The following is a 401,850-nucleotide window of genomic DNA, read 5'->3' as shown; positions in this document are numbered from 1 at the left end:
AAACCCCCGCCCCCAGCGACACCGTCGGCATCAACCTTCCCAAGCCCGAACGACTCCAGGCAGCTTGACAACGCCCGCGCGAGGCCCCGGGAGTGCGATTCTGTGTCTGCTCGCGGTACAAAAAGTGACCCCTACGGGTCGCGGGGGAGACCCAGCAGACGCTCGGCGATGATGTTGAGCTGGACCTCCGATGTGCCGCCGTAGATGGTGGTGGCACGGCTCATCAATAGGTACTCGGCCCACTTACCGGGTAGCTGGTCGCGGTCGCCGATCGCGGCGTCACCGCCGAAGGTGCCCACCGCGAACTCGGCGTAGCCCTGGCCGGTGCGCATCGACAGCAGCTTGGACACCGCCGCCGCCGGCATCGGGTCCTTCCCGGCCAGCGTCAGCAGCGTCGAGCGCAGGTTGAGCAGCTTGGCGGCGTGCCCCTCGGCGATCAATTCACCGGCCCGGCGGTGCTCGCCCTGGTCGAACTGGCCGTCGCGCATGAACTCCACGAACCCGTCGAGGCTGGCCAGAAACGGCATCTCAGAGCCGCCGATCGACACCCGCTCGGCGGTCAGCGTGTTGCGGCTGACCTCCCAGCCCCGGTCCACCTGGCCGAGCACCAATTCGTCCGGGATGAACACGTCGTCGATGTACACCGTGTTGAACATCGCTCCGCCGGTGAGTTCGCGCAGCGGGCTGACCGTCACGCCTTCGCTCTTCATGTCCAGCAGGAAGTAGGTGATGCCATCGTGTTTGGGAACCGAGGAGTCTGTCCTTGCCAGCAAGGCGCCCCAGGAGGAGAACTGCGCGGCCGACGTCCAGATCTTCTGCCCGCTGATCCGCCAGCCGCCGTCCACCTTGGTCGCCTTCGTGGTCAAACTGGCCAGGTCTGAACCCGCGCCTGGCTCGGAAAACAGTTGGCACCAAATCATTTCGCCGCGGAACGTGGGCGGCAGGAAGCGCTGCTTCTGCTCGTCGGTGCCGAACGTCACGATCGACGGAATGAGCCACGCCGCGATGCCCATCGCCTGGCGCCGTACCCGTCCGGTGGCGAACTCCTGTTCGATGATGATCTGCTCGATCGGCTCGGCCGCCCGCCCCCACGGCTTCGGCAGGTACGGCAGCACCCAGCCGCCCTCGGCGATCGCCACCGTGCGCTCGTCATGCGACATGGCCTTGAGAGCTGCCACTTCGGCGCGGATCTCGGCGCGCAGCTTCTCGGTTTCGGGGTCGAGGTCAATGTCGATCTTGCGCATGCCGCCGCCGGTGGCGGTATCGACGACGCGCTGCGGGTAGTCGGCGCGACGGCCGAACGAGGCCGCCAGGATCAGCGCCCGCCGGTAATAGACGCCTGCGTCGTGCTCCCAGGTGAAGCCGATCCCGCCGTGCACCTGAATGCAGTCCTGGGTGCAGTGCTGTGCCGCGTCCGGGGCCAGGGTCGCTGCCACGGCCGCCGCGAACTGTACCGTCGAACCCGCTGCGTTCCAGCCGTTCTGGTCGGCCTCGTCGATCGCCCGGGCGGCATCCCAGACCGCGGCGGTGGCCCGCTCGGTGGTGGCGATCATCTCGGCGCACTTGTGCTTGATGGCCTGGAACTGACCGATCGGGCGACCGAATTGTTCGCGGATCTTGGCGTACTCCGCGGCGGTGTCGGTGGCCCACCGGGACACCCCTACCGCCTCCGCGGACAGCAGTGTCGAGATCAGCGCGTGCGCCTGCACCTGGCTGAGGTTGGTCAGGACGGCTTTGCCGTCGAGCTCGACACCGTTGGCGCGCACGTGGGCGATCGGACGCAGCGGGTCCACACTTTCGACCGGCTCGATCTCGAGCTGGTCGGCGCGCAGCACCACCCACGCCTCGCCGCTGGCCCCGCCTTTGGCAACGGGCAGCACCAGCAGCGACGCCTGGGCGGCAGCCGCGACGGCGCGGGCTTCGCCGCGGATGACCAACCCGTCACCCTGGGCGGTGGCCGTCAACCCCGGGCTGAGTGTGTAGGTGGCGATGACCTCGCCGTTGGCCAGGCCGGCCAGTTCGGCGGCGGCCGGGTCGTGTGCGGCGATCAGGGCGCTGGCGATCGCCGATGGCACGAACGGACCGGGTACTGCGCCGTAGCCGAACTCGGCCAGCACCACCGCCAGCTCCAGGATGCCGAAACCCTGCCCGCCGACCTGCTCGGTCAGGTGCACGCCCGCCAGGCCCTGCTCGGCGGCGGACCGCCAGTACGTCGGCGGATTCTCGATCGGATTGTCCATTGCGGCATGCAGCAACTCGGACGGCACCGCCCGTGTCAGGAGTGCCCGCACTGAATCGGCCAGGTCCTGATGCTCAGAAATGATCGCTATCGGCATGATGCGCCTTTCGGTGTATGCGTGTGGTCAAACTAACAACCGGTCGGTTGGTTGACGACGTGGGCCAGGGGTTGGCCGTCTCGCAGCCGTCGACAGTTGTCGACAGCGGCGGTCAGGTAGCGCCGCATGGTGTCGACGGTGTACCAGCTGACATGCGGGGTCAGCACTACATTGTCCAGGCCGAGCAGGAGATTGTCCGCGCTGACCGGTTCGACGGCGAACACGTCGAGCCCCGCGCCGGCCAGCCGCCCGCTGCCCAAGGCCTCGGCCAGTGCGGCCTCGTCGACGACTCCGCCGCGTGAGGTGTTGATCAGAACCGCCTCCGGTTTCATCCGCGCCAGCCCGCCGCGGTCGATCAGACCCTCGGTCGCCGCGGTGAGCGGCAGGTGCAGCGATACGACGTCGGCTTCGGACAGCAGCTCCGGCAGCGGCCGCCACCCGGGCAGGCCGTCATCGCGGGTGCTGGTGTGCAGCACGTGCGCACCCATGGCGGAGACGATTCCCGAGACCCGTCGGGCAATGCTGCCGTAACCGACGAGACCGACGGTGCAGCCGCCGATGTCGCGGCAGTGCTCGCCCAGATCGGGATCGGTGGGCCAGCCGCGCCCCTGACGGGTCGAGTGATCGAGCGGCAGCAGCCGGCGCAACACAGCCAGCATCAGCAGGACGGTGCCCTCGGCCACCGACGCCGCGTTGGCGCCGGGCATGTTCGCCACCGCGATACCGCATTCGGTGGCAGCGTCGACGTCGATGGTGTTGATCCCGACGCCGAATTTCTGCACGAGCCGCAGTCGGGGCCCGCTGCGTAGGTCCGTCCCGGACAGCGTCCGCAGGACGTGCCAGATCACCTCGACATCGGCCACTTCGCGGCGGAAGGTGGTGTCGTCGTCTGCAGCGCACCACCGGATGTCGAGCCAATCAGATTCGGGCACAACAAAGTCGTTGACCTTGGGACCGGGGATGAAGTGCGCCAGGACTCTCAGGGCCACCGTTGGCCTATCCATTCGGCGATGATGTCGGCCTGGGTGTCGCGGGCGCCCGGGGTGGTGAAGTAGTGATCGGTGTCGACGCTGCGCAGTGTCTTGTCGGTGCTGGCCAGGCCAGAGTGAATGAGCTGCGTGTCAGACGGGAACACCCCGGTGTCGGCGTGGGCGTTGATCACCAAGGCCGGTTCGCTGATCCGCGCCAGGTGCGGTTCGGCGCGGGTCTGGGCAGTCCGCAGACTCCACATCCCGAGCCAGTTGCGCAGAGTGGTGGCGGAGCCGATCCCACGCGCGGATCGGTTGGCCTTGACCGGCACACCGGCGTAGCACATGTTGGGCTCGCGTGAGGTGGGCTCCAGGGTGGGGTCGACCATGCGCGGGTCCGCCCATGTTCGCATCACGGTGAACGGCCGATCGGAGAACCCCGCGGCGCCAATGAGTTTCAGCTCGGACTCGGCCCAGTCGGTGATGGCGTCGTTTCGGGCGACCTGTGCGGCCCGGTAGCGGGCGACGAATTCCGGTGAGTAAGGCGGGGCGTTGTGTTCGGCGAACAGGTCGAGTTCGGGATCTGAACGCACCGGGTCGTTCTCGTCGACGACGGCCCCGTCCATCCAGTTCGTCAGCACCTCGGGGCGTCCGGGGTGGGCGGCACTGGCGACGTAGCCGTCGGCGAGAGGCAGGTCATCGAGCCCGGTCGCTGGCCGCATTCCGGGCAGCGGCACGACGTTCGGGTGATGTGCCTGCGACTGATAGGCCGCCATCAGCGAGCCGCCACCGGAGTTGCCCAGCAGCACCACCGTCTTCACGCCGGCCACCTCGCGCAGCCACCGCACACCTACCCCGATGTCGACCAGGGCGTGGTCGAGCAGGAAGCTGCTTTCGAAGCCCCGGAACCGGGTGTTCCAGCCGAGGAAGCCGATCCCGCGGGCGGCCATGAAATCAGCGATGTAGTGCTCACTGAAGTCGATCTGGTAATGGGTGGCGATCATCGCCACGTCGGGATTGTGGCCCGCGGCATGGTGATACAGGCCCTGGCACGGGTTACCGCCGGCCCCGGCGCGCTGCGCGGTGGGTGACGTCAGGCCGATGAACTCCCGGGTGATCTCCGGCATGGTCTAAGAACCTTCCTCGGCGTAGATGGCGCGATAGAACACGTTGGCCAGGGTGCGGATACAGGCCTCGTCATCGAGGTCGTCCGGCCGCGCGCCCGCAGGACGGGGCATGGCCAGTTGGACGTAGCAGAACTGGTTGAGCATGGACACGATCGCCACCGCGAGCAGTTCCGGGTCGTCATCGGCACAGTAGCCGTCGGCTTGGGCGCGTTTCACCATTTCGGTGATGAAAGCCATTGGCTCCGCGCAGATCTCCGCCCAGTAGCGGGCGAAGTCGTCATTGACCATCGCCAGTTGGGAGACCCCGACCATCTCGGCCAGCCGGTTGCGGTAGGTATGCCAGTGCGCGGCAGCCGCCTGCTCGATCCGCTCCCGGTTGGACAGGCCGTGCCGAACAGCGCTGGATGCCCGCTCGCCGGCTTCGTCGCGGAACCGCAGCGCCCACTCGCGGACCATCGCCTCCTTGGAGTCGTAGTAGTTGTAGAACGACGCCGCCGACCGCCCGGCCTCCGCCGCGATATCGGCGATGGTGGTGGCCAGGACACCTTTGCGGGCGATCACCGCGCGCGCGGCCGAGTCGATCGCGGCCTGGGTGCGCCGGCCCCGGTGGGTGGGCAACGGGTCGCGGTAAGCGGGTTGTTCGGAGAGGGTCGCCACCGAATCACCGATTCCTGTCGCTGCTGGGTCTGGATCAGAACTGAATCTGATGTTAGATTCAGTTTCGGATCTTGACCAGAGGAGCCGCCATGATCAAGCCGCACGGTGTCAACACCGAGTTCGAGATCAGTGGGATCAACCACGTCGCGCTGGTCTGCGCCGACATGGCGCGAACGGTCGACTTCTACAGCAACGTGCTCGGTATGCCACTGGTCAAGTCCCTGGACCTGCCCGGCGGGATGGGCCAGCACTTCTTCTTCGACGCCGGCAACGGTGACTGCGTCGCGTTCTTCTGGTTCGCCGACGCGCCGGATCGCGTGCCGGGCATCTCCTCGCCGGCCGCCATCCCGGGCATCGGTGAGATCACCAGCGCGGTAAGCACTATGAATCACCTGGCGTTTCACGTACCCGCCGAGAAGTTCGACGCCTACCGGCAGCGACTCAAGGACAAGGGGGTCCGGGTCGGTCCCGTCCTCAACCACGACACGTCCGATTTTCAGGTCAGTGCAACGCTGCATCCCGGTGTCTACGTTCGGTCGTTCTACTTCTTCGACCCCGACGGGATCACGCTCGAATTCTCCTGCTGGACCAAAGAATTCACTCCTGACGTGGAGCACGTCACGCCGAAGACCCAAGCCGACCGGCAGGTTCCGGCCGCCACCTAGTCCTCGCTTAGTCCCGGTACAGCGCCGGATCGCCGAGCTTGTCCAGCAGAGCGGCCAACTGCTCGATCAACCGTTCCGGTTTGAAGCGCACTTCACCGGCCAGCCAGGCGCTGATCGTCTGGGCCACCCCACCGACCACGAAATGTCCGGCCGCCCTGATCTGGTCGTTCTCCGGCAGTCGCAGCACGGTTCCGGCGTGCTGTCCGGACAGCATCGCCAGCAGCGCACTGGACTCCACCCGCTTGCGCACCACGACCGCATTGCTCAGATGCACGCCGAACAGCAGGCGTCCGATCCGGGCGTCCCCGGCGATCGTCCGCACGATGTTGGCGACTCCGGCCCGGGTCTGCTGATCGGGTGGCGCCGACTTCACGATCGACTGGGTCTTGGCAGCCAGGTCTGCGATGACGGAGTCGAAGACCGCGCTGACGAACTCGTCCTTGTCGGCGAAGCTCTCGTAGAAGTAGCGGGCGGTCAGGCCGGCCTGCCGGCAGATGCCCCGCACGGTCAACTCGGCGATCTGCGGCAAGTCGGCCCCGAGTAGATCGAGTCCGGCTTCGAGGAGTCGGGCCCGGCGCGATGCCCGCCGGTCAGCGGCGTCGACCCCGCCGTACGGGCGCGCCCCCGACACATTGGTGGACACCATGCCCAACATCTTGACACCGCCGCCGAAGACAGAGCAATATCAGGAAACAGCCGTTATCAGAATTGGGGTGGCCGATGAGCGCCAATGCATTGCTTCAGCAGGTGGAACGCCCGGTCAGCGCGCCGCCGGACCCGAGGCGCCGCCGCGCCCCTGAGCAGCAAAAAGGCGCGGAGATGGCCAACGGCATGTTCGGCTTGTCGCTGATGGCCGGTTCGGCCAACGTGATCATGCAGTTGGCCCGCCCCGGCGTGGGTTACGGGGTTCTGGAGAGCAAGGTCGACAGCGGCCGTGCGGATCTGCACCCGTTCAAGCGGGCTCGCACCACAATCGGCTACCTGGCGGTGGTGGCGCTGGGTAGCGAGGCCGAACAGCAGGCGTTCAAGAAAGCGGTCGACGGTTCCCACCGTCAGGTCCGGTCCACCGAGGGCAGCCCGGTCAAGTACAGCGCCTTCGACCCGGAACTGCAGTTGTGGGTGGCGGCGTGCCTCTACAAGGGCTCGGTCGACCTCTACCGAATGTTCTACGGCGACCTGGACGACGAGGAGGCCGAACGGAATTACCAGGAGGCCAAGATCTTCGGCACCGCGCTGCAGATGAAAGAGGACATGTGGCCGGAAGACCGGGAGGCGTTCGACAAGTACTGGCAAGACCAGTTGAACACCAATATCCACATCGACGACCCGGTCCGCGGCTACCTCTATGACATCGCCGCGGTTCGGATGCGCGGGCTGACGCTGCCCGGCCCGCTGCACAAGCTGGTCGAGGCGCCGATGCTGTTCATCACCACCGGCTTTCTGCCGCAACGGTTCCGCGACGAGATGCAGCTGCCGTGGGACGCCAAGAAGCAGCGCCAGTTCGACGCTCTGATCGCTGCACTGAGGGTCGTCAACAATGTGACGCCGGGGCCGCTGCGGCGCTTCCCCTTCAACGCTTTGATGGCCGACATGCGGTGGCGGATGCGGACCGGCCGCCCGCTGGTGTGAGTTGTGGCGGCGGCATCCCCGCCGCCAGCACGAGACAGCCGTTAAGCATTTACTCAGATTCCGGTTGGGCTGATGCCCGCGCTGATCAGCGCCCTCTGGAAATGGTGGATCGACTCCTGCCCGGTCGGTACGCCGATGACGAAGGTGATCGGGTAGCGGCGGCCGACCAGCCCGATGTCGGGCGAGATCCGCTGGGACCGTTGCTTCGTTCGTGGTAGGCGCCGCCGATCCGAGTCAGCAACTCCGGGAATCGGCCGGTCTCAGAGATTCACCGCGACGGACGGTCGCATCAAACCGGACAGGGAACACGGTAGCGGCGACCGGTAAGAGAGACGCTTCGTCACGAGGCATTTTCCTGTGAATTAACTTGACATGACAATAGAATCTTCCTAAACTAAGCGCAGCTCTTTGAAACAAGAGAGCAAGCTGCTAACAAGGGGACATGTCATGAAGTTCATCACATTGGGTGCTGTGGTCGGTGGGGCCGCAGCGGCGGCGTTCCTGACCGCCGCGACCGCCAACGCAACGGAGACGCCGGATGCCCCGGTGACCTGGACACCGACCTATAACGTCGACAACGCGGAGATCCTGCAGGCGGCGAACTCGTTCACCAACACGTGGGCGGTAGATTCGATCTTCACCCCCAGCCAGGGCGACGCGCTTGCCGGCGTCACCTACCTCACGCCGTCGTCGGGCGGGCTCAGCACCGTGTTCATCGATAGCGCCAACGGTGACATCTACAACCAGAACCAACTGGGCCTGGGCTTCACCAATCTGTACTACGACGCCGATGGTGACGGAAAGGATGTCGTCGACTACCTGAAGACGCCCTTCGGTTCGTTCAACATCTCGTCGATGGCGGCGCTGTTCGCCCCGGCAGATGTGGCGGATCTGCCCCCGGCTTCGCCGCTGGAGGCACTGGAGAACGCCGGCCTGTACAGCGCACTGAACCTGGGCCTGGGCGAGGACGCTCCGGCCGACGTGACGTGGTCGCCGACGTACGCCGTCGATGGTGCCAAGATCCTCGTCGACAACGACCCGTTCTCGGAGACCTGGAAGTTGACGGCCATGTTCACCAACAGTGCGGGGGACTCGCTGTCGGGTACCAACTACGTCACGCAGGCGCTGTTCGGCGGCGGCATCAACGACCAGTTCGTCACCTCAGACGGCGACGTCTACTCCCAGAACCAGCTGGGCCTGGGCTTCACCAACCTGTACTACAACCCGGCAGGCGACGACACCGACGCGGTCGACTTCCTCAAGACGCCGTTCGGCACGTTCGACATGTCGTCGATGGCATCGTGGTTCGCACCGACCGACTTCTCCGATGTCGACGCGATCACGCCTGATGCCGACTTGGCCAACGCCGGTCTCTACAGCGCGTTGGACCTCGGTCTGCTGACGCCGGACGTGTAACCAACCACACCGCACGCACGAATGCCCCGGTCTTGCCGGGGCATTCGTGCGTCAGGTACCTCAGGACAAAGTCGAACTAGGCTGCCGCACTGTCCAGGGGCGCCGCGTCGCCGAAGATGAGCTGTACCAACGACGCCGGAGTCACGGCGCTCGTCGCGTTGCGCAGGAAGTCGTTGGGCAGTGAGAGCCGGAACACCTTCTTCCACGCCGAGCCGACCTGTTTGACCAGCGGACCGCTGGTGTAGGTCAGTCCGTAGCGTTCGAAGAGCTCCCGTACCTGTGGTGCGATCTCCTGATACCGATTGCTCGGCAGGTCCGGGAACAGGTGGTGCTCGATCTGGAACGACAGGTTGCCGGTCATGAAGTGCAGGAACGGACTTCCGGAGACATTGGCTGAACCGAGCATCTGCCGCAGATACCATTCGCCGCGGGTTTCGCCGTCGATCGACGTCTTCTCAAAGGTCTGGACGCCCTCGGGGAAATGCCCGCACATGATCACCGAGTGGGTCCAGAGGTTACGGACCAGGTTGGCGGTCAGGTTCGCGGTGAGCGTGGTGACCGCCGAAGGGCCGGACAGCAGCGGATGCAGCAGATAGTCACGTGTGAGGTGGCGGCGGATCTTCGCCAGCACCCGCTTGCCGTCGCGCCGGAACTCCGCTTTGTCGGTGCGGCCCTTGAGGTACTTGCCGATCTGCAGGTCGTAGGCGGCGATGCCGTACTGGAAGAAGCAGGCGTTGACGAAGTTCCACAGTGGCTGGCCCAGGTAGAACGGTTGCCAGCGCTGGTCTTCATCCACCCGCATGATGCCGTAACCGAGGTCGTTGTCCTTGCCGATCACGTTGGTGTAGGTGTGGTGCAACTCGTTGTGGGAGTGCTTCCACATCTCCGAGGGCGACGCGTTGTCCCATTCCCAGGTGGTCGAGTGGATCTTCGCATCGCGCATCCAGTCCCATTGGCCGTGCATCACGTTGTGGCCGATCTCCATGTTCTCGATGATCTTCGAGAACGACAAACCCACCGTTCCGGCGAGCCAGGCCGGCGGGAACAGTGAGAACAGCAAGACGGCGCGGCTGGCCAGTTCGAGTTTGCGCTGCAGGTCGATGACGTTGCGGATGTAGGCGGCGTCACTGTCGCCACGGCCGGCGATCACCTGCTGGCGGATGGCGTCGAGTTCGATGCCGAGGTTCTCGATGTCGGCATCGCGCAGATGCGCGATCGGGTTGTGTTGGGTGCGCTGCAGAGTAGTCATGTCTGGTTCCTTACAAGTCGATGTGGCAGGCGCCCGCGGCGGCGGACACGCACGTCTGGATGGCGACGCCGTCACCTTCAGCGGCCGTGGTGATTTCGCCGGTGCGAAGATCGCGTACCGCCCCTTGCCGCAGCGGTACGACGCATCCGAAGCAGATGCCCATCCGGCAGCCCGAGGGCATCAGCACACCGGCGGCCTCGCCCGCGTCGAGCAGTGTCAGCGACCCGTCGGCGTCCACCAGGGTGCCGGATTTGGTGAAGGTGACCGTGCCACCTTCTCCGGCGGCGATGACGGCCGGCCGGAACCGCTCGGTGTGCAGGTGGTCGGCGAGACAATTTTCGGCCCAGTGCTTTTCGAGTGCGTCGAGCAGTCCGGTGGGCCCGCACGCCCAGGTCTGGCGCTCGGCAAGGTCGTCCACCAGATCGCCGAGGTCGGCGAGATCGAGGATTCCGTCGGTGTCGGTGTGCTTCTCCACCAGCCTGATCCGACCCTGGCTTGCCAGCATCCGCAGCTCGTCGCCGAAGATCACGTCGGCCGATGTCGGGGCGGAGTGCACGACCACCACGTCGTCGAGATGATCCAGGTGGTTGCGCAGCATCCCCATCACCGGGGTGATGCCGCTGCCCGCGGTGATGAACAGGACCTTGCGGGGCATCGCGGCGCCCTGGGTTTGGAGGGTGAAATCTCCGGTGGCGTGATCGAGCGCAACGATGGTTCCCACTGTGGCGCGCCGCACCAGGTGGTTGCTGACCTTCCCGTCCGGCATTGCCTTGACGGTGATCGTGATGCACCCATCGGCCCGGTCGGTCTCTGAGGTCAAGGAGTAGGCCCGCCACTGGCGGACACCGTCGACATCAACGCCGACGCGCAGGTATTGCCCGGGCACATGGCTCCGCCAGCCCCGCCCCGGCTTGATCACCACGGTGGCCGCGTCGCGGGTCTCGGGATGGATCGCGACGATCCGTCCGCGCAGGTCAGCGCCGAAGCGCAGCGGATCCACGAGGTCGAGGTAATCCGCCGGGAGCAGCGGTGTGGTGACCCGTTCGGCGAACTTCAGGACCCGTTCACGCAGCGTGGCGCCGGCGGTGGGACGGGGTGCCGTGGTTGTCATGACACCACCATCACCCACCTGGGGATATAAACTCTTGTCCTTAGGGCGTGAACTGTCGCCATAAATTTGTTCGGAGGGAATAGTTTGACGGAAGCGGCGCCTGGACGTGAGCCTCGCGGGTTCACTGGCCTCGATCTGGAGGGCCACATCGTCGCGAGTCTGCAGGCCGTGTTGCCCAAAGTAGCCGAACTGACGGTCGCGGCTGTCACGGTCGAAGTGCCCAGTTACGCCGACGCATTCAGCGGACGGATGGGCCAGACCATCGAAAGCGCCGTTCAGATGGCGCTCGGCGCCTTCCTGCAACTTGCCGCCCGCTCACAAGACTCCGATCCGAGCCTGTCGCTGTCACCGGCACTTGACGGCGCCTACGAACTCGGCCGAGGCGAGGCCCGCACCGGCCGATCCATGGACGCCTTACTGTCGGCGTACCGTGTCGGCGCACGGGTGGCGTGGCGTGAGCTGTCGGCAACAGCGGTGTCCGGTGGCCTGGGCGCCGCCACCATGGCGAGGTTCGCCGAATTGGTGTTCGCGTTCATCGACGAACTGTCGGCGGCAAGCGTGTCCGGGCATGGCGATGAACTGGCGACGGCGGGCCGGGTCCGGCAGCGCTATCTTGACCGGCTCGGACAGAACCTCCTGGCCGGCGAACACGTCGAAGTCCTGCTCGCCAACGCCGAACGGGCGGACTGGCAGCCGCCGGCCACCCTGACCGCGGTGTTGCTGCCGCTTGCGCAGACCCGTGGCCTGGCATCGCGGTTCAGTCAATCGACGCTGCAACTCAGCGAGGATCTGCCCGGTATCGACGCCTCAGAGTCGGCCGTTGTGCTGCTGGTGCCAGACATGCACGGCCCCAACCGTCCCCAGTTACTGCGGGTACTGCAGGGCAGGCGGGCCGTCGTCGGGCCGGCACGCGAATGGATGCAGGCGCAGTCGTCCTATCGCCGGGCGCTCCGGGCCCGCGGCCTGGCACCCCTGAACGACACAGACGCGGTCGACACCGAGAACCACCTCGCCGAACTGGTTCTCGGCGCCGACCCCGAGGCCGTCGCGGACCTACGCCGCCAGGTACTGGCACCGATGGCAGGGCTGCGGCCGAATACCGCCGAACGACTCGAAGAAACGCTGCGGTCATGGCTGCTGCACCGCGGCCAGCGTGATGCGGTGGCAGCAGAACTGTTTGTGCATGCCCAGACGGTGCGCTACCGGATGACGCAGCTTCGAGAGCTCTACGGCGACCGGCTCAATGATCCGCAAACCATCCTAGAACTGACTGTGGCGCTGGCGATCCCGCCGACCCGGCAGAAATAGCAACGGGCCGGCCGATCGTCCGTCGGAGGGGCGGTGGCGTCACACGCCCACGGTGCCGGCACCGGGTGGACGCCGGTCGGCCGGCGTGCGGCATTATCGGTACCGAAGACCACAGCACCCGACGGAGGGACTTCAGCCGTGGACATTCGCCGCACCCCGGACTGGCGGTTCGACAACCTGGCCGGATATCCGTTCGAACCCCACTACGCCGAGGTTGCCGCCGGTGACACCGCACCGCTACGCATGCACTACCTCGACGAGGGCCCGGCTGACGGGCCGCCGATCGTGCTGCTGCACGGCGAGCCGACCTGGAGTTACCTGTATCGCACCATGATTGGGCCGCTGGCCGCAGCCGGACATCGCGTGCTGGCGCCCGATCTGATCGGTTTCGGACGTTCGGATAAGCCGACCCGCCGCGCTGACTACAGCTATCTGCGCCACGTCGAGTGGGTGACGGCGTGGCTGACCGGCCTGGATCTGCGCGACGTCACGCTGTTCGGCCAGGACTGGGGATCGCTGATCGGGCTGCGCATCGCCGCCGAGCAGCGCGATCGGATGGCGAAACTGGTGATCGCCAATGGTTTTCTGCCCACAGCTCAGCAACGCACCCCACTGGCCTTCTACGCCTGGCGGACGCTGGCGACGTATTCACCGGTGTTCCCAGCCGGTCATCTGATCAACGTGGCCACCGTGTACCCGGTTCCCGCCGAAGTGCGCGCCGGCTACGACGCGCCGTTCCCGGACCGCAGCTACCAGGCCGGTGCCCGCGCCTTCCCACGGCTGGTGCCGACCTCGCCGGATGACCCGGCGATCGGAGCCAATCGGTCCGCCTGGAACACGCTGGGACGCTGGGAGAAGCCGTTCCTGGCGATCTTCGGAAACCGCGACCCGATCCTGGGGCACGCCGACCGCCCGTTGATCGCCCACATTCCGGGTGCCGCCGGGCAACCCCATGCTCGGATCAAGGCCGGCCATTTCATCCAGGAGGACGCCGGCCCGGAACTGGCTCGGCGCATCCTGGCGTGGGAGGAGACGCTGCGCTGAGGTCGGGCACAGCGCAGCGGAGCGGGAACCGGAGGAAGGGGCATCGTGGCAGTGGCGTCTGAGCAGTCGACCGGTCGCTCCCGCCCGTCGATCCGGGAGTGGTTCCGCGACCCGGGCCGGCTGTTGTGGACGATTGCCGCGGTGTGCTGGGTGGCGCTCCTCGCGGCCGGACATCAGCATGATCTGCGCATCGCCCAAGGTGCTTCAGCTGGGGGTGTCGCGGTCTCGGTGTTGCTACTGGCCGGGGCCTGGCTGGAGATGACCGCGGCAATGATGTTGCCAACGGCTATTCCGATGGTGCGGATGTTCACCGTCGTCAGCGCCCGCGCGCCGCGCACGGCCGCGGTGCGCACGGCCTTCCTGGCCGGCTACCTGGCGCTGTGGCTGGCATTCGCCCTGGCCGCGGTGGCGGTAGCCACCGGCGTCCGGGCCTGGACGGCCCCGGCACAGCTGACCTGGATCGCTGCCCGGCCGCATCTGATGCTGGCTGTGATCCTGGCGATCGCCGGAGTCTTCCAACTGACTTCGCTCAAGGACCGCTGTCTGACCGAGTGTCGCGACCCGCGGGCCTTCCTGTTCACGCACTACCGGCGCGGTATCCGCGGTGCCTGGACGCTGGGGCTGCGCCACGGAGTGTCCTGCTTGGGCTGCTGCTGGGCGTTGATGCTGATCATGTTCGGCACCGGACTCGGCAACGTATTGGCCATGCTGGTGCTCACGGCGGTGATGCTGGTCGAGAAGACCGCCAGCTGGGGCAGGCGGATCGTCACCCCGTTGGGGGTCGGGTTGGTGGTCGCCGCCGCATTGATGGGACTGTACGGAGATCGACTGTCGGGCTGGGGATTGTATGAACCCCTGCAGTCCCCGACCGACATGCATCACCATTGATCAAGGGACCGAATAGGAGATCGCCGTGGGATACGAATTGAACGGTCGCATGGCCGAGGTGTGCAGCTGCCGGTCGCTGTGCCCGTGCACGATCGGCGAGAACGCCGACGGCAACAACTGCGGATTCAACTGGGTGTTCCACATCGATGCCGGCCAAATCAACGACGTCGACGTGTCCGGGCTGAATCTGGGGCTGCTCGGTCACCACGCCGACAACATCTTCGACGTGAACACCAGGGTGTTCGTCATCGTCGACGACCGCGCCGACGACGGCCAGCAGGATGCCCTGATCACTGCCTTCACCGGCCAGGCGGGCGGGCCACTGGCCGATCTGGCCGGCCTGATCAAAGAGATCGTCGGGGTGACCCGGGCGCCGATCGAGTTCGACGTCGACAAAGGCAGCGGCCGGTTCAAAGTGGACGGTGTTTTTGAAGCGGAAGTCGCCGGTTTCACCGCGAAGGACGGCTCACACACCACCTTGAACAACACCGCCCTCGGGCACGTCTACGGCAGCTTGACTTATCCGGGCAAGGTCGTTCGGCATCGGGTGACCGACACCGAACACGGCCTGCAATTTCGGGGCCGCCAATCCACCCAGACCGAGTTCAGCTTTGCCTGCTGAGCGAGTTCGCCGTGGACTTGTATGAATCCCACCTGGTGCGCCGGGAGCTGGTCGCCGAAGGAACCATGGCGTTTTATTTCAGCAAGCCGGACGGTTATGAGTATCAGCCGGGCCAGTCATTTCAGATGACGCTGATCGATCCGCCGTCGAAGGAAGACAGTAGGGGGTCCACCCGCGAATTCACGATCGCCAGTGCGCCCCACGAAACCGAGCTGATGATCGCGATGCGGCTGCGGGACAGCGCATTCAAGGAGTTTCTCAAGGATGCGCCGCCCGGAACGACGGTGACGATCAGCGAAGCCGACGGCGATCTGGTGCTGCATCGGGACGTCTCCCGGCCGGCCGTGCTGGTGGCCGGTGGCATCGGCATCACCCCGTTCCTGTCGATCGCCCGACATGCCGCGCACGAATCGCTGCAGCATCCGCTTTATCTCTTCTACTCCAACTGGCGACCTGAACTGGCGGCGTTTCTTCCCGAACTGGAAGACCTGCAGCAGGCGAACCCGCAGCTCCGTTTGATCGCGACCATGACCGCAGCGGACACCTCGGCACAGCCCTGGTCGGGAGCGACGGGCGTCATCGACGCCGAACTGCTGCAACGGCATCTACCGGACCTGATGAGCCCGGTCTACTACCTGGCCGGGCCGCCGCGGATGGCGCTGGCGATGCTGGACTTACTCCAGGACCTGGGCGTCGACGACGATGCCATCAAGTCTGCGGAGTTCTCCGGCTACTGATCGTTTGCTGCACACCGCTATCGCGTTGTCAGAGATCGAGTGATGGTCGACCCGTGGTTGGTCGTGCGGTCGGCGCTGACGGCGGTACGGTAAACAGCCACAACGGAGGAAGCCCACCATGCAACGGTTGATGACGCCATCGAAGATCACCGCGTGGCTGGACTGCCCGCACTACCTGACGTTGCGCAGCCAGGTCGACAGCGGGCAACGCACCGAGCCCGACATGTCATTCGGATCGTTTGCCCGGCTGCTCACCGAGAAGGGCCTTGCCCACGAGCAGGACTGCCTGGCCGACTATCGGCGCCGGGGTAAGTCGATTCTGGAGGTACCCGCCAAGCGTGACGGTGAGACGTTCGCAGCGTGGGTGGGCCGGGTCGGTAACCCTTTCGACGGTGACTGGGACGTCGTCTATCAGATGCCGTTCATCCACGACGGTATCCGAGGTGTCGCGGATTTTGTGGTGCGCGTTGATGATCCTGACACCGGTGAGGTTTCCTATGAGCCGGTCGACGCCAAGCTGACGCGGACGGACGCCAAGCCGGGGCATCTGCTCCAGTTGTGTTTCTACGCCGACGCCATCGAGGCACTCACCGGCCGCCGGCCGCAGCAGGTGCATATCTGGTTGGGGTCGGGCCGGATGGAGAAGCGCCGTGTCATCGATTTTCTGCCCTATTGGCGGCGGCTGCGAGGCCAACTCGCCGCTGCGCTGGATGCCGGCCCGGCCGAAGCGACCGTCCCGCGGCCCTGCCCGCACTGCCAGTTCTGCGAGTTCAATGCCGTGTGCGAGCAGCAATGGCGGAGCGAGGACTCGTTGATTTACGTGGCGGGCATCCGCCAGACCGACATTGTGGCCTTGACGGCAGCGGGTGTTTCCACACTGAGTCAGCTGACTCAGGCGAGCGGCCCGTTGGAGGGCGTGCGACCCGAGCGCCTGACACGCTTGATCGATCAGGCTGCACTGCAGGCCCAAACGGTCCGCCGGCCTGATGAGCCGCTGCCGTTTGCGATGATTCCCCCCGGCGAGGACGCGACATGGGGGCGCGGGCTGGAAGAACTGCCGCAGCCCGACGGTGGGGATGTGGTTGTCGACTTCGAGGGCCATCCGTTCTGGCGCGCCGATGCCGGCTTGTTCTTCCTGTTCGGGCTGCTGGAACGCGACGCCGAGGGCCAATGGAGCTATCGAGCCTGGTGGGCGCACGATCTGACGCAGGAAGCGGCTGCGGTAACCGAACTGGTGGATTATCTGGCTCAACGGCGTGCCCGGTTTCCGGGAATGCACGTCTACCACTACAACCACACCGAGCGTTCCGCTCTGCAAACAATGGCGGAGTCGCACGGGGTGGCTGAGGTGACGTTGGCCGAGTTGATCGACACGGGCGTGTTCATCGATCTGTACGCGGTGGCACGCAACAGTATTCAGGCCGGCGTCGAATCGTACGGCCTGAAATATCTGGAACGACTTACCGATTTCGAGCGCAGTCACGACATCGATCAGGGAGCCGGCGCGGTCGTTCAATATGAGCGCTACCTGACTGAGAAGAACCCGTCCGACCTCGACGCCATCGCGGTCTACAACGAAGACGATGTGCGCGCGACACTGGCGCTACGGGACTGGCTGGTTTCGCACCGTCCCGCCGGACTGTCTTGGCGACAAGCGCATCTCGATCCGGATCCCGGTATTCCCGAACTCGACGAGCGCATTACCCGTCTGCATGACTTCGGACCGGAGACCGTTCAATATTTTCTTGGTGATCTGCTGGGGTATTGGCGGCGGGAATGGCGGGCCTACGTCGCGCCGAAGGTTGCTAAGCTGCAGGCGGATCCGTCTGAGCTCCTGGAGGATCCCGAAACGCTGGCCGACTTGCAGGCCGTCAAACGGATCAAACGGGTTGGCAAGAGGGGCAAGCAGATCACCCCGGTCCAGCGGTTCACCTTCCCGAGGCAGGTACTCGACCGGTTTCCCCGGCAGGGCGGCAAAGTGATGGTGCTTGCACCGGAAGATCAACTTCTGTACACCACCATCGATTCGCTGAACCGCAAAACGTGTGAGGTCGATCTGGTGTGGAGCGAGAAGCTGCAGGAGACTGGATACCTGCCGCGAGCTGTCGTGTTGCATGACTGGGTCGACCCGATGCCCAAAGCACTGGCCTTACAGGGCTTCGCCGATACCGTGCTCGACGGCAGCGCGGCCAACCCGGTGACGATGTCGCTGTTGCACCGCGAACTTCCCCGCTTCCACGGCGACGGCCCGGCCGGCGGCGTGTTCAATGACGACCTGGCCGACATGACCAGCTGGGTGACCCGCCTCGATCACAGCTTCGTGACCATCCAAGGACCGCCCGGTACCGGGAAGACATACCGTGGAGCACATCTGGTGCATGCGCTGGTCATGGCCGGCTTCCGGGTGGGCATCACCGCAATGAGTCACCACGCCATCGTGAATCTGCTCGAGAAGACCGTGAGCGTGTTCGCGGAGAAAGGTGGCACCGACCGGCTGCGTGCGGTACGCAGAACCGAGTCCGATTCCGCTCCGATGTCAGGTGTCTCGTACGGCGACAACAACAAGTGTGCGCGTACCGAATTCAACCTTGTTGCGGGAACGACGTGGCTGTTCTCCTCCAAGCAGATGCAGGGCGCGCCGGTGGACGTCCTGTTGATCGACGAGGCCGGGCAGCTCTCGCTTGTCGACGCTCTGGCCGCATCGTGTTCGGCCCGCAATGTGGTGATGCTGGGTGACCCGCTGCAGCTGCCGCAGGTCGCCCACGCGAGCCACCCCGGTGGGAGCGGGTGCAGCATCCTCGAACACGTTCTCGGAGAGCACGTCACCCTGCCCGACGACCGCGGAGTCTTCCTGTCTGAAACCTGGCGAATGCACTCCGACGTGTGCGAGTTCATCTCCGAGCACATCTACGAGGGCCGCTTGCGAAGCCACGCCGACTGCGACCAACAGTCCACCGCCGCCGGGACCGGGCTGCGCTGGCTGCGCGCTGAACACCGCGGCAACGCGACAGCCTCTGCAGAGGAGGCCGATCTCATCGCCGGTGAGCTCACCAGGTTGATCGGCACCGAATGGATCAACTTCGAGGGGGTGGCAAAGCCCTTGCTGGCGAGTGACTTCATGGTCGTAGCCCCCTACAACGACCAGGTCCACACCCTCCGGGAGCGGCTGGGCCGTGACCCACACACCGCCGACGTGCAGGTCGGGACCGTCGACAAATTCCAGGGCCGCGAGGCCGCCGTGGTCTTCTTCAGCATGGCCACCTCCAGCGGTGACGACATGACCCGCGGCGCGGATTTCCTGTTCTCCCGCAACCGCCTCAACGTCGCGATCAGCCGCGCCCGGTGCCTGGCCTACCTGGTGTGTACCGACGAGTTGCTCAACACCCGCGCCCGCACCGTCGAGGACATGAAGATGATCAGCACCCTCAACGCGTTCGTCGAATACGTGCAGGCACAGGCGCCGCAATCCGTCGGTGCGTAAGACAACGGGAATCAGCGTGCGACACGGGCCGTACCCTTTCAGGCGTGACCGCCATCGACCCGGAGAAGCTCGCCACCTGCCTTCAGGTGTTGTCCGAGATCGACTCGCTGCCGCCTGAGCACCCCGATGCGGTGGCCGTACGGCGGGCTACCGCGGGCATCTTCAAAGCGGTGAAGAAGGCCCGCCGAGACGCCAAGCGGGACGCGGTGGCCGCCGCCGACAACGCCGTCATAGCCGCCACCGCCACCGGCGCGCCCGGCCGCATCGACGACGAGACGCAGGGCATTCCGCTGGTGTCCGGCACGGTCGGGGCGTCGGCGGGCACCCTGCTGCGCTCACGGGCCTGCTACATCTGCAAGAGCCACTACACGGTGGTGGATGCGTTCTATCACCAACTCTGCCCGCAGTGCGCCGCACTGAGCCGGGCCAAGCGCGACGCCCGCACCGACCTGTCCGGCCGGCGCGCCCTGCTCACCGGCGGGCGCGCCAAGATCGGCATGTACATCGCGCTGCGGCTGCTGCGCGACGGCGCGCACACCACGATCACCACCCGCTTCCCCAACGACGCCGTACGCCGCTTCGCGGCAATGCCCGACAGCGCCGACTGGCTGCACCGGCTGCAGGTGGTGGGCATCGACCTGCGCGACCCGGCCCAGGTCGTCGCACTCGCCGATGCGGTGGCCGCCGACGGCCCGCTGGACATCTTGATCAACAACGCGGCGCAGACGGTGCGCCGCCCACCAGGCTCGTATGCCGCACTCGTTGAGGCCGAACGCACCCCGGCGTCCGAGCTCGTCGACGTCATCACCTTCGACCACGTCAGCGACGCGCACCCGGCCGCCCTGGCCGGCAGCCTCGCCGAGCACCAGGCGCCGCACGCGTTGACCGAACTGGCTCTGACCGCCCGCAGCGCATCCCCGGAGCGGATCGCCGCCGGCACCGCGATCGACGCGGGCGGCCTGCTGCCCGATACCGCCGCGGTGAACAGCTGGACCCAGCGGGTCGACGAGGTCGACGCCCTGGAACTACTCGAGGTCCAACTGTGCAATCAAACCGCGCCGTTCATCCTGGTGAGCCGGCTGCGCCCGGCGATGGCGGCGGCATCGGCGCGGCGCAAGTATGTGGTGAACGTGTCGGCGATGGAGGGCCAGTTCAGTCGGCAATACAAGGGCCCGGGGCATCCTCACACCAACATGGCCAAGGCCGCCCTGAACATGCTCACCCGCACCAGCGCGGCAGAGATGCTGGAGAGCGACGGCATCCTGATGACCGCCGTGGACACCGGCTGGATCACCGACGAGCGCCCGCACCCCACCAAGCTGCGGCTGGCCGAGGAGGGTTTCCACGCCCCGCTGGATCTGGTCGACGGTGCCGCGCGGGTATATGACCCGATTGTGCGCGGGGAGGCCGGCGAGGACCTGTACGGGTGTTTTCTCAAGGATTACTCGCCGAGTAATTGGTAGTCGCCGGGCCCATCGCAAACCACCCGCCGACCGTTTCGCCATGACACGACGCGAACCCGGTGGCCGCTCTGCTCGCCGGTAACCGGGTCGAGACGGAACCGGCCGAACAAGGTGGTGGTGTCGAGCCGCTGCGCCGCGGCGAAAACCTGTTCGGGCTCAACGGTTTCCGCTTCGATCACACAACGTTGCCAGATCACCCCCGCGGCGAAGGCGGCCGCGGCTGGATAGGGCGGCTCCGTGCCGGTGGCGTCCCGGTAACGTCGGCTGAACCACACGCTGTCGGGTCCATCCACCGGATCAACTGCCCCGTCGCCGAACCACTGGCACGGCCCGTAGAGGCCCTCCACCCGCTCGCCGATGGCCTCCCGGAGTTCGTCGACTCCGGCAGCCACCAACCCAACAGCGCGCCAACGATATTCGCGGCTCCATGACGCGACGGCAACGTCGTCCTCAAAGGAGCCGGCCGACAACAGCACGTCACCGGTCGGGGCCTGTGCCAGCGCCGCAGCCACCCGGCCCGGACGGAAGCTGACCACCTGGTGCCGCAGACCCAGACGCCGGGCCGCCGACACCGCCCCCTCGGCCGCCTCGCGGCCGAAGCCGGTGTCGGCATGCAGGATCACCACCTGCGAGCCCGCCGCCAGCCCCTCGGAGGCCATGACGTCAAGCACCGCAGCCAGATAGCGGGAAGCAGGCGATACCACGTTGACCACCCGCGGATACGCCGGGCGGACCAGGGCAGCGGTGGCCCCGCCGTGGTTCCAGACCACGCCGGTGGCCGCGGCCGCGGCCGCGCGGGCCGGCCCCGAACCGTAGGGCCCGAACACCACCTCGGGCCGGTCGGCCTCGGCGGCCCGGATCGCCGCTGCCGCCGACGGGTGAGCGTCGATGACCTCCAGGTCGACCCCGCAGCGCTGCGACCACAGTGTCAGTGCGCCGGCCCCGGCCTCTGCGAACCTGGCCAGCGGCCCCGACAGCGGGGTGACCAGCACAGCGCGGATCTTCACACCTTCCACTATGGCCCCGCGGTTACCGCCGGCCCCGATCATGCGGTAAGCTCTGATCCAAGGTTGGCGTCATGTGATGCCGACACGTCGTGGACTGCTTCCTCATCCACCGGCACCGGCCTGGCCGGGTATCACAGCCGGAAACCCCGATGATTCGTGCCCCAGCACAAGCTCCTCTCGCGGCGATCGATTTTGCCCACCGGCAATCTCGCCACTCTGTGCTGACCGCCGCCTGCCGACACCGTCGCAGGCCCGGGGCACACCCGATGCCCGAAAGGCACCGAAACCCAATGAATACCCAAACCACATTTGCCGAGCTGGGCGTACCCGCGACGCTGGTCGGCGTGCTCGCCGCCAGCGGCATCACCAGCCCGTTCCCCATCCAGATCGACACCCTGCCCGACACCTTGGCCGGCCGTGACGTGCTGGGCCGCGGCAAGACCGGCAGCGGCAAAACGCTGGCGTTCTCGATCCCGCTGGCGGCTCGCCTCGCGACCGTCACCACCCGCCGCGCGGCCCACCCGACCGGCCTGGTGCTGGCGCCCACCCGGGAGCTGGCCACCCAGATCACCGCTGCCCTGCAGCCGCTGGCCACCGCGCACCGTCTCAAGGTGACCACGATCTTCGGCGGGGTGTCCCAAACCCGTCAGGTGTCCGCGCTCAACGCGGGCGTCGACATCGTGGTGGCCTGCCCGGGTCGGCTGGAAGACCTGATGCGCCAGAAGCTGGTCAGCCTCGATGCGGTGCAGATCACCGTGCTCGACGAGGCCGACCACATGGCTGACCTGGGCTTCCTGCCCGGTGTCACCCGCATTCTGGCCGCCACTCCGCCGAGCGGTCAGCGACTGCTGTTCTCGGCCACCCTGGACAACGGGGTGGACAAACTGGTCAAGCGTTTCCTGACCAACCCGGTGTCGCACTCCGTCGACGAGGCCAACTCGCCGGTGGCGGCGATGACCCACCACGTGTTCCACGTCGCCGACTCCAACAGCAAGAAGGAGCTCGTGCACCGGCTGGCCTCGGGCAGTGATCGGCGAATCCTGTTCATGCGGACCAAGCATCAGGCCCGCAAGCTCGCCCGCCAGCTCACCGAGGCCGGTATTCCGTCGGTCGACCTGCACGGCAACCTGTCTCAGCCCGCGCGGGACCGCAACCTGGCTGCGTTCGCCACCGGTACCGCCCGGGTGCTGGTGGCCACCGACATTGCCGCGCGGGGAGTGCACGTCGACGAGGTGGGCTTGGTGGTGCACGTGGATCCGCCCACCGAGCACAAGGCATACCTGCATCGCTCCGGGCGGACCGCGCGCGCCGGCAGCGCCGGCGACGTCGTCACCGTGGTGCTGCCCGAGGAGCGCCGGGACACCTCGGCGCTGCTGCGCAAGGCCGGGATCACCGCCAGCCCGCAACAGGTGAGCGCGCAGTCCGAGCCGGTAACCGTGCTGGTCGGCGAGGTCGCCCCCTACCAGGCTCCGGCCCCCAAGCCAGTCGTCACCGCCGCCGCACCTGGTGGCAGCGGTCGGCCGCAACGCCGCCGCAATACGTCCCGCGGAAATGGCGGAAATGGCGGAAACGGTGGCAACGGCGGAAACGGTGGCAACGTCAGGCGGGCCGGGTCCCCGGGCCGCTCACGTCAGCGCGCAACCTCCCGATAGCCGGCGCTGCAGACCAGCCCTGGTCCTACCCGGTCGGCGCCGGGTGTGCGCTGTGCACACCTGGCGCCGACTGACTTTCGCTGACCTGGGCGTCGGTTCGACTGGCCCACGATGCGCTCTGTGTCCGTGCTGCGCGGACGATGTATTCGGCGGTATTCGAATCCGGAGCTTCTTGCTGTGCGAGGGGAATGGGTATTCCGGCCGCTCGGCGCAGCAGCATCAAGCCAAGGCCTGCCGTCGTCAAGTGGGGAACAACCAATAGTCTTGCGCAGGCGAGTCGGCCGGTAACGACCATCAGACGTTGGCTTCTGTCGCGCCAGCCGGGTCGCGACATACTGGCCGTCGTCATCGAGTCCAAATCCGGCGATCCGTCGGTGACGGACCAGTTGATACTGATATTCGTGATCTCGCCCAGCCGTTGCTGCAATGCTGCGATGAGACCGGGTAGTTCACCCACCATGGAGGCGGTCTGCGGCCACCAGGCTCCGTCGATATCCGCGCCCAGACGGGGCGCCAGGGCGATTCGAACAGGTCGCGCCGAGCGGCGCGGCCCGGTCATGTCGACGCCGGTGGCGACGGAATAGTGAACGGAGACTCCGCCGCAGGCAGGTCGGAAAGGGCCGGCTTCTCAGTTGTCCGTGTCGAGGGCGGAACGACGAACTCCGGCTTGTCGGGATGCGAAAACAAATTAGCGAAGTCCATTGCGGTATATCCTTTACGGATTAGCAGGGGTGGCCCGTCCAACGTGGTGGACAGATGCCGATTGAGTCACGTGGATCGACTCGCACGCCGATGTTTTTCCTAGTGCGTGGAGGTTGAGGGTCGCCGCGAAAGTGAAACGGCTTCCCTTTACGGTACACCCAGGGCGGCTTCACGTCCGAAATCAACGGCCGCTTCGCGAATGTGCGCCGACGGGCCGGCGCTGATCGGCTATGCCGAGCGAACCACAGAGTCGCACGGGTTTCTTAGCGCACCACTTCCCGCTGGACCGCATCGATCCGCCGCGTCCAGCCGCGGGCGTCGAGGCACTCCAGTAGCGGGATCGCCACCCGGCGGGTGGTGTGCAGCGCCTGTTTGGCCTGAGTGGCAGTGAAAGGCTGGGGGAGCCCGACCAATGCCCGCATCGCCAGCGCGGGCGCGCTCGGGAGCAGCACCACGGATTCGGTCAGCCGAAGTAGCCGGCCGGCTCGTTCGGCCGCGGCCAACTCGCGGATTCCCAGACGCAGGGCGGCCAGGTCGTCGGCCTCCGGCGCATGGAACGGCTCCTCGGTGAGGCGGGATTCCAACTCGGCAACCGCGGCGTCGGCCGGGCCGAGATCGGTGAGCGTACCGGGTACCCGGATCAGGCCGTCTCGCTGCTCCAGCCCGGCGTCGCGCACCACGTCGGCGAGCAACCCCGGATCGGGCAGCGCCAGCAGGTCGGCAGCCGCGCCTCCGGACAGGCCGGCGGCCAAGGGGTTTCGCTCGTGCAGCTGCTGCATCTCGGTACGCAGGCGCTCCAGCCAGTCTCGGTAGGTCGCAGCATGCACCCACCAGTCGCGGACCACCCGCACGTCGGCGGGCCTGGCCGTGCAGTCGTAGCCGAGCATCTGCAGTCGCCGCTCGGGCATCGCGCCCCGGCGGGCTACCTGGGCCACCGGATCACCGACGGACTTCCACCCGGCCAGCGCTGCCGCGCGCCGGGCGCCGTCGCCGCGGCGCCGCAGCGCCGCAGGGTCGGGGTCGAGCACCCGGACTCCTGCCAGCACCCGCCGCCCTCCCGGGTCCCGCAACACAAGTCGATCCGAAAGCACCAGCGGCAGCGGATGTTCCAGCGTGACGCGGGCGTGATCGTCGTCGAACGGACGCAAGCGGGCGGGCGCCGACGCGGACCCGACGTGCACCACCAGTTGCCCAGGCAACTCGCTGAGCGGCACACCGGTGGTTCGGCGCACATCGACAACGTCTATGTTCGGCCACGCATCGAGGCTGACCAGAGCGTCCCCGCGGTGCACATCCTCGGCAGACACCCCCCGCAGGTTGACCGCCACCCGCGCCGTCGGCGTCACCGTAGTGCAGGCTTGGCCGCAACTCTGCAGCCCGCGAACGGTCACCTCACGCGCCTGCCCGCCGCTCAGCACGGCCAGCCGGTCGCCGCGCCCCAGCGTGCCCGCCGTCAGGGTGCCGGTCAGTACGGTGCCGGCGCCGGTGATGGTGAACGAGCGGTCCACCCACAACCGGACCCGTCCGCTCGAGCAAGGAGTGGAGAGTCGGGTCAGCACCTCGTCAAGGGTGGCGCGCAGTTCGTCCAGGCCGGTCCCGTCGACCACCGACACTGGCACCGCGGGCGCGTCATGAAGGCCGGTGTCGGCGAGTTCGGTGCGGGTATGGTCGAGCACCTCGGCGATCCGGGACGGCGTCGCCCGGTCGGTGCGGGTCAGCACCACTAGTCCGTGCGAAATACCCAGGGCGGCAACGGCGTCGCGGTGATCGGAGGACTGCGCCTGCCAGCCCTCGTCGGCGGCGACTATGAAGCACACCGTCGGTGCCGGACCCAGCCCGGCCAGGGTGTTGGTCAGGAATCGCTCGTGTCCGGGCACGTCCACGAACGCCACCGGCGCCCCCGAGGGAAGCGTGGTCCAGGCGAACCCCAGGTCGATGGTGAGTCCGCGGCGGCGCTCCTCGGCCCACCGGTCGGGCTCCATTCCGGTCAGCGCCTGCACCAGGGTGGATTTGCCGTGGTCGACGTGGCCGGCGGTGGCTACAACAAACATGGCCAGATCACGGTCAGTCCAGTGCTGCGCGCACGGCGGCCAGTAACCGCTCGTCGGCGGCCTCGGGGACGCAACGCAAGTCGAGCAGGCAAGCGCCGTCGTGCACCCGGGGCAGCACGGCGGGGTCGCCAGTGCGCAGCCGGACAGCGGCCGCTTCGGGCAGGCGCACCGCCCAGCCGGGCAGCGGAACCCCGGGCGCGCCGCCGCCGCCCACCCTTCCGTCATGCGGAACAACTTCGGCACCAACAGCTTTCGCCAGTACTTCGGCACGGTATCGCAGCGACTCGGCATCGGCGTGCAGCGCCACGGTCACCGGCGGCACTCCGCCCGCGACAGTGGCCTCCAGCGCCGCCAGCGCCAGCTTGTCGGCCCGGACGGCGCGGGCCAACGGGTGCCGAGCCAATCGAGAGACGATCTCACTGCGCCCCAGGATCAGGCCGGCCTGCGGCCCGCCGAGCAGTTTGTCGCCGCTGGCGGTCACCACGTCGGCGCCGCCGGCCAGGGCGGTGGCCGCGTCCGGTTCATCGGGCAGCAGCGCGTCGGGAGCGAGCAGTCCGCTGCCCAGGTCGGCCAGCAAGGCCACACCGTGCTCGTCGGCCAGCGCCCGCAACTCGCGCAGGCCGACGGCGGCGGTGAACCCGTGCACGGCGAAGTTGCTGGGATGCACCTTGAGGATGCAGCCGGTACGGGGTCCGAGGGCTTCGGCGTAGTCGCGCAGGTGGGTGCGGTTGGTGGTGCCGACCTCGCGCAGCACCGCGCCGGTCGAGGCGATCAGGTCCGGCAGCCGGAACCCGGCGCCGATCTCGATCAGCTCCCCGCGGCTGACGATTACTTCTTTTCCGGCGGCCAGCGCGGTGGTCGCCAGCACCAGGGCCGCGGCCCCGTTGTTGACCACCAGTGCGTCCTCGGCGGCCGGACAGGCGGCCAGCAGCGCGGCGCGGGTGGCGACACCGCGTTTGGAACGGGCACCGGTGTCCAGATCCAGTTCGACATCGACGTAGCCGGCGGCTGCCACCAGCGCATCGACCGCCGCCGCCGACAGCGGCGCGCGACCGAGATTGGTGTGCACCACCACCCCGGTGGCGTTGAGCACCGGCCGCAGCGTAGTCCCGACTTGACCTGAAAGACGCTCCAGCACAGTATCTTCTACCTGGTGCGGTTTCAGCTCACCCCGCCTCGCCCGGTCCTGGGCATCGCGCACCAGCGTGCGTACGACGTGCTCGCCGAGCCGGCCGCGTGCCTCGCGCACAGCCGGCAACGCCAGCAGTGCGTCGGTGCGCGGAATGGCGCGACGCGGGTCGATCTGGCTCACTACGCCTCCTGTCGGGTGGCGGAGGCGGACGGGAATCGAACCCGCCAGGCCGAGTTGCTCGGCCTCACCGGTTTTGAAGACCGGGGAGCCCACCAGGACCCAAACGCCTCCGCAGAACAAACTAGCCGGACGGTCTTCCCCAGTTGCTGTGATTAGCCTGGACCGATGAACCCAGATGGCATCCGCCTGACCGAGTACGCACACGGTGGTGGCTGCGCCTGCAAGATTCCGCCGGGGGAACTGGAGGATGCAGTGCGCGGCCTGACCGGGCAGGCGTACGACCACGTGCTGGTCGGGCTGGAAGACGGCGACGACGCGGCGGCCGTGCTGGTGCGGGACGATCTCGCGGTGCTTTCGACGGCTGACTTCTTCACCCCGGTCGTCGACGATGCCTACGACTGGGGACGGATCGCCGCCGCCAACGCGCTCTCGGATATCTACGCCATGGGCGGGACGCCGGTGATCGCGATCAACCTGGTCGGCTGGCCGCGGGAGGAGCTTCCCATGGAGCTGATGACCGAGGTGTTGCGCGGCGGGCTGGCGGTGGCCGCGGAGGCCGGCTGCCCGGTGATAGGCGGGCACTCCATCGACGACCCGGAACCCAAGTACGGCATGGCTGTCACCGGGGTCGCCGATCCGAATCGGCTGCTGCGCAACGACGCCGCCGCAGCGGGGCTGCCGCTCACGCTGACAAAACCGATCGGAGTCGGACTGCTCAACAATCGGCACAAACGCACCGGAGAGGTCTCCGAGCACGCCGTCGAGCTGATGACCCGGCTCAATCGCGACGCAGCGCACGCTGCGGTCACGGTGGGTATCCGGGCGGCCACCGACGTCACCGGCTTCGGTCTGCTCGGCCACCTCTACAAGATGTGCCGCGCCTCAGGTGTCGGCGCGGTGATCGACCGTGCCGCGGTCCCGGTGATCGACGGCGCGCGGGAGGCGTTGCGCGACGGTTTCGTCTCCGGCGGGAGCCGGCGCAACCTGGACTGGGTGCGCCCGCACCTGCGTCCCGGTTCCGGCGTCAGCGAGGACGATCTGCTGCTGCTGGCCGACGCGCAGACCTCCGGGGGCCTGCTGGTGGTCGGAGAGCTGCCCGGTCACCCGGTGATCGGGCATACGGTGGTGGGAAGCGGAATCGAGGTGCGATGAGCGAGTTCAAGGTCGGCGACCACGTGCGGTGGAACTCCGAAGCCGGGCACGTCAGCGGGCGGATCACCAAGGTCCACACCCAAGACACCGATTACAAGGGGCACCACCGGCATTGCACGCCCGATGATCCGCAGTACGAGATCAAAAGCGACAAAACCGATCACATCGCGATGCACAAAGGGTCGGCGCTGGAGAAGCTGAAGAACTGACGTCGCGGTGTGGGCGATGATGCCGATGCGTCCGGCTCGCTCACCCCGCCGTGGTGATCGAATCTCCGGTGAACCCGGCCGCCCGTCGCGCCGCCAGCCGGCGCTTCTGCGGCTCGATGGTGTAGCGCGGGTCCTTCGCCGATTCGATGCCGGCCTCGAATACCCCGAACCTGGTCAGCGCAGACGCTCCCAGCAGCGCCAGCCCAGACAATGCCGCCACCCCGCGGTGCCGCCCGCCCAGCAGCGTTCCGATGCCGCCGGCGATCGCCAACCGTTCACTGGCCCGCAGCATCGCCCCGGCCCGGCCCTGATGCAGCGGTTCGGCGGCGATCGGGTCCATCCGGAGCGCCATGGCCCGGGTGGCGATCACGTCACCGAGCACGCCGAGCACCGCCAGGCGTCGCGCCGGCCCGGCCTCGGCCACCGGCGTGGTCAGCATCGCCAGCCCTCCGGAAGCCAGGCTCGCCGAGCTGACGAACACGAACGGCAGGTCGCGGTGCGCGCCGTGCCAGGTCGGGGTGGCGGTGTCGCCCAGCAGCACCGCGGTGTAGACGGCCAGCGGCGCCGCGAACAGCGCGGCCTCCAGCCCGGCCGGCCCTTCGGCCGCGCGCAGCACGCCGCGCAATGGGCCCAGGGGTAGCCGCTCACCGGTCATGCGATCGACCTCGGCGGCCGCGGCCACCGCGGAGCCCGCGCCGAACGCCGACAGGATCCACGAGCCCAGGCTCATCGGGGAGGTCAGTTTGATGGTGCGCAGCATGTTGACGAAGCGTTCCGGGCGTCCGAGGTCGCTGATCAGGGCCGCCATGCTCAACACGACCGCCCCCAGCGCCGCCAGCCGCGAGTTGCGCCGCAACACTTCTCGGCCGGTGAGCTGGGCACCGGCAGCCAGCAGCCCGGACCCACCTGCGACCCCGCCGAGGAACAGATAGGCGGCGATCTCGTGCGACCACGGTGCGGGCTTGACTACCGGTCGCCCGTAGTAGGAGGTGAACGCAACATCGGGAACCATCGGCATCTCGCGGCCGCCGTCACCGCCGCCCCGTCGACGTCGCTTACCGCCGCCACGACGGGGAACGTTCGGCATCACGCTCATGACCGTCCGCCTAAAAACGCGACCGCGGCGGCGGCCAACATCCCCGCGGCGGCCAGTGCCGACCGCTTGAACATCGCGGGCAGGTCCGCGGTTCCCACCCGTGGGTCCGGTGGCAGGCCGTATACCTCCGGCTCATCGAGTAACAGGAAGACCGAACCGGTACCGCCGACCCCGTCATGCTCATTGGCGCCGTAGAGCCGGGCTTCGGTGCGGCCCTGCGCGTGCAGTCGGGCCACCCGCTCGCGAGCTTCGGCGACGAGATCGTCGTGGTCGCCGAACTTGATCGATTCGGTCGGGCAGGTCTTGGCGCACGCCGGGGTCTCGCCGTCGACCAGTCGGTCGTAGCACATGGTGCACTTCTGGGCGATTCCCGTGTTGGGTACCCCGGGCGCGGCCCCGCGGGCCGACTTCGGCGCCGCGGTGCCGTCGGTGCGGCGTTCGATCACCCCGAACGGGCACGCCGGCACACAGTTGCCACAGCCGTTGCAGATGTCGTCCTGCACCACCACCGTGCCGAACTCGGTGCGGAACAGCGAACCCGTCGGGCAGACATCCAGACATCCGGCATGCGTGCAGTGCTTGCAGACATCCGAGGACATCAGCCAGCGGAACTGATCGGTATCCGGCGGCGCGACATCCGCTGCTGCGCCAGGCATTTTCGGCATACCCAGGCTGATCAGCTGCCGCCCCGACTCACGTGCCTCCGCGATGGCATCGGCGCCCTGCTCGATGAACGCCACATGCCGCCAGGCGTTGGCGCCCAGCGCGCCGGTGTTGTCATACGACGACCCGAGCAACTCCAGTCCGCCGTCGGCAGGGTTGTGGTTCCACTCCTTGCAGGCCACCTCGCAGGCCTTGCACCCGATGCAGATCGAGGTGTCGGTGAGGAATCCCTTACGCGGTTGTTGCGGCGACCATCGGGCGTCGGCGGCGGGGTCGGTCGGTCCGGACAGTTGGCCCATCAGTCCCGTCTTTCCTGGTCGGTGTTGCCGGTCTCCGGTGTTGCGCCGGAACGGCTTTGGTACTCAGCGACCAGACGCAGCAGTGCCTCGCCGTGTGGCCGCCGGCCCGGCTGGATGTCGCATGAACCGGCCTTGGATTCCTGGATCTGCACGTTGGGGTCCAAGGTCACCCCGAGCAGATCGTTGGCGGCGTCTCCGCTCACCACCGCGTCGCCGCCGACTCCCCAGTGATACGGCAGCCCGATCTGGTGCACCGTGTGCCCGCCCACGATCAGCGGCGTCATCCGGTCGGTCACCAGCACCCGCGCCTCGATCGCCGCCCGCGGCGAAATGATGGTGGCCCAGCCGAAATTCTCCAGACCGCGCTCGGCGGCCAGGGCGGGGGAGACCTCGCAGAACATCTCCGGCTGCAGTTCGGCCAGATACGGCAGCCAGCGACTCATTCCGCCGGCGGTGTGATGCTCGGTGAGTCGGTAGGTGGTGAACACGTAGGGATAGACATCGGCACCCGGCTCTCCCGCACTGGGAGCCGACAGATTGTCTTTGCGCGGGAACGTGATTCGGGACGGGTTGCGCTGCTGGGCATGCAGTGCGTTGGCGACCGGCGACTCCTGCGGCTCGTAGTGGGTCGGCAGCGGCCCGTCCACCACGCCCTTGGGTGCGAACAACCACCCCTTGCCGTCGGGCTGCATCACGAACGGGTCGTCGCCGGCCAACGCGTCCGGGCCGCCCAAAGCTGGATCCGGTCGAGCGCCCGGGGCGCGGTCGATCACGAAGTCGGGCACGTCATCGCCCACCCAACGGCCGGCCGTCGCATCCCACCAGACGTAGCGTTTGCGTTCACTCCACGGCGCACCGTCCGGGTCGGCCGAGGCGCGGTTGTACAGGATCCGCCGATCGGCCGGCCACGCCCAGCCCCACTGCGACTGGTTCGGGCTCGGTCCGCCCTGGGGCGCCCGCCGGGCAGCCCGGTTGACCCCCTCGGCGTACACGCCGGAGTAGATCCAACAGCCCGACGAGGTGGAGCCGTCGGCGCGCAGTTCGGCGAATCCGGATACCGGCTCCCCGCTGTTCGGGCCGGTCACCTGATGCCCGTTGATCTCGGCCAGCACGAACTCCGGATCCGGGTCGCCGTGCTCGTCGACCGGGTAGTCCCAGACCAGATCCAGCAATGGCCGGTCCCGTGGATCGGTCGACCCGGCGAGCTTTTCGCGGATTCGGTTGCCCAGCTTGACGAAGAACTCCAGTTCGCTGATGCAGTCCCCCGGCGGGGAGACGGCCTGATGGCGCCATTGCAGCAGCCGCTGGGTCTGGGTGAACGTCCCGGCCTTCTCGACGTGGCTGGCCGCCGGCAGGAAGAACACCTCGGTCTCGATGTCGGCGGTGCGCAGTTCGCCCGAGGCGATCTCGGGGCCGTCCTTCCACCAGGTGGCCGATTCGATCAGGTTCAGGTCCCGCACCACCAACCACTTCAGGTGCGACATGCCCATCCGTTGTTGACGGCCGTTCGCCGAACCGACCGCCGGATTCTGGCCGAGCAGGAAATAGCCCTCCACTTCGTCGGCCAGCATTCCGGTCACGGCCTGGTAGGTGCCGTGTGCTCCGGTCAACCGGGGCAGGTAGTGATAAGCCCAGTCGTTGTCGGCGGTCGCGGCGTCTCCCCACCACGCCTTGAGCAGGCTGACCAGATATGCGTCGGCGTTGGCCCAGAAGCCCTTCTGGCTCTTCGACCCGACTCGGTCCAGGTACGCACCGATGGTGTCGTCCCGCCCGGCCTTGGGCATCGGCAGATAGCCGGGGAGCATGTCGTAGAGCGTCGGGATATCGGTGGAGCCCTGAATGCTGGCGTGCCCGCGCAGCGCCATGATCCCGCCGCCCGGCCGGCCCACGTTGCCCAGCAGCAACTGCAGGATCGCGGCGGTGCGGATGTACTGGGCGCCAAGGGTGTGCTGCGTCCAGCCCACCGCGTAGGCGAAGCACGTGGTGCGTTCGCGTCCCGAGTTGGCCGTGACCGCGCGTGCCAGGTAGTCGAACATCTCGGTGTTGATGCCGCAGACGTCGCGCACCATCGCAGGCGTGTAGCGCGCGTAGTGCCGCTTGAGGATCTGGAAAACCGTGCTCGGGTGCTGCAGCGTTTCGTCGCGCTGCACCCCGGCACCGCCGGGGGAGCCGGTGTCGTCCGCGGCGTCGTCTCGGCTTTGATACGCCCAACTCGACGGGTCGTACTGCCGGGTCTGCGGATCGAATCCGGAGAACAGCCCGTCCAGGTCCTCGGTGTCGCGGAAGTCCTCGCTCACCAGCGTCGCGGCGTTGGTGTAGGCCAGCACATACTCACGGAACCACAGATCGTGGGTGAGCACATGGTTGATCAGCGCACCCAGCAGCACCACGTCGGAGCCGGCCCGGATCGGAATGTGCTTGTCGCACACCGCCGACGTGCGGGTGAACCGCGGGTCGACGTGGACCACCACCGCACCGCGGGCCCGGGCCTCCTCCACCCACTGGAAACCCACCGGGTGGCACTCGGCCATGTTGGAGCCCTGGATGACGATGCAGTCGGCATTCGCCATGTCTTGCAGGGTTTGCGTCGCGCCACCGCGACCGAAGGAGGCTCCCAGACCGGGAACCGTGGCGGAGTGTCAAATACGAGCTTGGTTGTCGATCTGTATCGCGCCGGCGGCGGTGAAGAGCTTCTTGATGACGTAATTCTCTTCGTTGTCCAGCGTGGCGCCGCCCAGCGAGGCGATGCCCATGGTGCGTCGCAGCGGCCGGCCGTCGGCGTCATGGTCCTGCCAGGTATTGCGGCGCGAGGCGATGAACCGCTCGGCCACCATGTCGATCGCGGTGTCCAGTTCCAGCGGTTGCCAGTCGGTGGCGCGCGGCGCCCGGTAGAGCACGGTGATCTGCCGGCCGGGGGAATTGACCAGCTGCTCGCTCGCCGCCCCCTTCGGGCATAGCCGGCCTCGGGAGATCGGCGAGTCCGGATCCCCCTCGATGCCCACCACCTTCTCGTCCTTGACGTAGACGCGTTGGCCGCAGCCGACCGCGCAATACGGGCAGACGCTTTGCACCACTCGGTCGGCGGTCGCGGTGCGCGGCGTGATGGCGCGGGTGGCCTCGGAGGTGACGGCCGGCCCACGGCCGAACACGTCGCCGGTGCGCAGTTGCCGGATTACCGGCCACTCCAGGAATTTTCGCTGAACCATCCTCGCAGCGTAGTCCTGCTGTACTCGGGCGACGTGCCGTTCCGGGGCAACCGGCGCGGTCTTGAATCAGACCCGGGATGATGGAGCGATGAGTCGGATAACGCAGCGTCGGAGGGTCAGCCACCTTGCCGCCGGTGACGCGACCCAGCGGCCCGAGACGTTGGCGGTCGAGGAACCGCTCGAGATCCGGCTGGGCGGTGTTCCGCTCACGGTCACGATGCGTACGCCCGGATCGGATATCGAGCTGGCGCAGGGCTTTTTGCTCACCGAAGGGATCATCGCCGGGCGTGAAGACGTGCTGGCCGCGCGCTACTGCGCCCACCCGGACGGAACAAATACCTACAACGTGCTGGATGTGACGCTGGCGCCGGACGTTCCGCCGCCCGCCGTGGACATCACCCGCAACTTCTACACGACCTCGTCGTGCGGTATCTGTGGCAAGGCCTCGCTGGAAGCGGTGCGAACGGCCAGCCGGTACGGTCCGGGCGATGACCCGGTCCGCGTCACCGCGGCGGCACTGACCGCGATGCCGGATCAGTTGCGGGCGGCACAGGACGTCTTCGCCAGCACCGGCGGTTTGCATGCCGCGGCGCTGTTCGACTTCGGTGACGGTGGTGCCATGCGGGTGGTTCGTGAGGACATCGGCCGGCATAACGCCGTCGACAAGGTGATCGGGTGGGCGCTCGAACACGGCCGGGTGCCGCTGGCCGGGACGGTGTTGCTGGTCAGTGGTCGGGCGTCGTTCGAGCTGACCCAGAAGGCGGTCATGGCCGGCATTCCGGTCCTGGCGGCGCTGTCCGCACCGTCGTCGCTGGCCGTAGACCTGGCAACCGAATCCGGTCTGACGCTGGTGGCTTTCCTGCGGGGCGACTCGATGAACGTCTACAGCCGGGCCGATCGCATCATCGGCTGACCCCGGCATTGCCGGCGGACCCGCATACTTTTCCGCAATCGCGGATCAGAACTACTTGGTTGACTCGTAGATCCTGTTAAATACCGGACAATCGATCCTCAGGTATTGACCTGACCGACTCCCCGGGGCGTACCGTCGTTCCAGTGCCGTGGCGGCTCTGCGACGGCACGAGCAGCGACTGGTCGCGCCCGGGAACCGGACCGGTGTGGTTTGCGACTAACCGGTAGTGGAGAAAGGAGTGCGGCGATGAGTATGTTGGATGCCCATATTCCGCAGTTGGTGGCCTCGGAGTCGGCGTTTGGGGCGAAGGCGGCGTTGATGCGGTCGACGATGGCGCAGGCGGAGCAGGCGGCGTTGTCGGCGCAGGCGTTTCATGTTGGTGAGGCGGCGGCGGCGTTTCAGGGGTCGCATGCGCGGTTTGTGGCGTTGGCGGCGCGGGTGAATGCGTTGCTGGATATGGCGCAGGTGAATTTGGCGGATGCGGGTAGCACGTATGTGGCTGCCGATGCTGCTGCTGCTTCTGGTTACACCGGGGTTTAGGGAGGGTTTGTCTGATGTCGCAGATTATGTACAACTACCCGGCGATGTTGGCCCATGCCGGGGAGATGAATGGGTATGCGGGCACGTTGCAGGCGGTGGGTGCGGATATCGCCAGTGAGCAGGCGGCGTTGTCGGCGGCGTGGCAGGGCGATACGGGTATGACGTATCAGGCGTGGCAGGTGCAGTGGAATCAGGCGATGGAGGAGTTGGTTCGCGCGTATCACGCGATGGCGATGACCCATGAGACCAACACGTTGATGATGAACGCTCGCGACACCGCCGAAGCCGCCAAGTGGGGCTAGCAGCGCGACGAGCTCGGCCGGCCACGGCCGAGCGTGGAGCGCGACGAATGGGCCCGGGCGCGCGACGGTTACAGCGCAGCATGGCCCGGTCCATCAGGGATTCCATGCTGATTACCCCGGAGTAGGGTCACTGGAATGCCTGTAATGCGTAGTGACGGTGACAGCTGGGACATCACCACAAGTGTCGGTTCGACCGCCTTGTTCGTGGCCACCGCGAGGGCCCTGGAGGCCCGCAAACCCGAACCGTTGGCGGTCGATCAGTACGCCGAGTTGTTCTGCCGGGCGGCCGGCGGGGACTGGCAAGCCCTGGTCGAGGGCAAACGCCCGGACCATCAGCTGTTGAGCAGCGATTTCGGAGAGCACTTCGTCAACTTCCAGGGTGCGCGCACCCGCTACTTCGACGACTACTTCCGTAGCGTCGCCGAGGCCGGGGTACGCCAGGTGGTGATTCTGGCGGCCGGGTTGGACTCGCGCGCCTACCGGCTGTCCTGGCCGGACGGGACGACGATCTTCGAGCTGGACCAGCCCCAGGTGCTCGCTTACAAGAGTTACGTGCTCTCGCAGCGCGGTATCCGCGCAGGCGCGGAGCGGCGCGAGATTGCCGTCGACCTGCGCGAGGACTGGCCTGCGGCGCTCCGCAACAGTGGGTTCGACCCGGCCCTGCCGTCGGCGTGGATCGCCGAGGGAGTGCTGATTTACCTTCCGGCCGACGCGCAGGATCAGCTGTTCACCGGTATTGACAGCCTGGCCGCTCCCGGCAGTTACGTGGCGGTTGAGGACGGCGCCCCGATGCCGGCCGAGGCGTTCGAAGCCGCGGTCCAGGCCGAAGTCGCGGCCGGTGACGACAGCCGCATCTTCCATCGGCTGGTCTACAACGAGCGCTGCGCGCCGGCCGATCAGTGGTTCGGGGAACGGGGCTGGAACGCAGTCGCGACGCCGTTGGCGGACTACCTGCGCGAGTTGGGCCGCCCCGTCCCGGGTCCGGACACCGAGGCGGGACCGATGATCGCCCGGAACTCGCTGGTCCGGGCGGTCAAAGGATAAGGGCAGTCATCACGCCGGGGGTCCTCGTCAACGAACCCCCGGATGCGGTAACGTGCCAGTAATCGAAAATGATTTTCAATAAGGAGCGGGGTAATGGGTTGGGACGCCGTGGGCGCTTCCGTGCCGGTCTACCTGCCGACGGAGGGTGCGACGCGGTGATGCAGACCACTCGACGATCGTCTGGACCGACCTCGACAGTTAGCTTATGCAATGCTAACTTCAGCCGAGTCAGCTTGGGGAAAATTGGTGAAGGGGCGAGCCACGCATGAACAACGGTGACGCGGCTCTGTTGGCACCGCAACCTCGCGTCGACGAGGAGACTCTCAGTCGGTTCGCCACCTGCTGCCGTGCCCTGGGTATCACGGTTTACCAGCGGCAACGGCCCGCCGACCTCGCTGCCGCCCGCACCGGGTTCGCCGCACTGACCCGCGTCGCGCACGAGCAGTGCGACGCCTGGACCGGCCTGGCCGCCGCCGGCGACCAGTCGCCGCGGGTCTTGGCCGCCGTCTCGCAGACCGCCGCCAATGCCGGGGCACTGCAGCGGCGTTTGGAACTGCAGCAGGGCGCGCTCGGCTTTCACTACGACACCGGGCTGTACCTGAAACTGCGCGCTACCGAAGCCGACGACTTCCACCTGGCCCACGCCGCACAACTGGCGATCGCCGGCCGCTGCGCGGAGGCGAACGAGCTGGTCGCCGAGATCACCGAGCGGCGTCCCGACTGGAACGACGCGCGCTGGCTGGCGATCGCGGTGAACCACCACGCCGGGCGCTGGTCGGACATGGTCAAGCTGCTGACCCCGGTCGTCAACGATCCCGACCGCGACGAGCTGTTCACGCACGCCGCCAAGATCGCGCTGGGCATCGCCCTGGCCCGGCTGGGCATGTACGCCCCGGCACTGTCTTACCTGGAGGAGCCGGACGGGCCGGTCGCCGTCGCCGCCATGGACGGGGCGCTGGCCAAGGGACTGATCCTGCGGGCGCAGGGCGACGACGAGACGGCCGCCGAGGTGCTGCAGGACCTCTACGCCGCCAACCCGGAGAACGAGCAGGTCGAACACGCCCTGCTGGACACCAGCTTCGGGATCGTCACGACCACCGCGGCGCGGATCGAGGCGCGGACCGATCCGTGGGACCCCGAGACCGAGCCGAGCGCCGAGGACTTCATCGACCCGGCGGCCCACGAGCGCAAGGCCGAACTGCTGGCCGAGGCCGAACGTGAACTCGGGGAGTTCATCGGCCTGTCCGAGGTCAAGAACCAGGTGCAGCGGCTCAAGAGCTCGGTGGCCATGGAGGTGGTGCGCAAGCAGCACGGGCTGGCCGTCGGCCAGCGCACCCACCACCTGGTGTTCGCCGGGCCGCCCGGAACCGGTAAGACCACCATCGCCCGCGTCGTGGCAAAGATCTACTGCGGTCTGGGACTGCTGAAGAAAGAGAACATCAAAGAGGTGCACCGCGCCGACCTGATCGGTCAGCACATCGGTGAGACCGAGGCCAAGACCAACGCGGTCATCGACAGCGCACTGGACGGCGTGCTGTTCCTCGACGAGGCCTACGCGCTGGTGGCCACCGGCGCCAAGAACGACTTCGGCCTGGTCGCCATCGACACCCTGCTGGCGCGGATGGAGAACGACCGCGACCGCCTGGTGGTGATCGTCGCCGGCTACCGCGCCGACCTGGACCGGTTCCTGGACACCAACGAGGGTCTGCGGTCGCGGTTCACCCGCAGCATCGACTTCCCGTCGTACCAGCCGCCGGAGCTGGTCGAGATCGCCTACAAGATGGCCGAGCAGCGCGACAGCCGCTTCGAGCAATCCGCGCTCGAGGAGATGCAGTCCCTGTTCGGTCAGCTGGCCGCCGCCTCCCACCCCGACGCCAACGGGATCGACCGGCGCAGCCTCGACATCGCCGGCAACGGCCGGTTCGTGCGGAACCTCGTCGAACGCTCCGAGGAAGAGCGCGAGTACCGGCTCGACCATTCCGAACAGTCCGGTACCGGGGTGTTCACCGATGAGGAGCTCATGACCATCACGACCGAAGATGTCCGTTACTCGGTGGCGCCGTTGCTGCGTGGCCTGGGACTGGAGGCGAACGCGTGAGCGCCGCCCAGCAGGACCGCTCCGACCTGGCGGACGGCGAGCGGCGCTCCTTCGCATCCCGCACCCCGGTCAACGAGAATCCCGACCGGGTCGACTATCGGCGCGGTTTCGTCACCAAACACCAGGTCAGCGGTTGGCGGTTCGTGATGCGGCGGATCGCCTCGGGCGTGGCCCTGCACGACACCCGGATGCTGGTGGAACCGCTGCGCTCGCAGGCGCGGGCGGTGCTGATGGGTCTGCTGGTGCTGGCCACCGTGGCCGGTGGCTGCTTCGTGTTCACCCTGATCTGGCCCAACGGCGCGGCCGCCAACGACCCGGTGCTGGCGGACAAGTCGACCTCGGCGCTGTATGTGCGGGTCGGCGAACAGCTGCACCCGGTGCTGAACCTGACCTCCGCACGGCTGATCGTCGGACGACCGGTCAATCCGACTGGTGTCAAAAGCGCTGCGCTGGACAAGATTCCGCGCGGAAACCTGATCGGCATTCCGGGTGCCCCGGAGCGGATGGTGCAGAACACCAGCCGCGATGCGGACTGGACGGTGTGCGACTCGGTGGCCGGCTCGGACGCCGGGGTGACGGTGATCGCCGGGCCGCTGGGCGACGGCGGGTCGCGGGCCGGTGCGCTCGACGCACAACACGCGGTGCTGGCCGACAACGGCGCCGGCGCCTGGCTGCTCTGGGGTGGCAAACGCAGCCGGATCGATCTGTCCGACCGTGCCATCACCGCCGCACTCGGGCTCGGTGAGCGGGGTTCGGCCGTCCCCACGCCGCGTTCGATCTCGACCGGCCTGTTCAACGTGATCCCGGAGGCGTCCGCCCTGACCGCGCCGATGATCCCCGGCGCCGGCGACAAGCCGCCGTTCGACCTGCCGTCGGCCGCCCCGGTGGGCGCGGTCGTGTCGGCGCACTCCCTGGAGGGCAACTCGGACGGATCCGTGCGCTACTACGCGGTGCTGCCGGACGGCCTGCAACCGATCTCCGGAGTGCTCGCCGCGGTGCTGCGCAACACCGACTCGCACGGGCTGGACCGGCCGCCGCTGCTGGGCGCCGACGACATCGCACGACTGCCGGTGTCGGACGCTCTGGACACCTCCCGCTTCCCGGAGCAGCCGGTCAGCCTCACCGACTCGGTGCACGACCCACTCACCTGCGCGCACTGGAGCAGAGCCGCCGGGGCCAGCACCAGTTCGCTGACGCTGCTGTCCGGCTCGTCGCTGCCGATGCGTGACGGTGCCCGCACCCTGGATCTGGTCGGCGCCGGAGTCGGCGGAACGGCCGCCCGGGTGGCGCTGACCCCGGGCACCGGCTACTTCGCGCAGAGTGTCAACAGCGATCCGGCCGCCAACGCAGGCGCGGGCCCGCAGTTTTGGATCTCCGACACCGGGGTGCGCTACGGCGTCAACACCGAGAAGAGCGCCGACGGCGGGGAGAGTTCCAGCGGCGACACCGTGTCCGCTCTCGGGCTGAGCCAGCCCGCACTGCCCATCCCGTGGTCGGTGCTGTCGCAGTTCGCGCCCGGACCCAGTTTGTCGCGTGCCGACGCGCTGCTGGCCCACGACGGGCTGGCGCCGGATCAACGCCCCGTCCGCCGCGCCACCGCCGAGCTGGGTGCAACTAACGGGGGAGAGACCCGATGAGTCGACTGGTCTTCGAGGCTCGCCGCCGGCTGCCGGCACCGCCCACCGACAAGGGCACCATCACCATCGAGCCGCCGCCCGAGTTGCCGCGGGTGATCCCGGCGTCGTTCCTGCAGCGGGCGCTGCCGGTGGTGATCGTGATCCTCATCGTCGGCATGGTGATCGCGATGGTCGCCACAGGTATGCGGCTGATCTCCCCGGTGATGTTGTTCTTCCCGTTCGCCCTGCTGGTGGCGGCGGCGGGGATCTATCGCGGTGGCGACAAGAAGGCCCGCACCGTCGAGGTCGACGCCGAGCGGGCCGACTATCTGCGCTACCTGTCGGTGGTCCGGGACAACATCCGGGGTTCTGCCGCCAAGCAGCGGGCCGCCGCGGAATGGTCGCATCCCGACCCGTCGGATCTTGCCGCCGTTCCCGGCTCGCGCCGGCAGTGGGAGCGCGACCCGCACGACGACGACTTCCTGGTGGTGCGCACCGGGCGGCATGCGGTGCCGTTGGCCAGTGCGGTAAGGGTCACCGACACCGCCGACGAGATCGACCTGGAGCCGGTGTCGCACAGCGCATTACGCAGCCTGCTCGACACCCAGCGCACGGTGCGCGATGTGCCCGTCGGCCTGGACTTGACGAAGGTGTCCCGGGTCACCGTGTTGTCGGATGCCGACGGTGGCGCCGATGACGTGCGCTGCGCCCTGCGGGCGTGGGTCGCTCAAGCTGTCACCTGGCACGACCCGACCATGCTCGGGGTGGCGCTGGCCTCGCCCGACCTGGAGTCCCCGGCCTGGTCCTGGCTGAAGTGGTTGCCGCACATCGACATCCCCGGCGCCGTCGACGGCGTCGGCCCGGCTCGCTATCTGGCGAGCAGCGCCGAGGAGCTGGCCGTGCTGCTGGCTCCGGCGTTGGCCGAACGCCCCGCATTCACCGGAGGTCCGGCCGAGACCGCGCGGCACCTGCTGGTGATCATCGACGACCCGGACTTCGACCTGGCCGCTTCATCGCTGGGTGCCGCTCGTGCCGGGGTCACCATCGTGCAGCGCGGCAGCGTCGCACCGAACCGCGAACAGTATTCCGACCCCGAGCGCCCGATCCTGCGCATCGCCGGGGGAGACCGCGCCGACGATGGCGTCCACCTGGACCGCTGGCAGACCGGCGGCTGGCAGCGCTTCGTGGATCAAGCCGACGCTTTGAGTGCCGACGAGGCCGCCCACCTGGCGCGGCGGCTGTCACGCTGGGACTCCAACCCGACGCATGCCGGGCTGCGGTCGGCCGGCACCCGCGGTGCCACCTTCACCACCCTGCTGGGCATTCCCAACGCCGCCCGCCTGGACGTGCCCGCGCTGTGGGCCCCACGCAACCGCGACGAGGAACTGCGGGTGCCGATCGGCGTCACCGCGACCGGCGAGCCGCTGATCTTCGACCTCAAGGATGAGGCCGAGGGCGGCATGGGCCCGCACGGCCTGATGATCGGCATGACCGGCTCCGGCAAGTCGCAGACGCTGATGGCGATGCTGCTCGCGCTGCTGACCACACACTCCGCGGACCGGCTGATCGTGATCTACGCCGACTTCAAGGGTGAGGCCGGCGCGGACATCTTCCGGCACTTCCCGCAGGTCGTCGCGGTCATATCGAACATGGCCGAGAAGAAGTCGCTGGCCGACCGATTCGCCGACACCCTGCGCGGTGAAGTGGCGCGGCGTGAGCTGTTGCTGCGCGAGGCGGGCCGACAGGTGCAGGGCAGCGCGTTCAACTCGGTGACCGAGTACGAGGCCGCGATCGCGGCGGGCCACGACCTTGCCCCGATCCCGACGCTGTTCATCGTCGCCGACGAGTTCACCCTGATGCTCGCCGACCACCCGGAGTACGCCGAGCTGTTCGATTACGTTGCGCGCAAGGGCCGATCGTTTCGGATCCACATCCTGTTCGCCTCGCAGACCCTCGACGTCGGCAAGATCAAAGACATCGACAAGAACACCTCCTACCGGATCGGTTTGAAGGTGGCCAGCCCCAGCGTCTCCCGGCAGATCATCGGGGTCGAGGATGCCTACCACATCGAATCCGGCAAGGAACACAAAGGCGAGGGCTTCCTGGTGCCCGCCCCCGGCGCAGCGCCTATCAAGTTCCGCAGCACTTACGTCGACGGCATCTATGACCCGCCACGGCAATCCAGAGCCGTTGTGATGCATGCGATTCCAGAACCCAAGCTGTTCACCGCCGGTGCGGTGGCCTCGGGCCAGGAGACCGCGGTGGTGGCCGAGCCTGACGACGACGCACATGCCCCGCCGCGCAAGTTGATCGCGACGATCGGCGACCAGCTGGCGAACTACGGCCCGCACGCACCGCATTTGTGGCTGCCTCCGCTGGACGAGGTGATCCCGCTGAACGCGGCACTGGCGCGGGCCGGCATCGGCGAGCGGCAGCTGCGCTGGCCGCTGGGTGAGATCGACAAGCCGTTCGACATGCGTCGCGACCCGCTGGTGTTCGACGCCCGCTCGGCCAGCGGCAACATGCTCATCCACGGCGGGCCCAAGTCCGGGAAAACGACTGCGCTGCAGACCTTCATCATGTCGGCGGCCAGCCTGCACTCGCCGCGCGAGGTCACGTTCTACTGCCTCGACTACGGCGGCGGGCAACTCCGTACGCTCGAGGACCTGGCGCATGTCGGCAGTGTCGCGTCCGGGCTGGAGCCCGAGCGGATCCGCCGCACGTTCGGCGAACTGGAGCAGCTGCTGACCGCTCGACAGCAGCGGGAGGCCTTCCGGGACGGCAGCATCGGCTCGCTCAACGACGGGTACGGCGAGGTCTTCCTGGTCATCGACAACCTGTACGCGTTCAGCCGGGACAACACTGACCAGTTCAACACCCGGAATCCGTTGCTGGCCAAGGTGACCGAGCTGGTCAACATCGGCCTGGCGTACGGCATCCACGTGGTCGTCACCACCCCGAGCTGGCTCGAGGTGCCGCTGGCGATGCGCGACGGACTGGGGCTGCGACTGGAGCTCAAGCTGCACGACCCGCGCGACAGCAACGTTCGGGTGGCCGGGGCACTGACCCGGCCGGCCGAGGCCGTCCCGGCCAACCAGCCCGGCCGCGGCCTGACCATGGCCGCCGAGCACTTCCTGGTCGCGCAACCGGATTTGGGCCAGATCGCCGAGATCAACGCCCGCCACCCGGGTCTGGCCGCACCGCCGGTGCGGCTGCTGCCGACGAACCTGGCGCCGGAAGAGGTCGGGACACTGTGCCCGGGCCCGGAGCGGATCGTCATCGGTCAGCGCGAAGAGGACCTGGCCGCGGTGGAGGTGGACTTCACCGCCAACCCGCTGTTGATGGTGCTCGGAGACAGCAAGTCCGGCAAGACCACCCTGCTGCGGCACCTGATCCGCACCGTGCGGGAGAACAGCACCGCCGAGCAAGTGGCGTTCACCGTGCTGGATCGCCGGCTGCACCTGGTCGACGAACCGCTGTTCGCCGACAACGAGTACGCAGCCAACGTCGACCGGGTGACCCCGGCGATGCTGGGACTGTCGGCGCTGATCGGTTCACGCCGGCCGCCGGCAGGGCTGTCGGCCGCGGACCTCGCCGGGTGGACCTACCAGGGTCACACCCACTACCTGATCATCGACGACGTCGACTCCATCCCGGATTCCCCGGCGCTGACCGGGCCGTATGCCGGCCAGCGGCCGTGGACCAACCTGATCGGCCTGCTGTCGCAGGCCGGTGATCTGGGACTGCGGGTGATCGTCACCGGCCGTGCCACCGGGTCGGCGCACGCGCTGATGACCAACCCGCTGCTACGCCGCCTCAACGACCTGCAGGCGACCACGCTGATGCTGTCGGGCAACCCGGCCGACAGCGGCAAGATCCGCGGGCAGCGGTTCGGTCGGCTGCCGGCCGGCCGGGCGATGCTGCTCGGCGACAGCGATGAACCCACCTACCTGCAGCTGGTCAATCCATTGTTCAGCCAGAGTCTGACGCGCTGATGCGCATCGAAATGCGGAAGGAGTATCAATCATGACCCTCAATGTGCTTCCGGAAGGTCTGGCCGCCGCCAGTGCAGCGGTCGAGGCATTGACCGCCAGGCTGGCGGCCGCGCAGGCCAGTGCCGCCCCGCTGATCACCGCGGTGATACCCCCGGCGGCCGACCCGGTCTCGCTGCAGACCGCCGCCGGTTTCAGCGCGCAGGGCAGCGAGCACGCTGCGGTAGCCGCCCAGGGCGCCACCGAACTCGGTCGCGCCGGAGTCGGTGTCGGTGAATCCGGCGCCAACTACGCCGCCGGTGACGCCGCGGGCGCTTCGACGTATTTCCTGGGGGCGCGCGGCTGATGATTTCCGCCCCGGTCTGGATCGCCTCCCCGCCGGAGGTGCATTCAGCATTGCTGAGCAGCGGCCCCGGACCGGGTCCGTTGTTGTCGGCTGCCGGGATGTGGAATCAACTGAGCGTCGAGTACGCCTCGGTCGCAGACGAACTGACCACGCTGCTGGGTGCGGTGCAGACCGGCGCCTGGCAGGGCCCCAGCGCCGAGCAGTACCTGGCGGCACACGTGCCCTACCTGGCGTGGCTGGGCAAGGCCAGCGCGGACAGTGCCGGGGTGGCCGCGCAACACGAGGTGGCGGCCTCGGCCTACGCCTCCGCGCTGGCGTCGATGCCGACGCTGGCCGAGCTGGCCGCCAACCATATGACGCACGGGGTGTTGGTCGCCACCAACTTCTTCGGCCTCAACATGATCCCGATAGCGCTCAACGAAGCCGACTACGTCCGGATGTGGGTCCAGGCGGCCACCACCATGAGCACCTACCACGCGGTGTCCGGTGTCGCGCTGGCGTCGGCACCGCGCACGGTGCAAGCACCCCCGGTGGTCAAGGCAGACTCCGTGCAACCCGCGGCCGACGCGTCGGGCGGCTCGAACTTCTTCACCGATCTGATCAACCAACTCGGTCGGCTGTTGGCCGACCCGATCGGGGTGATCCGGGAGATCATGAGCAGCCCCGGCGCCCTGGTCACCTGGTTCCCGCTGCTGTTCTTCGTCGCCTACGAGGCATTCTTCATCCCGTTCGGCTTCACCTTCTGGGGCGTGATGCTGGGGGCCTCGATCCTGCTGCCGATCGTGCTCGGTGTCGGCCTGAGTTATCTGGCCAACCTGGGCCAGGAGGGTGCGCCCGAGGGCGTCGCCGAATTGGTGCCGGGCGCGGTCAGTCCGTCGGGCGACCAACCGAAGGTGGTGGCGACCGGTTTCAGCTCCGGTATCGCCACGCCCGGTGCGACGGGTGTGCCGGCGGCACCGGCCACATCGGCGGTGGCACCGCCGTCGCCGGCTGCCGGGGTGATGGGCTTCGGTTACCTGATCGCCGGTGCCGATCCCGGCACCGGGCTGGGCCCGACCCTGACCGAACGAAACAAGGCGCAGGCGCCGGCCTCGCGGGTGCCGGCGGCCGCAGCTGCGGTGGGCAGTTCGGCACGCGACAAGGCGCGGGCGCGACGGCGTCGACGCGCCGTCCTGCACGACCACGCCGACGAGTACATGGACCTGGACGCGGGTCCGGCCAACGGCCCGGGGCAGGAGCCGGCGGCGGGGACGTCTGCGGCCGGTTCGGATCGGGGAGCCGGAGCGCTGGGCTTCACCGGAACGGTGGGCAAGCGCGCCGACGCGACGGCGGCCGGGTTGGCCACGTTGGCCGGCGACGGGTTCGGTGGCGGGCCGAGTGTGCCGATGTTGCCCGACAGCTGGAGTGAGAACGATCATGCCGACTCCGTTGGGGAGTCGGAAGCGGATTCGAAGTAAGAGAAAGGAGTGCGGCGATGAGTATGTTGGATGCCCATATTCCGCAGTTGGTGGCCTCGGAGTCGGCGTTTGGGGCGAAGGCGGCGTTGATGCGGTCGACGATGGCGCAGGCGGAGCAGGCGGCGTTGTCGGCGCAGGCGTTTCATGTTGGTGAGGCGGCGGCGGCGTTTCAGGGGTCGCATGCGCGGTTTGTGGCGTTGGCGGCGCGGGTGAATGCGTTGCTGGATATGGCGCAGGTGAATTTGGCGGATGCGGGTAGCACGTATGTGGCTGCCGATGCTGCTGCTGCTTCTGGTTACACCGGGGTTTAGGGAGGGTTTGTCTGATGTCGCAGATTATGTACAACTACCCGGCGATGTTGGCCCATGCCGGGGAGATGAATGGGTATGCGGGCACGTTGCAGGCGGTGGGTGCGGATATCGCCAGTGAGCAGGCGGCGTTGTCGGCGGCGTGGCAGGGCGATACGGGTATGACGTATCAGGCGTGGCAGGTGCAGTGGAATCAGGCGATGGAGGAGTTGGTTCGCGCGTATCACGCGATGGCGATGACCCATGAGACCAACACGTTGATGATGAACGCTCGCGACACCGCCGAAGCCGCCAAGTGGGGTTGAGCCAGGTGATCCGCTCGACGAGGGGAAGCGGCGATGGGGACTGAACCCAACGCCGCCGAACTGACCGTCGAGCAAGCCTGGTACATCGCGGAAACCATTGGCGCGGGGTCTTTCCCGTGGGTACTGGCGATCACCATGCCCTACTCCGACGCCGGGGAACGCGGTGCGTTCATGGCGCGCCAGCGTGATGAGCTGACCCGGATGGGAGTCGTCTCGCCGGACGGCACGGTGAACCGGTGCGTGGCCGAATGGATCCGGGTGGTGTGCTTCCCGGACCGTTGGCTGGACCTGCGTTATGTGGGCTCACCGTCCAGCGGAGCGACTGAGATGTTGCGCGGCATCGTGGCGCGCCGCGACCAGGGCACCGGTAAGCCCACCCGGACGGTGGTGGCGCTGCGCAATGCCCAGCTGGTCACCTTCACCGCGATGGACATCGACGACCCGCGGCTGCTGATCCCGGTGCTCGGGGCCGGCCTGCGGCAGCGACCGCCGGCCCGGTTCGACGAGTTCACCCTGCCCGCCCGGGTTGGAGTGCGCGCCGACGAGCGGCTGCGCGCCGGTGCCCCACTCACCGAAGTTCTTGACTACCTGGGTATTCCAGGCTCAGCGCGACCGATCGTGGAATCGGTGTTCTCCGGTCCGCGCAGCTACGTCGAGGTGGTCGCCGGCTGCGCCCACGATGGCCGGCACGCCACCACCGAGGTCGGGATGAGTCTGGTCGACACCGACGAAGGCCGAATCCTGGTCACCCCGTCGCAGGCCTTCGACGGCGAGTGGGTATCGATCTTCCGGCCCGGAACCGACTTTGCGACCGCCGTCGCGATCGAACAGTTGACCGCCACGCTGCCCGACGGCCAGTGGTTCCCCGGTCAGCGACTGTCCCGAGATTTCACCACCCAGTTGTCATAGCAGAGAAAAGAATAGAGAACACCAATGACCGAAGCTCCGGTGCTGACCAGCGCCGTCATGCCGATCGTCCGCATCGCGGTTCTGGCCGACAGTCGGCTGACCGAGATCGCCGTGCCCGCTGAGTTGCCGCTGCGCGAAATTCTGCCCGCGGTGCAGCGCCTGGTGGCTCCGGATGTCGGCGATGACACCGAACCCGCCGCCGCCGCGGCGACGCGTCTGAGCCTGGCGCCGGTCGGCGGTGCGCCGTTCAGCCTGGATGCCAGCCTGGACACGGTCGGCGTCGTGGACGGCGACCTGCTGGCGCTTCGGCCGGTGCCGGTCGGGCCGGCGGCTCCCGGCATCGTCGAGGACATCGCCGATGCCGCCGTCATCTTCTCGGCGTCCCGACGTAAACCCTGGGGGGCGAAGCACATTCAGCGCGCCGCACTGGCTGCCGGGGTGGCGCTGGTCTTCGCGGCCACCGGGCTGGCCACCGCGCATCGTGCGCTCACCGGCGAACCGGCCGGCCTTTTCGCCGCGATTGCCATCGCGGTGCTCACCGTCTTGGCGGCGCTGGCGTGCCGGACACGTTCGGCCGACGCCGCGCTGACCCTGGCGATCGCGGCGCTGGTGCCGGTCGCCGCCGCGGGCACCCTGGCGGTGCCCGGCCTGTTCAGTCCGGCGCACTTGGTGTTGGGCGCGGCCGCGGTCAGTGCGTGGTCCTTGATCTGCCTGATCCTGCCCCCGGGCGGACGCGGCCAACGCGGGATCGCCTTCTTCACCGCGGCCCTGGTCGTCGGAGCCGGGGTGTTGGCAGCGGCCGCCGTCAAATCCTTCTGGGAGCTGCCGCTTCTCAGCCTCGGCTGCGGGCTGATCACCGCGTCGCTGCTGCTCACCGTTGCCGCTCCGCAGGTCTCGGCGCTGTGGGCGCGGCTGCCGCTGCCGGTGATCCCGGCACCGGGAGACCCGACGCCGTCGGCGCTGCCACAAAGTGTGCTCGAAGACCTGCCGCGCCGCGTTCGGGTCACCGACGCCCACCAGACCGGGTTCATCGCCGGCGCCGTGCTGCTCGCCGTGCTCGGCTCGGTGGCCATCGTCATTGAGCCAGAGGGACTTTCGGGGTGGGCGTGGTATGTGGTCGCGGGCATCGCGGTGGCTTCGGTGCTGCGGGCCCGGGTGTGGGATTCGGCGTGGTGCAAGGCGTGGCTGCTGGCCGGGCCGCACCTGACCGCCGTCGTGCTGCTGGTTGGTTACGCCGCGACCGGCCGTTACCCGGCCGCTTTCGGCGCGGTGCTGGTGCTGGCCGCCCTGGTGGCGGTGTGGGCGGTGGTCGCGCTGAGTCCGACCGTCGCGTCGCCGGACAGCTACTCGCTGCCGGTGCGGCGGTTGGTGGGCTTCCTGGCCTCCGGCGTCGACGCCACCCTGATCCCGGTGATGGCCTACCTGGTCGGCATTTTCGCCTGGGTTCTGTCTCGATGACGTTCTCTGACACCGGTGAACCGCACCCTCGGCGTAGCGGTGCGGTTCGCGGGGCCGGCATGGCCGGTGCGGCTGCGGCTTTGGCGCTACTGCTGACCAGTGCTCCGGCGCTGGCGATCACCCCGCCGACCGTCGACCCGACGGTGCCGCCGCCGAGCGGGGCACCCGGCCCCGTCGCGGCGATGGAGCAGCGCGGCGACTGCGCGAGTTCGGGCCTGCTGCCCGGCAGCGACCTCAGCACCGCGACCGCCGCTCAGCGGATGCTCGACCTTCCCGCGGCGTGGCAGTTCTCCCGCGGCGAGGGCCAGACGGTAGCCGTCATCGACACCGGCGTGCGGCCGGGCCCGCGGCTGCCGGCCGTGGAAGCCGGCGGCGACTACATGGGCACGACCGACGGACTGACCGACTGCGACGGGCACGGAACGCTGGTGGCCGGGATCATCGCGGGCCAGCCGGCGCCGGACCGCCAGGACGGTTTCACCGGCGTGGCCCCCGCAGCGCGGCTGCTGTCATTGCGAACCGCCTCGGCGTCGATCTCGCCGCGGTTGGCCGGGGATGACCCCCGAACGACTCGCGTGGTGGTCGACATCGCCGCCCTGTCGCGCGCCATCGTGCATGCCGCCGACCTTGGTGCGCGGGTCATCACCATCTCGACCACGACCTGCCTGCCGGCCGACCGCAACGTCGACCAGACCGCGCTGGGCGCGGCGCTGCGCTACGCCGCGGTGGAAAAGGACGCGTTGATCGTGGCCGCCGCCGGCGACAACGGACAGACCGGATCGGTCGGCGGCGGCGGCGAGGCCTGCGAGTCCAATCCGCTCACCGACCTCAGTCGGCCGCACGACCAACGCAACTGGACGGGCGTCACCTCGCTGTCGGTGCCGTCGTGGTGGCATCCGTACGTGCTGTCGGTGGCGTCACTGTCCTCGTCGGGGGAGCCGTCGGCCTTCACGATGGCCGGGCCGTGGGTCGGCGTCGCCGCACCGGGCGAGGGCATCGTCTCGATCAGCAACCGCGAAGACGGCGGACTGGCCAACGGCCTTCCGGGCAATCAGGGCAGGCTGGTGCCGCTGACCGGCACCGGCTACGCCGCCGGCTACGTCGCTGGGGTGGCCGCACTGGTCCGCAGCCGCTATCCAGACTTGAACGCCATGCAGGTGGCGCACCGGATCGTCTCTACCGCCCACAACGGCGCCCGCGCGCCGTCGGCTCTGGTGGGCGCCGGCTCGGTCGACCCGGTGGCGGCTTTGACTTGGGAATTGACGCCGGCCGCGGATCCGGCCAACCCGCCGTCGAAGAAACTCTCGCCACCGCCGGCGCCGCCACCCGAGGACCCGGCGCCGCGGATCGTGGCCTTCGCCGGAACCGCGCTGCTGGCCGGGCTGGTCGCCGCCGTCGCCACTGGCGCCGCGGCGGCCGCCCGCCGACGAAAGGAAAACCAGCTGTGAGCCCGCACCGTTCCACCATTCCCCGTCCCGGGCCGGGCCGAATCGCACTGGTTCTGCTGGCCCTGGTGCCGGCACTGATGGCCTACCCGTGGCCCGCCACCCGGGACCGTTGGGTGCTCGGCATAGGTGTCGCCGTGGCGATCCTGCTGCTGACCTGGTGGCGGGGTCTGCACCTCACCACGATCGTCCGGCGCCGGCTCGCCGTGTCGCGCTCGCGAAGCGGCGTTCACACCGACCGGCGTTCGGTGTCCGGCGCGCGGGCCACGGCGGCGCTGCGGATCACGGCGTCGGCGGCCGGGGATGCGTTGCCGCTGTCACTGATCGCCGGCTACCTGAACCGGTACGGTCTGCGTGCCGACGCAGTGCGCATCACCAGTCGCGGCACCCGGCCGGAGGGCGGTGAGGCCGACTCCGAAACCTGGATCGGGCTGACCTATTCGGCCGCACCGAATCTGGCGGCGCTGCAGGCCCGTTCGTCTAGCATCCCGCTGCAGCGGACCGCTGACATCGCGGCCCGGCGCCTTGCCGACCATCTTCGCGAGATCGGCTGGGAGGCCGCACTTGTGGCCGCCGATGAGATTCCCTCGCTGATCGGCGCGGGTGCGCGGGAAACGTGGCGGTCGGTTGTCGACGGCGCGGGCGACCACGTCGCGGCCTATCAGGTCGCCATCGATGCGGCGCTGACGGACACGCTGAGCCGGATCCGGGGTTCGAACGCCGGGGAGACCTGGACGGCACTGGAATTCGCCGACGACGGCGGTCAGCGGACTGTGGCCGCGGCGTGCGCCCTGCGCACCGGGTCGGCGCCCGACGGTGCGGCCCCCCTGGCCGGTCTGGTGCCGGAGCAGGGCAATCATCGCAGCGCGCTGCTGGGATTGCATCCGCGGTCCGGGAGTCGCCTCGACGGCCGCACCGCGCTGTCGGACGACGAGCTCGCCGGACTGCGGTGGTCGGTCGCGGCGGCCGGCGTGGCTGCGCGTTAGCGGCGATCGCAAGCGGGTTGGCTGGTCGCTGCGGTCGGGCTAGAACATGTACCCGCGCAGGAACGCGGTCATCCGCCGCAGGTAGGCCGGCTGGCTGACGTGCAGCACGTGGTTGCCGGGGAACCAGTGCAGTGCACAGTGATCCCAATGCCGCCAGAGCATCTCGGCCTGTTCCGGCGGCGCCAACCGGTCACCCAGGCCGGTGATGATCAGCCGTCGGTCCTTGGCCACCAGCGGCGGGTAGTTCAGCGGGGAGTGGTAGGCCGTGGCGGCGGTGAAGTCGTCGTAGCGGACCCGGCCGAGCCGTTGCCCGGCCTGTACCACCATGTTGGCCGGGAACCAGTCCCGGATCTCCGAATCGACCGAGACCACCGGAACATTCGGGATCACGGCCTGCAGTCGCGGTTCGACGGCGGCCAGCAGCGCGCTGGTGTAACCCCCCAGTGACAGGCCGGTCAGGGCGATGCGGTCGACGCCGGTGAACTCCAGATAGTCGACCACCGAGCGGAAGTCGTGGACCGCTTGGGCCATCGCCTCGGCGAAACCCGACATGCCGTGCGAGAAAATACCGTATCCGCTGAAGGGTGAATACTTTTCGGCGCGCCGCCCGTGGAATGGCAGGGTGAACAAGACCACGTCGTAGCCGGACCGGTAGAACCAGGGCAGCGAGAAGAACAGGCCGTTGAACAGGTAGGCCGACCCCATGAACCCGTGGATGACGCACAGTGTCGGCCGTGGCCCGTCGTCGTGACGCCAGTGCTGAAACCGGGCGGTGTTGTTGTGGCTCAGGGCACTCCAGGAATCCCGCATGGCCGGGTTGATTGTTTCGAAGCCACTGCGGAACGCCACGTTTTCCACGACGCCGCGCGCTACCCGCTCGGCCAGCGGGTTGGCCCGCCGTGAGGAGATCCTGGGCAGTGCTGTCGGGGCCGGAAATGAGCGGGCCGGGTCGTGTCCGGAGGCCAACTCGGCGTAGAACGCCAGTCGTTCCCGTTCCCGCCGCGAGTGATCGCGGCCGACCGCCGTGGTCAGCACCGAGGGGACTATCGCCGCGGCGACCATGGACGCGACCGCGGTGCGTAACCCGATATCGGACAATGCCGACGCATCCACGATCAGCTTGTCCCGCAACGACAACTCGCTGCGGTCGGGAAGACCGTGCGCGCCGGCGTCCGCACCCGGAACATCGGGGATCCCGATGGGTGGAGTCAGCGGGGTGGCGTCAGAGGTCACGGTCGCCGGCCTTTCTCGGGTGAGGTCGCCCGGGGTACTGCCGTCCGGTTCACCGAAACTGACGTTCTGCAGGTCCTCACTCGAACTTTGTCTGCAAAACGTCGGTTTCGACGATTGCGGTGATGGTGCGTCATCCGGATGGTAGCCCGATCGCGAATAGGCGTGCGGCATTGTCGTGCAGAACGCCCCGCAGCCAGGCGTCGTCGATGCCGCGAACTGCGGTTACCGCGGTGAGCGCGTCACGGTACCCGTACGGAATGTTCGGAAAGTCGCTGCCGAACACGATCCGCTCGCCCGCGGCACGCAACCGCGCCTCCTCGCCGGCCGGAAAGGGCATGCGATCGTCGATGAACGCCGTGAACGCCATCGTGGTGTCCAGGTACACGGCAGCCGAATCCAGACAGATGTCGAGGAATTCACCGTATTCCGGCATGCCCATGTGCGCGACGATCAGCGTCAGTCTCGGGTGACGGCGCAGCAGTCGCCGAATCGGTTCGGGCCCGGTGAATCGTCCGGGCTGCGGACCCGAGCCGCAGTGGATGACGACCGGGATGTCAGAATCCTCGATAACACCCCAAACATCTTCGAGCAGTGGGTCATTCGGATCATAGTCGCCGACCTGGATGTGTGCCTTGAAGACGTGTGTTCCGGCACTGATCGCCGCGGCGACGTAGTCGGCCGCTCCCGGCTCGGGATAGAACGTCGCGGCGGGCAGGCAATCCGGTGTTGAGCGGGCGAATTCAGCCGACCACTGATTCAGCCACGCGGCCATCTGCGCCTTGTGCGGATACACCAGCGAGGTGAATCGGCGCACCCCGAAGGCCCGCAGCGTTTCGACCCGCTGGGCCTCGTCGGTGCGATAGGTGATGGGCCAGTTGCGCCCGACCATCGGGCCGGCCGAATCGAAGTACTTCCACACCTTGTCCATCACCGGCTTCGGCATGAAATGGGTGTGCACGTCGATGATTCCCGGCAACCCGAGTCCGGACCAGATCTGCCGGACCGCGGCGGCTTCGTCGCTGCCGCTCACGACTGCTCCCAGCTGTTCTCGGAGACGAACTCGCCCAACGGTTTCCGGTAGGCCCAGTCGTCGAGTTCCAGCGCGGGCCGGTCGGGAAACTCCGGTACCGGTCCCAGGCACAAGATGGCCACCGGTTCTGCGTCGGCCGGCATGCCCAACAACTCCGCCAGCGGCCGCGGTTCGAACAGTGACACCCATCCCATGCCCAATCCCTCGGCGCGGGCGGCCAGCCACAGGTTCTGGATGGCGCACGACACCGACGCCAGATCCATCTGCGGCAATGTCCGGCGACCGAAGATATGGGCTTGCCTACCTTCGCGCAACGCCACCACCAACAGTTCGGCGCAGTCGCGGATGCCCTCCACCTTGAGTGCCAGGAATTCCTGTTCGCGCCGCCCCAACGCACGGGCGGTGCGTTGGCGCTCCTCGTCGACCAGGGCGTGGATGCGATGCCGCAGGGTGTCGTCGGTGATCCGGACGAACCGCCACGGCTGCATGAGCCCCACACTCGGCGCGGCGTGCGCCGCCGCCAGCAGGCGCGCCAGCACGTCGGGGTCGACGGCGCTATCGGGGACGAACCGGCGCATGTCGCGCCGTTCGGCGATCACCCGGTAGACGGCTTGGCGCTCCTGCGCGCTGAAGGACGGATCGGCCACGGGATCATGGTAGGAGCCACACGAAGGGATGCCCGCCATGAAACGTCCGGAACTGCTCGGCCAGCTGCCCACCGAGGCCGCCGGCGCCTTGGTCTACGGCGAGCCGCACCAGACACCCGACGGCGCCACGGTCATCACCGCTACCCGAATCAGAGCCTCCGGCGGTTCCGGGGTGACTGCCACCCCGCTCGGTGTGGTGGTGATCCGCGGTGACAGCGCCAAGTGGGTGGCGGCCGTCAACGCGGACCGGATCGCGTTGGTGGGGGTGCTCACCGGCCTGGTGTCAGCGGTGATCGCCTCCCTTGCGGTGCTGCGCCGCCCGCCGTGGCCGGACCTGCGGAGCACCGTTGCCCGCCGAGACGAGAGCTAGGTGATGGCTCCTTCGCCCCTGCGCGCAACCGCACTGGGCTCGATCGCGGTGGCGGTGGCGGTCTATGTCCTGATGTTGGTGGGCTACCTGCAGGGCTGGGGCTGGCTGGCCGGGGTCGACGCCGCCGCGTTGGACGCGAGCTACGACATCGGGAGCAAGCATTCAGGCTGGGTGCGGTTCTGGGACGGGTTGTCCACGGTGTTCACGCCTGCGGTGTTCCGGCTGCTGGCCATGGTGGCGGCGGTGGTCGAGCTGGCGCGGCGCCGGCTGCGGCCGGCGCTGTTCCTGCTCGTGGCAGTGGATATGAGCGGGCTGCTCACCGTTGTGGCCAAGGGTTCGGTCGATCGGCCCCGCCCGGTGACCGCGTTGGCTGCGGCATCGTCGTCGTCGTTTCCCTCCGGCCACGCCCTGGGGGTGATGGTCGGCGTCGGCGCGCTGCTGGTGCTGACGCTGCCGCTGCTGCGGCGCCGAGCCCGGGCGGCCGCGGTCTGCGCCGGGGTGCTCGTGGTGGCCGCGGTCGGCGTCGCCCGGGTGGCGCTCAACGTGCACCATCCCTCCGATGTGCTGGCCGGCTGGGCGCTGGGCTGGGCATACCTGGCGCTATGGGTGGTGTTACTCAAGCCGTGGCAGGCTTGATCCATGACCAGCTATGACGCCGACCCGGTGGGGACGCTCGTCTGCTCGCGAAAGGGCTGCAGCGCCGACGCGACCTTCGGCATGCTGTGGAACAACCCCAAGCTGCACACCCCGGAACGTCGCAAGGTCTGGCTGACGTGTCCCGAGCACCGGGAGTACTTCCACGGGTATCTGGCGTCTCGCGGTCTGCTCAAGGGCGAGGCGCCGGTCGAAGACCTGGAGCGTCGCGCAGAACCGTAGAAAGCCCGGCGCGCCGGGGCTGGTGTTTGACCCGCCCCCGGCCTGCGCCGATGATGAGTCGATGCGCCGACTGCTGAGCCTGTTCTGCGCCGCCCTGTGCACGGCCGGCACGACGCTGGTCGCGGCGCCGGGGGCCCAAGGCGATGCCGCTCCGTGGTTCGCCCCGTCGGTAGGCAACGCGAATCAGGTGATCTCCGTTGTCGGAGTGGGCGGTTCGGACGCCAAGATGGACGTGTATCAGCGCGGCGCGACGGGCTGGCAGCCGGTTGCCGCCGGTATACCCACCCACGTCGGCTCGGCGGGGATGGCTCAGAAAGCCAAGAGCGGGTACCCGGCGACGCCGATGGGTGTGTTCACGCTGCCGTACGCGTTCGGCACCGCGCCGAATCCCGGTGGGGGACTGCAGTATGTCCAGGTCGGATCGGACCACTGGTGGAACGGCGACGACCACAGCCCGACGTTCAACACCATGCAGGTCTGCAAAAAGGCGCAGTGCCAGTTCGACACCAACGAGAGCGAGAACCTCGAGATCCCGCAGTACAAGCATGCGGTGGTGATGGGCGTCAACTCCGCTCGCACGCTCGGCGACGGCGCAGCGTTCTTCTTTCACACCACAGACGGCGGCCCGACCGCGGGCTGCGTGGCGATCGACGACGCCAAGCTGGTGCAGATCATCCAGTGGCTGCGCCCCGGCGCGGTCATCGCGATCGCCCAATAGGCGTCAGTAGCGCCTCTAGGTCTCAGCGCAGTACGTCGCTCGGGCGATACCGACGAACTGGGATGCCTTCGTAAGCGTCAGGCTCGGATTGGCGTTCTTCAAAGCCTTGGCCGCCTGGTTGGCGCTGTGTCCGTCGGCGAGGTACTGGCACACCGCCTGGCCGCCGGCCACGGCGTCGGCGGGGTTCGGGTAAGAGATGCCCACCTGGTCGAGTGCACCCAGGAAGCCGGAGTCGCCGGGTTCGGCCGCCGCCGGTGCGGCCAAACTCAGCAGGCCTGCCATCGCGAATACCGCCAACGCGGGTGTGCGAACCCTCATCGTTTCCTCCGTAGGACGGCTATCTAGTTGGGGCAGTACGCAGTTTGTGCGAAACTCACGAATCGGGCGGAGTTCTTCACCGACAGGCTGCGGTTGGAGATTCGCAGGGCACGCGCGGCGCCATCCGCATGGTGCCCGGTCTGCAGGTAATCGCAGACCTGGCGTCCGACGGCGACGGCCTCTTGTGGATCGGTGTACTCGATACCCGCCTGGTCGACCGCGTTGAGGAACACGGCGTCCGGGTCGGTGTCGGCATGTGCAGGCGCGGCCAAGCCGACGAGCGCGGCGGCGCCGATCGCGGTCAAAATCCATCGTGCGTGCTTCACAGTGCCGTTAGCATCGCTGCCCCGGTTTAACCGACACCTGCCACGACATGAATGGCAGGTGAACACAATCCGTCTGTTCTGCGTCGACATGTTTCGGGCCGGTGGCGCCGCTCGCAACAGTTCATCGACACGCCACCGTGTTGACTACCTGGCCGTAACCTTTAGTTCACCTAAGCGGCGTTTCCTAATCGCCGGACAACTATCAGGTAACTGCTGACGAATTGTGGACGAACGAGCGAGGGGGCGTGATGTACCTGGACTACGGTGTCTTGCCTCCGGAGATCAACTCCGGACGCATGTACACCGGCCCCGGGTCCGGATCACTGCTGACCGCCGCCTCCGCATGGGAGAACATGTCCGCCGAGCTGCAGACCACCGCGGCGACGTACGACTCGGTGACTTCCGCATTGGCCACGGGGCCGTGGAGCGGCCCGGCGGCGACGGCGATGGCCGCTGCTGCCCAGCCGTATGTGACATGGCTGCGCGGCACCGGCGCGCAAGCTGACCAGACGGCGCGCCAGGCCACCGCCGCCGCGGAGGCCTATTCGACGGCGGTGGCGGCCGTGGTTCCTCCGCCGCTGATCGCCGCCAACCGAGTCCTGCTGAAACAGCTTGTCGCCACGAACTTCTTCGGACAGAACTCCCCGGCGATCGGTGAGGCCGAGCGCCAGTACGCCGAGATGTGGGCCCAGGACGCCGCCGCGATGTACCGCTACGCGGGTTCGTCGGCGGCCGCGTCGGCGTTGGCCGCGTTCAGCCGGCCGCCGCAGACCACCAACGCGTCCGGGCAGGCCGCCCAATCCGCCGCTGTGGCCCAGGCCGGCTCGGCAGCGGCTGCCAGTGACACCACCACGGCATTGTCTTCGCTGACTTCAGGGATCGGTCAGGTGTCGCCGTTCACCGGGCTGGCCACGCAGGGCATGAGCGCCACGATGACCGGTTGGTCCGGCACCGCGAACGTGCTCAGCAACCTCAACAACGGAATCGGTCTGACGGCCTTCAATGCCGAAAACCCCGGCGGCCTAGGCGAAATCCTCAACCCGCCACAGCTCGGACCGGCCGGTCTTGGCCTCGGGGGCTTGGGCCTGGGTGGCCGCGGACTCGGAGGCGCGGGTCTCGGCGGAGCGGGGTTGTCGGCGAGCGCGGGCAACGCCCTCAAGATCGGGGGGCTGTCGGTGCCGCACGGCTGGGCGATACCCGTCACGCTGGCCTCGGCCGGTGTGCCACTGCCTGCTTCCGCTGCGCCGGTGGCCGCGGCGGTCGCCGGCGGTGTGCCGGGAACAGCGTTCGGCGAGACCATGCTGGGCACGCTGGCCGGTCGCGGCCTGGGGGCGGCGACGGCCCGCGCCGCTTCGAATCGCCGCACCGTGGTGCCTCGATCGCCGGCCGCGGGCTGACCCGAACCGAAATGGATTTCGCTCTACTTCCCCCAGAGGTCAACTCGGGGCGGATGTACACCGGCCCGGGGGCCGCACCGATGCTCGCGGCGGCAGCGTCCTGGGATGCCCTGGCCGCTGACCTGGAGACGGCCGCCGTCGGCTACTCGGAAGTGATTTCCAGCCTGATCGGCCACGAATGGTCCGGCCCGGCCTCGGCGGCGATGGTCAAGGCAGCGGCTCCGTACGTGGCGTGGCTGCAGGAGAGCTGCGCCAAGGCCGAGCAGACCGCCATTCAGGCCAAGACGGTCGCCGCGGCCTATGAGACCGCGTTCGCGGCGACGGTGCCGCCGGCCGAGGTGGCCGCCAATCGGGCGTTGCTCGCGACGCTGGTCGCCACCAACTTCCTCGGGCAGAACACCCCGGCCATCGCCGCCACCGAAGCTCAGTACGCCGAGATGTGGGCGCAAGACGCAGTCGCGATGTACTCCTACGCCGCGATTTCGGCGCCGGCAAGCACACTGCCGGCGTTGGACGAGCCGCCGCAGACCACCAACCCGGCCGGGACCGGCGCCCAGTCCGCCGCGGCCTCACATGCGGCCGGCACCGGAACCCAGACCCAACTGAACAGTGCGATACAGACTGTGCTGCAGCAATTTCTGACGCCCGCCGGCACGTCGGATACTTCGTCGGGTACGTCGGCGGGGCTGGGCTCGCTCGCCGACATGGTGAATCCGTTGACCCCCTTCACCAGCGTTGCGGCCAGTGGGTTGAGCTTCGACTCCAGCACGTACAGCGTGGTGACCAACGGTGCCGGCTGGGGAAGGCTGCTGTTCGTCCGCGGTGGCATGGAGGGAGCGTTGACGTTCGAGGGGCTGGGACCGCGTGGGGTGTTGTCTGCTTCCACAACGCCGACGGTGGGTGCGGGCCTGGGCAGGGCCACCCCGATCGGGGGGCTGTCGGTGCCGCCGAGTTGGGCAAGCGCGGCACCGGAGATACGGCCGACCGCATTCACCCTGGCCGCCGCCGAGACCCGGTTGCCCGCCGGTCTGGGTTTGCCGCCGGGGATGGCGTTCCAGGAGGCGATGATGGGAACGACCGCGGGCCAGGGCGCAACGACCGACACCACCAGCCGTCGCGGCCAGAAGACCGGTAAGAAGAACGAGGATCAAGACGGAAAGCCGATCACGACGATGACCAACGGCAACGGCTGGCTGGCGTCGTCCTGGGCGTATCACAACCGGCCCCGCGAGGGGCAGCCGCTGCCAACGCATTGGCGCACGGGACCCTCGGACCAGTCTGCGTAGGCTATCGGCGCTCGCGCTCCAGATAGTGGCTGACCATCTCGATCAGTGCCCTCCGCTCGGACTGCCAGTCGAACGCCCCGCCGATAATCATCTGCGCCAACACAATTCCTCGTAGCGAAGCCCAGATTACTTCGGCCACACCGGCATCCGCCGGGTCTTCGGAGACCAGCCGCCCCAGTCGGTTGATCGCCGCGTTCATCTGCAGCAGGTGCTCGTGGGACTGCTCGCCGAGACTGCCGCGGGTGGCCCGCAGGATCTCGAACGCGGCCAGTGAGGTCGGGCTGGCGTAGCAACGCCACGCGGTGTCGACGACGGCTTCGATGCGCTGCCGCAGTTCCAGTTCGCCGACGTCGACCGCCGACAGGCTCGCCAGCAATCGGGCCACCCCATCGTCGACGACGGCCATCAGCAGTCCGTTGCGGTCGCCGAAGTGGTACTGGATGACGCCCCACGTCACCCCGGCCCGCTCGGCGACGTGCTTGGCGGTCGCCGCGCCGAAGCCCTCTTCGGTGATGCAGCGCACCGTCTCGTCGATGATTCGGGCCCGCGTGTCGTCGCCGCGCTTGCGGGGCGCGCTGGTTCGCCGGGTGGGGCCCGGAGACGGGGTGATACCAGCGGAAATAACCATTGTTGACTTTATAACATAGTCCGGTCTATTTTTCCTCTGTGACCGAATCCAGGTATGCGTCGCTGTCGCGCGACGAGTTGGCCGTGCTGGTTCCCGAGCTGCTGTTGATCGGGCACATGATCGACCGCTCCGGGATGGCCTGGTGCATAAGTGAGTTCGGCCGCGAGGAGATGCTGCAGATCGCCATCGAGGAGTGGGCCGGCTCCAGCCCGGTCTACACCCGGCGCATGCAACGGGCGCTGGGCTACACCGGCAACGACGTGCCGACCATCTTCAAGGGCCTGCAGTTCGACATCGGCTCACCCCCGCAGTTCATGGACTTCCGCTTCACGGTGCACGACCGTTGGAACGGCGAATTCGAGTTGGCCAGCTGTGGTGCGCTGCTCGACGTGGAGCCGATGGGCGAGGACTACGTCTTCGGCATGTGCCACACCATCGAGGACCCGACGTTTGACGCCACCGCGGTGGCGACCAACGTTCAGGCGCAGTGCCGCCCGGTTCACCGGCCGCCCCGGGCCCCGTCGGACCGGCAGCCGCACTGCTGCTGGACCGTCATCATCGACGAGTCCTACCCGCCGGCCCAACCGATTCCCGCGTTGGCGGTGATCAGCGAGACCAAAGCCGCCACTTGGGAACTCGATGACATCGACTCGTCCGGCGAAGGGCTGTCGGACTACACCGGCCCGCTGCTGGCCGACGTCGACTTCACCGCATTCTCCCATTCCGCGCTGGTTCGGATGGCTGACGAGGTGTGTCTGCAGATGCACCTGTTGTACCTGTCGTTCGCGCTGGCGGTGCGCGCCCGGGCCGACACCGACGAACTGGCCGCCTCGATCGGCCGGCGCCAGCTCACCGGGCTGGCCGGGCTGGGCGCGATGCGTCTCAAGAACGCCCTGCGGCTCTCCGACGACATCGACGGGGCGCTGCGCACCTTCGAGTTGCACCCGCTGCTCAACCCGGCCGGCTACGTGCGCGCTGAGATCGGCGGCGGCCGGATCGTGGTGCAGCGCTCACCCGCCCACGACGACAACGCCTGGATCGCGCTGTGCGCGCCCGAAGAGGTCAACCCGCTGCAGGCCATCGCGACCGCGGTCAACCCGCACCTGCGGGTGACGGTCGAGGGGTCGGACACCGATTGGATCGCCCAGCTGAGCGAGACCGACACCGCGGCGAAAGAACTGCCCGAGGTGATGGTGACCAAGGTCAGCGGCGGTGCGACCTTCGCGTTCCGCACCCGCAAATCGCTGCCGCTGACGGTGGTGTGAATCGGCTGATAGCCCGGTTCCCACCGGTGTGTCGGAAGCGCCGAACCGTTCGGCCCCGCTTATCGTGGTGGCGATTCCCAGCCGTTGTCGATCCAAGGTAAGCAGCATATGTACGACCCGCAGGACGACGATGTCACCCGGGAAGCCGACGCAATCGGAGCAACCGAGTTGGCGCCGACGGTGACGTCTGCCCCCGGAACCGGTTCTGTCGTGGGCGCCTTCGCCTGGTCGCAGGAGGACGGCAGTGTCGGTGCCGAACCGGTGCCCTACGTCGAAGAGCCCTACGAGCAGTCGCCGAGCACTGGACGCCGCCCTGCTGCTCCGGTGCCGCCGGCACCGGTCCCCGGCCGTCGGCACCCCTCGAGGCTGCCGAAGGTTGCGCTGTGGATCGGCCTCCTGGTGGCGCTGATCGCCGTCGCCGGCGCCCTCTACAGCTTGACTCGCACCTCTGATGACCAGGCGCCGGTCCAGCCGGAGACCAGCGCCTTGGTGGTGCCGCCGGCCCCGTCGTCCAGCGCCTTGCCACCGCCCCCGCCGCCGGCTCCCAGCACTCCCGCGCCGCCGCTCCCGGTGGCCACTACATCAGCACCGCCGGAAACCACCACCGCGCCGCCGAGCACCAGCACCACGACGGCGCCGCCCACGACGACGACCACGGTGCCGCCGAGCACTACCACCACGACGGCGCCGCAAACCACGACGGCGCCGCCGACCACGACCGCTCCGCCCAGCACTACGGTGCCGCCGACCACCACCGTGCCGATGACGACCGAGTACCTGCGAATTCCCTTGGTGCCGATACCGATTCCGATCACCGTTCCGGAGAACTAGGCGCGCCCCGGATCAGGGGCGTCAAGACCGACGCGGAGAAGGCCATGATCTCGGCGCGGGTGTGCAACTGCGGCGGCCCGTCCGGCGTCAGTAGCAGCGACTGGGTCATCCGGGCCAGAACCGCTGACAGTGAAGCGATCTCGCCCGCATCCGTCGAACCGCCGGAGCGCTCGCGGACCAGGAGGATACGTTGGGCGAGGAACGCGGACGCCAGTTCCACCACGTCACCGGCCCCGACGGTCAGCGCCCGCAGTGTCTCGTCGCGGTCCACCTCGAGCAGCTGGTGCAGTAATCGGTTGTCCCGCAACGTGGTCAAAGTGATGGTGCAGAACCGCACGATGTAGTCGTCGATTTCGGCATTGGTCGGCCGCTCGGCGAGATCGCCGGTGCCGGAGTCGATCTGCGTCAGCACCCGGCCGGCCTCGTACAGGAAGGCGGCAGCGACGATCTCGTTCTTGGCGCCGAGTCGCCGGTACAGGGTGGCCCGGTTGACCCCGGCGCGGCGCGCGATGTCGTCGGTGCTGGTCCGCCGGACCCCGGTCAGCGCGAACTGCTCCAGCGCCGCCCGCAGAATGTGGGCATCGGCGCCGAACTCGTCTGACGCCCCTAGCAGCGCAAACAGCGGATTGGCGACCATCGGGGTCGAATCTACCGCGCCGCTATCGCCACAGGCCGTTGCCAAACCACGGCCAACGATGCAACAATCATCGTTGTATTGTTGCATCTTCGAGAGGGTATGGCCATGCCGATTCGGCAATCCCGACCACCGGTCGACCGGGGCCTGAACCTGGCCGACTACGTCGGCGAGGGGTTCTTGTACCTCGGTGCGGGGGTCACGGTGCTGCTGCAGCTGGCCGAACCCGGCGTCGGACATGGCGTTGCGGATCACAGCACGGTGCTGTCCAGGCCGCTGGACCGGCTGCGTACCACCATGACCTACATCTACGTCACCACCCTCGGCACCGACGAGGAGCGACGCGCGGTGACCAAGATGGTCAACCAGGCGCACGTCCCGGTGAAATCGGGGCCGGACAGCCCGGTGCGTTACAACGGATTCGACGTCGACCTGCAACTGTGGGTGGCTGCCACGCTCTACAAGAACGGCCAAGACCTCTACGAGCGCTTCCTGGGTCCGATGGATGATGCCACGGCCGAACGTCTCTATCAGCAGTCGGCGGTCTACGGCACCGCGCTGCAGGTCAAGCCCGACATGTGGCCGCCGACCCGCGCAGAGTTCGAGCAGTACTGGCAGCGCAAACTCGACGAGCTGACCATCGACGACCACGTGCGTGCGTTCTGCCACAGATTGTTCCGCGGTGGCGACTCGCCGCTGCTGATCCGGCTCGGGATGCCGTTGAACCGGTGGATCACCCGCGGCCTGCTGCCGCCGCAACTCCGCGAGGAACTGCACTGGACGTGGAGCCCCCGCGATCAGAAGCTGTTCGACGCGCTGATGACCGTCCTGCCGCCGGTGTACCGGCTGGTGCCACGGCCGATCCGCTGGCTGCCAGCGCGCTACTACCTGTGGGCGATGCGGCGTCGGCTGAGCAGCGGTCGCCGGCTGATCGACGAACGCGACCGGGCAGACGCCGCCTGACGCTGGCCGGACGACGCTGGCAAGACCCAGCCCACCCCAGGCACACTGGAGGGTGGCTACGGGCCGGAAGGGCCGGAAGGGGCTTGCGATGAGCGACGACGGGGCATTCGGATTCGATTCCGAGGACTTGGACCGGATGATGCGCGAGGCGGGTGAAGGGCTGCGCGCGGCGTTCGACCGTTTCTCCGGAACGTTCACCGCCGGCAACCGGACGGGGTGGGGCGCGATCTTCGCCGACCTGGCCCAGGCGGCGCGGTCCGGACCGCCGACCACCGGCGAGACCGGTGACGGCGTGTGGGTCATCTACGCCGTCGGCGACGACGGGGCGGCTCGGATCGAGCAGGTGTACGCGACCGAGATCGACGCCTTGCGCGCCGGCCAACGCAATCCCGATCCCAAACGAAAAGTACGGTTTTTGCCCTACGGGATAGCGGTCGGTGTGCTCGATGACAGCGCCTGCGGCGACGAGTGAGATAGCCCACCAAAATGCCGGGCTTGCCTGGTTTGACACCGTTCCGGTGTGGGTTACATTGCCACCGTGTCCGAGATGAACCGCCGCCAAGTCATGATGATGCTCGGTGCCGGGGCCCTAGCCGCCGCCGCGCCGAACCCGCTGGCCAGAGCCGTCCCCGCACCGCCCGGAACGCCCGGCGACCCGGCGCAGCCACCTGCTGCGCCGGCTGATCCGGCTGCGCCCCCGGCCGTCGCCGCCAAGCCAGGTGGGTTCATCTGGCATGACGAGTTCGACGGCCCGGCCGGCTCGGCCCCGGATGGGTCGAAGTGGACGATCTCCAACCACCGCACCCCGATCCGCCGCCCGGTCGGCTGGGACCGGCCCGAGTATTTCTACCAATACCGCGACAGTCGCCAGAACGTCTTCCTGGACGGCAAATCCAACCTCGTCATCCGTGCCACCCACGACGGCAACACGTTCTTCGGCGGGCTGGTGCACGGCAACTGGCGTGGCGGCGTCGGCACCACCTGGGAAGCCCGGATCAAGCTGAACTGCCAGACCGCGGGCTGCTGGCCAGGCTGGTGGCTGTCCAACGACGACCCGGGCCGTGAAGGGGAGATCGACCTGATGGAGTGGTACGGCAACGGCGAGTGGCCGTCCGGCACCACCGTGCACGCCAACCCGTTCGGCACCGCGTTCGAGACCTTCCAGATGCCGGTCGACGGCAACTGGCACAACTGGCGGGTCACCTGGAACCAGAGCGGCATGTACTTCTGGCAGGACTATGTCGAGGGTATGGAGCCCTACTTCAGCGTCCCGGCCGTGGGCATCGAGCAGATCGACGAGCCGGGCCGCCAGTGGCCGTTCAACGATCCCGGTTACACGGTGTTCCCGATCCTGAACCTGGCCGTCGGCGGGTCCGGGGGCGGGGACGCCCGTCAGGGTTCCTACCCGGCGGACATGCTGATCGACTGGGTGCGGGTCTTCTAGCGCTGCCCATTTCCTATTTCTTTCCTCTTTCCGGCTTTTTATCGCGGAGCCCGCGCGCGAATCCGGTAGGCGAGTACTTGGTGCACTAATTGCGACGCGGGTTCACGCTTATATATTCCGTGTGCACCGGCGGGTTGCTGCGAAAAAGCCTGCTGATCTTCACCACCTCGATCCGACGGAGGTGGTCCAACCGATTGTTACCGATTGGTAAACGCGCACGCCAAGGCCGAATCATGCTGTGACCTACATCACATAATCCATGCTGTAATTCGAATTGGTGCCAGCTCAGCCGCATGTCATGAATTTGGTATTTGGCAGATCTGGATAAAGGTGCGGCCGGAATGTGTATCGCTGAGGTAACGTCCCACTCCTCGCCGGCTAAGGCGACGCTGAGGGAGAAATGACGGTCTGACAACAAATCCACGGGAGGGATTCTGATGAGCCAAAGTCATGACGGTGGTGCGCGTCGGCGAGTGGTGAGCGCTGGGAGTGCCGTAGGTGCGTTTCTGGCGCTCGGACTGGGCCCGCCGGCCGCCGCTCCGGCCGCACACGCCGACTTCGATTTCGACTTCGGTGATGTGCTGAGCGCGGTTGACCTGCCCGGCTCCGCAGAGGGCGGCCTCGACCTGGGCGATCTGTACGACTCGATCTACAGCAGCCTCCACTCGTTCGGGGAGTCACTGATCCCCTTCTTCGACGACTCCGGGATCAACGCGCTCTTCGCCAACGGTGACATCTGTGGCCTGGTCTGCAACGGCGTCGACGCGACGATCGGCGACGACGGCGTGGTCGCCGCCGGCGACGGCGGCTTCTTCTTCGGTGACGGTGGCAGTGGCGAGATTTGGGTGAACGCCGACGGTGACGTCGTGGCCCCCGGCACCGACGGTGCACACGAGCTGAGTGGGTCCGACGGCGGCGCGGCCGGCATGTTCGGCAACGGTGGCGCAGGTGGCATCGGGGCGGCCGGTGTGGCCGGTATCGACGGCGGTGTCGGCGGGCATGGCTTCGTCGGCGGTGCCGGCGGCTTGAACATGGGCAACGGCGGCGACGGCGGCCAGGGCGGCATCGGTGCCACTGGTGCCGCGGGCGGCCACGGTGGCAACGGTGGTGCCGGCGGGACGTTCGGCAACGGTGGCAACGGCGGCGACGGTGGTACCGGCGGCGCCGGGGCCGACGGTGACGACGCAACAGGTACGACGGCTGCGGAGGCCGGCGGCGAGGGTGGCGCTGGTGGCACCGCTGGTAACGGCGGCGTCGGCGGTTTGGTGTTCGGCAACGGCGGCAACTCCGGTAACGGTGGCGTCGGCGGCGCTGGTGGTGCCGGCGGTGACGGCAGCCTCGTCAACACCACGTTCGACAACAACGGCGGCAACGGCGGCACGGGTGGTGCCGGTGGCATGGCCGGCAGGACCGCCGGTGCGCCGGGCGTGTTCGGTGGTGCCGCCGGAGTGGTCGGCAACGGCGGCGACGGCGGCGACGGCGGTGTCGGTGGTGTCGGTGGCACCCTGGCGGCCGGTGGAACTGGTGGTACCGGTGGCAACGGCGGTGCCTCGGGTGAGACCCCGGGTGCTGTCGGCTCGCCAGGCGAGGACAACAATGGCACCAACCCGGGTGCCGGCGGCGCGGGCGGCGCAGGCGCCAAGCCCGCGGCCAACGACTCAGACCCGAGCTAGTAGCCCGGCTTCTACCGTTGGTGCTCGTCCAGCCAGGCCACGCCCTCCCGGGCTGACTGCAACAGCGCGCCCCGCTCGCCGAAATAGCCGGCGATCGCCCCGATCCCGGGCAGCACACTCAGGCGCTGGTACAGCTTCTTCGCGTGCGGCCGCTTGGCCGCCTCCTCGAAGGTTGCCCGCAGGATGCCGGCCAGCTGCCAGACCGTCCGGGTGATCACCACCGGGGTCGACGACGTGATGGTCTTCAGGGGTTTCCATCCCGGTGGCGGGGTTTCGGGGAGCGGGTCGGGGTCGGGGGGCGCCGGCACGTCGACGCCCTCGGGCAGATCACGTCGGCACAGCACCGCGGCGAGCAACCGAACCTGCTCGCGTCGGTCGGTGACGCCGTACTCGCGGGCCAGCGCGCACAGCACGATGGCGTGGTTGACGAATCCGGCCAGCTCGCCGATCGGCACCACCCGCGCCAACCACCCGAAGACGCCCGGTGCGGCCACCACCAGTGTGTTCAGCGCGCCGACCCGGTGTACCCACCAGTGCACCCGCTCGTCCCGGCTCATCCGATCCCAGGCGGCGGTGCCCGGGAGATCGGCGGCGTTCATCAACTGCGCGCCCGCGTTCAGGGCGCGGTCGGCGGTGCTGGGCCCGCGGCCGGCTTCGTGGCGGCGCCGCCGTAGCCGGAATCGGCGGATGCGATCGGTCAGCCCTCGGGGTGGGCTGAGCAGCCGGCGGGTGCGCTTGCGCAGCCCGATCGGATCAGATTCCGAGAGCAGGTCGAGCAGCGGGTTGATGACCGCCACCGCGCGGCCGAGCGCGTCGGCAATGTCGGCGTCGGTCAGGGTGACGTGCGGCTTCGGGAATAGGCCCATGGGGTTGATTGTGCTGTGCACAGACGCTCAGCGTGGAGCCGATGACGGGAATCGAACCCGCGTATTCAGCTTGGGAAGCTATTTCCATGGGTGAACAGATGTTCGGAAAGACCGAGCTAGACGGCGTTCTGGCTAACTAGAATTGCAGTTCTACCAGCGCATTTAGTAAGTCCCGAGTAGGGGTCGAGGTCGGGCCGAGTACGGCTCGGGTTCGACCCCGTACAAGGGACCAATAAGGGACGGTGCAACTGCTGCGGCAGATTGGAAGTGCAGTTTGACCTGGTGGTTCCGCTAGCGTTGTCTAGCCGCCGTGGTTGTAGACATCGCCGTACTGGCGTTCAACCCACAAGACATGGAATACGTCGTTGATGCGGACACCGACCATGGGCAACTTTCCGTGGTATCTGACTGCCACGAACTTGTCTTGGTCCGAGAATTTTGGCGGTATCGGGGCCTTGATCTTGCTGGCCGGTATCAGTTCTGAGCCGGAGGCGTGCCGACCCGTCTGGTGGACTTCAATCCAGCGCATTTGCGCGCACTTGTGCATCGTGAGCGCGAGCTGCGCTTGGCGGTCCTTATCTCCGAGCGCTTGAACGCCGTAATCCGGATGGAGGTGGTGAAGACAAAACACCGGCGTCGACTGCTGATAGTCGCGCTGTGGTGACGACGACCGCTGAAGACCTTCGCTTGACAGCACTGGCTTAGCCGCCTTTTGCCGGCTTTTGCGATCCCTTCGATCTGTCACCGGTTAGCCAGCCCGAAATGCGAAGTACGCCTTGATTTCATCCTGCGGGATGACCACACACCGTTCGCCGTGGGTGAAGTGTTCCACCCACGGAGCCTCCGCGTGTGTCATGTTTCGCAGCTTCCACGCGGCTACGCCGCCGTAGGTGTTCCACACCTTGGCAAGAAACTGACTTGTAGCCGAGTCGACATCGTCCCACTCGAATGGGTCATCGTCAGCGAGTTGAATTGAACCCGCGCCGAACTCCTTGAACGAGTGATAGACGTCGGGGACGACGGGTCCGTGCGACCACGCTTGAATCTCGTCACTGAACAGTGGCCGACCGTGGACGGCCAGATGGTGGCCCTGCGCGTAGTAGAGCAGTTTCTGCAGCTTGAGATTCGTGATGTCAGCATCGTCGGCGTTTGCCCAATCAACGAACCACTTGGCGATGGTGATCGCCGAGTACGTGTCAGCCATGATTTTCGCCCCTTCCTGTGGATAACGTTGTGGATAACATGTTTGTAGCGTGGTTTCCCTTGTGTATATACGCCAACGGTACGACAACCATTCCTGCCACCTCGGGAGACCCACCCAAGCCAGCCCGCCCCGGACCGGGCCTAGGGGCCGCTGTCGTACCGCCTCGCGTGGCCGTAGTCGGGTGAACCCGGCGACTGTGGGTATTTCCCCTGCTGCGTCTAGGGTTACCGGGCTACTTGGTCACCGGGGTACCCGCGCGCCTCGTTGGGTGGCCGGCGTTTCTGCCGGGGCGTGAGGGAAAGCCCATGCAGTTCCACCGGCGGACCCTTCGGCATGTACTGCCCGCCCATCGACGGTGGTAGCCCGTTCGCGTGCGGGGCCACCAAGCCCTCGCCCCACGACATCTCGGTATCGCCGGTCTCGGCTTGGCCGGTGAGTGGGTCGCGTGAGCTGGCATAGAACTGCTTTTTCCTGGGCGGCGGTTCCCGCCAAGGCTCGGGGGCATGAACACCGGCCACGGTTACGTCGCAATCGTCGTAGGCGCGGCGTAGGACGCGTTCGCTGTGATCTGACAGACCACCGCCGCGCTCCGGTGCCGGGTGCCTACACCGAACCCACGGGCAAAAAAGCTGTCCTGTAGTGGGTAGCCGTTCCAGTGGCCGGGAATGTGCCGAAGCCCTTGGTACGCCGGGTTGATGTGCTCGCGGAACCCCACCGGGTTGGCATCGCTACCTGGCCCGCCCGTCGCCACCAGGGCTACGTAGCCTTTCGGCACGTAGTTCGACTGAATCAGCAACGCGGACCCGTACGAACCCCAAACTTGCAATCCGTAGAGCTCGGCGTTGGGGATTGGGCCGTGGACGGTCTCGTTGGAGATCCACGCAGGCATGAGCGCGCTGGGGATGAAATCGTGCTTCGGCAAAGGTGCGCCGGTGCGGTACTCGACCCCGGCTCGCCACGCGGTCACCGCGGCATCCTCAACGTCCAGCGGGTTCATCATCAGCAAAAGCGTTGCGCTATTTGAGGTGCCCGGTACGCCGTAGCCGTGTTCCTGCACATGCTTGATCATGTTCTCCACGTCAGCCGCGTCGAGAACTGTTGAGCCGCTAGTGAGATAGTGGGAGTGCGTTCCGTCGAACGTCTGCCCGAGGTACGGCGGGGGCACCATGCCGTCGTTCGCCCAGAGTGGATAGCAAATATGGCCCCACTCATTAAATTCCGTTGCGGTACCAAACAGCCGGTTAAGAACAGTTCCATTTGTGAGTTTCGAGTCCGCCTCAAACACCCTGGTGACCTGCGCCTGAACTTGCTCAGCAGTGGCTTCGCGCAAAAATTTCCACGTCGCGCGCAAGCTGATGTCGTAGTCACGAAAGCTGTAACCCAATTTCAGCACATCGCTCGGCGGGCGGATGGCGCGTGGTTCTCCGAATTCTGTTGCGCTTTCAAAGCTGTCGCTTGAAATCGACTGCGGGATCGCGTCAGCGACATTGACCGTGCGGTAGCTCAGTAGGTTGGCGATACTGGTGCGCTCGGCGTTCCAAAGCTCCAGTACCTGTTGTACCTCGGCCCAGATGTCATTCAGGTCAACGCCATCGGCGGTCTGATTAACGAGCACATCGCCGTGGGTTGAAATTCCCTTAGCCATCGCCATCTCCTCAAGATTGGTAGTCGGGCCGACGCTACCCCGATAACACGTTGTGCGAGAGTCGATTAACGGTGCGACTAGTTAACGCCGGACTTCCGGGGTAGTAGCGAGGTAGCGTAGGCGTAGTCCCGGAATAGCCGTATTCCCAACGAATTACGGAGAGCGAAGTGGCCCGAACGCCTGCGATACCGAAACAACCCGCAAACGGTGCAACCGCACCGACAAAACTAGAGCTATCGCCCGACCCCACCGTGAAAGGCAAGACAGGCGCGGTCGAGTGGTACCGGGACACGATGGGCCTGAGCAATGTCGGTATCGGACTAGTCACCAAAGCGACCAACGACCGGACGCTGCCGAGCTACAAGATCAGCGGAGCCATCTGGTACAGCACCGTCGACCTCTACAACTTTGTTCAGGGCATGAGGAGAACCGCATGAGCACTATCGACCCGAAGCGTCCCCAGCGCCTCATCGACAAGTACGGCACCGACCGACCGCCCAACCCCGACAATCCGATTGTGGCCGCGATGTTCGACGCGGAGCGGATCGTGGCGCGAACATTCAACTGGCGTCTCGGCGCGGACCTGCGGCAGCTCTGGGACCCGGCGCAGTGCCCCGAAATGTATACCGTCGCGACCAAGGCGCATCGTGAGCTACACCTGGCGGTAAACAGCGGCAAAGTCGAAGTCACAGATGGCGACGGGCAGACCATAGATCCCAACGCTGACGATGCCGCGGTGCTCGTCAACTTTGTTGGGTCTCCCGAAGTTATCGCAGTGCGCGGCGATACTGACGGAGACCTATTTGCCGCCGTGTACCGCACAACCTGGCACGGTGCGGTTCGGCGGGTATCCGCCGAGCATTGCCAAGTTCAGATCATGCCGCAGTGCGGCGGCATGAAAGGTCAACGTGCCGTAGAGTTCTGGCCCTGCCTGCGCGGTCGATACTTGCTTATGTTCATGGTGTGCCCGGCATGCCGCGACCGCGCCATAGAGATTGCAGAGGACGGCCAAACGCTGGCGGTCCTAGCTGCTCACGAACGCCTAGCCGATATGCGGGACCCCGCATGGGCACGCACCGCGCCCCGGTGGATGCGGTGGAGGGCCGCCATCCGGCGACGGCTTCGACGGCGACGGTAGACCCCGCTGCTATGGCCGCTGGTGGCCTGCGAGCACCCGGACGACAGGGTGATAGCGGGGGCGGTTCGCAGCGGTCGGTAAGCAATGTGATCTGGCCCACAGTTTTTGCCCGTTGAACCAAACTGGCCCTTCGCCTGACTCCACCAAAAATCGTTCTTCGCTCCACGGGGCAACCAGGCGGCAATACGGCGGTGCGCCCGAAATCGCTGTGCCTGATGCAACATTGCTGATCCGCGTAGCTTGGGTGGCGAGGCTGCGGGACTCGCCTGCGGGACGATGCCAAGGAAGGCAACAGAAATGATAGATGCCGAAATCCTGGATGACGAATTCAGACAGGAACTACAGCACAAGCTGAACGAGTACGTGGCCAGCGCGATTGCCGCGGAACCGCCGATTGTGTCGCTGCGGCGACTGGTGGAGGCGACCGGCGGCCCCGCCACATTGGTGGTTGGTCACGCGACTGCTGAGCTGGACGGAGACACCTTGACCTTGAGCACCATCGGGCCGGACCCGGTTGAGGACATGGCTGCAGTGCTGTGGGGTTCGCTGTCAAAAGTGATTCGATCGCGCGAGTGGAGCAGCGATGAGGTCAGAATGGAGTTGAAGGTGCACGGCGTATCACGCCTGCAACCCTCGTCCGCCTAAACCCGTTCCGCCGCTGTCGCGTTCGCCGGTCAAAAGGTCGGCGGCGCGGCGGCGGTTCAGGTAGTATCGGAGTTTGGGCCGAGTAGTTAGGTCCGGTCGAACGGCGCCACCTTGGCGGGCAGATACGCCGTTCATCAACAACCAAAAGGGAGTGCACCGAACACCAATCCTGGTGCCGGTGTTGGTTTGTCCTGCCTTCAACCAGGCCAGGACAGCGACCCTGGAGTTGTTTGTGAAACACGATGACCCGGTGCTCACCGAGCAGCAGCTATTCGAATACCTGCGTTACGAGCGCGGACTGCTCGGCGTAACCCGGCATGCAGTGAAGCAGGCGGTGATCCACCGCAGAATCAAACCCACTCAGCTGCAAGGCAGGAACTGGTTTTCCAAGCGCGACGGTGACGCGTGGATTGAGTCGTGCAAGAGCACTGAGCCGAGCAAATTTACCGGCGTCCACGCGGGCCGCGCGGCGAAAGCCCATGCAGCACAGTAAATGGAAATCCCCGGCACACACATTGGCGGGCGCACCGGGGACTACCGAACAAACGAACCTGAAGGATCAAGACAGGCGTACCCGATGATACCTGAGCCCGCCACCCGCCAAAACCTCGCCAGCGATGGCGAATACACAGCGTATGACGTGCTTGCTGCACTCGGAGCCACTGCCCGCGAACGTATTCCGATATGCACCCGTTCCCCGGGCGAACCGTTCAGATCGCACCTGTATGAGGTAGGCGACTTGGCCGGCTGGTGTCCACCGCAGGACCGCGACGTGTGGTTTGGTGTGAACCCTGTTGGGCGGCATGTGCGGCAGGGACGCAAAGGCCGTGAAGGCGACGTCACCCGCGTTCGGGCGCTGTTCGCGGACTTCGATGTCAAGCCGGGCAAGAGCCTCGACACACTCGACCAGTGCGATGCCGCGGCATGGACCTTGGCCGACTACCTGGGTGCATCGCCGGTGGCCCTGATCGAAAGCGGCCACGGTCTACAGCCGATCTGGCGCGTCGGGTCACCGCGCGGCGACAGCAACGTTATCGACCGCGACCGAAGCCGCGATGAGCTCCGCGAGATCTGGTGGCGCTTCGGCGCGGTCGCCCAGGACGCGGCACGGAGCGCGCTGTGGTCGCCGAATGGTGCCCACAACGGGCGGACCATCGACGGCGTGTTCAACCTGGACCGGGTGCTGCGGTGCCCCGGTTCGGTGAACTGGAAGAACCCCGACGAGCCGGTGCCGGTACGTACCCGGCTGTACGCGGGCGGGACGGTGGGGCTGCGCGGCTTGGTGGCCCGGCTGGACCGCGACGGAGTGCGCCCCCTCGCGGCAGTACGCCCGACTGATGCGACGGTGGAGACGAGCTGGGGCGAGGCGACCGAATGGGTAAGGCGTCAACCCGGTGCTGGCCTCGCGATAGCCGACCTACAGCAACTCTCGCCGAGCCGAACGCTGGGCATGTACCTGGACACGGCACGGCTGGTACGGATGATCGCGAATGGGTCCGAGGGTGCCCACAAGGCGATGATCGTCAAGGTCCAGCACGCGGTGTATGCGGCCCAAGAAGGCCGCGGGGGTCTGGTGTTGGCACTTAACAAGATCGGCAACGCCTACCTGGAAGTCATGGAAGCCCGCGCGCGTGGGGAGCTGGCCGGCGATGCCCGACCGCGGCCTACTGCCGTGCGTGAGATTGAGTCGGCGGTAGCCGGTGCGGTGGCGAAAGCACGAGGCCGGGCGACGGTGCGGAGTGCGGCCGAATGGGCCGAGCGTGCCTCTACGACGACTGAACGGCGGCGATACCGCCGCCGCTACCGCCCGCGATACCGCACCGCCTACCGGCCCGCCTACACGAAGCAGGGACGGTGAGCCCGGTGAGCAACCGCATTGATTTTGAGCCGGACCCTGACGAGTTGGAGCGCGCGCTACGGGACCGGATATTTGACGACCGGCTGAACCGGCTGTGGGAGGCGTACCAACACGGCGCGGCAGGCGAGCAATCGTCATGGGCGCCTGTTGATCTGCACGAATATGTATATGGCGACATTGACGAACTGGTGCCTGCGCTACTCACCCGCGACGACGGCAAGAGCCTGCTGTATGCAGGCTGTACGCACTCGATCCACGGTGAAACTGGGTCCGGCAAATCATGGTTGGCCCAATACGCGGTAGCGCAGGTGCTTGAGAACGGCGGCATGGCGTTGTATGTGGACTACGAGTCCACGCCCAATCCCATCGTCAAACGGCTACGGCGGCTGGGCGTATCGCAAGATGCTTTGAAGGCCGGACTGGTGTACGTGCGGCCTAAGCAGAGTCCCGACACGCTCGACATCGACCGGATGGCGTTCGCGGAGTTGTTGGGGTCCAAGTACGACATAGCGGTCATCGACGGCGCGAATATCTCCCTGGCGCTGTGCGGGCTGAACCCGAATGCCGCGACTGACGTTGCCCGGTGGCATGACTTGATCCTGTTGCCGATAGCGGAGAAAACGAATGCCGCGACCGTCGCTATCGACCATGTACCAAAGAACAGCGACCGAAACGGGTTTGCCTTCGGAAGCCAGCACAAGATGGCCGGGCTAACCGGAGCCGCGTACACGGTGGAGAAGGTGGAGCCGTTTGGCCGTGGGCGCCGGGGGATGGCGACGTTGCGAGTTGGTACTAAGGACCGCGAGGGGTATGTCCATGGCCTGGGGCTAAACGATGATCACCAGGACGGGCTGCTGGTAGCCGAGTTCCACCTAGACGCGACGGCGAGCGTTGATGAGATCAAAGCTCATCTGTCGCTGCCGGACCCGAATGTGTCGCGCAAGGGGAAGCCCGGTAAGCGGGCCAAGAAGCCGACCCGCGTTATGGAGTTGGTGAGCCGCTACCTGGAGCGGACGGAGAGTGAAAAGGACCGCTCGCAGAAGCGAACCGAGGACGCGATCATGGCTCAGTTCGCGGGCAAAGATGACGCCCCGACGCGGGCTGATATTCGGCTGTCGCTCAATGTACTTGCGAGTGAAAGTGATGGCCGCGGACGACACCTGACGACGACGCCGAACCCCAGAGGCGGCGTTTGGTACGCGGTAGCGAAGGCGTACCGGGAAGCCGACGATCGGGAATCAGCTAGCTATGTGCACCCCAAATTCCAGGTCGCGCTTGCTGATTCTGACGTCGCCAATGATGACGCTGAGGCCGAAAATGGGTGACCTCGCCGAACCTCGCCAAACCTCGCCGTGGCGAGGTCTGAGCGAACCTCGCCGACCTCGCCGTCGCCCTACGTAGTAGGCGAGGTGGCGAGGTTCAGCGGCGACGTGGCCGGGTCTAGGCCGGTACCGGGGCGTGGCGAGGTTAGCGGCGTTGTCGGAGAGCCGAAAACACCGAGAGAGAAATGGCGATTGCATGAACGTCTACACCGAACAGCCGCCGCCGTATTGGCTGCAACCCAACCGGCTCAACAGGCGCGGGCACCTGACGCGGCCCCGCCGGAACCCGAACGCACCGCCCCGGCCCGTGGATTACACCCGACCCGGAACCCGATGAGATGAGGAGCGAACGATGAATGAAACCAATAGCAGCCGTAACCCTTCGACCGCGCCCAAGGACAGCCGCGAAGCGACCACGGACTTCAAGAGCGGCGGGATGCGGTGTACTGCTAGAAGCTCGCGCACCGGCGAGCCGTGTAAACGCCCGCCCATGCTCGGCGGGAACGTGTGCTATCACCACGGCGGCGCGGCCCCGCAAGTAAGAGCCAAGGCGCAGAGGCGCTTAGAGCAATCCTGCGATGCCCTCGTGCAGAAACTCTTGGGGATAGCGCTCGACGGCGACGTGCCGGATCACGTCGCGCTCGCGGCGATTCGCGACGCCCTGGACCGCGCAATGGGCAAGGCGACTACGACCGTTGAGGTGTCGGCAGTCCAGCCGTGGGAGCAAGTCATGAACGACATCGTCGGCGTCGCGCAGATCACGCGCGCCGAGTCCCAAGCCCGACAGGGCCTGCTGCCGGAGCCGCCCGCCCTGGTCGCGTCAGAGCCTATGGAGGTCGTGGACGCGGAACTCGTAGACGAGCCCGATTCGCGGCCCCCTCGTGGCGAGGCCGAGCGAGACCGCTACGACCGGCCCGACGAGCCCACCGGCCCCGACGCATCCCGGAGCGGCCCACCTAGCCGCCCGCCGGGTCGGGAGCTAGCGACCTTGGAGGACGCGACCGCCGACGCCGCCGCCGCGAATAGGGCAGCCGCTCGGTTAGGTCGGCTACGAAAGATGCGCTGATCAGCCCATCACCGCAGGCCAGACGTTATTTATTGGTTAGCTGGCGTAGCGTAATAGCCGTAATGACCGTTTCGGCGGTTTAGGCGAAACAAGGAGGACCGATGAGACGACTACTCGTCGCGCTGGGCATCGCGGGTGCTGCGCTGGTAGCCCCGGCCATAGCCAACGCGGACCCTGTGCCGTTCCCGTACTGCGCTTACGACCCGACCGGTAACGCGGGGTCATGGAGCGACCCGTGTCTACCGGTCGGGCCGCAACCCGATGGCCGGTACAACCCGCCGGCCATGCAGTGGGCACCGGCTACCGACCCCGACACCGGCCTGACCCAGAACCCCTACGTCGCGGGCGGTGGGCAGTGGTGACCGGGGCGAAGCCGCTACGGGTGGTCGGCTACGTGCGGGTCTCCACCGCCAAGCAGGGCGACACCGGCCACGGACTTGGCGCGCAACACCAAGCGCTGGAACACTTCTGCTTCACTCACGGCTACGAGCTGCTGACCGTGACGAGCGACGTTGTTAGCGGAGCAGCATCAGATCGCATGTACGGCAGGGAAGTTGCGATAGCGGCTATCGAGTCGGGCGTGGCCGATGCACTGCTGGTGCGGGCGCTAGACCGTGCGACCCGCGACCAGGAGGACGCAGCGAAGCTGTTCAAGCGCGCCGAGCGGAACGCCTGGCGGCTGATGGACTGCGATAAGGCCGACAGCGGCGATCCCAGCCAGCGCCTACTCGCCGACATTCGCATAGCGGTGGCTGCTGAGGAACGCCGCAAGATCAGCGAGCGCACCCGCGAAGGTCTTGCCAAAGCGCGCAAGGCGGGCAAGCGCCTTGGCCGGCCACCGCAGGTAGACCCCGCCCTGGCCGAGCAGATCACGCACATGCACACCCGCGACGGCCTGAGCGCCAACATGATTGCTCGGGAACTCACCGAGCGCGGGATACCAACACCACGCGGCGGGGTGCGGTGGTACCCGACGACGGTCAGCGACATCCTCAAGCGCGCCAACAGAGATAAGGCGGCAGCATGAACAAGTTCAAGGTAGGCGACAAGGTACGCCTGCTAGCGAAGGGCGAGCCGTGGCCTGTCGGGGAAATCGGCACCGTCGCCGAAGTCTTCACCGGTGACGACGGCGAGCCGGTGTACTACGTGCGGTACTACCCCGACGAACCCGCCTATACCCACAACTGCGGGCACCACCTAGACGACGATTTGGAGCCCGAGTGACCGGCCCGCGCCGCAGCCAACACGTGACCGCCCAGCCAACCGAAAGGAATTGACCCGTGGCAAGTATTCAGAAGCGTGTACGCGCCAGCGGCACAACAACGTACGTGGTGCGCTGGTACACACCGGACGGCGAACAGCTGACAAAGGGTGGGTTTCGCACCCGCAAGGAGGCCAAGGCGTTCGCTGCGAAGGCTGACGCGGCGGTGGCGGCGGGGATGGACTTCGACCCGGCGCGGGGAAAGGTGCTGTTCCGTGACGCGGCTACGTGGTGGTTGAGGTCGCGGGCCGACCTCAAGAGCGCGACCCACAACAACCACGCCTACGCCCTCGCCCCGGCGGCGACCCGTCGCGGCGACGGCAAGACACTGGGGATTGATGCGATGTTCGGCGGCTACCCGCTGAACAAGATCACCCGCGAATACATCCAGGATTGGGTGAACGCGCTGACCGACGCAGGCAAGAAGCCGAGCACGGTCCGCCATGCGTTCTTTACGGTGCGAATGGTGTTGGAGCAGGCGGTGGTTGATGGCCGGCTGAGCAAGAACCCCGCCGATCATGTCAAGCTCCCCAAGGAACACGCCCGCAAGGGTGGGCCGATAGGAGTGGTGGACGACCCGAAGCAATTCCTCACCCCGGAACAGGTGTCCGCTCTTGTCGCCGCAACGCCTTGGCCTTACAACACACTGGTCCACACTGCGGCGTGGGCCGGGTTGCGAGCGGGGGAGCTGGCGGGTTTGACGGTGGGAGATGTGGAGTTACCCGCGCCATCACTGAACCCGAATGCGCCCACGAAGCCGGGTACCTTGCGGGTACAGCGCGCCGCGCGGGTCATCGGGGCGCAGCTGGTCTACGTGGCGCCGAAAACCCCCGGCTCCAATCGGCGCGTATCGCTCACTCCCGAGACGACGGTGCTGCTGCGCGACTACCTCGCGGAGCACCCGGGTGCCGATAAGCCGACCGCGCCATTGTGGCCCGGTGTGGCGTTGACCCCACCCCGGCCCACCGGGGTATCTACGCCGATTGCCGATGGCGCGACGGCCACAGGAAACGGCAGCGCCGCCAGCCCGACCGCGAAAGCGAAAGCCCGCCGACAAGCCGACGCTCTCGCCGCGCTGTCGGTGACCGAAGCCAAGGCGCGTCTTGACCTCGACTGGTCGAAGCCGCTACGGCACCCGACGTTCTACAAGGCGGTGTACCGGCCCGCTGTGTTGCGGGCGAACCGCCTGACGCCGACCGCCGGGCTGTCACCCGCGCAGTCGTTTCACTCCCTTCGCCACACCTACGCGAGCATGTGTATCGCTGCGGGGATACGGCCCATCGACATCGCAGAACTCATGGGCCACCGAGACGTCAAGACGACGTTGACCGTGTACGCCCACCTGATCAACACGGATGACCACGCGGGCAACATGGCCGCGCTCGGGGCCTTGGCTACACCGAAGCCGAGTTACACCAGAAATGTTGTGCCGCTGACGGGTTAGAAGGGCGGAATGTCGCGCTCTAAGCGATCAAGAAGCTTGTTCAAGGCCGGTTCGCCATCAGCGATCTTGCGAAGTTCTGCAACCGCTTCCCAGGGTATTTCCACCCGAGCGTAGGCCATTTCAAACAGATCGATGAGCCTGCGCCGGATCGCAATATCGCGTCCTGAACGCGGTCTGCTGCCGGGGGTCTCCATCTTTCGCAGGCGGAGGTCGATCCGCTCGACCATTTGGCCAATCTGAGCTAACTCCTGGCCCCGAGGATCGGTAGACGTCTCAAGCGTTTGCCGATTGACGGCGTGCGTGACCGGCGACTGGATATCTGCGCCAGATTCGATGTCACGCACCATGTTTGCAAGCATCTCGCGGGCCTTAGCGGCACTCTCAAGGTCGCGGTGGTTTACGAACACCGTTCTGTAGGCGCGGACGTCAAAGGGCAAGTCTTCGCCCTCTTCAATCAGCTGGATGTACGGCTTCCGAAACGAATGTCGGATCGCAAGTTCGTAGAACACATTGGCGTTGTGACCCGTCAAGTCCGCTATCAAAAGATCGGCTTCGATGAGGTCGGCAACGATCTGTGTTGTGATTTCCCCTGACTTGTCGATCTCGTCTGCGCGGATAGTTTCGTAGCCGAGCGGGTGGAGTGCCTCGTCAATGATGTAGGTCTTTACTAGGTCGCTACGCCTACGATCTTCACTGCCTGATGCCCCGATGGGCGACGCGATAAAGCATCGCTTTTGCCGGAACAAAGTGGTCTGGCCATCCGCTTGATCCGGCTCTCCGCCTGCCCCATCTGTCACATAGGAATCATGGCAGACAGCTTGTGACCTTGCGTGATGTTTCCCTTGTATGGAAACGGGACAAGGGACCGCTAAGGGACCATCGCTCTCACCGGGCGAGCTGGTCGCGGTAAAACCCCTGCTCAACGTGGAGCCGATGACGGGAATCGAACCCGCGTATTCAGCTTGGGAAGCTGATGTTCTGCCATTGAACTACATCGGCACTGGTGCGCTAGCAGGCTAGCATTCGCGGTCCGGCTGCCAGGCAACGATCGCGCCGACTGTGCGGAATCGTTGGCCCAGGCGTCGAAAGCCGAACCAAACCGCACACTCGACGCTGCGGGCGGTGCGCAAGCCGAGCGGATACGCTCGTGCGGTGCTGCTCTCCGATCGCGATCTGCGGGCCGAAATCGCCGCCGGCCGGCTGGGTATCGACCCCTTCGACGACGCCCTGGTACAGCCGTCCAGCGTGGACGTCCGCCTCGACAATCTGTTCCGGGTGTTCAACAACACGCGCTACACCCACATCGACCCAGCGCAGCAACAAGACGAGCTGACCACCCTGATCGAGCCGAAAGCCGGCGAGCCGTTCGTGCTGCACCCCGGCGAGTTCGTGCTGGGCTCCACCCTGGAGTGCTGCACGCTGCCCGACGACCTGGCCGGCCGGCTGGAGGGTAAGTCGAGCCTGGGCCGGCTGGGCCTGCTGACCCACTCCACCGCGGGATTCATCGACCCGGGCTTCTCCGGTCACATCACCTTGGAGCTGTCCAACGTGGCTAATCTGCCGATCACGTTGTGGCCGGGGATGAAGATCGGTCAGCTGTGCCTTCTGCGGCTGACGAGTCCGGCGGAGCACCCTTACGGCAGCACGCGGGTAGGGTCGAAATATCAGGGCCAGCGCGGGCCGACGCCGTCCCGCTCGTACCAGAACTTCATCAAGTCCGGTTAGCCCTTCGGATGTGGGGTAGTCCTGCGGATGTGACGGCTGCCGCGCCGTTGCGATGAAGCCGCTATCGGCTGACCCCGGCGGGGGTCCGGCCCCCAGTCCTGGCCGATCAGCAGTGGGGTGGAGGTTTTAGGTGGATATCGTTCTCGGGATGTCGGTAGCGCCCTCGACGGTCCGCATGGTGTTGGTGGAAGGCGAAGGCGCCGACGGGGTGACGGTGGAGCATGACGACTTCGACGTCAGTGCCGGGGGCCAGAGCGCGCCGGAGCGGGTGGTTTCTGCGATCCTGGGCACCCGGGAGGGTGCTCGCGAGGGCGGCTATCAGCTCAGTTCGACCGGCGTGACCTGGAGCGACCCGGCCGAAGCCGCCGCGCTGCGCGAGGCCCTGGTCGGGCACAAGGTCGAGAACGTGATGCTGGTATCGGCGTTTCTGGCTGCCGCCGCGCTCGCCCAGGCGGTAGGCAGTGCGACCAGCTACGCCCGCACAGCGCTGCTGTTCGTTGAACCCGAGGTGGCCACTTTGGCGGTGGTCAACTCCGATGACGGCGCGATCACCGAGATTCGCCGGCAGCAGCTGTCCTCCGACGACACGCGAGCGGTCGGCGAGCTGACCGACATGGTTGCCGGTGCGCAACGGCTGGAATCGCGGCCCGAGGGGCTGTTCGTGGTGGGCTCGGGCGGTGTCAATGTCGCGATGATCAAACCGGAGTTGGACAAGGTCAGTCCGCTGCCGGTCAGCGCTCCCGAGGAGCCGGACATGGCGCTGGCCCGCGGGGCGGCGCTGGCCAGCGCGCACGCACCACTTTTCGTGTCGTCCACCCGGGCGCTGGCCTGGGCGCAGGACCCGGGCACCGGAGCGCTGGACCCGGCGCTGGCCGGCCTGGCTGGTGTCGGCTACGCCTACGTCGCACCGGAGGCGGTGGACTACAACGCCACCGCCACCAATGAGCCGCTGGCCTACAGCGCGGTTCCGGACTACACCGACAGCGGCTACCTGCTCTCGGGGGCCCAGCCCGTTGTCGACGATCCCGAACTGGTCGACTCCCGGCTGCTGGACTTCAGCACCGGGATCCAGCAGCGCGAACGCAAGCCGATACTGGTCACCGGGGGGGTGGCGGCGCTGTTCGTGGTCGGGGTGCTGGCTCTGGCGATCGCAATGGCGGTGGGCATGCGAGCGGCCAACCATCACGGTCCTGACGTGCGCGCCAACGTCGTCACCCAGAAGCCCGCGCCGCCCAAGGCCGCCGTTCCGCCCCCACCCCCACCGGCGTCGGCTCCAGCACCAGCGCCTGCCGCCGAACCGGCCCCGCCACAAGCTCCAGCCCCACGAGCGCCTGCGCCCCAGCCAGTGGCTCCGCCACCACCGGCCGCGCCGCCGCCTCCTCCGCCCATGATGCCGAACCTGAACATTCCGGGTCTGCCCGGCGGCCCGCCGATCCTCGGACCGCCCCGCGGCGGTTGGGGTCCCGGCGGTGGCCACGGCGGCGGGCACGGTGGCGGGCGCGGTGGCGGCAAGGGACCCGGGATCAAGATTCCGCTGCCGATTCCGGGCCTGCACTTCTGATGGTGGGGATTTATCCCGCAAACCGATAAGATGGGCTAATCAATCGTCGGCCGTAGTGGAGGAGGTGCGGTGGACATCGTTCTCGGCGTGTCGATGGCACCGCCGTCGGTCCGCATGGTCCTGGTCGAAGGGGAGAACGCCGGTGGCGTCACCGTCGACGAGGACGGCTTTGAGGTGGACACCGGTGGCGCGGCGTTTCCCGACCAGGTGGTGTCGGCCATCGTGGGCACTCGGGAAAGCGCCCAGGAGGGCGGCTACCGGCTGGCGTCGACGGGTGTGACCGTCGCCAACCAGCTGCAGGCCGGCCAGTTGCGCGACGCGCTGGCCGACCGCCGCGTCGAGAACGTGATGCTGGTGTCGGCCTTCCTGGCGGCGGCCGCACTGGCGCAGACGGTAGGCGGAACCATCGGTTACGAGCGGACCGCATTGATGTTCATCGAGCCCGACGGTGCGACGTTGGCAGTCGTCGACTCGACGGACGGATCCATCACCGAAGTTCACCGGGTGGCGTTGCCGGCCGATGACGACGCGGCGATCGGCGAGTTGACCGCCCTGGCCGCGCAGGCCGGCCGGCTGGAGTCCAGGCCCGGCGGCTTGTTCGTGGTCGGATCCGGAGTCAATGTCGGCCTGGTCAAGCCCGAACTGGATGCGGCCAGTCCGATCCCGGTCAGCGTGCCCGAGGAGCCGGAGATGGCGCTGGCGCGGGGCGCGGCGCTGGCCAGTGCCCATGCGCCGCTGTTCGACTCGTCGACGTCCGCGCTGGCGTGGGCGCGCGACCCGGGCACCGGCGTGATCGATCCGGAGCTGGTCGCGCTGGGCCTCGCCTACCGGGCCGGCGGTGCGACCGACTACGACGAGCATGCCCTGGCCTACAGTGCGGTCCCTGACGACGCCGACAGCGGCTACCTGGCCTTCGCCGACATGGACAGCACCGATGGCGGCGTTGTCGAAGACTATGCGCCCAGCTCCGGGCTGCGCCTGTTCGACGACATCGAGCCGCCTCGGCGCCGCAGGCCCTTCCTGCTGGCCGGCAGCGGGCTGGCGGCTTTCTTCGTCGTCGGGGTTTCCGCCCTGGTGGTGGCGCTGGCGGTCAGTATCCGGCCCACAGCATCCGATCACCCCGCCCCGCAACAGCACATCGTCGTGCCCACCCAGCAGGCGCCGGCCCCGGTCCCCGAGGTGGCGGTCCAGGTGCCCCCCGCGCCGGCTCCGGCGGCTCCCGCCCCGGCGGCCCCGGCGCCACCTGTTGCGCAGGCTCCGGCGGCCCCTGCACCGGTGCCCGCGGCCCCCGCACCGGCCCCGGCAGCGCCTGCTCCGGCAGCTCCCGCGCCGGTGGCTCCTGCACCGATACCGATCCCCGTGCCGATCCAGGTGCCCAGGCCGGTACCGATCGAGATTCCGTCACCGGCCGCACCCGCCCCGAAGCAACCGGAGTTGCCGCCGATCTTCAAGCCGCCCGCCCAGAGTCCCCCCAAGAACGACAACCCGTCCTGGCTGCCCGGTAACAACGGGGGCGGCAAGAACGACAACCCGTCGTGGCTGCCCGACCTTGATGGTGGCGGCAAGAAGGGCGGCAACCCGTCGTGGCTGCCCGATCTTGATGGTGGCGGCAAGAAGGGCGGCAACCCGTCGCCGTGGCTGCCCGGCGTCGGCACCAACGGCGGCGGAAATAACCCATGGCTGCCGGGGCTGGGCGGCGGCAGCGGCGGCGCTCGTGGCGGCGGTGGCGGCTCGTGGTTCCCCGGCCTCGGAGGGGGCGGCGGTGGTGGCGGCCACAAGGGCGGCCGGGGCGGCGGCTGGCCCTTCTGAGCCGACGCGCAATCGACTAGCCTGGCGGCGTGGATTACGCCGCAGCATTGCTCGATGAGACCCGTGCCCTGGGTGAGCTGGTCCGCTCCGGTGATCCTGAGCTGGCGGTCCCGACCTGTCCGGAGTGGAATCTCACGCAGCTCTTCCGGCACGTCGGGCGCGGACATCGTTGGGCCGCACAGATCGTCGCCGATCGACTGGACCATGCGCTGGCTCCGCGCGACGTCGTCGACGGCAAGCCCCCCGCAGACCCCGACGCGGCCACCGAATGGCTGAACGACGGCGCCCAACTGGTGGTGGACGCGATCACACAGATCGGGGCCGACACTCCGGCGTGGACGTTCCTGGGTCCACGTCCGGCGGTCTGGTGGCTGCGCCGCCGGCTGCACGAGGCGACGGTGCACCGAGCCGACGCCGCGCTGGCGCTCGGCCACCACTTCGTACTGCCGCCGGAATTGGCCGCCGATGGGATCACCGAATGGCTCGACCTGATCGCGGCGCGCATCGGGCGCGATGGGCAACCGCTGCTGGCGGACGGCCAAAGTGTGCACCTGCACGCCACCGATGACGGCCTGGCGGAGGCGGGGGAGTGGACGATCAACCGGTCGGCGGACACCGGTGCGCTGAGCTGGTCGCATGAGCACGGCAAAGGGTCGGTGGCACTGCGGGGCCCGGCCCGCGACCTGTTTCTGGCGACCATGCGCCGGGTTCCGGTGGCCGACACCGACATCGCGATGTTCGGTGAGACCACGGTGTGGCAGGAGTGGCTCGACCACACCGCGTTCTGACTGCGAGGGCACACGGTAGTTTGCAGGGCATGAGCACATCGGAGATCGCGACCATCCTGGCCTGGCACGACGCCTTGGCCGCCGGTGACCTGGACACCCTCGAAAAGCTTTCCAGCGATGACATCGAGGTAGCCGACGCCGACGGTGCCGGGCAGGGCCATCAGGAGCTGCGGCGCTGGGCCGCGGCGGCGGAGATCACCGCCGGCATCGGCCGGATGTACGTGCACAACGGTGTCGTGGTGGCCGAGTTGACGCCCGTCGGCGCCGAGCCGGCCCAGGCGGTCGCATTCCGGGTGGTGCGCGATCATGTCACGGCGGTGTTCCGCCACGACGACCTGGATGCGGCGCTGGCCGCCACGGATCTCACCGAGGCCGACCGCGCCGACTGAGGCCGAATTGATCTAGGCTCAACGATCATGCGCGGGATCATCCTGGCCGGTGGCTCGGGCACTCGCTTGTATCCGATCACGATGGGCGTCAGCAAGCAGCTGCTGCCGGTGTACGACAAACCACTGGTCTATTACCCGCTGTCCACCCTGATGCTGGCCGGTATCCGCGACATCCAGGTGATCACCACCGGCCACGACGCGCCGGCCTTTCAGCGATTGCTCGGCGACGGCAGCGCATTCGGGGTCGACATCAGCTACGCGATCCAGGATCAGCCCGACGGACTGGCTCGGGCGTTCGTCATCAGCGCCGAGCACATCGGCTCTGAATCGGTCGCGCTGGTGTTGGGGGACAACATCTTCTACGGGCCCGGCCTCGGCACGAGCTTGCGTCGTCACCAATCAGTCTCGGGCGCGGTAATTTTCGCCTACTGGATGGCCGATCCGTCGGCCTACGGCGTCGTTGAGTTCGATGCCGACGGCAAGGCCATGTCGGTGGTGGAAAAGCCGACCGCCCCCAAATCTCACCACGCGATCCCGGGCTTGTACTTCTACGACAACGACGTCGTCGAGATCGCCCGGGGCCTAAAGCCATCCGCGCGCGGCGAGTATGAGATCACCGACATCAATCAGGCCTACCTCGAACAGGGCCGGCTCAGCGTCCAGGCACTGGCCCGCGGCACCGCGTGGCTGGATACCGGCACGTTCGATTCGTTGCTGGACGCGGGCGACTACGTGCGCACCATCGAACGTCGTCAGGGTCTCAAGATCGGGATTCCCGAGGAGGTGGCCTGGCGGATGGGGTTCATCGACGACGCCCAACTCGCCGCCCGGGCCGAGTCCCTGCGCAAATCCGGGTATGGAGATTACCTCTCGGGGTTGTTGGAGCGTCGGTAGCTCGCGCCGAGGATCGCAGAGCCGGCATCAAGGCCGAGCGCGCACGCAACCACTACCTCGACAACGTGCCGCACGTCACCGAACACTGGCAGAACGGCGGAACCTACGATCCGGACTGGCCCCCGGCCTCGCCCTACGCGCGTCGGTAGCCGACCAGGAAGTTGCCCAGGCGTTCAATTGCGCTGGACAGGTCGCGGGCCCACGGCAGCGTCACGATGCGCAGGTGGTCCGGCGCCGGCCAGTTGAACCCGGTGCCCTGGGTGACCAGGATCTTCTCCTGCAGCAGCAGATCCAAGACCAACTGCTCGTCGTCTTCGATCGGGTAGATCTCGGGGTCCAGGCGCGGGAACGCGTACAACGCGCCGCTCGGCTTGACGCAGGAGACGCCCGGAATCTCATTGAGCTTGGTCCAGGCGACGTCACGCTGCTCGAGCAGGCGCCCGCCCGGCAGCACCAGGTCGTCGATGCTCTGGTGGCCGCCCAACGCCACCTGAATGGCGTGCTGGGCGGGCACATTCGGGCACAGTCGCATGTTTGCCAGCAGGCTGATGCCCTCCAGGAAACTGGTCGCGTGCTCCTTGGGTCCGGTGATCGCCACCCAGCCTGCCCGATAGCCAGCCACCCGGTAGGCCTTCGACAGCCCGTTAAAGGTCAGGCACAGCAGGTCCGGCGCCAGGGTGGCCATGTTGGTGTGTTCGGCGTCGTCGTAGAGGATCTTGTCGTAGATCTCGTCGGCCAGCAGCAGGAGTTGATGCTTGCGGGCCAACTCGGCGATCTGGCTGAGCACCTCGCGGCCGTAGACCGCGCCGGTCGGGTTGTTGGGGTTGATCACCACCAGCGCCTTGGTGCGCTCGGTGATCTTTGATTCCATGTCGGCGATGTCGGGCTGCCAGCCCTGGGTCTCGTCGCACAGGTAGTGCACCGGCGTGCCGCCGGCCAGCGAGGTCGACGCCGTCCACAGCGGATAGTCCGGCGCCGGGATCAGCACCTGGTCCCCGTTGTCCAACAGGGCCTGCAGCACCAGGGTGATCAACTCGGATACCCCGTTGCCCAGGTACACGTCATCGACGTCGAAGCGGGGGAAGCCCTCGACGAGTTCGTAGCGGGTGACCACCGCGCGGCGGGCCGGCAGGATGCCCTGCGAGTCGGAGTAGCCCTGCGCGTACGGCAGTGCCTGGATCATGTCGCGCATGATGACGTCGGGCGCCTCGAAGCCGAACGGCGCCGGGTTGCCGATGTTGAGCTTGAGGATGCGGTGCCCCTCGGACTCCATCCGGGCGGCTTGGGCGTGGATCGGACCGCGGATCTCGTAGAGGACGTCCTGCAGTTTTGTTGACTGCGCGAAGGTGCGCTGTCTCAACTGACTGCCGGCGGCAGACCAGGGCATCTGATGGGGCAACTGATGAGCGGTCACGTCGACAATGTTCCCATAGCTGTCCAATCAAAATTTGCCCGAGAAACAAGTTGGGGCCGTATGTGCACCCACACGGCCCCAACTTGTTATCTCAGCGTTTGCCCGGCGGCTTCGCCCCGCGCTGGATGCCCAGCCCCTTCACCGGGGGCTGTTCCTTGGGGGCTTCGGCCTGCGCAGCAGCCTCGGGAGCGGCCTCGGGAGCAGCCTCGGGCTCGGTAGCGGCCGAGGCGGGTTCGGTGGCCGTCGATGCGGGCTCAGCGGCTGCGGCTGCCGGTTCCGCAGCCGCCGGGGCCGCCTTCTTGGCGCCGGGCTTGCGGGCGCCTGCCGCCATCCCGAGCCCCTTGACCGGTGCCGCGGGGGCGGCCGGTTCTGCGGGCTCAGCCGGTGCGGCGGGCGCAACCGACTCCGCAGGTGCTGCGGTGCCGGACTCGGAGGCCGGCGCCGCGGAGGCCGCCGCCTTCTTGGCGCCTGGACGCTTGGCGCCGCCGGCGATCCCCAACCCCTTCACCGGGGCGGCCGGGGCCGCGGTGCTTGCCTCGGAGGCCGGTGCGGCCGATGCGGCTGCGGCGGGGGCGGCCTTCTTGGCGCCGGGTCGTTTCGCCCCACCAGCCATTCCCAGCCCCTTGACCGGGGCCGCGGTCTTGGCCTCGGCTGCCGGGGCTTCGGCCGGCTTCTCCACCGTCGCGGTGGCCGTGGGAGCAGGCGCGGACGCCGCCTTCTTCGGGGCCCGCTCGGCAGCATGCTCGGCAGCGGTGCCCTTCGCCGGCAACGTCACCCCGGACAGATCCAGCGAATCCAGCAGCAGCTGGGCGATGTCACGCACGTCCACGCCGGTACGCCCGGAGGCCTCGATGCGGTCGTCGAGGCCGTCGCTGATCATCACCCGGCAGAATGGGCAGGCGGTGGCGATCGTGGTGGCACCGGTGGCCAGCGCCTCGTCGACGCGGTCGTGGTTCACCCGCTTGCCGATGTGCTCTTCCATCCACATCCGGGCCCCGCCGGCCCCGCAGCAGAACGAGCGGTCGCGGTTTCGCGGCATCTCGACCAGGTTGCCGCCCGAAGCGGTGACGAGCTCACGTGGCGGCTCGTAGACCTTGTTGTGCCGGCCCAGGAAGCACGGGTCGTGATAGGTGACGTCCCGCGACATCGGAGTGACCGGCACCAGCTTCTTGTCCCGGACCAGCCGGTTGAGCACCTGGCTGTGGTGCAGCACGGTGTACTCGCTGCCCAGCTGCGGGTATTCGCGGGAGATGGTGTTGAAGCAGTGCGGACAGCTGGCGATGATCTTGCGGTCCGGTTTGTCCACACCGTCGAACAACTCGTTGAGCGTCTCGACGTTCTGGGTGGCCAACTGCTGGAACAGGAACTCGTTGCCGGAACGGCGGGCCGGGTCGCCGGTGCAGGTCTCTCCGGTGCCCAGCACCAGGAACTTCACCCCGGCGGCGGCCAGCAGTTCGGCGGTCGCCTTGGTGGTCTTCTTGGCGCGGTCCTCATAGGCGCCCGCGCAGCCCACCCAGAACAAATACTCGAACCCGTCGAAGCTCTCGACGTCCTGACCGTAGACCGGGATGTCGAAGTTGAGTTCGTCGATCCAGGCGGTGCGCTCGCTGGCGTTCTGCCCCCACGGGTTGCCCTTGTTCTCCAGATTCTTGAACAGCACGGCCAGCTCGGACGGGAACTCCGACTCCACCAGCACCTGGTAGCGGCGCATGTCCAGGATGTGGTCGATGTGCTCGATGTCCACCGGGCACTGCTCGACGCAGGCGCCGCAGTTGGTGCACGACCACAGCACATCGGGGTCGATCACGCCGCCCTGTTCGGCGGTGCCGACCAGCGGCCGGGTCGCCTGCTCCGGGCCGGAGCCGCCGATGCGCTCGAAGCCCTTCTCCGGAACGTGGTGGCCCGCCAGCGGTTTAGCGTCGGCCAGGTCGACGTCGCCGGCCGGCGCTTCCTTGTCGCCGAGCAGGTAGGGAGCCTTGGCCATCCAGTGGTCACGCAGATCCATGATCAGCAACTTCGGGCTCAACGGCTTGCCGGTGTTCCACGCCGGACACTGCGACTGGCAGCGGCCGCACTCGGTACAGGTGGCGAAGTCGAGCATGCCCTTCCAGGAGAAGTCCTCGATCTTGCCGCGGCCGAACACCGCGTCCTCCGGGGGGTCGTCGAAGTTCAGCGGCTCGCCCTCGTACTCGATCGGCAGCAGGGGACCGAGCCCGTTGGGCAGACGCTTGAAGGTGACGTTGATCGGGGCCAGGAAGATGTGCAGGTGCTTGGAGTGCAGCACGATCAACAGGAAGCCAAGTGCCACCGCAACGTGCAGCAACAGCGCGACGGTCTCGATGCTCTCGTTGGCAGCGAGCCCCAGCGGCGCCATGATCTTGCCCATCAGCTGCGACAGGTAGGCGCCCTTGCCGTAGGGCAGGCTGCCGGTGTTGACCGCGGCCCCGCGCAGCAGCAAGAACGTCCAGACGACGTTGAGGATCATCACCAGGATCAGCCAGGCGCCACCGTTGTGTGAGCCGTAGAACCGGGAGGCCCGGCCGATCTCGCGGGGGTTGCGCAGGACGCGGATGATCATGAACACGAAGATCGACAGGGTCACCGCGGTGATGAAGAAGTCCTGCAGGAAGCCCAGCGCGTCCCAGTGGCCGACCAGTGGGATGGCGAAGTCATGCTGGAACATCTGCCCGTAGGCCTCGACGTAGACCGTGATCAGGACGAAGAACGCCCACATGGTGAAGAAGTGCGCGACGCCCGGGATGCCCCACATGAGCAGCTTGGCCTGGCCCGCGACCTCACGGATCTGGGTCCACACCCGGGTCTTGACGTCGGTGGTCCGCTCGGCGCCGACCTTCACGCCGGACATGACCAGCCGGTAGAGCCAGAACACCCGGCGTGCGGCCAGGAGGCCGACGACCGCCGTCATGGACAGGCCGACGACCAGCCTGATCAGCATCTGGACATTTTCGGTCACGGAGTGTCTCTCCCATCCACAAGTTACCGGCCAGTAACTTAGTTAGAGTTACTGACGGGTAACTTACCGCCAACCTTGCGCAATACCTGTTCAAGCGCTGCTTGATGCTCGCCCATAGTGCCACCCCGGTCCCGCCCAGCGCGACGCAGGCTGGCCTAACTGTATCGGCTGGCGAGCGTTCGGACGGGCTTTCTCGGTCCGTGACGGCTATTGACGCCTCATAGCCCGGGCGGCAGCGGGATGACGATTTCCGAGGGCGGTTGTGCCGCCGCGGTCGTGGTCGGCGGAGCCGCGGTTGTGGTGGTGGGCGCCTGGGTGGTGGTTGGAGCGGTGGTGGTCGGCGGTTCAGTGGTGGTTGGCGCCGTTGTGGTCGTCGGGGCCGTTGTGGTGGTCGGAGCGGTCGTGGTCTGCTCGGTCGTCGTGGCCGGGCCTTCGCCGGTGGTGGTTTCGGGCGCGACCGGCGCGGGGTTCGGCGCGGTCGGTGAATCGGTGGGCGCCACCGTGGTGGAGGTGACCGACGTCGTGGCCGGTGTGCTGGGACCGGATTCCTTGTTCACCAGCCGGACCATCCCCCACACCAGTGCGGCGATCAGCAGCGCCGTCAGCACACCCCAGCCGATCAGTGCGAGCGGCTTGAGATACCAGGGGGTCGCCGGCGGCTCGGGTGGTTCGGACCAGCCGGGCTGCGGTCCGCTGGGCTCGCTGGGCTCGCGGTATTCGCTGTAGTAACCGGCCGGCTCGCCATAGTTGCCGCCCCCGCGATAGTCGTAGTCGGCCATCTGGGTCGGTTCGTCATTCGGGTCGTCCGGCGTTCGGTCCACGCGCACCGATGGTAGGTGCCGCGGCTGACGAAACGCCGCGCCCGCACCTGACGAGTAGCTGTGCCGTCTCCCGACGCGGCGGGCCGAAGCGCGTCAGCCCTCCGAGCGGCGTCGCGCGACAAACTCGAACACAGCTCGCCAGCCGAGCAGGAACGCGGCGGTCACCGTCGATGCGACCACGACGAAAGCCCACGCCACGCCTGCAGACGTCGCTGCACGCAAGGCCATGCCGACCAGTACGGTCGAGATCCAGACGACCACCCCGGTGGGAACCAGGGCCGTAGGCCTGCGCCAGCCGCGGGACAACAGCCAGCCCAGCGCCGTACCGCTCAGAAACGGCCAGGCCGCGGCTGCCAAGCCGCTGATATCGGCGCCCTCGTCGTGACTGCGCCGGCCGAGCGCGCAGAAAATCAGAACGGCCACAACATCGATGCCGAGCCAGGCCGGCCCGCGCCGTGGTTGCATGCGGCGAGCGTACCGGGCCGGCGCAGGGTGCGAACGCCGCTGGCCGCCAGCGGTCTACCGGTGCGGCGGGATGGTGATCACCGTCGGCAGCTCAGGAACCCTGGGCACCGGCGGGATGGTGATCACCGACGGCAGCGACGGCAGGCGCGGGTGATGGTGATGAGTGTCGCCGGGTACCGGTGCCTGCCGTGGCGGTGGTTGTTGCGGCGGTGCCTGCCCGGACGGGGCCGGTGCGGCGGTGGTGCTGCTCGCGCTGGCAGAGGTGCTGGTCGAGCTGGTCGTACTGCTCGAGCTGGTGGTGCTCGACGAGCTGCTCGCCGGCGCGGTGCCGCCGCCCCCGGGCCCTCGGCTGGTCAGCTCGACGATGCCCCAGATCACCAGCGCGAGCATCAGCGCGATGAGCCCGAACCAGGCGATCAGCACCGACCGTCGGCGAAACCAGGGCGTCGTTGTTGCCGCGGCGAAGTCCGCGGTGTCCGGGTCCGTGGGAGGCTGCTGTTCGAACTGGTTGTAAGCAGGGTTGTACTGGGTCGGTGCGTTTCCGGGCTGGTATCGCGGGTCAGCGGGGTTGTGCGTCGGGCCGGGGGGACCGAACGGGGCCGGCTGCGGCCCGGGCGGTTGAGGCCCGCGCTGGCCGTACTGGGTGGATCGGGTTGGGTCGTCCCCGGGTTTGCCGGAGCCGTCTGAAGATCCGAAGCGCGCCATTCCAGCGATCGTAATGGAAACCGGTGATGGGTGAGCTGGGAGACAGGTCAGAACGTCTCGACGTTGTCGATACTGACGAACATGCCGTGTCCGGTGCGGTCATTGGTGAATCGGGTGCCGTCGATATCGGCTTCGATCTTCCAGCCCTGAGCCTGGTAGGTCAGGTAGTCGATGGTGACTACCGGGATGTCGCCCAAGTTGCCCAGAACCCACTGCACGGTGCCGTCGGAACTGACGCTGACGCCGTTGGCCTGCTCGCCGTCCTTGCGTGGGCTGTTGGTGAACTCCGCCTCGCAGCCGACCTGCCGCTTCGAGATCTGGCAGCGGGTCCTACCGGACTTCGTCTCGATGAAGACGTAACCGTTCTCGTCGGGCGGTAGAACGGCGCCGCCCGGCCTGTTCGGGGTGCTCGAGGGAGGCGGCTTGGTTGGGGCCGGGGTGCTCGGCGGCGCCGTGGTGGGTTGGGGGGTCCGAAACGACGGCTCGGCCGGCCCGCCGCCGCCGGGAGCCGCGGTGGGGTTGCCGTCGATGGTGGAAGTGCAACCGGCCAGCAGCAGAACAGCGGCCAGCGTCAGCCGCCCACCGATTGCCTTCGTTCTCACCTGATCCGGTACCTGCACTCAAATCCCCTGCGACATAGATTGGCATTCAGCCTACGCATTCTGTGACGCGAGTGGCTGCAGTGACGCGCGTTCCGGCGGATCAACTCGGCGTGGCCGTCCTCGCAGTTCGGCGAGCAGGCGCGGGGCTAGGAAAAGTCCCGGAATGCCAACACCCCGCCGGCGGCGGCGGTAACCGCCGCGAGCCCGTACCCGAGCACCGACCACCAGCCGGCGTGCAGGTAGGCGGTGACCGCCACGATCGCGATGGCGCAGAAGATCAGCACCATTCCGTAGAGCGGGGGCTTGGCTGCATATCGCTTGTCGGCCATGTGTTTTCGGGCCTCCTACTCGTCCGGATCCGGCTGCGCGACCACAGTCGGCGACTGCTCGGGGACTGCGGGGGAGAGCGCGGACTGCACTCGCCCGCGCACCAGATACCAGCCGAGGAACAGTGCCGGTGCGCCGATGCACACCGCGGTGCGGATCCAGATGCCGTATTCGGGGTCGAACATCATCAGCACCAGAACGGCGGCCAAAAACGCCAAAGTGGCGTATCCGCTGTAGGGAGCCAGCGGCATCCGGAATGCCGGCCGTCGCAGCTCGCCGGTCTTGGTCAACGCGAAGAACCGCAGCTGGCAGGCCACAATCGTCGCCCACGCCGTTATCACGCCCAACGCGGCGATATTGAGCACGATTTCGAAGGCATGCTCCGGAACGACGGCGTTGAGCGCGACACCGAGCAGGCCGATCATGCCGGTCAGCAGGATGCCCCCGTAGGGCACGCCGTTCCTGGACAACGGTGCGGTGAACTTCGGCCCGCTACCGTTGACCGCCATCGATCGCAGGATCCGCCCGGTGGAGTACAGCCCGGCGTTGAGGCTGGAAAACGCCGCGGTGAGCACCACCAGGTTCATCAGGCTGCCGGCGCCGGTGAACCCGAGCTTGGCGAAGAACGTGACGAACGGGCTCTCGCCATGCTTGTAGGCGGTGTAGGGCAGCAGCAACGCCAGCAGCACCACCGAACCGACGTAGAAGATGCCGATACGGGCGATCACCGAGTTGATCGCGCGCGGCATGATCTTCTCGGGCTCGGCGGTCTCGCCGGCCGCGGTCCCGACCAGTTCGACCGCGGCGTAGGAGAACACCACCCCAGAGGTCACCAAGACCAGCGGCAGCAGGCCGGTGGGAAGGAAGCCGCCGTTGTCGGTCCACAGGTGCAGGCCGGTGCTCTGGCCGTCGAGCTGGTAGCGCCCGCCCAAGAAGACGGTGCCGACGACCAGGAATGTCAACAGGGCCACCACCTTGATCAGCGCGGCCCAGAACTCCAGCTCGCCGAAGAGCTTCACCGAGATCAGGTTCATCGACACCACTGCCACCAGCGCGATCAACGCCAACGTCCACTGCGGCATGACGTGGAACCCGCCCCAGTAGTAGAAATACGTCGCGATCGCCGTGGTGTCGACGATGCCGGTCATCGACCAGTTCACGAAGTACAACCAGCCGACCGCAAAAGCTGTCTTCTCCCCGAAGAACTCGCGGGCATAGGACACGAACGACCCCGACGTGGGGCGGTGCAGGACCAGCTCGCCGAGCGCCCGAAGGATGAAGAACACGAAGACGCCGCAGATGCCGTAGACCAGAAACAAACTCGGGCCGGCCTCGTGCAGGCGCCGGCCGGCGCCCAGAAACAGCCCCGTGCCGATCGCTCCGCCGATTGCGATCATCTGTACCTGGCGAGGATGGAGATCCTTGCGGTAGCCCTCGTCCTCGCGGGCCAGGACGGCCGGCGAAACCAGGTGGGGATCGGGGGCCTGTGACATCGGTGCAGGGTAACCGACGCGGATCGATTTCAGGATCGCGCCGACCGCTCGCTGCTAAATTCGGACACGGTACCGGCGACGAGAGGGTACGCCATGGCGAATTCCAGCGGGCTGTTGTTCAATCCGCGCGGCTATGACCCGATGCAGTTCGATCCCGAGACGCGACGCCAACTGCGGACGTTGATCACCTGGTTCGAGGACCGCGGCAAGGCCAAGCTGCTCGCCGACGATATAGACGCGGTCTGGGTCGCGGACTTTCTGGAATTCATCAAGCGGGAACGGATCTTCGCGACCTTCCTCACACCATCGGAATATGGCGGCGGCGACCCGAACAAGCGCTGGGACACCTCGCGAAATGCCGCGCTTAGCGAGATCTTCGGGTTCTACGGACTGGCGTATTGGTACGCCGAGCAGGTCACGATCCTCGGACTTGGGCCGATCTGGCAGAGCGACAACATTGAAGCCAAGAAGCGTGCGGCCGCCCAACTCGAGTCGGGCGGCGTGATGGCCTTCGGGCTCTCCGAGCGTGAGCATGGCGCGGACATCTACAACACCGACATGCTCCTGACCCCCGCAGGCGACGGCGACGCCGAGGGAGTGGCATTTCGGGCGTCGGGGCAGAAGTACTACATCGGCAACGGCAACGTGGCCGGCATGGTGTCGGTGTTCTCCCGCCGTGCCGACGTCGACGGCGCCGACGGCTATGTGTGGTTTGTCGCCGACAGCGGTCATGACGATTACCGGCTGATCGGCAACGTCGTGCACGGCCAGATGTATGTGAGCAACTTCGAGTTGATCGATTACCCGGTGCGCGAGGAGGACATCCTGTGCACCGGGCCGGACGCGTTCTCGGCCGCACTCAACACCGTTAACGTCGGCAAATTCAACCTGTGCACCGCGTCGATCGGGATGTGCGAGCACGCGTTCTACGAGGCGATCACCCACGCCAACAATCGCGTGCTGTACGGCAACCCGGTCACCGACTTCGGCCACGTGCGCGCCAGTTTCGTCGACGCCTACGCCCGGTTGATCGCGATGAAGCTGTTCAGTGACCGCGGGATCGACTACTTCCGCAGCGCCAGCCGCGATGATCGGCGCTACCTGCTGTTCAATCCGGTCACCAAGTCCAAGGTCACCTCTGAGGGTGAAACGGTGATCACCCTGCTGCAAGACGTCCTCGCCGCGAAGAGTTTCGAGAAGAACACCTACTTCGCCGAGGTCGCGCGGCTGATCGGGTGTCTGCCGCGGCTGGAGGGGACCGTGCACGTCAACGTTGCGCAGATCCTGAAATTCATGCCGAATTACCTGTTCAATCCTGTTGCACCCGCCGGATACCCCGAGGTCGGTACCCGCGACGATGCGGCCGACGACGTGTTCTTCTGGGCGCAGGGGCCGGCGCGGGGCGCCTCGAAGGTGCAGTTCGCCGACTGGACGCCGGTGTACGAGAAAGCTCTCGACCTGCCCAATGTCGCCCGCTTCTACGAACAGGCCACCGCGCTCAAGGAACTGCTGTCCACCGCCGCGCCGGACGCAGACCAGCAGCGTGACCTGGACTTCATGCTGGTGGTTGGACACTTGTTCACCCTGGTCGTGTACGGCCAGTTGATTCTCGAGCAGGCCCACCTGATCGACCTGGATCGCGATCTTCTGGATCAGATCTTCGATGTTGCGATCCGAGACTTCTCCGCACATGCGATTGCTCTGCACGGAAAGGCGAGTTCGACTCCAGCGCAGCAGGATTGGGCGTTGTCGGCGGTGCGCAAACCGGTCGTCGACGCGCGCCGCTTCGACCGGGTCTGGGCGCAGGTGAAGGCTTATGACGGGGCGTACGAGATGCGGCCATAGGAGAAGCTTTTTGCTCGGCCGAACAGCCTGGAGTTCAGCTTCCACAGCCAGCGAGAAGGCCCTTGGTCACGAGTTCGTGGCGGATCCCGGCTTGACCAACCGGGCGCCCAGCTCCCCGGGCTCGACGCGGTGACCTGCCGCGCAGCGGATCTCGACCGACGCGTCGGTCCCGCAGCCCAGGTGGGTCAGACGTACCCGCCCGCGGTTGGGCAAGTGGCGTTGCCCCCACTGAAACATCGCCCAGACCACCGGCATGAAATCGATTCCGGCCTCGGTCAGGACGTATTCGTTGCGGCTGCGCTGGCCCGGCTCACGGTAGGGCTGCCGAGCCAGTAAGCCGAGGTCGACGAGTTCGGCCAGCCGGGTGGCGGTCGCCGCCTTGGTGATGCCCACCCGCTGGGCGAAGTCGTCGAAGCGGGTGGTGCCGTAGTAGGCCTCCCGCATGACCAGCATCGCGGACTTGGTGCCGACGACTGCCATGGTCTTTTCGACCGGACACTCACCGACCGCCGACCAGGAATCGCGGTCGGCGAGGGGCCCCTGCAGAAAAGTCATCTCGATCACCTCATTCCTGAGTTGACTCTACTATACCCAGGGTGTATATCTGAGTATAGGTGACCATACTCAGAGGGCAGGAGAGTTCGCGATGACCGGATACCAAGGCCGCGACGCCGTCATCGTCGGCGCGGTTCGCACACCGATCGGCAAGGGCAAGCCGGGTGGCGCATTGCACGAAGTCCTGCCCGCCGATCTGCTGGCGCACAGCTTGCGGGAATTGGTGCTGAGAACGGGGATCGATCCGATGCAGGTGGACGACGTGATCGCCGGTGCCGTCACACAGGTGGGCGATCAGGCCGTCAACATCGGCCGTAATGCTTTGTTGGGAGCGGGGTTTCCCGAATCGGTTCCCGGCACCACCATCGACCGGCAATGCGGCAGCAGTCAGCAGGCGATCAGCTTTGCGGCCCAGGGCGTACTGGCCGGTGCCTATGACGTCGTCATCGCGGCCGGGGTGGAGTCGATGAGCCGCGTCCCGATGGGCAGCTCGGTGTTGCCGGGCAGCAATCCGTTCGGCGCGGACATGACGCACCGGTACCCCGAAGGGCTGGTGCCGCAGGGCATCAGCGCCGAGTTGATCGCCGCCCGGTGGGGTTTCTCCCGTGCCGAGCTCGACGAGTTCTCCGCCGCCAGCCACGAGAAGGCGGCGCGGGCAACCAAGGAAGGACTCTTCGACGACGAGCTCGCCCCGATCGCAGGCCTGACCACCGACGAGATCATCCGGCCCGGCACCACCGTGGAGACGTTGGCGTCGTTGCGCCCGGCGTTCTACGACGAAGCGGTAAAAGCCCGTTTCCCGCAAATCAATTGGGAGATCACCGCCGGCAACTCGTCCCCGCTGTCCGACGGCAGTGCAGCGCTGCTGATCACCAGCGGCGAAGCCGCCAAGAAGATGGGCCTGCGGCCACTGGCACGTATCCACACCACCACCGTCGTCGGGTCCGACCCGCTCTACATGCTCACCGGGGTGATCCCGGCCACCGAGAAAGTGTTGCGGCGCGCCGGTTTGAACCTGGCAGATATCGACCTGTTCGAGGTCAACGAGGCCTTCGCCCCGGTGGTGCTGGCCTGGGCGAAGAAAACCGGCGCGGAGCTGGCGAAGACGAACGTCAACGGCGGCGCCATCGCGATCGGGCATCCGTTGGGCGCCAGCGGCGCACGCCTGATGACCACCCTGGTAAACGCGTTGCAGCACAGCGGGAAACGCTTCGGCCTGCAGACGATGTGCGAGGGCGGCGGCATGGCCAACGCCACCATCATCGAGCGCCTGGGCTAGACGGGGCCGTCATGAGCACCGAACCGAACGCCTCCGGCACCGAGCGACTGGCCCGTCGCGTCGCCGACCTCTACGCCACCGACGCCCAATTCCAGGCAGCGCAACCGGACCCCGACGTCATCGCGGCGGCACGCCGGCCTGGCTTGCGACTCGCTGAGGTGTTGCAGACATTGGCCGGCGGCTATGCGGAGCGCCCGGCCGTCGGTGAGCGCGCCCGTGAGCTGGTGACCGATTCCGCGACGGGCCGCACCACGGCGCGGCTGTTGCCCCGGTTCGAGACGATCAGCTATCGGCAGCTGTGGGCGCAAGCGGGGGCGATCGCCGCCGGCTGGCGCCACCACCACAGCGATCCCCTGCAGCCCGGCGATTTCGTCGCCACCATCGGTTTCGCCAGTGCGGACTATCTGACCATCGACCTGGCCTGCGCCTATCTCGGCCTGGTGTCGGTGCCGTTGCAGCACACCGCTTCTGCATCGCAGCTGAGGTCGATCGTCACCGAGGTGCAGCCGCGGGTGGTGGCGGTGGGCGCCGCATACCTGGAGCTTACGCTGGAATCGGCATTGGACAGCCCGTCGCTGCGCCACGTGCTGATCTTCGACCATCAGCCGGAACTCGATGCGCACCGGGAGGCGCTGGCACGGGCTCGCGAGCGCATCCGCGGCGCCGGCGTCCCGGTCGTCGTCGAGACGCTCGACGACGTAGTTCAGCGCGGCCGCGCGCTGCCGCCCGAGCCGCTCTTCACCGCAGGCACCGACGAGCGGCTGGCGATGATTCTCTACACCTCGGGCAGTACCGGCGCACCGAAGGGCGCCATGCACTCCGAACGGACGCTCACGAAGCTGTGGACGGCGGCGTCAACGTTTCTCTCGTCGTCGGAGACACCGGTGTTCAACGTCAACTTCATGCCGCTCAACCACCTCGGCGGCCGGCTGCCGCTGGTCTCGTCGTTCATAGCCGGCGGCACAAGCTATTTCGTAGCCGAGCCCGACCTGTCGACGCTGTTCGACGACTGGTCACTGGTGCGCCCCACCGAGCTTCCGCTGGTACCCAGAGTGATCGACATGCTCTACCAGCGCCACCGCAGCGCGGTGGCCGGATTGATCGCCGGCGGCGCCACCCCCGAGGCCGCGGCGGCCGAGGCGGCAGCGGAATTACGCGACGGCCTGCTCGGCGGCCGGGTGCTGGGCGGGTTCGTCGGTACCGCGCCGCTGGCCCCGGCGATGGCGGCGTTTCTCGATTCGGCACTGCAGGTGCACCTCTCCGACGGCTACGGCTTGACCGAGGTCGGCGGGGTCACCCGGGACGGCGCCATCCTTCGGCCGCCGGTGCTGGACTACAAGCTCGTCGACGTCCCCGAACTCGGGTACTTCACCACCGACCGGCCGCATCCGCGCGGTGAACTGCTGATCAAATCGGCGACCGCCACGATGGGGTATTTCAAGCGCCCCGACGTCACTGCCGAGGTCTTCGACAACGACGGCTACTACCGCACCGGTGATGTGATGGCCGAGCTGGCACCGGACCGGTTGGCCTACGTCGACCGCAGCCGAAACGTGCTCAAGCTCGCGCAGGGTGAGTTCGTCGCGGTCGCGCGCTTGGATGCGGTTTTCGCCGCGGCACCCGGGGTGGGCCAGATATTCGTCTACGGCAACAGCGAACGCTCGTACCTGCTCGCGGTGATCGTTCCGACACCCCAGGTTCGTGAGCAATTCGCCGACGACGCCGGCGAGCTGAAGGCCGTGCTCCGCGATTCGCTGCGGCAGACCGCCAAAGCGGCCGAGCTGCAGTCTTATGAGGTCCCGGTCGACTTCCTGATCGAGACAGCACCCTTCACCGCCGCAGCCGGCCTCGTCTCGGGCGTCGGGAAGCTGTTGCGCCCCGCGCTCACAGCGCGCTACGGCCGGCGACTCGAGCAGCTCTACACCGATATCGAGCTGGCGCAGGCGGACGAACTGCATGCGCTGCGCAACTCCGCGACCGACCAGCCGGTGCTCGACACCGTGCGCCGGGCCGCGGTCGCGGTACTCGGCTCCGCGGGCGTCGACGTGGACCCGGACGCCCACTTCACCGATCTTGGCGGCGACTCGCTGTCCGCCCTGACGTTCTCGGAGCTGCTGCACGACGTCTTCCGAGTCGACGTGCCCGTGGGAGTCATCATCAGCCCCACGTCCACCCTCGAGCAGCTGGCGAACCACGTGGTGGCGCAACAGGGAGGCGCTTCAACGCGCCCCACAAGCGCCACGGTGCACGGGCCCGACGCGGCGACGTTACGGGCGAGCGAGGTGACCCTGGACAAATTCATCGATGCCACGACGCTGGCCGAGGCGCTGACGCGTCCGCACGTCACCGGCGAGCCGCGCACCGTGCTGCTCACCGGCGCCAACGGCTATCTCGGCCGGTTCATCGCCTTGCAGTGGCTGGAAAGGCTCTCTCAGACCGGCGGCACACTGATCTGCATCGTGCGCGGCAGCGACGACGCGGCGGCGTGGGTGCGCCTGGAGCAGATGTTCGACAGCGGCGACGACGGGCTGCGGCGGCGTTTCCGTGCGCTGGCGGCCGAGCATCTCGAGGTCATTGCCGGCGACATCGGTGAACCCGACCTCGGGCTGGACGAGGCCACCTGGAGCCGGCTGGGGCGCAGCGTGGATCTGATCGTGCACGCGGCCGCCCTGGTCAACCACGTACTGCCCTATGAGCAGCTGTTCGGCCCGAACGTCGTCGGCACCGCGGAGGTGATCCGGCTGGCGATCACCACCCGGATCAAGCCGATCACGTTCCTGTCGACGGTGGCTGTTGCCATGACGGTCGACCCGGCCGCCTTCACCGAGGACGGCGACATCCGCGAGATCAACCCGGTCCGGGCTATCGGCGACGGCTACGCCAGCGGCTACGCCAACAGTAAGTGGGCTGGGGAGGTGTTGCTGCGGCAGGCGTTTGACCACTGCGCGCTGCCGGTGACGGTCTTCCGATCGGACATGATCCTCGCGCACCGCCGCTTTACCGGACAGCTCAACGTCCCCGACGCGTTCACCCGACTGGTCTTCAGCCTGCTTGTCACAGGCCTCGCGCCACGGTCTTTCTACGAGACCGGGCCCTCCGGTGAGCGGCCGCGCGCGCACTACAGCGGCTTGCCGGTTGATTTCGTCGCCGAGGCGATTGCGGTCCTGGGCGCGCGCGGCGCCGGCGGATTCCGATCCTTCGACGTGATGAACCCCCACGACGACGGTATCTCGTTGGACACCTTTGCCGATTGGCTCGGCGATGCCGGTCAACCGATCGATCGCATCGATGACTACGACGCATGGTTGGCGCGCTTCGAAACGGCGTTGCGGTTGCTTCCGGAAAAGCTGCGCCGGCACAGCGTGCTGCCGCTGCTGGACGCCTACCGGAAACCGCAGCAACCGCTGCGCGGCGCCCCGGCGCCGACGGCGGCCTTCCGCGCCGCGGTCCAGGACGCGCAACTCGGTGACGGCGAGGACATCCCGCAGCTGTCGCCAGAACTGATCGAAAAGTACGTCGCGGATCTGAAACACCTCGGCGTGCTGCCGGCCGGCAGTTCGACAATCGTTGAGACACAATAGAAAGGACGCCGAAAATGAATCAGATTCGAGCCGCCGCCGTGCAGATCAGCCCGGTCCTCTACAGCCGGGAAGGGACCGTCGCACGGGTGGTGGCCAAGATCGAGCAGCTGTCACGCCAAGGTGTGCAATTCGCGGTCTTTCCCGAAACGGTGATCCCGTACTACCCGTACTTCTCGTTCGTGCAGCGCCCCTTCGAGATGCGCCCGCAACACCTCACCTTGATGGAGCAGGCCGTGACGATCCCGTCGCCCGAGGTCGATGCGATCGCAGCCGCGGCTAGGCAAGCCGAAATGGTGGTCTCCATCGGTGTCAGCGAGCGCGACGGCGGCTCGCTGTACAACACGCAGCTGCTGTTCGACGCCGACGGCAGCCTGCTGCAGCGCCGGCGCAAGATCATGCCGACCTATCACGAACGGATGATCTGGGGGCAGGGCGATGGCAGCGGGCTGCGTGCCGTCGACAGCGCGGTCGGCCGGGTCGGCCAGCTGGCCTGCTGGGAGCACTACATCCCGCTGGCCCGCTACGCCTTGATCGCCGACGGCGAGCAGATCCACGCAGGGATGTGGCCGGGATCGTTTGCCGGTGAACTGTTCACCCAACAGGTCGAGATCAGCATGCGCAATCATGCCCTGGAGTCGGCCGCCTTCGTCGTGAACGCCACCGCCTGGCTGGATGCCGATCAACAGGCGCGGATCATGGCGGACACCGGGTGCCCGATCGGTCCGATCTCAGGCGGGTGCTTCACCGCGATCATCACCCCGCACGGCGAGCTGCTCGGTGAGCCACTGCTTTTCGGTGAGGGCGAGGTGATCGCCGACCTGGACTTCTCGCTGATCGATGCCCGCAAGTCGCAGATGGATTCGCGCGGTCACTACAGCCGCCCGGATCTGCTGAGCCTGCTGGTGGATCGCACCCCACGTGCGCATGTCCGGGACCGTTTCGAAGAACCCGCGGATGCCGATGTCGAGGAGGTGGATCGTGTCGCAGTCTTGCCCGCGTGAGACCCGCTTCTCCGGCGTGCGGGTGCGCTACGAGAGCACCAAGAGCTACGACGAGCTGGTTGCCGCGTTGCTCGCCGAGGTCGGCGACCGCCCGGTTCCCATCGACGACCTCGGCAAGGACTTCGCCAGCTGGGACGCGTACCGCAATAAGGTCGAATCCCATGTCGGCCCAGGCGGATTCATGCTGTTCACGATCTTCGACCATGGCGGCTGGATCACGAAGGCAGGCATCGACCGCAAGGTGTTGCGCGTCATCATCGGCAACCCGCTGATCGCGATCACGATGTTGCGCCACGACGTGACCGCGGGACTGTTCGCTCCGGTGGAGTTGCTGCTGGTCGACGAGGAGAACGGCGCCAGCAGTTTGACCTACCTCAAACCGTCCTCGCTGATGGTGATCGAAGAAAACCCCGCGCTGCTGGCGGCCGCCGAAGAACTCGATGCCAAGTTGGCCGCCCTGGCCGCGAAGGTCGCGGCATGACCCCCGCGGGAAGGCGCATCTTCTTCGCGGGCGCTTCGGGAGTCATCGGCAGCCGGCTCGTCCCGATGCTGGCGCAGGCGGGCCATAGCGTCGGGGCGATGACGAGATCAGCCGAGAAGGCCGACAGGTTGGCTGCCATGGGAGCCCAACCGATCGTCTGCGACGTCTTCGACCGGCTGGCCCTGACGAGCGCCGTTCGTGGGTTTGCGCCCGACCTGGTTCTGCATGAGCTGACCGATCTTCCCGACGATCTGGGAGATCTGCCCGAGGTGTCGCTGCTCAATGCCCGGATACGGGTCGAGGGCACCCGAAATCTCATCGACGCGTTGGAGGGCCTGAAGCCGACGAAGTTCGTTGCCCAAAGCGTTGCGTGGACGATGCGCCCCGGCCCGGAAGCAGACGCGGTCGCCGCACTCGAGGAAGCCGTGCTCGCCGTCAACGGCGTCGTCCTGCGCTACGGCCTGTTCTACGGGCCCGGCACCTACTACCCGGGAGAACTTCCTCCGGCGCCCCGTGTGCACATCGACACCGCCGCCGCGCGAACCCTGCAGGACCTCGACGCGCCGACGGGCATCGTGACGGTCGTCGACGGCTGATTGCTGAATGATCCTTGGGTTCAGCGTCTTGCGTCCACGGCGCCGGGCAGGGCGTTGAGGAGTTTCGCGTCGGCCGTGAGCAGGGTCAGGCGCTCGATCGCGGCCTGCGCGACCAGCATCGCGTCGAACGGGTCCCGGTGCGGCAGAGCGGCGAGGTCTGCTGCCAGCGCGTGGCGGCGGCTGACCGGCAGGTCACGCAGCCCGGACCGGTCGGTCAAGCCCTCCAGGTCGGGCGGCAGGGTGAGCTTGCCGAGGTTGGCCTTGATGGACATCTCCCACATGCTGGCGGCGGAGACGAACACACTCTCGCCCCCGGTGATCCGGTCTCGCGCCTGCGGCCCCAGCCGGGGACTGTCTTCAAGCAGCCAGAGCAGGACATGAGTGTCCAGCAGCAGACCGGTCATCCGGTTCCGAACAGGGCGCTGATGGCGGGGTCGACGTCGTCGAAGTGCTCGTCGTCGTAGTCGAGCCGCCCGCCGGCGATGCCAAAGGCGATATGGACGCGCGGATGCGGGACGAGATCGGCGATCGGCCTGCCAGCACGCGCGATCGTGATCGTCTCACCGTTTTCGACCCGGGCCAGGAGGCTCGACAAGTGCGTCTTCGCATCGTGGATGTTGACGGTGGACACGCAGCCAGCCTACCTTGATTAGTCCAGTCGGACTAACCTCATTGGCCCCCGGCCGCCGATGTGGACGGCCACTCCCGTCCCGCCGGGAACAAACGCGCGACGTCGCCCGTTGACCAGTTCGATAAGTTGAGTCACAAGCACTCAAGTCTGAGTTGACAGCAGGACCGCGGAAGCGCATCCTTGAGCGCAGTCCGCTCAGACTAGGGAATCGTCAATCAGGGAGGAAACCACAATGGCTCGTGCTGTCGGAATCGACCTCGGGACCACCAACTCTTGCGTCTCGGTGCTGGAGGGCGGCGATCCCGTCGTCGTAGCCAACTCGGAGGGCTCGCGCACCACCCCGTCGGTCGTCGCGTTCGCCCGTAACGGCGAGGTACTGGTCGGCCAGCCCGCAAAGAACCAGGCGGTCACCAACGTCGACCGCACCATCCGCTCGGTCAAGCGCCACATGGGCACCGACTGGAAAGTCGAGATCGACGGCAAGGACTACACCGCGCAGGAGATCAGCGCCCGCGTGCTGATGAAGCTCAAGCGCGACGCGGAGGCCTACCTCGGTGAGGACATCACCGACGCGGTCATCACCGTGCCCGCCTACTTCAACGACGCCCAGCGCCAGTCCACCAAGGAAGCCGGCCAGATCGCCGGGCTGAACGTGCTGCGCATCGTCAACGAGCCGACCGCGGCCGCATTGGCCTACGGCCTGGACAAGGGCCAGAAGGAACAGACCATTCTGGTCTTCGACCTCGGCGGCGGCACCTTCGACGTCTCGCTGCTGGAGATCGGCGAGGGCGTGGTCGAGGTGCGGGCCACCTCCGGTGACAACCACCTCGGTGGCGACGACTGGGATGACCGCGTCGTCGAGTGGCTGGTCGACAAGTTCAAGGGCACCTCGGGCATCGACCTGACCAAGGACAAGATGGCGATGCAGCGGCTGCGTGAAGCGGCCGAGAAGGCCAAGATCGAGCTGTCGAGCTCGCAGAGCACCTCGATCAACCTGCCCTACATCACCGTCGACGCCGACAAGAATCCGTTGTTCCTCGACGAGCAGCTGACCCGTTCGGAGTTTCAGAAGATCACCCAGGATCTGCTGGACCGCACCCGCAAGCCGTTCCAGTCGGTGATCAAGGACGCCGGAATCCCGGTGTCCGACATCGACCACGTGGTGCTGGTGGGCGGTTCCACCCGGATGCCCGCGGTGACCGAGCTGGTCAAGGAGCTGACCGGCGGCCAGGAGCCCAACAAGGGTGTCAACCCCGATGAGGTTGTCGCCGTGGGTGCCGCGCTGCAGGCCGGTGTGCTCAAGGGCGAGGTGAAAGACGTTCTGCTGCTTGACGTCACCCCGCTGTCGCTTGGTATTGAGACCAAGGGTGGGGTGATGACCAAGCTGATCGAGCGCAACACCACCATCCCGACCAAGCGGAGCGAGACCTTCACCACCGCCGACGACAACCAGCCGTCGGTGCAGATTCAGGTCTTCCAGGGTGAGCGCGAGATCGCCTCGCACAACAAGCTGCTCGGCTCCTTCGAGCTGACCGGTATCCCGCCGGCTCCGCGCGGTGTGCCGCAGATCGAGGTCACCTTCGACATCGACGCCAACGGCATCGTGCACGTCACCGCCAAGGACAAGGGCACCGGCAAGGAGAACACGATCAAGATCCAGGAGGGCTCCGGCCTTTCCCAGGAGGAGATCGACCGGATGATCAAGGACGCCGAGGCGCACGCGGACGAGGACCGCAAGCGTCGGGAAGAGGCCGACGTTCGCAACCAGGCCGAGTCGCTGGTCTACCAGACCGAAAAGTTCGTCACCGAACAACGCGAGGCTGAGGGCGGTTCGAAGGTTCCCGAGGACACCCTCGCCAAGGTCGACGCCGCCATCGGTGAGGCCAAGAAGGCGCTGGAAGGCACCGATATCGCTGCCATCAAGTCGGCGATGGAGAAGCTGGGCGTCGAATCGCAGGCGCTGGGTCAGGCGATCTACGAGGCCACCCAGGCCGAGCAGGCCGCCGGTGACGGAGAGGGCGGTGCGTCCGCCGGCCCCGACGACGTCGTGGACGCCGAAGTGGTCGACGAGGAGCCCAAGTGAGCGAAGGCGAATCACGCGAGCCGACTCCGGAGACGATCACCGTGACCGACAAGCGCCGCATTGACCCGGAAACCGGTGAAGTGCGCGCGAGTTCTGCCGGGCCGGCCCCAAGTGGGCCGGCACCGGCGGAACCGGTCGCCGACGGTGGCGAGGTCGACCAGGTCGCGGAACTGACCGCCGACCTGCAGCGGGTGCAGGCGGACTTCGCCAACTATCGCAAGCGGGCGCTGCGCGATCAGCAGGGCGTTGTAGACCGGGCCAAAGGCGCGGTGGTGACCGAACTGCTTGGGATCCTTGATGACCTGGACCGCGCCCGCAGTCACGGCGATCTCGAATCCGGGCCGTTGAAAGCGGTGGCGGACAAGCTGTCCGGCGTACTCAGCGGACTGGGTCTGTCGGCGTTCGGCGCCGAGGGCGACGAGTTCGACCCGCTGCTGCACGAGGCTGTCCAGCATGAGGGTGACGGCACCCGTTCGGTGATCGGCACCGTGATGCGGCAGGGCTACAAACTCGGTGAGCAGGTGTTGCGCCACGCGATGGTCGGAGTGGTCGACACCGTTCCGGACGCCGGCGAGGACAGCGGCGAAGCCGAAGACGAAGAAGCCGGCGAGAATTGATCAGGTGAGGAGGTGACGCGTCATGGCTCAGCGTGAATGGGTCGAGAAGGACTTCTACAAGGAGTTGGGCGTCGCCTCCGACGCTACCGAGAAGGACGTCAAGAGCGCCTACCGCAAGTTGGCGTCTGCACTGCATCCGGACAAGAACCCGAACAACCCGGCTGCTGCGGAGCGCTTCAAGGCCGTGTCCGAGGCCTACAGCGTGTTGTCCGACGAGGCCAAGCGCAAGGAATACGACGAAACCCGGCGACTGTTCGCCGGCGGCGGGTTCGGACGGCGCAATGGCGGCGCCGGCTTCGGCGGCGGCAACTTCGATCGGTTTTCCACCGGAGGCGACGGCAGCGAGTTCAACCTCAACGACCTGTTCGGCGCCGCCGGTCAGACCGGTGGGGCCAACATCGGCGATCTCTTCGGCGGGCTGTTCGGGCGCGGCGCGCAGCAGCGGCCCAGCCGGCCGCGGCGCGGAAACGACCTGGAAACCGACTCCGAGCTGAGCTTCCTGGAGGCCACCAAGGGCGTGGAGATGCCCCTGCGGCTGACCAGTGCCGCACCGTGCACCAACTGCCACGGCAGTGGCGCCCGGCCCGGGACCAGCCCGAAAGTGTGCTCGTCCTGCAACGGATCCGGGGTGATCAGCAGCAACCAGGGCGCCTTCGGCTTCTCCGAGCCGTGTACCGACTGCCGCGGCAGCGGGTCGCTCATCGAGCACCCGTGCTCCGAGTGCAGGGGGACCGGACGGGCGGCCCGCACCCGTACCATCAACGTGCGAATTCCACCGGGAGTCGAAGACGGCCAACGGATTCGGCTGGCCGGCCAAGGCGAGGCGGGGCTGCGCGGGGCACCGTCCGGCGACCTGTACGTGACGGTGCGGGTGCGCCCGGACAAGGTCTTCAGCCGTGACGGCGACGACCTGACGGTCACCATCCCGGTCAGCTTCTCCGAACTTGCTCTGGGCACCACGCTTTCGGTGCCGACGCTGGACGGCAAAGTCGGCGTTCGTGTTCCCAAGGGAACCGCCGACGGCCGGATTCTGCGGGTGCGTGGGCGCGGTGTGCCCAAGCGTGGCGGCGGCAACGGCGACCTGCTGGTCACCGTGAAGGTCGCGGTCCCGCCGAATCTGGAGGGCCCCGCGCAGGATGCACTCGAGGCGTATGCGGCAGCGGAGCGGTCCAGCGGGTTCGACCCGAGGTCCGGATGGGCGGGCAACCGGTCATGAGCAAATCCGAAAACTCCCGGACCTTCCTGATCTCGGTGGCCGCCGAGCTGGCCGGTATGCATGCGCAGACGCTGCGGACGTATGACCGGATCGGGTTGGTCAGTCCGGGCCGCAGCTCCGGTGGTGGACGCCGCTACTCGGAGCGAGATGTGGATCTGTTGCGTGAGGTACAGCGGCTCTCGCACGACGAGGGCGTCAACCTGGCCGGCATCAAGCGGATCATCGAGCTGACCAACCAGGTCGAGGCGCTGCAGTCGCGGATCAAGGAGATGGCGGCCGAGCTGGACATGTTGCGCGCCAACCAGCGCCGCGAGATCGCGGTGGTCCCCAAGAGCACCGCCGTGGTGGTCTGGAAGCCGCGCCGCCCCTAGCGTGAGCGTGCGTAAACCCGGCAATTTTGTCGGCATGTCGGCCGGGGACGCGCACGCTCGCGCTCAAGGGACGTGAATGGAGAACTGGGCCACGCCGGGTTCGCCCGGGCGGGCCACCCGATAACCGCCGCGGCGCAGCGCATCGGTGGGCGCGGCCATCGGCTCGAAGCAGATCACGTCTTCGGTGGCCGGCGCGTAGATCTGTGCCGCCGGATACCCCTCGTCGAAGTGCACCTCGATACGTCGGCCGGCGCCGGAGACCGCGAACAGCGCCCCGGCGGACACTTCATCGAAGCCGTCGTCAAACACCTTGGCACCCAACAAGTCGGTGCTTGCCGGGTGGGGTCGGGTCTCCCCGGTGGGGATGCCGCGAGTGTCGATGAGCCGGGAGCGCATAGCCGGCGTCTCGATGCGCCACTGATCCCGGGGCGCGCGGGGCAGCTGCAGATACGGGTGGAACCCGAAGCACAGCGGCACCGCCGCGCCGGTGGTGGCGGTGACCGTGGTGCGCACCGTCAGGGTGTGGTCCGCGAGGGTGACGGCCAAGCTCAGCAGGTGCGGGAACGGGAAGGACGCCAACAACTCCGGCCGCGAGCCGAAGTCGAGTTCGGCGGTCAACGCCGACTCTGACTGCTCGCCCACCCGCCATCCGGGGTCTCCGGCCAGCGTGCCGTGAATCGGGGCGCCGTGCTCATCGGTGTGCACCCCGCCGGTGCCGGGAGTGAGCGTGACCTCGGTTCCGCGGACGCGGTATCCGTTGCCGCTCAACCGGTTCGCCCACGGATACAGCAGTGGGATGCCCATGGTCTTGGAATCGGAGACATAAGCCTGCAGGCCCCTGCGCTGGCCGAGCAACTCCACACCGCCGTCGGACAGTGAGGTGCCGATCATCCCGGCGCTCGGGACGAACGTCGCCGTCAGCTCCGACGAGGGATCACGCAGTGTGCAGGCCTTGAACTCAGTCATGGTCACTCCGACAATGGGTCGTGTTGAAGGCGTTGAGCAGGAGCCCCTTTGGCAATCAATGCGGCTGCGGTGGCCCGCGTCATCTCCGGACCACCGCAGATCAGGATCTGCCGGTCACCCCAGCTGCCGTAGCGGGTGACCACATCCGGCAACTGCCCGGTCTGCCGCAGGTGCAGGCCCCGCGGCGGCGTCACATCGGGGTAGTCGGCGGCCCAGTCCGGATCTTTCGCGTACTCCGACACCGGGGTCACCGACAGCCACGGGTTGTGCGCCGCGATCTGCCACAGGGTGGGCAGGTCGTACAGCTCGCACGGGTAGCGGGCCCCGAAGAACAGGTGTACGCGCGGGTTCACACCCCAGCGGGTCAGGTCCATGATGATCGCTCGCAGTGGTGCCAGCCCGGTGCTACCCGCCACCATCAGCACGTCGCCGGCCTCGCGGTCGATGTGCAGGCCGCCGTGCGGGCTGGACAGCCGCCACCGGTCACCGGGCCGGGTCTCGTTGACGATCGCGGTGCTGACCAGCCCGCCGGAGACCGCGCGCACGTGGAACTCGATGGCGCCGGTCTCGTCGGCGGGCATGGAAGGTGAGAGGTAGCGCCATGACCGTGGGCACTGCGGCACCTCGACTTTGACGTACTGGCCCGGATGGTAGGGCAGTGGATGGTCGAGCTGGATCCGGATAGCGGCTATGTCGCGGGAGAGCCGCAGGTGCTCGACGACGGTGCCGTCCCACCAGGCCGGGCCGTCTTCGGCGTCGGCGGCACCGCCCATCACCCCGGTGACCAGATTCAGTGACTCGCGGGCGGCGGCGTCGACCGCAGGCGTCCAGCTGTCGCCGAGTTCGTCACGCAGCGCGACGTAGAGCACTTGACCCATGGTGTCGTAATGGTGTTGCTTCACACCGTATTTGCGGTGATCTCGGCCGAGTTGCGCCAAGAACGAGATCGGCTCCTGGGCGCGCTGGGCGATGAACTCGCCGTAGACCCAGCTCATGGCCTGGGCGAATGCGATGCGGGTGGCGGCCAGGTCGGCGGGGAACAGATCTCGGGCCGACGGGTTGGTGCCGAACCAGCGGGTGAACAGACGGCCGACGAAACTCTCGGTGCCGTCCGGGACTGCGAACGCGTCGCGCAACACCTGCAGCGCGTCACGGTCGTCAAGGCCCACGCTGGCGATTTTATGCTGGCCAGCGGCGATACCGGCTAGAGCGCGTGAATTCCGTTGTAGACCACCATCGCACCGATGAGAACCAGGATGATCGCGACCAGCGCGGCGTGCTGCTGCTCCATCCAGTCCTTGAGCCGTCCCAGCGCCGGGTCAAGCCGGTGGCTGGCAGTCAGGTAGCCCAGAATCGGGATCACGACCGTCGCTGCGGCGATGGCAACGAAGAGCACGCTTGCCTGCCAGGTGCCCGCCGTGCCCAATCCGGCGCTGCCAATGGCCAGGCCGGCGGCCGCGCACATGAACAACACCTCCGGTCGGATCACCGCCAGCGCCGCGGCTGTCAGCCCGGCGCGCGGCGGGGTCATCGACGTGAAAGAGCGCATCCAACCGGGCATCTCGCCGTGTCCGTGCCGGGTCAACCAGCGGTAGACGCCGAACGCGATCAGCGCCACGCCGACCGCGATCCGCAGCCACGATGCCCAACCCGGAGGCGTCGTCCGCAAGCCGCCAAGCAGACCGGATGCGGCCACGAAGGCGGCGGTGAGCGCGGTCAGGCCGGCCAGCCAGCCGATGAGGAATGCCAGCCCCGTCTCGCGCGGGCGCGCAGTGTGCAGCACCAGCACCGCCGGGATCACGGTGATCGGGGAGAGCGCCACCACCAGCGCGAGCGGAATCAACGCGGTCCACACCGAACCCAAGCCGGACGTCATGGGCAGCACGGTAGCCGTTGGGTCGCCCGAAATCGGCGATGACGGCGTCGGGTTGCTCGATACCCGTACCGGGTATAGGTTCGGGGAAAGTCACCCGGAAGGCGGATATGTCACCCACGCGCGAATGTCCTGATCGGCGCCGGCGCACCTCCAAGGCGGGTCGCCGGATCGGCATGACGGGCGTGATCGCCGCATTGACCTGCACGCTGGCCTGCTGCCTGCCGGCGATTCTGGTCGCACTCGGTGCGGGGGCATCCGCTGCTGCGGGCGCGGGCCATGCCGCGCACGGCTCCGGTGGCTCCCCGGGACGGTTCGGCGCCCTGCTCGACGTGCTGCATCGGGTCAGCCCGGGGCTGCTGATCGTGTCGATCGCACTCGTTGCCGGTGCGTTCGCGATGAGGCGTCGCGCGGCGGTGCTGCCGGCACTACTGGCCGGAGCCGTGCTCTACCTCAGCGTCCATGGTCAGACCGATCCGGCCGTGATGTATGCCGGGATGGCGCTCGGCTACGGCGCCTGGATCGGCCTCTACCTCTGGACGCGGCCGTCAGCCGAGGCCTGCGAGCACCAGGCGGATGGCGTAGGCGCCTGACAGTGCGCCGGCATGCATGACGCGCGGCCTCGGCGATCAAAATAGACTTGAGTGGAACAGACTCAACCTTGACGGCGTTGGACTTCACGACAAGCATTTTTGGCGGGCCGTTCTAGGCTCGCTCTGACCCCGAATGGAGGTGTCGTGGACTCGTTCAACCCGACCACCAAGACGCAGGCGGCCTTGACGGCGGCTTTGCAGACGGCCACCGCCGCCGGCAACCCGGAAATCCGGCCCGCACACCTGCTGCAGGCCCTGCTGACCCAGAACGAAGGGATCGCCGCGCCGCTGCTGGAGGCGGTCGGGGTGGATCCGGCGACCATCCGCAGCGAAGCGCAGCGCCTGATCGACCTGGCGCCGCAGGTGGCCAGTTCCAGTGCGCAACCGCAGTTGGCCCGCGAGTCGCTGGCGGCGATCACCACCGCCCAGCAGTTGGCCACCGAGATGGACGACGAGTACGTCTCCACCGAACACCTGATGGTGGGCCTGGCCACCGGAGACTCCGACGTGGCCAAGGTGCTGACCGGCCACGGTGCTTCCCCGCAGGCCCTGCGGGAGGCCTTCGTCAAGGTGCGCGGCAGCGCGCGGGTCACCAGTGCCGACCCGGAGGCCAGCTACCAGGCGTTGGAGAAGTACTCCACCGACCTGACCGCGCAAGCCCGCGAAGGCAAGCTCGACCCGGTCATCGGCCGCGACACCGAAATCCGCCGTGTCGTACAGGTTTTGAGTCGACGCACCAAGAACAACCCGGTGCTCATCGGTGAGCCCGGCGTCGGCAAGACCGCGATCGTCGAGGGCCTGGCCCAGCGCATCATCGCCGGCGACGTCCCGGACAGCCTGCGCGACAAGACCGTCGTCTCCTTGGACCTGGGCTCGATGGTGGCCGGGGCCAAGTACCGCGGCGAGTTCGAGGAACGCCTCAAGGCCGTCCTCGATGAGATCAAGAACTCCGCGGGGCAGATCATCACCTTCATCGACGAGCTGCACACCATCGTCGGCGCCGGCGCCACCGGCGAGGGCGCGATGGACGCCGGCAACATGATCAAGCCGATGCTGGCCCGCGGCGAGCTGCGGCTGGTCGGCGCCACCACGCTGGAGGAGTACCGCAAGTACATCGAGAAGGACGCCGCGCTGGAGCGGCGCTTCCAGCAGGTCTACGTCGGCGAACCGTCGGCTGAGGACACCATCGGCATCCTGCGCGGCCTCAAGGACCGCTACGAGGTGCACCACGGTGTGCGGATCACCGACTCCGCGCTGGTCGCGGCGGCCACCTTGAGTGACCGCTACATCACCGCCCGCTTCCTGCCGGACAAGGCCATCGACCTGGTCGACGAGGCCGCCTCGCGCCTGCGGATGGAGATCGACTCCCGGCCCGTCGAGATCGACGAGGTCGAGCGGCTGGTGCGCCGGCTGGAGATCGAAGAGATGGCGCTCGAGAAGGAAGAGGACGACGCATCCAAAGACCGGCTGGAGAAGCTACGTGCTGAGCTGGCCGACCACAAGGAAAAACTGGCCGAACTGACCACCCGGTGGCACAACGAGAAGAACGCCATCGACGTCGTCCGCGAACTCAAGGAGCAGCTGGAAACCCTGCGCGGCGAATCCGACCGCGCCGAACGCGACGGCGACCTGGCCAAGGCGGCCGAGCTGCGCTACGGGCGTATCCCCGAGGTGGAGAAGAAACTCGAGGCGGCGATCCCGGCCGCTCGGGCTCAAGAGAACCTCATGCTCAAGGAAGAGGTCGGACCCGACGACATCGCCGATGTGGTGAGCGCCTGGACCGGCATCCCGGCCGGGCGACTGCTGGAGGGCGAGACCGCCAAGCTGCTGCGGATGGAAGAGGAGCTGGGCCGCCGCGTCGTCGGGCAGCGCAAGCCGGTGCAGGCGGTGTCGGACGCGGTGCGGCGCAGCCGGGCCGGGGTCGCCGACCCCAACCGGCCGACGGGTTCGTTCCTGTTCCTGGGTCCCACCGGTGTCGGCAAGACCGAGCTGGCCAAGGCGCTGGCCGACTTCCTCTTCGACGACGAACGGGCGATGGTCCGCATCGACATGAGCGAGTACGGCGAGAAGCACTCGGTAGCGCGGCTGGTCGGGGCGCCCCCCGGCTATGTCGGCTACGACCAGGGCGGTCAGCTGACCGAGGCGGTGCGCCGCCGGCCCTACACGGTGGTGCTGTTCGACGAGGTGGAGAAGGCGCACCCGGACGTGTTCGACGTGCTGCTGCAGGTGCTCGACGAGGGTCGGCTCACCGACGGGCAGGGCCGCACCGTGGACTTCCGCAACACCATCCTGATCCTGACCTCCAACCTGGGTCACGGTGGTACCGACGAGCAGGTGATGGCCGCGGTGCGGGCGGCGTTCAAGCCGGAGTTCATCAACCGGCTCGACGACGTGCTGATCTTCGAGGGCCTCAACCCCGAGGACCTGGTCCGGATCGTCGACATCCAGCTCGAACAGCTGAGCAAGCGGTTGGCGCAGCGCCGGCTGACCCTGGAGGTGTCGCTGGAAGCCAAGAAGTGGCTGGCCGACCGTGGCTTCGACCCCGTTTACGGGGCGCGGCCGCTGCGCCGGCTGATCCAGCAGGCCATCGGCGACCAGCTGGCCAAGCTGCTTCTGGCCGGTGAGGTGCACGACGGCGACGTCGTGCCGGTCAACATCAGTCCCGACGGCGACTCGCTGATCTTGGGCTGAGCGCGAAGAAGTAAGGGTCCCCCGAACACCGTTCGGGGGATCTTTACGTTGCCCGTCTGTCCCCTAGCAGATGCGGTGGCAAAGCTGATGAGTTAGCCTACCGAGAACTGAGAGAGTCCGATATTTTCTAATATCGTCGTTAACTTGGAGGGTTCGGTTATGTCGCATCGGCGCGATCGCCTGGTGGGTGCACTCGGCACGGTAGGCGCGTTCGTGGTGCTCGGGACGGCTCCGCTGACCACCGCACCCGCGGCGAACGCGGACTTCGACGACTTGTTCCAGCCCATCATCGATGCGTTCAGCATGGTCGACCCCGGCATCGCGACCGACACCGACCCGGGCTCGGCGCTGGCCTCGTGGGACTCCCTGGTCGACGGTTGGTACCAGGACCTCGTCTACACCCCGCTGCACGGCATCGCGCCGTGGCTGTTCGGTCCGGATCTGCCCGGCAGTGCCGTCGCGTACGACGCGGACAGCACCAACGTCCCAGACAACTTCACCGTCCCGATGGACGTCAAGCTCGGCACCCAGCCGGTGGTCAGCGTCTCGGTGGGCGGTGGTGCGCAGACCGATGTGCTGGTTGACACCGGCGCGGCCGGACTCGTCATACCGATCTGGAACATCAACCCCTTCGGCATCACCGGCCTGCCCACCGGCTTCAACATCGGCCAGTTCGGCGGCAACCTGAACTACTTCTATGCGGAACTGCCCACCACGGTCACGTTTACCGGCGTCGGCGGGGACACGGTCACCGCCGACACCTCGGTCGATGCGGTGCTCTTCGCGTTCCCGGCGAACTTCAACATCTTCGGCCCGTGGTCCATCGAGGACTACTTGGCCGGCACCTCCACCGGCGTCCTGGGGATCGGACCCAACGCGCTCGGACCCACTCCCGACCACATTCCGACCGCCGATCTGCCGGGCAACCTCGGTAACGGCGTGCTGATCGACCAGCCCAACGGGAAGCTGATCTTCGGGGATAACCCGTTGGAAGGTGGCACCGCGATCCAGGGGGCGCCGTGGACGTACCCTGTCAGCGACCTGCAGGTGAGCATCAACGGTGCTGATCCCGTGGCGGTGCGTTCCGTCATCGACTCCGGCGGGGTCTACGGGACCATGCCGACCGCGGCACTGGCAGGCTCCGGCGTGACACCGGTCAACGGATCCCTGCCCGACGGGACGACCATTGAGGTCTCCGCCAAGGACGGGACGCCGCTGTACTCCTACACGGTCGGGTCCCAGGCAGGCGAGGTGCGCAGCCCGACCGTGATCGGTAGCGGCGGCATGAACACCGGAAACTGGCTGTTCGCCCAGCAACCCGTCTACATCTCGTACAGCCCGAGCGGCGTTGGGCAGACCATCGTCGGTGGCACCCCCATCGAACCGTGATGGCTTATCCGCCCTGCTAGCGCGCCCCGGATTTTTTGGCTGTTTCTTGGCTAAATCCACTGGTGCTCTACGCCCCTGCGTGGGTTAGCGTGGCCGCTATCGGTTGCGGCTCGACGGGCTGTGGTGCGGGGAGGTTTTCGGGATATGTCAGCAGTTCGTCGGGGACGGGTGATCGGTACGACCGTGACGGTCGGGGCTGTCGTGGCGTTCGGAGTTGCGCCAGCCGCCCAGGCCGACTTCGACGACCTGTTCCAGCCGATCATCGACGCGCTCAGTACGGTCGATCCCGGCATCGCTGCCGACGCCGACCCCGGTTCCGCGCTGGCCTCGCTGGACACCATGCTCGAGGGCTGGTATCAGAACCTGGTCTACACCCCGATCAACGACCTCGAGCAGTGGATGTTCGGTGGGGCCGCCGACGCGAGTACGGCCGGCAGTGCTGCCGCGAGCGGCTCGGACGCCACCATCCCGGATACCTTCACCGTTCCGCTGCAGGTTAACGCCACCACTGAGCCGGTGGTGGACATCTCGGTGGGTGGCGGCTCATCGGTGCCCGTGCTGGTCGACACCGGGTCCTCCGGGTTGACCATACCGATCTCGGACATCAACTGGGCCGGCATCACCGGCCTGCCCACCGCTTTCAACATGGGCCAGTACGGCAACTCACTGGACTACTTCTACGTGGAGCTGCCCACCACGGTCACCTTCACCGACGCCGCCGGCGAGACCGTCACCGCTGACACCAGCGTCGACGCCGTGCTCTTCGCGTTCCCGGCGGACTTCAACATCTTCGGCCCCTGGTCAATCGGGGACTATCTGGGCCCGGCGGACGTCGACGGCGTGCTGGGCATCGGGGCCAACGCTGTCGGGCCGAGCCCCGACAACATTCCGACCGCGGAGCTACCGGGCGACCTCGGCAACGGTGTGCTGCTCGACCAGGCCAACGGGGTGATGGTGTTCGGCGACAACCCGCTGACCGACGGGATCTCGGTCTCCGGTTCTCCATACGCCAACCTGCTCGTGAGTCTCGACGGCGCGACGCCCCAGTCTGTAACAGCAGTGATCGACTCCGGTGGGGTGTACGGCACCATGCCGTCCTCCGTGTTGACCTCGTCGGGCGTTACGCCGACGGCCAGCGGATACCTGCCCGACGGCACGACGGTGCAGGTCTACACGTCCGCCGGCCAGCCGCTGTACTCCTACACGGTGGGTTCGGGCTCCGGCGAAGTCAGCAGCCCGAACGCCTCCGGCGTCGCTGGCATGATGAACACCGGAAACTTCCCGTTCGCCCAGCAGCCGATCTACACCTCCTACAGTCCGAGCGGTTCCGGGACCACCATCTTCGGCGGCTCCAACGCCATCGAACCGTGACAGTGACCTCGTTGACCTGTTGAAACGTGCTGATGCACGGTTGTAACCGGCAAGCGTTCTCGCTTCCGGGCCGACAGCAGATACGCTAGGCACAATGGTCCCGCTCTGGTTCACGCTGTCCGCGCTGTGCTTCGTCGGCGCGGCGGTATTGCTGTATGTGGACATCGACCAGCGTCGCGGCCGCAGCAGGCGTCGTAAGTCCTGGGCCCGCTCGCACGGCTTCGACTTCGAGCCGGAGTCCGCCGAGCTCCTGCGACGCTGGAAGCGCGGCGTGATGTCGACGGTGGGCGACGCCCCGGTCCGCAATGTGGTGCTCGGCCAGATCCGCGGCGAGGCGGTCTACATCTTCGACCTGGACGAGGTCGCAACCGTGATCGCGCTGCACCGCAAGGTCAGCACCAACGTCGTCGTCGACGTTCGGCTCAAGGGCCTCAAAGAGCCGCGGGAGAACGACATTTGGCTGCTCGGGGCGATCGGCCCGCGAATGGTCTACTCCACCAACCTCGACGCGGCGCGCCGGGCCTGCGACCGGCGGATGGTCACGTTCGCCCACACCGCCCCGGACTGCGCGGAGATCATGTGGAACGAGGCGAACTGGACCCTGGTGAGCATGCCCATCACCAGCACCCGCGCCCAGTGGGATGAGGGTCTGCGCAGCGTCCGCCAGTTCAACGACCTGCTGCGGGTGTTGCCGCCGACGCCGCGGCGCCAGCAGTCCGAAACCGCCGCCGGCTCAGCCAAGCCCGCGACCCGGCGCAACGGGCAGCCCAGCCGTCCGCTGGGGTCGGGCGGCGCGGTCCAGGCGCCCGAGGACAGCGCAGTCGATCAAGCCGCCTCCTCGTCCCGGGCGGCCAGCCCGTCGTCGGGCAACGCCGCCTCAGCCGCCGAGCCGGCGCCGCGGCGCCGGACGGCCCGCGATGAGTCGTCGGGCATGATGCACGTCCCGGCTGCAGGCCGCAACGGCCGGCAGACTGCGCACTATCAGCGCTGATCTCCGGCTCTGAATGACTGACAGTTACTCTGTGGGTCATGTCGCGTCCCGCTAGACCCACGGCCCTGGTCACCGGGCCCACTTCCGGGCTGGGCGAAGGCTATGCGCGCCGCTACGCCGCCGACGGGTATGACCTGGTCCTGGTCGCCCGCGATGCCAAGCGGCTGAAAGCACTCGGAGACGAACTGCGGGGCAGTCACGGCTGCGATGTCGAGGTGCTGCCCGCCGACCTGGCCGACGCCGATGGCCGGGCCAAGGTCGCCGAGCGGTTGAGCGCCGGCGTGCGGGTGCTGGTGAACAACGCCGGCTTCGGCACCTCCGGCGAGTTCTGGACCGCCGACCCCGCGCTGCTGCAGTCACAGCTGGACGTCAACGTCACCGCGGTGATGCAGCTGACCCGGGCCGCGCTGCCCGCGATGGTCGACGCGGGCGCCGGCACCGTCATCAATGTGGCCAGCGTCGCCGGACTGCTGTCCGGGCGCGGCTCGACGTACTCGGCCTCCAAAGCCTGGGTGGTGTCGTTCACCGAGGGGCTGGCCGGCGGGCTGGCGGGCACCGGCGTCGGCATCCACGTGGTCTGCCCGGGCTACGTGCACACCGAGTTTCACGAGCGCGCCGGCATCGACATGGCCACGCTGCCGTCGTTTATGTGGCTGGAGGTCGACGACGTGGTTGCGTCCAGCCTGGCCGACATCGCCCGCGGTGATGTCATCAGCGTGCCGGGCGTGCAGTACAAGGCCCTGACGAGCGTCAGCAGGCTGATTCCGCGCGGGCTGTCGCGGACGCTGACCAACACCTTCGGGCGGGGCCGTGGGCGCACTTAACGGCGGCGAGCGCGACGAACTGGCCGCGCTGGTGCGCGAGCTGTCGGTGGTGCACGGCCGCGTGACGCTGTCCTCGGGTGCCGAGGCCGACTACTACGTCGACCTGCGCCGCTCCACCCTGCACCACCGGGCCGGCGCGCTGATCGGTCGGCTGGTCCGCCAACTCACCGACGACTGGGACTACGTCGCGGTGGGCGGCCTGACCTTGGGCGCCGACCCGGTGGCGACCGCCGTCATGCATGCTCCGGGCCGTCCGATCGATGCCTTTGTGGTGCGCAAGTCGGTGAAAGCCCATGGCATGCAACGTCTTATCGAAGGGGCGGACGTAACCGGGCGGCCGGTTCTGGTGGTGGAGGACACCAGCACCACCGGCGGGTCGGCGCTGACCGCGGTGCGTGCGGTGCGCGAAGCCGGCGGACAGGTGGTCGGGGTGGCCACCGTGGTGGACCGCGCCACCGGGGCCGCCGAGGCCATCGAGGCCGAAGGTGTGCCCTACCGCAGCGTGCTCGGCCTGGCCGAGCTCGGACTGGGCTGAGCGCGGTTGTGCGGACACTGATCGCGTCGGTACTGGCGCTGGCCGTCGCGTGCGCGGCGGCCTGCACGGGTTCGGCTGCGACGGGTCCCTACGGCGCCCAGAGCGCCCGGATCGGCGACGCACTCACCTTGTTGGGCTGGGACATGACGTTGTCCAACCTGCGCTGGGAGGTCGATCACGCGCTGATCGACGTCAAGGCGCAGGTTGCTTCGCAAGGCCCGCACGCCGCGGCCGGCGACCTGCGGTTCGGGGTGTACGGCACGCCCGCCCACCCCGTCGAGGCGACCGGACTGGGCAGCTGCGATGCGCTGGGGGAACTGACGCCGACGCCGCTGTCGAACCGCGACCCCGACCGGCTGGACGGAACCGTGTGCCTGGGCCCGCTCAAGGAACGCAGCGCGGTGCGCGGGATCTACGCTTACTCCCCGGCCGACCGGATCAAGGACACCACGGTGGCCTATGGCGCGGCGTTCCCGGTGGGGCTGCCGCCGATCAACCCCTACGACACCGGCCTGGTGTTGACCGCCCAGGGCGTGGCGGCATACCGGGCTGACGGTGTCCCACTGGCCCCGACCGCCCTCGGCGATCCGAAAGCCTTCTCCGGCAACGGATATATGGTGCTCAGTCTGGTCGCCGACGCGCTCGCCGCCCAGTATCGCGACGACGCGGCGGCCCGCGGCGGGCCGCTGATGCTGGTCGCCGGCCCGGCGTCGCCGATGCCCGGACTGGGTCCGGATTGCCTGGCGTCCGGGTCGTCGGTGCTGATCCTGCCCGAGGGGTCGCTGAACTCGGTGCACGTACCGACATCGCTGTGCACGCACGGGGAGATCAACGCCGCGGTGCTCTACGCCTCGGTGTCGGTGGTGGGCACCCACGCCGCCGTATGGACCACCTCGTGACCGCGCCGGCGACGATGCAGAGCGAAGCGATGAGGAGGAGTGGCGCTCGATGACCGAGCATGATCCACGCGGCGGTCCCAGCTTCGCCTCTCCTTCGTCGAGCCTCGCTGAACCGCCGGGCCCCACCGAGTGGTTCCCGCTGGCCAACGGGGTCGGGCCGTGGCAGGGTGAGCCGCCGACCGACCCGCGCTACGACCCGGACCTGCTGCGCGACGGCGATCACCGCAATGTTGTCGATGCCTACCGGTATTGGACCCGTGAGGCGATCATCGCCGACATCGACGGGCGTCGGCACCGACTGCACGTGGCGATCGAGAACTTCGGGCACGACGCCAACATCGGCTCGGTGGTGCGCACCGCCAACGCGTTCGCGGTGCACACCGTGCACATCGTCGGGCGGCGGCGCTGGAACCGGCGCGGCGCCATGGTCACCGACCGTTACCAGCGGCTGCGGCACCACGACGAGGTGGCCGGGCTGCTGGACTTCGCCGCGCAGGAGGGGCTGAGCGTCGTCGCGGTGGACAACGTGGCCGGGGCGGTGCGACTGGAGCAGACCGTGCTGCCGGCCGACTGCCTGCTGGTGTTCGGCCGGGAGGGCCCCGGCATCAGCGACGAGATGCGCGCGGGCGCCGATGCGCTGGTCTCGATCGCCCAGTTCGGCTCGACCCGCAGCATCAACGTCGGGGTGGCCGCCGGGATCGTGATGCACGCCTGGATCGCCCGGCATGGGAACCTGGAAAGCGCCTGGTAGCGGCGAGTACTGGAGAAGGGCAGGGCGTGGCGGGCGACAACCATCTGAGGACCCGGCGCATCCGATTCCGCTTCGAGGAAGCGCCGAGCGGCCACTATTTTGCCGATGACAACATGGTGCTGAGCCATTTCGTGGCCGAGCTGTCGGGAAGCTTTCCGCCCGGTGAGGAATCGTTCATCCGTTCGGTGCGTCGGGTCACCGACCGGATCACCGACCCGATGCTCAAGCGCCGGGCCGCCGGGTTCATCGGTCAGGAGGCCACCCACGGCCAGGAACATCGCCGGCTCAACGCCAAGCTCATCGACCGGGGCTACCCCATCGCGTGGCGCGATTCGAAATCGTTGCGGGACAAGCAGTGCCAACGCGAGCGGCGGATGTCACCGCGGGTGCACCTGGCGATGACCGCCGGCGCGGAGCACTACACCGCGGTGCTGGCCGAGCGGATCCTGTCCAGTGCGGAAATCCAGTCCATTCGCGGCACGCCGGAGGTGTGGCATCTGCTGAATTGGCATGCGCTGGAGGAGCTGGAGCACAAATCGGTCGCGTTCGACGTCTACCGCGCTGTCGGCGGCACCGAGCCCACCCGGATCGCGGTGATGGCGTTCCTGATCGCCACCACGGTTCCGGCCACCCTGCTGGCGGTGGCGATCTCACTGGCCCGTGACCCGGTGGCCCGCCGCCATCCGGTCCGGCTGCTGCGGGAAAGCCGTGCGCTGCTGCGTGGCCCGTTCTTCAAGGGTCTGCTGCGCGACCTGCTCCGTTACCTCAAACCCGGCTTCCACCCCGACGACGTGGACACCACAGCGCTGCTGGAACTCTGGCAGCGCAAGCTCTTCGGCGACGGCGGCACCTTGGTCGACCACCTGCGCTGACCTGGCCCGTAGGGCAGGATCTAGCGCTATGGATCTGCTATGGGCGAATCGGGCCGAGAGCGCCGAGGCCGCTGTCACCGCCAGACACCTCAAATCGCTCTGGCATATCCCGGGCACCCAGCTCGGCGTGGTGGCCTGGCCGCCGATCCGGCGCGCACCGCATTGGCACTACTGGTGGCAGGCGCACCTGCTGGACTGCCTGGTCGATGCGCAACTGCGTGACCCGCAACCCGAACGGCTGACGTCGATCAAACGGCAGATCCGCACCCACCGGCTGCGCAACGTGTTCCGCTGGACCAATTCCTACTACGACGACATGGCGTGGCTGGCGCTGGCGATCCAGCGGGCCTGCCGGGTCACCGGCATCGACCGGCACCGCGCGCTGGGCACCCTGACCCGCGAGCTGACCGACTCCTGGATGCCCGAGGCCGGCGGCGGCATCCCCTGGAGGAAGGAGCGCAAGGACACTGAGCCACCCTTCTTCAATGCCCCCGCCAACGGGCCGGCCGGGATCTTCCTGGCCCGCGAACCCGACTGGCTGCAGCGCGCCCAGCAGATGGGCGACTGGATCGACGCCACCCTGATCGACCCGGAGACCCACCTGGTGTTCGACGGCATCAGGGCCGGCTCGCTGGTGCGCGCCGAGTACACCTACTGCCAGGGTGTGGTGCTCGGGCTGGAGACCGAGCTGGCGGTGCGCACCGGAGCACAGCGGCACGCCGCCCGCGTCCACCGGCTGGTCGCCGCGGTGAGCAAGCAGATGGCTCCCGGCGGGGTGCTCAAGGGCGCCGGCGGCGGCGACGGCGGGCTGTTCGCCGGGATCACCGCGCGATATCTGGCGCTGGTGGCCACCGAGCTGCCGGGTGACTCCGCGGCCGACTCGCAGGCACGCGACACGGCCGCCGAGCTGGTGCTGACGTCGGCGAAATCGGCGTGGGACTACCGGCAGTCGGTGAACGGACTGCCGCTGTTCGGGGCGTTCTGGGATCGGATCGCCGACGTGCCCCGGGCCGACGGCGCGGTGGCCACCTCCATCGCCGGTGCGGTGCGCGAGTCCGAGGTGCCCGAACGTGACCTGTCGGTGCAGTTGGGCGGCTGGATGCTGATGGAGGCCGCTGCCACGCTTGGTTGACTCTGCGCTGACCAGGCCCTCTACTCGACGTTTTGCTTGGTGAGCGCAGAGTCAGCGTCAACCGACGGCGTGCGACGGCCGCGGTAGGCCCTCCACGCGGCGATGAACGCGGGAATCATCGACACGAACAGGATCGCCAGGATGATCTTTTCCAGGTTCTCGTGGACGAACGGCACGTTGCCCAGGAAGTAGCCCAGCGTCGTCACCCCGGCACCCCACAGGATTCCGCCGACGATATCGAAGGCCAGGTAGACCGGGTAGCGCATGTAGGACACGCCCGCGACCACCGGCACGAACGTCCGGACGAACGGGGCGAACCGGGCCAGGATGATCGCCCAGGGCCCGTACTTCTCGAAGAAGGCGTGCGACTCGGTGACGTAGTGCTTCTTGAAGAAGCGGGAGTCTTCCTTCTTGAACAGGGCCGGCCCGATCCGTCGGCCGATGAAGTAGCCGCACTGATCGCCGAGCACCGCCACGACAGCCACCGCGGGCGCCAGCACCCAGATGTCGGGAGCGAGCCCCTTGGCGGACAGCAGACCGCCGGTGAACAGCAGTGATTCACCGGGAAGCAACGGGAACAGCAGGCCGGTCTCGATGAAGACCACCACCAGGATGGCGGGCAGTACCGCGCCGTGGAAGATCCCACCGGCGCCCAGCCAGTACATCGGGTCCAGCATGCCCGGCATCGCGACCACGGTGGTGCTCATGACGCACCAACATACCGGGGGCTGCGCACGAAACCGTCCCTGAGATACTCGATGTCAGGTTCGGTCAGCCAGGAGGAGAGAGTTCCATGCCCATCGCCACCCCTGAGGTCTACGCCGAGATGCTGGGCCGCGCCAAGGAGAACTCGTACGCGTTCCCGGCGATCAACTGCACGTCGTCGGAGACCGTCAACGCCGCGATCAAGGGCTTCGCCGACGCCGGCAGCGACGGCATCATTCAGTTCTCTACCGGCGGCGCCGAATTCGGCTCCGGGCTGGGCGTCAAGGACATGGTGACCGGCGCGGTGGCGCTGGCCGAGTTCACCCACGTGATCGCCGCCAAGTACCCGATCAACGTGGCCCTGCACACCGACCACTGCCCGAAGGACAAGCTGGACGGTTTCGTGCGTCCCCTGCTGGCGATCTCTGCGGAAAGGGTCAAGGCCGGCGAGAACCCGCTGTTCCAGTCGCACATGTGGGACGGCTCGGCCGTGCCGATCGATGAGAACCTGACCATCGCCAAGGAGCTGCTGGCCAAGGCGGCGGCCGCCAAGATCATCCTGGAGATCGAGATCGGCGTGGTCGGCGGCGAAGAGGACGGTGTGGAAGCCGAGATCAACGAGAAGCTCTACACCACCCCGGAGGACTTCGAGAAGACCATCGACGCCCTCGGTATCGGCGACCACGGCGAATACCTGCTCGCCGCCACCTTCGGCAACGTGCACGGCGTCTACAAGCCCGGCAACGTCAAGCTGCGCCCCGACATCCTGGGCGAGGGCCAGAAGGTGGCGTCGGCAAAGCTGGGCCTGGCGGCCGGCTCCAAGCCGTTCAACTTCGTGTTCCACGGCGGTTCGGGATCGCTGAAGTCCGAGATCGAAGAGGCGTTGCAGCACGGCGTGGTGAAGATGAACGTCGACACCGACACCCAGTACGCGTTCACCCGCCCGATCGCCGCGCACATGTTCACCAACTACGACGGGGTGTTGAAGATCGACGGCGAGGTCGGCAACAAGAAGTTCTACGACCCGCGCGGCTACCTCAAGAAGGCCGAGGCCGCCATGACCGAGCGGGTCATCGAGGCGTGCAACGACCTGCACAGCGCCGGCAAGGCCCTGGGCTGACTTTCTGCTCGCGGGAGAAGCGCTACCCGCCGGGTCGATTCGGCGGTCCAGCTTCGGCTCTCCTCCGTCGAGCCTTGCTAACCGCCGTGCGACTGGCAGATCTTCCACTGGTCGTCGCGGAACTGCAGGTCGAAGCTGCGGGTTGAACGGACCCGTGGCTCGTAGGCCATGAACGCGGTGACGTTGGCTTCGGCATGCCCGTCGTTGACGACGACCTCGTCGATGCTGGCGACCACCGGATACTGCTTGGCCGCCGCGATCCGGCGGTAGGTGTCGTCCCAAGCCTTCTGGTCGTAATTGACATAGCGGTCGCGAATGTCGCCGCAGGTCAGGCTGCGCAGCGCAGCCAGATCACCCTTCTGCATGGCGATGTCGAAGTTCTGGATGGTGCCGCGGACGTGCTCTTCCTGCGAGGCGGCCTGCCGGGTGTCGCGAGTCAGCCACAATGTGCCCAGCACGGCGACGACGGCCAGCGCCAAGATGATCAGGATCAGCGCCATCACCCAGCCCCAGCTGCGCGAGACGCTGGCGGGAAGTCTGCCGCCGAGGCGCGGCGGGATCTGTTGCGGTGTCGCCTTTCCCGCCTCACCGTGCTGCTGGGCGATCAGCTCGGTGTTGGCTTCGCCCACCGACGGGATGACCTCGGTCTGCCCGGCGTCGAAGCCGGGGGCGGTGAACCGGCGCTCCGGCGGCCCGACCGGGGCGGAGTCGGACTCCCTGGGCGCGGGACCGGTGGTGATCACCTCGGTGACGGCCTCGGCGTTGGCGTCGTCGGTTTCGGCGGTGGTCTCCGGAATGACAGCGGTCGCGTCCTCCCCGGAGGCGACGGGGTGGATCTCGGTGACCTGCTCGTCGCCGTCGGGCTGTTCGGCGGGAGTGCCGGAGCGGCCTTCGGCCGGCTCGGTGCGGTCCGGCTCCGGTGGGTTCGGCATGAGTGGATATGTCCTCCGGCTGGTCGGATCGGCTGACGCTAGTGGCAGCTTACTGACCGAACCTGTCGGCTTTCTCCAGCGCCTGTCGCGCGTGGCGTCAGCATCCGATGGGGCAATCGACGCCCTGTCCGGGCGGTTCGACCTGGACGGTGGCGTGGGTCAGACCGCGGGCGGCCAGCACCGCTCGCGCCTCACCGAGCACCCGACCGGGATCGGTACCGGCGCACAGGTGCGCGGTGGCCATGTCCTGGCCCGGAACCAGCGTCCAGACGTGTAGGTCGTGTACGTCGGTGACTCCGTCGACGGCGGCCAGGGCGGCGCGCAGTTCGTCGACGTCGATGTGGCTCGGCGAGGCTTCCGACAGGATTCGCAGCGCGGCGCCGGCCAGCGCGAACGCCCGGGGCAGCACCCACAGCGCGACGAAGACGGCGACGACGACGTCGGCGTAGGGCCAGGAGGTGGTGACCGTGACAACACCTGCGATCAGTACTCCCACGCTGCCGACGGTGTCGGCGACCACCTCCATGTAGGCGCCGCGCACCGCGAGACTGTGTGCCGAGTGGGAACGCAGCAGCAGGGCGACACCGATGTTGACGATCAGTCCGGCGATCGCGACGACGATCATCGGCACACCGGGCACATCCGGTGCGGTGCCGAGACGCCGGATCGCCTCGGTGAGGATGAACGTCGCCACCCCGATCAGCAGCACCGCATTGGCGACCGCGGTGAACACCTCGGCGCGGTGCCAGCCGTAGGTGCGCGATGGTGACGTGCTGCCGCGCCGGGCCAGCATCACCGCCGCCACCCCCATGAACAGGGCGGCCAAGTCGGTGAGCAGGTGTCCGGCGTCGGCCAGCAGGGCGATCGAGTTGATCGTGATCGCGGTGGTCAGTTCGATGGCGAAGAACGCGGTCAGGATCACCGCCCCGATGGCCATCCGGGACAGCCGAGAGTCGGTGTGGTGGTGATTGTGACCGGTGGCCATGGCTAGTGAATATATGTCGCCCGCGGGTCGTAGGTGCCGGGCTGTCAGAACCAGGCGTTCCAGAACTGCGTCAGCGACATCCCCCAGCTCACCAGTAGCCGGGGCACGTCGAACAGGTCGAAGAACCACAGCACCATCGCGAAGAACTTCTGGTTCAACGCCGGAGACGAGATCAGCAGCACCAGCAGCACCAGCAGGCCCCACTGCGAAAACGGCGCCACCGCGCGCTGGGTGGCCGGGCTCAGATGCGGTTCCAGTGCGCCGTAGCCGTCCAGTCCGGGCACCGGCAGCAGGTTCAGCACCACCGCGGTGACCTGCAGGAAACCCAGGAACGCCACCCCGGACCAGAACACCGGGTGCGCTGGGTCGTAGAACACCCGGGTGACGCCCAGCAGCAGTACCGCCAGCACCAGGTTGGCCGTCGGGCCCGCGAGGCTGACCAGGGTGCGCCGCAGCGGCGTCATGAACGACGTCTGCACGTACACCGCCCCGCCGGGCAGACCGATCCCGCCCAGCGCGATGAACAGCATCGGCAGCACCAGTGACAGCCCCGGGTGGGTGTAACGCAGCGGGTTGAGGGTCAGATAGCCGCGCATCTGGGCGCCGTGGTCGCCGAACCGCCAGGCGGTGAAGGCGTGGCCGAACTCGTGCAGGCACAGCGACACCAGCCAGCCGGCGATCACGAACACGAACACCCCGGCGTACGCCAGTGGCCCGATGTCGGCGGCAGCCCGCCAGGCCAGCACGCCACCGAGGGCGGTCACGGCAACCAGCGCCAGGAAGACCGGGCTGGGCCGGACGGTCTGGCCGCGCAGCGGGTGGACGTTCACGCCCACGAACCTAACTGACGAGCAGCCAGTCCTCGATGTGCCGATAGAAGGTGGACCGCTTCACCGTCCGGCTGCCGTAGACCCCGTCACGCACCACCAGCGCACCGGTGGTGCCGAGTTGGGCGGCGCGGCCCGGCACCCAGCGGTGCACCCGGCCGCCCCGCGCCGGAATCCCGGCCCGCAAACCCGGTGCGGCGCCGATCGGTTCGATCAACACCTCGGCCACGTCGCCGTCGAAGAGGGCGGTGTCATCGACGATCCCCTCACCGCTGAGCGCTTCGGTGCCATCCACCGGCAGCCAACGGCCGGCGCCGGCCAGTGCGGTTCCGGCGTCGTCGCGGATCAGCGGCACCGGGCGGGCGGTGCCGCGTCGCGCACGCCGCGCCGCCCACCAGCCGGCCGGCAGTCGGTAGGCCCGGGTGGCGGGGGTGCGCCGCGGCGGGGCATAGCCCACTTCGACATCCAGCCGGCCGAGCCGCAGCAGCCGGGTCAGCACCCGTGCCAGGTCGGTGTCACCGCCCACCACCACCAACCGGCGGAATTGGTCGATCGCCGCGTCGAGTGCTGCCGCGTCGTCGCAGCCCGACAGCGCCGGCAGCCCGGCCAGCGGGCCCGGCAGCGGACGGTCGGCAAAGAGCAAAACGGCGGTTTCCGGGGCGTTAGTGGCGTTCAACGCGCTCCTTGGGAATCGCTTCGGATAGGCTCAGTCACCGGCTGGACCAGAGTAAGCCAGACAGTTAGCGAGAATTCCATGCCGGCAATCGTCGTCATCGGCGCCCAATGGGGTGACGAGGGCAAAGGGAAAGCCACCGACCTACTCGGCGAACGAGTGCAGTGGGTGGTGCGCTACCAGGGCGGCAACAATGCCGGCCATACCGTAGTGCTGCCCAGCGGGGAGAACTTCGCGTTGCACCTGATCCCATCGGGGGTGCTGACGCCGCACGTCACCAACATCATCGGCAACGGTGTGGTGGTCGATCCCGGGGTGCTGCTCGACGAGCTGGCGGGGTTGGAGCGGCGCGGTGTGGACACTTCCCGGCTGCTGATCTCCGCCGACGCGCACCTGCTGATGCCCTATCACGTCGCCATCGACAAGGTGACCGAGCGCTACATGGGCTCCAAGAAGATCGGCACCACCGGCCGCGGCATCGGGCCCTGCTATCAGGACAAGATCGCCCGGATCGGGATCCGGGTCGCCGACGTACTCGACGAAGCGTCACTCGCCCAGAAGATCGAGGCCGCCCTGGAGTTCAAAAACCAGGTGCTGGTCAAGATCTACAACCGCAAGTCGCTGGAGCCACAGCAGGTGCTCGAGGATCTGCTGGCCCAGGCCGAGGGCTTCAAGCACCGCATCGCCGACACCTCGCTGGTGCTGGGCGCCGCACTGGACCGCGGCGAGAACGTGCTGCTGGAAGGCTCGCAGGGCACCCTGCTCGACGTCGACCACGGCACCTACCCGTACGTGACGTCGAGCAATCCGACCGCCGGCGGGGCAGCCGTCGGCTCCGGCGTCGGACCCACCCGCATCACCACGGTGCTGGGCATCCTGAAGGCCTACACCACCCGGGTGGGCTCGGGGCCGTTCCCCACCGAACTGTTCGACGAGAGCGGGGAGTACCTGTCCAAGACCGGCGGCGAGGTCGGGGTCACCACCGGGCGCCAGCGGCGGTGCGGCTGGTTCGACGCGGTGATCGCCCGCTACGCCACCCGGGTCAACGGCATCACCGACTACTTCCTGACCAAGCTCGACGTGCTGTCCAGCCTGGAAACCGTTCCGATCTGCGTCGGCTACACCGTCGACGGCAAGCGCACCGATGAGCTGCCGATGACCCAGGAGGAGTTCGCCCGCGCCGAACCGGTCTACGAAGAACTGCCGGGCTGGTGGGAGGACATCTCGGAGGCCCGTACGTTCGAGCAGCTGCCGGCGAAAGCCCGCGATTACGTCTCGCGTTTGGAAGACCTTGGCGGAGCGCAGATCTCATGCATCGGTGTGGGCCCCGGCCGGGAGCAGACCATCGTGGTGCGTGATGTCGTGCGGGGTCCCGCGTGAGCGAACGCGGGCCGGAGGAAATCGACCCCGATTACGCCAGCCACGGCGGGTTCCCGGATTACGCGGTCGTCGATCCGAGCCCGGGCTTCGCGCGGTTCGTCACCACGATGCGGCGCCTGCAGGACCTGGCGGTGTCTACCGCCCCCGACGACACCACCTGGGACGACGCCGCCGACCGGGCTGAAGCCCTGGTGGGGCTGCTGGAGAAGTTCCCGGCGTCGCCGGCCGTCGCCCCGGCCGGGCGGGCGCCGTCACTGCCGGGCATGGGCAGCCTGCTGATGCCGCCGTGGCGGATCACCCGCTTCGAGCCCGACGGCGTCTCGATGCAGGGCCGCTTCAGCCGGTTCCATGTGGGCGGGAATTCCGCGGTGCACGGCGGAGTGCTGCCGCTGTTGTTCGACTGGATGTTCGGGATGGTGGTGCACGCCGCAAACCGGCCGATCAGCCGGACTGCGTTTCTGCACGTCGACTACCGCAAAGTCACCCCGATCGATACCCCGCTGCGGGTTCACGGCCGGATCGAGAAGGCCGAGGGGCGTAAAGCGTTCATCGGCGCCGAGCTCACCGACGCCGACGGTGTCGTGCTGGCCGAATCGCAGGGGTTGATGGTGCGGTTGCTGCCCGGCCAGCCCTAGGGGCGACGGGGCGGCTGCAGCGTCATCGCCGCGAACAACGCCAGAAACGATGCGGCCGGGACGGTGTTGGGGATGCTGTCGCGGACCCGGATGTGGGCGCCCACCGCGAGGACGAAATACAGCGTCAACGCAGCGGTGGTCAGCCGGGCCAGTACCGGGAACCGGTGCACCGACAGCAGGCCGATCGCCGAGGCGGCCTTGACGATCGGCAGGACCGGCCGGATCTGTTGGGGGACCTGCACGGTGTCGAGCGCTTTGGCGATGTAGGGCACCGGGATGGCGCAGGCCACCGCGTCGGCGGCCTGAAAGGCGGCCAGCCCCTGGTAGGTCTTCGGCGACGTCAGCACACTCATGGGTTCAACTCTAGGCGCGTCCGGCCGCTAATCCAGGTTGAGCGTCGCCTCTTCCAGATCCAACCCGTGCAGCAGGGTGCGCAGCACCTGGTCGTCGATATGGCCGATGTCGCGCTGGGAGATCAGCGCCGCACGCTCGGCGGCCAGCATCTCCAGCCGTAGCCGGCGAAAGGCCGTTGCCGCGGTCTCGTCACTGTCGTCGTTGTCGGGATCCAAACGGCGCAGCCGTTCCCGGGCCGCGTTTCGGCGCCGGGTGTTCCAAGTGCGCAGTGCCTCGGCGGCGCGCTCGCTGGCCGGTGACGGCTCGCTCGAGGCCAGCACCTCGTCGAGCCGGTCGGCGGCGGCCAGCGCGGCCTTGTCCTGCGCGGCCGCCGCGGCGACGGCGTCGTTGCGCTCCTGGTCGGTGCGAACACCCAGCCGCCGGATCAGCCAAGGCAGCGTCATCCCGTGCAGCAGCAGGGTGCCGACGACCACTACGAAGGTCAGGAACACCAATTGCGGACGGCCCGGGAACTGCTCGCCGGCCAGCGTCGTCAACGGCACACCGAAGGCGGCCGCCAACGACACCACGCCGCGCATCCCGGCCCATGCCAGGATGAACACCTGCCCGGGCGTGGGCGCGGGCTCACGGCGCCGGATCCCCGCCGACAGCATCCGGGGCAGGTAGGAGAACGTCACCACCCACACCGCCCGCACCGCCAACACCGTCGCGAACACCGCCACCGACGCGAGGGTCAGAGTCGAGAAGCGCACCCCGTGCATGTTCTGCACCACCGTCGGCAGTTGCAGGCCGATCAGCAGAAACGCCAACGACTCCAGCACCAGTTGCACCGCGCGCCAGACCGCCTGGTCCTGCAGCCGAGTGGCGTAGTGACTCCGGGTGAAGCGCTGCCCGAGGATCAACGCGGCGACCACCACCGCGAGCACCCCGGAGCCGTGGACTTCTTCGGCCACCAGGTAGATGACGAACGGGGCCACCAGCCCGACCGCGCTCTCCACCAGCGGGTCGGTCAGCCGGGCCCGGATGACCACGATGAGCGCCCCGAAGATCACCCCGACCAGCACACCGCCGACGGCCGCCAGGGCGAATGTCGCCAGACCCGTGCCCCAGCCGGTCGCGGCGCCGATCGTCGCGGCCAGCGCCACCTTGTAGACGGTCAGCGCGGTGGCGTCGTTGAGCAGGCTCTCGCCGCCCAGCAGGGTCATGATCCGCCGCGGCAGGCCGACCCGGCGGCCGATGGCCGTCGCCGACACCGCATCCGGTGGGGCCACGATCGCGCCCAGCGTCAGCGCGGCGGCCAAGGTGAACTCCGGCACGGTGTAGTAGGCGACCACACCGACCGCGACGGTGGTGGCCAGCGGCAGCCCGACCGCCAGCAATGTGATCGAGCGCCGGCTGCGGCGCATGTTGATGAAGGAGCTCTCCAGGCCGGCCGACCACAGCAGCGGCGGCAGGATCACGAACAACACCAGGTCGGGGCGCAGTTCGAACTCGGGCACCGCAGGAATCAGTCCGACCAGCAGGCCGGCGATCACCAGTACCAGCGGGGCGGACAGCTGGCGGTGCCGCGCGATGGCTGCCACCAGCACTGCGCCCACCAGCGGACCCAGCAGCACCGTGTTCACCGTCGTCGCACCCTTCGTCCGAATTCACCTTTATCCTTGAGCACCATGCAACATTGCCTTGGCGCGGGAGGGTAGGGCGGTGGACGGCGAAGCGGGTGAGTCGCAGACCGAGCGGTTGTCCGCTGACGGTCCCGGTCGCACCAGGGTGGCATTGCTGGGCTCTGGTGAGCTCAGTCGCGAACTTGTGACGGCGCTGCAGCGCCTGGGCGCCGAGGTGATCGCCGTCGACCGTTACGCCGACTCCGCGTTGCACGGGATCGCCGATCGCTCCGTGGTGGTCAACCTGAGCGACAACGACGAGTTGGCCGCGGCGATCAGGTGGTTGCAGCCGAAATTCGTGGTGGTCGCCTCCGACGTGGTGGCCACCGAGGCGCTGACCGCCGTGGTCGACACGGGATTCACCGAATTGGTGCCCGGCATTCGCGGCGCCCGGCTGGCCGCGGACCCGGAGGGGTTGCGGCGGCTGGCGGCCGACGAACTCGGGTTGCCGACCGCGCCGTTCTGGTTCGCCGGCTCGGTCGAGGAACTTCGGGCGGTGGCCGGGCACGCCGGGTTCCCGATGGTGGTCAAACCGCTGGTGGGTTCGCTGGGAGAGGGCCGCTCGGTGATGGTGCGGGACAGCGACATCGAGCCCGCCTGGCAACGGGCGGTTTCGGCGGCCGGTCCGGGGGTCCCGGCACGGGTGCTGGCCGAGCGGGTGGTGGAGTTCGACAGCGAGGTCACGCTGCTGGCCGTGCACCGCGACGGCAAAGACGGTCCGGCACTGGATTTCTGCGCGCCGATCGGGCACCGCACCGAGGAGGACCCGAACGGGCAACTGACGGTGGAGCTTTGGCAGCCGTACCCGATGAGCGCGGTGGCGCTGGACGCGGCCAAGTCGGTTGCCGCGCGGGTCGCGCGGGCACTCGGCGGCCGCGGCCTGTTCGGGGTGGAGCTGCTGGTTCACGGCAACGAGGTGTACTTCACCGGTGTCAACGTGCGCCCGTACGACACGGCGCTGCTGACGCTGCGTACCCAGCGGCTCTCGGGTTTCGAACTGCAGGCACGAGCGATCCTCGGGCTGGCGATCGACCCGATCATGGTCTCGCCCGGCGCGGCCCGGCTGATCTACTCGCGGCCCTCGGGGGCGGCCGCCACCGAGGCCACGCCCGACAGTGTGGCGGTGGTCGCCGATGCGCTCAGCGTGACCGAAAGTGATGTGGTGGTGTTCTCCCACCACGAGGGACACCCCCGCCGGCGGCTGGGTTTGGCGCTGGCCACCGGCCCGGATGTGGCGGTAGCCCGCGACCGGGCCGAGCAGGTCGCGGCTGTTCTGGGCAAGCTCTGGCCGTGACCCCCGCCGTGGCGTGAGCACTGCGCGGGTGCGAGACTTCCGCAGGTGAGCTACGCAGGAGACATCACACCCGAGCAGGCCTGGGCGATGCTGCGCGACGACCCCACGGCGACCCTCATCGATGTGCGCACCGACGCCGAATGGCGCTTCGTGGGGTTGCCCGACCTGTCTGTTCTGGGCCGCGAGTTGGTCTGCATCGAGTGGGTCCACTCCGATGGCAGCTCCAACCTGAACTTCACTCGTGAGCTGGCCGCCCGGGTGCCGGCCGGACCGGCGGTCTTCCTGTGCCGCTCCGGCAACCGCTCCATTCCGGCCGCCGAGACCGCAACCGCGGCCGGCATCGCCCCGTCCTACAACGTGCTGGACGGCTTCGAAGGCAACCTGGATGAGCACGAGCACCGCGGCGGAACCGGTTGGCGCGCCCTCGGGCTGCCCTGGAAGCAGTCGTGAGCGACCAGGACCGCATGACCCCGTCCGTTCGCGTCCCGAAACCGCTGCCCGACGGGGTAAGTCAGGCCACCATCGGGGTGCGCGGTGGTCTGCTGCGCTCGCAGTTCGACGAGACCGCCGAGGCGCTGTTCCTCAGCTCGGGTTACGTCTACGAATCCGCGGCCGCCGCGGAGCAGGCGTTCACCGGTGAGGTCGACCGGTTCGTCTACTCGCGGTACGGCAATCCGACCGTGTCGATGTTCGAGGAGCGGCTTCGGCTGATCGAGGGCGCCCCGGCGGCATTCGCGACCGCCAGTGGCATGGCGGCGGTGTTCGTGTCACTGGGAGCGCTGCTGGGTGCGGGTGACCGGCTGGTGGCCGCGCGCAGCCTGTTCGGGTCATGTTTCGTGGTCTGCAATGAGATCCTGCCTCGCTGGGGGGTGGAGACCGTGTTCGTCGACGGTGAGGACATGGCGCAGTGGGAGCAGGCGCTCTCGGTTCCCACCCAAGCAGTCTTCTTCGAGACGCCGTCCAACCCGATGCAGTCGCTGGTCGACATCGCCGCGGTTACCGAGCTTGCTCATGCCGCAGGGGCGAAAGTGGTGCTGGACAACGTGTTCGCCACTCCGCTGCTGCAGCGGGGTCTTCCGTTAGGGGTGGACGTGGTGGTGTACTCGGGCACCAAGCATCTCGACGGGCAGGGCCGGGTGCTGGGCGGGGCGATCTTGGGCGACCAGGAGTACATCGACGGCCCGGTGCAGACACTGATGCGTCACACCGGCCCGGCGCTCAGCGCCTTCAACGCCTGGCTGCTGTTGAAAGGCCTTGAAACACTGGCCGTTCGGGTTGACTACGCCAACGCCGCGGCAGTGCGGATCGCGGAGTTTCTGGAACAGCATCCCGCGGTGCGCTGGGTGCGCTACCCGTTTCTGCCATCGCATCCGCAATACGACCTGGCGCGCCGGCAGATGTCCGGTGGCGGAACCGTCATCACCTTCGAGCTCGACGCTCCCCAAAGTGCCGCCAAGCAGCGCGCTTTCGAGCTGTTGGACAAGCTGAAGCTGATCGACATCTCCAACAACCTGGGAGACGCGAAGTCGCTGATCACCCATCCGGCGACCACCACCCACCGGGCGATGGGCCCGGACGGGCGCGCCGCGATCGGCCTCGGCGACGGGGTGGTGCGGATCTCGGTCGGGCTGGAAGGGGTCGACGATCTGATCGCCGATCTGGATCAGGCGTTGGGGTAGTCGACCGAACTGAGCTGATCGAGCACCCGCAGGAAAACGCCTCGGTCGGCGGATGACAGCTGGCGGAGCAACCGTTCTTCGCCCTCCTGAATATCGTGCTGCACAGCGTTTTTCAGCGTGCGTCCTGCTTCGGTGATCGCCAGCAGGCGGACCCGGCGGTCGTCGGGGTCGGGTACCCGTTCGATATGCCCTTGCTGCTGCAGCTCATCGAGGGTGCGGATGATCCGCGTCTTGTCGGCGCCTATCGATTCGGCAAGAGCGGCTTGGGTTCGCACCGGCGCACCGTCGAGCGCGACGAGTACGACGTAGCCCCACATCGACAGCCGGTGTGCTTCCAGGATGGGCTGTTCGGCGGCCACGGTTTGGCGGGCCAGGCGGGTGAGCATGGCCGCAAGGTCGGGACGGGTGGGTTTCCGTGCCATCCCGCGATAATATAGGTTGACACATCATATGCGAACGCACATGATAAGTAGATGCCTACTGATACGGATCTCCGCCCGATCCACCGGGTTGCCGTAGCAACCTCGGTTGATGTCGTCTCCTTCGTGACGGCCGATGACCTGTCCAGGCCGACACCCTGTGCCGGCTGGGATCTCGCTGGTCTGCTCACCGATATGACGGTGCAGCATCGCGGATTCGCCGCCGCCGCACGCGGGGCCGATGCCGACCTGGGCATCTGGCGGCCCGAAACCGTCGCTGATGCCGTCGCAGCCGACCCGGTGGCCGCCTACGCTGCCGCCGCTGCCGACGTCATCGACGCCTTCGCCGGCGTGGATGTGCTGGAGCGAACCGTCGCGCTACCCGAGCTCGGGGCCGGGGCCGCGTTCCCGGCGTCCCTGGCGGTCGGCTTTCACCTGGTCGACTACCTGGTGCACGGGTGGGACGTCGCACGCACGCTGGGCAAGCCCTTCGACCCGCCGCCCGAGGTGGTCGCGGCCGCCTTGCCGCTGGCTTTCGCGGTGCCCGACGGTGGATTTCGCGCTGACGCGAAATCGCCGTTCGGCCCCACCATCCCGCCGTCGGCGCAGGCCGGCGACCTCGACCGGATGCTCGCTCAGCTGGGTCGCGATCCGCAGTGGAAACCGCCGACCCGGATCAGTCGTTCTCGATGACTCCGGTGGCGTGCTGGGCGCGGTCCTCGTAGGCCTGCCGGGCTTTGGTGTCCAACTGCAGGAACACCGTGTCGTTGTGGGTCTTCTTGTTGAGCCAGCGGCGGGCCCGATCCGGCAGCAGGGTCGCCAGGATCGCGGTGTGACGCCCGAAACCGGGCACCGACACCAAGGCCTTCGGCTTGTCGAGCACCTTGACCACCGCCGCAGCGATATCTTCGGGTTGCACCGGCTTCTGTGCCGCCGACGGCGTTGTGCCCGAGATCAATTCGGTGTTGGTGAAGGTCGGTAGCACCGCGGTGACCGCGACGCCCTGCGGGGCGAACTCGTCGGCCATCGCGGTGGTGAGGCCCACGACTGCGAATTTCGTTCCGGCGTAGAGCACTTGGCCCGGTACCGCCACGATCCCGGCCATCGAGGCGATGTTGATGATGTGGCCGCCGCGGCGTTTGACCATCTCGGGAAGCACCAGTTGGCAGCCGGTGAGCACACCGTAGAAGTTGACCTCGGTCGCCGAGTGAATGGACTCCGGTGTCTGGTCGAGGAACGGCCCGACCGGCATCACACCGGCGTTGTTGATCAGCACGTCGATGCGGCCGTCACCGTCGGCACGGGCCTTGTCCAGGAACATCGAGAACGACTCGCGGTCGGTGACGTCGAGGGGGTGGCCGGTGACCGGACTTCCCGGACCCAGTCCCGTTATCGCCTTGTCGAGCGCATGTACGTCGCGGTCGCCGATGACGACGCGGGCGCCGCGGCGCAGCAGAGCGGTGGCGGTCGCAAGCCCGATCCCTCGGGCGGCACCGGTGATGGCAATGGTCTTACCGCGGATGTTGTCCACCCGAGGAACTTAACAGGTGTCAAGTTCTTCCGTCGAGGGGTACGGGCCAGCGGGGGACTTCAGGCCCAGCGGCCCAGGATCTCGGTGGCGTGCTTACCCAGTGCGACCTGGAACAACGGCCCGAAGCTGACCCGCGCGATCCCGAGCGGGCCGAACAATGCCGGGTCGTCCTGGTCGGGCGCAGCCAGGGCGTTGACCGGCTTCGGCAGCCCGGCGGCCAGGGCGCGCAGGGTCTCGGCGTCGTGGCGGCCGACCGGGTAGAGCACGTCGGCTCCGGCCTGCGCGCACTCGGTCAACCGGGCGATGACGCGGTCGATGCGGTCGGCGTCGTCGCCGTCCTTGCGCACGAACAGGTCGGTGCGGGCATTGATCACCAGGTGGACGCCCGCGGCGTCGGCGGCTTTGCGCAGCGCGGCCACGTACTCGGCGTGCTCGGACGCCGACCGCAGGCGCTTGTCCTCGCTGTGCACCGAGTCCTCGATGTTGCACCCGACCACGCCGGCGTCCAGGAGACCCTCGACCAGTCGCTCCGGGGTTTCGGCGTAGCCGGACTCGATGTCGAGCGACACCGGCACGTCGACGGCTTCGGTGATCTGGCGGACCCGGCGCAGCACCCCGCCGAACGACATCCCTTCGCCGTCGCTCTTACCCCGCGACTCGGCCAACGGCTTGCTGCCGATCGTCAGGGCGGAGAAACCGGCGCCGACCGCCAGCTTTGCCGACCACACATCCCAGACGGTCGGCAAGATCACCGGATTGCCCGGCTGGTGCATCGCCAGGAACGCCGCCGCCCGCTGCCCAAGAACCTCGTGACTCGTCATTTTTCCAACTCTTCCATGTGGTATTTGCCGGTCGGTCGTCGGGGGCTGGACTCGCGGCTCCAACCCCTGGTGCCCAGGGCGTCGTCAGAGCCCCAGATCCTTGGCGATGATCGTCTTCATGATCTCGTTGGTGCCGCCGTAAATGCTCTGGATGCGGGCGTCGACGAACGCCCGGGACACCGGGTACTCGCGCATATAGCCGTAGCCGCCGAACAGCTGCAAACAGCGGTGTGCGGTACGGAACTGCAGATCGGTGCTCCACCACTTGAGCTTGGCGGCCCGCGCCGCGGTCAGCTCGCCGTCCAGGTGCGCCGCGATGCAGTCGTCGAGATAGGTTCGGGCGACGTCTAATTCGGTGGCCACTTCGGCCAGCACGAACTGGGTGTTCTGGAACGTGGCGATCGGGGAGCCGAACGCCTGGCGCTGCCGGACATAGTCCAGGGTTTCGGCCAGTACCCCTTCGGCGGCGGCGACGGCGCCCACCCCGAGCGAGAGCCGCTCCTGGGGCAGGTTGTGAATCAACTGGTAGAAACCCTGCCCCTCGGAGCCCAGCAGATTTTCGACCGGCACCCGCATATCGGTGAACGCCAACTCGGACGTGTCCTGGGCGTGCAGCCCGATCTTGGCCAGGTTGCGTCCCCGATGGAATCCGGGTGTGTCGGGCTCGACGACCAGCAGAGACAAGCCCTTATGCCGGTCTTCACCGGTGCGGACGGCGACCACGAACAGATCCCCGATCTGTCCGTTGGAGATGAAGGTCTTCGCGCCGTTGACCACGTAATGCTCGCCGTCGCGGTGTGCGGTGGTGGTGATACCGGCCAGGTCGCTGCCGGTACCCGGTTCTGTCATCGCGATGCCGAGCACCGTCTCGCCGGTCACCACCCCGGGCAGCCAACGGCGCTGCTGCTCTGGGGTGGTGAGATCGGTCAGGTACGGCAGAACGACGTCGTTCTGCAGGGAGAACGCGATGGCCTCGGCGGCAGCCCCGGCCCGCTGCAACTCGTCGACGACGATCGCGTGGTACCGGAAGTCTTGGACTCCTGCGCCGCCCAGGTCCTCTGATACCGGAAACCCGAGCAGGCCCAGCCGGCCCGCCTCGGTGAACAGCGAGCGATCCCAGCCGCCGTCGCGTTCGGCGTCTTCGTGGGCGGGTAGGACGGTGTTTCGTACGAAATTGCGGACCAATTCCCGGAATTGGCGGTGCTCCGAGCTGTAGCTCAGCATCAGCGGAAGGCGCCCAGACCCGTGAAGGCCTGGCCCAGCACGAGCTGATGCATCTCCGGGGTGCCCTCGTAAGTCAGCACCGACTCCAGGTTGACCATGTGCCGGATCACCGGGTACTCCAGCGATATCCCGTTGCCGCCCAGGATCGTTCGTGCAGTGCGGCAGATCTCCAGCGCGGCACGGGTGTTGTTGAGTTTGCCGAAGCTGACCTGCTCGGGACGCAGGCCGCCGGCGTCTTTGAGCCGGCCCAGGTGCAGAGACAGCAACTGCCCCTTGTGCAGTTCGACGGCCATGTCGACGAGCTTGGCCTGGGTCAGTTGGAAGCCGGCGATGGGCTTGCCGAACTGGGTGCGCTGCGTAGCGTAGTCGCGAGCCGACCGCCAAGCCGACCGGGCGGCACCCATTGCGCCCCAGATGATTCCGTAGCGCGCCTCGGACAGGCTGGCCAGCGCCCCTTTGACGCCGTGGGCCTTCGGCAGCATCGCCTCGGCCGGCAGTCGTACGTCGTCGAGCACCAGTTCACTGGTGATCGAGGCGCGCAGCGACAACTTGTGATGGATGGTGTTGGCGGAGAACCCCGGGGTGTCGGTGGGCACGATGAAGCCGCGGATGCCGTCGTCGGTGGCCGCCCACACCACCGCGACGTCGGCGATGGTCCCGTTGGTGATCCACATCTTGCGGCCGTTGAGAACCCAGTCGGATCCGTCCCTTTTCGCCCGGGTGGTCATGGCGCCCGGATCGGAGCCGACGTCGGGCTCGGTCAGCCCGAAGCAACCGATCACCTCACCGATGGCCATGTCCGGCAGCCACTGCTGCTTCTGTTCCTCGGATCCGTTGTTGTAGATCGAGAACATCGCCAGCGAACCCTGCACGCTCACCATGGACCGCAGACCCGAGTCGGCGGCCTCCAGCTCCACGCAGGCCAGCCCGTAATGCACCGCGGACGCACCGCCGCAACCGTAGCCGTGCAGGTGCATGCCGAGCAGTCCGAGTTTGCCGAATTCCCGTGCCAGTTCGCGGGCCGGCAGGTCGCCGATCTCGAACCAGTCGGCGATGTGCGGCATGACGTGTTCGGCGCAGAACTTGGCGACGGTGTCACGCAGGGCGATCTCGTCGTCGGAGAGCAGGGTGTCCAGGCTCAGCGGGTCGAGCGGGTCGAAGGCCGGGGTAGCAGAGGTGGAGCTGGTTGCCATCAGCTCATCCTGCCATCGTCAGGCCGCCGCTGACACTGATCACCTGGCCGGTGATGAACGACGCGGCATCCGAGGCGAAGAACAGCACCGGTGCGGCGACCTCCTCGGGGCGGGCCAGCCGCCGGAACGGGATCGCTTTGACCAGCGCCTCTTTGAGCTTCTCCGGTTGGGCGGCGAACAGTGGGGTGTCGGTGGGGCCGGGGCATACGCAGTTGACGGTGATCTGATGCCGGGCCATCTCCCGGGCCAGGGACTTGGTCAGGGCGATCACCCCACCCTTGGCGCCGGCGTAGATGCTCTCGCCGGCGCTGCCGACCCGCCCGGCGTCGCTGGCCAGGTTCACCACTCGGCCACCGCCGCCAGCTTCGATCATGCCCGGCAGGAACGCGCTGCACATGTGCACCGGGCCGAGATAGTTGATCGCCACCACCTTCTCGGCGAATTCTGGTGTGGCGTCCAGGAATTGGGCGGTGCGGTCCCAGCCGGCCGCGTTCACCAGCACGGCGGGCGCCCCGGCCTCGGCGAGCACCGCGTCGCGTAGTGCATCAACCCGGGTGCGATCGGCGACATCGACGGGCAACGCGGTGATGTGGTCCGGGGCTTGCGCGGCGGTGGCCTGCGCGGCCGCCTCGTCGAGGTCGGCGGCGATCACCCGGTCACCCTGGGCGGCGAAGCCCAGGGCGACGGCCCGGCCGATACCGGAACCGGCGCCGGTCACCACTGCGATCCTGTCGGTCATGTTCGGGTCCCCTGTCTGGCTTTTCTAGCAGGGTAGTCCCGACGCCGGGTCAGCCTGGCGCTAAGAATCCGCGCTGGGTGTCCCGGGTGCGCCGGGTGTTCCGTCCGCGCCGCCGTTGCCGCCGGAACCCCCAGCCTGACCGGTCATCCCGTCCGCGCCGCCGGCGGCGCCGTTGCCACCGACTCCGCCGCTGCCGTCACCGCCTCCACCGATCTGGCCGCCGTTGCCCCCCGCGCCACCGTCTCCTGCATCGCCGCCGGGGCCGGTCGCGCTGGCGTCGCCACCAGTTCCGCCGTTGCCGCCATGGCCGCCGTCGCCGCCGTCGGCGGTCGCTGTGCCGTCACCGCCGTTGCCTCCGTTGCCTCCGGCGCCACCGTCACCCCCGGGCACGACGGTGGCGTCGGTCGAGTCATCGCCCGGCGCAACGTATTCGGTGCCGTTCGTCCCGGCGTTGCCGCCGTTACCGCCGTTGCCGCCTGCGCCGCCGTTCAACCCGTTTCCGCCGGTGCCGCCGGTGCCGCCCTGCGCGACACTGCTGACACCGCCGTCGCCTCCGGTGCCGCCGATGCTGCCGTCCCCGATCCCGGCGCCGCCGTTGCCGCCGGTACCGCCGTTGGCGCCGCCGGAGATGTAGTTGGTGTCACCGCCCGCGGCGCCGTTGCCGCCGCTACCGCCGGTGCCGCCGTTGATGCCGGCCCCGCCGGCGCCGCCCTGGCCGCCGGCGGACATGCCGCCCGCACCGCCGGCCCCACCGTCGCCGCCGGTACCGGCGTTTGCAGCACCGCCGCCACCGCCGCCGCCACCGCCGGCGGCGCCGCCGCTGGGCGAGGTGACGGCGTTTCCGCCCACGCTGTTGAACAGGCCACCCAAGCCGGTGCCGCCGACGCCCCCGGCACCGCCTTGGCCGGCGACCCCGCCGTCGCTGGTGCCCCCGGCGCCGCCCGCTCCGCCGACACCGCCGCCGCCGCTGAACGGGCTGCCGGCTCCGCCGGTGCCGCCGCTGCCGCCGTACCCGGCGGATGCTCCGTCGGTACCGTCACCGCCCGCACCGCCGACTCCACCGGCACCGCCGTTGCCGCCGAGCGGGGAGGCAAAGGCGCCGTCGCCGCCGGTGCCGCCGTTGCCGGCGACGGCATCGGTGCCGTTGGCGGCACCACCATTACCACCGGCGCCGCCACCGCCGGGCGTACTCGTGTCGCCCAACATGCCGCCGCTGCTGCCGTCGCCTCCGTGGCCACCATCACCGGCCAGGCCGCCCGCGCCGGTTGCGACGCCCCCGGCCCCGCCGGAACCACCATCGGCGCCGCTGCCGCCGAAAATGGTGCTGACCGAGGTGAGCGAGGACAGCGGGCTTCCGGACAGGTTGGCGAGCTTGTCGAGGGTGTCCTGAATGTCCGCCGGGGTCTTTCCGGTGGCGGCCGCGATCTGGGTCAGGGCCGCACCGAACTGATCGGGTGAGCCGTAGAGATTGCCGATCGAACCGGCGCTGCCGCCGTCGCCGCCGGCGCCCGCGACGCCACCGGCTGCGCTGCTGGCCCCGCCCGTTCCACCGCTGCCACCGGCACCGGCGTTACCGCCGCTGATCAGGCCACCGACCCCGCCGTCGCCGCCGACACCGCCCGCTCCGGCGAGGCTGTTGACACCGGTGACAGCGCCGCCGACGCCGCCGGAACCGCCGGTCCCGCCGGAGCCGTCGAACAGGAATCCACCGAACCCGCCGGTACCGCCGTTGCCGCCCGCGCCCGCGGCGCTGCCGTTGCCGTCTGCGGCGCCTCCGGCACCACCGTCACCGGCCGCACCGCCGTTGCCGCCGAAGATCGCGACGGAGGTGCCGCCCATCCCGCCGGTGCCGCCGACCCCACCGGTGCCGGCGTCGTCGTCGACGGCACCCCCGGTACCGCCGTTGCCGCCCGCGCCCCCGGTGCTGCCGAAGATCGAGAAAGTGGCGCCTCCCATGCCGCCGTTGCCACCGGCGCCGCCCACATCGGCGCCGGCGCCGCCGTTGCCGCCGTCACCGGCCACCCCGCCGGCGACCCCGCCGAATCGCGTCCAAGACAGCCCGCCGCTGCCGCCGTGGCCACCAGCGCCGCCGGTCAGGCCGTTGCCGCCGGCCCCGCCGACCCCGCCGGTGCCGCCGATCTTGAACAGGTCGGCGCCGGTGGCCACGCGTGCTCCGGCGTCGGCCGGACCGCTTGCGACCGCGGTACCACCGTCGCCGCCGGTCCCGCCGGCCCCGCCGGTGCCATCCAGCTCGTCACCACCGGCCCCGCCGTTACCGCCGACGCCGCCGAAGGAGAACAGCTTTCCGGCGGCGCCGCCGCCGTCCCCGCCGTTGCCGCCGTCGGCGCCGGCAAGACCCGCGCCGCCGTCGCCGCCTGCGCCACCGATGCCGATCAGGGTTCCGCTGCTACCGCCGTCGCCGCCGTCGGCTCCGGCGCCACCGAACCCACCGGCGCCACCGTTGCCGAACAGGCCTGCCGCCCCGCCGTTGCCGCCGGCCATCCCGGCAACGTCGGAGGCATAGCCCGCACCGCCGTCGCCGAACAGCCAGCCGCCGGCGCCGCCGCCGGGGTCAGCCTCCGTGCCGGTGTCGCCGTTGCAGATCAGGCCGCAGATGGTGTCGGAGGCGAACAGCGGGTTGATCGCGGCGTCGAACTGCTGCCCGAACGAGCTGGTCATCCAGCCCTGCATGTCGGTGTGCCACTGCAAGTAGATGCTCTGGGCGAAGTCGGCGAGGCTGTCGCCCGAGAAGCTGAAGTCGGCGGCACCAGAACCGTCGAACCATGACGACACATCGCCGAGGCCCAGGGCGGCCGGGTCGAATACCGCGCTACCGATATCGGCGAACTGGCCCGGATCCAACCAACTGCTCGGGTCGAACCAGTTGCTCGGGTCGAGCAGGTCCTCCAAGTCGGCGTGGGCGGCGGGCGCGAATCCCAGGGGGCTCATTCCCAGTGCCACCGCGGCCACCGACGCGCCCAACGCGCGACTGCAGCTACGACGTTGCGGTGCAATGATTCTGCCTTGACGCGCCATGACGGGGAACCTCCCGGGGGACTGTTGCGACTGGAGCGCCGAACCCGATTCAGCGTTATCGTTTCCGGAATTTACCTTAACTTAAGGAAACCTGCAGTTCGCTGGACGACCGCTGTGGGTCTGATCGAAGTCTCCTGACGGTCCCTCAGTCGTTCTGCTGGTCTGAAATTACTTCGCGCAGCTGGTATTTCACGACCTTCCCGGACTGGGTGCGGGGCAGCGCGTCGATGAACTCCAACCGGATCGGCAGTTTGAACGCCGCCAACTTGTCCCGGGCGAACTCGAGCAACTCGTCCAGCGTCAACTCCGTACCCGGCCGTAGCGCCACCACCGCGGTCACGGCTTCACCCCACTTGTCGTGCGGGGTGCCCAACACCGCGACTTCGGCGACGGCCGGATGTCCGTAGAGCACGTCTTCGACCTCGGCGGGGTAGACGTTCTCGCCGCCGGAGATCACCATGTCCTTCACCCGGTCGATCACCCAGACGTAGCCGTCGTCGTCGGCCTGACCGATATCGCCGGTGTGAAACCACCCCTCGGCGTCGATCACCGCGGCGGTGGCCTGCGGGTTGCGCCAGTAGCCGGCCATCACCTGCGGTCCGCGCACGCAGATCTCACCGCGCGTGCCGGCGGGCACCGGGCGGTTGTTGGCGTCGACCAGCCGCACATCCGACAGCGGCAGTACCTGATTGCCTGCGGCGCCGATCTTTACACCGACCTCATCGGTGCGCAGTACCAACGCCAGCGGCGCGGTCTCGGTGAGCCCGTAACCCTGTGCGAACGGGATGCCCCGCTCGCCGTAGCGGTGGATCAGCGCCTCGGGTACCGGCGCCCCGCCGCAGACGAAGTTGCGGACGCTGGACAGGTCGGATTCGGCGAACTCCGGGCGCTGGCTCATGAACAAGAACATCGCCGGCACCCCGAACATGGTGGTGACCCGGTGCTCGACGATGAGCTTGAGGGCTTCGGCCGGATCGAAGGCGGGCATCAGCACGATCCGGCCGCCCTTCTGCAGGGTCAGCAGCGTGGTGACGTTGAGTCCGCCGATGTGAAACAACGGTGCGCAGACCAATGACACGTCCTGTTGGCTGGTGTCGAAGACCAGCAGGGCATTGATGTTGTTCCAGAACAGGTTTGCGTGGGTGAGCATGGCCCCCTTGGGCCGCCCGGTGGTGCCCGAGGTGTACATGATGACCGCGACCTCGTCGGGATCGGGAAAGACCGGGTCGGCCAGCGGGACGCGCCCGGCAAGCAGGTCGTCGGCCACCTCCCAGCCCGGAACCGGTGCCAAGGCGATCGCACGCTGCAAGCCGGCCTCGGCGCGAACCGGGTCGATCACCGCGGCGCGCTCGGCGTCGGCCACCAGCGTGTGCACCTGCGCGTTGCCCAGGATGTAGCAGAGCTCGTCGGCGGTGAGCCGCCAGTTGAGCGGTACGAACGCCGCACCGATCCGGGCGGCGGCGAACAGCGTGACCAAAAAGTCGGGGTGGTTGAGGCCGACATAGCCGACCCGGTCCCCGCGGCGCATGCCACCGGCGACCAGTTCGGCCGCCAACCGGTCGATGCGATCCGCGAAATCCCCATAGGTCCAGGTGTTTTCGCCAAACGTGATCGCCGGGAGCTTCGGAGTTGCCGCCGCCCGCCGGGCGATCCAGGAGCCGAGATCGATCGGAGCTGTGGCCACCCGGTGAACGCTAGCTCTGGATGCTTGGGCCCGGGGCACGATTCGCCGGGAGAGGCAGCCGGCCCCGCGGTTGGCATTTATCGCTCGCCCTGATTTTTTGTGCCGACGGACGCCAATCTTCAATAAAAGATGTGAGCGGCGGGCGCTTTTATACGAGTAATTGAATTATTCGTGGAGATTTTAACTGTGAGCCATTGTGACGATCGTCTCAATTACTGGCTTCACCTGGGAAAATGTCGGTCGATGTGGCTGTGGTGGCTTGACGGATGACGAGAGGTGAACGGCCATTGAACATTGTTGGACATTGTTATTCGACGGCCCTTTCGGGTCGCGTAATCGGACTTGAAGCGGCTAGGTTCGTCCTCGCTGAGCCGACCATTGCTCGGCGTGGTTATCGAGGAGGGGTTCGCAGATGAGCGGTCGCCGGCGTAGCGGTACGGGCCGAGGGGTAGTCACGGCGTTTCTGGCGCTGGGCTGCTGCCTACTGGCCGCACCGGCTGCGCACGCCGACTTCGACGAGCTGCTCGACACCGTTCTCGGCGCGGCGACCGCCACCGACGTGGACTTCGGCGGGTTGCCCGGTGACCCGGGTGATCTGGGTGATCTCGGTGTCCTTCAGGACCCGCTGGCCCAGCTCGACCAGCTGTTCCACGACACGTCGGGCTCCGCCGACGGCACTCCCGACGCGCCCGTCGGCTCCACTCCCGACACCCCCACCGACGGCACGCACGACGGCACGCCCGACGGCACCGGCAGCGCCGAACACGGCTCTGAGAGCGGCAGTTCCAACAACCTGCCCAGTGTTCCCAAGTTCAGTCTCCCCAGCACCGGAAGCGGCTCCGGCGGCAGCGGGGGCAGTGGCGGTGGTTCCGGTGGCTCCGGCGGCGGTGGCCCCGCAAACGGCGCCGCGAAGACCAAGGCGAACACCAGCGCCACCAACGGCGCTCCGACGACGGTGCCGGCGCCTTAAACGACATAGCCGGGCAGGTGGCAGGCTGAACCGGTGCCCGGTTCGATCTGCGACATCCTGCCGTCGGCGGCCGCATTGCTCGGGGTTCCCGGCGCGACCGACACACTCGGCCTGGGTGAACGGATCGGCGATGCGCGGCGGCTGGCGGTGGTGCTGGTCGACGGGCTGGGCTATCACCTGGTGCCGCAGCTGGCCCGGGACGCGCCGCTGCTGGCCTCGGTCCTGGCCGGCGAGACCGGGCAGCTGACCGAGCTGGCCTGCACCTTCCCGTCAACCACGCCGACCAGCCTGGTCTCGCTGGGCACCGGCGCGTTACCGGGGGAGCACGGAGTATTGGGCTTCACCGTCAATGTCCCCGGAACCGATCGGGTGTTGACCCACATCTTCTGGGGAGACGACCCGCCGCCGGCGACCTGGCAGCCGGTGCCCACCTGGTTCGAACGACTCCGCGATGCCGGGATCGGGGCCCGGGCTGTGCTGCCGGAGATGTTCATCGGCAGCGGATTGACCGAGGCTGCCTACCGCGGTGCGGACTTTCGCCCAACCGCCAAGGGTGAGCACTACGCGGCTCGGGTCGCCACGGAACTCGCGGCGGCACCCGGCCTGGTCTACGGCTATACCGCGGCGCTGGACCATGCCGCACACGTCTCGGGCATCGGCTCACCGCATTGGCGGAGTGCGGCCGGCAAGGTCGACGCACTGCTGCGTCATCTCCTCGAGCAGCTCCCGGGCGACGCCGCGCTGGTGGTCACCGCCGACCACGGCGGGCTCAACGTGCCTGATGACGCCCGCATCGATCTGGATGCCGATCCGCGGCTGCGCGCGGGTATCCGGGTGGTCGCGGGCGAGCCGCGGGTGCGCTACCTGCACACCGAGCCCGGCGCGACGGCGGATGTGCTGGCCGCCTGGACGGACCTGCTGGCCGGGCGGGCCCGGGTGCAGAGCCGCGAGGCGGCCGTCGCCGCCGGCGTGTTCGGACCGGTGCGCGAGGAGCACCTGGCCCGCATCGGCGACGTCGTGGTGACCTGCGTCGGCGACACCGCGATCTTGGCGACCGACCACGAGCCGCCGCAGACGGCGCAACTGGTGGGTTTCCACGGCGGACTCACCCCGGCTGAGACCGCGATCCCGCTCATCACCTTCCGTTGACTCTGCGCTCACCAGGCGGGTCACTCGCACTTTTGCCTGGTACACGCAGAGTCAACGGGGCGGAGTTACTCCGAGTCGCCGTACTCGTCGAACCAGTGGGCCAGTTTGCCCCGGCGGCTGACCGCCCGCAGCCGGCGTTCTGCGGACGCGCGGGTCTTGCTGGTGGTGACGATGAGCAGTTCGTCGCCGACGGTGATCCGGGTGTCGGGCTGAGGGACGAAGGTGTCGCCTTTGCGGATGATCAAGGTGATGACGCTCGGATCGGGCAGCCGCAACTCGAGCACCGAGACGTTGTGCAGCTTGGATTCCGGCTGCACCGTCATCGTCAACAGCTCGGCTTCCAATACGTCCAGCGGTGCCGCCTCGACCTGGATCTCGCGGGTGGCATCCCGTGAAATCAGCCCCAGCCAGTGGGCGAACAGGCCGAGGCTGGGACCCTGCACCACCGTGTAGACCACCACCAGGATGAACACGATGTTGAGCAGTCGGTAGCTGTCCGGCACGCCCTCGACGATCGGGAATGTCGCGAGCACGATCGGAACCGCGCCGCGCAGGCCGGCCCAGGACAGGAAGATCTGTTCGCGCCACGGCACTTTGAACCAGATCAGTGAGGCCACCACCGACAGCGGCCGGCTCAGCAGCAGCAGCACCGCCCCGATCACCAGCGCCGGGACCAACTCCCCGGACAGCTGGCTGGGGCTCACCAGCAAGCCGAGTAGCACGAACAGCCCGATCTGGGCCAGCCAGCCCAACCCCTCGGCGAACGAGCGGATGGCCGCGCGGTGCGGCAGGCCGGAGTTCGCCAGCACCACCCCGGACAGATAGGCGGCGATGAACCCGCTGCCGTGCGCCGAAGCGGCCGCGGCGAACGCCACCATGGCCAGCCCGAACGTCGCCAATGGGTATAGGCCGGACGCCGGAAGTGCGGTGCGCCGCAGCGTGATCGCCCCGAGCAGCCCGACGACCAAGCCGATCGCCGACCCGACCACCAGCTCGAAGGCCACGTTGGCGATGGCGTGGACCGGTTCGATCGCCAGCGGTGTGGTGCTCAGCATCAGCACCACGATCGCGGCGGGTGCGTCGTTGAAGCCGGACTCGGCCTCCAGCAAGCCGGCCACCCGCCGCGGCAGCGGCAGCACCCGCAGGATGGAGAACACGGCGGCCGCGTCGGTGGGCGAGACGATCGCGCCCAGCAGGAAGGCCAGCTGCCAGCTGATGCCCAGCAGCAGGTGTGCGGCCACTGCGATCACCGCCATGCTGACCACGACGCCGACGGTGGCCAGCACCGCCGCCGGCGCCAGCAGCTTGCGGATGTTGGCGAACTTCGTCGTCAAACCGCCTTCGACCAGGATCACCGCCAGCGCGGTGGTGCCCAGGTCGCTGGCCAGTTGCACGTCGGAGAAATCCAGCCCCAGCCCGTCGTTGCCGATCGCCACACCGACCAGCAGGAACAGCAGGAGGCTGGGCAGACCGACCCGATCCGCGGCCCGGGTGGCGATGATGCTCGCCAGCAGAACCAGGCCCCCGATCAGCAGGGCCAGGTAGAGCTGTTCCAGGCTCATCTGATCCCCATTCGGGCCGGCGGTGGTGGTCGGACACACTCGTGTGATTCGCTCAAAGTCAGCGGGTTCGTGTTATCTGTCAGTAAATCAGTACTGCCGTCACGACTGTGGTACACCCGGAGCAGCCGGGGTCAATGCGGGGATGGGGTGAGCGATCATGCGCATCGGGATCGCCGGTGCCGGCGCAGTCGGGCGATCTGTCGCACGAGAACTGATCGGCGACGGCCACCGGGTGCTGCTCATCGAGCGCAACCCGGCGCACTACGACCCTGCTTCCGTCCCCGAAGCCGAGTGGCTGCTGGCCGACGCGTGCGAGCTGTCCGCGCTGCAGGAATGCGGCATCGAGATCTGTGACGTGGTGATCGCCGCCACCGGTGACGACAAGGCCAATCTGGCCACCGCACTGCTGGCCAAAGCCGAATTCGGGGTGGCCCGGGTGGTGGCCCGGGTCAACAACGCCCGCAACGAGCGGCTGTTCACCGAGGGATGGGGCATCGACGTGGCGGTCTCCACCCCGCGCGCGATGGTCGCCGCGGTGGAGGGCGCCATCGACGTCGGCCACCTGGTGCCGTTGATGGGCTTGCGGCGTGGTCAGGCCAGCCTGACGAAACTGACACTGCCCGAAGATAATCCGCTGATCGGTCAACAGATCTGCGACATCGCGCTGCCCGAGGGCGCCGCCCTGGTAGCGGTGCTGCGCGGCGACGCGGTCATCCTGCCGACGGCGGCCGACGTGCTGCAGGCCGGCGACGAGATGCTGTTCGCCGCGGTCAGCGGGATAGACGATCAGGTCCGAGCGGTCGTGCACGGGGTGCCGACCGGCAGAAGAACGCATTGACCCCGCGTTGGACACCGATGAGCACGGCACCTGCTGACCGCGACGACACCGGGAGCCTGGCCGCCGGTGCCGGGGTCATCGCCACCGTGCTGGCGTCGGCGCGGGCCGCGGCGACGTCTCGCGGGCTGATCAACGACCCGTTCGCGGCGCCGCTGGTGCACAAGGTGGGCCTGGAGTTCTGTATCCGGGTGGCCGACGGCGACCTTGACATCAGTCGGCTCGGCAAGGACGGCGGATTTCCCCGGCTGGCGGAGTTCTCCGCGGCGCGCACCAACTTCTTCGACGCGTTCTTCACCGACGCCGCGCGCGGCGGAATCCGCCAGGCGGTGATCCTGGGGTCGGGCTTGGACACCCGCGCCTACCGACTGTGGTGGCCGGCCGAGACCACCGTCTACGAGGTGGACCACCCCCCGGTGGTCGATTTCAAGGCCGCCACCATGCGGGCCTGGGGCAGCACGCCGAGCGTCAACCGTCGCGCGGTCGGTGTCGACCTGCGCGGCGACTGGCCGGCGGCGCTACGGCGGGTGGGTTTCGACGCCGCGGCCCCCACCGCATGGGTGATCGAGGGCCTGATGGTCTGGTACGTGCCCTCGGATGCGCAGAATCGCCTGCTCGACGGCGTCACCGCGCTCAGCGCACCCGGTAGCCGGCTCGCCGCCGACCACGCGGTACCGCCGAGCCGTCCGCAGGCGGTGCACCACGAATCCCTCGTCGAGCGGTGGCGGCGGCGCGGGCTGAGTCTGACCGGGCCCGGACCGTTCTATTCCGGAGAGCACACCGACGTGGTGCGGCATCTGGCGGACAGCGGTTGGGCGACCGTCGATTCGGGAATTGCCGACCTGTTCGCCGCCGCCCGGTTGCCCCGGCTGACCGCCCGCGAACTCGACGGCGCCCCGGCCGCGATCCGCTACGTCGCCGCGACGCGCAGCAGCTAGCCGTCTCTTTCTCGCGGTCTATCCGGTTCCGGTTGCCGGAATCACCCCGGCTCGGGGGGCGACGAAGAGCGTGGCGGAAGGCGTTGCGGCGGTTATGGCCTCGAATCACGTCATGATCGGACCCGAATTCTTCCGGACCGGACTTCAATTACCTCGTATCACGTCACAGTGAACTACATCTTTGATGTACCACCCGACGCAAACCAGTCTCATTGGGGCGCAACGTAGTTGACTGTTCGCATTCCAGGCGAACCCCCCGGCGTCAGGGTGTTCTGAAACATGATCAGCACTATTTATTTTGTCCAACAGGAGCTTTCGAAAACTACTTTCCAGTTCCTGCACAGCCAATTCCCGGAAACTAGCTCTAGCTTGAGAACCGCCAGTCGAGGACATCGCGATGATGACCCGAAAGACGCTTATTTCCAGGAGGTTACGTGGCAATCACACCTCGCAACTTGATCTGTGCGGTCACCGCGGACCACATCTGGCGCAGACACGTTCGCGGGGTGACTCGTAGCTATCGAGACCGTTTGTAAGGGATTGGGTGAAAATGGATTTCGGGACATTGCCGCCGGAGGTGAATTCCGGTCTGATGTATTCAGGGGCCGGGCCCAGCCCGCTGCTGTCCGCGGCCTCCGCATGGAGTGAGCTGGCCGCCGAGCTACATTCGGCGGCAGTGGGTTACGGTGCCGTTGTATCGGGCCTGTCCGGCGACTGGCACGGGCCATCCGCGGAGGTCATGTCGCTGGCAGCCGCGCCCTACGTCGAGTGGATGAGTGGGATCGCCGGCCAGGCCGAGCAGGCGGGGGCGCAGGCGGCTGCGGCTGCGGCTGCCTATGAGACGGCGTTCGCCGCGACGGTTCCACCGCCGGTGATCGCTGCGAACCGGAGCCTGCTGATGATGTTGATCGCAACGAACATATTGGGGCTGAACACGCCGGCGATCGCGGCTACCGAGGCGCATTACGCGGAGATGTGGGCTCAGGACGCGGCAACCATGTACGGCTACGCGGGCGCCTCGGCGGCGGCCACTCAACTGCCACCGTTTGCCGAGCCCCCGCAGACGACCGACCAGGCCGGCGCCGCCGATCAGGCAGCTGCAATCGCGCAAGCCACCAGTAGCTCGGGAAGCTCTGTTGGGCGGGAGATTTCACAGGCGCTGACCACGGTGCCGAATGCGCTGCAGTCGCTGACGGCGAACCCCGCAGCGGCAGGGTCAGTGATGCCAGGAGGCCTCGGCACCGACCTGGCCAACTGGAACACGATCATGTCAGCCCTCACCGGGGCGTATGACCCGGTCTTGGGAGCGTCATCTCTCGTTGGTGGTCCGTTTCTGTCGTTCGGACAGATATGGGGCTGGCCGATCAATGCGATGGGAGCTACCTCGTTCTTGGCCGGCCCGAAGGCCATCACCGGCGCGTTGGCGCCCCTGGTCAACCAGGCCATTCCGGCGGCAGGGCTCGGTGGGGTGCCCGCGACCGGCGCGCTCGGCCGTGCGGCGCTGATCGGGAAGCTGTCGGTGCCGACGGCGTGGGCCACTTCTGCGCCGGCGATCCAGCCGATGGTCTTGTCGCTGCCGGCAAGCGCAGCCGCTCCAGTGGCCGCGTTCGCCGGCGAGGACGCGTTGTTCAGTGAGATGGCGCTATCCAGCCTGGCGGGTCGCTCCATCGGTGCCACAGCGGGCCGCACCGTCAGCGCGACGATGACCCGTGCCGGTGGCTGCGGAGTGGGCGCCGATGTCGTCGGCGCCATGGCCGGTGAGGCTGACCCCGCGGCAGCCACGATCGTTGTGATTCCGGCACTCGATGACGAATGACGGTGTGAAACAGGCATGTAGCCCAGCTGACGCAATGTAGGCGTGCATAGATGAGGGATACCGAATGTACTTTTCTTTGATACCGCCGGAGATCAACTCGGGAAACATGTACACCGGTCCGGGGTCCGGACCGCTGCTGTCGGCGGCGGCGGCGTGGAACCGGCTCGCCGGTGAACTACATTCTGCGGCAGCCGATTACAACACGGTGGTGGCGGGGTTGGCCACCGAATCTTGGGTTGGCCCGTCGGCTGCGTCGATGGCGGCCGCAGCTGGACCCTATACGGCCTGGATGTCGGCCACCGCGGTGCAGGCCGCGGAAGCGGCCGCGCAGGCGCAGGCCGCTGCTGCTGCCTATGAAACCGCCTACGCGGCCATCGTGCCACCGGAACTCGTGGCGGCCAACCGCACTCAGTTGACGTCGTTGGTCGCGACGAACGTGGTCGGCCAGAACACTGCAGCGATCGCGGACACCCAAGCCCAATACATGGCGATGTGGGCCCAAGATGCAGCGGTCATGCAGGACTATGCGGTGTCCTCGGCGGCCGCCACGAAGATCAGCGCCTTCGCCGACCCGCCGTCGACCACCAACGGGAACGCCGGGGCCGTCGCGTCAACCGCGGCCGCGTTCTCAGGCGGCAACCCCATGCTGCAGATGGGCGCCGATCTCGCTAACGAGTACACCGCATTCTTCAACAACATGCTGAATACTCTCACCGGCTCACCAGATGCCGGCTCGACGTTTTCGGCTCTCTATTCGGCTCTCAAGGCTCCACTCGGCATTACCACCCAGTTCAATGCCACCTCACTGGCCTCCAACTTCCCCATCCAGAACCTGCTGAAGTTCGCTCCGCCGCTCGGACGGGCTCTCGTCGACATCCCGGCGGCACGACTGGGGGCTGGACTCGGGCTGCCGTCGTCACTGTCCGGCGGACTGGCATCGACGGTGTCGGCGGGGATGGGCGAAGCCAACATGGTGGGATCGCTGTCAGTCCCGCCTGCGTGGGCCGGTCAATCTCCGGCGATCAGGCTGGCGATCAGCGCGATGCCGCATACCGGCGTGGCCGGTGCGCCCGCAGCCATTCCCGGCAGTCTGATGAGTCAGATGGCCCTGGGCGGTATGACCGGCGGTGCTGTCGGTGGTTCGGTAGCCCGGGTTGCCGGTACAGCGGCAGGACGCACACGTGTCACCACCGGCATGGGGCGAAAGACGCCCGCCAGACTCGACCAGGTGATCGCGAGGCTGCGTCATCAACCCGAATCAGTGCAGCACTGGAATACCGACCAAGCCGGATTAGACAGTTTGCTTGACGAGCTGTCGAGGAAGCCGGGAATACACGCCGTGCACCTGAAGGGCAGCAAAACGAAGGCGTCACAGGAATCCGGCACCTGACGCCCTCCATCTCATCGTGATCCACGGCATCGGAACAGGAGAAAACAATGCACATGTTTTTGGAGTTCTGGCATAATTTCACCCATAATCTCTTCAAGCCGCTATTGTTGTTCTTCTACTTGGGTTTCCTGTTGCCGATCCTGAAAGTGCCGTTCGAATTTCCACCGGCGATCTACCACGGACTCACCATGTACCTACTGCTGGCCATAGGCTGGCATGGCGGCGAGGAGCTCGCCAACATCAATGTGTCCAATATCGGTGAGATACTCGGCTTCATGCTGATCGGCTTCGTCTTGAACTTCGTCATCGGCGCATTGGCATATTTCATCTTGAAGCGGACCACCAAAATGCGAGAAGTGGACCGGGCTACCGTCGCCGGCTATTACGGCTCGGACTCGGCGGGCACGTTTGCCACGTGCATCGGCGTATTGGCCACCGCAAACATTGCTTTCGACTCTTTCATGCCGGTCATGCTGGCCATCATGGAGATTCCCGGCTGCCTGGTCGCGCTGCTCCTGGTCGCCCGGCTGCGGCGGAGGGGAATGGACTCCGCCGGCATGATGCCAGGTGAGACGGGCTATGCGGGATCGACATTGCCGGTAGTGCGGGCTGCTCGCCAGCGTAGTGCGGCTACCACCCGCCCAGTCGCCCTCGCGGATCTCCCAGAGTTTCTGGGAGCGGAATCCGCGAACACTGCCACGTCCGGCGGGGAACCCGCGTTCATTTCCGGGAAAATGCTTCGCGAAGTTTTTCTCAACCCCGGACTCTGCCTTCTTATGGGCGGTATAACGGTCGGCTTGATCAGTGGGCTACAGGGGCCGAAGGTGACTGCTGTCGACGACCCGGTTTTCTTGACGGCTTTCCAGGGCGCGCTATGTCTGTTTCTGTTGGAAATGGGGATGACCGCGTCCCGCAAGTTGAAAGACTTGAAAGCGGCGGGCCGAGGCTTCATCTTTTTCGGGGTGCTCGCGCCGAACCTTTTCGCGACGATTGGTATCGCGGTGGCCCACTTATACTCCCAGGCTACTGGCTTTCATCTGGAGACGGGAACCTACGTGCTCTTCGCGATCCTCTGCGGTGCGGCATCGTATATCGCCGTTCCTGCGATCCAGCGGTTGGCTATTCCTGAAGCCAGTCCCAGCCTGCCGTTGGCCGCCTCGCTGGGTCTGACATTTTCCTACAACGTGACGATCGGCATACCGCTCTACATTGAGGTGGCCCACATGCTGGCGGGGGCGTGAGCATCGGATGACGATGATGACTTTGCGAAAGATCTTCGTGCTGGCGAGCCTGGCGTTCTCGGTTGGATATGCCTTTCCAGTTCAAGCAGACCCCGACAGCGCGGATAACGATCCTGCTTTCATCGCATCCTTGCGGCAGTCGGGCCTGACGTTCGCCAGCGAAGGGCAGGCGATCGCGGCCGCTCGGGCGGTCTGCGGCCTGATCAACAATGGAGAATCCGGGTTGCAGGTCGTTCGCGAACTGCAGAGTGATAATGCTGCGCTGACACTGGACGGTGCCGGGCAATTCGCTGCCATCGCCGCGAACGCGTATTGCCCTCAGCAACTGAAGAGTTCCAAGCAGTGATGCACCGCGTCGCGGCCCGCTCGTACGGTCCCCGGACTTGGGGCGGCTGACTAACCGGCGTTATCCCGCCATGAATTCGGAGTAGGCAGAGGCCAATTCGGGCGGAAGCACCACCGTCTGGCACTGCCGTTGCTTCTCGCCGATCGGGGCCAGGATGCCGCGCAACTCCAGGTACTCCTGGGGGTGAGCGGTGAAGTAGCTGCGCACATCGGCTGCGGCCTGGGGCCGCGGCTGGCTGATGGCCTGGTTCACCACCGCATTGGCGCCGGGGTGAGCGCCCAGGTACTGGCGAGCCGAGCCGGTAACCGAGTCGACGGTGTTGGTCACCGACTCCTGACTGCAGTCCGGCGCCGCTGATGCCGATGGCGCGGCGATCAGGCTGGCTGCTGTGGCACCCAGTACTCCGGCGCCGAGGCCGAATCGCTGAATCATGGTGATGCCAAGGGGTTTCGACATGGAGGTTTCCTTCCGGGTTGTGAATCAAAATCCCGTCCGGAGCCCAAGGTACGCGCGGCCGCAGTGGGCGCCTGTGTCCTGGAACACAGCTGAAAGTGCTCTGCGACAACCGGTTCTGCATCCGCCGGTCGATTCCGCGAAGGAGCTCCGCAAATGCGGGCCCGGTTAGTAAGGCCGTTCTTAAACTCCGAGATCGGCACTTATCGGATCGTGACCTTAAAGTTTGCCCGCGCGGTCGATTGCGGCCTCGGCGGCCTCCCGAATCGGCCCGCGCCACACGTCGCCGTGGCCGGGCGCCAGGAGGTCTGTCTCCAGTAAGGCCAGCGCCGCCAGGCTGCGGATGCAGTCGTCCTGGCGGTAGCTGAACATTGCCGGCAGCAGCTGCGGACCGGTCCGCGCCAGCACCGGGTGCCCGGTGATCAGGGCGTCCCCGCTGGCCAGGACGCCGTCAACCAGATATGAGCAGTGACCGCGGGTGTGGCCCGGGGTGGGGATGGCCACCGGCTGGCCCGGCAGGCTCGCGGCGATATCCCCGGTAAGCGGCTGGACGGACGGGATGCCCTCGCGGTTGAGGCCGCCGCTGCGCACCACATGCACGGTCCACCGGGCCCAACTCGGCCGCCACAGCTGCGGAGCCAACGCCAGCGGCGAGACCTGCTCCAGATACTCCCGCTTGGCATGGCCTACCTCGTCGGCATGGCAATAGACCGGTGTTCCATAGGTTTTGGCGAGCCAGATCGCCGCACCGAAATGGTCGATGTGGGCGTGGGTGAGCAGTACCGCGCGCACGTCAGCGGCGTGGTACCCGAGCGCACCCAGCGACGCCAGCACGTCGGTGCGGTCACCGGGGTAGCCGGCGTCGATCATCAGTACGCCCGTGTCATCGGTCACCAGCAGCCAGTTGACCGCCTCGCCGCGGGCCAAGTGGACCCGCTCGGTCACCGGAACCACCTCGACCAGCCTCTCACCCATGCCCGTGAGTCTAGGAAGACCACGGGAGAGTAGAAAAGGTGGAATGGCGGAATTGAAACTCGGATACAAGGCGTCGGCGGAGCAGTTCGGGCCTCGGGAGCTGGTGGAGCTCGGCGTGGCCGCCGAGGCACACGGCATGGACAGTGCCACGGTCAGCGACCACTTCCAGCCCTGGCGCCACGAGGGCGGGCACGCCCCGTTTTCGCTGGCCTGGATGACCGCGGTCGGAGAACGCACCGAGAGGATCGCGCTGGGCACCTCCGTACTGACCCCGACGTTCCGGTACAACCCGGCCGTCGTCGCGCAGGCCTTCGCCACGATGAGCTGCCTGTATCCGCAGCGGGTCTTCCTCGGTGTGGGCACCGGCGAGGCTCTGAACGAGATCGCCACCGGCTTCACCGGCCAGTGGCCCGAGTTCAAGGAACGGTTCGCCCGGCTGCGTGAGTCGGTGCGGCTGATGCGCGAGCTGTGGCGCGGCGAGCGGGTCGACTTCGACGGCGACTACTACACCCTCAAGGGCGCCTCGATCTACGACGTGCCCGACGGCGGCGTGCCGGTCTACATCGCGGCCGGAGGGCCGGCGGTGGCGAAGTACGCCGGGCGGGTCGGCGACGGCTTCATCTGCACCTCCGGCAAGGGCGAAGAGCTCTACACCGAGAAGCTGATGCCGGCCGTGCTGGAAGGAGCAGCCGCCGCCGAGCGGGACGCCGGTGGGATCGACAAGATGATCGAGATCAAAATCTCCTACGATCCGGACCCCGACTTGGCGCTGAACAACACCCGGTTCTGGGCGCCGCTGTCGCTGACCGCCGAGCAGAAGCACTCCATCGACGACCCGATAGAGATGGAGAAGGCGGCCGATGCGCTGCCGATCGAACAGATCGCCAAACGCTGGATCGTCGCCTCGGACCCCGACGAGGCGGTGGAGCAGGTCGGCCAGTACGTGAAGTGGGGCTTGAACCACTTGGTCTTCCACGCCCCCGGTCACGACCAGCGGCGTTTCCTGGAGCTGTTCAAGACCGACCTGGAGCCGCGGCTGCGTCGGCTGGGCTGAGTGGCGTCTGCCCAACGCCGTTTTCGTTGAGTGTGCGTCAGCGGCGGGATTTCAGCGAAACCTCCGCCCGCGATGCACGCTCAACGCCGTCACGGCACACTCAGTCGGCGGAAGCCCCATGCGCGCCGCACCCGATGCACGACCTCGACGCTGCGGTGGTCGGCGACGACCCGGATCACCAGCCACCCCAGCGCCGCCAGGGTCTCGGCCCGTCGAATCTCGTAGGCGTACCGCGCGCGGTCGGTTCGATGCTGGTCACCGTCATATTCGACCGCGAGCATCTGGTCTTCCCAGCCCATATCGAGGTAATACGTGTCGTGATCGGTCGTGACCTGGATCTGGGTTTGCGGGCGCGGAAAACCCGCTTCGATGAGAAGCAGTCGCAGGTAGGTCTCGCGTGGTGATTCGGCGCCGGCATCGACGAGGTCCAGCGCCTGCTCAAGCCGGCGCAGCCCGCGGGTGTGCGGATGCTGCCGGGCGATGATGCCAACGTCGTCGACCTGGAGATCAGTGGCCCGGGCCAGCGCGTCCAGCCGGGCGATCGCGGTGCGAACCGGCCCGCGCCGGCCGATATCGAATGCGGTGCGGATTGGCGTCGTCACTCGGATTTTCCCAGCGGGCAACGCGAGGGTTTGTACTTCGTCGTCGAGCACGGTGTCGCGGCGGGTGATCACGCCGCGCGGGGCGCGCGGGTTGGCATGAATGAGCTCCACCGGGGTGTCGTCGTCGATCCATTTCGTCCGGTGCAGGGCTGCGGCCGCCGAGCCCGCGACTATCGCCTGCCGCCCCGACCAGAGCCACGCGCCGACGGTACGTTGCTCCAGCGATGCCGGTGTGTGCTTGGGCAGGTAGATACCCGGCAGTTGCGCGAGGTATCGCGTGCGCAGCTGATGCCGGTTCAACGCACCGTCGGCCAGCGCCTCGCTACCGATGAATGGTTCCGGTTCGGCGGGCATGCCGGCAAGCCTCTGTCAGGCGGGCCGGCAGCACAATTCAGGTGTCCACAGGGCCGACCTCAGTTTGACTGTGCGTCTACGGCTTTGAGTGTGCGTCAGCGGCGGGGTCTTATCGAGAATTCCGCCCCTGACGCACACTCAACGCCCGGGGGCAGAAACCCTCAGAACGTGCTCATCGGCCGCACCGCGTTGGCCATGTCGACCAGCGCGTAGCGGTGTGCCTGGGTGGGCGCCAGCCGCGCCAGCGCCCGCAGCGCCATCTCGACGCCCAGCCGCAGTCCGTGTTCGGTGAACGGGAATCCGAGAATATGGTTTGTGCTGGCCTCGTGCTCGGTCAGCCAGTCCATCGCCGCGCCCAGCACCAGCGCCCGGATCTGCAACACCCGGGGTTCGGTGTCCGGCAGCGCCTCCACCCGGCGCGCGGCGTCCCGGATCTGGGACTCGGTGATCTCGTTAGTCGAGCGCCCCGACAGCAGCGTCACCGCGCTGGTCAACCGTGCGGTGGTGAAATGCCTTGAGGTAGCGGATACTTCGTCAAGCGTTCGAACCGCCGCGGTGCGGTCACCCTCCACTGAGAGGGCGCGGGCCAGGCCGAAGGCGGCCGAGATCACGCTGTCATCGGTGCGCCAGACGGTCTCGTAGAACTCGCGTTCGTCTTCGGTTCCGGCCAGTTCGGCGGTGGCGGCCAGCGCCATCTTCGGCGCCAGCTCGCCCGGGAACATATCGAGAACTTCCATGAAGTCCTTGCGCGCCGCCTCGTAGTCGCCGGTGAGCAGCTCGGCCACGCCCCGGAACCAGACCAGCCGCCAACGCCAACCGACCTGCTCGGCCAGGTCGTCGAGCTTGCTCGTGGCCTTGGCGACGTTGCCGAGATCCAACAGTGCGCGGATCTCCATCAACGGCAGCGAGACGGACTCGGACAGGTCGATACCCTCGGACTCCAGCGCGCTGTTCCGCACCGCGCGCAGCGAATCCAGCGTCTGCACCGGTTCGCTCAGCTCCATCGACGACAGCAGCGGGGCGGCGACGTCGCTCGGATCGATGAGCGGCACCTGCAGCGCGGTGATGATCTCGCGCGCGGTCAGATTCTGCGAGTGCACATGCCCGTCCAGGTAGACGTCGGTGTGCGCGACCAGCAGGTGCTCGCCGAACGTGGACCGTGACCGGGTGAAGACCGTCGACAGGCCGGGCCGCGGTGTGCCGGTGTCCTCGGCGACCACCTCGCGCAGCACACCCATCAGCTGCGAAGACATCTCCTCTGCGGAGGCGAACCGCCGGCGCGGGTCCGGGTCGATGGCACGGCGCAGCAGCCGGCGGTAGGAGTCGTATTTCTTCAGGACCGGGTCGTCGTCGGGCAGGCCTTCGACGTAGCGGCCTTCGCGGGCGCGCAGCTTCAGCGTCAGCGCGGCCAGGGTGCGGCCCACCGTGTAGATGTCGGTGGCCACGGTCGGGCCGGTTCTCACGATGTCCGGTGCCTGGTAGCCCGGGGTGCCGTAGAGGTACCCGAACGAGTTGATCCGCGAGACCGCCCCGAGGTCGATCAGCTTCAGCTGCTCCTCGGTCAGCACGATGTTCTCCGGCTTCAGGTCGTTGTAGACCAGGCCGAGGGAGTGCAGATACGCCAACGCCGGCAGGATCTCCAGCATGTAGGCGATGGCCTGCGCCACCGGCAGCCGACTACCGCGGCGCTGCTTGAGTGACTGCCCGCCGACGTACTCCATCACGATGTAGCCGACCGGATCGCCGTGGGAATCCGGGTGCTGGACGAAGTTGAAGATCTTCACGATCGACGGGTGGGTCACCTCGGCGAGGAACTGGCGCTCGGCCATCGCGATCGCCTGCGCCTCGGCGTCACCGGAATGCACCAGGCCCTTGAGCACCACCGGGCGCTCGTTGACGTTGTGGTCGACCGCCAGATACACCCAGCCCAGGCCGCCGTGAGCCACGCAGCCTTTGATCTCGTACTGACCGGCCACCATATCGCCCGGTTTGAGTTGTGGCAGAAAAGAATACGGACTTCCACAGTGTGGGCACCAGCCTTCGGAGGCGCCTCGTTTTGTTTCGGAGTCGTCCGGACCGGACCGGCCCACCGGCCGACCGCAATTCCAGCAGAAGCGCTTGGACTCGGCGACCACCGGATCGGCCATCAGCGCCTCGAGCGGGTTGATCTCGGGAACCCGGGGGACCTCCACCAGGCCACCGCCCAGCCGGCGCCGCGGAACGGCGGTGCGCACCACCGTCGCCTCGCGGGATTCGTCGTCGTTTTCTACCGCGGAGTTCGAACCCTCGCGGGGGCGGAAGATGGCCTGGGTCGACATGGGCCGGCGCACCGACGACGATTCGGCCAGTACGTCGGCCCGTTGGGTGGCCGGGCCATTGTCGTCGAAGTCGTCGAAGTCGTCGAAGTCGTCGAATTCGCCGGTCGCCTCCAGCCCCATGTCGGGATCTGAATCGTCGCTTGCCATCAGTCCGAATACCTCGGCGTAGGTGGCACCGGCGCCGGACCGAGCACCGTCAACCACTTGCGGTACAAGGTGTTCCAGGTGCCGTCGCGGCGAATGCGCTCCAACGTGCCGTTGACGAAGCGGACCAGCCCGGTGTTGTCGAGGTTGATCCCGATGCCGTAGGGCTCCTCATCCATGCTCGGCCCGACGATGTGCAGATATGGGTCTTGGGCCATCAACCCGGCCAGGATCGAGTCGTCGGTGCTGACCGCGTCGACCTGACGCTGCTGCATCGCCACCAGGCAGTCGGCCCAGTTCACCACCGAGACGATGATCGGCGCCGGTGAGATGTGCCGGATGCGCCGCAGTGAGGTGGTGCCCTGCGCGACGCAGACCCGCTTGCCCGACAGATCGCCGGCCTGGCGGATCGAGGAGTCACGCGGCACCAGCAGACGCTGATTGGCGACCAGATACACCGTCGAGAAGTTCACCAGCTTTCGTCGGCCGCAGGTGATGCTCATGGTCTTGACCACGATATCGACGTCGGATTTCTGCAGCGCCGCAATGCGTTCGGCCGACGCCAGGATCCGATACTCGACCTGCGACGGGGTGCCGAAAATGTCACGGGCCACCTCGCCGGCGATATCGACGTCGAAACCGGTGATCTCACCGGTGATCGGATCGCGGAAGCTGAACAGGTTGCTGCCGATGTCCAGTCCGACGATCAGCCGGCCGCGATGGCGGATCTTGGCCACCGCCGCGTCGGCCTCGGCCTTGCTGCGGAAGGGCCGCAGGCTGGCGGTGGCGTCGCAGTTCTCGGTGCCCGGGTCGGGCGGTCGCGGCGCCTCGGGGGTCAGCTCCTCCATCCCGGCCGGGGTGGGCGGCGGCAGCGTCGGCACCGCTGTCGGTGTCACGAACTCCGAGTGGCCGCATCCGGTCAGTCCGGACAGCGCCAGCACCGCGCTGAGTGCGCACAGGAGCAGTCGGGGCCGGTGGTAGGTCATCATCTGTACTCGTTCAGTCGTGGCCACAACCCGAGCGCGACCGCGATTGCGGCCCCCATGCTGAGCACCGCGCCACCGACGGGGGCCACCGACAGTACCCGGCGGGCGTTGAGGACGTCGCTGCGCAGCTGGTTGCGGCTGTGCTGCAGCGCCTTGTCCAGGGCCGCGTCGAGCTGGTCGAACGCGGGAGTGGAGTCATCCCCGCTGCCGCCCAGCGCCACCTGGGTGGCGGCCCGGTAGTTGCCGACGCCGATGTAGGCGTTCATCCGGTCGTTGGCCTGCCGCCACCGGGCCAGCAGCTGCCCGGCGTTGGACAGGTCGGCCTTGTCGACGGCGTCGCCGCGGTCCAGGTAGCCCTGCAGCTGTTCCTGCATGGTGTCGATGCGCTGGTAGAAGGTCTGCTTGCGGGTTTCCTCGTCGCCGCGCCGGATCAGCGACAGTGTCTCGTCGGCACGCGCCTGCTGCGCGGTGATCGCCAGATTGGTGATCGCCTTGAGGGATTCGGCCCCGGTGTCCTTGGCGGTGCGGCTGCCCGCGGTGGAGATCACCAGCACGGTGCCGACCCAGATCACCATCAGCAGGATCGCCAACCCGCCCGCGATGAGGCCGGGGTTGATCCGGCGCCGGGTGTGGCGGGCCAGCCAGCGGTGCGCGAACGCACCGAACAACACCGTGGTCGCCACCACCAGGATCACCGGGGCCGGCACCCGGGTCGAGGCGGTGGTCTGGCTGTCCACTGTCGCCGAAGTGGCCTGGTAGAGCCGCTGGGCGTCGGGCAGGATCGTGTGCTGCATCAGTTCGGAGGCTTCCGACAGGTACGACGAACCGACCGGGTCGCCCGACCGATTGTTGGTTCGGGCGGTCTCGATCAGGCCGGTGTAGACGGCCAGCCCGGTGTTGATCCTGCCCAGCAGCTGCAGCAGCGGCTCGTCGCTCAGGCCGCCGGACGCCCGGGTCACCGCCACCGCGGCGTCGGTGATGGCCTGTTCGTAGCGTTCCCGCACGGCTCGCGGCTCACCTTGGGCGATGAAGGCGGTGGCCGCCGCGGCGTCGGCGACCGACAGTGTGGTGTAGAGCTGGCCGGCGGCGTAAGCCAGCGGCTCGGTGTGGTCGAGCACCGCGGTCAGAGTGTTCTGCCGGTTGTTGATCGTGGTGGCGGTGGCAAACGCGCTGATGCCGCCGAGTGCGGCCAGGATGAGGCCGATGGCCAGGATTCGCCCCGGGGTGGTGGTGAAGAACCACCAGCGGGGTCGGGCCGATTCGATCGGCGACCGTAACCCCGCCGGCTCGGTTGACGGATGCGCCAACTCAACGGTCACGTCTGTTCTTCACTCCATCCTGGTGGCTGCTCACGTCACCAACGTCGTGTCGCCAACGCGTCACCAACGATAATAAAGAGATTCTAAGAGCCCGGGGGCCGTCCGCGCCGACCTGCGCGGCGGTTGTTGCCGAAATAGTCGCGCGATCTAACCACAACCGAGACATTGCTCTCCCGATACGCTTCCAGGCGTGCGTGGTGACGGCGATGGATGGGCGTTTTCCGACACCGGCGTTCGCTTCTGGGGCCGGCACGGCGCGGCGGGCCTGCTGCTGCGGGCGCCCCGGCCCGACGGCACCCTTACCGTGCTGCTGCAGCACCGCGCCTGGTGGAGTCATCAGGGCGGCACCTGGGCGCTGCCCGGCGGCGCCCGCGACAGCCACGAGACCCCCGAACAGGCCGCGATCCGCGAGGCGCAGGAGGAGGCCGGCCTGCCCGCGGACCGCATCGTCGTCCGCGCGGCCGTCGTCACCGCGTCGGCCAGCGGCACCACCTGGACTTACACCACCGTCGTCGCCGACGCCGACGAACTGCTGCCGGTAATCCCCAACCGGGAGAGCACCGAGCTGCGTTGGGTGGCCGAGCACGAGGTGGCCGCTCTGCCGTTGCATCCCGGTTTCGCCGCCAGTTGGGATTCGCTGCGCGGGTTCAGCCTGCCCCGCTGAGGCCGGATTTCGACCCAAAACGCGCCGAGTGTGTGATTTGGCATGCTGAACGGCCGTTTTGCGTACCAAAACGCTCACTCGACGGGGAGGCCCGTCACCCCGTGGCGGTGCCAAGTTCGGCGCGCAGTGCGGCAGCCGCGGCCCGCGGATCCTCGGCGGCGGTGATCGCCCGCACCACCACCACCCGGTGCGCGCCGGCGGCCAGCACTTGCGGCAGCCGCTGTGCGTCGATCCCACCGATGGCGAACCACGGCTTGGCCTCTACTACCGGGCCCTGATCCGCGGCGAACCGCAGCAGCTCCAGCCCAGGTGCGGGCCGGCCGGGTTTGGTCGGGGTGGGCCAGCACGGTCCGGCGCAGAAGTAATCGACCGGTTCGCTCAGCGCCGTGCCGACCTGGTCGCTGTCGTGGGTGGATCGGCCGATCAGCACGTCGGGTCCGATGATCTCGCGCGCCATCGGCAGCGGCAGATCGTCCTGGCCCAGGTGCAGCACGTCGGCACCGGCGGCGCGGGCGATGTCGGCGCGGTCGTTGACCGCCAGCAGCGCATCGTGCCGGCGGGCGGCCTCGGCCAGGATCTCAAGCGCGGCCAACTCGTCGCGGGCCTCCAGCGGACCGAACCGCTGCTCGCCGGGCGAACCCTTGTCGCGCAGCTGGATGATGTCCACCCCGCCGGCCAGTGCGGCGTCGGCGAACTCGGCCAGATCACCGCGTTCCCGGCGGGCGTCGGTGCACAGATACAGCCGGGCATCAGCGAGGCGGGACAGACGGTCGGAGCGTTTGTGCACACCGCGACGCTAGCGGCTAGCTTGGTGAGTTGACACAGAGGTGGAAGGGAGCAGCAGCAGATGCCCGGAACCTCGCTCGGTTCGCTGGCCGTGATCGGCGGCGGCGTCATCGGGCTGTCGGTGGCCCGCCAAGCCGCCCGGGCCGGGTGGGCGGTGCGGGTGCACCGCACCGGTGAGCACGGCGCGTCCTGGGTGGCCGGCGGGATGCTGGCCCCGCACAGCGAGGGCTGGCCCGGTGAGGATCAGCAGCTGCGACTGGGGCTGCGTTCACTGGAGCTGTGGCAGGACTTCCTCGAAGGGCTGCCGGCCGACGTCGTCACCGCCCGCGAATCGCTGGTGGTGGCCGCGGACCGGGCCGACGTCGCCGACCTGCGCACCGTCGCCGATTGGCTTTCCGCGCAGGGACATCCGGTGATCTGGGAATCGGCCGCCCGCGACGTCGAACCGCTGCTGGCCGCCGGTATCCGGCACGGCTTTTTGGCCCCCACCGAACTGGCGGTCGACAACCGCGCGGTGGTCAGCGCCCTGGTCGCCGCCTGCGAGGAGCTCGGCGTGACGTGGGCCGGACCCGTGCACGATCTGGCCGAGGTGACCGCCGATGCGGTGGTGATCGCCAACGGCATCGACGCTCCGGCGCTGTGGCCCGGCTTGGCGATCCGGCCGGTCAAGGGCGAGGTGCTGCGGTTGCGCTGGCGCAAAGGCTGCCTGCCCGTACCGCAGCGGGTGATCCGGGCCCGGGTGCACGGCCGGCAGGTCTATCTGGTGCCGCGACCCGATGGCGTGGTGGTCGGAGCCACCCAGTACGAGCACGGCCGCGACACCGCCCCGGTGGTCTCCGGGGTGCGAGATCTGCTCGACGACGCCTGCACCCTGGTACCCGCGCTGGGCGAGTACGAGCTGGCCGAATGCGGCGCGGGGCTGCGGCCGATGACGCCGGACAACCTGCCGCTGGTACGCCGCCTCGACGAGCGGACATTCGTCGCTGCCGGGCATGGCCGCAATGGTTTTCTGCTGGCGCCGTGGACCGCCGAACATGTTGTGTCCGAACTACTTCCGGTTGGAGTACGGGGATGATCATCAACGTCAACGAGAAACAGGTCGAGGTTTCCGAGGCGACTACGGTAGCGGCGCTGCTGGCTTCGATGGGCTACCCGGACCGCGGTATCGCGGTGGCGGTGGACCAGGCCGTTCTGCCGAAATCACGTTGGGCGACCACGCTTTGCGATGGCGCCCGCCTCGAAGTGGTGACGGCGGTGCAGGGTGGTTGACGACGCGAAGCTGACCATCGCCGGGCGGGAGTTCGGTTCCCGGCTCATCATGGGAACCGGTGGGTCGCAGAGCCTGGCCGTGCTCGAAGAGGCGCTGGTGGCATCCGGCACCGAGCTGACCACGGTTGCGATGCGCCGGGTCGACGCCGAGGGTGGGACCGGGATGCTGGATCTGCTGAGCCGGCTGGGCATCACGCCGCTGCCCAACACCGCGGGGTGCCGCAGCGCGGCCGAGGCGGTGCTCACCGCGCAGTTGGCGCGCGAGGCGCTGGGCACCGAGTGGGTCAAGCTGGAGGTGATCGGCGACGAGCGCACCCTGCTGCCCGACGCCGTCGAATTGGTTCGTGCCGCAGAACAATTGGTGGACGACGGGTTTGTGGTGTTGCCCTACACCAATGACGACCCGGTGCTGGCACGCCGGCTTGAGGACGCCGGGTGCGCTGCCGTGATGCCGCTGGGCTCGCCGATCGGCACCGGACTGGGCATCGCCAACCCGCACAGCATCGAGATGATCGTCTCCGCCGCTGGGGTTCCGGTGGTGCTGGACGCCGGCATCGGAACCGCCAGCGATGCCGCGCTGGCGATGGAGTTGGGCTGCGACGCGGTGCTGTTGGCCACCGCGGTGACCCGGGCGGCCGACCCGGTGGCGATGGCCACGGCTATGGCGGGGGCAGTCAGCGCCGGCTATCTGGCGCGCCGCGCCGGGCGTATCCCGAAGCGATTCTGGGCGCAGGCGTCCAGCCCGGCGCTTTGATCGGCCGCCCCTCGCGCGAGGGTGCGTGTCCCCGGTCCGACACGCCGTTCGCGGACCGGGAATACGCACACTCGGCCAAGACTGAGGCACTGTGAGCAATCGCTATGTCGCCCTGGGCAGTTCGATGGCGGCCGGCCCTGGTATCCGGCCTGCTGTCGACGGCGCGCCGCGGGCCGCGGGGCGCTCGGTGCGCAACTACCCGCACCTGCTCGCGGACGCACTGCACGTCGATCTCGTCGACGTCACGTTCTCCGGCGCGACGACGGCCCATCTGCTGACCGAACGCCAGCACGGCGAAGCACCCCAGGTCGAGGTGTTGGACGGCTCGGAAACGCTGGTGACCATCACGATCGGCGGAAACGACGTCGGCTATGTGCCGCTGCTGATGGCCGCGATGCTGCCCCGGGTGACTCGGTTGGTGCCGGCGATCGGTGCGCTACTGGATCGTAGCCAGCGCCAGCAGGCGCTCAACGAGGTCGAAGCCGCGCTGCGGGCGGTCGGCGCCACGGTGCGCGACCGCGCGCCGCGTGCTCGGGTGCTCTTCGTCGACTACCTGACCCTGATGCCACCGGCCGGGGCCCGGGCCGGGCGACTGCCCGAGCACGTGGTCGATCTGGCCCGCCACGTCGCGCAGGAGTTGGAGCGGCACACCGCAGCGGCTGCGGGCGCCACCGGCTGCGAGATCGTGCGCGCCGGGCAGGCCAGCCGCGGTCACCACCCGTGGTCGGCGCAGCCGTGGACGGTGGGCCCGGGCCTGCCGCTGCCGTGGCGGCCGTGGCCGCTTCACCCCAATGCCGCCGGGATGGCCGCGGTCGCCGAGCTGGTGACGGCGCAGTGGGTTGGGGCCGGTTAAGCGGGTGTGGTGACGCCGGGTTCGCCCGGTTTGCCGGGTGTACCCGTGCTGCCGTGGACGGTGCCGGGCCCGGCGTTGCCCGCCGGTCCGCCGAGACCGCCCGTTGCGCCGTCGCTGCCGGTACCGCCGTTGCCGCCGTTGCCACCCGCGCCGCCGTCGCCGCCGAAGCCGACGCCGTGCCCGCCACTGCCGCCGTGGCCGCCGGTCCCACCGGTGCCGCCGTCGCCGCCGGCCGCGCCGCCGACTCCGCCGTCGCCGCCGTCGCCGCCATTGCCACCCAGGATGCCGAGGACGATCGGAGTGCCCCCGCCGCCCTTGCCGCCGTCGCCACCGGCGCCGCCCTTGCTGCCGGTCCCGGTGGCTGCGCCGCCGTCGCCTCCGGCCCCGCCGTGGCCGGCGCCGGCCGGGTCACCGCTGCCACCGACGCGACCCCCGTTACCCCCGTCGCCGCCCGCACCGCCGGTGCTGCCGGGCCCGGTGGCCGCGCCGCCGGTGCCGCCGTGGCCGCCGTGCCCGCCGCCGCCGAACAGCTGGCCTGCGTCACCGCCGATTCCGCCGTCGCCGCCCGCGCCGCCGGCACCGGTTTCGGCTGCCGCGCCATTCCCGCCGTTGCCGCCGGCGCCGCCGTTGCCGAACTGCGTCCCTCCGGCACCGCCGTCGCCCCCGCGACCGCCGTCGATACCGGCCGCACCGTTACCGCCGTCGCCGCCGTTGCCGAAGAGCCCGGCGTGCCCGCCGTCGCCGCCGGCCACACCGGCCTCGGTGGAGGTCCAGCCGTCGCCGCCGTCGCCGAACCACACGCCTCCGTTGCCCCCGTCGGGGTCGGCTTCGGTGCCGTCGGCCCCGTTGCAGATCAATCCGCATGCGTCGGGGTACAGCGGCGCGAACATTTGGTTGATCGGGGCGAGGGCTTGTTCGCCGAAGTCAGAGGTGAGCCAGCTCTGCAGCGCCGCGTGCAGCGGTGTGTAGAAGTCGAAGACGACACCACTGCCGGCGGCCGAGCCGACCAGCTCGTCACCGGACAGATCCAAGCCGGACGGGCTGAACAGACTGTCGAAGTCATTCGACAGGTTCCCCCATGCGCCGGGATCGAACAGGTCCGCCAGCAGGTCTTCGAAGTCGGCATGTACGCCCGGGGCTGGAGCCAGAACGCCGATGCCGATTGCTGTGAACAGGGCCAGCGGTACCCGAGCTGTCCTCAGTATGAGGGCGCCGCGTCGCGGGGCCTTTTTCCGGGGTCGCCGTGTCATCGGAGGGCCTTTCTGTGACTGTCGACGCAACAGTAGACGAGGCGGGCCCGCAACAGTAGACGTAAGACGACCAAACATTCGATGATCGCCACAGAATCATACCGAACGACTTAATTGGGATCGATTTCCGTACTATCGGTAGACAATGGCCAGATTATTAGCTAACGTGCAAAATCTGAAGGAAACGTTAAGGAGAATCGGCGGATCGGTATCGGCGACACCGACGGCGCGGGCGGTGCCGGTGGTGCCAGCGGTACCACCGACCTGAACGTCACTCCGCTTCCGCCGAACCCGGTGGCCACCCATGGTGGCGTGGGTGGCAGGCCCGGTGCCTCTGGGTAGGGCGGGGGCTGGGGAGGCGGCAATGCCGGATCGGCCGGCAGCAACGGCGGAGCGGACGGCAGTGCCGGTGCCGGCGGTGCCGGAGGCACTCCGTAGTCCTTCTCCGATACAGCAGGAATGCCCCGCACACCTCCCCGTGCGGGGCATTCCGCTGTCCGCGGTCTCCAGATGCGGTCGGCGCGGGCCCTGCCTGACTTCGCGCGCGTCGCACACCCACTAACGTGGACGCGGTGGATTACCAGAAGAAACTGATGCCTGTCCTCGGCACCGCGCTGGCCGCTGTGCTGCTCGCCGGCGGGTGCAGCAGCACACCGCGCACCGCCGAGCAGGCACCCGATGCCGCCGCAGCCGCCGAGTTCGCCAACACGCTGCGCGACAAGGTCACCATCGAGGCGATGATGACCCACCTGCAACAGCTGCAGCAGATCGCGGACGCCCATGACGGCACCCGCGCCGTCGGCACCCCGGGATACGACGCCAGCGTCGAATACGTGGCCAACGCGTTGCGCGACCACGGATTCGACGTCGAGACCCCGGAGTTCACCGCCCGGGTATTCAAGGCCGAGAAGGGTTCGGCGCAACTCGGCGACAAGACCGTCGAGGCCCGCGCACTGCAATACAGTCTCGGAACGCCACCGGACGGCGTCACCGGTCCGTTGGTGGCCGCCCCGGCCGCGCCGGCTGACGACAGCCCGGGGTGCAGCGCAGAAGATTACGACGGCCTGACGGTCAAGGACGCCGTCGTGCTGGTGGACCGCGGTACCTGCCCGTTCAAGGAGAAGATGGCCATCGCCGTCGAGAAAGGCGCGGTGGCGCTGATCGTCGCCGACAGCGTCGACGAGGAGAAGATGGGTGGCACGCTCGGGGAGAAGACCGAGGTCAAGATTCCCGTCGTGAGCGTGACGAAGGCCGATGGCGCGATGCTGCGCGGCGGGCACGGCGCGATCACCGTCAAACTCGACGCGCACACCGACGACATTCCCGCCCGCAACGTGATCGCCCAGACCAAGACCGGGTCGACCGAGAACGTGGTGATGCTCGGCGCCCACCTGGACAGCGTCCCGGAGGGTCCCGGTATCAATGACAATGGCTCCGGGGTGGCTGCGGTGCTGGAAACTGCTCTGCAACTGGGGGATTCACCTCAGGCGCACAACGCGGTGCGGTTCGGGTTCTGGGGTGCCGAAGAGCTCGGCCTGATCGGCTCGAGGAAGTACATCGAGTCGCTCGACGTCGAGCAACTCAAGAACATCGCGCTGTATCTGAACTTCGACATGCTCGGCTCGCCGAACCCGGGCTACTTCACCTACGACGGCGACCAGTCGCTGGACGCGGACAAACGCGGTCAGCCGGTGGTGCCGGAAGGCTCGGCCGGCATCGAGCGGACTCTGGTGGCCTACCTCAAGTCCGCCGGCAAGGAAGCGCGCGACACCTCGTTCGACGGTCGCTCCGACTACGACGGGTTCACCCAGGCCGGCATTCCGTCCGGCGGGCTGTTCTCCGGTGCCGAAGTGAAGAAGACGGCCGACGAGGCCAAACTGTGGGGTGGCGCCGCCGATGAGCCGTTCGACCCGAACTACCACCAAAAGGGCGACACCATCGACAACATCGACCGCGACGAACTGGCCCTCAACGGCCGGGGGGTCCCCTACGCCGTCGGGTTGTACTCCCAGGATCTCAGCGGCCGCAATGGAGTTCCGGTTCGGGACGACCGCACCCGCCACGTCGTCACCACCCCGTGATTCGTCCGGCGGGCGCCCTGCTGGTAGTGACCGCCTTGCTGGCGGGCTGCTCTCAGGAGCCGGCCGCCGTGCCGCCGCTGTCGAATCGGCTGGCCGGTCAGGTCACGGTCGATGCGATGCTGGTGCACCTACAGCGACTGCAGGAGATCGCCGACGCGCATCAGCATAATCGGACCGACGGCACACCCGGCTTCGACGCCAGCGCGGAATACGTCCTGAATGCCCTGCGGGACAAAGGTTTCGATGTCGAAACACCGGAGATCACCCGGCTGGAGACGACCTCGCCGGGCAAGCCCACCTTGACCGTCTCCGGAGTCGGCTACTCCGTGGACCAGGCGTCGCTGCTGGTGCGAACACCGGCAAAAGGGGTGACCGGCCCGGTGATCCGCCCGGCCCGGTCAGCCGGCTGTGCGCCGGCCGACTATCCGGCCGCGGTGCCCCGCGGCGGCATCGCGGTGGTCAGCGACGCCGGCTGTTCGGTGGTGGACAAGCAGAACGTGGCCGCGCAACGCGGTGCCGCGGCACTGATCGTGGTCAGCCTGCCGAGTCGCAACGGTGCGCCGGCCGGCCTGTTCACGCCGGACTACTACGACCAGCTCACCATGCCGGTGGCGGTGGCCGGTCGCGACGGCGACCTAGCGCTGCGTCGCGCCACGGGCGCGGTGCGGCTCGTGTTGGACACCACCATCGTCAAAATCACCTCACGAAACATTGTGGCGCAGACCCAAACCGGCTCCGAGCATGACATCGTGATGGTCGGTGCGCACCTGGACGGGGCAGCGGGCAGCCCGGGAATCAACGACAACGGTTCCGGGGTGGCCGCGGTACTGGAGACCGCCCTACAACTGGGCCCGTCCCCCGAGATCACCAACGCGGTGCGGTTCGTGTTCTGGGCCGCCGAGGAACAACAGCTCGGCGGCTCCGCCGACTACGTCTTCGGACTCGACCGCGACCAGCTCAACGACATCGCCGTCTACCTCAACTTCGACATGCTCGGCTCCCCGAATGCCGGATTCTTCACCTACGACGGTGACCAGTCCGCGATGCCGAGCCGCGACATCGCCCCCGGCGACGTCCCCGTCGGATCCGCCGGCGTCGAACGCACGCTGGCCGGCTATCTCAACTTGGTGGGCGTACGGCCCGCCGATATGCCATTGAGCAGCGATACCGACTACAGCCCGTTCGTGGTGGCCGGGGTGCCTGTCGGTGGCATCACCACCGGGGCGTCCCAGCTCAAGACCACCGCTCAGGCCCGGCTGTGGGGCGGCAAGCCTGGTGCCGCGTTCGATCCGAACTATCACGGCCCGGGCGATACCGTCGACAAGATCAACCGGCATGCGCTGGCGCTCACAGGTTCGGCGGTTGCGTTCGCGGTGGCGAACTACGCGCAGTCCATCGGTGGCCCTAACGGAGTTCCACTCCGCGACAAGCGGCACCGGGTGCCGCTGAACCCGTAGCCGCCCACACCAGGCATGCAGGTAAGCGGGCCACCTGGCACTGCGTCGTTCACCTAAGTGTGTTAATAATGCTCTGCAAGTGACGGAGCTGGTCTGAGTTGACAAGGGGTGGTGGTTATCACGCTCGGTGCCACGAACGACCCGGCCGGACGCGCGGGTGCCCGCATCAGGCGGCGCCCCAAGGACCGCAAAGCACAGATCACGCGTGCGGCTGCGGAGGCCTTCAGCGCGCAGGGTTACCACGCGACCAGCATGGAGGCGATCGCCACCAGAGTTGGAATTTCGGCGCCGGCGCTGTACCGGCACTATCCGAGCAAGTACCACATGTTCGCCGTCGTCGTCGGTGCGCTCGGTCGACAGTTGGTCGACTGCACGGACTTCATCGACGAGGTGTCCGACGCGGAATTGGAACAGGACGCCGCGGCGGTACTGGACCGGATCGTTGACACCCTCATCACGTCAGCGATCGCCAACCGCGAGGCCGGCGGGCTGTACCGCTGGCAGGGCCGCTATCTGCAGCCCGATGGCAAGGCCACGCTGATGGCGCAGATATACCAAGTCAACCGGCGGGTACAACGTCCGCTGGAAGTACTGCGTCCGGAGTTGACGTCCACGGAGCGGTGGGTTCTGTCCGCCGGTCTGCTCAGTATCGCGGGCAGCGTCGTCGGGCACCGGCTGCCGATCCCGGACGACGAAGTCAGGCCTTTGCTCCTGGACGCGGCGCGGGCTCTGGCCACCACACAACTGCCCCAACCGGCTGATGTCGGGGCCAACCGCCCGTCGGTGTGGCGCATTTTCACGCCGGACGCCGGGCCGTACGAGGCGCTGCTGAGCTCGGCGATCCTGCTGTTCGGCAGGCAGGGCTATACGGAAACCAGCGTCACCGAGATCGCCGACGCCGTCGGCGTGCCCGCCTCCGGTGTGTATCGGTATTTCTCCAGCAAGAGCGACATCTTGACGACGGGTCTTCAGCGTGCCGTCGACCGGATTTCCGGAGAGATGTCGGCAATCGCGGGCGTCTTCGCCGACCCGCGCGAGGTAGTGGCCCGTCTGGTCGAGGCGTTCGTGGCCACCATCTTCGCCAATCCCGAACTGGCGGCGGTCTATGACACCGAGCGGGTGAATCTTAGTTCTGCGGAGCGCGAGCTGTTGCGGACCTCGGAGCGCGCCTTCATCGAAACCTGGGTGGGACCACTGACGGCGGTGAGGCCGGACCTGGACGCCGTGCACGCAAGGTTCCTGGTGCACGCCTTGGCGGCGCTGGTCGACGACCTGGGCAGGTTGGAGCGGGAGGGCAGATCGTATGGCGACGGGCCCGCCACCGTGGCGCCCGGTTACGCACAGGCCTGCCTCCGCAAACTCCTGGAATCAGTCGTGCTGGGCACCAAAGAATTCTGACGCCTGCTGCCGAACGAGCCTACAGATCAGGCGATCTGGTAGTCCTCCAAGGGGAACCGGGAGCCGTCGCGCACAGCATTACGCACCGACGTGGGCCGCAGCAGCGATGCTTCGCCGCTGGGGTTGAAGTAGTAGGACCGTGACGTGGCGCAGTCGCCCGCGTAGAACACCGAGCGGTCGAGCCGCTTGGTCATCTCGTCGAGGAAGCGGTCGTTGGCGGCCTCGGTGACCTCGAACGTCGTGGCGCCGCGACGTTGCACTTCGCCGAACAAGCGGCCCATGTGCCGCATCTGGTATTCCATCGTGTTGAAGAAAGACAGCCCACAGAACGCGTAGGGGCTGGCCAAGCTCAGGAAATTCGGGAAGGCCGGGATCGATACGCCCTGGTAGGCCTGGAACCGGTTCTCCCGCCACCACTTACCCAGATTGCGCCCGTCGCGTCCGACGATTTCGATGGCCGGGAAGTTGGCTTCCCACAGGTCGAAGCCGGTGGCCAGCACCAGCGTGTCGATCTCGCTCTTGCGTCCGTCGGTGGTGACGATTCCGTCCGGCTCGACCCGCTCGATCCCGGCCGTCTCCAGGTGCACATGCGGCTTGTTGAAGCTGCGGTAGTAGTCGTTGGACCAGCTGGGCCGCTTGCAACCGATGTCGTAGCTCGGGGTGAGCTTGTCCCGTAGTTCCTTGTCGCGGATCGAGATGAAGCGGTGCATCTTGCACAGGTCCATCGCGCCGATCGAAAGCCGACGGAAGTACGGAAAATTGAGCACCCCGACGAACGTCATGAACTCCAACAGGCCGTCGGTCACCCACCGCAGCGCCCGCTGGGCCAGCGGCACCCGGGCGAACAGTCGCCGCACGACGGGAGAGAACGTGAAGTCCAGCTTGGGGGCCACCCAGATCGGTGTGCGCTGGTAGACCGTGAGGTCGCCGACCGTCTTGGCCAGCTCCGGGATCAGCTGCACCGCGGTGGCGCCGGTGCCGATCAGGCCGACCCGCCGACCATTGAAGTCGTGGTCAGCGTCCCACGCGGTGGTGTGCACCACCTTGCCGGCGAAGCCGTCGATGCCGGGGATGTCGGGGGCTTTCGGCTGGGACAGGAATCCGGTCGCGGTTATCAGGTAGCGGGCGCTCAGCGTCGCACCATCGGCCAGACTCACCTGCCAGCGCTGGGCTTCCTCGTCCCAGCGGGCGCCCTCGACGGTGGTGTTGAACCGCATGTGGCGGCGCACGTCGTACTTGTCGGCGACGTGCTCGGCGTAGCGCTTGAGTTCCGAACCGGTGGCGAACAGCCGCGTCCAGTGCGGGTTGGGCTCGAACCAGTAGGAGTAGGTGGTCGACGGGATGTCGACGGCCAGTCCGGGATAGCGGTTGACGTGCCACGTTCCGCCCAGATCGTCCTCGCGCTCCAGCAGGACGATGTTGTCGTAGCCGAGCTTCTTGAGCTCGATCGCCGCGCCCACCCCGCCGAAGCCCGCACCCACGATGACGACGTCGAAAAGCTCGGTACTCATGAAAATTACGGTACCTGACTCACCAGTAACCAGCGAAGCTCACCGGGCGGCGCGGACCAGGCGAGTTGAGCCGGCCTCAGCCCAGCAGTCGCAGCGCGGCGTCGACCGCCAGCGCCGGCACGTCCAGTGTCTTCGAGGCCAGGTCGTGGCGGGCGCCGGTGACTTCGACGACCTCGTGCGCAGCCGGCACCAACGCGGCGGCGGCGTGAATCTCGGGCAGCGTTGCGAAGGGGTCCGAACTGCCGTGGGTGAACACGGTGGGCACGCTGATATCGGGCAGGTGCTCGGTGCGGGCGCGTTCAGGCTTGCCGGGCGGGTGCAGCGGGTAGGAGAACAATGCCAGCAGGTCTACCGCTGCGCCCCCGTCGGCCACCACCATCGAGGTCTGCCGACCGCCGTAGGAGTGCCCGCCGGCGATCAGCGGACCGTCGGTCAGTGAGCGGGCGTAGCCGATGGCTTCGACGATGCCCTCACGATCGCCGACACCCGAACCCGAAGGTGGGCCCTTCGGGCGGCGCCGGCGGAACGGCAGGTCGTAGCGGATCGCCAGAAAGCCGCGCCGCGCCCATTCGTCGCAAAGTCGTTGCAGCATGGGCGAGTCCCGGCTGCCGCCGGCGCCGTGGGCCAGCAATACCACCCCGGTCGGTGTGCCCTCGGGGTGATGGGCGATGCCGGCGATCGCGTCGAGGATCATCGCTCCAGCCGGAACAGCGGCGAGACCGGGCCGTGCCCGTGACCCAGCGGGTAGGCGGCGCGCAGGCACTGCGTCACCCAGCGTTTCGCGAACCCCACCGCGTCGGGCACGGTGAGCCCGTGCGCCAGCGCGCACGCCGTCGCCGCGGCCAGCGTGTCTCCGGCGCCGTGGTCGTGTGCGGTGGCCACCCGCGGACCGGGGAACTCCTGAAAGGCGGTGCCGTCATAAAGCAGATCGGGGCTGTGCTGCGCCGACGGTAAGTGCCCGCCTTTGACCAGCACCCACCGCGGCCCCAGGCTGTGCAGCTCGCGCGCGGCCGCCCGCTGGCTTTCGGCGTCGACCACGTCGATACCGACCAGCAGTCGCACCTCGTGCAGGTTAGGCGTTACCAGGTCGGCCAGCGGAAACAGCTTGTCGCGCAGCGCGTCCAGCGCCGAGGCCGCCAGCAGCGCATCGCCGTGCATGGACGCCGACACCGGATCGACCACCAGCGGCACCTTCAGTCCGAGTTCCTGCCAGGTCGTGGCTACTCCTGTGATGATCTGCGCCGACGCCAGCATCCCGGTCTTGGCGGCCTGGATCCCGATGTCCGGCACCACCGCGCTGATCTGGGCGGCGACGGTGTCGGTGGGAACCTCATGAAAGCTCTTGACTCCCATGGTGTTCTGCACCGTCACCGCCGTCACCGCGACGCACGCATGGACACCGAGCAGCGCACACGTGCGCATGTCCGCCTGAATGCCCGCGCCACCGCCCGAATCCGACCCGGCGATGGTGAGCACCCGCGCCGGTGTCGATCCGGGCGGGGGCAGCGGCAGGAACTCCACTAGGTGGAGATGGGGAGGTACACCCGGTTGCCGTGGTCGGCGAACTCGGCTGACTTCTCGTCCATGCCCTTCTGAATTGCGGCGTCGATGTCCTCCTGGGTCTCCAACCCATGCTCGGTGGCGTAGTCGCGCACATCCTGGCTGATCCGCATCGAGCAGAACTTCGGGCCGCACATGGAGCAGAAGTGCGCGGACTTAGCCGGCTCGGCAGGCAGCGTCTCGTCGTGGTACTCGCGAGCGGTGTCGGGGTCCAGAGACAATGCGAACTGGTCATACCAGCGAAACTCGAAGCGCGCCTTGGACAATGCGTTGTCGCGATCCTGGGCGTGCGGGTGCCCCTTGGCCAGGTCGGCGGCGTGTGCGGCGATCTTGTAGGCGATGACCCCGTCCTTGACGTCCTTGCGGTCCGGCAGGCCGAGGTGTTCCTTGGGGGTCACGTAGCACAGCATCGCGGTGCCGGCCTGGGCGATGATCGCCGCTCCGATCGCCGAGGTGATGTGGTCGTAGGCCGGTGCGATATCAGTGGCCAGCGGTCCCAGGGTGTAGAACGGCGCCTCGTCGCACAGTTCCTCCTCCAGTCGCACGTTCTCGACGATCTTGTGCATCGGAACATGCCCCGGACCTTCGATCATCACCTGGGCGCCACGAGCTTTGGCGATCTTGGTCAGCTCGCCCAGGGTGCGCAACTCGGCGAACTGGGCCTCGTCGTTGGCGTCAGCGATCGAACCGGGCCGCAGCCCGTCGCCCAGGGAGAACGTGACGTCGTAGCGGGCCAGGATGTCGGCCAGCTCTTCGAAGTTGGTGTAGAGGAACGATTCCTGGTGCCGCGACAGACACCACGACGCCATGATCGAGCCGCCGCGCGACACGATGCCGGTGACCCGCTTGGCCGTCAGTGGCACGTAGCGCAACAGCACCCCGGCATGCACGGTCATGTAGTCCACACCCTGCTCGCACTGCTCGATCACGGTGTCGCGGTACAGCTCCCAGGTCAGCTTTGTCGGATCGCCGTTGACCTTCTCCAGCGCCTGGTAGATCGGCACCGTGCCGACCGGAACCGGGGAGTTGCGCAAGATCCACTCCCGGGTTTCGTGGATGTCCTTACCGGTGGACAGATCCATGATGTTGTCGGCACCCCAACGGGTAGCCCACACCATCTTGTCGACCTCTTCGGCGATCGAGCTGGTCACCGCGGAGTTCCCGATGTTGGCGTTGATCTTCACCTTGAACGCTTTGCCGATGATCATCGGCTCCAGCTCGGGATGGTTGTGGTTGGCGGGAATCACCGCGCGGCCGCGGGCCACCTCGTCACGCACCAACTCGGCGGGGAAACCTTCGCGGGCGGCGATGAACGCCATCTCGGCGGTGATCTCACCGGCGCGGGCGCGCTGCAGCTGGGTGCCGCGGTCGCGCACCACGCCCGGCCGGGCCGGCAGACCGCGGTGCAGGTCGATCACCGCGTCGGAGTCGGTGTACGGGCCGGAGGTGTCGTAGAGGTCGAAGTGCTCGCCATTGGTCAGATTGACCTGGCGGAACGGCACCTTCATGGCCACGCCGCCGGGGGCTTCGATCTCGCGGTAGGACTTCTCGCTGTAGGGGATGGGCCCGGTGGTCACCCGCGGCTCGATGACGACATCAGTCATGTTCTTCCTCTCCCTTTCCGGCATGACCCGGTCAGGTTCGTACGGTCGACGGCCCCGGCCGTCCTCTCAGCGCACTGGTTGCGCTCCCGCGGTTTGGATTTCTGCACTGGCATTCCTGCACTGCCACGCTAGCGCAGCACGGCAGCCGGCGTAAGGCATCAGCTGCGCGGGCGGGCATCGCAGATTAGGTATCCGATCCTTTGCATAGCTAACATATGTGCTTTGGGTGAGAAGACGCAGGAGAGTCAATGACGGCGCAAGTCGAGAGGGCTAACAGCGACCTCGGCGCCGTGGCGACCGCCGGTCGCCGCTTGCGCTACGGCCGCGATCACCCGCGCTACAAGTGGATCGCGCTGTCCAACACCACCTTGGGCGTGCTGCTGGCCACCATCAACGGCTCGATCGTGCTGATCTCTTTGCCGGCCATCTTCCGCGGCATCGGGCTGAATCCGCTGGACCCGGCGAATGTCAGCTACCTGCTGTGGATGCTGATGGGCTACCTGCTGGTGTCGGCGGTGCTGGTGGTGTTCTTCGGCCGACTCGGTGACATGTTCGGCCGAGTGCGCATCTACAACGCCGGCTTCGTGGTGTTCACGGTCGCGGCGATCGCGCTGTCGATCGACCCGTTCGACCTCGGTCCCGGCGCCCAATGGCTGATCGGCTGGCGGGTGGTGCAAGGGATCGGTGGCGCGATGCTGTTCGCGTCGTCGGCGGCGATCCTCACCGATGCGTTCCCGGCCAATCAGCGCGGCATGGCGCTGGGCGTCAACCAGGTAGCGGCGGTCGCCGGGTCCTTCGTCGGTCTGCTGATCGGTGGGCTGCTGTCGGAATGGGATTGGCGGGCGGTGTTCTGGGTGGGGGTCCCGATAGGAGTGCTGGGCACCATCTGGTCGATGCGGTCATTGCACGAACTCGGTGAGCGGGCACCGGCCAAACTGGATTGGGCAGGCACCGTGACACTGGCGCTCGGCCTGACGGTGCTGCTGACCGCGATCACCTACAGCATTCAGCCGCACGGGGATTCACCCACCAGTTGGACCAGCCCCGCCGTACTGGGTTCGTTGGCGCTCGGGGTGGCGCTGCTGGTGCTGTTCTGCGTCATCGAACTGCGGGTGGCCGCGCCGCTACTGGATGTGCGACTGTTCGCGATCCCGGCATTCGGGATGGCAAACGTGGCCGGGTTGCTGTCGGCGGTCGGGCGCGGCGGCCTGCAGTTCATGTTGATCATCTGGCTGCAGGGCATCTGGTTGCCGCTGCACGGCTACAGCTTCGAATCCACCCCGCTGTGGTCGGGTATCTACCTGCTGCCGATGACGGCCGGCTTCCTGCTGGCCGGACCGGTGGCCGGGTTGCTGTCCGACCGGCACGGCGCCCGGCCGTTCACCGTCGGTGGGATGGTGCTGATGGCTGCGACGTTCGTGGCACTGGTCTTGCTCCCGGTCGACTTCGACTACCGGATGTTCGCGGCGCTGGTGTTCCTCAACGGGCTGGGCGGCGGAATCTTCACCGCGCCCAACAGTGCCGTGATCATGTCGAGTGTGCCGGCCGATCAGCGCGGAGCGGCGTCGGGTGTGCGGGCCACGTTCTTCAACGCCGGCACGTCGCTGTCGATCGGCGTGTTCTTCTCGCTGATGGTGATCGGGCTGGCCAACACGCTGCCCGCGGCGATGGGCGCCGGGCTGCAACAGCAAGGCGTGTCGGCTGCGGTCGCCGATCAGGTGGCCAATACCCCGCCGGTGGGCAGCCTGTTCGCGGCCTTTCTGGGTTACAACCCGATCGGCGAGCTGCTGGGGCCCTTCGGCGCCCTGGATCAGCCGGGTGTCGATGCCCAGGCGCTGACCGGGCACAGCTTTTTTCCGCAGCTGATCTCCGGGCCGTTCCACACCGGGTTGGCGGTGGTGTTCGCCGCGGCCGCGCTGATGATGGTGCTCGGCGCGCTGACCTCATGGATGTCGCCGGGGCGCTACGCCGCCGAACCCGTCAACCTGAGGGACTGAAACCCGACGTGCGTTTCGGGCCGGTCGTCGCCGTTGGTGTTGCGGGGGCGCCGGCTTGGAGGGATATACGTTGAATGCGCCTGCAGTGCAGGCATATTCGCGCGGAATCCACCCTGGCCTCAGAGCCGCCGGCATCGCCGCAGAATCAACCAGCCGGGCGTCCGCGCCGGGACGACACGCCCGGGTCGCGATGGAGTTGACCCGTCCGCCGTCCTCGGGCACTATGGAGCCTGCAAGCACCTCGTTAGGTGAGGCGTCTGCACGGACATAGGCCACTGACCCCGAACGTCGAAAGACGCCCCTGGTCAGGACAGCTCCTCCCGGCTTAAGGGTTGAGCCCAAGTGGCTTCCGGCCTGTTTTTCAGGCCAGGACACGCCGTGCAGTGCCAAAGCTTTTACGAGAGGGGTGCGGTCTTCCGACGTTCTGTCGGAGCTGCCTCCAAGCATGCGGTGGAATTGGTACGCACAAGCGTGCCCGCGACCGAGAGGGGGTGAGGGACAAATGAGTTCCGGTGATAGTCCGAGCCGATATTTGACTTCAGTTCCGTCCCCATCCGCACGGTCGCATACCGCCTCCAGCTGAGCCACGATCTGGCCTCCAGTTGAGCGCGTAGCGACGTTACGCGACTAGGAGGCCATCATGGTTGCGATCGCTTACACCGACATCACGACGCCGGCTCCGCGTGCCATCAGCACCGCGAAGAAGCTGGACCGCCGTCCTGCCGCGCCTACTTCAGACCCGGTGGTCGACATGACCACCCGGCTGCTCAGCGGTCCCTTGAACCAGATGTACGCACTCCTGTGGCGCGTCGGGGTTCTGACCGTAAACGACTGAGGTCAGGCGTCTACTCGGCGTCTTCCAGTGCCTCACCGAGGTGCTCGAGGACTTCGCTGCGGTGGTTGTTGGCCAGAATGTGGCCGGCAGCCACCGCGGCAGCCACTGGCCAGTCGATGATTTCGAACGCCGCCAGCAGCGCCAGCCCGCCGTAGTAGGCCAGCTGCTCGGGACGCGGCACCGTTACCTTGCCGAACAGAGGCAACTCGATCGCGAAGCCCTCCGCGTCGCGGATGTGGGCGACCGCTTCCCGTTGCGATGCGGTGCGCCGCGGCTTGTCCGCCATCATGAGCCTCCTGGTGGCGACGGGTCGCCGGATGATCGGGCCGCGGCCGTTCCGCGGCGAGAGTCAGTGTCCCCATTGTGCACAAGTCGCAGCCGCGGCGCGGCGTGGCCGTTCGACATCGGGGTACCGTCGGGCCGGCGCGGCCCGGGCACCATGTACTCGGTGGGCTTGGCTGCGGTGCCCTGCGAACCGGACAGCAGCCTGGGCACCACCGCCGCGCCGACGGTGGCCACCGTCGCCGTACCCAGTGCCTGCGCCCAGCCCAGCGGGCCCAGCGGGGTGCAGCCCAGCAGCTGACTGACACCCGGGATGGTAATCAACGTCCCCATCACGCCGAGCGAACCGACCGCGGTGAGCACCACCAGGGGATCGTGCGAATCGAGCAAGGTCTGGCCCAGCTGGGCGGCGACCAGTGACACCAGGGCGACGGTCGAGGCCCGCTGCTGCCGGCCGGTGAACGACGCCAGCGCCCAGGCGCCCACCGCAGCCGACGCTGTGGTCACCCCGCGCACGGCCACCGTGCGCCACAACGCGTCGGGGTCCGGGCCGCGAGCGGTGGAGGCCGCGGACTCACTCAGCTCGCTCACCGCCAGCGCGGTCGCCGGCAGCGCATCGGTGAGCATGTTCACCAGCAGCAGCTGGCGGGCATTCAGCGGCGAGCGCCCGGTGATGGCGCTGCCGATGATCGCGAAGGCCACCTCGCCGGCGTTGCCGCCCAGCAGCACCGCCACCGCCGCCTGCACCCGCTGCCAGAGCTCTCGGCCCTCGTCCAGGGCGTCGAGCAGCGTTTGGATCTGTCCGTCGAGCAGCACCACGTCGGCGGCGCTGCTGGCCGATTCACTGCCGTGCGCGACGACGGCCATCCCGACGGTGGCGGCCCGGATCGCCGCGGCGTCGTTGGCGCCGTCGCCGACCATCGCCGACACCTTGCCGGTGCGTTCCAGGGTCTGCACGATCTGCACCTTGTTCTCCGGTGACATCCGGGCGAACACCACCCGCTCGGCCACCGCCTGCTCTTGACCCTTGCGGGACAGCGCGTCCCAGTCCGTTCCGCTCATCACCTGCTCGGGGCCGACCTCCAAACCCAGCTCGCGTGCGATCGCGGTGGCGGTGACGGGATGGTCGCCGGTGATCAACCGCACCGGAATCTGGCGGCGGTCCAGCTCGGCGAGCAGTTCGGCAGCCTCGGGCCGCGGCGTGTCGGCGATCCCGAGCAGTCCGACGAAAGTCAGCCCGGCGCGGCAGAATTCGCCGATGTCGTCCGGATCCGGGTCATCGCCGAGGGCTGCCACCTGAGCGGCGGAGAGTTCGCGTCGGGCCACCGCGATCACCCGCAGGCCCTCGCCGGCCATGCCCAAGACCGTTTTGCGGATCGCCGGATCGCCGCCACAGGCGGGCCCCACGACCTCCGGGGCGCCTTTGACGGTCAGCTCGGCGCCGTAGACCGAAGCCGAGTAGCTGCGGCCGGACCTGAACGGCAGGTGGGCGACCTCTCCGCGATCGGGGTCTACCACGTCGGCCGCCACCGCGGCCTCGACGATCGCGGCGTCGGTGGCGTGCACCTGCCGACCGTTGGTGGTCGGGGCGGCCTGGGCCGCGAACGCCAACACCTGATCGGTGGAGTATCCCGGCGCCGGCTTCACCTGCGTCACCCGCAGCCGGTTCTGACTCAGTGTTCCGGTCTTGTCGAAGCACACCACGTCGACTCGGCCGAGAGCCTCGACTGAGCGTGGGACCCGAACCAGCACACCAGATTTGGACAATCTGCGGGCGGATGCCTGCTGTGCCAGGGTGGCCACCAGCGGCAGGCCCTCGGGAATCGCCGCGACGGCGATGGCGATCCCGGACGCCACCGACTGGCGCAGGCCGATCCGCCGGATCATGCCCAAGCCGGTGACCAGGCTGCCGCCGGCCAGGCTGATCCGCCAGGCTCTGCCGGTCAGCAGGCTCAACTGGTGCTGCAACCCGACCGCGGACTGCTCGCCCGCGACCAGGTCGGCGGCCCGGCGACTGTAGGTGTCGGCTCCGGCTGCGGTCACCAATACCAGTGCGGTGCCGGTGATCACGGTGGTGCCCGCGTAGATCATGCACTCCCGGTCGGCCAGATCCGCTCCCGGCGTGGCCTCGACCTGCTTGACCACCGACAGTGATTCGCCGGTCAGCGACGACTCGTCGACCTCGAGGTCATCGGCGTCGACCAGTCGACCGTCGGCCGGCACCACCTCGTGCGAGCGGACTTCGATCAGCTCCCCGGGTTGCAGGTGCTCGGCGATCACGTCGCAGTAGGTCCGGTCTTCGGGTGTGGCGCCCAGGATCACTTTGTGCGCGGGCGCCACCTGGTCGTCGAGCAGGACGCTGAGCCGACGCTCGGCCACCAGTCGCTGCGCGGCGGCCAGCATCGCGTTGCCGCCCAACACCGAACCGACCAGCATCGCGTCGACCGGTGAACCCAGCACGGCGCTGGCCGCGGCCCCCAGGGCCAACACCGGTGTGATCGGGTCGGACAGTTCACCGCGGACGGCCTGGGCGAACTGCCAGAACAGTCGGGGCGGTGCGGTCCGCTGGGCGCCGCGGCGGGCCAGGTCGACTGCCGCGAGCGCGGCCGCCGCCGCGGGAGCGTGGTGGGCCTCAACCGGGATCTCCAAGTCTGGCGGGGGAAGTACCGCCCGGACCTGGTCGACCGACATCGCGTGCCACTCGTGCACGGCCGCCGGGCGGGGCGTCGCGGCGTCCACGGCGCGCCGGGCCAGCCAGTAGCCCGACAGCGCGCCGGCCGCCGCTCCGGTGGTAACCGGGCCCGGCCCGCGACCTCGCACCCCGGGCAGCATCAGCAACGAACCCAGAATCGAAGCACCGGTGGAGATCTCCACGCCACGGCGGCTGGCGGAGCGGGCCGCCGGCAGCGCGTGCAGCACCCGCCACACCGCAGCCAGGTCGGTCAGCAACACGTCGGCACACCACGGTGGAGCACCCTGTCCCGGGAGCATGCCCAGCGCCACGTCGGCCGCTGCCAGTGCCTGCACGGCGGCCGTCGACAGCACCGCGACGTCGTGACCGTCGGCCTGATAGGCGGTCACCGCAGCGGCCAGCGCCTCGTCCACCGACGCCCCGTCCAGCGGACGGATGTCATCGAAGATCGGCCGCAGTTCGCCGAGCATCTCAGCCTCGATCGAGACCACCTCGACGTCGGCCTGCCGGGCTTCGGTCACCACCGCGGCGGCCAGCGGCAGCAATGCGGGCTGGAACGACGCCTGCACGCCGGCGCGCGGGCCGACCCGATGCCAGCCGGGTTTGAGTCCGGCGTCGCTCAACCGGGCTTGGGCTTGCACCCACACGGCGCGCAGCTCGTCGTCGTCGGCACCGCGCACCTGCATCACCCGCAGGGTTTCGCCGCACAGCACCCGCGGGTCGATGACCACGGTGTCGACCCGGTCCAGCTCACGCAGGCTGCCCGGCCGCAACACCACCACTCCGTGCTGATCGGCCAGACCGCGGCCCAGAGTCGCCGCGAACGATTCCCGCGCGGTGCGGGTCGCCTTCGGCGCCATCACCGTCGCGGCGGTGCCGGCCAGATCCGGGCTGCGGGTCGCCGCCCAGATCACCCCGGCGCCGGCGGCCTGCACCACAGAGGTCCGGTCCAGATGCCGTTCGATCGGACCCGGCGGGCGGGGTGCCGGCCGCCGCGGGGCGACCACCGGCGGATGCTCGGCGTACTCGGCGAGCTCCGGTTCGCGGCGGCGCCAGGCGCGCTCGGCGGCACGTTCCTCCCCGGCGCGCATCGCCTCCACCGACAGGTCCACCGCCAGCGAGGTGGGCGCGGCGTTGAGGGTGTGCACGGTGGCACTGGCCAGCGACAACAGCGCGTCGGTGGCCTGTTTGCCGATGTTGTCCTCCAGCAGTGCCCGCAGGCGCGGCTGGTAGTTGACGACGGTGACGCCGGCTTCCAGTCCGAGCGGCAGGCCCGGCAGGCGCAGCAGCCGGCCCACGGTCGCCAGGCCAAGACCTGCGACGTTGGCGCCGACCGTCAGCGCACGCAGCATCTGCGTCATGCCGTCGCCGGGCAGGCTGGTGGGCGCGCTGCGCTGGCGGGGGGATACCCGCCGGTACTGGATCTCGACGTCGGTGACCACCCGCAGCAGCTCGCGCATCGACACCACGCCGGGATCGGCCGAGTCGAGACCGACCACCAGGCGCGAAAGCGGGTGGTTCAGCCGGACCGAGGTGACCCCCGGCAGGCTCCGGGCGGCGGCCAGCACCGTGGTCGCCACCTCGTCGCCGGCGGCTCCGTCAAGCCCGCGAACCTCGACCCAGGCCCGCTCCGGGCTGCGAAAGCAACGCCGGTTCAGGGCTGGGCCGGTGTCGTGAGCTGGGCTGAATGTGCCAGCCACTCCGGCTGCGGTCTGGACCGATGCGCCGACCAGGGCGGACGTGAGTTGGACACCGAAGTTCGCTGCGCGCAGCGCAGGAGAGTGCCTGATGGCACGACCTAAATCCACTCGGGCCCGATCAGTGGCGCGCGCGAGCGCTGCTGCTGCGGGGCGACCGCGCTGTTGACTTCTTGGGCTGCGGGCTGCGCCGCGAGGCTGCCGAGCTCCCTGAGCCCGCCGGCTTCACCGACTTCAACGGCCGGGCCGCCGAGGTCTTCGAAGTCCCCGAGGTCTTCGAGGTCCCCGAGGTTGAAGCCTTCGCCGGAGCCTTCGCCTTCGCCTTCGACGGTGCACTGCCATCGGACCGGTTCAGCTGCCTGAGCACCAGTGCGGTGCCCCCCACCGCCACTAGGAGTGGCCATTCGACCAACCCGGCGACGCCGAGGGCGCCCAGGGTCAGTGCGGCTGCGGGGGTGGAGTGGCTTCCGGTGCTCAGACCGCGTTGCGCGCCGCCGGCCGCGCCCTTCAAGCCGCCGATCGCCCCGTTGAGTGCAGCCCCGCCGATCGCGCCGGCCGCCTCGGTGGTCATGGTCGCCGCGCGGGTTGCCGCCCCGGCCACCTTCCGTACCGTCACTGCGACGGCGTTCATGGGTATTCCCTGCCCTTCAAATGAGCAAATTGGTTAACCCGATCCATCCTATGCGCATTTCGGCGGACCCCGCCGAATCCACAAGGAATTCATATAACTGGGGTTGTGCGAGCCGGTTGAATGTCCACCAGTACCGGCGCGTGGTCGCTGGGCGACTTGCCCTTGCGTTCCTCCCGGACGATCTCGGCGTGTGAGACCCGGGTCGCCAGCGCGGGGGAGCCCAGGATGAAGTCGATGCGCATGCCCTGCTTCTTCGGGAACCGCAACTGGGTGTAGTCCCAATAGGTGTAGACGCCCGGGCCGGGCGTGAACGGCCGCACCACGTCGAGGTACTGCGCCTCGGACAGCGCGCGGAACGCCGTGCGCTCCGGCTCGGAGACGTGCGTCGCGCCGTCGAAGAACTCCATGCTCCACACATCGTCGTCCTGCGGGGCGACGTTCCAGTCGCCCACCAGCGCGATCGGCGCCGACGGGTCGTCGCGCAACCAGCCTTCGGCGGTATCGCGCAGCGCGGCAAGCCATTCCAGCTTGTAGACGTAGTGCGGGTCATTCAGGGCGCGTCCGTTGGGCACATACAGACTCCACACCCGCACCCCGCCGCAGGTGGCGCCCAGTGCCCGCGCCTCCACCGCGGGGTCGGTATCCGGCTTGGCCCAGACCGGTTGGCCGGCGAACCCGACCTCGATGTCGTCGAGGCCGACCCGGGAGGCGATCGCCACCCCGTTCCACTGGTTCAGGCCCACATGAGCCACCTCGTAGCCCAGCTCGTGGAACGGCAGCGTGGGGAACTGCGCGTCGGTGCATTTGGTCTCCTGCATGGCCAGCACGTCGACCTCGGCGCGGGCCAGCCAATCGGTCACCCGGTCTACCCGGGTGCGGATCGAGTTGACGTTCCAGGTAGCCAGTCGCAGCGCAGTCACGCAGCCACCCTAGATCGATGGCGGCGACCCGCGGCGCCCGACTTCGTCGTGCTTGCGATCACCGCTAGATCGATGGCGGCGACCCGCGGCGCCCGACTTCGTCGTGCTTGCGATCACCGCTAGATCGATCGCCGCTACGAAAGCAGTCGGGCATCGAGGTAGCGGGTGCGATGCTGGCCGGCGAATCCGACGGCCTCGCAGAACGCGAACGCGCCGGCGTCATCGCTCGGCACCTGGGCGTAGCCGCGGGTGGCGCCCCGGTCGAAACCCCAGGACTGCAACGCGGCACAGATCGCCCGCCCATGACCCTGCCGACGCCGGTCGTCGGAGACCCGCAGCGCCGACGCACCCAGCCAGCGGGTGCCGTCCGGAGCCTCGGTGACCGCCGCCCGCCCGACCGCAACCCCCGGAATCGAGGCGAACACCACCTCGCCGTCGCTCACGGCGGTCAGCGCGTCGACCGGCTCCACAGCCTCGCCGGACGACGCCAGCCAGCCGGCGTCGGGTTCGGCGGCCAGCACCACATCGCCGGCGGGCGCGCCACCGGGCAACTCGCGCACCAGGGTGCGGGTCTCATACCGCGTCGGGATGTCCTCCGGCAGCCGCAGCAGCCGCTCCGGCACCGCCAGGCATGGCGGCAAGCCGCGCTGCGCATACCAGTCGATGATCGCCGGCACAGTATTGGTGTGAGCGAACATATCAAGGGGCACAGCGGAATTGGCTTCCAGCCCGGCGCCGGGTGTGGCCCGCAACATCCAGCCGTCGAGCCACTGGTGTTCGCGGCCCGGCCAAGCCAGCGCGGCAGCGTGCTCGACGGACCGGATCGCCGAGTTCTTCACCGGTCGATCGGTCAGTCGGCGCACATAGAGCACGTCGGAGTGCCGGCAATCGTGGATCGCCCCGTCCGAGGAGCGGACCCGCACCAGCGGCCCGGTCTCCACCAGGTGCCCCACTACGTCGCCCATCGGCGGTTCCGAACCGGGCGGACGCAGGTAGCGCAGGCTCACCCGGACGCCGATCGGGGGCAGTTCGGGGGGCAGTTCGGGCGGCCGGTTCATCCCCGGCTCGTCAGTGGCCGAACGGATCGGGCACGTCGCCCGGCATCCAGGACAGGCCGGGCGTCCCCCAGCCGTTGGACTTCACCGTCCGCTTCGCCGCGCGGGCATGCCGGCCCACCAGCATGTCCAGATACAGCAGGCCGTCCAGGTGCCCGGTCTCGTGCTGCAGCATCCGGGCGAACAACCCGTTGCCCTCCAGTGTGACCGGGTTGCCGTCGGCGTCCAGGCCGGTGACCCGGGCCCAGTCCGCCCGGCCGGTCGGAAACGATTCGCCAGGCACCGACAGGCAGCCTTCGTCGTCGTGGTCGGGGTCGGGCATGGTCTCCGGCCGCTCGGAGGTCTCCAGCACCGGGTTGACCACCACACCGCGGCGTCGCACGGTCTGGCGGCGGTCGTCGGCACAGTCGTAGACGAAGACCCGCAGCCCCACGCCGATCTGATTGGCGGCCAAGCCGACCCCGTTGGCGGCGTCCATGGTGTCGTACATCGTGGCGATCAGCTCACCGACGTCGGCAGGTAGCGAGCCGTCATCGGCGACCTGTACCGGGCTGGTCGGGGTGTGCAGGACGGGATCGCCCACGATGCGGATTGGTACGACGGCCATGACCGAAAAGCTTAGGTGGGCGGTTTAGCGAGGCTCGACGGAGGAGAGGCGAAGCTGGAACCGCCGGGTTGGTGGCCGCCATCGGGCCACTGCAGCGGCCACGGCGACTCGCGGGACCGGCTCCCGGTTCAACACCGCCTGCCGTGATTGAATATTCGCTGACACGCCGCCGAAAAACGCAACGAACGTTTCAACCAAAGAATTTTCCGGAAGGGTCCAGGAAACGATATGGACGGCGCCATGGCGCAAGCGAATCGATCAGGGGACGATTCGGAGCCTACTGACGGCCTGAGCCGTCGCGAACACGACATCTTGTCCTTCGAACGGGACTGGTGGAAGTACGCCGGCGCCAAGGAAGAGGCCATCAAGGAGCGGTTCGCGCTGTCGGCGACCCGCTACTACCAAGTGCTCAATACGCTCGTCGACCGGCCCGAGGCACTGGCCGCCGACCCGATGCTGGTCAAGCGGCTGCGCAGGCTGCGGTCCAGTCGCCAGAAGGCGCGCGCCGCGCGGCGTCTCGGTTTCGACATCACTTGATTCATCTGGAACCCGTGCTTGCTGGGCGTTTATAGGTGATGGCCCGCTCCTGGATACAGTGGTCGCAATGAATGACCACGTTCCCGACTCCTCCCGACTCCCGCTGCGGGCCATGGTGATGGTGCTGCTGTTCTTGGGCACCATCTTTCTGCTGGTCGGGTTTCAGGCGCTCGGGTCGTCGGGCGACGACGACGACGCGGCCCATTCGCCGACATCGAAGCAGGCCGTGAGCACCAGCTCGGCGGAGGCCAAGCCCGAGCATCCCGCTCACAAGTCCGACGTGCGGGTCTACAACATCTCCGAACAGGCGGGACTGGCCGGGCACACCGCCGACCAGTTGCGTGAAGCCGGCTGGAACGTGACCGACGTCGGGAACCTCGAGCTGCCCGAGGTCACCGAGACCACCGTCTACTTCGGCGAGGCCCAGGGTGAGCACGACTCGGCCAATACGGTGGGCGAGGTGCTGCACGCTGCCGTGCAACCTCGTATCCCCGAGGTGGCCGAGCAGCCACCGGGCGTCATCGTGGTGGTCGCGGGTTAAGCTTCCTCGCATGGTCAAAGGTCACCGCAGAGCTCTCGCCACCGCCGTCTTCGCCACCCCGGTTGTGCTGTTGGCGGCATGCAGTCCCCCCAACGAGGCGCCGTCGGACACGCCGGGTACGACGCCGGCCATCTGGACCGGGTCGCCGGCGCCGTCCGGCGCGGCCAGTGAGCCGGGTGGCTCGGGCGGCTCGGAGAGCCTGGTGGCGCGCCTGACGACCCCCGACGGCGGCCAGGTCGGCACCGCGACGTTCGAGTTCAGCCAGGCCGGCGGCAAAGAATTCGCCACCGTCACCGTGCAGACCACCAGCACCGGCATCTTGACGCCCGGCTTCCACGGCCTGCATGTCCACAGCGTGGGCAAGTGCGAAGCCGACTCGGTGGCCCCCGGCGGCGGGGCGCCCGGCAACTTCCTGTCGGCCGGTGGTCACTTCCAGGCGCCCGGACACAATGAGCATCCGCAGAGCGGCGACTTGACCTCATTGCAGGTGCGCTCCGACGGCAGCGGGCTGCTGGTGACCACCACCGACTCGTTCACCAAGGCGGAACTGCTGGCCGGTGAAGGCACGGCCATCATCGTCCACGCCGACGACGACAACTTCGCCAACATCCCGGCGGACCGCTACACGCAGGTCAACGGCACACCCGGCCCGGACCAGACCACGCTGACCACCGGAGATGCCGGCAAACGGGTTGCCTGTGGTGTCATCGGCGCCGGATAGCCAGCCGAACAGCAGGGCAGTGCCCCGCGACCGGGAGGGACCGCCGGCCCGGATCGAGTTCGCCCACTGCGCCCGGCCCACCCTCGGCGTGGAATGGGAGTTCGCACTCGTCGACGCGGCGACCCGCGACCTGAGCAACGAAGCCAACGAGGTGCTGTCCGAACTCGGCGAAAACCCGCGCGTACACAAGGAATTGCTGCGCAACACCGTCGAACTCGTCACCGGGATCTGCGACACCACCGGCGAGGCGATCGATGATCTGCGCCAGACCCTGGCGACCACCCGGCCCATCGTGCACGGCCGTGGCATGGAACTGTTCGGCGCCGGCACGCATCCGTTCGCGCAGTGGTCCGCGCAGAAACTGACCGATGCGCCGCGCTACGCCGAGCTGATCAAACGCACCCAGTGGTGGGGCCGGCAGATGATGATCTGGGGCGTGCACGTCCACGTCGGGATCTCCTCGGCGCACAAGGTGATGCCGATCATCTCGTCGCTGTTGCTGTACTACCCGCACCTGCTGGCGCTGTCGGCGTCATCGCCGTGGTGGGCTGGTGAGGACACCGGCTACGCCAGCAACCGGGCGATGATGTTCCAGCAGTTGCCCACCGCGGGTTTGCCGTTCCAGTTCCAGACCTGGGCGGAGTTCGAGGGTTTCGTCTATGACCAGAAGAAGACCGGGATCATCGACCACACCACCGAGATCCGTTGGGATATCAGGCCGTCCCCGCATTTGGGGACCATCGAGGTCCGAGTCTGCGACGGGGTGTCCAATCTGCGCGAACTGGGCGCCCTGGTTGCACTCACCCACTGCCTGATCGTCGATCTGGACCGGCGACTGGACGCCGATGAGGCACTGCCCACTATGCCGCCGTGGCATGTGCAGGAGAACAAGTGGCGCGCGGCCCGCTACGGGCTGGACGCGGAGATCATCCTCGACGCCGACAGCAACGAGCGGTTGGTCACCGATGACCTCGACGACCTGCTCAACCGGTTGGAGCCGGTGGCCGCGCGGCTGCACTGCGCCGACGAGCTGGCGGCCGTCGCCGGCATCTACCGAACCGGCGCGTCGTATCAGCGCCAGCGCCGGGTGGCCGAGGAACACGACGGCGACTTGCGTGCGGTCGTCGATGCGCTGGTCGCCGAACTGGATATCACCTGATGGAACTGCCGATGTTCCCGCTGGAGTGGGTGCTGCTACCCGGCGAGGAACTGTCGTTGCGGATCTTCGAGCTGCGCTACACGGTGCTGGTCGGCGACCTGATGCGCAGCGGTGATCCGCGATTCGGAGTGGTGCTGATCGCCCGCGGCCGTGAGGTGGGCGGCGGCGAGCAGCGCAATGACGTGGGCGCGATGGCCAGCATCACGCAGTGCAGCGAGCTCGGCGGCGGCCGCTACGCGCTGCGCTGCCTGACCGGCGAGCGGATCCGGGTCAGCGAGTGGCTCACCGACGATCCCTATCCACGGGCGATCGCCGAGGTGTGGCCCGACGAGCCGGCAGAACCGGTGAGCGACGGTCAGTTCCGCGAGTTGGAGGACCGGATCGTGGTGCTGCACAAGCGGATGGCGGCGGCCCGGCGGCGGTGGGTGATGCCGGGGCGTAACTCTATGCTGGGTGGCCGTCGGCTGCGTTCGCTGGATCCGGGGCAGCGGCTGTATTCGCTGGCCTGCCGCGTCCCGATGGGGGAGGCCGACCGCTACGCGGTGTTGGCGGCACCTTCGCTGGCCGGCCGGATGGCGGCGCTGCACGAGGCGATCGAGAACGTCACTGCCCGCGTCGAATTCGACGTGCCGAGCTGAGACGTGGACGCAGAGTCAGCGGGAAGTCACTTCAGGCAGCTGCCCGCGTCGACGGTGAGCGGAAGCCCGGTGACGTACCGGGATTCGTCTGAGGCCAGGAACAGCACGGCGTTGCTGATGTCCACCGGCTCCACCCAGCCGATCGGCAGCACGTGCATCAGCTGCGCGACGACGGCCATGTCGTCTGGACCCGGGTTCTCCAGGTCTGGGCGGAACAGCTTCATCGTCCCCTCGTTCATGAACAGCGGGGTGTTCACGTTGGTGGGGTGCACCGAGTTGACCCGGATGAAGTGCTGTCCCAACTCGACGCCGAAGGTGCGCATCAGCCCGACCACGCCGTGCTTGGCCGCGATGTAGTGACCGGTGTGCGGGTAGGCCTTGAGCCCGCCCACCGAGCTGGTCAGGATGATGGATCCGCCGTTTCCGCCGGAAATAAGGTGTGGCACTCCGGCTTTGACGGTCTTCCAGACGCCCGACAGGTTGACGTCGATCATGTCCTGCCAGTCGGCTTCGCTGGTCTTGTCCAGGGTCTCGCCGCCGTTGCCGATCCCGGCGTTAGCGACGATGATGTCCAGCCGGCCCAACTGCTCGACCCCGCTGTCGACCGCTGCTTGGAGCGTGTCGAAGTCACGCACGTCGACCTGTGCCGTCACGATACGGCGGTCCAATCCCTTGACCAGGTCGGCGGTCTCCGCCAGGTCGTCGGGTGTTGCCGCCGGGATTTCCTTGCTGCTGCTGATCCGAGCGCAGACATCGACCGCAATGATGTCCGCACCTTCCTGCGCGAGTCGCACCGCGTGACTGCGGCCCTGACCGCGTGCCGCGCCAGTGATGAGCGCGACCTTTCCTTCGACTCGTCCACCCATGTCTGCACCTCGTCTCGTGTTGGTCGATCGATCAGCAAGGCTGGCACCAAAGGGCAGCCTTGTCAACCAGTTGTTGCTAACGGGTGGAAGCGGGCGGTGTCGCCAGCCGGCTCAGCTCACGCTCGACGAGTGCGCGCAGTTCGTCGTGGCCGCGGGTGACGCCGACGGCCTCCTCGTTGCACAGGCTGCGGGCCGTCTGCGCAATCAGCATGGCCATGGCGACGGGGGGATACACCGCCAGGTCGACACCCTCGGCGCGTAGTGCCACCGTGACGGCCGCGGTCTCGATGTCGCGGACCCGCTCGGCGTAAGCCTTGAGTTCGGCCCGGATGGCCTTGCGATGGTTGGCCAGCGCCATGAACTCGGTATTCAAGCCGGTCACACGTGCATCGCTGTTGATCGTCCACAATGTGCGGAGTGGGTCGTCATCGGTCAGGGCGGCCCGCATCCGGTCCAGCGCGACGTCGGCGCCGGCGCGCAGCACCTCGACGAAAAGATCGTCCATGGTGGGGAAGTAGTAGTAGACCAGGGCTTGCTTCACCCCGGCCTCGGCGGCCACCCGCCGCGAGGTTGCCGCGGCGTAGCCTTCGTCGCGCATGACCCGGGCCGTCGCCTCGATCAGCCGGCGCCGGGTGGTGCTGTCGGTCGATTTGGCCTTGCGCGGCGCCGCCATTCAGGATGTCCTGGCGCTGCGATTGCTTGACCATCCGTCGCCGCACATGGTAGGCATGACGCATTCTAGCAATTTGATCTATCGATCAGCGCGACGAGGTCGTGATACGAGGGAAAGGGCGCATCGCGTGGTGATGGATCTCGCGGCGGTGGACTACTTCTCCGACCAAGGCGTAACGCAGAATCCCTACCCCTATTACGAATACCTGCGCGCAAACGGGCCCGTCTTCGCCGAGCCGCACCACGGCGTCGTCGCCGTCACCGGCTACGAGGAGGTGCACGCCGCGTTCAAGGACCACGACTCGTTCTCGGCGGTGAACGCCATCGGCGGGCCGTTCCCGCCGCTGCCGTTCGAGCCCGAGGGTGACGACATCACCGAGCAGATCGAGGCGCACCGGCATCTGTTTCCAATCTTCGAGCACGTCGTCGTCCAGGATCCGCCGGCGCACGAGCGGACCCGGGCGCTGCTGGGGCGCATCCTGACCCCGGTCCGCCTCAAAGAGAATGAGGACTTCATCTGGCGGCTGGCAGACCTCCAGCTCGACGAGTTCATCACCGGCGGCCGCTGCGAATTCCTCCTCGATTACGCGAAACCGTTTGCGACGCTGGCGATCGCCGACCTGCTCGGGGTCCCCGATGACGACCGCGCCGAGTTCCGTCGGGCGCTCGGCGCCGACGCGCGGCCGGGCACCCGCGTCGGAGCCCTGGACGGAGAGCCGGTGGGTCTCAACCCATTGGAGTACCTCGATGACAAGTTCAACCGCTACATCTCCGATCGGCGAGGCAATCCCCGGGCCGACGTGCTGACCATGCTGGCCGAGGCCACCTACCCCGACGGGTCGGTACCGGACGTGATGGAGGTGGTGCGTCCGGCGACCTTCCTGTTCGGCGCCGGCCAGGAGACCGTGACCAAGCTGCTCGGGACGATGGTGCAGATCCTCGGTGAGCAACCCGAGCTGCAGCAGCGACTGCGCGAAAACCGCGATCTGATCCCGCGCTTCATCGAGGAGTCACTGCGGATCCAGAGCCCGACGAAGATCGATTTCCGGCTGACGCGCAAGTCGACCACGCTGGCCGGAGTGCCGATCAAGGCGGGCACGGTGCTGATGCTCTGTCTGGGGGCGGCCAACCGGGACCCGCGCAAGTTCGACAATCCCGACGAATTCGACCTGGACCGCAAGAACGTTCGCGAACACATCGCCTTCGGCCGCGGGATCCACACCTGCCCCGGCGCGCCACTGGTGCGTGTCGAGGGCCGGATCACCGCGAATCGGATGTTGGACCGGATGCGCGACATCAGGATCAGCGAGAAGCATCATGGGCCGGCCGGCGAGCGGCACTACTCCTATGAGCCGACGTTCCTGCTGCGCGGTCTGACCGAGCTGCACATCGAATTCGACCCGGTCTAGGGCTCGCCGTCTGAGGCCCACTCGGCGGTGACGCGCTGCTTCTGCTCCTCGATCACCTGGATCAGTCGCGAGGCCTTCGGCCATCCGTAGTAGGCGCCGAACTGTAAAGCGATCTCGTCCATTTCGTCGAACGACACGTCGCGGCTCTTCAACGCGGCGTAGACGTGGCTCAGGATCGGGAGCGGCGCGTCCTGGAATGCCACGCACGCCACGGTCACCAGCCTCCGCTGCTTCATACCCAGACCGGGTCGCAGCCACATCTCGCCGAAGACGAAATTCAGAATCCCGGCACCCGAATACGGGTCGTCGCGCGTCGGGGCGTAGGGCAGGCAGTTGACGTCCCGGAAGGCCTGCTCGCCGACGACGAGTCGCGCCTCCGGGTCGCTGGGGGTGTCCAGCGGCAGCAGCGGTGGTGGCGGTGGGACCGGCTCGCCCCGGTCGGTGTGGATACGTCTCCACTGCTCGTCGACAATCATGTTGAACAGCGATGCCTTCGGCCAGCCGGCGTACACCGCGAAATGCAGTACTGTTTCCCGCATTTCGTCAATCGCCACGTCACTGCTGGTGAGCGCGGCGTAGATGTGCTCGCGTAGTGGATCTTCGGTGTCGGCTGCAGCGAGGCAGGGCAGCGCGACGAACCATCGGTCGCGGCGGCTCAACCCCGGGCGCTGCCAGACCTGGGCGAAGACGAAGTCGAGCAGGGTTGCCGCCGTGGGCGTGCAATGCGGCGTGGGCTGAGTCATCAACTCGGCGAAGGCGCGCTGACCGCACCCCGCCTCATCGGAGGGTGACACCGGCGTCAACCTTGAATTCCAGCCCGGTCACGTGCCGGGATTCGTCGGAGACCAGGAACAGCACCGCGTTGCTGACGTCGCGCGCCTCGGTCATCACGATCGGCAAAGCGTTCATGAAGATCGGGCCGAGGTCGGCTCGGGTCTCGTGGAGCAGGCCGTGCAGGGTGTCCGGTCGCATCCCGGTCTCCACCCCGGTGGGGTGCACGGTGTTGACCCGGACATTCACTGCGGCAAGCTCATTGGCCAGGGCACGGCTCATGCCCACCACGCCGTGCTTGGACGCCGTGTAGGGGGTGTGCAGCGGGCTGCCCTTCAGCCCGGCCACCGAGCTGATGTTGATCAGGCTGCCGCCGCGCTCGACCAGATGCGGTAACGCCGCCGAGCAGGTGTTCCACGCCCCGATCAGGTTGACGTCGATGACGGTCCGCCACTGCTCGGCCGTGGTGGTGTCCCAGGTTCCGGCGGTCAGCACCCCGGCGTTGGCGACCGAGGCGTCCAGGCCGCCCAACTGCGCGACACCGTCGTCGACCGCCGCGGCCAGCTCGGCGGCGTCGCGCACGTCGACCACATGGGTGACCGCACGGCGACCGAGGTCTTCGACCAGTCGCGCGGTCTCCTCAAGGTCTTCGGTTGTGGCCAGCGGATATTCGACCTCCGGCAGCGACGCGCAGATGTCGACCAGGATCAGATCGGCGCCTTCTTCGGCCAGCCGCACGGCGTGGCTGCGACCCATGCCCCGTGCGGCGCCGGTCACCAGGACCCGCTTGCCGGCTGCTCGCCCGTTCATAGCTTGTTGCAGAAGCCGGCGTCGACGGGGAAGGTGACCCCGGTGACGTACTGGGCGGCGTCGGAGACCAGGTAGGCGATCGCGGCGCTGATGTCGTCGGGTTCGAGCATGCCGACCGGCATCGGATTCTGCAGATGTGGTCCGCCGTCGGGATAGTGTTCCAGAAACGATGTCATCGCCGGATTGACCGCCATCATGGTGTTGACCGCGGTCGGGTGCACGGTGTTGACCCGGATGCTGTGCGGCGCCAGGGCGTTGGCCAGCGTGCGCATCAGCCCGACGATGCCGTGTTTGGATGCCGCGTAGCCCAGGCCGCCACCCTGCTGGCCGCCGAAGCCCTTCAGGCCAGCGGTGGAGCTGGTGAACACGATCGACCCGCCGCGGCCACCGGCGATCAGGTGCGGTATGGCGGCCTTGGCGGTGTGGAACGACCCGACCAGGTTGACGTCGATCACGTCGGTCCACATCTGCAGGTCCTCGTCGTCGGTCAACTCGCGGAAGGCCATCGCGGCGATACCGGCATTGGCGCAGACGATGTCGAGGCGGCCGAAGTGCTCGACGCCGGCGTCCAGGGCCGCCTTCAGCGTGGCGAAATCGCGGACGTCGGCAATGGAGGCGATCATCTTGCCGCCTTGGGCCTCCACCAGCGCGACGGTCTCGTCCAGCTCCGCACGGCTTGCCATCGGATAACCGTTGGACGCGATGTCGGCGCAGATGTCGACACCGATGATGCCGGCGCCGTCGGCCGCCAGCCTTACGGCATGGCTGCGCCCTTGTCCGCGCGCTGCCCCGGTGATGAACGCGACTTTTCCGTCCAGAGAACCCATGAGGGGTACAGTAACCGTGTTACTGTCCGGCAGCAAGGGGTGGATCAATGGCTGATGCCGAAGACCGGATCCTGGCCATCGTCGTCGAGATCCTCGAAACGCAGGGCTATGACGCGGTTCAGCTCCGCGAGGTCGCCCGCCGCGCCCGGATGTCGCTGGCGACGATCTACAAGCGATATGCCACCCGCGACGAACTCATCCTTGCCGCGCTGGATGCCTGGATGGCGGAGAACCGCTACTCAGGGGTTGTCCCGCATTCGCGTGAGCCCGGAGAATCACTGTATGGGGCGCTGATCGGCTTGTACCGCACCATCTTCGAGCCGTGGGAGCGGCATCCGGCGATGCTGGCAGCCTACGTCCGGGCCCGGTCCGCGCCGGGCGGAGACAGTCTGGCGCGCCGGGGCCTCGACGTTGTGGGTCCCGCGATGCGGGCGGCTCTCTTGGGTGTCGACGAAGGCTTCATCGCCGACCTGGACGTCGTCATCTCGAACCTGGTGTACGGGCTTTCCGCCCGGTTCGCCGCCGGCGAGATCGCGATCACCGACATCCTGCCCGTCCTGGATCGGACGGTGTACTGGCTCACCAGCGGATACGAGATGACCACGGGCCGTTAGCGTCTGGCCAGCGCGAACACCTTGATCTCGCGGCCGGCCCGGTGCTGGTAGGTGTCGTAGTTGCTGATGTAGTCGATGAACTTCTGGTAGATGCGGGCGTGCTCCTCGCCGACGACCTCGCTGGCAAGCACCGGTATCTCCTTGCCGCCCATCGTGACCCACGCGTTGGGATCAGAGACAAGATTCAACACCCAAGCCGGATGGTTCGCCTGTCCGAAGTTGCTGCCTACCAGGAACAGTCGGTCACCCTCGCGCATGTAGGCCAGCGGGATCTGCCGACGCTGACCGGACTTGCGGCCGGTCGTGGTGAGCAGCAGCAACGGGACGGCCATCGGCCCGAAGATGGTGAGCCGACCGCCGCTGTGGTCGAGCAGCCAGCGGTCCAGCGGAGTGCAGTGCCGGATGAGCCAGGCGCCGGGTTTGGATCCGGCGACCGCCGCGATCGCTCGCCGCGCCCGCGGCCCGGGGTCGCGGCCCCACCGCACCTCGGGAAAGGGGTTCTCGGTCATGCTCAGATCTTGCCATTTCCACCGGGCAGGCCGTGTGAGACTGACGCCATGCCGAATATCGGGTTCACCGCGGTCTCGCCGATCATTCCGGTGCGAGACCTTGACGCCGCGCTGGACCGCTACCGCCGGCTCGGGTTCACCGTGCACGCCTACGACGGACCGGCCCGGTACGGCTTTGCCGACCGCGGCGTGGTGTCGTTGCATCTGTCCGAGTGGGCTGAGCACGATCCGCTGCGGACCGCGGCGAGCGTGTATCTGTACGTCGATGACGCCGATGCGCTCTACGTGCAGTGGGCGGCATCGGGAGTTCAGGGACGCCTGGTCGAACCGGTTGACACCGACTACGGGCTCCGGGAGTTCGCCTACGTCGATCCGGACGGCACCGCGCACCGGGTCGGTTCGCCGCTGCCGGCCAAGATTGTCAGCGCCAGCCGGGAGATCGCTGCGCCGGCCGGGCGGATCTTCGAGCTGATCGCCGACCCGGCTCAACAGCCGCGTTGGGACGGCAACGACAATCTGGCCGAAGCGCCTGCCGGACAACGGGTGCACACGGTCGGCGCGATGTTCACCATGGCGCTGACACTCGGTGTCGTCCGCGAGAACCACGTGGTGGAGTTCGAGGAGGGGCGTCGTATCGCTTGGCGACCAGCGGAACCCGGCCAAATGCCACCGGGGCACCTGTGGCGGTGGGAACTCGAGACGTTGGATGACGCGCACACCCGCGTCACCCACACCTACGACTGGTCACAGCTGACCGATCCGAACCGCTTGCAGCGCGCGCGCTGGACCACCGCGGACAAACTGGCGGGCTCACTGACCCGGCTCGCGGCGTTGGCTGAGGGTGACAACTAGTCCTCACCGGTTGTCGGCGAAGGAACGCAGCGCGGCGACCTGATCCGGATCCAGTGAGGGCCGGACGTTTTCGCGTGCCGCGGTGACGTCTGCCGCGGTGACGTCGGCGGCGTCGATGCTACGGCGCATCGCGGTCAGAGCCGCTTCGCGCAGCAGCGCCACGCAGTCGGCGGCGCTGTAGCCGTCCAGATCGGCGGCCAACGCGTCGAGGTCGACGTCGTCATGCAACGGCACCGACTTTCCGGCCACCCGCAGGATCTGTCGGCGGGCGTCGGTGTCGGGTGGCTCGACGAACACCAGCTTCTCCAGCCGGCCCGGCCGGGTCAGGGCCGGGTCGATCAGGTCGGGTCGGTTGGTGGCGCCGACCACCACCACGTCGCGCAGCGGGTTGGCGCCGTCGAGTTCGGTGAGCAGGGCGGCCACCACCCGGTCGGTCACCCCGGAGTCGAAGCTCTGCCCGCGCCGCGGGGCCAGGGCATCGATCTCGTCGAGGAACACCAGCGACGGCGCGGAATCGCGGGCGCGCTGAAACAGATCCCGCACCGCCCGCTCGCTGCTGCCCACCCACTTGTCCATCAGCTCAGCGCCCTTGACGGCGTGCACGCTGACCCGCCCGGAGCCGGCCAGGGCGCGCACCACGAACGTCTTGCCACAACCCGGCGGACCGTAGAGCAGCACGCCGTGCGGGGGATCCACGCCGAGGCGGGTGAAGGTGTCCGGGTGCTGTAGCGGCCACAGGATCGCCTCGGTCAGTGCCTGTTTGGTAGCCACCATGTCCCCGACATCGTCGAGGGTCACCGAGCCGACCGAGACCTCGGCGGTGGCCGAACGCGACAGCGGACGGATCACGCCCAACGCCCCGACCAGATCATCCTGGCTCAGTACCGGTTCTTCACCAGTGTCGCTGGCCCGCGACGCCGCCCGCAGCGCCGCCTCCCGAACCAGTGCCGAAAGGTCTGTGGCAACGAAACCTGGTGTACGTTCGGCGATCTCGTTCAGATCGAGGCCGCCGCTGGGCACCGACTTGAGCAGTCCGCCCAGCAACGCGGCGCGGGTCGCCCCGTCGGGCAGGCTCAGCCGCAACTCCCGGTCGCACAGCTCCGGGGCCCGCAGCCGGGCGTCGACCCGGTCCGGCAGCGCGGAGGTGGCGATGAACGCCACCCCGTCCGAGGCGACCGCGGTGCGCAGCTCAGCCAGGATCAAGGTGCTCACCGGCTCGGGCGGATCCGGCAGCAGCGCGTCGATATCGGTGATCAACAGCACCCCGCCGCCGTCGCACACGCCCGTCACGGCCGAGTTCACCCCGGCCAGCCGCTCGTCGGCGACGCGGGCCCCGATCTCGGGTCCGTCGAGCTCAACCACCCGCCGCGGCGCGCACACCGCCCGCACCATCGTGGATTTACCGACCCCGGGCGGGCCCGACACCAGCACGCCGAGATTGGTACCGGCGTTGAGCGTCTTGAGCAGGTGCGGTTCGTCGAGAGCCAGCTTGAGCCATTCGGTGAGTTTGTCGGCTTGTGCGGCGCAGCCCTTGAGGTCGTCGACGGTCAGCGGTGCGGTGTCGGCCGCGACGCTCTGATTCGTCGGCGTGGCCGGTGCCGTGCCATTGCCCCAGGTCACCGAGGAGTTGGGTTGCACGCTGACCGGCCCGGCCGGGTCGGCGCCGGTGACGGTCAACAGCTCCGAGGTCCAGCTGATCCCCACCGCGGAGGCCAGTGCGGCGGCGGCCGCTGACGTCGAGGTGCCCGGACCCAGGTCGCGGGGCAGCAGCGACACCGCGTCACCCACGGTCAGCACCTTGCCCAACAGCGCCTGACGCAAAGTGGCCGCCGATACCGATTCGGAGGCCAGCCTCGACCCGCTCAGCGTCACCGAGCGGGCGCCGTAGACGGTGACGGCGGCCACCACCACCTCGGTTCCGTCGCGCAGCCCGGCGTTGGACAGCGTCACGTCGTCGAGCAGCACCACACCGGCCGGCGAATCCGGCCCGGCCAGCCCGGCCACCGCGGCCGTCGTCCGAGACCCGGTCAGCGACACCGCATCCCACTCCCGGATACCCAGTGCGGCAATCGCTTCCGCGTGCAGCCGGACCACGCCCCGGCGAGCGTCGACGGCCGATGTGTTCAGCCGGGCGATCAGCGTCAGGTGCCGGGAGGAGGTCCGGGAGGCATCGTCACCGCGGTGCTCTTCAATAGAACCCATGCGGTCATTATCGACACACACCTCCGCCGGGATGTCGGCGATCTGCGCGGTCCTGGTGCTGGCGGCCGCGCCCGCGGCTCGGGCCGACACGGTAAACCCGCTGGCCGACTTGGTCGACGCGGCCGCCGGGCGGCTCCAGGTCGCCGACGACGTGGCGGCCAACAAGTGGCTCACGACGGCCGCCATCGAGGATCCGGCCCGGGTGGAGCAACAACTGGCCGCTCTGGCGGCCGCCGCCGAGACCGAACACCTCGACGCCGATTACGTGACCCGAGTGTTCACCGACCAGATCGCGGCCACCGAAGCCGTAGAGCACTACCGGTTCGCCCAGTGGAAGCTGAACCCGGCCACCGCGCCGGCCGCCGCACCGGACCTGGCGTCTTCACGTGCTCGCATCGACGGCTTCAACCACGAGATGCTCAGCCAGATCGGGCTGCAATGGCAGCAGTTGCATGCACCGGAGTGCGCCGCCCAACTCGGCGAGGCGATCGACGGTGTCAGCGCCGGGCGCCAACTCGACGGGTTCGACCGGCAGGCGCTGTCGTCGGCGACGCGGGAGTACTGCTCCGGGTAGCTCAGCGGCCCGGCTTGCGCAGCCGTAGCCGTGCCATCGACTGCCCGCTGGGCCGACGGATGCCCCGCCGCACCCCGGGCCTGCGACTCGGCTGCGACCGGCGGATCGCCCGGCGCGCGGCCCGGCGCTCCCGGGGGGCGTCCTCCCAGGCCTCCGGGTGCGCGGCCACCCAGCGCTGGCTGCGGAACGAGAACGGAATGGTGCACAGGTACGCCACGATCAGCACCAGCACCAGCACGTACGGGAACAGGAACGCCGCCGCGGCCACCAGTGCAAGCACCGCCAGCAGTACCGCGGCCAGATGCGGCGGAACCGACACGGCATGCATCTTGCGCATCGGGATCCGGCTGACCAGCAGCATCGACGTGCCCACCACCCAGGCGCAGGTGAACCACTGCGAAGTCCACCAACCGTCACCGAACTGCAGCTTCGCGGCCAGCAGGCCCATCAGCGTGATCGCGCCGGCCGGGGCGGGCATCCCGACGAAGAACTCGCGGGTATAGGCCGGCAGGGTGGCGTCGTCGAGCAGGGTGTTGAACCGAGCCAGCCGCAGCACCACACACACCGCGTAGAGCAGTACCACGATCCAGCCCGCCGGTTGTGTGGACAGCAGCGACACGTAGACCACCACTGCCGGCGCCACCCCGAAGTCGACCGCGTCGGCCAGCGAGTCGATCTCGGCGCCCATCCGCGACTCGGCGTCCAGGATGCGGGCCACCCGGCCATCCAGGCCATCGAGGATGGCGGCCGCCCCGATCAGCGCCATCGCGACGTGCGGCTGACCGTCCAACGCGTACTTGATCGAGGTCAGGCCGGCGCAGATGGCCAGCACCGTCATCGAGCTGGGCAGGATGTGCAGGCCCACTGGGCGCCGGGAGGAAGTCGTCATGGCAGCTGCGCCAGCACGGTCTCACCGGCGACCATGCGCTGGCCGACGCCGACCAGGGGCTGCGTCCCGACCGGCAGGTAGGTGTCCAGCCGTGACCCGAACCGGATCAGCCCGTAGGTGTCGCCGATCGCCAGATGATCGCCGGGCCGGGCATCGCAGATGATGCGGCGCGCCAACAACCCGGCGATCTGCACGGCGATCACTTCGGCGCCGTCGGCGGTGCGGATCCGCACACTGTTGCGCTCGTTGTCCTCGCTGGCCTCGGTGCGGTCCGCGGATCCGAATCGGCCGGCCCGGTGCAGCACGTCGAGCACCTCCCCGCCGACCGGAGCCCGCTGCACGTGCGCGTCGAACACCGACATGAAGATGCTGACCCGCGGCAGCGGGGTGTCGGGCAGGTCCAGTTCCGGGGGCGGGGTCGCGGTGTCGACCAGGCAGACCATGCCGTCGGCGGGGGCCACCACCGCACCCGGGCGCGTCGGCGGCACCCGGCGCGGGTGGCGGAAGAACCCGGCGCTGGCGCCCGCGGCCAACAGGCCGGCTCCACGCAGCCAGCTCTGCTTGCGGCCCAGCACCGCCAGGCCCAGCCCACCGGCCACGAACGGCAAGCCGGCGTGGTGCATCGGCGGCACCGTCGAGCGCAGCAGCTCGATCAGGTGTCGCAGGCCGCCGGGATCATCTGCTGCACGGGGTCGTCTGGCCATCCGGCCATCTTAGAAGCAGTCGGGTTCACCCGGTCAGGTCCCAGACCTCCACGTGAGCGCCCACCGGCAGTTCGGTCACGTCGTCGGCGATGTCCAGCAGGCAATTCGCCGACGCCAGGTAGCGCAAATGGTGTGAGGCCGGCGGGCCGTAGTTGGTGACGGTCCCGGTTTCGTGGTCGAACAGGCCGCGCCGGAACTGCCGCCGGCCGGCCGGCGAAGTCAGCTTCTCGCTCAGGATGGCGGTGCGACGCGGCCGATCCGGTGTGGGCAGATCCATCGCGCGGCGCAGCGCGGGGCGTACGAACACCTCGAAGGACACCTGCGCACTGACCGGGTTGCCGGGCAGCGTGATGATGGCGGAATCGGACCCGGGCTCGCCGATCCTTCCGATGCCCTGCGGCATTCCGGGCTGCATCGCCACCTTGACGAACTCCACGCCCTGATCGCCGTCCCGGCCGAAGACGTCCTTGACCACCTCGTAGGCGCCGGCACTGACACCGCCGCTGGTGATGATCAGGTCCACCGCGCCGTCGCGCGCGCCGTAGCGGTCGAGCACCGCGTTGAACTCGGCGGTGTCATCGGAGACGGTGGCCGCGGCCACCACCTCGGCGCCGGCCTCGCGTACCGCGGCGGCCAGCATCACCCCGTTGGACTCGTAGATCTGTCCGGGCGCCAAGGGCGTGCCCGGCTTGACGAGTTCGGTGCCGGTGGAGATCACCAGAACCCGTTGCCGGGGCCGCACCGTCAGCTCGGCCAAGCCCAGCGCCGCGGCCAGCCCGGCCGCCGGTGGGCTGATCACGTGGCCGGCCCACAGCACGGTGGCGCCCTCGGCGACGTCCCCGCCGGCGCGGCGGATGTGGCGTCCCCTGGCGGTGGGGGCACTGATCTCCACCAGGTCGACGCCGCCGTCGGTGGCCTCGACGGGAACCACCCCGTCAGCGCCGAACGGAATGGGTGCGCCGGTCATGATGCGGTGTGCGGTACCGGGTTCCAGCGAGGGGATGTCGGTGCGGCCGGCCGGTATGTCCTCGGGCACCGGCAATTTCACCGGATTCTCGGGTGTGGCCGCGGCCACGTCGTCGGCAAGCACGGCGTAGCCGTCCATTCCGGAGTTGTCGAAGACCGGCAAGGAGATCGGCGCGGTCACATCCGCGGCCAGTACCAGGCCCTCGGCGTCGGACAGCGGAACCGTGACCGGCGGGCGGGCGCGGATCAGCCCGGAGACGGCGCGCTGATGCTCCTCGACAGATCGCATTCGGCCATTATTGCGGTGATCGAAAGCGCGGCGGAGCCGGGTGCAGCGGGTCGCCGCCATTGAGCCGGGCGGACTAGACCGGAAAGCTGACCCCGGTCAGCTCCTGCGAGACCTCCCACAGCCGCTGCTGCAGCGCGACATCGTGTGCCTGCTTACTGGCGTCGACCAGTTTGGGGTAGCCGCGCTGCTCACCGATGCCGGCCGGGCCGTAGTACTGCCCGCCGGTCACCTCGGTGTCGGTGGCTGCACGCAGCGTCGGCAGTGCGCCCATCGCCGCGCTCTGGACCACCAGCGGCAGCAGCAATCGGTCGGCCGGACGCAGGAACGGCGGCAGGTAGCGGGTCAGTTCGGTGTTTGCGGTGCCCGGGTGCGCGGCGACGGCGATGGTCGATTTGCGTTTGGCGGCCAGCCGGCGCTGCAACTCGTAGGTGAACATCAGATTGGCCAGCTTGGACTGCCCGTAGGCGGCGATCCGGTTGTAGCCGTTCTCCCACTGCAGGTCGTCGAAGTGGATCGCCGCCATGATCCGGTGCGCCATGCTGCTCACAGTCACCACGCGGGAACCCTTCACCCGCATCATCCGGGGCAGTAGTAGACCGGTCAGCGCGAAATGCCCCAGATGGTTGGTGCCGAACTGCAGCTCGAACCCGTCGACGGTGGTCTGTTTGGGGGTGTACATGACACCGGCGTTGTTGATCAGCAGGTCGATTCGGGGGTGGGCGGCGCCCAGGGCCTCGGCGGCTTCGCGGACTGACGCCAGCGAACTCAGATCGAGCTGCCGCACCTCGACGGCCGCCTGCGGGCAGTCCCTGTTGATCCGCTCGGCTGCCGCGTGGCCCTTGTCGAGGTCGCGAACCGCCAGCACTACCAGGGCGCCGCGCCCCGCGAGCGCCGCGGCGGTGTGATAGCCGATTCCGGTGTTGGAACCGGTGATTACCGCGACGCGCCCGGTTTGATCGGGTGCGTCCTCCGCGGTCCATTTGTCCCGGCTGCTCATGGCGGAAACGATACCGACGTTCGCGGGTTCTGCACCTTCAGATGACAGCGCCCCACGCGCTAGGTCATTCTCTGTTGCATGGCGCCCAACGCAAACCGTCCCGGGGAGACCACCATGGTCGACCCCACCAACCCGCCCAGCTCCCGCGCGCCGTTGGTGTGGGCCCTGACCGGGTCGGTGCCCTGGCTGGTGCTGGCCGTGCTGCAACTGGGATGGGCGGTCGCCGATCAGCGGTTGGAGTGGCTGCACGTCGGCGCTTTGGCGCTCACCGCGCTGGGCCTGCTGGTGTCGGCGGTCATCGCACCGGTGTGGCGCTACCGCGTGCACCGGTGGGACATCAGCGAGCAGGCGGTCTACACCCGCACCGGCTGGCTGGTGCAGGAACGCCGGATCGCGCCGATCTCCCGGATCCAGACCGTCGACACCTACCGTGGGCCGCTGGATCGGCTGCTCGGGCTGGCCAACGTTCGAGTGACCACCGCGTCGTCGGCGGGCGCGGTGCACATCGTGGCGCTGGATGCTCCGGTCGCCGACCGGGTGGTGGCGCAATTGACCGACATCGCCGCACTGGGCTCCGAGGACGCCACGTGAGCACGCCTTCGACCGAACCGGCCTGGCAGCGGCTGAGCCCGCGGATGCTGCTGGTGCATCCACTGCACGAGGCACTGCGGGAGTTACCGCTGCTGGTCGCGGTGGTCGTATTCGGTTCGGCCACCGACAATTCGGTGTGGGTGATCGCGGTGGTGTGGGTGATCGCCGTGGTGGGCGTGACGCGTTGGTTCACCACCACCTACCGCATCGAACCGGACCCCGAGGCCGGGCGGGTGCAGCTGCGCTCGGGCTTGCTGCGCCGCAGGGTTCTTTCGGTGCCGCGCAACCGGATTCGCTCGGTGGAGACCGATGCCAGACTGCTGCACCGGCTGCTGGGGTTGACGGTGCTGCGGGTCAGTACCGGCCAGCAGGCCGCCGGCGACACGGTGTTCGAGCTGGACGCAGTCGAGATCAGCCAGGTGCCGGAGCTCCGGGCGGCCCTCCTGGCGCACACCGGTCAGCCGGATCGATCCGCAGCCGGATCGGCTGCTGACCCCGCGACGGTACTGGCGCGGTGGCGACCGTCGTGGTTGCGCTATAGCGCGCTGAGTTTGTCCGGGCTGGTGACGATCAGCGCTGCGGTGGGCGTGCTGTACCAGAGCGGGGTCTGGGCGGCGCTGGAGGATTCGCCGCTGAGCCGGTCCTGGCGCGAGGCCGCGGAGCGGTTCGGGGCGCAGCAGACCACGGCGGTGATCGCGGGACTGGTGCTGGTGGCGGCGATCCTGCTGGCGGTGCTGCGCTCGACGCTGACCTACGGGAACCTGGTGCTGTCCCGCCGTTTCGGGACGGGCGGAGACGTGCTGGAGTTGAGCCACGGGTTGCTGCGGGTGCGGCAACACAGCTACGACATGCGCCGGCTGCGCGGCGGAACGCTACGGCGGCCGCTGCTGGTGCGGCTGTTCGGTGGCGCCCGACTGGACGCGGCGATGACCGGTGTCACCGGCGCGGGCGAATCCTCGATCCTGCTGCCGCCGTGCCCGCGGGCCACCGCCGAGCAGGTGCTGACCGGGCTGGTCGCCGACCCCGTCGTGGTCACCGGGCCGCTGCGCAGACACGGGCCGGCGGCGGCCCGCCGGCGGTGGACCCGGGCGATGATGCTGCCGCTGGTTGTTGGTGCGGGGCTCGCTGTTGCGACGATGGTCGACGGTGTTCCGGTGGGGTACTGGGCGGTGTGGGCGGCACTGACGGTGGGGGCGGCGCTGCTGGCCGCCGACCGGGTGCGTTCCCTGGGGCATCGCGTCGACCCGCACTGGCTGTCGGCGCGCACCGGCAGTTGGGAGCAACGCCGTTATTGCATCGCCACTGCCGGAATCATCGGCTGGACGGTGCACCAGAGTTGGTTTCAGCGCCGCGCCGGGGTGGCCACCCTGATCGCGGCCACCGCCGCCGGGGTCAAGGCCTACCGGGTGATCGACGTGCCGCAGGAGTGGGCATGGTCGGTGGCCGCGCAGGCGTCGCCGTGGGTGGCCGACAGCGTCTGGGCGCGATAACCGCGATAACTCTGCGATTTCTGTGGCCGCTGCTGCCGCCGCACTCCCTTTGCGGACGAATATCTGCATTAGTGGAAGCTGAGAATTTTCTCGTAAATCTTTTTCCACGTCAATTTTTGCCAAGCCTTGTGTGCGAGCGCTTGTGTTTCAAGCTCCCATTGCGCGGTAAGTAGCGCCATGCGGCCCGAAGTGCCTCAACAATGCTCTATGCGCGTGGATTTGGCGTGGCAGTGGTTCAAGAGGAGGCAGCAGGTAGCCGGCCGTCGATCAATTTTGAACCCGATTCGGCAAATTGACACCGCGCTGCGCGTAAGTGTGTTTATGCTGCGTTGCTGAGAGCCAGCTGAAGTTCACTTACCGTGAGGGGACCAGAAATGGGCAGTCGGTGGCGGGATGAGCGGAATGGCCGGGTGGGGGCGCGTAGGCGGGATCGCGCGGTGGGTGCCGCCGCGTCCGTCGGCGCGTTTCTGGCGTTCGGGATGGCGCCGTTGGCGTCGGCGCCGACGGCCAATGCCGATTTCGAGGACTTGTTCACCGACCTGTTCGACCCGAGTGCATGGGGCAACCTGTCGGGTGATTTCGACAGCTTGTTTGCTGCGCCGACCGGGGATCTTTCGGGTTCGGCGGACGCGTCTGGGGCCGAGTTTGCTCAGATGTGGGACACCTACTTCTACGCGCCGTTGCACGAGAACTTGCAGGTCTGGATCAACTCTGACTTCGGCCAGCAGGTCGACGGGGTGATCAACCAGATGTTCGCCCCGTTGACCGTGGGTTTCTGCGGGGTGATCTGTAACGGTATCGATGGCACCGAGGCAGATCCCGACGGTGGCAACGGCGGCGTGTGGTTCGGCGATGGCGGGGATGGCTGGTCCTCGACTGAGGCCGGGGTGGCTGGTGGTAACGGTGGGCATGTCGGCGGTATCGGCAATGGTGGCGACGGTGGTGTCGGCGGGCTGGGAGCTGATGGCGGTGACGGTGGCCATGGCGGGGAGATGTGGGGCAATGGTGGCGATGGTGGCGCCGGCGGTGCTGCCACGGCGATCCTGGCCGCGGGTAACGGTGGCAATGGTGGGTCTTCGGGTCAGGCTCAGGACTTCTTCGGGATGGGCGCCTGGGGTAACGGCGGCGACGGTGGTGTCGGTGGTGCGGGCTACACCGGTGCGGCCGGGACGTTCGCCAACGGTGGCAGCGGCAATGGTGGTGATGGCACCAACGGCGGTAACGGCGGTAACGGCGGTGCGGGGTCGTCGATCGTGGGTATCGGCGGCAACGGCGGCACCGGTGGTGTGGCCGGCAGCGGTGGTGCGGGTGCGACCGGTACTGCGGCGAACCTCAACGGTGGTGCGGGCGGCAACGGTGCGGCCCCGGGTACCGGCGGCAAGGGCGGCATCGGCGGCAGCAACAACGGTGTTGACGGTGTGCTCGGCGGTGGCGGCAACGGCGGCAATGGCGGCGACGGCTATGACGCGGCCGCCGATGCCAACGCGTTGGCCGGTGCCGTCGGCGGTAACGGTGGCGCCGGTGGTGACGGCGGCGCCTACGGCAACGGTGGTAACGGCGGCGTCGGTGGCAACGGCGCCAACGGCTCCGCAGGTACCGCGGGCACCGTCGACAGCATCAACGGCGGCAACGGCTCCGATGGCGGTATCGGTGGTAGCGGTGGCGCCGGTGGTGCCGGCGGAACCAACGCCGGTAACGCCGGCAACGGCGGCGCCGGGGGTGCAGGCGGTAACGGCGGCGGTGGCGGTGACGGCGTTGAGGGCACCAACGGTGCCGACGCGGAAGCCGGCAATGGCGGCAATGGCGGTGACGGCACCGACGGTGGCAGCGGCGGTAACGGCGGTGTCGGCGCCAACGGTGGCGCCGGCGGTGCCGGTGGTGTGGCGCAGGCCGACGGGTACACCGACGGTGCCGTAGGTGCAGGCGGTGTCGGCGGCAATGGCGGAGCTGCCGGCAATGCCGGTGACGGCGGTGACGGCGGAGCCGGCGCTGCGGGCGGAACCGGAACCATTGCCGGCAGCGGTGGAAACGGTGGCAACGCCGGAGACGCGGGTACCGCCGGCGGCGCCGGCACCGGCGGGCTCAGCGGGGACGGCGCCACCACCGCCGCCAGCGGCACCGCCGGTACTGCGGCCACCGGGGTCGGCAACGGCGGCAACGGCGGCGCCGGCGCCGACGGCCAAGTGGTGACCACCCCTAACGGTGACATCGCCCAGGACGGCGGCGCGGGCGGCGCCGGCGGGGCGGCCGGGGCGATCGGCAACGGCGGCAACGGCGGCGCCGGTGGCGCCGGCGTGGATGGCGCCGGCGGCAACCCGCCCGCGCAGAACATTCCGCCGGCGGCCGCCGACGGCACCGACCAGCCCTTCACAGACGGCGGCGGCGGCACCGGCGTCGCCGGCGGCAACGGTGACGCCGGAACGTCACCCGGGCAGGCCGGCGGTACCGGCGGGCTCGGCGAAGGGTTCGGCGGGCCCGTCGAGGACTCCACCGGCGGCGTGGGGGGTGACGGCGGCGCGGGCGGTCTCGGTGCGTCCGGCGGTGACGGCGGCATGGGCGGGGTCGTGAGCGGCAGTGATGCGGCAATCGACGGCACTGGCGGTGCGGGCGGTGTCGGCGGTGACGGCGGGGCCGGCGGAGCCGGCGGCAACGGCGGTGACGGTGGCTACGGAGACGTCGGCCTTGGCACCGGTACCGGTGGTGCGGGCGGCAACGGTGGCACCGGCGGCACCGGGGCGGCCGGGGGCAACGGTGGCACCGGCGGCTACGGCGACACCGACGGCACCGGCGACGCCACCGGCGGTGTCGGCGGTAACGGCGGTGATGGTGGTGACGGCGTCACTGGAACCAGCGGCAGTAACGGTGGTGCCGGTGGAGCGGGCGGCGCCGGCGGCACCGTGAGTGGTGTCGGCGGCGACGGCGGCGTCGGCGGTACCGGCGGTGACGGCGCGGACGGCGACGTCGGCGGCGCCGGGGGTAACGGCGGTGACGGCGGCCTTGTCAGCAACGGAAACGTGAGCACCGGCGGTGACGGCGGTGACGCCGGGAACGGCGGTGACGGCGGTGACGGCGGTAGCGGCGGCAACGGCGGGAACGGCGGCAACGCCGGGCACGGCGCAGACGGCGCGGGCACCGCGGGTGCGGGCGGCACGGCCGGCACGGCCGGGACCGGCGCGGCGGGCGGTGATGGCGGTGCCGGCGGCGCTGCCGGTGTGGTCAGTCAGGGCAACACCGTCATCGATGGAATCGCCGGTGCGGACGGCACCGCTGGCACCACTGGCACCGACGGCACCGTCGGTCAAGGCGGTACTGCCGGTCAGCCCTGATCCGCTCGTCGCCCTGCACGGCGAGTAGACGCAAATGTCCCCCAAATCACCCGATTTGGGGGACATTTGCTGGGGGCACCTCCCGCTTGCGGGGGACTGCTCGGCGCTGGCCTACAACTGCCGGATGGCAACGATCCGCGCCCGCAGCTGATCCGACGTCGCCGCCGCCACCGGCGGGCCGCCACAGATCCGGCGCAGCTCGTTGTGGATCCAGCCGTGCGGCTTGCCGAGCCGATGATGCGCCGCCGACACCAGCGCGTTGAGCTCGTGGCGTAACTCCCGCAACTGCCCGTGCGTCGTCACCGGCACAGAAACGCCGGCCGCGCCGGCAGCCTTCGAACGACGGTCCAGTTGCTCTTCCTGCCTGCGCCGCAACAGATCTCGCATCTGGCTGGCATCGAGCAGCCCGGGGATGCCCAGGTAATCGGCCTCTTCCTCGCTGCCGGCCGGGGTGGCGGTGCCGAACGAGGCGCCGTCGAAGATCACCTGGTCCAGTTCGGCGTCGGCCCCAAGGGACTCGAAGGTGTTCTCCAGCTCGGACGGCTCGCTGCGTCGCCGCTCGGCGAGCTCGTCCAGATCACCGAAGGACTCCCGGTGTGGCTTGCCGAGTACGTGGTTGCGTTGCGCCTCCAGCTCGCTGGCCAACTGCAGCAGCGACGGCACCGAGGGCAGAAAGATGCTGGCGGTCTCGCCCGGCTGACGCGACCGCACGAATCGGCCGATCGCCTGTGCGAAGAACAGCGGGGTGGACGCGCTGGTGGCGTAGACGCCGACCGCCAGCCGCGGCACGTCGACGCCTTCGGAGACCATTCGCACTGCCACCAGCCAGCGACTGGTGGCCGCGGAGAACTGCGCGATCTTGTCCGATGCGGCGGGATCGTCGGAGAGCACCACGGTGGGGGCCTCGCCGGTGAGCGTGGTCAGCAGCTTGGCATAGGCGCGCGCGGTCTTCTGATCCGAGGCGATCACCATCCCGCCGGCGTCGGGCACATGCTGCCGCTTCTGCTGCAGCCGGGTGTCGGCGGCGGCGATCACCGCCGGCATCCACTCGCCGGCCGGATCCAGGGCGGTGCGCCAGGCCCGCGCGGTGTGCTCGGCGGTGAGCGGTTCGCCGAGCCGGGCCGAGTACTCCTCGCCCGCACTGTCGCGCCAGCGGGCCTCGCCGGAGTAGGCCATGAAGACCACCGGGCGCACCACCCCGTCGGCCAGCGCCTCGGTGTAGCCGTAGCTGTCGTCGGCCACCGATCGCAGCGCACCACTGCCGTCGGGCTCGTAGTTGACGAACGGGATGGGACTGTCGTCGCTGCGGAACGGGGTTCCGGTCAGCGACAGCCGGCGGGTGGCGTCGGAGAACGCCTCGCGAATGCCATCCCCCCAGGTCTTGGCATCGCCGCCGTGGTGGATCTCGTCGAAGATGACCAGCGTTTTCGCGGCCTCGGTACGCACCCGGTGCCGGGTGGGGTGGCTGCCGACCTGGGCATAGGTGACGACGACGCCGTGGTACTCCGAGCTGGTCTGCGCGGCGGAGTTACTGAACCGCGGATCCAGCGCGATGCCGTGCTCGGCGGCGGCCGTCGCCCACTGCACCTTCAGGTGTTCGGTGGGCACGACGATGGTGATGCGCTCGACGGTGCGGTCGGCCAGCAACTCGGCGACGATGCGCAGCGCGAAGGCCGTCTTGCCGGCGCCGGGGGTGGCCACCATCAGGAAATCTCGCGGCTTGGCCGTCAGATACCGCACCAGAGCCCGGCGTTGCCAGCCCCGTAAAGCCCGGGTGCTGGGCGCTGCGTCAGCCCGCACCCGGTCTCCTATCTGATCGAGAGGCAGTCTAGGGCAAGCGGATACCATCGCTGGCGTGTCCACCCCGGGCGAGCCGGAAACCGTCCGCATCGAGCGGCTACTCGACGCGCAGACCAAAGCGGCTGCACTCTTCGACGAGATCGAGCGCCGCGGGATGGTCCGCCCCGGCGTGGGTGAGCGGCAGCTCTCCGATGAGATCGCCGACCTGGCCGCCGAGCGGTTCGGGGTGACGCGGCACTGGCATCGCCGGGTCGTGCGCGCCGGGGAGAACACTCTCCTGCCGTTCCACGCCGACCCGCCCGATCGCCTCATGGCCGACGACGACATCGCCTACCTCGACCTGGGACCGATCTTCGAAGAGTGGGAGGCCGACTTCGGCCGCACCTTCGTGCTCGGCGGTGCTGATGCAGACCCGGACAAGCTCGCGCTGCGCGACGCGCTGCCGGGGGTGTGGCAGGCCGGGCGGGCATTCTTCGACGCCCATGCCGACATCACCGGGGCGCAGCTCTACGACCACGTCGTGGGATTGGCGCGCGCGGCGGGCTTCGAGTTCGGCGCGCCGATCGCCGGACACCTGCTGGGCGAGTTCCCGCACAAGAAGATCTCCGGCGACGACGCCCGGTTCTACATCACAGCTGGTTCGGATCAGCTGATGCGCCGGACCGACCGCACCGGCCGGGTCTGCCACTGGATCCTCGAGGTGCACCTGGTCAACCGGGCCCGCGGCTTCGGCGGGTTCTACGAGCAACTCCTCGACCTGGGGTGAGCCGGGTCAGACGGGATAGACCACCCCGGTCAGCTCCTCGGAGACGGTCCAGAGCCGGCGCTGGCGCTCGACGTCATGCGATTTGCGGCTGGACCCCACCACCTTGGGGTAGCCCCGCCCTTGGGTTAAACCATCTGGTCCGAAGTACTGTCCGCCGAGCGCCTGCGGGTCGCCGGCAGCACGCAGCGTCGGCAGGGCACCCATGGCCGCGTCCTGGAACAGCGGTGCGATCAGCGGGTAGGCGACCGCCGCCCATCGAGGCAGGTGGCGCATCAGCTCGGTGTTCGAGCCGCCGGGGTGGGCGGCCACCGCGATCGTCGTTCCGTGCGAAGCGAGCCGTCGCTGCAGCTCGTAGGTGAACAGCAGGTTGGCGAGCTTGGACTGCCCGTAGGCCTCGACTCGGCTGTACCGGCGCTGCCACTGCAGGTCATCGAGGTGGATGTCGGCGCGGAGGCGATGGCCGAGGCTGCTGACGGTCACGACCCGTGAGCCGGCGACCGGTAGCAGCCGGTCCAGCAGCAGGCCGGTGAAGGCGAAGTGGCCCAGGTGGTTGGTGCCGAACTGCAACTCGAACCCATCCTTGGTGGTCGACTTGGGCGGGTACATCACGCCGGCGTTGTTGATCAGCAGGTCGATGTGGTCGTGATCGGAGCGCAACTGCTCGGCGGCGGTGCGGATGGATTCCAGCGAGGACAAGTCCAGCTCCTGCAGCGCCACGTCGGCACCGGGGCTGCGCCCACTGATGAGCGCCTGGGCCTCCTTACCCTTCTCGAGGTTGCGCACGGCCAGTACCACCTGGGCGCCCCGCTCGGCGAGTGCGGCGGCGGTCTCGAAGCCGAGGCCGGTGTTGGCTCCGGTGATGACGGCGACCCGACCGGTCTGGTCGGGGATGTCGGCGGTTGTCCACTTGGCCACGGGATGCTCCTGAGCTGTAAGGTAAACGGGGCGAGCGCTCCGGTTCGACCAACTATATGGAACGTACGCCCCGCTTTGTCAACCGATAGGTGATTCAGGTGGCTCAACCCACACGGACGCTGCGCGCCGACGCGGCACGCAACCGCGAGCGTGTGCTGGAAGTCGCCTACGAAACCTTTGCGGCCGAAGGCCTGTCAGTGCCGATCGATGAGATTGCCAGGCGCGCCGGAGTCGGAGCCGGGACGATCTATCGTCACTTCCCGGCCAAGGAGGCACTGTTTCAAGCCGTCGTCAAAGACCGGATGCAGCGCCTCGTCGACGACGGGTATGCGCGGTTGGAGTCCGACGATCCGGGGACAGCGCTGTTCACCTTCCTGCGCTCGATTGTTCTGCAGTGGGGCGCGAAGGATCGGGGTCTGGTCGAGGCGCTGGCCGGACTCGGCATCGACATCGAGCAGGCCGCACCCGAGGCCGAGGACGCGTTCCTGACCGTGCTCGGCGAGTTGCTGCGCGCTGCCCAGGGGGCGGGCACGGCGCGCCAGGACGTCGGGGTGCGTGAAGTGAAGGCGATCCTGGTCGGATGTCAGGCGATGCAGTCCTACAACGCCGAATTGGCCGAACGGGCGACCGACGTAGTCGTGGACGGTTTGCGCGCGCCGCGATGAGACCTCGCCGTGGCCCGGGCGACCTTGCACTCTCCATGGGCGAGTGCTAAGAATGACGTTGGCACTCGCGACCGGTGAGTGCTAGGTCGGGACAGTGAGGTACGGGGCCGCATCTGCGGAGCACACCCACAGCCGTCCGTCGCGGGCACTGCCTCCGGCCGACAAGACGTGCACCCCCTAACCGGAGGAATCACTTCGCAATGGCCAAGATAATTGCGTATGACGAAGAGGCTCGTCGCGGCCTCGAGCGGGGCCTCAACGCCCTCGCCGACGCGGTCAAGGTGACGCTGGGCCCCAAGGGCCGCAACGTCGTCCTGGAGAAGAAGTGGGGCGCTCCCACGATCACCAACGATGGTGTGTCCATCGCCAAGGAGATCGAGCTGGAGGACCCCTACGAGAAGATCGGCGCCGAGCTGGTCAAAGAGGTCGCCAAGAAGACCGACGACGTCGCCGGTGACGGCACCACCACCGCCACCGTGCTGGCCCAGGCGCTGGTCAAGGAAGGCCTGCGCAACGTGGCCGCCGGCGCCAACCCGCTCGGCTTGAAGCGCGGCATCGAGAAGGCCGTCGAGAAGGTCTCCGAGACCCTGCTGAAGGACGCTAAGGCGATCGAGACCAAAGAGCAGATCGCGGCCACCGCGGGCATCTCCGCCGGTGACCAGTCCATCGGCGACCTGATCGCCGAGGCGATGGACAAGGTCGGCAACGAGGGTGTCATCACCGTCGAGGAGTCCAACACTTTCGGTCTGAGCCTGGAGCTCACCGAGGGTATGCGCTTCGACAAGGGCTACATCTCGGGCTACTTCGTCACCGACGCCGACCGTCAGGAAGCGGTCCTGGAGGACCCCTACATCCTGCTGGTCAGCTCCAAGGTGTCGACGGTCAAGGACCTGCTGCCGCTGCTGGAGAAGGTCATCCAGGGTGGCAAGCCGCTGCTGATCATCGCCGAGGACGTCGAGGGCGAAGCCCTTTCCACCCTGGTGGTCAACAAGATCCGTGGCACCTTCAAGTCTGTTGCCGTCAAGGCCCCGGGCTTCGGTGACCGTCGCAAGGCGATGCTGCAGGACATGGCGATCCTCACCGGTGGCCAGGTCATCAGCGAAGAGGTCGGTCTGTCGCTGGAGACCGCCGATATCGAGCTGCTGGGCAAGGCCCGCAAGATCGTCGTCACCAAGGACGAGACCACCATCGTCGAGGGCGCTGGTGACTCGGAGGCCATCGCCGGCCGGGTGTCGCAGATCCGCGCGGAGATCGAGAACAGCGACTCCGACTACGACCGCGAGAAGCTGCAGGAGCGCTTGGCCAAGCTGGCCGGCGGTGTTGCGGTGATCAAGGCCGGGGCTGCCACCGAGGTGGAGCTCAAGGAGCGCAAGCACCGCATCGAAGATGCCGTGCGCAACGCCAAGGCAGCCGTCGAAGAGGGCATCGTTGCCGGTGGCGGCGTGGCTCTGCTGCAGGCGGCCCCGTCTCTGGACGAGCTCAAGCTCGAGGGTGACGAGGCCACGGGCGCGAACATCGTCCGGGTGGCACTGTCGGCCCCGCTCAAGCAGATCGCCTTCAACGGTGGCCTGGAGCCGGGCGTCGTCGCGGAGAAGGTGATGAACCTGCCTGCGGGGCACGGCCTCAACGCTGCGACCAACGTGTACGAGGACCTGCTGAAGGCCGGCGTTGCCGACCCCGTCAAGGTCACCCGTTCGGCGCTGCAGAACGCGGCGTCCATCGCGGCACTGTTCCTGACCACCGAGGCCGTTGTCGCCGACAAGCCGGAGAAGGCGTCCGCACCCGCGGGCGACCCGACCGGTGGCATGGGCGGCATGGACTTCTAAGTCTGGTTGCACGAAAGAGCCCGGCTCCCCATTGGGGGGCCGGGCTTCTTCGTTGCTGCGTGTGGGTTGACAGCGATCCCCCAGCAAATAAATCTGGGTGCTCCTTGTGAAAAAGAACTACCCTGCGAGGCCGCATCTTCACTGAGAGGAATCGATGAAGCACATCGCATGGGGGATCGTTGTCGGGGGAGCCGTCGCGGCGGCGTTCGCGAGCTCGGCGGTGGCCAACGCCACTGGAGAAACCTGGACGCCGGACTACGACGTGGGCAACGCCCAGCTGCTAGCGCAGTTGCCGACTCTGACCCAGGAAGGGTGGTCCCCGGCGTGGGAACTGCCCGCCAGTTTCACGTCCGGCACCGGTACGGTGCTGACCGGGACCGACTACATCGCGCAGTCGGGCGGCGGGTTCACCGATGAGTTCGTCGCCACAGATGGGGCGATCTTCGAGCAGAATCAACTGTTCCAGGGCTTGACGAACCTGTACTACCAACCCGCTGGCGACGGTTCCGTCGTGGACGTGATGAAGACGCCGTTCGGCAACATCGACCTGTCGTCGGCACCGCCGTGGGCGGTGTCGGACCTCACCCAGCTTGGTGACGCAGCGACCGTGGGCCGCAACATCGTGTTCGCCGACAGCGGCGGCGGGCGCATCACCCAGGCGCTGGAGCTGCTGAACGGCAGCGACCACTGGGTCGGAGGACCGATGACAACATCGGTCACGCCGATGGAGACCCCAGATTCCGCGCTGGTGTGGGCGGTTCCCGCAATGTTCACCGTCGGCAGCGGCCCGGACGCTCTGACGCTGACCGGGACCGAATACGTCGCGTCGCCGACCGACGTCGAGTTCGTGGACAAGGCCGGAGACGTCTTCGATGAGCACGCGTTGACATACGGCTTGTTTCCCGTAGAGAACCTGTACTACGACCCGGCCGGCGGCCCTGCACAGGACTACCTCCAGACGATCTTCGGCAATATCAACCTATCGCTGTTCGCGTCGTGGTTCGCCCCGGCCGATGCCGCCGACTTTGCCACGCCATCGCCGCTGGCCGACCTGGCCGACTCCGGCCTGTACAGCGCGCTCGACCTGACGTCCGGCCTCGCCCCGTAACGGTTCACTCTGCGCACACCAGGCAAAAGTCCGAGTGGAGTGTCTGGTAGGCGCAGAGTCAGCGAGGATAGGGGCGTGGAGATCCTCTTGCTGGGTACCGGCAGCGCCGACGGGTGGCCGAATCCGTTCTGCCGGTGCGCGTCCTGCCGCTGGGCGGCCGACGCCGGGGAGGTCCGCGCCCAGACCGCCGCGCTGGTCGACGAGGTGCTGCTGCTGGACTGCGGGCCGGAGGCGCCGCGGTCGGCGATGCGGCACGGACGGTCGCTGGCCGGCGTCAAACACATCTTGTTCACCCACGGCCACCCCGACCACGTCGGGCCGGCGGCGCTGCTGATGCGGCACTGGACCGGGGCCACCGAGCCGCTGGATGTGGTCGGGCCGCCGAGCGCGCTGGATCAGTGCCGGCATTGGGTGGGACCGGAGGACCCGGTGCGATTCGTCGAGGTGCTGCCCGGAGATGACGTGCGGCTGGGCGACTACCGGGTACGGGTGCTGGCCGCCGCGCACGGAGCCGACATCGGCGCAGACGCGGTGCTCTACGACCTGGAAACTGTTGGTGCCCGGATCTTCTGGGCCACCGACACTGGACCGCTGCCCGACGAGACGAAGGCCGCGATTGCCGACGCAGCCTTCGATGCGGTGTTTCTGGAGGAGACGTTCGGCAACCACACCGGGCACGGCACCGAACATCATGACCTGCCCGCATTCGCGGCCACCCTGGCCGAGTTGCGAAACTCGGGCGCCGTAATCGACACCACCGACGTCGTCGCCGTGCACCTGAGCCATCACAATCCGATCGAGCCGGAACTGACAGCGGTACTGTCGGATTCGGGTGCTCGACCGGGACGCGACGGTGAGGTGGTGCGAGTGGGTACAGCAGGTACACCGACACGCACTCTGGTGTTGGGCGGGGCGCGGTCCGGGAAATCCGCGCACGCCGAGGCGCTGCTGGGCACTGAGCCTGCGGTGACCTACCTTGCCACCGGCGGTGTGCGCGAAGGTGATCCGGAATGGGCCGAACGGGTGCAGCTGCACCGGGCGCGCCGTCCTGTCTCCTGGCGCACCGTCGAGACCACTGACGTCGCCGCCGAACTGCGGGCCGCCGAAAACCCTTTGCTGCTGGACTGTTTGGGCACCTGGCTGACAGCCCGGATGGACCTGCACCGGGTCTGGGACGGTGGCTCACTGGAGGGCGTGCATGCCGATATCGACGAACTGGTGGCGGCCTGGCGAGTGTGTCCGGTGCGCGCCGTGACGGTGAGCAACGAAGTCGGCAGCGGAGTGGTGCCGCCCACCCCGTCCGGACGGCTGTTCCGCGACCTGCTGGGTGTGCTCAACGCGCGGATCGCCGCCGAATCCGATCAGGTAGTGCTGATGGTGGCCGGTCGGCCGCTCACGCTCCCTGCGCAGTGACCTTCAAGTCCACACAGTCGCTGTAGCAAGGGGTTTCACCGGGGGACGCCGGGGTGGCGACCCGGATCAGCACCGCGCGGCTGGCGGTGATGTCCAGACTGGCCAGCTCGCCGGCATCGGAAACCTCGGCGGTGCCGTCGACGATCACGGTGTAGCCGCCCGGAGCCGGCGGCGGCCACATCACCGTGACGTCGCGGCTGCGGGTCAGGTTCGCCCGGCTGCGCCGGCCGCCGAGCGCGCCGATGTGCACGGTATCGCCCTGCAGCACCGGCATCACCGGCACCGGGTGCGGCCGGTTCTCGGCGTCGACGGTGATCAGGTAGGCGTAGTCGTAGCCCACCAGCTTCTCGGCGAGCCGCGTGAAGTCCACGTTGGAGGTCATGAATTTCAAGCCTAGTCCGCCTTGAGCTGCACGCAGTCGTGGACGGTGCCGACAGCCCGGCGGCTGTCCGCCTCCAACACCGGCCGGTGCAGCAGGGCCTTGGTCGGTGTCACCAGCACCGGGCCTGCCGGGTCGTCGGGAAGCTCGGCTTGCCCGTCGACGATCAGCGAGTACTCATCGACCTCGCGTGCGGGCCAGACCAGGGTGACCGCGTCGCGGGCAGACAGGTTTTCCCTGCCGTGGTTGCCGACGGGACCGATATCCACCCGGGCGCCGTCGAAGGCCGGGGTGATCGCGGTGGTGCGTACGCGGTAGTCGTCGCCGACGGTGACCAGGTAGGCGAAGCGGTAGCCGGGCAACAGCTCGGCCAGGCGGGCGAGGTCGACGGGCTTGGCCATGAATTCAAGGATAGTGAACTCCGCAGCAGACATCCGGCGTGATCTCCGCCAAGATGGCCTTATGGAATTTCGCTACCTGGGCAACTCGGGCCTGCAGATCTCCGAGATCACCTACGGCAACTGGCTCACCCACGGCTCACAGGTCGAGAACGACGTCGCCACCGAGTGTGTACATGCCGCGCTGGACGCCGGCATCACCACGTTCGACACCGCCGATGTGTATGCCAACGGGCGCGCCGAGGAAGTGCTCGGCGCCGCGTTGGCGGGCCTTCGGCGCGAATCGCTGGAGATCTTCACCAAGGTCTACTGGCCGATCGGGCCGGCCCCGTTGGGCAAGAACGACATGGGCCTGTCCCGTAAACACATGATGGAGGCCATCGACGGGTCGCTGCGCCGGCTGGGCACCGACTACGTCGACCTGTATCAAGCACACCGCTATGACTCCTGCACCCCGCTGGAGGAGACCATGCAGGCGTTCGCCGACATCGTCCGGGCAGGCAAGGCGCTCTACATCGGCGTCAGTGAGTGGACCCCCGACCAGATCCGCCAAGCCCACGGACTGGCCCGCCAGCTCGGGATTTCGCTGATCTCCAGCCAGCCGCAGTACTCGATGCTGTGGCGGATCATCGAGCCGGAGGTGGTTCCGGTCTGCCGGGAACTGGGCCTGAGCCAGATCGTCTGGTCACCGATGGCCCAAGGGGTGCTGTCCGGGAAGTACCTGCCGGGTCAGCCGCCGCCGGCAGGCTCGCGCGCCACCGACGAGAAGGGCGGGGCGAACTTCGTCAAACGGTTCATGACCGACGAGGTGCTGACCCGGGTGCAGCAACTGCGCCCGCTCGCCGACGAGTTGGAGCTCACGACGGCGCAGTTGGCGATCGCCTGGGTGCTGCAGAACGACAACGTCGCCGCCGCTCTGGTCGGAGCATCACGCCCAGAACAGGTGACCGAGAACGTGAAGGCGTCCGGGGTGCGGATCCCCGCCGAGCTGATGGCGCGAATCGACGAGGTGCTGGGTGAGGCCGTCACCTCCGACCCGGCGTTGGTGGCCAAGTCCACCCCGCAACAGCGGATGCTCTGAGTCCGTCACACCCGGCACAGAATCTGGCTGTGCAGCAGCGCCAACCAGCCGTCCGGGTGATCGGCCCAGCCCCGCCACGCCTGCGAAATCGCCTGCAACTTGGACCGATCGGCAGCGCCACTGCCCAGCAGTTGCTCGGCGATGGCGGATTGCAGGATCCGGTCGGCCCACATGCCGCCCCAGTGCTCCCGGTCGGCGGGGGTGGCGAAACACGACGCGCTCGTAGTCGGGGTGACGTCGGAGAATCCGGCCGCGTGCGCCCAGGCCAGCAGATGCCGGCCTGCGTCGGGCTCGCCGCCGTTGGCCCGCGCGGCCTCGCGGTAGAGCCGTAGCCAGTCGTCCAACTCCGCCGACGGCGGGTACCAGGTGAACGCCGCATAATCACTGTCGCGGACGGCCACCACGCCGCCGGGCCTGCATACCCGGCGCATCTCGGTCAACGCGGTCACCGGGTCGGCGACGTGCTGCAGCACCTGATGGGCATGCACCACGTCAAAGCTGTTGTCGGGGAACTGCAATGCGTGCACGTCGGCCACCACGAAGTCGATGTTGTCCTGCCCGCGCTCATGCGCGCAGGCACGCGCCAGATCCAGTGCCTCTGGTACCGGCTCGATGGCGGTCACCCGGCCCGGTGCGACGATGCCGGCCAGATCCGCGGTGATGGTTCCTGGGCCGCAGCCGACATCCAGCAACTGCAAGCCCGGCGTCAGCGATCCCAACAGATAGGCCGCGGAGTTCTGCGCCGTGCGGGCACGGTGGGCGCGTAACACCGACTCATGATGGCCGTGGGTGTATTTGGGCTCTGGAGGCTCGGTCACAACGGCTAACGGTACGCGGTGCAAACTCAGGCCGGCGCGGGCTGACGGCCGCGCACCAGCTTGCCGGGCCGAGCCGCCGTGGGTTTGCCGTTCTCGGTGATGATCTCACCGGAGACGATCGTCGCCACGTAGCCGTCGGCGGTCTGGTCGAGCCGGCGCCCACCGGCCGGCAGGTCATAGGTGACCACCGGCTTGTGCAGGCGCAGCTGCTCGTGATCGATGACGTTGAGGTCCGCCTTGTAACCGACTGCGATACGGCCCCGATCGTTCAGTCCGGCGACTCGGGCGGGTACGGACGTCAGCTCGCGGATCGCCGCTTCGACGCTGAGCCTGCCGGACGCGCGATCACGTGCCCAATGAGTCAGCACATAGGTGGGAAAGCTTGAGTCGCATATCATTCCGTAGTGGGCACCGCCGTCTCCCAAGCCCAGGACCACGTCGTCGCGACGTATCAGAGCACCGACCGTGTCCAGCGAGTTGTCCTGGAAGTTGGCCAGCGCGTCCAGCAGGATCGCGTGCCCGTCGTCGTCGAGCAGCCGGTCATATGCTTCCTCGACCGGTGAGGCGCCGCGCGCCCGGGCCCTTGCCGCGATGCTCTGCGACGCATCCGGCTCGTAGTCGGCGTCATCGCCGAGCGGGTATGTCCAGTCCCAGGACTGGGAGAGGTAGGCGATCGGGTTGGTCGGGACAATGCTGGGTTGATCGGCCAGAATCCGCTCCCGCACCTCCGGTTTACGCATTTCTGCGACCCGCTCCGCCAGCGGCAGGCCGGCGATCTCCCGGTAGCTCGGGTACAGCACGAACGGGTTGATGCTCAGGTCCAGCCCGACCATGAGCCCGACCGGTCGCGGGAACACCTGTGCGGTGATCGCGGCACCGGCGCTGTTCGCCTTCTCCACCATGGTGATCGCGTCCCGCCAGAGTGGCTCGCCGGCGTTGCCGATCAACAAGGTGAACGTGACCGGCAGACCAGCGTCGGTGGCCGCATCGAAAACCTGCTGCAGCACAGGCTGATACGCGCCATCGGGGAGGTCTGGGACGAACTGGATCAGCCCTCCGCCACCGTCGGCGATGCCGCGGCCGATCTCGAGGATCTCGGTGTAGGCGGCGTCGTAGCTGGGGATCTGGGAACCGGTCCTGGTGCGATGGGTGGTCAGCCGAGACGATGAAAAACCCAGCGCCCCAGCTTTGGCGGCCTCCTGGGCCAGCTCGCGCATCCGTGCCAGATCCGCCGGCGTGGCCGGCTCGCGGTCGACACCGCGTTGTCCCATCACATAGACCCGCAGCGGCGAATGCGGCAGGAATGCCGCGACGTCGATGTCCCGTTGCCGCGAGTCGACGGCATCCATGAACTGCGGGAACGTCTCCCACGTCCACGGCAGGCCGTCGGTCATCACCACACCGGGGATGTCCTCGACGCCGGCCATCAGGTCGACCAGCACCTCATGGTCGGAGGCCCGGCACGGCGCGAAGCCCACCCCGCAATTGCCCATCAGTGCGGTCGTCACCCCGTGTGCCGAGGAGGGATTGAGCCGATCCGACCAGATCGACTGCCCGTCGTAGTGCGTGTGCAGGTCGACGAAACCGGGTGTGACCAGCAGCCCGGTCGCATCCATCACGTGCCGCGCGTCGCCGGTTACCGCCCCGACCTCGACTATCAGACCATCGCGCACCGCAACATCCCCGACGTACGCTTGGCCACCCAGCCCGTCGACGATCGTGCCGTTGCGGACCACGAGGTCGGAGCTCATCTGAACAATCTACGACTGTGTCGGTATCACATGCCAGGATGTATTCCGTGATCGACCACTTGGGTATCAACTGCACCGACTACGCCAGATCGCAGAAGTTCTACGACGCGGTGCTCTCTGTGCTGGGCTACACCCGCCAATTGGATGTCGGACCCGCCATCGGGTACGGGCGAGACGGCAAGCCCACATTCTGGATCGCTGACGCCGGCGTGGGCGACGCATCGGGGCCCAACCGCGAGATTCATGTCGCGTTCAGCGCTGCCGACCACGAGCAGGTGCGGCGGTTCTACGACACCGCCGTGCAACTGGGCGCCGCGTCTTTGCACGCGCCGCGGCTCTGGCCGGAATACCACCCGGACTACTTCGGCGCGTTCGTGCGTGATCCGGATGGCAACAACGTTGAGGCGGTCTGTCACCGGGCGTAGCGCCGCCGGTCCGAGCGCAGCCTGCGCGGGCCGCAACCAGTTGGCGCAGGCTCATCTTGCCGTCCCGGTGCGTGGCTATAGTGGGTGATTGGAGCGCAACCCAAGAACCTGCAAGGGGATCGGAGGGGCGGACCGATGGTCGCCATGGAGCGGCTTGACTTGGACGGAATCTGGGAACTATTCCAGCGAACCGACAAACTCGGCGTGCTCTCGGTGAGCCTGAACGCGGATCCGAGCGGGGATTCGAATCTGGCGGCCGCCGCTATCGATCTGAAAAGCCGCTTCCGGGAATTGCAGCGCCGGATTACCGCGGATTCTGACCACAGCGATGAGACCGCCGCGGCGCTGGAAAGACTTTGGCCTCGGGTAGCGGAGCTGGCCGACCCGGGGGCCTCTGGTCGAAGCCGAATCCTATTCGCCGGGCTGGAAGATGACCGGGTTCTGCAACTGCAGTGCGCGCTGCCGATAGCCACCCGGGTGGTGTTGGACGACCACCCGTTCATCCACCCGCTGCTTGAGTTGCTCGATGAAGGACGGCCGGCAGGTGTGGTCCTGGTTTCAGCCGAGGAGGCTCGACTGCTCGAGTGGCGAGTCGGGTCGCTTCAGATGCTGAGCCGAATCGAGCAGCAATATGTTGAGGCGCCGCACGAGCGTGCCGGCCACATCGGTGGTGGCCCGCGGGGGCAGTTCCACACGCCGGTGCGAGAACAGCGCCAATCTCGCGAGCACGATCGGGCGCACCGGTTTTTGGATCAGGTGACGACGGTGGCTGCTGGGCTGGCCGCCGAGCGTGGCTGGGAGCGAATCCTGGTCGGCGGCGGGGACCGCTGGACTGAGCCGACCGTCGCGAAGTTTCCGCAAGCGCTTCGCGACCGAATATTCGCCGACGCTCGGGTCCTCAGCGGGCTCGACGGCCCAGCACTACAGGCCGCTGTGACCGATTGGGCTCATGAGCAGCACGCCGAGCGTGAAAGGCAACTGCTGGAGAGTGTTTGCGACGGTGCCGGGTCCGGTCACGGGGCGGCCTTAGGGTTGTCGGAGGTGGCTGCGGCGTTGAATGCCGGTCGAGTCGCACACCTGATATACGACCCGGAGGTCCGCTACACAGGGCGGGTGGGCGCGAACGGGGCGCTCTACGGTGGCGACGAGGTCGGCCCGGACGGCCAGCCGGGCGCAGCGGACTCCCGGCTGACGGAGCGGCTGGTCGAGCGGGCATTGAAGACCGGCGCCCGGATCAGCCCCACCCAGGGGGCAGCTGACGGGCGGCTACGTGATGCCGTGGGTATTGCTGCGCTACTGCGCTGGTAAATGGTTTTTCGGAGGGAATTGAAGATGAATCCGACGGTGTCCGGGACGTGCCCATGAGCGACGCCGCGCTACAGGATCTGCTCCGGGACGCTTTCATGCGATTGATCGAACACTGCGACGAGCTGACCGCAGGGCTCACCGAGGAGGTGGCCACCTATCGGCCCACTGCGGAAGCCAACAGCATCGCCTGGCTGCTCTGGCACAGCGCCCGGTGCCAAGACATCCAGGTTGCTCAGGTCGCCGGCGTCGAGCAGGTGTGGACCCGCGACGGCTGGGTGGACCGGTTTGGGCTGGACCTGCCGCGCGACGACATTGGGTACGGCCACAGCGCGGCCGACGTCGCCAAGGTCCGCGCCCCGGCACAGCTGCTGGGGGGCTACTACCACGCCGTTCACGAGCTGACCCTGGGCTACCTCGACGGGGTGACCGCCCAGGAGTTGGCGCGCGTCGTCGACACCCACTGGGATCCGCCGGTGACGGCCGGTGTGCGGCTGGTCAGCGTCATCGATGACTGCGCCCAGCACCTGGGGCAGGCCGCGTACCTGCGGGGTATCGCACCGAGCTGACCGAAACTTGACACCTGTCGAGGCGGGAGCGACGCGGATCACAGCCGGGACTAGCATGACGCTATGACCACCACCACGCCTGCCACCGCCCTGTCCGGCACCGACACCGTGCTCAGTCCCGCCACCGGGGCAGTTGCCGGTGAAGTCCGCTGGACCGATCCGTCCGACGTCGAATCGATCGCCGCCGGGCTGCGCACCGCCCAGCGGGAATGGGAGCGGCGCGGCGCCAAGGGGCGGGCCAAGGCGATGGCCCGCTTCGCGGTGTGGCTCGGCGAGCACCGCGACGAGATCGAGCAACTGCTGATCGCCGAGACCGGCAAGTCCAGCACCGACGCCGCGCAAGAGGTGCCGTTGCTGATCATGATCCTGTCGTACGTGATCAAGGTGATGGATAAGGCGATGGCCCCGGAGGCCCGCCCGGCGGCGCTGCCGCTGATGGCGATCAAGAAGATCACCGTGCACTACCGGCCGCGGCCGGTGGTCGGCGTGATCGCGCCGTGGAACTACCCGGTGGCCAACGCGTTGATGGATGCGATCGGCGCGTTGGCGGCCGGCTGCGCGGTGCTGCTCAAGCCGTCCGAGCAGACCCCGCTCACCGCGGAACTCCTTCGCCAGGGCTGGCAGGCCTCCGGCGGTCCGGACGTGTTCGCGGTGGTTCAGGGCGCACGCGAGGTAGCCGAAGCGGTGATCGACAACTCCGACTACATCCAGTTCACCGGCTCCACCGCCACCGGCCGCAAGGTGGCCGAGCGGGCCGCGCGGCGACTGGTGCCGGTCAGCCTCGAACTGGGTGGCAAGGACCCGATGATCGTGTGCGAGGACGCCGACATCGACCTGGCCGCGCACGCCGCGGTGTGGGGGGCGATGTTCAACGCCGGGCAGACGTGCGTGTCGGTCGAGCGGGTGTACGTGCTGGAACCGGTGTACGACAAGTTCGTTGCCGCGGTGGTCCGCGATGTGCAGGCGCTGCAGATTGGCACCGGCGAGGGCAAGCACTTCGGGTCGCTGATCAGCGACCAGCAACTCGCGGTCACCGAACGCCACGTCAAGGAGGCGGTGGCCGCCGGAGCGCGCGCGCTGATCGGCGGTGAACGCGCCACCGGCCCGGGCAGCTTCTACCCGCCAACCGTGCTCGTCGACGTCGACCACTCGATGGCCTGCATGACCGAGGAGACCTTCGGCCCGACCCTGCCGATCATGAAGGTCGCCAGCGTCGACGAGGCGATCCGGCTCGCCAACGACAGCGTCTACGGGCTGAGCGCCTCGGTGTTCTCCAGCGACACGGGGCGAGCCAAAGACATTGCAGTCCAGTTGGATTGCGGTGCGGTGAACATCAACGACGTGATCGCGAACCTGATGTGCACGACGGCCCCGATGGGAGGCTGGAAGACGTCGGGCATCGGGGCGCGTTTCGGCGGCGTCGACGGGATCCGCAAGTTCTGCCGGCAGGAGGCCGTCGTCGCACCGCGCACCAATGTCGGTGCGGGCGGCAACTATTACCACAATTCGCTCAAGGCGCTGGCCCGGATGAACGGACTGATGACCCGAATGGCACTGGCGCGGCCGCGCCGCACGGCGAAATAGTGCGCTTCCTCACGGCGGCACTGTTCTGGTTGCTGACCACGGCGACTCTTGCGGTGACGCTGCCGACGGCGTGGGCGCAGTGCAACCTCCTCGATGCCGACGGCTACGCGCGACTGGCGCGGCGGGCCGCGGCCCAACCGGCCCTGCAGGATGCGGTTGCCGCTGAGCTCAGCGCCCAGGCGGTGCGGCTGATCCGTGCGCAAGGCTTCCCCATCAACCCGTCCCCGGTGCGGGAGGCTGCCGCCGAGTACGCCGCCGGGCCGTCGTTTCCGGCCCAGTTCGTGCAGGTCAACCGGGACGGACATGAGTGGCTGCTCAGCGGCGAGGACACCGGTCCCTGGGAGATCGACGTGGTGCCGATGTTGCGGGACAAGGCGTTTGCGCCCCTGCTGGGCGACTACAACATTGCGCTTCCGGCGTCGATGACCGTGCCGCTGACGCCGACATCCACGGAGGTGGCGCGTCCCGGTGGGTTACACCGGCTCGCGGTGTGGGGACCGTGGTTGAGCTTGGTGCTGGCGGCGCTGACCGGTTTGTGTGCGACGCTGACGCTCGCCGCGGCACGTCATCGTGGCAGGGCATTGGCAAGCCTGGGTGTTTCGGGGCTGTTGGTGGGTGCGGCGGGCTGGTCGGGAATCGAGGTGGCGCGGCGCTACCTGAACCAGGTGCTCAACCAGGCGACCGGCGACATCCGCCGGATCGCCGACGCCGTCGCGGATGTGGCCGAAGCCAGCCTGCATGCTTGGCTCAACGTGGCCCTGGCGGCCGGAGCGGGCCTGGTGCTGGTCGGGGTGGCCGTCGCGCTGATGGGCGGGCTGCGCAAGTCCTGACTCGTCAGCGCCCGCCGTCAAGCATCCGCCACAGGAACGAGAAGCTCAGCGCGGACTTGAACGCCGCCTGCGCGTTGTCGGCGGCCCCGCCGTGGCCGCCCTCGATGTTCTCGTAGTACCAGACCTTCGTGCCGATCTTCTCCAGCGCCGCGGTCATTTTGCGGGCATGGCCCGGGTGCACCCGGTCGTCGCGGGTGGAGGTGGTGATCAGCACCGGCGGGTAGGTCGCGTCGGCCGAAATGTTCTGGTACGGCGAGTATTTGCTGATGAACTCCCAGTCGTCCGGGTTATCGGGATCGCCGTACTCGGCGACCCAGGACGCTCCGGCCAGCAGCAGGTGGTAGCGGCGCATGTCCAGCAGCGGCACCTGGCAGACCAGCGCCCCGAACAGCTCCGGGTAGGCCGTGAGCATGATGCCCATCAGCAATCCACCGTTGCTGCCGCCCACCGCCCCGAGCTGCGCCACGCCTGTGATGCCGCGTTCGACGAGATCGGTTGCCACCGAGGCGAAATCCTCGGCCACCAGGTGCCGGCCCGCTCGCATCGCCTGGGTGTGCCACCCGGGCCCGTACTCGCCGCCGCCGCGGATGTTGGCGAGTACGTAGGTGCCGCCGCGCGCCAGCCACAGCCGGCCCAGCACGCCGTCGTAGCCCGGCGTGCGGGCCACCTCGAATCCGCCATAGCCGCCCAGCAATGTCGGGCCGGTGGCGCCTATCGGGCGGACCACGAAGTACGGGATCGCGGTGCCGTCCTTCGAAGTGGCGAAGTACTGATTGACGTCCAGGCCGTCGGCGTCGAAGAAGGCCGGGGCGGACTTGATCTCGGTCAGCGGGCCGTCGACCGGGCCGTGAAGCAGCCGCGACGGGTGAGCGAATCCGCTGGAATCCAGGAAGATCTCGTCGCCCGTGTCGTCGGCGGCCGCGATGACGGTGTTGGTGTTAGCCGGCACTTCGGTGACCGGTCGGCGTTGCCAGTCGCCGCGTGACGACCGCAAGCTCGGCGAAGCCGGGCGCAGCGGGTCGTCACACTCACCGAGAGTGATCACCTCCACCCGGCTGGCCACATCGCGCAGCGTGACCAGGATCAGCCGGTCGCGAGTCCATGCGTAGTGGTGCAGCGCGGTGTGGGCGTCGGGTTCGAAGACCACACTCAAGCGTGATGTGCCCGCCAAGAATTCGTCATAGTCGGCTGCCAACAACGAACCTGCGCGGTAGGACGCGGTGCCGGTGTCCCAGTCGGTGCGCAACTCGATCAGGATCCACTGCCGGTGCACCGACACCGATGCGTCGGTGGGCGCGTCGATGCGGATCAGCTCGCCATCGCGAAGCTGGTAGACCTCGTCGTTGAAGAAGTCGATGGCCCGCGAGATCAGGGTGCGCTCGAATCCCGGTGTGCGGTCGCGGCCTGCGCCCACCGCAACATCGGTTGCCTGCCCGGCGAACACGGTCTGGGCTTCGGTGAGTGGCTGGCCGCGGCGCCACCGTTTGACGATTCGCGGATACCCGGAATCGGTCAGCGAATCCGGCCCGAAGTCGGTGCCCACCAGCACCGTGTCCTCGTCCTCCCAGCCGATCCTCGTCTTGGCCTCGGGAAGCTGGAAGCCCTGGGAATCAGCGCCGACGAATTCTCTGGTGATCATGTCGAATTCGCGTACCACCACGGCGTCCGAGCCGCCCCGCGACAGTGACACCAGCGCCCGGGTGAGCTCTGGCTCGATCACGTTGGCGCCGCCCCAGACCCAGTTCTCGTCGTCGGCGCGAGCTACTGCATCCAAGTCGATGATCACGTCCCACTCCGGGACGTCGCTGCGGTAGCTGTCCAGTGTGGTGCGCCGCCACAGCCCGCGCGGGTTGGCGGCATCGCGCCAGAAGTTGTAGAGGAACTCCCCGCGGCGCCGAACGTAGGGGATGCGGGCGTCGGTGTCGAGCACCTCCAACGCGGCGCTGCGCATCGCCTCGAAGTCGTCCCCGGCGAACTCATCGACGGTCGGCGCATTGTGGGCGCGCACCCAGTCCAGAGACTGCTCGCCGGTGACGTCTTCCAGCCACAGGTGGGGGTCGTTCGGAGTGTCGGTAGCCATGGAAGCCATGGAAACCATTGTGACGGCGGCGGTAGTGTGAGGTGTGACACCCACGGCAAAGGAGCAGTACCGATGAGCGTTTTCGCACGTCCGGGTTCGGCGGGCGCAGTGATGGGTTACGAGTCGCGTTATGGGAACTTCATCGGTGGGCGGTGGGTGGCGCCGGTGGGGGGTGAGTATTTCGAGAATGCGACACCGGTGACCGGTGAGGTGTTCTGTGAGATCCCGCGTTCGACGGCGGCCGATGTCGACCTGGCCTTGGATGCCGCGCACGCGGCCGCGCCGGGGTGGGGCAAGACCTCTCCGGCGCAGCGGGCGGCGATCTTGAATAAGATCGCCGACCGTATCGAGGAGCACACCGAGCAGTTGGCGGTCGCTGAGGTGTGGGATAACGGCAAGCCGATCCGGGAGGCGTTGGCCGCCGATATTCCGCTGGCGGTGGATCATTTCCGGTATTTCGCCGCGGCGATCCGCACCCAGGAGGGTGCGTTGTCTCAGCTGGACGAGGACACCGTGGCGTATCACTTCCACGAGCCGTTGGGGGTGGTGGGTCAGATCATCCCGTGGAATTTCCCGCTGTTGATGGCGGCCTGGAAGCTGGCCCCGGCGCTGGCCGCCGGCAATGCGGTGGTGCTCAAGCCGGCCGAGCAGACCCCGGCGTCGATCCTGTTTCTGATGAGTCTGATCGGGGATCTGTTGCCCGAGGGAGTCATCAACGTGGTCAACGGATTCGGGGTGGAGGCCGGTAAACCGTTGGCGTCGAGTAACCGGATCGCCAAGATCGGTTTCACCGGGGAGACCACCACTGGTCGGCTGATCATGCAGTACGCCAGCCACAACATCATCCCGGTCACGTTGGAGTTGGGTGGTAAGAGTCCCAACATCTTCTTCTCCGATGTGCTGGCGGCCAATGATGACTTTCAGGGCAAGGCTCTCGAGGGGTTTGCCGGGTTTGCGCTGAATCAGGGCGAGGTGTGCACCAGCCCGTCGCGGTCGCTGATCCAGGCCGACATCTATGAGGAGTTCTTGGAGTTGGCGGCGATCCGCACCAAGGCGATCCGCCAGGGCGACCCGCTGGACCTCGCCACGATGATCGGCGCGCAGGCCTCCAACGACCAGCTGGAGAAGATCCTGTCCTACATCGAGATCGGTAAGGGCGAGGGCGCCAAAGTCATTACCGGCGGGGAGCGTGCCGAGCTCGGTGGGGAGCTCTCCGGTGGCTACTACGTGCAGCCCACCGTGTTCGCGGGCCACAACAAGATGCGGATCTTCCAGGAGGAGATCTTTGGCCCGGTGGTCTCGGTGACCTCGTTCACCGACTACGACGACGCGATCTCGATCGCCAACGACACTCTCTATGGGCTGGCCGCGGGGGTGTGGAGCCGTGATGGCAACACCGCTTATCGGGCCGGCCGCGACATTGCGGCCGGCCGGGTGTGGGTCAACTGCTACCACGCCTACCCCGCGCACGCCGCATTCGGCGGCTACAAACAGTCCGGCATCGGCCGGGAGAACCACAAGATGGTCCTCGACCACTACCAGCAGACCAAAAACCTACTGGTGTCCTACTCCCAGACGGCACAAGGTCTTTTTTGATGGGCCTGTTCTGATGGACGCGCCGCCCCGGGTGCTGATCACCGATGCGGCGGCCGAACTGGTGGAGCGGCTGGTGGCCCGGCACGGCCCGGTGATGTTCCATCAGTCCGGCGGCTGCTGCGACGGTTCGGCGCCGATGTGCTACCCCGACGGCGACTTCATCGTCGGCGACCACGACGTGCTGCTCGGGGTGCTGGAAGACACAGCCGGCGGGGCGCCGGTGTGGATCTCCGGGCCGCAGTTCGGGGCGTGGAAGCACACCCAGCTGATCATCGATGTGGTGCCCGGCCGCGGCGCCGGCTTCAGCCTGGAGGCGCCGGAGGGCCTGCGGTTCCTGTCGCGCGCACGGGCCTTCACCGACGACGAGAATGCTGCTCTGGACATAGTCCCGCTGATCACCGGGTCGCTACCGCGCTGAGCGGGTTTGCGGTCGTAAAATCTGCTGGTGTGATCCCGCTGCCGCGCCCCTGGGTGTTGAGCAGCGTCATGCTGGTCGGAGCCACCGTCGGCGTCCTGACCGGGATCGGAATGACGCTGTTGGTCTCCGCACCGCTGCGCCCGGATGCCGCGATCGCCTTGGTGCTCGGCGGCCCCAGCATCGCGGGGCTGGTGCTGGTGTTCGTCTCCTCGCGCCGCTGGGTAACCGGACTGGGTGCGTTTCTGCTCGCGCTGGCCGTCGGCTGGTTCGGGGCCCTGGCGGCGATTCAGGTGGTCTCAAGTGCCTGAGACCACCGACACTGGGGCGATGCCCCTGACCGAGCCGCACTGGCCGCCGAGCTTCGAGACCGGCCCGCATCCCACCCCGCTGCCCGGACCGCCCGACGGGCCCGAGCCCGAACCGGCGTTCGGACTCGAGGCGGAGCCGGCGCCGGACGAACCGGAGGCCGGGGCCGCGCCGGCCAAGCCGTCCAAGTCGGCCATGTCGTCCAAGTCGGTCGTGCTGGCGGGCCAATACCGGTTCTTGAAGTGGTGGCAGCTGGCGCTGGTGCTGCTCGCGGTCTGGATCCCGGCGGCCGGGATCGGGCTGGGACTGTTCTCCTGGTGGTATTCGGTGGCCGACAAGACACCGGCGGTCTTCGTCGTGGTGGTCTATGCGGCCGTGTGCATCGTCGCCGGGCTGATCCTGGCGATGGTGGGGGAGCGACCGCTGGTGTCGGCGGTGGCGATCGCGCTGATGTCGGCGGTCTTCGCGTCGGCCGTCGCCGCGGCGCCGCTGTACGGCCACTATTTCTGCCAGCACGTGAGCCGCTGCGTCGGCGGAGTCATCCCGTACTGAGTCGCGGGTTCAGCTGCCAGGACCCGCCGCGACTCAGCCGAGCGGCAACGCGATGAAAATCTGCCCGGTCGGTTGCTCGGATCCGCTGCCTGGCTCGATGGTGAAGGCCAATGTCCCAGCACCACCGAGATCGCGGATGACCTCGGTGGTCGACGGACGCACAGCCTGCGGGCCGATGGTGCCCGCCGACCGTGGCTGTTGATCCTCGATCAGCCACATCTGATAGACGGTGCCGGTGGCGGGCGGGGCCACGTTGTTCATCACCAGCACGGCGGCGTTCCGGTCGCGTGAATAGACGACGGTGGCGGTTCCGCCCGCCGGCACTTCGCCACTGGCCGTGCGCACATCCGGTGCGGTGAACACCTGCTCGGCCATCGCGGGTGTCGGTGTCGGCCGCAGCGCCACTCCGGCGCCGAAGGCGATGGCTGCCGCGGCTGCGGCAGCTGCAACGAAACCGGCTGCCCGCCAACGGAACTGTTGGCGTGGCCGGACCATCGCCAGTACCCGGTCGCGCAGTGCCGGCGGCGGGTCGAGCGCCGTAGCGGCCGATACCACCGCCATCGTCTCCTGCACCGTCCGTACCTCGGAGCGGAAAGCGCTGGCCTCGCCGGCGGAAGCGGTTGCCAACTGTCGTTCGATGGCAGAGCGTTCCTCGTCCGAGACGGCATCCAGGGCGTAGGGCGTCGCCAGCGTCGACAGTTCGAAATCCGCGGGGCCGGTCATGACGCACCCAGACAATTCCGCAAGGAGCGCAACCCATCTCGCATTCGGGACTTGACGGTGGCCAGGTTGGCGGCCAGCCGGGTCGACACCTCGGCATAGGTCAGGCCCGCGTAGTAGGCCAGATCGATGCAGCGGCGCTGGGTGTCGGTGAGGGCGTCGAGGCATTCGGTCACGCGGCGACGCTCTTCACGGAGAATCGCTGACTCGACCACCACGTCGGCCGGAGGTTCGATGGTGGCGGACGCATAGCGCGCGTCGTGCCGTCCGGCGGCCTGTTCGGCGCGCACCCGGTCCACGGCGCGGCGATGCGCGATCGTCAACAACCAGGCCAGTGCCGAGCCGGCCGCTGGATCGAACTTCGCGGCGTTGCGCCAGACCTGCAAGTAGACCTCCTGGGTGGTCTCCTCGCTGTAGCCCGGATCGCGGACCAATCGGGTGACCAACCCGAACACCCGCGCGCAGGTGCGGTCGTAGAACTCGGCAAACGCGTCGGCGTCGCGGTCGGCGACTTGACCCAACAGGACGTGCAGGTTGTCGAGCTGCGCGGGCCCGCTCATCGGGTGGTCGGTTTGCGGTAAGTCAGCAGGCTGCAGTCGAGGTTGTCGTCGTCGAAGTAATAAGCGCAGCCACGCAGGTACTTCATATACCTTTCATACACGGCGACGGAGGTGATCTCTAGAGCCTCGTCCTGGTGGGAGGCCAAGGCATCACCCCAGACTTTGAGGGTCCTGACGTAGTGCGGTCGCAGTGAGAGCACTTCGGGTAGCGCGAATCCGGCCTCCACACCGCGGATCATCATCATCTCAGTGGTGGGCAGCCGGCCGCCCGGGAAGATTTCGGTGGTCATGAACCTGATGAACTTGACCAGATCGAACGTCAGCTTCTTTCCGCGGGCATGAAGGTCGTAGGGGTGGTAGCTGACGCTGCTCTGAATCGTCATCCGGCCGCCCGGTGGCAGAATCGCAAAACAGTTCTCGAAGAATCTGCGGTAACGGGCGTAGCCGAAATACGCGAAAGCCTCGATCGAGATGATCCGGTCGACAGGCAGCCGGAACTCCTCCCAACCGTGCAGCAGCACCTGACGGCTGCGATCGCTGTCGACGGCGTCGAGCGACCGCTGGGCGTACGCCCGCTGATTGCGCGACAGGGTCAGGCCGATGACGTTGACGTCATAGCGCTCGACCGCCCGCTTGAGGGCCGACCCCCAGCCGCAGCCGATGTCGAGCAGCGTCATGCCGGGGCGTAGATCCAGCTTGTCCAGGTGCAGGTCGAGCTTGGCGATCTGCGCCTGTTCCAAGGTGGCGTCGGGCACATCGAAGTAGGCGCAACTGTAGGTCCGCGTCGGGTCCTGGAAGAGGCCGAAGAAATCGTCAGACATGTCGTAATGGGACTGAACTTCGGTGAAGAAAGGCTGCCTGCCGGGTCCGGGAATCGGTGACGGGATCATGCGCTCACCTGGGCTTCCAGCTTCCTCAGCGTGAACTGCACGACATCCACCTGGCGCCGACGGAACATCTTCGCGCACCCGGTGAGGTACTTCATGTACCGGTCGTAAACCTCTTGCGACTGGATAGCGATGGCCTGGTCCCGGCGCGCTTCGAGGGCGGCCGCCCAGCAGTCCAGGGTCTTTGCGTAGTGCGGTTGCAGGGACTGCTCGCGGGTCAAGGTGAAGCCGGCTTCCCCGGCGCGCTCTCCGACCATCGGGACCGACGGCAGCCGCCCGCCGGGGAAGATCTCGGTCAGGATGAACTTGATGAACCGGGCCGCTTCGAATGTCAACGGGATACCGAGTCTTGCGATGTCATCTGGGCTCAGGCCGCAGATGGTGTGCAGCAGCATCACGCCGTCCGCCGGCAGGGCGTCAAAGGCCATTTTGAAGAATGCCGGGTAGCGGTCGTGACCGAAATGTTCGAACGCGCCGATCGACACGATCCGGTCGACGGGTTCGTCGAACCCTTCCCAACCCTCCAGTAAGACGCGTCTGCTGCGGTTGCTGTCCAGTGCGTCGAAGCATTTCTGGACGTGGGTGGCCTGGTTTTTACTCAATGTCAAGCCGACCACGTTGACGTCGTAGCGTTCGATCGCGCGGCACATGACGGCACCCCAGCCACACCCGACGTCGAGCAGCGTCATTCCCGGCTGCAACCCGAGTTTCCCCAGCGCCAGGTCGATCTTGGCGACTTGCGCCTCCTGCAGCGTCATGTCGTCGCGCTGGAAGTAGGCACAGCTGTAGGTCTCGGTCGGATCCAAGAACAGCCGGAAGAAGTCGTCGGACAAATCGTAGTGAGCCTGGACATCGGCAAAATGCGGTTCTAGGCGCTGGGTCATCGGATGGGCCTTTCGTATCCCGGTGTCGGTCGCGAGGTGTGGCCCGGATCAGGAACCCCCGAAGCACCCCCGTGAGGTATTCGGAGCGGCCCGGCGCGTGGATGGGTCCGAACTCGGGTTTATTTGGTCCGGGCGGTAGACAGCCGCTGGCGACGCCGCCGAACCGGCCCGGGGGCGACGGGCCGCACCCGTTAGGGTGGCAAGGTGACCCACTACGACGTCGTTGTCCTCGGAGCCGGCCCCGGTGGTTATGTCGCGGCCATTCGCGCCGCCCAGCTGGGCTTGAACACCGCCATCGTCGAGCCGAAGTACTGGGGCGGGGTCTGCCTGAACGTCGGCTGTATCCCGTCGAAAGCGTTGCTGCGCAACGCCGAGCTGGCACATATCGTCACCAGAGAAGCCAAAACCTTCGGGATCAGCGGCGAGGCCACCTTCGACTACGGGGCGGCGTTCGACCGCAGCCGCAAGGTCGCCGACGGCAGGGTGGCCGGGGTGCACTTCTTGATGAAGAAGAACAAGATCACCGAGATCAACGGCTACGGCCGGTTCACCGACGCCAACACGCTGGCAGTCGAGCTCAACGAGGGCGGAACCGAGAACGTCACCTTCGCTCATGCGATCATCGCCACCGGATCCAGCACCCGGCTGGTGCCGGGCACCTCGCTGAGCGCCAACGTGGTCACCTACGAGCAGTTGATCCTGAGCCGGGAGCTACCGGCCTCGATCATCATCGCCGGCGCCGGGGCCATCGGCATGGAGTTCTCCTACGTCCTGGCCAATTACGGGGTGGACGTCACCGTGGTGGAGTTCCTGCCGCGGGCGCTACCTAACGAGGACGCCGAGGTGTCCAAGGAGATCGAGAAGCAGTTCAAGAAGCTGGGTGTGAAGATCCGCACCGGTACCAAGGTCGAAAGCATCGAAGATGACGGCTCGCAGGTCACCGTCACAGTCAGCAAGGACGGTCAGACCGAAGAGCTCAAGACCGATAAAGTCTTGCAAGCCATCGGTTTTGCTCCCAACGTCGACGGCTACGGGCTGGAGGCCGCGGGGGTGGCGCTCACCGAGCGGCGCGCCATCGGCGTCGGCGAGTATCTGCAGACCTCGGTGCCGCACATCTACGCCATCGGTGACGTCACCGGTCTGCTGCAGCTGGCGCACGTCGCCGAGGCGCAGGGCGTGGTGGCCGCCGAGACCATCGGTGGGGCCGAGACGATGGCGCTCGGTGACTACCGGATGATGCCGCGCGCCACCTTCTGCCAACCGCAGGTGGCCAGCTTCGGCCTCACCGAGGAGCAGGCCAGGGAAGAGGGCTACGACGTCAAGGTGGTCAAGTTCCCGTTCACCGCCAACGGCAAGGCACATGGGATGGGCGACCCGAGCGGTTTCGTGAAGCTGATCGCCGACGCCAAATACGGTGAGCTGATCGGTGGGCACCTGGTCGGCCACGACGTGTCCGAGCTGCTGCCGGAGCTGACCTTGGCGCAGAAGTGGGACCTGACCGCCAACGAGTTGGCGCGCAACGTGCACACCCACCCGACCATGTCCGAGGCGCTGCAGGAGTGCTTCCACGGCCTGGCCGGACACATGATCAACTTCTGACCCTTATGTCCCCTTGGTGAGGGTGAACTGGGCGACGTAGCTGACGTTGCGCGCAAAGAAATCCGCGCAGCCCAGCAGGTACTTCACGTACCGGTCGTAAACCTCCGGGGACGTCACCACGATCGCTTGGTCACGGTGGGCTTGCAGCCGGGTCGCCCAGGTCTGAAGGGTCCGTACGTAATCCGGGGTCAGGTCTTTGCGGCCGGCCACCGAAAAACCTGCGGCGGCTGCGTATTCGATTATGTCGTCGTCGCACGGCACCGAGCCGCCGGGGAAGATCTCCTTCGCGATGAAGCGCATGAACCGCAGGTCGGTCATCGTGATCGGGATGCCCATTTCCGGCCAACGCTTCAGTGGGTGGCCCATGATGGTCTGCAGGACCATCCGCCCGTCACCGGGCATCAGGCGGTGGCACAGCTCGAAGAACGCGGCGTAGCGCTCTTTGGGGAAGGCTTCGAACGCCTCGATGCTGACGATGCGGTCGACCGGTTGCTCGAACTCCTCCCAGCCGCGCAGCAGAATCTGGCGCGAGCGGCCGGTGTCGAGTTCGTCCAGCAGTGCCTGGCCGAGGCTGCACTGGTTTCTGCTCAACGTCAGCCCCACCACGTTGACGTCATGGGTTTCGATCGCCCGCCGCATCGCCGAGCCCCAGCCGCAGCCGATGTCGAGCAGGGTCATCCCCGGTGCGAGATCCAGCTTGGCGAGGGCGAGATCGATCTTGGCGATCTGCGCCTGCTCCAGCGACATGTCCTCGCGCTCGAAGTAGGCGCAGCTGTAGGTCCGCGTCGGATCCTGGAACAAGCCGAAGAAATCGTTCGAGATGTCGTAATGAGCCTGCACATCCTCGTAGGCCACCGCCATCTTCGGTGCACCCGACGTCGTGTCGGCCATCTGCCTGACCTCCTGCCTACCCTCTGGAACGGGATGCCCGCGGGAAAGCCCGGTTAAGCGGGCATCTTCTCGCAGGTGAACTGCGCGACATCGGTGTAGCCGACGCGGAACAGATCCGCGCACCCGGTCAGGTACTTGTAAAACCGCTCGTACACCTGCTCGGACGTGATGGTGATGGCCTCGTCCTTTCCCGCCTCGAGGTTGGCCGCCCAGGTGTCCAGGGTGCGGGCGTAATGCGGTTGCAGGTGCTGCTCGCGCGTGATGGTGAATCCCGCCTTGGTGGCGTGGTCGCTGATCTGTGCGGCCAGCGGCAGGCGCCCGCCGGGATAGACCTCATCCATGATGAACTTGATGAACCGAACCCGCGACATCGTGAGTGGCAGCTTCTTGGCCTGTATCTCCTCGTCGCTGGGAATGATGATGCTGTGTAACAGCATCACCCCCTCGTCGGGCATCCAGTTGAAGGTCTTCTTGAAGTAGTCGTCGTATTTACCGAAGCCGAAATGCTCGAACGCGCCGATCGACACGATCCGGTCGACTTGCCCGTCGAACTCCTCCCACGGCTGCAACCGCACCTCCATCCGGCGCTCGCTCGTCGAGTTCGCGAACAAGTTCTCCTCGATGTGCTGCTTCTGGTTCTCCGAGAGCGTCAGGCCGATGACGTTGACGTCGTATTTCTCGACCGCTCGCATGATCGTGGAGCCCCACCCGCAGCCGATGTCGAGCAACGTCATCCCGGGTTGCAGGCCCAGCTTGCCCAACGACAGGTCGATCTTGGCCAGCTGTGCTTCTTGCAGCGTCATGTCGTCGCGCGCGAAATACGCGCAGCTGTAGGTCTGCGACGGGTCCTGCCACAGCTTGAAGAAGTCATTGGAGATGTCGTAGTGGAACTGCACCTCGTCTTTGTCTGATCCGCGGATCTGATTCGCGGACTTCGCCAGCCACTTGGACTCGGCTTTGGATCCTGCGTCGAATGAAGCTGCCACTGTTGGTCCTGTCGGAAGCGACCGAGGTCGGACGGACAACGTGCTGGTGGCTCAACACTTGAGTTGACCCTACGCCTCGCAGGGCGGAGTGCGCCGCCAGTTTTCGGCGTCGAATACCTGGATGCGCAGATGTCGCCGGGTCAGCCGGCGAACAGCAGGAAAGCCCCGACCGCGGTCACCATCCCCGTCACATTCGCGCAGGCGTTGACCACGTCGTTGCCCACCCACCGCCAGCCCGAGGAAGGCTGCGTCGGCGTTCCGCAGTGCAACCGGTCCTCCACCGTGGTCCGACACGATCCGCAGACGAAGCGAGCTTGGACGGTGGCGCCGATCAGGGTGTCCACCAGGGAGCCGATGATTCCCGCTGCCAGGCCGACGGGCACCATCGCCAGACCGCCGAACAGGGCACCGAACGCGCCTACTGCCAGCGCCCCCAGCACCGTCGCCGCAGAACCCAGCGGGGAGACCGCCCCGGAAGTGCCCTTGGGCACCCGTTGCCACGTTCGCAGTGAAACCGGCTCGCGGGTGGAGAAACGGCCGATCTCCGACGCCCACGAGTCGGCGATGCCGGCCGCGATCCCGCCGATGGAGACGGCGTACCAGAGCGGGTCGCGGGTGAGGGCATAGCCGATCACCGGGACCAGCACCGGAAGGCCCGCGTTCACCGCGACCTGACTCATAGTGCGCATGCCCTCGGTCCGGCTGGGCCGGCGATATGCGGTGAGCACGCTGGTCAGCGAGAAGAACACGGCAGCCGGGATGATCCACGCCCACCCGCCCAGACCGACGGCGACACCGGCGATCAGGCCGCCGCACAGCGCTCCCGGCAGATCCAGCCAGCGCATGCGGAGCATGAACGGCACGATGGCGCAGCCGAATACGGCCGCGGCCAGCCAGCGCAGCGCGTCGTCCGTCGACAGATCACGAGCGACATGCAACAGCAGCGCAACCCATGGCGTGATCAGCAGATTGTCCGCCGCCGGCCACACCAGCAGTTCGACCGCCGCCGTCGTGAGGGCGACGTACAACGAGACCGCGACTGCCATAAACGAGTTCAGTTCGAGGCCGGCCCGGCAGAACACCAGCGACACCGCAAAGGCGATCGCCACGAAGGCCACCGACCCCTCCAGGGAGCGCACGCCGCCGCCGGCTTCCACTCGGTGCCGCCCGTAGCGGTCCCCGACCAGCGCCGCACCGGCGTCGGCCAGGCCCAGCACCACCACACCCGCTGCGATCGCAACCCGATCCGGCCAGAAGGCCACCACCGCCAGCAGCGCCCCGGCGGCGAACCCGACCAGTCCGTAGTCGCGAGCCCTGGTGCCGTCGAAGACCCCGGGCACGGGAACCAGACCCCGCTCCACGATGAACGCCAACGCCGCCGTCGCGGCGGCCAGCACGCCACCCACCACCGCTCCGTTGCTCAACTGGAACGCGGCCACCGCGGCGAACAGCCCGCACAGTGCGTGTGGAATCTTGCGGGTCACCAGCGGCCCGGCACCCTGGCGCGCCAGCAGCCGGCCGACCACGATCAGCACAAGAGCGATCAGCAGCGTCCCGCCCCCGGCGATGGCGAGGTCGTGCCGAACGGTCTCCGTCACTCAGCTACTCGTCGAAATCCAGCGGCACCCGCAGCGCACTCAGGGTCGCGGCCAGCGCGTCGTATTGGCATGTCAACATGACGAATTCGATCAGCCGGGGACGATCCAGCTGCGTGGACAACTCCCCCCAGGTGGCATCCGAGAGGGTGCGGGTGCCGACGAGTTCGTCGATCGCGGTCAGCATGACGCGCTGGCGGTCGGTGAGCTGGTCAAAATGGGGGCCGCCGGGGCCTTCGAAGATGCGGTCCTGGGTCGCGTCGTCCAGACCGGCCGCCCGGGCCATCCGGCGGTGGTGCTGCAGTTCGTACCGGCTGTCCCGCAGGTGGCCCACCCGCAGGATCACCAACTCGGTGTCGCGGGTGGAGAGCTTGCCGCCTCGCATCAGCACCCCGCCGAACGGCAGCCAGGACCACATCAATCGTCTGTGCTGGCCGAGTGTGGTGAACAGGTGCGCCCGGGGCACGTGCTGGCGACGGGCGACGACTTTGCAGACCAGCCAATTGACGAGACCGAGGTCGCGCAGGCCGGGGGCTTCGGGGATGCGAGAGTTCACCGCTGTTGCTTTACCAGATACGGCGACACCGTGCTGCGGTGTTCGTTGAGATCAAGGTCACGGCCGAGCGCCGGGAACGCCCGCTGCGGGCAGTTATCGCGTTCGCAGACCCGGCAACCCGCCCCGATCGGCGTGGCGTTATCGCCGTGCAGATCCAGGCCCTCGGAGTAGACCAGTCGGTGGGCGTGGCGCAGTTCGCAACCCAGCCCGATCGCGAATGTCTTGTCCGGCTGGCCCCAACGGGAGGCGCGGCGCTCGACGGTGCGCGCCACCCACAGGTACTTGCGGCCGTCGGGCATCTCGGCGATCTGCACGCCGATCTTCCCCGGGTTGCCGAACGTCTCGTAGACATTCCACAGCGGGCAGGTGCCGCCGCTGGAGGAGAAGTGAAAACCGGTGGCCGATTGGCGTTTTGACATGTTTCCCGCTCGATCGACACGTACGAACGAGAACGGCACACCCCGCATCGACGGCCGCTGCAGGGTGGACAGCCGGTGGGCGATGGTCTCGTAGCTCACCCGGTAGAACGCCGACAGCCGCTCGATGTCGTAGCGGAAGGTCTCGGCGCTGTCGTGGAACTGCCCGTAGGGCAGCACGATCGCCGCCGCGAAGTAGTTGGCCAGCCCCAGCCTGGCCAGGGTGCGTGAGTCTTTCGAGGTGAACTTGCCCTCTTCGACCATCGCGGAGATCTGGTCGTCGAATTCCAGGTAGGCCAGCTCGGCGGCCATCTTGAACACCCGCTGCCCCCACGACAGGTGGTTGGAGATGTCCAGGGTCCGCGTGGTCGAGTCGTAGCGGTGCAGTACCGCCTCGCCCAGGTCGATCCGGCGGTTGATGTGCACGCCGTGTACCTCGGTGAGCCGGTTGGCCAACTCCACCGCCAATTCACCTTGGTGCCTTCGCATCCGGGTGGCCAGATCCTCGGCGGCGGTGTCGAGTTCGTGCAGGTAGTTTTGCCGTTGATAGAAGTAGTCGCGGACCTCTTCGTGCGGCATGGTGATCGCGCCGGTGCCGCTGCCGTCGGTGTAGCGCTCCTCGGTGGCCGCGGCCAACTGCGCCGTGGTGATCCGGTAGCGACGGTGCAGGTTGACCATCGCGCGGGCCAATTTGGGGTGGGCACTGACCAATTCGGCCACCTCGGTCAGTTCGACGTCGATATCCAGGTCGCGGTCCATGGTGACTTCACGCAACTCGGCAACCAGCCGGGTGTCGTCCTGGGAGGCGAAGAAGGTGGCGTCCACCCCGAAGACCTCGGTGATGCGCAGCAGCACGGCCACCGTCAGCGGACGAACGTCGTGCTCGATCTGGTTGAGGTAACTCGGTGAGATCTCCAGCATCTGCGCCAGCGCGGCCTGGCTGAACCCGCGCTCGCTGCGCAACTGGCGCACCCGGGCGCCGACGTAAGTCTTGGCCACTGGGCCGACCCTACCTGCTGCGAAGGCGGTATTCGCATAATTGGCATGGCATGATCGCTCACGGGAAAACTACGGGGAGCATCGATGCAGCAGACAGGTGAGCCGACCGGTTTGGCCAAGGTCTTGATGCCGGTGCCGGACCCACACCCCGATGTGTTCGACCGGCAGTGGCCGCTGCGGGTCGCCGACATCGACCGCCGCGGCCGGCTCCGGATGGACGCGGCCGCCCGGCACATCCAGGACATCGGTCAGGATCAGCTGCGGGAGATGGGACACCAAGCCACTCATCCGCTCTGGATCGTTCGACGCACGATGATGGACCTCATCGCACCCATCGAGTTCCAGGACATGCTGCGGGTTCGGCGCTGGTGCTCGGGCACCTCCAACCGCTGGTGTGAGATGCGGGTCCGCATCGACGGGAAGCGCGGTGGCGGCCTCGTCGAATCGGAGGCGTTCTGGATCAACATCAACCGCGAGACGCAGGGGCCGGCGCGGATGTCGGATGACTTCCTGGCCTCGCTGAAGCGCACCACCACCGTCGACCGGCTGCGCTGGAAGGCCTATCTGCAAGCCGGTGGCCGCGAGGGCGCGGCCGAGATCCACGAGTATCCGATCCGGTTCACCGACATCGACCTGTTCGACCACATGAACAACTCGGTGTACTGGAGCGTGGTCGAGGACTACCTGTCGAGCTATCCGGAACTGCTCGCGGCACCGCTGCGGGTCACCCTGGAACACGACGCCGCGGTCGCACTGGGGGACAAACTAGAGATCGTCTCCCATGTCCACCCGGCCGGATCGACCGACCGGTTCGGGTCGGGACTGGTCGATCGCACTGTTAGAACGCTCACATACGTGGTGGGCGAAGAGGTCAAAGCCGTCGCCGCGATCTTCCCGCTGTAACACGTTCTAGTCAGTACAGGCGTACTGCTAATACCGCTGCTGACCTGTGCGGATAAGTTACCCGTCGGTAGCTTGTCGGATGGATTCCGTGACAGGTTATCCGGAAAATTCTTCGCAAACTTCGCATAACGGTCGTACTGTTTTGCCAAAATTGGCAATTAAAACCAGTGGACCTGGGCTGATGTGTTGTGTCAAGGTCGCATTAACACACCAGTGAATCCGTCGGGGTGTTGGCAAATCCGAGAAGCGGCCCGGCGATCGCGCGAACATGAAGGAGTCGCCATGTCGACCGTTGGCACGCCGAAGAGCCCCGAGCAGATCCAGCACGACTGGGACCACAACCCGCGCTGGAAGGGCGTCACCCGCACCTACTCGGCGACCGACGTCGTCGCGTTGCAGGGCCACGTCGTCGAGGAGAACACCCTGGCCCGCCGCGGCGCCGAGGTGCTCTGGGAGCAGCTGCACGACTTGGACTACATCAACGCGCTGGGCGCGCTGACCGGCAACATGGCCGTCCAGCAGGTCCGGGCCGGCCTGAAGGCGATCTACCTGTCCGGGTGGCAGGTCGCCGGTGACGCCAACCTGTCCGGCCACACCTACCCCGACCAGAGCCTCTACCCGGCCAACTCGGTGCCGCAGGTGGTGCGCCGGATCAACAACGCGCTGCTGCGTGCCGACGAGATCGCCAAGGTCGAGGGCGACACCTCGGTGGACAACTGGCTGGCTCCGATCGTCGCCGACGGCGAGGCCGGTTTCGGTGGTGCGCTCAACGTCTACGAGCTGCAGAAGGCGATGATCGCCGCCGGTGTCGCGGGCTCGCACTGGGAGGACCAGCTGGCCTCGGAGAAGAAGTGCGGCCACCTGGGCGGCAAGGTGCTGATCCCGACCCAGCAGCACATCCGCACCCTGACCTCGGCCCGCCTGGCCGCTGACGTCGCCGACGTGCCGACCGTGGTGATCGCCCGCACCGACGCCGAGGCCGCCACCCTGATCACCTCCGACGTCGACGAGCGCGACCAGCCGTTCATCACCGGTGAGCGCACCAAGGAGGGCTTCTTCCGGGTCAACAACGGCCTGGAGCCGTGCATCGCCCGGGCCAAGGCTTACGCCCCGTTCGCCGACCTGATCTGGATGGAGACCGGCACCCCGGACCTGGAGCTGGCGAAGAAGTTCGCCGAGGGCGTCAAGGCCGAGTTCCCCGACCAGATGCTGGCCTACAACTGCTCGCCGTCGTTCAACTGGCGCCAGCACCTGGACGACGCGACCATCGCGAAGTTCCAGAACGAGCTGGGTGCGATGGGCTTCAAGTTCCAGTTCATCACGCTGGCCGGCTTCCACGCCCTGAACTACTCGATGTTCGATCTGGCTCACGGCTACGCCCGCAACCAGATGAGCGCCTACGTCGAGCTGCAGGAGCGCGAGTTCGCCGCCGAGGCGCGCGGCTACACCGCCACCAAGCACCAGCGCGAGGTCGGTGCCGGCTACTTCGACCGGATCGCCACCACCGTGGACCCGACGTCGTCGACCACGGCGCTGGCGGGCTCGACCGAAGAGGGCCAGTTCCACTAGGAATTTCCGCCGCGAGGGTGCGTAGAAACGGCCTGGCACACGGCGTGTCGGCCGGGGACACGCACACTCGCGCGGGTCGGGGCTTCCGCGGTGCTTGTCGGATTGCGCCGCGGGGGAGTTGACAGCGCAGGCCCCGCCCAGCCAGCCTGGGCGGGGCCTGTTGCTGCCGTGAGACTGATCAGTCGGAACTTGCCGTAAAGGCCGAACAGGAACTTGCCATAGGGCCGAAAGGAACACAGTGTCGATCCAACGAGTAGGTGTCATCGGAGCCGGGCAGATGGGCGCCGGAATCGCCGAGGTCTCAGCGCGTGCCGGCGTCGACGTGAAGGTCTTCGAGACCACCGACGCACTGATCACGGCGGGACGCAACCGGATCGTCAAGTCTCTGGATCGCGGCGTGAGCGCCGGCAAGATCACCGAACGCGAGCGCGACGACGCGGTCGGCAACCTGACCTTCACCACCGACCTGGCGGAGCTGGCCGATCGGCAGCTGGTCATCGAGGCCGTCATCGAGGACGACACCGTCAAGGCGAAGATCTTCGCCGAACTGGACCGGGTGATAACCGACCCGGACGCGGTACTCGCGTCGAACACCTCGTCCATCCCGATCATGAAGATCGCCGCCGCCACGCAGAACCCGCAGCGGGTGCTGGGTCTGCACTTCTTCAACCCGGTTCCGGTGCTGCCGCTGGTCGAGCTGGTCAGCACGCTGGTCACCGACGAAGCCGCCGCCGCCCGCACCGAGGAGTTCGCCAGCGCGGTGCTGGGCAAGCAGGTGGTGCGCTGCTCGGACCGCTCCGGTTTCGTGGTGAACGCCCTGCTGGTGCCGTACCTGCTGTCGGCGGTGCGCATGCTCGAGTCCGGTTTCGCCACCGTCGAGGACATCGACAAGGCGGTGGTGGCGGGGCTTTCACATCCGATGGGCCCGCTGCGGCTGTCAGATCTCGTCGGCCTGGACACCCTCAAGCTGATCGCGGACAAGATGTACGAGGAATTCAAGGAGCCGCTCTACGCCGCGCCGCCGTTGCTGCTGCGCATGGTCGAGGCCGGCCAACTCGGCAAGAAGTCCGGCCGGGGCTTCTATACCTACTGAGCTTCTGCCGCCCGCCGCCACGGCAGCATCGGCGTCGGGTGCGGTCCGGCGTTGAACTTCTCCAGTGAGCCGCCGACCTCGACGATCCCGCGCAACGCACTCCAATTGAGCATCGTCAGGTAGTCGATCAGCTCGTCGGAGCTCATCCGCGGGTTCAGCAGCCATGAGTGGGTGGCCAGCTGGACCCCACCGACGATCATGTACGCCCAGGTCTCGGCGCCGCTGGTGTCCATCCCGGCTTCGCTCATCCGGATCCGCAACACCACCGCGAGCATCCGGGCGATGATCCGTTCGGAGTCGGCGATCACCTTGCTCTTGCTGGCCGAACTGTTGGCCATCACGAACCGGTAGGGCTCGGGCTCATTGGCCACCGTCTGGACATACACCCGGGTGATCTCGCGGGTCAGGTCGAACCCGTCCAGGTTCGTCGACAGCGCCGAAGCCATGTTCGGAATCAGCGTGGTCTGCGCGAAGCGCATCATCACCGCGGTGGTCAGGTCGTTCTTGTCGACGAAGTAGCGGTACAGGACCGTCTTGGACACGCCGATCTCAGCGGCGATCTCGTCCATGCTCACGTACCGGCCGCGGCGCCGGATCGCCTCGATCGTCCCGTCGATCAAGTCATTGCGCCGTTCGACCTTGTGTTGGTGCCAACGCCGCTTTCGACCGTCAGTCTTGGCTGCGCTCGCCCGAAGCTGCTCCGCCACCATTACCGCTTCCCATTCGCTAGACGTGATAGATAATACGGTCCGGTCCAGCAAACTTTGTGATGCGGTAACAGTTACCGGCGGTTTAGCGAGGCTCGACGGAGGAGAGGCGAAGCTGGAGCCGCCGCATATACCGAGTGGTTTAGCGAGGCTCGACGGAGGAGAGGCGAAGCTGGAGCCGCCGCATATACCGAGCGACCGAGATAGCGGATGATGGTGTGGTGGTGCATCGAGGAGACTCCCCGACTTGGCCGGGTGCCGCGCGGACCGTGCAGTCGCTGGCGGAGTCCTTCGCAGACGCCGATCCGACCGCCGATGCTGTACGGCTGCGTGACCTGCGCCGGATGAAGGTCGTCGCGCTGAGCTTCCTGCTCGGCGCGACCGTCGTCTTCCTACTGTGCCGGTGGGCGCAGGTTGACGGCACCGCTGCGACCTGGGTGGGATATGTCGGGGCCGCCGCCGAGGCCGGCATGGTCGGCGCGCTGGCGGACTGGTTCGCGGTCACCGCCTTGTTCAAACATCCGCTGGGTATTCCGATCCCGCACACCGCGATCATCAAACGCAAGAAAGACCAGCTCGGGGAGGGGCTGGGCACCTTCGTGCGGGAGAATTTCCTGGCTGCGCCGGTGGTGGAGACCAAGCTGCGCGACGCGCAGATCGCCGGACGGCTGGGCAAGTGGCTCTCGGAGCAGACACACGCCGAGCGGGTGGCCGCCGAGGCCGCCACCGTACTGCGGGTACTCGTCGAACTGTTGCGCGACGAAGAGATCGCCTACGTCATCGACCGGATGATCGTGCGTCGCATCGCCGAGCCGCACTGGGGCCCGCCGGTCGGTCGGATGCTGGGCACCCTGCTGGCCGAGAACCGGCAGGAGGCACTGATCCAGCTGCTCGCCGACCGGGCGTTCCAATGGTCGCTCAATGCCGGCGAAGTCATCCAGCGGGTGGTGGAGCGTGATTCGCCGGCCTGGTCGCCGCGGTTCGTCGATCACCTGCTCGGCGATCGGATCCATCGAGAGCTGATGGACTTCACCGACAAGGTGCGCCGCAATCCCGACCACGAACTGCGCCGCAACGCGAGCCGTTTCCTGTTCGAGTTCGCCAACGACCTGCAGTACGACGCGGCGACCATCGCGAAAGCCGATTCGGTCAAGGACCAGGTGATGGCGCGCGAAGAGGTTGCCAAGGCCGCGGAGACGGCGTGGGCGACGCTCAAGCGGTTCGTGCTCGAGGGTGTCGACGATCCCACCGGTGCCCTGCGCACCCGCATCGCGGCTGCGGTGGTGCAGATCGGCGAATCGCTGCGCGACGACGTCGAATTGCGCGACAAGGTGGACAACTGGATCGTGCGGGCCGCCCAACACCTGGTGGGTCACTACGGGGTGGAAATCACGGCGATTATCACCGAAACCATCGAGCGTTGGGACGCCGAGGAGGCGAGCCGGCGAATCGAATTGCATGTCGGCCGTGACCTGCAGTTCATCCGGATCAACGGAACCGTCGTCGGTGCACTGGCCGGGCTGGCGATCTACGCCATAGCCCAACTTATGTTCTGACCTGCGCTAGCAGGTGCTTGCAAAAGTTAGCACTAGGCCGTATCGTGGGATTTGTCAGCAGTCGTAAGTCCACGAAAGGGGTCACTGGTGTCGCAGGATGACAAACTTGCCGCAGTAGTGACCACCGCCGCGGCGGACATCGGCAGCTTCATCCGGGCCCAGCGTGAAGCCGCCCAGGTCTCGATGCGGCAGCTGGCCGACAAGGCCGGCGTCAGCAATCCGTATCTCAGCCAGATCGAGCGCGGACTGCGCAAGCCCTCCGCTGACGTCCTCAACCAGATCGCCAAGGCCCTGCGGGTCTCCGCCGAGGTGCTCTACGTCCGGGCGGGAATGCTGGAACCCAGCGAGAAGAGCGAGGTTCGCGACGCCGTGTTTTTGGATACGGCGATCACGGAACGGCAAAAGCAAGTTCTGCTCGACATCTACAGCTCCTTCGTCCAGCAGAACGAAGCCGACGGTGAGGAGACGACACCTGCCTGATCTCCATTCGTCCTCCTGACTGAACCAACACACAGCAAAAACCCTGAAAGGAAACCCAACATGGCCGAGAACCCGACCATCGAAGAACTGAAGACCCCGCTGCTGGCCGCCGTCGGCGCCGCTGACCTGGCCCTGGCCACCATGACCGAGCTCGTCGCCAACCTGCGCGAGCGTGCCGGCGAGGCTCGCGAAGACGCCAGCACCCGGGTCGAGGGGAGCCGCGCTCGCCTGACCAAGCTGCAGGAGGAGCTGCCCGAGCAGTTCGCCGAGCTGCGGGAGAAGTTCACCTCCGACGAGCTGCGCAAGGCCGCCGAGGGCTACGTCGAGGCCGCCACCGGCCGGTACAACGACCTGGTCGCGCGCGGTGAGGCCGCACTGGAGCGGCTGCGCAACCAGTCCGGTCTCGACGACGCCTCCGCGCAGGTGGAAGGCTACGTCGACCAGGCTGTCGAGCTGACTCAGGAGGTGCTGGGCAACGTCGCGACCCAGACCCGCGAGGTCGGCGAGCGCGCCGCCAAGCTGGTCGGCATCGAGCTGCCCAAGAAGGAGCAGGCCAAGAAGGCTCCGGCCGCCAAGAAGGCTCCGGCTGCCAAGAAGGCTCCGGTGGCCAAGAAGGCTGCCGCCAAGCCGGCCGCGAAGAAGGCTCCGGCCAAGAAGGTCACCCAGAAGTAACGCAGTTCGACGCCCGGGACGGTACCCGCCTAGGCTTGCAGCGTGTTCGCTACGAGCCTGGTGGGTATCGTCCTCAGCGTTTTGCAGATCGCAGTCTTCGCGACGTCGGTGTACGCGTTCGTACACGCGACGATGCAGCGCTCGGACGCCTACACCGCCGCCGACAAACTGACCAAGCCGGTATGGCTGGTGATCCTCGGGGTGTGCGGGCTGCTGGCCCTGGTGCTGCAAGTGATGGGGATGGCGATCGCCGCCTGTGCAGCCGGGGTCTACCTGGTGGATGTGCGGCCCCGATTGCTCGAGGTTCAAGGCAAGTCCCGCTAGCTGCGATGGTGCGTTCGATCCTCTTTCCGGCCGCGACGGCCGCAGTGTTGTTCGCGGCCCCGGCGTCGGCCGACACCGGGTTGGCGGGTTTCGTCGACCACACCGAGTGGGTGAGCTACTCAGGTGCGTCGGGCCTGGTCAGCCTGCGGGTGTATCCGACTCCGCTCGCCCGGGCTGCGGCCGCCCGGCTGGATGCCGGGGCCGAGAGTGAGCAGGCCTGGCGCGAAGTACTCGTCGATGCCCCCGAGGCCGACACTGCGAGCATGCGCGACCAATTCCTCTGCCACTGGAACTATGCCGAGTTCGCTCGGCCCGGCAAGTCCAGCTGGAACCTGGAGCCGTGGCGGCCCGTCGTCGACGGCGTGACGATGCTCGAATCCGGTTGCAATCCCGGCGCCGCCGAGGAGGCCTTCTGATGTTGCCGCGCCGGTGGGACCGCGACCAGGTGGCGAAAATGGTCGACCACACCCTGCTCAAACCCGAAGCCACCGCCGATCAGGTCGTCGCCGTCGTCGCCGAAGCCAACGAACTCGGTGTCGCCGCGGTGTGCGTGTCGCCGTCGATGGTGGCCATTGCGGCTGTGGCCGCCCGGGTGCCGATCGCCGCGGTCGCGGGCTTCCCGTCCGGCAAGCACCTGCCGGAGGTCAAGGCGCAGGAGGCGGCGCGGGCCGTGGCGGCCGGGGCGGCCGAGATCGACATGGTCATCGACGTCGGGGCGGCCCTGGCAGGTGACTTCGCCGCGGTGGGCTCCGACATCGCCGCGGTGCGCGCCGCCGTGCCACACGCCGTGCTCAAGGTGATCCTGGAGTCGGCCGCACTGCTGGAGCTGGCCGATGACGCCACTCTGGTCGCCGCCTGCCGTGCCGCCGAGGACGCCGGCGCAGATTTCGTCAAGACCTCCACCGGGTTTCATCCTTGTGGTGGGGCGTCGGTGCACGCGGTGACGCTGATGGCCGCCACCGTCGGCGGACGGCTCGGGGTCAAGGCCAGCGGCGGGATCCGCACCGCCGACGATGCGCTGGCAATGCTCGAGGCGGGGGCGACCCGGCTGGGACTGTCGGGCACCCCGGCAGTGCTCGACGGACTGGCTTAGCGCACCTTAGAGCGACGCGAAGCACTGACTCGACGAGGACGCCGGGATGGTGGCGTCCTTCGTCGAAAACTTGACCACCACACCGGAATCGGTGACCTGCGAGCTGTCGATGTGGATCCCCAGCGGAAGATCCTTGGTCACCTTCCCGGTGAGGTCATCGAGGTTGCGCTGCACGGTGTCGGTGTCCAGGTCCTTGCCCAGCGCCTCCAGGTCCATCACCTGCAGCTTGAGCTCGTTGTCGACGATCTCCGGTTTGACTGTTGCGCGGTTCAGCAGACCCTTGAGCTCGATGGTGCCGGCGCTCGGATCGGTGGTGACCTTGCCGGTGACGATGCTGCCGATCACCGGAACCACGTCCTGGATCGAGTCCTTGATGCCGTCCGCCGGCCAGGTGATGGTGCCGTCCAGCGACCCGATCGTGCCTTTCGACTCGGCGCTCTTCTGCACGTGGATGTCGCGGATGTCCAGGTCGAGTTGCATGCCCTTGGCCTGGCGGATCTGATTGCCGTCGGTCTGCACCGAGATGTGCGGGTAGTCGCCGCGCAAGTACTGGGCCAGCACCGGCGGATCGGAGGCGAACGAGACCGTGGCGCTGTCCTGCGCCTCGCACTGGACGGCATCGGCGACCAGGCTCGCCGCCCGGTGCCGGGCGTAGACCTGGCCGCCGAACAACGCGACCAGCGCCAGTACCAGCACCACGGTCAGCGCCACCATGATTGCCGGCAGGCCGGTGAACCGATGCTTGGTATGCCCGCTCCCAAGTGTGCTCATCACTGCAGGTTACAGGTGCGCAAAGCACGGGTCGTCGGACCGCGGGATGGCGGCGTTACGGGTGGAGAAGCGCGCCACCACACCGGTATCGGTGACCTGGATGCTGTCGGCGTGCAGGCCGAGCGGGTAACGCTTCGTCAGCTCCTTGGCGAATCTGTCCAACTCCGGCTGAATCGACTCGCGCGGCAGGGTCAGCGAGCCCAGACCGGTGAGTTTCTGCACCTGCAGTGACAACCCGCCATCGACCACCTCCGGCTTGACCACGACGCTGGCCAGGCCGAAAGCGCCCTTGAGTTCGACGGTGCCGTCCTGGGCGTTCGTCTTCAGGTCCGAGACCAGGTTGCCCAGGATCGGGACCATGGACTGGACGGTCTCTTTGATGCCCGCCGCCGGCCAGGTCAGGGTGGCGTCCAGGGCGCCGATGGTGCCCTTGGAGTCGCCGGTGCCGTGCAGGTCGACGTCGGCGATGTTCAGGTCGGCCGTCATCTGCTGGGCGTCCTTGACCTGATTGCCCGCGGTGTGGATGGAGATATTGGTGTAGTTGCCGGTGAAGTGTTGCCACAGGAACGGCGGCGTCACCCCGAACGAGACTTTGGCCTTGTCATGCACCACGCATTCGGTCGCCTGGGCCACCTTGTTGTCGGCAATCCGGCGGGCGATCAGCTCGGCGCCGATCAAACCGGCCAGCGCCAGCGCGATCACCGTGATGAAGATCAGGACCAGGGCCAGCGGATCGCGCAGCAGCCTGGCCGGGCGATGCCCGGTGTCCGGGGCTTGGATCACGGTGGTGGGCGCTTCGCCGGCCGGGCCCGGCGGCGGGCCCGGGGGTGGCGGTGCGGCCGACGGTGGCGGCGGCGCGGCGGGCTGCGGCTGTCCCGGCGCCGCGGGTGCGCTGGGAATCCGGGTGGTGGGCTCTTCTCGACCGCCGATCGGCATCTGGCGGGTCGGCGACGCGGATGGCTCCGGCGGGGGTGGTGGCGGGGGTTTGCCCTCGGTGGGTTGGTCGGGCTGACCGGTGGGGCGCGCCCAAGGTGACTGGTCGTCGTGGGGAGGTCCGGGCGGATTGCTCACCCGCGCGATTCTGCCTTACCGACCTGAACGAAGTCGGCACGGTTGCTCAGCACGGCCAGCGTTTGGCGGGCAGTGGTGACCGTGTCGAGGTCGATGTCGCAGACCAGTAGCTGCGGTGGCGCGCCCGCCGATGCCACCACCTCACCCAATGGTGAGGCGACCAGGCTGTGGCCCACACCGGTCGGTGCGCCGGACGAGGTTGCCGGGCCACCATCGGCTTGTCCGACGGCAACGATGTAGCTGGTCGAGTCCAGAGCCCGCGCACACGCCAGCAGTTCCCACTGCCGCAGTTTGTCCGGCCCGGCGCCCCAGGAGGCGCAGACCGCGATCAGCTGCGCACCGCGGTCGGCCAACTCGGTGTACAGCGCCGGGAACCGGATGTCATAGCAGGTGGACAGGCCGACGCCGACTCCGTTGACATCGATCACCACCGGATCGAATCCCGGTGCGACGGTGCGTGATTCGGTGAATCCGAACGCGTCGTACAGGTGGACCTTGTGGTAGTGGGTGTCGGTCCCGGGTCCCGCGGCCAGCAGGGTGTTGGTGACCCGGCCGTCACCGGCCGGGGTGAACATCCCCGCTACGACGGTGATCCCGGCCCGGCCGGCGATGTCCCGTACCCGCTCGGCCCACGGCCCGTCGAGCGGTTCGGCGACCGGGCCCAGCGGCACCCCGAACCGGCACATCGTGGCCTCCGGGAACACCACCAGCGTCGCGCCCTGCGCGGCGGCACGCTCGGTGTAGTCGGCCACCAACTGCAGGTTGGCGGCCGGCTCGGTGCCGCTGAGGATCTGCGCACATGCAATCCGCATGGGTCCACCCTATTCCGGTCGCGCCGCGCCGCCTCGCTGCAGCCACGTCGAGGTGAACCGCTGCTCGGCGGTCATCAGCTCGGTCAACTGGGCGCCGATGAAGTTCTCGATCTTGCCGCCGACCAGCGGAATGTCGACCTGCACCGTCGCGGTCAGCCGCAGCTCACAGCCGCCGCCGACCGGTTCCAGCACCGCATCGCCGGACAGCCTCGCCGGTGCGCCGACGATCTTGCCGGTGACCTCGGCGGTTGTCCGCCCGTCGCGGACCGGATGCCATCTCTCGTGGCGTGCCACATTCAGGTCGCCGGGATGGAACTGCGCGGCCAGCGCCGGCAGCTTGTCGCGGTGAATGCCCTGGGTGGTGGCGACGTCGACACCACCGTCGGCACCGACGGTCAGCGACTCCAGCGCCACGGCGTCGGCGCCCGAATCAGCCAGCCGGGCCAGCCAGTACTGCTCGTCGGTGAACGCGGCATACACCTGTGCGACGCTTGCCGGGTAGTGCGCAGACAGCGTGAATGTACGCGGCATAGCTGGTCAGGCTACCGTTACCGGCCGTGGCGGGTTCCGAGTTCGCGGGCGCGCGTGTCGCCGAGGCGGTGCCGTTGGCGCCGTTGACCACCCTGCGGGTCGGGCCGGTCGCAGAACGGCTCATCACCTGCGCCGACGCCGAGCAGGTAGTGGCAGTCCTGGGCGAACTGGACCGGGGCGGTGTCCGCCCGCTGCTGCTGGCCGGTGGCTCCAACGTGGTGATCGCCGACGACCTGACCGACCTGACCGTGGTGCTGCTGGCAGGCGACGGCATCGAGATCGACGGCAACCTGCTGCGCGCCCAGGCCGGCGCGGTCTGGGACGACGTGGTGGCGAGGGCGGTCGCCGCCGGTCTGGGTGGGCTGGAGTGTCTGTCGGGTATCCCCGGCTCGGCCGGCGCCACCCCGGTGCAGAACGTCGGGGCCTACGGCGCGGAGGTCGCAGACACCCTGACCCGGGTACTGCTGCTGGACCGGCGCACCGGCACCGTGCGCTGGACACCGGGAGCGGAGTTGAACTTCGGCTACCGCACCAGCGTGCTGAAACATTCGGATGCGGCGGTGGTGCTGGAGGTGGAATTCGAACTGGACCCCGCCGGGCGCAGCGCGCCGCTGCGCTACGGCGAGCTGGCCGCCGCGTTGGGCGCCGCCGACGGCGACCGTACCGACCCGGCGGCGGTACGCGCCGCAGTGCTCAAACTGCGGTCGGCCAAGGGCATGGTGCTCGACCCGGCCGACCACGACACCTGGAGTGTCGGGTCGTTCTTCACCAATCCCGTTGTGCCACTGGATGTTTATCGCCGACTGGCCGATCAGGCGACCGGCCCTGTCCCGCACTGGGACGCGCCCGGCGGGGTGAAGCTGGCGGCCGGCTGGCTGGTGGAGCGGTCCGGTTTCGGCAAGGGTTATCCGGCTTCGGAAGGAGCCGCGAGCGCGCCGGTGCGGCTGTCCACCAAACATGCGCTGGCTTTGACCAACCGCGGCGGCGCCACCACCACCGACGTGCTGGAACTGGCACGCACGGTGCGCGACGGGGTGCACGCGGTGTTCGGCATCACCTTGCACCCCGAGCCGGTGCTGGTGGGTTGCACCCTGTAACCAACATCGCAGGTGGTCAGGCGTCCCGGCCGGTATCTTGGGATGCCGTGAACCTGAACCGGCGGCGGGCCCTGGCGGCGCTGGCTGCCGGGATGCTGGCGCCGAGTGCATTGGCGGGCTGTTTGAGCCGGTCCGGTAAGGACGCCGACAAGGCGCTGCCGGCGGCGCCCACCCTGAGCTTTGAGCCGCCGGCCGGCCAAACCGACGTCCTGCCCACCGCCGAGGTCGTTGTCACGGTCGGGGACGGCTGGTTCCAGCGGGTGGCGCTGACCAGCCCGTCCGGCAAGGTGCTCAACGGAAGGTTCAACCGGGAGCGCACCCGCTACAGCGTCACCGAGCCGCTGGGCTACGACGCCGTCTACACCTGGAGCGGGTCGGTGGTGGGCCACGACGGCACCGCCGTGCCGGTCACCGGCACGGTCACCACGGTGACGCCCGCCGTCGTCGTCGACGGCGGCTTTCAGCTGGCCGACGGGCAGACCGTCGGGGTCGCGGCGCCGGTGATCCTGCAGTTCGACGGGCCGATCAGCGACAAGGCGGCCGTGGAGCGGGCCCTGACCATCACCACCGAACCGCCGGTGGAGGGCGGCTGGGCCTGGCTGCCCGACGAGGCGCAGGGCGCCCGGGTGCACTGGCGCGGCCGCGACTACTTCCCGGCCGGAACCAATGTCAGCGTCGATGCCAAGCTGTACGGGCTGGCGTTCGGCGACGGCGCCTACGGCGCCCAGGACATGTCGCTGGAATTCTCGATCGGACGTCGCCAGGTGGTTCGGGCCGAAGTCTCCTCGCACCGCATCCAGGTGGTTCGCGACGAAGGCGTCATCATGGACTTCCCGTGCAGCTACGGCGAAGGTGACCAGGCCCGTAACGTCACCCGCAACGGCATCCACGTGGTCACCGAGAAATACGCCGACTTCTACATGTCCAATCCGGCCGCCGGGTATCACGACATTCATGAGCGCTGGGCGGTCCGCATCTCCAACAACGGCGAGTTCATCCACGCAAACCCGGCCAGCGCCGGCGCCCAGGGCAACACCAACGTCACCAACGGCTGCATCAACTTGTCGACCGAGGACGCCGAGCAGTACTTCTACAGCGCGGTCTACGGCGATCCGGTCGAAGTGACCGGCAGCTCGATTCAGCTGTCCTACTCCGACGGCGACATCTGGGACTGGGCGGTGGGCTGGGACACCTGGGTCTCGATGTCAGAGTTGTCGGCGCCCGAACAGCCCCGGGCCTCACTGCCCAGCACCGCGCCGGCCACCCCGACCGACGCGCCGACGCTGTCGGGCACCCCCACCACGTCGGTGACGGCGCCGACCCCTACTCGACCCGGCGGTTAGCGAGGCTCGACGGAGGAGAGGCGAAGCTGGACCGCCGAATCAAACCCGGCGGTTAGCCCGCGTCGCGCTGGCCTGGTCGCGCGGCCGGATCACGATCTGATCGAGGTCGACGTGCGGCGGCCGGGAGGCGACGAAACCGATCACCTCGGCGATGTCGGCCGCCGTCAGCGGGGTCAGGCCCGCATAGACCGCGTCGGAGCGCTCGCGGTCACCGTCGAAGCGCACCAGCGAGAACTCGGTGTCCACCATGCCGGGGGCAATCTCGGTGAGCCGCACCGGTTTTCCCAACAGCTCGCCGCGCAGCGTGCGGTGCAGCGCGCTCTGGGCGTGCTTGGCCGAGGTGTAGCCGGCGCCGCCGTCGTAGATCTCGAACGCTGCGATCGAGGTCACGGTGACGATCAGGCCGTCGCCGGAGGCGATCAGCTTGGGCAGCAGCGCCCGGGTCACCTGCAGCGTGCCCAGCACGTTGGTCTCCCACATCCATCGCCAGTGCTCGAGGTCCGCGTCGCTGACGGGCGCCACGCCCTTGGCCCCGCCGGCGTTGTTGACCAGCACGTTTATCGAGCCCGAGGTCGAGTCGCAGACCCGGTCGCAGGCTTCGGACAGCGCGGCCACCGCGGCCGGGTCGGTGACGTCGGCGACCACCGCGGTGCCCCCGATCTCCTCGGCCAGCGCGGCGATCCGGTCTGCGCGGCGGGCCACCGCGATCACGTGAAAGCCTTGTCCGGCAAGGGTTCTGGCGGTCGCCTCGCCGATCCCCGAGCTGGCGCCGGTGACTACGGCGGTGCGCTGGTCTCGCACTGGTGTCGTCATCGACCCAACCTTAGTGACCGTGATACATTTCTTCGTTATGTACCGCAGTGCTCGCCACCTGATGGCGGTCTGTCCAGTCGCCGACGGCGCGTGTTGTCGCCGCTCATGTTGCCGCGCTTGACCTGCTGCGAGTAGTGCTCCTGATGGAGAGTTCGCCGGGTCGTAGCTGCAGCCAGCCCCCATTCGGACTCTCCTAGGCAAGGACGACACAGCGTGCGCACCACCTCTCTCACCACTCACCTCTCGGGCCGGACCGTGCGGCCCCGCTCGCATCCACGCGTCGTAGCCCCGTCGCTGCAACTGCCGGACACCGCTGGCGCCGCGGTCTTCGCCGCCGTCCGCCAGCACGGCCCGATCGCCCGCGAGGCCATCGCCGGTGCCACCTCACTGAGCGTCGCGACAGTCAACCGCCAGGTCAGCGCACTGCTGGAGGCCGGGTTACTGCTGGAGCGCGCCGATTTGGCGACCTCCGGCGCGATCGGGCGACCGCGTCGGCCGGTGGTGGTCAACCACGAGCCGTTCCTGGCTCTGGGCCTGCACATCGGGGCGAAGACCACCAGCATCGTGGCCACCGACCTGCTCGGCCGCACCCTGGACGTCGTCGAGACCCCCACCCCGGCCAACGGCGCGGCACCCGCGCTGGCGTCACTGGCGGCCAGCGCCCGCCGGTACCTGACCCGCTGGGGCAAGCGCCGGCCACTGTGGGTCGGAGTTGCGACCGGTGGAGCGGTGAACGGCTCCACCGGCTACGTCGACCACCCCCGGCTGGGCTGGACGGCCGCACCGGTCGGGCCGGTGCTGGCAGAGGAGCTGCGCCTGCCGGTGTCGGTGGCCTCCCACGTCGACGCGATGGCCGGTGCCGAACTGCTGCTCGGGGTGCGGCGGCCCGCGGCGACCACCTCCACCAGCCTCTACGTCTATGCCCGGGAGACGGTCGGCTACGCCCTGGTGATCGGTGGGCGGGTGCACAGCCCGGCCAGCGGTCCCGGCACCATCGCCGGCCTGCCGGTCTCTTCGGAGCTGCTCGGCGGATCCGGACAGCTGGAATCCACCGTCAGCGACGAGGCGGTGCTGGCGGCGGCCCGGCAGCTGCGGATCCTGCCCGACGGCAAGGGCGCCGCGTCCGCCGCGGTGACCGGCCTGGTGCGGGAGGCGCGGGCCGGCAACGAGCGGGCGACGGCGCTGCTGATCGAACGGGCCCGGGCGCTCGGTGAAGCCGTTGCGCTGCTGCGCGACGTGCTCAACCCCGACGACCTGGTGGTCGGCGGGCAGGGCTTCACCGAATACCCGGAGGGCATGGCCGAGGTGGAGCGGGCGTTCGCGGAGCGGTCGGTGCTGGCGGGGCGCACCATCCGGGTCACTGCTTTCGGCAACCGGGTCCAGGAAGCCGGCGCCGGCACGGTGTCGCTGGGTGGGCTCTACGCCGATCCGGTCGGCGCGATGCGCCGCTCCCGCGGACCCGTCGTCCGGGCGGTCCCGGAAGTGTCCGCCTGAGCAGAGCTGTAAAGATGGCGGGGTGGGACGTGGCGTCGGATCCGATGTGCACCGGGTAGCGGTGCTGTCGGTTCACACCTCGCCACTGGCCCAGCCCGGTACGGGCGATGCCGGCGGGATGAACGTCTACGTGCTGCAGAGCGCGCTGCACCTGGCGCGCCGCGGGGTGGCCGTGGAGGTCTTCACCCGCGCCACGTCGTCGGCCGATCCGCCGGTGCAGCATGTGGCGCCCGGCGTGCTGGTGCGCAACGTGGTGGCCGGGCCGTTCGAAGGCCTGGACAAGAACGACCTGCCCACCCAGCTGTGCGCGTTCGCCGCCGGAGTGCTGCGCGCCGAGGCCGCCCACGAGCCCGGCTACTACGACATCGTTCATTCGCACTACTGGCTGTCCGGTCAGGTCGGCTGGCTGGCCGCCGACCGGTGGGCGGTGCCGCTGGTGCACACCGCGCACACCCTGGCCGGGGTGAAGAACGCGGCCCTGGCCGACGGGGACACCCCCGAACCGGCGATGCGCACGGTCGGCGAGCAGCAGGTCGTCGACGAGGCGGACCGGCTGATCGTCAACACCGACGACGAAGCGCACCAACTCGTCGCACTGCACAGAGCCGACCCGGCTCGCATCGACGTGGCGCATCCGGGCGTCGACCTGGAGGTCTTTCGCCCCGGAGACAAACAGCAGGCCCGGGCCGCACTGGGACTCTCGCCCGACGAGCCGGTCGTGGCCTTCGTCGGCCGCATTCAGCCGCTCAAGGCGCCCGACATCCTGCTGCGGGCCGCCGCGAAGCTCCCCGGGGTGCGCGTGGTCGTGGCCGGCGGGCCGTCGGGCAGCAGTGGGCTGGCCGCACCGGGCGGCCTGGTTCGGCTGGCCGGGGAACTGGGTATCGGCGACCGGGTGACGTTCTTGCCCCCGCAGTCCCGCGAAGATCTGGCCGCCTTGTTCCGGGCAGCCGACCTGGTGGCGGTGCCGAGCTACTCCGAATCGTTCGGCCTGGTGGCCCTGGAGGCGCAGGCCTGCGGGACGCCGGTGGTCGCCGCGGCCGTCGGTGGCCTGCCGGTGGCGGTACGCGACGGTGTCACCGGGGGGTTGGTCCACGGGCACGGCATCGATGCGTGGGCAACCGCCATCGACGATCTGCTGCGGCTGGGTTCCGGGCCCCGCGGATGGGCGATGCGCCGGGCCGCGGCCGCTCACGCGGCGACGTTCTCCTGGGAGCGCACCGTGGACGCCCAGCTGGCCAGCTACACCAGCGCGATCGAAGACTTCGCCGCGGCGCGCGGCGAGCCGATGCGGGTCCTCGGGTCGTCGCGCCGGACCCGGCGCTGGCCGGCACGACGAGGGGCCCGGGCGTGAACCCCGGCGACGTCCAGCGGGTCATCGAGGACACCCTGGAGGCGGCCGAGCTGACCTACTCACCGTTCCCGGGCGCGCACGGCGGGCTGCCGGGTCTGGTGGTCGAACTGCCCGGCGAGCGCAAACTCAAGACCAACACCATCCTCAGCATCGGGAAGCACTCGGTGCGGGTCGAGGCGTTCGTCTGCCGCAAGCCCGACGAGAACCATGCCGGGGTCTACCGCCACCTGCTCAAGCGCAACCGCCGGCTCTACGGGGTGGCCTACACGCTGGACAACGTCGGTGACATCTACCTGGTCGGCCGGATGGCGCTGGCCTCGGTGACCACCGAAGAGATCGACCGGGTGCTCGGGCAGGTGCTCGAAGCCGTCGACTTCGACTTCAACACGTTGCTGGAGTTGGGATTTGCCTCCTCCATCCAGAAGGAGTGGGAGTGGCGGGTGTCCACCGGGCAGTCGCTGAAGAATCTGCGGGCGTTCGAGCATTTGATCAAGGATGACGACGCGACGTCGTAGTCATGGTGTTTCCGGGTCTGGCTGCCTGACGTCGCCGACGTTGTCGCGGCTATGCCAACCGTGCAGGGTGAGGTTTCGATTCGAACCGGCCTCGACGCGGTTCGCGGCGAATTCCGCGGCGTTGGCCGGCATGCCGTTCGTCGGGTAATCCAGGTGCCCCAGCGGGATGCCGTCAGCGCCGTCGCAGACGGTGTCATTGCGTGCGCAGTACTCGCGGGTCTTGGGCGCATACAGCGGGCCGACCACGACCGGTGGTGCGTCGTAGCGTCGGATGAACGTCGCCGAAGGCTTCCCGAACAGGACTACCGCCGCGACGTGATCGACCACCACATCCGGCATCGGCCGCGGTAGCTCCGGCACCAACTCGTCGGGCAACCCGGCCGGCACGGACTGCGCTGTCGCATAACCGGTGACGGCGGCGCCCTGGGAGTAGCCGCCCAGCACCATTTGGGTGTCCGGGCAGTCCAGCGCCGTCCACTCGATGTGGCTGACCTCGTCGCGGATCCCGGTGATGACGCTTCGGTCGAAGTCGACTCCGCTGGACAAGCCACTGGCGGCGGCATAGTTGACCGGATACACCACGATCGACTGGTCGGTGAGACGGGAGCGCAGCGCGTCGACGAATTCCTGCCCGACCTTGCCGACACCGGGTGGCTCGTCGCTGCCCCGGGCGAAGACCACCTCGACGTCGGCGCAGGGCTTGGCGGATGCGGCCGGTGACACCATCGTCAGCCCCACCGCCGAAATCGTCAGCAGGGCGGCGGCCACCAGGTGGGAAACCGGCCGCAAGCGAGCCACATTCACCGCAACCCTCCGATCTCGAGAACCGGACCTTCCTTCGACGGTAACGCGAAACGGCCCCGTGAGACACTGACGCCCATGTCTGACACAGCCACTCTGGTGCTGCTGCGCCACGGCGAGAGCGAATGGAATGCCAGCAACCAGTTCACCGGTTGGATGGACGTCAACCTGACAGACAAGGGTCGCACCGAGGCGGTCCGCGCCGGTTCGCTGTTGGTCGAGCACGACCTGGCGCCGGATGTGGTCTACACCTCGCTGTTGCGCCGGGCGATCACCACGGCGAACCTGGCACTGGACGCCGCGGACCGGCATTGGATTCCGGTGCATCGCACCTGGCGGCTCAACGAACGCCACTACGGCGCGCTGCAGGGCCTGGACAAAGCCGCGACGAAGGCCCGCTACGGCGACGACCAGTTCATGACGTGGCGACGCAGCTACGACACCCCGCCGCCGCCGATCGAAGCCGGCAGCCGTTACAGCCAGGACACCGACGCCCGCTACGCCGACATCGGCGGCGGCCCGCTGACCGAGTGCCTGGCCGACGTGGTGGCGCGCTTCCTGCCCTATTACACCGACGTCGTCATCCCGGACCTGCGCTGCGGCAAGACGGTGTTGATCGCGGCGCACGGCAACTCGCTGCGGGCGTTGGTGAAGTACCTGGATCAGATGTCCGATGAGGATGTGGTCGGTTTGAACATCCCCACCGGCATTCCGCTGCGGTACGACCTGGATGCCGATCTGCGCCCGAAGGTCGCCGGGGGCGTGTATCTGGACCCGGAGGCGGCTGCCGCCGGGGCGGCCGCGGTGGCCAGTCAGGGTGCCAAATAGCGGCGTTCCTGCGGCGGTCCCAGCTTCACCTCTCCTGCGTCGAGCCTCGCTGAACCGCCGGCCCGGCCCGTCCAGTGTGAATTCCGGGTGGAAACCGGGTGAAATCTTCGCCTTGAATTCACATTCGGCGCACGTCGTGGTCGAACGCTGGCCAGACAGCGGGGCCGGACTGCGTACGATTTTGCCGTGGCTGCGACCTCGGCGCTGACGCTCGCTGCGGTGTCGGCACTGCTGGCGCTCGTGGTGGGTCTTGCGGCCGGTTTTTGGATATCGCCCCGGCTTGCCGAACGGCGCCGGCGGGCGAGCACCGAACGAGCCGGGATCACCGTCTCGCAGATGCTGCAGCAGATCGTCGCGCACGCGTCGTTGGGAATCGTGGTCGTCGACAGCCACCGCGACGTCGTCTACCTCAATGAGCGGGCCACCGCGTTGGGACTGGTGCACGGCCGACTGCTCGACGACGGGGCGTGGGAGGCCGCGCAACGTGCACTGGCCGGTGATCAGGAGGTCGTTTTCGATCTCTCGGCGGCCAAGCGGGCGGCCGGGGCCACCCGGTCGGATTTGTCGGCGGTGCGCGGGTACGCCCGGTTGCTGTCCGAAGAGGATCGCCGCTTCGCGGTGGTCATCGTCGACGATCAGTCCGAGCAGGCCCGCATGGAGGCCAGCCGGCGCGACTTCGTGGCCAATGTCAGCCATGAACTCAAAACCCCGGTCGGGGCGATGGGGCTGCTCGCCGAGGCTCTGCTGGCCTCTGCCGACGACCCCGAGGCGGTACGGCCGTTCGCGGAGCGGGTGCTGGTGGAGGCGAACCGGCTGGCCAACATGATCGGTGAGCTGATCGAGCTGTCCCGGCTGCAGGGCGCCGATCCGCTGCCGGACTTGGCCGCCGTCGACGTCGACGGTGTGGTGAACGAGGCGATCTCCCGGCACAAGGTGGCCGCCGACAACGCGGAGATCACCATCACCACCGACGCCCCGAGCGGCTTTCGGGTGCTCGGCGATGAGCCGCTACTGGTCACCGCCCTGGCCAACCTGGTGTCCAACGCGATCGCCTACTCGCCGCACGGAGCGCCCGTGTCCATCAGCCGGCGCCGACAGGATGGCTTCGTCGAGATCGCCGTCACCGACCGCGGCATCGGCATTGCGCGCAAGGACCAGCAGCGCGTCTTCGAACGCTTCTTCCGCGGTGACAAAGCCCGTTCGCGGGCCACCGGTGGCAGCGGGCTGGGGTTGGCGATCGTCAAGCACGTGGCGGCCAACCACAACGGGACCATCTCGCTGTGGAGCCAGCCGGGCACCGGGTCGACGTTCACCTTGGCTATTCCCGCCTATCCCGGCAGGGTGGATCATGACAACGAGGAGGAACAGCGTTGACGCACGTGTTGATCGTTGAGGACGAGGAGTCGTTGGCCGACCCGCTGGCGTTCCTGCTGCGCAAGGAGGGTTTCGAGGCGACCGTGGTCACCGACGGACCCGCGGCCTTGGCCGAGTTCGACCGGGCCGGCGCCGACATCGTGCTGTTGGATCTGATGCTTCCGGGGATGTCGGGCACCGACGTCTGCAAACAACTGCGGGCCCGGTCCAGCGTGCCGGTGATTATGGTCACTGCGCGCGACAGCGAGATCGACAAGGTCGTCGGCCTCGAACTCGGCGCCGACGACTACGTGACCAAACCGTATTCGGCTCGCGAGCTGATCGCCCGGATCCGCGCGGTGCTGCGCCGCGGGGGCGATGATGAGGTCGGCGTCGGGGAGGGCGTGCTGGAGTCCGGCCCGGTGCGTATGGACGTCGAACGGCACGTGGTCGTGGTCAATGGCGAGCAGATCACCTTGCCGCTCAAGGAGTTCGACCTACTCGAATACCTGTTGCGCAACACCGGCCGGGTGCTCACCCGCGGACAGTTGATCGACCGGGTGTGGGGCGCGGATTACGTCGGTGACACCAAAACTCTGGATGTCCACGTCAAGCGACTTCGGTCCAAGATCGAGGCCGATCCAGCCAATCCAGTGCACCTGGTTACCGTGCGCGGCCTCGGATACAAGCTGGAGGGCTGAGCTCGCACCCGTCGCCCCAGGTGGGTGACCTGACTTGCTCGTCCGGTCGTCGTCGCCGAAAATCACAAGATTGACGCCCTGTCTCTTAAGGTAACCTTAATCAAGGTTGCCCCTGGAATACTGGGCCCAATCTAAAACTAATCTTCGTTAGCCATACGGGAGACGTGATCGATGAGCGGGCCGGACGACACGGTGCACACCATCCACACGCTGGTGGACCTGATGCGGCAACGTGCCCGGCAGCGCGGAGACCAGCCGGCGTTCACCTTCTCCCGCGATGGCGACGACCACGAGACCGGCCAGGTGACTTACCAGGGGCTGGACCTGCGCGCCCGCCAGATCGCGGCCGACCTGCAGCGTCAGGGGGCCGCCGGGGAACGGGTGCTGGTGCTGTGCCCGCCCGGCCTGGACTTCATCGCCAGCTTCTTCGGCTGCCTCTACGCCGGTGCCATCGCGATCCCGGTGCACCCGCCGATGCGCGAACACCTGGTCGGCCGCGTCGAGTCGATCATCGCCGACGTCGACCCCGGCTTCGCGCTCACCACCACCGAGATCGAGCCCAGGATCAAGCCCGCGATCGACGCGCTGCCCGGCGGCCAGGCGCTGCGGTGGTCGTTCGCCGACATCGACATCAACGACGCAACGGGCCGCGAGGCGGCCTGGGTGGCGCCCCAGATCGACGGTGACACCGTCGCGATGCTGCAGTACACCTCCGGGTCGACCAGCGCGCCCAAGGGCGTCGTGCTGACCCACGGGAACCTGGTGCACAACCTGGAGACCATCTTGCAGGCGTGGGGCGACCGGATCGACGGGCCCGTGCGGGGTGTCTTCTGGCTGCCGCCCTATCACGACATGGGGCTGATCGGCGGTCTGCTCTCGACGCTCAACGCCAGCGGCCATTCGCTGCTGATGCCCCCGAGCGCGTTCATCAAACGGCCGATGCGATGGATGGAGGCGATCTCGCGACACCGCGGCACGATCACCGCGGCCCCCAACTTCGCCTACGACATGTGCGTCGAGCTCAGCAGTCCGCAGGAGCGTGCCGCCCTGGATCTGTCCAGCTGGGCGACGGCCATGTGCGGCGCCGAACCGGTGCGCGCCGCGACGTTGGACAGTTTCGTCGAGGCGTTCGCTCCGGCCGGCTTCCGGCGCGAGTCGTTCCTGCCGGTGTACGGCTTGGCCGAGGGCACCTTGCTGGTCTCGGGCGGGTCGGACTCGCCGGTGCCGGTCGCCCGGCAGATCGACCGCGTCGCGCTGGGCGAAAGCAGGGTCGTCGACGTCCCGGCGGGCGACCCCAACGCGGCTGCACTGATCGGCCTCGGCAAGCCGCCGGGCGGTCAGCGGGTGCTGATCGTCGATCCGGAGACCCGTCGTGAATGCGCGGGCGACCGGGTCGGCGAGATCTGGGTGTCCGGCGGCAGCGTCGCCCACGGTTACTGGAGAGCACCTCAGCTGTCCGCGGAGACGTTCGCCGCGACCCTGTCAGACAGCGGGGACGGCCCCTTCCTGCGCACCGGAGACCTGGGATTCCTGCATTCCGGGGAGCTGTACGTCACCGGCCGCCGCAAAGACCTGATCATCATCCGGGGTACCAACCACTACCCCAACGACATCGAGCTGACCGTCCAGAACACCAACCCCGCGCTGCTGCGCGGCCGCGGCGCGGTGTTCTCGATCGCCCCGGAACCGGGCGCAGCAGAACAGCTCGTGGTGGTGCAGGAGGTGGACCCGAGCCGGATCGGCGAGGACGTGGCCGCCGAGGCCATGCAGGTCATCCGCACCGCGGTCACCGAGAACCACGCGGTCCGCACCCACGCCGTCGTGCTGGTGCAGCCGCTGCAACTGCCCACCACCTCCAGCGGCAAGATCCAGCGCAGCGCCTGCAAGCAGCAGTACCTCGACGGCGCGCTGCCAGTGGTCGCACAGTGGCCGCCGACCAGCCCGGCCACCGGACCCCAGGCCGAGCCCGAACCGGCCCCGATGGCGACGACGCAGGGGCAGCGCAGTGCTGCCGAGATCACTACCTGGCTCATCGACCGGCTGTCCCAGGACCTCGAGCTTCCCGTCGCGGAGGTCGACCCGGCCAAACCGTTCGCCAACTATGGGCTGGACTCCATCCACGCGGTGCGGCTCTCGTCCGCCCTGGAGAGCTGGCTGGGCTACGAGCTGGCCCCGACCATCGCCTACGAATACCCCTCAATCGACATCCTGTCGCAGCACCTGGCCCGCGTCACCGCGAAAACATCGGCCGCACCGGCGGCCAAGGCAGCCGGTGGTGCCGCCGAAAACACAGCACGGCCCGCCGCCGACGAGCCGATCGCGATCGTCGGCATGGGCTGCCGGTTCCCGGGCGCCGACGGGCCCCAAGCCTTCTGGCGGCTGCTGTCCGGCGGGGTGGACGCCACCAGCGAGGTCCCGGCCGACCGCTGGGACGTCGAGGCCTTCTACAACCCCGACCCGTCGGTGCCGGGCACCGCGGTCACCCGCCGGGGCGGGTTCCTCGATCGGGTCGACGGCTTCGATTACCAGTTCTTCGGGATCTCGCCGCGCGAGTCCGCGCAGATGGATCCGCAGCAACGACTGCTGCTCGAGGTGGCGTGGGAGGCCCTCGAGGACGCCGGTCAGGTGCCGGAAGCTTTGGCCGGCAGCCGGACCGGCGTGTTCGTCGGCATCTCCACCAATGACTACGGCTTCCTGCGGCTGGGTCAGCCCCAGCTCGTCGATGCCTACACCGGCACCGGTAACGCGCTGAGCATCGCCGCCAACCGGCTGTCGTACACCTTCGACTTCCACGGACCGAGCATGTCGGTCGACACCGCCTGCTCGTCGTCGCTGGTCGCGGTCGACCTGGCGTGCCGCAGTCTGCGCGACGGCGAGTGCAGTACGGCACTGGCCGCCGGGGTGAACGTGATCCTGTCGCCGGCCCTGGCGATCAACTTCAGCAAGGCCCGGGTGATGGCCCCGGACGGCCGGTGCAAGACGTTCGACGCCGACGCCGACGGCTATGTGCGCGGCGAGGGCGCCGGGGCGGTGGTGCTCAAGCCGCTGAGTAAGGCGCTGGAGGACAACGATCCGATCTACGCCGTGATCCGCGGCAGCGCCACCAACTCCGACGGCCGGACCAACGGGCTGATCGCACCGAGTGGGCGCGCTCAGGAGGGAGTGCTCACCGAGGCGTTCCGCCGGGCGGGCCTGCCGGTCGGCGCGGTCCAGTACGTCGAGGCGCACGGCACCGGAACATCGATCGGCGACGCCATCGAAGCCAACGCCCTGGGCACTGTGCTGGCCGAAGGCCGACCGCAGGGCAGCCGCTGCCTGGTGGGCTCGGTCAAGACCAACATCGGCCACCTCGAAGCGGCGGCCGGGATCGCCGGCCTGATCAAGGTGGCGCTGTCCCTGCAGCACCGGGCCATCCCGGCCAGCCTGAACTTCACCGAACCGAACCCGCACATTCTGTTCGACAGCCTGCCGCTGGAGGTGGTGCAGGCCCTGACCCCGTGGCCGGCGGGCAGTCGCGCCATCGCCGGGGTCAGCTCGTTCGGGTTCGGCGGCACCAACGCCCATGTCGTGCTCACCGAGGCCCCACAGGTGCGCAGCAGCCACCCGGATGACACCGCGGCGCCGCGCGCCGAACTGCTGGCGCTGTCCGCCCGGTCGCCGGAGGCGCTGACCGCGCTGGTCGGCGAGTACGAGATGGCTCTGTTCGCCGGCGGGTTCGCGGGCGGTAGCGCGGGCGGCAGCGGGGACGGAAACTCACTGACCGACCTCTGCTACACCGCCGGCGCCCGCCGCGGCCATCATGACTACCGGCTCGCGATGGTCGGCGACTCCCCGGCGGCGCTGTTCGAATCGCTGTCGGCCTACCGGCTGGGCGAGTCGCGACCGGGACTGTCGGTCGGGCATTGTTCGACGTCCCGCGCTGCCCAATCCGGCGGCGTGACGTTCATCTTCTCCGGTCAGGGCTCGCAGTGGCACGGCATGGCTCAGCGGTTGCAGGTCGACGAGCCGGTGTTCGCCGACGCCCTCGCTGCCTGCGATCACGCGTTGCATCCGCACCTGGGGCACTCGATCCTCAAAGAACTCGCCCGCGGTGAGGACAAATCGAAGCTCACCGACATCGGCATCCTGCAGCCGACGATCTTCGCGATCCAGGTGGCGCTGGCGGCGCTGTGGCGGTCCTGGGGAGTCGAACCCGCCGCGGTGGTCGGGCACAGCCTCGGCGAGGTCGCGGCCGCCCACGTGGCGGGAGCGCTGAGCTTGGAGGACGCCGCGCGGGTGATCTGCGCCCGGGCCCGGATGCTGCGGGGCGTCCGCGGTCGCGGGGCGATGATGGTCACCGAGACCACCATGGCCGAGGCCCAGGAGCTCATCGCCGGCCACGAGCGTGAGGTCGCGGTGGCCGCCAGCAACAGCCACCGGTCGACCGTGCTCGCCGGCGAGCGCAAGGTGCTGGAAGAGCTGATGGCCAAGCTGGCGCAGCGCGACCGGTTCTGCCGGTGGATCGAGGTCGACGTCGCCTCGCACAGCCCGCAGATGGAGGCCCTCGGTGCGGGCCTGCGCGGCAGCCTGGTCAAGCTGAAGCCGACCGCGCCGACCACGCCGATGTACTCGACGGTCACCGGGGAGCTGGTGGGCGAGAAGCTGCTGGACGCCGACTACTGGGTGGCGAATCTGTGTTCGCCGGTGCGGTTCTCGCCTGCGCTGCGGCGGCTGCTGGAGACCGGGCACGACACCTTCGTCGAGCTCAGCCCGCACCCCATCCTGCTGACCGGGGCCCGCGAGGACGTCGAGGATCTACGGCGAAGCTGCACCTTGTTGCCGTCGATGCGCCGCGACGACGAGGGCCGCTCGACCATGCTCGGCTCGCTGGGCACCCTCTACACCCTGGGACACCCGGTGGACTGGAAGCAGATCTACCCCGAGGGCAGTCGCTGCGTCCCCGCCCCGACCTATCCCTGGCAGCGGGTGCACTCCTGGCTGGAGGCCGGCTCCATCGCGGCGCCGCGCCACAGCGGCGCCGGTGCGCCCGGCGACGGCTGGCGCGGCCCGATCCGGCCGGCCGCCCAACCGGGAACGGTGCTGGCCGAGGTCGACGTGACCACCGGGGCGCTGTCCGCCGAGCAGCTGGGTGAATTGGCCTGCAAGGCGGCCGAAGTGGCATTCGGCCCGGGCAGCCGGACGGTCGGTGAGCTGGACCTGCAGGGCGGTCCGGCCATGGCACGCACCGTTCAGTTCGCGCTGGCCGACGCGGAGGAGAACCACACCTTCGAGTGTTACGGCAGCACTGCCGGCGCGGACTGGTCGCTGCTGGCCACCGGCACCCTCGTCGCCGGCCAATCTCACGCGCCGGCCGCCGCGGCCCCGGCGGACCAGCGAGAGCGCATGTACCAGGTCCGCTGGCAGCCGTCCTCGATCGCGTCCGACGGCGAGGGCCGGCCCGCCGAACCGGGCAGCTGGCTGATCCTGTCCGACGGCCCGGTGGCCGACACCCTGCGTGACCATCTCGAGGCGCAGGCGCAGCCCTGCGTGCTGGTGGAACCGGTCGTCGGGCTTGCCGAGATCGAACGGGTGACCGCCGACAGCTACCGCATCGACCCGGGCCGGCCCGAACACTTCGGTGAGCTGCTGCGCGCGGCGTTCGGCGGCGACCGGCCGCCGTGCCGCGGTGTGGTGCACCTGTGGAACCTGCTGGCCGCGTCCCCGGCCGATACCAGCGACGAGTCGCTTCAGACGGCGACAGACGTCGGGACGCTGAGCGTGGTTCATCTGATCCAGGCGCTGACGCTGGCCGGTTGGCCGGAATCACCGCGGTTGTGGCTGGTGACCCGCGGGGTGCAGCCGGCCGGCCGGGAAGAGTCCGAGTCCGGCGCACTGTCGGTCGGGCAGGCGCCGGTCTGGGGGCTGGCCCGCAGCATCGACCACGAGCACCCGGAACTGCACGCCACCGGCGTCGACCTGTCCTCTGACGGCGGTCCCGAAGAACTGCGGGCGCTGTTCAGCGAGATCTGGGCGAACGACAGTGAGGCCGATGTGGCTCTGCGCGGCCATCGCCGCTACGTGGCGCGATTGGAGCCCTACTCGGCTCCGTCCGGACAGTCCGGCGAGTTCTCGCTGCCAGCCGATGCCACCTATCTGGTCACCGGCGGCCTCGGCGCGGTCGGCGGCGAGGTGGCCGGCTGGCTGGTCGAGCGCGGTGCCCGCCACCTGGTCCTGATGGGCCGCCGCGCGCCCTCGGCGACGGCGGAGGCGACGCTGGATGCGCTGCGGGCGGCCGGTGCCGAGGTGACGGTCGCCCAAGGCGACGTCAGCTTGGCCGGCGACGTCGCGGCGGTGCTCGCCACCATCGGCGCATCGATGCCGCCGCTGCGCGGCGTGGTGCACGCCGCCGGCACCGTGGACGACGCGATCCTGGCCCGCCTGGACGCACCGAAGCTGCGTGCGGTGATGGCGCCGAAGGTTCAGGGCGCCTGGAACCTGCACGCGCTGACCGCCGATGCGGAGCTGGACTTCTTCGTGCTGTTCTCCTCGGCGGCATCGGTGCTGGGTTCGCCCGGGGCCGCCAACTACGGGGCCGCGAACGCCTTCCTGGACACGCTGGCCTGGCAACGCCGCGCAGCCGGCCGGCCCGCGCTCAGCGTCAACTTCGGCCCGTGGACCGGATTGGGCATGTTCACCAACTCCGAACTGCACCGGCACTTCTCGCACTACGGCGTCGAAGGCATGTCGGCGGAGGCGTACTTCGCGACGCTGGCGGGTCTGCTGGCCGGCTCCGGCGCGGTGGCGCCGCAGGTCATGGTGCTCGACATCGACTGGGCGCGGTGGCGTCCCAGCGCGCATTCGCCGTTGCTGCGCGACGTGCAGGCCACCGTGTCGGGCGCCCCGGGCGACGCGGCAACCGGCGGTGGCTCGTTCGGGGGCCTGTTCGAGGCGGTGCAGGCCGCCGATCCGCAGGAGCGTCAGCGGCTGCTGGAGACCCACCTGCGTGACCTGGTCGCCGGCAAGCTGGGCCTGGCCCCGGCCGGACTGGACGTGACGGCCCCGCTGAACAGTCTCGGGGTGGACTCGCTGATCACCCTGGAACTTCGCATCCAGGTGGAGCGCGAACTCGGTATCGTGGTGCCCGTTGCCCGGTTGCTGGACGGTCCCAGCGTGGTCAGTCTGTCCAGTTGGCTCGGTGAGCAGTTGGCCTGCAGCGGTGGGGTCGGCCAAGCCGAGCGGATACCGGTTCCCGGCACCGGTGCGTCGCCTGACGTGCCGGCACCGGCACCGGAGACGGACCTGCTCGCGCAGGTCTCCGACCTCTCCGATGAGGCAGTGGACGCGCTGCTGGCGAAGATGATCGCCGACGGTGAGCATGCCAAGGACGGGGGCTAGTCGATGGCGGATCACCCCGAGGTGCCCATCGACATCTCCGGCCTGTCGCCGGAGAAGAAACGTGAACTGCTGGCCCAGTTGCTGAAGGCCAAAGCGCAGAACGCGGCCTCCGAACACGAGTTGTCCTACGGACAGCGGTCGATGTGGTTCGTACACCGGCTCGCACCCGACAGCGCCGCCTACACCGTCGCCTACGCGGGACGCATCGGCGCCGGCCTCGACGTGCCGGCCCTGGAGCGGGCGGCCCAGGCGTTGGTGGACCGGCACCCGATGCTGCGGACCACCTACACCGAGCGGGACGGCCAGCCGATCGGACTCGTCCACGCGCATTGGCCGGTGCGGATCGCCACGCAGCGTATCGGTGCGGACGCGGCCGAGCTGCAGGAATGGATCCAGACCGAGACCGACCGACCGTTCGATCTGCGCACCGGTCCGGTGCTGCGGCTGACCCTGTTGCAGCGCGCCCTGGGGGGCGAGAAGACAGATCACGTGCTGGTGCTGACCGTGCACCACATCGCCGTCGACTTCTGGTCCATCGACGTCATTCTCGATGAGCTGGGCACGCTGTATGCCGCCGAGCACGGCGCCCCGCCGCCGGAGGCGACCGCAGACCGGTATGTCGACTACGCCGCGCAGCAGGCCCGGATGCTGGCTGGACCCGACGGCGAGCGGCTCTGGGAGTACTGGCGCGAGGCGTTCAGCGGTGAGCTGCCGACGCTGGCGCTGCCCACCGATCGGCCGCGGCCGGCCGTGCAGACCTACGGCGGCGCGCTGCACCGGTTCAGCATCGACGCGCAGGTGACTGCCGGGCTGAAACAGGTGGCGCGGACCGTCGGCGCGACGCCGTACATGACCATGCTGGCCGCCTACGCGGTGCTGCTGCACCGCTACAGCGGTCAGGACGACCTGGTCATCGGTTCGCCGTTCGCGTGCCGTGACCGGGCCGGGCTGATGGGCATGGTCGGCTATGTCACCAACCCGTTGCCGCTGCGCGTCGACGTGAGCGACGACCCGTCCTTCGTTGCGCTGCTGGGCCAGGTCAAACACACCGTGCTGGGCGCGATCGGCCACCAGGACTATCCGCTGCCGTTGCTCGTGGAGCGGCTGCGGCCGGTGCGCGACGCCGGGCGCACCCCGCTGTTCCAGGTGTCGTTCGCCTGGCAGCAGGTCCGGCTGTTCCAAGAGAACACAGGCACCGCTGATACCGGCGTCTCCGACGTCTCTGACACCCCCGGCGTCTCTGACGCCCTGAACCTGGAAACTCTGCACATCGGTCAGGGCGGCTCCCCGTTCGACATCACCATGCAGGTGGGCGAGCATGAGGACCGGCTAGAGGCCGCGCTGCAGTACAACACCGACCTGTTCGACGCCGCGACCATGGAGTTGATGGCGCAGCACTTCACCCTGCTGTTGGCGGGATTGGTGGAGCCCGGGGCCGCCGACGGTCCGGTGTCGCGGTTGCCGATGCTCACCGACACCGAGCGAGCCGAGCTACAGTCCTGGAACGACACCGCGGTCGACTACCCGGTTTCTTCGGCCCCGGCCGGCCTGCACGAGATGGTCGCCGTCGCCGCCGCACGCACGCCCGACGCCGTCGCGGTGACCTACGACGGCCGGGAGCTGAGCTACGCCGAACTGGACCGGCGGGCCAACGGGTTGGCGCACCGGCTGCGTCAGCTCGGCGTCGGTGCCGCAGCCGGCCCCGCCGTGGTGCCGGTGCTGATGGACCGCTCCGAAGATCTGGTGATCGCACTGCTCGGTGTGCTCAAGGCCGGTGGTGTCTTCCTGCCGCTGGACCCCGCCCAGCCGGCCGGGCGGATGGAGGCGATGCTCGCCGACGTGCCGGATGCGCCGGTCTGCGTCACCCACCGCCAGCATTTGCCCCACGTGCCAACGGGTTTCACCGGATCTCGGCTCTGCCTCGATCAGCCCTCGGCGGTACCGGCTGAGGAGCAATCCGCTCCCGAAGTGCCCTCGGTCGACCTTGCCTACCTGATGTACACCTCCGGTTCCACCGGTGCGCCCAAGGGTGTGCTGAACAGTCATGCCGGCATCCGCAACCGACTGCTGTGGATGCAGGACGCCTATCCGTTGACCGCCGAGGATCGGGTGCTGCACAAGACGCCGATCAACTTCGACCCGTTCGTCTGGGAGATCTTCTGGCCGTTGACCGTTGGCGCCCGGGTGGTGATCGCCAAACCGGAGGGCCACAAGGACGCCGGCTACCTGGCCCGGACTATCGCCGAACAGCGCGTAACCACAATGCATTTCGTTCCATCGATGCTGCGCCGCTTCTTGGCGGAACCGGAGGCGGCGTCCTGTACGGGGCTGCGCCGGGTGTTCTGCAGCGGTGAAGCACTCACCGCTGACCTGCGCGACGCGTTCTTCGCTGCCCTTCCCGCCGAGCTGTACAACCTCTACGGCCCGACCGAGGCCGCGATCGACGTCACGCACTTCCATTGCGTGCGCGGGGCAACCGAGCCGATCGTCCCGATCGGACGGCCGATCGCCAATATCGCGATCCACCTGTTGGACGCCGCGGGCAACCCGGTTCCGATCGGGGTTCCCGGCGAACTGCACATCGGTGGCGTCGGCGTGGCCCGCGGCTACCTGAACCGGCCCGAGGCCACCGCTGCCGCGTTCGGCAACGACCCGTTCACCGATCACCCGGGTGCGCTCCTCTACCGCACCGGCGACCTGGCCCGGTATCTGCCCGACGGCAACATCGAGTACCTGGGCCGCCGTGACGACCAGGTGAAGATCAACGGTTTCCGGATCGAGCTCCGCGAGGTGGAGGCCGCGCTGGCCAAGCACCCCGGCGTCGCCGAATGCGCCGTCGTGGCACGCAAAGACAGCTCCGGCAACACCGCGCTGATCGCGCATATCGTGCCGGTGGCCGCCGCGCCGGGCACCGCGGAGCTGCGCCGTTTCCTGCTGGACCTGGTGCCGGCGGCGATGGTGCCTGCGGTGTTCCGCACCACCGACCTGCTTCCGCTGTCCGCCAGCGGCAAGGTGGATCGCCGGGCACTGCTGGCCGTCGACGAGGACCTCGACGCGACACCGACAGAGTTCGTGGCTCCGCGCGACCACACCGAAGAGGTGCTGGCGAAGATCTGGCGCGAGGTGCTCGACGTGGATCGCGTCGGCGTCACCGACGACTTCTTCGCCCTCGGTGGTGCCTCCACCCAGGCGCTGGAGGTCGCGGTGCGGGTGGGGGAGCTCGGGTTGGAACTGCGGCCGGAGTCGCTGTTCGTCTACGGCACCATCGTCGAGCTGGCCGCCGAATTCGGCCCGATCGGCGACGACACCGCGGCCGCGGCAGTGCCTTCCGGGCCGGGCGTCCCGGCTGTCCCGGCTGTTCGGGATGCGCCCGCGCCTCCGAAAGCCGTTGCAGCGCCGGTGATCAAGCCGGTGCAGACCGGTCCGTCGCGCAACGTCGTGATCGAAAGCCTCGGCGTGTACCTGCCGCCACGGGCGGTCTCCACCGAGCAGGTGCTGGCCGACTGCGTCAACGAGGTGAAGATCCCGCTGGAGCGACTCACCGGCATCAAGAACCGGCGGATGGCCGGTGTCGACGAGTTCTCGATCGATCTGGGCCGCAAGGCGATTGAGGACTGCCTGTCCCGTTCGAGCTACCAGCCCGAACAGATCGACCTGGTCATCGCCTGCAACATCTCCCGCTGCGACGGCCCCGAGCACATGTTCACCTTCGAGCCCAGCACGGCCTCGCAGCTGCGCGACCAGCTGGGGCTGACCAACGCGGTGTGCTTCGACATCAACAACGCCTGTGCGGGCATGTTCACCGGGGTCAGCGTGGCCCAGGACTTCCTGAAGACCGGACTGGTGCGCAACGCGCTGGTGTTCAGTGGCGAATACATCAGCCACATCACCGAAACCGCGCAGCACGAGATCGAGAATGCGATGGACCCGCGGTTGGCCTGCCTGACCGTCGGTGACGCCGGCGCGGCGGCGGTGCTCGAACTCGGAGCAGGCGACCGGGTCGGTTTCCATGACCTGGACCTGGCCACCTACAGCGAGTTCGCCAAGTTGTGCATCGCCAAGGCCACCGACGGCCCGCATGGCGGCGCGATCATGGTCACCGATTCGGTCACCCAGACCGCGATCGCGGTAAAGCACTCGGTGCCCTACGTCGCGGCGGTGATGCAGCGGCACGGCTGGCGGCCCGAGACAGCCGACCACCTGCTGATGCACCAGACCTCCGAGGCGTCCATCAACGACGCCATCCTGACCATCAACCGGGTCTTCGGTGCGGGCGCGGCCAGTCGGGCCAACACCATCTGCAACCTGGCGGAACGTGGAAACACCGCCACCACCACGCATTTCGTCGCGCTGTATGACTACATCAACGCGGGCCGGATCAACTCCGGCGACAACGTGGTGCTGTCCATCACCGGCTCGGGACAGACCATCGGCACCGGGCTCTACACGTTCGACGACCTGCCCGACCGGATGCGACGGGCCGCGAACGGCCACGCCGCCCATTCCGGTCGCGGCGGTCGGTCCGCGGCCGGTCGCCGGGAACTGCCGGCGACACCGCGGGTGCGCATCGAGGGCATTGGCATGGCGGCGCCCGATTCGGGGCCCGGCGGGTCGCAGCCCAGCAACATCGCGTTCGCCATTGACGCTGCCGCCGCCTGCTTGGACGACAGCGGTGTCGAGCGGACCGACGTCGGACTTCTCATCCACACCGGCATCTACCGTGACGACTTCCTGAGCGAACCGGCGGTCGCCACCCTGGTCGCCGGCGAGGTCGGGCTCAATGCCGAGCCGGAGTCTGCGGACGCACCCAAGACGTTCGCGTTCGACATCCTCAACGGCGCGGTCGGTTTCCTCAACGGTTGCCATGTCGCCGCGGGGATGATCGGTGCCGGCCGGACCGGCCACGCCATGGTGCTGGCCTCCGAGGTGGAGAACAACACCGTCGAGAGCGGCTACCGGCGCAACGGCATCTCCGAGACCGGGTCGGCGATCATGCTGAGCCGAAGCCACGGACCGGAAGGCTTCGGCCGGTTCGTCTTCGAACACCATCCGGAATACCGTGGGGCGCTGGCCAGCTACACCCAGGAGCGCGACGGCCATATGTGGCTGCGGGTGGACCGCGACCCGAACCTGGCGTCGATCTACCTGAGCTGCCTGCCGTCGGCGGTGAAGGAATTGCTGACCCTGGAGACACTGGAGCCCGAAGACATCGCCCTGGTGTTGCCGCCGTACCTACCCGGCGCCGCTCTCGACGACCTGGCCGCGCGCATCGGCGTGGACCGGTCGCGGTTCGTCGACCTTGAGGTGCAGGGCTGGATCAATGACCCCTTCACTTCGACCCTGCCCTATCAGATCGCCGACGCCCGGCAGCGCGGGCTGGTCAAGCCCGGCGACGTCGCACTGATCATGGCCGTCGGGTCCGGTGTCGAGGTCGGCTGCACCACCTACCGGTTCTGACCCTTAATGCGTGCATTCGTCACCGGCGGAACCGGATTCGTCGGCTCGAACCTGGTGGCCGCGTTGCTCGATCGCGGCATGCAGGTGCGGGTGCTACGGCGTTCGACGTCGCCGATGGCCGCGCTGGACGGGTTGGACTGTGAGACCCTGGTCGGTGACGTACTCGACGGAGTCGATGCGCTGACCGAGGCGATGGCCGACTGCGATTGGGTGTTCCACACCGCGGCGATCTCGGACTACTGGCGCTACCGGACCCAGACCCGGCTGTACCGCACCAATGTCGACGGCACCCGCGACATGGCCGCCGCCGCTCAGCGCGCCGGGGTGCAGCGTTTCGTCTACACCAGCTCGCTTGCCGCACTGGGCGTCCCGGTGCGCGGGCATGAGCTGGTTGAGACCGACGAGTTCAACATCCGCCCCCGGCAGTTCCCCTACGGGCATAGCAAGCACCTCGCCGAGGCCGAACTACGCAAGGCGGTCGCGGCGGGTCTGCCGGCGGTGATCGTCAACCCGTCGGTGGTCATCGGGCCTCGCGACGTCAACCGCATCGCCAGCGCGATGCTCGTCGAAGCAAAGCATGGCCGGTTGTGGTTCGCGGCTCCCGGCGGCACCAACTTCGTCTCGGTCGATGACGTGGTGGCGGGACATATCGCTGCCGCCGAACGGGGCCGGATCGGGGAACGCTACATCCTCGGCGGGGAGAACCTGCCGTTCCGTGAGGTGTTTACGGCCGCCAACGAGCTCTTCGGCCGGGGTGCGCCCTCGATCGTGTTGCCGCGCTGGATAATTCCGGTGGCGGCGGCCGGGGTCAGCGTCGCCCGAACCATTGTGGGGCCGCGGCTGCCGATCGATGCTCGGCAGATGCGACTGTCGACGGCCGAGATCTACGCCGACGCCGGCAAGTCTCACAATGAGCTGGGCGTGCCGTTCACCCCGTTCCGCACCGCGCTGCGCGCCGGCTACGAGTGGTACCGCGACAACGGTTACCTGGATTAACTGCAGGAGACGACCCGCACCGGTTACGGACCTTCGCCGTCCTCATCGTCGGAGTTGTTCTCGTGCAACAGCTTTTCGGGGTGGTGGTAATAGTTGGTGCGGGGTTGGCCGTGGTCGAGATGGGGTGGCGGCAGGGTTTCGGTGGTGCCGTCGTGGCGTTTGCGGGTTTTCCAGCCGCCTGAGGTGATGAGTTCGTGGTGGGGACCACAGCGCAGGCTCAATCCGTCGATGTCGGTGCGCCCGGTGGTGGCGTAATCATCGTCGTGGTGGACTTCGCAGCAATACCCGGGCACAGTGCAGTTCGGGTGGCCGCAGCCGCGCTCTTTGGCATACAGCACGATCCGCTGCGCTGGTGAGGCCAGTCGTTTGGTGTGATACAGCGCCAGCTCTTTGGCGCCCTGGTAGATGCGCAGGTAGTGGTGGGCGTGTGACGCCATGGCGATCACATCCGACATCGGCAGCCAACTCCCGCCGCCGGTGTGGGCTTTTCCGGCCCCTGCCTCCAGGTCGGCCAGGGTGGTCGAGACGATGATGGTGGCCGGCAAACCGTTGTGCTGGCCCAGGTCTCCCGACGCCAGCATGGCGCGGCACATCGCGGTGAGCGCATCATGGTTGCGTTGTGCGGCACCGCGAGTGTCGGCCTCGATCGCTTCTTGGGTGGGTGTGCCGCTGGCACACGGTATGGGGTCAGCGGGGTTGCACATTCCCGGGGCCGCCCAGCGGGCCAAGACCGCATCCCAGGTGGCCCGTGCCTGCGGATCGAGGTAACCCTTGATCGGGGTCATGCCGTCGCGGTCTTGGGGGCCCAGCACCACACCGCGGCGTTTGGCCCGTTGGTCGTCGGAGTAGTTGCCGTCGGGATGCAGGAGATCAGTGAGCCGACGGGCGAGTTTGGTCAGCTCGTCGGGACGACACCGGGTGGCCAGGCCGGCCAGGTGCTGTTCGGCTTGGGTCAGGGTGCCCGGATCGATGCTGTCGGGGAGGTAGTGGAAGAAGGAGCGGATCACCGCGACGTGCTCGGCGCCGATGTGTCCCTGCCGTTGAGCGGTGGCCACGGTCGGCAATGCCGCTTCTAGGGGTTCTCCGGTCATGGCCCGGCGTGGTCCCAGTTCGGCGGCGTCAGTGATGCGGCGGGCGGCTTCACCACGGGTGAGGTGCAACTCGTCGGCCAGCACCCAGCGAGGTTTGCCGCCGATCTCGGCGGGGTCGGCGGCGGCGAGCTGGTTGACCATCGGATGCTCCAGCGCCGGCAGTCGGCGGCGCAGCCGCTCGCAGCGCCGCAACACGGCAACGCACTCCCGTGGCGTCAACGCATCGAAATCGAGTTCCAGCGCCCGGTCCAGGTCAGCGGCCAGGACGTCGAGTGCCTCGACGATCTCTTCCCGGCCATTCGAACGCATGTGCTAATCCTAGCCCGGATGTCCGACAAGTCGCCGAAGTTATCCACAACCAAAACCACAGTGACACAAGTGAATGCAGTGACCTGCGCTACCACGGCGACCGCGCCGCCCGGCTCCGCCCCGCTTGCGATCGCCTAGCCGACGTGGCTCAGCATCGCCTCGGTCGGGGGCCGGCGCTGAGCCCACGGCTGTACCGATTCGATCTGTGCGGCAAGGGAAATCAGGGTGGCTTCGTCGTTGGCCCGCGCCACCAGGTGCACCGCCTCGGGTAGGCCGTCGGCAGCGATCCCGGTCGGGACGGAGATCGCCGGCTGCCCGCTGTAGCACTGCGGGAAGGTGAACGGGATGAACTTCAGCATCCGCAGCATCGAACGGGTCGGGCCGTATCCCTCGAAGTAGCCAACCCGTACCGGCGGGATCGCCAGCACCGGGGTCATCAGGATGTCGAAGTCGGCGATCGGGCGTTGCAGGCGGGCGGTGATCCGGGGCTCGGCGGCGACGGCGCGGCGGGCAGCCCAATCCGGGACCAGGCGGCTGGTTCGGGCCTCGGCTTGCATGCGCCGTTCCAGCAGTTCGGTTTTCGGCAGCCGTTCGATCTCGTGGGCGAACCCGTTCATGAACAGCGCGAGCACTGCGGCGATACCCAGCACCGGATAGACCGGGTCGCGTTCGATCACCTCGTGGCCCAGTGAACGCAACAACTCCGCGGTCTCCAGCACCGGCCGACGCACCTCGTCGCTCACCTGTACCGGGACCACCGGCCTGAATGACATCGCGATCCGCAGCGGCCGCGGCGGTGCCAGCAGGGCTTCCATCAGTGGCGGCGCCGGCGGCGGTGAAGGAATCTCGTCGTCGGGTTCGGGGCCGGTCATCGCGTCGTGCAGCAGTGCCGCGTCGACGACGGTGCGGGCCAGCGGCCCGATGTGGTTGAGGCCGTGGAAGCGGTACGCCCGTTCGGGCGACTCCTTGGTGCTGATCCGTCCGCGCTGCCCCTTCAACCCGACCAGTCCGCAGCAGGCGGCCGGAATGCGGACCGAGCCGCCGCTGTCGCTGCCGGTGGCGCCCGGCACCATCCCGGAGGCGACGGCGGCGGCGGACCCGCCACTGGAGCCGCCCGGAGTCCGGTACAGATCCCACGGGTTGCGGGTCACCCCCCAGGTCGCAGATTCGCTCACCGGGTAGGCGCCGAACTCCGATAGATGGGTCTTGCCGATGATCACCGCGCCGGCGGCGCGCAGCCGGCGAACCGCGGCGCTGTCAGTGCTGGCCGGACCGACGTCAATTCCGGTGCCGCACATCGAGGAAACGCCAGCCACGTCGGTGTCGTCCTTGACCGCGATGGGCACGCCCGCCAGCGGCAGCACCTCTCCGTCCGCCAGCCGCTGCTCCACGTGCGCCGCCTCGGCCATCGCCCGATCGCCGAGCACCGTGCGAAACACGTTCAGAACCGGGTCAAGTCGGGCGATCCGATCCAGGTACAGCGTCACCAGCTCGCGCGGGGACACCTCCCGCTCGTGCACCAACTGCGCCAGGCGCGCGACGCCGGCAAACGCCAAGTCATCATCGTGCGCGCCAGACATGCCTGTGTCCTTTCCCCCGCGGACCACAATACCCACCCTGTTCTGCGTAAATGTGTGGCCGCATTGGCGACACACTGAGAACTGCGAACGTCAGCGCGCGGGCTCGATGTTGTGGTTGAGGGTGAACCTGTTGTCGGGGTCCAGACGCGCCTTGAGGTCGGCGAGACGTTGGTAGCCGGCGTCGCCGAAGGTCGCGCGGATGCGGTCCTGGCCTTCGTCGCCGACGAAGTTCAGATAGGCGCCGGCGGGGCCTAGCGGCCGCAGGATCTCGAAGGCCTGACCGGCCCACGCCGTGCAGCGAGCGGTGTCGGCCGGGTCGGTCCAGGTCGTCATCAAATGGATGATGTACGGGTGCTCCCGGGTGGCGACGGCGGTCGCCTCCGGCGGCACCCGGCTGGCATACCCGCCGAGCCGGATCACGTGCAGTCGGGTCTGCGCCGAGGGCCGCGACCGGCCGAGCAGGGCGATACGGCGGATCGCCTCGTCGGTGAGTTCGGTCAGGAACAGCGACTTCCAGTAGTTCAGCCAGCCGTACGGCGCCGTCTGGTCGATGGCCTGCTGCCAGGTCGGGTACTCCAGCTTGTGCTGCAGTGCCAGCACGGGTTTGGCCGCCGCGCCGCGGACGTTGAGCAGCGCGTGGACGTCGTCGGCGGCGACCGGGTCGGTTCGCGTCGAGCAGGCCAGGATGTTGACCAGCGACTGTCCCGACGTGAGGTCGGAGGAGAAGTCCAGGATTGAGGCCAGGTGATCCGGCGCGTCGTCCATCTGGGTGCGGAAGTGTTTGCACGCCGCCTCGGCGTCGGTGTCGGGGTAGGACTGCACACCGGCGGTCACCCCGTCGACCGGATGCAGTCGCAGCATGAACTGCGCGACGACGCCGAAGTTGCCGCCTCCGCCGCGCAGGCCCCACAGCACGTCGGCGTTCTCGGTCTCGCTGACCGACAGCACCTCGCCGGACGCCAGCACCAGCTCCGCGCCGATCAGGTTGTCACAGGTCATGCCGTAGGCGCGGGACAGCCACCCGATGCCGCCGCCGAGCGAGAAACCGCCGACGCCGGTCGTGGACACCACCCCGCCGGGGCAGGCCAGGGCGTAGCTGCTGGTGACCCGGTCCACGTCGCCCCAGGTGGCGCCGGCGTCGACGTAGGCGATCCGCGCTTCCGCGTCGACCCGCACTCCGCGCAGCATCGTCAGGTCGATGACGATCCCGCCGTCGGTGGTGGAGTGGCCGGCGACGCTGTGTCCGCCGCTACGCACCGCGATCTCGGCGCCGGAGTCCACGGCGTAGCGCACGGCGGCGACGATGTCATCGGTCGAGCGGCACTGCAGCACCACCCGCGGCCGCTTGTCGATCAGGCCGTTGAAGACTTGACGCACCTTCTCGTAGAGGCGATCGCCCGGGTAAATGGCATCGCCGGTGAAACCCGCGGGGGCGGTCACTGTCATTGCATCCTTCGGGTCGGCGCGCCGAGGCTCACTCGTCGCGAAGTTCGGTTGCCGGGGTGGACCGGGTGGACTTCCATGCGGGAATGATGGCCGCGAATACCGCAGCGACGGTGGCCAGCACGGCATACAACACCGCATCGGTCCACGGAAACACCAGTGGGGTGACCAGCCCGACGTTGACGACGGCCGCTCGCCGAACCGCCTCGGAGATGGCGATCGACAGCACCGCGCCGAACAATCCGCCGGCCGCACCGGCGACGACGGCTTCGATGGTGGTGATGCTGAACACCCGCGCGCGGGTGGCGCCCAGCGCCTGGATCAGGGCCACTTCGCGCCTGCGCCGGATCCCGACCAGCAGCAGCGTCGACAACACCGATATGAAGGCGATGGCGAGCAGGCCGTACTTGAGGGTGTTCAGCGGCGTGAGGTAGCGGCCGATGGAGGTCGCGATGTCCGAGGCGTAGCCGTCGGTGTCCACCGCGGTCACCGGCTGGTCGAACGTCGCGGCGCCGATGTTGTCGATGACCTGACCGGCGGTGAACCCCGACTCGGGGGTGGCGAAGATCAGGCCGGCGGGCTGCGGGCCGTAGATCTGCTCGGCAATCGAGTAGGGCATATAGATCCGGCGGCCGCCGTATTCGGGGGTGGCCACAATGGTGCCGATGCTCATCGCCTGTGCGTCGAGTCCACTTCCAAACACAAGAGTGTCACCGATGTGGAGATTTTTCTCGCGCGCCAGGACGCTGCCGATGACGATCTGATTGGCTTTCTGGCTTGCCTCTGGGGATTGCCCGGCGAGTAATCCGAACGGAAATGTCGGCCGATCCTGCGCCTGAATATGTGCCAGCGACCCGTCTTTGAGGCTGATCTCGATTTCAGCCATCCGCTCGATCTTTTCCACGCCGGCCACCGAGTTCAGTTTGTTGACCGTCTGCGGGGCGAATCGGGCATCAATGGGCCCGTAATCGGCGAACTGCGTCGTGGTGATCGCAATGCGGCCGTCCGCCTGGGATTCGGCAACCTTGGTGGCGCCCATGTGGATCGCCACCAGGAATCCCGACAGCAGGATGGCGACCACCACGGGCACCGCGATGGCGCCCGAGATGGCCGCGGTGCGCGACCGGTCCGAACGCAGCGCGTTCAGGGCGATGGTCAGCGTCGCCCCGTTCGACTTGTCCGGCCGCGGGCGCAGGCTGGTGACGGCTTGCGCGCTCAGGTACGCAGTGGCCAGTAGCAGGCCGATGAGCGCAACAACGGCGCCGGCATCGGCGATGATGGCCTGCCAGGCCACCAAGGCGCCGGAAAGCGTCGCCAGCCGTGCTGCGATCACCCCGGCCAGCCCGATCGCCAGCAGCAGCAGTGCCTTGAACCAGATCTTGCGTTGCGTGGTCTGTTCCTGCGCCGCCCGACCGGACAATTCAGCTGCGATGGGGGTTTTGGACGCCGTCAGGGCGGGACCTACCGCGGCGCCGACCGCCAGCAGGAGGCCGGCCAGCACGCCGACCACCAGGATCGCCGGTTTGAGGACCACTGGGACGGTGACGCCGACGAACCGTTCGGTCAGCTCGCTGGCGCTGGACACGATCGGTTCGGAGATCACGATGCCGGTCAGCACGCCCATCGCCGATCCCGCCGCGCCCAACAGGGCGGCCTCGCTGAGGAATCCGGTCATGATCGAGGCCGGGGACGCCCCCAGCGCGGAGGCGATCGCGATCTCGCGGCGGCGTTCCTCAACCGAGAGTCTGGTGATCTGGGTGATCAGGATGACCCCGACTCCGACCGAGATCAGCGCGAAGATGCCCAGCAGGGGCAACAGCACGTCGTTGACGTTGTAGCCGCGCGCAGGTTCGCTGCGGGTCTGCACGCTGTAGGTGGGGCCGAGCGTGGTCTCCAACCGCTGCTGGACCTGCGCGGAGTCGGCGTCCTTGGCCAGAGTTACGTACAGCATGTCCACTCGGTCACCGCGGGCGAACTGCACTTTGGCCATGCTCAGCGGCATCACCGCGACCAGACCGTTGTTGACGTCGTCCAGATCGGGCACCCGCTGGAACTTGTCCACCGACAGCTGCCCGACGTCGGTGACCAGGGTCGCTGTGGAGCCCAGGGAGTCGCCAAGTGAGCGCGAGATCGACGGCGGGGGTTCGAGCTGCCCGGTCTGGCAGACCTTCGGGTCGACGATCCACTGTGCGGAGCAGTCCACGCCGAGGCCCAGTCCGAAGCTCTCCTTGTCACTGTCGCCATTGCTGCGGATCATCGTCACGCCGCGGATGACCGGCACGACGGCCGCCACCCCGGGCACCGAGCGGGTGTCTTCGACGACCGCCGGGCTGATGCCGCCCCGGGTGGCCGCACCGACCACCCGCAATGGCGCCGGTCCGGCGATCTGGTAACCGACGTCGTCGACAGCCTTGGAGACGCTGGTGACCTCGATCATGACGGCCACGACGACTGCGACGCCGCCACCCAGCGAGAAAGCGGCCAGTGCAGCCCGGAAAGCGTGTTTACGAACGGCCCGGAAATTGATTATCCGAAGGAGGCCGAAGGTCGCGGCTAATGTTCCGCGAGCCATGTCACATTGTTGGGCGTATGAGCCATTCCACTGTCCGTCTCGATTTCACCGTCGAGCAGTGAAACCAAACGCGGGGCGTCGTCGGCGATTTTCCGGTCATGCGTCACCAGAACAATTGTCTGGCCGGCCGCATTCAGGTTGTACAAGGCGTCGATAACGCGGTGGCCATTAACGGTGTCCAGATTGCCGGTCGGCTCGTCGGCGAGAATGACGTCGGGTTTCATGAAAAGTGCTCGCGCGACGGCCACGCGTTGCTGTTCGCCGCCGGACAACTCCGACGGGACCCGCTTGGATTTCGCGGCCAGCCCGACCTGATCCAGCAGACTCATCGCGTGAGCGTGCTGGGAGCGGCCGGATTTACCGGCCAGCAGGCCCGGGAGCATGACGTTCTCCACGACCGACAGGCCCGCTAGGAGGTTGAATGCTTGGAAGACGTAACCGAGTGTCTGACACCGGACAGTGGCCAACTGCCGGCGTGACAGCGCCGAGACGCTGTGGCCGTTGATGAGAACATCGCCGGTGGTCGGCATGTCCAGCAGGCCCAGGATGCTCAGCAGGGTGGACTTGCCGGAACCGGACGGTCCGACCAGGGCGACGAATTCACCGCGGGTTATCTGGATATCGATGTTGCGCAATACCGGTGTGGCGGAATCGCCGTCACCGAACTGTTTGTTGAGTTTTCGCGCTTCGAGGACCACGGGAGGCCTAAGAACTACCGGCGGCGTGAGTCCGTTCCGGTCGAGCTCCACGGTGTGCATGTCGGTCCTGATCATGAATCTCCAGCGGGCGTGTGTAATACAAGATCATGCCCGCGTAGCGCGAGTTTCTCAATTCGTTACGCACTCTGACGTTGCTGCGCCTAGCGGGGAGGCCACTGACGATCATACCGACGTGCGCCCCTTGCCGAAAATCATTCCTCCGTGACTCCGCACACCATTGATTGCCCTGGTTGGCGGTGGTTCTCGTGGTGCGCGGGCTCCGCCGGCGGTCCTGCTTCGGCCAGAAACAACAGCTGACCTGCAGTTATTGGTTCATGGACCGTTAGCCATCGAAGTGTACGATGCTCCGCTACCCGTCGGAGTTGCGTTGCGCAGCTTCGGTGGCGGGATGCAGCGCCACCAGGCCGAGTTCGTTGCGGCGCTTGCAGATCCCCGCCAGCTCGGCGTAGGCCCTGGCGCCCAGCAGTTCGGTGAGTTCAGGCGCCAGGCTCTGCCAAACCTGCCTGGTGCCGACGTGCGCCGCCGGGTCACCGGTGCAGTACCAGTGCAGGTCTTCGCCGCCGGAACCCCAGCCCCGCCGGTCGAATTCGGTGATCGTCGTCTTGAGGATCTCGGTGTCGTCGGGCCGGGTCACCCACTCCTGGCTGCGCCGGATCGGCAGTTGCCAGCACACCTCGGGTTTCATGGTCAGCGGCTCCACGCCCAGCCGGACGGCCTTGATGTGCAATGCGCAGCCCGCCCCGCCGGCGAAACCGGGCCGGTTCAAGAAGATGCAGGCGCCCTTGACGGTTCGGGTGCGCAGTTGCTCCTCGCCGTCGTTCTCGTCGTACTCCAGGTAGCCCTTCTTGCCCAGACCCTTGTCGCGGTACTGCCAGTCGGCGTCGGTCAGCTTTGCGACGGCGTCATCGAGGTTGGCGCGGTCGTCGTCGTCGCACAGGAAGGCGCCGTGCGAACAGCATCCGTCGTCGGGCCGGCCGGCCACGATGCCCTGGCAGGCCGCGGTGCCGAACACGCACGTCCAGCGCGACAGCAGCCAGGTCAGGTCGGCGGCGATCAGATGCTCGGAGTTGTCCGGGTCGTAGAACTCCACCCATTCGCGGGGAAAGTCCAAACCGACTTCACGGCGACGGGGGCCGGGCTGCGTGGGGGTCACAAAACTCCACGCTAGACCAGAAATTCCGGTTGTCTCGCGTTGACGATGCCTCGCCCCACTAAGTTGGTTCCGTGCGATTAGGCGTGCTCGACGTCGGCAGCAACACTGTCCATCTCCTTGTGGTCGATGCCCACCGGGGCGGTCACCCGACCCCGATGAGTTCGACCAAGGCCACGTTACGGCTGGCGGAGGCCACCGACAGCTCGGGCAAGATCACCCGGCGCGGCGCCGACAAACTGGTGTCCACGATCGGCGAATTCGCCACGATCGCAGCGAGTTCGGGCTGCGCCGAGCTGATGGCGTTCGCCACCTCGGCGGTGCGCGACGCGTCCAACTCCGAGGACGTGCTGGCCCGGGTGCGCACCGAGGCCGGCGTCGAGCTGCAGGTGTTGGAGGGGGAGGACGAGTCCCGGCTGACCTTCCTGGCCGTTCGGCGGTGGTTCGGCTGGAGCGCCGGACGGATCATCAACCTCGACATCGGCGGCGGCTCGCTGGAAATGTCCAGCGGTCTCGACGAGGAGCCTCAGGTGGCGTTGTCGCTGCCGCTGGGCGCCGGCCGGCTAACCCGGGAATGGCTGCCCGAAGACCCGCCCGGGCGGCGCCGGGTGGCGATGTTGCGGGACTGGCTGGACACCGAGTTGGCGACGGCGGCCGCCACCGTGCTCGACGCCGGTCCGCCCGACCTGGCGGTGGCGAGTTCCAAGACGTTTCGTTCGCTGGCCCGGCTCACCGGTGCGGCTCCGTCGGCCGCCGGGCCGCGAGTGCGGCGCACATTGACCGCCGCTGGCCTTAGGCAGCTCATATCATTCATCTCTAGGATGACCACGGCCGATCGTGCCGAATTGGAGGGGGTGAGCGCCGAGCGGGCCCCGCAGATCGTGGCGGGTGCCCTGGTGGCGGAAGCAAGCATGCGAGCGCTGTCGATCGAAACGGTTCAGATTTGCCCGTGGGCATTGCGGGAGGGCTTGATCCTGCGGCGACTCGACCGTGAAGCCGACAGCGCCACCTTGCTGCGATCCTCATCTGTGGGCATGGCCCGAGGGGCGGGAGGGAACCGACGATGACTGGGCCCAAGCCGGATCCCCGCGACGTCGAGACGCGGCCGATCTCGGTTGCCGAACTGCTCGCCAAGAACGGGACGATCGGCTCGCCGCCGGTCACCGGGAGGCGTCGGCGCAGGCGCGGCAATGCCGACGCGGTTACGGTCGCCGAACTGACCGGCGAGATCCCGATCATCCGCGACGAGGACGGCCCCCCGGGGCAGGACCCTCCAGACGAGCCGTCGGACGGCTCCGAGAGCGCCGAGCGTTCCGACGGCGAGGCGACCGGAGGCTTGCTCGCCGGCCCGGCACCGGGGTTCGTCGACGAGGAGCCGTCGGCCACCGGGCCACGTCCCGTGGAGCGGAGCAGCGGGCCCGCCACCGGGCCACGCCCCGTGGAGCGGGGCAACCGGCCTGCCACCGGGCCACGTCCCGTGGAGCGGGGCAACGCGCCGTCCACCGGGCCACGACCCGTCGAGCGGGTAGAGGCCCCCCAGCGGTCGGAACCCGAACCGCGCTGGCCCAAATCCCCGCCGCAACCCGCGCGCAGTAGCGGCCCCCAGCAAAGTGCTTACCCGCGACCGATGCGCCGGTCCGATCCGCCGCCCGCGGAGAACGGCCGCCCGGCGGTCGCCGCCCAGTCGACGGGCTCGGGCGCGGAACGAATGCGTCCCGACCCGGTCGACACCTATGCCGACGTCGAAGTCGACGTGATGGACACCGACGTGCGGGAGCCCGAGCTGCCGACCGGGGACTCCGCCTACGTGCGCTCCTTCCTCGACAAGGCCGGCAGCACCGACCGGTCGGCCCGGGCGGATTTCGACGCTGACGTCGACCCTGCCGATGCCGCAGCCTTAGCCGGATCCGACGATGCCGACAACGTCACATCCGACCCGGCCGACGAGTACGTCGGCCGACCGGGGGCGGTCGGCGGGTTGCTGGTGGTGCTGCAATCGATGTTGGCGGTGGCGTTCGGCGGCGGATTGTTCATCGCCTTCGACCAGCTGTGGCGGTGGAACAGCATCGTGGCACTGGTGCTCACGGTGCTGGTCACGCTCGGTCTGGTCGCCGCCGTGCAGGCCGTCCGCAAGACCGTCGACATCGTCAGCACCTTGATCGCGGTCGCGGTCGGTCTGCTGGTCACTTTGGGGCCGCTGGCGCTACACGCCAATTAGCCGTTCACTATTAGTCCGTGCGCCCCGCCATCAAGGTCGGCTTGTCGACAGCTTCGGTTTACCCCCTGCGGGCCGAGGCCGCTTTCGAGTACGCGGCCCGGCTCGGGTACGACGGCGTCGAGCTGATGGTGTGGGGGGAGTCGGTCAGCCAGGACATCGGCGCCGTGCGAGGGCTGTCGCGCAAGTACCGCGTTCCGGTGCTGTCGGTACATGCGCCGTGTCTGCTGATCTCGCAACGGGTCTGGGGCGCCAACCCGATCCACAAGCTGGAACGCAGTGTCCGTGCCGCTGAACGGCTCGAGGCGGAGACCGTCGTGGTGCACCCGCCGTTCCGCTGGCAGCGGCGCTACGCCGAGGGATTCAGCGATCAAGTCGCCGAATTGGAGGCCACCAGCCAGGTTGCGGTGGCGGTGGAGAACATGTTCCCGTTCCGGGCCGACCGGTTCTTCGGCGCTGATCAGTCCCGCGAGCGGATGCGCCGCCGCGGCGGTGGCCCGGGAGCGGGGATTTCGGCGTTCGCGCCGTCCCACGACCCACTCGACGGCGACCACGCGCACTACACGCTGGACCTCTCGCACACCGCGACGGCCGGCACCGACGCGTTGGAGATGGCCCGCCGGATGGGTTCGGGCCTGACGCACCTGCACCTGTGCGACGGCACCGGGCTGCCGGCTGATGAGCATCTGGTGCCCGGACGCGGCGACCAGCCCACGATCGAGGTGTGCCAGCTGCTGGCCGCCGGTGATTTCACCGGTCACGTGGTGCTGGAGGTCACCACTTCGCAGGCGCGTTCGCCGCACGAGCGCGAGGCGCTGCTGATCGAGTCGTTACAGTTCGCCCGCACGCACTTGCTGCGCTGATCGCCTGTACCTGCTGATCGCTTGGACACAAGGAGCCCCGTGTGACCTCATCCACGCTGTTCACCGACGCCATGGCCCTGGTGCGAATCGATGGCCATGACGATGGCGACACCGTCATCTTCGCCGGTGAACTCAACCGGCACTGGACGATCGGCCCCAAGGTGCACGGCGGCGCCATGCTGGCGCTCTGCGCCAACGCCGCCCGCACCGCCCATGGCGGCGGCCTGGAGCCGGTCGCTGTGTCCGCCAGCTATCTGTGGGCGCCGGACCCCGGTCCGATGCGGCTGGTGACCACGATCCGCAAGCGCGGCCGCCGGGTCAGCCTCGTCGACGTTGAACTCACCCAGGGCGACCGCACCGCGGTGCGCACCGTCGTCACCTTGAGCGAGCCTGAGCACCAGGCGCCGCCACTGCTGTCGTTCAACCCGGTGGTGCCGTTGATGACGCCGGAGCCGCCACCCGGCTTGGAGCCGATCGGTCCGGGCCATCCGATGGAACACATCGTGCACCTGGCACATGGCTGCGATATCCGGCCGGCGTTGACCACGCTCGGCCCGCGCTCGGACGGCGGCCCACCGGTGATCGAGATGTGGGTGCGGCCCAAAGACGCCGCGCCCGACGTGCTGTTCGCGCTGCTGTGCGGCGATGTGTCGGCGCCGGTGACCTACGCCGTCAACCGCAACGGCTGGGCGCCCACCGTGCAGCTCACCGCCTACCTGCGGGCCGTCCCGGCCGACGGCTGGCTGCGGGTGATCTGCAGCTGCGTGCAGATCGGTCAGGACTGGTTCGACGAAGACCACACCGTCGTGGACTGCGAGGGCCGGATCGTGGTGCAGTCCCGGCAGCTGGCCATGGTCCCCGCCCGGTAGCGCCGGTCGGGCAGTTCAGGTTTCGCCGGTCGACCCGCCGCTTGCGATCGCCCTGGGTTGTTGCGGTCGACCCGCCGCGCGCGGCTCCGCCGCGCTTGCGATCGCTCTGGGTTGTTGCGGTCGACCCGCCGCGCGCGGCTCCGCCGCGCTTGCGATCGCCCGGTCTGCCATGCTGTCGCCATGGCCAGAATCGCGATCATCGGCGGCGGGAACATGGGCGAAGCCTTGCTGGCGGGTTTGCTGGCGGCTGGACGCCCGGTCAAAGACCTGGTCGTTGCCGAGCGGTTCGGTGACCGGGCCCGACAGCTCGCCGAGAAGTATTCGGTGCTGGTGACATCGGTCGCCGACGCGGTGGAGAACGCCTCCATCGTGATCGTCGCGGTGAAGCCGCAGGACGTGGACTCCGTCGTCGCCGAGTTCGCCAAGAACGTCACCGCCGCCTCCGAGGCCAGTCCCGAACAGGTTCTGGTGACCATCGTGGCCGGCGTCACCACCGGGTACGTGGAAGCGAAGCTGCCGGCGGGCACCGCAGTCATCCGCGTGATGCCGAACACCCCGGTCAAGGTCGGCGCCGGGGCCAGCGCGCTGGCCAAGGGACGGTTCCCCAGTAGCGAGCAGGTCGACCAGGTCGCCGCGCTGTTCGAATGCGTCGGCACGGTGGCGATCGTTCCGGAGGAACAGCTGGATGCCGTCACCGCCGTGTCGGGTTCCGGGCCCGCCTATTTCTTTTTGATGGTCGAGGCGCTGGTCGACGCCGGGGTCGCCGCCGGACTGAGCCGGCGCGGCGCCACCGATCTGGCCGTGCAGACCATGGCAGGGTCGGCGCAGATGCTGTTGGACGGGCGCGACGAGCCCGAGGGGACGGCGAATGCGGTCATCGACACCGCCCCGGCGCAGCTGAGAGCGATGGTGACTTCGCCCGGGGGAACCACAGCGGCCGCACTGCGCGAACTGGAGGCCGGAGGCCTGCGGACCTCGGTCGATCGGGCGGTTCAGGCCGCAAAAACACGCTCTGAGCAGCTAAGAGTTACACCAGAGTAATTCACTTATTTTTCACATATTGCCCCTCACCCGTCGCAGGAACCCCATTCGTCCCGCTATTCTCCTCTATGTCTGTGCGTGTGGGCGTAGCGGTGGGGAAGCCGCTGGGACTGCACGTGCCTGATTGAAATGGGTAACGATGACGTCTGCGAACGGGCCTTCGGCACGAGACTCGGCTGGCGGCAGGGCCGCACGGGAAGCCGGCTCTGGCGAGACGGGGCGAGCACAATTTCTCACCGTGGCCGAGGTGGCCGCGCTGATGCGGGTCAGCAAGATGACGGTGTACCGGCTGGTGCACAACGGTGAGCTGCCCGCGGTACGGGTGGGGCGGTCTTTTCGGGTGCACGCCAAGGCGGTGCACGACCTGCTGGAGACTTCCTTCTTCGACGCGGGCTGACCACCGGTCGACAGCTAAGCGCCCCCCGGGCGTCGCCGCACGGCGACGCCCGGGGTCGGCTGTCTTGTCGGGCCGGTCGGGTGCCGGTTTTCTGCTCTACACCCGCCTACGGGTAAAGTGACCGGGTCGACCAAGTTCAGCAGCGCCACTCTGGCGGCGCGGGCCGAAGCAGATAAGCAGATAGCGGAGTTCATGGGTTCAGTCATCAAGAAGCGGCGCAAGCGCATGTCGAAGAAGAAGCACCGCAAGCTGCTTCGCCGTACTCGGGTGCAGCGCAGAAAACTCGGTAAGTAACTCCGCCTGGCCCTGCCCCGGGCCCCCGAACGGAAACGGTCGATCGCCGGTATTGCTTTTCCGGAGCGGCCGTTAGGCTGGCGGGGTGGACGAGGCCGGCCCCCCGAGCGACAGCACGCGAAGCGATGTCCGGCACTACCCGAAGGTTGTGTTGGTCACCGGCGCGTGTCGGTTCCTAGGTGGCTATTTGACCGCCAGGCTGACGCAGAATCCCTTGATCAACCGGGTGATCGCGGTGGACGCGGTCATGCCGAGCAAGGACATGCTGCGCCGGATGGGACGCGCCGAATTCGTCCGCGCTGACATTCGCAATCCCTTTATCGCCAAGGTGATTCGAAACAGCGAGGTTGACACGGTGGTGCACGCTTCCGCGGCGTCGTACGTGCCGCGGTCGGGCGGCGGAGCGGCGCTGAAGGAGCTCAACGTGATGGGCGCCATGCAGTTGTTCGCCGCCTGTCAGAAGGCGCCCTCGGTGCGCCGGGTGGTGCTCAAGTCGACCTCGGAGGTCTACGGGTCGTGCTCGCGCGATCCGGTCCTGTTCACCGAGGACAGCACCAGCCACCGGCCGCCGACCCAGGGTTTCCCCCGCGACAGCATCGACATCGAGGGCTACGCCCGCGGGTTGGGCCGGCGCCGGCCGGACATCGCGGTCACCATCCTGCGGATGGCCAACATGATCGGTCCCGCCATGGACACCGCGCTGTCGCGCTACCTCGGCGGCCCGCTGGTTCCGATGGTGCTGGGCCGGGATGCGCGCCTGCAGCTGCTACACGAGCAGGACGCGTTGGGCGCCCTGGAACGGGCCACCATGGCCGGCAAGGCCGGCACCTTCAACGTCGGCGCCGACGGCATCATCATGATGTCGCAGGCGGTGCGCCGCTCGGGACGGATCCCGATACCGCTGCCCGGACTGGGATTGTGGGCGCTGGATTCACTGCGGCGGGCCAACAACTACACCGAGATCAACAGGGAACAGCTGAATTATCTCAGCTTTGGTCGGGTGATGGATACGACTAGAATGCGAACCGACCTCGGGTACAGCGCCAAATGGACTACTGCCGAGGCGTTCGATGACTACGTGCGGGGACGAGGTCTCAATCCGATCCTCGACCCCAAATGGGTGCAGTCGGCGGAACGGCGCGCGGTGAGCGCGGCGCAACGCCTGGGCGATATCAGTTTCAACAGGGTGCGGGGAGGTTAACGTAATGGCTGGTGATTCCAGGGCCAAAGTCATTCCGCTGCACAGGAATTCGGGAGCCATGCGCCGGCACCCGTCGACACTGGCCGGCCCTGGCGAACGGGCTTCGGCCGAGCAGATCGCCGCCGTCGTCCGCGAGATCGATGCGCGCCGCGCCGCCGCGGGGGCGCCCGACGACGCCGAGTCGGCGCCCGGCGACTTCGCCCGGCGGGTGGCCTCGGTCGTCGGGTTCCTGCGGGAGCGGATCACCGGTGACTACCAGGTCGACGAGTTCGGGTTTGATCCGCACTTCAACGAGGCCGTCGCGCTGCCACTGCTGCGGTTCTTCTTCAACGAATGGTTCCGGGTCGAGGTCAGCGGTATCGAGAACCTCCCGGCCGACGGGCCCGCGCTGGTGGTGGCCAACCACGCCGGGGTGTTGCCGATGGACGCGCTGATGCTGTCGGTGGCGGTGCACGATCACCATCCGACCCAACGCGACCTGCGGATGCTCGGCGCCGACCTGGTGTTCGACCTGCCGCTGATCGGACCGGCCGCCCGCAAGGCGGGCCACACCGTGGCCTGCACCGTCGACGCCAACCGACTGCTGGCGGCCGGCGAGCTGACCGCGGTGTTCCCGGAGGGCTACAAGGGCCTGGGCAAGCGGTTCAAGGACCGCTACAAGCTGCAGCGGTTCGGTCGCGGCGGCTTCGTGTCGGCGGCGCTGCACACCGGAGCGCCGATCGTGCCGTGCTCGATCGTCGGCTCCGAGGAGATCTATCCGATGATCGCCGACGTCAAGTTGTTGGCCCGGTTGCTGGGTGTGCCGTACTTCCCGATCACGCCGCTGTTCCCGCTGGCCGGCCCCGCCGGGCTGGTGCCGCTGCCGTCGAAGTGGCACATCACCTTCGGTGAACCGATCGTGACCACCGGCTACGAGGCCGGCGCCGCCGACGACCCGATGGTCACCTTTGAGTTGACCGACCAGGTGCGCGAGACGATTCAACAGACGCTGTACCGGCTGCTGGCCGGTCGCCGCAACATGTTCCTCGGCTGACTTTTTTCGGCCGAGCGTGCGCGTCTCCGGTCGACACGCCGCGGTTTTCGCCGGGATCGCGCACCCTCGGCGAAAGGATCCGAGCTACTTCTGGCGGTTGCGCATCGCCTCGATGGCGGCGATCGTCGCCGCCTCGGTGTCGGCGTCCTGGTTGATCGACTCGCCGAGCATGGTGACGACGCTGGTCACCACCGGCTTGCCGTCGGCGTCGGTTACCTCGCTGCGGACCTCGCTGACCACGGTGCCGTGTGACTCGATTACCGAGTCCAGGTAGGTGTCGAAGAACAGCTTGTCACCGGCCACGATCGGCCGGTGGAAGGTGAATTTCTGGTCGCGGTGCAGCACCCGAGCGATGTTGATCGGGATGTCGAATTTGTCGAAGATCTCCAGCTGGACCTGACGTCCGGCGACCGCCAGGAACGTCAGCGATGCCAACAGGCCCGGGTGCCCGGCTTCGGTGGCAGCGGCCTCGTCGAAGTGGGTCGGATGATCGTCCTTGACCGAGCGGGCGAACTCCCGGATCTTCTCCCGGCCGACTTCGAAGTAGTCCGGGAACCGGTAGTGGGTACCGATGATTCCCTGCGACTCCGTGTGTACTGCCATGCCGGTCTACCCCTCCGCTCGCCGTGGTGTTCGGCGGCGGAAGCTTATCAGCGAGCAGCTCACACGCGCTCGTTCCGGTGCGCCACGGCCGCAGCCAGGGCCCCGCCGACGGCCCCCAGGGCCAGCGCCGACGGCACACCGATCCGCGCCGCCCGCCGAGCGGTGCGGAAGTCGCGGATCTCCCACCCCCGCTTGCGCGCCATCTCGCGCAAAGCGGCATCCGGATTGATCGCAACCGCGGTGCCGACCAGCGACAGCATCGGCACGTCGTTGAAGCTGTCGGAGTAGGCAGTGCAGCGTCGCAGGTTCAGCCCCTCCCGGATGGCCAGCGACCGCACCGCGTGCGCCTTGCCGGGCCCGTGCAGGATCTCGCCGACCAGCCGGCCGGTGAACACCCCGTCGACCGACTCGGCGACGGTGCCCAGCGCACCGGTCAGCCCGAGCCGGCGGGCGATGGTCTCGGCCAGCTCATAGGGGGTGGCGGTGACCAGCCACACCTGCTGGCCGGCGTCGAGGTGCATCTGGGCCAGCTCGCGGGTGCCGGGCCAGATCTTGTCCGCGATGATCTCGTCGTAGATCTCCTCGCCCAGATCCACCAGCTCCGACACCGGCCGCCCCTCGATGAACGCCAATGCCTTGGTTCGGCCGGCGGCGACGTCGTCGCTGTTCTCCCGGCCGGTCAACTGGAACTTGGCCTGGGCGTAGAGGAAGCCGACGACATCGCGGTAGGTGAAGTAGTTGCGGGCGGCCAGCCCGCGGCCGAAATGCACCATCGAGGAGCCCTGCACCAGGGTGTTGTCGACGTCGAAGAACGCGGCTGCGGTCAGATCCACCGGCGCGGGCGTATCGGCGTCGAGAACGTCGTCAAGCGCCCGGTCGGCGCTGGGGTCGCCGGCCAGCGACTCGAAGTCGGCGCCTGCTGCGGAATTCCCGTCGGCCGGGCCCGGTAACGCCATCACCCGACTCCTTCCGCTGTGCCTGACGGCCGGTCATCCGGCCGCCATCAACCCTATCCGGCCCCGTGGCCCAAGACCCCCAGGTGATCGCGCAGATCACCTTTGAGATCGAGCATCGAGTAGTCCCGGAAACTGAACCGCCAGACACCGTCCACCCGCTCGAACTCGTCGTGGTAGCGGCCGGCGGCGATCACTTGCAGCGCCACGGCGTCGGTCTGTTGCAACACCGTGTAGTAGGACCGGCAGGTGGCGGTCCCGGCTTCCTCGTCGATGTCGAGAATCGGGTTGGTGATGACGTGTTTGGTGCACGGGGTGCCGTCGGCATGGATCTTGACCAGCCCGCGCCACAGCTGCAGGATCCCGGCGCTGTCGAGTACGACCTTGCCGTCGGCGTCGGCCTTGATCCGGGCATGGGCGAACAACGCCGCGGCCGAATCCAAGTCGCCGGCGTCCATCGACTCGGCGTAGCGATACAGCAGGTTCGTGATCGACACCGCACTTCCGCTGGTCATATCGAAAACATAGCCACCCTGCGCCACACTGAAGCCATGGCCCGCCCCCAGGTGCAGTTGCTGACCCGCGACGGCTGTCCGGTCTGCGTCACGGTGCACGCCCAGCTGACGCAGCTGGCCGCCGAACTCGGGTTCGACCTGAACGCCACCGACGTCGACGTCGCCGCTGCGGCCGGTGACACCGCGCCGCGCGCGGAATTCGGTGACCGGTTGCCGGTGGTGCTGCTCGACGGGCGCGAACACAGCTACTGGGAGGTCGACGAGGCCCGGTTGCGGGCCGATCTGGCCGGCCGGAACCCGCGCTGACGGCACGCATGGTTCCCCGACAAGCGGGCCTACCCGGGTAAGAAACCGCACACCGGGCGGCATCGAGCAGGCAAACAATCGAACAAATTTGGTGGGCCAGCGCCTTAGCCTCTACCGTGGAGTGAAGTTTGTTCACGGGTGACAGCAAGGAGCGGACCAGGTGATATCGCCGTGAGCGTCCTGCTCTTCGGGGTTTCGCATCGCAGTGCCCCGGTCTCGGTACTCGAGCAGCTCAGCACCGCCGAATCCGATCAGGCCAAGATCGTCGAGCAGGTGCTGGAATCGCCGCTCGTCACAGAGGCGATGATCTTGTCGACCTGCAACCGGGTCGAGGTCTACGCCGTCGTCGAGGCGTTCCACGCCGGGCTGTCGGCGATCGGCCAGGTGCTCTCCGAGCATTCCGGCATGTCGATGACCGACCTGACCAAATACGCCTACGTCCGCTACAGCGAGGCCGCCGTCGAGCACCTGTTCTCGGTGGCCAGCGGCCTGGACTCGGCGGTCGTCGGCGAGCAGCAGGTGCTGGGCCAGGTGCGCCGGGCCTACGCCTCCGCCGAGGCCAACAGCACCGTCGGCCGGGTGCTGCACGAACTGGCCCAGCGGGCACTGTCGGTGGGCAAGCGGGTGCACTCCGAAACCGGGATCGACGCCGCCGGTGCGTCGGTGGTGTCGGTTGCCCTCGGCATCGCCGGTAAACAGCTGGGCGACAACGCGTTACAAGGTCGGACCGCGGTGGTGATCGGCGCAGGATCGATGGGTGCGCTGTCTGCGGCGCACCTGGTGCGCGCCGGTGTGGAACACATCCATGTCGTCAACCGCTCGCTGCCGCGTGCCCAGCGCCTGGCCCGCAAGATCCGCGACAGCGGTGTCACGGCCGACGCCGTCGGCCTGGACCGGATGGCCGCAACACTGACTGTCGCCGACGTCGCGGTGTGCTGCACCGGGGCGGTGAGCCCGGTCGTGTCGCTGGCCGACGTGCACCATGCCCTGGCCGGCGGTAACCGTGACGAGGCGACTCAACCGCTGATGATCTGCGACCTGGGCATGCCGCGCGATGTCGACGCCGCGGTCGCCGGACTGCCCGGGGTGCGGGTCATCGACATGGACCGGATCCAGCGCGAGCCGTCGGCGCAGGTCGCCAGCTCCGACGCCGACGCCGCGCACGGCATCGTCGCGCGTGAGGTCGCCACCTATCTGGCCGGTCAGCGGATGGCCGAGGTCACCCCGACGGTGACCGCGCTGCGTCAGCGTGCCGCCGACGTGGTCACCGCCGAGCTGCTGCGGCTGGATCACCGGCTGCCGGATCTGGACACCGCCCAGCGCGACGAGGTGGCGCGCACCGTGCAGCGCGTCGTCGACAAGCTGCTGCACGCCCCCACCGTGCGGGTCAAGCAGCTGGCCAGCTCGCCTGGCGGCGACAGCTACGCCGAGGCGCTGCGCGAGCTGTTCGAGCTCGATCCGACCGCCGTGGATGCCGTCGCGACCGCCGGGGAATTGCCAGTGGTGCCGGACGGAACCGACGTCCGCGCCGAAACCGGGTCGGCCGGGTAGACGTTTTGGGTGAACTAATCCGTATCGGTACCCGGGCCAGCTTGCTGGCCACCACCCAGGCCGGGACCGTTCGCGACGCGCTGGTAGCCGCTGGACACCCGGCGGAACTGGTGATGATCAGCACGGTCGGGGACCGTTCGTCCGGACCGATCGCCGACCTCGGGGTGGGGGTGTTCACCGCCGCGCTGCGCGAGGCCATCGCCGACGGCCGGGTCGACGCCGCGGTGCACTCGCACAAGGATCTGCCCACCGCCGATGATCCGCGGTTCCTGCTCGCCGCGATTCCGCTGCGCGAGGACGCCCGGGACGCGCTGGTGGCACGGGGCGGGTTGGTGCTGGGAGAGCTGCCGGCAGGCTCGGTGGTGGGCACTTCGTCGCCGCGACGGGCGGCGCAGCTTAGAGCATTGGGTCTCGGTTTGGAAATTCGCCCCCTACGAGGCAACCTAGATACCAGGTTGAACAGGGTAAGCAGCGGAGAACTCGACGCCATCGTGGTAGCCCGGGCGGGATTGGCCCGAATCGGACGCCTCGACGCGGTCACCGAGACGCTGGAACCGGTGCAGATGTTGCCGGCTCCGGCCCAAGGTGCACTGGCGGTGGAGTGTCGCGCCGGTGATAGTGCGCTGGCGGCGTTGCTGGCGGAGTTGGATGACACCGACACCCGCCAGGCGGTTACCGCGGAGCGGACCCTGCTCGCCGAACTGGAGGCGGGTTGTTCCGCACCGGTGGGAGCGATCGCCGAGGTGGTCGAGTCCATCGATGAGGACGGCCGAGTCTTCGAGGAGCTGTCGCTGCGCGGTTGCGTGGCGGCGCTGGATGGATCCGACGTGATCCGCGCGTCCGGCATCGGCAGCCCGGACCGAGCCAGGGAACTGGGTGTGTCGGTCGCAGGGGAGCTGTTCGAGTTGGGTGCGCGCGAGCTCATGTCGGACGCGCGGTGAAGCGGCCGCGCGCCGAAGTGGCTGAAGTGACTGGGAGTAGGGAATGGCTCGCCAAGTGAGCGTGCGAGGGCAGAAGCCCAAGCCGGGCCGCATCGTGTTCGTCGGTTCGGGTCCCGGCGACCCGGGGCTGCTGACGACGCGGGCGCGGACGGCGCTGACGAACGCCGCGCTGGTGTTCATCGACCCCGACGTGCCCGAGGCGGTGCTGGGGCTGGTCGGTATCGACCTGCCCCCGATCGCCGGTCCGGCGCTGCCGGATCCCAAGGCGGACAAGACCGACCCGGCCGACGACGGTACCGGCGCCGACGACACCGGCGCTGCCGATGAGGCCGCCGCGACCGTCCCGGGCGGGCCCGACATCCGTCCGGCGCTGGGCGAGCCGGCCGAGGTGGCCAAGATCTTGACCGCCGAGGCGCGCTCCGGCTCCGACGTGGTGCGGCTGGTGGCCGGCGACCCGCTGTCGGTCGATGCCGTCATCACCGAGGTCAACGCGGTGGCCCGCACCAACCTGCAGTTCGAGATCGTGCCGGGGCTGCCCGCCACCAGCGCGGTGCCCACGTATGCGGGTCTGCCGCTCGGCTCGTCGCACACCGTGGCCGATGTCCGCGACCCCAATGTGGATTGGGCCGCTTTGGCCGCCGCGCCGGGCCCGCTGATCCTGCAGGCCACCACCTCGCACCTGCCGGAGGCGGCCCGCACCCTGATCGAGTACGGCCTGTCGGACAACACGCCCTGCGTGGTCACCACCTCCGGCACCACCTGTGCGCAGCGCTCGGTCGAGTCCAGCCTGGTTGGGCTGACCGACCCCGCGGCGCTGGCCGGTATCGACCCGGTCATCCTGCCCAACGGTCAGGAGACCACCGCCGGGCCGCTGGTGGTGACCATCGGCAAGACGGTGAACAGCCGGTCCAAGCTGAACTGGTGGGAGAGTCGCGCCCTGTACGGCTGGACGGTTCTGGTGCCGCGCACCAAGGACCAGGCCGGCGAGATGAGCGACCGACTGGTCTCCCACGGTGCCCTGCCGGTAGAGGTGCCCACCATCGCGGTGGAGCCGCCGCGGAGCCCCGCCCAGATGGAAAGGGCCGTCAAGGGTTTGGTGGACGGTCGCTACCAGTGGGTGGTGTTCACCTCGACCAACGCGGTGCGCGCGGTCTGGGAGAAGTTCGGTGAGTTCGGTCTGGACGCCCGCGCGTTCTCCGGAGTGAAGATCGCCTGCGTCGGCGAAGCCACCGCCGAACGGGTACGGGCGTTCGGGATCAGCCCCGAGCTGGTGCCTTCCGGAGAGCAGTCCTCGTTGGGCCTGCTCGACGAATTCCCGCCCTACGACGACATTTTCGACCCGGTCAACCGGGTGCTGCTGCCGCGCGCCGACATCGCCACCGAGACCCTGGCCGAGGGGCTGCGTGAGCGGGGCTGGGAGATCGAGGACGTCACCGCCTATCGCACCGTGCGGGCCGCCCCGCCGCCCGCGAACATCCGGGAGATGATCAAGACCGGCGGGTTCGACGCGGTGTGCTTCACGTCGAGTTCTACGGTGCGCAACCTGGTCGGCATCGCCGGCAAGCCGCACACCCGGACCATCGTGGCCTGCATCGGCCCCAAGACCGCTGAGACGGCAGCCGAATTCGGGCTGCGGGTCGACGTGCAGCCCGAGACGGCCGCGGTCGGTCCGCTGGTCGACGCGCTGGCTGAGCACGCGGCCCGACTGCGGGCCGAGGGTGCCCTGCCGCCGCCACGTAAGAAGAGCCGCAGGCGCTAGCGTGGCGACTGTTAGCGCGGCGGAGCCGGGCGTACAGGTCGCCACGTAATGTCGGCGTTTCCGCGCCAGCGTCCGCGTCGGCTGCGGTCCACGCCGGCGCTGCGCCGCCTGGTGGCCCAAACCTCGCTGGAGCCACGGCACCTGGTGCTGCCGATGTTCGTCGCCGACGGTATCGATGAGCCCAGGCCGATAGCGTCGATGCCCGGCGTGGTTCAGCACACGCGTGATTCGCTGCGGGCTGCTGCCGCCGACGCGGTGGCCGCCGGGGTGGGCGGGCTGATGCTGTTCGGAGTTCCAACGGAGGCGCATAAGGACGCCGTCGGCTCTGCTGGTTCAGACCCCACGGGCCCTCTCAACACCGCGCTGCGCGACCTGGCCGGCGATCTCGGTGATGCCACCGTGCTGATGGCCGACACCTGCCTGGACGAATTCACCGAACACGGCCACTGCGGGGTGCTCGATGACCGGGGCCGGGTGGATAACGACGCAACCGTGGACCGCTACGTGGAACTGGCTGTCGCGCAAGCGGATTCCGGCGCCCACGTGGTGAGCCCGAGCGGGATGATGGACGGCCAGGTTGCCGCCATCCGAGACGGGCTGGACGCCGCCGGGTACAGCGACGTGGTGATCCTGGCCTACGCGGCGAAGTTCGCGTCGGCGTTCTACGGCCCGTTCCGTGACGCGGTCGGCTCCAGCCTGGAGGGGGATCGCCGCACGTATCAGCAGGAGCCCGGCAACGCCCGCGAAGCACTGCGCGAGGTCACCCTCGACCTCGCCGAGGGCGCCGACATCGTGATGGTCAAGCCGGCCATGGGGTACCTGGACGTGATCGCGGCCGCAGCCGCGGTCTCACCGGTTCCGGTCGCGGCATACCAGGTGTCCGGGGAGTACGCGATGATCGCCGCGGCAGCCGAGCACGGATGGATCGACGGGCAGGCGGCCGCGCTCGAGTCGCTGGTCGGCATCCGTCGTGCCGGCGCCGACATCGTGCTCAGCTACTGGGCGGCCGAAGCAGCCGGATGGCTGGCATGACGAGCCCGGACATCGGGACGCAGCCGACGGCTACGACCCAGCCCACTCGCCCGGCGGACGTCGACACCGGATTCTGGCTGTGGCTCGCCGCCCTGCCGTTGATGACGACCGGATATGTGGTGAGCCTGCTGGCCTCCCCGGAAGTCGCCGACTTGCCGGTGACCTACCCGATCGTCGGACTGAGCGCGCTGGTGGTGCTCGTGGTGGTGGCGACCTTTCTGGTGCTGATGCGCTCCGGGTACCGCTGGGCTCGCACCGGGTTGACCGGTGGTGGGATCGCCTCGGTGGTGTACGCGGTGAGCGGGCTGTCGCACGCCGATGCGCGGCCCGCGGTCGCGGTGACCGTCGCGGTCACGGGCATCATCGGATCGGTGCTGATCGCCGCCGGAACGTTTTTGCTGCACCGCCTCGACGCCCAGGAGTACTTCGCTCGTTAGGCGGTCTTGCGGCCCGCGTTAGGCTGACCCGATATGTCTGAACCCGAGCCGATCACCCAACCCGCTCCGCTGTTCTTCGAATGCGGTGCCAGCTGGTATTGGGTGCTGTGCGGTCCGGTCGCCGGCGGACTGTTGATGGCGATCCAGAACTCCGGCGGCTACGGGTTCCAGCCGCTGATGCCCGCCGTATTGATGGGGCTGGTCTCCGGCATGCTCGCCATCCAGGTGAAGGCGGCCCGCATCCACACCTCCGTCGAGCTCTCCGGTGACACACTGCGGCAAGGCACCGAAACCCTCCGGATCGCCGACATCGTCATGATCTACCCCGAGGCCAAGCGGCCCACCGGCTGGGGTAAGCAGCAACCGGAGAAGTGGCAAGACTCCCGGGCGTTGGGCGAGCTGAGCGGGGTGCCGCGCCGCCGGGTGGGCATCGGGCTGCGCCTGACCGGGCGGCGCACGGTTCAGGCCTGGGCCCGGGATCATCGCCGGCTGCGCGCAGTGCTGAACGAGCTGATCCCCGAGGCGGTTCCGCCCAGCGGGCTCGCCGAACCCGACCTCAACGACGATGCCGAAGAATCGTCATGGTGAAGAGAACTTCGACGATCCGGGCCGTCATCGAGCTGATCCTGGCCGGCGTCGCGGCGGGGGGCTGCGCGGTGAGCTGGTTGCACGTTCGCTACCTGGTGCTGGTCGCGCCGGTGATAGACGGTGAACCCGTGACCACCTCGGTGGCTTACCACCCGCGGATGTTGCTGCTGGTTCTGCTGTTGGCGACGGTCGCCGGCGTACTGGCGGTGGTGGGTACGGCACGGTTGCGCAGGGCGGGTCGCCGATCGGAGACCATATACCCTGCGGGGGTATCATCGGCGGGGTGACCACCACCGACCTCGAACTGCGTGGAATGACCTGTGCGTCGTGTGCGGCGCGCGTGGAACGCGGCTTGAATGCGCTCGACGGAGTGCATGCCACGGTGAACCTGGCGGTCGAACGCGCCCGAGTCGAACACGAGTCGAGCGTCTCGACCGACGACCTGGTGCTGGCCGTGGAGGCGAGCGGCTACCAGGCCGCGGTGATCGGCGCGGCCCATGAACACCCCGCCGAGCACGCGGATGTGCCGGCCGGACAACTACGCCCCCGGCTGATCGGTTCGGCGGTGCTGGCCGTGCCAGTGGTGGCGCTGTCGATGGTGATGGCCTGGCAGTTCGGCGGCTGGGGCTGGGCGGCGTTCGCGCTGACCACCCCGATCGTGGCGTGGGGCGGCTATCCGTTCCACCGTGCGGCGCTGCGTAGCGCCGTCCACCGCGCCGCCACGATGGACACCCTGGTGTCGCTGGGCACATTGGCGGCCTACCTGTGGTCGGCGGTCGCGGTCATCACCGGGGCGGGTCACCTGTATTTCGAGGTGGCGGCGGTGGTCACGGTCTTCCTGCTGGCCGGCCGCTACGCCGAGTCGCACGCCAAACGCTCGGCGGGGGCGGCGCTGCGCGAACTGCTGGAACTCGGCGCCAAGGACGCCGCGGTGATGCGGCGCGGCGCCGACGGACTGAAGGAGACCCGGGTACCGATCGCCGACCTGCGGGTGGGCGACGTGGTCGTGGTCCGGCCGGGTGAGCGTGTCGCCACCGACGGCGTCGTCATCGACGGCACCACCGCGCTGGACACCTCGGCGATGACCGGGGAGTCGCTGCCCGTCGAAGTGGGCGTCGACGACCCGGTGCTGGGCGGCGTACTCAACACCACCGGGCTGGTGTTGGTCCGCGCCACCAAGGTGGGCGCCGACACCCAGCTGGCCCGGATGGCCAAGCTGGTCACCGACGCGCAGGCCGGCAAGGCGTCGATTCAACGGCTGGCCGATCGCGTGTCGGCGGTGTTCGTGCCCGTGGTGCTGGTGATCGCCGCGCTCACCCTGGCCGGTTGGCTGCTGGCCGGGCAATCCGCCGCGGCGGCGTTCACCGCGGCGGTCGCGGTGCTGATCATCGCGTGTCCGTGCGCGCTGGGGCTGGCCACACCGACCGCCATCCTGGTCGGTACCGGCCGCGGTGCGCAGCTGGGCATCCTGATCAAGAACCCGCAGGTCCTGGAGGCCGTCAAGGACATCGACACCGTCGTGCTGGACAAGACCGGAACGGTCACCACCGGCGTGATGGCCGTCGGCGGCCTCGCGGTCAACCGCGGCGAGGACCCCGACACCGTGCTGGCGCGCGCCGCCGCCGTCGAATCGGGATCCGAACACCCGATCGCCGCGGCGATCGTCGCCGGGGCCCGAGCGGCCGGGCTTCCGATCGGCCGGGTGACCGAGTTCGCCAGCCGGCCCGGCCACGGGGTGACCGGCGTGGTCGACGGGGTCCGGGTCGAGATCACCCGATCGGCCGCCGCGCACGAGACCGGGACGGCCGTCGAGGTCTCCTGGGACGGCCGGGAGCGCGGGACGATCACCCTCACCGACACCGTGCGGCCCACCAGTGCTGCGGCGGTGGACGAACTCAAGGCCATGGGCATCACTCCGGTACTGCTCACCGGCGACGGGGCGGCGGTGGCACGCAAGGTGGCCGGCGAGATCGGGATCGACCCGGCCAACGTCATCGCCAACGTGCTGCCGGCGGACAAGGCCGACGCCGTCAAGAGCCTGCAGGCCCGTGGCCGGCGGGTGGCCATGGTCGGCGACGGCGTCAACGACTCGGTGGCATTGGCCACCGCCGACATCGGGATGGCGATGGGCACCGGCACCGACGCCGCCATCGAGGCCGGCGACCTGACCCTGGTGCGCGGTGACCTCGCCACGGTGCCGACCGCGCTGCGGCTCTCGGCGCGCACCCTGCGCATCATCCGGCAGAACCTCATCTGGGCGTTCGGCTACAACGTCGCCGCGATTCCGCTGGCCGCGGCCGGGTTGCTCAACCCGATGATCGCCGGCGCAGCGATGGCCGCCTCGTCGGTTCTGGTAGTCACGAACAGCCTGCGGCTGCGCCGATTCGCCCGGTGACGCGGGGCGCGCTGTCTGAGTGTGCGTTGACGGCGTTGAGTGTGCGTTGGGGGCGCGATTCGCCGTGTCAGAGCGCCCGTGGCGCACACTCAACGTGATGCACCGAAATCAGGAATCCAGCCAGGCCAACTCGGCCGGCAGCTGGCCGCGCCAGTAGGACACGTCGTGACCGCCCGGCGAGAATCCGCCCGCCGGCCGCGGATTCAACTGGCCGACGAAGTGATTGGTCGCGTAGTAGAAGCTGTCCGAAGTGCCGCAGTCGATTCGCAGCGGGATCGGTGCCAGTTGCGGCGCCAAGCCGAACACCGAGTTCGTCCGCCAGTCGTCGACGCTGTCGAACGCCCCGGCGGGCGCGCCGAAGTAGGTCATGTAGATCGCCGGGCTGATCGCGCATATTCCGGCGGTCCGTGCCGGGCCGAGGCGGGTGCCCAGCAGCATCGCGCCGTAGCCGCCCATCGACCAGCCCATGAACCCGACCCGCGAGGTATCGATGCCCTTGTCGGGCAGCATCGGGATCAATTCGCCCAGCACCATCGCCCCGGAGTCCTGGCCGGGGCCGTGCGGCCGCCAGTAGGTGTTGCCGCCGTCGACGGCCACCACCGCGAACGGTGGCCGGCCCGAGGCGGTCAGCTTCGCCAGCTCCTCCTCGACGCCGAGATCCATCACCCAGGCCGCGTCGCCGTCCTTGCAGTGCAGGGCGATCACCGGCCGCAGCGGCCCGGTCTGTCCCGGCGGCCGGGCGATGATCCAGTTGGTTTCCACTCCGCCGCGAGCTGCCGACACGAACGACCCGGATTCCCGTGTGGGGTAGGCGTTCCCGGTGGCTCGCGACGCGGGCGACGTCAGTAGGGCACCCGATCCGAACAGGCCCGCGGCGCCGGCGGCACCGACCCCGAGGCGCAGAGCAGCCCGGCGGGTCAGATCAGCCATGACAGGAATTATTTCGTGCCCGAGCGCCGGGGTCGGCGAGGCACGCCGGGGCGCCGATCAGGTTGATATGGGTTCGTTAGGAACGTCGGGCGCCGGTGGCGGACCGAACTGCTGGCGGAACGCCTCCACGGTGTAGCTCACCACGGTCGCCTCCCGGGGCGCGCGGACCGTGGCCGAGCGGGGGATGCGGACCATCGGCCCGAGCTGACCGGCATAGTTGTCCGGTTTGCCGATCTTGAGCAGTCCGTCGCCGGCGCCGGCCGAATCGGGGGCGATCTCCACCTCGCCCTCGGTGACGACGTAGATGAGATCCTCCACGGTGCCCTGCTCCAGCAGCACCGAGCCGGGCCCCAGCCGGACGGGCGCCTGCTGGGGGCGGGTCGGGACGGCGGTCGGCGACAGCTGGATGACGATGTCGGCGAGCGGCACGATCCGGGTGTCGTGGGTGGCCACCACCACGACGCGGTCACCGGCGGCGAGTACCCGCAGCAGTTGCACGACTTCGCCGGCCCGGACGTAGTCGAGTTGCGCGGTCGGTTCGTCGGCCAGGATCAGCGGCGGGTCCAGGGCCAGTGCGCGCGCCACCGCCACGCGCTGCTGCTGGCCGCCGCTGAGCTGCCCGGGCCGGTGGTGGGTCCGGTCGGCCAAACCCACTCGGGTGAGCAGGTCACGGGCGCGTTCGGTGGCCGCCCACTGCGTCCGTCCGGCCGCCCACAACGGCACCATCACGTTCTCCAGCGCGGTCAGGCTCGGCACCAGGTTGAAAGCCTGAAAGACGATGCCGACGGTGCGGCGCCGGTAGGAGGTGATGTCACGGCGGCTCAGCGCGGTGACCTCGGTGGCCCCGAACCGGATCTGACCGCTGGTCGGGCTGAGGATGCCGCCCAGGCACGACAGCAGCGTGGTCTTGCCGCACCCGCTGGGCCCGAGGACCACCACCAGCGATCCGGCCGGAATCTCCAGGCTCAGGCCGTGGATCGGACGGATCGGTTCCCCGCCGCCGGTGGCGTATTCGATCACCAGATCATTGATCTGCAGGTCGCCCATGCGTCACGGCCCCCCGAACGCCAGCACCGGGTCGACGGCCACCGCATGGCGCAGGCCCGCCAGGCTGGCCAGCAGGCCGATCCCCACCGCGGTCAGCATCAGCAGGGTGAACGAAGAAGCGGTCACCGCCACCAGCATCGGAAACAGCGGACCGATCGCCACCGCCAGTATGCCGCCGAGCACCGCCGCGGCCACTGCCACGGCCACCGATTGCAGCGCCAGCCCGGCCAACACCATCCAGTTGGTGACGCCCAGTGCCTTGAACACCGCGAAGTCGCGGGTGCGCTCCAGGGCCGACAGGTAGATCAGCGAGCCCACGATCAGCGCGGCGACGCCCCACAGCAGCACCGACATGTACGACAGCGCCATCTGCGCCCCGGCCAACGGGCGCACCATGTCGTCGACGGCGGCGGCCCGGTCCACCACCCGGTAGCCCTTCGGCACCTTCGCGGGGGTGCCCCGCATGCCGATCGCCGAGGCCACCGGCTGCCCGGAGAACATCAGTCGCTGGGCGCCCGACACGGTCAGGAAGCCATTGGGCTGGCCGGCCAGCGTCGTGGACTTCTCCACCAGCCCGACGATCCGCAGTTTGTCCGGGCCCAGTTGGACGTCGTCGCCGACGGCGCGTTTCAGCGTGGTGGACATCGCGATCTCGTTGGGTTCGGTCGGTGCGCGCCCCGAGGTGAGCGGCGGCATCGCGGCCTTGGGAACCCCGTAGATGTTCACGTTCAGCGATGACTCGCCGTCTTGCAGGATGGTGTTGCCGTACACCACCGGCAGCGCCGCTTCGACGCCGGGAATCCGGGCGACGTCACCGGCCTCCTTCTGCGGGAACCGCGACGAGCCCATGAACGGACCGACCGCGGCCGTCTGGATCAGGTAGCTGTCGATGCCGAGTGAGTCGACCACATGTTCGGCCTCGACGCGGAAACCGTGGGTCAACCCGGCCAGCACCAGCGTCAGCGCGAACACCATCGCGGTGCCGACGGCGGCGACGATGAACCGGCGCAGCCGCCACTGCAGGTCGCGCAAAGCGGTGATCAGCATCCGCACGCGCGAATGTTATCGCAGCGTGCGGCTGTGACCGTCATCTCGCCGGGACGACCGGACCCTCCTCCGCAAATCCGGAATCCCCGGCCACCAGGGACCATTTCCGCTACAAATACACACACACCGGTTTCCGTCGGTTCGTGCCCAGGGAGGGGGTCAGTGGATGAACTACGCTGCCCTGCCACCGGAGGTCAATTCGCTGCGGATGTACACCGGCCCGGGTTCCACGCCGATGCGGGCCGCCGCCGCAGCCTGGGGTGGCTTGTCCGCCGAGCTGCATTCGGCGGTCACGTCGTATGAGTCGGTGATCGCCGAGCTGACCGGCCAGTCCTGGCAGGGGCCGGCGTCGGTGGCGCTGGTGCAGTCCGCGGCGCGGTATGCGAGCTGGATGGCCGCCACCGCGGCGCAGGTCGACCAGACGACGGCGCAGGCGAATGCGGCGGCCGCGGCCTATGAGGTGGCGTTCAGTGCGACCGTGCCGCCCACCGTGGTGGCTGCCAATCGTGCCCAGTTGCTGCTGCTGGTCGCCACCAATGTCCTGGGGACCAACACCGCGGCGATCGCCGCCAACGAGGCCGCCTACGGCGAGATGTGGGCTCAGGACGCCGCCGCGATGTACGCCTACGCCGCGTCGTCGGCCACCGCGACCGGGCTGACACCCTTCCAGCCGCCACCGCAGACCAGCAATCCGGCCGGGCCGGTCAGTCAGGCCGCCGCGACCGGGGCGGCCGAAGCCACCTCGTCGTCCTCGAACGTCCAGTCGTTGCTGGGCCAGCTGGCCTCGGGGATCTTCGGCGCGCAGAACAGCTCCATGCTGCAGCCAGGGGTGGCGACGGTGGCCGGGCCGGCCCAGGGCCTGGCGGATCTGATCACGCTGCCGAGCATCAGCGATATCGCGGGGCTGAGCGCGGCGCAGGTGGTCTCGCTGATCCTGGCCTCGGGAGCCTGGGTGGCGGCCGACGCCAGCACCCGGGAGATCCTCTCCGAGCAGGATCAGTTGCGGGCAGTGGAGTACGAGATCCTGCACAACATCGACCTGTTCTCGCCGTTGACCCCGTCGCGGCCGATGGTGCCCGGCGTTTCCGCGGGACTGACCGCGGCGATGGGCGAGGCGATCTCGGCCGGAAATCTGTCGGTGCCGATCAACTGGGCCGCCAATGCCCCGGAGATCCGCACCTTGTCTTACACGACGCCGCTGGCCGGCCCGGGCGCCGGCGGGGCGCCGGCGGCCTCGCTCGCCGGCGCGGGCAGCGCGTTCAGCCAGATGGCGCTGGCGGGCATGGGCGGTAGCGCCCTGGCCGGTTCGGTCAGCCGCGGCCGGGGCGGCGCTGATGCCGCGGACACTTCGGCGCGGGTCCAGATGCCGCAACGCGCCGGGGCCGGCTCGGCGGCGGATTCTCCGGCGGGTGCGGCCGACGGGGGTGACGGCACACCCGGGCCGACGGCGATGGGCATCGCCGCGGAGATCCGCGAATTCGCCGAGCTGCGCGATCGCGGATTGATCACCAACGACGAGTACAACGAGCAGAAGATGCGCCTGCTGGGCCGCTGATCAGTTCAGCGCGGCGCCTCCGGGTCTTCGGGCCCCTCCCAGGTATGCGGCAGCATGGGAACCGACGGACCGGCACCCGCGGCGCTGTCGGTCAGGGTGGTCAATCCCGTTACACCAGAACCTGTTTGATGCCCCGCGGTGCCCGGGAATCCGATCTGGCCCGCCCCGCTTGCCGACGCCGCAGCCGTGCCGTCCGAGTCGAGGTATTCGTAGCGGTTGCCGGGATCTTTCAGGGCCTCGCGCTGCCGTCTCCGGCGTGCCTGTCTGTCCGCGGCGCCGGAGGCCACCGTGGCGGCGGGAGCCGCGGACCGCTGCGCCGCCGCGGGCGTGGCCACACGCATCTTCGTGGCGGCTCCGAAGACCCGCCCGCCACCGATCAGGTACGGGAAGGCCGCCGCTTCGGCCCCGGTGATCGGCGGGGGCATCACCGGGACGCCGGCCGCGGTGGCGGCCGGTGCCAGGGTGGGCGGGGCCATGGCCGGGGGAGCCGCCGGTGCCGGGGCCGGCGGGGCCGTCACACCCGCCGGCGCGGCGGCGGCCGGGACGGGCAGGGCTGGGGCCGGGGCGGGCAGCGCCGGTGCGGGAACGTTGAGGCCGGCCAGGCCGGCCAGACCGGCGACACCGGCGAAGCCGGCCAGCGGTGACGCGGGCGCGACCAGGGCGAGCATCGTCTCGGTCAGCGCCGTCACGGCCGGCGCCATGCCGAGCACGATCTCACCGGCGTAATGCGGGGCGATCGTCATCAGCACCGGATCGCTGATCAGGCTGGTGAGCGGATTGTTGCTGGAAAGGTCGGCCTGAATGGCCTCGTTGATCTCGGCGATCCGGGTCGTCCACCAGCTCTCCTGGTAGATGTTGCCGAAGTCCTGGGTGGGCGGCTGGTCGTTTCGGTGGTGGTGGTCGCGGTGCACCGGGGTGTCGGGATTGAGCACCGTCGGCGCGGTCGCCGCCGCCGGGGACGACGCCACCGCCGCCCCGGCCACCGCTTGATACGTCGACATCGTGGTGGCCGCCTGTACCCACATCCGGGTGTAGTCGGCCTCGTTGGCGGCGATCGGAATGGCGTTGACTCCGAAGAAGTTCGTTGCCAGCAGCACCGCGTGAATCGTGTGATTGGCGGCCAGTTCGGCCAGGGTGGGCATCGTCGCCACCGCGGAGGTGTAGGCGGTGGCGGCGGTCTGGTGCTGGGCGGCCAGCGCCATGCTGTCGGCGCTGGCCTGGATCAGCCAGGCCAGATACGGAACATTCGCCGCCACATAGGATTCCGCGCTGGGTCCCTGCCAGGACCCGGCCTGCACCGCCGAGAGCATCGTGGACAGCTCCTGCGCCACGTCGGTGTACTCGGTGCTCAACGCGTCCCACATGCCGGCGGCGGCCAGCAGTGGCCCCGCGCCCGGACCGCTACTCAGCAGAGTTGAGTACACCTCCGGTGGCGACGCCATCCAGATTGGCTCCGTCATGGCCACCTTTCCCCGTTCCGAACGTATGGAGCCTATCCTCAAATCAAGAATAATAACTGGATGTCTGCTGGGAATACGGGACTATCGACGGAGAACACCCGCATTTATGGACTCACTGGCGCGGCGCCGACGGGCGGTCGCACCAGGAAGCCGCTCATGATCAGGCTGCGGACCAACTCGATCTGCGCAGCAGAGCTCAGCCCGGGCAGTTCACCCACCCGGAACGGCTCGGTGCTCTGCGACAGGAACCGCATCGCGGCCTCGTGGTCGGAGCGGGCGCTGACGATCAGCTGGGCGAACTGCAGGCCCACCCCGTCGGCCGTCGTGCTCACCCGGGAGTACAGCGGCTGTTGCTTGCGCACCAGGGTGTCGGTGTCGAGACCGACGGTGTCGGAGACCTGTCCGACGACCGGGCAGCGGGCGCGCCGCACCAAGAAATCCTGCATGGCGCCAAGGCCTTCGGCCAGCGCGTCGGGGGCTGCAATGGCGGCGAGCCCGTCCCGGATCACGGCGCCCAGGTTCGCGCGCACCTTCGGGTCGTCCAAATGTCTTGCGGGCAAACGTGTGTGCACCACGTCGTCGCGCAGACTCAACATGTGCAGCGTGTGGGTCAGCAGCGTGAGCACCGTCGGCACGTGGATGCCGACGGTCAGATGCACCGATGACTCCGACGTCGTCTCGGCCGAATGCACCCGGCCCCGTGGCAGATACAGGGTGTCCCCGGCGGCCAGGTGCAAACTGGTCGGCTCCGGCAGACCGGCCGGGTCGACCTCGTGCATCTGCTGCATAAGGTGCGGCGGCACCGGGTCGTCACCGTAGAAGTACCAGGTCTTGCTGCCCTGGATCTGCAACACCAGCACGTCGTGGTGGTCGTAATGGGGCAGAAAACCCGTCGAGGCCGGCGGGGTGACGTAGGCGTTGACGTGGGTCGGGAAGTTCAGCTCGACTTCGACTCCGTGGGTCAGCGTCGACATCGGGCGCAGGTATTTCTCGATGTTGTTGCAGATGATCGTGTAGCCGTCATCCAACGCGGCGCGCACCCGCGCTAAATCCAGAGTGCCGTCGGCACAGTGCTCGGGTGCCAGGTGGTCGGCCCCGCGCACCAGTCGCACCGCGGACGGCTCGGTGCGCAGCGCCGCCAGCAGTTGCTCGGTCGATGACGGGCCGGCCAGCGGGCCGAAGTAGTCGGCGCGGTCCCGGCCGATGTGGTGCGGCGCGGCGCCCCACAGCTCGTCGAGGAAAGTCGGCACCGTCACCGGCGCCAGCAACCAGGCGAGTGCGGATGCCGCCGAGCCGTCAGTGGCCGTCACCGGCATAAAGTACACCCGGGCGCCCGGCCTCGAACGTCCGGCCAGCGACTGCGGTTGTTATTTGTTCATAGGCCCGCACATGCTGACGAACACGTGGGTTGGATCCGCAGTTGTGGCGCAGCAGTGGGCCTGGTTAAAGTCGCACAATGTCCGGTCGCCGTGCTGCCATCCAGAACCATCGTCCCTCTCGCCGCGCGGCAGGCGCCGCGACCTCCATCGGGTCGGTGGGCACGTTCCTGGCGCTCGGGTTGAGCCCGGTCACCGCCGCGCCGGCGCGCGCCGACTTCGACGACATGTTCTCCTTCGACCAGTTCTTCGCTGACGCAGACACCTTTGCTCAAGCCGACCCGGGGGTGGCCGCGGCCGACCCGCTGGATCTCGGCCAGGCAGGCACCGACATCTACACCTGGGCGTCGGTGGCCGAGGTCGTCTTCGCCGGACTCGTCCAGAACCAGCTCTACGCCACCATCCACGACCTGGGCAACCTGTGGCTGATGGGCCCGGGCGTCCTGATCGACCCGATCATCAACCCGCTGTTCGCATTTGACGGGTCCTGCGGCCTGATCTGCGACGGCGTCGACGGCACCGTCGACCACCCCGACGGCGGCGACGGCGGCTGGTTGTTCGGCGACGGCGGCAACGGCTACGGCTCGGGCACCGACGAGAACATCGCCGCGGGTGTGACGGGGGGCAACGGCGGCGACGCCAAGATGGTCGGCAACGGCGGCTGGGGCGGCGACGGCGGTTCCAGCGGCGACGGCGGTGACGGCGGGACCGGCGGCTGGCTGTTGGGCAACGGCGGCGAAGGCGGTTGGGGCGGCGACGGGCTGGACAGCATCTCCGGCACCGCGGGCAATGGCGGCGACGGTGGACTCGGCGGGGAGGCCATCTCGCTGTTCGGTGCCGGCGGCCGCGGCGGCGACGGCGGTGACGGCGGCTGGGGCAACGGCGGTGGCGACGGCGGACTCGGCGGCAACGCCGGTGACGGCGGCAACGGTGTGGCCGGGTTCGGTGGCCCGGGCGGCTCCGGTGGCTACGGCGGTAACGGCGGTGCCGGCACTGCAGATCACCCGAGCGGCGGAAACGGCGGGGCCGGCGGTGCGGCAGGCAACGCCGGAGACCTGATGTTCATGGGCAATGCCGGACCAGGTGGGTTCAGCGCCCCGGGCGGCAACGGCGGCGACGCGCTGGCCGGTTCCGACGGCAACGGCGGCAACGGCGGCCGCGGCGGTGACGGCGGCGCGGGTGGCTACGGCGGGGTCCCCAGCCACGGTCGGGCTGCCGGCGCCGGCGGAAACGGTGGCGCGGCGGGCTCGTGGGCCGGAACCGCCGGCAACGGTGGCGACGGCGGGAATGGCAGCGACGGCATGCTCGGTCACCCGAACAGCGGTGAGAGCGGCGCCGGCGGCGCGGGTGGTACCGGTGGTGCCGGTGGCGCCGGAACCGCGGCTCATCCCGACGGCGGCACCGGGGGAGTGGGCGGCAACGGCGGGAACGCCGGGGACGGAGCGGCGGCCAAGGGCGGAGGCGCCGGCGGGACCGGCGGTGCCGGTGGTGCGGCGGCGGCCGGGGGCTCGGTCGGCCCGGGCGGATCCGGTGGTGATGGTGGTGACGGCGGCAACGGTGTCGAGGCCGGCAAGGCCGGCGCCGCCGGTACCGGTGGGGCCGGAAACCCGCAGGGCACCCCGGGACAGCCCGGTAGCCCCGGCTCGTCTAGCGACTAGTCAGCCGGCGCGGTCCAGCAGCAGGGTGTGCGCCACCCCGGCGCGCCCGAGCAGCTGGCGCCAGGGCGGCTTGAGCTGGTCCACCACCTCGGCGGTCGGCACCACCCGCGGGTTCGTGACGGCAAAGGTCTTGCCACCCATCTTGGCCCGTCCGCCGTCGGCAGCCTGCAGATTCTTCACCCAGTCACGGTCAGTTCCATACGGCAGCAGGACCGCGACGCCGCCGCCGGCGGCGTGGAACATCGAGACCGGGGTGCGGTAGGTCTTCCCGGAGCGCCGGCCGGTGTGCTCGACGATCGACCACATCGGCACCCAGCCGGAGATCGGCCGGAACAGCGGATTGGTCACCACCCGATTGAACCGGGCGCGGCGCTCGGAGAACTGCATCGCTCAGCCCTGCCGGGTGAGCAGGACCGCCTGCTCGAACGGCAGCCGCCCGAAAACCCGACGCGACCTCGGCCGCACGTGCAGCGCCGCCTCGTCGCGGCTGACCACCCGCGGTTCGGTGACGCCGAACGTCTTGCCGTGGCGGCGCAGCCTGCCGCCACCGGCGGCGGTGATGTTCTTCAGCCAGTCCCGGTCCGGGCCGTAGGTGAGCAGAATTGCCACCCCGTCATCAGTGCTGAACACGCTCAGCGGGGTCCGGTAGGCCTTACCGGAGCGCCTTCCGACGTGCTCGAGGATTCCGAAGGACGGTGCCCAACCGGCCCAGAGCCGCTGGATCGGATTGGTGACGTGCCGGTTGAACCGGGCCAGACGTTGCGGTAGTTGCATGATTGCCATCCAACCCCCGGCATGCGGTGACCTCAAGCCCCAACTACACCCTGTAGTCGTAGACGTCGCGCGGGCTGGAACACTGGTCGTCGTGGTTAGTGCGGATCGTGTCACGGCGGCATCGGAGCGGCTGTTCGCCGAGGCCTGCGCGGTGATCCCGGGCGGGGTCAACTCGCCGGCCCGCGCGTTCGCGGCCGTCGGCGGCACCCCGCGGTTCATTGATCGCGCCCAGGGCTGCTGGCTCACCGACGCCGACGGCAACCGCTACGTGGACCTGGTCTGCTCCTGGGGCCCGATGATCCTCGGCCACGCCCACCCGGCCGTCGTCGAAGCCATCCGCGACGCCGCCGCCGCCGGCCTGTCGTTCGGGGCGCCGACCCGCACCGAGACCGAGCTGGCGGCCGAGATCATCGGCCGGGTGCCGGCGGTGCGCAAGGTCCGGCTGGTCAACTCCGGCACCGAGGCCACCATGAGTGCGCTGCGGCTGGCCCGCGGCTTCACCGGCCGGCCCAAGGTCGTCAAGTTCTCCGGCTGCTACCACGGGCACGTCGACGCGCTGCTCGCCGACGCCGGCTCCGGGGTGGCCACCCTGGCGCTGCCGTCGTCGCCGGGGGTCACCGGCGCCACCGCCGCCGACACCATCGTGTTGCCCTACAACGACATCGCTGCCGTACGCGGCGCGTTCGCCGAATTCGGCGACCAGATCGCCGCCGTCATCACCGAGGCCAGCCCCGGGAACATGGGCGTGGTGCCGCCGGTGCCCGGCTTCAACGCCGAGCTGCGGGCGATCACCGCCGAGCACGGGGCGCTGTTGATCATCGACGAGGTGATGACCGGCTTCCGGGTCAGCCACAGTGGCTGGTACGGGCTCGATCCGGTGGACGCCGACCTGTTCACCTTCGGCAAGGTGATCAGCGGTGGGCTGCCGGCAGCGGCCTTCGGCGGCCGGGCCGACGTGATGGACCGGCTGGCGCCGCTGGGGCCGGTCTATCAGGCCGGCACGCTGTCGGGGAACCCGGTGGCCACTGCCGCCGGGCTGGCCACCCTGCGCGCCGCCGACGCCGACGTCTACGGCCTGCTGGACAAGAATGCCGACCGGCTGACCGCGCTGCTGTCCGAGGCGCTGACCGACGCCGGTGTGCCGCACCAGATTCCCCGGGCCGGCAACATGTTCAGCGTGTTCTTCGCCGATGAGCCGGTCACCGATTTCGCCGCGGCCCGGGCGAGCGAGACCTGGCGGTTCCCGGCGTTCTTCCATGCGCTGCTCGATGACGGGATCTACTTGCCGTGCAGCGCCTTTGAAGCCTGGTTCGTCTCGGCTGCGCTCACCGACGAGGCGTTCGATCAGATCGCCGACGCGCTACCCAGGGCGGCACAGGCCGCCCGCGCCGCCACCCCGGAGCCGAAACCCTGATGTCCGAAGAAACCCGCGTACACCTGATCCGTCACGGCGAGGTCCACAACCCGGACCGCGTTCTCTATGGGCGAATCCCGGGTTTCCGGCTCTCCGACACCGGTCGCGCGCAGGCTGTTGCCGCCGCGGAGATGCTGGCCGAGGCCGACATCGTCGCCGTGGTCGCCTCGCCGCTGCAGCGCGCCCAGGAGACCGCCGCGCCGATCGCGGCCCGCCACGACCTGCCCGTCGACACCGACGAGGACCTGATCGAGTCGACCAATATTTTTGAGGGCAAACGTGTTTCGCCCGGTGACGGTGCCTGGCGCAACCCGCGGTTCTGGTGGCACCTGCGCAACCCGCTCACCCCGACCTGGGGCGAACCCTATGCCCAGATCGCCGCCCGGATGGCCACCGCGGTGGACAAGGCCCGGGCGCGCGCCGCCGGTCACGAGGTGGTGTGCGTCAGCCACCAGCTGCCGGTGTGGACGGTGCGGCAGTACCTGAGTGGCCACAAGCTCTGGCACGACCCGCGCCGGCGCCAGTGCGACGTCGGTTCGGTGACCACGCTGATCTATGACGGTGATCGGCTGGTCGACGTCGACTACCGTGTCCCGTCCGGCGGCTGACGATGCGGGCGTTGCTGATCGCCGGGGCGGTGGCGGCGGCCGCCTTGATCTCGGGCTGCTCGACCGGTGACGACGCCGTGACGCACGGCGGCACCTTCGAATTCGTCTCGCCCGGCGGCAAAACCGACATCTTCTACGACCCGCCCGAGGACCGCGGCAAGCCCGGCCCGATCTCCGGGCCCGACCTGATGAACCCGGCGCGCACCATCGGCGTCGACGACTTCGGTGGACGCGTCGTCGTGCTCAACGTGTGGGGGCAGTGGTGCGGGCCGTGCCGCACCGAAATCAGCCAACTGCAAAAGGTTTACGACGAGACCCGCGCCGACGGGGTGGCGTTTCTGGGCATCGACGTCCGTGACCCCGAGCCGCAGGCGTCCCGCGACTTCATCTCCGACCGCGGGGTGACGTATCCGTCGATCTACGACCCGGCGATGCGCACCATGATCGCGTTCGGCGGCCGGTATCCGTCGTCGGTCATCCCGGCGACCATGGTGCTCGACCGCCAGCACCGGGTGGCGGCGGTGTTCCTGCGCGAGGTGCTCGCCGAGGACCTGCAGCCGGTTGTGGCACGGTTGGCCCTGGAAAGCGCGGAAAGCGCGGAAAGCGCAGAAAGCACCGAGGCGCCGCAGTGAGCAGTCTCACCGCCACCGCCACCTCCGGCCCGCTGCTGCTGGCGGTCGCGGTGTCGGCGCTGGCCGGGCTGGTGTCGTTCGCCTCGCCGTGCGTGGTGCCGCTGGTGCCGGGTTACCTGTCGTATCTCGCCGCGGTGGTGGGCGTCGACGAACAGCCGCAGGCCGGTGCACTCAAGGCGCCACCGTCGGCGAGGTGGCGCGTCGCGGGGTCGGCGGCACTGTTCGTCGCCGGGTTCACCGCGGTGTTTCTGCTCGGTTCGGTCGCCGTGCTCGGTATGACCACCACTTTGATCAGCAATCAGGTGCTGTTGGAGCGGATCGGCGGCGTGGTGACCATCGCGATGGGACTGGTGTTCGTGGGTTTCGTCCCGGCGCTGCAGCGGCAGGTCCGGTTCACCCCGCAGCAACTGTCGACGGTGCTGGGGGCGCCGCTTCTGGGCGCGGTGTTCGCGCTGGGCTGGACCCCGTGCCTGGGGCCGACGCTGACCGGGGTCATCGCCGTCGCCTCGGCCACCGACGGCTCCGGCGTGGCCCGCGGGGTGGTGCTGGTGATCGCCTACTGCCTGGGATTGGGCCTCCCGTTCGTGGCGCTGGCCTTCGGTTCAGCCAGTGCGGTGGCCGGGCTGGGTTGGCTGCGCCGCCACACCCGGGCCATTCAGATTCTGGGCGGCGTGCTGCTGATCGCAGTCGGGCTGGCTTTGGTCACCGGCGGATGGGGCCACTTCGTCGCCGCGGTGCGCGACGGGCTGGTCTCCGACGTCAGGCTGCCGATCTGATGGTCACTTCCTCCCCGCGTCTGCTCGCGGGGCTCACAGCCCGGATACGCAACACCTGGCGTGCGCTGACCTCCATGGGCACCGCGCTGGTGTTGCTGTTTCTGCTCGCGCTGGCCGCCATTCCAGGGGCACTGCTGCCGCAACGCAACCTCAACGCCGCCAAGGTCGACGAGTACCTGGCGCTGCACCCGGTGCTGGGACCGTTATTGGACCGCGTCCAGGCCTTTGAGGTCTTCGCCAGCTTCTGGTTCACCGCCATCTACGTGCTGCTGTGCATCTCGCTGATCGGCTGCCTGACCCCGCGGACCCTCGAGCATCTGCGCAACCTGCGCGCCACCCCGGTCGCCGCGCCGCGCAACCTGGCCCGGCTGCCCAAGCACGCCGAGGCGCAGCTGGTCGGCGATGCGGACAAGCTCGGCGCCGAGCTGGCCGGGCGGCTGCGCGGCTGGCGGCGGATCAGCCGTTCCGATAACGGCACCATCGAGGTGTCCGCGGAGAAGGGGTATCTGCGCGAATTCGGCAATCTGGTTTTCCATTTCGCGCTGCTGGGGCTGCTGGCGTCGGTCGCGGTCGGCCGCCTGTTCGGCTACGAGGGCAACGTGATGGTCATCGCCGACGGCGGGCCCGGGTTCTGTTCGGCATCCCCCGCGGCGTTCGACTCGTTCCGTGCCGGCACCACCGTCGACGGCACCCGGCTGCACCCGATGTGCATCCGGGTCAACGACTTCGACGCCAACTATCTGGTCTCCGGGCTGGCCACCTCGTTTACGGCGCACATCGACTACCAGGCCGGCGAAGATCTGAGCCGCGACCAGTGGCGCCCGTACCTGCTGGAGGTCAACCACCCGCTGCGGGTGGGCGGCGTCCGGGCCTACCTGCAGGGCCACGGCTACGCGCCCACCTTCACGGTGATCTTCCCGGACGGGCAGACCCGCACCCAGACGGTGCAGTTCCGCCCGGACAATCCGCTGACCCTGCTGTCGTCCGGTGCGATGCGTTTCGACCCGCCGGCCGGGACCTACCCCGACGCGAGCGAACGGCGCAAACAGCAGATCGGCATCCAGGGGCTGTTCGCACCGACCGAGGAGCTCGACGACACGCTGCTGTCGTCGGCGTTCCCGGCGTTGCACGACCCCGCGGTCGCGATCGATGTGTATCGCGGTGACACCGGGCTGGACACCGGCCGGCCGCAGGGACTGTTCACGCTGGACTCCCGGCTGATCCATCAGGGCCGGCTGGCCAAGGTGGCCCGGTCCAACCTCAAGCCCGGTGAGGAGATCCGCCTCGACGACGGCACCCGGGTGCGCTTCGACGGCGCCGTGCCGTTCGTCAACATCCAGCTGTCCCATGATCCGGCCGAGGTCTGGGTGCTGGTGTTCGCGATGACGATGATGGCCGGTCTGGTGGTGTCGCTGGCGGTGCGCCGCCGCCGGATCTGGATCCGGATTGCCCCGCGCGACCAGGTCGCCGGTACGGTAAACGTCGAGCTGGGCGGGCTGGCGCGCACCGACAACTCCGGTTGGGGTGATGAGTTCGAGCGGCTGACCACCCGATTGCTGGCCGGCCTGGAGGAGCAGCGACCGTGAATACCACCCACATCGACGTCGGGCTGGCGCGTTACTCCGACTGGGCGTTCACCTCGGCGCTGATCGTGCTGGTGATCGCGCTGCTGCTGTTGGCCGTCGAACTGGCCTACAGCCGCGCCCGCACCCCCGCCGAGGCCGAGTTGGTGGCCGCCGGAACGGTGATCGCCGACAGTGCCACCCCCGGGGTCGTGTTGCCGCCGCGGCGGCGGCCCTTCGACGAGCGGGTGGGCCGCGCCGGGCTGGCCCTGGTCTACCTGGGTATCGCGCTGCTGCTGGCCTGCATCGTGTTCCGCGGCGCCGCCACGCTGCGCCCGCCGTGGGGCAACATGTACGAGTTCATCAACCTGACCTGCTTCTCCGGGCTGGTGACCGCCGCGGCCGCGCTGCGCCGTCCGCAACACCGCAGCTTGTGGGTGTTCGTGCTGCTGCCGGTGTTGATCCTGCTGACCGTCTCCGGGCGCTGGCTGTATGCCACCGCCGCACCGGTGATGCCGGCGTTGCAGTCCTACTGGCTGCCGATCCACGTCTCGGTGGTCAGCATCGGCTCAGGGGTGTTCGTGGTGGCCGGTGTGGCCAGCATCCTGTTTCTGGTGCGGTCCTCGCGGCTCAGTGACCCCGACGCCCCGGGTGCGCTGGCCCGGATGGTGCGCCGGCTGCCGGACGCGCAAACCCTGGACCGCATCGCCTACCGGACGACGATCTTCGCGTTCCCGGTGTTCGGCTTCGGCGTGATCTTCGGCGCAATCTGGGCTGAAGGTGCGTGGGGCCGCTACTGGGGCTGGGACCCCAAGGAGACGGTCTCGTTCGTCGCTTGGGTCATTTACGCCGCCTATCTGCATGCCAGGTCGACGGCCGGGTGGCGGGACTACAAGGCGGCCTGGATCAACGTCGCCGGCTTCGTGGCGATGATTTTCAACCTGTTCTTCGTCAATCTGGTGACCGTGGGACTGCACTCGTATGCCGGAGTCGGCTAACACAGCTGACAGAAACCCTTAGGTCGGCTGCGCTACCCTGCGGTAAAAGACGTCCATTTACTCGACCCAACCACCGTGATGGGGGAGATATCAGTGTCCGACCATGCACCGGGTGACGCCACCCAGGGCCACGAGATGACGGATCATCCGACCACCCAGTTCCGGCCGTACCAGCAGGCCAGCGGGGCAGACGAGGTGCCTGCCGGCGACCCGGACACCGGGCCGTTCCAGCAGCAGGCCGAGGAGGCCGAGGGCTCCGTGACCCGGTCATTCGGTGGTTTCCGCACCGAACGCCGGTTCTCCGAACCGCTCGACCCGTGGCCGGCGCCCGCCGAGACCCAGGCCCAGCAACAGCAGTGGAACCCCGGTCCGGCGACCTGGACTCCACAGCCGATGGAGAACCCGGCCCCGGTCTACTACGGCGGCAGTTCGAGCGGTGGCCCCGGTGGCGCCCCCTACCGTCCGGCCGAGCCCATCTCACCGTTCTCGGATCTGTCCACCACGTCACTGCTGCGGCAGTCCAAGCCGCCGCCGACGTCCGGCTGGCGCCGGTTGCTCTACGTGCTGTCCGGCCAGCTGATCAATGTCGGGGAGAGCCCGCGCACCACCCGCTACAACGACCTGGTGGTGCAGGTCAATCGGCCGCTGCAGGGCTGCCACCGGATCGCGGTGCTGTCGCTGAAAGGCGGCGTCGGCAAGACCACCGTCACCGCGACGCTGGGAGCCACCTTCGCGTCCATCCGCGGCGACCGGGTGGTGGCCGTGGACGCCAACCCGGACCGGGGCACGCTGAGCCAGAAGGTGCCGATGGAGACGCCGGCGACCGTGCGCCACCTGCTGCGCGACGCCGACGGTATCCAGCGCTACAGCGATGTCCGCAGTTACACCAACCAAGGTCCCAGCCGGTTGGAGGTGCTGGCCTCGGAGAGCGACCCGGCCGTGTCAGAGGCGTTCAGCGCCGAGGACTACGCCCGCACCCTGCAGGTGCTGGAGCGGTTCTACAGCCTGGTTCTCACCGACTGCGGCACCGGTCTGATGCACTCGGCCATGTCGGCCGTGCTGGCCAAGGCCGACACCATGATCGTGGTGAGTTCGGGCTCAGTTGATGGCGCACGCAGTGCCTCGGCGACGCTGGACTGGCTGGACGCGCACGGCCACGAGGAGCTGGTGCGCAACTCGATCGCGGTCATCAACGCGGTGCGGCCCCGGTCCGGCAAGGTCGACATGCAAAAGGTGGTCGACCACTTCTCCCGGCGGTGCCGTGCGGTGCGATTGGTGCCGTTCGACCCGCATCTGGAGGAGGGCGCCGAGATCGATCTGCTGCGCCTCAAGCGGGAGACCCGCGAGGCGCTCGTCGAATTGGCTGCCGTCGTCGCCGAAGCGTTCCCGGGCGACGACCGGTTCAACCAGCACTTCGTGTAGCCCGGGGTCTTCCCGGGTGGTCTACCGCGCTACGGCTTGTTGTCGCCGTGGCTGAGCTTCCACAGGAAGTCGGGGTCATCGTCCGGCCCGATCACGCGCGTCTTCGGCCGTGCGTGGTTGGCGCGCAGACCGATGTAGAGCAATGTCCCCAGGGCCAGGACGAGGAGCAGGTAGAGCACTCGCGACACCTCCTGGCGCCGAATATACCGTTAGCCCGCCGGAGCCCGTCGGGCCCGACAGTAGGCTTGGTGATCGTGACAGCAGGTCGGGCCCCGCTGGGCCGTGCGGTAGCCGATGTGGTCGCGTACGCGGCAGCCCGGCTGGCGCTGGTGGTCGTGTTGAGCGCGGTGATCTACGGGCTGGGGCGGCTGCTCGGGCTGAGCGACTTCCCGTTGATCGTCGCGGCGCTGTTGGCGCTGATCATCGCGCTGCCGTTGGGCATGTGGGTCTTCACTCCGCTACGCCGGCGTGCCACCGCCAGCATGGCCGCGGCCGGCGAGCGGCGGCGGCGCGACCGCGAGCAGTTGCGGGCCCGGCTGCGCGGGGATGAACTCCCCGTTGACACTGCGCCCACGGCGCAAGACGCCGAGTAGATTGCGCCCTCAGCGCAGTGTCAGCGCCAGCGCCTCGATGATCGCCCACACCAGCATCGTCAGCCCGGTGTCGCGCAGCACCGGGATCAGCGCGACGCCACCCTTACCGGAGCGCACCGGGACGATGGCCCGCAGCGCCAGCGGGGTGGCGATCAGCCCCGCCGCACACCACGGGGTGGCCCGCATCAGCGCGAACGTCAGCACGCCTGCCAGCGCCAGCAACACCTGGAACAGCACGCGGGTGCGAGCATCGCCGAGCCGCACCGCCAGCGTCATCTTGCCGGCCGGTTCGTCGGTGGCGATGTCGCGCAGGTTATTGGCCACCAGCACCGCCGACGACAGCGCGCCGATACCCACCGCCAGCGCTGCCCCGACCCAGTCCACCCGCAGTGCCTGGGTGTACTGGGTGCCCAGCACCGCGACCAGGCCGAAGAACACGAACACCGCGATTTCACCGAAGCCGGCGTAGCCGTAGGGCCTCGACCCGCCGGTGTACAGCCACGCCCCGGCGATGCAGACCGCGCCCACCGCCAGCAGCCACGGGGCACTGAGCAGGGCCAGCGCCAAACCGGCCAGCCCGCCCATCGACAGCGCGGCGACCGCCGCGGCCAGCACCGTTCGCGGGGCCGCCAGCCGCGAGCCCACCAGCCGCAACGGGCCGGTCCGGTCGTCGTCGGTGCCGCGAATGCCGTCGGAGTAGTCGTTGGCGAAGTTCACCCCGATGATCAGCGCCAGCGCGACGGTCAGCGCCAGCAGCGCCTTCCACCAGACTGCGGTGCCCAGCCAGGCCGCCGCGCCGGTTCCGGCGATCACCGGGGCGATCGCGTTGGGCAGGGTCCGGGGACGCGCCCCTTCGATCCACTGTGCAAAGCTGGCCTTTTCGGACATGGGCACGATCCTTGCATGCGGGAGGAGCACAACTTGCCCGGCGCTGACGATGCAGTGGGGGTACCCCCAGCCGCGCAGCGGCGAGGGGGACGAAGCGATGAGGAGGAAGCGGCGCAACATGTTGGGCGTGATCGGCGGTAGTGGCTTCTACTCGTTCTTCGGCGAGGACGTGCGCCGCGTGCAATGCGACACCCCCTATGGGAAGCCCAGCGCGGAGATCACGATCGGCGCCGTCGGCGGTCACGAGGTCGCGTTTCTGCCGCGGCACGGCGAACGACACGAGTATTCGGCGCACACGGTGCCCTACCGGGCCAACATGTGGGCGCTGCGGACGCTGGGGGTACGGCGGATCCTGGCGCCGTGCGCGGTCGGCAGCTTGACGCCTGAACTGCCGCCCGGTTCGGTGGTGGTGCCAGATCAACTGGTGGACCGCACCCGCGGCCGCGCCGACACCTACTTCGACGACGGCGGGGTGCACGTCGAGTTCGCCGACCCGTACTGCCCGACGCTGCGGTCCGCGGTGACCGGCCTGGACGACGTCGTCGACGGCGGCACCATGGTGGTGATCCAGGGGCCGCGGTTCTCCACCCGCGCCGAAAGCCAATGGTTCGCCGCGGCGGGCTTCCGTCTGATCAACATGACCGGCTATCCCGAATCGGTGCTGGCGCGCGAACTTGAGATTTGCTATGCCGCAATAGCGTTGGTCACCGATCTGGACGCCGGCGTCGATGTCGGTTCTGGCGTGAAGGTCGTCGACGTCTTCGCGGAATTCCAGAAGAACATCGAGCCGTTCAAAAAGCTGGTGCAGCAGGGGATCGAACAGGTCGACGAAGAGCGCACCTGCACGCATTGTCTGCCGCACGAGGGCGTTCAGTTGCCGTTCGAGCTGCCCTGAACCAACGCGTCGTCGCCGGCCGAATCATCTTCTCCCCGGTAGATCTTCGGCCCGCCGGTGGCTGAGGGCGGCGTCGAATTCTCGGACCGGAAGATGTGCGGAGAGCCGCGGTCGCCGGGTTTGGGGCGGTCGTCGGCCGGCAGGGCGAGTCGGCCGGCGACGATCGTGACCACCAGACCGCACAACGCCAGACCGCACAGCATCACGTCGAACGTGCTGGTGATCTGCTGGGCGAGTCCGTTGCCGTACACCGGGTTCGCCAACGCCGCGACCCGCTGTGAATCGGCAAGGCGTGGAGCCAGTCCGACACCCACCACGATGCGCGCGATGGTGAACCCGAACAGGATCGCGGCCACCGACCAGAGGGCGGCTGCCGGAATCGTGCGATTGCCCAGGTTGATCCGCAGCCAGATCGCAACCACCGCGGTCACCACGTCGAAGGACGCCATCGCCGCACTGTCATAGGGCGAATACGGCAGATCCAGGCCGACCGCGACCGCGAGGTCGTTGATGCGCATCAACGCCGACCCGAGGCACCAGACGATGATCAGCAGCAACGTATTACGTGTTGCCGCAAGCCAGGTCGCCGCGGACGCGTCGCGCACCGCGGCCACCGCGAAGATCGCCGCCGCGGCGACCCACACCAGATAACCCTCGAATCCGACCCCCGCCGTGGAGGTGTTCTGCGCGATACCGTGAAAGCCGTCGATGACCCGGCCCACCGGCAGTACCCACACCAGCACGCCGGCCAGCAGGGTGGCCCCGCCGAGTAGCACGACGCAGAGCTGGGACGCCTTGTCGCGCCGCAGAATCCATCCCGACGCGATGAGCACCGTGATCCAGGCGATCGCCCCGTACACCAGGGCGGTCACGATGATGGCGGCGTGCGGCTTGCCGAAGTCGCTTGCCGAGTGCACATCGGGCAGGGCGTAGTGCACTCGCCAGTACAGGTTGTAGAGCACGCTCAAGGCGGCGCCGACGATCGAGGCGTCACCCAGGACGCGGGCGCCGCGTTTCCAGAATCGGACCGGCCCGGCCAGTACCGGTTGCCCGGCGAGCAGTGCGCCGGTGACGCCCAGCCACGCTCCCGGACCCACCCCGCCGGGGGGCCGCGAGCTGCCGCCGTATTGGACGGTCTGCACCACGTCGGCGACCACCACGCCGAGTACCAGCAGCAGGTACGGCGCGCTGAGCCATCGACGTAGCCGTCCGGCGAGAGCCGGGTTGGCGTCCGCGCCCAATATCCCCCAGGGGCCGGCGTAGGTCGCCACGACCGCTCCCAGCGCGAGCATCGTTGCCCCGGCCAGCACGGCCAGCAACCTGGTGTCGTTGCCGGGTATTCCGGCCCCGAAGTACACGCTCCAGGGCAGCGCCGGGGCAATGCACAGCAGCACCACAGCGGTCACGTCACGGCCGATGTTCCAGCGCCTGGTCGAATCGGCGATCACCTGCACACCATAACCGCGCGAGGGCCGCGCGCCGCTGATCAGCAAAGAATTGCACCTCTGCGCTGTCGGTTCGCGCGGCTAGACTGGCGAATCGAAGTGGGCAGCGGAAGGAGGCGCGCAGGTGGATGTCGCGCTGGGCGTGTCGGTTACCGGCGCGCTGGCCCGCTTGGCACTCGTCGAGTCGGACACCTATGGCGATGCCGTGCTCGACGAGTCGATGCTTGACCTGACGCAGGATCCGGTCGAAACGCTGACCGAGACGGTGACCGGCACGCACCGGATGCTGGCCGAGGAAGGTCATCGGTTGGCCGCCACGCGGCTGTGCTGGTCGGATGCGGACTTGATGGCCGACCTTCGCCGGGCGCTCGAGGAGGCGGGAGTCGAGAACGTCTCCGAGCAGTCGCATGCGCGCTCAGCAGTGGCGTTGGCGCGCAATGTTGAGGGCGAGGACGGCGAAACGACAATGCTGCCGAACCCCGGCGCAGACGCGACGACGGCGGCGCCCGCGGCGACTGTCGGCGAGCCGACGATGGCGGCGGCCGCGCTGCCCGACTTGGGCGCCGCGGATGGGACTGCCACAGCGGCGGCTCCGGCGGCTGACGGTGCAGAGCCGGAACAGCAGTTGGCGTACTCCCTGACCGACGACGACTCCGAATTGCTGCCGGTGGAATACACCGAGGGCGACTACGAGTACGACGAAGCCGAGTACGACGAAGCCGAAGACGACGAATCCGAGGCCCCGCCACCTCCGGTGGGTCGCGCACTATTGGTGGGGAGCACGGTCGGCGGTATTCTGGTCGCCGGGTGCGCCGCGCTGGCCGTGGCCGTGACGATCGGCATCCGCCCGACCGCCGCGTCCACCGGGGTGGAGCCTCCGGTGGTGGCGCAGCCGCTGCAGCCGCAACCCGTGCCGGGTAATTTCATGCCCGCGTTGCCGGCCCCGAAGCCGTTGCCGGCGCCCGCACCGCCAGCTCCGGCGCCTAATCCTGTTGTGGCTCCACTGAATCCGGCACCTGCCGCGGTGGTTCCGCCGCCGGTTGTGGCCCCGGTGGTACCCGCGCCCCCGGCGCCCGCGGTGATCCCGTTCCCGATTCCGATCCCGATCATCACCGGGCCTATTGGTGGTGGCGGCGGCGGGCTGGGCGGTTGGGGTGGCAGCGGCGGTAGTGGCGGAGGCGTCGGGTCCGGCGGCGGTTACACCGGGGGCGGTCATTCCGGTGGAGATGCCGGCTCCGGCGGCGGTCACACCGGGAGCAGCCATCCGGGTGGAGATACCGGTTCCGGCGGCGACGCCGGTTCTGGCGGTAGCGGTTCTGGCAGCACCGGTTCTGGCGAAAACGGCTCCGGTGGCAGCGATTCGGGCGGTAGTGGTTCCGGCAGCACCGATTCGGGGGGAAGCCCTTCCGGCGGTACCGGCACCGGCGGGGACGACGGTAGCACTGGCGGCTCCGGCAGTGCGCCCGGCGGTTCGGACGGCAGCGGTTCGGGTGGCACCGGATCCGGTAGCGATTCGGGTGGATCGGGCAGTACCGGTGGGTCGGGTAACGATTCGGGTGGATCGGGCAGTACCGGTGGGTCCGGTAGTGATTCGGGTGGATCGGGCAGTACCGGTGGGTCGGGCAGCGATTCGGGTGGATCGGGCAGCGGTTCGGGTGGATCGGGCAGTACCGGTGGGTCGGGCAGCGATTCGGGTGGATCGGGCAGCGGTTCGGGTGGATCCGGCAGTACCGGTGGGTCGGGCAGCGGTTCGGGTGGATCCGGCAGTACCGGTGGGTCAGGTAGCGATTCGGGTGGATCGGGTACCGGTGGATCGGGTAGCGGTTCGGGTGGATCGGGCAGTACCGGTGGGTCGGGCAGCGATGGCTCGGGCGGTAGCTCGGGCAGCTCTAGCGGCAGCTCGGGTGGTGACTCCGCGGGCTCCGGGGGCTCCGGGAGCAGTGGCTCCGGCGGTGCCTCCAGTGGTTCTGGTAGCAGCTCCAGTGGTTCTAGTGGCAGTTCCGGTGGCGGATCCAGCTCCGCTGGCTCGAGTGGTGACTCCGGGGGCGGTTCCGGTAGCAGCTCCAGTGGTTCAGGCGGCAGCTCTAGTGGTTCTGGTGGCAGTTCCAGCGGTGGCTCGAGCGGCGGCTCGAGCGGCGGTTCCGGTGGTGGTTCGAGCGGCGGTTCCGGTGGTGGTTCGAGTGGTGGCTCGAGCGGCGGTTCCGGTGGTGGTTCGAGCGGCGGGTCCAGTGGTGGTTCGAGTGGTGGTTCCAGCGGTGGCTCTGGCGGTGGTTCGAGTGGGGGTTCCAGTGGCGGCTCCGGCGGTGGCGGCGACTGAGCTCGACGAGCGGGCCCAGCACGGTCAGGGCTTGAGCAGCGCGACCATCGCCTCGACTTGCTTGCGGTTGAGCACTGTCGTTGACCCATCGGGTAAACCGAGGATGCGGTCGGTCGCGATGCCGTGCAGTTTGATGCGCTTGACGCAGTCGTCGATGGCCTGACGCCGCGCCTTCGCGTCAGGCGCATCGAGCACGCGGATCAGGTTCGTCTGCAAGCTGGCCGCGAATGCCTGAATCATGTCACCGACACCCTCGGGATCGAAGGTCTCGAAGACGCCGTCGTCGACCCCGTCGGTGATGAGTTGGGTCAGTACCGGCCGGAACATGGTTTCCCAGATGGACACGATCCTTGCGAACAAGGCTTGGTTCTGCGGCATGAACAGTGACGTCATCGCCGCGATCTGCTCGGGAGCCCCCATCGTGATTTTGGCGTCGTAACTGGCGGCGAGTCCGGCATTGAGGCGCTCCAGAGCGCTCTTGCCAGGCTGGTCGAAGACCGGACGCAACACCTCGAACGCTTCGGCGGCGCTGCGCTCGGCCAGCGCGGTGATCAGCGCCTCTTTGGATGGAAAATAGTGGTAAAAGGCACCTTTCGGAATACCCACCGTGACGAGAAGGTCGTTGAGACTGACATTCTCATAGCCCCGTTCGAGAAACAGTGCGAGCGCCTGGTCAAGCACCTCGGCCTGCCGGACGTTACGGGCCTTCTTGACTCGCCGCATGGCGGTATTGAATCAGTCGGACTTCTGCCGCCATCCCACATATGTCAGGTATGTACCGCATAAGGCGAGCAGTCCGAAGCCGGCCCGCACGACGCCGAGGGTCGCACTCGATGTCTCGGTGGCGGCTTCTGCTCCATTGACGATCAACTGTGGCGCGGCGAGCAGCACGAATCCCCGCAGCAGCAAAAACCAACCGAACAGCGAAATGATCACGGCGGCGACGCTGCGCCAATATTGGTGAAACGCAACGATGAACAGCCCGCTGCCGAACAACATAGCGCCCAACGTCCACGGCCACATCGGGTCAGTCGAGAAGCTCGTCAACTGGTTCCCGATGCTTCCGGCCTTGATCGCGACCATCGCCGTTACCACAGCGATGAACGGCCCCAGGACACGCGCGAAGGAGCGCGTGCGCTCCGTGGAGGTGGCGGGTGTGGGCATGGTTGCAGACTCTTTCGTAGCAGTGGCGACAAGACTGCTGTCGGCCTGTTGGATCACCAGCCCAATAATTAGACCACCGGTCTAAGTCCGGCGCAATGCCCTCGGTGAGTCACCGGTTCGTCTCGAGATGACGCGATCGCGGCGGCCCGAGCGGCCGAGATGACTTCAGGACTCAGGAAGCGAACTGACGCGCCAACGCTTTTCGGTCCAGTTTTCCGATCCCGCGTCGGGGCAGCGCGGCCACGATATGCAACTCGCGCGGGGCCGCGGTGCCGTCCAGGGATTCCGCGACATGGGCACGCAACGCCTCCAGGGTCGGCGGCGCAGCGCCACCGGCCACCACCACCGCGGCCGCGACACGCTGGCCCAACCGGTCGTCGTCGATCCCGAACACCGCGCAGTCGGCCACCGCTGGATGGGTCGACAACGCCGCCTCGACCGGACCGGGCAACACGGTCAGCCCGCCGGTGCTGATCGCGTCGTCGGCGCGGCCGAGTACGCTCAGGCGACCCGAAGAATCCAGGGCTCCAACGTCGTTGGTCTGGAACCACCCCGGTTCGGCGAACGGGTCCGGGTCGACGGGATTGCGGTAGCCCCGAGCCAGCATCGGCCCCCCAATCGCGATCCGGCCGTCGTCACCGATCCGCACCCGGACCCCCGACAGTGGCACGCCGTCGTACACGCAACCGCCGGCGGTCTCGCTCATGCCGTAGGTACGCAGCACCCGCACGCCCGCGGCCGCCGCGGCATCCAGGACCGGTTGCGGCGCCGGGCCCCCGCCCAGCAGCACCGCATCCAACTCGGCCAAGGCGGCCGTCGAGGCGGGAGTCCCCAGCGCCTTGGCGAGTTGAGTGGCCACCAGCGAGGTGTAACGCCGCCCGGACCCGAGTTCGGCGACAGCCGCCGGCAATCGGTCGATGTCGAAACCCGTTGCGACGTCTAACTGCACCGGGGTGGTGCCGGCCAGCAGGCTGCGTACCACCACCTGGATTCCGGCGATGTGGTGCGGCGGCAACGCCAGCAGCCAGCGACCCGGACCGCCCAGCCGGTTTTGGGTTGCTGCAGCGCTGGACAGCAGTGCCGCGCCGGTCAGCAGTGCCCCTTTGGGCGCCCCGGTGGTTCCCGACGTCGTCACCACCAGCGCGACATCGTCATCGACCGGTTCTCCGACCCGCAGTGCGTCCAGGACCGACGAATCCCCATCGGGGGCAACCGGGATCAGCGCGGCGCCGCGGCCGTCCAGAACGTCCTGCAGGGCGGGCAGCAGCGTCGACACCGCACTACCGGGCGGAACGACCAACGCGCACAGGCCGGCTATGGCGTCCCTCCGCCGGTGGGGGCGTCATCGAGCAACCAGCCCTTGGCGGCCAACCGCTGCCGCACCCGTTCGACGTCCTCCGGGCCGGGCAGTTCGTTGGTGAGGCGGGCGATCAGCACTCCGATATCGACTTGGTCGAATTCGCCGCGGCCGATCAGTTCACCGGCGACGGCCTTGACTTCGTCGTTGGTCAACCGCCGGGACAGCAGCGCCAGCAGCGGGACGTAGTCGGTCTGCGGGACGCCGTCGGGATATCCGGCGCGCAGCCACGCAACGATCGAGGAGAGAAATTTGTTCATACTGCGTCAACTTCCCCGCGCCGACACCGGACAGGTCGGCATTGATATTACGTCGAAAGTGCACCGAAGACCTCGCCCCAGCCGCCTCAGGCGTCCCACTTCCAGCCGACGCGGCGTTCGATGAAGTCGCAAGCCGATGGTTACTTCGGCTTTGCCCCGAGCAGATACCAGCCGAAGTGATGGCCCAGGAAGTCGCGGGCGACGAAGAGCACCCCGATGACCACCACGACGAGCACCAGCAGGAAGATCGCCCAGCTGAGCGCGATCAGCAGGGGCCGGCGGGTGCCGACGGTGCCGTCACCGGCCGCCGGGATGCCGTTGCCGGCGGCATTGACCCGCGTCGCGACCGCGAACAGCGCCGGCAGCGCGGCGCCGACCAGCAGCCCGAAAACCAGAATTTTCAGGGTCGCGGCGTAGTTGAACCACTCACTCATGATCGGACGGTTTCGCGCGTTTCCGTATCCCCGGGCGGGACGATGCTCAGCTGCGGTATCTCGGGGCCGGTCTTGAACGCCGACCGCAGGGCTTGCTCGACGAGCGGGATCTCCGCCGGGTCCGGCAGGTGACTGTCCGGCGCGGAGAGACCGCCGGTCAGGCTGCCTTCCCATTCGTCGTTGACGTTGCGGTGGTCGACGCGCGCCCGGCGCGACCGCAGCCAGATCGCCAGCACCGCGGTGATCAGCATCGTCACGCCGACTGCGATCCCGATGTAGCCGCCGATGCCGTGCACGATGCCGTATGCGCCAGCGCCGACACCGCCGGCCATCGGCAGGGTCACCAACCAGGCCGACACCATCCGCCCGGCAACTCCCCAGCGCACCTGCGCGCCCGGCTTGCCGACGCCGCTGCCCAGTACCGAGCCGGTGGCGACCTGGGTGGTGGACAGCGAGTAGCCGAAGTGGCTGGACAGCAGGATGACCGCCGCGGCGGCCGATTCGGCGGCCATGCCCTGCGGGGGTTTGATCTCGACCAGGCCCTTGCCCAAGGTGCGGATGATGCGCCAGCCGCCGGTGTAGGTGCCGGCCGCCATCGCGAGGGCACAGCTGACGATCACCCACAGCGGAGGCAGTGTCGCCGAGGTGCTCACGGCGCCGTAGGACATCAACGCCAGGAAGATCACGCCCATGGTCTTCTGCGCGTCGTTGGTGCCGTGGGCCAGCGACACCAACGCGGCCGAGCCGATCTGGCCGCGCTGGAACACCTTCTCGGAATGCTTCTGGTCGACGTTGCGGGTGATGCGGTAGACGAGCCAGGTGCCGACGGAGGCGATCAGGGTGGCGATCACGGTGGCCACCACCGCAGGAACCAGCACCTTGGACACCACGCCGTGCCAGATAACTCCGTGCGCGCCGACGGCGGCGATCATCGCCCCGACGATGCCGCCGATCAGCGCGTGTGAGGAGCTGGACGGGATGCCCAGCAGCCAGGTCAGCAGGTTCCACACGATGCCGCCGACCAGGCCGGCGAAGACCAGTTCCAGCGTCACCAGGTGGGCGTCTACCAGACCCTTGGCGATGGTCGCCGCGACCGCGGTCGACAAGAAGGCGCCGAGCAGGTTCAGGCAGGCCGACATGGTGACCGCCGCTTTGGGCTTGAGTGCACCGCTGGCGATCGACGTCGCCATCGCGTTGCCGGTGTCATGAAAGCCGTTGGTGAAGTCGAAGCCGAGCGCCGTGACCACCACGATGATCAAAAGGAACAGATCAAGGCTCACGAGCGCATCACAGCACCGATTCTGGCGGGCGCCGGTGCCGTTGTCTAACCATCGCGCACCTGAAACGCCGGTGTACTCCGAGACGTCTCAAACTGTTTGCCCGCCGTTAACCCGGCGGTCAGCGAGGCTCGACGGAGGAGAGGCGAAGCTGGACCGCCGAATCAACCTTGAGATTCCGCGCGTTTGTCCTGGCGTACGTCCCGGCGGAGCGGATGACCGGCGGGCACCTCCACGAAGATCAGGGTGACGCCGTCGGGGTCGGTGACATGCATCTCGTGCAGCCCCCATGGCTCCCGCTGGGCGGCCCGGGCGATCGGCACGCCGCGGCTCTCCAGCTCGGACTGGGTGGCGGCGACGTCGCGCACCTGCAGCCACAGCGCCCCCGGAAACGGGGCTTCGGTGTGCTCCGGGTTGCCGTGACCGGCCAACTCGATCAGCGACTGCCCGGCGTAGAACACCGTTCCGGCGCCGTAGTCGCGGGCGATCGCCAGGCCGATCTCGTCGCGGTAGAACCGCAGCGAGCGTTGGTAGTCGGCTGGGCGAAACAGCACCCGGCTGGCTAGAACCTCCACGAGCTTTCCATGCCCTCGTGTCTATCACGTACCGCGCTGCATGACTGTGGTCACCAGCCCCGGCGCCACCACATCCAGTGCCCGTGCGGTCACCGCGATCCGCGGGGCGATCCGTACCGGTCGGCTACGCGCCGCGGTGATCATCCACTCGGCGGCCTCGTGCGCGGTCAGCGCCGGACGATTCTGGAAGGCCTTGGTCGGGGCGATCATCGGAGTCGCCACCAACGGGTAGTACAGCGTCGTGGAATGCACACCCTTTCCGGCCCACTCGGTTTCGATGACGCGGCTGACCGCCGCCAGTGCCGTTTTGGAGGCGTTGTACACCGCGAACAACGGTGAGGCTTCGGTCATCACGCCCCAGGTCGCGACGTTGATGATGTGTCCGTCACCACGCTCGAACATGCCCGGGGCGATCGCGCGGATCAGCCGCAGCGGCGAGTAGTAGTTCAGCGTCATGGTCCGCTCGACGTCGTGCCAGCGCTCCAGGGATTCGGCCAGCGGCCGCCGGATGGAGCGACCGGCGTTGTTGACCAGAATGTCCACTCCGCCCAGTCGCTGCTGCACGTCGGCGGCCAGTGCGTCCACGGCGTCCATGTCGGACAGGTCGCAGGCGATCGCGATCGCTTCGCCGCCCGCGGCGGTGATCCGCCCCACCACCTCGTCGAGCAGGTCCTTGCGCCGGGCTGCCGCGACCACCGTGGCGCCTTCGGCGGCGAACAGTTCGGCCGCGGCCTCGCCGATACCCGAAGATGCGCCGGTGATCAGCACCCGTTTACCGCGCAGCTGTACCGGTTTGGCCAGCGGCCGGTACGCCAGCAGCTGCGGCGCAACGGGCGGGCGCATCGCGGCCAGGGCGACCGCCTCGGTCAGGCGGCGTAGGGGGCTCTTGCTCATGGATAGCCACTCTATGCGGGTCCGGGATGCGCCGAACCCGCCCGCTAGTAGTACCGGGGGAAGGCGCTCCAGTCCGGGTCGCGCTTCTCCAGGAACGCATCGCGGCCCTCGACGGCCTCGTCGGTCATGTAGGCCAGCCGGGTGGCCTCGCCGGCGAACAACTGCTGGCCCACCAGCCCGTCGTCGAGCAGGTTGAAGGCGAACTTCAACATCCGTTGGGCCTGAGGCGATTTGCCGTTGATCTCCTTGGCCCACTGCACGGCGGTGGCTTCCAGCTCGGCGTGCTCGACGACCTCGTTGACCGCGCCCATGTGGTGCATCTGCTCGGCGGTGTAAGCCCGGCCCAGAAAGAAGACCTCGCGGGCGAACTTCTGGCCGACCTGGCGGGCCAGATACGCCGAGCCGTACCCGCCGTCGAAGCTGCCGACGTCGGCGTCGGTCTGCTTGAACTTCGCGTGCTCGCGGCTGGCCAGGGTCAGATCGCACACCACGTGCAGGCTGTGCCCGCCGCCGGCCGCCCAGCCGTTGACCAGGGCGATCACCGGTTTGGGCATGAACCGGATCAGCCGCTGCACCTCCAGGATGTGCAGGCGGCCGGCCCGGGCGGGGTCGACGGTCTCGGCGGTCTCGCCGGCGGCGTACTGGTAACCGCTGCGCCCGCGGATGCGCTGATCCCCGCCCGAGCAGAACGCCCAGCCGCCGTCTTTGGGCGAAGGCCCGTTGCCGGTCAGCAGCACCACGCCGACGTCCGGAAACATCCGGGCGTGATCGAGCGCCTGATACAGCTCATCGACAGTGTGCGGGCGAAACGCGTTGCGCACCTCGGGGCGGTTGAACGCGACCCGCACGGTGGCGTCGGTGACGTGGCGGTGGTAGGTGATGTCGGTCAGGTCGGCGAAGCCGTCCACCGTCCGCCAGATGCTCTCGTCAAAAGGGTTGCTGCTCACGCCTGCGACCGTACCGGGGCACCGCGGTCAGATCGCGACACATCGGCTATCCCTGGACCGAGGAGATGGTCGCCGCTGGTGACTAGCGGCGCTTCGGCGGCTTTGTTAGCTTTCTGCTCGGGGCTCCAACGGGAGGTGTGAGCATGGCGTTGACGCCGATTGATCCCGCGGAAATTTCGTTGCGACCGGAGTTGTTGCACTCGCACGCCGCGCGGGTTGCCGATGCGACCGAGGTGGCGCGGACCTTCGCCGCCCGGCACGCCGGCTATCTGAGCGATTGCGCCGCGGCCTGGGCGGGTTCGTCCGCGGAAGCTCTGGCCGCATTGAATGCGCACTGGGAGGCGACCGACGCGCGGTTGCACGGGCGTGTGCAGGTGTTTTCCGAGGCGATGCGTGAGGGCGGCCGCCTCTACACGGCGATGGAGCAGGAGCACGCCCGGAGGTTTACCGTGCTCGTTCCCAGAGGATCCGGCGCTTCGTAGCGGATGACGATCACCACCGACGGCATCGAGAGGTGGAATCTCGAAACCTTGGACACGGTGTTCGAGATCGCCACGGAACGCGCCGCGCGCAAGGCCGACTTCGGCGGGGCGTTAGGCGACGCGGGCAATGGGCTCAAGGACTGGCAGGGCCACGGTGGTGATGCGTTCCGCCGGGAGTTGGGCAGGCACCGTGTCGACATCAGCGATCACCAGAGTGAGGCGACCGCGATAGCCAATGCCTTTGCCACCGCCCGGGCAGAGGTCGCGGCCTGCAAGAGCGAATGGGGATCCATCAAATCTATTGCAGCGAGCAATGATTGGGCTATCAGCACCGACGGACGTTTGAGCGGGCGGGTCAGCTCCCAGAAGTACAACGACTTCGACGCTCTGCAACGTCGGCTGACCAAGCTGATGGCCGACGCCAGCATGACCGACCAGGACCTGGCTACCGCCATCCGGGCTGTGGTCGGCGACACCAAAGTCGACGCGGGCGGTCGAGCGATATTCGGCCCGGCGATGCCGAACCCAGCATCAGACACGTCGGATAATCCAGCGGCGGGCAGCCTGCCGTGGCTGCTGTCTCAAGCGAGGCAGGGAGGCGGCCCTCTCCCACCAGTGCCGTTGAGCCCCAAGGACGTGGACAACTTCAAAGTCCTGGCCCGCCAAGTGCTGACGAACGACGGTGTTCCACCGGACCAGATCGAGGCGCGGATCAACGCCGCCGTGGTCGCGGCACAACAGCCGCTGCCGCGCTATACGCCGCCGCAACCGCAACGGGGGCCGGCACCCGGGTACGGCGACGGACTCGGTGACCGCTGGAGAGCCGCGGAACAAGGTGTCAAAAATCTGCTGGGACAGGGCGGGCCGGGCGCGCCCGGTGTCCTGGAATCCTGGGGCGGCCTGGCCAAGGGCGTCGGCAGCACGATGCTCAATCCGGCAGGTGCAGGCGTAGCAGAAGCCAAAGAGGCTCTCGAGGCGCCCAGCCTCGCCTACTACCTCGGCGAGAAGACCTTCGACGTCGGCTCCGCCGCCGTTACCCTGCCGTTCGGCGGCGAAGGTGCCATGGTCCGGGCGGGGCTTCCGGCTGAGATCCTCACTCCGGGCGGCGCGCCCGCCGCAGTTCTGCGGGATTGGCACCCTACGGGCGGAATTCCTCCGGCGGAGTTTGAAGCCCGGTTTGGCGCCCCAGGATCCCGAGTCTGGCCTGACAATGACGGGTTTCCGCCGGGGTACGTCCCGCAGCCGGCACAGCTAGCCGAAAGCACGATTATCGATAGGTTTGGCTCCGCGGGTGGCCGCTATCTCGCGCCAGACGGCACCCCATTTTCGGACAGGTCCTTGGCCCCCGAATTGGTTGACGGAAATTACAATCGATACATGATCACAGGCGAACCACTCCCACCTGGCTGGCAAATATTTGAAGGACCAGTGGAGCCCTTTTACGGGCAGAGGCCATCGCCAGGGGTAACGCAATACATGATCACTGCGCCAGACGGCGTCCAACCAACTGTGCGGGAATTAGTAAAGTTAGGAATACTTGATGACTATGGACCACCCATTGGACGCTAAATCTAGAGAACTTCAAAGCGAAATCGATCGATTGTCGGGGAAACTGGGCGTCCACTCCATGCCAGTCGGACTGCGGACCAATCACGGACTTAACCTCTTCGTCGCCGACGACGGCTCGTACCACTACGCCTTCTACGAGCGTGGAAAACTAAGCTTCGACAGGGTCGGCAGCATTGACGACCTACGCTACTGGTACTGCGTTGATATCGTCACGGACGTAGCTGCAAAACAAGTCGGCGACCGTGCCGAGCGTTTCAAGCTTGAGTATCAGGTGCTAAGTGACTTCAGTGTTGATTGGGCGAAAAGAAATGTTCGTGACACTGCAGCTATGTTTCGTAAATATGGTAAACCGCAGGATATCGCACTTCTCCCCGATATCGGCGAACCGTTGTGACCGACGGGGACGATAAATCCAGGAAACGTCAGATCGAAATTGATCAGGACAGCAGGATCACGCCGGGCGCCGCACCTCAGGCGATTAGCCGATGGCTCGGCCGGCGCCTTCCCAGAACTGGGCGCGGACGGCCTTCTTGTCCGGCTTGCCCAGCGCGGTGACCGGCAGCGCGTCCACCACGATCACCCGTTTCGGGGATTGCACCGAGCCCTTGCGTTCCTTGACCGCGTCCTGGATCTCGGCGGTCATCGCCGCGATCGCGGCGTCGTCGCGGGGCGCCTCGGGGCGCAGCACCACCACCGCGGTCACCGCCTCACCCCATTTGTCGTCGGGGGCGCCGATCACACACACCTGCGCCACCGAGGAGTGTTCGGCCACAACGTCTTCCACCTCGCGTGGGAACACGTTGAAGCCGCCGGTGACGATCATGTCCTTGACCCGGTCGACGATGAACCAGAATCCGTCTTCGTCTTCGCGGGCCATATCGCCGGTGTGCATCCAGCCGTCCCGGAAAGTCTCCGCGGTCGCCTCCGGCAGATTCCAGTACCCGCCGGACAGCAGCGGCCCGCCGACACAGATCTCGCCGACCTCGCCTTGAGCCACCGGTTGGCCGTCCTCGCCGAGCAGCGCGGTGCGGGCGAACAGCGTCGGGCGCCCACACGAGCTGAGCCGCTTCTCGTCGTGGTCGGCCTTGGCCAGGTAGCTGATCACCATCGGCGCTTCGGACTGCCCGTAGTACTGGGCGAAGATCGGCCCGAACCGCTTGATCGCCTCGGCCAACCGCACCGGGTTGATCGCGGACGCGCCGTAGTACACCGTCTGCAGCGACGACAGATCCCGGGTGTGCGAATCCGGGTGGTCCATCAGCGCATACAGCATCGACGGCACCAGCATCGTCGCGGTGATCCGCTGTTCCTCAATGGTTTTCAAAATCTCGGCCGGATCGAACTTGGCAGCTACCACCATCTGGCCGCCCTTGATCAGCGTCGGCGCGAAGAACGCCGCCCCGGCATGCGACAGCGGGGTGCACATCAGAAACTTCGGATCGGCGGGCCACTCCCATTCGGCGAGCTGAATCTGCGTCATGGTGGTGATCGATTGCACGGTGCCGATCACGCCTTTGGGCTTCCCGGTCGTCCCGCCGGTGTAGGTCAGGCCGCCGATGTGATCCGGAGCCAGATCGGCAGCCACCAACGGCCGCACCGGATACGACGCGGCCGCCGCGGCCAGATCGGTCGCCACGTCGGCCAGCGCCTCGGGGACCGGTCCGATGGTCAGGATCTGCTGCAGCGACTCGACCCGCCCCAGCAGGTCGACCGCACGCTGCACGAAGGCCGGGTTCGGGTCGATGATCAGCGTGGAGATCCCGGCGTCGGCCAGCACATAGGCGTGGTCGTCCAGCGAGCCCAGTGGGTGCAGCGCGGTGCGCCGGTAGCCCATCGTCTGCCCGGCGCCGATGATCATCAGCACCTCCGGGCGGTTCAGCGACAACAGCCCGACCGCGCTGCCGGTTCCGGCGCCCAGCGCCTCGAAGGCCTGGATGTACTGGCTGATCTTATCGGCCAGCTGGCCGCCGGTCAGCGTGGTGTCGCCGAGGAACAGCACCGGGGTGTCCCGGTGGCGTTTGAGTGCGCCGGCCAGCAGGTGGCCCATGTGGAGGGGATTGCGTAACAGATCAGCTGTCGGCGTCATGCCAGACACCCTAAAACGTGGTGCCGCTGTACTGCGCCCCGGTTCGGGCGGCACCATGGACCGATGCCGCCGATGCCGACCCTGGACGACATCCTCGACCGCCTGCATGTGGTGGCGCTGCCGATGCGCGTCAGGTTCCGCGGCATCACCGTTCGCGAGCTCGCGCTGATCGACGGTCCGGCCGGTTGGGGCGAGTTCGGCGCGTTCGGTGAATACGAAGCCCCCGAGGCGGCGCACTGGTTGGCCGCCGCGCTGGAAAGCGCCTACCAGCAGCCGCCACCACCGCTGCGCGACCGCATTCCGATCAACGCGACCGTGCCCGCCGTCGCCGCCGACCTGGTGCCCGAGGTGCTGGCGCGCTTCCCCGGCGCCCGTACCGCCAAGGTGAAGGTCGCCGAACCCGGCCAGACCCTGGCCGACGACGTCGCCCGCGTCGAGGCCGTCCGCGCGTTGATCCCCACCGTGCGGGTTGACGCCAACGGTGGCTGGAGTATAGAAGACGCCGTGCAGGCAGCGAACGCGCTGACCGCCGGCGGTCCCCTGGAATACCTCGAACAACCCTGCGCCACCGTCGCCGAACTGGCGGCCCTGCGCGCCCGTATCGACACCCCGGTTGCCGCCGACGAGAGCATCCGCAAAGCCACGGACCCACTGGCCGTCGCCAACGCCGGTGCCGCCGACATCGCCGTGTTGAAAGTCGCACCGCTGGGCGGTATTTCGGCACTTCTCAAGATCGCCGGCCAGATCGGCATCCCGGTGGTGGTCTCCAGTGCGATCGACTCGGCAGTCGGCATCGCCGCGGGCCTCCAGGCTGCGGCCGCACTGCCGGACCTGCAGCACGCCTGCGGGCTGGGTACCGGATCGCTGTTCGTCGAGGACGTCGCGGCGGCACCGCCGCAGCGCGACGGCTACCTGCCGGTGCAGCCGGCCATCCCGGACCCGGCCCGGCTGCACGCCCTGGCCGCCTCACCGCAGCGGCGGCAGTGGTGGATCGACCGGGTCAGGGCCTGCCATGGGCTTTTGGGGTAGCCGCTTACCCTAGGCCGACCACCGCCCAGACAGGACACTGCGTCCATGACCGGGTTTCGGGTAGGCATCCAAGACGGAATCACCGCGGCCCGGCCGGCGGCCGACACCTTCACCAGAGCCAACTACCTGGGAGCGGTGGCAAGCCGGGTCGACTCGTTCTGGGTGCCCGATCATCTCAATGCGCTGTTCCCCCGGGCGTTGTGGCAGACCAAATATGCCGGCTTGGCCAAGATCGTGCCGTCGGTGGATGCCTTCCTGGAGCCGTGGACGATGCTCGGGCACATCGCCGGCCGCAACCGCATCGGCCGCATGCGTTTCGGCACCTCGGTGACCGACACCGGCCGACGTAACCCGGCAGTCACCGCGCAAGCCGCGGCGACCCTGCATCTGCTGACCCGCGGCCGGGCCATCCTGGGCATCGGCACCGGCGAGCGGGAGGGCAACGAGCCCTACGGGGTGGACTGGTCCAAGCCGGTCGCCCGCTTCGAGGAAGCGATGGCCACCATCCGGGCGCTGTGGGATTCGTATGGGGCACTGGTCAACCGGGATTCACCATACTTCCCGCTGCGCAATGCACTTTTCGACCTGCCCCCGTATCGCGGGACGTGGCCGCCGATCTGGATCGCCGCGCACGGACCGCGCATGCTGCGCGCTGTGGGCCGCTATGCCGATGGCTTCTATCCCGCCGCGCCGCACCAACCGCAGGAGTACACGCAGCGCCTGGATGCCGTCCGGGCGGCGGCGTCGGACGCTGGCCGCGACCCGATGTCGATCGTTCCGGCGTTGTGGATGGGTGTCGTCACCGGCCGGAGTCCCACAGAAGTGGATCAGGCCCTCGAATCCGAAATGATCAAGGCGTGGGCACTGAACGCCACCGACGAGTTCTTCGCCCAACACGGTGCGCAGCACCCGTTAGGGGTCGGCTTCGGCGGCGGGCAGGACCTGCTACCCCATGACTGGGACGAGCAGACGGCACTGTCCTACATCAAGGGCATTCCGCCGGAAGTCTTGCGGGACACACTGCTTGTCGGCACCCCCGGAGAGATCATCGACCGGGTGGCCGAATGGCGGGACTGCGGTGTCCGCTACATCGTGCTGGCTCATTTCAGCCCCATGCAACGCAGTCTGCGCAACGGCCTGGCCGCGACAGTTCCCTTCTACCGGATCGTTCGCGGACTCAAGAAGCTCTGACCCGCAACAGACCGTCACACGCTGGGCAGCCGCGCGTCGATCCCGTTCGCGATCGTGACCGCCTCGTCGCTGACGTAGAGCTTGCACGCCAGCACGTCGATCGCGATGTTGTTGGCCACCCGCAGCGCCCGCTGACACGACCAGCCCGCGCTGTCGTCCTGATGCTGGGTCATCCACATCGTGGAGTCGACATCGGCGACCACGTCGAATGTCCACGGCGTCTCGCCGTAGCCGTCCTTGCTGGTGGTGAAGGTCCGCTCGCCGCACGGTGTCCAGCGCCGGGCGGTTGCGTCGAAGAAGTTCTGCGCATCGCTGCGGGTGGCGAAAGCCGTCACGGCCTGAATCACGAAGTGGTCCAACGCCGCTTCGGAGAGTGTCTGGACTATCGTCGCAGTCCAGTTGGTGTCGGCGTATACCGATTGTTCGACGGGCGTCCACGCGGCCATGCAGTCGCGGTCGGGGAATTGCTTCCCGGAGTCGAACATCCGTGACCGGGCGTCTTTGACCCGCATGTCGGCCGATCCCATGATGTCGTTGACGGTGGAGGCTTCCATCAGCAGATCCGGCAGCATGGACGCCGCCACGGGCCGGGGCCCGTCGTGGTCGGCCGGTACCGCATGGCCGCCGGTCAGCCGCGTGCAGGCGGCCACCACTGCGCACGCCAGCACCAGCACTGGCGTCAACCCCGCGGTCCGTATCCGCATCACCGTCCCCAACTGCGCAGTTGCGATCCTGACACCATAAGGCGTCGCCGGGTCGCGTACCTTCACACCCGTGACCAACCTCGCTTACGACGACCGTAATCAGGATGGCGATCCGGTTCTGTTCATCGCCGGGCGTGGCGGCGCGGGCCGCGGATGGCATCTGCACCAGGTGCGCGACTTCCAACTCGCCCGCTACCGTCCGATCACCTTCGACAACCGCGGGATCGGCGCCACCGAGAACGCTTCGGGGTTCACCACCGAAACCATGGTGGCCGACACCGCGGAGCTGATCGAATCCCTGGATATCAGCCCGGTGCGGATCGTCGCGGTGTCGATGGGCGCCTTCATCGCTCAGGAACTGATGCTGGCCCGCCCCGAACTGGTGAAATCCGCCGTGCTGATGGCCACCCGCGGGCGCCACGACCGCGCCCGGGACTTCTTCTACTCCGCCGAGGTGAAGCTCGCCGAATCCGGTGTCCAGCTGCCCGCCGAATACGAGGCGAAAGTTCGGCTGCTGGAAAGTTTTTCGCCTAAGACCCTCAGCGACGACGCCGCGATCAAGGACTGGATCGCGATGTTCACCATGTGGCCGGTCAAGAACACCCCGGGGCTGCGCTGCCAGCTCGACGCGGCGCCGCTGACCAACCGGCTGCCGGCCTACGCCGGAATCACCCAGCCGGTGCTGGTGATCGGCTTCGGCGACGACGTGGTCACCCCGCCGCAGCTGAGCCGCGAGGTCGCCGACGCGATCCCGGGCGCGCGCTACCTCGAGATCCCCGACGCCGGCCACCTCGGGTTCATCGAGAAACCCGACCAGGTCAACAAGGCCGCGTGCGAGTTCCTCGCCGAGGTCGACGGCAGGCCGTTCCGCTGGACACCTCCGCCGCCGACACACGACTAACCTGATACCAATGACCAACCCCTCGACGGCACAGGCCCGCATCGTCGTCGACGAGCTGATTCGCGGCGGCGTGCGCGACGTCGTGCTGTGCCCGGGGTCGCGCAACGCCCCGCTGGCCTTCGCGCTGCACGACGCCGACCGGGCCGGCCGACTGCGTCTGCACGTGCGCATCGACGAACGCACCGCCGGATATCTGGCGATCGGGCTGTCGGTGGGGGCGGGGGCGCCGGTGTGCGTGGCGATGACCTCCGGCACCGCGGTGGCCAATCTGGGGCCCGCGGTGGTGGAGGCCAACTATGCGCGGGTGCCGCTGATCGTGCTCAGCGCCAACCGGCCCTACGAACTGCTGGGCACCGGCGCCAATCAGACGATGGAGCAGCTCGGCTACTTCGGCACCCAGGTGCGCGCCACCATCAGCCTGGGACTGGCCGAAGAAGCCCCCGAGCGGATGGCCGCCCTCAACGCCACCTGGCGCTCGGCGGTGTGCCGGGTGTTGGTCGCCGCCAACGGATCTCGTACCGCCAATGCCGGACCGGTGCAGTTCGACATTCCGCTGCGTGAGCCGCTGGTCCCCGATATCGGATCGGATCGCGCCGATGCCGGCCTCGCGGGCCGCCCGGACGGGCGCCCGTGGACCTACACCCCGCCGGTCAGCTTCGACCAGCCGCTGGATATCGACCTGACCCCGGACACCGTGGTGATCGCCGGGCACGGCGCCGGTGTGCAGCCGAATCTGGCGGCGCTGCCCACGGTCGCCGAACCGACCGCCCCGGTGCCGGAGAACCCGCTGCATCCGTTGGCGTTGCCGCTGCTGCGTCCGGAGCAGGTCATCATGGCCGGGCGGCCCACCCTGCACCGCCCGGTCTCGGCGCTGCTGGCCGACCCGAAGGTGCCGGTGATCGCGCTGACCACCGGGCCGCGCTGGCCGGATGTGTCGGGAAACTCGCAGGCCACCGGCACCCGCGCCGTCACCTCGGGGGAACCTGACGCGGCCTGGCTGCGCCGTTGCGCGGAGCTCAACGCCCATGCCAACGCCGCGGTGCGCGAGCAGTTGGCGGCGCACCCGCTCACCACCGGCCTGCACGTGGCCGCGGCCGTCGCCGATGCGCTGCGCCCCGGTGACCAGCTGGTGCTGGGCGCCTCCAACCCGGTCCGGGACGCCGCGCTGGTGGGGTTGGGGAACGCCGAGGGTGCCCGACACATCGCCGTGCGGTCCAACCGCGGGGTCGCCGGTATCGACGGCACGGTGTCCACCGCGATCGGTGCGGCGCTGGCTTACGAGCAGCAGAATCCCGACGCGCGCACCATCGCGCTGATCGGGGACCTGACGTTCGTGCACGACAGCTCCGGGCTGTTGATCGGGCCCACCGAGCCGACGCCGCGGCGGCTGACCATCGTGGTGTCCAACGACAACGGCGGCGGCATCTTCGAGCTGTTGGAGCAGGGCGACCCGCGGTTCGCCGACGTGTCGTCGCGGATCTTCGGCACCCCGCACGACGTCGACGTCGGCGCGTTGTGCCGCGCCTATCACGTCGAGTCCCGGCAGATCGAGGTCGATGCGCTGTCCGCCGCGCTCGCGGAGCCCGCCGGCGGCATGCGGGTGCTCGAGGTCAAAGCCGACCGGTCGTCGCTGCGGGCCCTGCACGCCGCGATCAAGGCCGCACTGTGAGATTGCCGCACATCAAATCGTTGAACCCGCTGCTGCGCAAGCTGGTTCACGGTGAGGGAGCCGTCTCGCCGGACAGTCGGGCCGGACGACTGCTGCGCTGGGCGCGGATGGGTGTGCTGATCATGGTGTCCGTGGTCACGCTGCAGTCGGTGCTGTTGGTGGCCGGGGCCTGGCGCAACGACATCGCCATCGAGCGTGACATGGGGGTTTCCCAGGCAGAAGTCCTCAACGCGGGCTTCCGGCGCTCCACCATCGAGTTCGTCACCCCCGAGCGGATCACCTACCGCCCCGAACTGGGGGTGCTCTATCCGTCCGAATTAGCAACGGGCATGCGCATTTACGTCGAATACGACAAGTCCGATCCGGACCTGGTGCGGGTGCAGCACCGCACCGCCGTACTGGCGGTCATCCCGGCCGGCTCGGTCGTCATAGTGGCCTGGCTGATCGGCGCCGCGGCGCTGGCCGGGCTGGCCCTCGTCGAGAGGCGCCTAGCGCGTTAGCCGGTCCAGCCGCCAGCCGGCGTCGTCGGTGTCGACGACGGCACAGGTGGTGACGTCGTAAACCGTTGGCGTGCGGACTGTTTCCGCCTCGGAGACGCGTATCACGTGCCGGGGGGCCCGATTTCACCGGGGGTGCCGTCCGGTCCGGGGGGTGTGCCGGCGCCGCCGTCGGCGCCGACACCGGCTGCGCCGCCGGAGCCGTAACTACCGGGGGTGCCGTGCGGAGCGCCGCCCCCGCCTGCGCCGTAGTGGCCGTGGTTCCCGCCCGCGCCGCCGTCGTTGCCGTTCCCGCCGGCCCCGCCGGCGCCAGAAGTGGAGCTGCCGCCGACGCCGCCGGCCCCGCCGCCGCCGCCGTTGCTCCCGTTGCCACCATTGCCACCGGTGCCGCTGAAGTACGCGACACCGCCGTTCCCGCCGCCGCCACCGGCCCCGCCGGCCCCGCCTACGCCGCCGATAGCGCCGTCACCGCCGGCGCCGAAGGTGGAGTTGCCGCCGGCCCCGCCGGTGCCGCCGTTGCTGCCGACCGCGCCGCCACCGCCGTTACCGCCGTCACCGGCTCGGGCGTCGGCGAAGGGACCGCCGGTGCCGCCGACGCCGCCGTTTCCGCCGAGTCCGCCGGCTCCGCCGCCAGCACCGGCGCCGCCGACCGCGCCGTTGCCGCCGTGGCCATAGGTGGAGGCGCCGCCGGCACCGCCGATGCCGCCGTAGCCGGCACTACCGCCGTTGCCGCCGTTGCCGCCGCGGGCGCCATTGCCGGTGTAGGTCGTGCCGCCGGCTGCGCCGTTGCCGCCATTGCCGCCGGCGCCACCGGCGCCGCCCGCCCCGGCCGCGCCGCCGACAGCGCCGTTGCCGCCGGCGCCATAGATGGAGCTGCCACCGGCACTGCCGGCACCGCCGTGGCCGCCGTCGCCACCGATGGCGCCGCCGCCGCCGATGCCGCCGCTGCTGCCGTCGCCACCGGCGCCGCCGGCTCCGGCGGCTCCGCCGTTACCGCCGGTGCCGCCGGCTCCGGCACTTCCGCCGCTGCCCGACCCCAGTGCCGCGCCACCGACGGCGCCGTTGCCGCCGGCCCCACCGGCCCCACCCTTGCCACCGGCCCCGCCATCGCCGCCGACGTTATCCGGATTTCCGCCGCCGGGGCCGCCTTGACCGCCGGCACCGCCGACAGCGCCGTTGCCGCCGGCACCGCCGACCCCGCCGTTGCCTGACCCCAGTGCCGCGCCGCCCGCCGCGCCGGCGCCGGCGTTACCGGCGGCGCCACCGGAACCGCCGACGCCGCCGACGCCGCCGCCTCCGCCGCCGGTGGCCTGGCCGCCGCTGCCGCCGGCTCCGCCGGCGCCGCCTTGGCCGGTGCTACCGCCCGCGCCGCCGGCCCCGCCGTCGCCTGACCCCAGGGCCTGTCCACCGGCCCCGCCGGCGCCGCCGTCGCCGCCCTTGCCGGCGTTGCCGCCGGCCCCGCCTGACAGACCCCCGCCGGCGGACTGGCCGTTGCCGCCGTCGCCGCCGTTGCCGCCGCCGCCGCCCCCGCCGCCGGCCCCGCCGGACCCGCCGTCACCGGAGATCGCACCGCCCAACCCGCCCGTGCCGCCGGCGCCGCCGTTCCCGCCGGCGGTCCCAATGCCGCCGGCGCCGCCGGGGCCGTGGTTGTCGATGCCGCGCGTGCCGCTAGCACCAGCGGTACCGTCCCCGCCGGCGCCGCCGCTGCCGCCGTTGCCGACCGTCCCGCCGTTGCCGCCGGCCCCGCCTACCCCGCCGGTGGTACCGGCCCAGTTGAAGTTGCCCGGCACGCCAGAGCCGCCGTTGCCGCCGTTGCCGCCGTTACCTGATGGGCCGGCCGCCGCAGCGCCGTCGCCACCTTCGCCACCGGCGCCGCCAGCACCCCCGATGCTGGGTGCACCCTCGCCGCCGCGACTCCCGTCGGTGCCGCCGAAGCCGCCGCGGACGCCATCGCCGTACGCCCCGGCCGAGCCGCCGTCGCCGCCGTCGGCACCGCTACCGGCGGCGCCAAAGGCGGAGTCGCCGCCGTCGCCGCCGCCACCGCCCTTTCCGCCGGCGCCGGCATTGCCGCCGGAGCCGCCGTGCCCGGCGGTATATAGCGAGTTGGCATTACCGCCGACCCCGCCATCACCGCCGCCACCGCCAGCAGCCTCGGCTCCGGCTGCCCCGCCGTCGCCGCCGGTGCCCGCTCCGTCGGCCGCGCCGCCGGCCCCGCCGAGGCCACCGCCACCGCCGGCAGCGCCGTTGCCGCCTTTGCCGCCGGCCCCCCCGTCACCAAACAGGCCGCCTTGCCCGCCGAACCCTCCGTTACCGCCGCCCCCGCCGTACCCGGCGGACCCGCCGGCGCCGCCGGTGCCGCCGTTGCCGGACCCCAGGGCCTCACCGCCCGCGCCGCCGCCTCCGCCGGTGCCGCCGATGCCGCCGTCGCCGCCGGTGCCGCCTGGGTCGCCATCGCCAGTGACGCCGGACTCGCCGTTGCCGCCCCAGCCGCCCCAGCCGCCGTCGCCGGCGTTGCCGCCGGCTCCGCCGGTGCCGCCGTTACCGGAGGTCGCGCCGCCGAAGCCGCCGGCCCCGCCAGTCCCGCCGTTACCGCCGATACCGCCGGGCCCGCCGGGGGTGCCCTCCCCGTCTACGCCAGGTGTGCCGGTAGCGCCGGCCGCACCGTTGCCGCCGACCCCGCCTTTACCGCCGTTGCCGACTGCACCGCCGTTGCCGCCGGCCCCACCGTCGCCGGCGGTGAGCGCGCTGAAGCCAGCGCCGCCGTTCCCGCCGTTGCCGCCGCTGGTGGGTGTGGTGCCGTCCGCGCCGTTGCCGCCGGCGTTGCCGCCCGTCCCGCCGCTGCCGGCCGCCCCGCCGGTCCCGCCGGGCCCACCGCTGCCGGGGTTACCGCCGTTGCCCCCGGCTCCGCCGTTGATGCTGCCCGCCTCGCCGGCAGCGCCGTCGCCGCCGTCGCCAGGGGTGCCGCCGTTGCCGCCGGCCCCTCCGGTCCCGCCGTCGCCGTTGACGCCCACAGCGCCCGACCCGCCCGCGGCCACGCCGCCGCCGTTGCCGCCGGCCCCGCCGTTGCCGCCGCCGCCGCCGTCACCGCCGTCACCGGCGTTGCCGCCGTTTCCGCCGGGTGTGCTGGAGGGTGCGCCGTTAGCGCCGTCACCGCCGGCGCCACCGTCACCGCCGTTGCCGCCGAGCCCGCCGTTGCCGCCGTTGCCGGTGCCTGCGCCCAGACCGCCGTGGCCGCCGTTGCCGCCGGCCTGGCCGGTGTGGCCGTCGCCGCCGGAGTCGCCGGGGTTCTGGCCGTCGGAGCCGGTTGAGCCGCGTCCGCCGTTGCCGCCGGTTCCGCCGTTGCCGCCGGTGCCTTGGTTGGCCACGTCGCCGCCGTGGCCACCGGAACCGGCTAGGCCGCCGTTATTGCCGAAGGCGCCGCTGCCGCCGTTTCCGCCGTTTCCGCCGTTGCCGGTGACGGTGTTTCCGCCATGGCCGCCCGAGGCGCCGTTGCCGCCGCCGAAGCCGCCGTTTCCGCCGTTGCCGCCGGCACCGCCATCGCCGATGACCGCGTTGCCGCCGGCCCCGCCGAGGGCACCGTTGCCGCTTGTGGAGCCGGTGAAGTTGGCGCCGCCGTCGCCGCCGTTGCCACCGGTGCCGCCGTTGCCGCTGACGGTGCTGTTACCGCCGGCGCCGCCGTGTCCGCCGCCGGCCGCGATGGCGCCTTGAGTGGCGCCGCCGCTGCCGCCGTCGCCGCCGGTTCCGCCGTGGCCCTGGGCGTTACCGCCGTCGCCGCCGTTGCCGCCCAGGCCGCTGTCGGAGCCGAAACCGCTGTCGCCGCCGTCGCCGCCGTGTCCGCCGTTGCCGGCGTTACCGCCCGAACCGGTGGCCCCGGCGTTGCCTGATCCCAGGGCTGCGCCACCGTTGCCGCCGATCCCACCGTCACCGCCGTTGCCGGCGTTGCCGCCGTTACCGCCGGCCACACCATTGGTGGTGCTGTCGGCACCGTCACCGCCGGACCCACCATCGGCCCCGTTACCGCCGGACCCGCCGGCACCACCGTTGCCGGTGCCTGCGCCCAGACCGCCGTGGCCGCCGTTGCCGCCGGCCTGGCCGGTGTGGCCGTCGCCGCCGGAGTCGCCGGGGTTCTGGCCGTCGGAGCCGGTTGAGCCGCGTCCGCCGTTGCCGCCGGTTCCGCCGTTGCCGCCGGTGCCTTGGTTGGCCACGTCGCCGCCGTGGCCACCGGAACCGGCTAGGCCGCCGTTATTGCCGAAGGCGCCGCTGCCGCCGTTTCCGCCGTTTCCGCCGTTGCCGGTGACGGTGTTTCCGCCATGGCCGCCCGAGGCGCCGTTGCCGCCGCCGAAGCCGCCGTTTCCGCCGTTGCCGCCGGCACCGCCATCGCCGATGACCGCGTTGCCGCCGGCCCCGCCGAGGGCACCGTTGCCGCTTGTGGAGCCGGTGAAGTTGGCGCCGCCGTCGCCGCCGTTGCCACCGGTGCCGCCGTTGCCGCTGACGGTGCTGTTACCGCCGGCGCCGCCGTGTCCGCCGCCGGCCGCGATGGCGCCTTGAGTGGCGCCGCCGCTGCCGCCGTCGCCGCCGGTTCCGCCGTGGCCCTGGGCGTTACCGCCGTCGCCGCCGTTGCCGCCCAGGCCGCTGTCGGAGCCGAAACCGCTGTCGCCGCCGTCGCCGCCGTGTCCGCCGTTGCCGGCGTTACCGCCCGAACCGGTGGCCCCGGCGTTGCCTGATCCCAGGGCTGCGCCACCGTTGCCGCCGATCCCACCGTCACCGCCGTTGCCGGCGTTGCCGCCGTTACCGCCGGCCACACCATTGGTGGTGCTGTCGGCACCGTCACCGCCGGACCCACCATCGGCTCCATTACCGCCGGACCCGCCGGCACCACCGTTGCCGGAGATCGAGCCGCCGGCACCGCCGATGCCGCCGTTGCCGCCGGTGCCGCCGTTGCCGCCGGTGTTGCCCGCTTCGCCCGGGTTGGTCCCGTCGGAACCGGCCCCGCCAGCCAAGCCGGCCCCGCCGTTGCCGCCGGCCCCGCCGTTGCCGGTGAGTCCGCCGTTGCCGCCGGCACCGCCGTCACCACCGTTGTGGTGTGTCGAGTCACCGTCGGCGCCGATGCCGCCGTTGCCACCATTGCCGCCGTTGCCGCCGGGTGTGAGGCTGCCGCCGGCGCCGTTGGTGCCGGCGTGACCACCACTGCCGCCGATACCGGCGGCGCCACCCTGGCCACCGGAACCGGCCACCGTGCCGGGGGTGCCCGCGTTGCCGCCGTCACCGCCGGCACCGAGCGCACCGCCGTGACCGGGCTGGCCCCATTGGCCGGCGGCTCCGTTTCCGCCGGACCCGCCGACCCCGGTGTTCCCGCCGGTCCCGCCGACACCACCGTCACCGTTGATGCCCACCACACCGGCTGACGCCGTCCCGCCGTTACCGCCACCGCCACCGGCTCCGCCGGTGAAACCGGCGCCGCCGGCACCGCCGTTACCGCCGGCGCCGTCGTTGATGCCAGCGGTCCCGGTCGAACCCGCTGAGCCCTGGGCGCCGTTGCCGCCGGCACCACCACCGCCGCCGGCACCGCCGTGACCGCCATTGCCGGCCAGTGCGCCACCGACACCGCCGTTACCGCCGTGCCCACCGGCACCACCGATGGTGTCGACACCGTCGGCGCCGCCACCAGCGGCACCGCCATCACCGCCGTTGCCGTGGTCGCCGCCGGCCCCGCCGGCTCCACCGTTACCACCGGCCGCACCGGCCACCGTGGCGGTGAAACCAGCACCACCATCCCCGCCGTTGCCGCCATCAGTGGCTGTGGCCCCGTCGGCGCCGTCGGTGCCGTGGGTCAGCCCAGTGCCTCCGGTCCCGCCGATACCGCCGCCACCCGCGTCGCCGCCGGCCCCACCATCGCCCCCGTCGGAGTGGCCGGCCTCACCGGTAGCACCGGCGCCGCCGTCGCCGGCCACTCCACCGGCCCCGCCGTTGCCCGCGTTGCCGCCGGCACCAACGTCGCCCGCGTGGCCGTTCGTCGCCGCGCCACCGGCACCGCCGTTACCACCCGCACCGCCACCACCGCCGGTGCCGCCGCTCCCGCCGACGCCGCCGGCACCCTGGTCAATGCCGGCCACCCCGGCCACACCAACAGCACCCACCCCGCCGGCGCCACCGTCGGCCCCGTTGCCGCCGGCCCCACCGGCACCACCGTTGCCGGAGATCGAGCCGCCGGCACCGCCGATTCCGCCGTTGCCGCCGGCACCGCCGGCCTGGCCGTTGCTACCGGGGTTGCCGGGGTTCTGGCCGTCGGAACCGGCCCCGCCAGCCAAACCGTTCCCGCCGTTGCCGCCGGCCCCGCCGTCTCCGGTGAGTCCGCCGTTGCCGCCGGCACCGCCGTCACCACCGTTGTGGTGTGTCGGGTCAGCGGCCGCGCCCACGCCGCCCGTACCGCCGTGGGTGCCGCCGGGTGTGAGGCTGCCGCCGGCGCCGTTGGTGCCGGCGTGACCACCACTGCCGCCGATACCGGCGGCGCCACCCTGGCCACCGGAACCGGCCACCGTGCCGGGGGTGCCCGCGTTGCCGCCGTCACCGCCGGCACCGTCGGCACCGCCGTGGCCGGGCTGGCCCCACACTCCGGACGCGCCGTCACCGCCGGTCCCGCCGACCCCGGTGTTCCCGCCGGTCCCGCCGACACCACCGTCACCGTTGATGCCCACCACACCGGCTGACGCCGTCCCGCCGTTACCGCCACCGCCACCGGCTCCGCCGGTGAAACCGGCGCCGCCGGCACCGCCGTTACCGCCGGCGCCGTCGTTGATGCCAGCGGTCCCGGTCGAACCCGCTGAGCCCTGGGCGCCGTTGCCGCCGGCACCACCACCGCCGCCGGCACCGCCGTGACCGCCATTGCCGGCCAGTGCGCCACCGACACCGCCGTTACCGCCGTGCCCACCGGCACCACCGATGGTGTCGACACCGTCGGCGCCGCCACCAGCGGCACCGCCATCACCGCCGTTGCCGTGGTCGCCGCCGGCCCCGCCGGCTCCGCCGTTACCGCCGGCCGTACCGGCCACCGTGGCGGTGAAACCAGCACCACCCTGCCCGCCGTTACCGGACGCCGCGGCGGGCAACTGGCCCTGGGCGCCGGTCGCACCGGCGATTCCCCCGCGGCCGCCACTGCCTGCCGCACCACCATGGCCGCCGGCGCCACTGGTGCCGGCGTCCCCGCCGGCTCCGCCGGTGCCACCATCGGGGCTGCCGGCATCCCCGTCGCCGCCGGCACCGCCGGTACCGCCGGCACCACTGTTGCCGCCGACGCCACCGGTCCCGCCGTTACCGTTAGTGCCCGCGCTGCCCAAAAAGCCTGCGGCGCCGGCATTGCCACCGGCCCCGCCGTTTCCACCAGCAGCGCCGGCACCGCCCTCACCGGCGTCCCCGCCGATGCCACCAGCCAGACCGGCGGCCATCCCGTCACCCCCGACACCGCCGTCCCCGCCGGCCCCACCGATCCCACCCAGACCACCGGACCCGCCGATCCCGAACAGCGCGCCGCCGGCGCCGCCGGCCCCGCCGATACCACCGTTTCCGCCGATGGCGCCGCCGCCGCCGTCGCCGTCACCAAGACCAGCCTCACCGGTGACACCGTGCCCGCCGGTACCGCCGACGCCGCCGGCCCCGCCGATGCTGAAGACGAAGCCACCCTGTCCACCGGCTCCACCCATGCCACCGGATCCGCTGCCCCAACCCCTACCACCGGTACCGCCGGCGCCGCCGGCGCCGAAGAAGAACCCACCGAGACCACCGGCACCTCCAGCGCCGGCATCACCGCCGACGCCGGCGTCCCCGCCGAGCCCGCCGGCCCCGCCCACCCCGAACACCATTCCGCCGAGACCACCGGCGCCACCGAGACCACCGGCACCACCGGCGTCTCCGCCCACGCCACCGTCACCACCGGCACCACCGTTACCGAACAGGTAGGCAGCGCCACCAGCCCCTCCGGCCCCGCCTGCACCGGCGAGGGACCCGTCACCGCCGGCGCCGCCGTCCCCGCCGTTGCCCCAGAAGAATCCGCCGTTGCCACCGGCTCCGCCGATTCCGCCGTGACCCCCGAACGTGCCATCACCACCGGCCCCGCCGGCACCGCCGTTGCCGAACAAGAACGCCGCATTGCCCGCCACCCCGGGCACGCCGTCAATCGGTCCGACCAGCGCGGTGGAATCGGTCACAGCGAAGCTGCTCAGTCCGGACTCATCGACGACAGGAGCCGCTCCGCCGGCGGCACCGCCATCGCCGATCAGCCAGCCGGCGTTACCACCATCACCGCCGTAGTAGCCCGCGCCACCATCACCGAACAGCAACCCCCCATCACCACCATCGGGATGCAGCGCGGTTCCCGCAGCACCATCACCGATCAGATACAGCCCGAATGACGAGTTGATGAAACTGCCGACCTGCTCACCCGTTGTGCTGTGAATCCAGTCTTCGATGCTGGTGTGAAGGGGGGCAAAAACCGCCTGGTTGAACCACGCACCAAACCCCGCCATATCCCCGAACGTGTCGCCATCGGCCACCGGCACCTCACCGGCAGCAGGCAACGTCCACATCCAACCGTCGGTCGCACCGGGTAACTGGTCGGCCCAACTAGTGGGATCCCAAAGATCGCTGAGCCAGTCGAAATCTGCCCGCGCCGGCGGCGCACTCGCCAGCGGGGCCATCCCGAATGCCAGAAATGCGCCCACCGCGCTGCCCGCGCCCAGCACGCGACGCCGGCGGGCATTGCTTTTAGGTGATCGGCGATTGGTCTGGATGCGGCGTTGAACGGCCATCGGCTCTAACCCTGCCCGCGAAAAGTTCGCCTAAAAGGAATCACTCAGGCGAGCAAAGGCCCTGGGTGGATACTGAGATTGGTCTAAGAACAGAGTTATTATGAAGTTAGCGATGCCCGTTAGTCAATCTATATATTCCTTAGGAATTCTGGGTGTTCCGTTGCCAGTCGGTGGTGCTGGTGGCCCGCGCCTGGCCCACCACCATCAGGTTCCTCACGCCGGAGCGGATCACCTACCGCTCCCGAGCTGGGGGTGCGCTATCCGGCCGAATTGGCCACGGGCATGCACATTTACGTCGAATACGACAAGTCCGATCCGGACCTGGTGCGGGTGCAGCACCGCACCACGGCACGGGCTGGCCCCCGTCGAGGGGCGCCTAGCGCGTTAACCGGTCCAGCCAGCCGGCGTCGTCGGTGTCAACGACGGTTCTGGTGGTGACGTCGTAAACCGTTGGGGTGCCCGGACTCTCCGGATTCGCCGCCAGCAACTGCACCCGGTTGAAGGCATTCATCGAGGTGGGGTCGACGGCCGGCTGTCCCTCGGCGATCCGATCCACCACGTGGGCGGGCAGGCCGGCCTCGCGTGCGGTGGCCGCGATGTCCTCGAGGCTGGGCGCGCCGCCCTTGCGGTACAGCCCGGCCACGAAGCTCTGGTAGGTCGCGGCCGGGGTGGCCGGATCGGCGGCCGCCATCAACGCATTACCGACCCGAGCGGAGGTGTCGTTGTTGCGGCGGGCGTCCAGAAACGTCATCCAGCGGTACGTCACCGCGACGTCCCCGGCGGCCAGGTGCCGACCCAGGTCGTCTCCGGAGGCCGACACGAACTTCGCGCATTCGGAGCACTGCGGATCGCAGAACAACTCCAGTTGCACCGGGGCGTCCGGGGTTCCGGCCAGCACGCCGAAGTGGTCGGGGGCCAGCACGGTGCCGGGCGGTTCGGCCGCTGCGGGAGCCGCCAACATCGCGCCGAATGTTACGAGTACTGCCAATGTGCCCACCCAAGACCGCATTCCAGCGACCCTATCGGAGGCGGGTAGCGTCGACCCGGTGAGCCGCGCCCACCTGGACAAAGACCCCCACGCAGTGGCATCGATGTTCGACGGCGTCGCGCGTCGCTACGACCTCACCAACACCGTGATGTCGCTGGGGCGCGACCGCTCCTGGCGGCGGGCCACCCGTAACGCACTCGGGCTGCAGCCCGGCGAGAAAGTACTGGACCTGGCCGCCGGCACCGCGGTGTCCACCGTCGAACTCGCAAAATCCGGGGCGTGGTGTGTGGCCGCGGACTTCTCCGTCGGGATGCTGGCCGCCGGCCGCAAGCGTGAGGTGCCCAAGGTTGCCGGCGACGCCACCAAGCTGCCCTTCGATGACGCGGTGTTCGACGCGGTCACGATCAGCTTCGGGCTGCGCAACGTCGTCGATCACGCGGCGGGCCTGCGGGAGATGGCCCGGGTGACCAAACCCGGTGGGCGGCTGGTGGTCTGCGAGTTCTCCACTCCGAAGGTCCCGGTGTTCGCCACCGTCTACAAGGAGTACCTGATGCGGGCGCTGCCGGCGGTGGCCGGCGCGGTGTCCTCCAACCCGGAGGCCTATGTCTATCTGGCCGAGTCGATCCGTGCCTGGCCGGATCAGGCGGAGCTGGCCGAGCAGATCGCCGCGTCGGGCTGGTCGCAGGTGAGCTGGCGCAACCTCACCGGCGGCATTGTCGCGCTGCACTCCGGGCGCAAGCCGCTGGACTGACGGCGCTCAGCCCGGCAGCGGGTCGAACCGGAAGACAGCGCAGCGGCCGGCGAGCGCTTCGATCTCGTCAGGAGTGCCGTGCGGCGCCAGGCCGGTGCGCTTCATGAATCCGACACCGACCGGCACTTCGGAGTGAAAGGCGCGTAGTACCGGGCGCGCCTCGTCGGCGGGCAGTTCCACGATCTGCACGGTTCGCGACTTTCGTCCGCGGGTCAACGTTCCAACCCGCGCGGCGCGCGCATTGCTCGCCCAGTCCGCACCGGGAAACGCCACACCGTGCAAGCCGCCATCGAATGTGAACGGCGTCATCGGCGTGCTGCGCGGCTGACCGGACTTGCGGCCCGGGACCGTCAGCACGGTGACCGGGCCCGCCGTGATGCCGATCTTCTGCATCGCCAGCATCACCTTGTTCATCGGCTTGAGCCAGCCGGGGAGCTTCCCCTCGGGCATGACGCTCAGCCCAGGTGCGCCGAGAGCAGCCAGCCCGCGGCCGACTTGCGGCCGCCCGCCTCGTCGCGCAGCCCGACACCGCCGAAGCCGGGGAAGTCGTCGGGGAACACCGCATGTAGCCGGGCCGGCTTGATCTCGTCGATCACCCAGTACTTCGACACCACGTCGCGCAGCTCGTCGGCGGTCACCGCGAACGGCGGACCTTCCGGGATGGCGGTCTTGTCGAAGACCAGCACGAAGTACGACGCCCCAGGCGCGGCGGCGCGCACGATGGACTGCTGGTAGCCCTCGCGGGCCTCCACCGGGATGGAGTGGAACAGCGTGCTGTCGACGATGGTGCCGAATCGGCCGTCATAGCCGGTGAATGCGCTGATGTCGGCGACCTCGAAGGTGGCGTTGGTCAGGCCGCGCTCGGCTGCTTCGCGGCGGGCCAGGTCGATGGCGGTCGGCGAACTGTCGATGCCGACCGTGGTGTGGCCGCGCTCGGCCAGATAGAGGGAGATGGCGGCTTCGCCGCAGCCGACGTCGAGGATGTCGCCGTGGAACTTGCCCTGCTCGATCAGGGTGGCCAGCTCGGGCTGGGGTTCCCCGATGCTCCACGGGGGTTTGGCGCCCGAGCCCATACGCTCGGATTCGCCACGGTAGGCGGCGTCGAACTCGGAACTCATTGAATCACTCATCAGTCCGGTATATCAACGGCTCTGATATATGTCAACGCTATTGATATCCGTTTTGCGGGTCCTGGTGAACCCGCACACTCAGACCGGGACGACGCACCAGCGTCGTCGCGCTATTGCGCCGAAATATGTGCGGTGACACACTCAACCGCATGACCGGGGCGCCGCCGCCACCCGAGATCATCGAGCTGATGGGCGACGTGGCCGACTTGCTGTTGGCCGAACTCGATGAGCTGCTCGCCGAGTTGGATGCCGCCGTGATCGAGCTGACGCCACTGCTGGGTGCCGACCCAGCGCTGACGGCGGATATGTCGGTGAGCAACCGTGCCAACGTCGAGAGCCTGATCGCGATGTTTGCCTGTCGCGACGGGCCGGCGGCACCGATCGAGGTTCCAGCCGAGGCGCTGCATGTTGCCGGCACGATTGCGCGCCGCGGTATCGATCTCGACGTGGTGTTTGAGTCCTACCGTCGCGGGCAGAACGTCATCTGGCGTCACTACATGGCACATGCCACCCGCATCGTGTCATCGGGGCCACTGCTGCGGCGGCTGCTGGAGATCTCCTCGCAGCGCATGTTCGAGTACGTCGACCACGTGGTCGGCCGCGTCATTGCCAAGGCGCAGCGTGAACGTGAGGAGATACTCGGTGGTGCACTGGCGCGCCGCACCGAGACGATTCGGCTGATCCTCGATGGCGCTCCGATCGACAGCCGCCACGCCGGCGACCGCCTGGAGTATGGGCTCGCCCGGCGCCACACCGCATTGGTGCTGTGGGCTCCACCGCCCGGTGAGGTCCAGGGCGCGCTGGAGTCCGCGGCAGCCAGTCTGGCGCGAGCTGCCGGTGCGCGACGCCCGCTTACGCTGCCCGCCGGAACGTCCACGCTCTGGGCCTGGTTGGGCACCGACGGTGACCCCGCAATGGACGCACTGGGTGAGGCAATCCGCGAAGCGCAACCCAATGTCCGCGTCGCCGTCGGTCCCACCCGACTCGGTATCGCCGGCTTCCGTCGCTCCCACGCGGCGGCGCTGGCCATGCAACGGCTGCTCGTCGGGCACCCTGGTGGCCCGCGGATTGCGCTTTACCGTGACCTGGAAGTCACCGAGCTGGCCGCGCAAAACCTGGACCGCGCAGCCGAATTCGTTGCCGCTACCCTCGGCCGGCTGGCCGCGGACACCCCCAGTGCGGCACGGCTACGCGAAACGTTGCGAGTGTTCCTCGACGAAGCCGAAAACGCACCCCGCGCCGCGGCGCGCCTACACACCCACCGCAATACGGTCCTGCAGCGGGTGGCGCGCGCGACCGAACTCCTCGGCCACCGGCCCGGTGAGCGCCGGCTGGCGATCGAACTCGCTCTCGAGCTTGCATTCCAGACCGGACCGCGGGTCCTGAACCGGGCTTGATCACGTCCGGCGCGCAGACCTCGCCGGCACAGCTGAAGTTGCTCGGTACGTAGCCGAGGGTGCCTGCGGTGCTGCGGCCATCAGCGAAATTTAATGTGCCATCGCACATATCTCGCCATAAAGACAAGGCCTGCAGACATGTCGGCGACCTTAGTGCCGCCGTTACGGTGTGAACCACTTCACTCATGAATTACTCAGCTATCAGGGAGACCCACATGTCAAACGTCGGATTCACGACCTGGTCCGCAGCCGGATGCGCCCCCGATCGGGGGGACCTTGTCTTGGTCGACGACCGGCGCGGGATTGTCCGGGCGGTCGGTGTGGCGACAACCGTCGCGACCGGCGCATTGGCAATGGCGCTGATGGCCCCGCAAACGACTGCTGCCGGGCCGGTGCTGTCGAGGCCGGTGCAACTCCTGTCGACTTCGCTGCAATCCGCGGTTGACCAACTGCTGGACGCACAGCAGCACATCTCCACCACCAACAGTGACTACTCGTGGGTCACGTCGTTTGATGTGACGACCCAATTGCAGGGTTATACGCAGACTTTGGCGTCCACGCAGCTCGGCTTAGCGCTCAACCAACTGACCAGCAACGAGTTTTACAATCTGAGCCAGTACCAGCCCTTCCTCCAGAACGCCCCAGGCGCTGACCCGCAACCATACTTCGTCATAACGAATCCGGACGACGCATACTCGATCCGGCCGCTCGACCCGGATCAGACCTACACGATCACTGTCGACCCGGGCCCCGGTAGCCAGGATGTGACGTTCTCCGCCTATGGGAACGACGGCGTCATCACCCCGTGGGCACCGACGGGGAATGTGACCGGGTTGTCGGAGGCGACGCCCAATCCCGATGGCACCTACACCTTTGTTCTGAGTGCTACTCAGCCGGTGGGTACGCCGGACGGCAACTGGCTCGACATCTCTGGAGCCCAGACGTTGGTCACGCGGGACACCATCGGTGACTGGGGCCTGCCGCACGCCGACATCTCCATGCAAGAAGAAGGCGTCCCCTCGACTTTTACCCTGCCGCTGCTCTCGCACGATCAGATTGCGGCACTGCTGCAAACCGTCGCCACCGGCATGGTTGTCGAGAACGGTCCCGGCGCCACGTACCACGACCAGCCGATGTTGTTCAACTCGATCCCGGCCAACCACATGACCCCCATCATGGAGAGCGCCAAAGTCGTCCCGGGAGTAACCCTGCCGGGCCAACTCAGCAGTTTGGGCCACTTTTCGCTTGAGCCCGATCAGGCGCTCATCATCAAGGCACCCGATATCGGCGCCGCCTACACCGGCTTTCAGCTCACCAACGGGTGGGGGGTGGATTCCCCGTACGCGACGGTGCAGGGCAGCCTCAATGGCGTTCAGGCGTTCCATGATCCCGACGGCTTCATCTACTACGTCATCAGCAGCAAAGACCCGGGTGTCGCGAACTGGCTTGATACCTCTGGTCTGACCAACGGGTTATTTGGAATCCGGTGGCAGGGCGCGGACGGCTCGATTATTCCTTCCGGCCCGGTATCGACCCAGGTGGTGAATGTCGCCGATATCAGCCAGTATCTGCCGGCCGACACCCCGCTCGTCACCACCGCGGAACGTACCGCAGACCTTCAGGAACGCCTGTTCAGTTATGGCTATGCCAACAACCAGGAAAATACCCAGGACGATGGCATCAACTGGCTGACGACCCACCTCGAACTGGATCAGATCAAGGCTGCGATCGGTGGCGCGCAGTACGACCAGATATTCGGCGGCCAAATCGATGTGCCTTCGGTGCTGGACCGGATGATCTCGCCGGAGCTGAGCCCCAACCTGGGCGGCATCGCCAATGAATTGGCGACCGATCCGGATGGCAGCTGGTCGGCGATCGTCAACAACCTGCCCCTGGCGGTCAAAGACATCATGTTGCCCATTGTTTTGGCGGAGTTGCGGCTGGATGTGCTTGCTGCGCAAACGATCCAGTCGGTGCAGGGCGATATCTCGTCCGGCGACTGGTTGCAGGCACTGGCATCGTTGGGCACGGGTTTCCAAGGGTTCGGAACGGTCTTCAACGACATGTTCACCGATCCGGCAACCAGCATCACCGCCGGCTTCCTCAACGCCCGCGACGACCTGTCGGTCTCGATCATGCACGCAGACAGCTATTCCCCGCTGTCATCGGGTGACTTCTCGTCCGTCGCCGATGAGCTGGCTCAATTTCAGCAATCGGTGTCACAGATGCTGTCAGCGGGGTCTAGCGCGGTGCTGGATTCGACAGATGTCGCCTCACTCGGCGCTGCACTGCCGCTGGACCTATTGCCGTAAGGAGCGGCGGCGATGCGCTTTTTGCGGTCAGGGCGTGGGCTGCTGAATGCTCACCGGCGCAACGTAATCAGGGGCCCCGGCTTGCTCGGGGCGGACGACGCCGGCGTCGCCGGGCGGGTGGGCTGGGTTGCTCTCGGGGTTGTGCAACCCACGCCCAGCGACCCCCGCCTGTCGGCAAAAGACAAAAACTTGTCGTGGGATGTCAATACCGGCCAGGGTGGCGGGGATCAAACTGTGTGCGCCAACCGAAAGTGGCGGCCGTCACGAAACTGTGAGCGCTGTGGCGTGAACCACTTCTCAAATGAACCACCCAGTCATCCCGGAGGCTCGCATGTCAAACGTCCGATTCACGCCATGGTCAGCTACCGGACGCCGCCCCGATCGGAGGTCCCTCGTCCTGGTCGACGACCGGCGCGGGGTTGTCCGGACGGTCGGTGTTGCGACAGCCGTAGCGACCGGATCGTTGGCGATGGCGCTGATGGCCCCGCAAACGGCTGCCGCCGGGCCGGTGCTGTCGACTCCGGTGCAACTCCTGTCGAGTCCGCTGCAATCCGCGGTGGACCAACTGCTGGACGCACAACAGCACATCACCGCCACCAACGGTGACTACTCATGGATCACTCCGTTCGATGTGACTCTGCTGCACGGGTATACGCAGACTCTGGCGTACACGCAGCTTGGCATAGCGCTCGATCCGTTGACCAGTGAGCAGTTTCATGTTCTAAGTGGGTATAACCCGCTGGGGGCGAATGCCTTGGCTGCGGATCCGCAACCGTTTTTCGTCGTGACGAATCCGGACGACCAGTACGTGATCTACTCGCTGAACCCGGATCAGACTTACACGGTCACTGTGGATCCTGGCCCCGGCAGTCAGGACGTAACCTTCGCCGCCTATGCAAACGACGGCGTGGTCACCCCGTGGGCACCGACTGGGGTGGTGACCGGTTTGTCGGAGGCGACGCCCAATCCCGACGGCACCTACACCTTTGTTCTGAGTGCTACTCAGCCGCCGGGCACGCCGGACGGCAACTGGCTCGATATCGCCGGAGCCCAAACGTTGGTCACCCGGGACACCGTCGGTGACTGGGGCCTGCCACACGCCGGCATCTCACTGGAGGGAGACGGTGGGCCCTCAACCTTTACCCTTCCGCTGCTATCGGATGATCAGATTGCGTCATTGCTGAATACCGTCGCCACCGGCATGGTGGTCGAGAACGGCCCCGGTGCCACCTATTACTCGCAGCCGAAGTTTCTGGACTCGCTCCCGGTCAACCACATGACCCCCATCATGGATACCGCGAAGGTTTTCCCGGGGGTGACATTGCCGGGCCAAATGAGTAGTTTGGGCCATTTTTCGCTTGAGCCCGATCAGGCGCTCATCGTTAAGGTGCCCGAGATCGACGCCACCTACAGCGGCTTTCAGCTCGTCAACGGCTGGGGGGTGGATTCCCCGTACGCGACGGTGCAGGGCAGCCTCAATGGCGTTCAGGCGTTCCACGATCCCGACGGCTTCGTCTACTATGTCATCAGTAGCAAAGACCCGGGTGTCGCGAACTGGCTTGACAACTCCGATCTTGCCAACGGAGCATTTGCGTTGCGGTGGCAAGGCGTAACCGGCTCTGCCACTCCCGGCCCGGTAGAAACTCACGTGGTGAATGTCGCCGACGTCAGTCAGTATCTGCCGGCTGACACCCCGCTCGTCACCGCCGCGGAACGTGCCGCGGACCTGCAGGAGCGCATGTTCAACTACGACTACGTCAACAACCAGAACAATGGTCAGGACGATGGCCTGAACTGGTTGACGACTCACCTCGAGTTGGATCAGATCAAGGCTGCGATCGGCACTGATCAGTACCACGAGATATTCGGTGGTCAAACGGACGTGCCTTCGGTGCTGGACCGGATGATGTCGCCGGAGCTGAGCCCCAACCTGGGCGGCATCGCCAACGAATTCGCGGCCGATCCCGACGGCAGCTGGTCGGCAATCGTCAACAACCTGCCCCTGGCGGTCAAAGACATCATGTTGCCCATTGTTTTGGCGGAGTTGCGGCTGGATGTGATTGCCGCGCAGATGATCCAGTCGGTGCAGGGCGATATCTCGTCCGGCGACTGGTCGCAGGCACTGGCATCGTTGGGCGCGGGTTTCCAAGGGTTCGGAACGGTCTTCAACGACATGTTCACCGATCCGGCCACCAGCATCACCGCCGGCTTCCTCAACGCCCGCGACGACCTGTCGGTCTCGATCATGCACGCAGACAGCTATTCCCCGCTGTCATCGGGTGACTTCTCGTCTGTCGCCGATGAGCTGGCTCAATTTCAGCAATCGGTGTCACAGATGCTGTCGGCGGGATCCAGCGCGGTGTCGGACTTGCTGTTCTGACCGCAACGTGTCGGGAAATGCCAAAAAGCTGTCGCCAAGTATCAATACGGGCGCGGGTGCCTTGAATCAGACTGTGGGCACGGCTCGAACGTCCCAGAAAGGGGCCACGCAATGAAAACCACTGCCGCAGTATTACTTGAGGCCGGAAAGCCCTTTGAGCTGATGGAGCTCGACCTGGACGGGCCGGGCCCCGGCGAGGTGTTGATCAGGTACACCGCCGCCGGGCTATGTCACTCGGATCTGCATCTCACCGACGGCGACCTGCCGCCGCGGTACCCGATCGTGGGTGGCCACGAGGGCTCCGGTGTCATCGAGGAGGTCGGTCCCGGCGTCACCAAGGTCAAGCCGGGCGACCACGTGGTGTGCAGCTTCATCCCGGCCTGCGGGACCTGCCGCTACTGCGCCGCCGGCAGGCAGAGTCTGTGCGACATGGGTGCGACAATCCTGGACGGCTGCATGCCGGACGGAAGTTTCCGATTCCACAGCAAGGGAATCGATTTCGGTGCAGTGTGCATCCTCGGCACCTTCTCCGAGCGCGCCACCATATCGCAGCACTCGGTCGTCAAGATCGATGACTGGATTCCGCTGGAGACCGCGGTGCTGGTGGGCTGCGGTGTGCCGTCGGGCTGGGGCACCGCGGTCAACGCCGGAGGCCTCCGAGTGGGCGACACGGCCGTGATCTACGGCGTCGGCGGTCTGGGTATCAATGCGGTCCAGGGCGCGGTCTCGGCGGGCTGCAAATACGTGGTAGTCGTAGACCCGGTGGCGTTCAAGCGTGATACCGCACTGAAATTCGGCGCCACCCATGCCTTCGCCGATGCCGCGAGCGCAGCGGACAAGGTCAACGAACTGACCTGGGGGCAGGGCGCCGATGCCGCGTTGATCCTGGTGGGCACGGTGGACGAAGAGGTGGTCTCAGCGGCGACCGCGGTGATCGGCAAGGGCGGCACCGTCGTCATCACCGGCCTGGCCGATCCGGCCAAGCTCACCGTGCACATCTCCGGGTCCGATCTGACGTTTAACGAGAAGACCATCAAGGGATCGCTGTTCGGCTCCTGCAATCCGCAATACGACATCGTGCGATTGCTGCGACTCTACGACGCCGGCCAGCTCAAGCTGGACGAGCTGGTGACCACCCGCTACACCCTCGAAGACGTGAACCAGGGCTACCAGGATTTGCGGGACGGCAAAAACATCCGCGGCGTGATCATCCACCAGAGCTGATTGGTGAGACGAGCGTGACGGCGAATCCGCAAGTGCAGGAAGCCGGAACGTGATGAGAAGGCTGAACGGCATTGACGCGCTCATGCTGTACCTCGACAGTGGCAGCGCCTATAACCACACCCTGAAGATCAGTGTGCTCGATCCGTCCACGGATCCCGGCGGCTGGTCGTGGCCGAAGGCGCGGCGGATGTTCGAGCAGCGGGTACATCTGCTTCCGGTATTCCGGATGCGGTACCTGCCAACACCGTTGGGCCTGCACCACCCGATCTGGGTCGAGGACCCCGATTTCGATCTCGATGCCCATGTGCGCCGGGTCATGTGCCCGGCACCCGGCGGGATGGCTGAGTTCTGCACCCTGGTCGAGGAGGTGTATGCCCACCCGCTGGATCGGGACCGACCGCTGTGGCAGACCTGGGTCGTCGAGGGCCTGGAAGGTGGTTGCGTCGCCCTGGTGACGCTGCTGCACCATGCCTACTCCGACGGTGTCGGTGCCCTGGACATGCTCTCCGCTTTCTATGATGAGACGCCGACCGATACCGCGGTGCTACCCGGGACGTGGGCACCGCAACCTTTGCCGTCGACGATGCAGCGACTGCGCTGGGCGCTGCGGGACCTGCCCGCAAGGGTCCGCAAGGTGGGGCCGACCGCCCGCGCGCTACGTGCTCGGGTGCGTATCGAGCGCGAGTTCGCCAACGGCGGTGAGCGACGGGTGCCGCCCGCTTTCGACCGCTCCGCCCCGCCCGGCCCCTTCCAGTGCGGGCTGTCGCGAAGCCGGCGGTTCGCCTGCGCGACGTTCGCGCTCAACGACCTTCGCCAAGTGAGCAAGGCGCTCGACGCGACCATCAACGACGTGTTCCTGGCGTGTGTCGCCGGCGGCGTCCGCCGCCATCTCGAGCGGGTGGGCGCATTTCCCACCGAGCCGATGGTGGCCACCATGCCGCTGGCGGTGACCCCGGCAGCCGAACGCGACCACCCGGGCAACTACTCGTCGGTCGATTACGTCTGGCTGCACGCCCAGATCGCGGACCCACTTGCCCGGCTGCGCGCGACAAGAATTTCCGCGCAAGCCACCAAGGAACACTTCGCGCTGACCAAGGATGCCGATATCGGCGCCATCGTCGAACTCCTGCCGAGCCGTGTGATCTCGGGCCTGGCCCGCTTCAACGCAAAAACGAAGGGCCGCTTCGACATGTTCAAGAACATGGTCGTCTCCAATGTCGTAGGCCCGCGTGAGCAACGCTACCTCGGGCAATGGCGGGTCGTCCGCTGGTACTCCACCGGGCAGATATCCCACGGCGCGACGTTGAACCTGACTGTCTGGAGCTACGGCGACCAGTTCAATCTCTGCGCGCTGGCCGATGCGGTTGTCATTCCGGACATTTGGGGCCTGGTCCACGGTTTCGGCGAATCGCTCGACGAATTACTCGCCCTGACCGAGGCGAATGCAACACCCCCTGCCACTTCGAACCAAGGCTGAGGATATGAACCGACTTGGCGTTGTCGACACGGCATTCTTCGCCCTCGAGTCACCAACCCGGCCGTCGCACGCCGGCGTGCTGATGCTCTTCACCCCGCCCGACGGGGAAACCGGACCGGAGTTCGCCCGTCGCATCCTGGCCGCGTTTCGTTCCATCCCTCCGGCCACCCCGTTCGACCGCCATCCGGTGCTTCAGCCGCTACCGCACTGGGTGACCGACGACGAGGTCGACCTGGACTATCACCTACGGGCGTTGGCCCTGCCCGCACCCGGTTCACGCGAGCAACTGATGGAGACGGTGGGCGAACTCTACGTAGCGCTGCTGGATCGATCTCGACCGCTCTGGGAGTGCTACCTGATCGAGGGGCTGGCTACCGGTGAAGTCGCGCTGTTTTACAAACTGCATCACGGGCTGGCCGACGGTATCAGCGGTGCGCGAATGTTGTTCGGCTCGCTCTCCGAGTCACCGGAGGAGCAGGCCATCACGGCACTGTGGGGACCTCGGAAGACGCGGCCACGACGTGAGCGCGCCGACCGCCGTTCCGGGCCGGCCCAGACACTCCAACTTGTCGGCCGCCAGGCGCAGACCATGCTGGGCGTGGGCCGGCGACTGGCCGAGATTGTTCCCGAAGCGGTCGGCTTGATCCGCGGGGCGCGAGCATTGCCCTTCACCGCGCCGCGGCTGACCTCGGCCGAGAAGCGCCAGTCACCAGCGCGTAGCTTTGCCACCTTCGACCTGACCGTGTCGGAGGTCAAGCGGGTCGCCGAGAGTGCCGGCGGCAGCATCAACGATGTCGTGCTCAGCGTCTGCGACGACGCGATGCGGCGCTACCTTGCCGAGCAAGGGGACACCGTGACCCGGCCGCTCATCGCCTCGATGGCGGTTTCCACCCGCGCGCCGGGCGACGACAAACCCTCCAATGCGGCAGCGCTGGCGCAGGTTGAGCTCGGCGCACCCGACGCCGCCCCCGCCCAACGGCTCGAGCAGATCATTGCGTCGACGACGGCGCTGAAGGCCGCGGTGCGCGGCATGGCGCCCGGGGTGCTCGAACTCGAGTCGGTGGTTTTCCTGGCGGCCGCGCAGTTACGCGAGGAACTGCCGTTCGGGCGGGGCGTCGTGCCCCAGGCGGCCAACATGCTGGTGTCGAACATTCCCGGCGGGCCCCCCGAAGCGTTGTATCTGAGTGGCGCGCGGCTGGAGAGCCTGTATGCGGCGCCGATTGTGCCGCCGGCGCACGCCGTGAACATCACCCTGGCCTCCTACGCCGACAAACTCTGTTTCGGAATCGGCGCCGCTCGCAATGTGATTCCTGATACCGCCAGGATCGCCGCATTGGCACTGCAGAGTTTCGACGAGCTCGGGCGGGCCCAAAAGCTCCGCACCCGTACAACATCCGCCTGACGAGAAGAGACGACAATGCACTACGCCGACATCATCGAGGGTTACGCCGACCACGCTCCCGATGCAGTCGCACTCGTGCACGGTCGGACGCGGCGGACATGGGCCGAGTTCGAGGACCGGGCCGCACGGCTTGCCCAGGCGCTCCAGGATGCCGGGCTCGTACCCGGTTCGAAAGTCGGACTTTTGCTCTACAACGGTCCCGAGTACTACGAAGCCTTCCTGGCCGCACTGAAGATGCGGATGGTCCCGATCAACATCAACTACCGCTACGTCGACGACGAGCTGGTCTACCTGCTGGAGGACTCCGACGCCGAGGCGCTGATCTTCCACGCCTCGCTCGGCCAGACCGTCGGTCGCGTCGCCGGTCGCGTGCCGACGCTCAAACTGCTCGCCGAGGTCCACGACGGCCCATCCAACTGCGCTGGCGCGCAGCCCTACGAGGACTTACTGGCTCGCTCGAAACCGGCACCGCGCATCGCGCGACACGATGACGACGAGATCATGATCTACACCGGAGGGACCACCGGAATGCCGAAGGGTGTGGTCTACAACATCGGAGACTGGACCGTCGGACTTGTCGGACTGGTTTCCGTCGTGCTGGGCATCCCTGCGTTGCCCGATGATGTCGCCGAACTCGTTGCCACGGGCGCCGAACGAATCGCCGCCGGCGCCGCGCCGGTCGTCATGCCGTGCTCGCCGCTCATGCACACCGCCGGCTTGAGCAATTCGATCGCGGTGCAACTCGCCGGTGGCCGCGCCGTGACCCTGCCCGGCCGCTCGCTCGATCCAGAGGAGATCTGGTCCACGGTGGAGCGGGAGTCGGTGAACGTGATGATCATCGTCGGCGACGCCTTTGCCCGGCCGTTGCTGACAGCGTTGGAGGAGCAGGCCGCCGACGGCCGCCCGTGGAACCTCACCTCGCTCGGGGTGATCTTGTCATCGGGGGTGATGTGGTCCACGCCCGTCAAGCAAGGCTTGCTTGAGCACATCGACACGGCTCTGATCGACGGCATCGGTGCCACCGAGGGCGCCATGGGTGTGCAGGTTTCCCGCCGCGGTGACCGGCTGACGAAGACCGGCCAATTCATGCGACTCGGAGAAACCAAGCTGTTCAGCGAGGACGGACGCGAGATCGAACCCGGCTCGGATGAGCCGGGGTTGATCGCCGCCGGCGGCAAGTTGACCCCCAAAAGCTACTACAAAGACCCGGAGAAATCGGCCCGGGTGTTCCGCGAAATCAACGGGCAACGCTACGCATTCATCGGCGACTGGGGGCGGCTGGAGGCCGACGGGACCCTCGTGCTGCTGGGCCGCGGGTCGGGGTGCATCAACACCGCGGGGGAGAAGGTCTACCCCGAGGAGGTTGAGGAGGTGATCAAGACGCATCCCGACGTCGCCGATGCGCTGGTGGTCGGTATCCCCGATGAGCGTTTTGGCCAGCGGGTGACGGCGGTAGTTGCCCCTGGCGTCCCCGGACCAGATATCGTCGGTGCGATCAACGACTACCTCATGGATCGCCTCGCGGGATACAAGCGCCCCCGCGTCGTCGTTCAGGTCGACGCAATCAAGCGGGCCGCCAACGGAAAACCGGATTATCGGTGGGCGCGCGAGACCATACTCAGTCAAATCCCGTAAACGGATTTGCCCCGGACCGGGGAGCGGTCCAGGTGAAAGGGATGCCAATGGGGGTTCACGGTTCGTGGCGCCGCTGGTCGGGTGTTGTTGCCGTAGTGGTGATGTCGGCGGCCATGACAGCATGCAGTGGCGATGACCGATCGGACGATCGCGCCGAGGTGAGTATCGATCAGGTCCGTGAGATCGCGAAGCAGGCCTACATCTACGGGTATCCGATGGTCGACAATTACCGGATACAGCACTCCTATTTCGTCGATCAGGCCAGCCCGCAATACGTGGGTGGGTGGAATGAGATCCACTCTGCCGCCCGGGTGTACACCCCGGCCGACACCACCGTGCAGACCCCCAACTCCGACACCCCGTATTCGACGCTGGGGGCGGATCTGCGTGCCGAGCCGCTGGTGCTGACGGTCCCGCCGATCGAGAAGGACCGCTACTTCTCGGTGCAATTCATCGACGCGTACACCTACAACTTCGCCTACGTCGGCAGCCGCACCACCGGCAACGGCGGGGGTAAATATCTGCTGGCCGGTCCCGGCTGGTCCGGCGACAAGCCCGACGGTGTCGATGAGGTGCTGAACGCTGACAGCGACTTCGTGTTGGCGCTGTATCGCACCCAGTTGTTCGGCCCCGACGATATTGAGCACGTCAAGACTGTCCAAGCCGGGTATACGGTGCAGCCACTGTCGGCGTTCCTCAACCAGCATCCCCCGGCCGCCGTGCCCAGCATCGATTTCGTCAAGCCGTTGAGCATCGACGAGCAGAAGAGTTCCCCGAAATTCTTCGAGATCCTTAACTTCGTTTTGCGCTATGTACCGGTGCTGGACTCGGAGAAGGATCTGCGTGCCAAGTTCGCCTCCATCGGAATCGGCTCGGACGGCGACTTCAACGCCGAGCAGCTCAGCCCGGAAATGCGGGAGGCATTCCAGGGCGCCATCACCGACGCCTGGAAGGAGTTCGACGCACTGCAGGCCCAGATCGATCACGGCAAGGTCCATTCCGGTGATCTGTTCGGGACACGGGAGATGCTCGGTGCGAACTATCTCTACCGGATGGCCGGCGCGGTCAACGGGATCTATGCAAACACCAAAGCCGAAGCGATGTACCCGATCTTCGCCACCGATACTGCCGGTGCCCCACTGGACGGGGCCAACAAGTACACCTACCGGTTCGAACCGGGCCAACTGCCCCCAGTGCACGCATTCTGGTCGCTGACCATGTACCGGATGCCGCAAAGCCTGCTGGCCGCCAACCCGATCAACCGCTACCTGATCAACTCGCCGATGCTGCCTCATCTCACCCCCGACCCCGACGGCGGCTACACCCTCTACATCCAGCACCAATCCCCCGGCCCGGACAAGGAATCCAACTGGCTGCCGGCACCGGAAGGATCCTTCCGCCTCATCGAGCGCCTCTACTGGCCCGAAGAAGCCGCCCTCAACGGCTCCTGGCAAGCACCCAAACCACAGCAGGCCTGACCAACGGGAGTTCCGAATCTCAGCCGACGAATAGTTCGCGCAGCTCGGTCTTCTTGAACTTCCCCGTCGCCGTGCAGGGGATCGTCGCCACGAACTCGAACCGGTCCGGCAACTGCCACTTGGCGAATTCCTGCGCAAGATGCTCGCGCAGTTCAGCCGCGGACACCACGGCTCCCGGGCGCAACGACACCACCGCGAGTGGGCGCTCACCCCACCGATCATCGGGGATGGCGATCACGGCGGCCTGCGCGACCGCGGGGTTGGCCATCAGGTGGTTCTCCAGGTCCACCGAGGAGATCCACTCACCGCCGGATTTCACCAGATCTTTTGAGCGGTCACAGATCCGGAGGCAACCGTGGGCGTCGATGCGGACCACGTCGCCGGTCTTGAACCAGCTGTCGGCGGTGAAGCTCTCGGCACCGCGGCCACCGTGATAACCGGCCGCCACCCATGGCCCACGAACTTCGAGCTCACCCATGGCCACGTCGTCCCAGGCGATCAACTGCCCGTTGTCATCGCGGGCACGGATGTCGAAGAACGGACTGGCGACGCCTTGCCGCGCCCGATTGTCGTACTGCTGGTCGGCAGGACTGTCGTCCAGGCTGCCGGGAAGTCGGCAGATCGCGCCCAGTGGCGCGGTTTCGGTCATCCCCCAGGCCTGGACCACCGTCAGACCGTGCCGGTCGTAACCCTCGAACATCGACCGCGGCACCGCGGCACCACCGACGATCAACCGATCCAAGGCAGTCAGGTCCCACCGGCCCGGTTCGGCGTCGAGTGCGGACAGCATGCCCATCCACACGGTGGGGACGCCCGCGGTGATGGTCACGCGCTCGGTCGCGCAGAGGTCGAGAATGCTCTCCGGGTCAAGACGCGGACCCGGCAGCACCATACGCGCCCCGGTCAGCGCCGCGGCGTAGGGCAGTCCCCAGGCGTTCGCGTGAAACATCGGAACAACCGGAAGCGCAGTGTCCCTTGCCGATACGGATAGCTGGTCGGGCAGGGCCGCAACCAGAGAATGCAGCACCAATGCGCGGTGCGAGTAGACGACCCCCTTGGGGCGCCCGGTCGTGCCCGACGTGTAACACATGACCGCGGGCTGCCGTTCGTCGAGAACGGGCCACTGGACCGGCTGTGCTTCGGTGACCAGCGACTCGTAATCGAGCAGCCCGTCGTACACCGCCCCCGAATGAGTGACAACAATGACGTGGTCGACATCGATTGCGGCCCGGAAGGTTTCGAACACCTCCAGCAGCGACTCGTCGACCACGATGACCTTGTCCCGGGCGTCCCCGACGATGAACGCCAGCTCATCGGGGAAGAGGCGCGGATTCAACGTGTGCAAGACCGCACCCATCGCCGGTACCGCGAAATACAACTCGAGGTGCTCGCTCTGGTTCCATAACAGGGTGGCCACCGGATCGCCCTCACCCACACCGAGCGCACTCAGCGCCCCGGCGAGGCGGCGGGCGCGGACAGCGCAGGCCCCCAAGGTTGTTCTGGTGATCGCCCCCGAAGGCCGGCGTGACACCACTTCTCGATCGAAGTGAAACTGCTCCGCGCGTTCAACAATGCTGGTGATGGTGAGCGGGTAGTCGTCCATACTGCCGCTGAGAATCTGTCCGGTCATGGCGTCGACCTAGGCTTGCTTGGCCCACGGGAAGAAGTTCGCCACCACTGCGGCGACGACCCGCTGATACGACGGGCCGGCGACTCGAGCCAGCAGATCGGCCACCTTCGCGTCCCAGCCGATCACCACCCGGACGTGGCCCTGGGCGACTCCGTCGACGATGGTCTCGGCGGCCATTTCCGGCGAATGGCGAGCGAGCCGCTTGTCGAAGAAATCGGCGAAGGTTTGGTGATCCTCGCTGTCGACGACGATGGCGTTACGGCCGACGGCGGTCTTGATGCCGCCGGGATGCACGCAGGTGACTTTGACCGGGTACTTGGAGATCCGCATCTCCTGCTGCAGCGCTTCGGTGAAGCCGCGTACGGCGAATTTGGCGGCGTTGTAGGCGCTCTGGCCGGGCAAGGCTATCAGCCCGAACACGCTCGAGATGTTGATGATGTGTCCGTCACCGGATGCGATCACATGCGGCAGAAAGGCTTTGGTGCCGTTGACCACGCCCCAGAAGTCGATGTCGATGACCCGCTCGATGTCCTTGAACTCGGATTCTTCGACATTGCCGTTGTAGGCGACGCCGGCGTTGTTGTAGACCTGGTTGACCTTGCCGAAGTGTGCGACGACCGCCTCGGCATAGGCCAGCACGGCTTCCCGTTCGGCGACATCCAGCCGGTCGGACTTCACTTTCGCACCGAGGCCTTCGGCTAGCCGGACGGTTTCGGCCAACCCGGCCAAGTCGATGTCGGACAGTGCCAGCTGCGCGCCACGCTTCGCGAGATTGAGGGCCAAGGCCCTCCCGATGCCGGAGCCGGCTCCGGTGATGACAGCGACTTTGCCGTGGAAAGAAGTCATTTCGCGGGAGCCTTTTCGTTGGAGGTTTGCGGTGCTGGAGCCGGGAGGTGGCTGCGTAATTTCGCCGCGAGATCGGCGATCGCGTTGCGCGCATCGGGGAGCAGGCTGACCTGGAGGTGAAAGTCGTGCCACATGCCGTCGAAGCGGGTGTGGTCCAAGGCCGCATTCGAGGCGGCGCAGGCGGCTGCGATCTTGGCTGCGTCGATGGAGATCGGATCGTCGCCGGCGCTCTGCATGACTATCGGTGGCAGGCCGGTCATATCGCCGTACACCGGTGAGATGCCGGGCAGCCGCGGATCGGCGGACCCGACGTAACGTGGCGCCCATTCGGCGCACATCGACGGGAGGATCAGCGGGTCGCGCAGTATCGGCCGTTTCTGGTCGATATCGATGGCCAGGTCGGCCCACGGGCAGATCAGGCCGAGTGCGGCCGGCAATGCGATTCCGCGATCGCGCAACGCCATCGCGAGCGCCAGGGTCAGTCCACCGCCCGCCGAATCACCGGCAACCACAACAGTGTCCGGGTCGATCCCGTCCTCCAACAGACGGGAATAGACCGCAACCATCTCCTCGACGGCAATCGGGTACTGGGCGCCCGGTGCACGTGAGTAGCCCGGAAGCATTGCCGTCATACCGGCGGCGGCGGCGAGCTGAGCGGCCAGCCCCCGATAGCCTCTCGCGCTGCCCAGGGCGTAGGCGCCGCCGTGCAGATACACCAGTGTTCCGTTCGGTGCGGTCTGCGGTGGCAGCACCCGATCGACCGGAACGCCCGCGATGGTGATGCGCTGGAAGCGGGTTCCTTTGGGAGCACGGGCGCCGGCCGTGAGCGTCTCAAGCATCAGACGGCGGCCGAGGACCCCCATACGGGGAGATCCGAACAGTGGTCGCGCGCCTCGCAGGACAGCCCGGATGGCAGCTTTACTGACTCTCATGTTGGGTTTCTTCCGAAGAGTTGAGGGCAGGCCAGTTCAGGCGATCGAGGCCCCGGCAACTGTCCTGCCGAATCGGAGCAGACCGTCGTCGACCGGGTCCTCGAGCAGCATCTTCGAATCCGACTCGTAGTTGTTGAGCACCTTCCACGGATAGTTGGTGCCCTGGCGCGGGAGCGTGTCGTTCGCCCGCTGTACATAGCCGGAGTTGAGGCCATCGAACATGCCTGCGTCGGTACGGGAGTCGTCGACATCGCGGGGCGTGGCCACCGTGTGACCGTTCTCTTCCATGTGCTTGAACAGACGACACAGGTAGAGGGCCGCGATGTCGGACTTCAAGGTCCACGACGCGTTGGTGTACCCGACGATCCAGGCGAAGTTGGGGATGTCCTCGACCAGGACGGCCTTGTAAGTCATCCGCTCGCTCAGTTCCAGCGCTTCGCCGTCCACGACGAGTTTCATGCCGCCGAGCATCTGGATGTTCAAGCCGGTCGCGGTGACGATGATGTCGGCGTCCAGTTCCTGCCCGGACTTCAACAGGATGCCGCTCTCGGTGAAGGTGTCGATTTCGTCGGTGACCACCGACGCCTGGCCGGACTTCACCGCCTTGAACAGATCGCCGTTCGGCACCGCGCACAACCGCTGGTCCCACGGCATGTACTTCGGCGTGAAGTGCCGCATGTCGACGGACGGCCCGACCTGTTGTCGGACCAACCAGAGCAGGAGCCGGCGCATCTGGGCCGGCCAGCGGCGGCAGGCCAGGTAGAGCCGACGCTGGATCACGATGTTGCGTGTTCGCGCTGACGCATACACCCATTTCGAGGGAAGGAATCGGCCCAGGAAGCCGGAGATCTTGTCGATGGCGGGCAGGTTGAAAATGTACGACGGTGAGCGTTGCAGCATCGTGATGTGCGCGGCGGCACCGGCCATCGCCGGCACGATGGTGACCGCTGTGGCGCCGCTGCCGATCACGACGACCTTCTTGCCGGCGTAATCGAGGTCCTCCGGCCAGAACTGCGGGTGGATGCATTGACCCTGGAACCGGTCGATCCCGGGGAACGCCGGTAAGTAACCGGCGTCGTGGTTGTAGTAACCGGTGCAGCTGATCAGGTAATCGCAGGTGTAGGTGAGGGTTTCGGCGCTCGCCTGATGAAGCACCGTCACCGTCCATCGACTGTCCGGGCTGGACCACTCGGCGGTCAGCACCTGCAGGCCGTAGTGGATCTTCTCGTCGATCCCGAACTCGGTAGCGGTGTCGGCGATGTACTGCTGGATCGACGAGCCGTCGGCCAGAACTTTCACGTCCAGCCACGGGCGGAACTTGAAGCCGAAGGTGTACATGTCGGAGTCCGACCGGACACCGGGGTAGCGGAACAGGTCCCAAGTGCCGCCGACTCGCTCGCGCCGCTCCAGCAGGGCGACGGTCTTGTGCGGCAGCGCGGCCTGCAGCTGACACGCCGTGCCGATTCCGGACAGGCCCGCGCCGATGATCAGCACATCGAAATGTTGTGCGTCCATGACATCCTCATCCATCGTGCCCGCTGCCGTTAGCGGTGCGTTGCCTTCAGAATGGTCGAGGGTGTCCCGGGAAGTATTGACTGTTTCCGACATCGTTTTATCATTTCGCGACAGGTTGAGCGGGCTTGATGATGTACATCGACTTGAGGTCCTGGTAGCTGTCCAGCGCCTCGGGACCGAATTCGCGGCCCAGACCGCTGTCCTTCACCCCGCCGAACGGTGAACCGATGGCCAACGGGTAGCCGTTGATGCCGATGGTGCCGGTGTGCACCTTCCGGGCGATGTCCTTCGCGCGTTCGGTGTCGGCGCTGAACACCGTCCCGCCGAGCCCGTAGGCGGAGTCGTTGGCGATCCGCACCGCGTCGGCATCGTCGTCGTAGGGGATCACCGAGAGCACCGGGCCGAAGATCTCTTCCTGTGCGATGGTCGCGTCATTGCTCATGTAGGCGAACACGGTCGGCTCGATGAACCAGCCTTTGTCGAGACCCTTCGGCCGACCGCCGCCGACGATCAATTTCGCCTCGCCCTTGCCCTTTTCGATGTAGCCTTCGACACGCTCGCGATGGGCGGCGGTCGCCATGGGGCCGATGTCGGTGCCCCGATCCAACGGATCACCGACCCGCAATGAGGACACTCGGGCCGCCAGCGCATCGACCACCTCGTCGTAACGCCGTGCCGGCGCCAGCACCCGGGCGCAGGTGACGCAGGTCTGCCCGTTGTTCATGAACGTGATGAACTGCAGGTCCGGCATGATTGCGTCGATGTCGACGTCATCGAGCAGAATGGCCGCCGACTTTCCGCCCAATTCCAGGGTCACCGGGCGCAGAAGTCCCGCACAGGCCCTGGCGATCGACCGACCCGCCGTTGTCGACCCGGTGAACGCGACTTTGTCCACCCGCGGGTGCGAGACCAGATACTCGCCGATGTCCGGCCCGCCGGGAACCCAGTTGATGACGCCCGGCGGAAGTGCCGCTGCCTCAGCGGCTTCGGCGACGATGAAGCAGTCCAAGACCGTCGCCGGCGGTGACGGTTTGACGACGACGGCGCACCCGGCCGCGAGCGCCGGCGCGATCTTGCTCATCGCGAGCACCACCGGGTAGTTCCACGGCACGATCGCTGCGACCACACCCACCGGCGAACGCCGGACCACGGTCTGCAGACCGGTCTGCGATGGCCGCACATCCTCGACCGACATGGTTGCCGCCAGGTCCGCGTAGTACCGCAGCAGACCGGTCGCGAAGTCGCCCTCGAACGCCTCACTCAGCCCGATGGGCATCCCGTTTTCCTGGCTCACGGTTCGGGTCAACTCGCCTGAGCGCTTTTCCAATTCGTCGGCGAACCGGTGCATCGCAGCCGCCCGATCCGCCGGGGAGGCCGCGGACCATTCGGAGTTGTCGACAGCCGTGCGCGCGGCCGCCACCGCTCGATCCACGTCGGCAAGGTCGGCTTGCGGGACGGAGCCGAGGACGTCCTCGGTCGTGGCGTTCAACGCCGTGATGCGAGACGACGTCGACGGCGTGACCCAGCCGCCGTTGATGAACAGACTGCTGCGGTCGACGGGCATGGGGCCTCCTGCGATGTGCGGGTGTGGGATCCCACGATGGTGGTGGAAGCCGACGCAGGTCTTGGTGATTTCTGACATACTTTTGTCATTTCCCGACACTTAGGGGGGTGCTTTCGGATGGACCGTCTGATCCGGGCAACCACGCTGTGGGGGTACGGCGACCTGGTGGTCGACCTCGGGGGGGACCCGGAACATTTCCGAACGCGATTCCGGATCCCGCCGGCTATCGAAAACCGGGAAGACACCTTCATCTCATTGGGCGCGTACGCCCGCATGTTGGAGGCCAGCGCCGAGGACTTGGGTTGCCCCGACTTTGGTCTTCGCCTCTCGCGCTGGCAGGGCCTCGACATCTTCGGTCCCGTCGCGGTAATCGCCCGCAACGCCCAAACCGTGCTCGGCGGGCTGGAAATGATCGCGCGTTACATGTACGTCCACTCACCAGGATTGACGCTGACTCCGGCGCGGCACGGCGCAGCGGCCGGTCCCACGTTCATCTACGAAGTGGCCGAACCGGGCCTCACCGTGCTGGATCAGGGCTACGAGCTCAGCATGGCCATCGTGGTGCGGGTCCTTCGGCTGCTCGGCGGCCCGGAGGCGCGGCCCAGCGTGGTGTCGTTCACCCACGACCAGCTGGGCTCGGATGCGGCCTACCACGAAGCGCTGGGTTGCCCGGTGCGCTTCGGCCAGACGTGGTGCGGATTCGAGATATCTCGGAGCCTGGCAGACAGACGGATCGGGAACGCTGATCCGGAGACCAGACGTATTGCAACGAAATACCTTGAGTCCAACTATCTTCCGCCCACCGCGGCGCTGCCGGAACGGGTGGCGGAGCTGATCCGCCGGCTGTTGCCCACCGGACAATGCAGTGTCGATGCGATCGCGAACCAACTGGCCGTGCATCCACGGTCGCTGCAACGGTCCCTGGCCGCGGACGGCGTGCGATGTCAGGACCTGATCGAGGATGAACGTCGCATCCTGGCGGCCAGATACCTTGCCGAACCGGGATTGCAGCTCGGCCAGATCGCGGGCTTGCTCGGTTACGCCGAACAGAGCACGCTGAACCGGTCCTGCCGACGCTGGTTTGAGCAGACCCCCCGGCAATATCGTGCGGGCCTACCGGGCACCGGTTAAACGAACGGCGGTCGACGGTCGATCAGCCGGGACATCCGCCCCCCGCCGCGCCAGGCGCGCGCCACCACGTCCGCATCGTCGTCGGTGACCAGGTTCGCCATCACCCGCACGGCCACCCGCATCAGCGTCTGCGAGCGCATCGCCAACGGGCCGGTCGCGGGCAGGAACCGCGGGAACGTCAGCAGCAGCGCCAGCCGCCGGGCCACCGAGAATCCGCGGGCGTAGCGGGCGGCCAGCAACTCCGGCCACGCGTGGGTGAAATCGGCGGACAGGCCAGCCGTGCTCAGCAGTTCGGCGGCCAGCAGCCCGGTCTCGAGCCCGTAGTCGATGCCTTCGCCGTTGAGCGGGTTGACGCAGGCCGCCGCGTCGCCGATCAGCATCCAGTTCGGCCCGGCCACCCCCGAGACCGCGCCGCCCATCGGCAGCAGCGCGCTGGCCGGGGCGCGCACCGGGCCCTCGAATCCCCACTCGTCGCGGCGCAGGTCGGCGTAATAGGACATCAGCGGCCGCAGCGCCACGTCGGCGGGCCGCTTGACGGTGGCCAGCGCGCCGACACCGATGTTGACCTCGCCATTGCCCAGCGGAAAGATCCAGCCGTAGCCCGGCAGCACCGCACCGTCGGGGGAGCGCAGTTCCAGGTGCGACGTCAGCCACGGCTCGTCGGCGCGCGGCGAGGCCAGATATCCGCGGGCGGCCACCCCGTACACCGTCTCCTGATGCCACTGGCGGCCCAGCACCCGGCCCAGTGTCGAGCGGGCGCCGTCGGCGACGATCAACTGCCGGCAGGCCACCTCCGCGCCGTCGGCCAGCACCACCGAACGCACCCGCCCGGACGAGTCATGGTGGACGCCGACGGCCTTGACGCCCAACAGCATTCGCGCACCGGATTCCTCGGCGACCTTGCGGATCCGTTCGTCGAGTTCGGTGCGCGGCGCGGCGCTGCCGGTCGACGGGAACGACGGACCGGGCCAGTCCACCTCTATCTCGCCGCCGAACCCGGCCATCCGCAGCCCGCGGTGCCGGATGTGGCTGTCGAGCCACTCGCCCAGGCCCAACATTTCGAGCTGCTCGACGGCGCGCGGGGTCAGCCCGTCGCCGCAGGGTTTGTCCCGGGGGAAGGTGGCCGTGTCGACCACCAGCACGTCACGGCCTGCCCGGGCGGCCCAGGCGGCCGCCGCCGACCCCGCCGGTCCGGCGCCCACCACCACCACATCAGCCTGCGAACTCACACTGACCAGTATGTTGGAGCCGTGAGAACACCGGCGAGTGTGGTGGCAGGGCTCGATTTCGCGGGCTTGGGCGACCCGGCGTTCGCGGGCAATGTCCGCGACGGGGTGGCACGCATCGAAGAGCTGATGGACACCGAGTTACGCGGCGGGGACGGGCTGATGACCGAGGCCGTCACCCACCTGTTCGACGCCGGGGGCAAGCGCTTCCGTCCGTTGTTCACCGTGCTCTCCGCCCAGCTGGGGCCGGAGCCGGACGCCTGGCAGGTGACGGTGGCCGGCGCGGTGATCGAACTGGTGCACCTGGCCACGCTGTATCACGACGACGTGATGGACGAGGCGCAGATCCGCCGCGGGGCGCCGAGCGCCAATGCGCGCTGGGGCAACAACATCGCGATCCTGGCCGGCGACTACCTGTTCGCGACGGCGTCGCGGCTGGTGTCGCGGCTGGGGCCGGAGGCGGTGCGGATCATCGCCGAGACCTTCGCCCAGCTGGTGACCGGGCAGATGCGCGAAACCCGCGGCGCCGCGCAGGGGGTGGACGCGATAGAGCACTACCTCAAGGTGGTCTACGAGAAGACGGCCTGTCTGATCTCGGCGTCCGGCCGTTTCGGTGCGACGTTCTCCGGCGGCGACGACGATCAGATCGAGCGGCTGGCGCGGCTGGGCGGCATCCTCGGCACCGCCTTCCAGATCTCTGACGACATCATCGACATCGATTCCGACCCCGATGAGTCCGGCAAGCTGCCCGGCACCGACCTGCGTGAAGGTGTGCACACCCTGCCGGTGCTCTACGCGCTGGCCGAGACCGGCCCGGACGCCGAGCGGCTGCGCACGCTGTTGGCCGGCCCGGTCACCGACGACGCGGTGCTGGCCGAGGCGCTGGGACTGCTGCGGGTGTCGCCGGGCATGGTCAAGGCGAAGGAGACGGTCGCCGACTACGCCGCGCAGGCGCGTGCGGAGTTGGCTGCGCTGCCCGACTGCGTGGGCCGTGCGGCACTGACCGGCCTGGTCGACTACACCGTCAACCGGCACGGCTGACCGCAATGGCGGAACCCTTGCTGCTCGCGCGGCGTTTAATGGGCATGACCGCGCTTGTCCAAGGAGGACGTCGATGACCTGGCACCCGCATCACAACACGGCGAAGACGTTCTTTCTGCTGCTTGTCATGTCGGGGTTGATCGTCTTGGTGGGTCGGGCGTTCGGGCCACAGATGATGTGGGTGGCGGTGTTGTTCGCCGTGGGGATGAACGTCTACACCTACTTCAACAGCGACAAGCTGGCCCTGAAGGCGATGCATGCCCAGCCCGTCAACGAGGTCCAGGCGCCCGAGATGCACCGGATCGTGCGCGAGCTGGCCACCGCCGCACACCAGCCGATGCCCCGGCTGTACGTCAGCGACACCAACGCCCCGAATGCATTCGCCACCGGCCGCAACCCGCGTCACGCCGCGGTGTGCTGCACCAGCGGAATCCTGCGGCTGCTCAGTGAGCGTGAGCTGCGCGCGGTCCTGGGCCACGAGCTGTCGCACGTCTACAACCGCGACATCCTGATCTCGTGTGTGGCCGGTGCGCTGGCCTCGGTGATCACCGGTTTGGCGAACATGGCGATGTTCATGGGCGGCCGCCGGGGCGGCAACCCGCTGGCGATGATTCTGGTCGCGTTGGTGGGCCCGATAGCGGCGTCGATCGTGCGGATGGCGGTGTCGCGGTCGCGGGAGTACCAGGCCGACCAGTCGGGTGCCGTGCTGACGGGTGACCCGCTGGCGTTGGCGTCGGCGCTGCGCAAGATCTCCGACGGGGTGCAGGCCGCGCCGCTGCCGCCCGAGCCGCAGCTGGCCAGCCAGTCGCATCTGATGATCGCCAACCCGTTCCGGGCCGGCGAGAAGGTCGGGCAGCTGTTCTCCACCCACCCGCCGATGGCCGACCGGATCCGCCGGCTCGAGGAGATGGCCCGGGGGTAAAGGGCGCTTCCTGCGCTCCCGACCAGCTCCGGAACCTCAGAAGCCGCTGCCCTCCACCTCGTGTCCGGGTGTCTCGGCGATCAGCCCGCGGTAGGCCTGCTCGACGGTGGAACCGTGGTTGATCACGCCGTCGACCTCGCGCGCGATCGGCATGTTCAGCCCGTACTGCGAGGCGAACTCCATGATCACGCTGGCGGCCCGAACACCCTCGGCGACCTGGTTCATCGACGCGATGATCTCGTCGATCGGCTTGCCCGCGCCCAGCTGTTCGCCGACGAACCGGTTGCGGCTGCGCTGGCTGGTGCAGGTGACGATCAGATCACCCATCCCGGCCAGACCGGAGAACGTGTCGCGCGCCCCGCCCATCGCCTCGCCGAGCTTGGACATCTCCCGCACCGAACGCGCCATCACCATGGCCCGGGTGTTCTCGCCGATCCCCAGTGAGTAGCCCATCCCGACCGCGATCGCGTAGACGTTCTTGAGTGCGCCCGCCATCTCGACACCGGTCACGTCGTCGGTGGTGTAGACCCGGAACCTCTTGGTGCTGAACAGCATCGACAGTTCGGCGGCCAGGTGCGGGTCGGGCATGGCCAGCACCGCCGCGGCCGCGTAGCCTTCGGCGACCTCGCGGGCGATGTTCGGGCCGGCCAGGATGCCGGCCGGATGGCCGGGCAGCACCTCGTCGACGATCTGGGACATCCGCATGTTGGTGCCCTGCTCCAGGCCCTTGACCAGCGACACCACCGGTACCCACGGCCGCAATTCGGTGGCGAGCTCGGTGAGCACGCCCCGGAACCCGTGCGACGGCACCGCCATCACGACGACGTCGGCGCTGTGGGCGGCCTCGGCGAAATCGGTGGTGGCGCGCAGGGTCTCGCTGAGAACCACCTCGTCGCCCAGGTAGCGGCTGTTGCGCTGGTTGTCGTTGATGTCGGAGGCGGTCGATTCGGATCGCACCCATTGCAGCGTCGGTGCGCGTCGCGCGCAGATGGAGGCCACCGTGGTGCCGAACGATCCGCCTCCGAGCACGACGACTTTGGGTGTGCGAGTAGCAGCTGGCATGAGCGTCAGCGTATTGCGGTGGCACCCGCCGCACCGGCGGTTTGTGAAGTTGCGGCTAAACGGCCGCCCAGCCGCCATCCACCGACAGGATTGCGCCGTGAATGTTGGCGGCGTCGTCGCCGGCCAGGAAGACCACGGCGGCGGCAACCTCGGCGACGGTGCTCATCCGCCCTGACGGTATCCGGGCCAGCACGGGTGCCACGTGTTCTTCGTACTCCGCGTTGCGCTCGGTCAGGATCGGCCCGGGGGCAACGGCATTGACGCGCACACCGGACGGCCCGTACTCGTCGGCCCAGGACTTGGTCAGGGAGTGCACGGTCGCCTTGTTGGCGCTGTACAGCGCCGAATTCGCTGAGCCGATCAAGCCGGTGATCGAGCCGATGTTGACGATGGCGCCGCTGCCGCGTTGCGCCATGGCCGGCGCGACCAGACCGGTCAGCAAGAACGGTGCCGTCACGTTGACCGCGAACGCGGCGCGGATCTCGCTCTCGGGGACGTCCGCGGTGGGCGACGGCATCAGGATCATGGCCGCGTTGTTGACCAGGATGTCGATCGCGCCGTCGGCCGCCTCGGCCGCCTCTGATGCCAGCCGGCTGATCTCAGCCGCACCGGCGCCGAGGTCGGCACCGACGAACGCCGCCCTACCGCCGGCGGATTCGATGCGTTTGACGACGGCGCGGCCGCGTTCTGCGTCGCGGCCGCTGATGACGACAAACGCGCCGGCCTCGGCCAGTGCGGTGGCGATACCGGCCCCCAGCCCGGCGGTAGAACCTGTGATCAATGCTGTGCGGCCTTCAAGCCGCGTACTGTTTGGACTCATGAGTCCAGATCATGCGCCGATAAAATTGGACTCACAAGTCCAGAAATTGACCAGCAAGGGCGCAGCCACCCGGTGGCGGATCATCGAGGGAGCGGCCGCGGAGATTCGGGCCGGCGGGGTGGCGACTACCACGCTCGACGACATTCGCGCACGCACCCAGACCTCGAAGAGCCAGCTTTTTCACTACTTTCCCGGCGGCAAGGAGCAGTTGCTGCTCGCCGTGGCCGAACACGAGGCCGCGTTGGTATTGGCTGATCAGCAGCCCTATCTCGGTGAGCTCACGTCCTGGGCAGCGTGGCAACGCTGGCAGGACGCAGTGGTCGAGCGCTACCGCCGGCAGGGGCAGTTCTGCCCGCTGGCGGTGCTGATGTCCGAGTTGGGGCGCACCACGTCCGCGGCCCAGGCCGTCACCTCGTCGCTGATCCGGCAATGGCACGCCGAGATCGCGGCTGGGATCCGCGCCATGCAGCAGAACGGCAAAATGGCGGGGCGCATCGACGCCGATTCGGCCGCCGCCGCACTGCTGGCGGGTATCCAGGGCGGCGTCGGCATCATGGTTGCCACCGGGGATCTGAGCTTTCTGGAGGCCGCGCTCGAGCGCGGTATCGCCGCGCTTCGAGCCGAGGCTTGAGCTATCCGGCCAGCGGTATCCGTTCACCGGCCCGCCCGAACACCATCGATTCCTCGATGCGGTCGAAGCGGTAGTCCAGGGCGTCGGCGAAGTAGTTCTGCCGCACGTTCCAGGGTCGCTTGGTGCCAGACCGCGGCAGCGCGTGCGGTGAGCGCAGCACATAGCCGGCCTGGATGTCCCAGGCCAGCTTCTCGGCCAGCGGCTCATCGCCGCGGTGCGGGTAGGCATGGGTGTAACCACGAGCGGCCATGTGTGACATCAGCTTTGCGGTGGCCCGCGCAGTCATGTCGGCACGCAGCGTCCAGGAGGCGTTGGTGTAGCCCACACACCAGAACAGGTTCGGCACGTCTTCGAGCATGTGCGCCTTGTAGACGAAACGTTCAGTGGGCTTGATCTCGGTGCCGTCCAAGCTGATCCGCACCCCGCCGAGCGCCTGCAGTTGCAGACCGGTGGCGGTGACGATGATGTCGGCGTCGAGGTGTCCGCCGGACTGCAGCGCGATCCCGGTGGCGTCGAAGTGGTCGATCCGATCGGTGACCATGTCGACTCGCCCGGCGCTGATCTCGGTGTAGAGATCGGCGTCGGGGATCAGGCACAGTCGCTGGTCCCACGGCTGGTACGGCGGCTTGAAATGGGTGTCGACCGCGTAGCCCGGCGGCAGGTTCTGGACGGCCGTGCGGCGCAACATCCATTTCAGGATCGGCGGCGTCTTGCGGGCCAGGAGCCACACCCAGCCCTCGAACAGTGCCATGGTGAGCCGGATGATCGGATGAGATAGCTTGCGGGGCAACAGTTTCCCGACCACATCGGTGAACCGGCTGTATTTGGACGCCGAAATCAGATAAGTCGGCGTGCGCTGCAACAAGGTGACGTGGCCGGCCCGTTGGGTCAGCGCCGGAACCAGCGACATCGCCGTGGCACCGCTGCCGATCACCACCACCTTCTTGGCGGTGTAGTCCAGATCTTCCGGCCAGTGCTGGGGGTGCACCACCGTGCCGGTGAAGGTCTCGAAGCCCGGGAAGTCCGGGGTGTAGCCGTCGTCGTAGTTGTAGTAGCCGGACCCGAAGAACACGAACCGGCTGCGGTAGGTCTTGCTGGTGCCGCCTTCGTCCACGCTCACCGTCCAGGTGTCAGTCGACGAATCCCAGTCCGCGGCGATCACGTGGCTGTTGAACCGGATGTGGGAGTCGATGCCGTGCTTGCGCGCGGCGTCGGTCAGGTAGTCGCGGATCTCGTCGCCGTCGGCCACCCGTTCGCGCCCGGTCCACGGCTCGAAGGGCAGGCACAACGTGAAGATGCTGCTGTCGGAGCGAACACCCGGGTAGCGGAACAGGTCCCAGGTGCCGCCGATGCGCTCGCGCCGCTCCAGGATGACGTAGCTGGCGCCGGGATTGCGTTCGGTGATGCGGTAGGCCGCGCCGATACCGGAGATCCCGGCGCCCACGATGATGACGTCAACGGCATCCTGTGTGTTCACGATCACCAGCCTAGGCACATGGCGGGCCGCTGGGCAGGGGCTTTCTACCTATAGTTGACAAATTGCAGTGCGATGTCCAAATCGGCGCCCTTGAGCAGCGAGATGACGGCCTGCAGATCGTCGCGCTTCTTCGACGACACCCGGATCTCCTCGCCCTGCACCTGGCTCTTGACGCCCTTGGGGCCCTCGTCGCGGATCAGCTTGTTGATCTTCTTGGCGTGCTCGCCGTCGATGCCCTGCTTGAGGCCGCCGCTGACTTTGTAGGTCTTGCCCGAGGGCTGCGGGTCGCCGGCATCGAACGCCTTCATCGAGATGTCCCGGCGGATCAGCTTCTCCTTGAACACGTCGACGGCGGCCTTGACGCGCTCCTCGGTGGAGCTGACCAACTCGATGGTCTCCTCGCCCTTCCAGGCGATGGTGGTGTCGGTGCCGCGGAAGTCGAACCGGGTGGCCAGCTCTTTGCCGGCCTGGTTCAACGCGTTGTCGACCTCCTGCCGGTCGACCTTGCTGACGATGTCGAACGATGAGTCCGCCACGAGATCTGTCCTCTCTTTGGTGCTGTGCTGCCCGTTTGTGTCCGGGGTACATCCTCGTTGTAGTCTGCTAGGCGCGATACGGCAGGTTGCCCGAGCGGCCAATGGGAGCGGACTGTAAATCCGTCGGCGCAAGCCTACGCAGGTTCGAATCCTGCACCTGCCACCCAGGTCAAGCCCCTTTCGAGGGGCTTGATTGCTTTTACAGATCCCCGGAGAAATCCGCCGTCGACCAGCGGTCGGGCCGGATGGTGAACAGCACGCTGGAGTCGCCGTCCATGTTCGCGGCGAACGCCCGCCCGCCCTCTTCGCCGAGGTAGCGGATCGCGATGGCTTCCCGCGGTTCCAGCGGTGCCGGCGTGGTGGCCTCGACGACGGTGCCTTCGACGATCACGTACTGATAGGGCAGTTCTTCGCGCTGCACCACCAGCGTCACCGCCCCGGCCTGTTCGATGAGCCGGGCTTTGCGGTTACCGGCGCCGGTGTTGACCAGGATGTCGCCGCCGGGGGAGTAGTCGTACCAGATCGGGACACTGGCCGGGGGCCGGCCGTCGGTGGCAGCGACGGACAACACGGCTACGTGCTTGTCGGCGAGGAATTGTTGACGTTCGGTTTCGGTGAATGGTTTGGGCATGTCGGCTCGAACAGTCCCGGGCGTCGGGCTATTCCGGTGACGCCTCCTCACCAGTCGCCCGGCAGCGGTTTGGTCTGCGCCCACGGGGTGCACCCGTAGCTGACGAATGTGCCGTTTTCGGCGCGCGGATCGACCTCGACCGTCGGTGTCCCCAGGGTGATCAGCCGGGAGCCGGAGTCGACGACCTGACCGTGCCGGTCGACCACGGAGTAGCTGCACGAGCCGTCCGGCCCGACTCCGGCCGCGTAGGTTCCGTAGGGCATCACGTCGGGGATCACGTAGCGGCCGGCCGGGAACACCGGCCCGGCGGTGTTGGGTGAGCCGGCGATTCGTGCCGCGGCGGCCACGCAGTCGGCGCGGGGAAACCGGGCCAGGCAGTTCTTCCAGCCGCTCTGCCCGACGATCGCCGGATCGACCGCCGTGGCGCCGGTGTCGGCCTGCCAGACGTAGCCGGCGGCCACACTGATACAGCGCAAGGCCGTGCCGGACGTCGACGTCGCGGTGGTGTTCAACTGGGCATGACTGCACGCCGCATCGACTAACGGGGCCGCCAGCGCCGATGTCGACAGTGGGGTGGTGGCCGGCGGTGCCGTGGTGGCCGGAGCTTCGATGACCTGCGGGGCAGGCGGTGCCGTCACGGTCGTCGTCGAGGTGGTGGTCATCGGGGCCGGTGCGGCTGTCGGCGCCGATGGTTCCGGGGCTGACGTGCTGCCGATCAGGTACAGCGCGAGGACCGCCGCGGCGGAGAACGCCCAGGCTTTGGTGTGCTTTCGGCCGGGCTTGGGCGCGGGGAGCGCAACCGATTCGTGGTGCGGCACGCCGTAACGCAGTGCGGCTGCGAACTCGGCGCAGCTGGGGTACCGCCCGGCCGGATTCTCGGCCAGCGCCCGGGCCAGCGCCGCGTCGAGCGTCGCCGGATCGGGATGCACCGGCGGCTTGCCGGTGAGCAGGTGATAGGCGGTTGCGGCCAGGGCGTACTGATCGGCCCGGGGATCGATCGCCTCCCCGCGCAACTGCTCGGGGGCGGCGTAACGCAGGGTGCCGACCGCCATGTTGGTGGCCGTCAGACCGCTCACTTCGTCGACGCGAAGCCCGATCCCGAAGTCCGCCAAGATGATTCGCGCGCTGGCCTCGCCCGGCTTGGTCAGCAGAATGTTCGCGGGTTTGACGTCGCGGTGCAGCAGCCCGCGCTGGTGCGCGTAATCCAGGGCCTGCGCGACGGCCGCGACGATCTCGACCGCCTGCTCGCGCGGCAGCCCGCCCGGGTGGCGCTGCAGCAACGCTTCGGCGTCGGATCCGTCGACGTAGTCCATCGCGATCCAGAGCTGGCCGTCGTACTCACCGCGGTCGTGCACGCCGACGATGTGCGGATGCCACAGCGACGCCGCCAGGTCGGCTTCGCGGTTGAACCGCTCCCGAAAGTTCGGGTCGGCCGACACCTCGGCGGGCAGCACCTTCAGCGCATCGCGACGCGGCAGGCGGGGGTGTTCGGCCAGGTAGACCTCACCCATGCCGCCCGAGCCCAGCTGCCGCCCGATACGGTAACCGGCGAACGTCGAGCCTGCGGTGAGCATGTCGTGAACGTATCGCCGGGCACCGACACCGGCGATCACGCTGAATCGTGCGGGCCGGATAAAAAGGAAGATTAGGGTCTAAAGGCTACTAGCGGGCTTCTGCCTGGTAAGGCTAACCTTCGTCGCATGACACTTCCGATGCCCGACCGCAAGACCGCTGACCTCCCGGGACACTGGCTGTTCGCCCGGCTCGGCAAACGTGTCCTGCGGCCCGGCGGCCTCGGTCTGACCCATCGGATGCTCGCCGACGCGAACCTGCCCGGCGCCGACGTCGTCGAACTCGCCCCCGGCATGGGGCGCACCGCACGCGAGATCCTGGCGCGTACCCCCGCCACGTACACCGGCGTCGAGGCCGACGAGAACGCCGCCGGTGCGGTCCGCTCAGTGGTGGGCGACAAGGGCAAGGTGGTCACCGGCGAGGCGTCGGAGACCGGGCTGCCCGCCGGCAGCGCCGACGTCGTCGTCGGCGAAGCGATGCTGACCATGCAGACCAACGCGCACAAGGCCGAGATCGCCCGGGAGGCCTTCCGGGTGCTGCGTCCGGGCGGCCGCTACGCCATCCACGAGCTCGCCTTGCAGCCCAACGATGTTGCCGAGTCCATCAAGGACGACGTCCGCAGCGCGCTGGCCCGCTCCATCAAGGTCAACGCCCGCCCGTTGACCGCCGAGGAATGGACCGAGCTGCTCACCGAGGCCGGCTTCACGGTGGGGAAGATCTCCTATGCGCCCATGGCGCTGCTGGAGCCGCACCGGCTGATCGCCGATGAAGGCCTGGTCGGGGCGCTGCGATTCGTGTTCAACGTGCTGCGCGACTCCGACGCACGCTCCCGGGTCCTCAACATGCGCGCGACGTTCCGCCGCCACCGCGACAACATGGCCGCCATTGAGTTGATCGCCGCCAAACCGGCGGCCTAGGTTTCTCGCACCCCAGCGCCGAGCCGGAATCTCGCGACGCGACACACTGCCGGAGCGTCGGCGGATTCCGCCTCGCGGCATGATGAGGCCATGACAACCCGCGACCGCGACGATTCGGGCCGCCCGCGCAACGCTCGCCCGCGGGACCGGCTGGGCCGGCCGCTGCCCCGCGGCAGTCAGGGCGGCGTCGAGGGTGTTCCCGACGATCTGGACCTGCCACCGGCGCAGACCCTGGCCTACGCACAGCTGTTGCTCGACGACGGTCTGGCGTTCAACGCCCACGAAGTGCTCGAGGCCGCCTGGAAACACCGGCCCGACACCGAACGCGAGCTGTGGCAGGGCTTGGCGCAGCTGGCGGTCGGTGTCACCCATGTGCAACGCGGCAACGTCATCGGAGCGGTGAGCCTGCTGCGCCGCGGCGCCGACCATCTGGCGGCGGTGTCCGCCCCGTCGCCGCATGGGATCGATGTCGCCGGCCTGAAGGGCTTTGCCGCCGGGTTGGCCGACGATTTGGCGGCCGGTGTCGAGATCGCCCCGCAGCGGCTGCATCCCCGGCTGATCGCGTGAGCGCCCCGACCAGCTGGACGCTGGCCGATGGCCGCGACCTGTTGTTCTTCGCGCTGCCCGGCCACACCCCGGCTCCGGTGCCGGACCGTCGGCCGCTGCCGCCGCGTGACCCCGAGCCGTCGCAGCTGCGGTTCGACCGCACCACCGGCCAGTGGGTGATCATCGCCGCGCAGCGCCAGGACCGCACCTATCACCCACCCGCCGAGGCGTGCCCGCTGTGTCCGGGGCCGAGCGGACTGGCCAGTGAGGTGCCCGCGCCCGACTACGACGTGGTGGTCTTCGAGAACCGCTTCCCCAGCCTGGCCGAGCCCGGGGTCGGGGTCAGGACACCGCCCGACGACGCCGGGTTCGTCACCGAACCCGGGCATGGCCACTGCGAGGTGATCTGCTTCTCAGCAGACCACACCGGTTCGTTCGCCGACCTGAAACCGGAGCAGGCCTTGCTGGTGGCTCAGGCCTGGCGGCACCGCACTGCTGATCTGTTGGCGCGCAACGGGATCGAGCAGGTGTTCTGCTTCGAGAACCGCGGCGAGGAGATCGGGGTGACGCTGGGCCACCCGCACGGCCAGATCTACGGGTACCCCTATCTGACTCCGCGCACCACCGCGATGCTGACCCAGGCCGGAGATCACCGGATTTCGCACGGCAGCAACCTGTTCGCCGACCTGCTGGCCGCTGAGCTGGCCGACGGGTCCCGGATCGTGGCACGCAGCAAGTACTTCACCGCATTCGTGCCGTTCGCCGCGCGCTGGCCGGTGGAGGTGCACCTGTATCCGAACGGGCGGGTGCACAACCTGACCGAGCTGACCGACGCCGAGCTGGACGACTTCGCGGTGATCTACCGGGATCTGCTGGGCCGCTTCGACCGGCTCTATGACGCCCCGCTGCCGTATATGGCTGCGCTGCACCAATACCGCGACGACGGAATACAGGCCGACGGCTACTTCCATGTCGAGCTGATGTCTATCCGGCGCAGTGCCACCAAACTGAAGTATCTGGCGTCCTCGGAGTCGGCGATGGACGCGTTCATCGCCGATGTCACCCCGGAGTCCGTCGCCGCCCGGCTGCGTGAGTTGTGATCAACTATTCCGCGCCGGGCCGGGTCAACCTGATCGGTGAACACACCGACTACAACGGGGGTTTCGCGCTGCCGATCGCGCTGCCGCAGCGCACTGCGGTGAGCTTCACCCCCGCCGAGATCGACACCCTCACCGTGCTGAGCGATCGCGCGCAGGAGTCGGTGCGCATCCCGCTGGACACCACGCCAGGGGCGATCACCGGCTGGGCTGCGTATGTCGCCGGGGTGATCTGGGCGTTGCGCGACAGCGGGTTTGCGGTGCCCGGGGGAACCATGACGATCAGCAGTGACGTGCCGGTCGGCTCGGGCCTGTCGTCGTCGGCGGCGCTGGAATGCGCGGTGCTCGGCGCACTGACGTCCGGAGGGGAGATCGACCGGATCGAGCTGGCCCGGCTCGGGCAGCGCGCCGAGAACGACTACGTCGGCGCCCCAACGGGTTTGCTGGACCAACTGTCGTCGATGTTCGGGGAGGTCTGCAGCGCAGTGCTGATCGACTTCCGGGACGTCGCGGTGCACTCGGTGCCGTTCGACCCGGACTCCTCCGGGGTTACGTTGCTGCTGTTCGACTCGGGCCAGCGACACGGCCACGTCGACGGGGAGTACGCGGCGCGGCGGGCCTCCTGCGAGCGGGCCGCCGCCGCGCTGGGGGTGACATCGTTGCGGGAGGTGCAGCACCGCGGCGTCGAGGTGCTCGACGGGGTCAGCGACCCGGTCGATCTGCGGCGGGCCCGCCATGTGCTGACCGAGAACGAACGGGTGCTGGATTTCGTTGCGGCGCTGTCGGAATTGGATTTTGCTGCCGCCGGGAGGCTGTTCACCGCGTCGCACGACTCGATGCGCGACGACTTCGAGATCACCACCGCGCACCTCGACCTGATCGCCGATGCCGCGGTGGCCGCCGGGGCGTTGGGCGCCCGGATGACCGGTGGCGGGTTCGGTGGCTGCGTGATCGCGCTGGTGCCGACCGAACTGACGCTGAAGGTCGGCGACGCGGTGCGCACCGCGGTGCTGGCCGCCGGATACAGCGAACCGGAGTTCAGCCGGGTGTATGCGGCTGCCGGGGCCGGATAGCCTCAGATCTTGTAGTCGGGCAGGTCGAAATCGTCGCGCACGGAGCCGGCGAACAGTCGCGTCAACATCCGCAGGTTCATCGCCCGGATCGCCAGGTTGCGGAACCACAGCCCGAATCGCGTTCGGGTGGCGAAGAACCCGAGGAACTGCTTGGCGCCGGACTGTTTGGCTTCGATGAACGGGCGCAGCCGCGTCTCGTAGCCGGCGAACGCCCGCCGGTAATCGTCGCCGGCCCGCTGCAGCTCGCCGGCAAGCACGTAGGCCTCGGTGATCGCCAGGCCGGTGCCCTCGCCGCCGAGCAGCGAGATACACCCGGCGGCGTCGCCGACCAACAGCACCCGCCCCCGCGACCAACGGTCCATCCGAACCTGGCTGACCACATCGAAGTACAGGTCATTAACGTCGTTGACGGCGGCCAGCAGCTGCGGACACTCCCAGCCGGCGTCGGAGAACCGTTGGTGCAAGCGGGTCTTCGGGTCCGCACCCTCCGGGGAGTCGTCGCGGAACACGAACAGCACCAGGGTGCGATCGTCGCGCAGCGCGACACGCGAAACCTGCCGGCCCGGAACCGCGTAGCTCACGTACACCAGTTCGTCGCGGGGCCGGTAGCCCTCGACGACGGCGGCGGCCACCTGGCAGCCCAGGTAGTGCTCGAAATCGGCGTCTGGGCCGAACACCAGCCGGCGCACATTGGAGTGCAGCCCGTCAGCGCCGATCAGCAGATCGAACTCGCGCGCCCCGGCGTGGGCGAAGCTCAACCGCACGCCGTCGTGGTGTTCGTCGACGGCGGTGATGCTGTCGCCGTAGATCATCTCGACCTGATCGGCGACGGCGGCATGAATGGCGGCGGCCAGGTCACCGCGCGGCAGGCTGGTGAAATCGTCGCCGATCAGGTGCCGAAAGACGTTGGCGTCCAACGCCCCGACGACACGGCCGTCGGCCCCGACGGATCGCACGGACTGAATCTGGTAGCCCGCCTCGAGAATCTGTTCCTCGATGCCCATGCGTTGGGCCACCGTGTAGCCGACGCCCCAGAAGTCGATCATGTAGCCGCCTGAGCGAAACGCCGGTGCTTTCTCGATCACGGTGGGAGTGTGGCCGGTGCGGTGCAGCCAGTGCGCGAGCGCCGTCCCGGCTACTCCTGCACCGCTGATCGCGATCCGCATCGGTCAGATCATCTCGTTCTCGGTCAGCCATCGCATCACCGGCCAGCCGACGAACACCGGCAGCCAGCAGGTCAGCACCCGGTAGAGCAGCACTGACGGGACCGCCAGCGCGGCGGGCACTCCGAACGCGGCCAGCCCACCGATCAGAGCGGCCTCCACGGCCCCGACCCCGCCGGGTGTCGGCGCGGCCGAGGCCAGGGTGCCGCCGACCATCGTCACCACCGTGACGGTGATGAACGAGGTGTTGCCGCCGAAGGCCTCCACGCTGGCCCACAGGGCCAGTGCCGCACCCAGAGTGGTGCCGGCCGCGCCCAACACGATCAACGCCAGCCGCTTGGGTTCGCGGGCCAGCTCCATCAGGTCTGAGGTGACCTCGGTCAGGCGGGGACGCAGCGCCGTCGTCAACCACCGGCGCAGGTTGGGCACCAGCACGAAGATGCCGGCCAGGCCTAGTGCCACACCGGCGATCAGGTACAGCATGGTGGCGCTGGGAACGAAATGGGATAGATCAGCCGAGGCGCCCGCGGCGGTGGTGAAAATGACCAGCAGGATCACGTGCACGATCACCTGCACCGACTGCTGCAACGCGACGGCGGCCGTGGCCCGCAGGGTGCTCAGCCCGCCCTTCTGCAGGAATCGGGTGCTCAACGCCAGCCCGCCAACCCCGGCCGGGGTGGTGGTGGCCGCAAAGGTGTTGGCCACCTGCATGATCGCCAGATTACGAAACCTGACCGAGCCGTTGGTGCAGGCCCACAGCGCACCGGCCGCACCGACATAGGTGAGCGACGACACGGCCAGCCCCAGCAGTGCCCACGACCAGTTCGCGTGCCGCAGTTGGGAGAAGAATGTCGGTACCTGGCTGATGAACGGATAGGCGACGTAGACCAGCCCGCCCAGCAGCACCAGCTGGATCAGCTGGCTGCGGGTGAAGCGGGTGATGGTCTTGGTCTGGATCTCATCGGTGTTGGTCTGCCGCTTGACCTCCTCGCGGGCGGCGGAGATCACCGCGCCGACGTCGGGCACCGCCTTGCGAAGCCGGGACGGCACCGCCGATTTGGTGAGGCGCCGTGATGCGGCCAGGACCGCGGTACGCCCGAAGTGCTCGATCGCGGCGCCGACTGCGGCCGCCGCGTCGTACAGCGACGACGTCGTCACCAACAGCTGGGCGATGTCGGATTGCAGCTGGGTGTCGGTGGCGCCGTACTCGGCGTTGCCGAAGCCGCCGAACAGCACGGTGTCGCCGTCGACCGTCATGTCCTTGCTGCGCAGGTTGCCGTGCGAGATCTGCTGATCGTGCAGGCGCCGCAACGACTCCCACGGTTTGCCTACCGGGGTGGTGGCGGCGCAGTCGGCGATCGGCACCCCGCGCGGCGGGGTGTGTGCGTAGAGCGTCCAGCCGCGGTCGAGGGAGGCCACCGCGACAATGTCGGCGTTGGCGACTCCGGTCTCGCCGATGGCGATCGCCATCAACGCGCGATGTTCGACGGCGCGGTGCAGCGAGGCGTGCAGCGGTGCGGTTTCGGTGGTGCGCAGCCGCAGCTTGCGCCACAGTTGCCGCACCGCACCGCCGCTGCGCTGATTCGGGCCGTACAACTCGATGAACGCCGGGTGCTCGCCGACGGTGGACAGCACCAGCGGGCCGCGCCCGGCCGGGCGGACCACGTTGAGCTCGGTGACGTGGCAGCCGCGGCGCGCCAGGGTGCGCACGGTGCCGGCCAGGGGCACCTCCAATGCGGGTGTGCCGACGATCAGGATCACCAGTGCCCCGACGAACCAGCCGACGGCCAGACCGAGCAGTGAGCGGGCCGGCACGATGGCGCTGACCACCAGGTGGATCGGCACGAAGGCCAGCAGCAGGACCCACCACCAGCGTCGCCACCGGGCCGGCAGCCACGGGCCGGAGACGGTGAGCATCGCGGCGAGCATGGCGATCCACCGCGGGTCGTCGAGGAACTGCGCCAGCGTGGTGGCCAGTCGTTCGGACAGGTCGAAGTGCCAGCTCGGCGCGGCCAACCCGGTGCTGCGGATCGACAGTGACACCACGGCCAGCAGCCCCGCGACCGCGTAGGCCGCCAGCAGTTTCCATTGCTGGGAGGCGACCAGGCCGATCAGGATCGCGAACGGCAACACCAGGATGGCGATGCCGTAGGCCAGGTAGACCTGGTTGGCGTGGGTGGGGGAGAGCACTCCGATGATCTGGGATACCGAACGTTCCAGCGACACCCATTCGTAGCGGGTGACCAGTGAGCTGGTGATGACGGTAGCGAGGAACAACGCTGCCAGCACCAGACGCAGAATGTCGTTGGTGCGTCGGGTCAGCGGCTGCAGCAGGTTGCCGGTGACGGCGACATCGCGTCCCTCAACTCGCATGATCACTTTCGGTCCGTCTGGTGCCGCAGATTGCGGCTCGCCACAACTTAACCGGTGAGCTGGGGTGGAGGGTTAATTTCTCTCCCGCCTCGCCGCCACGTCATCCGGGCCGAGTCTCGTGCGTCACACCCGTCACCGCGGTGGAGTGGCATGACGTGTGCCCGCCTCTGAGCGACAACTGGGATTATGTCAACTCATAGGCGCAGGCGCCGCCGCCTGGTTACCCGACCCAACCTCAGTTGTCGCTCAGAGCGTTCGTGGGGCCTGCGGCCCCGTTGTGGGGGATGAAAATCGCGTTCCGGTGCGGTTGGATGCGGGGTTGCGTT

General features: G+C 68.2%; 360 protein-coding genes, 3 tRNA genes, 5 pseudogenes and 1 riboswitch. Of the genes and pseudogenes, 209 read left to right on the top strand and 159 right to left on the bottom strand.

The genetic code is table 11. The features are described 5' to 3' along the window. Positions 1–131 precede the first annotated feature (131 nt). From ACZYY4_RS09115 to ACZYY4_RS09100, 4 genes are read right to left on the bottom strand one after another with little or no spacing between them, the layout of a single operon-like run. The gene (locus ACZYY4_RS09115) at positions 132–2,336 is read right to left on the bottom strand and encodes an acyl-CoA dehydrogenase (RefSeq protein WP_463809607.1); all 2,205 of its coding nucleotides are present in this window, start codon (positions 2,334–2,336) and stop codon (positions 132–134) included. Positions 2,337–2,368: 32 nt separating this feature from the next. Beyond that, positions 2,369–3,340, bottom strand: coding sequence for a 2-hydroxyacid dehydrogenase (locus tag ACZYY4_RS09110; RefSeq protein WP_463809605.1), 972 nt, complete (start codon positions 3,338–3,340; stop codon positions 2,369–2,371). Further along, positions 3,316–4,431, bottom strand: coding sequence for an alpha/beta hydrolase family protein (locus ACZYY4_RS09105; RefSeq protein ID WP_463809603.1), 1,116 nt, complete (start codon positions 4,429–4,431; stop codon positions 3,316–3,318). Before ACZYY4_RS09105 ends, ACZYY4_RS09110 begins: the two co-directional genes overlap by 25 nt. A gap of 3 nt (positions 4,432–4,434) precedes the next feature. After that, positions 4,435–5,088, bottom strand: a complete 654-nt coding sequence (locus ACZYY4_RS09100) for a TetR/AcrR family transcriptional regulator (protein WP_463809601.1) — start codon at positions 5,086–5,088, stop codon at positions 4,435–4,437. Positions 5,089–5,177: 89 nt separating this feature from the next. Between ACZYY4_RS09100 and ACZYY4_RS09095 the strand changes: the two genes are divergently transcribed. Then, complete coding sequence (locus ACZYY4_RS09095; protein ID WP_463809599.1) at positions 5,178–5,753, top strand: VOC family protein; 576 nt, start codon at positions 5,178–5,180, stop codon at positions 5,751–5,753. Positions 5,754–5,760: 7 nt separating this feature from the next. Here ACZYY4_RS09095 and ACZYY4_RS09090 read toward each other — a convergent pair whose 3' ends face one another. Beyond that, positions 5,761–6,408, bottom strand: a complete 648-nt coding sequence (locus ACZYY4_RS09090; protein ID WP_463809597.1) for a TetR/AcrR family transcriptional regulator — start codon at positions 6,406–6,408, stop codon at positions 5,761–5,763. 65 nt (positions 6,409–6,473) lie between these two features. On the opposite strand from ACZYY4_RS09090, the gene ACZYY4_RS09085 reads away from it, so the two are divergent. After that, positions 6,474–7,382, top strand: a complete 909-nt coding sequence (locus ACZYY4_RS09085; RefSeq protein WP_463809595.1) for an oxygenase MpaB family protein — start codon at positions 6,474–6,476, stop codon at positions 7,380–7,382. Between the two features lie 447 nt (positions 7,383–7,829). Beyond that, positions 7,830–8,798, top strand: coding sequence for a hypothetical protein (locus ACZYY4_RS09080; protein ID WP_463809593.1), 969 nt, complete (start codon positions 7,830–7,832; stop codon positions 8,796–8,798). Between the two features lie 76 nt (positions 8,799–8,874). Here the strand turns inward: ACZYY4_RS09080 and ACZYY4_RS09075 are convergent, their stop codons facing one another. After that, positions 8,875–10,047: a fatty acid desaturase family protein gene (locus ACZYY4_RS09075; RefSeq protein ID WP_463809591.1), complete on the bottom strand. Its 1,173-nt coding sequence runs from the start codon at positions 10,045–10,047 to the stop codon at positions 8,875–8,877. Positions 10,048–10,057: 10 nt separating this feature from the next. Then, positions 10,058–11,158, bottom strand: coding sequence for a ferredoxin reductase (locus ACZYY4_RS09070; RefSeq protein ID WP_463809589.1), 1,101 nt, complete (start codon positions 11,156–11,158; stop codon positions 10,058–10,060). Positions 11,159–11,224: 66 nt separating this feature from the next. Here ACZYY4_RS09070 and ACZYY4_RS09065 point away from each other — a divergent pair, with 66 nt between their 5' ends. From ACZYY4_RS09065 to ACZYY4_RS09035, 7 genes are all read left to right on the top strand, one after another. Then, entirely contained in the window at positions 11,225–12,466 is a 1,242-nt protein-coding gene (locus ACZYY4_RS09065; protein WP_463809587.1) for a PucR family transcriptional regulator, read from the top strand. A gap of 138 nt (positions 12,467–12,604) precedes the next feature. Next, positions 12,605–13,510 (top strand): haloalkane dehalogenase, encoded by a 906-nt coding sequence (locus ACZYY4_RS09060; protein ID WP_463809585.1) that lies wholly within the window; start codon positions 12,605–12,607, stop codon positions 13,508–13,510. 45 nt (positions 13,511–13,555) lie between these two features. Next, a complete protein-coding gene (locus ACZYY4_RS09055) occupies positions 13,556–14,398 on the top strand; it encodes a DUF2182 domain-containing protein (RefSeq protein WP_463809583.1) in 843 nt (280 codons plus the stop codon). 25 nt (positions 14,399–14,423) lie between these two features. Continuing rightward, positions 14,424–15,020 (top strand): DUF1326 domain-containing protein, encoded by a 597-nt coding sequence (locus ACZYY4_RS09050; protein ID WP_463809581.1) that lies wholly within the window; start codon positions 14,424–14,426, stop codon positions 15,018–15,020. An 11-nt stretch (positions 15,021–15,031) separates the two neighbouring features. Then, positions 15,032–15,757, top strand: a complete 726-nt coding sequence (locus tag ACZYY4_RS09045) for a ferredoxin--NADP reductase (RefSeq protein WP_463809579.1) — start codon at positions 15,032–15,034, stop codon at positions 15,755–15,757. Positions 15,758–15,875: 118 nt separating this feature from the next. Continuing rightward, the gene (locus tag ACZYY4_RS09040; RefSeq protein WP_463809577.1) at positions 15,876–19,238 is read left to right on the top strand and encodes a TM0106 family RecB-like putative nuclease; all 3,363 of its coding nucleotides are present in this window, start codon (positions 15,876–15,878) and stop codon (positions 19,236–19,238) included. Positions 19,239–19,282: 44 nt separating this feature from the next. Then, positions 19,283–20,701: an SDR family NAD(P)-dependent oxidoreductase gene (locus tag ACZYY4_RS09035; RefSeq protein WP_463809575.1), complete on the top strand. Its 1,419-nt coding sequence runs from the start codon at positions 19,283–19,285 to the stop codon at positions 20,699–20,701. Here ACZYY4_RS09035 and ACZYY4_RS09030 read toward each other — a convergent pair. Then, positions 20,680–21,708 (bottom strand): ABC transporter substrate-binding protein, encoded by a 1,029-nt coding sequence (locus tag ACZYY4_RS09030; protein ID WP_463809573.1) that lies wholly within the window; start codon positions 21,706–21,708, stop codon positions 20,680–20,682. The two genes, ACZYY4_RS09035 and ACZYY4_RS09030, sit on opposite strands and share 22 nt — an antisense overlap. 290 nt (positions 21,709–21,998) lie before the next feature. Between ACZYY4_RS09030 and ACZYY4_RS09025 the strand changes: the two genes are divergently transcribed. Next, positions 21,999–23,360, top strand: coding sequence for a DEAD/DEAH box helicase (locus tag ACZYY4_RS09025; RefSeq protein WP_463809571.1), 1,362 nt, complete (start codon positions 21,999–22,001; stop codon positions 23,358–23,360). A gap of 25 nt (positions 23,361–23,385) precedes the next feature. On the opposite strand, the gene ACZYY4_RS09020 is transcribed toward ACZYY4_RS09025, so the two are convergent. From ACZYY4_RS09020 to ACZYY4_RS09005, 4 genes are all read right to left on the bottom strand, one after another. Further along, positions 23,386–23,919: a DUF5994 family protein gene (locus ACZYY4_RS09020; RefSeq protein WP_463809569.1), complete on the bottom strand. Its 534-nt coding sequence runs from the start codon at positions 23,917–23,919 to the stop codon at positions 23,386–23,388. 406 nt (positions 23,920–24,325) lie between these two features. Then, complete coding sequence (gene selB / locus ACZYY4_RS09015) at positions 24,326–26,113, bottom strand: selenocysteine-specific translation elongation factor (RefSeq protein ID WP_463809567.1); 1,788 nt, start codon at positions 26,111–26,113, stop codon at positions 24,326–24,328. Between the two features lie 13 nt (positions 26,114–26,126). Beyond that, positions 26,127–27,425 (bottom strand): L-seryl-tRNA(Sec) selenium transferase, encoded by a 1,299-nt coding sequence (selA, locus tag ACZYY4_RS09010; RefSeq protein ID WP_463809565.1) that lies wholly within the window; start codon positions 27,423–27,425, stop codon positions 26,127–26,129. A gap of 16 nt (positions 27,426–27,441) precedes the next feature. Continuing rightward, positions 27,442–27,536 (bottom strand) — tRNA-Sec (locus ACZYY4_RS09005). Positions 27,537–27,590: 54 nt separating this feature from the next. Between ACZYY4_RS09005 and selD the strand changes: the two genes are divergently transcribed. Both selD and ACZYY4_RS08995 read left to right on the top strand, forming a co-directional pair. Further along, positions 27,591–28,577: a selenide, water dikinase SelD gene (gene selD / locus ACZYY4_RS09000; RefSeq protein ID WP_463809563.1), complete on the top strand. Its 987-nt coding sequence runs from the start codon at positions 27,591–27,593 to the stop codon at positions 28,575–28,577. Then, positions 28,574–28,786: a hypervirulence associated TUDOR domain-containing protein gene (locus ACZYY4_RS08995; RefSeq protein ID WP_463809561.1), complete on the top strand. Its 213-nt coding sequence runs from the start codon at positions 28,574–28,576 to the stop codon at positions 28,784–28,786. The genes selD and ACZYY4_RS08995 overlap by 4 nt, the downstream gene beginning before the upstream one ends. A gap of 40 nt (positions 28,787–28,826) precedes the next feature. On the opposite strand, the gene nrfD is transcribed toward ACZYY4_RS08995, so the two are convergent. The 3 genes from nrfD to fdh are packed head-to-tail and all read right to left on the bottom strand — an operon-like array spanning position 28,827 to position 34,050. After that, on the bottom strand, positions 28,827–29,882 hold the full coding sequence (gene nrfD, locus ACZYY4_RS08990; RefSeq protein WP_463809559.1) for an NrfD/PsrC family molybdoenzyme membrane anchor subunit: 1,056 nt from the start codon (positions 29,880–29,882) through the stop codon (positions 28,827–28,829). Further along, entirely contained in the window at positions 29,879–30,844 is a 966-nt protein-coding gene (locus ACZYY4_RS08985) for a 4Fe-4S dicluster domain-containing protein (protein WP_463809557.1), read from the bottom strand. Before ACZYY4_RS08985 ends, nrfD begins: the two co-directional genes overlap by 4 nt. Continuing rightward, positions 30,844–34,050, bottom strand: coding sequence for a formate dehydrogenase (gene fdh, locus ACZYY4_RS08980; protein WP_463809555.1), 3,207 nt, complete (start codon positions 34,048–34,050; stop codon positions 30,844–30,846). The genes ACZYY4_RS08985 and fdh overlap by 1 nt, the downstream gene beginning before the upstream one ends. An 88-nt stretch (positions 34,051–34,138) precedes the next feature. On the opposite strand from fdh, the gene fdhD reads away from it, so the two are divergent. From fdhD to eccE, 15 genes are all read left to right on the top strand, one after another. Continuing rightward, positions 34,139–34,963, top strand: a complete 825-nt coding sequence (fdhD, locus tag ACZYY4_RS08975) for a formate dehydrogenase accessory sulfurtransferase FdhD (RefSeq protein WP_463809553.1) — start codon at positions 34,139–34,141, stop codon at positions 34,961–34,963. 246 nt (positions 34,964–35,209) lie between these two features. Beyond that, positions 35,210–35,503 (top strand): type VII secretion protein EsxS, encoded by a 294-nt coding sequence (locus tag ACZYY4_RS08970; protein WP_329786839.1) that lies wholly within the window; start codon positions 35,210–35,212, stop codon positions 35,501–35,503. Positions 35,504–35,517: 14 nt separating this feature from the next. Beyond that, positions 35,518–35,805: a WXG100 family type VII secretion target gene (locus tag ACZYY4_RS08965; protein WP_463809543.1), complete on the top strand. Its 288-nt coding sequence runs from the start codon at positions 35,518–35,520 to the stop codon at positions 35,803–35,805. Positions 35,806–35,949: 144 nt separating this feature from the next. Further along, positions 35,950–36,849 carry a class I SAM-dependent methyltransferase gene (locus ACZYY4_RS08960; protein ID WP_463809675.1) on the top strand — a complete coding sequence of 300 codons (900 nt, stop codon included), beginning with the start codon at positions 35,950–35,952 and terminating at the stop codon, positions 36,847–36,849. A gap of 265 nt (positions 36,850–37,114) precedes the next feature. Next, a complete protein-coding gene (gene eccA, locus ACZYY4_RS08955; RefSeq protein WP_463809551.1) occupies positions 37,115–38,947 on the top strand; it encodes a type VII secretion AAA-ATPase EccA in 1,833 nt (610 codons plus the stop codon). Then, entirely contained in the window at positions 38,944–40,584 is a 1,641-nt protein-coding gene (gene eccB, locus ACZYY4_RS08950; protein ID WP_463809549.1) for a type VII secretion protein EccB, read from the top strand. The genes eccA and eccB overlap by 4 nt, the downstream gene beginning before the upstream one ends. Continuing rightward, positions 40,581–44,558 carry a type VII secretion protein EccCa gene (gene eccCa, locus ACZYY4_RS08945; protein ID WP_463809547.1) on the top strand — a complete coding sequence of 1,326 codons (3,978 nt, stop codon included), beginning with the start codon at positions 40,581–40,583 and terminating at the stop codon, positions 44,556–44,558. Before eccB ends, eccCa begins: the two co-directional genes overlap by 4 nt. Before the next feature lie 31 nt (positions 44,559–44,589). Next, a complete protein-coding gene (locus ACZYY4_RS08940) occupies positions 44,590–44,901 on the top strand; it encodes a PE family protein (protein ID WP_463809545.1) in 312 nt (103 codons plus the stop codon). A 2-nt stretch (positions 44,902–44,903) separates the two neighbouring features. Then, positions 44,904–46,358, top strand: coding sequence for a PPE domain-containing protein (locus ACZYY4_RS08935; RefSeq protein ID WP_463809674.1), 1,455 nt, complete (start codon positions 44,904–44,906; stop codon positions 46,356–46,358). A 17-nt stretch (positions 46,359–46,375) separates the two neighbouring features. Then, on the top strand, positions 46,376–46,669 hold the full coding sequence (locus tag ACZYY4_RS08930) for a type VII secretion protein EsxS (protein ID WP_329786839.1): 294 nt from the start codon (positions 46,376–46,378) through the stop codon (positions 46,667–46,669). A gap of 14 nt (positions 46,670–46,683) precedes the next feature. After that, positions 46,684–46,971, top strand: a complete 288-nt coding sequence (locus ACZYY4_RS08925; protein ID WP_463809543.1) for a WXG100 family type VII secretion target — start codon at positions 46,684–46,686, stop codon at positions 46,969–46,971. Between the two features lie 33 nt (positions 46,972–47,004). Further along, positions 47,005–47,880, top strand: coding sequence for an ESX secretion-associated protein EspG (locus tag ACZYY4_RS08920; RefSeq protein WP_463809541.1), 876 nt, complete (start codon positions 47,005–47,007; stop codon positions 47,878–47,880). A 24-nt stretch (positions 47,881–47,904) separates the two neighbouring features. Beyond that, a complete protein-coding gene (eccD, locus tag ACZYY4_RS08915; RefSeq protein ID WP_463809539.1) occupies positions 47,905–49,338 on the top strand; it encodes a type VII secretion integral membrane protein EccD in 1,434 nt (477 codons plus the stop codon). A gap of 59 nt (positions 49,339–49,397) precedes the next feature. Continuing rightward, positions 49,398–50,786, top strand: coding sequence for a type VII secretion-associated serine protease mycosin (mycP, locus tag ACZYY4_RS08910; protein WP_463809673.1), 1,389 nt, complete (start codon positions 49,398–49,400; stop codon positions 50,784–50,786). Beyond that, positions 50,783–51,769 carry a type VII secretion protein EccE gene (gene eccE / locus ACZYY4_RS08905; RefSeq protein WP_463809537.1) on the top strand — a complete coding sequence of 329 codons (987 nt, stop codon included), beginning with the start codon at positions 50,783–50,785 and terminating at the stop codon, positions 51,767–51,769. Before mycP ends, eccE begins: the two co-directional genes overlap by 4 nt. 39 nt (positions 51,770–51,808) lie before the next feature. On the opposite strand, the gene ACZYY4_RS08900 is transcribed toward eccE, so the two are convergent. The 3 genes from ACZYY4_RS08900 to bluB form a co-directional block, all read right to left on the bottom strand. Continuing rightward, on the bottom strand, positions 51,809–53,002 hold the full coding sequence (locus ACZYY4_RS08900) for an alpha/beta hydrolase family protein (protein WP_463809535.1): 1,194 nt from the start codon (positions 53,000–53,002) through the stop codon (positions 51,809–51,811). A gap of 130 nt (positions 53,003–53,132) precedes the next feature. After that, the gene (locus ACZYY4_RS08895) at positions 53,133–54,032 is read right to left on the bottom strand and encodes an amidohydrolase family protein (RefSeq protein WP_463809533.1); all 900 of its coding nucleotides are present in this window, start codon (positions 54,030–54,032) and stop codon (positions 53,133–53,135) included. Beyond that, entirely contained in the window at positions 54,029–54,718 is a 690-nt protein-coding gene (bluB, locus tag ACZYY4_RS08890) for a 5,6-dimethylbenzimidazole synthase (RefSeq protein WP_463809531.1), read from the bottom strand. The genes ACZYY4_RS08895 and bluB overlap by 4 nt, the downstream gene beginning before the upstream one ends. Here bluB and ACZYY4_RS08885 point away from each other — a divergent pair. The 4 genes from ACZYY4_RS08885 (at position 54,717) to ACZYY4_RS08870 (ending at position 56,643) form a co-directional block, all read left to right on the top strand. After that, a complete protein-coding gene (locus tag ACZYY4_RS08885) occupies positions 54,717–55,049 on the top strand; it encodes a hypothetical protein (protein ID WP_463809529.1) in 333 nt (110 codons plus the stop codon). The genes bluB and ACZYY4_RS08885 overlap by 2 nt on opposite strands. A gap of 3 nt (positions 55,050–55,052) precedes the next feature. Then, positions 55,053–55,685 carry a phosphatase PAP2 family protein gene (locus ACZYY4_RS08880; protein ID WP_463809527.1) on the top strand — a complete coding sequence of 211 codons (633 nt, stop codon included), beginning with the start codon at positions 55,053–55,055 and terminating at the stop codon, positions 55,683–55,685. Between the two features lie 3 nt (positions 55,686–55,688). After that, on the top strand, positions 55,689–55,925 hold the full coding sequence (locus ACZYY4_RS08875; RefSeq protein ID WP_463809525.1) for a hypothetical protein: 237 nt from the start codon (positions 55,689–55,691) through the stop codon (positions 55,923–55,925). Positions 55,926–55,986: 61 nt separating this feature from the next. After that, on the top strand, positions 55,987–56,643 hold the full coding sequence (locus ACZYY4_RS08870) for a L,D-transpeptidase family protein (protein ID WP_463809523.1): 657 nt from the start codon (positions 55,987–55,989) through the stop codon (positions 56,641–56,643). Between the two features lie 15 nt (positions 56,644–56,658). Here the strand turns inward: ACZYY4_RS08870 and ACZYY4_RS08865 are convergent, their stop codons facing one another. Beyond that, positions 56,659–56,961 carry a DUF732 domain-containing protein gene (locus ACZYY4_RS08865; protein WP_463809521.1) on the bottom strand — a complete coding sequence of 101 codons (303 nt, stop codon included), beginning with the start codon at positions 56,959–56,961 and terminating at the stop codon, positions 56,659–56,661. Positions 56,962–56,984: 23 nt separating this feature from the next. Next, on the bottom strand, positions 56,985–57,287 hold the full coding sequence (locus ACZYY4_RS08860; protein WP_463809519.1) for a DUF732 domain-containing protein: 303 nt from the start codon (positions 57,285–57,287) through the stop codon (positions 56,985–56,987). A 248-nt stretch (positions 57,288–57,535) separates the two neighbouring features. Between ACZYY4_RS08860 and ACZYY4_RS08855 the strand changes: the two genes are divergently transcribed. Both ACZYY4_RS08855 and ACZYY4_RS08850 read left to right on the top strand, forming a co-directional pair. Then, positions 57,536–58,684, top strand: a complete 1,149-nt coding sequence (locus ACZYY4_RS08855; RefSeq protein ID WP_463809517.1) for a PPE family protein — start codon at positions 57,536–57,538, stop codon at positions 58,682–58,684. A gap of 11 nt (positions 58,685–58,695) precedes the next feature. Continuing rightward, the gene (locus ACZYY4_RS08850) at positions 58,696–59,970 is read left to right on the top strand and encodes a PPE family protein (RefSeq protein ID WP_463809515.1); all 1,275 of its coding nucleotides are present in this window, start codon (positions 58,696–58,698) and stop codon (positions 59,968–59,970) included. A gap of 1 nt (position 59,971) precedes the next feature. Here the strand turns inward: ACZYY4_RS08850 and ACZYY4_RS08845 are convergent, their stop codons facing one another. Further along, positions 59,972–60,598 carry a TetR/AcrR family transcriptional regulator gene (locus ACZYY4_RS08845; RefSeq protein ID WP_463809513.1) on the bottom strand — a complete coding sequence of 209 codons (627 nt, stop codon included), beginning with the start codon at positions 60,596–60,598 and terminating at the stop codon, positions 59,972–59,974. A gap of 38 nt (positions 60,599–60,636) precedes the next feature. Here ACZYY4_RS08845 and ACZYY4_RS08840 point away from each other — a divergent pair, with 38 nt between their 5' ends. Continuing rightward, positions 60,637–61,863, top strand: coding sequence for a hypothetical protein (locus ACZYY4_RS08840; protein WP_463809511.1), 1,227 nt, complete (start codon positions 60,637–60,639; stop codon positions 61,861–61,863). A 428-nt stretch (positions 61,864–62,291) separates the two neighbouring features. Here ACZYY4_RS08840 and ACZYY4_RS08835 read toward each other — a convergent pair whose 3' ends face one another. Then, positions 62,292–62,678, bottom strand: a complete 387-nt coding sequence (locus tag ACZYY4_RS08835) for a hypothetical protein (protein WP_463809509.1) — start codon at positions 62,676–62,678, stop codon at positions 62,292–62,294. After that, positions 62,675–63,331 carry a TetR/AcrR family transcriptional regulator gene (locus ACZYY4_RS08830; RefSeq protein ID WP_463809507.1) on the bottom strand — a complete coding sequence of 219 codons (657 nt, stop codon included), beginning with the start codon at positions 63,329–63,331 and terminating at the stop codon, positions 62,675–62,677. Before ACZYY4_RS08830 ends, ACZYY4_RS08835 begins: the two co-directional genes overlap by 4 nt. Before the next feature lie 105 nt (positions 63,332–63,436). Here ACZYY4_RS08830 and ACZYY4_RS08825 point away from each other — a divergent pair, with 105 nt between their 5' ends. From ACZYY4_RS08825 to ACZYY4_RS08810, 4 genes are all read left to right on the top strand, one after another. Next, positions 63,437–64,291, top strand: coding sequence for an oxygenase MpaB family protein (locus ACZYY4_RS08825; RefSeq protein ID WP_463809505.1), 855 nt, complete (start codon positions 63,437–63,439; stop codon positions 64,289–64,291). A gap of 88 nt (positions 64,292–64,379) precedes the next feature. Next, the gene (locus ACZYY4_RS08820; protein WP_463809503.1) at positions 64,380–64,763 is read left to right on the top strand and encodes a hypothetical protein; all 384 of its coding nucleotides are present in this window, start codon (positions 64,380–64,382) and stop codon (positions 64,761–64,763) included. A 75-nt stretch (positions 64,764–64,838) separates the two neighbouring features. Then, positions 64,839–65,735, top strand: coding sequence for a glycoside hydrolase family 16 protein (locus tag ACZYY4_RS08815; protein WP_463809672.1), 897 nt, complete (start codon positions 64,839–64,841; stop codon positions 65,733–65,735). A 437-nt stretch (positions 65,736–66,172) separates the two neighbouring features. Continuing rightward, the gene (locus ACZYY4_RS08810) at positions 66,173–67,408 is read left to right on the top strand and encodes a hypothetical protein (RefSeq protein ID WP_463809501.1); all 1,236 of its coding nucleotides are present in this window, start codon (positions 66,173–66,175) and stop codon (positions 67,406–67,408) included. Between the two features lie 11 nt (positions 67,409–67,419). On the opposite strand, the gene ACZYY4_RS08805 is transcribed toward ACZYY4_RS08810, so the two are convergent. The 4 genes from ACZYY4_RS08805 to ACZYY4_RS08790 all read right to left on the bottom strand — a co-directional run bounded on the left by ACZYY4_RS08805 (position 67,420) and on the right by ACZYY4_RS08790 (position 71,129). After that, on the bottom strand, positions 67,420–68,274 hold the full coding sequence (locus ACZYY4_RS08805) for a hypothetical protein (RefSeq protein ID WP_463809499.1): 855 nt from the start codon (positions 68,272–68,274) through the stop codon (positions 67,420–67,422). Positions 68,275–68,575: 301 nt separating this feature from the next. Beyond that, a complete protein-coding gene (locus tag ACZYY4_RS08800) occupies positions 68,576–68,971 on the bottom strand; it encodes a hypothetical protein (protein WP_463809497.1) in 396 nt (131 codons plus the stop codon). Positions 68,972–69,022: 51 nt separating this feature from the next. Further along, positions 69,023–69,478: a Panacea domain-containing protein gene (locus tag ACZYY4_RS08795; protein WP_463809495.1), complete on the bottom strand. Its 456-nt coding sequence runs from the start codon at positions 69,476–69,478 to the stop codon at positions 69,023–69,025. Positions 69,479–69,998: 520 nt separating this feature from the next. Continuing rightward, positions 69,999–71,129, bottom strand: a complete 1,131-nt coding sequence (locus ACZYY4_RS08790) for a hypothetical protein (RefSeq protein WP_463809493.1) — start codon at positions 71,127–71,129, stop codon at positions 69,999–70,001. Between the two features lie 245 nt (positions 71,130–71,374). Here ACZYY4_RS08790 and ACZYY4_RS08785 point away from each other — a divergent pair, with 245 nt between their 5' ends. The 11 genes from ACZYY4_RS08785 (at position 71,375) to ACZYY4_RS08735 (ending at position 79,857) form a co-directional block, all read left to right on the top strand. Beyond that, positions 71,375–71,560 (top strand): hypothetical protein, encoded by a 186-nt coding sequence (locus ACZYY4_RS08785; RefSeq protein ID WP_463809491.1) that lies wholly within the window; start codon positions 71,375–71,377, stop codon positions 71,558–71,560. Then, complete coding sequence (locus ACZYY4_RS08780; RefSeq protein ID WP_463809489.1) at positions 71,557–72,261, top strand: hypothetical protein; 705 nt, start codon at positions 71,557–71,559, stop codon at positions 72,259–72,261. The genes ACZYY4_RS08785 and ACZYY4_RS08780 overlap by 4 nt, the downstream gene beginning before the upstream one ends. 297 nt (positions 72,262–72,558) lie before the next feature. After that, positions 72,559–72,906: a hypothetical protein gene (locus ACZYY4_RS08775; protein WP_463809487.1), complete on the top strand. Its 348-nt coding sequence runs from the start codon at positions 72,559–72,561 to the stop codon at positions 72,904–72,906. A gap of 172 nt (positions 72,907–73,078) precedes the next feature. Beyond that, positions 73,079–73,399, top strand: coding sequence for a hypothetical protein (locus ACZYY4_RS08770; protein ID WP_463809485.1), 321 nt, complete (start codon positions 73,079–73,081; stop codon positions 73,397–73,399). Between the two features lie 291 nt (positions 73,400–73,690). Continuing rightward, a complete protein-coding gene (locus ACZYY4_RS08765) occupies positions 73,691–74,764 on the top strand; it encodes a hypothetical protein (protein WP_463809483.1) in 1,074 nt (357 codons plus the stop codon). 5 nt (positions 74,765–74,769) lie between these two features. After that, the gene (locus ACZYY4_RS08760) at positions 74,770–76,089 is read left to right on the top strand and encodes an AAA family ATPase (protein WP_463809481.1); all 1,320 of its coding nucleotides are present in this window, start codon (positions 74,770–74,772) and stop codon (positions 76,087–76,089) included. Between the two features lie 349 nt (positions 76,090–76,438). Next, on the top strand, positions 76,439–77,152 hold the full coding sequence (locus ACZYY4_RS08755) for a hypothetical protein (RefSeq protein WP_463809479.1): 714 nt from the start codon (positions 76,439–76,441) through the stop codon (positions 77,150–77,152). A gap of 101 nt (positions 77,153–77,253) precedes the next feature. Next, entirely contained in the window at positions 77,254–77,514 is a 261-nt protein-coding gene (locus tag ACZYY4_RS08750; RefSeq protein WP_463809478.1) for a hypothetical protein, read from the top strand. Then, positions 77,511–78,179 (top strand): recombinase family protein, encoded by a 669-nt coding sequence (locus ACZYY4_RS08745; RefSeq protein WP_463809476.1) that lies wholly within the window; start codon positions 77,511–77,513, stop codon positions 78,177–78,179. Before ACZYY4_RS08750 ends, ACZYY4_RS08745 begins: the two co-directional genes overlap by 4 nt. After that, complete coding sequence (locus tag ACZYY4_RS08740; RefSeq protein ID WP_463809474.1) at positions 78,176–78,376, top strand: hypothetical protein; 201 nt, start codon at positions 78,176–78,178, stop codon at positions 78,374–78,376. Before ACZYY4_RS08745 ends, ACZYY4_RS08740 begins: the two co-directional genes overlap by 4 nt. Before the next feature lie 56 nt (positions 78,377–78,432). After that, on the top strand, positions 78,433–79,857 hold the full coding sequence (locus ACZYY4_RS08735; RefSeq protein WP_463809472.1) for a tyrosine-type recombinase/integrase: 1,425 nt from the start codon (positions 78,433–78,435) through the stop codon (positions 79,855–79,857). On the opposite strand, the gene ACZYY4_RS08730 is transcribed toward ACZYY4_RS08735, so the two are convergent. Both ACZYY4_RS08730 and ACZYY4_RS08725 read right to left on the bottom strand, forming a co-directional pair. Continuing rightward, positions 79,854–80,654, bottom strand: coding sequence for a hypothetical protein (locus tag ACZYY4_RS08730; protein ID WP_463809470.1), 801 nt, complete (start codon positions 80,652–80,654; stop codon positions 79,854–79,856). The two genes, ACZYY4_RS08735 and ACZYY4_RS08730, sit on opposite strands and share 4 nt — an antisense overlap. 128 nt (positions 80,655–80,782) lie before the next feature. Next, positions 80,783–80,856, bottom strand: a tRNA-Gly gene (locus ACZYY4_RS08725). Positions 80,857–81,009: 153 nt separating this feature from the next. Between ACZYY4_RS08725 and dcd the strand changes: the two genes are divergently transcribed. The 6 genes from dcd to rfbA all read left to right on the top strand — a co-directional run bounded on the left by dcd (position 81,010) and on the right by rfbA (position 87,023). Next, entirely contained in the window at positions 81,010–81,582 is a 573-nt protein-coding gene (gene dcd / locus ACZYY4_RS08720; RefSeq protein WP_463809468.1) for a dCTP deaminase, read from the top strand. Between the two features lie 130 nt (positions 81,583–81,712). Beyond that, positions 81,713–83,143 (top strand): DUF7159 family protein, encoded by a 1,431-nt coding sequence (locus tag ACZYY4_RS08715; protein WP_463809467.1) that lies wholly within the window; start codon positions 81,713–81,715, stop codon positions 83,141–83,143. 69 nt (positions 83,144–83,212) lie between these two features. Then, on the top strand, positions 83,213–84,952 hold the full coding sequence (locus ACZYY4_RS08710; protein ID WP_463809465.1) for a DUF7159 family protein: 1,740 nt from the start codon (positions 83,213–83,215) through the stop codon (positions 84,950–84,952). Between the two features lie 29 nt (positions 84,953–84,981). Then, a complete protein-coding gene (locus tag ACZYY4_RS08705; protein WP_463809463.1) occupies positions 84,982–85,740 on the top strand; it encodes a maleylpyruvate isomerase family mycothiol-dependent enzyme in 759 nt (252 codons plus the stop codon). Positions 85,741–85,769: 29 nt separating this feature from the next. Continuing rightward, the gene (locus ACZYY4_RS08700; protein ID WP_463809461.1) at positions 85,770–86,129 is read left to right on the top strand and encodes a nuclear transport factor 2 family protein; all 360 of its coding nucleotides are present in this window, start codon (positions 85,770–85,772) and stop codon (positions 86,127–86,129) included. A 27-nt stretch (positions 86,130–86,156) separates the two neighbouring features. Then, complete coding sequence (gene rfbA / locus ACZYY4_RS08695; RefSeq protein WP_463809459.1) at positions 86,157–87,023, top strand: glucose-1-phosphate thymidylyltransferase RfbA; 867 nt, start codon at positions 86,157–86,159, stop codon at positions 87,021–87,023. Positions 87,024–87,156: 133 nt separating this feature from the next. Here the strand turns inward: rfbA and ACZYY4_RS08690 are convergent, their stop codons facing one another. The 8 genes from ACZYY4_RS08690 to ACZYY4_RS08655 form a co-directional block, all read right to left on the bottom strand. Continuing rightward, positions 87,157–88,464 carry a pyridoxal phosphate-dependent aminotransferase gene (locus tag ACZYY4_RS08690; RefSeq protein WP_463809457.1) on the bottom strand — a complete coding sequence of 436 codons (1,308 nt, stop codon included), beginning with the start codon at positions 88,462–88,464 and terminating at the stop codon, positions 87,157–87,159. 64 nt (positions 88,465–88,528) lie between these two features. Continuing rightward, positions 88,529–91,393, bottom strand: a complete 2,865-nt coding sequence (locus tag ACZYY4_RS08685; RefSeq protein ID WP_463809455.1) for a (Fe-S)-binding protein — start codon at positions 91,391–91,393, stop codon at positions 88,529–88,531. A gap of 236 nt (positions 91,394–91,629) precedes the next feature. Further along, positions 91,630–92,232 (bottom strand): hypothetical protein, encoded by a 603-nt coding sequence (locus tag ACZYY4_RS08680; RefSeq protein ID WP_463809453.1) that lies wholly within the window; start codon positions 92,230–92,232, stop codon positions 91,630–91,632. A 93-nt stretch (positions 92,233–92,325) separates the two neighbouring features. Next, positions 92,326–92,697: a DUF3054 domain-containing protein gene (locus ACZYY4_RS08675; RefSeq protein WP_463809451.1), complete on the bottom strand. Its 372-nt coding sequence runs from the start codon at positions 92,695–92,697 to the stop codon at positions 92,326–92,328. Between the two features lie 54 nt (positions 92,698–92,751). Continuing rightward, the gene (locus ACZYY4_RS08670; RefSeq protein WP_463809449.1) at positions 92,752–93,402 is read right to left on the bottom strand and encodes a hypothetical protein; all 651 of its coding nucleotides are present in this window, start codon (positions 93,400–93,402) and stop codon (positions 92,752–92,754) included. Positions 93,403–93,449: 47 nt separating this feature from the next. Further along, positions 93,450–94,022 (bottom strand): hypothetical protein, encoded by a 573-nt coding sequence (locus ACZYY4_RS08665; RefSeq protein ID WP_463809447.1) that lies wholly within the window; start codon positions 94,020–94,022, stop codon positions 93,450–93,452. A 128-nt stretch (positions 94,023–94,150) separates the two neighbouring features. Beyond that, the gene (locus ACZYY4_RS08660) at positions 94,151–94,333 is read right to left on the bottom strand and encodes a hypothetical protein (RefSeq protein WP_463809445.1); all 183 of its coding nucleotides are present in this window, start codon (positions 94,331–94,333) and stop codon (positions 94,151–94,153) included. Positions 94,334–94,348: 15 nt separating this feature from the next. Continuing rightward, positions 94,349–95,824 carry an amino acid permease gene (locus ACZYY4_RS08655; protein WP_463809443.1) on the bottom strand — a complete coding sequence of 492 codons (1,476 nt, stop codon included), beginning with the start codon at positions 95,822–95,824 and terminating at the stop codon, positions 94,349–94,351. A gap of 93 nt (positions 95,825–95,917) precedes the next feature. Between ACZYY4_RS08655 and ACZYY4_RS08650 the strand changes: the two genes are divergently transcribed. After that, complete coding sequence (locus ACZYY4_RS08650; RefSeq protein WP_463809441.1) at positions 95,918–97,669, top strand: acyl-CoA dehydrogenase family protein; 1,752 nt, start codon at positions 95,918–95,920, stop codon at positions 97,667–97,669. Between the two features lie 66 nt (positions 97,670–97,735). Here ACZYY4_RS08650 and ACZYY4_RS08645 read toward each other — a convergent pair whose 3' ends face one another. Further along, positions 97,736–98,224 carry a winged helix-turn-helix transcriptional regulator gene (locus tag ACZYY4_RS08645; protein WP_463809439.1) on the bottom strand — a complete coding sequence of 163 codons (489 nt, stop codon included), beginning with the start codon at positions 98,222–98,224 and terminating at the stop codon, positions 97,736–97,738. A gap of 91 nt (positions 98,225–98,315) precedes the next feature. Between ACZYY4_RS08645 and ACZYY4_RS08640 the strand changes: the two genes are divergently transcribed. The 5 genes from ACZYY4_RS08640 to ACZYY4_RS08620 are packed head-to-tail and all read left to right on the top strand — an operon-like array spanning position 98,316 to position 105,162. Further along, positions 98,316–99,503: a thiolase family protein gene (locus ACZYY4_RS08640; RefSeq protein WP_463809437.1), complete on the top strand. Its 1,188-nt coding sequence runs from the start codon at positions 98,316–98,318 to the stop codon at positions 99,501–99,503. 11 nt (positions 99,504–99,514) lie between these two features. After that, entirely contained in the window at positions 99,515–103,084 is a 3,570-nt protein-coding gene (gene car, locus ACZYY4_RS08635) for a carboxylic acid reductase (RefSeq protein ID WP_463809435.1), read from the top strand. Positions 103,085–103,098: 14 nt separating this feature from the next. After that, complete coding sequence (locus ACZYY4_RS08630) at positions 103,099–104,085, top strand: nitrilase-related carbon-nitrogen hydrolase (protein WP_463809433.1); 987 nt, start codon at positions 103,099–103,101, stop codon at positions 104,083–104,085. Next, complete coding sequence (locus ACZYY4_RS08625; protein ID WP_463809431.1) at positions 104,045–104,566, top strand: DUF302 domain-containing protein; 522 nt, start codon at positions 104,045–104,047, stop codon at positions 104,564–104,566. The genes ACZYY4_RS08630 and ACZYY4_RS08625 overlap by 41 nt, the downstream gene beginning before the upstream one ends. After that, positions 104,563–105,162, top strand: coding sequence for an NAD-dependent epimerase/dehydratase family protein (locus ACZYY4_RS08620; RefSeq protein WP_463809429.1), 600 nt, complete (start codon positions 104,563–104,565; stop codon positions 105,160–105,162). The genes ACZYY4_RS08625 and ACZYY4_RS08620 overlap by 4 nt, the downstream gene beginning before the upstream one ends. 20 nt (positions 105,163–105,182) lie before the next feature. Here ACZYY4_RS08620 and ACZYY4_RS08615 read toward each other — a convergent pair whose 3' ends face one another. Together ACZYY4_RS08615 and ACZYY4_RS08610 are read right to left on the bottom strand one after the other, a co-directional pair. Then, positions 105,183–105,566 carry a type II toxin-antitoxin system VapC family toxin gene (locus ACZYY4_RS08615; protein WP_463809427.1) on the bottom strand — a complete coding sequence of 128 codons (384 nt, stop codon included), beginning with the start codon at positions 105,564–105,566 and terminating at the stop codon, positions 105,183–105,185. Further along, a complete protein-coding gene (locus ACZYY4_RS08610) occupies positions 105,563–105,793 on the bottom strand; it encodes a type II toxin-antitoxin system Phd/YefM family antitoxin (protein ID WP_463809425.1) in 231 nt (76 codons plus the stop codon). The genes ACZYY4_RS08615 and ACZYY4_RS08610 overlap by 4 nt, the downstream gene beginning before the upstream one ends. A 232-nt stretch (positions 105,794–106,025) precedes the next feature. Here ACZYY4_RS08610 and dnaK point away from each other — a divergent pair, with 232 nt between their 5' ends. The 4 genes from dnaK to ACZYY4_RS08590 are packed head-to-tail and all read left to right on the top strand — an operon-like array spanning position 106,026 to position 110,080. Continuing rightward, a complete protein-coding gene (gene dnaK / locus ACZYY4_RS08605) occupies positions 106,026–107,876 on the top strand; it encodes a molecular chaperone DnaK (protein WP_463809423.1) in 1,851 nt (616 codons plus the stop codon). Beyond that, entirely contained in the window at positions 107,873–108,493 is a 621-nt protein-coding gene (grpE, locus tag ACZYY4_RS08600; protein WP_463809421.1) for a nucleotide exchange factor GrpE, read from the top strand. The genes dnaK and grpE overlap by 4 nt, the downstream gene beginning before the upstream one ends. A 22-nt stretch (positions 108,494–108,515) precedes the next feature. Then, positions 108,516–109,709 (top strand): molecular chaperone DnaJ, encoded by a 1,194-nt coding sequence (dnaJ, locus tag ACZYY4_RS08595; protein ID WP_463809419.1) that lies wholly within the window; start codon positions 108,516–108,518, stop codon positions 109,707–109,709. Beyond that, positions 109,706–110,080 carry a heat shock protein transcriptional repressor HspR gene (locus ACZYY4_RS08590; protein WP_463809417.1) on the top strand — a complete coding sequence of 125 codons (375 nt, stop codon included), beginning with the start codon at positions 109,706–109,708 and terminating at the stop codon, positions 110,078–110,080. Before dnaJ ends, ACZYY4_RS08590 begins: the two co-directional genes overlap by 4 nt. Positions 110,081–110,143: 63 nt before the next feature. On the opposite strand, the gene ACZYY4_RS08585 is transcribed toward ACZYY4_RS08590, so the two are convergent. From ACZYY4_RS08585 to ACZYY4_RS08575, 3 genes are read right to left on the bottom strand one after another with little or no spacing between them, the layout of a single operon-like run. Beyond that, positions 110,144–111,046 (bottom strand): aldose 1-epimerase, encoded by a 903-nt coding sequence (locus tag ACZYY4_RS08585; RefSeq protein WP_463809415.1) that lies wholly within the window; start codon positions 111,044–111,046, stop codon positions 110,144–110,146. A 2-nt stretch (positions 111,047–111,048) separates the two neighbouring features. Next, positions 111,049–112,215: an FAD-binding oxidoreductase gene (locus ACZYY4_RS08580; protein WP_463809413.1), complete on the bottom strand. Its 1,167-nt coding sequence runs from the start codon at positions 112,213–112,215 to the stop codon at positions 111,049–111,051. Between the two features lie 35 nt (positions 112,216–112,250). After that, positions 112,251–112,922 carry a GAP family protein gene (locus ACZYY4_RS08575; RefSeq protein WP_463809411.1) on the bottom strand — a complete coding sequence of 224 codons (672 nt, stop codon included), beginning with the start codon at positions 112,920–112,922 and terminating at the stop codon, positions 112,251–112,253. A 107-nt stretch (positions 112,923–113,029) separates the two neighbouring features. On the opposite strand from ACZYY4_RS08575, the gene ACZYY4_RS08570 reads away from it, so the two are divergent. The 11 genes from ACZYY4_RS08570 (at position 113,030) to ACZYY4_RS08520 (ending at position 124,967) form a co-directional block, all read left to right on the top strand. Next, on the top strand, positions 113,030–113,512 hold the full coding sequence (locus ACZYY4_RS08570; protein ID WP_463809409.1) for a hypothetical protein: 483 nt from the start codon (positions 113,030–113,032) through the stop codon (positions 113,510–113,512). A 144-nt stretch (positions 113,513–113,656) separates the two neighbouring features. Beyond that, positions 113,657–116,203 carry an ATP-dependent chaperone ClpB gene (gene clpB, locus ACZYY4_RS08565; RefSeq protein WP_463809407.1) on the top strand — a complete coding sequence of 849 codons (2,547 nt, stop codon included), beginning with the start codon at positions 113,657–113,659 and terminating at the stop codon, positions 116,201–116,203. Positions 116,204–116,362: 159 nt separating this feature from the next. Beyond that, positions 116,363–117,592, top strand: a complete 1,230-nt coding sequence (locus ACZYY4_RS08560; protein WP_463809405.1) for a PecA family PE domain-processing aspartic protease — start codon at positions 116,363–116,365, stop codon at positions 117,590–117,592. A gap of 144 nt (positions 117,593–117,736) precedes the next feature. Further along, the gene (locus ACZYY4_RS08555; RefSeq protein ID WP_463809403.1) at positions 117,737–118,963 is read left to right on the top strand and encodes a PecA family PE domain-processing aspartic protease; all 1,227 of its coding nucleotides are present in this window, start codon (positions 117,737–117,739) and stop codon (positions 118,961–118,963) included. Between the two features lie 94 nt (positions 118,964–119,057). Beyond that, positions 119,058–119,954, top strand: coding sequence for a trehalose monomycolate transport factor TtfA (gene ttfA / locus ACZYY4_RS08550; RefSeq protein ID WP_463809401.1), 897 nt, complete (start codon positions 119,058–119,060; stop codon positions 119,952–119,954). A gap of 38 nt (positions 119,955–119,992) precedes the next feature. Further along, entirely contained in the window at positions 119,993–120,778 is a 786-nt protein-coding gene (locus ACZYY4_RS08545) for an SDR family NAD(P)-dependent oxidoreductase (protein ID WP_463809399.1), read from the top strand. After that, a complete protein-coding gene (gene pyrE / locus ACZYY4_RS08540) occupies positions 120,765–121,313 on the top strand; it encodes an orotate phosphoribosyltransferase (RefSeq protein ID WP_463809397.1) in 549 nt (182 codons plus the stop codon). Before ACZYY4_RS08545 ends, pyrE begins: the two co-directional genes overlap by 14 nt. Before the next feature lie 8 nt (positions 121,314–121,321). Continuing rightward, entirely contained in the window at positions 121,322–122,212 is an 891-nt protein-coding gene (locus ACZYY4_RS08535) for a hypothetical protein (protein WP_463809395.1), read from the top strand. A 49-nt stretch (positions 122,213–122,261) separates the two neighbouring features. Then, positions 122,262–122,963, top strand: a complete 702-nt coding sequence (locus ACZYY4_RS08530) for a TrmH family RNA methyltransferase (RefSeq protein ID WP_463809393.1) — start codon at positions 122,262–122,264, stop codon at positions 122,961–122,963. Positions 122,964–122,989: 26 nt separating this feature from the next. Then, on the top strand, positions 122,990–123,835 hold the full coding sequence (locus tag ACZYY4_RS08525) for a metal-dependent hydrolase (protein ID WP_463809391.1): 846 nt from the start codon (positions 122,990–122,992) through the stop codon (positions 123,833–123,835). Between the two features lie 34 nt (positions 123,836–123,869). Then, a complete protein-coding gene (locus ACZYY4_RS08520; RefSeq protein ID WP_463809671.1) occupies positions 123,870–124,967 on the top strand; it encodes a glycoside hydrolase family 76 protein in 1,098 nt (365 codons plus the stop codon). A 20-nt stretch (positions 124,968–124,987) separates the two neighbouring features. Here the strand turns inward: ACZYY4_RS08520 and ACZYY4_RS08515 are convergent, their stop codons facing one another. Next, entirely contained in the window at positions 124,988–125,674 is a 687-nt protein-coding gene (locus ACZYY4_RS08515; protein ID WP_463809389.1) for a DedA family protein, read from the bottom strand. 86 nt (positions 125,675–125,760) lie between these two features. On the opposite strand from ACZYY4_RS08515, the gene fbaA reads away from it, so the two are divergent. Next, entirely contained in the window at positions 125,761–126,792 is a 1,032-nt protein-coding gene (fbaA, locus tag ACZYY4_RS08510; protein WP_463809387.1) for a class II fructose-bisphosphate aldolase, read from the top strand. A gap of 77 nt (positions 126,793–126,869) precedes the next feature. On the opposite strand, the gene ACZYY4_RS08505 is transcribed toward fbaA, so the two are convergent. The 4 genes from ACZYY4_RS08505 to ACZYY4_RS08490 all read right to left on the bottom strand — a co-directional run bounded on the left by ACZYY4_RS08505 (position 126,870) and on the right by ACZYY4_RS08490 (position 130,212). Beyond that, the gene (locus ACZYY4_RS08505; protein ID WP_463809385.1) at positions 126,870–127,724 is read right to left on the bottom strand and encodes an Rv0361 family membrane protein; all 855 of its coding nucleotides are present in this window, start codon (positions 127,722–127,724) and stop codon (positions 126,870–126,872) included. A gap of 97 nt (positions 127,725–127,821) precedes the next feature. After that, on the bottom strand, positions 127,822–128,709 hold the full coding sequence (locus ACZYY4_RS08500; protein WP_463809383.1) for a cation diffusion facilitator family transporter: 888 nt from the start codon (positions 128,707–128,709) through the stop codon (positions 127,822–127,824). Between the two features lie 44 nt (positions 128,710–128,753). Continuing rightward, positions 128,754–129,539: a site-2 protease family protein gene (locus tag ACZYY4_RS08495; RefSeq protein WP_463809381.1), complete on the bottom strand. Its 786-nt coding sequence runs from the start codon at positions 129,537–129,539 to the stop codon at positions 128,754–128,756. Between the two features lie 10 nt (positions 129,540–129,549). Continuing rightward, positions 129,550–130,212, bottom strand: a complete 663-nt coding sequence (locus tag ACZYY4_RS08490; protein WP_463809380.1) for a peptidase M50 — start codon at positions 130,210–130,212, stop codon at positions 129,550–129,552. 78 nt (positions 130,213–130,290) lie between these two features. Between ACZYY4_RS08490 and ACZYY4_RS08485 the strand changes: the two genes are divergently transcribed. Both ACZYY4_RS08485 and ACZYY4_RS08480 read left to right on the top strand, forming a co-directional pair. Beyond that, the gene (locus ACZYY4_RS08485; protein WP_463809378.1) at positions 130,291–131,589 is read left to right on the top strand and encodes an adenylosuccinate synthase; all 1,299 of its coding nucleotides are present in this window, start codon (positions 130,291–130,293) and stop codon (positions 131,587–131,589) included. Then, positions 131,586–132,224, top strand: a complete 639-nt coding sequence (locus ACZYY4_RS08480; protein ID WP_463809376.1) for a PaaI family thioesterase — start codon at positions 131,586–131,588, stop codon at positions 132,222–132,224. Before ACZYY4_RS08485 ends, ACZYY4_RS08480 begins: the two co-directional genes overlap by 4 nt. Here the strand turns inward: ACZYY4_RS08480 and ACZYY4_RS08475 are convergent. After that, positions 132,221–132,577, bottom strand: coding sequence for a DoxX family protein (locus ACZYY4_RS08475; protein WP_463809374.1), 357 nt, complete (start codon positions 132,575–132,577; stop codon positions 132,221–132,223). The two genes, ACZYY4_RS08480 and ACZYY4_RS08475, sit on opposite strands and share 4 nt — an antisense overlap. 27 nt (positions 132,578–132,604) lie before the next feature. Then, entirely contained in the window at positions 132,605–134,203 is a 1,599-nt protein-coding gene (locus ACZYY4_RS08470) for a Na+/H+ antiporter (RefSeq protein ID WP_463809372.1), read from the bottom strand. A gap of 79 nt (positions 134,204–134,282) precedes the next feature. Between ACZYY4_RS08470 and purT the strand changes: the two genes are divergently transcribed. From purT to ACZYY4_RS08455, 3 genes are read left to right on the top strand one after another with little or no spacing between them, the layout of a single operon-like run. Then, positions 134,283–135,536 carry a formate-dependent phosphoribosylglycinamide formyltransferase gene (gene purT / locus ACZYY4_RS08465; RefSeq protein WP_463809370.1) on the top strand — a complete coding sequence of 418 codons (1,254 nt, stop codon included), beginning with the start codon at positions 134,283–134,285 and terminating at the stop codon, positions 135,534–135,536. Between the two features lie 45 nt (positions 135,537–135,581). Beyond that, positions 135,582–135,986, top strand: a complete 405-nt coding sequence (locus ACZYY4_RS08460; RefSeq protein ID WP_463809368.1) for a rhodanese-like domain-containing protein — start codon at positions 135,582–135,584, stop codon at positions 135,984–135,986. A 14-nt stretch (positions 135,987–136,000) separates the two neighbouring features. Beyond that, positions 136,001–137,215 carry an O-succinylhomoserine sulfhydrylase gene (locus ACZYY4_RS08455; protein WP_463809670.1) on the top strand — a complete coding sequence of 405 codons (1,215 nt, stop codon included), beginning with the start codon at positions 136,001–136,003 and terminating at the stop codon, positions 137,213–137,215. Here ACZYY4_RS08455 and ACZYY4_RS08450 read toward each other — a convergent pair. Then, positions 137,200–137,637 carry a MarR family winged helix-turn-helix transcriptional regulator gene (locus ACZYY4_RS08450; protein ID WP_463809366.1) on the bottom strand — a complete coding sequence of 146 codons (438 nt, stop codon included), beginning with the start codon at positions 137,635–137,637 and terminating at the stop codon, positions 137,200–137,202. The genes ACZYY4_RS08455 and ACZYY4_RS08450 overlap by 16 nt on opposite strands. Before the next feature lie 51 nt (positions 137,638–137,688). On the opposite strand from ACZYY4_RS08450, the gene ACZYY4_RS08445 reads away from it, so the two are divergent. Continuing rightward, positions 137,689–138,327 carry a TIGR03086 family metal-binding protein gene (locus ACZYY4_RS08445; RefSeq protein ID WP_463809364.1) on the top strand — a complete coding sequence of 213 codons (639 nt, stop codon included), beginning with the start codon at positions 137,689–137,691 and terminating at the stop codon, positions 138,325–138,327. Here ACZYY4_RS08445 and ACZYY4_RS08440 read toward each other — a convergent pair. From ACZYY4_RS08440 to ACZYY4_RS08410, 7 genes are all read right to left on the bottom strand, one after another. Then, positions 138,311–139,165 (bottom strand): SDR family oxidoreductase, encoded by an 855-nt coding sequence (locus ACZYY4_RS08440; protein WP_463809362.1) that lies wholly within the window; start codon positions 139,163–139,165, stop codon positions 138,311–138,313. The genes ACZYY4_RS08445 and ACZYY4_RS08440 overlap by 17 nt on opposite strands. Before the next feature lie 59 nt (positions 139,166–139,224). Next, positions 139,225–139,986: an isocitrate lyase/PEP mutase family protein gene (locus ACZYY4_RS08435; protein ID WP_463809360.1), complete on the bottom strand. Its 762-nt coding sequence runs from the start codon at positions 139,984–139,986 to the stop codon at positions 139,225–139,227. Positions 139,987–140,070: 84 nt separating this feature from the next. Further along, a complete protein-coding gene (locus ACZYY4_RS08430; RefSeq protein ID WP_463809358.1) occupies positions 140,071–141,210 on the bottom strand; it encodes an acyl-CoA dehydrogenase family protein in 1,140 nt (379 codons plus the stop codon). Further along, complete coding sequence (locus tag ACZYY4_RS08425) at positions 141,210–142,403, bottom strand: acyl-CoA dehydrogenase (protein ID WP_463809356.1); 1,194 nt, start codon at positions 142,401–142,403, stop codon at positions 141,210–141,212. The genes ACZYY4_RS08430 and ACZYY4_RS08425 overlap by 1 nt, the downstream gene beginning before the upstream one ends. 4 nt (positions 142,404–142,407) lie before the next feature. Continuing rightward, on the bottom strand, positions 142,408–143,142 hold the full coding sequence (locus ACZYY4_RS08420; RefSeq protein WP_463809354.1) for an SDR family NAD(P)-dependent oxidoreductase: 735 nt from the start codon (positions 143,140–143,142) through the stop codon (positions 142,408–142,410). Positions 143,143–143,202: 60 nt separating this feature from the next. Then, a complete protein-coding gene (locus ACZYY4_RS08415) occupies positions 143,203–146,091 on the bottom strand; it encodes a PGRS repeat-containing protein (protein ID WP_463809352.1) in 2,889 nt (962 codons plus the stop codon). 232 nt (positions 146,092–146,323) lie between these two features. Next, positions 146,324–147,862 carry an acyl-CoA synthetase gene (locus tag ACZYY4_RS08410; protein WP_463809350.1) on the bottom strand — a complete coding sequence of 513 codons (1,539 nt, stop codon included), beginning with the start codon at positions 147,860–147,862 and terminating at the stop codon, positions 146,324–146,326. A 412-nt stretch (positions 147,863–148,274) separates the two neighbouring features. Here ACZYY4_RS08410 and ACZYY4_RS08405 point away from each other — a divergent pair, with 412 nt between their 5' ends. Together ACZYY4_RS08405 and ACZYY4_RS08400 are read left to right on the top strand one after the other, a co-directional pair. Beyond that, the gene (locus ACZYY4_RS08405; RefSeq protein WP_463809348.1) at positions 148,275–148,832 is read left to right on the top strand and encodes a hypothetical protein; all 558 of its coding nucleotides are present in this window, start codon (positions 148,275–148,277) and stop codon (positions 148,830–148,832) included. A gap of 33 nt (positions 148,833–148,865) precedes the next feature. Then, positions 148,866–149,981: an alkaline phosphatase family protein gene (locus ACZYY4_RS08400; protein ID WP_463809346.1), complete on the top strand. Its 1,116-nt coding sequence runs from the start codon at positions 148,866–148,868 to the stop codon at positions 149,979–149,981. Positions 149,982–150,046: 65 nt separating this feature from the next. Here the strand turns inward: ACZYY4_RS08400 and ACZYY4_RS08395 are convergent, their stop codons facing one another. Next, positions 150,047–151,543, bottom strand: a complete 1,497-nt coding sequence (locus tag ACZYY4_RS08395) for a potassium/proton antiporter (protein ID WP_463809344.1) — start codon at positions 151,541–151,543, stop codon at positions 150,047–150,049. A 157-nt stretch (positions 151,544–151,700) separates the two neighbouring features. Between ACZYY4_RS08395 and ACZYY4_RS08390 the strand changes: the two genes are divergently transcribed. The 6 genes from ACZYY4_RS08390 (at position 151,701) to ACZYY4_RS08365 (ending at position 158,109) form a co-directional block, all read left to right on the top strand. Then, positions 151,701–152,381 carry a potassium channel family protein gene (locus ACZYY4_RS08390; protein WP_463809342.1) on the top strand — a complete coding sequence of 227 codons (681 nt, stop codon included), beginning with the start codon at positions 151,701–151,703 and terminating at the stop codon, positions 152,379–152,381. 17 nt (positions 152,382–152,398) lie between these two features. After that, positions 152,399–153,316, top strand: a complete 918-nt coding sequence (locus ACZYY4_RS08385; protein WP_463809340.1) for an SAM-dependent methyltransferase — start codon at positions 152,399–152,401, stop codon at positions 153,314–153,316. Positions 153,317–153,866: 550 nt separating this feature from the next. Continuing rightward, positions 153,867–155,132 (top strand): PPE family protein, encoded by a 1,266-nt coding sequence (locus ACZYY4_RS08380; protein WP_463809338.1) that lies wholly within the window; start codon positions 153,867–153,869, stop codon positions 155,130–155,132. A 64-nt stretch (positions 155,133–155,196) separates the two neighbouring features. Next, positions 155,197–156,522, top strand: coding sequence for a PPE family protein (locus ACZYY4_RS08375; RefSeq protein WP_463809336.1), 1,326 nt, complete (start codon positions 155,197–155,199; stop codon positions 156,520–156,522). 53 nt (positions 156,523–156,575) lie between these two features. Next, entirely contained in the window at positions 156,576–157,763 is a 1,188-nt protein-coding gene (locus tag ACZYY4_RS08370) for a sodium-dependent bicarbonate transport family permease (RefSeq protein ID WP_463809669.1), read from the top strand. Between the two features lie 7 nt (positions 157,764–157,770). After that, entirely contained in the window at positions 157,771–158,109 is a 339-nt protein-coding gene (locus ACZYY4_RS08365) for a DUF732 domain-containing protein (RefSeq protein WP_463809334.1), read from the top strand. 60 nt (positions 158,110–158,169) lie between these two features. Here ACZYY4_RS08365 and ACZYY4_RS08360 read toward each other — a convergent pair whose 3' ends face one another. Both ACZYY4_RS08360 and ACZYY4_RS08355 read right to left on the bottom strand, forming a co-directional pair. Beyond that, positions 158,170–158,565 carry a heme-binding protein gene (locus ACZYY4_RS08360; RefSeq protein WP_463809332.1) on the bottom strand — a complete coding sequence of 132 codons (396 nt, stop codon included), beginning with the start codon at positions 158,563–158,565 and terminating at the stop codon, positions 158,170–158,172. 216 nt (positions 158,566–158,781) lie between these two features. Beyond that, the gene (locus ACZYY4_RS08355) at positions 158,782–159,525 is read right to left on the bottom strand and encodes an MBL fold metallo-hydrolase (protein WP_463809668.1); all 744 of its coding nucleotides are present in this window, start codon (positions 159,523–159,525) and stop codon (positions 158,782–158,784) included. 55 nt (positions 159,526–159,580) lie between these two features. Here ACZYY4_RS08355 and fgd point away from each other — a divergent pair, with 55 nt between their 5' ends. Continuing rightward, complete coding sequence (fgd, locus tag ACZYY4_RS08350; RefSeq protein WP_463809330.1) at positions 159,581–160,591, top strand: glucose-6-phosphate dehydrogenase (coenzyme-F420); 1,011 nt, start codon at positions 159,581–159,583, stop codon at positions 160,589–160,591. Positions 160,592–160,680: 89 nt separating this feature from the next. Here the strand turns inward: fgd and ACZYY4_RS08345 are convergent, their stop codons facing one another. The 4 genes from ACZYY4_RS08345 to glnX all read right to left on the bottom strand — a co-directional run bounded on the left by ACZYY4_RS08345 (position 160,681) and on the right by glnX (position 166,314). Then, positions 160,681–161,547: a DUF559 domain-containing protein gene (locus tag ACZYY4_RS08345; protein ID WP_463809328.1), complete on the bottom strand. Its 867-nt coding sequence runs from the start codon at positions 161,545–161,547 to the stop codon at positions 160,681–160,683. Positions 161,548–161,708: 161 nt separating this feature from the next. Continuing rightward, positions 161,709–164,012, bottom strand: coding sequence for a serine/threonine-protein kinase PknG (locus tag ACZYY4_RS08340; protein ID WP_463809326.1), 2,304 nt, complete (start codon positions 164,010–164,012; stop codon positions 161,709–161,711). Beyond that, positions 164,012–164,995, bottom strand: coding sequence for a glutamate ABC transporter substrate-binding protein (locus tag ACZYY4_RS08335; RefSeq protein ID WP_463809667.1), 984 nt, complete (start codon positions 164,993–164,995; stop codon positions 164,012–164,014). Before ACZYY4_RS08335 ends, ACZYY4_RS08340 begins: the two co-directional genes overlap by 1 nt. Continuing rightward, positions 164,995–166,314 (bottom strand): protein kinase G-activating protein GlnX, encoded by a 1,320-nt coding sequence (gene glnX, locus ACZYY4_RS08330; protein WP_463809324.1) that lies wholly within the window; start codon positions 166,312–166,314, stop codon positions 164,995–164,997. The genes ACZYY4_RS08335 and glnX overlap by 1 nt, the downstream gene beginning before the upstream one ends. A 190-nt stretch (positions 166,315–166,504) precedes the next feature. On the opposite strand from glnX, the gene ACZYY4_RS08325 reads away from it, so the two are divergent. Continuing rightward, on the top strand, positions 166,505–166,978 hold the full coding sequence (locus tag ACZYY4_RS08325) for an NUDIX hydrolase (RefSeq protein ID WP_463809322.1): 474 nt from the start codon (positions 166,505–166,507) through the stop codon (positions 166,976–166,978). A 94-nt stretch (positions 166,979–167,072) separates the two neighbouring features. Here the strand turns inward: ACZYY4_RS08325 and thiE are convergent, their stop codons facing one another. Next, positions 167,073–167,744, bottom strand: a complete 672-nt coding sequence (gene thiE / locus ACZYY4_RS08320; protein ID WP_463809666.1) for a thiamine phosphate synthase — start codon at positions 167,742–167,744, stop codon at positions 167,073–167,075. A gap of 81 nt (positions 167,745–167,825) precedes the next feature. Here thiE and thiO point away from each other — a divergent pair, with 81 nt between their 5' ends. From thiO to ACZYY4_RS08300, 4 genes are all read left to right on the top strand, one after another. Continuing rightward, the gene (thiO, locus tag ACZYY4_RS08315) at positions 167,826–168,839 is read left to right on the top strand and encodes a glycine oxidase ThiO (RefSeq protein ID WP_463809320.1); all 1,014 of its coding nucleotides are present in this window, start codon (positions 167,826–167,828) and stop codon (positions 168,837–168,839) included. Further along, a complete protein-coding gene (gene thiS / locus ACZYY4_RS08310) occupies positions 168,836–169,033 on the top strand; it encodes a sulfur carrier protein ThiS (RefSeq protein ID WP_463809318.1) in 198 nt (65 codons plus the stop codon). Before thiO ends, thiS begins: the two co-directional genes overlap by 4 nt. Then, a complete protein-coding gene (gene thiG / locus ACZYY4_RS08305; protein WP_463809316.1) occupies positions 169,026–169,787 on the top strand; it encodes a thiazole synthase in 762 nt (253 codons plus the stop codon). The genes thiS and thiG overlap by 8 nt, the downstream gene beginning before the upstream one ends. Positions 169,788–169,878: 91 nt before the next feature. After that, the gene (locus ACZYY4_RS08300; protein ID WP_463809314.1) at positions 169,879–170,640 is read left to right on the top strand and encodes an SGNH/GDSL hydrolase family protein; all 762 of its coding nucleotides are present in this window, start codon (positions 169,879–169,881) and stop codon (positions 170,638–170,640) included. On the opposite strand, the pseudogene ACZYY4_RS08295 reads toward ACZYY4_RS08300, so the two are convergent. After that, positions 170,637–171,497: pseudogene (locus ACZYY4_RS08295) on the bottom strand (PGRS repeat-containing protein); the annotation flags it as partial. The gene ACZYY4_RS08300 and the pseudogene ACZYY4_RS08295 sit on opposite strands and share 4 nt — an antisense overlap. A 986-nt stretch (positions 171,498–172,483) precedes the next feature. Here ACZYY4_RS08295 and ACZYY4_RS08290 point away from each other — a divergent pair. The 3 genes from ACZYY4_RS08290 to ACZYY4_RS08280 all read left to right on the top strand — a co-directional run bounded on the left by ACZYY4_RS08290 (position 172,484) and on the right by ACZYY4_RS08280 (position 176,826). Continuing rightward, complete coding sequence (locus ACZYY4_RS08290) at positions 172,484–173,971, top strand: M28 family metallopeptidase (protein ID WP_463809664.1); 1,488 nt, start codon at positions 172,484–172,486, stop codon at positions 173,969–173,971. Then, positions 173,968–175,428, top strand: a complete 1,461-nt coding sequence (locus tag ACZYY4_RS08285) for a M28 family peptidase (RefSeq protein WP_463809312.1) — start codon at positions 173,968–173,970, stop codon at positions 175,426–175,428. The genes ACZYY4_RS08290 and ACZYY4_RS08285 overlap by 4 nt, the downstream gene beginning before the upstream one ends. A 111-nt stretch (positions 175,429–175,539) precedes the next feature. After that, positions 175,540–176,826 carry a TetR/AcrR family transcriptional regulator gene (locus ACZYY4_RS08280; protein WP_463809310.1) on the top strand — a complete coding sequence of 429 codons (1,287 nt, stop codon included), beginning with the start codon at positions 175,540–175,542 and terminating at the stop codon, positions 176,824–176,826. Between the two features lie 26 nt (positions 176,827–176,852). Here the strand turns inward: ACZYY4_RS08280 and ACZYY4_RS08275 are convergent, their stop codons facing one another. The 4 genes from ACZYY4_RS08275 to thiC all read right to left on the bottom strand — a co-directional run bounded on the left by ACZYY4_RS08275 (position 176,853) and on the right by thiC (position 181,501). Continuing rightward, positions 176,853–178,337 carry a flavin-containing monooxygenase gene (locus ACZYY4_RS08275; protein ID WP_463809308.1) on the bottom strand — a complete coding sequence of 495 codons (1,485 nt, stop codon included), beginning with the start codon at positions 178,335–178,337 and terminating at the stop codon, positions 176,853–176,855. Between the two features lie 76 nt (positions 178,338–178,413). Further along, a complete protein-coding gene (locus ACZYY4_RS08270; RefSeq protein ID WP_463809306.1) occupies positions 178,414–179,031 on the bottom strand; it encodes an alpha/beta hydrolase family protein in 618 nt (205 codons plus the stop codon). Next, entirely contained in the window at positions 179,028–179,858 is an 831-nt protein-coding gene (gene thiD, locus ACZYY4_RS08265) for a bifunctional hydroxymethylpyrimidine kinase/phosphomethylpyrimidine kinase (protein WP_463809304.1), read from the bottom strand. Before thiD ends, ACZYY4_RS08270 begins: the two co-directional genes overlap by 4 nt. Beyond that, positions 179,858–181,501, bottom strand: coding sequence for a phosphomethylpyrimidine synthase ThiC (gene thiC / locus ACZYY4_RS08260; RefSeq protein WP_463809302.1), 1,644 nt, complete (start codon positions 181,499–181,501; stop codon positions 179,858–179,860). Before thiC ends, thiD begins: the two co-directional genes overlap by 1 nt. A 248-nt stretch (positions 181,502–181,749) precedes the next feature. Between thiC and ACZYY4_RS08255 the strand changes: the two genes are divergently transcribed. Together ACZYY4_RS08255 and ACZYY4_RS08250 are read left to right on the top strand one after the other, a co-directional pair. After that, the gene (locus ACZYY4_RS08255) at positions 181,750–183,498 is read left to right on the top strand and encodes an MFS transporter (RefSeq protein ID WP_463809300.1); all 1,749 of its coding nucleotides are present in this window, start codon (positions 181,750–181,752) and stop codon (positions 183,496–183,498) included. A gap of 233 nt (positions 183,499–183,731) precedes the next feature. Beyond that, a riboswitch (M-box (ykoK) riboswitch) is annotated at positions 183,732–183,911 on the top strand. Between the two features lie 227 nt (positions 183,912–184,138). Further along, the gene (locus ACZYY4_RS08250; protein WP_463809298.1) at positions 184,139–184,333 is read left to right on the top strand and encodes an Rv1535 family protein; all 195 of its coding nucleotides are present in this window, start codon (positions 184,139–184,141) and stop codon (positions 184,331–184,333) included. Between the two features lie 10 nt (positions 184,334–184,343). Here ACZYY4_RS08250 and ACZYY4_RS08245 read toward each other — a convergent pair whose 3' ends face one another. The 6 genes and pseudogenes from ACZYY4_RS08245 to ACZYY4_RS08220 form a co-directional block, all read right to left on the bottom strand. Next, complete coding sequence (locus ACZYY4_RS08245; protein ID WP_463809296.1) at positions 184,344–184,622, bottom strand: hypothetical protein; 279 nt, start codon at positions 184,620–184,622, stop codon at positions 184,344–184,346. Positions 184,623–184,773: 151 nt separating this feature from the next. Next, positions 184,774–189,115, bottom strand: a pseudogene (locus ACZYY4_RS08240) (HAD-IC family P-type ATPase); the annotation flags it as partial. Between the two features lie 10 nt (positions 189,116–189,125). Next, the gene (locus ACZYY4_RS08235; protein ID WP_463809294.1) at positions 189,126–189,635 is read right to left on the bottom strand and encodes a hypothetical protein; all 510 of its coding nucleotides are present in this window, start codon (positions 189,633–189,635) and stop codon (positions 189,126–189,128) included. Between the two features lie 89 nt (positions 189,636–189,724). Further along, on the bottom strand, positions 189,725–190,546 hold the full coding sequence (locus tag ACZYY4_RS08230; RefSeq protein WP_463809662.1) for an exodeoxyribonuclease III: 822 nt from the start codon (positions 190,544–190,546) through the stop codon (positions 189,725–189,727). Positions 190,547–190,689: 143 nt separating this feature from the next. Then, the gene (locus ACZYY4_RS08225; protein WP_463809292.1) at positions 190,690–191,613 is read right to left on the bottom strand and encodes an N-acetylglutamate synthase, CG3035 family; all 924 of its coding nucleotides are present in this window, start codon (positions 191,611–191,613) and stop codon (positions 190,690–190,692) included. A gap of 10 nt (positions 191,614–191,623) precedes the next feature. After that, positions 191,624–192,217, bottom strand: coding sequence for a peptide deformylase (locus tag ACZYY4_RS08220; protein ID WP_463809290.1), 594 nt, complete (start codon positions 192,215–192,217; stop codon positions 191,624–191,626). A 228-nt stretch (positions 192,218–192,445) separates the two neighbouring features. Between ACZYY4_RS08220 and ACZYY4_RS08215 the strand changes: the two genes are divergently transcribed. The 5 genes from ACZYY4_RS08215 to ACZYY4_RS08195 all read left to right on the top strand — a co-directional run bounded on the left by ACZYY4_RS08215 (position 192,446) and on the right by ACZYY4_RS08195 (position 195,813). Beyond that, positions 192,446–192,754 (top strand): DUF3263 domain-containing protein, encoded by a 309-nt coding sequence (locus ACZYY4_RS08215; protein WP_463809288.1) that lies wholly within the window; start codon positions 192,446–192,448, stop codon positions 192,752–192,754. 67 nt (positions 192,755–192,821) lie between these two features. Beyond that, complete coding sequence (locus ACZYY4_RS08210; RefSeq protein ID WP_463809286.1) at positions 192,822–193,295, top strand: LytR C-terminal domain-containing protein; 474 nt, start codon at positions 192,822–192,824, stop codon at positions 193,293–193,295. A 10-nt stretch (positions 193,296–193,305) separates the two neighbouring features. Continuing rightward, positions 193,306–194,016, top strand: coding sequence for a superoxide dismutase[Cu-Zn] (sodC, locus tag ACZYY4_RS08205; RefSeq protein ID WP_463809284.1), 711 nt, complete (start codon positions 193,306–193,308; stop codon positions 194,014–194,016). Continuing rightward, on the top strand, positions 193,997–195,175 hold the full coding sequence (locus tag ACZYY4_RS08200) for a glutamate--cysteine ligase (RefSeq protein ID WP_463809660.1): 1,179 nt from the start codon (positions 193,997–193,999) through the stop codon (positions 195,173–195,175). The genes sodC and ACZYY4_RS08200 overlap by 20 nt, the downstream gene beginning before the upstream one ends. After that, a complete protein-coding gene (locus ACZYY4_RS08195; RefSeq protein WP_463809282.1) occupies positions 195,175–195,813 on the top strand; it encodes an LON peptidase substrate-binding domain-containing protein in 639 nt (212 codons plus the stop codon). The genes ACZYY4_RS08200 and ACZYY4_RS08195 overlap by 1 nt, the downstream gene beginning before the upstream one ends. A gap of 26 nt (positions 195,814–195,839) precedes the next feature. Here the strand turns inward: ACZYY4_RS08195 and ACZYY4_RS08190 are convergent, their stop codons facing one another. Both ACZYY4_RS08190 and ACZYY4_RS08185 read right to left on the bottom strand, forming a co-directional pair. After that, entirely contained in the window at positions 195,840–196,679 is an 840-nt protein-coding gene (locus tag ACZYY4_RS08190; RefSeq protein ID WP_463809280.1) for a mycofactocin-coupled SDR family oxidoreductase, read from the bottom strand. 76 nt (positions 196,680–196,755) lie between these two features. After that, positions 196,756–197,352, bottom strand: a complete 597-nt coding sequence (locus tag ACZYY4_RS08185; RefSeq protein WP_463809278.1) for a TetR/AcrR family transcriptional regulator — start codon at positions 197,350–197,352, stop codon at positions 196,756–196,758. Between the two features lie 130 nt (positions 197,353–197,482). Here ACZYY4_RS08185 and ACZYY4_RS08180 point away from each other — a divergent pair, with 130 nt between their 5' ends. Continuing rightward, the gene (locus ACZYY4_RS08180; RefSeq protein WP_463809658.1) at positions 197,483–198,760 is read left to right on the top strand and encodes a cytochrome P450; all 1,278 of its coding nucleotides are present in this window, start codon (positions 197,483–197,485) and stop codon (positions 198,758–198,760) included. Here the strand turns inward: ACZYY4_RS08180 and ACZYY4_RS08175 are convergent. The 3 genes from ACZYY4_RS08175 to ACZYY4_RS08165 are packed head-to-tail and all read right to left on the bottom strand — an operon-like array spanning position 198,757 to position 201,168. Continuing rightward, on the bottom strand, positions 198,757–199,503 hold the full coding sequence (locus ACZYY4_RS08175; protein ID WP_463809657.1) for a carboxymuconolactone decarboxylase family protein: 747 nt from the start codon (positions 199,501–199,503) through the stop codon (positions 198,757–198,759). The genes ACZYY4_RS08180 and ACZYY4_RS08175 overlap by 4 nt on opposite strands. Positions 199,504–199,537: 34 nt before the next feature. Continuing rightward, a complete protein-coding gene (locus ACZYY4_RS08170) occupies positions 199,538–200,341 on the bottom strand; it encodes a mycofactocin-coupled SDR family oxidoreductase (protein ID WP_463809276.1) in 804 nt (267 codons plus the stop codon). Further along, complete coding sequence (locus ACZYY4_RS08165; protein ID WP_463809274.1) at positions 200,338–201,168, bottom strand: mycofactocin-coupled SDR family oxidoreductase; 831 nt, start codon at positions 201,166–201,168, stop codon at positions 200,338–200,340. The genes ACZYY4_RS08170 and ACZYY4_RS08165 overlap by 4 nt, the downstream gene beginning before the upstream one ends. A 47-nt stretch (positions 201,169–201,215) precedes the next feature. Between ACZYY4_RS08165 and ACZYY4_RS08160 the strand changes: the two genes are divergently transcribed. Next, positions 201,216–201,782, top strand: a complete 567-nt coding sequence (locus tag ACZYY4_RS08160; RefSeq protein WP_463809272.1) for a TetR/AcrR family transcriptional regulator — start codon at positions 201,216–201,218, stop codon at positions 201,780–201,782. Here the strand turns inward: ACZYY4_RS08160 and ACZYY4_RS08155 are convergent. Beyond that, positions 201,779–202,291, bottom strand: coding sequence for a nitroreductase/quinone reductase family protein (locus ACZYY4_RS08155; protein WP_463809270.1), 513 nt, complete (start codon positions 202,289–202,291; stop codon positions 201,779–201,781). The genes ACZYY4_RS08160 and ACZYY4_RS08155 overlap by 4 nt on opposite strands. A 48-nt stretch (positions 202,292–202,339) precedes the next feature. Between ACZYY4_RS08155 and ACZYY4_RS08150 the strand changes: the two are divergent. Beyond that, positions 202,340–202,696, top strand: a pseudogene (locus ACZYY4_RS08150) (bleomycin resistance protein); the annotation flags it as partial. Next, positions 202,697–203,143 (top strand): SRPBCC family protein, encoded by a 447-nt coding sequence (locus ACZYY4_RS08145; protein WP_463809655.1) that lies wholly within the window; start codon positions 202,697–202,699, stop codon positions 203,141–203,143. Positions 203,144–203,146: 3 nt separating this feature from the next. Here the strand turns inward: ACZYY4_RS08145 and ACZYY4_RS08140 are convergent, their stop codons facing one another. After that, the gene (locus ACZYY4_RS08140; RefSeq protein ID WP_463809268.1) at positions 203,147–205,345 is read right to left on the bottom strand and encodes an AAA family ATPase; all 2,199 of its coding nucleotides are present in this window, start codon (positions 205,343–205,345) and stop codon (positions 203,147–203,149) included. Here ACZYY4_RS08140 and ACZYY4_RS08135 point away from each other — a divergent pair. Next, entirely contained in the window at positions 205,344–205,919 is a 576-nt protein-coding gene (locus ACZYY4_RS08135; RefSeq protein ID WP_463809266.1) for a chorismate mutase, read from the top strand. The genes ACZYY4_RS08140 and ACZYY4_RS08135 overlap by 2 nt on opposite strands. A gap of 1 nt (position 205,920) precedes the next feature. Here ACZYY4_RS08135 and pssA read toward each other — a convergent pair whose 3' ends face one another. The 4 genes from pssA to ACZYY4_RS08115 form a co-directional block, all read right to left on the bottom strand. Then, entirely contained in the window at positions 205,921–206,808 is an 888-nt protein-coding gene (pssA, locus tag ACZYY4_RS08130) for a CDP-diacylglycerol--serine O-phosphatidyltransferase (protein ID WP_463809264.1), read from the bottom strand. After that, positions 206,805–207,512: a phosphatidylserine decarboxylase gene (locus ACZYY4_RS08125; protein ID WP_463809262.1), complete on the bottom strand. Its 708-nt coding sequence runs from the start codon at positions 207,510–207,512 to the stop codon at positions 206,805–206,807. The genes pssA and ACZYY4_RS08125 overlap by 4 nt, the downstream gene beginning before the upstream one ends. A gap of 25 nt (positions 207,513–207,537) precedes the next feature. Beyond that, positions 207,538–208,767, bottom strand: a complete 1,230-nt coding sequence (gene moeA / locus ACZYY4_RS08120) for a molybdopterin molybdotransferase MoeA (RefSeq protein ID WP_463809260.1) — start codon at positions 208,765–208,767, stop codon at positions 207,538–207,540. 73 nt (positions 208,768–208,840) lie between these two features. Then, complete coding sequence (locus tag ACZYY4_RS08115; protein ID WP_463809258.1) at positions 208,841–209,764, bottom strand: SDR family NAD(P)-dependent oxidoreductase; 924 nt, start codon at positions 209,762–209,764, stop codon at positions 208,841–208,843. Positions 209,765–209,878: 114 nt separating this feature from the next. Here ACZYY4_RS08115 and ACZYY4_RS08110 point away from each other — a divergent pair, with 114 nt between their 5' ends. The 3 genes from ACZYY4_RS08110 to ACZYY4_RS08100 all read left to right on the top strand — a co-directional run bounded on the left by ACZYY4_RS08110 (position 209,879) and on the right by ACZYY4_RS08100 (position 215,171). After that, complete coding sequence (locus tag ACZYY4_RS08110; protein ID WP_463809653.1) at positions 209,879–210,355, top strand: PH domain-containing protein; 477 nt, start codon at positions 209,879–209,881, stop codon at positions 210,353–210,355. Positions 210,356–210,399: 44 nt separating this feature from the next. Beyond that, entirely contained in the window at positions 210,400–211,845 is a 1,446-nt protein-coding gene (locus ACZYY4_RS08105; protein ID WP_463809651.1) for a PH domain-containing protein, read from the top strand. 437 nt (positions 211,846–212,282) lie between these two features. Beyond that, a complete protein-coding gene (locus ACZYY4_RS08100) occupies positions 212,283–215,171 on the top strand; it encodes a PGRS repeat-containing protein (RefSeq protein WP_463809256.1) in 2,889 nt (962 codons plus the stop codon). Positions 215,172–215,282: 111 nt separating this feature from the next. On the opposite strand, the gene ACZYY4_RS08095 is transcribed toward ACZYY4_RS08100, so the two are convergent. Continuing rightward, the gene (locus ACZYY4_RS08095) at positions 215,283–216,971 is read right to left on the bottom strand and encodes a DEAD/DEAH box helicase (protein ID WP_463809254.1); all 1,689 of its coding nucleotides are present in this window, start codon (positions 216,969–216,971) and stop codon (positions 215,283–215,285) included. 55 nt (positions 216,972–217,026) lie between these two features. On the opposite strand from ACZYY4_RS08095, the gene ACZYY4_RS08090 reads away from it, so the two are divergent. After that, on the top strand, positions 217,027–217,737 hold the full coding sequence (locus ACZYY4_RS08090) for a M24 family metallopeptidase (protein WP_463809252.1): 711 nt from the start codon (positions 217,027–217,029) through the stop codon (positions 217,735–217,737). A 6-nt stretch (positions 217,738–217,743) separates the two neighbouring features. On the opposite strand, the gene ACZYY4_RS08085 is transcribed toward ACZYY4_RS08090, so the two are convergent. Then, the gene (locus tag ACZYY4_RS08085) at positions 217,744–218,652 is read right to left on the bottom strand and encodes an SDR family NAD(P)-dependent oxidoreductase (protein ID WP_463809250.1); all 909 of its coding nucleotides are present in this window, start codon (positions 218,650–218,652) and stop codon (positions 217,744–217,746) included. Between the two features lie 98 nt (positions 218,653–218,750). On the opposite strand from ACZYY4_RS08085, the gene ACZYY4_RS08080 reads away from it, so the two are divergent. The 4 genes from ACZYY4_RS08080 to ACZYY4_RS08065 all read left to right on the top strand — a co-directional run bounded on the left by ACZYY4_RS08080 (position 218,751) and on the right by ACZYY4_RS08065 (position 223,664). Continuing rightward, positions 218,751–219,317 carry a TetR/AcrR family transcriptional regulator gene (locus ACZYY4_RS08080; protein WP_463809248.1) on the top strand — a complete coding sequence of 189 codons (567 nt, stop codon included), beginning with the start codon at positions 218,751–218,753 and terminating at the stop codon, positions 219,315–219,317. Between the two features lie 200 nt (positions 219,318–219,517). Next, on the top strand, positions 219,518–221,143 hold the full coding sequence (groL, locus tag ACZYY4_RS08075) for a chaperonin GroEL (protein ID WP_463809246.1): 1,626 nt from the start codon (positions 219,518–219,520) through the stop codon (positions 221,141–221,143). A gap of 154 nt (positions 221,144–221,297) precedes the next feature. Further along, positions 221,298–222,251, top strand: coding sequence for a hypothetical protein (locus ACZYY4_RS08070; RefSeq protein WP_463809244.1), 954 nt, complete (start codon positions 221,298–221,300; stop codon positions 222,249–222,251). Positions 222,252–222,326: 75 nt separating this feature from the next. After that, positions 222,327–223,664: a bifunctional adenosylcobinamide kinase/adenosylcobinamide-phosphate guanylyltransferase gene (locus ACZYY4_RS08065; RefSeq protein ID WP_463809242.1), complete on the top strand. Its 1,338-nt coding sequence runs from the start codon at positions 222,327–222,329 to the stop codon at positions 223,662–223,664. Here ACZYY4_RS08065 and ACZYY4_RS08060 read toward each other — a convergent pair. Further along, on the bottom strand, positions 223,645–224,046 hold the full coding sequence (locus ACZYY4_RS08060; protein ID WP_463809240.1) for a pyridoxamine 5'-phosphate oxidase family protein: 402 nt from the start codon (positions 224,044–224,046) through the stop codon (positions 223,645–223,647). The two genes, ACZYY4_RS08065 and ACZYY4_RS08060, sit on opposite strands and share 20 nt — an antisense overlap. A gap of 11 nt (positions 224,047–224,057) precedes the next feature. Further along, on the bottom strand, positions 224,058–224,444 hold the full coding sequence (locus tag ACZYY4_RS08055; RefSeq protein WP_463809238.1) for a hypothetical protein: 387 nt from the start codon (positions 224,442–224,444) through the stop codon (positions 224,058–224,060). A 61-nt stretch (positions 224,445–224,505) separates the two neighbouring features. Here ACZYY4_RS08055 and ACZYY4_RS08050 point away from each other — a divergent pair, with 61 nt between their 5' ends. Next, positions 224,506–225,522, top strand: coding sequence for an aldo/keto reductase family protein (locus tag ACZYY4_RS08050; protein WP_463809236.1), 1,017 nt, complete (start codon positions 224,506–224,508; stop codon positions 225,520–225,522). A gap of 5 nt (positions 225,523–225,527) precedes the next feature. Here the strand turns inward: ACZYY4_RS08050 and ACZYY4_RS08045 are convergent, their stop codons facing one another. Next, positions 225,528–226,340 (bottom strand): class I SAM-dependent methyltransferase, encoded by an 813-nt coding sequence (locus ACZYY4_RS08045; protein WP_463809234.1) that lies wholly within the window; start codon positions 226,338–226,340, stop codon positions 225,528–225,530. 26 nt (positions 226,341–226,366) lie between these two features. Further along, complete coding sequence (locus ACZYY4_RS08040) at positions 226,367–228,091, bottom strand: N-acyl-D-amino-acid deacylase family protein (protein ID WP_463809232.1); 1,725 nt, start codon at positions 228,089–228,091, stop codon at positions 226,367–226,369. A gap of 47 nt (positions 228,092–228,138) precedes the next feature. Here ACZYY4_RS08040 and ACZYY4_RS08035 point away from each other — a divergent pair, with 47 nt between their 5' ends. The 5 genes from ACZYY4_RS08035 (at position 228,139) to ACZYY4_RS08015 (ending at position 232,804) form a co-directional block, all read left to right on the top strand. Continuing rightward, positions 228,139–228,516, top strand: coding sequence for a VOC family protein (locus tag ACZYY4_RS08035; RefSeq protein ID WP_463809649.1), 378 nt, complete (start codon positions 228,139–228,141; stop codon positions 228,514–228,516). Between the two features lie 135 nt (positions 228,517–228,651). Continuing rightward, positions 228,652–229,824 (top strand): MSMEG_1130 family ribosome hibernation factor, encoded by a 1,173-nt coding sequence (locus ACZYY4_RS08030; protein WP_463809230.1) that lies wholly within the window; start codon positions 228,652–228,654, stop codon positions 229,822–229,824. 47 nt (positions 229,825–229,871) lie between these two features. After that, positions 229,872–230,390 (top strand): mycothiol transferase, encoded by a 519-nt coding sequence (locus ACZYY4_RS08025; protein WP_463809228.1) that lies wholly within the window; start codon positions 229,872–229,874, stop codon positions 230,388–230,390. A gap of 63 nt (positions 230,391–230,453) precedes the next feature. Continuing rightward, entirely contained in the window at positions 230,454–231,974 is a 1,521-nt protein-coding gene (locus ACZYY4_RS08020; RefSeq protein ID WP_463809226.1) for an aldehyde dehydrogenase family protein, read from the top strand. Further along, positions 231,974–232,804: a hypothetical protein gene (locus ACZYY4_RS08015; protein ID WP_463809224.1), complete on the top strand. Its 831-nt coding sequence runs from the start codon at positions 231,974–231,976 to the stop codon at positions 232,802–232,804. Before ACZYY4_RS08020 ends, ACZYY4_RS08015 begins: the two co-directional genes overlap by 1 nt. A gap of 4 nt (positions 232,805–232,808) precedes the next feature. Here the strand turns inward: ACZYY4_RS08015 and ACZYY4_RS08010 are convergent, their stop codons facing one another. Then, positions 232,809–234,893: a prolyl oligopeptidase family serine peptidase gene (locus ACZYY4_RS08010; protein WP_463809222.1), complete on the bottom strand. Its 2,085-nt coding sequence runs from the start codon at positions 234,891–234,893 to the stop codon at positions 232,809–232,811. Positions 234,894–234,956: 63 nt separating this feature from the next. Between ACZYY4_RS08010 and exaC the strand changes: the two genes are divergently transcribed. The 4 genes and pseudogenes from exaC (at position 234,957) to ACZYY4_RS07990 (ending at position 237,756) form a co-directional block, all read left to right on the top strand. Beyond that, a complete protein-coding gene (gene exaC / locus ACZYY4_RS08005) occupies positions 234,957–236,480 on the top strand; it encodes an acetaldehyde dehydrogenase ExaC (protein WP_463809220.1) in 1,524 nt (507 codons plus the stop codon). Between the two features lie 13 nt (positions 236,481–236,493). Beyond that, a pseudogene (locus tag ACZYY4_RS08000) lies at positions 236,494–236,886 on the top strand (DUF779 domain-containing protein); the annotation flags it as partial. A gap of 41 nt (positions 236,887–236,927) precedes the next feature. Next, positions 236,928–237,206, top strand: a complete 279-nt coding sequence (locus ACZYY4_RS07995; protein ID WP_463809218.1) for a putative holin — start codon at positions 236,928–236,930, stop codon at positions 237,204–237,206. A gap of 19 nt (positions 237,207–237,225) precedes the next feature. Beyond that, positions 237,226–237,756 (top strand): hypothetical protein, encoded by a 531-nt coding sequence (locus ACZYY4_RS07990; protein ID WP_463809216.1) that lies wholly within the window; start codon positions 237,226–237,228, stop codon positions 237,754–237,756. Between the two features lie 33 nt (positions 237,757–237,789). Here ACZYY4_RS07990 and ACZYY4_RS07985 read toward each other — a convergent pair whose 3' ends face one another. Genes ACZYY4_RS07985 through ACZYY4_RS07970 form a run of 4 tightly spaced genes read right to left on the bottom strand, consistent with a single transcriptional unit; the run spans position 237,790 to position 240,807 of the window. Further along, a complete protein-coding gene (locus ACZYY4_RS07985; RefSeq protein ID WP_463809214.1) occupies positions 237,790–238,479 on the bottom strand; it encodes an anti-sigma factor in 690 nt (229 codons plus the stop codon). Then, positions 238,476–239,036 carry a sigma-70 family RNA polymerase sigma factor gene (locus tag ACZYY4_RS07980; RefSeq protein WP_463809212.1) on the bottom strand — a complete coding sequence of 187 codons (561 nt, stop codon included), beginning with the start codon at positions 239,034–239,036 and terminating at the stop codon, positions 238,476–238,478. Before ACZYY4_RS07980 ends, ACZYY4_RS07985 begins: the two co-directional genes overlap by 4 nt. Then, a complete protein-coding gene (locus ACZYY4_RS07975) occupies positions 239,033–239,926 on the bottom strand; it encodes a cyclopropane mycolic acid synthase family methyltransferase (protein WP_463809210.1) in 894 nt (297 codons plus the stop codon). The genes ACZYY4_RS07980 and ACZYY4_RS07975 overlap by 4 nt, the downstream gene beginning before the upstream one ends. Beyond that, on the bottom strand, positions 239,923–240,807 hold the full coding sequence (locus ACZYY4_RS07970) for a cyclopropane mycolic acid synthase family methyltransferase (RefSeq protein WP_463809208.1): 885 nt from the start codon (positions 240,805–240,807) through the stop codon (positions 239,923–239,925). Before ACZYY4_RS07970 ends, ACZYY4_RS07975 begins: the two co-directional genes overlap by 4 nt. A gap of 204 nt (positions 240,808–241,011) precedes the next feature. On the opposite strand from ACZYY4_RS07970, the gene lpdA reads away from it, so the two are divergent. Next, positions 241,012–242,406 carry a dihydrolipoyl dehydrogenase gene (gene lpdA, locus ACZYY4_RS07965; RefSeq protein ID WP_463809206.1) on the top strand — a complete coding sequence of 465 codons (1,395 nt, stop codon included), beginning with the start codon at positions 241,012–241,014 and terminating at the stop codon, positions 242,404–242,406. A gap of 3 nt (positions 242,407–242,409) precedes the next feature. Here lpdA and ACZYY4_RS07960 read toward each other — a convergent pair whose 3' ends face one another. The 5 genes from ACZYY4_RS07960 to ramB form a co-directional block, all read right to left on the bottom strand. Beyond that, complete coding sequence (locus tag ACZYY4_RS07960; protein WP_463809204.1) at positions 242,410–243,297, bottom strand: cyclopropane mycolic acid synthase family methyltransferase; 888 nt, start codon at positions 243,295–243,297, stop codon at positions 242,410–242,412. A 53-nt stretch (positions 243,298–243,350) separates the two neighbouring features. Continuing rightward, positions 243,351–244,283 (bottom strand): cyclopropane mycolic acid synthase family methyltransferase, encoded by a 933-nt coding sequence (locus ACZYY4_RS07955; RefSeq protein ID WP_463809202.1) that lies wholly within the window; start codon positions 244,281–244,283, stop codon positions 243,351–243,353. A 140-nt stretch (positions 244,284–244,423) separates the two neighbouring features. Then, entirely contained in the window at positions 244,424–245,881 is a 1,458-nt protein-coding gene (locus tag ACZYY4_RS07950) for a DUF92 domain-containing protein (RefSeq protein ID WP_463809200.1), read from the bottom strand. A gap of 4 nt (positions 245,882–245,885) precedes the next feature. Continuing rightward, positions 245,886–246,434 carry a carboxymuconolactone decarboxylase family protein gene (locus ACZYY4_RS07945; RefSeq protein ID WP_463809198.1) on the bottom strand — a complete coding sequence of 183 codons (549 nt, stop codon included), beginning with the start codon at positions 246,432–246,434 and terminating at the stop codon, positions 245,886–245,888. Then, positions 246,431–247,849, bottom strand: coding sequence for an acetate metabolism transcriptional regulator RamB (ramB, locus tag ACZYY4_RS07940; RefSeq protein ID WP_463809196.1), 1,419 nt, complete (start codon positions 247,847–247,849; stop codon positions 246,431–246,433). Before ramB ends, ACZYY4_RS07945 begins: the two co-directional genes overlap by 4 nt. Positions 247,850–247,933: 84 nt before the next feature. Between ramB and ACZYY4_RS07935 the strand changes: the two genes are divergently transcribed. The 3 genes from ACZYY4_RS07935 to ACZYY4_RS07925 all read left to right on the top strand — a co-directional run bounded on the left by ACZYY4_RS07935 (position 247,934) and on the right by ACZYY4_RS07925 (position 251,414). Next, the gene (locus ACZYY4_RS07935) at positions 247,934–248,752 is read left to right on the top strand and encodes an acyl-ACP thioesterase domain-containing protein (protein ID WP_463809194.1); all 819 of its coding nucleotides are present in this window, start codon (positions 247,934–247,936) and stop codon (positions 248,750–248,752) included. 282 nt (positions 248,753–249,034) lie between these two features. After that, on the top strand, positions 249,035–250,321 hold the full coding sequence (gene aceA, locus ACZYY4_RS07930; protein WP_463809192.1) for an isocitrate lyase: 1,287 nt from the start codon (positions 249,035–249,037) through the stop codon (positions 250,319–250,321). 238 nt (positions 250,322–250,559) lie between these two features. Next, a complete protein-coding gene (locus ACZYY4_RS07925; protein WP_463809190.1) occupies positions 250,560–251,414 on the top strand; it encodes a 3-hydroxybutyryl-CoA dehydrogenase in 855 nt (284 codons plus the stop codon). On the opposite strand, the gene ACZYY4_RS07920 is transcribed toward ACZYY4_RS07925, so the two are convergent. Continuing rightward, a complete protein-coding gene (locus tag ACZYY4_RS07920) occupies positions 251,408–252,124 on the bottom strand; it encodes a TetR/AcrR family transcriptional regulator (protein ID WP_463809188.1) in 717 nt (238 codons plus the stop codon). The genes ACZYY4_RS07925 and ACZYY4_RS07920 overlap by 7 nt on opposite strands. 200 nt (positions 252,125–252,324) lie before the next feature. Between ACZYY4_RS07920 and ACZYY4_RS07915 the strand changes: the two genes are divergently transcribed. From ACZYY4_RS07915 to deoC, 6 genes are all read left to right on the top strand, one after another. Further along, complete coding sequence (locus ACZYY4_RS07915) at positions 252,325–253,677, top strand: DUF445 domain-containing protein (RefSeq protein ID WP_463809647.1); 1,353 nt, start codon at positions 252,325–252,327, stop codon at positions 253,675–253,677. A gap of 87 nt (positions 253,678–253,764) precedes the next feature. Then, complete coding sequence (locus ACZYY4_RS07910) at positions 253,765–254,157, top strand: helix-turn-helix domain-containing protein (protein ID WP_463809186.1); 393 nt, start codon at positions 253,765–253,767, stop codon at positions 254,155–254,157. Between the two features lie 60 nt (positions 254,158–254,217). After that, entirely contained in the window at positions 254,218–254,829 is a 612-nt protein-coding gene (locus tag ACZYY4_RS07905) for a heparin-binding hemagglutinin (protein ID WP_463809184.1), read from the top strand. Between the two features lie 42 nt (positions 254,830–254,871). Continuing rightward, entirely contained in the window at positions 254,872–255,153 is a 282-nt protein-coding gene (locus ACZYY4_RS07900; RefSeq protein WP_463809182.1) for a DUF2516 family protein, read from the top strand. A 5-nt stretch (positions 255,154–255,158) separates the two neighbouring features. Further along, positions 255,159–255,569 carry a DUF2599 domain-containing protein gene (locus tag ACZYY4_RS07895; protein ID WP_463809180.1) on the top strand — a complete coding sequence of 137 codons (411 nt, stop codon included), beginning with the start codon at positions 255,159–255,161 and terminating at the stop codon, positions 255,567–255,569. Further along, positions 255,569–256,246, top strand: coding sequence for a deoxyribose-phosphate aldolase (gene deoC / locus ACZYY4_RS07890; RefSeq protein WP_463809178.1), 678 nt, complete (start codon positions 255,569–255,571; stop codon positions 256,244–256,246). The genes ACZYY4_RS07895 and deoC overlap by 1 nt, the downstream gene beginning before the upstream one ends. A gap of 6 nt (positions 256,247–256,252) precedes the next feature. Here the strand turns inward: deoC and ACZYY4_RS07885 are convergent, their stop codons facing one another. From ACZYY4_RS07885 to ACZYY4_RS07870, 4 genes are read right to left on the bottom strand one after another with little or no spacing between them, the layout of a single operon-like run. Next, positions 256,253–257,017, bottom strand: coding sequence for an LmeA family phospholipid-binding protein (locus ACZYY4_RS07885; RefSeq protein WP_463809176.1), 765 nt, complete (start codon positions 257,015–257,017; stop codon positions 256,253–256,255). Between the two features lie 9 nt (positions 257,018–257,026). Beyond that, on the bottom strand, positions 257,027–258,088 hold the full coding sequence (locus tag ACZYY4_RS07880) for an LmeA family phospholipid-binding protein (protein ID WP_463809174.1): 1,062 nt from the start codon (positions 258,086–258,088) through the stop codon (positions 257,027–257,029). Beyond that, complete coding sequence (locus ACZYY4_RS07875) at positions 258,085–258,900, bottom strand: carbon-nitrogen hydrolase family protein (protein ID WP_463809172.1); 816 nt, start codon at positions 258,898–258,900, stop codon at positions 258,085–258,087. The genes ACZYY4_RS07880 and ACZYY4_RS07875 overlap by 4 nt, the downstream gene beginning before the upstream one ends. A 9-nt stretch (positions 258,901–258,909) precedes the next feature. After that, the gene (locus ACZYY4_RS07870) at positions 258,910–259,431 is read right to left on the bottom strand and encodes a DUF2505 domain-containing protein (protein ID WP_463809170.1); all 522 of its coding nucleotides are present in this window, start codon (positions 259,429–259,431) and stop codon (positions 258,910–258,912) included. A gap of 26 nt (positions 259,432–259,457) precedes the next feature. Here ACZYY4_RS07870 and ACZYY4_RS07865 point away from each other — a divergent pair, with 26 nt between their 5' ends. Together ACZYY4_RS07865 and ACZYY4_RS07860 are read left to right on the top strand one after the other, a co-directional pair. After that, a complete protein-coding gene (locus tag ACZYY4_RS07865; protein WP_463809168.1) occupies positions 259,458–260,528 on the top strand; it encodes a UDP-N-acetylmuramate dehydrogenase in 1,071 nt (356 codons plus the stop codon). A 92-nt stretch (positions 260,529–260,620) separates the two neighbouring features. Further along, positions 260,621–261,871, top strand: a complete 1,251-nt coding sequence (locus ACZYY4_RS07860) for a L,D-transpeptidase (protein WP_463809645.1) — start codon at positions 260,621–260,623, stop codon at positions 261,869–261,871. A gap of 39 nt (positions 261,872–261,910) precedes the next feature. Here ACZYY4_RS07860 and ACZYY4_RS07855 read toward each other — a convergent pair whose 3' ends face one another. Next, positions 261,911–262,684, bottom strand: coding sequence for an SDR family NAD(P)-dependent oxidoreductase (locus ACZYY4_RS07855; RefSeq protein ID WP_463809166.1), 774 nt, complete (start codon positions 262,682–262,684; stop codon positions 261,911–261,913). Positions 262,685–262,897: 213 nt separating this feature from the next. Between ACZYY4_RS07855 and ACZYY4_RS07850 the strand changes: the two genes are divergently transcribed. The 3 genes from ACZYY4_RS07850 to ACZYY4_RS07840 are packed head-to-tail and all read left to right on the top strand — an operon-like array spanning position 262,898 to position 266,044. Further along, a complete protein-coding gene (locus tag ACZYY4_RS07850; protein WP_463809164.1) occupies positions 262,898–264,178 on the top strand; it encodes an ROK family protein in 1,281 nt (426 codons plus the stop codon). Between the two features lie 22 nt (positions 264,179–264,200). Beyond that, the gene (gene mshA, locus ACZYY4_RS07845; protein WP_463809162.1) at positions 264,201–265,529 is read left to right on the top strand and encodes a D-inositol-3-phosphate glycosyltransferase; all 1,329 of its coding nucleotides are present in this window, start codon (positions 264,201–264,203) and stop codon (positions 265,527–265,529) included. After that, a complete protein-coding gene (locus ACZYY4_RS07840) occupies positions 265,526–266,044 on the top strand; it encodes a type III secretion system chaperone family protein (RefSeq protein WP_463809160.1) in 519 nt (172 codons plus the stop codon). The genes mshA and ACZYY4_RS07840 overlap by 4 nt, the downstream gene beginning before the upstream one ends. Here ACZYY4_RS07840 and ACZYY4_RS07835 read toward each other — a convergent pair whose 3' ends face one another. After that, positions 266,045–266,842, bottom strand: a complete 798-nt coding sequence (locus ACZYY4_RS07835) for a cutinase family protein (RefSeq protein ID WP_463809643.1) — start codon at positions 266,840–266,842, stop codon at positions 266,045–266,047. It abuts the gene before it with no gap. An 81-nt stretch (positions 266,843–266,923) separates the two neighbouring features. Here ACZYY4_RS07835 and ACZYY4_RS07830 point away from each other — a divergent pair, with 81 nt between their 5' ends. The 6 genes from ACZYY4_RS07830 to ACZYY4_RS07805 all read left to right on the top strand — a co-directional run bounded on the left by ACZYY4_RS07830 (position 266,924) and on the right by ACZYY4_RS07805 (position 283,554). Continuing rightward, a complete protein-coding gene (locus tag ACZYY4_RS07830; RefSeq protein ID WP_463809158.1) occupies positions 266,924–267,673 on the top strand; it encodes a phosphoglyceromutase in 750 nt (249 codons plus the stop codon). 186 nt (positions 267,674–267,859) lie between these two features. Further along, positions 267,860–269,047 (top strand): sensor histidine kinase, encoded by a 1,188-nt coding sequence (locus tag ACZYY4_RS07825; protein ID WP_463809156.1) that lies wholly within the window; start codon positions 267,860–267,862, stop codon positions 269,045–269,047. Beyond that, complete coding sequence (regX, locus tag ACZYY4_RS07820) at positions 269,044–269,727, top strand: two-component sensory transduction protein RegX (RefSeq protein WP_463809154.1); 684 nt, start codon at positions 269,044–269,046, stop codon at positions 269,725–269,727. The genes ACZYY4_RS07825 and regX overlap by 4 nt, the downstream gene beginning before the upstream one ends. Positions 269,728–269,898: 171 nt before the next feature. Continuing rightward, positions 269,899–277,101 carry an SDR family NAD(P)-dependent oxidoreductase gene (locus ACZYY4_RS07815; protein WP_463809152.1) on the top strand — a complete coding sequence of 2,401 codons (7,203 nt, stop codon included), beginning with the start codon at positions 269,899–269,901 and terminating at the stop codon, positions 277,099–277,101. A gap of 3 nt (positions 277,102–277,104) precedes the next feature. Further along, entirely contained in the window at positions 277,105–282,558 is a 5,454-nt protein-coding gene (locus ACZYY4_RS07810) for an amino acid adenylation domain-containing protein (RefSeq protein WP_463809150.1), read from the top strand. 6 nt (positions 282,559–282,564) lie between these two features. Then, complete coding sequence (locus tag ACZYY4_RS07805; protein WP_463809148.1) at positions 282,565–283,554, top strand: NAD-dependent epimerase/dehydratase family protein; 990 nt, start codon at positions 282,565–282,567, stop codon at positions 283,552–283,554. A gap of 23 nt (positions 283,555–283,577) precedes the next feature. Here ACZYY4_RS07805 and ACZYY4_RS07800 read toward each other — a convergent pair whose 3' ends face one another. From ACZYY4_RS07800 to ACZYY4_RS07775, 6 genes are all read right to left on the bottom strand, one after another. Continuing rightward, a complete protein-coding gene (locus tag ACZYY4_RS07800) occupies positions 283,578–284,954 on the bottom strand; it encodes an HNH endonuclease signature motif containing protein (RefSeq protein WP_463809146.1) in 1,377 nt (458 codons plus the stop codon). Positions 284,955–285,088: 134 nt separating this feature from the next. After that, positions 285,089–286,534 (bottom strand): amidase family protein, encoded by a 1,446-nt coding sequence (locus ACZYY4_RS07795; protein ID WP_463809144.1) that lies wholly within the window; start codon positions 286,532–286,534, stop codon positions 285,089–285,091. 90 nt (positions 286,535–286,624) lie between these two features. Beyond that, positions 286,625–287,974: an FAD-binding oxidoreductase gene (locus ACZYY4_RS07790; protein ID WP_463809142.1), complete on the bottom strand. Its 1,350-nt coding sequence runs from the start codon at positions 287,972–287,974 to the stop codon at positions 286,625–286,627. A gap of 34 nt (positions 287,975–288,008) precedes the next feature. Further along, complete coding sequence (locus ACZYY4_RS07785; RefSeq protein WP_463809641.1) at positions 288,009–290,414, bottom strand: FtsX-like permease family protein; 2,406 nt, start codon at positions 290,412–290,414, stop codon at positions 288,009–288,011. 116 nt (positions 290,415–290,530) lie between these two features. Next, complete coding sequence (locus ACZYY4_RS07780) at positions 290,531–291,322, bottom strand: ABC transporter ATP-binding protein (protein ID WP_463809140.1); 792 nt, start codon at positions 291,320–291,322, stop codon at positions 290,531–290,533. A 295-nt stretch (positions 291,323–291,617) separates the two neighbouring features. Further along, positions 291,618–292,421 carry a DUF3109 family protein gene (locus tag ACZYY4_RS07775; RefSeq protein ID WP_463809138.1) on the bottom strand — a complete coding sequence of 268 codons (804 nt, stop codon included), beginning with the start codon at positions 292,419–292,421 and terminating at the stop codon, positions 291,618–291,620. Between the two features lie 71 nt (positions 292,422–292,492). Here ACZYY4_RS07775 and ACZYY4_RS07770 point away from each other — a divergent pair, with 71 nt between their 5' ends. From ACZYY4_RS07770 to ACZYY4_RS07730, 9 genes are all read left to right on the top strand, one after another. Next, positions 292,493–293,485, top strand: a complete 993-nt coding sequence (locus ACZYY4_RS07770) for a Ppx/GppA family phosphatase (RefSeq protein ID WP_463809137.1) — start codon at positions 292,493–292,495, stop codon at positions 293,483–293,485. After that, positions 293,482–294,636: a hypothetical protein gene (locus tag ACZYY4_RS07765; RefSeq protein ID WP_463809135.1), complete on the top strand. Its 1,155-nt coding sequence runs from the start codon at positions 293,482–293,484 to the stop codon at positions 294,634–294,636. The genes ACZYY4_RS07770 and ACZYY4_RS07765 overlap by 4 nt, the downstream gene beginning before the upstream one ends. A 17-nt stretch (positions 294,637–294,653) precedes the next feature. Beyond that, entirely contained in the window at positions 294,654–295,496 is an 843-nt protein-coding gene (locus tag ACZYY4_RS07760; RefSeq protein WP_463809133.1) for a sugar phosphate isomerase/epimerase family protein, read from the top strand. Positions 295,497–295,537: 41 nt separating this feature from the next. Beyond that, the gene (locus tag ACZYY4_RS07755; RefSeq protein WP_463809131.1) at positions 295,538–296,365 is read left to right on the top strand and encodes a thioesterase family protein; all 828 of its coding nucleotides are present in this window, start codon (positions 295,538–295,540) and stop codon (positions 296,363–296,365) included. A 57-nt stretch (positions 296,366–296,422) separates the two neighbouring features. Next, positions 296,423–297,406 carry a pyrroline-5-carboxylate reductase gene (proC, locus tag ACZYY4_RS07750; protein WP_463809129.1) on the top strand — a complete coding sequence of 328 codons (984 nt, stop codon included), beginning with the start codon at positions 296,423–296,425 and terminating at the stop codon, positions 297,404–297,406. A 139-nt stretch (positions 297,407–297,545) separates the two neighbouring features. After that, positions 297,546–297,803 (top strand): helix-turn-helix domain-containing protein, encoded by a 258-nt coding sequence (locus ACZYY4_RS07745; protein WP_463809127.1) that lies wholly within the window; start codon positions 297,546–297,548, stop codon positions 297,801–297,803. A 192-nt stretch (positions 297,804–297,995) separates the two neighbouring features. Beyond that, positions 297,996–298,097: a 30S ribosomal protein bS22 gene (locus ACZYY4_RS07740; RefSeq protein ID WP_003402602.1), complete on the top strand. Its 102-nt coding sequence runs from the start codon at positions 297,996–297,998 to the stop codon at positions 298,095–298,097. A gap of 85 nt (positions 298,098–298,182) precedes the next feature. Further along, positions 298,183–299,298: an SDR family oxidoreductase gene (locus tag ACZYY4_RS07735; RefSeq protein ID WP_463809125.1), complete on the top strand. Its 1,116-nt coding sequence runs from the start codon at positions 298,183–298,185 to the stop codon at positions 299,296–299,298. Between the two features lie 4 nt (positions 299,299–299,302). Then, positions 299,303–300,331 (top strand): lysophospholipid acyltransferase family protein, encoded by a 1,029-nt coding sequence (locus tag ACZYY4_RS07730; protein ID WP_463809123.1) that lies wholly within the window; start codon positions 299,303–299,305, stop codon positions 300,329–300,331. 84 nt (positions 300,332–300,415) lie between these two features. On the opposite strand, the gene ACZYY4_RS07725 is transcribed toward ACZYY4_RS07730, so the two are convergent. From ACZYY4_RS07725 to ACZYY4_RS07715, 3 genes are read right to left on the bottom strand one after another with little or no spacing between them, the layout of a single operon-like run. Then, positions 300,416–300,934, bottom strand: coding sequence for an FAS1-like dehydratase domain-containing protein (locus ACZYY4_RS07725; RefSeq protein ID WP_463809121.1), 519 nt, complete (start codon positions 300,932–300,934; stop codon positions 300,416–300,418). A gap of 59 nt (positions 300,935–300,993) precedes the next feature. Further along, positions 300,994–301,890 carry an HAD family hydrolase gene (locus tag ACZYY4_RS07720; RefSeq protein WP_463809119.1) on the bottom strand — a complete coding sequence of 299 codons (897 nt, stop codon included), beginning with the start codon at positions 301,888–301,890 and terminating at the stop codon, positions 300,994–300,996. Positions 301,891–301,943: 53 nt separating this feature from the next. After that, complete coding sequence (locus ACZYY4_RS07715; protein WP_463809117.1) at positions 301,944–302,402, bottom strand: nuclear transport factor 2 family protein; 459 nt, start codon at positions 302,400–302,402, stop codon at positions 301,944–301,946. Positions 302,403–302,438: 36 nt separating this feature from the next. Between ACZYY4_RS07715 and ACZYY4_RS07710 the strand changes: the two genes are divergently transcribed. The 9 genes from ACZYY4_RS07710 (at position 302,439) to ACZYY4_RS07670 (ending at position 311,411) form a co-directional block, all read left to right on the top strand. Next, positions 302,439–302,708 (top strand): glutaredoxin family protein, encoded by a 270-nt coding sequence (locus tag ACZYY4_RS07710; RefSeq protein ID WP_463809115.1) that lies wholly within the window; start codon positions 302,439–302,441, stop codon positions 302,706–302,708. Positions 302,709–302,879: 171 nt separating this feature from the next. Beyond that, on the top strand, positions 302,880–304,259 hold the full coding sequence (locus ACZYY4_RS07705; protein ID WP_463809114.1) for a glutamyl-tRNA reductase: 1,380 nt from the start codon (positions 302,880–302,882) through the stop codon (positions 304,257–304,259). 5 nt (positions 304,260–304,264) lie between these two features. Continuing rightward, on the top strand, positions 304,265–305,200 hold the full coding sequence (hemC, locus tag ACZYY4_RS07700; RefSeq protein ID WP_463809112.1) for a hydroxymethylbilane synthase: 936 nt from the start codon (positions 304,265–304,267) through the stop codon (positions 305,198–305,200). A 43-nt stretch (positions 305,201–305,243) separates the two neighbouring features. Continuing rightward, complete coding sequence (locus tag ACZYY4_RS07695; RefSeq protein WP_463809110.1) at positions 305,244–306,959, top strand: bifunctional uroporphyrinogen-III C-methyltransferase/uroporphyrinogen-III synthase; 1,716 nt, start codon at positions 305,244–305,246, stop codon at positions 306,957–306,959. A 48-nt stretch (positions 306,960–307,007) separates the two neighbouring features. After that, complete coding sequence (hemB, locus tag ACZYY4_RS07690) at positions 307,008–307,991, top strand: porphobilinogen synthase (RefSeq protein WP_463809108.1); 984 nt, start codon at positions 307,008–307,010, stop codon at positions 307,989–307,991. Further along, the gene (locus ACZYY4_RS07685) at positions 307,988–308,428 is read left to right on the top strand and encodes a hypothetical protein (protein WP_463809106.1); all 441 of its coding nucleotides are present in this window, start codon (positions 307,988–307,990) and stop codon (positions 308,426–308,428) included. Before hemB ends, ACZYY4_RS07685 begins: the two co-directional genes overlap by 4 nt. Before the next feature lie 33 nt (positions 308,429–308,461). Further along, complete coding sequence (locus tag ACZYY4_RS07680) at positions 308,462–309,016, top strand: hypothetical protein (protein ID WP_463809104.1); 555 nt, start codon at positions 308,462–308,464, stop codon at positions 309,014–309,016. Next, the gene (locus ACZYY4_RS07675; RefSeq protein ID WP_463809102.1) at positions 309,013–309,303 is read left to right on the top strand and encodes a hypothetical protein; all 291 of its coding nucleotides are present in this window, start codon (positions 309,013–309,015) and stop codon (positions 309,301–309,303) included. The genes ACZYY4_RS07680 and ACZYY4_RS07675 overlap by 4 nt, the downstream gene beginning before the upstream one ends. Before the next feature lie 26 nt (positions 309,304–309,329). Next, entirely contained in the window at positions 309,330–311,411 is a 2,082-nt protein-coding gene (locus ACZYY4_RS07670; protein ID WP_463809639.1) for a heavy metal translocating P-type ATPase, read from the top strand. 108 nt (positions 311,412–311,519) lie between these two features. On the opposite strand, the gene ACZYY4_RS07665 is transcribed toward ACZYY4_RS07670, so the two are convergent. Genes ACZYY4_RS07665 through ACZYY4_RS07655 form a run of 3 tightly spaced genes read right to left on the bottom strand, consistent with a single transcriptional unit; the run spans position 311,520 to position 314,435 of the window. Next, complete coding sequence (locus tag ACZYY4_RS07665; protein WP_463809637.1) at positions 311,520–312,350, bottom strand: alpha/beta hydrolase; 831 nt, start codon at positions 312,348–312,350, stop codon at positions 311,520–311,522. A gap of 48 nt (positions 312,351–312,398) precedes the next feature. Further along, entirely contained in the window at positions 312,399–313,388 is a 990-nt protein-coding gene (locus ACZYY4_RS07660; RefSeq protein ID WP_463809100.1) for an ABC transporter ATP-binding protein, read from the bottom strand. 3 nt (positions 313,389–313,391) lie between these two features. Next, positions 313,392–314,435: an ABC transporter permease gene (locus tag ACZYY4_RS07655; protein WP_463809635.1), complete on the bottom strand. Its 1,044-nt coding sequence runs from the start codon at positions 314,433–314,435 to the stop codon at positions 313,392–313,394. Positions 314,436–314,601: 166 nt separating this feature from the next. Here ACZYY4_RS07655 and ACZYY4_RS07650 point away from each other — a divergent pair, with 166 nt between their 5' ends. After that, entirely contained in the window at positions 314,602–315,990 is a 1,389-nt protein-coding gene (locus ACZYY4_RS07650) for a PPE family protein, SVP subgroup (protein ID WP_463809098.1), read from the top strand. 5 nt (positions 315,991–315,995) lie between these two features. On the opposite strand, the gene ACZYY4_RS07645 is transcribed toward ACZYY4_RS07650, so the two are convergent. Together ACZYY4_RS07645 and ACZYY4_RS07640 are read right to left on the bottom strand one after the other, a co-directional pair. Continuing rightward, positions 315,996–317,450 (bottom strand): PPE domain-containing protein, encoded by a 1,455-nt coding sequence (locus ACZYY4_RS07645; RefSeq protein WP_463809096.1) that lies wholly within the window; start codon positions 317,448–317,450, stop codon positions 315,996–315,998. Positions 317,451–317,554: 104 nt separating this feature from the next. Continuing rightward, positions 317,555–318,766, bottom strand: coding sequence for a JmjC domain-containing protein (locus tag ACZYY4_RS07640; protein ID WP_463809094.1), 1,212 nt, complete (start codon positions 318,764–318,766; stop codon positions 317,555–317,557). A gap of 140 nt (positions 318,767–318,906) precedes the next feature. Between ACZYY4_RS07640 and ACZYY4_RS07635 the strand changes: the two genes are divergently transcribed. After that, positions 318,907–320,484 (top strand): PGRS repeat-containing protein, encoded by a 1,578-nt coding sequence (locus ACZYY4_RS07635; RefSeq protein ID WP_463809093.1) that lies wholly within the window; start codon positions 318,907–318,909, stop codon positions 320,482–320,484. Here the strand turns inward: ACZYY4_RS07635 and ACZYY4_RS07630 are convergent, their stop codons facing one another. After that, complete coding sequence (locus tag ACZYY4_RS07630) at positions 320,485–320,871, bottom strand: nitroreductase family deazaflavin-dependent oxidoreductase (protein ID WP_463809091.1); 387 nt, start codon at positions 320,869–320,871, stop codon at positions 320,485–320,487. A gap of 3 nt (positions 320,872–320,874) precedes the next feature. Then, the gene (locus tag ACZYY4_RS07625) at positions 320,875–321,258 is read right to left on the bottom strand and encodes a nitroreductase family deazaflavin-dependent oxidoreductase (protein WP_463809089.1); all 384 of its coding nucleotides are present in this window, start codon (positions 321,256–321,258) and stop codon (positions 320,875–320,877) included. Positions 321,259–321,340: 82 nt separating this feature from the next. Here ACZYY4_RS07625 and hemL point away from each other — a divergent pair, with 82 nt between their 5' ends. The 7 genes from hemL to ACZYY4_RS07590 all read left to right on the top strand — a co-directional run bounded on the left by hemL (position 321,341) and on the right by ACZYY4_RS07590 (position 328,670). Continuing rightward, positions 321,341–322,672 carry a glutamate-1-semialdehyde 2,1-aminomutase gene (hemL, locus tag ACZYY4_RS07620; protein ID WP_463809633.1) on the top strand — a complete coding sequence of 444 codons (1,332 nt, stop codon included), beginning with the start codon at positions 321,341–321,343 and terminating at the stop codon, positions 322,670–322,672. After that, complete coding sequence (locus ACZYY4_RS07615) at positions 322,672–323,280, top strand: histidine phosphatase family protein (protein WP_463809087.1); 609 nt, start codon at positions 322,672–322,674, stop codon at positions 323,278–323,280. The genes hemL and ACZYY4_RS07615 overlap by 1 nt, the downstream gene beginning before the upstream one ends. 2 nt (positions 323,281–323,282) lie before the next feature. Beyond that, a complete protein-coding gene (locus tag ACZYY4_RS07610; RefSeq protein WP_463809086.1) occupies positions 323,283–323,912 on the top strand; it encodes a TlpA disulfide reductase family protein in 630 nt (209 codons plus the stop codon). Beyond that, positions 323,909–324,688 (top strand): cytochrome c biogenesis CcdA family protein, encoded by a 780-nt coding sequence (locus tag ACZYY4_RS07605; protein ID WP_463809084.1) that lies wholly within the window; start codon positions 323,909–323,911, stop codon positions 324,686–324,688. Before ACZYY4_RS07610 ends, ACZYY4_RS07605 begins: the two co-directional genes overlap by 4 nt. Further along, on the top strand, positions 324,688–326,274 hold the full coding sequence (resB, locus tag ACZYY4_RS07600) for a cytochrome c biogenesis protein ResB (RefSeq protein ID WP_463809082.1): 1,587 nt from the start codon (positions 324,688–324,690) through the stop codon (positions 326,272–326,274). The genes ACZYY4_RS07605 and resB overlap by 1 nt, the downstream gene beginning before the upstream one ends. After that, complete coding sequence (ccsB, locus tag ACZYY4_RS07595) at positions 326,271–327,248, top strand: c-type cytochrome biogenesis protein CcsB (protein WP_463809080.1); 978 nt, start codon at positions 326,271–326,273, stop codon at positions 327,246–327,248. The genes resB and ccsB overlap by 4 nt, the downstream gene beginning before the upstream one ends. A 135-nt stretch (positions 327,249–327,383) precedes the next feature. Then, the gene (locus ACZYY4_RS07590; protein WP_463809631.1) at positions 327,384–328,670 is read left to right on the top strand and encodes a MinD/ParA family ATP-binding protein; all 1,287 of its coding nucleotides are present in this window, start codon (positions 327,384–327,386) and stop codon (positions 328,668–328,670) included. A 29-nt stretch (positions 328,671–328,699) separates the two neighbouring features. Here ACZYY4_RS07590 and ACZYY4_RS07585 read toward each other — a convergent pair whose 3' ends face one another. After that, positions 328,700–328,849: a hypothetical protein gene (locus ACZYY4_RS07585; RefSeq protein WP_463809078.1), complete on the bottom strand. Its 150-nt coding sequence runs from the start codon at positions 328,847–328,849 to the stop codon at positions 328,700–328,702. Between the two features lie 75 nt (positions 328,850–328,924). Between ACZYY4_RS07585 and ACZYY4_RS07580 the strand changes: the two genes are divergently transcribed. Next, positions 328,925–329,263: a DUF4229 domain-containing protein gene (locus ACZYY4_RS07580; protein ID WP_463809076.1), complete on the top strand. Its 339-nt coding sequence runs from the start codon at positions 328,925–328,927 to the stop codon at positions 329,261–329,263. A 9-nt stretch (positions 329,264–329,272) separates the two neighbouring features. Here ACZYY4_RS07580 and ACZYY4_RS07575 read toward each other — a convergent pair whose 3' ends face one another. Beyond that, positions 329,273–330,151: a 1,4-dihydroxy-2-naphthoate polyprenyltransferase gene (locus ACZYY4_RS07575; protein WP_463809074.1), complete on the bottom strand. Its 879-nt coding sequence runs from the start codon at positions 330,149–330,151 to the stop codon at positions 329,273–329,275. A 118-nt stretch (positions 330,152–330,269) separates the two neighbouring features. Between ACZYY4_RS07575 and ACZYY4_RS07570 the strand changes: the two genes are divergently transcribed. Next, on the top strand, positions 330,270–331,046 hold the full coding sequence (locus ACZYY4_RS07570; protein WP_463809629.1) for an S-methyl-5'-thioadenosine phosphorylase: 777 nt from the start codon (positions 330,270–330,272) through the stop codon (positions 331,044–331,046). Here ACZYY4_RS07570 and ACZYY4_RS07565 read toward each other — a convergent pair. Then, entirely contained in the window at positions 331,022–332,500 is a 1,479-nt protein-coding gene (locus ACZYY4_RS07565) for a DUF7937 domain-containing protein (protein ID WP_463809627.1), read from the bottom strand. The genes ACZYY4_RS07570 and ACZYY4_RS07565 overlap by 25 nt on opposite strands. Before the next feature lie 115 nt (positions 332,501–332,615). Here ACZYY4_RS07565 and ACZYY4_RS07560 point away from each other — a divergent pair, with 115 nt between their 5' ends. Beyond that, a complete protein-coding gene (locus ACZYY4_RS07560; RefSeq protein WP_463809072.1) occupies positions 332,616–334,808 on the top strand; it encodes a DUF7159 family protein in 2,193 nt (730 codons plus the stop codon). 24 nt (positions 334,809–334,832) lie between these two features. Here ACZYY4_RS07560 and ACZYY4_RS07555 read toward each other — a convergent pair whose 3' ends face one another. From ACZYY4_RS07555 to ACZYY4_RS07515, 9 genes are all read right to left on the bottom strand, one after another. Continuing rightward, a complete protein-coding gene (locus ACZYY4_RS07555; RefSeq protein WP_463809070.1) occupies positions 334,833–335,531 on the bottom strand; it encodes a TetR/AcrR family transcriptional regulator in 699 nt (232 codons plus the stop codon). Between the two features lie 12 nt (positions 335,532–335,543). Beyond that, a complete protein-coding gene (locus ACZYY4_RS07550; protein ID WP_463809625.1) occupies positions 335,544–335,972 on the bottom strand; it encodes a hypothetical protein in 429 nt (142 codons plus the stop codon). A 172-nt stretch (positions 335,973–336,144) separates the two neighbouring features. After that, a complete protein-coding gene (menE, locus tag ACZYY4_RS07545; RefSeq protein WP_463809623.1) occupies positions 336,145–337,215 on the bottom strand; it encodes an o-succinylbenzoate--CoA ligase in 1,071 nt (356 codons plus the stop codon). Positions 337,216–337,286: 71 nt separating this feature from the next. Then, positions 337,287–337,589, bottom strand: a complete 303-nt coding sequence (locus ACZYY4_RS07540) for a DUF3349 domain-containing protein (protein ID WP_463809068.1) — start codon at positions 337,587–337,589, stop codon at positions 337,287–337,289. 140 nt (positions 337,590–337,729) lie between these two features. Continuing rightward, the gene (locus tag ACZYY4_RS07535; protein ID WP_463809066.1) at positions 337,730–338,023 is read right to left on the bottom strand and encodes a hypothetical protein; all 294 of its coding nucleotides are present in this window, start codon (positions 338,021–338,023) and stop codon (positions 337,730–337,732) included. Beyond that, positions 338,020–339,303, bottom strand: a complete 1,284-nt coding sequence (locus ACZYY4_RS07530; RefSeq protein WP_463809064.1) for an anion permease — start codon at positions 339,301–339,303, stop codon at positions 338,020–338,022. The genes ACZYY4_RS07535 and ACZYY4_RS07530 overlap by 4 nt, the downstream gene beginning before the upstream one ends. Positions 339,304–339,464: 161 nt before the next feature. Further along, a complete protein-coding gene (locus ACZYY4_RS07525; protein ID WP_463809062.1) occupies positions 339,465–339,875 on the bottom strand; it encodes a VOC family protein in 411 nt (136 codons plus the stop codon). Positions 339,876–339,899: 24 nt separating this feature from the next. Beyond that, positions 339,900–340,769 (bottom strand): SDR family oxidoreductase, encoded by an 870-nt coding sequence (locus ACZYY4_RS07520; RefSeq protein ID WP_463809060.1) that lies wholly within the window; start codon positions 340,767–340,769, stop codon positions 339,900–339,902. A gap of 44 nt (positions 340,770–340,813) precedes the next feature. Continuing rightward, positions 340,814–341,716 carry a 1,4-dihydroxy-2-naphthoyl-CoA synthase gene (locus ACZYY4_RS07515; protein ID WP_463809058.1) on the bottom strand — a complete coding sequence of 301 codons (903 nt, stop codon included), beginning with the start codon at positions 341,714–341,716 and terminating at the stop codon, positions 340,814–340,816. Positions 341,717–341,859: 143 nt separating this feature from the next. Between ACZYY4_RS07515 and ACZYY4_RS07510 the strand changes: the two genes are divergently transcribed. From ACZYY4_RS07510 to ACZYY4_RS07500, 3 genes are read left to right on the top strand one after another with little or no spacing between them, the layout of a single operon-like run. Further along, positions 341,860–342,198: a WXG100 family type VII secretion target gene (locus ACZYY4_RS07510; protein WP_463809056.1), complete on the top strand. Its 339-nt coding sequence runs from the start codon at positions 341,860–341,862 to the stop codon at positions 342,196–342,198. Between the two features lie 3 nt (positions 342,199–342,201). Then, positions 342,202–343,767: a TNT domain-containing protein gene (locus tag ACZYY4_RS07505; RefSeq protein WP_463809054.1), complete on the top strand. Its 1,566-nt coding sequence runs from the start codon at positions 342,202–342,204 to the stop codon at positions 343,765–343,767. Between the two features lie 58 nt (positions 343,768–343,825). Further along, the gene (locus tag ACZYY4_RS07500) at positions 343,826–344,161 is read left to right on the top strand and encodes a hypothetical protein (protein ID WP_463809621.1); all 336 of its coding nucleotides are present in this window, start codon (positions 343,826–343,828) and stop codon (positions 344,159–344,161) included. An 84-nt stretch (positions 344,162–344,245) separates the two neighbouring features. Here ACZYY4_RS07500 and fadD8 read toward each other — a convergent pair whose 3' ends face one another. Next, positions 344,246–345,853, bottom strand: coding sequence for a fatty-acid--CoA ligase FadD8 (gene fadD8, locus ACZYY4_RS07495; RefSeq protein ID WP_463809052.1), 1,608 nt, complete (start codon positions 345,851–345,853; stop codon positions 344,246–344,248). Between the two features lie 63 nt (positions 345,854–345,916). Between fadD8 and ACZYY4_RS07490 the strand changes: the two genes are divergently transcribed. Both ACZYY4_RS07490 and ACZYY4_RS07485 read left to right on the top strand, forming a co-directional pair. Beyond that, on the top strand, positions 345,917–346,882 hold the full coding sequence (locus ACZYY4_RS07490; RefSeq protein WP_463809050.1) for an o-succinylbenzoate synthase: 966 nt from the start codon (positions 345,917–345,919) through the stop codon (positions 346,880–346,882). A 45-nt stretch (positions 346,883–346,927) separates the two neighbouring features. Then, complete coding sequence (locus ACZYY4_RS07485) at positions 346,928–348,073, top strand: LLM class flavin-dependent oxidoreductase (protein ID WP_463809048.1); 1,146 nt, start codon at positions 346,928–346,930, stop codon at positions 348,071–348,073. Between the two features lie 14 nt (positions 348,074–348,087). Here ACZYY4_RS07485 and ACZYY4_RS07480 read toward each other — a convergent pair whose 3' ends face one another. Continuing rightward, the gene (locus ACZYY4_RS07480; protein WP_463809046.1) at positions 348,088–348,777 is read right to left on the bottom strand and encodes a sensor domain-containing protein; all 690 of its coding nucleotides are present in this window, start codon (positions 348,775–348,777) and stop codon (positions 348,088–348,090) included. A 70-nt stretch (positions 348,778–348,847) separates the two neighbouring features. On the opposite strand from ACZYY4_RS07480, the gene ACZYY4_RS07475 reads away from it, so the two are divergent. From ACZYY4_RS07475 to ACZYY4_RS07465, 3 genes are read left to right on the top strand one after another with little or no spacing between them, the layout of a single operon-like run. Further along, positions 348,848–349,678 carry an alpha/beta fold hydrolase gene (locus ACZYY4_RS07475; RefSeq protein ID WP_463809044.1) on the top strand — a complete coding sequence of 277 codons (831 nt, stop codon included), beginning with the start codon at positions 348,848–348,850 and terminating at the stop codon, positions 349,676–349,678. A gap of 10 nt (positions 349,679–349,688) precedes the next feature. Beyond that, positions 349,689–351,347, top strand: a complete 1,659-nt coding sequence (gene menD, locus ACZYY4_RS07470; RefSeq protein ID WP_463809042.1) for a 2-succinyl-5-enolpyruvyl-6-hydroxy-3-cyclohexene-1-carboxylic-acid synthase — start codon at positions 349,689–349,691, stop codon at positions 351,345–351,347. A gap of 11 nt (positions 351,348–351,358) precedes the next feature. Beyond that, entirely contained in the window at positions 351,359–351,847 is a 489-nt protein-coding gene (locus ACZYY4_RS07465) for a DUF3592 domain-containing protein (RefSeq protein WP_463809619.1), read from the top strand. Positions 351,848–351,948: 101 nt separating this feature from the next. On the opposite strand, the gene ACZYY4_RS07460 is transcribed toward ACZYY4_RS07465, so the two are convergent. Then, positions 351,949–360,645: a PE family protein gene (locus tag ACZYY4_RS07460; protein WP_463809040.1), complete on the bottom strand. Its 8,697-nt coding sequence runs from the start codon at positions 360,643–360,645 to the stop codon at positions 351,949–351,951. Positions 360,646–360,809: 164 nt separating this feature from the next. Between ACZYY4_RS07460 and ACZYY4_RS07455 the strand changes: the two are divergent. Beyond that, positions 360,810–361,083: pseudogene (locus ACZYY4_RS07455) on the top strand (DUF3592 domain-containing protein); the annotation flags it as partial. Here ACZYY4_RS07455 and ACZYY4_RS07450 read toward each other — a convergent pair. Next, the gene (locus ACZYY4_RS07450) at positions 361,022–361,654 is read right to left on the bottom strand and encodes a DsbA family protein (protein WP_463809038.1); all 633 of its coding nucleotides are present in this window, start codon (positions 361,652–361,654) and stop codon (positions 361,022–361,024) included. The pseudogene ACZYY4_RS07455 and the gene ACZYY4_RS07450 overlap by 62 nt on opposite strands. Before the next feature lie 37 nt (positions 361,655–361,691). Here ACZYY4_RS07450 and ACZYY4_RS07445 point away from each other — a divergent pair, with 37 nt between their 5' ends. Next, on the top strand, positions 361,692–362,384 hold the full coding sequence (locus ACZYY4_RS07445) for a demethylmenaquinone methyltransferase (protein WP_463809037.1): 693 nt from the start codon (positions 361,692–361,694) through the stop codon (positions 362,382–362,384). 6 nt (positions 362,385–362,390) lie between these two features. Here the strand turns inward: ACZYY4_RS07445 and ACZYY4_RS07440 are convergent, their stop codons facing one another. Both ACZYY4_RS07440 and ACZYY4_RS07435 read right to left on the bottom strand, forming a co-directional pair. Next, positions 362,391–362,834 (bottom strand): nitroreductase/quinone reductase family protein, encoded by a 444-nt coding sequence (locus ACZYY4_RS07440; protein WP_463809035.1) that lies wholly within the window; start codon positions 362,832–362,834, stop codon positions 362,391–362,393. Positions 362,835–362,839: 5 nt separating this feature from the next. Further along, a complete protein-coding gene (locus tag ACZYY4_RS07435) occupies positions 362,840–363,514 on the bottom strand; it encodes a class I SAM-dependent methyltransferase (RefSeq protein WP_463809034.1) in 675 nt (224 codons plus the stop codon). A gap of 149 nt (positions 363,515–363,663) precedes the next feature. On the opposite strand from ACZYY4_RS07435, the gene ACZYY4_RS07430 reads away from it, so the two are divergent. From ACZYY4_RS07430 to ACZYY4_RS07395, 8 genes are all read left to right on the top strand, one after another. Beyond that, a complete protein-coding gene (locus ACZYY4_RS07430) occupies positions 363,664–364,911 on the top strand; it encodes a PucR family transcriptional regulator (RefSeq protein ID WP_463809032.1) in 1,248 nt (415 codons plus the stop codon). A 281-nt stretch (positions 364,912–365,192) separates the two neighbouring features. Further along, complete coding sequence (locus ACZYY4_RS07425; protein ID WP_463809031.1) at positions 365,193–367,223, top strand: DUF1214 domain-containing protein; 2,031 nt, start codon at positions 365,193–365,195, stop codon at positions 367,221–367,223. 469 nt (positions 367,224–367,692) lie between these two features. Then, positions 367,693–369,603, top strand: a complete 1,911-nt coding sequence (locus ACZYY4_RS07420) for a DUF1214 domain-containing protein (RefSeq protein WP_463809030.1) — start codon at positions 367,693–367,695, stop codon at positions 369,601–369,603. 111 nt (positions 369,604–369,714) lie between these two features. After that, positions 369,715–370,827, top strand: coding sequence for an NDMA-dependent alcohol dehydrogenase (locus ACZYY4_RS07415; protein ID WP_463809029.1), 1,113 nt, complete (start codon positions 369,715–369,717; stop codon positions 370,825–370,827). A 52-nt stretch (positions 370,828–370,879) separates the two neighbouring features. Further along, the gene (locus tag ACZYY4_RS07410; RefSeq protein WP_463809617.1) at positions 370,880–372,304 is read left to right on the top strand and encodes a WS/DGAT/MGAT family O-acyltransferase; all 1,425 of its coding nucleotides are present in this window, start codon (positions 370,880–370,882) and stop codon (positions 372,302–372,304) included. Positions 372,305–372,308: 4 nt separating this feature from the next. Next, on the top strand, positions 372,309–373,706 hold the full coding sequence (locus ACZYY4_RS07405) for a wax ester/triacylglycerol synthase family O-acyltransferase (RefSeq protein ID WP_463809027.1): 1,398 nt from the start codon (positions 372,309–372,311) through the stop codon (positions 373,704–373,706). A gap of 15 nt (positions 373,707–373,721) precedes the next feature. Next, a complete protein-coding gene (locus ACZYY4_RS07400) occupies positions 373,722–375,341 on the top strand; it encodes an AMP-binding protein (protein WP_463809026.1) in 1,620 nt (539 codons plus the stop codon). Between the two features lie 47 nt (positions 375,342–375,388). Further along, positions 375,389–376,819 carry a DUF1254 domain-containing protein gene (locus ACZYY4_RS07395; protein ID WP_463809615.1) on the top strand — a complete coding sequence of 477 codons (1,431 nt, stop codon included), beginning with the start codon at positions 375,389–375,391 and terminating at the stop codon, positions 376,817–376,819. Between the two features lie 19 nt (positions 376,820–376,838). Here ACZYY4_RS07395 and ACZYY4_RS07390 read toward each other — a convergent pair whose 3' ends face one another. The 5 genes from ACZYY4_RS07390 to ACZYY4_RS07370 form a co-directional block, all read right to left on the bottom strand. Beyond that, entirely contained in the window at positions 376,839–378,449 is a 1,611-nt protein-coding gene (locus ACZYY4_RS07390; protein WP_463809025.1) for a long-chain fatty acid--CoA ligase, read from the bottom strand. Between the two features lie 9 nt (positions 378,450–378,458). Then, positions 378,459–379,295 carry an SDR family NAD(P)-dependent oxidoreductase gene (locus ACZYY4_RS07385; protein WP_463809024.1) on the bottom strand — a complete coding sequence of 279 codons (837 nt, stop codon included), beginning with the start codon at positions 379,293–379,295 and terminating at the stop codon, positions 378,459–378,461. Next, on the bottom strand, positions 379,292–380,227 hold the full coding sequence (locus tag ACZYY4_RS07380) for an alpha/beta hydrolase fold domain-containing protein (protein WP_463809023.1): 936 nt from the start codon (positions 380,225–380,227) through the stop codon (positions 379,292–379,294). Before ACZYY4_RS07380 ends, ACZYY4_RS07385 begins: the two co-directional genes overlap by 4 nt. A 36-nt stretch (positions 380,228–380,263) precedes the next feature. Next, positions 380,264–381,742: a flavin-containing monooxygenase gene (locus ACZYY4_RS07375; protein ID WP_463809022.1), complete on the bottom strand. Its 1,479-nt coding sequence runs from the start codon at positions 381,740–381,742 to the stop codon at positions 380,264–380,266. A gap of 100 nt (positions 381,743–381,842) precedes the next feature. Next, positions 381,843–383,306, bottom strand: a complete 1,464-nt coding sequence (locus ACZYY4_RS07370) for an aldehyde dehydrogenase (protein WP_463809021.1) — start codon at positions 383,304–383,306, stop codon at positions 381,843–381,845. A 117-nt stretch (positions 383,307–383,423) separates the two neighbouring features. Here ACZYY4_RS07370 and ACZYY4_RS07365 point away from each other — a divergent pair, with 117 nt between their 5' ends. Continuing rightward, on the top strand, positions 383,424–384,437 hold the full coding sequence (locus ACZYY4_RS07365; protein ID WP_463809020.1) for an AraC family transcriptional regulator: 1,014 nt from the start codon (positions 383,424–383,426) through the stop codon (positions 384,435–384,437). Here ACZYY4_RS07365 and menJ read toward each other — a convergent pair. Further along, entirely contained in the window at positions 384,434–385,675 is a 1,242-nt protein-coding gene (menJ, locus tag ACZYY4_RS07360) for a menaquinone reductase (RefSeq protein WP_463809613.1), read from the bottom strand. The genes ACZYY4_RS07365 and menJ overlap by 4 nt on opposite strands. Before the next feature lie 12 nt (positions 385,676–385,687). On the opposite strand from menJ, the gene grcC1 reads away from it, so the two are divergent. Next, complete coding sequence (gene grcC1 / locus ACZYY4_RS07355) at positions 385,688–386,704, top strand: nonaprenyl/(2E,6E)-farnesyl/geranylgeranyl diphosphat synthase (RefSeq protein ID WP_463809019.1); 1,017 nt, start codon at positions 385,688–385,690, stop codon at positions 386,702–386,704. A gap of 73 nt (positions 386,705–386,777) precedes the next feature. After that, a complete protein-coding gene (gene htpX, locus ACZYY4_RS07350; RefSeq protein ID WP_463809018.1) occupies positions 386,778–387,626 on the top strand; it encodes a zinc metalloprotease HtpX in 849 nt (282 codons plus the stop codon). Positions 387,627–387,662: 36 nt separating this feature from the next. Here the strand turns inward: htpX and ACZYY4_RS07345 are convergent, their stop codons facing one another. Both ACZYY4_RS07345 and ACZYY4_RS07340 read right to left on the bottom strand, forming a co-directional pair. Continuing rightward, on the bottom strand, positions 387,663–388,688 hold the full coding sequence (locus ACZYY4_RS07345) for an NAD(P)H-dependent glycerol-3-phosphate dehydrogenase (RefSeq protein WP_463809017.1): 1,026 nt from the start codon (positions 388,686–388,688) through the stop codon (positions 387,663–387,665). A gap of 55 nt (positions 388,689–388,743) precedes the next feature. Then, positions 388,744–389,508 (bottom strand): SDR family NAD(P)-dependent oxidoreductase, encoded by a 765-nt coding sequence (locus tag ACZYY4_RS07340; protein ID WP_463809016.1) that lies wholly within the window; start codon positions 389,506–389,508, stop codon positions 388,744–388,746. Between ACZYY4_RS07340 and ACZYY4_RS07335 the strand changes: the two genes are divergently transcribed. After that, positions 389,507–390,139: a TetR/AcrR family transcriptional regulator gene (locus tag ACZYY4_RS07335; protein ID WP_463809015.1), complete on the top strand. Its 633-nt coding sequence runs from the start codon at positions 389,507–389,509 to the stop codon at positions 390,137–390,139. The two genes, ACZYY4_RS07340 and ACZYY4_RS07335, sit on opposite strands and share 2 nt — an antisense overlap. A gap of 1 nt (position 390,140) precedes the next feature. On the opposite strand, the gene ACZYY4_RS07330 is transcribed toward ACZYY4_RS07335, so the two are convergent. Together ACZYY4_RS07330 and ACZYY4_RS07325 are read right to left on the bottom strand one after the other, a co-directional pair. Continuing rightward, a complete protein-coding gene (locus tag ACZYY4_RS07330; RefSeq protein ID WP_463809611.1) occupies positions 390,141–391,625 on the bottom strand; it encodes a flavin-containing monooxygenase in 1,485 nt (494 codons plus the stop codon). 35 nt (positions 391,626–391,660) lie between these two features. Beyond that, positions 391,661–392,152: a YajQ family cyclic di-GMP-binding protein gene (locus ACZYY4_RS07325; RefSeq protein ID WP_463809014.1), complete on the bottom strand. Its 492-nt coding sequence runs from the start codon at positions 392,150–392,152 to the stop codon at positions 391,661–391,663. A gap of 80 nt (positions 392,153–392,232) precedes the next feature. Between ACZYY4_RS07325 and ACZYY4_RS07320 the strand changes: the two genes are divergently transcribed. Then, a tRNA-Tyr gene (locus ACZYY4_RS07320) sits at positions 392,233–392,315 on the top strand. Positions 392,316–392,351: 36 nt separating this feature from the next. Here the strand turns inward: ACZYY4_RS07320 and ACZYY4_RS07315 are convergent. Then, positions 392,352–392,783, bottom strand: a complete 432-nt coding sequence (locus ACZYY4_RS07315) for a pyridoxamine 5'-phosphate oxidase family protein (RefSeq protein WP_463809013.1) — start codon at positions 392,781–392,783, stop codon at positions 392,352–392,354. 47 nt (positions 392,784–392,830) lie between these two features. Next, the gene (locus tag ACZYY4_RS07310) at positions 392,831–394,357 is read right to left on the bottom strand and encodes a serine/threonine-protein kinase (protein WP_463809012.1); all 1,527 of its coding nucleotides are present in this window, start codon (positions 394,355–394,357) and stop codon (positions 392,831–392,833) included. Positions 394,358–394,483: 126 nt separating this feature from the next. Between ACZYY4_RS07310 and ACZYY4_RS07305 the strand changes: the two genes are divergently transcribed. The 4 genes from ACZYY4_RS07305 to ACZYY4_RS07290 all read left to right on the top strand — a co-directional run bounded on the left by ACZYY4_RS07305 (position 394,484) and on the right by ACZYY4_RS07290 (position 397,988). After that, complete coding sequence (locus ACZYY4_RS07305) at positions 394,484–395,272, top strand: class I SAM-dependent methyltransferase (protein WP_463809011.1); 789 nt, start codon at positions 394,484–394,486, stop codon at positions 395,270–395,272. A gap of 90 nt (positions 395,273–395,362) precedes the next feature. Next, a complete protein-coding gene (locus ACZYY4_RS07300) occupies positions 395,363–395,839 on the top strand; it encodes a DUF309 domain-containing protein (RefSeq protein WP_463809010.1) in 477 nt (158 codons plus the stop codon). Further along, positions 395,836–396,918 carry a galactose-1-phosphate uridylyltransferase gene (galT, locus tag ACZYY4_RS07295; RefSeq protein ID WP_463809009.1) on the top strand — a complete coding sequence of 361 codons (1,083 nt, stop codon included), beginning with the start codon at positions 395,836–395,838 and terminating at the stop codon, positions 396,916–396,918. Before ACZYY4_RS07300 ends, galT begins: the two co-directional genes overlap by 4 nt. Beyond that, positions 396,915–397,988, top strand: coding sequence for a galactokinase (locus ACZYY4_RS07290; RefSeq protein WP_463809008.1), 1,074 nt, complete (start codon positions 396,915–396,917; stop codon positions 397,986–397,988). Before galT ends, ACZYY4_RS07290 begins: the two co-directional genes overlap by 4 nt. Before the next feature lie 2 nt (positions 397,989–397,990). Here ACZYY4_RS07290 and ACZYY4_RS07285 read toward each other — a convergent pair whose 3' ends face one another. Then, positions 397,991–399,154 carry an FAD-binding domain gene (locus ACZYY4_RS07285; RefSeq protein ID WP_463809007.1) on the bottom strand — a complete coding sequence of 388 codons (1,164 nt, stop codon included), beginning with the start codon at positions 399,152–399,154 and terminating at the stop codon, positions 397,991–397,993. A gap of 3 nt (positions 399,155–399,157) precedes the next feature. Beyond that, positions 399,158–401,524, bottom strand: a complete 2,367-nt coding sequence (locus ACZYY4_RS07280; protein ID WP_463809609.1) for a lysylphosphatidylglycerol synthase domain-containing protein — start codon at positions 401,522–401,524, stop codon at positions 399,158–399,160. Positions 401,525–401,850: the final 326 nt, after the last annotated feature.

It is taken from the genome of Mycobacterium sp. IDUB_21 (genome assembly GCF_055419425.1).
The sequence above is the reverse complement of the archived record's forward strand: the minus strand, read 5'-3'. Positions and strand labels throughout refer to the sequence as shown.

Coding starts and splice junctions, on each gene's coding strand:
- ACZYY4_RS09115 (WP_463809607.1), bottom strand. CDS start 2,336: ATGCCGATAGCGATCATTTCTGAGCATCAGGACCTGGCCGATTCAGTG.
- ACZYY4_RS09110 (WP_463809605.1), bottom strand. CDS start 3,340: ATGGATAGGCCAACGGTGGCCCTGAGAGTCCTGGCGCACTTCATCCCC.
- ACZYY4_RS09105 (WP_463809603.1), bottom strand. CDS start 4,431: ATGCCGGAGATCACCCGGGAGTTCATCGGCCTGACGTCACCCACCGCG.
- ACZYY4_RS09095 (WP_463809599.1), top strand. CDS start 5,178: ATGATCAAGCCGCACGGTGTCAACACCGAGTTCGAGATCAGTGGGATC.
- ACZYY4_RS09090 (WP_463809597.1), bottom strand. CDS start 6,408: ATGTTGGGCATGGTGTCCACCAATGTGTCGGGGGCGCGCCCGTACGGC.
- ACZYY4_RS09085 (WP_463809595.1), top strand. CDS start 6,474: ATGAGCGCCAATGCATTGCTTCAGCAGGTGGAACGCCCGGTCAGCGCG.
- ACZYY4_RS09080 (WP_463809593.1), top strand. CDS start 7,830: ATGAAGTTCATCACATTGGGTGCTGTGGTCGGTGGGGCCGCAGCGGCG.
- ACZYY4_RS09075 (WP_463809591.1), bottom strand. CDS start 10,047: ATGACTACTCTGCAGCGCACCCAACACAACCCGATCGCGCATCTGCGC.
- ACZYY4_RS09070 (WP_463809589.1), bottom strand. CDS start 11,158: ATGACAACCACGGCACCCCGTCCCACCGCCGGCGCCACGCTGCGTGAA.
- ACZYY4_RS09040 (WP_463809577.1), top strand. CDS start 15,876: ATGCAACGGTTGATGACGCCATCGAAGATCACCGCGTGGCTGGACTGC.
- ACZYY4_RS09025 (WP_463809571.1), top strand. CDS start 21,999: ATGAATACCCAAACCACATTTGCCGAGCTGGGCGTACCCGCGACGCTG.
- ACZYY4_RS09020 (WP_463809569.1), bottom strand. CDS start 23,919: ATGACCGGGCCGCGCCGCTCGGCGCGACCTGTTCGAATCGCCCTGGCG.
- selB (WP_463809567.1), bottom strand. CDS start 26,113: ATGTTTGTTGTAGCCACCGCCGGCCACGTCGACCACGGCAAATCCACC.
- selD (WP_463809563.1), top strand. CDS start 27,591: ATGAACCCAGATGGCATCCGCCTGACCGAGTACGCACACGGTGGTGGC.
- ACZYY4_RS08995 (WP_463809561.1), top strand. CDS start 28,574: ATGAGCGAGTTCAAGGTCGGCGACCACGTGCGGTGGAACTCCGAAGCC.
- nrfD (WP_463809559.1), bottom strand. CDS start 29,882: ATGAGCGTGATGCCGAACGTTCCCCGTCGTGGCGGCGGTAAGCGACGT.
- ACZYY4_RS08985 (WP_463809557.1), bottom strand. CDS start 30,844: ATGGGCCAACTGTCCGGACCGACCGACCCCGCCGCCGACGCCCGATGG.
- fdhD (WP_463809553.1), top strand. CDS start 34,139: ATGAGTCGGATAACGCAGCGTCGGAGGGTCAGCCACCTTGCCGCCGGT.
- ACZYY4_RS08970 (WP_329786839.1), top strand. CDS start 35,210: ATGAGTATGTTGGATGCCCATATTCCGCAGTTGGTGGCCTCGGAGTCG.
- ACZYY4_RS08965 (WP_463809543.1), top strand. CDS start 35,518: ATGTCGCAGATTATGTACAACTACCCGGCGATGTTGGCCCATGCCGGG.
- ACZYY4_RS08960 (WP_463809675.1), top strand. CDS start 35,950: ATGCGTAGTGACGGTGACAGCTGGGACATCACCACAAGTGTCGGTTCG.
- eccA (WP_463809551.1), top strand. CDS start 37,115: ATGAACAACGGTGACGCGGCTCTGTTGGCACCGCAACCTCGCGTCGAC.
- eccCa (WP_463809547.1), top strand. CDS start 40,581: ATGAGTCGACTGGTCTTCGAGGCTCGCCGCCGGCTGCCGGCACCGCCC.
- ACZYY4_RS08940 (WP_463809545.1), top strand. CDS start 44,590: ATGACCCTCAATGTGCTTCCGGAAGGTCTGGCCGCCGCCAGTGCAGCG.
- ACZYY4_RS08930 (WP_329786839.1), top strand. CDS start 46,376: ATGAGTATGTTGGATGCCCATATTCCGCAGTTGGTGGCCTCGGAGTCG.
- ACZYY4_RS08925 (WP_463809543.1), top strand. CDS start 46,684: ATGTCGCAGATTATGTACAACTACCCGGCGATGTTGGCCCATGCCGGG.
- ACZYY4_RS08920 (WP_463809541.1), top strand. CDS start 47,005: ATGGGGACTGAACCCAACGCCGCCGAACTGACCGTCGAGCAAGCCTGG.
- eccD (WP_463809539.1), top strand. CDS start 47,905: ATGACCGAAGCTCCGGTGCTGACCAGCGCCGTCATGCCGATCGTCCGC.
- mycP (WP_463809673.1), top strand. CDS start 49,398: ATGGCCGGTGCGGCTGCGGCTTTGGCGCTACTGCTGACCAGTGCTCCG.
- ACZYY4_RS08885 (WP_463809529.1), top strand. CDS start 54,717: ATGAAACGTCCGGAACTGCTCGGCCAGCTGCCCACCGAGGCCGCCGGC.
- bluB (WP_463809531.1), bottom strand. CDS start 54,718: ATGGCGGGCATCCCTTCGTGTGGCTCCTACCATGATCCCGTGGCCGAT.
- ACZYY4_RS08880 (WP_463809527.1), top strand. CDS start 55,053: ATGGCTCCTTCGCCCCTGCGCGCAACCGCACTGGGCTCGATCGCGGTG.
- ACZYY4_RS08875 (WP_463809525.1), top strand. CDS start 55,689: ATGACCAGCTATGACGCCGACCCGGTGGGGACGCTCGTCTGCTCGCGA.
- ACZYY4_RS08870 (WP_463809523.1), top strand. CDS start 55,987: ATGCGCCGACTGCTGAGCCTGTTCTGCGCCGCCCTGTGCACGGCCGGC.
- ACZYY4_RS08865 (WP_463809521.1), bottom strand. CDS start 56,961: ATGAGGGTTCGCACACCCGCGTTGGCGGTATTCGCGATGGCAGGCCTG.
- ACZYY4_RS08855 (WP_463809517.1), top strand. CDS start 57,536: ATGTACCTGGACTACGGTGTCTTGCCTCCGGAGATCAACTCCGGACGC.
- ACZYY4_RS08850 (WP_463809515.1), top strand. CDS start 58,696: ATGGATTTCGCTCTACTTCCCCCAGAGGTCAACTCGGGGCGGATGTAC.
- ACZYY4_RS08845 (WP_463809513.1), bottom strand. CDS start 60,598: ATGGTTATTTCCGCTGGTATCACCCCGTCTCCGGGCCCCACCCGGCGA.
- ACZYY4_RS08830 (WP_463809507.1), bottom strand. CDS start 63,331: ATGGTCGCCAATCCGCTGTTTGCGCTGCTAGGGGCGTCAGACGAGTTC.
- ACZYY4_RS08825 (WP_463809505.1), top strand. CDS start 63,437: ATGCCGATTCGGCAATCCCGACCACCGGTCGACCGGGGCCTGAACCTG.
- ACZYY4_RS08820 (WP_463809503.1), top strand. CDS start 64,380: ATGAGCGACGACGGGGCATTCGGATTCGATTCCGAGGACTTGGACCGG.
- ACZYY4_RS08815 (WP_463809672.1), top strand. CDS start 64,839: ATGAACCGCCGCCAAGTCATGATGATGCTCGGTGCCGGGGCCCTAGCC.
- ACZYY4_RS08810 (WP_463809501.1), top strand. CDS start 66,173: ATGAGCCAAAGTCATGACGGTGGTGCGCGTCGGCGAGTGGTGAGCGCT.
- ACZYY4_RS08805 (WP_463809499.1), bottom strand. CDS start 68,274: ATGGGCCTATTCCCGAAGCCGCACGTCACCCTGACCGACGCCGACATT.
- ACZYY4_RS08795 (WP_463809495.1), bottom strand. CDS start 69,478: ATGGCTGACACGTACTCGGCGATCACCATCGCCAAGTGGTTCGTTGAT.
- ACZYY4_RS08790 (WP_463809493.1), bottom strand. CDS start 71,129: ATGGCGATGGCTAAGGGAATTTCAACCCACGGCGATGTGCTCGTTAAT.
- ACZYY4_RS08780 (WP_463809489.1), top strand. CDS start 71,557: ATGAGCACTATCGACCCGAAGCGTCCCCAGCGCCTCATCGACAAGTAC.
- ACZYY4_RS08775 (WP_463809487.1), top strand. CDS start 72,559: ATGATAGATGCCGAAATCCTGGATGACGAATTCAGACAGGAACTACAG.
- ACZYY4_RS08755 (WP_463809479.1), top strand. CDS start 76,439: ATGAATGAAACCAATAGCAGCCGTAACCCTTCGACCGCGCCCAAGGAC.
- ACZYY4_RS08750 (WP_463809478.1), top strand. CDS start 77,254: ATGAGACGACTACTCGTCGCGCTGGGCATCGCGGGTGCTGCGCTGGTA.
- ACZYY4_RS08740 (WP_463809474.1), top strand. CDS start 78,176: ATGAACAAGTTCAAGGTAGGCGACAAGGTACGCCTGCTAGCGAAGGGC.
- ACZYY4_RS08700 (WP_463809461.1), top strand. CDS start 85,770: ATGAGCACATCGGAGATCGCGACCATCCTGGCCTGGCACGACGCCTTG.
- rfbA (WP_463809459.1), top strand. CDS start 86,157: ATGCGCGGGATCATCCTGGCCGGTGGCTCGGGCACTCGCTTGTATCCG.
- ACZYY4_RS08685 (WP_463809455.1), bottom strand. CDS start 91,393: ATGCTGATCAGGCTGGTCGTCGGCCTGTCCATGACGGCGGTCGTCGGC.
- ACZYY4_RS08675 (WP_463809451.1), bottom strand. CDS start 92,697: ATGCAACCACGGCGCGGGCCGGCCTGGCTCGGCATCGATGTTGTGGCC.
- ACZYY4_RS08670 (WP_463809449.1), bottom strand. CDS start 93,402: ATGGCGCGCTTCGGATCTTCAGACGGCTCCGGCAAACCCGGGGACGAC.
- ACZYY4_RS08660 (WP_463809445.1), bottom strand. CDS start 94,333: ATGGCCGACAAGCGATATGCAGCCAAGCCCCCGCTCTACGGAATGGTG.
- ACZYY4_RS08655 (WP_463809443.1), bottom strand. CDS start 95,824: ATGTCACAGGCCCCCGATCCCCACCTGGTTTCGCCGGCCGTCCTGGCC.
- ACZYY4_RS08650 (WP_463809441.1), top strand. CDS start 95,918: ATGGCGAATTCCAGCGGGCTGTTGTTCAATCCGCGCGGCTATGACCCG.
- ACZYY4_RS08645 (WP_463809439.1), bottom strand. CDS start 98,224: ATGACTTTTCTGCAGGGGCCCCTCGCCGACCGCGATTCCTGGTCGGCG.
- ACZYY4_RS08640 (WP_463809437.1), top strand. CDS start 98,316: ATGACCGGATACCAAGGCCGCGACGCCGTCATCGTCGGCGCGGTTCGC.
- car (WP_463809435.1), top strand. CDS start 99,515: ATGAGCACCGAACCGAACGCCTCCGGCACCGAGCGACTGGCCCGTCGC.
- ACZYY4_RS08630 (WP_463809433.1), top strand. CDS start 103,099: ATGAATCAGATTCGAGCCGCCGCCGTGCAGATCAGCCCGGTCCTCTAC.
- ACZYY4_RS08625 (WP_463809431.1), top strand. CDS start 104,045: ATGTCGAGGAGGTGGATCGTGTCGCAGTCTTGCCCGCGTGAGACCCGC.
- ACZYY4_RS08620 (WP_463809429.1), top strand. CDS start 104,563: ATGACCCCCGCGGGAAGGCGCATCTTCTTCGCGGGCGCTTCGGGAGTC.
- ACZYY4_RS08615 (WP_463809427.1), bottom strand. CDS start 105,566: ATGACCGGTCTGCTGCTGGACACTCATGTCCTGCTCTGGCTGCTTGAA.
- dnaK (WP_463809423.1), top strand. CDS start 106,026: ATGGCTCGTGCTGTCGGAATCGACCTCGGGACCACCAACTCTTGCGTC.
- dnaJ (WP_463809419.1), top strand. CDS start 108,516: ATGGCTCAGCGTGAATGGGTCGAGAAGGACTTCTACAAGGAGTTGGGC.
- ACZYY4_RS08590 (WP_463809417.1), top strand. CDS start 109,706: ATGAGCAAATCCGAAAACTCCCGGACCTTCCTGATCTCGGTGGCCGCC.
- ACZYY4_RS08585 (WP_463809415.1), bottom strand. CDS start 111,046: ATGACTGAGTTCAAGGCCTGCACACTGCGTGATCCCTCGTCGGAGCTG.
- ACZYY4_RS08575 (WP_463809411.1), bottom strand. CDS start 112,922: ATGACGTCCGGCTTGGGTTCGGTGTGGACCGCGTTGATTCCGCTCGCG.
- ACZYY4_RS08570 (WP_463809409.1), top strand. CDS start 113,030: ATGTCACCCACGCGCGAATGTCCTGATCGGCGCCGGCGCACCTCCAAG.
- ACZYY4_RS08560 (WP_463809405.1), top strand. CDS start 116,363: ATGTCGCATCGGCGCGATCGCCTGGTGGGTGCACTCGGCACGGTAGGC.
- ACZYY4_RS08555 (WP_463809403.1), top strand. CDS start 117,737: ATGTCAGCAGTTCGTCGGGGACGGGTGATCGGTACGACCGTGACGGTC.
- ttfA (WP_463809401.1), top strand. CDS start 119,058: ATGGTCCCGCTCTGGTTCACGCTGTCCGCGCTGTGCTTCGTCGGCGCG.
- ACZYY4_RS08545 (WP_463809399.1), top strand. CDS start 119,993: ATGTCGCGTCCCGCTAGACCCACGGCCCTGGTCACCGGGCCCACTTCC.
- ACZYY4_RS08530 (WP_463809393.1), top strand. CDS start 122,262: ATGACCGAGCATGATCCACGCGGCGGTCCCAGCTTCGCCTCTCCTTCG.
- ACZYY4_RS08515 (WP_463809389.1), bottom strand. CDS start 125,674: ATGAGCACCACCGTGGTCGCGATGCCGGGCATGCTGGACCCGATGTAC.
- fbaA (WP_463809387.1), top strand. CDS start 125,761: ATGCCCATCGCCACCCCTGAGGTCTACGCCGAGATGCTGGGCCGCGCC.
- ACZYY4_RS08505 (WP_463809385.1), bottom strand. CDS start 127,724: ATGCCGAACCCACCGGAGCCGGACCGCACCGAGCCGGCCGAAGGCCGC.
- ACZYY4_RS08500 (WP_463809383.1), bottom strand. CDS start 128,709: ATGGCCACCGGTCACAATCACCACCACACCGACTCTCGGCTGTCCCGG.
- ACZYY4_RS08485 (WP_463809378.1), top strand. CDS start 130,291: ATGCCGGCAATCGTCGTCATCGGCGCCCAATGGGGTGACGAGGGCAAA.
- ACZYY4_RS08475 (WP_463809374.1), bottom strand. CDS start 132,577: ATGAGTGTGCTGACGTCGCCGAAGACCTACCAGGGGCTGGCCGCCTTT.
- ACZYY4_RS08455 (WP_463809670.1), top strand. CDS start 136,001: ATGACCCCGTCCGTTCGCGTCCCGAAACCGCTGCCCGACGGGGTAAGT.
- ACZYY4_RS08450 (WP_463809366.1), bottom strand. CDS start 137,637: ATGGCACGGAAACCCACCCGTCCCGACCTTGCGGCCATGCTCACCCGC.
- ACZYY4_RS08445 (WP_463809364.1), top strand. CDS start 137,689: ATGCCTACTGATACGGATCTCCGCCCGATCCACCGGGTTGCCGTAGCA.
- ACZYY4_RS08435 (WP_463809360.1), bottom strand. CDS start 139,986: ATGACGAGTCACGAGGTTCTTGGGCAGCGGGCGGCGGCGTTCCTGGCG.
- ACZYY4_RS08430 (WP_463809358.1), bottom strand. CDS start 141,210: ATGCTGAGCTACAGCTCGGAGCACCGCCAATTCCGGGAATTGGTCCGC.
- ACZYY4_RS08425 (WP_463809356.1), bottom strand. CDS start 142,403: ATGGCAACCAGCTCCACCTCTGCTACCCCGGCCTTCGACCCGCTCGAC.
- ACZYY4_RS08420 (WP_463809354.1), bottom strand. CDS start 143,142: ATGACCGACAGGATCGCAGTGGTGACCGGCGCCGGTTCCGGTATCGGC.
- ACZYY4_RS08415 (WP_463809352.1), bottom strand. CDS start 146,091: ATGAGCCCCCTGGGATTCGCGCCCGCCGCCCACGCCGACTTGGAGGAC.
- ACZYY4_RS08405 (WP_463809348.1), top strand. CDS start 148,275: ATGAGCGGTCGCCGGCGTAGCGGTACGGGCCGAGGGGTAGTCACGGCG.
- ACZYY4_RS08395 (WP_463809344.1), bottom strand. CDS start 151,543: ATGAGCCTGGAACAGCTCTACCTGGCCCTGCTGATCGGGGGCCTGGTT.
- ACZYY4_RS08390 (WP_463809342.1), top strand. CDS start 151,701: ATGCGCATCGGGATCGCCGGTGCCGGCGCAGTCGGGCGATCTGTCGCA.
- ACZYY4_RS08385 (WP_463809340.1), top strand. CDS start 152,399: ATGAGCACGGCACCTGCTGACCGCGACGACACCGGGAGCCTGGCCGCC.
- ACZYY4_RS08380 (WP_463809338.1), top strand. CDS start 153,867: ATGGATTTCGGGACATTGCCGCCGGAGGTGAATTCCGGTCTGATGTAT.
- ACZYY4_RS08375 (WP_463809336.1), top strand. CDS start 155,197: ATGTACTTTTCTTTGATACCGCCGGAGATCAACTCGGGAAACATGTAC.
- ACZYY4_RS08370 (WP_463809669.1), top strand. CDS start 156,576: ATGTTTTTGGAGTTCTGGCATAATTTCACCCATAATCTCTTCAAGCCG.
- ACZYY4_RS08365 (WP_463809334.1), top strand. CDS start 157,771: ATGACGATGATGACTTTGCGAAAGATCTTCGTGCTGGCGAGCCTGGCG.
- ACZYY4_RS08360 (WP_463809332.1), bottom strand. CDS start 158,565: ATGTCGAAACCCCTTGGCATCACCATGATTCAGCGATTCGGCCTCGGC.
- fgd (WP_463809330.1), top strand. CDS start 159,581: ATGGCGGAATTGAAACTCGGATACAAGGCGTCGGCGGAGCAGTTCGGG.
- ACZYY4_RS08345 (WP_463809328.1), bottom strand. CDS start 161,547: ATGCCCGCCGAACCGGAACCATTCATCGGTAGCGAGGCGCTGGCCGAC.
- ACZYY4_RS08340 (WP_463809326.1), bottom strand. CDS start 164,012: ATGGCAAGCGACGATTCAGATCCCGACATGGGGCTGGAGGCGACCGGC.
- ACZYY4_RS08335 (WP_463809667.1), bottom strand. CDS start 164,995: ATGACCTACCACCGGCCCCGACTGCTCCTGTGCGCACTCAGCGCGGTG.
- thiO (WP_463809320.1), top strand. CDS start 167,826: ATGCCCGGAACCTCGCTCGGTTCGCTGGCCGTGATCGGCGGCGGCGTC.
- thiS (WP_463809318.1), top strand. CDS start 168,836: ATGATCATCAACGTCAACGAGAAACAGGTCGAGGTTTCCGAGGCGACT.
- ACZYY4_RS08290 (WP_463809664.1), top strand. CDS start 172,484: ATGCCTGTCCTCGGCACCGCGCTGGCCGCTGTGCTGCTCGCCGGCGGG.
- ACZYY4_RS08275 (WP_463809308.1), bottom strand. CDS start 178,337: ATGAGTACCGAGCTTTTCGACGTCGTCATCGTGGGTGCGGGCTTCGGC.
- ACZYY4_RS08270 (WP_463809306.1), bottom strand. CDS start 179,031: ATGATCCTCGACGCGATCGCCGGCATCGCCCATCACCCCGAGGGCACA.
- thiC (WP_463809302.1), bottom strand. CDS start 181,501: ATGACTGATGTCGTCATCGAGCCGCGGGTGACCACCGGGCCCATCCCC.
- ACZYY4_RS08255 (WP_463809300.1), top strand. CDS start 181,750: ATGACGGCGCAAGTCGAGAGGGCTAACAGCGACCTCGGCGCCGTGGCG.
- ACZYY4_RS08250 (WP_463809298.1), top strand. CDS start 184,139: ATGGTTGCGATCGCTTACACCGACATCACGACGCCGGCTCCGCGTGCC.
- ACZYY4_RS08245 (WP_463809296.1), bottom strand. CDS start 184,622: ATGATGGCGGACAAGCCGCGGCGCACCGCATCGCAACGGGAAGCGGTC.
- ACZYY4_RS08235 (WP_463809294.1), bottom strand. CDS start 189,635: ATGAACGCCGTCGCAGTGACGGTACGGAAGGTGGCCGGGGCGGCAACC.
- ACZYY4_RS08225 (WP_463809292.1), bottom strand. CDS start 191,613: ATGAACCGGCCGCCCGAACTGCCCCCCGAACTGCCCCCGATCGGCGTC.
- ACZYY4_RS08220 (WP_463809290.1), bottom strand. CDS start 192,217: ATGGCCGTCGTACCAATCCGCATCGTGGGCGATCCCGTCCTGCACACC.
- ACZYY4_RS08215 (WP_463809288.1), top strand. CDS start 192,446: ATGGACGGCGCCATGGCGCAAGCGAATCGATCAGGGGACGATTCGGAG.
- ACZYY4_RS08210 (WP_463809286.1), top strand. CDS start 192,822: ATGAATGACCACGTTCCCGACTCCTCCCGACTCCCGCTGCGGGCCATG.
- sodC (WP_463809284.1), top strand. CDS start 193,306: ATGGTCAAAGGTCACCGCAGAGCTCTCGCCACCGCCGTCTTCGCCACC.
- ACZYY4_RS08195 (WP_463809282.1), top strand. CDS start 195,175: ATGGAACTGCCGATGTTCCCGCTGGAGTGGGTGCTGCTACCCGGCGAG.
- ACZYY4_RS08190 (WP_463809280.1), bottom strand. CDS start 196,679: ATGGGTGGACGAGTCGAAGGAAAGGTCGCGCTCATCACTGGCGCGGCA.
- ACZYY4_RS08185 (WP_463809278.1), bottom strand. CDS start 197,352: ATGGCGGCGCCGCGCAAGGCCAAATCGACCGACAGCACCACCCGGCGC.
- ACZYY4_RS08175 (WP_463809657.1), bottom strand. CDS start 199,503: ATGACTCAGCCCACGCCGCATTGCACGCCCACGGCGGCAACCCTGCTC.
- ACZYY4_RS08170 (WP_463809276.1), bottom strand. CDS start 200,341: ATGAACGGGCGAGCAGCCGGCAAGCGGGTCCTGGTGACCGGCGCCGCA.
- ACZYY4_RS08165 (WP_463809274.1), bottom strand. CDS start 201,168: ATGGGTTCTCTGGACGGAAAAGTCGCGTTCATCACCGGGGCAGCGCGC.
- ACZYY4_RS08160 (WP_463809272.1), top strand. CDS start 201,216: ATGGCTGATGCCGAAGACCGGATCCTGGCCATCGTCGTCGAGATCCTC.
- ACZYY4_RS08155 (WP_463809270.1), bottom strand. CDS start 202,291: ATGACCGAGAACCCCTTTCCCGAGGTGCGGTGGGGCCGCGACCCCGGG.
- ACZYY4_RS08135 (WP_463809266.1), top strand. CDS start 205,344: ATGCGGTCATTATCGACACACACCTCCGCCGGGATGTCGGCGATCTGC.
- ACZYY4_RS08140 (WP_463809268.1), bottom strand. CDS start 205,345: ATGGGTTCTATTGAAGAGCACCGCGGTGACGATGCCTCCCGGACCTCC.
- pssA (WP_463809264.1), bottom strand. CDS start 206,808: ATGACGACTTCCTCCCGGCGCCCAGTGGGCCTGCACATCCTGCCCAGC.
- ACZYY4_RS08125 (WP_463809262.1), bottom strand. CDS start 207,512: ATGGCCAGACGACCCCGTGCAGCAGATGATCCCGGCGGCCTGCGACAC.
- moeA (WP_463809260.1), bottom strand. CDS start 208,767: ATGCGATCTGTCGAGGAGCATCAGCGCGCCGTCTCCGGGCTGATCCGC.
- ACZYY4_RS08115 (WP_463809258.1), bottom strand. CDS start 209,764: ATGAGCAGCCGGGACAAATGGACCGCGGAGGACGCACCCGATCAAACC.
- ACZYY4_RS08110 (WP_463809653.1), top strand. CDS start 209,879: ATGGTCGACCCCACCAACCCGCCCAGCTCCCGCGCGCCGTTGGTGTGG.
- ACZYY4_RS08105 (WP_463809651.1), top strand. CDS start 210,400: ATGCTGCTGGTGCATCCACTGCACGAGGCACTGCGGGAGTTACCGCTG.
- groL (WP_463809246.1), top strand. CDS start 219,518: ATGGCCAAGATAATTGCGTATGACGAAGAGGCTCGTCGCGGCCTCGAG.
- ACZYY4_RS08070 (WP_463809244.1), top strand. CDS start 221,298: ATGAAGCACATCGCATGGGGGATCGTTGTCGGGGGAGCCGTCGCGGCG.
- ACZYY4_RS08060 (WP_463809240.1), bottom strand. CDS start 224,046: ATGACCTCCAACGTGGACTTCACGCGGCTCGCCGAGAAGCTGGTGGGC.
- ACZYY4_RS08055 (WP_463809238.1), bottom strand. CDS start 224,444: ATGGCCAAGCCCGTCGACCTCGCCCGCCTGGCCGAGCTGTTGCCCGGC.
- ACZYY4_RS08050 (WP_463809236.1), top strand. CDS start 224,506: ATGGAATTTCGCTACCTGGGCAACTCGGGCCTGCAGATCTCCGAGATC.
- ACZYY4_RS08040 (WP_463809232.1), bottom strand. CDS start 228,091: ATGAGCTCCGACCTCGTGGTCCGCAACGGCACGATCGTCGACGGGCTG.
- ACZYY4_RS08030 (WP_463809230.1), top strand. CDS start 228,652: ATGGTCGCCATGGAGCGGCTTGACTTGGACGGAATCTGGGAACTATTC.
- ACZYY4_RS08020 (WP_463809226.1), top strand. CDS start 230,454: ATGACCACCACCACGCCTGCCACCGCCCTGTCCGGCACCGACACCGTG.
- ACZYY4_RS08010 (WP_463809222.1), bottom strand. CDS start 234,893: ATGGCTTCCATGGCTACCGACACTCCGAACGACCCCCACCTGTGGCTG.
- exaC (WP_463809220.1), top strand. CDS start 234,957: ATGAGCGTTTTCGCACGTCCGGGTTCGGCGGGCGCAGTGATGGGTTAC.
- ACZYY4_RS07990 (WP_463809216.1), top strand. CDS start 237,226: ATGCCCCTGACCGAGCCGCACTGGCCGCCGAGCTTCGAGACCGGCCCG.
- ACZYY4_RS07985 (WP_463809214.1), bottom strand. CDS start 238,479: ATGACCGGCCCCGCGGATTTCGAACTGTCGACGCTGGCGACGCCCTAC.
- ACZYY4_RS07980 (WP_463809212.1), bottom strand. CDS start 239,036: ATGAGCGGGCCCGCGCAGCTCGACAACCTGCACGTCCTGTTGGGTCAA.
- ACZYY4_RS07975 (WP_463809210.1), bottom strand. CDS start 239,926: ATGATCCCGTCACCGATTCCCGGACCCGGCAGGCAGCCTTTCTTCACC.
- ACZYY4_RS07970 (WP_463809208.1), bottom strand. CDS start 240,807: ATGACCCAGCGCCTAGAACCGCATTTTGCCGATGTCCAGGCTCACTAC.
- ACZYY4_RS07960 (WP_463809204.1), bottom strand. CDS start 243,297: ATGGCCGACACGACGTCGGGTGCACCGAAGATGGCGGTGGCCTACGAG.
- ACZYY4_RS07935 (WP_463809194.1), top strand. CDS start 247,934: ATGCAGCAGACAGGTGAGCCGACCGGTTTGGCCAAGGTCTTGATGCCG.
- aceA (WP_463809192.1), top strand. CDS start 249,035: ATGTCGACCGTTGGCACGCCGAAGAGCCCCGAGCAGATCCAGCACGAC.
- ACZYY4_RS07920 (WP_463809188.1), bottom strand. CDS start 252,124: ATGGTGGCGGAGCAGCTTCGGGCGAGCGCAGCCAAGACTGACGGTCGA.
- ACZYY4_RS07905 (WP_463809184.1), top strand. CDS start 254,218: ATGGCCGAGAACCCGACCATCGAAGAACTGAAGACCCCGCTGCTGGCC.
- ACZYY4_RS07895 (WP_463809180.1), top strand. CDS start 255,159: ATGGTGCGTTCGATCCTCTTTCCGGCCGCGACGGCCGCAGTGTTGTTC.
- deoC (WP_463809178.1), top strand. CDS start 255,569: ATGTTGCCGCGCCGGTGGGACCGCGACCAGGTGGCGAAAATGGTCGAC.
- ACZYY4_RS07885 (WP_463809176.1), bottom strand. CDS start 257,017: ATGAGCACACTTGGGAGCGGGCATACCAAGCATCGGTTCACCGGCCTG.
- ACZYY4_RS07875 (WP_463809172.1), bottom strand. CDS start 258,900: ATGCGGATTGCATGTGCGCAGATCCTCAGCGGCACCGAGCCGGCCGCC.
- ACZYY4_RS07870 (WP_463809170.1), bottom strand. CDS start 259,431: ATGCCGCGTACATTCACGCTGTCTGCGCACTACCCGGCAAGCGTCGCA.
- ACZYY4_RS07860 (WP_463809645.1), top strand. CDS start 260,621: ATGCTGGCGCCGAGTGCATTGGCGGGCTGTTTGAGCCGGTCCGGTAAG.
- ACZYY4_RS07855 (WP_463809166.1), bottom strand. CDS start 262,684: ATGACGACACCAGTGCGAGACCAGCGCACCGCCGTAGTCACCGGCGCC.
- ACZYY4_RS07830 (WP_463809158.1), top strand. CDS start 266,924: ATGTCTGACACAGCCACTCTGGTGCTGCTGCGCCACGGCGAGAGCGAA.
- ACZYY4_RS07815 (WP_463809152.1), top strand. CDS start 269,899: ATGAGCGGGCCGGACGACACGGTGCACACCATCCACACGCTGGTGGAC.
- ACZYY4_RS07810 (WP_463809150.1), top strand. CDS start 277,105: ATGGCGGATCACCCCGAGGTGCCCATCGACATCTCCGGCCTGTCGCCG.
- ACZYY4_RS07805 (WP_463809148.1), top strand. CDS start 282,565: ATGCGTGCATTCGTCACCGGCGGAACCGGATTCGTCGGCTCGAACCTG.
- ACZYY4_RS07800 (WP_463809146.1), bottom strand. CDS start 284,954: ATGCGTTCGAATGGCCGGGAAGAGATCGTCGAGGCACTCGACGTCCTG.
- ACZYY4_RS07795 (WP_463809144.1), bottom strand. CDS start 286,534: ATGTCTGGCGCGCACGATGATGACTTGGCGTTTGCCGGCGTCGCGCGC.
- ACZYY4_RS07785 (WP_463809641.1), bottom strand. CDS start 290,414: ATGATCGAGGTCACCAGCGTCTCCAAGGCTGTCGACGACGTCGGTTAC.
- ACZYY4_RS07780 (WP_463809140.1), bottom strand. CDS start 291,322: ATGATCAGGACCGACATGCACACCGTGGAGCTCGACCGGAACGGACTC.
- ACZYY4_RS07765 (WP_463809135.1), top strand. CDS start 293,482: ATGACTGGGCCCAAGCCGGATCCCCGCGACGTCGAGACGCGGCCGATC.
- ACZYY4_RS07745 (WP_463809127.1), top strand. CDS start 297,546: ATGACGTCTGCGAACGGGCCTTCGGCACGAGACTCGGCTGGCGGCAGG.
- ACZYY4_RS07740 (WP_003402602.1), top strand. CDS start 297,996: ATGGGTTCAGTCATCAAGAAGCGGCGCAAGCGCATGTCGAAGAAGAAG.
- ACZYY4_RS07730 (WP_463809123.1), top strand. CDS start 299,303: ATGGCTGGTGATTCCAGGGCCAAAGTCATTCCGCTGCACAGGAATTCG.
- ACZYY4_RS07725 (WP_463809121.1), bottom strand. CDS start 300,934: ATGGCAGTACACACGGAGTCGCAGGGAATCATCGGTACCCACTACCGG.
- ACZYY4_RS07720 (WP_463809119.1), bottom strand. CDS start 301,890: ATGGCGTTACCGGGCCCGGCCGACGGGAATTCCGCAGCAGGCGCCGAC.
- ACZYY4_RS07715 (WP_463809117.1), bottom strand. CDS start 302,402: ATGACCAGCGGAAGTGCGGTGTCGATCACGAACCTGCTGTATCGCTAC.
- ACZYY4_RS07710 (WP_463809115.1), top strand. CDS start 302,439: ATGGCCCGCCCCCAGGTGCAGTTGCTGACCCGCGACGGCTGTCCGGTC.
- ACZYY4_RS07695 (WP_463809110.1), top strand. CDS start 305,244: ATGGCTCGCCAAGTGAGCGTGCGAGGGCAGAAGCCCAAGCCGGGCCGC.
- hemB (WP_463809108.1), top strand. CDS start 307,008: ATGTCGGCGTTTCCGCGCCAGCGTCCGCGTCGGCTGCGGTCCACGCCG.
- ACZYY4_RS07685 (WP_463809106.1), top strand. CDS start 307,988: ATGACGAGCCCGGACATCGGGACGCAGCCGACGGCTACGACCCAGCCC.
- ACZYY4_RS07680 (WP_463809104.1), top strand. CDS start 308,462: ATGTCTGAACCCGAGCCGATCACCCAACCCGCTCCGCTGTTCTTCGAA.
- ACZYY4_RS07670 (WP_463809639.1), top strand. CDS start 309,330: ATGACCTGTGCGTCGTGTGCGGCGCGCGTGGAACGCGGCTTGAATGCG.
- ACZYY4_RS07660 (WP_463809100.1), bottom strand. CDS start 313,388: ATGGGCGACCTGCAGATCAATGATCTGGTGATCGAATACGCCACCGGC.
- ACZYY4_RS07655 (WP_463809635.1), bottom strand. CDS start 314,435: ATGCTGATCACCGCTTTGCGCGACCTGCAGTGGCGGCTGCGCCGGTTC.
- ACZYY4_RS07650 (WP_463809098.1), top strand. CDS start 314,602: ATGAACTACGCTGCCCTGCCACCGGAGGTCAATTCGCTGCGGATGTAC.
- ACZYY4_RS07645 (WP_463809096.1), bottom strand. CDS start 317,450: ATGACGGAGCCAATCTGGATGGCGTCGCCACCGGAGGTGTACTCAACT.
- ACZYY4_RS07640 (WP_463809094.1), bottom strand. CDS start 318,766: ATGCCGGTGACGGCCACTGACGGCTCGGCGGCATCCGCACTCGCCTGG.
- ACZYY4_RS07635 (WP_463809093.1), top strand. CDS start 318,907: ATGTCCGGTCGCCGTGCTGCCATCCAGAACCATCGTCCCTCTCGCCGC.
- ACZYY4_RS07630 (WP_463809091.1), bottom strand. CDS start 320,871: ATGCAGTTCTCCGAGCGCCGCGCCCGGTTCAATCGGGTGGTGACCAAT.
- ACZYY4_RS07625 (WP_463809089.1), bottom strand. CDS start 321,258: ATGCAACTACCGCAACGTCTGGCCCGGTTCAACCGGCACGTCACCAAT.
- ACZYY4_RS07615 (WP_463809087.1), top strand. CDS start 322,672: ATGTCCGAAGAAACCCGCGTACACCTGATCCGTCACGGCGAGGTCCAC.
- ACZYY4_RS07610 (WP_463809086.1), top strand. CDS start 323,283: ATGCGGGCGTTGCTGATCGCCGGGGCGGTGGCGGCGGCCGCCTTGATC.
- resB (WP_463809082.1), top strand. CDS start 324,688: ATGGTCACTTCCTCCCCGCGTCTGCTCGCGGGGCTCACAGCCCGGATA.
- ACZYY4_RS07590 (WP_463809631.1), top strand. CDS start 327,384: ATGACGGATCATCCGACCACCCAGTTCCGGCCGTACCAGCAGGCCAGC.
- ACZYY4_RS07575 (WP_463809074.1), bottom strand. CDS start 330,151: ATGTCCGAAAAGGCCAGCTTTGCACAGTGGATCGAAGGGGCGCGTCCC.
- ACZYY4_RS07570 (WP_463809629.1), top strand. CDS start 330,270: ATGTTGGGCGTGATCGGCGGTAGTGGCTTCTACTCGTTCTTCGGCGAG.
- ACZYY4_RS07555 (WP_463809070.1), bottom strand. CDS start 335,531: ATGCGGCGAGTCAAGAAGGCCCGTAACGTCCGGCAGGCCGAGGTGCTT.
- ACZYY4_RS07550 (WP_463809625.1), bottom strand. CDS start 335,972: ATGCCCACACCCGCCACCTCCACGGAGCGCACGCGCTCCTTCGCGCGT.
- ACZYY4_RS07540 (WP_463809068.1), bottom strand. CDS start 337,589: ATGAACAAATTTCTCTCCTCGATCGTTGCGTGGCTGCGCGCCGGATAT.
- ACZYY4_RS07535 (WP_463809066.1), bottom strand. CDS start 338,023: ATGAGTGAGTGGTTCAACTACGCCGCGACCCTGAAAATTCTGGTTTTC.
- ACZYY4_RS07520 (WP_463809060.1), bottom strand. CDS start 340,769: ATGAGCAAGAGCCCCCTACGCCGCCTGACCGAGGCGGTCGCCCTGGCC.
- ACZYY4_RS07510 (WP_463809056.1), top strand. CDS start 341,860: ATGGCGTTGACGCCGATTGATCCCGCGGAAATTTCGTTGCGACCGGAG.
- ACZYY4_RS07505 (WP_463809054.1), top strand. CDS start 342,202: ATGACGATCACCACCGACGGCATCGAGAGGTGGAATCTCGAAACCTTG.
- ACZYY4_RS07500 (WP_463809621.1), top strand. CDS start 343,826: ATGCCAGTCGGACTGCGGACCAATCACGGACTTAACCTCTTCGTCGCC.
- fadD8 (WP_463809052.1), bottom strand. CDS start 345,853: ATGACGCCGACAGCTGATCTGTTACGCAATCCCCTCCACATGGGCCAC.
- ACZYY4_RS07490 (WP_463809050.1), top strand. CDS start 345,917: ATGCCGCCGATGCCGACCCTGGACGACATCCTCGACCGCCTGCATGTG.
- ACZYY4_RS07485 (WP_463809048.1), top strand. CDS start 346,928: ATGACCGGGTTTCGGGTAGGCATCCAAGACGGAATCACCGCGGCCCGG.
- ACZYY4_RS07480 (WP_463809046.1), bottom strand. CDS start 348,777: ATGCGGATACGGACCGCGGGGTTGACGCCAGTGCTGGTGCTGGCGTGC.
- menD (WP_463809042.1), top strand. CDS start 349,689: ATGACCAACCCCTCGACGGCACAGGCCCGCATCGTCGTCGACGAGCTG.
- ACZYY4_RS07460 (WP_463809040.1), bottom strand. CDS start 360,645: ATGGCCGTTCAACGCCGCATCCAGACCAATCGCCGATCACCTAAAAGC.
- ACZYY4_RS07450 (WP_463809038.1), bottom strand. CDS start 361,654: ATGCGGTCTTGGGTGGGCACATTGGCAGTACTCGTAACATTCGGCGCG.
- ACZYY4_RS07440 (WP_463809035.1), bottom strand. CDS start 362,834: ATGCCCGAGGGGAAGCTCCCCGGCTGGCTCAAGCCGATGAACAAGGTG.
- ACZYY4_RS07435 (WP_463809034.1), bottom strand. CDS start 363,514: ATGAGTGATTCAATGAGTTCCGAGTTCGACGCCGCCTACCGTGGCGAA.
- ACZYY4_RS07430 (WP_463809032.1), top strand. CDS start 363,664: ATGACCGGGGCGCCGCCGCCACCCGAGATCATCGAGCTGATGGGCGAC.
- ACZYY4_RS07420 (WP_463809030.1), top strand. CDS start 367,693: ATGGCGCTGATGGCCCCGCAAACGGCTGCCGCCGGGCCGGTGCTGTCG.
- ACZYY4_RS07415 (WP_463809029.1), top strand. CDS start 369,715: ATGAAAACCACTGCCGCAGTATTACTTGAGGCCGGAAAGCCCTTTGAG.
- ACZYY4_RS07410 (WP_463809617.1), top strand. CDS start 370,880: ATGAGAAGGCTGAACGGCATTGACGCGCTCATGCTGTACCTCGACAGT.
- ACZYY4_RS07405 (WP_463809027.1), top strand. CDS start 372,309: ATGAACCGACTTGGCGTTGTCGACACGGCATTCTTCGCCCTCGAGTCA.
- ACZYY4_RS07400 (WP_463809026.1), top strand. CDS start 373,722: ATGCACTACGCCGACATCATCGAGGGTTACGCCGACCACGCTCCCGAT.
- ACZYY4_RS07395 (WP_463809615.1), top strand. CDS start 375,389: ATGGGGGTTCACGGTTCGTGGCGCCGCTGGTCGGGTGTTGTTGCCGTA.
- ACZYY4_RS07390 (WP_463809025.1), bottom strand. CDS start 378,449: ATGACCGGACAGATTCTCAGCGGCAGTATGGACGACTACCCGCTCACC.
- ACZYY4_RS07385 (WP_463809024.1), bottom strand. CDS start 379,295: ATGACTTCTTTCCACGGCAAAGTCGCTGTCATCACCGGAGCCGGCTCC.
- ACZYY4_RS07380 (WP_463809023.1), bottom strand. CDS start 380,227: ATGAGAGTCAGTAAAGCTGCCATCCGGGCTGTCCTGCGAGGCGCGCGA.
- ACZYY4_RS07375 (WP_463809022.1), bottom strand. CDS start 381,742: ATGGACGCACAACATTTCGATGTGCTGATCATCGGCGCGGGCCTGTCC.
- ACZYY4_RS07370 (WP_463809021.1), bottom strand. CDS start 383,306: ATGCCCGTCGACCGCAGCAGTCTGTTCATCAACGGCGGCTGGGTCACG.
- ACZYY4_RS07365 (WP_463809020.1), top strand. CDS start 383,424: ATGGACCGTCTGATCCGGGCAACCACGCTGTGGGGGTACGGCGACCTG.
- htpX (WP_463809018.1), top strand. CDS start 386,778: ATGACCTGGCACCCGCATCACAACACGGCGAAGACGTTCTTTCTGCTG.
- ACZYY4_RS07345 (WP_463809017.1), bottom strand. CDS start 388,688: ATGCCAGCTGCTACTCGCACACCCAAAGTCGTCGTGCTCGGAGGCGGA.
- ACZYY4_RS07335 (WP_463809015.1), top strand. CDS start 389,507: ATGAGTCCAGATCATGCGCCGATAAAATTGGACTCACAAGTCCAGAAA.
- ACZYY4_RS07340 (WP_463809016.1), bottom strand. CDS start 389,508: ATGAGTCCAAACAGTACGCGGCTTGAAGGCCGCACAGCATTGATCACA.
- ACZYY4_RS07315 (WP_463809013.1), bottom strand. CDS start 392,783: ATGCCCAAACCATTCACCGAAACCGAACGTCAACAATTCCTCGCCGAC.
- ACZYY4_RS07310 (WP_463809012.1), bottom strand. CDS start 394,357: ATGCTCACCGCAGGCTCGACGTTCGCCGGTTACCGTATCGGGCGGCAG.
- ACZYY4_RS07305 (WP_463809011.1), top strand. CDS start 394,484: ATGACACTTCCGATGCCCGACCGCAAGACCGCTGACCTCCCGGGACAC.
- ACZYY4_RS07300 (WP_463809010.1), top strand. CDS start 395,363: ATGACAACCCGCGACCGCGACGATTCGGGCCGCCCGCGCAACGCTCGC.
- ACZYY4_RS07285 (WP_463809007.1), bottom strand. CDS start 399,154: ATGCGGATCGCGATCAGCGGTGCAGGAGTAGCCGGGACGGCGCTCGCG.
- ACZYY4_RS07280 (WP_463809609.1), bottom strand. CDS start 401,524: ATGCGAGTTGAGGGACGCGATGTCGCCGTCACCGGCAACCTGCTGCAG.